348 protein-coding genes and 4 tRNA genes (1 of these 352 only partly in view) are annotated in these 461,373 nt (G+C 53.9%); 208 read left to right on the forward strand and 144 right to left on the reverse strand.

The genetic code is table 11. The features are described from left to right. The 22 genes from OQ371_RS09880 to OQ371_RS09985 all read left to right on the forward strand — a co-directional run. On the forward strand, positions 1–285 hold the 3' portion of the coding sequence (locus tag OQ371_RS09880) for a cytochrome C oxidase subunit IV family protein (RefSeq protein ID WP_265993602.1). The gene continues 45 nt to the left of window position 1, outside the view; the window shows 285 of its 330 coding nt (coding positions 46–330); the start codon falls outside the window, past its left edge; it ends in the stop codon at positions 283–285. 1 nt (position 286) lies between these two features. Further along, positions 287–973 (forward strand): SCO family protein, encoded by a 687-nt coding sequence (locus tag OQ371_RS09885; protein ID WP_265993603.1) that lies wholly within the window; start codon positions 287–289, stop codon positions 971–973. 15 nt (positions 974–988) lie between these two features. Then, positions 989–1,531, forward strand: a complete 543-nt coding sequence (locus OQ371_RS09890; protein WP_265993604.1) for a DUF420 domain-containing protein — start codon at positions 989–991, stop codon at positions 1,529–1,531. A gap of 11 nt (positions 1,532–1,542) precedes the next feature. After that, positions 1,543–1,827, forward strand: a complete 285-nt coding sequence (locus OQ371_RS26400) for a CAMCR motif-containing small membrane protein (RefSeq protein WP_265993605.1) — start codon at positions 1,543–1,545, stop codon at positions 1,825–1,827. Between the two features lie 52 nt (positions 1,828–1,879). Beyond that, complete coding sequence (locus tag OQ371_RS09900; RefSeq protein WP_265994293.1) at positions 1,880–2,161, forward strand: DUF983 domain-containing protein; 282 nt, start codon at positions 1,880–1,882, stop codon at positions 2,159–2,161. Next, the gene (locus OQ371_RS09905; RefSeq protein ID WP_310586629.1) at positions 2,050–2,862 is read left to right on the forward strand and encodes an RNA polymerase sigma factor; all 813 of its coding nucleotides are present in this window, start codon (positions 2,050–2,052) and stop codon (positions 2,860–2,862) included. The genes OQ371_RS09900 and OQ371_RS09905 overlap by 112 nt, the downstream gene beginning before the upstream one ends. Further along, positions 2,843–3,667, forward strand: a complete 825-nt coding sequence (locus tag OQ371_RS09910; RefSeq protein WP_265993606.1) for a hypothetical protein — start codon at positions 2,843–2,845, stop codon at positions 3,665–3,667. Before OQ371_RS09905 ends, OQ371_RS09910 begins: the two co-directional genes overlap by 20 nt. Before the next feature lie 4 nt (positions 3,668–3,671). Then, positions 3,672–4,694, forward strand: coding sequence for an outer membrane beta-barrel protein (locus tag OQ371_RS09915; RefSeq protein ID WP_265993607.1), 1,023 nt, complete (start codon positions 3,672–3,674; stop codon positions 4,692–4,694). A 183-nt stretch (positions 4,695–4,877) separates the two neighbouring features. Further along, positions 4,878–4,960, forward strand: a tRNA-Tyr gene (locus OQ371_RS09920). A 46-nt stretch (positions 4,961–5,006) separates the two neighbouring features. Beyond that, positions 5,007–5,082, forward strand: a tRNA-Gly gene (locus OQ371_RS09925). An 84-nt stretch (positions 5,083–5,166) separates the two neighbouring features. Next, positions 5,167–5,238: transfer RNA gene (locus tag OQ371_RS09930), tRNA-Thr, on the forward strand. A 57-nt stretch (positions 5,239–5,295) separates the two neighbouring features. Then, positions 5,296–6,483: an elongation factor Tu gene (gene tuf / locus OQ371_RS09935; protein WP_265993608.1), complete on the forward strand. Its 1,188-nt coding sequence runs from the start codon at positions 5,296–5,298 to the stop codon at positions 6,481–6,483. 176 nt (positions 6,484–6,659) lie between these two features. After that, positions 6,660–6,733: transfer RNA gene (locus tag OQ371_RS09940), tRNA-Trp, on the forward strand. A 12-nt stretch (positions 6,734–6,745) separates the two neighbouring features. Continuing rightward, complete coding sequence (secE, locus tag OQ371_RS09945; protein WP_265994295.1) at positions 6,746–6,937, forward strand: preprotein translocase subunit SecE; 192 nt, start codon at positions 6,746–6,748, stop codon at positions 6,935–6,937. Between the two features lie 77 nt (positions 6,938–7,014). After that, entirely contained in the window at positions 7,015–7,572 is a 558-nt protein-coding gene (gene nusG / locus OQ371_RS09950) for a transcription termination/antitermination protein NusG (protein WP_265993609.1), read from the forward strand. A gap of 86 nt (positions 7,573–7,658) precedes the next feature. Then, positions 7,659–8,102: a 50S ribosomal protein L11 gene (rplK, locus tag OQ371_RS09955; RefSeq protein ID WP_265993610.1), complete on the forward strand. Its 444-nt coding sequence runs from the start codon at positions 7,659–7,661 to the stop codon at positions 8,100–8,102. A 27-nt stretch (positions 8,103–8,129) separates the two neighbouring features. Next, positions 8,130–8,828 carry a 50S ribosomal protein L1 gene (gene rplA / locus OQ371_RS09960; protein ID WP_265993611.1) on the forward strand — a complete coding sequence of 233 codons (699 nt, stop codon included), beginning with the start codon at positions 8,130–8,132 and terminating at the stop codon, positions 8,826–8,828. Position 8,829: 1 nt separating this feature from the next. After that, positions 8,830–9,366, forward strand: a complete 537-nt coding sequence (rplJ, locus tag OQ371_RS09965; protein ID WP_265993612.1) for a 50S ribosomal protein L10 — start codon at positions 8,830–8,832, stop codon at positions 9,364–9,366. Between the two features lie 69 nt (positions 9,367–9,435). Then, positions 9,436–9,822 carry a 50S ribosomal protein L7/L12 gene (gene rplL, locus OQ371_RS09970; RefSeq protein ID WP_111626412.1) on the forward strand — a complete coding sequence of 129 codons (387 nt, stop codon included), beginning with the start codon at positions 9,436–9,438 and terminating at the stop codon, positions 9,820–9,822. Positions 9,823–10,031: 209 nt separating this feature from the next. Then, positions 10,032–13,895, forward strand: a complete 3,864-nt coding sequence (gene rpoB / locus OQ371_RS09975) for a DNA-directed RNA polymerase subunit beta (protein ID WP_265993613.1) — start codon at positions 10,032–10,034, stop codon at positions 13,893–13,895. A gap of 82 nt (positions 13,896–13,977) precedes the next feature. Then, complete coding sequence (gene rpoC / locus OQ371_RS09980) at positions 13,978–18,306, forward strand: DNA-directed RNA polymerase subunit beta' (protein WP_265993614.1); 4,329 nt, start codon at positions 13,978–13,980, stop codon at positions 18,304–18,306. 208 nt (positions 18,307–18,514) lie between these two features. Then, positions 18,515–19,180: a TetR/AcrR family transcriptional regulator gene (locus tag OQ371_RS09985; protein ID WP_265993615.1), complete on the forward strand. Its 666-nt coding sequence runs from the start codon at positions 18,515–18,517 to the stop codon at positions 19,178–19,180. 89 nt (positions 19,181–19,269) lie between these two features. Here the strand turns inward: OQ371_RS09985 and OQ371_RS09990 are convergent, their stop codons facing one another. The 8 genes from OQ371_RS09990 to OQ371_RS10025 form a co-directional block, all read right to left on the reverse strand. Continuing rightward, a complete protein-coding gene (locus OQ371_RS09990) occupies positions 19,270–20,373 on the reverse strand; it encodes a hypothetical protein (RefSeq protein WP_265993616.1) in 1,104 nt (367 codons plus the stop codon). Beyond that, positions 20,370–21,017, reverse strand: a complete 648-nt coding sequence (locus OQ371_RS09995; protein ID WP_265993617.1) for an ABC transporter ATP-binding protein — start codon at positions 21,015–21,017, stop codon at positions 20,370–20,372. Before OQ371_RS09995 ends, OQ371_RS09990 begins: the two co-directional genes overlap by 4 nt. After that, positions 21,017–22,372: a vanadium-dependent haloperoxidase gene (locus OQ371_RS10000; RefSeq protein ID WP_265993618.1), complete on the reverse strand. Its 1,356-nt coding sequence runs from the start codon at positions 22,370–22,372 to the stop codon at positions 21,017–21,019. Before OQ371_RS10000 ends, OQ371_RS09995 begins: the two co-directional genes overlap by 1 nt. Positions 22,373–22,452: 80 nt before the next feature. Further along, entirely contained in the window at positions 22,453–25,869 is a 3,417-nt protein-coding gene (locus OQ371_RS10005; RefSeq protein WP_265993619.1) for a VCBS repeat-containing protein, read from the reverse strand. 3 nt (positions 25,870–25,872) lie between these two features. Next, on the reverse strand, positions 25,873–29,310 hold the full coding sequence (locus OQ371_RS10010; protein WP_265993620.1) for a VCBS repeat-containing protein: 3,438 nt from the start codon (positions 29,308–29,310) through the stop codon (positions 25,873–25,875). Positions 29,311–29,328: 18 nt separating this feature from the next. After that, positions 29,329–32,472 (reverse strand): VCBS repeat-containing protein, encoded by a 3,144-nt coding sequence (locus OQ371_RS10015; RefSeq protein WP_265993621.1) that lies wholly within the window; start codon positions 32,470–32,472, stop codon positions 29,329–29,331. 182 nt (positions 32,473–32,654) lie between these two features. Beyond that, the gene (locus tag OQ371_RS10020) at positions 32,655–34,199 is read right to left on the reverse strand and encodes a RagB/SusD family nutrient uptake outer membrane protein (protein ID WP_265993622.1); all 1,545 of its coding nucleotides are present in this window, start codon (positions 34,197–34,199) and stop codon (positions 32,655–32,657) included. A gap of 40 nt (positions 34,200–34,239) precedes the next feature. Then, positions 34,240–37,293: a SusC/RagA family TonB-linked outer membrane protein gene (locus tag OQ371_RS10025; protein ID WP_265993623.1), complete on the reverse strand. Its 3,054-nt coding sequence runs from the start codon at positions 37,291–37,293 to the stop codon at positions 34,240–34,242. A gap of 588 nt (positions 37,294–37,881) precedes the next feature. Here OQ371_RS10025 and OQ371_RS10030 point away from each other — a divergent pair. The 4 genes from OQ371_RS10030 (at position 37,882) to OQ371_RS10045 (ending at position 44,760) form a co-directional block, all read left to right on the forward strand. Next, positions 37,882–40,845, forward strand: coding sequence for an FAD-binding and (Fe-S)-binding domain-containing protein (locus tag OQ371_RS10030; protein ID WP_265993624.1), 2,964 nt, complete (start codon positions 37,882–37,884; stop codon positions 40,843–40,845). Continuing rightward, positions 40,842–42,518: a hypothetical protein gene (locus OQ371_RS10035; RefSeq protein ID WP_265993625.1), complete on the forward strand. Its 1,677-nt coding sequence runs from the start codon at positions 40,842–40,844 to the stop codon at positions 42,516–42,518. Before OQ371_RS10030 ends, OQ371_RS10035 begins: the two co-directional genes overlap by 4 nt. Continuing rightward, positions 42,493–42,723, forward strand: a complete 231-nt coding sequence (locus OQ371_RS10040) for a hypothetical protein (RefSeq protein WP_265993626.1) — start codon at positions 42,493–42,495, stop codon at positions 42,721–42,723. Before OQ371_RS10035 ends, OQ371_RS10040 begins: the two co-directional genes overlap by 26 nt. A gap of 63 nt (positions 42,724–42,786) precedes the next feature. Then, positions 42,787–44,760: a M1 family metallopeptidase gene (locus OQ371_RS10045; RefSeq protein ID WP_265993627.1), complete on the forward strand. Its 1,974-nt coding sequence runs from the start codon at positions 42,787–42,789 to the stop codon at positions 44,758–44,760. Positions 44,761–44,811: 51 nt separating this feature from the next. Here the strand turns inward: OQ371_RS10045 and OQ371_RS10050 are convergent, their stop codons facing one another. Further along, complete coding sequence (locus tag OQ371_RS10050; RefSeq protein WP_265994297.1) at positions 44,812–45,756, reverse strand: 3-oxoacyl-ACP synthase III family protein; 945 nt, start codon at positions 45,754–45,756, stop codon at positions 44,812–44,814. Positions 45,757–46,127: 371 nt separating this feature from the next. Further along, the gene (gene secA / locus OQ371_RS10055) at positions 46,128–49,502 is read right to left on the reverse strand and encodes a preprotein translocase subunit SecA (protein WP_265993628.1); all 3,375 of its coding nucleotides are present in this window, start codon (positions 49,500–49,502) and stop codon (positions 46,128–46,130) included. A 291-nt stretch (positions 49,503–49,793) separates the two neighbouring features. Here secA and OQ371_RS10060 point away from each other — a divergent pair, with 291 nt between their 5' ends. The 5 genes from OQ371_RS10060 (at position 49,794) to OQ371_RS10080 (ending at position 56,630) form a co-directional block, all read left to right on the forward strand. After that, positions 49,794–50,837: an endonuclease/exonuclease/phosphatase family protein gene (locus OQ371_RS10060; RefSeq protein WP_265993629.1), complete on the forward strand. Its 1,044-nt coding sequence runs from the start codon at positions 49,794–49,796 to the stop codon at positions 50,835–50,837. A gap of 124 nt (positions 50,838–50,961) precedes the next feature. After that, positions 50,962–52,287 carry a Gfo/Idh/MocA family protein gene (locus OQ371_RS10065; protein WP_265993630.1) on the forward strand — a complete coding sequence of 442 codons (1,326 nt, stop codon included), beginning with the start codon at positions 50,962–50,964 and terminating at the stop codon, positions 52,285–52,287. Positions 52,288–52,388: 101 nt separating this feature from the next. Next, complete coding sequence (locus OQ371_RS10070; protein ID WP_265993631.1) at positions 52,389–53,405, forward strand: T9SS type A sorting domain-containing protein; 1,017 nt, start codon at positions 52,389–52,391, stop codon at positions 53,403–53,405. Positions 53,406–53,613: 208 nt separating this feature from the next. Further along, the gene (locus OQ371_RS10075) at positions 53,614–53,952 is read left to right on the forward strand and encodes a PadR family transcriptional regulator (protein WP_265993632.1); all 339 of its coding nucleotides are present in this window, start codon (positions 53,614–53,616) and stop codon (positions 53,950–53,952) included. Next, on the forward strand, positions 53,949–56,630 hold the full coding sequence (locus OQ371_RS10080; protein WP_265993633.1) for an ABC transporter permease: 2,682 nt from the start codon (positions 53,949–53,951) through the stop codon (positions 56,628–56,630). Before OQ371_RS10075 ends, OQ371_RS10080 begins: the two co-directional genes overlap by 4 nt. Before the next feature lie 51 nt (positions 56,631–56,681). Here OQ371_RS10080 and OQ371_RS10085 read toward each other — a convergent pair whose 3' ends face one another. After that, on the reverse strand, positions 56,682–59,192 hold the full coding sequence (locus OQ371_RS10085; RefSeq protein WP_265994298.1) for an ABC transporter permease: 2,511 nt from the start codon (positions 59,190–59,192) through the stop codon (positions 56,682–56,684). A gap of 65 nt (positions 59,193–59,257) precedes the next feature. Then, on the reverse strand, positions 59,258–59,956 hold the full coding sequence (locus OQ371_RS10090) for an ABC transporter ATP-binding protein (RefSeq protein ID WP_265993634.1): 699 nt from the start codon (positions 59,954–59,956) through the stop codon (positions 59,258–59,260). A 165-nt stretch (positions 59,957–60,121) separates the two neighbouring features. On the opposite strand from OQ371_RS10090, the gene OQ371_RS10095 reads away from it, so the two are divergent. The 3 genes from OQ371_RS10095 to OQ371_RS10105 all read left to right on the forward strand — a co-directional run bounded on the left by OQ371_RS10095 (position 60,122) and on the right by OQ371_RS10105 (position 63,492). Continuing rightward, on the forward strand, positions 60,122–60,847 hold the full coding sequence (locus OQ371_RS10095) for an arylesterase (RefSeq protein ID WP_265993635.1): 726 nt from the start codon (positions 60,122–60,124) through the stop codon (positions 60,845–60,847). A 33-nt stretch (positions 60,848–60,880) separates the two neighbouring features. Further along, positions 60,881–62,155, forward strand: a complete 1,275-nt coding sequence (locus OQ371_RS10100) for a dicarboxylate/amino acid:cation symporter (protein WP_265993636.1) — start codon at positions 60,881–60,883, stop codon at positions 62,153–62,155. A 95-nt stretch (positions 62,156–62,250) separates the two neighbouring features. After that, on the forward strand, positions 62,251–63,492 hold the full coding sequence (locus OQ371_RS10105) for a serine hydrolase domain-containing protein (RefSeq protein ID WP_265993637.1): 1,242 nt from the start codon (positions 62,251–62,253) through the stop codon (positions 63,490–63,492). Here OQ371_RS10105 and nadB read toward each other — a convergent pair. The 3 genes from nadB to nadC form a co-directional block, all read right to left on the reverse strand. Beyond that, on the reverse strand, positions 63,489–65,084 hold the full coding sequence (nadB, locus tag OQ371_RS10110) for an L-aspartate oxidase (RefSeq protein ID WP_265993638.1): 1,596 nt from the start codon (positions 65,082–65,084) through the stop codon (positions 63,489–63,491). The genes OQ371_RS10105 and nadB overlap by 4 nt on opposite strands. A 153-nt stretch (positions 65,085–65,237) precedes the next feature. Then, positions 65,238–66,161: a quinolinate synthase NadA gene (nadA, locus tag OQ371_RS10115; RefSeq protein WP_374761446.1), complete on the reverse strand. Its 924-nt coding sequence runs from the start codon at positions 66,159–66,161 to the stop codon at positions 65,238–65,240. Positions 66,162–66,342: 181 nt separating this feature from the next. Then, positions 66,343–67,176 carry a carboxylating nicotinate-nucleotide diphosphorylase gene (nadC, locus tag OQ371_RS10120; RefSeq protein WP_265993640.1) on the reverse strand — a complete coding sequence of 278 codons (834 nt, stop codon included), beginning with the start codon at positions 67,174–67,176 and terminating at the stop codon, positions 66,343–66,345. Between the two features lie 126 nt (positions 67,177–67,302). Here nadC and OQ371_RS10125 point away from each other — a divergent pair, with 126 nt between their 5' ends. The 5 genes from OQ371_RS10125 (at position 67,303) to OQ371_RS10145 (ending at position 74,749) form a co-directional block, all read left to right on the forward strand. Next, on the forward strand, positions 67,303–67,680 hold the full coding sequence (locus tag OQ371_RS10125) for a hypothetical protein (protein ID WP_265993641.1): 378 nt from the start codon (positions 67,303–67,305) through the stop codon (positions 67,678–67,680). 149 nt (positions 67,681–67,829) lie between these two features. After that, positions 67,830–70,823: a protein translocase subunit SecDF gene (secDF, locus tag OQ371_RS10130; protein ID WP_265993642.1), complete on the forward strand. Its 2,994-nt coding sequence runs from the start codon at positions 67,830–67,832 to the stop codon at positions 70,821–70,823. A gap of 139 nt (positions 70,824–70,962) precedes the next feature. After that, positions 70,963–72,462, forward strand: coding sequence for an APC family permease (locus tag OQ371_RS10135; RefSeq protein ID WP_265993643.1), 1,500 nt, complete (start codon positions 70,963–70,965; stop codon positions 72,460–72,462). A 98-nt stretch (positions 72,463–72,560) separates the two neighbouring features. Beyond that, a complete protein-coding gene (locus OQ371_RS10140; protein WP_265993644.1) occupies positions 72,561–73,358 on the forward strand; it encodes a sulfite exporter TauE/SafE family protein in 798 nt (265 codons plus the stop codon). Beyond that, positions 73,355–74,749: an MBL fold metallo-hydrolase gene (locus OQ371_RS10145; RefSeq protein ID WP_265993645.1), complete on the forward strand. Its 1,395-nt coding sequence runs from the start codon at positions 73,355–73,357 to the stop codon at positions 74,747–74,749. Before OQ371_RS10140 ends, OQ371_RS10145 begins: the two co-directional genes overlap by 4 nt. A 75-nt stretch (positions 74,750–74,824) precedes the next feature. Here OQ371_RS10145 and nuoK read toward each other — a convergent pair whose 3' ends face one another. The 3 genes from nuoK to OQ371_RS10160 are packed head-to-tail and all read right to left on the reverse strand — an operon-like array spanning position 74,825 to position 77,297. Further along, entirely contained in the window at positions 74,825–75,133 is a 309-nt protein-coding gene (nuoK, locus tag OQ371_RS10150; RefSeq protein WP_265993646.1) for an NADH-quinone oxidoreductase subunit NuoK, read from the reverse strand. A gap of 7 nt (positions 75,134–75,140) precedes the next feature. Continuing rightward, the gene (locus tag OQ371_RS10155) at positions 75,141–75,665 is read right to left on the reverse strand and encodes an NADH-quinone oxidoreductase subunit J family protein (RefSeq protein ID WP_265993647.1); all 525 of its coding nucleotides are present in this window, start codon (positions 75,663–75,665) and stop codon (positions 75,141–75,143) included. Positions 75,666–75,680: 15 nt separating this feature from the next. Continuing rightward, positions 75,681–77,297 (reverse strand): 4Fe-4S dicluster domain-containing protein, encoded by a 1,617-nt coding sequence (locus OQ371_RS10160; protein ID WP_265993648.1) that lies wholly within the window; start codon positions 77,295–77,297, stop codon positions 75,681–75,683. 166 nt (positions 77,298–77,463) lie between these two features. Here OQ371_RS10160 and OQ371_RS10165 point away from each other — a divergent pair, with 166 nt between their 5' ends. Next, a complete protein-coding gene (locus tag OQ371_RS10165; RefSeq protein WP_265993649.1) occupies positions 77,464–79,329 on the forward strand; it encodes a glycoside hydrolase family 97 protein in 1,866 nt (621 codons plus the stop codon). A 13-nt stretch (positions 79,330–79,342) separates the two neighbouring features. Here the strand turns inward: OQ371_RS10165 and OQ371_RS10170 are convergent, their stop codons facing one another. After that, positions 79,343–81,751, reverse strand: a complete 2,409-nt coding sequence (locus OQ371_RS10170) for an alpha-ketoacid dehydrogenase subunit alpha/beta (RefSeq protein ID WP_265993650.1) — start codon at positions 81,749–81,751, stop codon at positions 79,343–79,345. 286 nt (positions 81,752–82,037) lie between these two features. On the opposite strand from OQ371_RS10170, the gene OQ371_RS10175 reads away from it, so the two are divergent. After that, positions 82,038–82,475 carry a DUF1573 domain-containing protein gene (locus OQ371_RS10175; RefSeq protein WP_265993651.1) on the forward strand — a complete coding sequence of 146 codons (438 nt, stop codon included), beginning with the start codon at positions 82,038–82,040 and terminating at the stop codon, positions 82,473–82,475. A 259-nt stretch (positions 82,476–82,734) separates the two neighbouring features. Here OQ371_RS10175 and OQ371_RS10180 read toward each other — a convergent pair whose 3' ends face one another. After that, positions 82,735–85,659: a putative LPS assembly protein LptD gene (locus OQ371_RS10180; protein ID WP_265993652.1), complete on the reverse strand. Its 2,925-nt coding sequence runs from the start codon at positions 85,657–85,659 to the stop codon at positions 82,735–82,737. Positions 85,660–85,908: 249 nt separating this feature from the next. Here OQ371_RS10180 and OQ371_RS10185 point away from each other — a divergent pair, with 249 nt between their 5' ends. From OQ371_RS10185 to OQ371_RS10200, 4 genes are all read left to right on the forward strand, one after another. Next, a complete protein-coding gene (locus tag OQ371_RS10185; protein WP_265993653.1) occupies positions 85,909–86,679 on the forward strand; it encodes an N-acetylmuramoyl-L-alanine amidase family protein in 771 nt (256 codons plus the stop codon). A 181-nt stretch (positions 86,680–86,860) separates the two neighbouring features. Further along, positions 86,861–87,847, forward strand: coding sequence for an MlaD family protein (locus tag OQ371_RS10190; protein WP_265993654.1), 987 nt, complete (start codon positions 86,861–86,863; stop codon positions 87,845–87,847). 86 nt (positions 87,848–87,933) lie between these two features. Beyond that, complete coding sequence (locus OQ371_RS10195; RefSeq protein WP_265993655.1) at positions 87,934–89,559, forward strand: acyl-CoA carboxylase subunit beta; 1,626 nt, start codon at positions 87,934–87,936, stop codon at positions 89,557–89,559. Positions 89,560–89,589: 30 nt separating this feature from the next. Continuing rightward, positions 89,590–90,339, forward strand: a complete 750-nt coding sequence (locus OQ371_RS10200; RefSeq protein WP_265993656.1) for a class I SAM-dependent methyltransferase — start codon at positions 89,590–89,592, stop codon at positions 90,337–90,339. 2 nt (positions 90,340–90,341) lie between these two features. Here OQ371_RS10200 and OQ371_RS10205 read toward each other — a convergent pair whose 3' ends face one another. The 8 genes from OQ371_RS10205 to OQ371_RS10240 form a co-directional block, all read right to left on the reverse strand. Next, positions 90,342–90,779 (reverse strand): hypothetical protein, encoded by a 438-nt coding sequence (locus tag OQ371_RS10205; protein ID WP_265993657.1) that lies wholly within the window; start codon positions 90,777–90,779, stop codon positions 90,342–90,344. Between the two features lie 62 nt (positions 90,780–90,841). Then, positions 90,842–91,864 (reverse strand): alkaline phosphatase D family protein, encoded by a 1,023-nt coding sequence (locus OQ371_RS10210; protein ID WP_265993658.1) that lies wholly within the window; start codon positions 91,862–91,864, stop codon positions 90,842–90,844. A gap of 91 nt (positions 91,865–91,955) precedes the next feature. Continuing rightward, on the reverse strand, positions 91,956–92,870 hold the full coding sequence (locus tag OQ371_RS10215) for a DUF1338 domain-containing protein (RefSeq protein WP_265993659.1): 915 nt from the start codon (positions 92,868–92,870) through the stop codon (positions 91,956–91,958). 36 nt (positions 92,871–92,906) lie between these two features. Next, positions 92,907–95,222, reverse strand: coding sequence for a glycoside hydrolase family 20 protein (locus OQ371_RS10220; RefSeq protein ID WP_265993660.1), 2,316 nt, complete (start codon positions 95,220–95,222; stop codon positions 92,907–92,909). Between the two features lie 198 nt (positions 95,223–95,420). Continuing rightward, positions 95,421–97,130 (reverse strand): amidohydrolase family protein, encoded by a 1,710-nt coding sequence (locus tag OQ371_RS10225; RefSeq protein WP_265993661.1) that lies wholly within the window; start codon positions 97,128–97,130, stop codon positions 95,421–95,423. 20 nt (positions 97,131–97,150) lie between these two features. Continuing rightward, a complete protein-coding gene (locus OQ371_RS10230; RefSeq protein WP_265993662.1) occupies positions 97,151–99,934 on the reverse strand; it encodes a S8 family serine peptidase in 2,784 nt (927 codons plus the stop codon). Between the two features lie 636 nt (positions 99,935–100,570). Next, complete coding sequence (locus OQ371_RS10235; protein ID WP_265993663.1) at positions 100,571–100,885, reverse strand: 2Fe-2S iron-sulfur cluster-binding protein; 315 nt, start codon at positions 100,883–100,885, stop codon at positions 100,571–100,573. A gap of 79 nt (positions 100,886–100,964) precedes the next feature. Beyond that, complete coding sequence (locus OQ371_RS10240) at positions 100,965–101,969, reverse strand: NAD(P)/FAD-dependent oxidoreductase (RefSeq protein ID WP_265993664.1); 1,005 nt, start codon at positions 101,967–101,969, stop codon at positions 100,965–100,967. 415 nt (positions 101,970–102,384) lie between these two features. Between OQ371_RS10240 and OQ371_RS10245 the strand changes: the two genes are divergently transcribed. The 6 genes from OQ371_RS10245 (at position 102,385) to OQ371_RS10270 (ending at position 108,931) form a co-directional block, all read left to right on the forward strand. Next, positions 102,385–103,920 (forward strand): PKD domain-containing protein, encoded by a 1,536-nt coding sequence (locus OQ371_RS10245; RefSeq protein WP_265993665.1) that lies wholly within the window; start codon positions 102,385–102,387, stop codon positions 103,918–103,920. Between the two features lie 522 nt (positions 103,921–104,442). Next, a complete protein-coding gene (locus tag OQ371_RS10250) occupies positions 104,443–105,735 on the forward strand; it encodes an O-antigen ligase family protein (protein ID WP_265993666.1) in 1,293 nt (430 codons plus the stop codon). Positions 105,736–105,766: 31 nt separating this feature from the next. Continuing rightward, positions 105,767–106,276, forward strand: a complete 510-nt coding sequence (locus OQ371_RS10255) for a GNAT family N-acetyltransferase (RefSeq protein ID WP_265993667.1) — start codon at positions 105,767–105,769, stop codon at positions 106,274–106,276. An 80-nt stretch (positions 106,277–106,356) separates the two neighbouring features. After that, positions 106,357–107,829: a sulfatase family protein gene (locus tag OQ371_RS10260; RefSeq protein ID WP_265993668.1), complete on the forward strand. Its 1,473-nt coding sequence runs from the start codon at positions 106,357–106,359 to the stop codon at positions 107,827–107,829. A gap of 69 nt (positions 107,830–107,898) precedes the next feature. Further along, positions 107,899–108,408, forward strand: coding sequence for a Crp/Fnr family transcriptional regulator (locus tag OQ371_RS10265; protein WP_265993669.1), 510 nt, complete (start codon positions 107,899–107,901; stop codon positions 108,406–108,408). A gap of 88 nt (positions 108,409–108,496) precedes the next feature. Continuing rightward, on the forward strand, positions 108,497–108,931 hold the full coding sequence (locus tag OQ371_RS10270; protein ID WP_265993670.1) for an ester cyclase: 435 nt from the start codon (positions 108,497–108,499) through the stop codon (positions 108,929–108,931). Positions 108,932–108,939: 8 nt separating this feature from the next. On the opposite strand, the gene OQ371_RS10275 is transcribed toward OQ371_RS10270, so the two are convergent. After that, entirely contained in the window at positions 108,940–109,665 is a 726-nt protein-coding gene (locus tag OQ371_RS10275) for a DUF72 domain-containing protein (protein ID WP_265993671.1), read from the reverse strand. 91 nt (positions 109,666–109,756) lie between these two features. Next, positions 109,757–110,578 (reverse strand): glycoside hydrolase family 16 protein, encoded by an 822-nt coding sequence (locus tag OQ371_RS10280; protein ID WP_265993672.1) that lies wholly within the window; start codon positions 110,576–110,578, stop codon positions 109,757–109,759. A 182-nt stretch (positions 110,579–110,760) separates the two neighbouring features. On the opposite strand from OQ371_RS10280, the gene OQ371_RS10285 reads away from it, so the two are divergent. Genes OQ371_RS10285 through OQ371_RS10295 form a run of 3 tightly spaced genes read left to right on the forward strand, consistent with a single transcriptional unit; the run spans position 110,761 to position 114,062 of the window. Further along, the gene (locus OQ371_RS10285) at positions 110,761–113,034 is read left to right on the forward strand and encodes an ATP-binding protein (RefSeq protein ID WP_265993673.1); all 2,274 of its coding nucleotides are present in this window, start codon (positions 110,761–110,763) and stop codon (positions 113,032–113,034) included. A gap of 12 nt (positions 113,035–113,046) precedes the next feature. Then, entirely contained in the window at positions 113,047–113,475 is a 429-nt protein-coding gene (locus OQ371_RS10290) for a response regulator (protein ID WP_265993674.1), read from the forward strand. Further along, entirely contained in the window at positions 113,475–114,062 is a 588-nt protein-coding gene (locus OQ371_RS10295) for a biliverdin-producing heme oxygenase (protein WP_265993675.1), read from the forward strand. The genes OQ371_RS10290 and OQ371_RS10295 overlap by 1 nt, the downstream gene beginning before the upstream one ends. Here the strand turns inward: OQ371_RS10295 and OQ371_RS10300 are convergent. Then, the gene (locus OQ371_RS10300; RefSeq protein WP_265993676.1) at positions 114,059–115,222 is read right to left on the reverse strand and encodes a PAS domain-containing sensor histidine kinase; all 1,164 of its coding nucleotides are present in this window, start codon (positions 115,220–115,222) and stop codon (positions 114,059–114,061) included. The two genes, OQ371_RS10295 and OQ371_RS10300, sit on opposite strands and share 4 nt — an antisense overlap. 183 nt (positions 115,223–115,405) lie before the next feature. Between OQ371_RS10300 and OQ371_RS10305 the strand changes: the two genes are divergently transcribed. Continuing rightward, positions 115,406–115,750: a cupin domain-containing protein gene (locus tag OQ371_RS10305; RefSeq protein WP_265993677.1), complete on the forward strand. Its 345-nt coding sequence runs from the start codon at positions 115,406–115,408 to the stop codon at positions 115,748–115,750. Positions 115,751–115,812: 62 nt separating this feature from the next. Beyond that, a complete protein-coding gene (locus tag OQ371_RS10310; protein WP_265993678.1) occupies positions 115,813–117,054 on the forward strand; it encodes an MFS transporter in 1,242 nt (413 codons plus the stop codon). 71 nt (positions 117,055–117,125) lie between these two features. On the opposite strand, the gene OQ371_RS10315 is transcribed toward OQ371_RS10310, so the two are convergent. Continuing rightward, entirely contained in the window at positions 117,126–118,262 is a 1,137-nt protein-coding gene (locus OQ371_RS10315) for a redoxin family protein (RefSeq protein ID WP_265993679.1), read from the reverse strand. A gap of 216 nt (positions 118,263–118,478) precedes the next feature. On the opposite strand from OQ371_RS10315, the gene OQ371_RS10320 reads away from it, so the two are divergent. From OQ371_RS10320 to OQ371_RS10380, 13 genes are all read left to right on the forward strand, one after another. After that, a complete protein-coding gene (locus OQ371_RS10320) occupies positions 118,479–119,543 on the forward strand; it encodes a sensor histidine kinase (protein WP_265993680.1) in 1,065 nt (354 codons plus the stop codon). Between the two features lie 81 nt (positions 119,544–119,624). Further along, entirely contained in the window at positions 119,625–120,299 is a 675-nt protein-coding gene (locus OQ371_RS10325) for a hypothetical protein (RefSeq protein ID WP_265993681.1), read from the forward strand. Between the two features lie 88 nt (positions 120,300–120,387). Next, positions 120,388–120,915 carry a hypothetical protein gene (locus OQ371_RS10330; protein ID WP_265993682.1) on the forward strand — a complete coding sequence of 176 codons (528 nt, stop codon included), beginning with the start codon at positions 120,388–120,390 and terminating at the stop codon, positions 120,913–120,915. A 63-nt stretch (positions 120,916–120,978) separates the two neighbouring features. After that, positions 120,979–121,554 (forward strand): RNA polymerase sigma factor, encoded by a 576-nt coding sequence (locus OQ371_RS10335; protein WP_265993683.1) that lies wholly within the window; start codon positions 120,979–120,981, stop codon positions 121,552–121,554. Then, positions 121,535–122,893: an outer membrane beta-barrel protein gene (locus OQ371_RS10340; protein ID WP_265993684.1), complete on the forward strand. Its 1,359-nt coding sequence runs from the start codon at positions 121,535–121,537 to the stop codon at positions 122,891–122,893. Before OQ371_RS10335 ends, OQ371_RS10340 begins: the two co-directional genes overlap by 20 nt. Before the next feature lie 82 nt (positions 122,894–122,975). Further along, entirely contained in the window at positions 122,976–123,557 is a 582-nt protein-coding gene (locus OQ371_RS10345; protein ID WP_265993685.1) for an RNA polymerase sigma factor, read from the forward strand. A 106-nt stretch (positions 123,558–123,663) separates the two neighbouring features. After that, positions 123,664–124,731, forward strand: a complete 1,068-nt coding sequence (locus OQ371_RS10350) for a FecR family protein (protein ID WP_265993686.1) — start codon at positions 123,664–123,666, stop codon at positions 124,729–124,731. Between the two features lie 185 nt (positions 124,732–124,916). Further along, on the forward strand, positions 124,917–128,348 hold the full coding sequence (locus tag OQ371_RS10355) for a SusC/RagA family TonB-linked outer membrane protein (protein WP_265993687.1): 3,432 nt from the start codon (positions 124,917–124,919) through the stop codon (positions 128,346–128,348). A 9-nt stretch (positions 128,349–128,357) separates the two neighbouring features. Continuing rightward, the gene (locus OQ371_RS10360; protein WP_265993688.1) at positions 128,358–130,127 is read left to right on the forward strand and encodes a RagB/SusD family nutrient uptake outer membrane protein; all 1,770 of its coding nucleotides are present in this window, start codon (positions 128,358–128,360) and stop codon (positions 130,125–130,127) included. 18 nt (positions 130,128–130,145) lie between these two features. After that, positions 130,146–130,832, forward strand: coding sequence for a DUF3823 domain-containing protein (locus OQ371_RS10365; RefSeq protein ID WP_265993689.1), 687 nt, complete (start codon positions 130,146–130,148; stop codon positions 130,830–130,832). 130 nt (positions 130,833–130,962) lie between these two features. Beyond that, the gene (locus OQ371_RS10370; RefSeq protein ID WP_265993690.1) at positions 130,963–134,490 is read left to right on the forward strand and encodes a PVC-type heme-binding CxxCH protein; all 3,528 of its coding nucleotides are present in this window, start codon (positions 130,963–130,965) and stop codon (positions 134,488–134,490) included. 59 nt (positions 134,491–134,549) lie between these two features. Then, a complete protein-coding gene (locus OQ371_RS10375) occupies positions 134,550–135,758 on the forward strand; it encodes an FG-GAP repeat domain-containing protein (RefSeq protein WP_265993691.1) in 1,209 nt (402 codons plus the stop codon). Between the two features lie 110 nt (positions 135,759–135,868). After that, positions 135,869–136,438 (forward strand): hypothetical protein, encoded by a 570-nt coding sequence (locus OQ371_RS10380; RefSeq protein ID WP_265993692.1) that lies wholly within the window; start codon positions 135,869–135,871, stop codon positions 136,436–136,438. Between the two features lie 139 nt (positions 136,439–136,577). Here the strand turns inward: OQ371_RS10380 and OQ371_RS10385 are convergent, their stop codons facing one another. Next, entirely contained in the window at positions 136,578–138,008 is a 1,431-nt protein-coding gene (locus OQ371_RS10385) for a glycoside hydrolase family 125 protein (RefSeq protein ID WP_265993693.1), read from the reverse strand. A 267-nt stretch (positions 138,009–138,275) separates the two neighbouring features. On the opposite strand from OQ371_RS10385, the gene OQ371_RS10390 reads away from it, so the two are divergent. Both OQ371_RS10390 and OQ371_RS10395 read left to right on the forward strand, forming a co-directional pair. Then, positions 138,276–138,611, forward strand: a complete 336-nt coding sequence (locus OQ371_RS10390) for a PadR family transcriptional regulator (RefSeq protein WP_265993694.1) — start codon at positions 138,276–138,278, stop codon at positions 138,609–138,611. 103 nt (positions 138,612–138,714) lie between these two features. Continuing rightward, positions 138,715–141,309, forward strand: a complete 2,595-nt coding sequence (locus OQ371_RS10395; protein ID WP_265993695.1) for an ABC transporter permease — start codon at positions 138,715–138,717, stop codon at positions 141,307–141,309. Positions 141,310–141,369: 60 nt separating this feature from the next. On the opposite strand, the gene OQ371_RS10400 is transcribed toward OQ371_RS10395, so the two are convergent. Then, on the reverse strand, positions 141,370–143,760 hold the full coding sequence (locus tag OQ371_RS10400; protein WP_265993696.1) for a mechanosensitive ion channel family protein: 2,391 nt from the start codon (positions 143,758–143,760) through the stop codon (positions 141,370–141,372). A gap of 469 nt (positions 143,761–144,229) precedes the next feature. Between OQ371_RS10400 and OQ371_RS10405 the strand changes: the two genes are divergently transcribed. Then, on the forward strand, positions 144,230–146,032 hold the full coding sequence (locus tag OQ371_RS10405) for a histidine kinase (RefSeq protein WP_265993697.1): 1,803 nt from the start codon (positions 144,230–144,232) through the stop codon (positions 146,030–146,032). A 19-nt stretch (positions 146,033–146,051) separates the two neighbouring features. Beyond that, positions 146,052–146,759, forward strand: coding sequence for a LytR/AlgR family response regulator transcription factor (locus OQ371_RS10410; RefSeq protein ID WP_265993698.1), 708 nt, complete (start codon positions 146,052–146,054; stop codon positions 146,757–146,759). A 71-nt stretch (positions 146,760–146,830) separates the two neighbouring features. On the opposite strand, the gene OQ371_RS10415 is transcribed toward OQ371_RS10410, so the two are convergent. Then, positions 146,831–147,934, reverse strand: a complete 1,104-nt coding sequence (locus tag OQ371_RS10415; protein ID WP_265993699.1) for a 3-oxoacyl-[acyl-carrier-protein] synthase III C-terminal domain-containing protein — start codon at positions 147,932–147,934, stop codon at positions 146,831–146,833. 263 nt (positions 147,935–148,197) lie between these two features. Continuing rightward, a complete protein-coding gene (locus OQ371_RS10420; RefSeq protein ID WP_265993700.1) occupies positions 148,198–149,175 on the reverse strand; it encodes a phytanoyl-CoA dioxygenase family protein in 978 nt (325 codons plus the stop codon). A 151-nt stretch (positions 149,176–149,326) separates the two neighbouring features. Between OQ371_RS10420 and OQ371_RS10425 the strand changes: the two genes are divergently transcribed. After that, a complete protein-coding gene (locus OQ371_RS10425) occupies positions 149,327–150,169 on the forward strand; it encodes an AraC family transcriptional regulator (protein ID WP_265993701.1) in 843 nt (280 codons plus the stop codon). Between the two features lie 36 nt (positions 150,170–150,205). Here the strand turns inward: OQ371_RS10425 and OQ371_RS10430 are convergent, their stop codons facing one another. Genes OQ371_RS10430 through OQ371_RS10440 form a run of 3 tightly spaced genes read right to left on the reverse strand, consistent with a single transcriptional unit; the run spans position 150,206 to position 153,711 of the window. Beyond that, positions 150,206–151,573, reverse strand: coding sequence for an APC family permease (locus OQ371_RS10430; RefSeq protein WP_265993702.1), 1,368 nt, complete (start codon positions 151,571–151,573; stop codon positions 150,206–150,208). A gap of 4 nt (positions 151,574–151,577) precedes the next feature. After that, complete coding sequence (locus OQ371_RS10435) at positions 151,578–152,651, reverse strand: mandelate racemase/muconate lactonizing enzyme family protein (protein ID WP_265993703.1); 1,074 nt, start codon at positions 152,649–152,651, stop codon at positions 151,578–151,580. Beyond that, positions 152,641–153,711 (reverse strand): N-acetyltransferase DgcN family protein, encoded by a 1,071-nt coding sequence (locus OQ371_RS10440; protein WP_265993704.1) that lies wholly within the window; start codon positions 153,709–153,711, stop codon positions 152,641–152,643. The genes OQ371_RS10435 and OQ371_RS10440 overlap by 11 nt, the downstream gene beginning before the upstream one ends. A 252-nt stretch (positions 153,712–153,963) precedes the next feature. On the opposite strand from OQ371_RS10440, the gene OQ371_RS10445 reads away from it, so the two are divergent. From OQ371_RS10445 to OQ371_RS10545, 21 genes are all read left to right on the forward strand, one after another. Beyond that, positions 153,964–155,742 carry an ABC transporter ATP-binding protein gene (locus OQ371_RS10445; protein ID WP_265993705.1) on the forward strand — a complete coding sequence of 593 codons (1,779 nt, stop codon included), beginning with the start codon at positions 153,964–153,966 and terminating at the stop codon, positions 155,740–155,742. Positions 155,743–156,003: 261 nt separating this feature from the next. Beyond that, positions 156,004–156,642 carry a GntR family transcriptional regulator gene (locus OQ371_RS10450; protein WP_265993706.1) on the forward strand — a complete coding sequence of 213 codons (639 nt, stop codon included), beginning with the start codon at positions 156,004–156,006 and terminating at the stop codon, positions 156,640–156,642. Between the two features lie 498 nt (positions 156,643–157,140). Next, positions 157,141–160,317 carry a SusC/RagA family TonB-linked outer membrane protein gene (locus tag OQ371_RS10455; RefSeq protein WP_265993707.1) on the forward strand — a complete coding sequence of 1,059 codons (3,177 nt, stop codon included), beginning with the start codon at positions 157,141–157,143 and terminating at the stop codon, positions 160,315–160,317. A gap of 27 nt (positions 160,318–160,344) precedes the next feature. Beyond that, complete coding sequence (locus OQ371_RS10460) at positions 160,345–162,117, forward strand: RagB/SusD family nutrient uptake outer membrane protein (protein WP_265993708.1); 1,773 nt, start codon at positions 160,345–160,347, stop codon at positions 162,115–162,117. Between the two features lie 18 nt (positions 162,118–162,135). Continuing rightward, positions 162,136–163,401: a Gfo/Idh/MocA family protein gene (locus OQ371_RS10465; RefSeq protein ID WP_265993709.1), complete on the forward strand. Its 1,266-nt coding sequence runs from the start codon at positions 162,136–162,138 to the stop codon at positions 163,399–163,401. 3 nt (positions 163,402–163,404) lie between these two features. Next, positions 163,405–164,631 (forward strand): Gfo/Idh/MocA family protein, encoded by a 1,227-nt coding sequence (locus OQ371_RS10470; protein ID WP_265993710.1) that lies wholly within the window; start codon positions 163,405–163,407, stop codon positions 164,629–164,631. Between the two features lie 89 nt (positions 164,632–164,720). Continuing rightward, positions 164,721–166,073: an aspartate aminotransferase family protein gene (locus OQ371_RS10475; protein WP_265993711.1), complete on the forward strand. Its 1,353-nt coding sequence runs from the start codon at positions 164,721–164,723 to the stop codon at positions 166,071–166,073. A gap of 16 nt (positions 166,074–166,089) precedes the next feature. Beyond that, positions 166,090–167,268, forward strand: coding sequence for a galactonate dehydratase (dgoD, locus tag OQ371_RS10480; RefSeq protein WP_265993712.1), 1,179 nt, complete (start codon positions 166,090–166,092; stop codon positions 167,266–167,268). Positions 167,269–167,299: 31 nt separating this feature from the next. After that, on the forward strand, positions 167,300–168,061 hold the full coding sequence (locus OQ371_RS10485; protein WP_265993713.1) for an SDR family NAD(P)-dependent oxidoreductase: 762 nt from the start codon (positions 167,300–167,302) through the stop codon (positions 168,059–168,061). A 6-nt stretch (positions 168,062–168,067) separates the two neighbouring features. Further along, positions 168,068–169,468, forward strand: a complete 1,401-nt coding sequence (locus tag OQ371_RS10490; RefSeq protein ID WP_265993714.1) for a neutral/alkaline non-lysosomal ceramidase N-terminal domain-containing protein — start codon at positions 168,068–168,070, stop codon at positions 169,466–169,468. After that, positions 169,449–171,014 carry an SLC5 family protein gene (locus OQ371_RS10495; RefSeq protein ID WP_265993715.1) on the forward strand — a complete coding sequence of 522 codons (1,566 nt, stop codon included), beginning with the start codon at positions 169,449–169,451 and terminating at the stop codon, positions 171,012–171,014. Before OQ371_RS10490 ends, OQ371_RS10495 begins: the two co-directional genes overlap by 20 nt. A gap of 36 nt (positions 171,015–171,050) precedes the next feature. Further along, the gene (locus OQ371_RS10500) at positions 171,051–171,908 is read left to right on the forward strand and encodes an SMP-30/gluconolactonase/LRE family protein (RefSeq protein ID WP_265993716.1); all 858 of its coding nucleotides are present in this window, start codon (positions 171,051–171,053) and stop codon (positions 171,906–171,908) included. 194 nt (positions 171,909–172,102) lie between these two features. Further along, positions 172,103–172,684, forward strand: coding sequence for an RNA polymerase sigma factor (locus OQ371_RS10505; RefSeq protein WP_265993717.1), 582 nt, complete (start codon positions 172,103–172,105; stop codon positions 172,682–172,684). An 85-nt stretch (positions 172,685–172,769) separates the two neighbouring features. Further along, positions 172,770–173,975 (forward strand): FecR family protein, encoded by a 1,206-nt coding sequence (locus OQ371_RS10510; RefSeq protein WP_265993718.1) that lies wholly within the window; start codon positions 172,770–172,772, stop codon positions 173,973–173,975. 266 nt (positions 173,976–174,241) lie between these two features. Next, positions 174,242–177,715, forward strand: coding sequence for a TonB-dependent receptor (locus OQ371_RS10515; RefSeq protein ID WP_265993719.1), 3,474 nt, complete (start codon positions 174,242–174,244; stop codon positions 177,713–177,715). A gap of 26 nt (positions 177,716–177,741) precedes the next feature. Beyond that, positions 177,742–179,184, forward strand: coding sequence for a RagB/SusD family nutrient uptake outer membrane protein (locus OQ371_RS10520; protein ID WP_265993720.1), 1,443 nt, complete (start codon positions 177,742–177,744; stop codon positions 179,182–179,184). A 78-nt stretch (positions 179,185–179,262) separates the two neighbouring features. Next, complete coding sequence (locus OQ371_RS10525; RefSeq protein WP_265993721.1) at positions 179,263–180,531, forward strand: M14 family zinc carboxypeptidase; 1,269 nt, start codon at positions 179,263–179,265, stop codon at positions 180,529–180,531. Between the two features lie 4 nt (positions 180,532–180,535). Then, complete coding sequence (locus OQ371_RS10530) at positions 180,536–182,056, forward strand: PQQ-dependent sugar dehydrogenase (protein ID WP_265993722.1); 1,521 nt, start codon at positions 180,536–180,538, stop codon at positions 182,054–182,056. A gap of 76 nt (positions 182,057–182,132) precedes the next feature. Beyond that, on the forward strand, positions 182,133–183,479 hold the full coding sequence (locus tag OQ371_RS10535; RefSeq protein WP_265993723.1) for a DUF4380 domain-containing protein: 1,347 nt from the start codon (positions 182,133–182,135) through the stop codon (positions 183,477–183,479). 149 nt (positions 183,480–183,628) lie between these two features. Continuing rightward, a complete protein-coding gene (locus OQ371_RS10540; RefSeq protein ID WP_265993724.1) occupies positions 183,629–186,514 on the forward strand; it encodes a glycoside hydrolase family 2 protein in 2,886 nt (961 codons plus the stop codon). Between the two features lie 22 nt (positions 186,515–186,536). Further along, the gene (locus tag OQ371_RS10545) at positions 186,537–189,902 is read left to right on the forward strand and encodes a DUF5107 domain-containing protein (protein WP_265993725.1); all 3,366 of its coding nucleotides are present in this window, start codon (positions 186,537–186,539) and stop codon (positions 189,900–189,902) included. Here the strand turns inward: OQ371_RS10545 and OQ371_RS10550 are convergent. Beyond that, complete coding sequence (locus OQ371_RS10550) at positions 189,899–190,810, reverse strand: AraC family transcriptional regulator (protein WP_265993726.1); 912 nt, start codon at positions 190,808–190,810, stop codon at positions 189,899–189,901. The genes OQ371_RS10545 and OQ371_RS10550 overlap by 4 nt on opposite strands. A gap of 114 nt (positions 190,811–190,924) precedes the next feature. Here OQ371_RS10550 and OQ371_RS10555 point away from each other — a divergent pair, with 114 nt between their 5' ends. The 4 genes from OQ371_RS10555 (at position 190,925) to OQ371_RS10570 (ending at position 200,470) form a co-directional block, all read left to right on the forward strand. After that, on the forward strand, positions 190,925–192,265 hold the full coding sequence (locus tag OQ371_RS10555) for a sugar porter family MFS transporter (RefSeq protein WP_265993727.1): 1,341 nt from the start codon (positions 190,925–190,927) through the stop codon (positions 192,263–192,265). 168 nt (positions 192,266–192,433) lie between these two features. Continuing rightward, a complete protein-coding gene (locus tag OQ371_RS10560; RefSeq protein WP_265993728.1) occupies positions 192,434–195,493 on the forward strand; it encodes a SusC/RagA family TonB-linked outer membrane protein in 3,060 nt (1,019 codons plus the stop codon). A 30-nt stretch (positions 195,494–195,523) separates the two neighbouring features. Next, on the forward strand, positions 195,524–197,089 hold the full coding sequence (locus OQ371_RS10565) for a RagB/SusD family nutrient uptake outer membrane protein (RefSeq protein ID WP_265993729.1): 1,566 nt from the start codon (positions 195,524–195,526) through the stop codon (positions 197,087–197,089). 75 nt (positions 197,090–197,164) lie between these two features. Beyond that, positions 197,165–200,470, forward strand: coding sequence for a VCBS repeat-containing protein (locus OQ371_RS10570; protein WP_265993730.1), 3,306 nt, complete (start codon positions 197,165–197,167; stop codon positions 200,468–200,470). Positions 200,471–200,648: 178 nt separating this feature from the next. On the opposite strand, the gene OQ371_RS10575 is transcribed toward OQ371_RS10570, so the two are convergent. Both OQ371_RS10575 and OQ371_RS10580 read right to left on the reverse strand, forming a co-directional pair. After that, complete coding sequence (locus tag OQ371_RS10575) at positions 200,649–203,036, reverse strand: M1 family metallopeptidase (RefSeq protein WP_265993731.1); 2,388 nt, start codon at positions 203,034–203,036, stop codon at positions 200,649–200,651. Between the two features lie 122 nt (positions 203,037–203,158). Continuing rightward, positions 203,159–204,877: a DUF885 family protein gene (locus OQ371_RS10580; protein WP_265993732.1), complete on the reverse strand. Its 1,719-nt coding sequence runs from the start codon at positions 204,875–204,877 to the stop codon at positions 203,159–203,161. Positions 204,878–205,181: 304 nt separating this feature from the next. On the opposite strand from OQ371_RS10580, the gene OQ371_RS10585 reads away from it, so the two are divergent. From OQ371_RS10585 to OQ371_RS10630, 10 genes are all read left to right on the forward strand, one after another. Next, complete coding sequence (locus OQ371_RS10585; RefSeq protein WP_265993733.1) at positions 205,182–205,838, forward strand: RNA polymerase sigma-70 factor; 657 nt, start codon at positions 205,182–205,184, stop codon at positions 205,836–205,838. 57 nt (positions 205,839–205,895) lie between these two features. Beyond that, a complete protein-coding gene (locus OQ371_RS10590) occupies positions 205,896–206,909 on the forward strand; it encodes a FecR family protein (RefSeq protein WP_265993734.1) in 1,014 nt (337 codons plus the stop codon). A gap of 14 nt (positions 206,910–206,923) precedes the next feature. After that, entirely contained in the window at positions 206,924–210,436 is a 3,513-nt protein-coding gene (locus OQ371_RS10595; protein ID WP_265993735.1) for a SusC/RagA family TonB-linked outer membrane protein, read from the forward strand. A gap of 18 nt (positions 210,437–210,454) precedes the next feature. Further along, a complete protein-coding gene (locus tag OQ371_RS10600; RefSeq protein ID WP_265993736.1) occupies positions 210,455–212,329 on the forward strand; it encodes a RagB/SusD family nutrient uptake outer membrane protein in 1,875 nt (624 codons plus the stop codon). 12 nt (positions 212,330–212,341) lie between these two features. Further along, complete coding sequence (locus OQ371_RS10605; protein ID WP_265993737.1) at positions 212,342–213,040, forward strand: DUF3823 domain-containing protein; 699 nt, start codon at positions 212,342–212,344, stop codon at positions 213,038–213,040. Between the two features lie 261 nt (positions 213,041–213,301). Next, a complete protein-coding gene (locus OQ371_RS10610) occupies positions 213,302–213,820 on the forward strand; it encodes a glycoside hydrolase family protein (protein ID WP_265993738.1) in 519 nt (172 codons plus the stop codon). Further along, on the forward strand, positions 213,814–214,155 hold the full coding sequence (locus tag OQ371_RS10615) for a glycoside hydrolase family protein (protein WP_265993739.1): 342 nt from the start codon (positions 213,814–213,816) through the stop codon (positions 214,153–214,155). The genes OQ371_RS10610 and OQ371_RS10615 overlap by 7 nt, the downstream gene beginning before the upstream one ends. A gap of 27 nt (positions 214,156–214,182) precedes the next feature. Further along, positions 214,183–216,675: a glutaminase family protein gene (locus tag OQ371_RS10620; protein ID WP_265993740.1), complete on the forward strand. Its 2,493-nt coding sequence runs from the start codon at positions 214,183–214,185 to the stop codon at positions 216,673–216,675. Between the two features lie 56 nt (positions 216,676–216,731). Then, complete coding sequence (locus tag OQ371_RS10625) at positions 216,732–218,663, forward strand: glycoside hydrolase family 2 protein (protein ID WP_265993741.1); 1,932 nt, start codon at positions 216,732–216,734, stop codon at positions 218,661–218,663. Between the two features lie 284 nt (positions 218,664–218,947). Further along, positions 218,948–220,072: a hypothetical protein gene (locus OQ371_RS10630; RefSeq protein ID WP_265993742.1), complete on the forward strand. Its 1,125-nt coding sequence runs from the start codon at positions 218,948–218,950 to the stop codon at positions 220,070–220,072. A gap of 81 nt (positions 220,073–220,153) precedes the next feature. On the opposite strand, the gene OQ371_RS10635 is transcribed toward OQ371_RS10630, so the two are convergent. The 4 genes from OQ371_RS10635 to OQ371_RS10650 are packed head-to-tail and all read right to left on the reverse strand — an operon-like array spanning position 220,154 to position 224,521. Continuing rightward, positions 220,154–221,632: a restriction system-associated AAA family ATPase gene (locus OQ371_RS10635; RefSeq protein WP_265993743.1), complete on the reverse strand. Its 1,479-nt coding sequence runs from the start codon at positions 221,630–221,632 to the stop codon at positions 220,154–220,156. Next, the gene (locus tag OQ371_RS10640; protein ID WP_265993744.1) at positions 221,629–222,303 is read right to left on the reverse strand and encodes a restriction endonuclease subunit S; all 675 of its coding nucleotides are present in this window, start codon (positions 222,301–222,303) and stop codon (positions 221,629–221,631) included. The genes OQ371_RS10635 and OQ371_RS10640 overlap by 4 nt, the downstream gene beginning before the upstream one ends. Then, positions 222,261–223,079: a restriction endonuclease subunit S gene (locus OQ371_RS10645; RefSeq protein WP_265993745.1), complete on the reverse strand. Its 819-nt coding sequence runs from the start codon at positions 223,077–223,079 to the stop codon at positions 222,261–222,263. Before OQ371_RS10645 ends, OQ371_RS10640 begins: the two co-directional genes overlap by 43 nt. After that, positions 223,076–224,521, reverse strand: a complete 1,446-nt coding sequence (locus OQ371_RS10650; RefSeq protein WP_265993746.1) for a class I SAM-dependent DNA methyltransferase — start codon at positions 224,519–224,521, stop codon at positions 223,076–223,078. The genes OQ371_RS10645 and OQ371_RS10650 overlap by 4 nt, the downstream gene beginning before the upstream one ends. A 410-nt stretch (positions 224,522–224,931) precedes the next feature. Here OQ371_RS10650 and OQ371_RS10655 point away from each other — a divergent pair, with 410 nt between their 5' ends. Continuing rightward, positions 224,932–226,056 carry a hypothetical protein gene (locus OQ371_RS10655; RefSeq protein WP_265993747.1) on the forward strand — a complete coding sequence of 375 codons (1,125 nt, stop codon included), beginning with the start codon at positions 224,932–224,934 and terminating at the stop codon, positions 226,054–226,056. 85 nt (positions 226,057–226,141) lie between these two features. Here OQ371_RS10655 and OQ371_RS10660 read toward each other — a convergent pair whose 3' ends face one another. After that, complete coding sequence (locus tag OQ371_RS10660; protein WP_265993748.1) at positions 226,142–227,548, reverse strand: cellulase family glycosylhydrolase; 1,407 nt, start codon at positions 227,546–227,548, stop codon at positions 226,142–226,144. A 232-nt stretch (positions 227,549–227,780) separates the two neighbouring features. Between OQ371_RS10660 and OQ371_RS10665 the strand changes: the two genes are divergently transcribed. Further along, complete coding sequence (locus OQ371_RS10665; RefSeq protein ID WP_265993749.1) at positions 227,781–228,188, forward strand: DUF4332 domain-containing protein; 408 nt, start codon at positions 227,781–227,783, stop codon at positions 228,186–228,188. 73 nt (positions 228,189–228,261) lie between these two features. On the opposite strand, the gene OQ371_RS10670 is transcribed toward OQ371_RS10665, so the two are convergent. Both OQ371_RS10670 and OQ371_RS10675 read right to left on the reverse strand, forming a co-directional pair. Then, positions 228,262–230,196 carry a histidinol-phosphatase gene (locus OQ371_RS10670; protein WP_265993750.1) on the reverse strand — a complete coding sequence of 645 codons (1,935 nt, stop codon included), beginning with the start codon at positions 230,194–230,196 and terminating at the stop codon, positions 228,262–228,264. A gap of 158 nt (positions 230,197–230,354) precedes the next feature. Beyond that, a complete protein-coding gene (locus OQ371_RS10675; RefSeq protein ID WP_111627449.1) occupies positions 230,355–230,546 on the reverse strand; it encodes a cold-shock protein in 192 nt (63 codons plus the stop codon). 583 nt (positions 230,547–231,129) lie between these two features. Here OQ371_RS10675 and OQ371_RS10680 point away from each other — a divergent pair. Beyond that, the gene (locus OQ371_RS10680) at positions 231,130–232,755 is read left to right on the forward strand and encodes a S8 family peptidase (protein ID WP_265993751.1); all 1,626 of its coding nucleotides are present in this window, start codon (positions 231,130–231,132) and stop codon (positions 232,753–232,755) included. Positions 232,756–232,785: 30 nt separating this feature from the next. Here the strand turns inward: OQ371_RS10680 and OQ371_RS10685 are convergent, their stop codons facing one another. The 3 genes from OQ371_RS10685 to OQ371_RS10695 all read right to left on the reverse strand — a co-directional run bounded on the left by OQ371_RS10685 (position 232,786) and on the right by OQ371_RS10695 (position 236,465). Then, a complete protein-coding gene (locus OQ371_RS10685; protein WP_265993752.1) occupies positions 232,786–234,312 on the reverse strand; it encodes a T9SS type B sorting domain-containing protein in 1,527 nt (508 codons plus the stop codon). Between the two features lie 90 nt (positions 234,313–234,402). Next, complete coding sequence (locus tag OQ371_RS10690) at positions 234,403–235,629, reverse strand: heparan-alpha-glucosaminide N-acetyltransferase domain-containing protein (protein WP_265993753.1); 1,227 nt, start codon at positions 235,627–235,629, stop codon at positions 234,403–234,405. A 23-nt stretch (positions 235,630–235,652) separates the two neighbouring features. Continuing rightward, on the reverse strand, positions 235,653–236,465 hold the full coding sequence (locus OQ371_RS10695) for a ThuA domain-containing protein (protein WP_265993754.1): 813 nt from the start codon (positions 236,463–236,465) through the stop codon (positions 235,653–235,655). Between the two features lie 531 nt (positions 236,466–236,996). Between OQ371_RS10695 and OQ371_RS10700 the strand changes: the two genes are divergently transcribed. The 10 genes from OQ371_RS10700 to OQ371_RS10745 all read left to right on the forward strand — a co-directional run bounded on the left by OQ371_RS10700 (position 236,997) and on the right by OQ371_RS10745 (position 248,572). Beyond that, the gene (locus OQ371_RS10700) at positions 236,997–238,118 is read left to right on the forward strand and encodes a FecR family protein (protein ID WP_265993755.1); all 1,122 of its coding nucleotides are present in this window, start codon (positions 236,997–236,999) and stop codon (positions 238,116–238,118) included. 131 nt (positions 238,119–238,249) lie between these two features. After that, complete coding sequence (locus OQ371_RS10705; RefSeq protein ID WP_265993756.1) at positions 238,250–238,714, forward strand: RidA family protein; 465 nt, start codon at positions 238,250–238,252, stop codon at positions 238,712–238,714. 73 nt (positions 238,715–238,787) lie between these two features. After that, the gene (locus tag OQ371_RS10710; protein WP_265993757.1) at positions 238,788–240,005 is read left to right on the forward strand and encodes a PLP-dependent transferase; all 1,218 of its coding nucleotides are present in this window, start codon (positions 238,788–238,790) and stop codon (positions 240,003–240,005) included. A gap of 4 nt (positions 240,006–240,009) precedes the next feature. Next, entirely contained in the window at positions 240,010–241,263 is a 1,254-nt protein-coding gene (locus OQ371_RS10715; protein WP_265993758.1) for an amidohydrolase/deacetylase family metallohydrolase, read from the forward strand. Positions 241,264–241,297: 34 nt separating this feature from the next. Then, positions 241,298–243,046, forward strand: coding sequence for a PQQ-dependent sugar dehydrogenase (locus tag OQ371_RS10720; protein ID WP_265993759.1), 1,749 nt, complete (start codon positions 241,298–241,300; stop codon positions 243,044–243,046). A gap of 104 nt (positions 243,047–243,150) precedes the next feature. Then, positions 243,151–243,591: a c-type cytochrome gene (locus OQ371_RS10725; RefSeq protein WP_265993760.1), complete on the forward strand. Its 441-nt coding sequence runs from the start codon at positions 243,151–243,153 to the stop codon at positions 243,589–243,591. After that, on the forward strand, positions 243,588–245,057 hold the full coding sequence (locus tag OQ371_RS10730) for a PQQ-dependent sugar dehydrogenase (RefSeq protein WP_265993761.1): 1,470 nt from the start codon (positions 243,588–243,590) through the stop codon (positions 245,055–245,057). The genes OQ371_RS10725 and OQ371_RS10730 overlap by 4 nt, the downstream gene beginning before the upstream one ends. A 33-nt stretch (positions 245,058–245,090) precedes the next feature. Next, positions 245,091–246,371 carry an amidohydrolase/deacetylase family metallohydrolase gene (locus tag OQ371_RS10735; protein ID WP_265993762.1) on the forward strand — a complete coding sequence of 427 codons (1,281 nt, stop codon included), beginning with the start codon at positions 245,091–245,093 and terminating at the stop codon, positions 246,369–246,371. Between the two features lie 124 nt (positions 246,372–246,495). Beyond that, positions 246,496–247,602: a bile acid:sodium symporter family protein gene (locus OQ371_RS10740; RefSeq protein ID WP_374761442.1), complete on the forward strand. Its 1,107-nt coding sequence runs from the start codon at positions 246,496–246,498 to the stop codon at positions 247,600–247,602. 67 nt (positions 247,603–247,669) lie between these two features. Next, positions 247,670–248,572, forward strand: coding sequence for an SMP-30/gluconolactonase/LRE family protein (locus OQ371_RS10745; protein ID WP_265993763.1), 903 nt, complete (start codon positions 247,670–247,672; stop codon positions 248,570–248,572). A gap of 76 nt (positions 248,573–248,648) precedes the next feature. Here OQ371_RS10745 and OQ371_RS10750 read toward each other — a convergent pair whose 3' ends face one another. Together OQ371_RS10750 and OQ371_RS10755 are read right to left on the reverse strand one after the other, a co-directional pair. Next, positions 248,649–249,704, reverse strand: coding sequence for a response regulator (locus OQ371_RS10750; RefSeq protein WP_265993764.1), 1,056 nt, complete (start codon positions 249,702–249,704; stop codon positions 248,649–248,651). Beyond that, positions 249,682–250,902: a PAS domain-containing sensor histidine kinase gene (locus OQ371_RS10755; protein ID WP_265993765.1), complete on the reverse strand. Its 1,221-nt coding sequence runs from the start codon at positions 250,900–250,902 to the stop codon at positions 249,682–249,684. The genes OQ371_RS10750 and OQ371_RS10755 overlap by 23 nt, the downstream gene beginning before the upstream one ends. A gap of 198 nt (positions 250,903–251,100) precedes the next feature. Between OQ371_RS10755 and OQ371_RS10760 the strand changes: the two genes are divergently transcribed. Beyond that, positions 251,101–251,424, forward strand: coding sequence for a thioredoxin family protein (locus tag OQ371_RS10760; protein WP_265993766.1), 324 nt, complete (start codon positions 251,101–251,103; stop codon positions 251,422–251,424). A gap of 421 nt (positions 251,425–251,845) precedes the next feature. Here OQ371_RS10760 and OQ371_RS10765 read toward each other — a convergent pair whose 3' ends face one another. Next, on the reverse strand, positions 251,846–252,319 hold the full coding sequence (locus tag OQ371_RS10765; RefSeq protein ID WP_265993767.1) for a cupin domain-containing protein: 474 nt from the start codon (positions 252,317–252,319) through the stop codon (positions 251,846–251,848). A gap of 204 nt (positions 252,320–252,523) precedes the next feature. On the opposite strand from OQ371_RS10765, the gene OQ371_RS10770 reads away from it, so the two are divergent. Together OQ371_RS10770 and OQ371_RS10775 are read left to right on the forward strand one after the other, a co-directional pair. Then, positions 252,524–253,099, forward strand: coding sequence for a TetR/AcrR family transcriptional regulator (locus tag OQ371_RS10770; protein ID WP_265993768.1), 576 nt, complete (start codon positions 252,524–252,526; stop codon positions 253,097–253,099). Then, entirely contained in the window at positions 253,096–253,800 is a 705-nt protein-coding gene (locus OQ371_RS10775) for an NAD-dependent epimerase/dehydratase family protein (protein WP_265993769.1), read from the forward strand. The genes OQ371_RS10770 and OQ371_RS10775 overlap by 4 nt, the downstream gene beginning before the upstream one ends. Here OQ371_RS10775 and OQ371_RS10780 read toward each other — a convergent pair. The 7 genes from OQ371_RS10780 to OQ371_RS10810 all read right to left on the reverse strand — a co-directional run bounded on the left by OQ371_RS10780 (position 253,793) and on the right by OQ371_RS10810 (position 263,058). Beyond that, positions 253,793–255,175: a sensor histidine kinase gene (locus OQ371_RS10780; RefSeq protein ID WP_265993770.1), complete on the reverse strand. Its 1,383-nt coding sequence runs from the start codon at positions 255,173–255,175 to the stop codon at positions 253,793–253,795. The two genes, OQ371_RS10775 and OQ371_RS10780, sit on opposite strands and share 8 nt — an antisense overlap. A 43-nt stretch (positions 255,176–255,218) precedes the next feature. After that, the gene (locus tag OQ371_RS10785; protein ID WP_265993771.1) at positions 255,219–255,419 is read right to left on the reverse strand and encodes a hypothetical protein; all 201 of its coding nucleotides are present in this window, start codon (positions 255,417–255,419) and stop codon (positions 255,219–255,221) included. Between the two features lie 102 nt (positions 255,420–255,521). Next, positions 255,522–256,199: a response regulator gene (locus OQ371_RS10790; RefSeq protein ID WP_265993772.1), complete on the reverse strand. Its 678-nt coding sequence runs from the start codon at positions 256,197–256,199 to the stop codon at positions 255,522–255,524. Between the two features lie 291 nt (positions 256,200–256,490). After that, a complete protein-coding gene (locus OQ371_RS10795; RefSeq protein WP_265993773.1) occupies positions 256,491–257,099 on the reverse strand; it encodes an RNA polymerase sigma factor in 609 nt (202 codons plus the stop codon). Between the two features lie 216 nt (positions 257,100–257,315). Next, positions 257,316–260,768, reverse strand: coding sequence for a ThuA domain-containing protein (locus tag OQ371_RS10800; RefSeq protein ID WP_265993774.1), 3,453 nt, complete (start codon positions 260,766–260,768; stop codon positions 257,316–257,318). A 36-nt stretch (positions 260,769–260,804) separates the two neighbouring features. Further along, positions 260,805–262,526: a GMC oxidoreductase gene (locus tag OQ371_RS10805; RefSeq protein WP_265993775.1), complete on the reverse strand. Its 1,722-nt coding sequence runs from the start codon at positions 262,524–262,526 to the stop codon at positions 260,805–260,807. Positions 262,527–262,530: 4 nt separating this feature from the next. Then, positions 262,531–263,058 carry a gluconate 2-dehydrogenase subunit 3 family protein gene (locus OQ371_RS10810; RefSeq protein ID WP_265993776.1) on the reverse strand — a complete coding sequence of 176 codons (528 nt, stop codon included), beginning with the start codon at positions 263,056–263,058 and terminating at the stop codon, positions 262,531–262,533. A 114-nt stretch (positions 263,059–263,172) separates the two neighbouring features. On the opposite strand from OQ371_RS10810, the gene gloA2 reads away from it, so the two are divergent. Next, a complete protein-coding gene (gloA2, locus tag OQ371_RS10815) occupies positions 263,173–263,562 on the forward strand; it encodes an SMU1112c/YaeR family gloxylase I-like metalloprotein (protein WP_265993777.1) in 390 nt (129 codons plus the stop codon). On the opposite strand, the gene OQ371_RS10820 is transcribed toward gloA2, so the two are convergent. From OQ371_RS10820 to OQ371_RS10845, 6 genes are all read right to left on the reverse strand, one after another. After that, positions 263,563–264,120, reverse strand: coding sequence for a hypothetical protein (locus OQ371_RS10820; RefSeq protein WP_265993778.1), 558 nt, complete (start codon positions 264,118–264,120; stop codon positions 263,563–263,565). After that, a complete protein-coding gene (locus OQ371_RS10825) occupies positions 264,117–265,259 on the reverse strand; it encodes an efflux RND transporter periplasmic adaptor subunit (protein WP_265993779.1) in 1,143 nt (380 codons plus the stop codon). Before OQ371_RS10825 ends, OQ371_RS10820 begins: the two co-directional genes overlap by 4 nt. Further along, entirely contained in the window at positions 265,256–268,483 is a 3,228-nt protein-coding gene (locus tag OQ371_RS10830; protein ID WP_265993780.1) for an efflux RND transporter permease subunit, read from the reverse strand. Before OQ371_RS10830 ends, OQ371_RS10825 begins: the two co-directional genes overlap by 4 nt. An 8-nt stretch (positions 268,484–268,491) precedes the next feature. Beyond that, positions 268,492–269,853 (reverse strand): TolC family protein, encoded by a 1,362-nt coding sequence (locus OQ371_RS10835; protein ID WP_265993781.1) that lies wholly within the window; start codon positions 269,851–269,853, stop codon positions 268,492–268,494. Positions 269,854–270,054: 201 nt separating this feature from the next. Further along, positions 270,055–271,359, reverse strand: coding sequence for a hypothetical protein (locus OQ371_RS10840; RefSeq protein WP_265993782.1), 1,305 nt, complete (start codon positions 271,357–271,359; stop codon positions 270,055–270,057). Between the two features lie 148 nt (positions 271,360–271,507). Next, complete coding sequence (locus OQ371_RS10845) at positions 271,508–272,101, reverse strand: Crp/Fnr family transcriptional regulator (RefSeq protein WP_265993783.1); 594 nt, start codon at positions 272,099–272,101, stop codon at positions 271,508–271,510. A gap of 163 nt (positions 272,102–272,264) precedes the next feature. On the opposite strand from OQ371_RS10845, the gene OQ371_RS10850 reads away from it, so the two are divergent. From OQ371_RS10850 to OQ371_RS10860, 3 genes are all read left to right on the forward strand, one after another. After that, positions 272,265–272,681 carry an OsmC family protein gene (locus tag OQ371_RS10850; protein WP_265993784.1) on the forward strand — a complete coding sequence of 139 codons (417 nt, stop codon included), beginning with the start codon at positions 272,265–272,267 and terminating at the stop codon, positions 272,679–272,681. 188 nt (positions 272,682–272,869) lie between these two features. Then, positions 272,870–273,547, forward strand: a complete 678-nt coding sequence (locus OQ371_RS10855) for a response regulator transcription factor (protein WP_265993785.1) — start codon at positions 272,870–272,872, stop codon at positions 273,545–273,547. Further along, positions 273,544–274,818: a sensor histidine kinase gene (locus tag OQ371_RS10860; RefSeq protein WP_265993786.1), complete on the forward strand. Its 1,275-nt coding sequence runs from the start codon at positions 273,544–273,546 to the stop codon at positions 274,816–274,818. Before OQ371_RS10855 ends, OQ371_RS10860 begins: the two co-directional genes overlap by 4 nt. A 50-nt stretch (positions 274,819–274,868) precedes the next feature. Here OQ371_RS10860 and OQ371_RS10865 read toward each other — a convergent pair whose 3' ends face one another. Both OQ371_RS10865 and OQ371_RS10870 read right to left on the reverse strand, forming a co-directional pair. Continuing rightward, the gene (locus OQ371_RS10865) at positions 274,869–275,933 is read right to left on the reverse strand and encodes a winged helix DNA-binding domain-containing protein (protein WP_265993787.1); all 1,065 of its coding nucleotides are present in this window, start codon (positions 275,931–275,933) and stop codon (positions 274,869–274,871) included. A 96-nt stretch (positions 275,934–276,029) separates the two neighbouring features. Then, the gene (locus OQ371_RS10870; RefSeq protein ID WP_265993788.1) at positions 276,030–276,557 is read right to left on the reverse strand and encodes a DinB family protein; all 528 of its coding nucleotides are present in this window, start codon (positions 276,555–276,557) and stop codon (positions 276,030–276,032) included. A gap of 139 nt (positions 276,558–276,696) precedes the next feature. Here OQ371_RS10870 and OQ371_RS10875 point away from each other — a divergent pair, with 139 nt between their 5' ends. The 4 genes from OQ371_RS10875 to OQ371_RS10890 all read left to right on the forward strand — a co-directional run bounded on the left by OQ371_RS10875 (position 276,697) and on the right by OQ371_RS10890 (position 283,634). Beyond that, positions 276,697–277,569 (forward strand): arylamine N-acetyltransferase family protein, encoded by an 873-nt coding sequence (locus tag OQ371_RS10875; RefSeq protein ID WP_265993789.1) that lies wholly within the window; start codon positions 276,697–276,699, stop codon positions 277,567–277,569. 103 nt (positions 277,570–277,672) lie between these two features. Next, entirely contained in the window at positions 277,673–278,140 is a 468-nt protein-coding gene (locus OQ371_RS10880; protein ID WP_265993790.1) for a nuclear transport factor 2 family protein, read from the forward strand. A gap of 149 nt (positions 278,141–278,289) precedes the next feature. Beyond that, on the forward strand, positions 278,290–278,931 hold the full coding sequence (locus tag OQ371_RS10885; RefSeq protein ID WP_265993791.1) for a carbonic anhydrase: 642 nt from the start codon (positions 278,290–278,292) through the stop codon (positions 278,929–278,931). Between the two features lie 473 nt (positions 278,932–279,404). Continuing rightward, positions 279,405–283,634 (forward strand): hybrid sensor histidine kinase/response regulator, encoded by a 4,230-nt coding sequence (locus OQ371_RS10890; protein WP_265993792.1) that lies wholly within the window; start codon positions 279,405–279,407, stop codon positions 283,632–283,634. An 80-nt stretch (positions 283,635–283,714) separates the two neighbouring features. Here the strand turns inward: OQ371_RS10890 and OQ371_RS10895 are convergent, their stop codons facing one another. The 3 genes from OQ371_RS10895 to OQ371_RS10905 form a co-directional block, all read right to left on the reverse strand. Further along, entirely contained in the window at positions 283,715–284,971 is a 1,257-nt protein-coding gene (locus OQ371_RS10895; RefSeq protein ID WP_265993793.1) for an asparagine synthetase B, read from the reverse strand. A 218-nt stretch (positions 284,972–285,189) separates the two neighbouring features. Beyond that, entirely contained in the window at positions 285,190–285,420 is a 231-nt protein-coding gene (locus OQ371_RS10900) for a PspC domain-containing protein (protein WP_265993794.1), read from the reverse strand. 141 nt (positions 285,421–285,561) lie between these two features. Next, positions 285,562–287,712, reverse strand: a complete 2,151-nt coding sequence (locus OQ371_RS10905; protein ID WP_265993795.1) for an FUSC family protein — start codon at positions 287,710–287,712, stop codon at positions 285,562–285,564. Between the two features lie 245 nt (positions 287,713–287,957). On the opposite strand from OQ371_RS10905, the gene OQ371_RS10910 reads away from it, so the two are divergent. Continuing rightward, positions 287,958–288,197 (forward strand): hypothetical protein, encoded by a 240-nt coding sequence (locus tag OQ371_RS10910; RefSeq protein ID WP_265993796.1) that lies wholly within the window; start codon positions 287,958–287,960, stop codon positions 288,195–288,197. Positions 288,198–288,497: 300 nt separating this feature from the next. On the opposite strand, the gene OQ371_RS10915 is transcribed toward OQ371_RS10910, so the two are convergent. Continuing rightward, the gene (locus OQ371_RS10915; protein ID WP_265993797.1) at positions 288,498–288,902 is read right to left on the reverse strand and encodes a hypothetical protein; all 405 of its coding nucleotides are present in this window, start codon (positions 288,900–288,902) and stop codon (positions 288,498–288,500) included. A 132-nt stretch (positions 288,903–289,034) separates the two neighbouring features. Between OQ371_RS10915 and OQ371_RS10920 the strand changes: the two genes are divergently transcribed. From OQ371_RS10920 to OQ371_RS10930, 3 genes are all read left to right on the forward strand, one after another. After that, positions 289,035–290,045, forward strand: coding sequence for an AraC family transcriptional regulator (locus OQ371_RS10920; protein WP_265993798.1), 1,011 nt, complete (start codon positions 289,035–289,037; stop codon positions 290,043–290,045). Positions 290,046–290,189: 144 nt separating this feature from the next. Continuing rightward, positions 290,190–291,293, forward strand: a complete 1,104-nt coding sequence (locus OQ371_RS10925) for an AI-2E family transporter (protein WP_265993799.1) — start codon at positions 290,190–290,192, stop codon at positions 291,291–291,293. Positions 291,294–291,327: 34 nt separating this feature from the next. Beyond that, positions 291,328–292,452 carry a DmpA family aminopeptidase gene (locus tag OQ371_RS10930; RefSeq protein WP_265993800.1) on the forward strand — a complete coding sequence of 375 codons (1,125 nt, stop codon included), beginning with the start codon at positions 291,328–291,330 and terminating at the stop codon, positions 292,450–292,452. On the opposite strand, the gene OQ371_RS10935 is transcribed toward OQ371_RS10930, so the two are convergent. The 3 genes from OQ371_RS10935 to OQ371_RS10945 form a co-directional block, all read right to left on the reverse strand. Then, the gene (locus OQ371_RS10935; RefSeq protein ID WP_265993801.1) at positions 292,445–292,912 is read right to left on the reverse strand and encodes a response regulator; all 468 of its coding nucleotides are present in this window, start codon (positions 292,910–292,912) and stop codon (positions 292,445–292,447) included. The two genes, OQ371_RS10930 and OQ371_RS10935, sit on opposite strands and share 8 nt — an antisense overlap. A gap of 191 nt (positions 292,913–293,103) precedes the next feature. Continuing rightward, complete coding sequence (locus OQ371_RS10940) at positions 293,104–294,156, reverse strand: methyltransferase (protein WP_265993802.1); 1,053 nt, start codon at positions 294,154–294,156, stop codon at positions 293,104–293,106. 79 nt (positions 294,157–294,235) lie between these two features. Continuing rightward, complete coding sequence (locus OQ371_RS10945) at positions 294,236–294,781, reverse strand: DUF4833 domain-containing protein (protein ID WP_265993803.1); 546 nt, start codon at positions 294,779–294,781, stop codon at positions 294,236–294,238. A gap of 147 nt (positions 294,782–294,928) precedes the next feature. On the opposite strand from OQ371_RS10945, the gene gldG reads away from it, so the two are divergent. The 3 genes from gldG to OQ371_RS10960 all read left to right on the forward strand — a co-directional run bounded on the left by gldG (position 294,929) and on the right by OQ371_RS10960 (position 301,132). After that, entirely contained in the window at positions 294,929–296,599 is a 1,671-nt protein-coding gene (gene gldG, locus OQ371_RS10950) for a gliding motility-associated ABC transporter substrate-binding protein GldG (protein WP_265993804.1), read from the forward strand. Positions 296,600–296,771: 172 nt separating this feature from the next. Then, complete coding sequence (dnaN, locus tag OQ371_RS10955; RefSeq protein WP_265993805.1) at positions 296,772–297,893, forward strand: DNA polymerase III subunit beta; 1,122 nt, start codon at positions 296,772–296,774, stop codon at positions 297,891–297,893. A 230-nt stretch (positions 297,894–298,123) separates the two neighbouring features. Beyond that, positions 298,124–301,132, forward strand: a complete 3,009-nt coding sequence (locus tag OQ371_RS10960; RefSeq protein ID WP_265993806.1) for a DEAD/DEAH box helicase — start codon at positions 298,124–298,126, stop codon at positions 301,130–301,132. Positions 301,133–301,141: 9 nt separating this feature from the next. Here the strand turns inward: OQ371_RS10960 and OQ371_RS10965 are convergent, their stop codons facing one another. Next, positions 301,142–301,630 carry a GtrA family protein gene (locus OQ371_RS10965; protein ID WP_265993807.1) on the reverse strand — a complete coding sequence of 163 codons (489 nt, stop codon included), beginning with the start codon at positions 301,628–301,630 and terminating at the stop codon, positions 301,142–301,144. 255 nt (positions 301,631–301,885) lie between these two features. Between OQ371_RS10965 and OQ371_RS10970 the strand changes: the two genes are divergently transcribed. The 4 genes from OQ371_RS10970 (at position 301,886) to OQ371_RS10985 (ending at position 304,848) form a co-directional block, all read left to right on the forward strand. Then, the gene (locus OQ371_RS10970; RefSeq protein WP_374761447.1) at positions 301,886–302,977 is read left to right on the forward strand and encodes a 5-(carboxyamino)imidazole ribonucleotide synthase; all 1,092 of its coding nucleotides are present in this window, start codon (positions 301,886–301,888) and stop codon (positions 302,975–302,977) included. A 63-nt stretch (positions 302,978–303,040) separates the two neighbouring features. Next, on the forward strand, positions 303,041–303,523 hold the full coding sequence (purE, locus tag OQ371_RS10975) for a 5-(carboxyamino)imidazole ribonucleotide mutase (protein ID WP_265993809.1): 483 nt from the start codon (positions 303,041–303,043) through the stop codon (positions 303,521–303,523). A gap of 85 nt (positions 303,524–303,608) precedes the next feature. Next, the gene (locus OQ371_RS10980; RefSeq protein ID WP_265993810.1) at positions 303,609–304,391 is read left to right on the forward strand and encodes a LysM peptidoglycan-binding domain-containing protein; all 783 of its coding nucleotides are present in this window, start codon (positions 303,609–303,611) and stop codon (positions 304,389–304,391) included. A gap of 70 nt (positions 304,392–304,461) precedes the next feature. Beyond that, on the forward strand, positions 304,462–304,848 hold the full coding sequence (locus tag OQ371_RS10985; RefSeq protein ID WP_374761443.1) for a Dabb family protein: 387 nt from the start codon (positions 304,462–304,464) through the stop codon (positions 304,846–304,848). Between the two features lie 81 nt (positions 304,849–304,929). Here OQ371_RS10985 and OQ371_RS10990 read toward each other — a convergent pair whose 3' ends face one another. Continuing rightward, positions 304,930–305,502, reverse strand: a complete 573-nt coding sequence (locus OQ371_RS10990; protein WP_265993811.1) for a YcxB family protein — start codon at positions 305,500–305,502, stop codon at positions 304,930–304,932. Positions 305,503–305,682: 180 nt separating this feature from the next. Here OQ371_RS10990 and OQ371_RS10995 point away from each other — a divergent pair, with 180 nt between their 5' ends. Further along, positions 305,683–306,192 (forward strand): phosphoribosyltransferase family protein, encoded by a 510-nt coding sequence (locus OQ371_RS10995; protein WP_265993812.1) that lies wholly within the window; start codon positions 305,683–305,685, stop codon positions 306,190–306,192. 288 nt (positions 306,193–306,480) lie between these two features. Continuing rightward, the gene (locus OQ371_RS11000; RefSeq protein WP_265993813.1) at positions 306,481–306,900 is read left to right on the forward strand and encodes a hypothetical protein; all 420 of its coding nucleotides are present in this window, start codon (positions 306,481–306,483) and stop codon (positions 306,898–306,900) included. Between the two features lie 106 nt (positions 306,901–307,006). Here OQ371_RS11000 and OQ371_RS11005 read toward each other — a convergent pair whose 3' ends face one another. Further along, entirely contained in the window at positions 307,007–308,755 is a 1,749-nt protein-coding gene (locus OQ371_RS11005) for a M14 family metallopeptidase (protein ID WP_265993814.1), read from the reverse strand. Positions 308,756–308,852: 97 nt separating this feature from the next. After that, a complete protein-coding gene (locus OQ371_RS11010) occupies positions 308,853–310,529 on the reverse strand; it encodes a M14 family metallopeptidase (RefSeq protein WP_265993815.1) in 1,677 nt (558 codons plus the stop codon). A gap of 123 nt (positions 310,530–310,652) precedes the next feature. Here OQ371_RS11010 and OQ371_RS11015 point away from each other — a divergent pair, with 123 nt between their 5' ends. Continuing rightward, on the forward strand, positions 310,653–311,579 hold the full coding sequence (locus OQ371_RS11015; protein ID WP_265993816.1) for a sugar phosphate isomerase/epimerase family protein: 927 nt from the start codon (positions 310,653–310,655) through the stop codon (positions 311,577–311,579). Positions 311,580–311,626: 47 nt separating this feature from the next. Here OQ371_RS11015 and OQ371_RS11020 read toward each other — a convergent pair whose 3' ends face one another. Together OQ371_RS11020 and OQ371_RS11025 are read right to left on the reverse strand one after the other, a co-directional pair. Beyond that, positions 311,627–312,862, reverse strand: a complete 1,236-nt coding sequence (locus OQ371_RS11020; protein WP_265993817.1) for an ABC transporter permease — start codon at positions 312,860–312,862, stop codon at positions 311,627–311,629. A 6-nt stretch (positions 312,863–312,868) separates the two neighbouring features. Then, a complete protein-coding gene (locus OQ371_RS11025) occupies positions 312,869–313,495 on the reverse strand; it encodes an ABC transporter ATP-binding protein (protein ID WP_265993818.1) in 627 nt (208 codons plus the stop codon). Positions 313,496–313,568: 73 nt separating this feature from the next. On the opposite strand from OQ371_RS11025, the gene purN reads away from it, so the two are divergent. Together purN and OQ371_RS11035 are read left to right on the forward strand one after the other, a co-directional pair. Beyond that, positions 313,569–314,171 (forward strand): phosphoribosylglycinamide formyltransferase, encoded by a 603-nt coding sequence (purN, locus tag OQ371_RS11030; RefSeq protein WP_265993819.1) that lies wholly within the window; start codon positions 313,569–313,571, stop codon positions 314,169–314,171. Then, a complete protein-coding gene (locus OQ371_RS11035; protein ID WP_265993820.1) occupies positions 314,161–314,586 on the forward strand; it encodes a YbjQ family protein in 426 nt (141 codons plus the stop codon). Before purN ends, OQ371_RS11035 begins: the two co-directional genes overlap by 11 nt. Before the next feature lie 3 nt (positions 314,587–314,589). On the opposite strand, the gene OQ371_RS11040 is transcribed toward OQ371_RS11035, so the two are convergent. From OQ371_RS11040 to OQ371_RS11050, 3 genes are all read right to left on the reverse strand, one after another. After that, positions 314,590–314,826: a DUF4834 domain-containing protein gene (locus OQ371_RS11040; RefSeq protein WP_265993821.1), complete on the reverse strand. Its 237-nt coding sequence runs from the start codon at positions 314,824–314,826 to the stop codon at positions 314,590–314,592. A 163-nt stretch (positions 314,827–314,989) separates the two neighbouring features. Further along, positions 314,990–317,884, reverse strand: a complete 2,895-nt coding sequence (gene carB, locus OQ371_RS11045; RefSeq protein WP_265993822.1) for a carbamoyl-phosphate synthase large subunit — start codon at positions 317,882–317,884, stop codon at positions 314,990–314,992. Positions 317,885–318,168: 284 nt separating this feature from the next. Beyond that, positions 318,169–318,960 (reverse strand): class I SAM-dependent methyltransferase, encoded by a 792-nt coding sequence (locus OQ371_RS11050; protein WP_265993823.1) that lies wholly within the window; start codon positions 318,958–318,960, stop codon positions 318,169–318,171. 185 nt (positions 318,961–319,145) lie between these two features. On the opposite strand from OQ371_RS11050, the gene OQ371_RS11055 reads away from it, so the two are divergent. After that, positions 319,146–320,630 carry a hypothetical protein gene (locus tag OQ371_RS11055; RefSeq protein WP_265993824.1) on the forward strand — a complete coding sequence of 495 codons (1,485 nt, stop codon included), beginning with the start codon at positions 319,146–319,148 and terminating at the stop codon, positions 320,628–320,630. A 76-nt stretch (positions 320,631–320,706) separates the two neighbouring features. Here OQ371_RS11055 and OQ371_RS11060 read toward each other — a convergent pair whose 3' ends face one another. Then, the gene (locus OQ371_RS11060; protein ID WP_265993825.1) at positions 320,707–321,501 is read right to left on the reverse strand and encodes a glycosyltransferase family 2 protein; all 795 of its coding nucleotides are present in this window, start codon (positions 321,499–321,501) and stop codon (positions 320,707–320,709) included. A gap of 270 nt (positions 321,502–321,771) precedes the next feature. Between OQ371_RS11060 and OQ371_RS11065 the strand changes: the two genes are divergently transcribed. After that, complete coding sequence (locus tag OQ371_RS11065) at positions 321,772–322,761, forward strand: ribonucleoside-diphosphate reductase small subunit (RefSeq protein WP_265993826.1); 990 nt, start codon at positions 321,772–321,774, stop codon at positions 322,759–322,761. 112 nt (positions 322,762–322,873) lie between these two features. Here OQ371_RS11065 and OQ371_RS11070 read toward each other — a convergent pair whose 3' ends face one another. After that, on the reverse strand, positions 322,874–323,884 hold the full coding sequence (locus OQ371_RS11070) for a sterol desaturase family protein (RefSeq protein ID WP_265993827.1): 1,011 nt from the start codon (positions 323,882–323,884) through the stop codon (positions 322,874–322,876). A 289-nt stretch (positions 323,885–324,173) separates the two neighbouring features. On the opposite strand from OQ371_RS11070, the gene OQ371_RS11075 reads away from it, so the two are divergent. Next, positions 324,174–326,282, forward strand: a complete 2,109-nt coding sequence (locus tag OQ371_RS11075; RefSeq protein WP_265993828.1) for a peptidylprolyl isomerase — start codon at positions 324,174–324,176, stop codon at positions 326,280–326,282. A gap of 68 nt (positions 326,283–326,350) precedes the next feature. Here OQ371_RS11075 and rdgB read toward each other — a convergent pair whose 3' ends face one another. From rdgB to OQ371_RS11095, 4 genes are all read right to left on the reverse strand, one after another. Then, positions 326,351–326,926: an RdgB/HAM1 family non-canonical purine NTP pyrophosphatase gene (gene rdgB / locus OQ371_RS11080; RefSeq protein WP_265993829.1), complete on the reverse strand. Its 576-nt coding sequence runs from the start codon at positions 326,924–326,926 to the stop codon at positions 326,351–326,353. Between the two features lie 65 nt (positions 326,927–326,991). Then, positions 326,992–327,921 (reverse strand): FKBP-type peptidyl-prolyl cis-trans isomerase, encoded by a 930-nt coding sequence (locus OQ371_RS11085; protein WP_265993830.1) that lies wholly within the window; start codon positions 327,919–327,921, stop codon positions 326,992–326,994. Between the two features lie 104 nt (positions 327,922–328,025). Beyond that, the gene (locus OQ371_RS11090) at positions 328,026–328,943 is read right to left on the reverse strand and encodes an FKBP-type peptidyl-prolyl cis-trans isomerase (RefSeq protein ID WP_265993831.1); all 918 of its coding nucleotides are present in this window, start codon (positions 328,941–328,943) and stop codon (positions 328,026–328,028) included. Between the two features lie 79 nt (positions 328,944–329,022). Next, the gene (locus tag OQ371_RS11095) at positions 329,023–330,039 is read right to left on the reverse strand and encodes a DHH family phosphoesterase (RefSeq protein WP_265993832.1); all 1,017 of its coding nucleotides are present in this window, start codon (positions 330,037–330,039) and stop codon (positions 329,023–329,025) included. A 109-nt stretch (positions 330,040–330,148) separates the two neighbouring features. Here OQ371_RS11095 and OQ371_RS11100 point away from each other — a divergent pair, with 109 nt between their 5' ends. Next, positions 330,149–330,568, forward strand: a complete 420-nt coding sequence (locus tag OQ371_RS11100; RefSeq protein ID WP_265993833.1) for a nucleoside-diphosphate kinase — start codon at positions 330,149–330,151, stop codon at positions 330,566–330,568. A gap of 86 nt (positions 330,569–330,654) precedes the next feature. On the opposite strand, the gene nth is transcribed toward OQ371_RS11100, so the two are convergent. The 3 genes from nth to OQ371_RS11115 form a co-directional block, all read right to left on the reverse strand. Then, on the reverse strand, positions 330,655–331,329 hold the full coding sequence (nth, locus tag OQ371_RS11105) for an endonuclease III (RefSeq protein WP_265993834.1): 675 nt from the start codon (positions 331,327–331,329) through the stop codon (positions 330,655–330,657). 136 nt (positions 331,330–331,465) lie between these two features. Beyond that, entirely contained in the window at positions 331,466–331,702 is a 237-nt protein-coding gene (locus OQ371_RS11110; RefSeq protein ID WP_265993835.1) for a hypothetical protein, read from the reverse strand. Beyond that, positions 331,677–332,276 (reverse strand): RNA polymerase sigma factor, encoded by a 600-nt coding sequence (locus tag OQ371_RS11115; protein WP_265993836.1) that lies wholly within the window; start codon positions 332,274–332,276, stop codon positions 331,677–331,679. Before OQ371_RS11115 ends, OQ371_RS11110 begins: the two co-directional genes overlap by 26 nt. A 527-nt stretch (positions 332,277–332,803) precedes the next feature. Between OQ371_RS11115 and OQ371_RS11120 the strand changes: the two genes are divergently transcribed. Next, the gene (locus OQ371_RS11120) at positions 332,804–333,496 is read left to right on the forward strand and encodes a YjjG family noncanonical pyrimidine nucleotidase (RefSeq protein WP_265993837.1); all 693 of its coding nucleotides are present in this window, start codon (positions 332,804–332,806) and stop codon (positions 333,494–333,496) included. An 8-nt stretch (positions 333,497–333,504) separates the two neighbouring features. Then, complete coding sequence (locus OQ371_RS11125) at positions 333,505–334,284, forward strand: 3-hydroxyacyl-CoA dehydrogenase (protein WP_265993838.1); 780 nt, start codon at positions 333,505–333,507, stop codon at positions 334,282–334,284. Positions 334,285–334,297: 13 nt separating this feature from the next. On the opposite strand, the gene OQ371_RS11130 is transcribed toward OQ371_RS11125, so the two are convergent. From OQ371_RS11130 to OQ371_RS11140, 3 genes are all read right to left on the reverse strand, one after another. After that, positions 334,298–335,002, reverse strand: coding sequence for a DUF3291 domain-containing protein (locus OQ371_RS11130; RefSeq protein WP_265993839.1), 705 nt, complete (start codon positions 335,000–335,002; stop codon positions 334,298–334,300). Between the two features lie 253 nt (positions 335,003–335,255). Next, positions 335,256–335,771: a sll1863 family stress response protein gene (locus tag OQ371_RS11135; protein ID WP_265993840.1), complete on the reverse strand. Its 516-nt coding sequence runs from the start codon at positions 335,769–335,771 to the stop codon at positions 335,256–335,258. A 104-nt stretch (positions 335,772–335,875) separates the two neighbouring features. Further along, the gene (locus OQ371_RS11140; protein WP_265993841.1) at positions 335,876–336,517 is read right to left on the reverse strand and encodes a thioredoxin family protein; all 642 of its coding nucleotides are present in this window, start codon (positions 336,515–336,517) and stop codon (positions 335,876–335,878) included. Between the two features lie 279 nt (positions 336,518–336,796). On the opposite strand from OQ371_RS11140, the gene rplU reads away from it, so the two are divergent. The 5 genes from rplU (at position 336,797) to OQ371_RS11165 (ending at position 340,987) form a co-directional block, all read left to right on the forward strand. After that, complete coding sequence (gene rplU / locus OQ371_RS11145; RefSeq protein WP_134030886.1) at positions 336,797–337,108, forward strand: 50S ribosomal protein L21; 312 nt, start codon at positions 336,797–336,799, stop codon at positions 337,106–337,108. 72 nt (positions 337,109–337,180) lie between these two features. After that, positions 337,181–337,483 (forward strand): 50S ribosomal protein L27, encoded by a 303-nt coding sequence (gene rpmA, locus OQ371_RS11150; RefSeq protein ID WP_265993842.1) that lies wholly within the window; start codon positions 337,181–337,183, stop codon positions 337,481–337,483. A gap of 140 nt (positions 337,484–337,623) precedes the next feature. Beyond that, on the forward strand, positions 337,624–338,226 hold the full coding sequence (locus OQ371_RS11155; RefSeq protein WP_265993843.1) for a NifU family protein: 603 nt from the start codon (positions 337,624–337,626) through the stop codon (positions 338,224–338,226). Positions 338,227–338,325: 99 nt separating this feature from the next. Next, positions 338,326–339,771 carry a DUF5723 family protein gene (locus OQ371_RS11160; protein WP_265993844.1) on the forward strand — a complete coding sequence of 482 codons (1,446 nt, stop codon included), beginning with the start codon at positions 338,326–338,328 and terminating at the stop codon, positions 339,769–339,771. Positions 339,772–339,781: 10 nt separating this feature from the next. Continuing rightward, on the forward strand, positions 339,782–340,987 hold the full coding sequence (locus OQ371_RS11165) for an OmpA family protein (protein ID WP_265993845.1): 1,206 nt from the start codon (positions 339,782–339,784) through the stop codon (positions 340,985–340,987). On the opposite strand, the gene OQ371_RS11170 is transcribed toward OQ371_RS11165, so the two are convergent. Both OQ371_RS11170 and OQ371_RS11175 read right to left on the reverse strand, forming a co-directional pair. After that, positions 340,988–341,446 (reverse strand): response regulator, encoded by a 459-nt coding sequence (locus OQ371_RS11170; protein ID WP_265993846.1) that lies wholly within the window; start codon positions 341,444–341,446, stop codon positions 340,988–340,990. 161 nt (positions 341,447–341,607) lie between these two features. Next, positions 341,608–344,007, reverse strand: coding sequence for a T9SS type B sorting domain-containing protein (locus OQ371_RS11175; protein ID WP_265993847.1), 2,400 nt, complete (start codon positions 344,005–344,007; stop codon positions 341,608–341,610). A gap of 237 nt (positions 344,008–344,244) precedes the next feature. Between OQ371_RS11175 and recG the strand changes: the two genes are divergently transcribed. Beyond that, on the forward strand, positions 344,245–346,347 hold the full coding sequence (recG, locus tag OQ371_RS11180) for an ATP-dependent DNA helicase RecG (protein WP_265993848.1): 2,103 nt from the start codon (positions 344,245–344,247) through the stop codon (positions 346,345–346,347). 77 nt (positions 346,348–346,424) lie between these two features. On the opposite strand, the gene OQ371_RS11185 is transcribed toward recG, so the two are convergent. Beyond that, positions 346,425–347,633, reverse strand: coding sequence for a hypothetical protein (locus OQ371_RS11185; protein WP_265993849.1), 1,209 nt, complete (start codon positions 347,631–347,633; stop codon positions 346,425–346,427). 232 nt (positions 347,634–347,865) lie between these two features. Here OQ371_RS11185 and OQ371_RS11190 point away from each other — a divergent pair, with 232 nt between their 5' ends. Next, positions 347,866–348,798: a sugar phosphate isomerase/epimerase family protein gene (locus tag OQ371_RS11190; protein WP_265993850.1), complete on the forward strand. Its 933-nt coding sequence runs from the start codon at positions 347,866–347,868 to the stop codon at positions 348,796–348,798. Positions 348,799–348,812: 14 nt separating this feature from the next. Here OQ371_RS11190 and OQ371_RS11195 read toward each other — a convergent pair whose 3' ends face one another. After that, the gene (locus OQ371_RS11195) at positions 348,813–349,523 is read right to left on the reverse strand and encodes a DUF1028 domain-containing protein (RefSeq protein WP_265993851.1); all 711 of its coding nucleotides are present in this window, start codon (positions 349,521–349,523) and stop codon (positions 348,813–348,815) included. Positions 349,524–349,674: 151 nt separating this feature from the next. On the opposite strand from OQ371_RS11195, the gene OQ371_RS11200 reads away from it, so the two are divergent. The 3 genes from OQ371_RS11200 (at position 349,675) to OQ371_RS11210 (ending at position 354,341) form a co-directional block, all read left to right on the forward strand. Further along, on the forward strand, positions 349,675–350,634 hold the full coding sequence (locus OQ371_RS11200) for a S1/P1 nuclease (protein WP_265993852.1): 960 nt from the start codon (positions 349,675–349,677) through the stop codon (positions 350,632–350,634). Between the two features lie 118 nt (positions 350,635–350,752). Continuing rightward, positions 350,753–351,637, forward strand: a complete 885-nt coding sequence (locus OQ371_RS11205; protein ID WP_265993853.1) for an SDR family oxidoreductase — start codon at positions 350,753–350,755, stop codon at positions 351,635–351,637. Between the two features lie 157 nt (positions 351,638–351,794). Further along, on the forward strand, positions 351,795–354,341 hold the full coding sequence (locus tag OQ371_RS11210; protein ID WP_265993854.1) for an FdhF/YdeP family oxidoreductase: 2,547 nt from the start codon (positions 351,795–351,797) through the stop codon (positions 354,339–354,341). Positions 354,342–354,434: 93 nt separating this feature from the next. On the opposite strand, the gene OQ371_RS11215 is transcribed toward OQ371_RS11210, so the two are convergent. Beyond that, entirely contained in the window at positions 354,435–355,523 is a 1,089-nt protein-coding gene (locus OQ371_RS11215) for an SMP-30/gluconolactonase/LRE family protein (RefSeq protein ID WP_265993855.1), read from the reverse strand. Positions 355,524–355,756: 233 nt separating this feature from the next. On the opposite strand from OQ371_RS11215, the gene OQ371_RS11220 reads away from it, so the two are divergent. After that, positions 355,757–356,770 (forward strand): SDR family oxidoreductase, encoded by a 1,014-nt coding sequence (locus OQ371_RS11220; RefSeq protein WP_265993856.1) that lies wholly within the window; start codon positions 355,757–355,759, stop codon positions 356,768–356,770. Here the strand turns inward: OQ371_RS11220 and OQ371_RS11225 are convergent. From OQ371_RS11225 to OQ371_RS11240, 4 genes are all read right to left on the reverse strand, one after another. Beyond that, the gene (locus OQ371_RS11225) at positions 356,757–357,476 is read right to left on the reverse strand and encodes a DUF72 domain-containing protein (protein WP_265993857.1); all 720 of its coding nucleotides are present in this window, start codon (positions 357,474–357,476) and stop codon (positions 356,757–356,759) included. The genes OQ371_RS11220 and OQ371_RS11225 overlap by 14 nt on opposite strands. A 7-nt stretch (positions 357,477–357,483) precedes the next feature. After that, a complete protein-coding gene (locus OQ371_RS11230; protein ID WP_265993858.1) occupies positions 357,484–357,732 on the reverse strand; it encodes a hypothetical protein in 249 nt (82 codons plus the stop codon). A 10-nt stretch (positions 357,733–357,742) separates the two neighbouring features. Further along, a complete protein-coding gene (locus OQ371_RS11235) occupies positions 357,743–358,054 on the reverse strand; it encodes a response regulator (protein ID WP_265993859.1) in 312 nt (103 codons plus the stop codon). Positions 358,055–358,354: 300 nt separating this feature from the next. Continuing rightward, the gene (locus tag OQ371_RS11240) at positions 358,355–359,089 is read right to left on the reverse strand and encodes an NUDIX hydrolase (protein ID WP_265993860.1); all 735 of its coding nucleotides are present in this window, start codon (positions 359,087–359,089) and stop codon (positions 358,355–358,357) included. A 95-nt stretch (positions 359,090–359,184) separates the two neighbouring features. Here OQ371_RS11240 and OQ371_RS11245 point away from each other — a divergent pair, with 95 nt between their 5' ends. From OQ371_RS11245 to OQ371_RS11255, 3 genes are read left to right on the forward strand one after another with little or no spacing between them, the layout of a single operon-like run. Then, positions 359,185–360,057: an alpha/beta hydrolase gene (locus OQ371_RS11245; RefSeq protein WP_265993861.1), complete on the forward strand. Its 873-nt coding sequence runs from the start codon at positions 359,185–359,187 to the stop codon at positions 360,055–360,057. Next, positions 360,054–361,649 carry a carboxylesterase/lipase family protein gene (locus tag OQ371_RS11250; RefSeq protein WP_265993862.1) on the forward strand — a complete coding sequence of 532 codons (1,596 nt, stop codon included), beginning with the start codon at positions 360,054–360,056 and terminating at the stop codon, positions 361,647–361,649. The genes OQ371_RS11245 and OQ371_RS11250 overlap by 4 nt, the downstream gene beginning before the upstream one ends. Before the next feature lie 52 nt (positions 361,650–361,701). Continuing rightward, the gene (locus tag OQ371_RS11255; protein WP_265993863.1) at positions 361,702–363,339 is read left to right on the forward strand and encodes a carboxylesterase/lipase family protein; all 1,638 of its coding nucleotides are present in this window, start codon (positions 361,702–361,704) and stop codon (positions 363,337–363,339) included. 78 nt (positions 363,340–363,417) lie between these two features. On the opposite strand, the gene uvrA is transcribed toward OQ371_RS11255, so the two are convergent. After that, positions 363,418–366,339: an excinuclease ABC subunit UvrA gene (gene uvrA, locus OQ371_RS11260; RefSeq protein ID WP_265993864.1), complete on the reverse strand. Its 2,922-nt coding sequence runs from the start codon at positions 366,337–366,339 to the stop codon at positions 363,418–363,420. A gap of 104 nt (positions 366,340–366,443) precedes the next feature. Here uvrA and OQ371_RS11265 point away from each other — a divergent pair, with 104 nt between their 5' ends. Continuing rightward, complete coding sequence (locus tag OQ371_RS11265) at positions 366,444–367,070, forward strand: MgtC/SapB family protein (protein ID WP_265993865.1); 627 nt, start codon at positions 366,444–366,446, stop codon at positions 367,068–367,070. Between the two features lie 78 nt (positions 367,071–367,148). Beyond that, positions 367,149–367,790 carry a hypothetical protein gene (locus tag OQ371_RS11270; protein ID WP_265993866.1) on the forward strand — a complete coding sequence of 214 codons (642 nt, stop codon included), beginning with the start codon at positions 367,149–367,151 and terminating at the stop codon, positions 367,788–367,790. Between the two features lie 95 nt (positions 367,791–367,885). Here the strand turns inward: OQ371_RS11270 and OQ371_RS11275 are convergent, their stop codons facing one another. The 4 genes from OQ371_RS11275 to OQ371_RS11290 all read right to left on the reverse strand — a co-directional run bounded on the left by OQ371_RS11275 (position 367,886) and on the right by OQ371_RS11290 (position 378,390). Beyond that, positions 367,886–369,250 (reverse strand): aryl-sulfate sulfotransferase, encoded by a 1,365-nt coding sequence (locus tag OQ371_RS11275; protein ID WP_265993867.1) that lies wholly within the window; start codon positions 369,248–369,250, stop codon positions 367,886–367,888. 4 nt (positions 369,251–369,254) lie between these two features. After that, positions 369,255–370,856, reverse strand: a complete 1,602-nt coding sequence (locus tag OQ371_RS11280; RefSeq protein WP_265993868.1) for a SusD/RagB family nutrient-binding outer membrane lipoprotein — start codon at positions 370,854–370,856, stop codon at positions 369,255–369,257. Between the two features lie 13 nt (positions 370,857–370,869). After that, the gene (locus OQ371_RS11285; protein WP_265993869.1) at positions 370,870–374,046 is read right to left on the reverse strand and encodes a SusC/RagA family TonB-linked outer membrane protein; all 3,177 of its coding nucleotides are present in this window, start codon (positions 374,044–374,046) and stop codon (positions 370,870–370,872) included. Between the two features lie 216 nt (positions 374,047–374,262). Beyond that, complete coding sequence (locus OQ371_RS11290; RefSeq protein WP_265993870.1) at positions 374,263–378,390, reverse strand: hybrid sensor histidine kinase/response regulator transcription factor; 4,128 nt, start codon at positions 378,388–378,390, stop codon at positions 374,263–374,265. Between the two features lie 106 nt (positions 378,391–378,496). Here OQ371_RS11290 and OQ371_RS11295 point away from each other — a divergent pair, with 106 nt between their 5' ends. Continuing rightward, positions 378,497–379,705 carry a sialidase family protein gene (locus OQ371_RS11295; RefSeq protein WP_265993871.1) on the forward strand — a complete coding sequence of 403 codons (1,209 nt, stop codon included), beginning with the start codon at positions 378,497–378,499 and terminating at the stop codon, positions 379,703–379,705. Here OQ371_RS11295 and OQ371_RS11300 read toward each other — a convergent pair. Beyond that, the gene (locus tag OQ371_RS11300; protein ID WP_265993872.1) at positions 379,700–380,185 is read right to left on the reverse strand and encodes a hypothetical protein; all 486 of its coding nucleotides are present in this window, start codon (positions 380,183–380,185) and stop codon (positions 379,700–379,702) included. The two genes, OQ371_RS11295 and OQ371_RS11300, sit on opposite strands and share 6 nt — an antisense overlap. Positions 380,186–380,253: 68 nt before the next feature. On the opposite strand from OQ371_RS11300, the gene OQ371_RS11305 reads away from it, so the two are divergent. The 9 genes from OQ371_RS11305 to OQ371_RS11345 all read left to right on the forward strand — a co-directional run bounded on the left by OQ371_RS11305 (position 380,254) and on the right by OQ371_RS11345 (position 387,992). Further along, positions 380,254–381,054, forward strand: a complete 801-nt coding sequence (locus tag OQ371_RS11305) for an SMP-30/gluconolactonase/LRE family protein (protein ID WP_265993873.1) — start codon at positions 380,254–380,256, stop codon at positions 381,052–381,054. 118 nt (positions 381,055–381,172) lie between these two features. Further along, positions 381,173–381,718: an RNA polymerase sigma factor gene (locus OQ371_RS11310; RefSeq protein ID WP_265993874.1), complete on the forward strand. Its 546-nt coding sequence runs from the start codon at positions 381,173–381,175 to the stop codon at positions 381,716–381,718. 40 nt (positions 381,719–381,758) lie between these two features. Then, positions 381,759–382,364 carry a hypothetical protein gene (locus tag OQ371_RS11315; RefSeq protein ID WP_265993875.1) on the forward strand — a complete coding sequence of 202 codons (606 nt, stop codon included), beginning with the start codon at positions 381,759–381,761 and terminating at the stop codon, positions 382,362–382,364. Continuing rightward, positions 382,361–383,263 carry a DUF4097 family beta strand repeat-containing protein gene (locus tag OQ371_RS11320; RefSeq protein ID WP_265993876.1) on the forward strand — a complete coding sequence of 301 codons (903 nt, stop codon included), beginning with the start codon at positions 382,361–382,363 and terminating at the stop codon, positions 383,261–383,263. Before OQ371_RS11315 ends, OQ371_RS11320 begins: the two co-directional genes overlap by 4 nt. Positions 383,264–383,284: 21 nt before the next feature. Further along, entirely contained in the window at positions 383,285–384,589 is a 1,305-nt protein-coding gene (locus tag OQ371_RS11325) for a hypothetical protein (protein WP_265993877.1), read from the forward strand. Between the two features lie 13 nt (positions 384,590–384,602). Then, positions 384,603–385,763 (forward strand): porin family protein, encoded by a 1,161-nt coding sequence (locus tag OQ371_RS11330; protein WP_265993878.1) that lies wholly within the window; start codon positions 384,603–384,605, stop codon positions 385,761–385,763. Between the two features lie 12 nt (positions 385,764–385,775). Then, entirely contained in the window at positions 385,776–386,588 is an 813-nt protein-coding gene (locus OQ371_RS11335; RefSeq protein WP_265993879.1) for a hypothetical protein, read from the forward strand. Positions 386,589–386,695: 107 nt separating this feature from the next. Next, complete coding sequence (locus OQ371_RS11340) at positions 386,696–387,121, forward strand: ABA4-like family protein (RefSeq protein WP_265993880.1); 426 nt, start codon at positions 386,696–386,698, stop codon at positions 387,119–387,121. 16 nt (positions 387,122–387,137) lie between these two features. After that, entirely contained in the window at positions 387,138–387,992 is an 855-nt protein-coding gene (locus tag OQ371_RS11345; protein ID WP_265993881.1) for a TraB/GumN family protein, read from the forward strand. On the opposite strand, the gene OQ371_RS11350 is transcribed toward OQ371_RS11345, so the two are convergent. Beyond that, entirely contained in the window at positions 387,993–389,189 is a 1,197-nt protein-coding gene (locus OQ371_RS11350) for a DUF8457 domain-containing protein (RefSeq protein ID WP_265993882.1), read from the reverse strand. 175 nt (positions 389,190–389,364) lie between these two features. Between OQ371_RS11350 and OQ371_RS11355 the strand changes: the two genes are divergently transcribed. From OQ371_RS11355 to OQ371_RS11370, 4 genes are read left to right on the forward strand one after another with little or no spacing between them, the layout of a single operon-like run. Beyond that, on the forward strand, positions 389,365–390,015 hold the full coding sequence (locus OQ371_RS11355; RefSeq protein WP_265993883.1) for a thymidine kinase: 651 nt from the start codon (positions 389,365–389,367) through the stop codon (positions 390,013–390,015). Next, positions 390,012–392,267 (forward strand): type IX secretion system anionic LPS delivery protein PorZ, encoded by a 2,256-nt coding sequence (gene porZ, locus OQ371_RS11360; protein WP_265993884.1) that lies wholly within the window; start codon positions 390,012–390,014, stop codon positions 392,265–392,267. The genes OQ371_RS11355 and porZ overlap by 4 nt, the downstream gene beginning before the upstream one ends. Positions 392,268–392,295: 28 nt before the next feature. Then, on the forward strand, positions 392,296–392,931 hold the full coding sequence (udk, locus tag OQ371_RS11365) for a uridine kinase (RefSeq protein WP_265993885.1): 636 nt from the start codon (positions 392,296–392,298) through the stop codon (positions 392,929–392,931). Positions 392,932–392,975: 44 nt separating this feature from the next. After that, a complete protein-coding gene (locus OQ371_RS11370; protein WP_265993886.1) occupies positions 392,976–393,905 on the forward strand; it encodes an alpha/beta hydrolase in 930 nt (309 codons plus the stop codon). A gap of 95 nt (positions 393,906–394,000) precedes the next feature. Here OQ371_RS11370 and OQ371_RS11375 read toward each other — a convergent pair whose 3' ends face one another. The 4 genes from OQ371_RS11375 to nuoL form a co-directional block, all read right to left on the reverse strand. Further along, positions 394,001–395,155: an acyltransferase family protein gene (locus tag OQ371_RS11375; protein ID WP_265993887.1), complete on the reverse strand. Its 1,155-nt coding sequence runs from the start codon at positions 395,153–395,155 to the stop codon at positions 394,001–394,003. A 73-nt stretch (positions 395,156–395,228) separates the two neighbouring features. Further along, positions 395,229–396,134 (reverse strand): prohibitin family protein, encoded by a 906-nt coding sequence (locus tag OQ371_RS11380; protein ID WP_265993888.1) that lies wholly within the window; start codon positions 396,132–396,134, stop codon positions 395,229–395,231. 164 nt (positions 396,135–396,298) lie between these two features. After that, entirely contained in the window at positions 396,299–397,960 is a 1,662-nt protein-coding gene (locus tag OQ371_RS11385; protein WP_265993889.1) for a complex I subunit 4 family protein, read from the reverse strand. A gap of 31 nt (positions 397,961–397,991) precedes the next feature. After that, positions 397,992–399,908 (reverse strand): NADH-quinone oxidoreductase subunit L, encoded by a 1,917-nt coding sequence (gene nuoL, locus OQ371_RS11390; protein WP_265993890.1) that lies wholly within the window; start codon positions 399,906–399,908, stop codon positions 397,992–397,994. A 279-nt stretch (positions 399,909–400,187) separates the two neighbouring features. Between nuoL and OQ371_RS11395 the strand changes: the two genes are divergently transcribed. Next, the gene (locus OQ371_RS11395; RefSeq protein ID WP_265993891.1) at positions 400,188–400,790 is read left to right on the forward strand and encodes an RNA polymerase sigma factor; all 603 of its coding nucleotides are present in this window, start codon (positions 400,188–400,190) and stop codon (positions 400,788–400,790) included. A gap of 11 nt (positions 400,791–400,801) precedes the next feature. Here OQ371_RS11395 and OQ371_RS11400 read toward each other — a convergent pair whose 3' ends face one another. Beyond that, entirely contained in the window at positions 400,802–401,299 is a 498-nt protein-coding gene (locus OQ371_RS11400; protein ID WP_265993892.1) for an anthrone oxygenase family protein, read from the reverse strand. 270 nt (positions 401,300–401,569) lie between these two features. Here OQ371_RS11400 and OQ371_RS11405 point away from each other — a divergent pair, with 270 nt between their 5' ends. The 9 genes from OQ371_RS11405 (at position 401,570) to OQ371_RS11445 (ending at position 414,429) form a co-directional block, all read left to right on the forward strand. Beyond that, complete coding sequence (locus tag OQ371_RS11405) at positions 401,570–402,661, forward strand: FecR family protein (RefSeq protein WP_265993893.1); 1,092 nt, start codon at positions 401,570–401,572, stop codon at positions 402,659–402,661. 36 nt (positions 402,662–402,697) lie between these two features. Further along, positions 402,698–406,189: a TonB-dependent receptor gene (locus OQ371_RS11410; protein WP_265993894.1), complete on the forward strand. Its 3,492-nt coding sequence runs from the start codon at positions 402,698–402,700 to the stop codon at positions 406,187–406,189. Positions 406,190–406,202: 13 nt separating this feature from the next. Continuing rightward, positions 406,203–407,702, forward strand: coding sequence for a RagB/SusD family nutrient uptake outer membrane protein (locus OQ371_RS11415; RefSeq protein ID WP_265993895.1), 1,500 nt, complete (start codon positions 406,203–406,205; stop codon positions 407,700–407,702). Positions 407,703–407,742: 40 nt separating this feature from the next. Further along, on the forward strand, positions 407,743–408,813 hold the full coding sequence (locus OQ371_RS11420) for a LamG domain-containing protein (protein ID WP_265993896.1): 1,071 nt from the start codon (positions 407,743–407,745) through the stop codon (positions 408,811–408,813). 102 nt (positions 408,814–408,915) lie between these two features. Beyond that, positions 408,916–410,196 carry an extracellular solute-binding protein gene (locus OQ371_RS11425; protein WP_265993897.1) on the forward strand — a complete coding sequence of 427 codons (1,281 nt, stop codon included), beginning with the start codon at positions 408,916–408,918 and terminating at the stop codon, positions 410,194–410,196. Positions 410,197–410,312: 116 nt separating this feature from the next. Beyond that, entirely contained in the window at positions 410,313–411,173 is an 861-nt protein-coding gene (locus tag OQ371_RS11430) for a carbohydrate ABC transporter permease (RefSeq protein WP_265993898.1), read from the forward strand. A gap of 6 nt (positions 411,174–411,179) precedes the next feature. Further along, a complete protein-coding gene (locus OQ371_RS11435; RefSeq protein WP_265993899.1) occupies positions 411,180–411,989 on the forward strand; it encodes a carbohydrate ABC transporter permease in 810 nt (269 codons plus the stop codon). 28 nt (positions 411,990–412,017) lie between these two features. Then, positions 412,018–413,322, forward strand: coding sequence for a hypothetical protein (locus OQ371_RS11440; RefSeq protein WP_265993900.1), 1,305 nt, complete (start codon positions 412,018–412,020; stop codon positions 413,320–413,322). A 3-nt stretch (positions 413,323–413,325) separates the two neighbouring features. Continuing rightward, entirely contained in the window at positions 413,326–414,429 is a 1,104-nt protein-coding gene (locus tag OQ371_RS11445; protein ID WP_265993901.1) for an ABC transporter ATP-binding protein, read from the forward strand. Positions 414,430–414,432: 3 nt separating this feature from the next. Here the strand turns inward: OQ371_RS11445 and OQ371_RS11450 are convergent, their stop codons facing one another. The 10 genes from OQ371_RS11450 to OQ371_RS11495 all read right to left on the reverse strand — a co-directional run bounded on the left by OQ371_RS11450 (position 414,433) and on the right by OQ371_RS11495 (position 426,320). Next, positions 414,433–414,768, reverse strand: a complete 336-nt coding sequence (locus tag OQ371_RS11450) for a hypothetical protein (protein ID WP_265993902.1) — start codon at positions 414,766–414,768, stop codon at positions 414,433–414,435. A gap of 161 nt (positions 414,769–414,929) precedes the next feature. Beyond that, complete coding sequence (gene guaB, locus OQ371_RS11455) at positions 414,930–416,402, reverse strand: IMP dehydrogenase (RefSeq protein WP_265993903.1); 1,473 nt, start codon at positions 416,400–416,402, stop codon at positions 414,930–414,932. A 55-nt stretch (positions 416,403–416,457) separates the two neighbouring features. Then, positions 416,458–416,880, reverse strand: coding sequence for a DUF2141 domain-containing protein (locus OQ371_RS11460; protein WP_265993904.1), 423 nt, complete (start codon positions 416,878–416,880; stop codon positions 416,458–416,460). 132 nt (positions 416,881–417,012) lie between these two features. Continuing rightward, positions 417,013–420,087 carry an efflux RND transporter permease subunit gene (locus tag OQ371_RS11465; RefSeq protein ID WP_265993905.1) on the reverse strand — a complete coding sequence of 1,025 codons (3,075 nt, stop codon included), beginning with the start codon at positions 420,085–420,087 and terminating at the stop codon, positions 417,013–417,015. Positions 420,088–420,189: 102 nt separating this feature from the next. Continuing rightward, positions 420,190–421,251 (reverse strand): efflux RND transporter periplasmic adaptor subunit, encoded by a 1,062-nt coding sequence (locus OQ371_RS11470; protein ID WP_265993906.1) that lies wholly within the window; start codon positions 421,249–421,251, stop codon positions 420,190–420,192. A gap of 42 nt (positions 421,252–421,293) precedes the next feature. Continuing rightward, positions 421,294–422,640 (reverse strand): TolC family protein, encoded by a 1,347-nt coding sequence (locus OQ371_RS11475; protein ID WP_265993907.1) that lies wholly within the window; start codon positions 422,638–422,640, stop codon positions 421,294–421,296. 81 nt (positions 422,641–422,721) lie between these two features. Next, positions 422,722–423,339, reverse strand: a complete 618-nt coding sequence (locus tag OQ371_RS11480; RefSeq protein ID WP_265993908.1) for a TetR/AcrR family transcriptional regulator — start codon at positions 423,337–423,339, stop codon at positions 422,722–422,724. 151 nt (positions 423,340–423,490) lie between these two features. Continuing rightward, a complete protein-coding gene (locus tag OQ371_RS11485; RefSeq protein ID WP_265993909.1) occupies positions 423,491–424,537 on the reverse strand; it encodes an adenylate/guanylate cyclase domain-containing protein in 1,047 nt (348 codons plus the stop codon). Continuing rightward, entirely contained in the window at positions 424,534–424,908 is a 375-nt protein-coding gene (locus tag OQ371_RS11490) for a response regulator (protein ID WP_265993910.1), read from the reverse strand. Before OQ371_RS11490 ends, OQ371_RS11485 begins: the two co-directional genes overlap by 4 nt. Positions 424,909–424,967: 59 nt before the next feature. After that, positions 424,968–426,320: a sensor histidine kinase gene (locus tag OQ371_RS11495; protein ID WP_265993911.1), complete on the reverse strand. Its 1,353-nt coding sequence runs from the start codon at positions 426,318–426,320 to the stop codon at positions 424,968–424,970. A 290-nt stretch (positions 426,321–426,610) separates the two neighbouring features. On the opposite strand from OQ371_RS11495, the gene OQ371_RS11500 reads away from it, so the two are divergent. Continuing rightward, positions 426,611–427,636 (forward strand): aldo/keto reductase, encoded by a 1,026-nt coding sequence (locus OQ371_RS11500; RefSeq protein ID WP_265993912.1) that lies wholly within the window; start codon positions 426,611–426,613, stop codon positions 427,634–427,636. Positions 427,637–427,676: 40 nt separating this feature from the next. Here OQ371_RS11500 and OQ371_RS11505 read toward each other — a convergent pair whose 3' ends face one another. Next, complete coding sequence (locus tag OQ371_RS11505; protein ID WP_265993913.1) at positions 427,677–428,123, reverse strand: PaaI family thioesterase; 447 nt, start codon at positions 428,121–428,123, stop codon at positions 427,677–427,679. 142 nt (positions 428,124–428,265) lie between these two features. Here OQ371_RS11505 and OQ371_RS11510 point away from each other — a divergent pair, with 142 nt between their 5' ends. The 3 genes from OQ371_RS11510 to OQ371_RS11520 all read left to right on the forward strand — a co-directional run bounded on the left by OQ371_RS11510 (position 428,266) and on the right by OQ371_RS11520 (position 430,421). Then, complete coding sequence (locus tag OQ371_RS11510) at positions 428,266–429,057, forward strand: phosphosulfolactate synthase (RefSeq protein ID WP_265993914.1); 792 nt, start codon at positions 428,266–428,268, stop codon at positions 429,055–429,057. A gap of 21 nt (positions 429,058–429,078) precedes the next feature. Then, a complete protein-coding gene (locus tag OQ371_RS11515; protein WP_265993915.1) occupies positions 429,079–429,729 on the forward strand; it encodes a DedA family protein in 651 nt (216 codons plus the stop codon). A 113-nt stretch (positions 429,730–429,842) separates the two neighbouring features. Beyond that, positions 429,843–430,421, forward strand: a complete 579-nt coding sequence (locus OQ371_RS11520; protein ID WP_265993916.1) for a peptidylprolyl isomerase — start codon at positions 429,843–429,845, stop codon at positions 430,419–430,421. A gap of 174 nt (positions 430,422–430,595) precedes the next feature. Here the strand turns inward: OQ371_RS11520 and OQ371_RS11525 are convergent, their stop codons facing one another. Then, positions 430,596–430,790, reverse strand: coding sequence for a cold-shock protein (locus OQ371_RS11525; protein WP_265993917.1), 195 nt, complete (start codon positions 430,788–430,790; stop codon positions 430,596–430,598). A gap of 315 nt (positions 430,791–431,105) precedes the next feature. Here OQ371_RS11525 and OQ371_RS11530 point away from each other — a divergent pair, with 315 nt between their 5' ends. The 5 genes from OQ371_RS11530 to OQ371_RS11550 all read left to right on the forward strand — a co-directional run bounded on the left by OQ371_RS11530 (position 431,106) and on the right by OQ371_RS11550 (position 439,907). Continuing rightward, entirely contained in the window at positions 431,106–431,702 is a 597-nt protein-coding gene (locus OQ371_RS11530; protein WP_265993918.1) for an RNA polymerase sigma factor, read from the forward strand. 139 nt (positions 431,703–431,841) lie between these two features. Continuing rightward, a complete protein-coding gene (locus tag OQ371_RS11535) occupies positions 431,842–432,858 on the forward strand; it encodes a FecR family protein (protein WP_265993919.1) in 1,017 nt (338 codons plus the stop codon). A 57-nt stretch (positions 432,859–432,915) separates the two neighbouring features. Continuing rightward, positions 432,916–436,344, forward strand: coding sequence for a TonB-dependent receptor (locus OQ371_RS11540; protein WP_265993920.1), 3,429 nt, complete (start codon positions 432,916–432,918; stop codon positions 436,342–436,344). A 57-nt stretch (positions 436,345–436,401) separates the two neighbouring features. Next, positions 436,402–437,919, forward strand: coding sequence for a RagB/SusD family nutrient uptake outer membrane protein (locus OQ371_RS11545; protein WP_265993921.1), 1,518 nt, complete (start codon positions 436,402–436,404; stop codon positions 437,917–437,919). Positions 437,920–438,137: 218 nt separating this feature from the next. Beyond that, the gene (locus tag OQ371_RS11550; protein WP_265993922.1) at positions 438,138–439,907 is read left to right on the forward strand and encodes an L-lactate permease; all 1,770 of its coding nucleotides are present in this window, start codon (positions 438,138–438,140) and stop codon (positions 439,905–439,907) included. Positions 439,908–439,979: 72 nt separating this feature from the next. Here the strand turns inward: OQ371_RS11550 and OQ371_RS11555 are convergent, their stop codons facing one another. Beyond that, positions 439,980–440,222: a type B 50S ribosomal protein L31 gene (locus OQ371_RS11555; RefSeq protein WP_111626672.1), complete on the reverse strand. Its 243-nt coding sequence runs from the start codon at positions 440,220–440,222 to the stop codon at positions 439,980–439,982. A gap of 486 nt (positions 440,223–440,708) precedes the next feature. Here OQ371_RS11555 and OQ371_RS11560 point away from each other — a divergent pair, with 486 nt between their 5' ends. Next, positions 440,709–443,168, forward strand: coding sequence for a ribonucleoside-diphosphate reductase subunit alpha (locus OQ371_RS11560; protein WP_265993923.1), 2,460 nt, complete (start codon positions 440,709–440,711; stop codon positions 443,166–443,168). 139 nt (positions 443,169–443,307) lie between these two features. Here OQ371_RS11560 and OQ371_RS11565 read toward each other — a convergent pair whose 3' ends face one another. The 5 genes from OQ371_RS11565 to OQ371_RS11585 all read right to left on the reverse strand — a co-directional run bounded on the left by OQ371_RS11565 (position 443,308) and on the right by OQ371_RS11585 (position 448,520). Further along, positions 443,308–443,709, reverse strand: coding sequence for a HEPN domain-containing protein (locus OQ371_RS11565; protein WP_265993924.1), 402 nt, complete (start codon positions 443,707–443,709; stop codon positions 443,308–443,310). After that, positions 443,706–444,032, reverse strand: coding sequence for a nucleotidyltransferase domain-containing protein (locus OQ371_RS11570; protein WP_265993925.1), 327 nt, complete (start codon positions 444,030–444,032; stop codon positions 443,706–443,708). The genes OQ371_RS11565 and OQ371_RS11570 overlap by 4 nt, the downstream gene beginning before the upstream one ends. A 65-nt stretch (positions 444,033–444,097) precedes the next feature. Beyond that, on the reverse strand, positions 444,098–445,492 hold the full coding sequence (locus tag OQ371_RS11575) for a sulfatase family protein (RefSeq protein ID WP_265993926.1): 1,395 nt from the start codon (positions 445,490–445,492) through the stop codon (positions 444,098–444,100). Positions 445,493–445,497: 5 nt separating this feature from the next. Beyond that, complete coding sequence (locus tag OQ371_RS11580) at positions 445,498–447,006, reverse strand: sulfatase family protein (protein ID WP_265993927.1); 1,509 nt, start codon at positions 447,004–447,006, stop codon at positions 445,498–445,500. Positions 447,007–447,086: 80 nt separating this feature from the next. After that, positions 447,087–448,520 (reverse strand): glycoside hydrolase family 30 protein, encoded by a 1,434-nt coding sequence (locus OQ371_RS11585; protein ID WP_265993928.1) that lies wholly within the window; start codon positions 448,518–448,520, stop codon positions 447,087–447,089. 67 nt (positions 448,521–448,587) lie between these two features. On the opposite strand from OQ371_RS11585, the gene OQ371_RS11590 reads away from it, so the two are divergent. Continuing rightward, complete coding sequence (locus tag OQ371_RS11590; protein ID WP_265993929.1) at positions 448,588–449,496, forward strand: DMT family transporter; 909 nt, start codon at positions 448,588–448,590, stop codon at positions 449,494–449,496. A 56-nt stretch (positions 449,497–449,552) separates the two neighbouring features. Here OQ371_RS11590 and trxA read toward each other — a convergent pair whose 3' ends face one another. Together trxA and OQ371_RS11600 are read right to left on the reverse strand one after the other, a co-directional pair. Continuing rightward, positions 449,553–449,879, reverse strand: a complete 327-nt coding sequence (trxA, locus tag OQ371_RS11595) for a thioredoxin (protein ID WP_265993930.1) — start codon at positions 449,877–449,879, stop codon at positions 449,553–449,555. An 85-nt stretch (positions 449,880–449,964) separates the two neighbouring features. Continuing rightward, positions 449,965–450,444 (reverse strand): YybH family protein, encoded by a 480-nt coding sequence (locus OQ371_RS11600; RefSeq protein WP_265993931.1) that lies wholly within the window; start codon positions 450,442–450,444, stop codon positions 449,965–449,967. Positions 450,445–450,564: 120 nt separating this feature from the next. Here OQ371_RS11600 and OQ371_RS11605 point away from each other — a divergent pair, with 120 nt between their 5' ends. After that, on the forward strand, positions 450,565–451,377 hold the full coding sequence (locus tag OQ371_RS11605; RefSeq protein ID WP_265993932.1) for a class I SAM-dependent methyltransferase: 813 nt from the start codon (positions 450,565–450,567) through the stop codon (positions 451,375–451,377). Positions 451,378–451,427: 50 nt separating this feature from the next. Here the strand turns inward: OQ371_RS11605 and OQ371_RS11610 are convergent, their stop codons facing one another. The 3 genes from OQ371_RS11610 to OQ371_RS11620 all read right to left on the reverse strand — a co-directional run bounded on the left by OQ371_RS11610 (position 451,428) and on the right by OQ371_RS11620 (position 454,498). After that, a complete protein-coding gene (locus OQ371_RS11610; RefSeq protein ID WP_265993933.1) occupies positions 451,428–452,354 on the reverse strand; it encodes an FKBP-type peptidyl-prolyl cis-trans isomerase in 927 nt (308 codons plus the stop codon). Between the two features lie 87 nt (positions 452,355–452,441). Then, complete coding sequence (locus OQ371_RS11615) at positions 452,442–453,500, reverse strand: MBL fold metallo-hydrolase (protein WP_265993934.1); 1,059 nt, start codon at positions 453,498–453,500, stop codon at positions 452,442–452,444. A gap of 11 nt (positions 453,501–453,511) precedes the next feature. Next, positions 453,512–454,498, reverse strand: a complete 987-nt coding sequence (locus OQ371_RS11620; RefSeq protein ID WP_265993935.1) for a fasciclin domain-containing protein — start codon at positions 454,496–454,498, stop codon at positions 453,512–453,514. A 181-nt stretch (positions 454,499–454,679) separates the two neighbouring features. Here OQ371_RS11620 and OQ371_RS11625 point away from each other — a divergent pair, with 181 nt between their 5' ends. Beyond that, positions 454,680–455,282 (forward strand): 3-keto-disaccharide hydrolase, encoded by a 603-nt coding sequence (locus tag OQ371_RS11625; RefSeq protein WP_265993936.1) that lies wholly within the window; start codon positions 454,680–454,682, stop codon positions 455,280–455,282. A gap of 318 nt (positions 455,283–455,600) precedes the next feature. Here OQ371_RS11625 and OQ371_RS11630 read toward each other — a convergent pair whose 3' ends face one another. Then, positions 455,601–457,163: a SusD/RagB family nutrient-binding outer membrane lipoprotein gene (locus OQ371_RS11630; RefSeq protein WP_265993937.1), complete on the reverse strand. Its 1,563-nt coding sequence runs from the start codon at positions 457,161–457,163 to the stop codon at positions 455,601–455,603. Between the two features lie 18 nt (positions 457,164–457,181). Beyond that, positions 457,182–460,670, reverse strand: coding sequence for a SusC/RagA family TonB-linked outer membrane protein (locus OQ371_RS11635; protein ID WP_265993938.1), 3,489 nt, complete (start codon positions 460,668–460,670; stop codon positions 457,182–457,184). Positions 460,671–461,373: the final 703 nt, after the last annotated feature.

A 461,373-nucleotide genomic window follows, 5' to 3' on the forward strand; every position in this document is an offset into this window, starting at 1 on the left:
ATTGCTGAACCGCAAACCAAAGGCATCTGGAGGACTTTTATCATTCTTTCCGTACTAACGGCTTTTGAGTTCTTGATCGCATTTACGCTGCATGCTGGTTTCTTAAAAACGTCAATCTTCGTTTTGATGACCATCGTGAAAGCGTTCTATATTGTTGGAGAATTTATGCACTTAAAGCATGAGACTAAGTCACTCATCTGGGCTATCATTCTGCCCTGTATCTTCGTAGTCTGGCTGATGCTCGCTCTGCTAATGGAGGGCGGTTTCATCTATATCGCAAGATAGTATGACGCGTCTTTTAAAGGCCGGAATCCTCCTACTCCTGTTGGTGGTTCCGGCTTTTATTTTTTTGTTTCTGAAAGTATTCGGGGAAAATCAGTTTACACTGCAAACCTTTTTCCCGGTCATTGATGCCAAGACGGGGAAAATTGAAACCCGTCCTGCCAAGAAAACTTTATTTGGGGATAATGGTCAGGATACGGTGTTCTATGCCGTGCCACCGATAGCAGGTACGCTTCAACGCAATCAAACCTTCTCCACCAACTCAATTCGGGGAAAAGTATATATCGCTTCATTTTTCGGATTGAGCTGCGACACGACCTGCTCAAAAATCGCCGGGCAGTTAAACCGCGTTCAGGACGTCTTTACTGAAAATCCTAGCGTAATGCTGCTATCCTACGTTGACAAGGATTCGGTGACTGAACAGGTGTTAAGAATGAACGAAGTGCAGCCGGATAAATGGTTGATTGCAAAGCCTGATACGTTGGAAACGACCTTTATTGCGGAACAGTATTACCGGATCAAACAGCGACCGATGACGGGCCGGAAGAACGAAACTTTTACGTTGTATGAGGGGTTGGTATTAGTAGATACGGAAGGGCGCATACGAGGTTTTTACAACGGTACGGATAAAGCGGATGTAGACCGTTTAATTCTGGAAACACGAGTTTTATTGGATATCATCTCTAAGTAGTAAGCTCACCTTTATATGGTAACCCTGCAAATCGAACAAAACAAAAAATACAATCGATTAATCAACATACTGGCCATTGCGATTCCGGCTGTGGTGGCTTTGCTGTTGGGCATCAGACAGAAAATAGATCTAGGTACCTGGACGACGTATTTGCCGCATATTAATGCTATCATTAACTCAATGACGGCGATACTTCTGCTAGCAGGGCTTTATTTCATCAAACAAAAGAATGTCAGCGCGCACCGAACGACTATGCTGCTGGCCTTTACACTAGGTTCATTGTTTCTGGTTAGTTATGTTCTTTACCACTTGTCGAATGAGTCAACACCGTTTGGGGGACAAGGTATGGTTAGGCCGGTCTATTACTTTTTACTAGTTAGCCATATCATATTATCTGTTGTTGTTGTTTGGTTTGTACTACGTGCGGTTTATTTCGCATTGAGTGGCCAGATCACAAAACACAAAGCCGTTGTACGGTGGGCATATCCCATTTGGTTGTATGTCAGTATAACGGGGGTCGTTGTTTATTTTATGATAGCTCCTTACTATCAGCATTAATATTCTGAGATATGAAGAGTTGGAGAGGTTTTCTGGCGCTCGGGATTCTATACTTTTTAAGCGCAGTTGATACACTGGCTCAGTGCGCAATGTGCCGGGGTACGGTGGAAAGTACCATGAGTAATGGACGGAATCAGGTCGCTGTCGGTTTGAATACAGGCATTCTGTATTTATTTGTGATGCCGTATTTGCTGGTAGCCGTTATAATTTTCTTGTGGATTAGAACCAGCAAAAAAGAACATGGCAAACGTCTCGAAATCTCAAGCCGTGTCCGCCGGGCTATGTCCTCGATGTAGACAGGGTAAAATTTTCAAATACTCGTTGTACAACATTCGGCGTTTCGACGAAATGTACGAGCATTGTCCTAACTGTGGATTACGGTACGAAATCGAGCCAGGTTACTTCTGGGGGGCTATGTTTGTTAGTTACGCGCTATCAGGAGGGGTCGCTCTCGTAGCGGGTTTCCTGATATTTTATGCTCTTAATGATCCCGATGGCTGGACATATGTACTAATCATTTGCCCGTTGCTTGTTTTGATTACACCGGTCAATTTTCGTCTCTCGCGCGTTCTTTGGCTCCATTACGTATCGGGTATTTCCTACGATCCCGAAAAGAGAACAGAATTTTAACGGACTTAGGCCCGGCCATTTGGTCGGGCTTCTTTTTTGAAAAAATTTTAGGGTTCGTGCAACCTGACCGGGCCTGGCTTGCATCTTGCTACTGTAAACGGTCATTAACCTGCATGATTCGACGCTTACTGGGGTATTCAACAGAAACACAGCTGATAGCGGCACTGCAACGGGCGGACAGCCGGGCGCAGAAGACGTTGTTTGACCGGTATTCATCCAAAATGTTGACGGTATGCGTCCGGTATGTGTCGAATCGCTATGAAGCAGAGGAAATACTGATGGACGGCTTTATGCGGATCTTTGAAAAAATAGGTCAGTACAAAAACGAAGGAAGTTTTGAAGGGTGGATTCGGCGGATTATGGTGAATGAGTCACTGATGTATCTGCGCCGAAATAAACAATGGAGGTCTGAAATCGCTTTGGAAGATGCTCCGGTTGAAACCGATGCCGTTTACGCGGATCAAAATTTACTGGCCGACGATCTGCTGAACCTGCTGGAAGAACTGCCCGCTGGCTATAAAACCGTCTTTAATTTGTATGCTATTGAAGGCTACAGCCATGCTGAAATAGCCGATGTGCTGGGCATAACAGAAAGTACATCCAAATCGCAACTGCACCGCGCCCGGGCCTTTTTACAACGTTTGGTAGCGCAGGCAGAAGTAAAAAAAAAATCGATAAGTTATGAGCAATCATCCTATTGACGATCTGTTTGCCAATCAGCTGAGAGAGCACGGTTTAAAGCCGGAGAAAGCTACGTGGGAAGAGCTGCAACGTCGCATGAATGCCAAAGAGACGCAACGATCATCCTTTGTTTGGTGGTATGCTTCTGCCGCTAGCGTGTCCGTGGTCTTACTGGCTACGTGGTGGATCTGGTCAGACAATGAATCGGACGGAAAAAACAGTACATCATCCCCCATAGCGCAGCAGATAACGAAAAGAGAACAGCCTAATAAAGTAGGTGTCGAATCAGGTTTGCGAATTGCCGATATAGAGCCGGCTGTAGAGCCTAAAACAGCCCATAAAAAGCCTGTTGATGTTCAAGATAGAGTAGCTAAGCATCCACATCAGCCGGGTAAGAAAATAGAAGAGCTGCCTAGAACAGCAACGTCAGTTCTTCCGGTGATATCGGAAGAGTTATTGACGACGGAGGTCCGGGGTGTTGAGGAAAGGTTAAGAGAACCTGAAAGAACCTTAGTCGTTCAAGTAGCCACGCCGGAAATTCAAGCAGACAAATCGGTAGCAACTGCGGATGAACCACAATCTTCCAGTCGGATTGAAATCAGTGAAGAACAACCCCGTAAGAAACGCTTCCGGCTTGGTCGGGTACTTCGGCAATTCAGCAAGCTCAAAGCTGGCGAACCCGTGGAATGGGAAGAAGTAGGCATTCAGCCCGGAGTCTTAATGGCTCGCGCCAGCGAAAAAGTGCAGGAAGGAAAAGAAAAGATTTCTGATTCGTATGATAACCTGCGGCAGAACACATTCAGAAAAAACTCAAGCAACAAATAGAACCATGAAATCCGTATTCACCACCATTCTACTCTTATTCGGAAGTATGGCCTGGGCCACTCCCGAAAGCTTTAAAGCCGATTCGCTGGTTATTTTGTTTGGTAATAAAACCCGGTTGGTAATTCACTCCAACGACAAAGAGGGAATTCGGCAGTTGTCTAATTTCGACATTAACAAAATCATCCGGGACATGGGCATGAAATTGGATTCGGCCCGGGCAGGAGAGACGTTTATTGTGATTGATGAAAACAAAGTGCAGCGGTATCTACAGGATACTGTACTAGTTGTAACGCAGAAAAACGGTGAAGTGCAGGTAACCATCAAAGAATCGGAAGGTAGGAACTACGATCGCTCCAGTGATGAAGATGACTCGAATTGGTCCAATCGCAACCGTACCCGACGTCGTAAAAAAGACACGTGGGATATCGGTGTAGGAGGGAATGGATTAGGTTTAAACACCCTCGTGCAGAAAAGCGCTACGCCAAACTATCCTTCTGAAAATTATCAACTTCGACCGTTAGGTTCTCGGTACATTAGCCTGGCCTTAAGTCAGGCGCCAACCATCGCCCGTAGTCAGCACGTTTCATTCAAGCTCTTCTATGGGTTGGAAGTATCCTGGAATAATTACATGTTTGAAAACGATATAATTGTTCAAAAAGGTAACACTGGCGTTGAGTTTACCGAAGCGGGTCGTAATTTGCAAAAAAGCAAATTGACGGTATGTTCAGTCAATCTGCCGGTTGTACCAAGACTCAGTTTTTACAACAACAGTGGCCGTAAGTTAGGCCACCTAGGATTCGGGGCCTACGGTGGATACCGGGTCGACAGCTACACGAAAATAAAAGAGCAGGACGGCAACAAAGAGCGACAACATTCGAATTTTTATTTAAATGATTTCCGGTACGGCTTGATTGCTCATATAGGTATCGCCCGCACTAACTTCTTCGCCAAATACGATCTGAATCCTCTGTTTCAGAGCGGGAAGGGGCCTGACGTAAGAGCACTGAGTTTTGGCATCAGTTTATGATTTTGTTTATAATTTAACCGCATCTGATCCCATCGGATGCGGCTCTTTTTTGGCTATTGGAGTATAAATTTAAATTTATTTCAAGGTAATAGTTGACTTAGCAAAAAAAGGATGTAATTTTGCAACTCCATTGGCAGATGTGCCAGCGGGGGCACAATAAAAAGTGCTTTTTTTAGGCTAAAAGGGGAGTTTCCAGAGTGGCCAAATGGATCAGACTGTAAATCTGCTGGCGAACGCCTTCGGAGGTTCGAATCCTCCACTCCCCACAGTAAAGATGTTTAAGGTACAAGTCGACGTATCATAAACCAAAAAGCGGGAGTAGCTCATTTGGTAGAGCGGTAGCCTTCCAAGCTTCAGGTGGCGGGTTCGAGCCCCGTCTCCCGCTCCAGATAATGAATAGTGTATGGTGAATTTGACGAGTCAATCATTTTCATTTTTACGCTATTCATTTTCGTAGTAAAGCAGTACAAAAGCCGTTGTAGCTCAGGGGTAGAGCACTTCCTTGGTAAGGAAGAGGTCAGGGGTTCAAATCCCCTCAACGGCTCAGAAACGGCTAAATTTCAAATAATTAATAACCAGTTCAATTTAAGCTTTTCCAACAATGGCTAAAGAAAATTTTGACCGTTCCAAGCCGCACGTCAATATTGGTACGATTGGTCACGTTGACCACGGTAAAACGACGCTGACTGCTGCCATCACGAAAGTGTTGTCAGAAAAAGGTCTGGCTGAAAAACGCGATTTTTCGTCAATTGACAACGCACCGGAAGAAAGAGAGCGTGGTATTACTATCAATACTTCGCACGTAGAATATCAAACACAAAACCGCCACTATGCACACGTTGACTGTCCGGGTCACGCTGACTATGTGAAAAACATGGTTACGGGTGCTGCTCAGATGGACGGTGCTATCCTGGTTGTGGCTGCTACGGACGGCCCGATGCCCCAAACTCGTGAACACATTCTGCTGGCGCGTCAGGTAGGCGTACCTCAGCTGGTTGTTTTCATGAACAAAGTGGACATGGTTGACGATCCGGAGCTTCTGGAACTCGTTGAAATGGAAATCCGCGAACTGCTGAGCTTCTACGAATACGATGGCGACAACATTCCGGTTATTCAGGGTTCTGCACTGGGTGGTCTGAATGGCGATGCTAAATGGGTTGCTACGATCGAAGACCTGATGGCCAATGTAGATAGCTACATTCCGCTGCCTCCTCGTCAGACAGATCTGCCGTTCTTGATGCCGGTGGAAGACGTATTCTCGATCACGGGTCGTGGTACGGTTGCTACGGGTCGTATCGAGCGGGGTATCATCAACTCAGGCGAGCCAGTTGAAATCCTGGGTATGGGTGCTGAAAACCTGAAATCAGTTGTAACGGGTGTTGAAATGTTCCGGAAAATTCTGGACCGTGGTGAAGCCGGTGACAACGTAGGTCTGCTGCTCCGTGGTATTGAGAAAACCGATATCCGTCGGGGTATGGTTATCTGTAAGCCCGGTTCGGTAAAACCGCACGCTAAGTTCAAAGCTGAGGTTTACGTTCTGTCAAAAGAAGAAGGAGGACGTCACACGCCGTTCTTTAACAAATACCGTCCGCAGTTCTATTTCCGTACCACGGACGTAACGGGTGAGATTTCGCTGCCAGCTAATGTTGAGATGGTGATGCCTGGTGATAACATCACCATCGAGGTACAGCTGATCAATAAGATCGCCATGGAGAAAGGTTTACGTTTCGCTATTCGCGAAGGTGGCCGGACGGTTGGTGCTGGTCAGGTAACTGAAATCCTCGACTAATTAGAATACCTCAAACAAGTGCATTTCTTTCGGGGAGTGCACTTGTTTTTTTCTAAATAATCAGTAACTTTGCAGTCCGTTTCGGCGGTCAACAAAGGACAAAGAGAAAAGAAATAAGATAAAAGGCTAGGCTTCAAATCTTTTGTCTTACCTCTTTTCTTTTTCTTCTACTAAACACGGGTGTAGTTCAAGGGTAGAATAGCGGTCTCCAAAACCGTTGATGGGAGTTCGAATCTCTCCACCCGTGCCAATCACATCACAGATGGACAAGGTTTCCTCATTTCTGAAAGACTCCTGGGAGGAGGTTCAGCATAATGTTACATGGCCAAAGTTTAGTGATCTACAAGCTAGTTCTACACTGGTATTAGTAGCATCATTGATCTTTGCGTTGCTGGTAGGAGGCATCGATTTTTTGTTTGAGAACGCATTGACTCTTTTTTATCAATCGTTCTGATGCCAGATCAGAATTGCCTCTGTGTGACTGAATTGCAGTAATCATACAGTAGCAATTAAAATCGTAATTACTTCACGATGGAAAGCGGAATAAAATGGTATGTCGTCCGGGCCGTCTCTGGCCAGGAGAAGAAAGTCAAATCGTATCTGGAGAATGAGATTGCCAGACAAGGTTTGGGTGACTTTGTTCCACAGATTCTAATTCCCTCTGAAAAAGTGTACGAAATGCGCAACGGAAAGAAACGGGTTCGTGAGAAAACCTTCTTTCCGGGCTATATTTTAATTTCTGCCGATCTCTCCAACGGTGAAGTAATGCACGTAATTACCAGTATGCCCGGCGTTTTGGGCTTTCTCGGTAATGCTAACGGACCGACCAAAATTCCGGTTCCGTTGCGTCAAGCGGAAGTAAACCGTATTCTGGGTAAAGTCGAAGAGGTAACGCAGGAAGTAGCAACTCCTACGGTCTCCTTCCTGAAGGGAGAGTCGGTTAAAGTGGTTGACGGGCCATTCAGTGGCTTTATCGGTACAGTCGAAGAAGTATTCGACGAACGTAAAAAGCTGAATGTGGTTGTCAAAATTTTCGGTAGAAATACCCCTGTAGAGCTGAGTTACGCACAAGTAGAAAAGGAAATATAAACTGGCTATGCCCGAGACAATGCCGTCGTACGCTTCCCACTGGACGGCTAGTCATTCGCAGGGCTTAGCGTAACAAACCAGAAGCAATGGCAAAAGAAGTAGCTGGCTACGTGAAATTGCAGGTGAAGGGTGGACAAGCCAATCCCTCTCCTCCGATTGGACCGGCGCTGGGTTCCAAGGGTCTAAATATCATGGAATTCTGCAAGCAGTTCAATGGACGGACACAGGATAAAATGGGCACGGTCCTTCCGGTACTGATCACGTACTACAAAGACAAATCATTCGATTTTGTCATCAAAACACCGCCTGCACCCATCCTGTTGATGGAGGCCGCTAAAGTGAAAACCGCATCGGCTCAGCCGAACCGGAACAAAGTCGGTTCAGTCAGTTGGGATCAAGTGAAGCAAATTGCTGAAACGAAAATGCCTGACCTGAACGCTTTCACCGTTGAAGCTGCAATGAAGATGATTGCCGGTACCGCCCGGAGTATGGGTATTACGGTATCGGGGAAAGCTCCCTGGGACAATTAATTTCAGCAGTCAAATTCAGAGAAGATCATGGGAAAACTGACTAAAAAACAAAAAGAGGCTCAGAGCAAATATGACGTTGCGAAAGAGTACTCATTGGCGCAGGCAGCCGAGATTTTAAAGACAATCTCTTATACGAAGTTTGACGCTTCGGTTGACATCGATGTTCGTTTGGGCGTCGATCCTCGGAAAGCGGATCAAATGGTACGGGGTGTAGCCACCTTGCCACATGGTACGGGTAAAACCGTTCGGGTATTGGTGCTGTGCACGCCGGATAAAGAAGCCGAAGCAAAAGAAGCTGGTGCTGATTATGTAGGGCTGGATGAATACATTACCAAAATCGAACAAGGCTGGACGGATATCGATGTCATCATCACGATGCCGAACGTTATGGCCAAAGTCGGTAAGCTGGGACGGGTATTAGGACCACGTGGTTTGATGCCAAACCCGAAATCGGGTACGGTAACGCCGGAAGTAGGTAAAGCCGTTCGGGAAGTGAAAGCCGGTAAAATTGACTTCAAAGTCGATAAGTTCGGTATCATTCACACCAGCATTGGCAAAGTGTCATTCGGACCGGATAAGCTGGCTGAAAACGCGCAGGAGATCATCGCAACCCTGCTGCGGTTGAAGCCTTCGTCTTCGAAAGGTACGTATGTAAGAACGATTCATTTGTCAAGCACAATGAGTCCGAGTGTAGTAATTGACAAAACGACGGTATCAGGACTGTAACATGACACGGGAAGAAAAAGGAGCAATCATTGAGGAACTGAGCGAAAAGTTCAAATCGGTTCCCTACTTCTACATCACCGATGCCAGTGGCATGACGGTTGCCGAAGTAAATCAGTTGCGCCGGATGTGTTTTGACCGTGGTATTGAATACCTGGTTGTGAAAAACACACTGATCCGGAAAGCACTCGAAACGTTGGATACGGATTACTCGTCCTTTGATGGCACGGTATTGAAAGGTTTCTCGGGCGTAATGTTTCACGCTGAATCTGGCAAAGTTCCAGCTAAGCTGATTAAAGATTATCGCAAAGAAGCCGGTAACGATAAGTTAAAGCTGAAAGGTGCTTCTGTAGACTATAGCCTCTTCGTTGGTGCTGACCAACTGGATACGCTGCTGACGCTGAAAACCAAGAACGAGCTTATCGCCGATGTTATCGCCCTGTTGCAATCGCCCGCCAAGAATGTTATTTCTGGTTTGCAAGGTGGTGGCAACAAACTGGCCGGTATCCTCAAAACACTGTCGGAACGCGAAGCGGCTTAATGGTCCACCGCCCGGCTTGTAAGTACATTCTAAAATCAATTTTGTAACAATCTAATCAAGAATACGAAAATGGCAGATTTGAAAGCGTTCGCAGAGCAGCTTGTCAACCTGACGGTAAAAGAAGTTAACGAACTGGCTGCTATTCTGAAAGACGAATACGGTATTGAGCCGGCTGCTGCCGCTCCGGTAATGGTAGCTGGTGGTGCAGCAGGTGGTGGCGACGATGCTGCTGCTGCTCCTGAAAAAACGTCATTCGACGTGATCCTAAAATCAGCTGGTGCCAGCAAACTGGCCGTTGTGAAGCTGGTGAAAGACTTGACCGGTCTGGGTCTGAAAGAAGCAAAAGAACTGGTTGACGGTGCACCGAAGCCAGTAAAAGAAGGCGTTGCCAAAGACGAAGCAGAAGCACTGCGGAAGCAATTGGAAGAGGCCGGAGCAGAAGTTGAAGTAAAATAACCCTGCTTAGGGATTTACTCTCTCCCCCGGGAATAGGCCTGGCATATGTCAGGTCTTTTCCTGTTTGGGGAGTTTTGCGCTGTACAGACGGGAATGCAAACTATTTTCCTGTAAATTACGTTGTCCGTTTATGCCTCTTTGTATATTCAATAGTATATACCTAAGCGGACGAGTTATTATCGATCACTACAACTAAACGCAACGAAGTCTTGGCTACGAAAACAACTGCGCGTATAAGCTTTGCGAAAATCAAACCAGTGATCGAATATCCGGATTTTTTGGATGTTCAGATACAATCTTTCCAAGATTTTTTTCAGTTAGACACCCCTTCTGATAATCGTTCGAAAGAAGGTTTGTTTAAAGTTTTTCAAGAAAATTTTCCGATATCAGATTCCCGCGAAAATTTTGTGCTGGAATTCATTGATTATTCGGTTGATCCCCCTAAATATTCCGTCGATGAGTGTATCGATCGGGGTCTGACGTATTCGGTACCGCTGAAAGCTAAATTACGGCTTTCATGCAACGATGCCGATAACGAAGACTTCGAGACAATCGAGCAGGAAGTGTTTTTGGGTAACATCCCTTATATGACGGCGAAAGGCTCGTTCGTCATTAACGGAGCAGAACGGGTAATTGTTTCTCAATTGCACCGTTCACCGGGTGTGTTCTTCTCGATGAGCAAACACACCAATGGAACGAAGTTGTATTCAGCACGGATTATCCCGTTTAAAGGATCCTGGATAGAATTCTCGACCGACGTTAACAATGTCATGTATGCCTACATCGACCGGAAAAAGAAATTTCCAGTTACGACGCTGCTGCGGGCAATTGGCTTTGGTTCGGATAAGGAAATTCTTGATCTGTTCGGTTTATCTGAAGAAATACCGGCAACTCCAGCCAACCTAAAGAAAATCGTTGGCCGTCGGTTGGCCGCGCGGGTTTTGCGGACTTGGACGGAAGACTTTGTGGATGAGGATACGGGTGAAGTAGTATCAATTAGCCGGAATGAGGTCCTGATGGAACGCGACTCGGTTGTTACTTCCGATCACATCGATACCATTACCGACTCCGGTCAGAAATCGATCATCCTGCATAAGGAGGATATGAACGTAGCGGATTATAATATCATTTATAATACGCTGCAAAAAGATAGCTCCAACTCAGAAAAAGAAGCTGTTGAGCAGATCTACCGCCAGCTTCGGAACACGGAGGCACCAGATGAGCAAACCGCCCGTGAGATCATTCAGAGTTTGTTCTTCTCGGACAAACGCTATGACCTGGGTGATGTAGGTCGCTACCGGATCAACAAAAAACTGGGTCTGGATGTAGCCGCTGACACCAAAGTATTGACGACGGAAGATATCGTTTCCATCGTGAAGTACCTGATCGGTCTGATCAACTCCAAAGCCGTTGTTGATGATATTGACCACCTGAGCAACCGGCGCGTCCGGACGGTAGGGGAGCAATTGTACGCGCAATTTGGTGTAGGTCTGGCGCGGATGGCCCGGACCATCAAAGAACGGATGAACGTTCGTGATAACGAAGACTTCAAGCCGGTTGATCTGATCAACGCCCGGACGCTGTCTTCGGTGATCAACTCGTTCTTTGGAACAAACCAGCTGTCGCAATTCATGGACCAGACGAATCCGCTGGCCGAAGTGACGCATAAGCGTCGGATGTCGGCACTCGGACCCGGTGGTCTGTCGCGCGAACGGGCCGGTTTCGAGGTTCGTGACGTTCACTACACGCACTACGGACGTCTGTGTACGATTGAAACGCCGGAAGGACCGAACATCGGTTTGATTTCGTCGCTTTGCGTGTACGCAAAAGTAAACAGTATGGGCTTTATCGAAACCCCGTACCGGATTATCGAAAGCGGCCAGGTAGCGCAGGATCAACCCGTGAAATACCTGACGGCTGAAGAGGAAGATACGCATTACATTGCTCAGGCCAATACAACCGTTGATACGCAAGGCACGCTGACCGGCGACCGGATCAAGTCACGTTTTGAAGGTGACTTCCCGATGTCGGAGCCGACAAGCGTTACTTACATGGATATTGCGCCGAACCAGATCGTTTCGGTGGCGGCTTCGATGATTCCGTTCCTGGAGCATGATGATGCTAACCGGGCCTTGATGGGATCAAACATGCAACGGCAGGCGGTTCCGCTGCTGCGGCCACAGGCTCCCATTGTCGGAACGGGTCTGGAAGGACGGGTTGCGATCGATTCACGGGCATTGGTGATTGCTGAGGAAGACGGTGTTATCGATTTCGTGGATTCAACCAAGATTGTGGTTCGCTACGATCTGGCCGATGATCAGCGTCTGGTTAGCTTTGACGATGATCTGAAAACCTACGACCTAATTAAATTCCGCCGGACGAACCAGGATACGTGCATCAACCTGAAGCCGATGGTGCTGAAAGGTCAGAAAGTAAAGAAAGGCGAACCGCTTTGCGAAGGATACGCAACAGAAGGTGGTGAGCTGGCCTTGGGTCGGAACATGAAAGTCGCTTTCATGCCCTGGCAGGGATACAACTTTGAGGATGCCATTGTAATCTCGGAGCGGGTTGTTCGTGAAGATATCTTTACCTCAATCCACATCGAAGAGTTTGAACTCGAAGTACGGGATACCAAACGTGGTGAAGAGGAGCTGACCGCGGAAATTCCGAACGTTTCAGAAGAAACCGTTCGCAACCTGGATGAGAACGGTATTGTCCGTGTCGGTACGGAAGTGAAGGAAGGCGATATCCTGATTGGCAAGATTACGCCGAAAGGAGAAAGTGATCCTACGCCGGAAGAAAAACTGCTCCGCGCCATCTTTGGTGACAAAGCCGGTGACGTGAAAGATGCTTCCAAAAAAGCACCGCCGTCGCTGAAAGGAGTAGTTATCGATACGAAGCTGTTCTCCCGCCCGAACAAAGATGAGCGTTCGAAGCATAAGGATGAGATCAAGGCCTTGATGAAACGCTACAGCCGGGAGTTGGTCGGTGTTCGCGAGAAGATGATCAACAAGATGTCGACGTTGCTGGAAGGCAAAACGTCACAAGGCATCAACCACAAGTTCGGCGATAACATCACGAGCAAAGGTGTTAAGTTTACCCGGAAAAATATCTCTGACAACCTGTTCCCGGATAAAAACCCGTACCGCGACGAAAGTAGCTACTCGGTACCGGAGGAAGTCAACCTGCTGGGGGATTTGCTGATCGAAGGCTGGACGGATGATCCGCATACCAACAAGTTGTTGACTCAGATGGTCAAAAACTATAACAACCGCCGGAACGAAATCACGGGGCGCTTCAAACGCGAACGGTTTACACTGGAAGTGGGTGATGAACTACCGGCGGGTATCGTGAAACTGGCGAAAGTTTATGTTGCCAAAAAGCGGAAGCTGAAAGTGGGTGACAAGATGGCTGGTCGTCACGGAAACAAAGGGGTTGTTGCCCGGATTGTTCGCGATGAAGACATGCCCTTCTTGCAAGACGGAACGCCGGTCGATATCGTACTGAACCCGCTTGGTGTACCATCCCGGATGAACCTTGGTCAGATTTACGAAACCGTCTTAGGTTGGGCGGGTCTAAAACTGGGCCGTAAATATGCGACACCCATTTTCGACGGTGCAACCGAAGATCAGGTCGTTGCTGAACTGGATGCAGCCGGTCTGCCTTCGTTCGGACGGACCTACCTGTACGACGGTTTATCGGGTGAGCGGTTTGATCAGCCGGTTACTGTCGGTGTAATTTACATGCTGAAATTGGGTCACTTAGTTGACGATAAAATGCACGCTCGTTCGATTGGACCTTACTCCCTCATCACCCAGCAGCCGCTGGGTGGTAAGGCACAGTTCGGTGGTCAGCGGTTCGGAGAAATGGAAGTATGGGCGCTCGAAGCCTTTGGGGCTTCGCACATCCTCCAGGAAATTCTGACTGTCAAATCCGACGACGTAGTAGGCCGGGCTAAAGCCTACGAAGCCATTGTAAAAGGCGAGAACTTGCCGAAACCCAACATTCCGGAATCGTTCAACGTGTTGGTGCACGAATTGCGCGGTCTGGCCCTTGAGGTTACAATGGATTAACACAGTCGACTTTCCCTACCAGCCAGCTGGCTGGTAGGGAAAACGGCTACAAGAATATTTTCACCCAATAAAACTCCATCCAATGTCATTCAAAAAGAATAAGAAGCTCAACAGCGACTTTTCCAGAGTGCTGATCAGCCTGGCCTCGCCCGAGTCCATTCTGGAGAGTTCGTATGGTGAAGTGACGCAACCGGAGACGATCAACTACCGGACTTACAAGCCCGAAATGGGCGGTTTGTTCTGTGAGCGGATCTTCGGCCCGGTTAAAGACTGGGAGTGTCATTGTGGTAAGTACAAACGTATTCGCTACAAAGGCATTATCTGCGATCGCTGTGGGGTCGAAGTGACGGAGAAGAAAGTGCGTCGGGAACGGATGGGTCATATTGAGCTGGTTGTTCCAGTGGCACACATCTGGTATTTCCGGAGCCTTCCCAATAAAATTGGATACCTGCTCGGCCTTTCAACCAAGAAGCTCGATCAGATTATCTACTACGAACGGTATGTTGTTGTTCAACCGGGTATCAAGGGCGAAGACGGCGTTCAGGAACTGGACTTCTTGACGGAAGATGAGTACCTGGATATTGTTGATAAACTGCCGAGTGGCAACCAACTGCTGCCGGATTCTGATCCGCAGAAGTTTATTGCAAAAATGGGTGCGGAAGCGCTCGAACTGCTGCTGTCGCGGGTAGATCTGGACGAATTGTCGTATAACCTGCGTCACGCTGCGGCTACAGATACATCACAACAACGGAAAGCAGAAGCGTTGAAACGGCTGAAAGTTGTTGAGGCCTTCCGGGATGCCAACACCCGCGTCGAAAACCGGCCGGAATGGATGGTGATTCGGATGGTGCCCGTTATTCCACCGGAACTGCGTCCGCTCGTCCCTCTGGATGGGGGCCGTTTTGCAACTTCCGACTTGAATGACCTGTATCGCCGGGTGATCATCCGGAATAACCGTCTGAAGCGTCTGATTGAAATTAAAGCGCCGGAAGTTATTCTACGGAACGAAAAGCGGATGTTGCAGGAAGCCGTCGATTCGCTGTTTGACAACTCACGGAAGGTCAACGCCGTTCGTTCGGAAGGAAACCGGGCCCTGAAGTCGCTGTCCGACATGCTGAAAGGAAAGCAGGGACGGTTCCGGCAAAACCTGCTCGGTAAACGGGTCGACTATTCAGGTCGTTCGGTAATCGTTGTAGGTCCTGAATTAAAACTGCACGAGTGCGGTCTGCCCAAAGACATGGCGGCTGAGTTGTTCAAGCCGTTTATCATCCGTAAGCTGATCGAGCGCGGTATTGTCAAAACCGTAAAATCAGCGAAGAAAATCGTTGACCGGAAAGACCCGATTATCTGGGATATTCTGGAAAACGTACTGAAGGGCCACCCGGTTCTGCTGAACCGGGCTCCAACGCTGCACCGATTAGGTATTCAGGCTTTCCAGCCGAAACTGATCGAGGGAAAAGCAATTCAGCTGCACCCGCTCGTTTGTACGGCTTTCAACGCTGACTTTGACGGTGACCAGATGGCCGTTCACGTTCCGCTGGGACAGGAAGCCATCCTGGAAGCGTCAATGCTCATGTTGGCGTCGCATAACATCCTGAACCCGGCCAACGGTGCGCCGATTACTGTACCGTCGCAGGACATGGTGTTGGGCTTATATTACGTAACGAAAGGGCGCCGGAGTACACCGGAATATCCGATTGTTGGTGAAGGCATGACGTTCTACGGACCTGAAGAAGTCATTATCGCCATCAACGAAAAGAAACTTTCGAAACACGCGAATATCAAAGTCCGGACGCAGGTTCGGAATGAGAAAGGGGAACTTGAAACAAAACTGATCGAAACGGTTGCGGGTCGGGTTCTGTTCAACCAATCCGTTCCAACTGAAGTCGGTTACATCAATGAACTGCTGACCAAGAAAAAACTGCAGCAGATCATTGCCCATATCTTTAAAATTGCCGGTGGTTCAAAAACGGCTCAGTTCCTTGATGATATCAAGGAGCTTGGCTTCCAGATGGCGTTCAAAGGTGGTTTGTCAATTGGTCTGAGCGACGTAAAAGTCCCGGATGCAAAAGAGAAACTGATCGAAGAGGCCAAGCAGGAAGTAGAAGGCGTTTGGAACAACTACCTGATGGGTCTGATCACGGAAAACGAGCGGTATAACCAGGTAATTGATATCTGGACGCGCGTTAACAGCCGGATTACGGAAACCCTGATGAAGCAGTTGGAAGCCGATCAGCAGGGCTTTAACTCGATCTTCATGATGATGCACTCCGGTGCACGGGGGTCCCGCGAACAGATTCGTCAGTTGGGCGGTATGCGGGGTCTGATGGCCAAACCGCAGAAGAACCTGCAAGGTTCAGTCGGTGAGATCATCGAAAACCCGATTCTGTCGAACTTCAAAGAAGGTCTGGACGTATTGGAATACTTCATCTCGACGCACGGTGCACGGAAAGGTTTGGCGGATACGGCTTTGAAAACGGCCGATGCCGGTTACCTGACACGTCGTCTGCACGACGTTGCGCAGGATGTGATTATCACAGAAGATGATTGCGGTACGCTCCGGGGTCTGCAGATCTCGGCCCTGAAAGATAATGAGGATGTTGTCGAACCATTGTCAGAGCGTATCCTGGGCCGGGTAACGGTTCATGATGTATACAATCCGCTGACGAAAGAGCTGATTGTAGCTGGTGGTAGCGAGATCAACGAAGAAATTGCGGCATCTATCGACGAAACCAGTATCGAAACCGTTGAAATCCGGTCGGTATTGACCTGTGAAGCCAAGAAAGGCGTTTGTGCAAAATGCTACGGTCGGAACCTGGCAACGGGTCGGATGGTCGACATTGGTGAAGCCGTAGGGGTCATTGCTTCGCAATCCATCGGTGAGCCAGGGACGCAGTTGACGCTTCGTACCTTCCACGTGGGTGGTACGGCTTCTAACATCGCGGTTGACGCTTCGATCCGGGCTAAATTTGACGGTATCGTTCAGTTCGAAGAAATGCGGACGGTTGAATCCGTTGACAACGAAGGTAACCCGATTACGGTCGTTATGGGTCGTTCTGGCGAGGTGAAGATCGTTGATCCGGCTAATCCGAACCTGATTTTGATTAGTAACAACGTTCCGTATGGTGCTTTCCTGCGCGTAAAAGAAAATCAGCCGGTTAAGAAGGGTGATGAACTTTGTGCCTGGGATCCGTACAACGCCGTTATCTTATCCGAACTGACGGGTAAAGTGGAATTTGAAGCGATTGAAGAAGCAATTACCTACCGGGAGGAGTTTGACGAACAGACTGGCTTCCAGGAAATGGTGATCATCGAAAGCCGCGATAAAACCAAAAACCCGGCAATCGTTGTAAAAGGCACCAGCACGCTGCTGGAAGATACGACGGAGAAAGGGTATAACCTGCCAGTAAGTGCTCGTCTGGTCGTTAAAAACGGCCAGGACATCAAAGCCGGTCAGCCGGTGGCGAAAATTCCGCGTAACGTTGGTAAAACCCGCGATATTACGGGTGGTCTGCCACGGGTAACAGAATTGTTCGAAGCGCGTAATCCGTCGAACCCGGCGGTTGTCAGCGAAATCGACGGTGTTGTTACTTACGGTACGATCAAACGGGGTAACCGCGAGATCTTTATCGAGTCGAAAGACGGTACGAAGAAGAAATACCTGGTACCGTTGTCGAAACACATTCTGGTGCAGGATAACGACTTCGTACGGGCGGGCGATCCGCTGTCGGATGGCGCCATTACGCCGTCAGACATCCTGTCGATCAAAGGACCGACCGCGGTGCAGGAGTACCTGGTGAATGAAATTCAGGAAGTATACCGTCTGCAAGGTGTGAAAATCAACGATAAGCACATTGAAGCGATTGTTCGTCAGATGATGCAAAAAGTTGAGATCATGGACGCTGGCGACACGATCTTCCTGGATATGCAATCGGTGGATAAGTGGACATTCCGGACGGAAAACGACAAGATCATGAACATGAAAGTCGTTACGGATCCGGGTGATTCAGATTCCCTGAAAGCTGGTCAGATCATCTCGGTCCGTCGTCTGCGCGATGAAAACTCCAGCCTGAAACGTCGGGATATGAAGATTGTCGAAGTACGGGATGCCATGCCGGCGGTTTCACAGCCGACCCTGCAGGGTATTACGCAAGCTTCTCTGGGTACAGAAAGCTTCCTGTCGGCCGCTTCATTCCAAGAAACGACCAAAGTATTGAGTGAGGCTTCCATCCGCGGTAAAGCCGACTATCTGGAAGGATTGAAGGAAAACGTGTTGGTGGGTCACCTGATCCCGGCTGGTACGGGTGCACGGCGGTACAACAACATTATCGTCAATTCAAAAGAGGAATACGAATCGTTTGTTGAAACCCGTGAGAAGTTTACACGGACTAAAAAACGGGAAACGGTTTAATCCGTTATAAACAATAAGTAAAAAAGGAACCCCAATTGGGGTTCCTTTTTTATTGGCCTTTGGATAGGCACATCCAGCTTTTAAGTCCGCCGAGAAATAAGTTATGTTCTTTTTTTAATGAAATATTGAAGATAATTGTAACCTCTATGTGACTTTACCTTGCGTTCAGCGTCTGATTAGTAACTGAGGACTAACAAACATCCTACCTATGGAAAAAGCAAAACGGAATCGTGCGCAGACGTCACAACGAATTATCAATGCTCTTGAAGAGGTTATAGCCGAAAAAGGAATTGACGGCATTGGCATAAACCGGATCTCTGAAAAAGCTGGCGTAAGCAAAGTACTTATCTACCGCTATTTTGGCGGACTTGACGGTTTGCTGAGTTATTACGTTAAGATGGGGCGTTTGTTTCCATTGCTGAATCCGGTTACCCTGGAGCAGTTGCGCCCGGTTCACGAAAACGACTTAGCCAAGCTATGGTATAAACAACTAGTCCACTCGTTTCGCTTCTTTCGTCAGTTTCCGGCGGCTTTCCAAATTGTAAGAGCGACGGTCACGGAAGATAGCTCTTTGGCGGATGAAGTGAGCAAAGCCTTTGATGAGGAACTGACCCGCTTAGTCGAACAGCTTGCCTTCGTAAAAGGAGCTGATGTACAAGCTGTATCGGCCATTATGGCCGGTGCAATGGCTTATCTGACGTTGCTCTCTAAAAATAACCGTACGTTTATGGGTATTAACCTAGCTACCGAAGAAGGTTGGCAACGGATTGAAGAAGCGGTACGGATTATCTATACTGGCCTAAACCGCATGGCGGTTCAGTCAGCCGATGTTTCCCTGGATTTACATCCTACCGGAGTATCCAGGTACTGGTAAGCGCAAACAACCAGTCTCTTATTTATAAATCCGCTAGCCAGAAAAAAGTTGGTTAGCGGATTTGTTCTGAAATTGAGGACAAGGCAATTCTATAGGTCATTCTCTTCCCAAGTAGAACGGTAAAAGTTACGGATAAACAGCGAAGTAGCTACTACAATACTCAAAGACGCTAAGCTCCCGGCTGGCAGTCGGTACATAATCAGCAGAAAGAAGGCAATAAGGGGCCAGAACAAGGTTGCTACAAAGCGATCCCGGGGTTGATGGCGAGTCAGCAAAGCCGCGAATTGCAACCAGAGTAAGCTGAAGCCTAAAAACCATACGCCCGCTAGGTCTAGAAGAGAAACGGTTTCGGGTCCTCTAACGATCAACAACAACGCTTCCGGAATTAGCAATAGCGCTTGAATTCCGCCATACAGCAACAAACGCCTTGCAAGAGGTAAAGGTAAGTTACGCAGCAGCATCAACTGCCTGGCTTCGAATTGATACAGTTCAAAAACCACACCGGCGTGAAAAGCCGCCGACAACAACATTCCCAGCGATAGCAAGCGGATATCGTAATCGTCGGTGGGATAAAGCAGAAGAATGCCGGCGGTAAGCAGACACGATCCGGCTTTGGTTAGCAACAGGGTAATGGGTTGCTCCCGAAACAGGTAACGAATAAAGAACAAGCCGTATGGAGTAGTCAGAGTCTGACGAAGCCAGTTGCCCAGGTAGCCGGTAAATAGTTCCGGATTCGGATTGTGTAAAGCCCGCTCGATAAAAGGCAAGGGCAACAGAGACAAAGTGCCAGCGATTAAAATGAGTGAACCGTTTGCTGTAGTTGTACGCTGCTGAACGCCCACCCAAAGCATAAAACCAGCGTATAAAACCACCGGAGCCAATAGCTGAAGATTCAGTAGATAAAAGACGGAAAGCCGTTTGACGGCGGGAATGAGCCTAAAAAACTGAAGCAGATTGGTGGTGTGAAGGAGCTGCCGTTGGAAATGAATCACGTAAGCCGTATACAGCAGCCAGAGTGCAACGTACCCAGCCAGAAAGACGCTGTCGTGCAACGCGTAAGTGGCCAGCGCAATGTGTTCGTTCGAACTTAAAAAGCCAAAGCCCAGCAACAGAACAACCAGAAATAGCCCGGAATTTTGCAGGTAAAATTGCCGAACGATCAACTTCTCCGGAACGGTCCACAGCGCTTTCATGGATTGGCCGGTTGCGGTAGGAGAGCCAACGTCTGCTGTTGAATTAGCCAGGTAAAATCAACGGGTAGATCGACGGGGTCAACGTCCTGGTGCGTTGATAACAAAAAGCTGACGCCCTGCTGACGGCTTTGACGAATGCAATCGGTAACGGCCTGAATGGTGGCCTGATCGAGCGTAATGAGCGGCTCGTCGAGCAAAATCAGCGTAGGGTTACCCAGGAAAGCCAGTACCAGAGACGTTTTTTTGAGCATTCCGCTGGAATAGGTACCGAGGGGCGTTTTCATGAAATCCCGGACACCAAACCGGTCGATCAGGTCATTAAATTGCCCGGCAGGAGCCTTCTTGGTTGCCCCCACCCAGCGGATCAGTTCCCAGGCCGTCAGAAAGGCCGGATAAATCGGCTCGGCCTCTCCGTAGTTGACCCGAAGACGGTATTCTACGGGGTTTTTCCTCAGATCATACCGCTTATCAAGAACCAGACTCCCTTCGAACGGCAACAAACCCGCAACGGTTCGAAAAAAAGTTGTTTTTCCCGAACCATTGCGCCCTTTGATCCAGTGAATACCCGGCGGAAAATCAGCCCGTTGAATGTCCAGCACCAACTGGTTCTGGTAGGCTTTCCGAAAATTCTGGACCGTTAGCATCAGCGAGGTGCCATGGCAACTTCCTTTTTCTTCGCCAGCTTTTCAACCACGTATTCACCCACTTTTCGACCCTGAACGTTCCCCAACTCCAGCGCATCCCGGAAGTGAATACCGCCGTATAAACGGCTGTAGGAGGCTTCGACTGCGGCATCCCGGAATGACTTGAAAGACCGTACGCCATGACCGTACGGGTGCTCGGTTGAGTCCGTAAAGGCAACGTTATCCCCATAAAGCAAGGTCAGCACTTCGGCGGCAGCCGCCGAAATAACGCTGTGACCGCTGGTATACTCGGGAAATGGGGGAGTTTGCAGGTAGGGCGTCCACTTCGGATCGATGAATTTGTTGATGACGGTTTCGGGACGGATGCGGTTACTCCGGTATTTCTCGTCCCAGCAGCTAATGAAACCGTCGGCCAGCGCAAAGGCGGTCAGCGCGTAGGCTTGCACACTTTTGGGGAAATCCGCTTTCTGCTGACGGGCAATCGTGGCCGCAATTGCCAGCCAGTGACCGCCCGGCGTCATTTTTTTGGAAGCATAGGAAACGTGTCCGGCCACGTTCATCACAAAGGCGTTGTCATCCCAGAAGAACGCCGTTCTGCGCTGTTCCTCAGTCTGGTGAACGCCCAGTTGATAAACTTCATCCACCAGTTTGTAGAAAGGACTGCCTTTGGCCATGTCATAAGCAGCCGCTTTGGGCGGTATAAACTGGGAGCACGTGTCCATTACCCAGCACCGGATTTGCATCCATTTGGGCTCGGCGGCTTCCATGTAGGCCGGGGGCGTTGGTACCCACGTTCCCTCGGCGTTTGTGACGGTGTGTTTGAAACCGCGCGTTTGTTTATACGAATCTTTGCCCGCAAACTCCATAATGTGCTTGGCAACGGCTTCACCATAAGCCATCGAACGCTCGATTACCTCTTCGGGCACGCCAATTTCCTTATATTGTTCGTAAAAGTCTTTTTCAAACTCGTCGAACATATCGCCGGAGAACGTCAGGTTACGGCTGACGGTCAGAAAGGCCCTGGCGCTGGCCAACGGAAAGCAGTATTCCTGGCCGGGTTCGGGTTTGGGCGGGGCCGTAAACTTACGGAGCTTACCGGCCAGCGACTCGTAGCCCGGCTGACCCGCAACCATCGCTTCGTAGCCCGCTAGTGTGGCGTATCCATAAATCCGGCTGGCGACCGGCGGGGAAAAGATGTCGTGGATGATAACATCCGTAAGTTTTTTAACGCATTGGTGATACCGCTCCGGTTCAGCGGCTTTGGCGTTGTATTCTTCGGGTGTGGCTTTCGGTTGGCAACTGGTCAGAAGCCAAAGCCCGCCGAGTACGATGAGGTACGCTATGGGATTCTTCATGAGCAATCCTAGTCAAGGTAAGTACAAGAGGACTACAAATTTACCTCAAAAAAAGCACATCTTATAAGTGTGTGGGTTATTTATGGATTCCTGATCAAACCGGCTACCACCGCCGGTTTAGCCTTCTGAAAAATTTGCAGCGTTGTGTCGTTGCGGGCCACTAGCCAGCGCCGTGAGTTGGCAATGCGAATGGGTTTGATGTCGCGTACTTCGCCTTCGAGCAGAAAGCCGCTGGCGAACGGCGAAAGAGCCGAGAAACGCGTTTTATTGTCGGTTTTGCCACCCCGATTCTTCAGAACCAGCCCGTAGTTGGCATCGTAACGGCCCTGGTAGGTACTGACGCCGTAAAAATTGCCGCCCGCCAGTACGTCCGGAAAACCGTCGTTGTCGATGTCGTCGGCTCGCAGGGCAAACAGTTTGGAAACCTGCGCCAGCATCGGCAGTTGGTGAACGATGAAATGGCCATCCCCCCGGTTTTCCAGAAACACGGAAGCAAACTGGTTTACCTCGTGTTCCTCGGCCCCCTCCAGTTCCTGCGCTTCGAACACGTTCTCCAGGGGTTTTCCGGCGAAAGAAGTGTAGTCGGTAAACCGCTTGTTGACAATGCTGGGCATTTGTTTTCCCAACTCATCCTTAAAATTGACGGGATGCCAGTCTTTTCCGTTGCGCTGATACGCCAGAATCTGGTCGGTGCTGCCGTTTTTATCGAAATCTTTTACCCACATTTTCAGCCGTGGATCGGGCTGCTTGATGAACTTGGTATTCAGACCCAGATTTCCGGCCACCAGGTCCAGATCGCCGTCGCGGTCGAAGTCGGCGGCTGTCAGGCACTGCCAGAAACCGCTCAGGGCGGTATTCTCATCCGTAATGCTTTTTATGGCTTCTAGTTTGCCGTTTTGTTTGGCGAAGACCCGAATAGGCATCCAGTCGCCCGCAACTACCAAGTCGAGGTCCTTGTCCTGGTCGTAATCCATCCAAACGGCGTCGGTAATCATACCGGCCTTGCGAAGTTCGGGAGCCAGCCGATCGGTCTGGTCCGAAAACCGTCCCTTACCGTCGTTGATCAGCAGATACGAGTTGGGAATTTTACCGTAAGCGAAAGCCACCACCCGGCCCCCCACAAACAGATCCAGATCGCCGTCGTTGTCGAAATCCACCGGCCGAACGCAGCTTTTATTGTCGTACATCGGTGGCAAACCGTTCGAGCGCGTGAAGTTGCCCTTCCCGTCGTTCAGATACAGCCGGTCAAACTGTTCGGGCATTTTTTCGAAAAACTCGTTGCCGCCCGATACCACGTACAAATCCAGGTCTTTATCGCCGTCGGCATCGAAGAAAACCGCATCCACATCCTCATACGTCGAATCGGCCCGGAAGGCCGGTTGGTGGCTTGACACGAAGCGACCGTCCGGTTGCTGAAGCTGCAAGCTGCCGGCCTGCCATTTTGCCCCAGCCGCGTAAAAGTCCTCCAGCCCGTCACCGTTTACGTCGCCAACGGCCAGTTTCGGCCCTTCCGTCGAGACCTTGAACGGCATCAGCGATTCCCGCACAAAATCGAAATAGGTGTTTTCCTGGTGCTGATAAGCAATCGAAATCTGGTCGCTTACGTTTTCCAGCAGCGGCTGAGGATCGGGCGCGGTAAACTGGAAGGTACCCACATCCTGCCGGGCCGCAGTTTGTCTCAGGGTCAGGGTCTGATTGGCCTGCACCGCCGTCCTGACTTCCATCTTCTGGTTGGGCCAGATCACAATCAGTGAATCGACGGTAGCGAGCTCGCCCAGACCAAACGTTAAAGCCGGTTCTACGGATGACTGAAAACCGCGCGTCGGCACCAGTTGCTGGAGTTGCAGGCCGTTTTTGGTTTTCAGCACCACTTTTGCCCCAACGCCAAAACTGTTACCGGCCTCACCCTGAAGTTTGATTTTCAGCCAGTGACGCGTGGGGAACAGCTGATTCGATTGATTCTGAAAAACGCCAGCCGGGTCGTTGATGTCGTTGGTAATCAGATCCAGATCACCGTCGTTGTCCAGATCCGCGTATACCGCCCCGCTCGAAAACGTCGGTTTTTCAAAGCCCCAGGCCAGTGATTTGTCCGTAAATTTCAGGGTTGCCGAGCCCTGAAACAGGTAGTTATGCACCTTGCCTTCAGGCATCATGGCGATTGCTTTTTCGTCCAGCACGTTGGACGTCTCGATGGTAGACCGCATCGAGTTGTCGGAGGTGAACTTAACGTAATCGAGATCGTTGGGTCGTCGGACAATGCCGTTGGCCACAAACAGATCTTTTATGCCGTCGTTGTCGTAGTCGGCCAGCAGCGGTGCCCAGCTCCAGTCGGTGGCTGCCACTCCGGCCATCGCGCCCACATCCATGAATTTCCGGCCCGACTGATTGATCTGGAGGCAGTTTCGACTGTACTGGTTCATGTAGCCGAAGGTGAGCTTGTAGATATAAATATCCAGCGGCTCTTCGCCCAGCGACATTTTTTCGACGGTCTCGTCTTCGGGGTACATATCCAGCGTAACCACATCCTGAAAACCGTCGTTGTTGACATCGGCAATATCGTTGCCCATCGAAAACCGGCTGACGTGGGCAAACGCCTTGCGAACGCTTTCCGTAAAACCGCCTTTGCCGTTGTTGACGTAGTAGTAATCGTCTTCGTGGAAGTCATTGGAAACGTAAATATCTTCCCAGCCGTCGTTGTTCAGATCGGCCACCGAAATGCCCAGACCGTAGCCCATAGCAGCTCCATAAATGCCGGCCTGCTCGCTGACGTTGGTAAAGTGCGGTGTTTCTTTGTCGGCTTTGCTTTCGCTCGTTGGGCCATCGGCGCCAATCAACTCATTCCGAAACAGGTAATCGCCGGATTCATTCTGGCGCAGGTTTCGGGCCGAAACGCGGTCATAGCTGCGGGAGGTATGCACGGCGTGGTTGAGCAGATACATGTCCAGATCGCCGTCGTGGTCATAATCGAAGAAGGCGGCCTGGGTCGAAAAACCGGTAAAGTTTAAGCCGTATTCGGCGGCTTTCTCGGAAAACGTACCGTCCTGGTTGTTGATGTACAGTTCATTGGAGCCTTGCTGCCCCTGGAAATTGCCCACGGAGCAAACGTAAATATCCAGCCAGCCGTCGCCGTTGACGTCCGCCATCGTTACGCCCGTCTGCCAGTCGGCGGCCCCTTCGACGCCCGCTTTTCGGGTGATGTCTTCGAATTTGAAGCCGCCTTTGTTCAGGTAAAGTTTGTTTTTGCCCTGATTAGAGACAAAGTACAGATCGGTCAGGCCGTCGTTGTTGATATCACCCGCGGCCACCCCCGCACCGTTGTAAAAATACAGGTAATCAATGATGTTGAAACGGGCGGTATTCTGTACCTGATTGACAAAACCAACACCCGTTTGGGTGGAGTCCAGCGAATGAAAAAGCGGTTTTTCGGACGGAGAAGAGCGACAGCCCCAAACCGCCAGCGTTCCGACTATGAGGAAAAGAGGAATGTATTTGATCATAGGTTACTTCCGAACCAATTCATTTTGCAGACCCACTTTGGGTTTTCTAATGTCGAAAACCTGAGCCTGGTCGTTGTTTTTAGCCAACACAATTCGTTTGCTGCCGTTAGGTCCCCGCACTTCCCGCATGGCGCGCACCTGGCCCAGTACCGAAAAGCCCGACTGCCCGGACGGCATGGCCGTAAACTGACCGCGCCCGTTGCCCGTCAGCAGCAGGCCATAACTGGCGTCGTAGCGGCCAATCTCGTTGAGCACATCGAAGAAATTGCCCGCCAGCAGGATATCCGTCTTTCCGTCGGCGTTGTAATCGCCGACCAAAATACTACGAATGGGAGACAGTTGTGCCTGTAGGGGCAAAGACCGAAGCGTGAACCGGGGTTTGCCGTCGGCAGCGGTGCCCTCATTGAGCAACACGGCCGTTTCGGCGGTTTGAACGGTTTTGACCTCGGTGCCTTCCCGCTGTTCTGCCGTAAACAAATCTTCAAAGCCAGCTTTGGCGTAATCCGTGTGCTTCAGGTACTTCTTTTTGATGGCCGGAATCCGCTTCTGCAAATCCGGTTTCTGAACCATCACGCATTCGCGGCCCTGGCGGTAGCAGGTTACAATCGGATCGTAGGTGCCGTTGCGGTCAAAATCGTTGCCGTATAGATGCGCCGGTTCCTGCTCCGAGGCTACCAGCCGGCTGTTTAAACCCAGGTTACCCACGACAAAATCGGTGTCGCCGTCGCCGTCCAGATCGGCCGCCCGGATGGTGTTCCACCAGCCCCCGCTTTTGGCGAGCGTTGGGTCTTCCAGCCGTTCAAATCCCTTGCCCTGCTTATTTTTCAGGACGGTAATCGGCATCCAGTCGCCCACCAGCACCAGATCCGGATACTGATCGTTATCCACGTCGGTCCAGACCGCATCGGTAACCATTCCAATTTCGCCCGAAAAAGGCATCAACGCCTGGGTTGCTTTGCGGAAATTACCCTTACCATCGTTGACCAATAACGTTTGCTGTGGGTTACGGCCATACTGCCCCGGCACCATACGCCCCCCGACGAATAAATCCAGATCACCGTCCCGGTCAAAATCGCAGGCCGTTACGCAGGAGCTGCTTTCCAGCACGCGGGGTATGGTTTTGTCCCAGGTCAGATTTCCCTTGCCGTCGTTGCGGTAAAACCGGTCGAATAATAACGTTGGATCGTCAAATTCGTTGCCGCCCGTGGCGACATATAGGTCCAGAGCCCCGTCGCCGTCGGCGTCAAAGAACGTGGCGGCTACGTCTTCCGTATAGGTGGCATCGAGCAGGAAAGGTTGTTTCTGGGGTGCATACGAGCCGTTGGTTTGCTGAATGTAGAGCGCGCGCGGCATGTTGGCGGCCCCACCAAAGAACAAATCATCCAGACCGTCGCCGTTGACATCGCCAGCCGCCAGGGCCGGGCCTTCGCGGGAGAGCATCTGTTTCAGCAGGCCGTCCCGGTCGTAGTCCACAAAGTTGTTTTCGGTATGCTGGTAATTCAGGCCGACCTGAGCCGTTATATCCGCCAGCAACACCGGTTTGGCGGTTGGAGCGGGCTGCGGTGAAGCCGTCTGGCGGGCGTTTCGGTAGTCGAGCAAGAGCGTTTGGTTGGCTTTCGGCTGACGAATGACCTGCCTGCGTTCGTCCGGCCAGATCACCGTCAGGGAGTCGATGACCGGGTTTTTCCCGAGCCCAAACACCAGCGTCAGGTCCACCGATGACTGAAAACCCCGGTTGGGCATTTGCTGTAAATACTGCGTCTGGCCCTTCTGGTGAACGTACACTTTGGTACCGATGGCGTTCCGGTTTTGCGCATAACCGCGGAACTGCACGCGCAGAAAAGCTTGCTGATTGCCCTCAACGGCCGTATTTCGGTAGATCGAAGCCGGAGCGTTGTTGTTATTCACGACCAGGTCCAGGTCGCCGTCGTTGTCCAGATCACCGTAAGCGGCTCCGTTCGAAAAGCCGGGTGTCGCCAGTCCCCAGTCGGCGGCTTTGTTGGTGTATTGCAAACCGTTGCCGTTGTTGCGGAAGGCGTAGTTGGCCAGGGGCGTCGACGGCATTTTGTCGACGTATTCTTTGTAGTCAAAATTCTTTTTCCCTTCAATCATCAACTGAATATCCGGGTTGTCGGATAAGTAATTGACGAAGTCCTGATCGGTGAGGTCTTTCAAAATACCGTTGGTTACAAAAATGTCTTTGTGGCCGTCCATGTCCATGTCGAACAGCAAAGCGCCCCAGCTCCAGTCGGTGGCGGAGGTGCCCGAAAGCCTGCCGATTTCCGAAAACGTTACCTGCCCGGTCGGACCGGCCCCGTTGTTGAGGTGGAGCATGTTGCGCGGGTCCTGGTGGTAAAAATCGCGCGACAGCTTCAACTGGTATAGTTCGTAATTCTCGAACGATCCAGTGGTTTTCAGGCGGTAATCATCATCGGGCATCATGTCCGTAACAAAAATGTCCAGATTGCCGTCGTTGTTCATGTCCGCAATATCGGCCCCCATCGACGTCAGGCTGATGTGGCCCATGTGGTCTTTAATAGACTCTTTGAAAGTACCGTCTTTCTGGTTGATGTACAGGTAATCCCGTTCGTAGAAATCATTGGAGATATAAATGTCCAGCCAGTTGTCGTTGTTTACGTCGCCGACGGTAATGCCCAGTCCAAAACCAATCAGGCTGCCGTAAATTCCCGCTTCTTCACTAGCATCGACAAAGATGGGCGCGTTCGAATCATTCGCGTTCTTGCCCAGCTTTTCCCGTTCTTTGGTCATGTTTCGGAACAGTTTCTGCCCCCCCAGCCGGTCGCGGGTTTCGCGCATGTTCTGGTAGCCCAGCCGGTCCATCGGGGTGAAGCTGTTGTTAAGCAGGTACATATCCAGGTCGCCGTCGCGGTCGTAATCAAAAAAGGCCGCGTGGGTCGAAAAACCGCCGTCGACCAAACCGTACCGGGCGGTCTGTTCCTGGTAGGTTGGCAGCCCCGGCTGGCCCGCACGGTTTTTAACACCCTGGTTGATGTAGAGCTGGTTGCCACGGGCATCCCGGCTGCCCGAATTGCAAACGTAAATGTCCAGCAAACCGTCGCCGTTGACGTCGGCCATCGTTACACCCGTCGACCAGAATTTCTTGCCTACAATGCCAGCCGCTTGCGTAACGTCTTCAAACTGCCAGTTGCCCTTGTTGAGGTAAAGCTTATTTTCTTCAAAATTAGAGGTAAAAAAGAGGTCGGGCAGGCCGTCGTTGTTCACGTCGCCGATGGCTACCCCTGCGCCGTTGTAGAAATTGCGGTAATTGAAAATATTAAAGTCTTTTTTGTCGAGGCTGCGGTTGATGAAGTCGACCCCGGTTTGGGAAGACGACAGCTCCTCAAACAGCGGTTTTGAATCGGGTTTACAGGCCGCCAGCCACAGTAGACTGACCATTCCTATCCATTTCTTGCGTATCATAATTGGTTAAGCACTTGGTTAACGGGATCGGCGGAAAACACGCAACGGGCGATTGTTAACGCCTACCAGCACATAATCGCCCGCCATTTTTACATCCCGGACATCGCCTTTGACAAAGATGCCGGACGCGGTAGACGAAACCGGCGCAAACTGCCAGTTACCCCGGTTGCTCAGTAAAACGCCGTGATTGGCATCGATCTTACCGATCCGCAGGCGCATGGTGGAATTGTTGCCCATCAGCAGCAAGTCGGGCCGCCCATCCCGGTCAACATCCTGGGCTGCAATACCGTATACGGGGGCATACTGAGCCTGCAAGGGCAGAGGCCGGGGCACCAACTCGCCGTTGCGATTTTCCAGCAGCAGCGTTTTTACTTCACTGATGGTTTTCTTCTGGGCTTTTTGCAGCACGTCGGGGGTGAAAAACTGGTCGATGGTGGCGTCGGAATACGTCTGATAGTTGGTAAAAATCTTCCGCAGGCTAGGCATTTGCTCGCCGATTTCATCGCGGGAATAAGCCGGGTACGATTTGCCCTGAATGTAATAATTCATGAAGCAATCAATGGTGCCGTTCTGATCGAAATCTTCGTACACCAGCGTAGCGGGTTGCTCGGTTGAGGTCCGGATTTGGGAATTTAGCCCCAGATTGCCGATCACCAGATCATCGTCGCCATCGCCGTCGAGGTCCGCTTTTTCGATGCGGTTCCACCAACCGGCCAGTGCCTCATACGTCTTGGCCTTTTCGACCGAAAAAACGCCTTTTTGATTCAGCAAAACCGTTACGGGCATCCATTCGCCCACCAGCACCAAATCCGGCCAGCCATCGCGATTCAGATCGAGCGGAACGGCGTCCGTCACCAATCCCAGCTTGCCGAGCGAAATGCGGGTAAAGTTGGCCTTGCCATCGTTGCGTAGCAGAAACGATTCGTCGGCTGCCGGAAAGCGGCTGGGTTTGATATGTCCCCCCACAAAAAGGTCCAGATCGCCGTCGCGGTCGAAGTCCAGCACCTTAACGCAACTGCCGTTGTCGGTCTCGGCGGGAAGCGGTTGCGGCATAAACCCGCCTTTGCCGTCGTTCAGCCACAGTTGGTCCTGTAAATGCGCCGTTTCGCGCACTTCATAGCCGCCGTTGACCACGTACAAATCAGGACGTTTGTCACCGTTAAAATCCGCCAGAACCGCATCCGTGTTTTTCCGGGATTCAGCGCCCGTCAGCTGCGCCGGTGTAAAGCCTGCGGTAGTTTGTCGGAAAAAGCGCCCGGGCTGCTGGGGCGTACCACACACAAAAACGTCCTGCCGACCATCGCCGTCGATGTCGCCCACCGCCATGCGCGGCCCGGAATAGGAATACTGCATGGGCAGCAGCAACTGACGGTCAAAATTGTTGGTCGGTTCGATGGTATGGTTGAAGGCCGGGGCCGTGATTTCTTCGAACAGCGGTTTGGCTGCGGTTTGTGTGTTTTCGCGGGGCGCTGATGCCTGCTGATAATCCAGCGTTAAGACCTGATTCGGATTTACCGGATTGAGTGTCTGCTGCTTTCCGTCCGGCCACTTTACCGTTAGTCGCACCGGAGCCGTTTGTGAGCCCAGGCCAAACCGCAGGTCGCCGTGGCTGCACGACTGAAAACCGCGCGTTGGATACCATTCCTGCGTTTGCGTCAGGCTGTCGGTTTGCACGGTCACGGTAGCGCCGATGCCGAACGGATTCGAAACCAGTCCTTTAAAGCGAACACCGACGTAAGCCGATTGCGCCTGTTCGCGGCTGTGGTTCTTATAAATCCGTGCCGTTTCGTTCAAGTTATTGGTAACCAGGTCCAGATCGCCGTCGTTGTCCAGGTCTGCATACGCGCAGCCGTTGGAGGTCGCCGTCTCGTCGAAACCCCAGGCCTGCTGGTGGTTGCTGAACGTCAGGTTACGGTTGTTCCTGAAAATAAAGTTTTTCGTGCGGGTGGAGGGCATTTGCCGGATCAGTTCAATCGGAGAACGTTGGCCTGCTTCGGCTTCGTCGGAATACTTAACAAAGTCGCCGTTCGTGAAATCCCGCACCATACCGTTGCTGACGAATACGTCCTTGTAGCCGTCCAGATCAAAATCCGCGAGCAGCGTGCCCCAACTCCAGTCGGTATTGGAGACTCCCGCCAGCTGACCAATTTCGGCAAACTGCCCGTTGGCCTGTTGGACTTGCAGCATGTTGCGCATGTTCTGGTGCCAGAAACCGTTCAGGAGCTGGGCCTGATACACGTTCCAGCTGTCGGGCCAGGGCAGCAGTTTTTGCCGGGCGTTGCTTTCGGGCAGCATATCCAGCGTAAAAATATCGGGTAAGGCATCGTTGTTGACGTCGGCCACATCGACGCCCATTGACGAGTAGGAGGTATGCTCGATGCGCTCCCGCAATTCATCGCGGAAGGTTCCGTCGCGTTGGTTGATGTACAGGTAATCATCCTCCACAAAATCGTTGGTGACGTAAATATCCGGGTAACCGTCCTGGTTCAGATCAGAAATGGAAACGCCCAGCCCAAAGCCCAGTGGATTGCCTTTGATGCCCGCCTGTTCGGAAACATCCGTGAAATGCCCGTTGCCGTCGTTGCGAAAGAGCTTGTCACCGGCGTTGTAATCCCGCTCGGTCCGCATAACGGCGGCTTCTTTGCGCTGGTAGTCTTTCAGGTTGTGATTGATCAGAAAACAATCGAGGTCGCCGTCGCGGTCGTAATCGAAGAAGGTGGCCTGCACCGAATAGCCGGAATCGTCGAGGCCGTACCGGGCGGCCTGGTCCGTGAAGGTCAGATCGTGGTTGTTGATGAACAGCTGGTTTTTCCGCAGGGCATCCGGGCGCTGGCCGGAGTAACAGACATAGATGTCGAGCCAGCCGTCGGCGTTGATGTCCACCAGCGTTACGCCGGTTTTCCAGCCATTGGGCCGACCGGCTACCCCCGCCTTCTGCGTAATGTCCTCAAAATGCAAATCGCCTTTGTTGGCGTAAAGCTTGTTGGCTACCTGGTTGCCGGTCAAGAAGAGGTCGGCCAGGCCATCGTTGTTCAAGTCACCGACCGCCACACCGCCCCCGTTGTAGAAATACTCGAAGGCCAGAATGTTTTCCTGCTCGGTTTCCTCTAACTGGTTGATGAAGTGAACGCCGGTCTGCTGGGCGTCAAGCTTTTGAAACAACGGTTGATCAGACTGACAGGCACTCAACCAGAGACTGAGGGTAAAGATAAAAAGGTACCCGAATTTCATGTAAAAAGAATCCTCTCGCAAAAACACACGCCATTTGCTGACATACCTAACAAACGGAACAGCAGCCCGTGGTAGGCTGCTGTTCCGGGGTATTAATATTATGAAATTAATGGTTAATAACCAACATTCTGCTTCAGGTTCGGGTTGGTGTCGAGTGCCTGCTGCGGAATCGGGAAAACGATGCGGAAGGCTTCCGATTGATTGGGTTTCTGATCCATCGGGTTCAGGAACGTACCGAAGCGGATCATGTCGTTCCGGCGCCAGCCTTCCCAGTACAGCTCACGACCCCGTTCGGCCAGCAGAGCTGCGTCGTTTACGGTTGCCAGGGCCGCCGTACCGCGGGTAGTCCGGAGTTGGTTGACCAGCGACAAAGGCGTTGCTCCGCCGGTCGCGGTACCGCCCCGGTGAATGGCTTCGGCTTTCATCAGCAGTACATCGGCGTACCGGAAAAATACGTAGTCATTGCCGCCGTTGTCCAATCGTGTGGGATCAGGAAGGTATTTAACTACCCGGATTCCGTCCGCTTCCCGCGAATACAGCAGGTTAAGCTGCGGGGTAAACGTCAAGGGAGCACCGGCACGGTCGGTCAACTGACGGCCACCGGGGCCAAATTGCTGACCCGCCAGGAAACCCGCCCGGAGTCCCAGGCTATCGGTCATTCCGGCGATGGCTTTCCCACGACGTTCGTCGGCGGCATCAAAGCTGTTGTAGAAGTCCGCCAGGGTCGTAAAGCCGTTCCAGCCGTCGGGGCGCTGGTTGTAGTGCAGCGACATCCGGTAGCGGTTCTGCGTGTTGCCCACAGCAGCTCCTTTTTCATTGGCGATTACGAAAATCAGCTCTTTCGACCGCGTGCTGTTTTCCCAGTGGAAGTTGTCAAAGTATTCTCCCTGGGGTTCAAGCGCATAGCGGTTCGAGTTGATGATGGCGTCACAGTTGGTGATCACCTGATTCATATCGGCCTGCGCAAACGTAAAGGGCCCCGAAGGGGAGTTGGGGTCCTGCGTAAATACCGCCCGGTTCAGGTAAACTTTCGCCAGCAGAAACTGAGCCGCGTCGCGGTTGGCCCGACCCGGATTCAGCGTTGCGGGCAGGTTCTGAATCGCGTAAGTCAAGTCATCGATGATGTAAGCCGTGGCTTCTGCGCGCGTCATCACGCGGGGATTCTCATCAAAGCTGGCGTTGGCTTCCCGGAAGGGCACCTGGCCGTACAAATCAACCACGTGGTACATAAAGAACGCCCGCAAAAAACGCGCCTGCGCCTGAACGTTGGCGTTGGAACCCGCTGCCGAAGCAGCCTGCGTAGCCCGGAATATTCCGGAGTTAAGCTGGTTCCAGGAGCCAATTACGTCAACCGTAGTTGCATCCCAGGTATGCTGGTGCAACCGGCGCCAGCGGCCAAAGTCATCCCAGTCGGTTCCGCGCGTGGGTCCCATCATTTCATCCGATGGGTGTTCCAGCAACGCGTACGCATTCGCCTGGTCCGTGATGGTATTCAGCTGGGCATAAACCCCATTCAGCAAGCTCTCCAGGTTGCCCGCATCGGCAGACGGCAGAGAAGTTGATCGGTCCAGTACCTTATCCTCGAGATTCGTACAGCCGATGACCAGCATCGTCCCCGTACAGACTATCGCGAAAGGTATTTTAAGTGATATATTCATTGGTTGTGTCAAATGTTAATGAATGAAAGCATGGAACGGTTTAGAATCCGGCGTTGATGCCAAACGTAAACACGCGCTGAGAGGGATACGAGGTGTAGTCGATCCCCAATGACGGAATGCCGTCGATTGCTTTATTGGTGTTAACTTCCGGATCCAGACCCGAATAACCCGTGATCAACAGCAGGTTCTGGCCCGTTAACGAAAACCGCAGCGTACGGATTGCACTGCTCTTGGGCAGCGGCAGGTTGTAGCTAACCACTAAGTTGGAAAGCCGACCGAAATCGCCTTTTTCCAGGAAACGAGTTGAAACCAGAGGGGGGTTAACGGCATTTTCACTGCTGGAAGCCACGTCTTTCGTGACGTTCCGGCCGTTGCGCAGGTTTCCTTTCGTGAAAATAGCGTTAGCTGTGTTGTTGTAAATGTAGTTGCCGCCCGCTCCAGACCAGAACATGGTCAGACCCCAGTTTTTGTAACCGAAGTTGTTGGTCAGACCCCAGTTGTAATTCGGGATCGCGGTTCCCTGGTAGCTCAGGCCCAAAGACGGATCGGTGTAAACCCCGAAACCCTGATCATCGTATCCGGTAAAGGTTGGCATGAAGAAGGAGAACAGCGGACGGCCGCCAACGATGCGCTGGGCATAAGCACCCGACAGACCTTGTCCGTTGATAGCACCCGTGTTGTAAAGACCGTTGAAGTTAGTAACCTCATTCTTCAGGTACGTTCCATTCGCAGAAATCGACCAGGTGAAATCCTGACCCGTCAAAACGTCGTAGTTGATGCCTAACTCAATACCACGGTTAACCACGTTGGCGTCGAGGTTGATCCAGCGTGAACGGGCCGGAGCGGGTTGGGCATAGAGCGCTTCGAAGAGCAGGTCGCTCGTGTTCTTGTTGAAGAAGTCGATTGTGGCAGTCAGGCGGCCGCTCAGGAAGCCCAGGTCGGCACCAATTCCCCACTGGCGGGTTGATTCCCAGCGCAGGTTGGGGTTGGGCGTAATGTCGGGCGAGGAGGCCGCGTTGTTGGGGTCGAATCCCCGGCGGAACTGCGTCAGGTTCGGTGGGAACTCCTGGTTACCCGTCCGCCCCCAGTTCGCGCGAAGTTTCAGATCCACGCCTTTACCGGCCAAGAACGCTTCGTCAGAAACCCGCCAAGCACCGGCAAACGACGGGAACGCGCCGTATTTGTTGTTAGGTCCGAATTTCGACGATCCGTCCACCCGAACGGTAGCCGTTAATAAATACCGGTCGTTGATGTTGTAGTTTACCCGGCCGAAATACGACTGCAATTCACTCTGGTTGCGGTCTGATCCGGCGAAGTAAGCCTTCGTGCTTCCCTGGTTGTTAACGGCGCTGATGTTGTTGGCATACGGGAAAAACTCGTCGGCTTCGGGTAGAAACTGCTCGGCCTGAATAAAGGCGCCCCGGTTCTGGAATTTCTGATAAGCAAAACCCAGCAAACCGTCGAAATTACCCGGTCCTAGTTTCCGGTTGTAGTTCAGGGTATGTTCCAGAAGGGTTGAGCTGCGGTCGCGGTTTTGGATGATGGCGCGTCCGGCTTTGTTCGGGATGTCAAAACCCGGAATGTTTCGGCGAATCGACGTCCGGCGCTCCGACACGGAGTTGTCCAGACCCAGGTTGAATTTGTACGACAGGCCCTCGATGATGCGCCAGGTAGCTCCGATGTTACCCAGCGTCCGGCGCGTGCGGCCCTGGTCGTCGATCATCTCCAGCAGTGAAACCGGGTTACGGAATGAGTTACCCTGTGGCTGGCCCTGGGCGTTGTAGCCTTCCGGCGTAAAGAAGCGGCCCTGCGCATCCCGTACCGGGTACGTCGGGTTCGACTGAATGGCCGCAGCGATCAGGTTTCCTTCAAAACCGGCGTTATCGCTGTTGGGTACATAAACGTCGTTGACGCCCGAGGTCGTCAGTTGCAGGTCAAGTACGACTTTATCGTTGAACAGTTCGTGCGTGGCATTGATACGACCGGTGATCCGTCTCAGGTCTGATTTTTTAATAACCCCCTGAATGTCGGAGTAACCGAGTGACATGTAATAACGGGTGTCATCGTTACCACCACCGTAGCTTACATTGTAGTTCTGCGAGATGGAGGTCCGGAAAATCTCCTTTTGCCAGTCGGTAGCGGCTTTGGCATTTACCGCCGGAGAACTGGCGTCACCACCCGCTGCGGTTACAGCGCCCGCGTACTCACCCGCCGTCAGCAGGTCATACCGTCTCAGGGTAGAACCGATACTGGTATTGGCGCTGATGTTGAAGGTCTTCTGACCGGCTTTTCCTTTTTTGGTGGTAATCAATACAACCCCATTGGCACCCCGAGCACCGTAGATTGCGGCCGCTGAGGCATCTTTCAGAACGGAAATGTTTTCGATGTCCTCCGGGTTCAAAAAGTTCAGGGGGTTCCGGGCGGCCTGGGTCCCGGCGCCGTAGTCGCGTCCACCGTCCGACACGTCACCACCGTCCAGCGGGACACCGTCGACAACAAACAGCGGATTGTTGTTACTACGAACCGAGGTAGTACCCCGAATCCGGATGTTAACTCCGGCACCGGGTTCGCCACTGGCCGGGGTTACCTGAATACCGGCGGCACGGCCTTGCAATAGTTGCTCCGGCGAGGCAATAACCCCTTTGTTGAAGTCCTGCGTTCCCAGCGCAATCACGCTACCGGTGGCATCCTTCACCCGTTGCGTACCGTATCCGACAACCACCACTTCCTGCAATTGCTGCTGATCTCCTTTGAGCGTAACATCAACGGTGGAGCGATTGCTTACGGCCGCTTCCTGAGTGGTCATACCGATGAAGCTAAACACCAGGGTCGCGTTGTCGGGAACGTTGGCCAGGCTGTACTTTCCATCTGCATCGGTCGTTCCCCCGCGGTTGGACCCTTTGATTTGAACTGTTACACCGGGGAGGGCGGAATTGTCTTCAGCAGATCGGACGGTTCCGGATACGGTTCGGCCCTGGGCAAATGCCTGGAACTGGGTCAGACAGAGAATGAACGTAAGGGATAACAGGAGGGCCGCGATGCGGCTTCTTTGTTTACCCTGAGCCATACAGAGATGCTCAGGCTGATCCGCCATACGTTCATGATTGAATCCAATAGAATGATTCATCATAGGTTAACAAAATAGAATAGGTTGTGAAATGAGCGCTTAATGCAGGTCAGCGGATATGTGTACTAAATCTTCGGTTGAAGCTGGACATGACAAAGCCGAAAGACAGATAGACTGTTGTCTTTCGAGCGGCTAAGAATCGTATGATAAGTAGTTTGTCGTAGTGTCTTAGTATCCCCTTATGAATTAATAGGACATAATTCTGATCTGTTCTGGCAAATTACAATAATTAGTTCTGATAATACAAACCGTTAGGTACTAAAATTGTTTTACGGTTTTTTTGTATCAAACTAATAGATAGAAATAAGTGGAGAGTATTTGGGATAAAGGGCATATAAAGGGCCTAAATAACGTCTGTACCTTGTCTGTAAAGGATTAACAGTTAGTATGTTTTTCTATAAATACGGCCGTTGTTAAATTGTATTTTTTTAATGTAGGCTTTTTGCAGTGGTTTATTTCTTTAAGTCCTATTACTGGAAAAATTTGTACCTTTGAGGTCAAAAACCACTAATTTTTAGGGAACCAGCGATGGTTCGGTCTTTGACGAAGGCTCGTATGGTCAATCAAGAGACGCTGCAACAACTCGCCAGTCAGTTAGAAGGCGAATTTCATACCGACAATACCCAACGTACTTTATATGCCACGGACGCATCGGCCTACCGCGAAATGCCGCTGGCAGTTGCCGTTCCCCAATCCATCCAGGATCTAAAGCGGTTGATTGCGTTCGCCCGTGATCACGGTACATCGCTCATTCCGCGGACGGCCGGAACCTCGCTGGCCGGGCAGGTAGTCGGAAGCGGTATTGTCGTGGACGTGTCGAAACACTTCACGAAAATTCTGGAGCTGAACGAAAAGGAGCGCTGGGTGCGGGTCCAGCCGGGCGTGGTACGTGATGAACTGAATTTGTTTCTAAAGCCGTACGGTCTCTATTTTGGGCCGGAAACCTCGACGGCCAACCGGGCGATGATCGGGGGGATGGTCGGCAATAACTCCTGCGGGTCTAACTCCGTGGTGTACCGGTCAACCCGGGAGCATTTGCTGTCGGTGAAAGCCCTGCTGGCAGACGGAAGTGAAGCGGAGTTTGGACGGATGGAAACCAACGATTTTGACCGGTTGGTTGACGCCAGCACCCAAAAAAACGGGAGCGCGTCGCTGCTGGATAAAATCTACCTGAAAACAAACGAGATTCTGACCAATCTGGAAAACCAGACGGAAATCCGGCGGCAGTTTCCCAAACGGAGCATCGAACGGCGGAACACGGGTTATGCCCTGGACGAGTTGCTCGAATCCGCGCCGTTCACGGAAGGAGCCGACGCGTTTAACTTCTGCAAGCTGATTGCCGGTTCGGAAGGAACGCTCTGTTTTCTGACCGAGATCAAGCTGAACGTGGTGCCCCTGCCGCCGAAGGAAGCAGGCAAGGTCTGCATCCACTGCCACACCGTCGACGAAGCGTTACGCGCCAACCTGATTGCCCTGAAATACCAGCCGATGGCGGTTGAGCTGATCGACCATTACATTCTGGATTGTACGAAAGATAATATTTTGTACCGGCAATACCGTTTCTTCGTCCAGGGCGATCCGGGGGCCATTCTGGTTGCGGAACTGGGCAGCGACGACCGCGCCGAAATTGCCGAACGGGCTGCGGCCATGGAAGCTGAACTCCGGGAAGCCGGGCTGGGATATCACTACCCCGTCATTTATGGCGAGGATGGTAAAAAGATCTGGGCGCTGCGCAAAGCCGGGCTTGGCCTGTTGGGCAACATGCCGGGTGACGAAAAAGCCGTGGCTGTAATTGAAGATACGGCGGTTGATGTCTACGATTTGCCCGACTACATCCGGGATTTCAACGAAATTCTGCACAAATACGGTATGTCGTCGGTGCATTACGCCCATGCCGGTTCCGGTGAGCTGCACCTGCGGCCGATCATCAACCTGAAAACGGAAGAAGGCCACCAGCAATACCGGGTCATTGCGGAAGAGATTGCCAGGCTGGTTAAAAAATACGACGGTTCCCTGTCCGGGGAGCACGGCGACGGCCGGCTGCGGGGTGAGTTTATCCCGCTGATGGTGGGGCCGAAGAACTACGAACTGATGCGCGACATCAAGCAGACCTGGGACCCGTACGGTATCTTTAACCCCGGGAAAATCGTTGAAACCCCGCCGATGGACACGTTTCTGCGTTACCAGGCCGGGCAGCAAACGCCCGAGTTCAAAACGTTTTTCCGGTTTCATGATCAGACCATCCTGCAACACGCCGAGCAGTGCAACGGCTCCGGTGATTGCCGCAAGACCCAGCTGTCGGGCGGAACCATGTGTCCCAGCTACATGGCGACCCGTAACGAAAAAGAAACAACGCGGGGGCGGGCCAACATTCTGCGGGAAATGCTGACGCTCTCGCCGAAGGAAAACCGCTTCGATAATAAGGAAATCAAGGAGGTTTATGACCTCTGCCTGGCCTGTAAAGGTTGCAAAGCCGAATGTCCGTCGAACGTCGACGTGGCCAAGCTCAAAATGGAATTTCTGCAGCACTACCAGGACGCCAACGGAGTGCCCGTCCGCAGTCGGCTGGTGGCCAACTTTGCCAGCTTGTCCGGGGTGGCATCGTGGGTTCCGTGGGCTTACAATGCTGTCTTAGGAACTGAATCGCTTCGGCGGGTGGCCAACCGCGTCATCGGTTTTCACCCCGACCGAACCATGCCGCTGCTCCATTCGACCACGTTACGGAAATGGGTGAAGAACCTTGAGCAGAAAGTGGCGGTTCCAGACGGGAAGGCCCATCCCACCAAAGTTTACCTTTTCTGCGATGAGTTTACCAACTATAACGACGTAGAAGTGGGTAAAAAAGCCGTTCTGTTGCTGAGGAAACTCGGTTATGAGGTTATTATGCCGGAACACGGCGAAAGTGGTCGGGCGGCTTTGTCGAAGGGCTTGCTGCGGCAGGCCAAACGGTTGGCGGAAAAAAACGTCCGGATGCTGAAAGACTTTATCACGACGGAAACCCCGCTGGTGGGGATCGAACCGTCGGCCATTCTGACATTCCGGGACGAATACCCCGACCTGGTTGATGAGTCGCTGCTGGCGGATGCCCGTCGGATTGCCGAAAGCGCTCTGACGTTTGAAGAGTTCATGGCCCGGGAGATCGACAAGGGCGCCATTCCCAAAAGCGCCTTCACGACCGAAAAGCGGTTGATCAAGCTGCACGGTCACTGCCAGCAGAAAGCCGTCTCGTCGCTGGTACCGTCGAAGAAAATGCTGTCGCTGCCCGAAAACTACACGGTTCAGCTCATTCCGTCGGGGTGCTGCGGCATGGCTGGGTCGTTTGGCTACGAAGCCGAGCACTATGATGTTTCGATGAAAATCGGGGAGCTGGTGTTGTTCCCCACGGTCCGGCAGCAGGCCGATGACGTCATTATTGCCGCAGCCGGAACCAGTTGCCGACACCAGATCAAAGACGGCACCGGGCGCAAGGCTCAACATCCGGCAGAAATCCTTTACGAAGCGTTAGTAACCAACGAATGAGAAACGGACAGATCAGGCCGCTGGCGGGTATTTTGCTGATGATCGGTTCGGGATTGGCGCTGACGCACAACCTGCCGCTACGGTATGATGTAACCTTCGGGGACGAGATGACGTACCTCGCTTCCGGCCTGACCTACACATTTCCACCGGACCCGTATCTGGCGCAGTGGGGTTCGTTCTACGCAGCCTGGCTGAAGCTGTTGCAGGTTGTCGCGAACGATCCCCTTGACCTGTTTTATCTCAACTGGCGGCTGCTGGTCATCCTGACGGGGGTACTGTTGTTCTTGTTCCTCTACCTGCGAAAATCCGGGTTTATCGTTAGTTTGTTCTGTGCGCTCTGTTTCCAGTTTTCCGCTCTGAACGTACAACTGGACCCTCGCATTTCGGCGTTCACGCTCTGTCTGATTCTAACGGGCTTGTGCATTATTCAGGCGCGGGATTGGTCGGCCCGAAACGTATTGCTGGTGACGGCGTTGACGGCGTTGGTGTGTGCCTACGTCCGGCCGGAGTTTTACGTAACCATGCTAATCGCGCTCGGGCTGGCCGTTGGTACATTTTTTGTCCCCCGGTTTCGCAGTGGCGATTTTTCATTGCGTGCGCTCTCGGGTGTTTTGGGCGTTGGTGCGCTGGTTATCGTGCTGTTTCTTCTGTTTGGCTATCCGCTGGCGGACAGGAGTCAGGGCAGCAACCGGAGCTTTGACGCCTTCGTGCAGCATTTTAGCATCAATTACAACACCTGGCACAATCGCCCGACTGATATTCCGATTATTGACCAGTTTAAACTGATCACGGAAGTTTTTGGTCCCGATGTCAAGTCGATGGGGGAGGCTTTCCGGGTTCATCCCGATCTGGTGATCCGTCACTTCTGGACAAACATCGTCAACACCATCAAAGCGGAATTCCGGGTTTTGGGCAGTTTATTTTTCGAAACGCCTTTAATGCACCTCAATTCGCCCTACCGGAAATGGATACTGGCGGCTTTGTTGGTTGGAACCGTTTTCGGTCTGATTGATTTGCGGGGAACATTCCGGCAACTGGCCCAAAAACGCCCTCGATTCACCAGCAAAGAGCTGGCCTTTTTGATTTTACTCCTGCCCTCGCTGGGGTCCGTCGTATTGGTTTTTCCGCGATCGCATTATTTGTACTTCCACGCCGTCGGGCTAATTACTATCGTAGCTTTTCTACTGAGCCGGATCAAATTACGGAGAGAGCCGTCGCCGGTCTGGGTGGGCGGTTTGACCAGCCTCATGCTGGTTTGGGTGATCTACCAGACTACGCAGATGCAACGGGAAACGCAACCAACGCCCACGGCCGACAACATCCGGTTCATCCGCTCCCTTTCGATTAACGGTACGGTTTCGTCGCTGGAACGGGAATGGTACCGGGTGTTTTTGTACAATCGGGAACAGCCGCCCCGCTGGATCCGGGTGGAAGATTACCAACCCAATACCGATTTTGGACGTTTTCTGAAAGAGCAAAACGTCAACTTCATTCTAATGACCGGAGACATGCAACGGTATTTTGCCAGCGACCGCGGTTTTAAAGCTTTTCTTTCGGAAGGCGTAACCGACGGTTTTTTGCAGTTGAAGGCGCCCGAACCGGGAAGCTACCTGCTGATTCGGCCGGAATTATTGTCGAAGCAGGCAGATGTCACGTCGCTCTCGGGCCGGTAAAATGGTAAAAGTCCTGAAAGCAATACTGGTGGTGTTCATGGTTGTTACCTGGCTAACAACCGGCGTGGTATTTTTTCTTACAGCAAGCCGCTGGGGGAGAATGGCAACGATTGGCAGCGGAATAAGCGTTAATATTTTGTTGGCCGTTGCCTACAGTTGCCTCGGGCAACGGCCCGGCAGCCTGCGCGACTGGTTTAAAATGTAGGATACAACAAGTCGAATACGCCGTTTAAAACGTTATAGTTAAAGAGTATCAATAAGCACCTTCATGAATAAACTCCTTTTTTTTATTAGTGTCCTTTTGTCGTTGGTGGAAGTTCGGGCGCAGTCCAAAAGCACATCCAGCTACGACCCGCACGAACTTTTCCATCCACTGTTTAATATGCAGCCGGGTAACGACTACCGGGCAAGCAGTGGCGCTCCCGGTCCCCGTTACTGGCAAAACCGGGCCGATTACAAAATCAACGCCCGTCTGGACGAAGAAAAGAACGTCTTGACCGGAGACGTTGAGATTACGTATAAAAACAACAGCCCCGAAGCCTTGTCGTTTTTGTGGCTGCAACTGGATCAGAACGCTTTTTCCGACACGTCCCGGGCGGCCAAAACCACGCCGGTGCGTGGGGGGCGTTACGGAAATTCGGGCTTTTCCGGCGGGTTCGAAATTCAGTCGGTCACGGTTGACCAGGGCAAAGGCAAGGCCGTTGATTACCTGATTACCGACACGCGGATGCAGGTGCGGCTGGCCGAACCGTTGAAAGCGGAGGGCGGGGTTATCAAGCTGAAAGTGGAATATTCATTTAAAATTCCGGGCTACGGCTCCGACCGCATGGGTACGTCGCAGACGCGCAACGGGCTGATCTATGAAATGGCGCAGTGGTATCCGCGGATGTGCGTGTACGACGATGTTGAGGGCTGGAACGTACTGCCTTACCTGGGAGCGGGCGAGTTTTACCTGGAATACGGTGATTTTGAATACACCATCGATGTTCCCTGGAACCACATTGTTGTCGGCTCCGGCGAACTGCTAAACCCGCAGGAGGTTTTGACCGCCGAGCAGCAACGGCGGCTGGCGCAGGCCCGTAACAGCGATAAGACGGTGTTGCTGCGCACCAAAGATGAAGTCAACAGCCCGCAGAGCCGTCCGAAACAGTCGGGCCGATTGACCTGGCGATTTCGTTGCCAGAACGCCCGTGATGTAGCCTGGGCAACCTCCAAAGCCTTTGTGTGGGATGCGGCCCGGATTAATCTGCCGAGCGGAAAAAAAGCGCTGGCAATGTCGGCTTACCCGGTTGAAAGCGCTACGGACGATTCCTGGAACCGTTCGACGGAATACGTGAAAGGCTGTATTGAGTTTTATTCCGGTTACCTGGCCGAGTATACTTATCCGGTGGCCACGAACGTCGCTGGTGTTGTGGGCGGGATGGAGTACCCCGGTATTGTATTTTGTGACCGTCGCGACAAAAAAGAATCGCTCTGGGGCGTTACTGACCACGAATTTGGTCACAACTGGTTTCCGATGATCGTCGGGAATAACGAACGTAAATACGCCTGGATGGACGAAGGTTTCAACACGTTCATCAACATTCTCTCAACGGAAAACTTCAACAACGGCGAATACAACCGCCCGAAAGGAACGATGCACGACCTGGCCCCGGCGCTGTTCAACATCGACGAACCGATCATGACGATCCCGGACGTGCTGCAACCGCTGCATCTGGGCATTATGGGGTATTACAAACCGGGCATGGGCCTAAAACTGCTGCGGGACGTGGTACTGGGCCCGAAGCGCTTCGATTATGCGTTTAAAACGTACGTACAACGTTGGGCTTTCAAGCATCCGACGCCGTATGATTTCTTTCGGACGATTGAGGATGCCGCCGGGGAAGATTTGGGCTGGTTCTGGCGGGGGTATTTCTACGAAACCTGGAAGCTGGATCAGGCCGTAAAAGACGTGCGGTATGTGGATCAGGACCCGCAGAAAGGTTCAGTAATCACCATTGAGAACCTGGAGAAGTGGGCGATGCCGGTTACGGTCGAGGTAGAAGAAGTAGGCGGTAAAAAGACGCGGGTCAGCCTGCCTGTCGAAATCTGGCAGCGGGGCGGCACCTGGAGTTTCAAACAGCCAACCACCGCGCCAATCCGGTCGGTAACCATTGACCCGGATGAAAAACTGCCGGATATTAATCCGCGCAACAACACCTGGAAAAATAACAGCGCGTCTTCGAATTCGACGGCCAACTAAAAAAGAAGCGGGTAAGACTAACTTACCCGCTTCTTTTTTGGATCACACTATCTATACTTCAACGAGCATTGCACCAAACGAATACCCACCACCAAACACCGTTAGGACGATTTTTTCGCCTTTCTTGAAAATGGAGCGGTTTTCGGACAAGGCAATGGCGCAGCCCGCGCAACCCGTGTTCCCGAGTTTCTGAATGTTGGAAAGCAGCTTGGATTCGGGCAGTTTCAGCGTATTGATCACGTTCAGGCTGATGCGCAGGTTAGCCTGGTGCGGAATCAGGTAAGCCACATCGTCAATCGTCAGGTTGTGTTTCTCCAGCACCTGGACGCTTACTTTGGGCATGTACTGACAGGCGTGAATAAACACGTCGCGGCCGTGGGGCATGATAACGCCTTTTTCCAACGGTTTCAGCATGACGCCGGTGGTGGCTTTTCCGCTGGTCGCGGCCCCGCCCGTAATGATGGTCTGGATCGTCATGTCGTCCTCGCTGATGCGCTCTTTGGAGATCAGCAGAGCGGCTGCTCCGTCGCCCCACAAATGCCCCGACACCGTGTCTGATTCGTTGTTGTAAGCCGTATTATGCTCCGAAACAACCACCACCGCCAGGGAAGCTTTGTTCATGGCAAAATAGCCTTCTACCACTTCGACGGCGTTGATCAGCGATGAACAGGCGGTTGAGATCGAAACCACCGGGATATCGGCTACACCCAGATTGTGCTGGACAACGTGGGCCAGGGTGACAATGGTGTCGTATGGAGTGTAGGTAGCACCTACGATAAGGTCGATCTGAGAAGGAACAATCGTCGTTTGCTCGAACAGACGCCGGACGGCTTCCAGCGCCATAGTGTTTGTATTTTCGTCCGGTGCTGCTTTGCGACGTTCGTGGATACCGGTTCGTTCGATAATCCACTCGCTCGATAAACCGTTGAGCTTGGTAAAGTGTTCGTTGCCAACTACTTCGCTAGGAAGGTAATGGCTAACTGCATGAATATACATCATACGGAATGAAAGAAAGGAATCCGCTTACGTGATTCCACGCCGAAAATTAAGTATTTCCGGGAAAGCGTAGTATTAAAAATTAGAACAATACCATAACATCTTCCTTTCTTTATGAATTAGTTGTTAATGCAAATTACGACAAGGTTAAAAAACTGATTCCGTCTGCCCGTCGATGCGTTTAGTCGGTAGTCTGATTATAAATGTCCCGCAAAGAAAGAATAAAGATTGGAGGATCGCATGATCAAGGCATCTGCGGGCTTATTTTCTTTCATTAGTGAGATTCATAGAAAAAGGCAGAGAGATAAAAGCAAGGCGTTCAGAATACCTTACGCTTTGCCCTTACCTCTTTGCCCTGTGATCAAAACCGGTTAGTCAATTAAAACCGCCCGGCCACTCTGGACGTCGTTTTCGACTACCTTGTATTTAACGTCCCGTTTGATGGTGCCGTCCATGTACTGAACGCTCACTTTTTCGTTCCGGTTAGCCACTTTCACCGACCGCATCGGCGCCTGCTTTTCGGCAGTTGCCATCTTGCGGGCATACTCCTGCGGTCCACCGGCGACGGGCTCTTCGTGATCTTCTTTGTTGGTGTGCAGCTCCGGCTGCGGTTCCGGATGGCGCTGGGGCGGAGCCTGCCGAACCTCCTGCTCCACTTCCTCGGCTTCCTGGCCCGGAATGTCGGTTTTGGTCAGGAAACTAATTGTATCGAAATTGACCTTGCTCAAAAACCGTTTGAACAACTCCACCGATTCAAATTTATAAACCAGCAACGGGTCTTTCTGTTCAAAAACAGCGTTCTGCACCGATTGTTTCAGGTCGTCCATTTCGCGCAGGTGTTCCTTCCATTCCTGGTCGATCACCGACAGCGAAACGGCTTTTTCCATTTCCGTAATCAGTTCGCGGCCTTCCGTTTCAACGGTTTTGCGAAGGTTGGCAACCACGGTCAGCTCGCGCAGCCCGTCGGAGAACGGAACTACGATGTCCTGAATGGTAGCTCCCCGCTCTTCCAGAATGGATTGCAGAACCGGTCCGGACTTCTCGCGAATGGCAGTATTTTTATCGTGGTAGTGCCGATCAGCTTCTTCGTACAGCTTCTGCGCCAGTTCCTTGCTCTTCAGGCGGCTGAACTCTTCGCGGCTGATGGCGGTCTCAAACCCGAGGGCCGTCAGCGTTTGGAGTGCAAATTCGTCGTAGTTGCCTTCGTTGTTGTTTGCCAGGTCCTCGCAGACGTCGTACATCGTATTGGCGATGTCGAGGGCCAGCCGATCGCCGAACAGCGCGTTCCGACGGCGTTTGTAAATGGCCTCCCGCTGATAGTTCATCACGTCGTCGTATTCCAGCAGGCGTTTCCGAATTCCGAAGTTGTTTTCTTCGACTTTCTTCTGCGCCCGTTCGATGGACTTCGTAATCATTGAATGCTGAATTACTTCACCTTCTTCCAGACCCATCCGGTCCATGACTTTGGCAATCCGGTCGGAACCGAAAAGCCGCATCAGGCTGTCTTCCAGCGAGACGAAGAACTGCGTCGTACCGGGATCACCCTGACGACCGGCCCGACCGCGCAACTGGCGGTCAACGCGCCGGGATTCGTGCCGCTCCGTACCAACGATGGCCAGACCGCCCGCTGCCTTCGATTCCGGCGTCAGCTTGATGTCCGTTCCCCGACCGGCCATGTTCGTTGCAATCGTTACCGTTCCGGGCTTACCGGCTTCGGCCACAATTTCGGCCTCCCGCTGGTGTTGCTTGGCATTCAATACCTGGTGCGCAATTTTCCGCAGCGACAGCATCCGGCTTAACAATTCGGAGTTTTCAACGGAAGTGGTACCCACCAGCACCGGACGTCCTTTCTCAACGAGGCTGACGATCTCGTCAACCACGGCATTGTATTTTTCCCGCACCGAACGGTAGACTTTATCTTCCTCATCTTTCCGGACAATACCCCGGTTCGTCGGAATCACCACCACGTCCAGTTTGTAGATCGTCCAGAACTCCGACGCTTCGGTTTCGGCGGTACCGGTCATCCCGGCCAGTTTATGATACATGCGGAAGTAGTTCTGCAGCGTAACCGTTGCGTAAGTCTGCGTGGCATCTTCTACTTTCACGCCTTCTTTGGCTTCCACGGCCTGGTGCAATCCGTCGGACCACCGGCGGCCTTCCATGATCCGGCCCGTCTGCTCATCAACAATTTTGACCTTGCCATCCATAATGACGTAATCAACGTTGAGTTCAAACAGACAGTAGGCTTTCAGCAACTGGTTAACGGTATTGATCCGCTGGGTTTTTACCGAATAATCGCGGATGAGCGCTTCTTTGTGTAAGATTTTCTCTTTTTCCTCCAGCTCCGTGCTTTTGTCAATCGCGTTCATGTCAATCGACAGATCGGGCAGGATAAAGAAGTTGGGATCTTCGCCGGAACCGGTGATGTAATCAATTCCCTTTTCGGTAAGGTCGATGCTGTTGTGCCGCTCGTCGATCGTGAAGTACAACGGGGCATCGGCTTCAGGCATCAACTTCTGGTTTTCGGCCAGGTAGACCGATTCCGTTTTCTGGAGAACGGCCTTGATCCCCGTTTCACTCAGGTATTTGATCAACGGCTTGTATTTCGGCAGACCCCGGTGGGCGCGGAATAAGGCCAGACCGCCTTCTTTTTCGTCGCCGGCGGCAATTTTCTTTTTGGCCTCGTTCAGCAGGTCCTGAACCAGTTTGCGCTGAACTTCGGCGACGCGGGCAATGCGGGGCTTCAGTTCGGCAAACTCCTGTTCGTCACCGCGCGGCACGGGACCGGAAATGATCAACGGCGTCCGGGCGTCATCGATCAACACGGAGTCGACCTCATCGACCATGGCGTAATGGTGCTTGCGCTGAACCAGTTCGTCGACCCCCCGCGACATGTTATCGCGCAGGTAGTCGAAACCAAATTCGTTGTTGGTACCGTAAGTAATATCGGCCAGATACGCCTGTTTGCGGGAGAAGGAGTTGGGTTGGTGTTTATCGATGCAATCGACGCGCAAGCCGTGGAACTCGAACAGCGGGGCCATCCACTCGGAGTCGCGTTTCGCCAGGTAGTCGTTGACGGTTACGATATGAACTCCGCGACCGGCCAGGGCGTTCAGGTAAGCCGGGAACGTAGCAACCAGCGTTTTACCTTCCCCGGTTGCCATCTCCGAAATTTTACCCTGGTGCAATACCGTACCCCCGATGATCTGCACATCGTAGTGGACCATGTCCCACTTGATCTGGGTTCCGGCGGCATCCCAGCTATTGGCCCAGTAGGCTTTATCGCCGGTGATGGTAATGTGTTTTTTGCGGGCGGCAAATTCACGGTCGAATTCAGTAGCGGTTACCTCCAGCTGCTCGTTTTCCTTAAACCGTTTAGCCGTTTCTTTCACAACGGCAAACGCCTGCGGCAGAATATCGAGCAAAACCACTTCCAGTTCCTTGTTCCGGTCGGCTTCCAGTTTATCGATCTGGTTGAAGATGCGTTGTTTGGCATCCACGTCCAGATCAGGCTGATCGGCTACCTGCTTTTGAAGATCGGCGAGCTGGGTATCGATCGGCTGCAACCGTTGCGCAATAACCTGCTTGAGTTCAACCGTTGCGTTTCGAAGCTGATCGTTGGAAAGAGACTGTAATTTTTGAAACTCAGCGTTTACTTTGTCGACGTACGGGAGCAGTTCGCGAATGTCCCGATCCGACTTAGTACCGAAGAGTTTGGTAATGCCCTTTGTTATGAGGTTAATCATTCTAAGTATCTATTAAACGAAAGTTTCAATAAAGTTCTGCAAAATTAGGGGTTTACGCCATAGAATAGTAACAATTTCTGAATCAGTTTCATTGCGTACCACCCTGAGATTTTGGATAAACGGTCTTACAAAGGAATAAATCGTCATTCCTGGCCTTGTCCATTCACTAAATGATTAAAGAAACTTAATGATAAAATCATCCGAAGAAACCTTAAAATAAGTATTTATGCGTGGTAAGTTGTCCGATTAACGTCCGTTTTACGCACACAACGGTATTTCAACTATAACGGCATGGAAAAGCTGAATGTATTGCTCTGGAATATGGAGTGGATGAATGACCTGTTTGACAGCAGCGGTACCTTTCGGCCGGATGATGCCGTTCCGCAGCATGCGCCGGACACCACCGTGCGGACCCGTCGGACCCAGCTGTCGGGCGTTATTGCGGAAATAGACCCGGATGTGGTGATTGTTGTCGAAGGGCCAAACACCGATAAGGAACTGCAACTGTTTTTTGATACGGACATAACCGGCACCTGGATCACGAAAGTACAACCCACCAAAGGGTCCTCCCAACTCGTTGGCTGTGCCATCCGGACCGACCGGGGTAAGTTCGATGCGGCAAATCCACTGAAGTTTTTCGATACCGCCAACAAAGACCAATTTCCCGAGTTTCAGCCGTTTGACATCGATACCGAAGACGACGGTGTAATCGAACGCTACCGCTTTGAGCGCTCTCCCTTGTACGTGGAGCTTCGGACGGCGGGTGGCCATTCTGTCCGGTTTCTGGGACTGCACCTGAAGAGCAAGGGCATTTTCGACGCCTACGAATGGAGCAAATGGTGGGAGGTGGCCGACGCCAACCGCCGAAAGCTGCTGGCGCAGGCTACGCAGATTCGGCTGAACTTCCTGAACAAATACCTGCTGAACGAGGACACCCGAAACATTCCGCTGATTGTCTGTGGCGACATCAACGACGGCCCCGGCCTGGATGCTAGTGAGAAACGAATTTTGGGCAGCGGCATCGAACGGTTGATGGGGACGGTCTGGTATCCCGCCCTGTGTCTGGGCAACGCCCTGTTTGATTACTGCCTGACGCCCGCCGATCGGCTGAATCTGCGGTTCGAAAAAATTTATACGACTTCTTTTCGTGACCCGATTTTCAACAACACCTGGCATAAAGAGTGGATCGACCACGTGTTGTATTCCCGAAACCGTCCACAACCCTGGGTAACCAGTGCCCGGATTTACACCGAAATGCCCGATGGTCGGAAGATCTGGGATAAGTACCCCCATGCTTCCGATCACATGCCGGTTTCGGTGGAAATTAGTTTGTAAACCTGAACGTAAAATTGCTTGAGGTTGAAAAGCTGGCGGAAGGGTTGTAAGTTGGTATGAAATTTTGGCGGGATTATGTTGGATTCTGCCGATTCAAATTCATCCTGATCATTCCTGAACCCTCATGACAACTTCCCGCAGAAAATTTCTCCGGCAATCTTCCCAGTTAGCCACCGGCGTTGGCTTGGCAACGGCCCTCCCGGCCGATGTGTTGGCTTCACACCCCCAAACCGCTCCGGGCGACGAGATCCGGGTGGGCCTGATCGGCTGCAACAGCATGGGCTGGTCCGACCTGAACTCCATGCTCAAACACCCGGGTGTTCGCTGCCTGGCTTTATGCGATGTTGACAGCAATGTGCTGAACAAACGGGCCGCCGAGCTGGAGAAAATGTCTGGCAAGAAGCCGGTTTTATACAGTGATTTTCGGAAGTTGCTGGAAAACAAAGACATTGATGCCGTGATCATCGGCACACCCGACCACTGGCATTGCCTGCAAACCGTCTACGCCTGTCAGGCCGGGAAGGATGTGTACGTGGAAAAACCGATGGCCAATTCCATTGAGGAGTGCAACCTGATGGTGGAAGCCGCCCGAAAATACAACCGCATCGTGCAGGTGGGGCAGTGGCAGCGCAGCGGTCCGCACTGGAACGCAGCCCTGGACTTTGTGCGTTCCGGAAAAATTGGCCGCATTCGCTCAGTCAAAACCTGGGCGTTTATGCCCTACGGCAAAACATTCCCGGTTAAGCCGGACGCAGCCGTCCCGGCGGGTGTCGATTACGACATGTGGCTGGGACCGGCCCCCAAACGGCCTTTCAACCCCAACCGGTTTCACGGCAGCTTCCGGTATTTCTGGGATTATGCCGGTGGGCTAATGACCGACTGGGGGGCCCACATGATCGACATGGCGCTGGCCGGAATGAACGTTACAGCTCCCAAAACCGTCGTCGCCTTGGGCGGCAAATACGGCTTTCCGGATCACGCCAGCGAAACGCCCGATACGCTACAGGTGGTATATGACTACGGTAATTTCACGCTCCTCTGGGAACAATCGCTCGGCACAGGCCGCGGGCCTTTTGACCGCGAACACGGTGTGGCTTTTATCGGTAACCAGGGAACAGTGGTGATTGATCGCTCCAAATGGGAATTGTTTCCGGAAGTGGACGCGGGCAATTACCTGATCCCGGCCCAGCCGCCGAAATTCGGCAACGGCCGGGACCTCGACAGCCATACGCTTAACTTCGTCACCTGCGTCCGGACCCGGCAAAAGCCCAACTGCCCGGCGGAGGTAGGCCAGGCTGTGGCCCTGCACGCGCATCTGGGGAACATCGCCTACCGGACGGGGCAGAAACTGGTTTGGGATGCTGAAAAGAATCAGATTGTTGGCAACGAAAAAGCCGCTGAACTGGCCAAGGCCCGTTACCACGGCAACTGGAACGTGCCAAAGGTGTAAGGTGCTGGTGCGACATTTTGGCCGCCCGAAGTGACTTTCAGAAACGAAATTCTTCTAAAGTAGTACGCTTGTACGATACTACTATTTACGGAAGACAGCTTATGAAAATCACTACGCGTCTGACCGCGGCTCTGCGACAGATTTCGTTGGTTCTGGGTTCAGGATTGTTGGGGGCCACCGCAGCACTGGCCCAATGCGCCCAAAAGAATGGAAAGGATCAGTCCGTTGACTTTCGTCTTACATACGATAAAGCCAATCAGCGCATTACCGCCTGGTACGTGCCTTCCATATCCAGTACGCACCGGTTGGTAACGGGGCAGTTCAGCATTGTAACCCCCGACGGTTTCACGGCGCCGGAAACGGGATCAGGTCAGGATTCGAAGCTGGAAATCACGAACATCAACGGCTCCTGGCAAGATTTCGTTTTTGATAATGATTTGTTTACCTCAAAAGCCATGTCGCCCCTGGCGTCGCTCGAAGGGATTGTCGTTCATCAGGTGGGGATGGCTCCGCAGGCAACTGACATCGGGGCTGTCACGGCGGGTCAACCCGTGCCTTTATTTTCGTTTCCATCAACCGCCAAGGAGGGAACCGTACGAATTGTTGATACCGGAGAAAAGGTTCAGAAAGAGATTTTGAGCAAATTCGGCGGTAATATCAGCAATGAAATTTCCATCCAGTCACCCGTCAAAGCCTTTGTGCGGGCCGAGCAACTTTATTGCAAAAACGACCTTCAGAAGAAGATTGATTTCAAGAAAACGGTTCTGGTTGACCCTACAGCAGTGGGAGCGTCCAAGTCGCCCACGGACGCCCAGACTATTGGTATGACTAACGCCAATGATCTTGATCTGTTGGGGGCGGAATCGTTGGTCGTAACGCCGAATCCGGCTACCGTTGAATTAGTGGTCCGGTATCAATTACTAGCGGCTGGCAACGCTGGCATCGATCTGGTGGACGAACAGGGCCGAACCGTTCAGACAATCGTCGCGCGTAAACATCATAATATTGGAAAATATTACCTCAAAGTAACTTTACAGGATATGGCCGCCGGAATGTATTTCTGTGCGCTGAAAGGCGAAGAGGGGCAGAAAACCGTCAAAGTCATGATTGCGAAATAATCTATCCGTACCATTCATACCCCATAAAAGGCCGGAAACTGCGAGGTTTCCGGTCTTTTTTATCCAGTCTCCGCGTGTCCGTTAGAGGACGTAGTTTGTCCGTAATTGGACAGCCCCCTGAAGGCATATCGCCAATTCTGCGGTATAAACGTCGTTTTTAACGCTGGCAAAAGATTTGTACGATAAAATAGAAACTAATCCTGAATTCATGCGTCGTACCTATTTGGGAGAATTTGAAGAGGTGGTTCTGTTAATGGTTGCCATTCTGGACGGCGAAGCGTACGGTGTTACCGTCAGTCAGGCCCTTGAAGAACATACGGGTCGGCTGGTTACGTTTGGAACCGTTCACAACACGTTGATTCGGCTGGAGGAAAAAGGCTTTGTAAGTTCGGAACTGGGCGGGGCCACCGCCGAGCGGGGTGGACGACGCAAGCGGCTGTTCCAGGTAACGGCTTTGGGCAGCCAAGCTTTGCAGGATATCCAGCAACTTCGGAATCAGCTCTGGCACTTGGTACCGCCCCACGCTTTAAAAGTCAGTGGTCTATGAGCGCTCCCCACACAAAACCGCCCCGCTGGGCCGAACGACTGCTGAGCTGGCTGCATCCGGCCGAAACGCTGGAGGAAGTTCAGGGCGATCTGGAAGAATTGTACGGGTACTGGTACCGGCGGAAGGGGCCCCGGCACGCAAAGATGCGCTATGTACTGAGTGTCTTTTCGGCGCTACCGCCGTTGGTACGCCGACGTCAAAAGGTCGATTCTAACCGTCAACGTTCGTTTTATGCTGCTGATATGATTCGGAATCATTTCAAAATTGCCTGGCGACACCTGAGCCAACGTAAAGGATACTCCGCGATCACCATTTTCGGTCTGGCGCTCGGTCTGGCGGTCAGTTTATTGAACCTTCTGTACGTTTTGGACGAGTTCAAATACGACCGGTTTCATACCAGTGCCGATCGCATTTACCGCATCAACAGCACCATTACCTACGCCGGGAAAGAATCGAAGGGCGCAGTTGCACCAACGCCGATGGGACAAACCCTGAAACGGGACTTTCCCGAAGTGGAGGAAGCGACCCGGCTGGGAAAATACGGCAGTCATCTGGTAAAAAGCGGTTCGGTCATTTTGCGGGAGCAGAACGTTTTGTACGCTGATTCCACCGTTTTTGATGTCTTTACGCTGCCCGTACTGACGGGGAATGCAGAAAAAGCACTGACCGAACCGCAATCTGTTGTTCTTACCCGAAGCACGGCCATCCGGTACTTTGGCTCGCCAGATGCCGTAAACCGGGTTTTGACGTTTGATCATAACGATGTTCGACGCGTAACGGCGGTCATTGAAGACATTCCGGTTCAGTCGCACTTTCGGGCTGACTTCATCCTGCCTTTGCACGCAACCAAAGACGCCAAAGCAAACAAGTGGGGAAATCATATTTTCAACACCTACCTGCTGCTGAAACCGGGTACCAATCCTCGGGTTGTTGAAGCCAAATTTGAGCGGATTCTTCAGACGTATGTTGACCCGGCGTTGCGGCAATTTTTTCAAACCACGCTGGCCGACACCCGAAAAGCGGGCAATAATTTTAATTATACACTGCTACCACTTCGGGATATTCACTTACATTCTGACCGGCAGGGCGAACTGGCGCCCAACAACAGCATGGAATCCGTCTATCTGTTCGGGCTGATTGCGCTGTTTATTCTGCTGATTGCGGTCTTTAATTTTATCAACCTGACAACGGCCCAATCGGGCAAACGGGCGCGGGAAGTCGGTGTGCGCAAAGTGATGGGTTCCAACCGAACCGAGCTGATGGGTCAATTTCTGGCCGAATCCGTGCTGATCACCTTCCTGGCTTTACTGGCAGGGTTGGGAATGGTCTATCTACTTTTGCCGACCTTCAATACGCTGGCCGCCAAAACATTGTCCTTTTCGCAGCTAGTGAACGGAACCTCCATTTGTTGTTTATTGATGGGCGCGGGCCTGGTTGGGGTTCTGGCTGGGGGGTACCCGGCTTTGTATTTATCGTCGTTCCAGCCGATTAAAGTGCTGAAAGGAAAGCTGTGGGGACTGCCCCAACGCCAAAATTTACGGAGTCATCTGGTGGTTTTGCAATTCATGCTGTCCACGCTACTCATTGTCGGGACGTTGCTCATTAAGCAGCAGCTTCACTACATTCAAACCAAGAAGATTGGGTTCAACAAAGAGCAGGTTGTGATTGTAAAAACCGACCAGGCTACGGAGTCACAAGTTGTTACTTTCCGCAAGGAAATGCTCAGCAAGGCTGCTATAAAAACCGGAACCGTCAGCGGTTTTCTGCCCGTAACGTCCCGGCGCTGGAATGATAGGTGGTACCCGGAGCGGGAAACCGACCAGAAATATTCGGTGAACATGCAGGAGTGGAAGGTGGATGCCAGTTATATCTCTACGTTCGGCATGAAATTGGTGCGGGGACGAAATTTCCGGATCGCGGAAACCGCCGACAGCGCAGCGGTCATCATCAATGAAACCGCAGCCAAACGGTTTGGCTACCAGAATCCGGTGGGCAAAACCATTCACAAAACCGGTGGTGAGCAACTGACCGTTATCGGTGTCGTGGCGGATTTTCACTACGAATCGCTTCGGTCGACCGTCGAACCGGTTGGACTGGTTGCAAACGCGGGTATGCTGGGCAGCGCCCTTGAACAGTCGGCCCTGGCTGCGGTTTCGTTTCGGCTAAACACCGCCGATATTCCGGCGGTCCTGGCTTCGATGGAGCAAACCTGGAAGCGAATTGCGCCCGGCCACCCCTTTGAGTACTCGTTTTTAAGCGATGATTTTGAGGCCATGTACCGCGTTGAGCAGCGGGTCGAGTACTTGTTTACGGTATTTGCGACCATCGCCATTCTGATTGCTTGTCTGGGGTTATTTGGCCTCAGTGCGTTTGCAGCCGAACAGCGCACGAAAGAAATCGGAGTCCGTAAAGTAATGGGGGCTTCTATCGGAAGTCTGGTGGTTTTGCTGACCAGCGATTTTTTAAAACCGGTTCTGATTGCCATCGCCCTGGGGTTGCCCATCGCGTGGTACCTCATGGATCGTTGGTTGCAGGATTTTGCCTACAAGATCAACATCCACTGGTGGGTGTTTGCGCTGGCCGGTGTGCTGGCCGTCGGCATTGCCCTGCTGACGGTAAGTTTTCAGAGTATCAAAGCCGCATTGGTAAATCCGGTGAAAAGTTTGCGGAACGAATAAGTGGTTGCCGGGTCAAGGCATTTTATCTGAAATGCCTTGACCCGCTGTTCCTTATGCCTCTGCTCGCAGCACTTCCAACGGCGGGCGCACCAAAACGCCACGGCTGTTAAACAAGCCAATAAGAACGGTCAATCCCGTCACGACGCCGACAACCGCCAGCAGCGGGGCAAAGTTGGGGGTGAACGGTATTTCAAAGACGAAATACGCCAGGCCCCAGGTGCTGAGCAGTGACAGCACGATGCCCGAAAGGGCCGCAATCAACCCCAGAAACAGGTACTCAATGAGCGTGATGAGCAAAATCTGCCGACGGTTAGCCCCCAGCGTTCGCAGCAGCACGCTTTCCTGAATCCGCTGGTATTTGCTGATAATCACGGAACTGCTCAAGACGAGCAAACCCGTGACGATGCTGAATAGGGCCATAAACCGAATAACAAAGGACACCTTTTCCAGCACTTCGTCGATGGTTTGCAGAATCAGGCCGAGGTCAATGGCCGACACGTTCGGATACCGGAGTACCAGATCGCGCTGAAACCGGGCCGACTGCTGCGTGTCACCTACGCGCGTCATCATGACGTGAAACTGCGGTGCCTGTTCGAGTACACCGTTGGGAAAGACGATCAGAAAATTGGTCTGAATTCGGTTCCAGTCCACCTCGCGGGTGCCGGCCACGATAGTTGGGATGAGCAGCCCCTGCACATTGAACGTCAGGGTGTCGCCCAGTTTCAGTTTGGTTCGCTCCAGATACCCCTTCTCGACCGAAATGTAGACATTGCCGCCGTCCTGATGCGGTGCTTTTCCGGCGGTTAGTTTTTCCGAACTGATCAGCGTATCGCGGTACGTCACCCGGTATTCGCGGGTTAACGCCCAGTCGGGCACCTTGACGCTGGTGTCTTTCTGAATGGCCGCGACCGTCCGCCCGTTGATTTCGGCCAGCCGCATCGTGACTACCGGAACGTTTTGTAGTACCGGTAAACGGTGTTGCTGAGCCAGTTGCTGAACGCCCGCTTTCTGCTCATTCTGAATATCGAACAAGACCATATTGGCCTGACCGCCACTGGCCGAAAGTTGAACCCGGCTCAAGAGCAGGGTCTGCGTGAGGTAGAGCGTTGCAATGAGAAAGGCGCCCAGACCGATCGAAATAACCAGAATCAGCGTCTGGTTCTGCGGGCGGTAGAGATTCGCCAGGCTTTGCCGCCAGATGTAGCTCCACGAAACCGGGAAAAACCGCCGAACCAAAAACATCAGCAATTGCCCCATCCCCGTCAAAAGACCGAAGGCCAACGCCAGCCCGGCCGTAAAGCCGAGTGCCGTCATCCAGTCACGAATCTGCCAGTAGGCAAAACCAAATATCGAAGCCGCAATGGTCAGATAAACCACCCATTGGAGGGGATCACGGCCGGTTACGTCCTCGTCGTAAGAACTGCGAAGGGTCCGCAGCGGGGCGACTTTTCGGATAACCAGCAGGGGCAGTAGCGCAAACAGAATGGCAATAACCAGCCCCGCGCCGATGCCCTGCGCCACGGCTTTCCAGGAAACGGTCGTTACGACTTCAACCGGCAGAAAACTGTCGAAAACTGCGGGCAGAACCAACTGCAAAACCGTCCCCAGCGCGGCCCCGATCAGTGCCCCGAGAAAGCCCATCAGCGAGGTCTGAATGAGGTAAATCAGAAACGCCTGCCGACCCGTCGCACCCAGGCAGCGCAATACCGCCACCGAAGCAATTTTTTCCTTCACATACAGATGCACGGCGCTGGCTACCCCCACGCAACCCAGCAGCAGGGCTACAAACGCTACCAGATTCAGAAACTTGGTCAAGTCGGCAAAAGCGCGGCCGGTTTGTTCTTTGCGTTCCGTTACCGTATCCGAACTGATGCCCAGTTTGTCGAGTCGGGGCGAAATGCTTTTGACGTATTTATCCACGTCGGTACCGGGTTCAAACTGGTAGTAGGAGCGGTAGGTGACCCGGCTGCCGCGTTGCAGCAGACCCGTTTCCTCCAGTAAACCGCGGGGAATAAAAACCGTTGGCGCGACGGTCGTCGTCACGGCCGTCTGACCCGGTATTTTCATCACCCGGCCCGCGACGTAAAACATCCGATTGCCGACTTTCACCGAATCACCGGGTTTGGCATTGAGCTGCACCAGCAGGGCGTCGTCCACCAGGGCAATCCACTGAAGTTTTTCGGCCGCTTTCCGAAACTGCGCCACGGCGTTAGCTGGCTGGGTTTCCCAGGCGCCGTAGTACGGGAATTTTCCCTGTAGGGCTTTCACCTGCGCCAGCCGGACCCCGCCCGAGCGTGGAAACATCACCATCGACGGAAACGCTACCTCCTGGCTGCGCTCCGGACTGATGCGGGCCAGAAACTGCTCCGTTTTTTTGCTGACTTCTTTGTTGGAAGTCAACACCAGATCGGCCCCGATCAGCTCGCGGGCCTGCTCATCGACGCTGCGCGACAGGTTATCGCCAAACGAATTGATGGCTACCAGAGCCGCAATGCCCAGCACAATGGCCGACATAAACAAAAACAACCGTTTGCGACTCCGGCGGCTGTCGCGCCACGCCATTTTCCACAGCCAGGGATCGAAAATCGATGCGGCCTGCGGTTTTATTTTAGGAAGTTCACGATCCATTAGTTGGTAATGATGCGGTTTTCGGTGAGGGTGTCCGAGACCAGATTTCCGCCTTTGATGCGGATGATGCGTTGCGTGCGGGCGGCCAGTTCAAGGTCGTGCGTTACCAGAACGAGGGTAGTGCCGGCTTCCCGGTTGAGTTCAAAGATCAGGTCGACGACGGTAGCGCTGGTGTCGGCATCGAGGTTGCCGGTGGGTTCGTCGGCAAACAGGATTTTGGGACGGTTGGCAAACGCCCGCGCCAGCGAAACCCGCTGCTGTTCCCCACCCGAAAGCTGCGTTGGGTAATGATGGCCGCGCTGCCCTAAACCGACGCGCTCGAGCAGTTCCTGGGCGGTTTTCTCCACCCGTCGTTCTCCGCGTAGTTCAAGCGGCACCATGACATTTTCCAAGGCCGTCAACGTGGGCAGCAACTGAAAATTCTGAAAAATAAAACCAACGTATTGATTTCGGACAGCCGCCCGCTCGTCTTCGCTGAGCGTGTCCAGTTTGATATTATTCAGGTAAATGCTGCCCGACGACGCCCGGTCGAGTCCGGCACACAGGCCCAGCAAGGTTGTTTTGCCGCTTCCGGACGGTCCTACGATGGAAAACGTATCACCAGCCTGGATATCAAAGCTTACAGAATTCAGGACAGTTAGGGTGCGACCTCCGCTCTGGTAGGTTTTTGTCAGGTTCTCAGCACGCAGAATGCTCATAAATGAATAGCTTAACGGGATAAGGAGATAACCAATTCGTTGTCATTTTATTCACCGCAACGAACGGTTTATTTGATAAAGGGCCAGAAATGGGGCTAAATGGATAAAATACCGTTATTTTTGTTTGATGTAGGCTTAATTCGGAGTCTTAAAATTTTGTGAGCAATGAATTTACTGAAACATACGCTGTGTAAAAAGGTCTGGCTGGGCGGATGGCTGCTGGTGGCGGTGCTGTCGGGATGCAATTCCAAAACGGAGACCAATCAGACGCAGGATGAAAAATCGGCGGCAACGGCTGATCCGTCGGAAAAACCGGCCAGCCAGCAACAAAAAACCATTTTGTTTTTCGGCAATAGCCTAACGGCGGGCTACGGCCTGGACCCCGCCGAGGCTTTCCCGGCGCTGGTTGGCGAAAAAGCCAAAGCCGCCGGTTATGAGTATCAGGTGGTGAATGCCGGGTCGAGCGGAGAGACGACGGCGGGCGGCAAAAGCCGGATTAGCTGGGTGTTGCGCAAACCCGTTGACGTGTTTGTGCTCGAACTTGGGGGCAACGACGGCCTGCGCGGGATTCCAATCAACGACTCCCAGAAAAACCTGCAAGCCATTATTGATACCGTCCGGCTAAAAAGTCCGCAGGCACAGATTGTGCTGGCCGGTATGCGCATTCCGCCGAACCTGGGTCAGGACTATTCCGAGCGGTTTTATAAGATGTACACCGACTTGGCCGACAAAAACAAAACCGCCCTCATTCCATTTCTGCTTGAAAACGTGGGCGGTATCCGGAAGCTCAACCAGCCCGACGGCATTCACCCCACGGCAGAAGGCCACAAAATTGTAGCCGATAATGTCTGGAAAGTGCTGGAGCCGGTTCTTCAAAAACAGCAGCTTTGAGTTAGATAATTGATCCCGAAACTTCCCTAACCCGTGCGTAAACTTCTCAATAATTTAACCTTTCGCGTAGTAATAGCCATTACGCTCGGTATCATCGTCGGCCATTTTTTTCCGGCAACGGCCGCCAAGCTCAAGCCGCTTGGTGACTTGTTCATCAACCTGATCAAGATGGTGATTGCGCCCATTATCTTCCTGACGATCGTGTTGGGAATCAGTAATATGGGTGATTTAAAGAAAGTGGGTCGGGTTGGGGGGAAGGCGCTGCTGTACTTCGAAATTGTGACGACGCTGGCCCTGATCATCGGGATTGTCATTGCCAATGTTGTTAAGCCGGGCGCGGGCGTACAGACAACAGCCGTGCAGGGGGGCGATGTGTCGGCGTATACCTCGCAGGGTCAGGGAATGGATTGGGTTAAGTTCTTTCTGCACATCGTACCCGACAACGCCATCCGGTCTTTTGCGGAGGGTGAAATTCTGCAGGTGCTGGTGTTTTCGGTCCTGTTTGGCATTGGCCTGACGCGCATGGGCGAACGGGGCCATTCACTCATTCAGACGTTTGAGAAGCTGTCGCGCGTGTTTTTTAACATCCTGAGCGTGGTCATGATTCTGGCTCCGCTGGGTGCTTTCGGTGGGATGGCGTTTACCATCGGTAAATACGGACTTATGACGCTTTTGCCGCTGGCCAAGCTGATGGGAACGGTTTATGCGACGATGTTCCTGTTTATTTTCGTGGTGCTGAACCTCATTCTGCGGTATTACCGCATCAGCCTGTGGTCGGTGTTGAAGTACATCAAGGAGGAACTGCTGATCGTTTTTGGAACCTCATCCTCCGAGTCGGCCTTGCCGCAGGTGATGGACAAGCTGGAAAGCATGGGTTGTTCGCGCTCGGTGGTGGGGCTGGTGATTCCGGCGGGGTATTCGTTTAACCTCGATGGCACCACGATTTACCTGTCGATGGCGACGATTTTTCTGGCGCAGGTGTTCAACGTGGATCTGACGCTGGGGCAGGAACTAACGATTATCGGTATTTTGATGATCACCTCAAAAGGGGCCGCGGGTGTTACCGGCAGCGGCTTTATCGTGCTGGCATCCACGCTGACGGCTATTCACGTGATCCCGGTTGAGGGGCTGGCGCTGCTGCTGGGCGTCGATCGGTTTATGTCGGAAGCCCGCTCCATTACGAACATCATCGGCAATACCGTTGCGACGATTTTTATCGCCAACAACGAAAACGAGTTTGATCGGGCCAAAATGGAAAAAGCCTTCGGGAAAGCCGAACAGGAAGAACTGACGAACTACAAATACTGACGATTGACTAAAAAAGCCTTTGGTGGCGTTATAAAAAATGTATTTTTGCCGTCAGAGCCGTATGTAGTATTGAGTTAGTACAATCAACGTCAGGAATGAGAGTTTCGGGAATTTGGGCGGGTATTATTGCCGTTTTGATCATCGTCGGGTGCGATTCGAGTGAAGACAAAAAATTGAAGCGTTCGGCCAGAGCAATGGAAAATTGCGCCGAAGAACAGAAGCTGACTGCTGCCGAGGAACAGGCCATTCGACAGGAAATCGGTGCCGATGAGAAAATTCAGAAAATCGAAGCCATTATCCGGAGTAAAGTTCGGGCGGGTTTCAACGGCAACGTACTCATCGCGCAGAAAGGGGTGGTTCTTTACAAAAACTCGTTTGGACTGGCCCACCTCGAACGTTCCTCCCGCGATTCACTCAACGAAAACTCCAAGTTTCAACTGGCGTCGCTTTCCAAGACTTTCACGGCGGTTGCCACGCTCAAGCTCATCGAAGCCGGGAAGCTGAGCCTGAAAGATACGGTTCAGAAATTCTTTCCGGATTTTCCCTACCCCGGTATTTCCGTCGAAAACCTGCTGTCGCACCGGAGCGGTTTGCCTAACTACGCCTACGCATTTGAAGACAGCATGCGGATCAACTTTTACAGGTTTGAAAAGCCGTATCCGACCAACGCCGAAATCATGCACTGGTTTGCCAACGTGCACCCAACCCCCCAGCGCTACAACGTTCCGGGCCGGACGTTCAGCTACAGCAACACCAACTACTGCGTGCTGGCGGCCATCATCGAGAAGATTACGGGTATGCCGTTCGATCAGTTTGCCAAGAAAAACATCTTCGAACCGCTGGGCATGAAAAATACGTGGGTGGCCACAACCCGCAACGATTCGATCAACCAGTACCGCACGGCGGGCTACCAGTGGAACCGCCGGATCCCGAAAGATTATTACGATAATGTGGTGGGCGACAAAGGCATCTATTCGACTGTCGGCGACCTGTTTAAGTGGTACCGGGCGCTCAACGGCGACTGCCTGCTCCGGAAAACACTGCTGGCCGAAGCCTTCCTGCCCCGGAGTTTTGAGCGCAAAGGCACCAAAAATTACGGTTACGGTTTTCGGATGTATGTCAACAACCAGAACCAGCCGGAATACATCTACCACACCGGATGGTGGAAAGGGTACAACAGCCTGTTCTGGTTTAGCCCCAAAGATGATTTCGTGATCATTCTGCTCGGGAACCGTTACAACAAGTCGGTCTACCAGGTGAAGGAGTTGCTCGAAGTGTTGCACGGTCATCCTTCCAACGCCGAGCCGGAGGCCGAAACCGGCGAGGTCGACGTTTAGACCGTCTCCTGCTTCTCGATGTCCAGGTTGAAGTGCAGCCCCCGGTTGTCGTGCCGGGCCATCGCAGCTTTAATCACCAGATACGCCACTTCAATCATGTTGCGCAGTTCGCAGATCCGGCTCGACACCTTCGACTGGCGGTAAAGCTCTTCGTGCTCCAGATAGATAAGTTCCAGCCGGTCCAGCGCCCGCTTCATCCGGCGGTTGGTGCGGACAATGCCGACGTAGTTCGACATAATCGACTCCAGTTCCCGCTGCATTTCCGTCACCAGAACCAGTTCTTCCGGATGCGTTGTTCCGGCGTCGTTCCATTCCGGCAGGTTATCGGGAAGGGCGGCTTTATGGAAATTCTCGACGGTTTTCAAATAAGCCCGGTGACCAAATACCACGGCTTCGAGCAACGAGTTGGAAGCCAGTCGGTTCGCGCCGTGCAGGCCCGTGCAGGAACACTCCCCGGCGGCATACAGGAAATTGATGTTTGTCTGCCCGAACTCATTCACTTTAATACCCCCGCACATGTAGTGTTGGGCCGGAACAACGGGGATGTAATCTTTCCGAATGTCAATACCGAGGTTGTCGCGGCAATAGGCGGTGATGTTGGGGAAATGCTCCACAAACTTTTCAAAATCGAGGTGCGTTACGTCCAGATAAACGTGCGGATCGCCGGACTTCTTCATTTCCGAGTCGATGGCGCGGGCCACAATGTCGCGCGGGGCCAGCGACAGGCGGGCGTCGTAGTTTTCCATGAACGTCTCGCCTTTCATGTTTTTCAGAATACCACCAAAACCGCGCACGGCTTCCGAAATCAGGAAACTCGGTTTTTTGCCCGGTTCGTACAAGGCCGTTGGGTGAAACTGGATGAATTCCATGTCCTTGCAAACGGACTTGGCGCGGTAGGCCATGGCAATCCCGTCGCCGGTTGCGATGGTGGGGTTGGTCGTGCTTTGGTAAACGTTGCCGATGCCGCCCGTTGCGAGCAGCGTCGTTTTGGCCAGAAACTTCTCAACCCGGCCGGTTTGCGTATCCAGCACGTAGGCACCGAAACAGCGGTTGTCGGTATCGTACCGGTGAACGGTTTCGCCCAGGTGGTGGCGCGTGATCAGGTCGACGGCGTAGTAGTGCGTGAAAATCTCAATGGTGGGCAGTGACTGCGCTTTTTCGAGCAGAGCCCGTTCGATTTCGGCGCCCGTAATGTCCTTGAAGTGCAGAATCCGGTGGTCGGAATGGCCCCCTTCTTTGGCCAGATCATAGTCGCCGTCGTCTTCCTTGTCGAAGCGGGTGCCGTAGTCGATCAGTTCGCGAATCCGTTCGGGGGCTTCCCGCACCACAATTTCGACCACTTCGCGGTTGCTCAGGAAGTCGCCCGCAATCATCGTATCCTCGATGTGTTTCTCAAATGAATCTTCCTCGGCCCACACGGCAGCGATGCCGCCCTGCGCGTACTTGGTGTTGGTTTCGTCGGCCCGAACTTTCGTAATCACGGCAATTCGGACGGGGTGGCCGGTTTCTTCAAAATGAATAGCCAGTTTAGTAGCGTAACTCAGTCCGGCGATACCGGAACCGATCACAAGGAAATCGAAGTGTTGGGGCATAGGGGTTAAAGGTGGTTACTGCTAGCGTACTAAAATCAAGGCACCCCCGCGAAGGAAGCGTCCGGCAAGTAAGGATAACAATCCTACAAGTTCTCAAAATAAAGGAAAAGAGCCTCAATGTTATCATCCATGAGGCTCTTATACGATCAGATTTTACAATCCCTTGCTCATTTCCAGCATCCGTAGCACCGAAGCTTCGGCTTTTACACGCACGTCTTCCGGAACAAAAATCTCCGGTTTTTCGTAATACAACGTGTTATAAAGCTTTTCGAGCGTGTTCATTTTCATGTACGGACACTCCGAACAGGCGCAGGTGTTGTTCTCGCTGGCCGGAGCCGGAATAATTTTCTTGTTCGGAACGGCCTGCTTCATCTTGTGCAGAATACCGGCTTCGGTACCGACGATAAACACCTCATCGGGCTGATCGACCACGTATTTTAGCAAAGCCGTAGTGGACCCCACGAAGTCGGCTTGGCTCAGAATGTGTTCCTGACACTCGGGGTGGGCAATAAACTTGGCACCCGGGTATTTCAGCCGCAAAGCCGTCAGCTTTTCCTGCGAAATGTCGATGTGAACGATGCAGGCACCGTCCCAGAGCACCATCTCCCGACCGGTTTTCTTGGCGACGAAACGGCCCAGGTTGGCATCCGGTGCGAAAATAATCTTCTGGTCTTTGGGCAGGCTTTCGACAATCTTGACGGCGTTGGAAGACGTGCAGATAATGTCCGACAGCGCTTTGATTTCCGCCGAGCAGTTGATGTAGCTGATCACGAGGTGATCCGGATACTTGGCCTTGAAAGCCGCAAATTCATCCGCCGGCGCCGAATCCGCCAGCGAACAACCCGCGTTCAGGTCCGGAATGACAACTTTCTTGTCGGGTGAAAGAATTTTGGCGGTTTCACCCATAAAGTGAACCCCGCAGAACACAATCATTTCGGCGTCGGTGGCGGCTGCCTGCTGCGACAAACCCAGGCTGTCGCCAATGTAATCGGCCAAATCCTGGATGTCGCTGTCGACGTAATAGTGGGCCAGAATCACAGCGTTTTTTTCTTTTTTCATCCGCCGGATTTCGTCCATCAACACTTGTTTATCTTTCGGCGTTGAGCGGCTGATGTAGCCAATTTGCCGAATTTCTTCATCTAACGTAAGTGGAATCGTTGCCATAGTGAGTAAACAAAAACTAACGCTAAAAACTCCGTTAACTGCTACTTTTCTCTGCCAGCGCCGGGCGAAGAAAATCAGCGTTCATCGGAGGAAATCAATACGCTTTCAAGCTCATGTCGAGGCTCTTGACTTGGTGGGTCAGGGCGCCGGACGAAATATAATCAACGCCGGTCTCGGCGTAGGCCCGCAGGTTGGTGTCGTTGATGCCGCCCGAAGCTTCCGTAACGACCCGTCCGTCGATCAGTTGAACCATCTTTTTCAGTTCTTCCGGTTCAAAGTTGTCCAGCAACATACGGTCGACGTGACCGAGCCGGAGCACTTCTTCGACTTCCTGCTGGTTCCGAACCTCCACTTCAATCGGTAACGAACGGCCGGTTGTTTCGAGGTATTCAACGGCTTTGGTCACGGCGGCTTCAATGCCTCCGGCGTAGTCGATGTGATTGTCCTTGATCAGGATCATATCAAACAAGCCAAACCGGTGGTTGACGGCTCCGCCAATCTTGACCGCCATTTTTTCGCATACGCGAAAATTGGGCGTGGTCTTGCGCGTGTCCAGCAGCTTGGCTTTGGTACCTTCCAGCAAACTCACCATCGTACGCGTATGGGTGGCGATCCCGCTCATGCGCTGCATGCAGTTCAGCACCAGCCGCTCGGCTTTCAGAATGGACTGGGCCCGGCCGTTGACCGTCAACACAATGTCGCCGTAATGGATTGCCGAGCCATCCTGCATATTCACGTGGACTTCCAGCTCCGGGTCTACTTCCCGGAAAACCGCTTCGGCCACTTCAACACCCGCCAGAATACCGTCCTGCTTGACCAGCAGCCGGGCGCGCCGTTTGGCGTCGGCCGGGATGGTCGAGAGGGAGGTATGATCGCCATCGCCGACATCTTCGGCCAGGGCAGACTGAATAAATTCCTGTAATGTCATTGTCTACTTATTTCGGCGAAAGTTAATGGACTTCTTGAAAAATGCCCGCAAAAAAGCCATTTGCTTTCTTGCGGAAATATTGCGAAATTTGTTGCCCTCGTTCCGTCGAGCCGATTGTAAATGTTCATGAAGCAACAACAGCGTACGAACTTTATTCGTTTGATGAGCCTGTTTCTGACCGGGTTGCTCCTGTTGGTGGCTTCGGGCGGACCTGCATGGCTGTCTGTTGAACAACTGCCGACAAAGCAAACTGTTCAGACGTCGAAAAACGAAAAAAAAGCGGGCGACACCAAGGAGGCAACGGTTCAGGCAACGTCGTTTGATGCCGTCGTTACGCCCGCGCTCACGTTTGGCTTCTCACAAACGGTTTACCTGCTGCCTCCCCCCGTGCTGTTTTTTGTGCTCAAACAGACGGTTATTCCCCGCTTCTTCGAGATACCGTATTTTTATTTTTCGTTTTTCTGCTACGTTTTTGGGCATCACATTGCCATTAATGCACCCTGAATTTATTTATTTCCCTGAAGGGAGAGTTTAGCGAAAGAGCAGGGGCAAAACCGTATCGGTCGGCTGTTCGAGAGCGGCTCTTCTTCACCATTTACTTCCGTTATCTTTTTTCTATTGTCTCATCTCTTTTTTCTATTACTTAAAGTCTAATGCAAAACCGAGTCGGAATACTTATTCTGACGGGTGTGATCGCACTTTTATGCGTTTATTACCTGTCGTTCACGTTCGTGTCGAACAGCATAAAGCAAGACGCGACGAACTACGCTACCCTGGCAAACGGGACGGTAGATCTGGACAAAAAACAGCACTACATGGATTCGCTCTGGAAAGAGCCGGTCTACCTGGGCAACACCCTCGAAGAAGTAACGACCCGCGAGCTGGGTCTGGGTCTGGACTTACAGGGCGGTATGCACGTGGTTCTGGAGGTATCCCCCGCCGAAATCCTCCGTGGCTTGGCCGGTGGAACGCGTGACCCGAAATTTGAGCAGGCGCTGAAACAGGCGGCTGAAGCTCAGAAGTCGAGCCAGTCGAGCTTCGTAGATCTGTTCATCAACGCCTACAAAGACATTGCCCCTAATGCGAAGCTGGCATCCATTTTTGCCAACAGCGCAAACCGGGGTAAAATTAACTTCCAGTCGTCTGACGCCGAAGTTCGTAAGCTGATCAACGACGAAGTAGACGGTTCGATCAGCCGGGCGTTCCAGATCATTCAGGCGCGGGTTGATAAATTTGGGGTGGCTAACCCGAACATTCAGCGGTTGCCGGGTTCAGGCCGGATCCTGATCGAGCTGCCGGGTATCGACAACCCCGAGCGCGTTCGCCGGCTGCTGTCGGGTGCGGCCAAACTGGAGTTCGCTGAAGTGTATACGCTGAACGAAGTAGCGGGCGGTCTGGATCAACTGGGCGCGTACCTGGTGCAACTGGAAGCGGAACGGAAACAGGCGGCTACCCAAAAGGCGAGTGCTGCCACTACGGCCGATACTACCAAAAAAGACAACTCACTGGCGGCTCAGTTAGCGCAGAAAAACCAGGCAGCCAAAGGCGATTCGGCCAAAACCGACACCTCAGCTACGGCGGCTCAGAATGCCGCGCTGACCAGCCTGTTTGTGCCGATGTCGCAAAACCAACTGGGAGTTTACCTGAAAGATACGGCCCGCGCCAACGACATTCTGAATCGTCCGGCTGTGAAAGCCCTGTTCCCGGCGGATGCAATGATGCTGTGGGATCGGAAAGCCGTTACGACCAACGATAACAAAGAAATTCTGCCGTTGTATTTCATTCGCAAGCCAGCCGGTAAAGCACCCCTGGAAGGTGACGTAATCGTGGATGCAACCAACGACTACGACGACCGGGGCCGTCCGGAAGTAACGATGCGCATGAACGCTGATGGAGCCCGCAAATGGCGGACGCTGACGGCGGCTAACATCAACCGCCCCGTGGCCATCATTCTGGACAACCTGGTATACACGGCACCAACGGTTCAGAACGAAATTCCGAACGGTAGCTCCAGCATTTCGGGGAACTTCACCGTCGACGAAACCAAGGATATGGCGAATATCCTGAAAGCCGGTAAGTTGCCCGCGCCCACCAACATTGTAGAAGAAGCCGTTGTGGGGGCAACACTGGGTTCTGAAGCCGTTTCGGCCGGGGTCCTCTCGTCGGTGGTTGGTTTGATCATCGTACTGGTTTTTGTGGTGGCTTACTACGGCCGGGCCGGTTTCATTGCCGACTTAGCCTTGTTCGTCAACCTGTTCTTCCTGCTGGGTATCATGGCTTCGCTGGGAGCGGTACTGACCATGCCGGGTATTGCCGGTATCGTACTGACCATCGGTATGGCCGTCGATGCCAACGTTCTGATTTTCGAGCGGATCAAGGAAGAGCTGGCGCTGGGTAAACCGTTTAAACAGGCCATTGCCGACGGTTTTACGAATGCCTACTCGTCGATCATTGATTCGAACGTAACCACCTTGTTGACCGGGGTTATCCTGTTTATTTTCGGAACGGGCCTGATTCTTGGTTTCGCTACCACGCTGGTCATCGGTATTCTGACTTCGTTGTTTGCCGCTATTTTCATCACCCGGATCATTCTGGAGCAGTATGTAAAAGACGGCAAAACGCTGGCCTTCGGGACCAACTGGTCAAAGAATCTCTTTAAGGATTCGGCTTTCGACTTCGTATCGCGTCGTAAACTGTATTACACGATTTCATCGACGATCATTGCGTTGGGTATCCTTTCCGTTGTCTTCAAAGGATTCGGTCTGGGTGTTGACTTCAAAGGGGGCCGTTCCTACGTCGTTCGTTTTGAGAAAAGCGTGAGTACGGACGATGTCCGCAATGCACTGGAAAATGAGTTACCGGGTTCGCTGGAAGTGAAAACATACGGTGGTACCGGTGTGGGGGGAGCTAATCAGGTTCGGGTAACGACCAGCTATCTGGCGGACGCTACCAATCCCGAATCCGATAAGCAAACAGAAGCAAAACTGCTGGCCGGTATTGCTAAAATCCAGGGAAACAAAGGAAGCATTGAAAGCTCCCAGAAAGTAGGCCCGGCCATCGCCAATGATTTGATTTATTCGGCGCTTTGGTCAATCCTGCTGGCTGTTGCGGTTGTATTTGGTTACATCCTGATTCGGTTCAAGAAGCTGGCATTCGGTTACGGAGCCGTGGTTGCCCTGTTCCACGACGTTCTGATTATCTTGGCAATCTTCTCAATTGGTAACGGTTTTCTGCCGTTCTCACTGGATGTTGACCAGGCGTTTATCGGTGCCTTGCTGACGATTATGGGGTATTCAATGAACGATACGGTTGTGGTCTTCGACCGGGTTCGGGAATACCTGCGGGATACGAAAGGCCGGAAAGAAAGCATTGCCGTCATTATCAACAACGCCTTGAACAGTACGCTGAGCCGGACGGCCGTGACGGGTCTTTCTACGATGCTGGTGTTGATCGTGTTGTTTATTTTCGGTGGTGAAACCATTCGCGGTTTCTCGTTCGCGATGCTGATCGGGGTTATCGTGGGAACTTATTCTTCGTTGTTCGTAGCAACTCCGATTGTGGTTGATGCGCTGAGTAAGGACCAACTGAACGACACGCCGACGACGCCCGAAATTGCGGCAAAACCCACAAAAACGGCGCGTGCATAACACGTGATTTTGGCGAAAAAGCTGGACTGTGAAGTTCAGCTTTTTCGTTTTTCTGCGAATTATTTTGTAGCATTACTGGTATATTCGCCAATTAATATTTCGTCAACATTTATACTAGTCCCTAAACGTTCTTTCCTACATGGAAACCAAAACCCCAGTCAATGACCGGAGTGTCTGGCGCAAAAAGCCAATGTACCTGTTTGAACAGGACATTCAAAAGAGTGAATTAAAGCGGGTTCTGGGTAAATGGAGCCTAACCGCCATTGGAATCGGCGCTATTATCGGGGGCGGGATTTTCGTGTTAACCGGAACGGCCGCTCACTACCATGCCGGTCCGGCCCTGGCATTGTCGTTTATCGTTGCCGGTATTGGCTGTATTTTCGCGGCACTTTGTTACGGTGAGTTTGCTTCCATGCTGCCGGTAGAAGGCTCGGCCTACGCCTATGCTTACGGAACCATCGGCGAATTGTTTGCCTGGGCGATTGGCTGGGGCCTGATCCTGGAATATGCCATGGGCGCCATGACAGTTGCCGTTAGCTGGTCGGGTTATTTCAATAAACTGCTTCACCTCTTCGGTATCGATATTCCTTTCTGGTTACGCAACGATCCGGTTTCGGCCGCTAACTATGCGCAGCAAAACGGTCTGGCCGACCCAGGATTTGCCATCAACTTACCCGCTTTCCTGATCGTCTGGCTGGTTACGTACATCCTGATAAAAGGAATCAAAGAAGCCGCCAACACCAACAACATGATCGTGATTTTGAAAGTAGCCGCCGTTATTTTCGTCATTGTGGTCGGGGTGTTTTATGTCGTCCCGGAAAACTGGAAACCGTTCATTCCCGAACCGACTACCATTCCGGGTGAAGACGGGCAGCCCCATGAAGCCTACGGCTGGGGAGGGGTGCTCAGTGGTGCTTCGGCTATCTTCTTCGCCTACATCGGTTTTGATGCCGTCTCGACCCAGGCCGGGGAAGCCGTCAATCCGCGTAAAGACATGCCGTTTGCCATCATTGCCTCGCTACTGGTTTGTACGATTTTATACATCCTTGTTTCGCTGGTCCTGACCGGTATGATCAATTACCAGGACATTGTTGGTGATGCGCTGAAGGCCCCGGTGGCTTATGCCTTCGATAAAGCCGGACAAGGTTGGGCGGTATTCATCATTACCCTGGCGGCTACGGTTGGTCTGGTGTCGGTGATGCTGGTGATGATGCTGGGTCAAACCCGCGTGTTCCTGGGCATGGCCAAAGACGGCTTACTACCGGGCTTCTTCCGCGAGATTCACCCGACGTTTAAAACCCCCTGGAAAAGCACCATTCTGGTCGGAACGATTGTTTCTATTGTAGCGGCTTTTACGCCCATTAGCCTGTTGGGCGACATGACCAGCTTCGGAACGCTGTTTGCCTTTGCTATGGTTTGTCTGGCCGTCTGGATTCTGCGTCGCCGTGATCCGGAACGGGAGCGCCCGTTTAAAGCTCCGGCGCTAAACATTATTGCTCCACTGGGGATTATTGTCAATACGATTCTGATTTTCAACCTAAGCGGATTGGCCCAGCAACTGGCGATTGTCTGGCTGCTCTTGGGGATGATTGTTTATTTTGCCTACAGTCGGCGTCACAGTAAACTGAATGATCTGTAAAACATTAATTCTTATTGCCAAGTCTGGAAAAGCCTCCCGTTCGAATACGGGGGGCTTTTCTGCTTATTCTATAGGCTATACGATAAATTCCCGAATGAATGAACCTGACTGACCTGATCGGTTACGGAGCCGCCGTAGTGGCCGGGCTGGTCATCGGTCTGGCGGGCGGGGGCGGTTCCATTCTGACGGTGCCGATTTTTGTGTATCTGTTTCAGATTCCGCCCGTTCTGGCCACTTCCTACTCGCTGTTTGTCGTGGGTTCGACGTCGCTGGTGGGCTCAATCAGCTACGCCCTGAAAAAGCAGGTCGATTTTACGGTAACGGCGGCTTTTGCGGTTCCTTCGTTCTTTTCGGTTTTCCTGACCCGGCGACTGCTGGTTCCGGCCATCCCGGATCCCCTGTTTCATTTCGGCTCGGTGAGCTTACCGAAAGACGAAGCCATTCTCTATTTTTTCGCCTTTGTCATGATCCTGGCAGCGCAGGCGATGATTCGTCAGCCTAATCTGACGCAGTCCACTCCCGGTCGCCCCCGCCTGGGTTTGCTGGCGCTGGACGGGCTGGGTGTTGGTGTGCTGACGGGAACTATCGGTGCCGGGGGTGGGTTTCTGATTGTGCCCATGCTGGTGCTATTGGCGGGTTTGCCCATTCGGCGGGCCGTGGCAACGTCGGTTCTGATCATTGCCGTTAATTCGTTTGTTGGGTTTTCGGGTGATCTGCACCGACGGGATCTGGATTGGTCCTTTTTACTGGAATTTACAGCTTTTTCCATCTGTGGAATCCTGCTCGGCATCTACCTGGCCCGGTTCGTATCCCCGGTTTATTTAAAACGCGGTTTTGGTAGCTTGGTACTATTCGTTGCGGTGTATATGCTGCTTAAAGAAATTAACAAATCATGATTGTTGAACAACTGTATACGGGGTGTCTGGCTCAGGGAGCCTACTACCTGGAAAGTGAGGGTGAAGCTGCCGTCATTGATCCCCTGCGGGATACCGACACCTATTTAAAAAAAGCTGAGCGGAACGGTGCTAAAATCAAATACGTTTTTGAGACGCATTTCCACGCCGATTTTGTTTCTGGTCACCTGGATTTGTCCAGGAAAACCGGGGCACCCATCATTTACGGGCCGAATTCTCCAACCCACTTCGAAGCCCATCATGCCAAGGACGGCGAGGTGTTTAAATTGGGGAAAATTAGCATCAAAGTTTTGCATACGCCCGGGCACACGCTCGAATCCACTACGTACCTGCTCATCGACGAAACCGGTAAAAACCGCGCCATCTTTACGGGAGATACGCTGTTCATCGGGGATGTGGGCCGCCCGGATCTGGCCATCAAAGGCGACCTGAGTGAGGAAGATCTGGCGGGGTTGCTCTACGACAGCCTGCATACGAAGATCATTCCGCTGGAAGACGATGTGGTCGTTTATCCGGCCCACGGTGCCGGATCGGCCTGCGGAAAAAACATGAGTAAGGAAACCACGGATACACTCGGCAATCAGAAGCGCTTCAATTACGCACTCCGGGCGCAGACGAAAGAAGCGTTTACCAAAGCCGTGCTCGATGGCCTAACCAAAGCGCCCGCTTATTTCGCCGAAAACGCGCGGTTGAACAAGGAAGGGTACGAAGCCATCGACGAGGTGATGGATCGCGGAGACCGTGCGCTTTCGCCCGATGCGTTTGAAGCGGCCGTCAACGAAACCGGTGCGCTGGTGCTCGACGTACGTGACGCACCGGAGTTTGCCAAAGGATTTATCCCCAATTCAATTAATATCGGCCTGAACGGCCAGTTTGCGCCCTGGGTTGGGGCCTTGATCCCGGATTTGAAGCAGCGCATCGCGCTGGTAACCCCCGTTGGCCAGGAAGAAGAAACAGTTCGGCGGTTGGCCCGGGTTGGTTATGACCAGAGCATGGGTTACCTCGACGGTGGTTTTGCCTCTTGGCAGCAAGCGGGCAAAGAAGTGGATACCGTTGAATCCATTTCAGCGGAGCAATTTGCTGAACGCTATCCGCAAGGTCAGGTAGTGGATGTTCGTAAACCCGACGAGTTTGCTGCCGAACACGTTCAAGGCGCTGAAAACCTACCACTGGATAATCTGAACGATCACATGGCGGAAGTCAGCAAAACCAAACCGGTTTACGTACACTGCGCGGGCGGTTATCGTTCCATGGTAGCGGCCTCCATTCTGAAAGCCCGTGGCTTCGACAATCTGGTGAATGTGGAAGGCGGTATGTCGGCCATCAAAAAGACCGGCCAGGTTCCCGTTGCCAGCGAAGTGCCTGCCCATTGATGGAAAAACGCCCTACACTAGTCTGTCGAATATGAAGCGTAAAAAGCGCAGCCGCGGAATCCGCGGCTGCGCTTTTTATTTTTTCAGCTCGTTCAGTTCGTCAAGCTGAACGGTATTGAAATGACGGTAGACCTGCAGGATGATGGCCAGCGCGATGGCCGCTTCGGCAGCCGCCACAATCATCACAAAGAGGCTGAACAGCTGTCCTTGCAGCCGTTCCGGATCGTTTTGGCTAAACGCGATCAGGTTCAGGTTGACAGCGTTCAGCATCAGTTCAATGCCCATCAGCACCATAACCGCGTGACGTTTCAGAAGCACAATAGCCAGGCCGATGCTGAACAGCGCGGCTCCGACGAGCAGAAATATTCCGGAGTTCATTTCCATCTTCAACTCATTTATTTCTTGACGAACTGGCAATGGTTGTGGCCCCGATCAGTGCCACCAGCAGCAACACCCCCGCAATTTCAAACGGAACCAGGTATTCGGTCATCAGTTGCCGCCCAATCGTATCCACCGTTGGGCGGTAGGTCGAAGCTCCTTGCTGAAGCAGCACGTAGTCACCCCGCACCAGAGCCGTGTATAGTACACTGAAAATGCCTCCGGCCACCAGCAACGCCCACAGCCAGCTTCGGTGCTGAGTCAGGATGTAGTTGGGCTGCGTGTACTCCGTTTGTTGGGACTGGTTTTTATGGGTAAGCATCACACCGAAAATGATCAGCACCAGCACCCCGCCAACATAAATCATGATTTGCGAAACGGCCAGAAAATCGGCGCCCGCCAGCACAAACAGCCCGGCAACGCCGAGCAGGGTCAGCAGCAGAAAGAAGGCCGCGTACAGGACATTCTTTGTCAGCAAAACCGTCAGCGCCGAGCCAAGTGTGAAAAGAACAAACAGATAAAAAACAATCTGAACCACGGTTATACGGGATAATTAGGATTCGTTTTCAGGCGGTGTTTTCGGCTTCATAGTCGGCCGGAACGCCGGACGCGGCTTGGCCGCTTCGGTGGGAGCGGGTTCTGCATCCTCCGCTGCGGAAGCTTCCGGAGTTTCGGTTTTCTCGGCAACCGGCTCAATCGGTTTAGGCTCCTCAACGCGCGGAGTTGGCACCGTTTTGGGCCGCATGGTGGGCCGGAACGCCGGTTTGGCCGCAATGGGTTTCGCTTCATCCGTCGCAGGCTGTTCGGAGACAGGCGGCTCAACGGGTTTAGGCTCCTCCGCCGGTTTCACCTCCCCGCCGGTAACCGGTGGCGTTTTGGGCCGCATCGTGGGCCGGAAGGCTGGTTTAGCAACTGCTGGTTGGGACTCTTCGGCAGCCGGTTGCTCCGAAGCTGCGGACTCACTGGTTTTCGGGTCTTCAACGGCTTTTGTTTCGTCGGAAGGTGTCGATTTGGGTCGCATGGTGGGCCGAAAGGCCGGCTTCGGCGCAACGGCTTTGGGTTCTTCCGCTGCTGGCTGCTCCGAAGCTGCGGACTCGGTCGCCTTGGCTTCTGCATCCGTTGGGGCTGACTTGGGCCGCATTGAGGGCCGGAAGGCCGGTTTAGCGGAGACCGGTTTGGATTCATCCGCAGCCGCTTCATCCAGGCCTTTGGCTTCTGTGGGCGTAACGCCTTCCGCCGGTGGGGCGGTTTTCGGTCGAAGCGTAGGCCGGAACGCTGGTTTCGGGGCCGGTTTGGCCGGTTCTTCCAACCCTTCCATCGCAATTTTCTCCGCTTCATCGGGCGTCGCATCCGTCAGGGGATGTTCTGCCGCCGATCCGGCCGAATTTTGCTCCGCCAACGGTTTCTGCTCTTCTTTCGGCGGTTCATTTGCCGGAGTTTTTAAGGTGGGGCGGAACACCGGGCGCGGTTTCGGAGCCGGAGTTTCGGCCGCAGGGGCGGTTTCGGCGGCTTCCGGTTCAACGGGTTTTGCCGCGGGCTTCATGCCAGGCCGGAAGACGGGCTTTTTCGGGGCGTCCGCCGGAGCCACTTTGGCCGCGGCCTGCTGGGCTTTGAGCTCTTCTTTTTCCCGCACAAACTGCTCGTATAACGCCCGCTTCTCATCCGCCTGTTCGGGCGACAGATTAGCGTAGTGGTACGTCATGTTGCCCAACTCAAACTCGCTGAAGTCGTAGGTTTTGGTCATCGTCAGACACTCAGTGGGGCAAACGGTGGTACAAAGGCCGCAGTAGCAGCATTTGGCCATGTCAATGTCGAATTTGCCCGCATAAAGACGAATGGGCGAACCGTCCGACGCTTTCCCGACTTCTTCGGTGGCCTTGATGGCATCAATGGTGATGCAGTCGACCGGGCAAACTTTGGCGCATTTATCACAGACGATGCAATCGTCGATTTCATTATGAAGCCGGTAGCGGCCGTTATCCGGCAGCGGAATGGTTTCAAATGGATACTGGAGCGTGACAATCCCCGTGTCCTGTCCGAAATAGTCCGGTTGCTGGACGTTGATCGGTGGGCGGCTTTGGCGGGCATTCCAAAGATGCCGAAACGTAAGCTTAAGCCCCGTCAGCGTAGTTTGGATACCCTCCTGTATATCTTTAAAATATTGATTCATTGGTAACAAAAGTAATTCCTGCTTATAAAAATAAAGAGGAAACAAGGCGGATAAAGTTTCTCAGCGCCTGAAACTTTCTGATTTTTCGAAATTTATTTGGACTGATTAATAAACGGAAAGATAAGGGCCAAGCATTAAAAACCAGCGAACTCTTGCTTTTAAAAGAATGAATAAGCTGACTCATCATCTCTACTACCTGGTTTTTCTTTCCGTTCTGCTGCCTACCGGTTTGGCGGCCCAGACGCCCGATTCGCTGGTGGTTCGCTCGCCCAATGGCCGGCTGCGGTTCGCTTTTTCCGTGGGGGCGGAAGGAATTCCCACGTACGAAATTCAGGATCAGAACCGGCCGGTTATTCTGCCATCGGCGCTGGGCCTGATTAGCAACCCGAACAGCGGCCGGCCCGACTGGGACCGTGATCTGCGGATCATTTCCGTAGCCCGGACCCGGCGCGACACAACCTGGAAGCCGGTTTGGGGTGAACGCGCGCTGATTTCGGACCGCTTTAATGAGCTGATTATTACCTTACAACACCGCACAACCGATCGGGGGATGTTGCAGGTGATTGCCCGGGCCTATGACGAAGGCATTGCGTTCCGGTATTATTTCCCGGAGAACATGCGGACCCAGATTCTGGACATCGGTCAGGAACGGACCCATTTTACCTTGCCGAGTGGCACCAAAGCGTATTTTACCGATCACGCGCAGGGAAGTTACGAAGAGCGGGCGCCGAACGGATGGACCCGGCCCGCCGAACTGCCCGTTACGCTGAAATTAGCCGATGGTTCCTGGGCCTGTATTGCGCAGGCTGAACAGGTCAATTACCCCCGCATCCGGTTGAGTACCGCAAAAGAAGGTCAACTGGTTAGCCAATCATTCGGTGAAGTAACCGAAACATCGCCGTATGCCTTGCCCTGGCGGGTGGTGCTGGTGGGCAACCGGCCCGGCGATCTGCTGGAACATAATTACCTGATTCAGAATTTGAATCCGCCTAATCAGCTCAAAGAGGTGAGCTGGATTCAGCCGGGGAAAGTTATGCGGGAAGTGACGTTATCGACCTCCGGAGCGCAGAAGCTGGTTGATTTTGCGGTGGAACAGAACATTGAGTACATCCATTTCGACGCAGGCTGGTACGGGTACGAGTACGAAGTGGGGTCCGATGCCACCACGGTTTCGGTTGACCCCCGGCGCAACCCAAAAGGCGATCTGGATCTGCCCGCGGCCATTCAATACGCGCGTTCCAAAGGCAGGAAGGTGATTTTATACGTTAACCACCGGGCCCTGGAACGGCAGCTGGACGCCATTCTGCCGCTCTACAAAAGCTGGGGTGTTAGTGGCATTAAATTCGGATTTGTGCATACCGGCTCACACCGGTGGACGGTATGGCTGCACGAAGCCATTCGGAAAGCCGCTCAGCATCAGATGGTGGTGGATGTTCACGACGAATACAGCCCCACCGGTTTTAGCCGCACGTTCCCGAATCTGCTGACCCAGGAGGGAGTTCGGGGCAACGAGGAATGGCCGGATGCTACCCACAATACGGTTCTGCCCTTCACTCGCTTCATTGCCGGAGCGGCCGACTATACGTTTTGTTTCAACCAACCCCGCCTGAAGAATACAAAATGCCATCAGTTGGCCCTGCCAGTGATCTACTTTAGCCCCCTGCAATACCTTTACTGGTACGGCAAACCGCAGGATTTCCCCAATCGGGAGGAAATTGCGTTCTGGAAAAACCTGCCGACGGTATGGGAAGATACGCGAGTAGTGGACGGAACACCCGGGCAGTGGGTTTCCGTTGCCCGGCGCAAGGGGGCCGACTGGTATCTCGGCACCATCACCAGTACCGAAGCCCGTACCGTAACCCTTCCGCTGACGTTTCTGCCGGTTGGTAAGTCATACACGGCGGAATGCCACGAAGACGACGGGGCCGGTAACGTTCGGAAAACCGTTCGGACGGTGACCGCCAAAGACAAGCTAACCGTCAGGCTCTTGGCATCCGGCGGGCAGGCGGTTTTTTTGAAGCCGAAAGACTGAAACGGTACTTTTCCTAGTATAGTTTCGGGAAGCGGGCCGGGTCGGATTCGTTCATGATCTCGTACACGGCATCGAAAACATCTTCCACGCTGGGCTTCGAAAAATAATCACCGTCGGAGCCGTAGGCCGGGCGGTGGGCCTTGGCCGAGAGCGTGCGCGGGGCCGAATCGAGGTAGTGATACGCGTCCTGATCCTCAACCACCTGCTGCATCATGTACGCCGAAGCACCCCCGGGAAAATCCTCGTCGGCAAACAGAACCCGGTTTGTCTTTTTGATCGACTCCGCAATCGAATGAGAGAGGTCAAACGGCAACAGCGTCTGTACGTCGATCACTTCCGCGTCAATATTGAATTGCTCGAGGTGCTCGGCGGCTTCCAGCACAATCCGGCACATCGAACCGTACGTGACAATGGTAATGTCGGAGCCGTTGCGCAACGTTTCCGGAACGCCGAGCGGCAGGCAAAATTCGTCCAGGTTTTCCGGTAAACGCTCTTTCAGCCGGTAGCCGTTCAGCGGTTCGACCAGCAGGGCCGGGTCGTCGCCTTTGACGAGCGTGTTGTAAAAACCGGCCGCCTGGGTCATGTTGCGGGGCACCAGAACGTGCACTCCGCGCAGGCTGTTGATCATGGCGCTCATGGGCGAACCGGAGTGCCAGATGCCTTCCAGCCGGTGGCCCCGTGTGCGGATGATAACCGGTGCTTTCTGACCGCCTTTGGTGCGGTAATGCAGGGTAGCCAGATCGTCGGTCAGCGTTGCCAGTGTATAAAATACATAGTCAAAGTACTGAATTTCAACGATTGGTTTCAGTCCGCGCATCGCCATACCGATACCCTGACCGATGATGGTGGTTTCCCGAATTCCGGTGTCGGTGATGCGAAGTTTGCCGTATTTTTCCTGCAAACCGGCAAATCCCTGGTTTACGTCACCAATGTGCCCAACGTCTTCACCGATGGCTACTACCCGGGCATCGCGGGCAAAAAGACTGTCAAAATACCGTTGCATCAGCTGATAACCGTCGATCAGCGGGCTTTCGTCTGTATAGTGGGCCGGTATTGGCGTTATCTTCAGGGGCGAATCCGGCGACTGGCTGTACAAATGCGAGCTATAGCGTTCTTCATTCTCGGCGCTGGTGCGGTTCAGCCACGACAGCAACCCTTGTTTAGCTTCAGAATCTTCGGTAGTTAAATACCGCAACGCCCGTTTTACGGCCGCAACGGCATCCCGACGGATGGGTACGTGCGTTGTCCGCAACTGCTCCCGGAGTTTGGCAATGGGTTCGCTTGTTTGGGCGGTTTCGGTTGCTTGCTTCAGCAGAAGCATCGCTTCCTCGTAATCTCCTTTAAGGGAAGTCAGGTAAGCGTTCCAGGCTTCCTGACGGGCAATTTTGGTCACCCGGGCCGCATCCCGTTCGATGGCATCCAGCTCGTCGTGGGTGGCGTAGCCGTTTTCCAGAATCCACTGGCGAAACTGCCGGTTGCAGTCGTGCTGGCGTTCCCATTCCAGTCGTTCGGGGCTTTTGTACCGTTCGTGCGAACCGGAGGTTGAGTGGCCCTGCGGCTGCGTAAGTTCCTGAACGTGTACCAGAACCGGGACGTGTTCTTCCCGGCAAAGGCGGGCAGCTTTCTGGTAGGTTTCGATCAGGGCCAAGTAGTCCCAGCCTTTCACCGTCATAATTTCGATTCCCTTTTCCGTCTCCGTGCGTTGCAAACCGGCCAGGGCTTTGGAGATGCTGCCTTTCGTGGTCTGGTACTCAACCGGAACGGAAATGCCGTAGCCATCGTCCCAGACCGACATCAGGAGCGGAACCTGCAGAACACCAGCGGCATTCATGGTTTCCAGAAACATCCCCTGCGTGGTCGACGCGTCACCAATGGTTCCGAAAGTAATTTCGTTACCATTTCGGGAAAATGTCGTCAAAACATGCAGATGCGGGTTTTGACGATACAGCCTCGATGCGTAGGCCAGGCCGATGGATCTTGGAATCTGGCCTGCCGTCGGGGCAATATCACCAACGGAATTATAGAGTTTAGTTTGGTCACGCCAAAGGCCGTTTTCATCGAGCCAGCGCGTGGCATAGTGGGCGTTCATCTGGCGGCCGCCCGAGTTCGGATCGGCTTCGAGGTCGGTATGGGCGTAAAGCTGGGCGAAGAATTCGGTCCAGGTCAGTTCGCCCAGGGCCGCTACAAACGTTTGATCGCGGTAGTAGCCCGAACGGAAGTCTCCGGCCCGGAAAGCGTGGGCGGCTGCCAGCTGGGCAACTTCTTTGCCGTCGCCGAAGATGCCGAACTTAGCTCGTCCCCCCATCACTTCGCGCCGACCCAGCAGGCTGGCGGCCCGGCTCTCGCAAGCCAGTCGATAGTCCTGCAGGATTTTTTCCGGCGTCAGTGTATCGGTTATGTTCAGTTGTTCGTTTGCAATCACAGAACGGCCACAGTTTAAGAGGTTCTCGTTTGCGTTTCACTGCCTGTTCAAAAGGTTCTTGTTGTGTTTCAGTGAGATACCGAAAACGCAGAATTTTTGAACAAACAAAGTAACTCCGGCGGTCGGAGTAAAAATAATATAAAGTTTGGCAGCTTTCAAAAAAACGAAATTTTGCCTTTCTTTGTTAAGCGAACAGGCACCAAATAAATGTTGGCAAACCTTTTGTAACAGAATAGGATTGTAAAGTTGTTTACCCGTTTGTTTGTAACTAAATTTTTTAAAAGAAATGAAAAAGGCTTTCTCACTAATCGTAGTTTTTCTGGCGTTTGCGACGGTTTCTTTCGCTCAGAAAGGCGTCATTAAATTCACTAAAGAGTCGCACGATTTTGGCAAGGTTCCGCAAGGAACGCCGGTTACGTACACATTTGAATTTACCAACACCGGTACGGATCCCGTCGTTATCTCCAGCGCTCAACCTTCCTGCGGCTGTACCACGCCTGACTGGACCAAAAGTGCTGTTATGCCGGGTCAGAAAGGGTTCGTGAAAGCCACGTACAATGCGGCTTCGATGGGCTCGTTCAACAAGAACGTAACCGTAGTGAGCAACGCAGAACGGTCATCCATTCCCCTGACACTGACGGGTGAGGTTACCTCGAAAGAGACCGCTGCTGCTTCTCCGGCAACGCCAGCCGCTGACAAAAACAAGAAGAAAGGCACTCGCTAATAGGCTATAAAAGTAAGTTAGCTCAAAAGGGCGGCCCACCAACGTGGGCCGCCCTTTTTGGTTTTTGGGTTCGGTAAACTCAAACAGTTGAAGGCCGGTTACTAACTAATTCGGCAATGGATCTTTTTCCGCTGGTGATAAAGCGTAAGTAAACTTTGTAGAGGACGGCCCAAATTCAAGCTTCTGGAAAAAGCCGGTGAAGGCTTATGGACGTAATTTTGGGCAATGTAACGTTGCCCGAATGTTGCTTGTCGGCTACTCAATAATAACCGTATCCACCCGTTGAGCGCCGGCGGCTGATTTTCAAATCCTGCAAGATGGCCGACTTTACCCGAAGGTCGAACGAATAAAAATTGGAACGGAGCCGGTTGCCGGAAAACGGCGTATAACTGAAATTCATATCCCAGCAATGCAGATCCCGGTGAACCGTGATGGTAGTCAGCGAGGGCGCTTTGGCCGCGAAATCGAAGCCCGTCTGTACGGAGACCTTCCACTTGGGGGTCAGGCTCAGGTCACCCGTGACCTGGAGGGCCTGAATGATCTGGCTCTCGATGGGGGTGAGTTTCGTCAGGCTGAAGGTATAGCTCAGGTTAACACTCCAGGGAATGTTAAAATCCACGTAATCTTCGGGGTTCCGGTTGATGTTGCGCAGTTCGGCGGCATCGGTAGGCGTCTGATTTTGCGGATTCGGGGCTACCTTCTGCTTCTTTGCCCCTTTGGGGGCAAACTGCGTGCTCAGGTAAAAATTCATGTTCTGCAAATGCGCCAGGCCTTGTCCTTCCGTAATGGCCAGGCTGTTAATTTTATTTAGCCGGAAAACATTGACGTAAGGCCCCGTCTGGATAAAGTAAGACTGATCCGGAATCAGGTAGACCCCCGTCGGTGTCGGAACGTTGCTATTATAAGCGTAAGGGTCAAATACCGCCGAGAAGTTAAAACTGATTTTCTTCAGAATCTGGGTGTTAGCGCTTAGGTTGACGGGCGACAACTTGAAGCGGGAGGCATACGGGTTGTACGAACCCGCCAGGCTGATGTTGTCGAACAGCGAGACTTTCTCGAACTCACTCTTGGCCGAATCGCTGCGCGACCGGAGCTTCATTTCGATCTGGTTGACGATGCTGTAGCTGATAGCCGCTGACCGACTGGTGTAGGTGGTAGAACCGGCCGTGCCGCCCAGGCCCCGGTAGCGCGAAACCCGGAGGGGCCTGGACGAGTCGTAAGGGTCACGAAACTGGTCTAGGGTGGTTGTAAAGGCGCTGGACAGGTCTGGTGTATAGCTGAACGAAATCGACGGCGCGATGGTGTGTCGAATGGCTTCCAGACGCCCCGCACGAACAAAGAACGTTCCGTAGGCCCGGGTGTTCATCGAGGCACTGAACGAGAGGAAGTAGGTAGCGGAAATGCCGGAAATCGTATCGACCCGGACCGACCGGCGATCCTGCAAATAGACGTATTGCAACGATTTGGTGTAGATATCTCCGCTCAGGGAAACTCCCGGCGTAAAATTCAGGTAGCGGGCAAGCTTGAAGTTCGGCAGAGAAATGGGCAGCGAATACCGGGTCGTAATCTGCGCGTTGTTAAGAATGGTGGGCAGGTTGGCGGCATTAAACGGAAGCAGGCTGGTACTGCTATAAATATCCTGATTGCGGACTGCTTCCAGACTGTCGCGTACGCTTTGCAGAGGGTCACCCAAATACGTCAGATTGGTAAAGATCGGAAAGCCCAGACCCGTCGTGTCAACTTTGCGGACGGTGTTGTTAACGGTTATCTGCGAGTTGAAATCCAGCCCCAGACGGAAACTTTCGTACCAGCGACCGGTACCGCCCTTCAGGGCAAAGGGTGCAATCTGCGCAACCCCGAAGTTGACCCCTGATGAAATATTGGTCTGACCGTTTTCCCGTCGGTTGGTATTTGGGTTGAACCGCCCGAAGTTTTGGCTAACGTTCAGGTTGGCCGAACTGGTCACATACTGCCCGAATTTGCGGCTGAAGTTGACGCCCGAGTTGGCCGCATTGGACACGTAGCGGCCCGAGGAAAGCGGGGTGTTCAACTGGTTGTAGCTGTTGCTGCTGACGTTGACGTTCGCCGAAAATTGGGAGTTGCCGCGGGGGCGGGGCGAGTGCGACCAAACGATGCTGAAGTCGTTGCTGGGCGGTGTTTCGTCAAATAGCGACCGGGTACGGTTTCGGGCGTAGGTCAGCGAGAAATTACCACCGAAGCGATACCGTTTGAGGTATTCAGATGTAACACCAAGACCCCAGCTTCCGTTGGAGTAGATCTGCCCCCGAATGCTGGCGTTGACGTACTGGCTGATGGCAAAATAATAACCGCCGTCGCGCAGGTAAAAGCCGCGGCCATTGGGCTCTTCCCCGTATTGCGGAAAAATCAGCCCGGACGTTCCGATTTCGTTTTTCTTGGGGACGGGAAAAAAGCCGAACGGCAATGCCAACGGCGTGGGAATGTCGTTTATGACCAGATTGAACGGGCCGGATATCAACTGCTTGTTGTGAACAACTTTGATCTTACTGGCGTTGATGTGAAAGTGGGGGGTGGTCAGGTTACAGGTCGTGTAGATGGCGTTTCGAATGTACAGATTGTCTTCCGCGTCTTTTTTAACGGTTTTTCCGCGCACGTTGCCCTCGCCCTGCGCCGTAATAACGCCCTTGATAAAACCTTTCCGGGTCTTGAAGTTATAGCGGATTTCCTGGGTGTCGTACCGCCCACTATTGTCCTGAAAGACAGGAAGTCCAACCATCTTTTTTGCCGTGGAATCATACCGTCCCTGGGCAAAAACTTCGTTGGTAGTCCAGTTGAGTTTGATGTAGGCCGCCGTCAGGTGGATGTCTCCGTAATCGACTTTGGCATCGCCAAAAAGTTCAACAATCTGGCCAGTGGCGTCGAAGAGGGTTGAATCTTTGGCGGAATAATTAACCGTGGTCTGCAAATCACCGCTGGCATTGACGGAATCCGGCCGCGATACGCGAAGCGAATCCTGACGCGTGGTATCAACTACCACCGAATTACCGGTTACCGTCGCAGACATGGGAGTCGTCGAACGCGGAGTGAAGGCCGGAACAGTACGACGTACCGGCTTTTGCTGGGCGTGAATAACCAGCGGGAGCAGAACGAGCAGGCAACTAACCAGGTTCCGTAAAATAAAGTATGTGTTTTTCAGTTTTATCAAAAAAATTATATTTGCCCGTAATACAGCGCTGGCTTACGCTGTCGATCGTCAGAGTGAATTGCCAATCGGATTCCGGTAAGCCGAATTACAAAGTTAGTAGCTAACTTCATTCCAATCACTGCCTTGAAACGGTTAAACCTGTTAAAAATTATTAAAGCTTCGGGAACGGTAGTTAAAAACACCGGTCGATCGCTATGGATTGCGGGTACTTTTCTGATTGCCACGCTTCTTCTGGTCGTTTTACCCGGTATGAAACCGGTTTTGCCGCAGGATAATCCAAAACAGGATCAGGAACCGGCCGAAGTCAAACCCGGACGCCTGCGAACCGTCGTGCTCGACCCCGGCCACGGCGGAAAAGACCCCGGTACCATGACCAAACGCAACCGTGAATCCCGTATTGTCCTGAAGATTGCCCTGGAACTGGGCCGACGAATCAAGGAGGAGCTGCCGGGTGTAAAAGTGGTTTTTACGCGCACGACGGACGTCTTCATCGAACTCAACGAACGCTCGGCCATTGCCAACCGCAACAAAGCTGATCTGTTCATTTCGATTCACGTAAACGCCAGTCCGTCCTCCAGTCGCGTCAACGGTACGGAAACTTACACCATGGGTCTGCACAAAACCAATGGTAACCTGGATGTGGCCAAGCGGGAAAATGCGGTTATTTTGAAAGAAAGCAATTATAAGGAAAATTACCAGGGTTTTGATCCCGACTCGCCCCTGGCGCACATCATGCTGGCCAACTACCAGCACGCCTTCATGAACAGCAGCGTCGATTTTGCCCAGAAAGTGGAGTGGAGCTTTAAGAAAAACGCCGAACGGCCTAGCCGGGGCGTCAAACAGGCGGGGTTCCTGGTGCTCTGGCGCACCACCATGCCCAGCGTACTGGTCGAAACGGGTTACATTACCAACCCGGATGAAGAGCGGTACCTGGCTTCCGAAGAAGGGCAGCATGAATTGGCCAACGCCATTTTCCGGGCTTTTAAGGCGTATAAAGGCGAGGTAGATGCGGAAGGGTAACTAGATGTTGCTAACTTCGCAACAGTTTTTATTGTTGAATGAACGCGTGGTTAAATGGTTAATTCGTTCATGGCTGAACGCTGGTTGATAGGTTCTGGTGACTCATACTGAACCATTCAATCATTTCAACCATTCTTAACCAGGAAACCATGCTAATCATTCATCCCTTCACAATCCACGCATGAAACTTTCAAAAGAAGCAAAAGTAGGCATTCTGGCCGTGGTGACACTGGTGATGCTCTATTTCGGATTTAACTTCCTCAAGGGTTCCGACATATTTTCCCGGTCCAATAAATACCTGGTTGTATACGACAATGTTGACGGTCTGACGGCCTCGAACCCAGTACAACTCAATGGATTAAGCGTTGGCCGCGTGGATCGGATTGATATTTTGCAAACGCGAAACAACCAACTGCTGGTTACGCTCGATGTCGACAAGCAAATCCGAATTGGACAAGGCACCAAAGCCATTCTGGCGGATGCCGGGGTGCTGGGGGGCAAAGTGATCATCCTGCAAATCAATCCGTCGACTACCCAGATGGAGAGCGGGGACACGCTCGTCAGCGGGAAAGAAGCAGGAATAACGGCCTTGATCAAAGAAAAAACGCTGCCCGTTCTAAATAGCGTGGATTCGCTGACCGTTAACCTGAACCGGATCGTTAAACAATTCGACCGTACCGGGCTGATTCTCAATAAGACGCTCGAAGGTGTAGAAGCTACCACCGGAACCCTGCAACTGACCGTTGGCGAAAACCGGGAGAGCATCCGGCGGTTGATGACCAACCTGAGCAACCTGTCGGCGTCGCTGGCCCAGACGGAAAAGGAAGTAAAACCGTTGCTGACCAAAGCTAGCACTTTTGCTGATTCACTTAACGCCCTAAAACTGGGTCAGACACTGGCGAGTGCCAACCAGTCCATCAGCACATTGCAGCAGATGCTGGCGGACATTAACAGCGGCAAAGGCACCATCGGCAAGTTGAAAGGTGACGAAGCGCTTTACAAAAACGTCAACGGGGCTACCGCCAGCCTGGAGAAACTGCTGACCGATTTCCGCGAAAACCCGAAACGGTATGTCCACTTCTCGCTTTTTGGCCGGAAAGAAAAGAAATCGGCTACGGCCACGCCCGCCCAGAGTGCTACCGTCATCGTTTCGGATTCGACCCAATAACAGACCCGCAAACATGCAAAGACCTGTGGGGTTTGATAACCTTGCAGGTCTTTTTAGTTTTAAGGATACTAACCTGCCTGATCATCATGACGCCACTCCTGGACGAATTAACCCGTAAGGCTGCTCAAGCCAAACTCGGCGGTGGCCCGAAGAAAATCGACGACCAGCACCGCAAGGGCAAACTCACCGCCCGCGAACGCATCGACTACCTGATCGATAACGGTTCGACTTTCCTCGAAATCGGCTTGTTTGCCGGCGAAGGCATGTACGCTGAACACGGCGGCTGCCCCTCGGGGGGCGTCGTGGTGGGCCTGGGTTATGTATCGGGGCGGCAATGTGTCATCGTCGCCAATGACGCGACCGTTAAAGCCGGGGCCTGGTTTCCGATTACGGCCAAAAAGAACCTCCGGGCGCAGGAAATCGCGATGGAAAACCGTCTGCCGATTATCTACCTGGTTGACAGTGCGGGCGTTTACCTGCCGCTGCAGGACGAAGTATTCGCCGATAAAGAGCATTTCGGACGGATTTTCCGGAACAACGCCCAGATGTCGGCGCTGGGCATTGTTCAGGTGGCGGCCATCATGGGGAGCTGCGTGGCCGGGGGCGCTTACCTGCCGATTATGTCAGATGAAGCCCTGATTGTGGAGGGCACCGGTTCCATTTTTCTGGCCGGTCCGTATCTGGTCAAAGCGTCAATTGGGGAGGATGTTGATGCCGAAACGCTCGGCGGAGCCAGCACCCACAGCGAAATTTCGGGCGTGACCGACAACAAGTATCCCGACGATAAAAGCTGTCTGGAGGCCATTCGCCGGATATTCGACAAAATGGGGGAGCCGGAAAAAGCCGGTTTCAACCGAACGACAGCGATTTTACCCGCCCAGAACCATGAGGAAATCTATAGCCTGCTGCCCAACGACCGTGTCAAACCGTACGACATGCGCGAGATCATCGCCCGGTTGGTGGATAACTCCGAGTTCGACGAATACAAAGAGTTGTACGGCCAGACCATCCTGTGCGGTTACGCCCGAATCGACGGCTGGGCGGTGGGCATTGTGGCCAACCAGCGGAAGGTGGTGAAAGCGAAAGGCCGGACGGGTGTGGGCGGCACCAACGGCCCGGGCGAGATGCAGATGGGGGGCGTTATCTATTCCGACTCGGCTGACAAAGCCGCGCGGTTTATCATGAACTGCAACCAGAAAAAAATACCGCTGGTGTTTTTGCAGGATGTAACGGGGTTCATGGTGGGCAGCCGGTCGGAGCAGGGCGGAATCATCAAGGACGGCGCCAAAATGGTCAATGCGATGGCGAATTCCGTGGTGCCGAAGTTTACGGTGGTGGTGGGCAATTCGTACGGGGCGGGCAACTACGCCATGTGCGGCAAAGCTTACGACCCCCGGCTGATGATAGCCTGGCCCACGGCGCAGATGGCGGTCATGAGTGGGGCGTCGGCGGCCAAAACGCTGTTGCAGATTCAGGTGGCATCGTTGAAAGCCAGAGGGGAAACCATCACGCCGGAGAAGGAACAGGAATTGCTTCAAAAAATTACGGCCCAATACAACGAGCAGCTGTCTCCGTATTTTGCGGCCTCCCGGCTCTGGGTCGATGCGGTCATTGATCCGCTCGAAACCCGCACCTGGATCTCGATGGGCATCGAAGCTGCCAACCAGGCACCGATCACGAAACCGTTCAACGTGGGCGTGATCCAGACGTAGTTCCGGAAACCATCTTAGCCATGAAAAAATATGCAGTGGAACGCTGATCTCTACACCGAAAAGCACGCGTTTGTTTTCCAGTACGGCGCAGGTTTGATTGACGTACTGAATCCGCAACCGGGCGAAGTGATCCTGGACCTGGGTTGCGGTTCCGGCGAATTGACCCGGCAGATTGCCGACCGGGGCGCCACGGTAATGGGTCTGGACGCTTCCGAACCGATGCTGCTCAAAGCCCGGCAGCAGTTTCCCGACCTGAATTTTCAGTTGGCGGACGCAACCCGTTTCCAGTTACCGCACCGCTTCGATGCCATTTTTTCAAATGCAACGCTGCACTGGATTACCGACTCTGAAGCCGTAGTCCGGCAGATGCATGGGCATTTGAAGCCGGGTGGGCGATTGGTTGCCGAATTTGGCGGGAAGGGAAATGTCCAGCAAATCACAGACGAGGTGATTCGCCAGCTGGGGCAGCGGGGCTACAATCAGACGGTTTCCTGGTGGTATTTCCCGTCGGTTGGCGAATACGCATCGGTTCTGGAGAAACACGGTTTCCGCGTGCAGCTTGCCCAACATTACGACCGGGATACGCTTTTGGATGATCCGGAAAACGGACTGATCGACTGGATTGAGCAATTTGGCCCGAACTTCTTCGAAGGCGTTTCGGCTACTGACCGGGCGGCTGTGCTGGAAGCCACCCGGGCCGCTCTGAAACCCGTGCTGTTCCGCGACGGTCGCTGGTATGCCGACTACAAACGGCTTCGGGTTATAGCAGTACGTCAGTAAAATCAGGAGACACGTAATGGCTCCCGTTCCAGCAATGGGCGGACCTCATCGGGGCGCTGGGTACCGAGGAGTAAAAACCGTCTTTTGCCTTTTATTCTGATATCCAGACCGGCGTTGCCGGATACCGTGTAGGCCGTTCCGTTCCAGGAATACCGCATTCCCCAGCCACCAAATTCGCCCAGTGCCGAGTAATTTCGGACAGTAACCTGCTGAATTTGATTCCAGCGGATAACCCGGCGACGAAGCTGAAAAGGAAACCAGCGGTAGGAGATGCCTTCTTCGTCAATTCGGGTTTCCAGCCGTAAAACCCAGAACAGGCCCAGGACGGCCACGACGATACCAACAGAAATAGGCTCTTGCCGGTACAGCGCCAAACCGAAAACACCGATGAGAAGCGCCCAAAGCCAGGGCTGCCTGAATTGTTGTTTTTCCTGATACATGGCGGGAAAGGTTATTTTCCCAATATAACGATTTCGAGCGACTTAGGCCAGTAAAAGTTTGGCTAAAAACGGATCTCCTGCGTTAAATACGTCGCCTGGTTGTCGCCCTTGATCTGTACGGTAACCGTGAGCGGTTTCTGGTTCCAGTTGAAAGTAAACAAACCATAATTCAGGTCAAAGATGACTTTACCAACGCGCAGGGCGTTGGGTTCTTCGCGGGGTTTGGAGGTGTGCGTCAACCCGCTGCTGGTGATGTCGTACAAATCGTAGCCCAGTCCCGGCACGCTCGTCTTCGACACTTCGGCAATGTGCCGATCCCCGCTGATCAGGATGGCCCCCTTCGGTTTGGTTTTCCCCAGCAAGTCGAAAAGCCGCTGGCGGGAGGTCGGGAAGTTGCCCCACTTTTCATAAACGTGGTCGTTGGCCAGAAACTGAATTCCGCAGCCGATGATGTGCACCTCCGCGTCGGAATTGGTCAATTGCTTTTCGAGCCATTGCCACTGCGTTTCGCCCAGCATATCGGCAGACGGGTCGGGCACGTTTGCCTTGTTTTCCTTCTTCAGCGGATCGCGAAAATACCGGCCGTCCAGCAAAATGACCTTTACGCGCTGCCCCTTCGGCCCGTAGACGTGTGCCGAATAGGCGCCTTCCTGCTTACGCAGCGGATCGCTGGGGGGCACATCCAGAAAATCCAGCATCAACTGCTGGCTCTCCGTCCGGTGCGGGTATTCCTTGCCACCGTCGTTGACCCCGTAATCGTGATCATCCCAGACGCCAATGATCCGGCTGGACTGCCGCAACCGGGCGTAACCGGGGTTCGACTTCTGCTTGTCGTACTTCGCCCGCAGGGTGTCCATGTTCTCCGAATCACCGTAGATATTATCGCCGAGCCAGATCCAGACATCCGGTTTCTGGGCCACAATGTCGTCCCAGAGCGGTGTGGGGCGTTTTTGGTCACTGCACGAACCGAAGGCGAGGGTGGTGACAGCTTTTTCGCTATCGGAAGCGGTTTGTGCAGTTTTCGGAGTACGGCAGGCTGCCCAAACCGTACAACCGAGCAGGGTCAGGATGGCTAGTTTTTTCATAAGCGGAAGAAATCAGAATGGCCGCAAATGTAAAAAAGTTGGCCCATTTCGGAGTCAACTTTACGGTTTGTTAATGGCTGACGCAACGGTTCTAGCTTTTTCCCGTCTGCGAGGTAAACGTACTTTCAAAAATCTTGTCGGCATTTCCGGCTTCGAAACCGTCGCGCCGGTGTTCGCGCCGGATCTGGTCGGGCGGAAGGTGCTGGAATTCGGGCAGGACGCGCCGTTCGGCAAACTCAACGTAGGAACCCGCAATCCGGTGGGTCTGGCCGTTGGCAAACTCTGCGTCCAGCAGTTGCGCCACCGTCGAAGCCTGCAACAAGCCTCCGTCCGGACTGATCTTGATTTTGCCGCCCGCGTTGTTGAGCTTGAAACCGCGTTTCTCCAGAAAGTCCGTAAACGCCTGAATGGTGTTGTAGCCCGGTTTCAGGTTATGAACGCTGATCGTGAAGTGATTTAGGTAATACCGGTTGTAAATGACCCAGGCGGCATATTCGCTTTCGGCCAGCAGGGTCAGGTAGTCTTCCCGCGTGGGCGTTTGCCAGAGCGGCTGGTGCAAAAACTGGTCGACGGCCTGGGCATCGTCCAGATCCAGGCCGTCAACCGGATCGAAAACCACCGAATCCGTATACCGGTAAATAATGTGCTGCGCTTCGTCCGACAGGTCGCGCACCCGCAGCTCGCTGACGAAAATGCGCGGGTAGTGCGGTTTCGGCGGGCTGTACCAGTAGGCGTTCAGCTTCTTTTCCTTGAAATCGTACGGTTCGCGCTTTTCGTAGCCGTAGTGCAGAAAAATCTTCTCGAACGACTGGATGCCCAGGCTCGGTACGCCCATCGTCCGGAAAGCAATATGGTCGTTTTCAATGGCGTCGGCCGACGGAATCACCTTCTCGTCGACCAGCGCGTTAATGATGCCTAATACGTCCGGCACGCGCTCCCGGTAGCGGCTCATCAGGCCGTCTAGAACGGCGTCGAGCGTTTGCAGTCGGTTGGATGATGGGGTCATGGTTTCGTCGGTCTTTTGGTAAAGATACCGATTTTGTCATTCCACCACCACCTCATCCACGCTAACCGAGGTGGGCAATCCTTCGCGCGGCAGACCCGCCGGCGCCGGACCCGCGTTTTTGGCCCGAATGCGGATGTACCGCGCCCGGGCGGTTTTAAAATCGGCCACCACGGGCAGCATTCCCCACGAGCCTTCCAGCTCGTATTTCACCGGCTGACTGATGGCGTCTTTGTACGTCGCGCCGTCCTGCGACAAGCCGATTTCGACGGAAGTGGGTGGGAAATCGTTGTAGGTGATGCGTTTCAGAAAATTGGCGGAAACTTTCGTGACGGGCCGAACGTCACCCAGGTCAATGGTTACTTCCAGGTCGTTGCCCAACACCGTAACCCATTCCGACTTGTTGCGCGGGCTTTGGGCCACCTGTCCGTCGGTCAGTTTTTTCCGGTTCGGGTCGGATTTCTCGGCGGCCGTGTTTGCGTAGGTATACGGTTTGCCCTTCGCCCGGTGGATGTAAAACGTTTCCTCGAACTGCGCCCCGGCGGTGGTGATGGCTTTGATGGTCGTGGTTTTCTTCAGCGAAATCGGCGTTGCGTATTCGGTGGAAGATGTTGACGGTTGTTTGCCGTTGGTGGTGTAATAAATCTTGCTGTCGGAATCGAGCTTCTCCAGCCGCACCTGCAACTGATCGGCATCGGTAAACTGCGTAACGGCCCGGACGTCGAGCAGGCGTTTGGAATAATTGACCTTCAGGTACGAAAGCCGTTTGAGGTGTTCTTTCAGCCGCATGGCAAAATCCTCGAAGTTGCGCGGTCCTTTGGGCATCCAGCCGACTTCGGCCAGCGCCGACGCCCGCGGAAAAACCATGTATTCGACCTGCTGGGTGGTCGGGATGTATTCAGTCCAGACGTTGCCCTGTACGCCCAGAATAAACTTCTGCTGATCGGGCGCTAATTCGGCGGGGGTGGGCTCGTAGCTGTACATCTTTTCGATGGGCAGATACCCTCCTGCGGCCAGTGGTTCCTGCGTCGGATTGCCCTGGTATTGGTCCAGGTAGCAGAATTCGCCGGGCGTCATCACCACATTGTGCTTTTGTTTGGCGGCTTCAATCCCGCCTTCGGTGCCGCGCCAGCTCATAACCGTTGCGTTGGGGGCCAGCCCGCCCTCCAGAATTTCGTCCCAGCCAATGATGGCCCGGCCTTTCGAGTTAACAAACTTTTCCATCCGCTGAATGAAGTAACTCTGCAACTGGTCTTCGTCTTTCAGCTTCAGCTTTTTGATCAAATCCTGGCAGAACGCGCTGGCTTTCCAGGCATCTTTCGGACATTCATCCCCGCCGATGTGGATGTATTTACCGGGAAACAGGGCCATTACTTCCGTCAGCACATTCTGCAAAAACGCAAAGGTGGGTTCGCTCGGGCAGTACACGTCTTTGAAAATACCCCAACGGGTGGCCACTTCGTATTTCTTGGCCGGATCGCACGAAAATTCAGGGTAGGAAGCTAGGGCCGCCAGCGCGTGGCCGGGCATTTCAATTTCCGGAACGATGGTGATGTGCCGGGCAGCCGCGTACCGAACGACATCCCTGATCTGCTCCTGCGTATAGAAACCGCTGTATTCTTTGCCGTCGTATTTGAACGGGTAATTTTCGGCGTTGTGCCCAACCACGGTTTCCTTCCGCTTCGAGCCGATTTGCGTCAGTTTGGGGTACTTCTTGATCTCAATCCGCCAGCCCTGATCGTCGGTCAGGTGCCAGTGGAAGGTGTTGAACTTGTGCAGCGCCATCAGGTCGATGAACCGTTTGACAAACGACACCGGCATGAAATGACGGCTTACGTCGAGCATCAGGCCCCGGTAGGCGTAGCGCGGCCGGTCGAGAATCTGGCAGGCCGGAATGGCCCACGTTACGCCGGTCACTTTCGCGGGACTAAACACCTCGGTCGGCAAGAGTTGCAGCAACGTCTGGACGGCGTAAAAGTAGCCTTTCGGGGTTTCGGCTTCCACCACAACCCGGTTGGGCGATACGTTCAGGATGTACCCCTCGGGGCCGCATTTTCCGGCTTTGTGGGCCTGAAAAACAATGTGTTTGCCTCTTACTAGGGCGGGCGTCGTGGGGGCAACGGCAACCGGCAAACCGCTGGCGGCTTTTAGTTGCGTAACCAGCGTCTGGGCGGCAGCACGCTGGCCCGCGTCTTTGGCCCCCACCAAAACCCGCGTTGCGGCCGTGACGGTGAACTGACCGCCCTGGCCCGAAAACTGGGCCGGAAAGGGGAGAAGGTTATAAGCGTTGTCGGATTGGGCAAAAAGTGAAAACGAAAGCGTTAGGCCGAGCAGAAGGGCAACAAGTAGTCTCATCAGCAAGAAAACGGTGGTTGGCAAAAACCAAAGGTAGGCAAAAATGCCCTCACCGCTTACAGATTACGAGCAACCGGCTTCTTTCAGGAGCGGGTCCGCGAGTTTGAAAACCGTATGAAAGCTGGCTCAAGGTCAAAACAAAACCAGCTCCCCGGGTATTTTCGGGAGCCGGTTTTGTTTACAGAACGTTATAAAACGTTACAGGGAACGGGTAAGCCACTGGTTAATAAAGTGCTTCCCGTTTTCGTACAAAATACCCCGGATCAGGGTTTTCAGCGCGGTATTATCAACCCGGCCGTTTGCGTCTTTGGGCAGGAGCTGCCCGCCCCCGTTTTCCTTCCGGTACGCTTCTTCGGCCACGGGCAGCCACCGAATCAGGGCGGCCTCCAGCGCAGACGTTTTGCTGGCGTCCCGGCAGTTGATGAGGGGATTGATCAGCCCGTCGAAATCGCTGCCGATGGTGATGTGTTGCCAGGGATCTTTGTCGGTTCGGATCTGGCCGGTCGAAACAACGTGCAGGATGTTGAAGCACATGGCCAGCGGATGCCGTTCTTCTTTAGTCGGAACCAGAAACGATTCGGCCGGATCGATCTTTTCAACGGCTAGCTTTTTGGATAAATCCGGAAAGAAAAACCGGAATTCTTCCGCCGACAGGTATTCTTCTTTTTCGCCTTTCCCCAGCGCGTTTTGCCAGCCCAGAATCCGCACGTCCAGGCTAATTCCAATCAAACCGTTGCTGTTCAGCACCTCTTCAATGTCTTCATCCATCAGATTGATGGTCCACGGATTGTAGGTAAACGTCTTGTTGATGGTTCCCCACTCGCCAGCTACTCTTCGCTCGGTTTCCACCCTGACAACCGGCGTGTTGCTGGCCTTCAGCCGGATTACCGTTGCTTCGTTCAGGGCGGCTTTCCACTCATCGACCGAGTAGCCGGTCACGCCCATATGGCTCGCGATGATCGGCAACTGGTAGCCTTTCGACCGGCGGTATTCGTAAAAGTCCAGACGGGATTTTAAGCTCATGTGCTTGATATCAATCAAAACCGGAGCCGCTTCGGAATTGGGGGCGTCGGAAGCGCCCGTGTTTACCCGGAGCGTGTAAGCCTGATCGATCAGGCGTTTCCCGGCGGGTGTAATCCCGTTTCCGATCGGGTAAGCCGCTTCGTCCTTCAGCATTTTGAGACCAAACGCGTGCGTGGCAATCAACTGTTCGGGAATGTGCGACAGGTGCGTAATGACGAGCGACATCAGATCGAGGTCGGAATCCCAGAGGGCTTGCTGCAAATGCTGTAAACTCTGGGCCGCGTCGAGGGCCGGATGGGCTTTGAAATCGTCGACCAGCGGAGTTGAGGCACTGGTATGCAGGAGATCAAGCTTGCCGGGCTGACCAATCAGCGTTCGGCACAGGCTGTGGGCTCCTTCCAGTGCCAGGGTCAGATTCGGTCGGTCTGTGGCGAGCGGAGCCGGTTTTTTGCGGGAGAGCAGCGTCACTTTATCCGCCTGGTGCAGCGTCTGGTACAAACTCAGTTCCCGAATGAACAGCTGATAGTACGAAATCTGGCCCGTCCGGATTTTATCCATGTAGGTCTGATCAACCGGGCTGGTGAAAAAACTGGAGTTCAGGACAAAACCAAACAAGCCCTGTTTCTGGGCGAAAAGCCGTTCAATCGGGGCAATGTTGGCCACGCCCAGCGTTACCTGGCCTGACTTGAGCTGACTGAAGCAGGACTGACTTTCCAGGATATGAAGAAATTCTTCTTCCAGAAAATCGGTCAGCGGGTTTTTCAGATCAATGGGTTCCAGCAGCGTTTCTGCCGCCCGGCTCGAAGGATATTGCCCTTCAAAATCACAAATAAACTGTTTAAAAACCGGGTGAAAATGAAAATCGAAATAGTGGGAAGCCGCCATGTCTTGGTAGAGGGTTGAGGTTACTGCTTGAAAAATTCACGCAACAAAGCTTCGGTGCCGACCGGATCGCCCAAACCGGTGGATTCAACGGCCCGAACTGGCGGGCGGGTGGTGAACGCGTCGAGGGCCAGTTGGCCGCGCGGGGTCAATCCGGTGGTACTTTCGGTCGAACCGGGGCGCAGCTTCCGGCGCAGAATGTTCCAGATAAAGTGACCCGCTTCCACAAAACCGATATCCCTGGGCAATTCGGTTGAGATGGTTTCATACGCATGGGTCAGGGTGTCAGCGTCCGGCAAGTCGGCGTTCAGCAGCGCATCAATATCCAGAATACCGACCCCGTATACTTCAAACATCTTGGGCGTCCACCCATTCGGTTTGCGGGCGGTCTTTTTCAGGGTCGTCCGGAAGGCTTCGACGATCTGCCAGGGAAACCGGTATTTCTCGGGCAGATCGCGAAGGTGCTTGGCTTTCCAGAGCATAGCCGCCGAGGCTACGTGCGGAGTCGCGTAGCTGGTGCCGTCGCCGTACGACATGAATTCGTTGCCTTCTTCGTCGGTAATCGGTACGTAAACGCTTTCGCCCGGAGCCGCAATGTCGACCGTGGTTCCGTTGCTGCTGCCTTTCCAGGGGAAGTCTTTCGGGTTGGTGGCCGCTACCGCAATCGTGCCGGGATAAATGGCCGGAGCTACCACCAGCTCGACCTGGTTGCCCGCGGCACAAACCCAGATGATGCCCTGTTCGTAAACCTCGCGGGCAATGGCCGCAAACATGGATTTGGGATACGTACCCATACACATGAACATCACGTCAGCCTGGCTCTGAATCGCGTAGTTGGCCGCATCCACGAGTTCTTTCCCGCGCCCCAGCAAAATAACCGACCTGGCGATGCGGTACGGGATCAGTCGGGCCAGCGTTTTTCCGCCAAAGGTCAGCAGGCCGCTGTTTCCGTTGACGGTATTGGGGTCCGTCTGCAGGGTGTTTCCGACGGCAATGCTGGCCGTTCGGGTACCGTGACCCGGAAATTTCAGGAGTTTTCGCTCCATCAGATCACGGGCATCGGTGTCCTGGTCGATAAAATCAAAATCCTTGTCGGTATCGTATCCGGCAAAGACCTTGGAGTGGGTCGAATAACCGGTGTCCAACTGCACAAACCGCAATTCGCCCAAATGATCGCGGATTTGCTGCCAGTCCGCGTTTTTCATGCGCTCGGTATCGTCGAGGCAGTTGACGGCCGACCAGTTCCACCAGCGGTGGTAGGAAGCGGGTATAGTGACTTTCCGGGCTTTTTCGACGCAGACCGAATCGCCGAAATTTTTCAAAAATTGCTGTTCTTCCTGCTGCCACGTTGCCAAACCATTGCTTTTGCCGGGATTGAACGATTCGAATCGGTCCGGACCGTTGGGGTCGGCATCAACGCCAATGTCGGTCAGCGTTTCCAGGTCCGGCTCGCAGCTTTCTACGTGCGGCAGCGTTTCCAGTTGTTGCGCCAGTTCCCACGGGTTGCGGTTGGAGCGGAGGGTTAAATACCGTTTTCGCCGGATTTCGGGATCGAACGACGACGGAATCAGGGGCGTTTCATCCACGAAACCTTCCACCAGCGTGCTGGCCCGCCCTTCCCAATCGTCCTGCAAAACGGGCTGGCTGGAGAGGATAATTTCAAAATAGTGAAGCCGGTCGGCCGGCAAGGCGTTTTCCTTTTTTTCGGAGACCGGAGCGGTTGTGCGGGCTGGCCGGACTTCGGCGGGTGCGGGGGAAGGGCTCATGATGGTGAGGGAGGGGGTTTGAGCTTCAATGATCTGGCGCCGGAGGGGTTGCATTGCGTCCGGCACCGGCATGTTGCTGAATGCTTCAACAATACAACTGACGCGGACACCTTCGTTGCCAATCCAGTCGATTTGCTCGTCGGCGTCGCCGGGCTGGACAATGGAGCCGTCTTTTCGCAGCCAGTTGCCCGCGGTATCCTTGCGGGGAATGGAGCTGTGGTGCAGCGCAACGACCGCGCCGGTGCCCAGCCCCAGTACCACACTGCCCGACGAGCCGGGTAAGGTGTCCGATTCGTAGATTAGAAAATTGTCCGTCAGGGTAATCAGCCGGATGTCTTTCAGGACCACTTTTTTGTAGTCGCCCTTCGGGTGCTGAATTACAACGCAGTTTTCACCTTCAATGATTTTACCGAGCGAGCTATCCATCTGGATGTACCCAAACCGGTCCAGGGCTGCTCCTTCAGAACCGGTGGTTTCAACCGCTACGAGCGTAAAGTCACGTCCGTCGAAGGGGAAATCACGCCGTTCCTCGTAGGTTGAGGTTAGGAAGAACAGGTCGGGACGGAGGTTGAAGGTAACGGGCGTCAGCACCCGGCCGTCGGGATCGAGTTCGTAGTTAAACTGGGCCTGCGAACGGCGGGCGGTTTCCAGATCCGGTAAAACATGATTGTTGGTAATCAGTACATTGGGGCTCACCAGAAACCCCGTGCCGTACCCGCTAACCCCGAACTGATTCTGGATAATAATCCGGCATACACTGGATGCACTGCGGAGGATCTTCCGGACGATCGATACATCCTGAAAGTTGGGTACGCCGTTTATCCGCTCCAGCGCTTTGTCCAGACGAACACCTTCCCGGGCAATGCGTTTGGAAAGCCGGGCCGCGTCGTTGGTAATATCCGTTAAGGATAACTGGCCCGTCCGGTTTTGCTGAATACCGCTTTGAACCCGTTCAATTTCGTTTAGATGAGCCGCATAATTCGCATAGGCCCGATCGCGAAGCAACGACTGCGCTGACTCGAAAAAGTTAGTCTGTGCCACCGGTTGAGGATTTAGGGATGGAAAAGCTTGTCGTTTTTGACAATTAACGAGCAATCTTAAAGAGAAAAGAAGTCGTTTTATTAAAGCTTTGAGTAACCGGTAGATGCGATGAGCGAACGGTTGTTTAATTATAAATAGTTATAGGTATAACGTCTTCGTGGGCATCAATTTGCTCTTTATTACTTCTTGTAAATGATTGGTTTTATTCGTGACGGGCTGAATTTATAGATAGGTAGGTATGTGATTTGCGGACTTTATAGAGCGCTCTGTCGGAAGCGAATGCTTTTGTAGAGTTCTTATTGTCAGTGTGTTTGTTAATTGATTTTGCAGTTGGTTAAATTTATTTGTTTCTGATTCCTTGTTAGCGATGAGTAGTTGTCTGTTTTATTAAAAGAGTTTTTTTGGAACGGTTATTTGTAATAAAGTAGAATATATGTTCAACTAAGAGAATTATAATAGCTCACTGTTGGCCGTTCTGTAAAGGCTACTTAATTTAGCTTGATGGTAAACGATAGTTTACCGAGTATAAAACAAAGCAGCAAGACCGGGTTCGCCCAGTCTTGCTGCTTTTATCTACAAAATTGTGTAGTCGTTATAACAGGAGCGTTAGCCAGATAAACGATTGGAATAAACACGTTACTCGGCTCGTATCCGAAAAATTGCCCCCTGCATGGTTTCGTCCACCCGCAACTGGCACGCCAGCCGACTGTCAGCATCCGCATCGGGCAGCGTATCGAGCAGGTCGCCCTCCGCATCGTTAACCGGCGGCAGGGAATCGGCGCCTTCCAGCACGGCGACGTGGCAGGTTGCACACAATGCCATGCCTCCGCAGGTGGCCTGAATGGGGTAGTCCGAGGCTTTCAGCACTTCCATCAGGCTCAGGCTAATGCCTTCCGGAATTTCCAGCGGCTGTCGGTCGCCGTTACGGTCTTCTATGGTGATGTGAATCATGGTAGTAGAAAAGAGGAGTTAGAAAGGAGACAAGAGGTTCCGAGCTACGCTATCGCAGATCATTTCTCTCCCGTACTAACTAAAAAGTGGGTATTCCGTTGACAGTGGTGTATTTGAAGCTTAATTTCTGATCAGGATAAACGTATTGAAAGGCACTCTGGCACATCAGGGCGGCTTCGTGGAAACCGCACAAAATCAGTTTCAGCTTGCCCGGATAGGTGTTGATGTCGCCGATGGCGTAAATCCGTTCCACGTTGGTGGAGTAATCTACGGTGTTAACCACAATGGCCGATTTATCGATCTGGAGCCCCCAGTCGGCGATGGGGCCGAGTTTAGGCGTCAGGCCAAACAGCGGAATGAGGTGATCCGCGGGCAGCTTCGTAACGGTTTTGTTCTTGGCTGTAATCGTAATTTCCTGCAAATGCCCCTGGCCCGAAACGCTGCTGATGTTCGATTGCAGAATCAGGTTAATCCGGCCTTCCTTCGCCAGTTCAAATACTTTTTCGGCCGAGTCGGGTGCGCCCCGGAAACTGTCGCTCCGGTGAACCAGCGTTACCTGACGGGCAACGTTGGCCAGAAAAACCGTCCAGTCGAGGGCCGAGTCGCCCCCGCCCGCCAGTACCACCCGCCGGTCGCGCAGGAGTTCCGGATTCTTAACCATGTAGGCAACGCCTTTGCCTTCAAACTCTTCGAGTCCGGTGATTTCCGGTTTTCGGGGCTCAAAACAACCCAGTCCGCCCGCAATCACCACCACCTGGCAGTGTACCACGGTTTGCTCGTTGGTGGTAATGTGGAAGGAACCGTCGGGCTGCCGGTCCAGGCTTTCGACGCGCTCACCCAAAGAGAATGAAGGATGGAAAGGAGCAATTTGCTCCATCAAATTGTCCACCAGCGTTTGGGCTTTTACGTCCGGAAAACCGGGAATATCATAGATCGGCTTCTGGGGATAAATTTCGGATAGCTGCCCACCCACCTGCGGCAGGGCGTCGATCAGGTGGCAGCGCATTTTTAACAAACCAGCTTCAAAAACGGCAAACAGCCCCACGGGCCCGGCGCCGATAATGCAAATGTCAGTGGTAATCATTGTCTTTGTCAGTTACTGTTTCAATGGCTTCTGGTGTGAATGATGTCGGTGTCGCCGGAACTTTTAAAACCGTAAAAGTCCAACTTATCTGGCTCTGGATGTAGAGATTCCGGCAGCGAAACTTCGGGAACGGCCCTTACAGAGTCGCTGCTGCAACCCTCTTTCCAGTGACCTGGACATGCTGCAAAGGTAAGCGCCAGGAAAAGAAATGCTATAACTTTACGTATTGTATTGCGGAATACTGTATAACTTAATGTAATTTTCTCTTTACTTCAAAGGGATTGGTACAAAAGCGTAGGTTGTCGTAAAAAGCCGCTTTTTCGTCGTAAAATGAAATATAATTATTCCGGTAAAGCCGCCAATTTTGTAGCCGTAGTTGAACGCTACTTGCCAATACAGTAAACAACATCAAACCATGAGAAACCAAGTACCTGCCGCGACACTCGTCGCGAGTAAACCCATGTGGGTTAATGGCTCATTTGCCAAACGCGCGGTTGCCATTCTCCTTGCCGCTACCACGTTACTGGTAACCAGCTGTAAAAAAGACGAAGTAGATCCTACCCCCGACCAAACCGGCACGCTAACGGCTAATGCCGGGGCTGATCAGCAAGTGCAGGTAGGTGAAACCGTTAAATTGGACGGTAGTGCTTCGGCCGACAGCAAAGGAACTCCGCTGACCTTCCAGTGGACGGTTGCGGCCAAACCCGCTAAAAGTACGGCCGCCATTTCATCCGCAAACACAGCCAAGCCGACCTTCGTACCCGATGAAGTGGGAGATTACGAACTGGAATTAACGGTTTCCAACGCCAACGGAACCAGCAAGGATAAAGTAAAAATTGCCGCTACGGTGGCCCAGCCGATTGTTCTCGACCAAAGCATCAAAGTTAAAACCGTTTTGACCGACCGCGTCGCCAACCCGGATCTGCCGGATTACATCGTCACGAAAAGCATTGCGGTGTCGCACGAGCTAACCATCAACCCGGGCGTTGTGATTGCCTTCGAACGGGATACGCGTCTGGATATCAATGATGGCGGTGGATTGATTATCGCCAAAGGAACCGCCGAGAAGCGAATCCGGTTTATCGGAGCCGAAAAATCCAAAGGCTACTGGAGCGGGATCATGATTTACTCGGGCAGCAACGCCAACGTACTTGAGTATATCGACGTCATGCACACGGGCAGCCGCTCACTCATCAGCGCCACCAAGGCCGGTATGGCCCTGTTTGGCGGAGGGAAAGCGCAGATTGCCCTGAAAAACAGTTTATTCTCGGAAAACGACGGCTACGGTTTGCTCGTTCAGGAAGGTGGTATTCTGCGCGAATTTGCGGCCAACACCTTTACCAAACACACCGAAGCCGGGATTTTGCTGGACCCCGCCAACGTTCACAAATTGGACCAGGCTTCGGTCTTTACGGGCGAAAACGGCCGGAATGTGATCGAGATCAGAGGCTATTACCTGCGGGATGGCAACGACGTGACCTGGGGTGGTTTCAAAGATAAAACACCGTATCGTCTGGTGGGTGACTTCGCCGTTGAGTCCGGATTGACGCTGAGCCCCGGCGTTACGATTGAGTCAGATCGCGACGTAATGATTATGATCAACAGCAAAGGATACCTGATTGCGAAAGGGACAACGACCGAAAAAGTGACGTTTACTGGTTCAGACCGTACGAGCGCTTCCTGGAAAGGGATGATGATCTATTCCAACAATTCACGGAACGTGATCGAAAATGCGGAAATCAGCAACGGGGGTAGCCAGGTCATTGTGTCGGGTAAAAAAGCCAACCTTGCTCTGTTTGGCAATGGTTACTTATCCATTAAAAATACAAACATCGCTAAAAGTGGGGGCTACGGAATCTACGCCAGCTACGGCGCTACTCTGAATGCAGATGCCTCTACGGCCAATACCTTTACGGCGAACGCCCAGGGGAATGTACAGCTTGAAAAATAAAGTGACAGAGTTTTGAGATTAAGGGTTTAGGGATAGTAAATACAGCCCGGGACAGCTTGTGCCGGGCTGTTTTGTTTAAAGACCGGTTGACTTGAATATTAACCGAATTTTCTAATTTTAGCCCAAATGGGATAAAGTCAAAAAGATGCGCTATTTTGTCCTGAAAAATCTCAGTTTAATGAAATAATTGTCAGACAATAGCGTATTAAGGAGAACCTGCCAGGTGGTAATTCGTGAAAAAGTGAAAATAATTTACGGGCAGGGAATCTCTGATGAACAAGGATTTAGACCCGGAATCTGGCCCTGCCTGGTAGGCTATACGATAAGATTAACACAACAATTGCAACCACTTTCTGGTCGTATGGGTCTTTATGAAAATAAAGGAACCACCTGTTGGAGCAAATAACCGGTTCATGAATAACTAATTTCTTGCAAAATGGTTTGATTAACAGCCACTAGCAGAATTGGAAGAACGGTACCTGGCCTGATCCGATAGCGTATCTCCAGCAAACTCGACACTAAATGAACAACCTGATTGCGTACGATAAGTATTTAGCCCGGCTTGTAATGATCTGTTTTTTTCTGCCCAACCGGGTGCAGATTTTTATCCTGATGGGCGTTTTTATTTACTGGGCCGTCAGAGATAATTTTTTCGTTAAAGACCAGCATTTTCGCCCCTACGGAGGAGCTTTACTTTTAGGCAGCATTTACCTGCTCTACGCAGTTTGTGCTCCGTTTACCAATTCGGCCTATCAGTCCGATGTTTTGTTTGATCTGGAGCAGAAAGCCAGTTTATTCGCGGGGCCCTTTGCGTTTCTCCTGATGCAGCCCCAAACGCGGAAAATCATCGCTGGCGAGCTTATTTACTTTGTCTACGCCTGTTTTATATCCTGTCTGGTGGGCAATTTATTTTATCTGCACGAATACGGCTGGCACGTAAGCAGTCCAGACGCCCACATTCAATACCGGCTTTATTTTGAAAAAATTACGGGGATGCACCCAACCTACATGGGGATATACCTCTGTTTTGCCTCGGCGATTCTGCTGATTTCTCCGAAACACCGGCAGCAGGTGAAGGGCTGGAAACTGGTAGCCGTTCAATTCCCGTTGTTCTTATTTTTAATGGCCCTGATGCCCAAAGCGCCGGTTATTGCACTCTTCGTGATTCTTTGTTATTACGCCTGGATCAATCGGGCTCAGAAGCACAAATTTGTGCCAATTTTGGCCGTATTGCTGATCTCGTTGTCCATCGCCTGCATTTCCATCCCGTTCAGCAGCCAGCGCATCGGCGAGTTTTCGGCGGTGCTAGATGCCAAACCGAACGACAATCCGATGGATAACTCGGTGCAGATGCGCCAGGTTATTTTGTCGGTTGACCTGGACGTGTTAGCTCAGAACTGGGTAACAGGCCTTGGGCCCGGTGGCGTTGATCCGGCTCTGAAAGCCAAGTACGAGGAGTATGCCCGCCGGTTAAACGTCCCGTTGGAAGCGTTCGATACCCACAATGAGTACCTGAATCAATGGCTTTCGTTTGGCCTGATTGGCATTACGTTGTTTATCCTGGTGCTGGGAATCCAGTTTGCCAATGCCGTCCGTCGGCGTGATCACTTATACGCGATTCTGCTGATGATTTTTATCGTCACCTTTTTTACCGAAAATGTCTGGTCGCAGCAAAAGGGCATTACGTTTTATTCCTTCTTTACGTCCCTGTTTTTCTTTGTCGGCATGCGCCTGCAACCCAGTCCGGTAGAAGCCGAGCCGGTTTTGCAGAAAAACACCAGCCGGCCCAAAAAACTGGTGCATGAGATTGGTTAACGGCTGACAGTTAGGAATTTAAGGCTAGAAAATGACGATTCGTTTAGCTACTTTAGACGATGTTCCGGCTATCCTTGAGTTGATTCGGCGCGTGGTGCCACTCATGCGGGCGACCGGTAATCTTCAATGGGATAATCAGTATCCCAATGCGGCTGTTTTTGAGAAAGACATCGCCCAGAATCAGCTTTGGGTGACCGAGCTTGATAATCAGTTGGTGGGGTTAGCCGCCATCACCACCGATCAGGAGCCCGAATACGCCGAAGTGGGTTGGGACCTGGCCGAAACCGCCGTTGTGGTGCACCGGCTGGCGGTCGATCCGGCCGTTCGGGGGCGGGGTGTTGCGGCTCGGCTGATGAATCAGGCCGAAGAGGTGGCTCGCCAGCGTGGCATCGGCGTGCTACGGATTGATACCAACACCCAGAACGAAGCCACCCAACGGCTTTTTCCCAAATTAGGCTACCAGTTTGCCGGTGAGATCGGGCTGGGCTTTCGACCCGGTTTGCGGTTTTTCTGCTACGAAAAACGGCTGAAAACTTCCTGAAAAGCATTTTTCAGCAATAGAAGACGGAGATCAGTGCCGGTTTGCGCACAAATTCTATTTTTACCGTAAAAATAGGAACGATGGTACGCATTCTGTTCGCCCTGACCTTGCTGGGCCTGACGCTAGTAACTGCTTTCCGGCCGCTTCGGAAAACCCAGAGCCGGAAAGACCCCCGACCCAATATTGTTTTGATCGTGGCTGACGACCACGGGCGCGAAGCCGTCGGTTGCTACGGGAATCCGGTGGTTAAAACACCCCACATCGACCAGTTGGCGTCCGAAGGGGTCCGGTTTACGAACGCGTTCTGTACAACGGCCAGTTGCAGCCCCAGCCGGTCGGTGCTGCTGACGGGTCTGCACAACCACGCTAACGGAATGTACGGTCTGGAGCACCGCGAACACCATTTCAGTTCTTTTGATACGGTGCGTTCGCTGCCGGTTATGCTGCAAAAAGCCGGTTACCAAACCGCCCGAATCGGCAAATTTCACGTGGCTCCCGAGCGGGCCTACCATTTTCAAAAAGTGCTTCAGGGGGGTAAAACCAACGATCCGGCTTCCATTGGCCGCAGTCCCGTAGAAATGGCTGATCTGTGTTATCCCTTGTTTTCGGAAGCGGCCGAGAAGCCGTTCTTTCTCTATTTCGCCACCGACGATCCGCACCGGAGCAATACCGTGTCGGCCAGCGGTTCACCGGTTTTCAAAAGTGATAAAGCCAATTTGTTTGGCAATCGGCCCGGTGGTTATCCGCAGGTGCACGATGTTTTCTACCAGCCTTTTCAGGTTCGGGTACCGCCGTATTTGCCGGATACGCGGGCGGCCCGGATGGAGTTGGCGCAGTATTACGAATCGATCAGCCGGTTGGATCAGGGAGTGGAGCGCCTGGTCGCCCTGCTGAAAGAAACGGGTCAGTACGAGAATACCGTGATTGTGTATCTTTCGGACAATGGCGCGCCGTTTCCCGGATCGAAAACCACCTTGTACGAACCCGGTATGAAGTTGCCCCTGATTATCAAACTGCCGAAACCGCAAAAACCGGGATTTGTGCAGGACGCCCTGATTTCGTGGGTCGATCTGACGCCTACGCTGCTGGATTTTGCCGGGGCGCTTTCGGATACGGTTTATAGTCAGGGCCGGAGCTTTAAGTCGATTATCGAGCAGGACCGGGTGACGGGCTGGGACGAGGTGTATGGTTCGCACACCCTGCACGAGGTAACCATGTATTACCCGATGCGCGTGCTGCGCGAACGGCGGTACAAGCTGATTTTTAACATTGCCCACGAGCTACCCTTCCCGATGGCGCTCGATCTGTACCAGTCGTTTACCTGGCAGGACGTTCGCCAGACGGGCCGGAAACTGTACGGCAAACGAACCGTCGAAGCGTATCTGCACCGCCCCCGTTTTGAGCTCTACGACCTGGAAACCGACCCCGACGAAATCAAAAACCTGGCCAGCGATCCGAAACATCAGGCCGTCCTGAAACGGATGCAGGAAAAGTTGAAACGGTTTCAACAGCAGACGAAAGATATGTGGGTCAGCAAATGGGAGTTTGACTAGAGAGCCATGAACCAGGATCAGGGTTTAGGGAGTAAAGTCAGGGCCATAGCGCATCTATCACCGGAGGCCATGACATTGCTGATGGCGTCGACGGTGCCCAGATTGTTGAAGAAAGATCAGTTTTTACTTAAAGAAGGCCAGATTTGCCAATCCATTTGGTTCGTGGAGAAAGGCTGTCTACGAACGTGTTATGACAAAGATGGTCGGGAAATCAACATCCAGTTTGCGTTCGAGACCGATTTTGTGACGGAATTGCGAAGCCTGCGCACGGCAACGCCTTCCGCCTACTCGATTCAGGCGGGTGAAGTAACCACGGTTTGGGAGTTCGACAAGGATAAATTGCTGGATCTGTACCGCCAGTCTGCCGAAATCGAATCCTTTGGCCGCAACCTGCTTGAGCACATGCTGATGAAGCAGGAAGAACACGCCAATTGGTTTAAAATCTACTCGCCTGCCGAGCGCTATCACCATCTTTTGCACCAGCATCCCCAATTGCTGCAACGGGTTTCTCTCTCGCAACTTTCTTCCTATCTGGGCGTTGCGCGGGAAACGCTGAGCCGCATCCGCAAAATTCGCTAGTGCTTCCGTTTGTGATTTTTGTCACAGGTCATTTCCAGAGAATCCGGCGATTTTTGCTGGCGTAAGTAACCAAAAGACAGCAGGACAAATGCCCATGTTAGCCGACAACCGCACCACCGTCGCCGATTTTATCGAAGAGGTCTGGAACAAAAACCGTCTGGACGTTCTGGATACCTACCTAGCCCCGGACTTTGTCGATCATTCGCTTCCGGCGGCACTCCCAGCCAATCAGGAGGGATTAAAACAATGGATTACGGACACTAGTCGGGCCTTTGAGCACAAAACCGTGCTGGAAGAGCAGGTGACGGAAGGGGATACCTGCATCGTGAAATTCCGCCTGGCGGTCCGGCACGTCGGTAGCTGGCGCGGCATTGAACCCGCCGGAACGGAAGCGTCCGTAGTAGGCTATCGCTGTTTTAAGCTGAATAACGGAAAGATCCGTGAGCATTGGGCACTGCTCGATGGAAATTCGCTGGAGAACCAGCTGCTCAACAGTGCTCACGGCTGTAAGATTCAGCAGTAAGAATCAGGTTACGCCAAAATTTGCTTCAGCGTTAATGCATTTCGGACGGCATTGCCTTCGCCGTCGTTGTTGAAATAAACGTACACATCCTTTCCCAAGGCGGTCCATTCCCGGATGCGGTCGGCCCACCAGTGCAGGTCGTCGTCGGAATAGGAGCCGCCGTACAGATGGTGGGTGTCGGGGCCGTGCATCCGGACGTAGACAAACGGCGCGGTAGCCCGCAGAATGCAGGGCAGGTTCGCACCACTCATGATGCAGTAAGCCGCCTGGTGGCGTTCCAGAAGGGCAAATGTTCCCTCGTTGTGCCAGCTCAGGTGCCGAAATTCAACGGTGATTTGGAGCCACTCGGGTACCTGTTCCAAAAAATAGGCCAGCCGATCGTAATCGTACGCCAGATGGGGCGTAAGCTGCACCAACAAAATGGCCCGCTTTTCGCCCAGCGTATGCCAGCAGGTTTTGATGCGTTCCAGCCAGAGTTCGGGTTGGTAGAGTTTTTTGGCGTGGGTCAAGCCGCGGGGGGCTTTCACCGTGAGTTTAAAACCGTCGGGCAGGCGGCTGCGCCAGCCGGCAAAGGTGCTGAGCTGGGGCCACCGGTAAAAGCTGCTGTTCAGCTCAACGGTTTGAAATTGCTGAACGTAGTAGGCCAGCCGGTCCTGAACCGGGGTGTGATGTGGATACAAAACACCCTGCCAGTGATCGTAACTCCAGCCTGATGTACCGATGTGGATGCTCATAAAGAAAAGGTATTTCGCAGCGTTAAGCGAAGGCTATCAGAGCTAAGTAAGGCACCCCGCCCGACTTTGCAGAATAACTCATTTTTGCGCCTTAAGGTTGCTGATAAACCCGCACGTAATCCACTTTGAACCGGGCCGGAAAGGTGGTCCCGGCCGGATCCCCGCCGTTCTGGCCCCCAAGGGCGAGGTTTAGTAGTAAATAATGGGGTTGATGAAACGGATTTTTGCCGCTGCCGTCGCCATTAATGGTTTTCGACAGATCGACCGAATTGAGCAACTGGTCGTCGACGTACAGCTTGATGAAATTCTTATCCCAGTCCATTCGCCAGACGTGAAATTTCTCCGACCATTTTGGGTCCTTAAACGTCGAAAGCGGCTTTTTGGTCGTGCTCCACTCGCCCACCCATTGCTTGTTGGTACCCCATACGGCGTTGGCCAGCAGCCTATTCCGGTAATACTCCATGATGTCGATTTCGCCGTTGGAAGGCCACTCGCCCGATACGCCCAGCGTCCAGAAAGCGGGCCACATCCCCGGACGCGTGTCGATTCGCCCGCGCATCTCAAACCGGCCGTACTGCCATTGGTGCAAGCCTCTCGTCTGCAAACTGGCGGAAGTGTAGTGGATGGAGTCCCGGCTGGTTTTCCAGTTGCTGCTGCCGGCTTGGTAGGTCGGATTGGGACGGCTTTCCCGGCGCGCTTCAATGATCAGAAAGCCGTTTTCACAGCGGGCGTTGTCGGGTTGGTACCACTGGTGTTCGTCATTGCGGACGAAACCGTTTTCAAACACCCATTTTTTAGGGTCGGGCGGGCCGGGCGTGTTAAACTCGTCGGCCCAGACCAGTTTCCAGTCGGCAGTGGGGGGGCTGAACGGATGGATAAAAAGCCAGAAAAGTAAGCAGACAGACGGATTCATAAGCGGTCAGGATTTCATATGAAAGTATACAAGTCGAAAAAGATACTATCCCTTAAACCGTTGATAAGTTTTTTGAGTTTTATTTGTCAGGGTGACGAGCCTGGCTTAACTTTTACGATTTGTTTGTCAGGATTTTTACTGATTAATCAGCCCGGCCATTCCGGTTGGGCAGCCTTTTTAGAATGACTGTACCTACTGCCAATATACCGAACACCGGAGTTGATCTAACCAATTGTGAATCAGAACCGATCCACATTCCCGGTTATATCCAGTCTCATGGTTATTTAGTGGCCATTACAGCGGATACCTACCTGATTCGGTATGCCAGTGAAAATATTCAGCAGCTGGTCAATCAACCCGCTGCGGACTTGCTGGGCAAACCGCTGGAGAGCCTGGTGGCCGGAACCGACGTAGCAATAGAGGCTCTGGTCTCGATCCTGAACGTAGGAAAACGGGACAATGCCTGGTCGCGGATGAATCCCCACCGGTTTCGGCTGAACGGCAAAGACTGGAACCTGATTGTCCACCAGCACAACGAATACATTGTGCTCGAGTGGGAGCCGGAAGTATCAACGTCGGGTAGCCTCAACCTCGATCAACAGTTGATCTCCGAAGCGCTGACCGAAGTGCAATCCAACCGGACGCTGACCGAACTGATCCAGAACACCATCCGGCGCGTAAAGCAGATTATCGGCTACGACCGCGTAATGGTTTACCGCTTTGGACCCGACTGGCACGGTGAAGTAATAGCCGAAGAGCGGGAACCGCATCTGGAGCCGTATTTGGGCCTGCACTACCCGGCTTCGGACATTCCGCGGCAGGCGCGTGAACTATACAAAATCAATTTGGTTCGGATCATTGCCGACGTTGGAAGTGTTCCTTCTCCCATTTTTTCGGTGGGCAGTCAGGAGAACGGCCGTCCACTGGACCTGACCCACTCGGTGTTGCGGGCCGTTTCGCCGGTGCACATCGAGTACCTGAAAAACATGGGCGTGCAGGCATCCATGAGCATTTCGCTGCTGTACCGCGGTGAATTGTGGGGCCTGATTTCCTGCCACCACAGCTCACCCCGTTTTGTCGATTTTCCGGCGCGGCAGGCGGCTAAGTTTGTCAGCCAGTTGCTGTCGTCGGCGCTTGAATTCCGGAAAGACGAGCAGGATCAGTCGTTTCTGTTTCAGGTTCAGCAGAATGGGCAAACGCTCAATAGTCAGATTCTGAAAGACTGGGACGTGGTGGCGGGTCTGACACAGCACTCCGTTACGGCCCTACAGATTACGGATGCTACCGGTGCGGTGCTGGTGTTCGACAACAAGTTTTACTCCATGGGAACCGTACCCGAGGAATCGGCCGTGGCAGGTATTACCAACTGGTTGAGCGCCCAGCCCGTTGATACGGTTTTCCAAACGGACCGTCTGCCGGAACTCTACCCGCCGGCGGAAGCTTTTCGCGATGTGGCTTCCGGAATGATGGTCATTATCCTGTCAAAGGAGTTGAACGAGTACCTGTTCTGGTTCAAACCTGAGCGCATCCGGCAGGTTACCTGGGCCGGAAATCCGGATAAGCCCGTAACGGTCGACGAAGGGGGCAGGCCGTTTTTACACCCCCGGAAAAGTTTTGAAGCCTGGTCGCAAACCGTCCGTAATACTTCGGAGCCCTGGCGAGATGCTGAAATTTCGGTCGCCATCAAACTGCGGGAAGATGTGTTGCAGGTGGTAGCCCGCAAAGTCAACGAAGTTCGGCAACTGAACGAACGGTTGCGTACGGCTTACGAAGAGCTGGATGCGTTTAGCTATACGGTTTCGCACGATTTACGAACGCCCCTGTCGTCCATTCGGTGTTACGCCGAAATCATCATGGAAGAGCAGGGGGCGGTAATGGATGACGATACGCGCGTGATGTTCCAGAAAATTCTGGATTCGACGGAACGCATGCGGTCACTGATCCGGCACATTCTGTACTACTCCCGGATGGGCCGTACTGAGCTGAATTTCCAGCCGCTTGATATGAATAACCTGCTGGAGGTCATTCGGGATGAAATTCTGATTACAGAAACCAAAAAGAAGAGAAATATTCGGATTGAATTTGGCAACCTGCCTCCGATTTACGGCGATCCAACCATGGTGAATCAGGTTTTTACAAACCTGCTTTCCAACGCGGCCAAGTATACCCAGCGGGCTGAGGGAGCTTTGGTGTGGGTGGATGGCCGGGAAACTGAGGAGGAAGTTATTTATACCATCAAAGACAACGGGATTGGTTTCGACATGAAGCATGCCACCAAGATGTTCGACCTGTTCAAACGGTTGGATAATGCCCTTAGCTTTGAAGGAACGGGTGTCGGTCTGGCCATTGTCAAACGGATTATGAGCCGGCACCGGGGAAAAATCTGGTTTCATAGCGAACCTAACCGCGAAACCAGTTTTTTCGTTTCGTTTCCAAAGGAACAACAAATACAATAAGCTCACTCAACCATGTTGGACGTACTATATGTGGAAGACAACCCGGATGATGCCGACGTTTTTAGTCGGGTCATTCGTAAAATGGAGAAGGATATCTCCTATAAAGTAATCAATTTGGGCTCCGAAGCCATCGATTACCTGAACGCCCAGGGAAGGTACCAGAAAGACACGGCTCCGTTGCCGAAGCTTTTGCTGCTCGACCTGGATTTGTCGGAATACAGTGGCTTTGAAATTATTCAGAAAGCTCGCTCCCTGGCCCGGACGCGGTTGTTACCGATTGTGGTTTTCAGCACCTCCGACAGCCCGCAGGATATTACCCAGTCACTTTCCCTGGGAGCAAATGCCTATGTTGTTAAACCCGGTAGTTATCAGTCAATTAATCAATTGTTACGACGGCTTTGCGATTTCTGGCTGATTGATAACAATGTTGTAACCACGTAATGACGTTAGCGGAACGATTGAGGTACGAAACCCGTGCGGTACACGAAGAAACCGAAGAACTACTGTATACCGAATCCTTGAAGGCCGGTCAGTTATCATTGGAACAATACAGCCACCTGCTCCGGGTGCATTGGCTGTTTCATTACGCCCTGGAAGCGACCATCGACCGGTATCCGGCATTTTTTCAGGCATACCACCCCAACGAACGCCGGAAAACGCCCTGGCTGACAGCGGATCTGGCCGAATTGAACATTCCTTTACCTGATCCTCAATCCGACTTGTTTGCGGATTGGTCGCCCGTTGAACTACTGGGCGCGGCTTACGTGGGCGAAGGATCTATGCTGGGTGGGAAGGTGGTTTTTCATCACTTGCAAAAAAGCCCCGAATTAAAGCCGGTGCTGCAAAACGCCCGCTTTTACCGGGGATACGGAGCCGAAGCGTTGGAAAAATGGAAAGCGTTTGGGGGAATTCTGGCCGGACAGCCGGAAGTGGAGCACGACAAAATCGTCCAGGCCGCGCACCGGACGTTTAGGGCTTATCACGACATTTTCAAACACACTCAACGGCAGGATCAGCCGGTGGCTTAACCGGTTCGCCCGTAAACCGGCAGGAACACTTTAAACGTGGAGCCCTGTCCGATCTGGCTGGTTACGTCGATCGCTCCGCCGTGAATCTCGGCCACTTTCTTGCAGATCGCCAGACCGATTCCCGTGCCGCTATATTTCGAACGGTTTTCGAGCCGTTGAAACGGTTGAAAAATCCGGGCTTTGTATTTTTCGTCGAAACCAATGCCATTGTCGGCTACTTCCACCAGCAGAAACAAGCGGTGTGCCTGCTCCTCCAGCTCTTCGGGTAGCTCATGCGGTTCAGCATGGCGGGCGCTGATCTGGATGAGTGGTTTCTGATCGGCTTTCTGGAATTTAATGGCGTTGGCAACCAGGTTCTGAAACAACTGCCGCAGACGGAGCGGATTGCCGAGCAGATTCGGCAGGGCCGACACCCGAACCGTAGCCTGCTTTTCGGTAATCATCATTTCCAGATCATTGAGCACTTCTTTAATCAGGCGCGATAGGGAAATGTTTTCAAAAGATTCGGTCTGAGTCGACAGCCGCGAATACGTCAGCAGGTCGCGCACCAGCACCTGCATGCGCTTGGCCGAATTCTGAATCCGCCGGACGAGGTCTATTTCGCCATCCACCAGGCTATCGGCAAACTGGCTTTGCAGCACATCGCCAAACGCCTGCAATTTCCGCAGCGGCTCCTGCAAGTCGTGCGAAGCGATGTAGGCAAACTGCTCCAGGTTTTCATTGGAATTTTTGATCTGGTGAATCGTTGCTTCCAATTGGTACTGAATCCGCTTGTTTTCGGTAATATCCAGAAACGTCACCTGCAGTTCATCGCCCTGGCGGCTGGCTTCCAGCGTAAGCCAGGAGTCCGACCCGTCGGTGATGTAATGGTGTTCAAACTGAAGGGGCGTCGGTTGGGCAAATGCCCGGCAGTAATAGTCGAAAATACCGTTGGTTTTGTACTGCGGAAACCACTGGCTGTAGAGCGCGCCAGTAAGAACTTCCGGTTCCTGATTGATAAAAGCCGACAACTTTCTGTTAACAATGATAAACGCAAAATCCGTGATCTGACCCTGACCGTCATAAACCGGTTTTAGCAGATACAGCGCTGATTGTGAGCTGTCCATCAGCGCCCGCAAACGGGCATTTTCATTCTTTAAATGGTCAATCGTAGAATCCAAGGGCGTTAAAATAAATAGATCGCGCGGACAGTGCTCGGAATTTATTCAACTAAGATACTTGGTTAATTGTTGAGTTTTCGCGGGAAATGCCAAAAACTATTGTCGGCAGGAGGGGGGGGCGGTCTTCTTTCTTTCATCCATTCTGGTATTTTTGCAACGAACGACTCACTTAATTCCTACGGCATGGCGGCTGTTTCAAGTCCATTTATCAATGATGACCAGCAACCCTGGGAAGAGGCTGGCCCCGGGGTCCGGCGTAAAATCATGGCCTACGACGCCAACCTCATGTTGGTCAAGGTGGCGTTTGAAGCGGGCGGTGTCGGGGCTGTTCACCACCATTACCACACGCAGATGAGCTACGTTGAGAGCGGCCGGTTTGCCGTCACGATTGGCGACGAAACCCGGGAACTGAAAGCCGGTGATGTATACCACGTACCGCCCGACGTACCGCACGGCGCCTTAGCGCTGGAAGCCGGAGTACTGATCGACGTTTTTACCCCCATGCGCGCGGATTTTCTGAAATCCTGAAAACCGTACCCGTACCATTCATTATTTCATTATTTTGAGTTGGATTTACCACCAACTCTTCCATGAATTACCGCTCACGGGTCCTTTCTTTTTTATTCGCGCTTTCGGCCATTACCTACATCGACCGCACCTGCATTTCGCTGGTTGCGTCGGACATCAAGAGTGATCTGGGAATCGGTAACGACCAGTGGGGTTGGGTACTGAGCGCCTTTGCCCTGGCCTATGCCCTGTTTGAACTGCCAACCGGTGCGCTCGGCGACCGGCTGGGTCCGCGCCGGGTTCTGACGCGGGTCGTCGGCTGGTGGTCGGTTTTTACGGCACTTATAGGCACGGCAAACAGTTGGTTGTACTTAGTGGTCGTACGGTTTCTGTTCGGTGTGGGCGAAGCTGGGGCGTATCCCAACGCGTCAATTGTGGTATCCCGCTGGTTTCCGCGACAGGAAACCGGCCGGGCGCAGGCTTATATCTGGGCGGCCGGGCGCGTGGGCGGAATGCTGGCTCCCTGGATGGTGGTGCCGGTGGCCACCCAGTTTGGCTGGCGGGCGTCTTTTTACGCCATGGGAATCCTGGGGTTACTCTGGGCCGTTTGCTGGTACGTTTGGTTTCGCGATTTTCCCCGCGAAAAACCGGCCATCAGCACCGGGGAGTTGGAGCACATCGAGCAAAACCGGCGGTTTCGGACGGCGAGCCACCACATTCCCTGGGGCGCGGTTTTACGGAGCCCGAACATGTGGGCCATCATGATGATGTTCCACTTCTACATGTACGGAGCCTATTTCTTTACCGGCTGGCTACCAACCTACCTGCGCGAAGGCCGTCACTTCGGTAAGGAAGAAATGCAGTTGTTTGCCACGCTGCCTTTTTTTCTAGGTGCCATCGGCTGTTTTACCGGCGGTTACCTGAGCGACTGGCTGGCTAAACGGTATGGCCTGAAGGTGGGCCGGCGGGTGGTCGGTATCGTAGGGCTGGTGCTGTCGTCGGCCATGATTCTGCTGTCGGCACTGACCAGCGACAACGCAACGGCCGCCATTTTCCTGTCGCTGGGCATGGGGTTCAAGGACCTGACGCTGCCGGTTTCCTTTGCGGTCTGCAACGATGTGGGCCGGAGCCAATCGGGCATGGTATCGGGGGCCATGAACACCATCGGGCAACTCGGGGCCGTGTTTCTGGGCGTCCTGTTTGGGTACATCGTTAACGTCACGGGCGATTTCAACCTGCCGCTGTTTCTGATTGCATTTCTCCTCCTGTGCAGTGGCCTGCTCTGGCTCCGGATCGATCCGACCGAGGAGGTGGTGCTGGTTTGAGAAAGAGGTTGGATTCTAGATGTCAGATAATCAATTGTAAGTTGTCTAGTATTCAGCATCCGGCCAAATCCTCAATAATACCGTCCGATCAAGCGGTTTTCCACAATCCGGCGTTTCATTTCCAGCACATCGATGGCGCCCTGTTTGCTGTAGACGATTTTGCCGCCCGGTTCCACCAGAATCGTGTAGGGCAGCGCGCCCTGCCATTTCGGGTCAATCGCTTCGATCAGGGCGTATTTGTCGTCCGAATTGAAAATATAATTCTTGTTGGACGCTTCCTTTTTCTTCAGAAACTCGAGCGCCTTGGCTTTTTTATCGGGTTTATCGGCCGATACGGAAACGAATTCGAAATCCCGCTCGCGGTACATCCGGTCAATGCTGATGAAATCGGGAAACTCCTGCACGCAGGGGCCGCACCAGGTAGCCCAGACGTTGATCAGCCGCAGTTTGTCGGAGTCGTTCTGAATCAGCTTTTTCAGCCCAGCCACATCAACGTCTTCGAGGGAAACCGGTTGTTTCGCCCATTCAGCCTGCTGTTTTTTGATGTAATCATCTTTCTCCAGCCACTTAACCGAGCAGCCAAATGTTTTGGTCGTCGGAACCGGCACTTTCTGTCCCGCCAATACCGCATCCAGAGCCGCCCGGGCGTCTTCGGCGTTGCCCGTTCCCGGTTTCTCTTTGGCGTCGAACCGGCCCGCATACTGCAGCCTGCGGTTTTTGTCGAAAATAAAAACGTGGGGAGTCGCCACCGGGCCGTACTTCAAGGCCGTGGCCTGGGTGTCGCCGTCGTAGAGGTACGGAAAGTTGTATCCTTTGGCTTTGGCGCGGATTTTCATTTCCTCAAAGCTGTCGCTCAAATCCGTATAACCCAACTCGGCCAGGCTGACGGTGGTGGGGTTGTTGGGGGAAATAACGACGAAATTGACCTGCCTGGGTTTGTAATCCGACACCATCCGGATAAGCCGGTCTTCGTATGCCTGGGCGGTGGGGCAGTGGTTGCAGCTAAAAACAACCACCAGCGCGGGCGAACCGGCAAAGCTTTTCAGGCTGTATTGTTTGCCATCAATACCGGGTAGCGAAAAATCCGGGGCCGACGCACCAATTTCCAGCGTTTTGTGATCTTCCTTCGGCGCAGATGCCGCTAGGACCAGCAGAACGACCAGTCCGGCAATCCCGGTTAATTTTTGGAGTAAGGGTTTAGAAATCATAGAAATACGCTGTTTGGTAGTGGAATTCTATAATTTAACCTGAAAATAATGAAATCAAATAACATTAAAAAGCCAGCGGGTGCTTTCTGCAGTCGGGTACGCAAAAATGCGAATTCCGCCGTCATTTTTTTGAAACCGCCAGCGGGCCGACTACTTTTAATGAGCGGTTTCCAACCTCCGTAACCACCACATCCAAATCAGGAGTAGAACGTGTCCGTGACTACCTTAAATACGCCCGAACTGCTGAGAAGAGCCGAACCGATCAACGACAAATGGCTCCAGGTCGTTGGCGTTCCGCTGGCGGTCCTGCCGTTCGTGCTTTTTTACCTGCACGAGTACGGCTACGAATGGCGGCTTTTTGTCCAGACATTTAGCTGGGGCATGGTTTCGACGGCGATCACCTGGCAGGTCTTGCGGTGGTGGGTGATGCGGGTCCGGCTGCGGTATGCCGACCAGACGCAGTTTCGGCAACGGCTCTTCCTGACGTTCGGCGGGTATGTGCTGTTTACCGTTCCCCTGCAACTGGCCGAGACCTGGACGGTCAGCCAGTTGGATCTGACGGGCCTGATTGCTCCCCCGGAATTTCCGCGCGTCTACCTGATTCACCTGGTCATGGCCTTGCTGTTCGCCTTTGTGGTCGGGGCGCTTTACGAGAGTATGTACTACGTCGAAAAAAACCGGGAAGCCATTCTGGAAGCCGAAGCGCTTAAAAAAGTGGCCCTGCAGAGCCAGTACGACACGTTAAAGAATCAGGTCAATCCCCACTTTTTGTTCAACTCACTAAATTCGCTGTCGTCGCTCATCACCGAGGACAAGAAACTGGCGGGGGAGTTTCTGGACGAACTGGCCAGCGTCTACCGGTATTTGTTGCAGGAAGCCGACCGGGAGCTGACCCCGCTGCGGAGCGAAGTCAATTTCATCCATTCGTACCTGTTTTTGATTCAGAAGCGGTTTGGCGCGGCTATTTCCTACACCGTTGAAATCAACGACCCGTGGCCCGACACCCTGCTGCCCCCGCTGACGCTTCAAACGCTGGTCGAAAATGCCATTCGGTACAACGTCATTCTGCCCGAAAAACCGTTGTGGCTGGAGATCCGTACCACCGATGAAGGCCAGTTGCAGGTTGCCAATCCCATTCAGCGCAAGCCGTTGCGGGTAACCGCTACACCCATCGGCCTGGGCACGCTGACCGACCGTTTTCGGCGGCTGGGGTTACCAGCGCTGGTCATCAGCGACGATGGCGAAGAGTTTCGGGTAACGGTTCCGTTAGTGCGGAGGTGAAAAACGGGCTACCGTTTACATAAAAATTTGCCGGCCCAATCAGGCTGGTACCTAATTTTGAAAACCAGTAAACAACAATAAATGATGAAAACGCTAACATTCAGCTTCTGCTTTGCGCTGCTCAGCACGACAGCAAGTATGGCCCAGTACCTGCCACTGGGCGCTATCACCTCCTGGGCCGATGGCTACGTGGTTACAACCGAGAATGATACCATCCGCGGCAAAGTCCGGGTGAACACAATGGTGAATGACGCCCCCGCCAGCATCGTGGTCCGGCTGACCGACGATAAAAAAGTGACCTTCAAGGGGGAAAAACTGCGGCTGGTGACCCAGGATATACCCAAGTTTGCCTACACAACCGGCGCCATTCCCCGCGAACGGGAGCAGATTGTGTTCGAACGGGTGCCGAATCCGCGCAAGGACGGCAAAACCGCCCTGCTCGAACGGCTGAGCCATCCCGGAAAGATTACGCTGTACTTCGACGCCAATGGCTGGAAAAAGAATGCGGAGTACACCTTCGGCAACTTCACCATCGCTACCAACCCGAAAGACCTCAGCTTTGTGGTGGTGAAAGACCAGACCAACGCCCGAATTGTCAAGAAAGGCACCTTCGACGATGAACACGAAGCCCTGTTTGGCGACTGCCCGGCTTTTGTGCAGAAGTTTCCGGCCGCCACCCGCCGGGACTGGAAGCGGTTTGGTGATCTGGTGGAGTCCTACAACCAGACCTGCGTGGTGGGTGTTGCGGTGAATTAACGGTATTTCAAGAAATATCGGGCTAGCCTGTAGCGTTTCGTTTCCGATTTACGTCATGGTGGTGAATACTTTAACATCATCTACTACCATGAAAAAAACGTTCATTCTATCCAGCCTCCTGAATTACCAAAAAATCATCGCCCTGTTGAGCTTGGTGCTGTTGATGGCCCTCGGCGCCTGTAATCAGAATTCGGGCAACGACGAACCGATTCCGTCCGACAAGGGCCTTACTACGCTGGTGAAGAGCCAGGAAGAATACGACCGGGCCATGAACGCCCGGACCAAAGCCCAGGGAATCCCGTTTACCATCGAAAACGTAAGCCGTGAGGGCAACGTTCTGACCGTCAAAGTAAAAGGCGGTTGTTCTCCCGAATCGTTCAAAGCCGTCTGGAGCGGAGTGGAGATCATGATCTACCCACCGACGATTCACCTGGCGCTGTTGCACGAAACGGCGGAAGTATTCGGCTGCCCGGTTGATAGGGAACACACGCTCAAAATCGACGTCACGAAAGTGGTGGGCGAGGGCGATCATTCCAATACAACGTTTGTCGTTTACAACGGGTCGAAGGAGCAGGACACCACGCTGAACCCGGACGGCAGCGTCTCCAATAAATAAGTTACTATCCAGCGTTGAACGGGGAGCCGCGCGGCTCCCCGTTCTTTTTACCGCCCGTATCCGGTGGCACCCGACTGTACGCCTTTCGAACGACAACTCATCGAAGGATGCCGCAACGGCAGTCCGCAACACCAGGAAATGTTCTACAAGCATTTTTACGGGTTTCTAATGGCCATTGCGCTGCGCTACCACCCGGCCCGGCAGGAAGCGGGCAGCGTGGTCAACGACAGTTTCATGAAGGTTTTCGACCGGATCGACCGGTATGAGTTCGCTGAAACGTTTCGCGGCTGGCTGCGCCGGATTGTGGTCAACACCGCGCTTGATCATTACCGCCGACTGGCCAAACACACCCACGCTCTCGATCTGGACCAGGCGGATGGGCAGACAATTGCGATGGAAGATTCCGTGATCAGCCAACTGACGGCGGACGACATCCTGAACCTGCTGCAACACCTGCCCGTGCAATACCGTATGGTTTTTAACCTTTACGAAATCGAAGGGTATTCGCACGAGGAAATTGCCCGGCAACTCAACCTGTCGACTAGTTCGTCGCGGGTGTATCTGGTGCGGGCGAAAGAGCAGTTGGCCCGGTTAGTGAAGAGTTTTTTTCCGAATCACAATGAAAGATTCTTTCCATAAAAAGCTGACCGAACACATCCGGAAAACCATAGGGCAGCATGAAGTGCCTTATGAACCCGGCTCGTGGGAGGAGTTTCAGCGATTGCAGCAACGGCGCAGGCATCGACAATCCGTTGTCTGGTTACGGTATGCAATGGCGGCTTGTCTACTGCTCGGTTTGCTGGGCGTGCCGCTCTGGCTGTACGTGGGCCCGTCTCAACCCGCGAAACTGGCCCTCAGACCGGTTGGTCCGAAACCCAAGCCGGATGTTGCGCATCCATCGGTTGCTCAACCGCCCTCTATTCGGCCGGTGGAAGAAAAAGCCGTTACGGCAAATCGATCAGCCACCCCGTCATCAGTGCCGCAGAATCAGGAATTACCTCAAAACCGTATTGCATGGGAAAACGCTTTACCTGCTCATCAACAAGTGCGTACAACGCGTACCGACGTAAGGAATAAGCCAATGCTAAATAGGCTTCGGGCGAAAAGCGCCCCCGAACCAAATCCGTTGATAGTTTCGGAGCCGTCGGCCTCTTTCTCCAACGAACGGGCGGCAAACCTTCCAGCAGCAACCGATGAATCGGCCACTTCGTCGGGTTCGTTTGCCCGGATAAAACCGCGCTCCCGGCCTGGTTACCGCTGGTCGCTTCGACCGCTGGGCCTGCCGCTGAATGTGCAGGTGGAGGGAGCGCAAGTGACTGTTACAAACCCGTCGAAAACCGGCCCCGTATGGGGGGTCAGTCTGGCTCCGCAGTCGGTGCATGCCGCCGGGAGTTCGCCTGCGGTGGCTCTGGGTGGGGGACTGTTTTCCGAGTTACCGATCAGCAGGCGGTTTAGTTTGTCAACTGGTCTGTCGATGGCCCGGCAGACACTCGGCACAACGGAGTCCGGGCCCATCATCGCCTTGTCGAGCCCTCATCTGGTTTCCACCGACATCCGGCTGACTACCATCGACGTTCCGATTAACCTCCGTTTCCGGCCAAAAGGGTCGTCCGAAATGGGTTTTTACATCGAAGCCGGTTTTTCGTCTCTGGCTTTCCTGAACGAACGGTACGCGGAAACGTACGAGCAGCAGAAAGAAGTAGTTGTTCTGGTGATGGGCACAAACGGGCAGGAACAAACCGTCACGCAGTACGTGACGGAGCAGCAAATCGTCAATCACTCCGAACCAGCTTTTGGTCGAATTTACTGGGGGCGGCTGCTCAACTTTTCCATTGGTGTTGAACGTCGGATGGGTAGCCAGTTCCGGTTATCCGCCGAACCGTATCTGAAATATCCAATTGGACCGTTTACCCGCGAGAATTTAATGCTTGGTTCGGGGGGAATCAGCCTACGGCTTGGCTTTCAGGCTGGTCGCTGATCAAAGCCTTAACAATTAGCCTTGTAGTCCTCAAGAAATGTCCATAATTGTCTTACTTTTATGCTAAAACCTGTTTTAGCATATGTCTGTCTACAGCGATTATGTTGACCACGACCTTTTGCCGCTTCTGGCGGAGGGAGATGAGGAAGCATTCGCGGAAATATACCGCCGATACTGGCAACGGCTGTACAGTTCGGCTTATAAGCGTTTGCGTAACGAAGACCAGTGTCAGGATCTGGTCCAGAATGTTTTTACAGATCTGTGGGAACGCAAAGCACAGCATACCATTGATAATTTACCCGCCTATCTTTTTACGGCTGTTCGGTTTCAGGTGCTCAAACAAGTTTCCCGGCAGCCCGGTACTGCCGACCTCCTGGACGCGTTTGAGGCAATCCTGACATCGCCAATTCATTCCGACGACTCGCTTTTGGAGCAGGAAATCCTGAACCTGGTTAAATTATGGGTGGCGGCTCTGCCCGAAAAAAGGCGCGAAATTTTCCTGATGTACTACTCCCAGGACCTTTCTACTGCCGACATTGCTGACAGTCTGGGCGTTTCGCAGAAAACCGTTCAGAACCAGTTACACACCGCCACAACGGCATTACGGGCTCGTCTGGCCCGTATTCTTCTTGCCGCCCTCCTTGCTTCCATTATTCCGCTGTAGAGACTGCTAACCGGGCATTTGCGGATAGGTTTAATTATTTCAATTATTTTTTGGACAGGCTTGGGAGTTTTGCTCAATACCGGTACATACCTATAAACACAACCTCATGGAACCGTTTGAAAACCGGCGTGAATTAGGGGGCCTCTTTAAAAAATACGTAGAAGGAAAGGCTACGCCGGAAGAAAAACGGTTTGTGGAAGCATATTATGATTTTTTTGATCAGCACGCAGAGGTGTTTGACTGGCCATCCGGCTCCGGCAGACGAACGAAGGCCGGGCAAAACGGGTTGGATCAAAGCGAGCGGGAAGCCTTGATCTGGAAGGGAATTCAGGATCAAATACAGGCGAATCGGGATGCCGCCGTCATTCCGTTATGGACGAGGTGGTGGCAGACACCGTACTTGAAAGTTGCCGCTGCGGTGCTGTTCATCCTATCGGGATGGCTTTATTATTCCTACCAAAACGGGAGGGGTGATATAAACGGGGTTAGCCGTACCCGGCCCGCCTTACAACTCGTTACCAACACGGAGAAGGGGAAGAAAGAGGTGGTTCTGGAAGATGGAACGCACGTCGTTCTGGAACCGGGCGGCAGTCTTTACTATCCGAAATCCTTTGCAAAAGACCAGCGTGTCGTGTACTTAAACGGGAACGCTTTTTTCGATGTCGCCAAAAATCCGGCGAAACCTTTTCTGGTCCATAGCCGCGACATTGTAACCCGGGTTGTAGGAACCAGTTTTACGATTCATGTTGGACGTAAACACCTGGAAGTAGCCGTATTGACCGGTAAAGTAATGGTGGGGAAAGCCAGCGATAAAACAATGACGAATGCGCACCTCCTGACGCCAAATCAGAAAGTAACATATTATACAGAAAGTAGTCGCTTTGTGACGGGCCTGGTGAACCAGCCGGTTATTATAAAGGCTGCAACGAAAACGCTATCCGCCAATGTCTTCAAGTTTGGAGATGCGCCTTTGCGGGATGTAATAACGGTGCTGGAAGCGGCTTACGGAATAGAAATTACCGTGCGCAACGAGCCATTAAAAAGTTGCCCCGTTACGGCTGATCTGCGCGAACAATCGCTTTATACGAAACTCGATATTGTTTGTGCTTCCCTCAAAGCACATTACGATATAATAGGAACCCGCATCATTATTACGGGTGGAGAATGCCAATAACAATTTATGACTAAACCCCAAGCCTTGAACTATGCCATCGACTAAAACACTTACCTGCTGCTAACGGTCCGGGCCGCTTCCGGCCCACCACGATACTGCCGATTCTTTTAACGTTTCCTGATCCTCATTTTTGGATGAGCCGGGATGTCTTTGTCAAATTTTTCAGGATTTAGACCAACGGAACTATGAAAATATATCTAAAAAGCCGGGCAGCCGCTTGTGCCATTATTGCGAAACGTTTCCTGATTCAACTCATTACAAGTGGCCTGTTGACCGGTATTAATTTTGCCAATACGGTTTTCGCGCAGGACGTATTCCAGCGAACCGTTTCGCTGTCGATCCGGGAAAAAGGCATCAAGGATGTGCTGGCGGCCCTCGAAAGCAAAGCGGGCGTGAAATTCGTCTACAGTTCGCACACACTGGCCAAGCGGAAGGTATCACTCGACATCCTGAACCGCCCCCTGCCGGAAGCCCTCGAAGAAGTATTCAAACCCGCCCGGATCAGCAGCAAAGTGGTGGGTGGGCAGGTCGTTATCAATCTTGAAACGCCATTGGCTGAACCGGTGAAGACGGCCCCGAAAACCCAAACGGCGGACGAGCGACGAATTACGGGCACGGTCAAGGATGAGAAAGGGGAGGGGCTGCCGGGGGTGAGCGTTGTCATCAAAAACACCCAGCGCGGCACCGCAACCGATGCCGAAGGAAAGTACAGCCTGGCCTTGCCCGACGGTGAACCCGTCCTTGTTTTTTCGTTTGTCGGCTATCTGTCTCAGGAAGTTCCGGTTGGCAATCAGACCCTTATTGACATCGAACTGAAGGCCGATGCCAAGGGACTCGACGAAGTGGTGGTGGTGGGCTACGGTACCCAAAAAATCGCCAACGTAACGGGCTCGGTGGCTTCCATTGGCAGCAAAGAGGTGAAGAGTATTCCCACGTCCAACCTCGTTACGGGTTTGGCGGGGCGGCTGCCGGGCCTGCGGGTGACGCAAAGTTCCAGTGAGCCGGGGTCCTATAACACCCGTTTCGATATCCGGGGATTTGGAAATCCGCTGATTGTGGTGGATGGTCTGGTGATGGACGCCATCAATTTTGCCCGGATCAACCCCAACGACATTGCCGAAATAACGGTATTAAAAGATGCTTCGGCGGCCATCTACGGGGTGAAGTCAGCCAACGGTGTGATTCTGGTAACGACCAAGAAAGGCGAACCCGGTAAGCCCAAGATCAGTTATTCGGGCTTTTATCAGGTTAACAAAGTGACGAACACGCCAACCCCGTACAGCGCCTACGAGTTTGCGGTAATCAGCACCGAAAATGAGATTAATACGGGCCGGGCGCCCGGTTCCACCACGTTTTCGCGGGAAGATCTGGAAAAATACCGCGACGGTACCTATCCGAGCACCAACTGGTATGATCTGGTCATGCGGGATTTTACGCCCATGAAAAACCACACCATCAACGTATCCGGCGGCAGCGACCGAATTAAATATTTCACCTCGCTCGGGTATGTAGATGAAATGGGCCTTTGGAAAAGCGGGGATTTAAATTACAAGAAATACAACATCCGCTCGAATGTAACCAGCGAAATCACCAAGAACCTGGAAGCGGTTGTGGGAATTGATGCGTTGCTGGACAACAAAAACGAACCGGGGGCTCCGGCTTACGTTGATGGCGGAATTGGCGGGACGTATTTCTCCCTGTTTATGCAAAACCCGACGGTTCCGGTCTATGCCAATAACAATCCGCAATACCTCAGCGACACCTACGACGGCCAGCACCCGCTGGCGATCACCCACGCCGACATGGGCGGTTATACGAAGACCCGGAATAAAACCTTTCAGGGCAGCTTTACGCTGAATTATAAAGTTCCGGCGGTGCCCGGGTTAAGTGCCAAGTTTATGTACGGCTTTTATAACCAGGATCGGTTCATGAAAGCCTGGCGACCAAAGTTTTTGATGTATACGTATAACAAAGAAACCGATACTTATATCAACTCGAGTACGAAGAATAATCCGCCGAATATGACGGAAGATTATTCCACGTTTCAGCGCACGACGGTGCTGGGGCAAGTTACGTACGACCGAGTTTTTAAACAGAAGCACGGCGTAAAAGCAGCCCTGGTTTTTGAAGAAAGACACGAGATGGCGGATAACATGTGGGCCAAAAAAGAATTCTCCCTGAATGTTGACCAACTCTTTGCGGGGCTCTCCAAAAACGCGCAGGTTAATTCGAGTAATATTTACGAAAACGATAATCAGAACGTTATCGGCCGGTTGAACTATGATTATCAGTCGAAATACCTTTTTGAATTTGGTTTTAATTACGGCGGGTCGTCCAAATTTCCGCGGGGAAAACGCTGGGGTTTTTTCCCGTATGCGTCGGCCGGATGGCGGATTTCGGATGAAGAATTCTTTAAAAATGCCCTGCCGTATGTATCCAATTTAAAACTGCGGGGATCGTGGGGTGAGATGGGCGACGATGGGGCTTCGTCGTTTCAGTTTCTGACGGGTTATACGTATCCGAGCGGCAATTATTTTTTCGGCGACGGCGTCGTATCGGGCCTGGGATTCCGGGGCATACCCAATCCTAACATCACTTGGTATACCGTCACATCCAAAAACATTGGTCTGGATCTGGACATCAACAACGGCCTGATTAATATGCAGCTCGATCTGTTTCAGCGCGACCGGTCCGGTTTGCTGGGCACCCGCATTGTGACCATTCCCGGAACCGTTGGGGCCAATCTGCCGCAGGAAAACCTGAACAAAGACCTGAAACGGGGTTTTGAGCTGGTGCTGGGGCACGCCAAACGCAATGGTGTGCTGCGATATTCCGTATCGGGTAACGTGACGTATACACGCGGCCGTGCATCGTACATCGAGCGTGTGGCCGATGCCAATTCCTACCTCAACTGGCGCAGCAACATGACCAACCGCTGGGACAATATTTCCTGGGGATACCGGTACATCGGCCAGTTTCAGACGCAGGAGGAAATCTTCAATTCGCCCCTGCAGGACAATCAGGGTAACAAAACCATGCGGCCCGGTGACCTCAAGTACGAAGATGTCAACAAAGACGGTATCATCAACGATCTGGACATTGTGCCGATCGGGCGGGGTAACGTGCCGGACATAAACTTTGGTCTAAGCGGCTCGCTGACCTACAAACAGTTCGACGCAAATATGCTTTTTCAGGGCGCTTCCAACTTCAATTTCAACTTTCAGGGAACCTGGTACATGGGCGGACCGCTGACCTGGGCCGGGCGGAATGCGCTGAGTTACTTTATGGACCGCTGGCACCACGAGGATCTGTATGATGTAAACAGTCCGTGGGTGCCCGGCCGGTTTCCGTCCACGGGCTACCCGGCGTCCAACAAGTGGAATTCGGCCTTCTGGTTACAGGATGCCAAATACCTGCGCCTGAAGAGTATGGAAATTGGCTACACGTTCAAAGAGTCGTTGCTGTCAAGAATTGGCGCTCAGAATGTGCGGCTTTACGTCAGCGGGTTCAACCTCTTTACCTGGACAAAACTGAAATACGTCGACCCGGAGCGCAACACCGAGCTCACGTACCCGATCACCAAAAACTACAATCTGGGCGTTAACATCACCTTCTAAGCTACGGATATGAAAAATAAGATTCTTTTTGGGCTGTCGGTGCTGATCATGATGTGCCTGACCAACTCCTGCAATGACAAGCGACTGGACATCAGTCCCCTGGACATCCTGACGACCGAGCAGGTTTTTCAGAGCGAAGAAGCCATCACGGCCTATATGGCAAGCCTTTACAACGCCATACCGATGGAAGATTTCAATTTTGGCGGTTTTTCGGCCGATACCGACGAGGCCGGAATCGGCATGTCCATCTACAACAGCGTCCGGGGCGGTACCAGCACGCAGTGGTGGGGCTACAACCACGTGCGGAACGTAAACAACCTGCTCGAAAATCTGCCGGCCGCTAAAGTCGGTGAAGGGCTGAAAAAGAACCTGACCGGTGAGGCCAAGTTCATCCGGGCCTATTACTATTTTGCCATGGTGAAGCGGTACGGCGGGGTGCCGATCATCAAAACCGTACAGAACTATACCGGTGACAACATTCCCGAGCTTCAGGTGGCGCGGAGTTCCGAAAAGGAAGTATACGATTTTATTGCGGCCGATCTCGACGAAGCCGCTTCGTTGTTGCCCGAAACGAACGTGAAAGGGCGGGCCAACAAATATGCGGCTCTGGCCCTCAAATCGCGGGCGATGTTGTACGCGGCATCGTCGGCCAAATACGGGGCGGTTTTGCTAAACGGTGTTCTGGGAATCGCGGCCACCGAAGCGCCCAACTACTGGAAGGCGGCTTTCGACGCGGCCAAAGCCGTAATTGAGTCGGGAAAGTATGTTCTTTACGACAAGAATCCGGACAAGCAGGCAAACTTCGAGCAGTTGTTTCTCGACCGGGAAAACCCCGAAGCCATTCTGTCCCGCTTCTTTTCGTACCCCGACAAAACACACAATTACGACCGGAATGTGATTCCTTTCGGGATTCGCGGCCCCGACGGATACGGTTCGGGTGTTGGGCCGACGCTGGAAATGGTGGAGCAGTTTGAATACATCGACGGCTCGCCCGGAACCCTGAAAATCGGCACGCCCACGGAACCCATTTATTACACCAAACCCACCGACCTATTCCGGAACTTCGATCCGCGCCTACAAGCCACCGTCATTGTGCCTTTCGGCGAGTGGAAAGGTAGCGCCATTGATGTACAGGCCGGTATTTATGACCAGGGAGTTAAATGGGAAAGCGGGGATTACTCGGCTTTGTACAACCTGAACACCCACCAGCCCGACAACGCCAACGGAACGCTGCGGATCGTTGGGCTGAGCGGTTTCGGGACGGTGGGCTCGGAGAAATCGGCTTCCGGTTTCTACGTGAAAAAATACATGGACCCGAGCCTGGAGCGGTCGCGCGTCCGGACGCAGGGTTCTTCGCAGCCCTGGATTGAGCTTCGGTATGCCGAGGTGCTTTTGAACTACGCCGAAGCTGCCGTGGAGTTAGGAAACATGGCCGAAGCAAAAGCCAAGGTAAATCTGATTCGCGCCCGGGCGGGGATTGTCGAACTGAAAGACGCGGCTGTAACGCTCGACAGAGTTCGGCATGAGCGGCTGGTGGAACTGGCCTTCGAAAACCACCGCTGGTGGGATTATCGCCGGTGGCGGGTGTCCGATAAGCTGTTCAACAACACCCGGGCAACGGCTCTGAAACCGTATTACGACGTTCAGAAAAAAGCCTATCGTTTTGAGCGCTCCGTGGCCACCTCCTACAAAACGTTCGGGGTGGAGGTCTACTACGAGCGCATCGATCCGGCCGAACTGGCCAAAAATCCCAAGTTGATCCAGAACCCGAATTATTAATTGTAAAGGCATCTCACCATGATCCGGAAACGCATAATGACCAGCCTGCTGGCCGGTCTGATTCTCACTTCCTGCTCAAAGATTGATAATTACGTTGCCCCCAACGGCGGCATTCGCGGGAAATTGATTGATAAAATAACGAACGAGGGATTGCAGGCCGAGCAGCCCAACGGCTTTACGGTCAAGCTGTTTGAAAAAGGCGGTAAGCTGAATTCGCCCATTGCGTTTCAGGGAAAGCCGGACGGCACGTTTGAAAATGCGTTTGTCTTCCAGAACGAATACAAAGTGCTGGTCACAGAAGGCGCTTTTTTTCCGATTGATACGGCCGTGATCACCATCGGCGCCAGCACGGAAAATAACTTTGAAGTAGTGCCGTTTCTGGCCATTACGGACGCAACCGTAACCCCGGCAGCCGGTAAAGTAACGGTAAATTACCGGCTGAAACGCGCGCAGGTCGGCGACAAAATCGTGGAGCGGAAAGTGCTGGTTTCGCGCGTGCCGACGGTCAACAACTCGGTATTTGACTTCAAGGCCCAGACGGAACTGGCTGCGGTGAGCGATACGGATATTCTGGCGGGTATGTTTTCGGATGAGGTCACGGGCTTGTCGTCGGGCCAGACGTACTACGTTCGCATAGCCGCTCGAACCAACAATCCGCTGAAGAAATACAATTACAGCAAAATTTTTACGGTGAAAGTGCCGTAACAGTCAGTTGCTTAGCGTAGAAATCGCCAGTTGTTGCCTTACGGGATTGGTAGCCGAAACAGAAGCCCCCGCCGGGCCGACAGGAAACACAAAAAAGCCAGTCATTCCTTTTACATTAGCTAATAAACACATGAACGTGTTGCTGACCAACAAATTGATCATTGGTTACACGGGGTTACTTTTGCTTTTCATGCAAGGGTGTAAGTTGCCCGCGAAAAACGAAAGCCAGAAAGACAGCCGGGCCAAGTTCGGAGACAACGTCCGGACCACCTCGTTCCGCACCCCCGAAGAAGAACGCTTGGGCTTTCACCTGCCCGAGGGCTTTGAGATCACCCTGTTTGCCGCCGAACCCGACATCACCAAGCCCATGAACATGGACTTCGACGACCGGGGCCGCCTGTGGGTCACCCAATCCTCGGAGTACCCCCTGCCCGCCGATCCCGGCAACGGCAAAGACCGCATCACCATCCTGGAGGACACCGACGGCGACGGCAAAGCCGACCGCTTTACCCCGTTTGCCCACACCCTCAACATTCCCATCGGGATTCTGCCCACCACCGAGGGCGCCATTGCCTACAGCATCCCCAACCTGACCCACTACCGGGATACGGATCACGACGGCCAGGCGGATGGCCAGCAGCGGGTGCTGGGGCCGTTTGGCTACCGCGATACGCACGGCATGGTCAACAACCTGGTGCGGGGCTTCGACGGCTGGGTGTATGCCTGCCACGGCTTTACCAATGCCTCGACGGTGGCCGGGACCGACGGGGACTCCATCAAAATGGTGTCGGGCAACACGTTCCGGTTTCGCATCGATGGCAGCCGGGTGGAACAAACCAGCTTTGGGCGGGTCAACCCCTTTGGCAACGCCTACGATGAGTTAGGCTACCTGTATTCGGTGGATTGCCATTCCAAGCCCATCTACCAGCTGATTGCGGGGGCGGACTACCCGCACTTTGGCAAGAAAGCGCCGGGCATCGGGTTTGCGCCCGAGATGATGAGCTACGAGCTGGGGTCAACGGCCATTGCCGGTCTGGTCTACTACACGGGTGTGCAGTTTCCGCAGGAATACCGCCAGAGCTTTTTTACAGGCGATGTGGTCACCTGCCAGATCAACCGCAACAGCATTACGCACCGGGGTTCGACGCCCATTTCCAAACGGGAAGCCGACTTTCTGATCAGCGACGATCCGTGGTTTCGGCCTGTTGATATTAAAGTCGGACCCGACGGGGCGCTGTACGTGGCGGACTTCTACAACCGCATCATCGGCCACTATGAGGTGGATCTGAAGCACCCGGGTCGGGACCGGGTGAGCGGTCGGATCTGGAAGATCCGATACGTGGGCAAGCAACCGCACCAGAACCTGGCGGTAACGGACTGGTCGAAAGCCAGTCTGGCGGAGTTGGTGGCGGGCTTGAGCCATCCGCAGTTGAACGTTCGGCTGAAAATCGCCGACCGGTTGGTGGATGCCTGGGGTGCGAAAGCCGTTGAACCTGTCCGACAGCTGATGGCAACACCAAGCGTCGATCCGCAAACGTACGTGCAGGGGTTGTGGATTCTGCACCGGCTGAAGGCGCTGCCGGACGATCAGTTGCGGCTGGCCCTGACGCATACCGAACCGCTGATCCAGGTGCACGCCCTGCGGGTGTTAATGGAACGAAAAGAGCTGGACAAAGGCACACACGCGCTGGTAACCAAAGCCTTGGCTAGTACTGACGCCAACATTCGGCGGACGGCCGCTGCGGTACTGGGGAGTTTTCCAGATGTCGATAACCTGGCTATGCTCAGCGATTTATACGAAAAAACACCGGTTGAGGATTCGCATCTGCGCTACACGGCCATCATTGCCGTGCGGAACAGCCTGCGCAACAAGGCCGTCTTGTCCGAGGCCGCCGGTCGGCAATGGACCCAGCCGCAACTGGCCCTGCTAACCAAAGCGATGACCGACGTTCCGGCTCCGGAAGCCGCCGTGTTTGTCCTGAACGAACTGCGCCACAACCGGCTGCCGACCGACCAACTGACGGACTACGTAGCCTTTGTGAGCCGGTATTTGCCAGAAGCCCGGCTGGACGAACTGATTTCGGCCGTACGCGCCCGGTTTACGAACGATCCTGAGAGCCAGTTCACCATGCACCGCACCATTCTCGACGGTATGGCCAAAAGTGGTGCCGCCGATTTGCCGCCGATGAAAGATTGGGGCGTTGAGCTGGCCAAACGGTTTCTGTCGAACATTTCGGAAGCAGGAGAGACCTGGAAAATTCGCCCGCTGGACAAAAACGGCGATCCAGGCTCCTGGTTTGCGGCAAGCAACCTGACCACCGAGCGGTTTCGGCCCGCCCGCCTGTTGATGGGCCAGCAGGTTCCGGTGTCGCAGCTTCATTCAATGGCTTTCGTGCTGCCCGCGTCGTTGCAGTTGACCGTCTACGACAACGATCTGCTGAATAGCGAGACGAAGATGGGCATATCGGCCAATGCCGTGCGTGTCCGGCTGGCCGGCAGCGATAAAATCGTGGCGGAATACCGGATGCAGCAGAAAAAGCCCGCGACCAAGAATGATGTGATAACCCGGCCCACGTTGGACCTGGGACCGTACAAGGGCCAACGCGGCTATCTGGAAGTGGTGGATAGTTCGAAAATCGGTACCATTGGTTTTAGCGACCTGGAGCCCGCGGTGCTGTCGATTGCGGCCAAAGGTCCCAACGAACTGGCTGAGCAACGGGTGCAGGCGGCTGAACTCGTCGGCAAGTATAAGATTGTAGCCCTGGAACCGGCCCTGCAAAAACTGCTGCGGGCGAAGTGGCTGGATGCCCGCGTGCGGACCGCATCCGCAAATGCCCTGATGACGCTTGCGCCGGACCAGAACCAAACCTTGATCACAACGGTTTTTGCGGATCGGACGGAGCCGGTGGGCTTCCGGCAAAAACTGGTTTCGGCGTTGGGACAAGCTCCTTCCGATGCGGTTTTTCTGGCGCTTGAAAACGGTTTGTCGGGGAGTGCCCGGCCGTTGCAGGTCGTCATTGCGTCGGCCCTGGCGAACGATGAGCGGGGAATCAGCCACCTGATTGCGGCCCTGAAAGACGAGCAGGTGGGCGCCGATGTGTTGGCCGAAACGTCGGTCATGGAGCGGTTGACGGCCAAAGCCAGCGCCGAGCAGCAAAAACAACTGACGGCTTTGCGGGCCAACGGCGCCAGCGAACGCGAAGAACGGGAAAAACTGATTCAGGCGCGGCTGGTCGGGTTGAATACGGCCAACGCTTCGGTGGATGCCGGAAGAAGTGTTTTTATGAACAACTGCAGCATGTGCCACCAGATCAAAGGCACGGGCGGGCTGGTCGGTCCGCAGCTTGACGGCATCGGAAACTGGGGGCAGAAAGCCCTGACCGAGAAAATTCTGGACCCCAACCGGAGCATTTCGGAAGCTTTTCGAACTTACAACATCGTGCTCAAGAACGGCCAGACGCAAACCGGTTTGTACCGTCGGGCCGAGGGCGAAGTAATCGTGTTTGCCAACCTGGACGGGAAGGAGTTTTCGGTACCCAAGAGCGACATGAAAGAGTACAAAGCTTCGAAGTATACCCTGATGCCCGATCAGTTCCGGCACACCATTCCCGAAAAAGATTTTTACAATCTGGTAACCTATTTACTGAGTGTTAAGTAGCTTTTGGCTTCTTTACACTTTCCCTTACTCCACCCGTTGAAGACACAAGAATGAGAAATATGGCGCAAAAAGCAGGTCGATGGTCTAAATTGAGTACGGTTTTCTGCGGTTGTCTGACCCTGAGTGTTCTGGTTTGCCATGCTCAGCGTACCGAGAAAAAAGGAAACGAGCTGCAGTTTAAAAAGACGGCGCTGTCCCGCGAATTTATTGCCGAAGGGGCTACGGTTATTGATGTTAACAAGGACGGCAAGAAAGATGTGGTAGCCGGAGCCTACTGGTTTGAGGCCCCCAACTGGACGCCCCACGAACTGGCCAAGCCCCAGAAGTTTATCTACAACGAGGGCTACAGCAACTCATTTCTTAACTTCGCCCTGGACGTTAATCAGGATGGCTGGCTGGATGTGATCCGGATCGACTTTCCCGGTAAAGCCGCCGTCTGGCACGAGAACCCCAAGAATCAGCCGGGTTACTGGAAAGCGCACCCGATTTACCCGTCGGTAGGCAACGAATCGCCCCTGTTTGTGGACGTCGATGGCGACGGCCGCAAGGACCTGGTCTGCAACGACCCGACGGCCAAGGAAATCATCTGGTTGCGGTCACCTGATAAAGATTTTACCGCGGAATGGGAAAAAACCGTCATCAGCAAGGGCGATTCGACACCCGGCATTCATATGTACACGCACGGCCTGGGGCTGGGCGATGTCAACGGCGACAAACGGCCGGATGTGCTCATCCGTTCGGGCTGGTGGGAGGCCCCGGCCAATCCGAAACAGGGCAACTGGACGTGGCACCCGACCAACTTCGGTGAAGATTGTGCCCAGATGTATGTCTACGATGTCAACGGCGACGGCCTGAACGACGTGATTTCATCGTCGGCCCACAAGTACGGCATTTGGTGGCACGAGCAGGGCAAAGACGCCCAGGGCAAACCCACCTGGACGACGCACGAGATTTACAAGGGCTTTTCACAGAGCCACGGTCTGGCGTTTGTGGACATGAACGGCGATAAACACCCCGATCTGGTGACGGGCAAACGCTACTACGCCCACAACGGTAAGGTTGATCCGGGCGAGGACGATCCGGCGGTTTTGTACTGGTTTGAATTCAAGCCGGGCAAGAATCCGAGTTGGACCCCGCACGAGATCGACAACGATTCGGGCGTGGGCCTGCACGTCACGGTGGAGGACCTGAACGGCGACAAGCGGCCCGACATTACCGTGGGCAACAAGAAGGGCGTGCATATTTTCGAACAACAGAAACGGAAATAAAGAGCAGAAACAGCGTGCGGAAAACCGGTTGCTAAATAGAAGTTGGAGAAGGACGGAGCAAGTACCTTTATTTGTGAGCATTCTGCTGATAGTCAAACGCTTGCTGTGCCATGCTCTACGCACTTTCTGCTTTCTTTTACCGAACTGCTTCCTGGAAAAGCCTCTTGCTGGCGATTGTGCTTTATCTGCCCATTCCCATCTTTCTGCTGAGGCCGCTCGAAGCGCGGTTAAATCAGTTGGCCGGTTACGAAATCGGCCCGATTGATCTGCTGATTTTTGAATTTGATCCGGCCAGAATTCAAAAGATGGTGGCGGATTACGGACTGCAAGGCCGCGCTATTTACGCGCAGGGGGCTCTGATCGACGATACGATTTACCCGATCATCTATACGTTTCTATTCTGCGTCATTTTATCGCTGCTGTATCGCAGGCGCGTGGTCGCTCCCGGGTCGTTGGTCAACATCTTTCCCGTCACCAGTCTGGTGTTTGATCTGCTGGAAAACGCGTTTATCATTACCCTGCTCCGGGGGTATCCGGCGCCCCAGCCCACGGTCGCCGTGCTTTGCCTGGTTGCTAGCAACCTGAAATGGCTGAGTCTCTTTATAACGGCCGTGCTGGCCATTTACGGATTGGTTCGGTTAATCAAACAACGGGCCGTAACTGGAAAATTGAGTGCGTAGGACTTTCCGGACGACAGCGCCTAAATCATCAATAAGCTCCGAACGGGCAGCCTGGATCGTATCGATCGGGAGTGCCCGTCCGGAGCTTAGGATCAAAACCCGACGGACAAGCCTGCTCCGGGTCGAGTTAGGGTACGGATTACAACGGCTTACTGACCAACTGGGGCTTTTCGGTAACCACTTTCAGAATCAACTCACCAAATAGCGTATTGGCCCAGGCAAACCACTTGCGTGTAAATTTCGCCGGATCGTCTTTATCGAACGACTCATGCATGAAGCCCGTACCGGCGTGGGTTTTCTTCAGTTGCCGGAGCTGGGTCAGAATCTCCTGATCGTCGGTGGAGGTCAGCGCCCGCATCGTCAGGCTCATCGTCCAGATGTTGTTCACCAGCGTGTGCGGACTGCCAATTCCTTCGGCGGCTTTCCCTTTGAAGTAATACGGGTTGTCGGCGCTGAGTGAAAAACGCCGGGTGTTGCGGTAAATCGGATCGCTGGTCGGCATTGCCCCCAGATACGGCAACGAAATCAGGTTCGGTACGTTGGCGTCGTCCTGCAGGAGGTGATTACCAAACCCGTCGACTTCCAGCGCGTACAGCTTGCCGTATTTCGGATGGGTGTAAACGGCGTATTGCTTCAGGGCTTTTTCAACCTCGTCGGCCAGCGCCCGGCATTCTTTCGCAAAAGCGGCATCGGGCCGGATTTTGTCCGTCATGGCGGCTGCCTGCCGGAGCGACACCACCGCAAACCAGTTGGAGGGAACCAGGAACGGGAAAACCGTGGCGTCGTCCGACGGGCGGAAAATGCTGTGAATGAGTCCAATCGGCTTGGTCGGGTTGCCGTAGCCGTCGCCCGGCACGGTATCGGTCGACCAGGCGGTGGTGCGGCCAAATTTATACGGTCCCCGGTCGGTTTTGCGTTGCTGTTCGCGGCAGGTCTTGACCACCTGCCGCATCGCATCGGCCCAGTCGGCATCAAACGGGCTGGTGTCGCCGGTGGTCTGCCAGTAGTGATACGCCAGCCGGATCGGGTAACAAAGCGAGTCCAACTCCCATTTCCGTTCGTGCAAACCCGGCTTCATGGCGGTAATGTCCTTTTTCCATTCGCCCTCCTTGGTGGGGTCGGAGTAGAACGCGTTGGCGTACGGATCGAGCCGGATGCACTGCACCTGCCGCCGGATAACGCCCGCGATCAGCTTCCGCAGCGGTTCATCCTCTTTGGTCAGCGGCAAATACGGCCAGACCTGGGCGGTGCTGTCGCGCAGCCACATGGCGTCGATGTCGCCCGTGATGACGAAGGTGTCGGGTTGGCCGCCCGCTTCGCTGAACTGAACGGTGGTATCAAGCGTGTTGGGAAAGCAGTTTTCAAATAACCAGGCCAGCTCGGGATCTTTAACGGTTTTCTTCACGCGCTCAATGGCCCGCTCCACGGCGGCACTGGTAAAATTCCGCTTGTCGGGCGCTACCCGGACGGTTGGAAAGGAAGGGTCGCTGCTCGCAAAAGACTGGTGAGCCCCCAAAGCAAGGCCCGCGCTGGCCGCAGCCGACTGTTGTAGAAAATGACGACGATTCATAGGTAAATGATAGTTTCCGTACCGACCGGGTCAGGTTCGGATTGTTGATTCGTCAAAAGTAGGAATTAATTGCTTCAGACCGACGGCTTTTCTGCAAGTCCCCCCGACTGTCCAGATGCGTACAGCCATTGTCCACTAACGGACAATCTGATGATCAGAAAAGCCGTAAAAAGACCCAGATGAGGTGTTTTACCCAATTGGCAAAGGATTTGATATACGGAAATAGAAGAAATAAATCAGACGTTTAACCTCCCTGATTTTCAACGCATGCGACGCAGTGATCTTGGCGAATTTGAAGAAGTGGTTTTACTGACGGTGGCCGTGCTGGTGCCAACGGCCTATTCGGTGATCGTTGCCGAAGAACTCGAACGGGAAACCGGCCAGACCGTTAGCACGGGGGCGGTACACGCGGCTCTGCAACGGCTGGAGCAAAAAGGCTACGTCACCTCCACGATGGGCGAGGCTACGGCCGAAAGGGGGGGACGTCGAAAGCGGCTGTTCACCGTAACAGCCCTGGGTGGGCGGGTGTTGCAGGACGTTCGTTCGGTGCGCAACCGGCTTTGGGACCGCATCGTGCCGCAGACGATTTTGAAATGGAGCTAGGCCGGTGGCGTGAAGAGCAAAAAAGTGAACACGACCGCCCGGCGGTGGGCGTACACGAAGCACCTGATATTCTGTAAAAGTTCATCATTCCCAACTTATAATTATGCCCCTTCCGCCCCGTTTCGCCGACCGACTACTGAACTGGCTGGTGGCTCCGCACCTGCGCGAAGAGGTGCTGGGCGACATGCACGAACGGTTCCAGCTGCGGGCCAAGCGCTCGGGGGCGGCCCAGGCTCGCCGACGGTATTGGCGTGATCTGCTGGCCTACCTGCGACCGGCTTTTATCAAACGACAACCTGATAACTATCCCCAACCAACCCATACGGACATGCTACGGAATTACCTCAAAATTGCCTTTCGGGGCTTAATTAAGCAGAAAGGGTACTCCTCGATTAACATCCTGGGGCTGTCAACGGGGATGGCCGTGGCGCTGCTCATTGGCCTGTGGATCTACGATGAACTGTCCTTTGATCGGTACCACAAAAACTACGACCGCATTGCCCAGCTCTGGCAGTTTGTGTCCTTCGGGCCGGAGAAGTCGTCGTATGACGTGATGCCGATTCCGCTGGCGGCCGAACTGCGTACCACCTATCCCGATTTTCAGTCCGTCAGCTTGTCGGTTTTTCGGGAAGTAATTCTGGCGTCCGGCGACCGGAAGTTCACCAAATCCGGTAATTACGTGGAGCCGACTTTCGCCGACATGATGACGCTGAATCTGGTCATGGGCAGCCGGTTTGACGCCAAAGATGTCAATTCCATTCTGCTGTCCGAATCCGTGGCTCAATCCTTGTTTGGACCTGCCGACCCGCTCGGCAAGCTGGTTAAAGTGGATAATAGACGAACCGTCAAAGTGATGGGTGTTTATGAGGATTTTCCAACGAACAGCGCCTTTCGCGACGTGCAGTTTCTGGCGCCCTGGAATTTATTTCTGGCCATCGATCCGAACGCAAAATCGGACCTGAGCCAATGGGATTCCAACTCCTACCAGATTTTCGTTCAGCTCAAACCCGGTGCGGATTTTGAACAGGTATCCGCCAAAATCAAGGACATTCGGATGAAGCGGGAAGATCCGCCGTCATACAAACCGGAGTTCCGGCTGCACCCGATGAGCAAATGGCACCTCTACCGGGACTTCAAAGACGGTGTTAATACGGGCGGTCTGATTACGTTTGTCTGGCTGTTTGGGATCATCGGCATTTTTGTGCTGTTGCTGGCCTGCATCAATTTCATGAACCTGAGCACGGCCCGCAGCCAAAAGCGCGCCAAGGAGGTCGGCATTCGGAAAGCCGTCGGCTCGGTTCGGAGCCAGCTGATTGCCCAGTTTTTCAGCGAATCGCTGTTGCTGGCTTTTCTGTCGTTTGTGCTATCAATTCTTTTTGTTCAACTGGCCTTGCCGATTTTTAACGAGGTCGCCGAAAAAAAGATCACTATTTTATGGGGCAATCCGTGGTTCTGGCTTTCGGGGGTAGCCTTTACGGTGCTGACGGGCCTGGTTGCCGGTAGCTATCCGGCGCTCTACTTATCTTCCTTCCAACCCGTCAACGTACTGAAAGGAACCGTTTTACTCTCCCGATTGGCGGCTGTTCCGCGCAAAGTGCTGGTGGTGGTGCAGTTTACGGTTTCCGTTTCGTTGATTATTGGCACCATCATCGTTTTTCGCCAGATCGAACACGCCAAAGACCGTTCGGTGGGGTATAACCGCAACGGCTTGATCGAGATTCGGATGAATCCCGAACTGCTGGGGCATTACGAAACCCTGCGCCATGACTTGCTCAAATCCGGGGGCGTTGCGGAGCTATCGGCTTCATCAGGTTCCGTCACTGTTCAGTACGATGGAACGACTGCTATATCGTGGCGGGGAAAAACGCCGGACGTGCACCCGTTGGTAATGGCCAATCGGATCACCCACGATTACGGCAAAACCGTTGACTGGCAGCTCAAGGAAGGCCGGGACTTCTCCCGTCAATTTTCAACGGATTCGTCTTCCGTTATTTTGAATGAAGCCTTTGTTAAGCTGATCGGTTTTAAAAAGCCGCTGGGGGAAATCATCAAGTGGAACGGCCGGGAATACCGGATTATCGGAGTCGTCAAAGACATGATCAAAGAGGATCCTTTCAAACCGGTCAGTCCTTCGCTGTTCGCGGTTCAGGAGCGAAACGTCAATGTCTTCAACATCAAGCTGGCTCCTCAACTCGCCACCAGCGAGGCTCTGGCCCGCATTGAACAGGTGTTGCGGACCTACACCCCGGACACGCCGTTTGCTTATAAATTTGTGGATGATGAATACGCCAAAAAGTTCGGGTTTGAGGAGCGCATCGGCAAACTGGCGGCTGGTTTTGCAATTTTGACCATTTTTATCAGTTGCCTGGGACTATTCGGATTGGCTTCATTCATGGCCGAGCAGCGCACGAAAGAAATCGGCATCCGGAAGGTGCTGGGGGCATCGGTGCTCAACGTCTGGGGGCTGCTCTCGAAGGAGTTTGTGCTTCTGCTCCTGATTGCGTTCTGCCTGGCGGCCCCGCTGGCCTACTACACGTTGTCGGGCTGGCTTCAGAACTACCAATACCGCACCGAATTGTCCTGGTGGATTTTTGCCGTCGCGGGACTTGGCACGCTGGTTATTACCCTGCTAACGGTTAGTTTTCAAAGCATCAAAGCGGCTTTGCTGAACCCGGTCAAGTCACTGCGCTCGGAGTAAGAGGTAAGAGTTAGGAAGTAAGAATGATGAATTGCTCACACAACTCATCATTCTTACTTTTTACATCATCTTGATGCCCGCTTCCTTGAACCGGCGATAGATGTTAAGCAGAATTTCGCTGCGGAACTGGTCTTCCTTATTTACGGAGTTGATCCAGGTCCGTACTTTCAGTTCGATGGCGTCGGCGGTGATCGTCGACAGAAAGATTTCGGGTTTTTGCCGCTTGACCGAATTCGGATGTTTCATAATTTCTTCGCGAATTACGGTTTTGAGCATGCTCAGTTCGTGCTCGGCGTCGGCTTTAATGGTGAGTTCGATGCGCTTGGCTTTGTGGTTGATCGTCCAGTTGATGACCTGTCCCGAAAGCAGATCGCCGTTGGGTATGATTACTTCCGAACCCTCGGTGGTCAGCAGGCGGCTGGAACGAATGCCGATGTTTTTGACGCGCCCTTTTTTGTTGGTAATCTCAATAAAATCGCCGATCTGGAACGGTTTATCAAAGATCAGGATGATGCCCGAAACCAGGTTGTTGACAATATTCTGAAGCCCCAAGCCAATCCCGACGCCCAGCGCCCCGACAATCACCGTCACTTTGTCCAGTCCAATGCCGGATGCAACAATGGCGAACAGAAAACCGCCGATGAGCATGAAAAGCCGGACCATGACCAGCCGCGAGTCGGTGTTGGTGATGTTGCCGCCAATTTCGTCGTCGGTTTCGCCGAAGAAATAACCGATGTACTTCCGAAGAACGCTGGACAGATACAGGACGATGAAAAACAGGACGATGTTTCCCCAGGTAAAGTTGGTGCTGCCTACGGTCCGCTCCGTCGCCAGGAAGTTGGCAACTACCTCGTAAATCGAGTTGTAGACGTAAATGTTGTTGGTGAAAATAATTAACCAGGCGATGATGGCAACCACGCTCAACAGCCGGTGCAGACCTACTTCCAGTTTCGCGTAATTAAAACGGGAGGCAAGGCCGCTGGTTAGTTTTCCGCTGACTACCTGAAGCGCGAAGGCTTCGTTGATGATCTGCACCATCGTGAAAAGCCCGATGGCCTGGGTCAGACCGTAAATGGAGGCCGTCGTAAAGATCTTCGCCAGGCTCATGCGACCAAAAATGTTGCATATGATCGCCAGGGCGTTTAAAACGATGTACAGCACCGAAACCTGTTTGACAAATCCCGCCAGCGACAGGGCCTGCCGGATGCGGAAAAGGAAAATGAAACCAAACAAGACGGAGATGCCGTTGAGGACCAGCAGCCAGAGCCGGAAACCAATGCCGGGGTCGATGATGGAAGACCGGGTGACGATCACCAGCAGGTAGAGCGTGACGATGGCCAGCCAGTTTCGGAACAATTGCCGGGGCCAGCTGCGGAAAAACAGGGCCGTCATGGCCAGCAGCAACACAAACTGCATGAGTTCGACGTACACGGCCGGGGGCCGGAGGTCAAACAGCGGGGCAAAGTTGAACACAACGACCAGCGTCGAGAAAATGGGAATCGACCGGAGGTATTTTAACTTCAGGTCGTTCTGCACCATTTCCCGTTGCCCGTGCCTGTTAATGACAGAAAGGCTCCGGGATACCCAGATGAAGAAAGATGCTCCGATGACGATCATGTAAATCCAGTTACCGGCGCTGCGGTTGAAGTAATAACTGAGCATATCGCGCTGCCCTTCGTACGAGCGGGCCACCAGATCATTCAAGTGTTCGTCGGAACCCGCCGTTTTGGGAATGGCCCAGATAAAATCCGTTTCCTTGCCGGTGATTCTGGCGTTAAACTCCCGGATTCGGTCGTTGACCACACTGGTCAATTCGATGGTTTCAAAGTAGGCGTCAGACACCTTGGCCTGCATCTTGTTGATCTTTGTCAGGTTCTGGTTTGTCGATTCGCTGGCCTGAATCCACTGCTGGCGCAAATCCTTGAGCGAGTTGAAGTAAACCGCGCGCGAACTGGAATCGTTGGGCAGCACCAGCAGCGAATCCCGGGCGAGTGAAATAAGTTGTCCGTTCATGCCAGACAGCTCTTTTTCGTAGCCCGAGAGCGTTTCCCGCCAGGCTTTGAGCTGCGTTTGCATATCCTGGAGCAGAACCTGGAACATGAGCATATTTTTCATGTCGTTCACCTTGCTGTAGATGCGCAGGTTGGTCCGGATCGTTTGGACGTATGATTGGACCTCCGGCAGCCGGTCGTCGATCAGCCAGGTGCTGAACCCCCGGCGGGTGCGGTTGCTGATGTCGTTCAGAGCCGTGTGCCCTTTTTCCAGCCGGGCAATGATGCTATCGACCGGAATACCGGGTTGCGGAATAATAGGCAAGCTGTCAACTTTTTCGCCCCTCTTCTGAGCATGAAGCTGGGGGATAAACGCTAAAAAAAACAAAAACAGGCTGGTGAAAACCAGACGGTTTCCTCGAAACGGGTTGTATTTAAAATGACCTTGGTTTACAATCATTAGGCAAATTCTTTTCAAATTCTTCAAGTTCGCTGTCACGAATGCACTATTAATAAATACTCCTGAAATTTCGAATTGTTGTGATTTTGCGATAAAACAAGGTGCTGGTCTGCCGCTGGTGAGCTGCTTTTGGTGAGCAGGAAGCGAGCTTGGTTGAGGTAAAGGTGTCTGGTTATTCCGGCGTTTTGAAAGGCTAGGGCCGGTACTGGGCAGGACGGCCCGTCTGCCTGAATAAAATTCAGTGTTTATGTCTGCCGCATCAAGCTCCGCTGATGGTTTTGATGGCACTCTTGAACGCCAGAAAAGCCGACCTGAGAATCCGGCTAAATCGTTAAAAAAGGAATAAGGCGCTTATAGGATAAATTTGGCAATGCGCGTCTTTACCCCACCAGTGGCCGCATTTGTCCCTTTTTTTTGCACAACCGGCGGCTGAGAAGTTGCTTTGCTTCAACATTCTACTGCTGGTCGTATGGCACAGGTTCAACGCAACACGTTCATTTTTGTCGTTCAATTTGCTTTCTTATTCCTGTTGTTTCAAGCAGAAGCCGGGCCGACTTCGCTGGCGCAGCGTCTGGTGCAGGGAGCTTTGCTGGCTCTGGTTTTTGCCAGCCTGATCTGGGGCAATTACCGGTATCTGATCTATCCGTATTTACTACCCGGGCGATACGGGGCTTATCTAATCCGGATACCGCTATATCTGACGGCCTGGCTTGTTATTTGGCTTTTCTGCACTGCCTGGACGGACGGAAGCGCCCGCGATTTGCCAACCTATCTGCGCCATATTACTTCTCCAAATCATTATCGGTCACAATGGCGAGCGGTGGTCCAAATTATAGCCCTGTCGGACGGCACCAACATCTATCCTATCTCCATTGGTCATTTCATCATTAGCACCCTTTTTGCACTCGTTTATGCTTTCTTCGAAATCCGTGCCCGGCGCAAGGCCATTCAGCGCGAAAACCGGCAGGCCGAACTGGCGGCCTTGCGGGCGCAGATCAGTCCACACTTCTTCTTCAACGCATTGAATACCGTCTATGGTCAGGCGCTGACGGAAGAGAACAACAAACTGGCCGACCAGCTACAAAAACTGGCCATCCGGGTACGGGAAATGAACCCGCCACCGGTCCGTGAATTCGTAACGAGTCTGGACGAACGGCGCACCGCCCGGCTAACGGCTTTCCTGATTGCAGGCGGCAATTTTCTATACTTCACGTTCCTTAGTTTCAATCATAACTACATTTTTACCCAGCAAACCGTCTGGGAGTTTTTCTGGTCTAGAATTCTGGCCAACCCATCGGGTGCCTTTTTTCGTAGTCTGGTTTTTGCTCTCCTAACTTGGACGCATTACCAATTTATCTACCGCCCGTATTTTCTGACTAAACGGTATTTTCATTACCTGGCGGGTCTGGTATTCTTGTTAGCGGTTCATTGGTTGCTGGGGCTGGTTCAGATGTTTTTTTCGCTGTATCTGCACCTGCATGACTTCCTCAATCAGGGCTTTGAGCGTCTCAATCTCCAGGAGTGGGGCCTGCGCCCATATGCCACCGGCCCGCAAATCTGGGAAAGTATCTGGAATCGGTCTCGAAGTGGTTCTTTCCAGGTACTCATTATGTTTGGAGCCGTTTACTTCCTGAGTGGATGGCTCTATCAAACCATTAACGGGTTGGTAGAAAACCGTAAATGGCAACGACAGCGCCAACAGGCCGAGCAGCACCAGCAGGCCGGTGCGCAAAATCTGACGGCTCAACTGGAACAGCTGGCCAGTGCCTCCGAACCTTCCACTAGATCGGGGGCCGCCCAGAGTCTGCAGCAGGTGACCGATTTGATGGCCTATGTTTCCCGAACGGGAGCCAGTGAACTGGTGCGCGTGGCCGACGAACTGCAGTTTCTGCGGGCGTACATTGCCTTTCAGCGGAAACGGATTCCCGATCATCCATCGATTCTGATTGACTACCAGATTCGGTATGATGAGCAACCCGCTCAAATCGCTTCGATGCTGCTAATCCCGTTTGTCGAAAATGCGTTCCAGTACGGTATTCGGACGGACGGCCCTTGCTTTGTAGATCTGCAACTGGATGTAGAAAAGCAGAGGCTAAGTATGACTATGCTCAACAGTGTGGTACCTAAAACGGTTTTCCACCCGAGTGGCGGTATTGGTTTAGCCAACGTTCGCAAACGGCTCGACTTGCTTTACCCGAATCAGTATACGCTGACGACCGACGAAACGGATGGCGTATTTCGGGTAGTGCTAACGCTCCAACTTTCCGCCTGAAACCGTACCTTTCCAACCGATGAATGCACTTCAACAACCCGCTGCCATGCTCCGTTGCCTTGCCGTCGATGATGAACCGGTTGCGCTGGATGTTATTCGGAATTTTGCCCGGCGGATTCCGTTTGTCCAACTGCGGAATGCCTTCACCAATCCGAATCAGGCGCTGGACTACCTGCGAACGGAGTCGGTCGATCTGGTGTTTCTGGATATTAATATGCCGGTTTTAACCGGGCTGGACTTCGCGCAGGCGCTGGGAAATCTGTCGCTGGTTGTTTTCACCACTGCTTATCCCGAACACGCACTCCAAGGCTACGAACTGAATGTGCTGGATTACTTGCTCAAACCCATTGCGTTTGACCGGTTTTTACAATGCTGCCACAAAGCGCAGGAGCGTCTGCAAACCCGTCTGCCCGCTCAGCCAATCTTTGTCAAGGATGGTTATGAATGGATCGGTATACTGCCGCAATCGATCAAGTACCTGGAAGCGGCCGATAATTATGTAAAAATTGATCAGGGCGGAAAACCGTTACTGGTTCGGACCAGTCTGCCGGAATTGATGGCCTTATTGCCACCGGGCCAGTTTCTGCGGGTGCACCGCTCGTTTGCCGTGAATATTCAATGTGTAAAGCGGGTGGGGCGGGCATTCCTTCAATTGCCGGATCGGGAGATACCGATTGGTCCTTCCTATCGTGATCAGATCGCGCACTGGCTGAACAAGCGCGGCTAGAGTACACAAAAACGAGCCCTCGCTTATTCGGAGGGCTCGTTACGCTCTCATCGGCTAGATTTGGAAAAAACTCAGGCCATTTGGGTAATAAAAGCGCCCCGCTCCGGACCGGCACCCACGACGGAGATGCAGATGTCGTCGCCGGTCTTGACCAGGCCGCTGGTCAAATCGTCGTGCAGCAGCTTGACCGTACTGGTTGCTACCAGGTTTCCGTACGTCTCCACGTTAACGCCAAACTTGGACCGGGGAATGCCGCAGGTTTCGATCAGGTGGTTCAGAAAACCGTTGGTCAGCACGGGGCTGGCCTGGTGGGTGTAGATTTTCCGGACGTCGGTTAGATACGTCGGTCGGTTCTGAATCAGGGTCTGGTGGTTCAGCATCATGCCCTTCATGTAGTACTCCTTCACACGATCGCCCGCCATACCGAAGCAGGAAAGTTCTTCCGACTTAGCCTGACCCGGCGGATTCAGCGCCCCCCCGCCCATGTAATGAATCAGCGGATCGTCGAAACCGCCTTCCAGACCAAACGCCAGCGAATCGCGGGAGTAGAAGGCCAATCCGCCCCGGTAACCGGTTTTGCGCAGCACGAGCGCTGAAGCCCCGTCTGAGAAAAGCGCCGACGACATCCAGAGCGAGCGGCCCAGCGGATGCACCGGATTCTGTTTGTAAAGCGGGGTCTGGGTATAGAGACTGCTCAAACTGTAGGCTACAATCAGGATGTTTTCGGCGGAAAGTTGCGTGGCAAGCTGCATGGCGCGGGCCATTCCGGCGCAGCCCGCACCCAGTTGAACCGGCACCACAGAATCCGGAATCTGTAAGTTTTTCAGAAAATAAAACGCATCCTGATCCAGCAACACCTGATACGGCGAGCAGGTGACAATAATAGCGGCATCGATCTGGTGGGGCGAAATCTGGGCGTTGGCGAGTGCTTCCCGGGCCACCTCCGTGACGACCTCCTGATTCTGGAAAACGTCGGGCGCCCAGCTTTTCGACCGTACGCCCAGGACTTTTTCAACCATCGGACCATCCAGGTACTTGGAAGGGTTTTTTCGATCAGGGACCTGAAAGGATTCGGCCCAGTCGGCGATGGGCGTAGGTTCGGCAACGTAGCTGCTCAAACCGGCAATCGCCAGTTGCACCGGACGCACCGGTGGCTGAGAAGGGGAGGATGACATTAGTGGTATGTTGTTTTTCGTGAGAAGAAAGCCGTTTTACGGGATCGTCTTTCCGTTTGCCGTGAAAATACCAACATACGGGTTTGAATAATCAGACAATTTATGCAACGTGTCGGATTACTTATTTGAACCGGGCAAAACCGGCTTTGAGTTAGCAACCGGTTCTCCGCGCAGGGATTGGGTAAGCTGACCGCCGGCAAAAAAAGCTCCGGAAGAACAACGGTTGCCGCTGATCTTCCGGAGAGCAATCGGGCCAGCCTAAATTACCAACGGGTGAGTCCCAGCAGCTTTTGCCCTAAGTCGCTTAATTCGGCCGTTTGGTAGCGGGTTTGCTCCCAGCCGCGCGGGTCGCCGGGAAACGCGTACCCCTCGGGGGCTTTGCGGTCGCGCCAGGACGTGATGCGCCACTGCCGCAGGGCTTCGTTGTCTTCCTGCGCGGGCATCATGGAAATGTACTGCGCAATCCGGACCTTGTTACCCGACACGTTCGGGCGGATACCGTGGGGCTGCGTGCTATTGAAAATCAGTAAGTCACCGGCTTCCATCTTCACCTTCACCAACTCAAAGCCGGTGGTGTCGGGCTTGAAATGATCGCGGTCGGCGGGTTGGGTCAGCTTCCAGGTGTCGTAGGTGCGATACAACTCGGGAATGCACTGAAAACCGCCCATGTTTTCGTCGGTCTGATCGGCCAGCGCCAGTACGCCCTGCACGTTCTGCGGTTTGGTTTCCGGATCGTAATCCCAGTGAATGAATCCTTTAAACTCAAAGCCGGGCCGGGCGGGCAGGTTCAGGTTGGCGCGGTCGATGGTCACCCAGAGTTTTTCGGTACCCCAGATGTCCACGAACGCATCGTAAACGCGGGGCGTCTGGCGGTTGTCCCAGAGGTATTGATGGTTATAAATTTCAACCATGCCACTGTTGGTCAGTTCCTTCATCTTCATTTCGGCGCGGGGCGGGGCGTACCAGGTTGCGGGATCGTTGGGGTCTTTTTCCTCGAATGTCCAGAGCAGTTGCGCCAGGCGTTCGGCCTGCTCTTTGGGGACGGCATTTTTAATGACGATGTACCCGTTCTCGACCCAGAATTTCCAGTCGTCTTCCGACAGGACGCGCAACGGTTTGCCGTTGGAGCGGTCGTTGAGTTTCAGGTGGCTGCTGGTGGCCGTCGACGGGTTTCCGGGAATATCTTTGTGGGCATTGTCCGGCAGCATCGTCGGATTCAGGGTCGGCGTCATCGTTTCCATAGAATGGTATTGATTTTAGATTGAATAGGACAAAGGTAGCGGTGCGCCCGGCTGAAGACTACACCTTGAATAGCCACTATTTGAACTGTATTGATATGAATAAACTATTCTTGACCGCTGGATGTATAAATTTGTGCAAATCAATACCGTCATGAAAGCTTATCTGGAGGAAATACAGGCCGATACCAACAGTTCGTTTCGTCTGCTGCTAACCCCACACCTGAACGATTTTTTTCTATGGCACTTCCATCCGGAATACGAACTGGTGTTTATCGAAAACGCCGACGGACCCCGGCACGTTGGCGACCATCTTTCGCGCTACGAAGGCAGCGATCTGGTTTTTATCGGTTCGTACATTCCGCACCTGAACTTCGATTACGGGGTTCGGACGGATTACAGGAAGGTGGTGGTTCAGATGCGCGAGGATTTTCTGCGGGATAATTTCCAGAAAATGCCGGAGCTGGCCGACATCGCCCGGCTTTTTGAAATGGCGCGCCGGGGCATTGCTTTTCACGGAAATACGAAGCGGCAGGTGGGCCGGCGGCTGGTGCGGTTTCACCAGTTATCGCATTTCCGGCAGTTGATTGAGCTGCTGGAAATCTTCCAGATACTGGCAACATCGCCCGAATACACGCTGCTCAACAGCCGCCCGGTTGAGTCGCCCTACACCATGAAAGAGCAGCAACGGCTCCAGCGCGTATACCGGTTTATCGATGATCATTACGGACGAAAAATCGAGGTGGCCGAACTCGCCGACCTAACCCACCTGACCATACCAGCGTTTTGCCGGTATTTCAAAAAGATGACCCGAATGACGTTCACCGAGTTTGTCAACCAGCACCGGGTCCGGGAGGCCAAGCGGTTGCTGCTGGCCGACCAAACCGTTACGGAAGCCTGTTTCGCCAGTGGTTTCGAGAGCTTGTCGTACTTCAACCGGATTTTCAAGAAGCTAACCGGCCAAAATCCGATGGCGTTCCGGCAGCAGCACCGGTAACCGCATCCGACCCCCGGGCGGGGGTTGGATGTCGCGCTAGCTCTCCGGGGAGCTTTGTCGCTGCCAGAAAAAATAGAAGGGGATGCCGGTGGCAATCAGTCCCAGACCCATGAGGGCTTCGCGGGGTTGTTCCAGGAGCGTGATGATCACCAGGGTCAGGCAGAAGAGGCAGAAAACGATGGGCAATACCGGGTAGCCAATAACTCGGTAGGGGCGGGGCATATCGGGGTGGGAGCGACGGTAAAGGATGACGCCCAACGCCGTGGCGCCGTAGAAAATAAACGACGCGAACACCAGCATGTCCGTCAACTGATCGAACGAGCCGGACCACACCAGCGCTACCGACCAGACTCCCTGCCAGACGATCGAGACCGAGGGCGTCCGGAACTGGGCGTGAATCTGGGAGACGGAACGGAAAAATAACCCGTCGCGAGCCATCGCGTAGTAAATCCGGGCTGAAGTCAGGATGGTGCTGTTCGTGGCGTTGAAGGTCGTGCACAAAATCAGAACTGACACCAGCGAGGCTCCCGTTGCCCCGCTCACCCGCCGGATCACCTCAACGGCGGCAATTTTCTCCGGCGTTCGGCTGAGGGCCATCAGGTCTTCAATCGGCAGCACGTACACATACATGGCATTCAGCAGCAGGTAGACCCCCATGACAAAGAACGTTCCCAGGCCGAGCGCCAGCGGTAGATTTCGCTGCGGATTCTTGATTTCTTCACCAATGAATGCGATGTTGTTCCAGCCGTCGTAGCCCCAAAACGCGCCGAGGGAGGCAATGAATAGGGCTTTCACCAGCACCAGCCCACTCATAGACCCCGCGTCGAAAACCGGGCTGTTGTGGTTCAGGTTGGCAAAACTACCCAACGGAGAGCTAAAACCCATTGCACTCAGCCCGACGATGGTCAGCAGAATGGCGGAGGTCAGCACCCAGCTCACGGCCCCGGCAAACCGGATGCCCCGGTAATTGATCAGACTGAGAAGCGCAATCAGAGCCGATGCGATGATTTTTGTTAGGAAACCCGCTTCATCGTCCAGCGCCAGTAAGCCGATCAGCGACTGGGCGAAGATGTGCGCCAAAGCCGCCACGGAAGCTGTTCGAACCACCGTGAAGTTGCTCCAGCCGTAGAGAAAGGCAAAAAAGCGGTTGTAAACCTTTTGGTAGTAGGCGTATTCCCCGCCCGACTGCGGAAACATCCCGGCCATTTCGGCATTGGTCAGCGCCCCGGCCAGACTCACCAGTCCGGCCAGCAGCCAGCAAAGCAGAATCAGGCCGGGCGACTGCAATTCGGCGGCCATCGGAGCTACCTTCTTGAACACGCCCGACCCAACCATCGTGCTTATGACCAGAATAATGGCAGTCGGTAGACTAAGAACGCGGGCGAGCTTGGCGACGGGTTTCATCGGCTCATAGCGTTAGGTCGGTGACGCCCAGACCCGGCAACCCGTTGGGGCGCATGATGCCGTCTTCGATGATAAAACCGCCTTTGACAACATCTTCGGCGAGGTCAAGGCTACCGTCCAGATCGATGTAGCGGGTGTTTGGGCAGGCAAAAGCCGCGTGCAGAGCCGCCGTGATGCTGACGATGCTTTCGTCGTTGCAACCCCAGAATAAGTCAATGTGACTCAAGCGGGCCACCGTTGCAATGTCGAACGCGCCCCGGATGCCGCCACATTTCATGAGCTTGATGTTGAAAATACCGAAAGGCTGTGGCTGCTGCGCCAGTTTCAGCGCGGCTTCACCGCCTTTCAGGGACTCATCGGCCGCCAGCCGCTGCCGGATTGCGAGCGGCAACGTCCGGAGTTCTTCCTCCGTACCCACCGCCAGCGGTTGTTCGATCAGCTCCACGTTGGCGTCGTCGGTCTGGCTAACGAACCGGATCAACTGGTCGGCATTGTAGCCTTGGTTGGCATCGACGCGCAGCACCAGGTCCGGGCCGAATTGTTCGCGGAGGGTTCGAATTCTTCCGATATCTTCGGCCACATCGAGCCCCGTTTTTACCTTCAACACCCGGAAGCCCTGCTGCACGTAGTCGCGGGCGGCTTCCAGCGTTTCGGCAATGTTCATGATGCCGATGGTGATTGAAGTGGGCAAAGCCGCGATTTTTTGTCCGTACAGTTCGACCACCGGAATACCCAGCAACTGCCCCAGGGCGTCGTGCAACGCAATGTCGAAAGCCGCCAGGGTACCGGGCAGGTTCGGAAAAAGCGCCTGAACTTCGTCGATTAGCTGGAAGGCATGGCGGATATCGCGTCCGACAAACTGCTGAATGGCATCGCTCTGCAGGTTAAGCAGGGTCTGGTCCGGCGATTCGCCCACCACTTCCGGCGACGGATTGGCCGCCCCTACACCGACAATTCCGTTGGCGAGTTCGACGGTCAGAAAGATGTTTTCGACGGTGGAAATGGTCTGGTAAGCAATCGTATACGGTTTGGTCAGGGCCAGGTCCCGGCGGAAAGCCCGGATCGATTTAATCTGCATGGGAAACGGGTTTTTGGACTAACTGACGGATTTGCGGCACCACCGGCGCGACGCCCTCTTCCAGCGGCAACAGCACCGGGATGCCCAGCCGTTCGGCGTATTCCTGCTGGAATTGTTTGGCTTCGTCCAGCGTACATTCTTCCGTGTTCAGGGCCAGGGCCAGCACTTGTGCGCCAAACTTCTGAATGATTTCAATTTCCGATTCCACCGTCGGGATTTTGCCCCAATGCGGTTCATAGTCAAAATACCGGCGTTTGGGCGCGTGCATCAGGACCACGTGCCGCGCATTGCCGGAAATCATGAACTCCAGGCCACACGGCCCGCTGGGATTTCGTAGCGCCGACTGCCCTTCAAGGAGTAAAACATCCGCCCCGGTTTCGCGCCAGCACGACACCAGTGCGTGTTCGATTTCGCCGGAAATAAAATCATTGAGGGTCGAGTCGAAAATAAAACCGTATTGACCGCCCTGCAACCAGCCGGTTTGACCGGTATAAACCATCTGGGCATTCAGGCCGGCGGCCTGGCAAGCCTGGGTCAGCAGCCGGGTGGTGGTTCGTTTGCCCATTGCGCAGTCCATGCCCAGAACAGCGATGATCGGGGCGGTAATGTTGAAAACCTCCCCCGACCAGAAATGCAGTTCGGCGCGGGGCTTGGGGCGTCGGATATCAATCAGTTGGGCATTGTGTTCAGCCGCCAGTTGCACCAGGTTCGGCCGGTCGGCCAGCAAATCGTGCAGGCCGTTGACGACCGAGATGCCTTTTTGCAGACAGGTTTCAATTAAAAATAAGACTTCCAGCGGCAGAATCCCGCCCGTCGTAGCCACGCCCACAATACCGTATTGCACCGTTCCGACGGTTTCCAGGGCCTCTTCCAGCGAGGCAAACACCGGAATCTGACGGTTTTTTCCATCCAGCACCTCGCCCGCATCCCGTCCTGCCGTGGGCGGATCAATAACGCCAACGATGGTATACCGTTCACTGTCACGAATGAGTCCGTGGGCGGTTTTGGCGTTTGGGGTAGCCAGCAAGCCGTTTGTTAAGAGAAGAGCGCGATTAGCCATTGTTTTTTATATATGAAGCGGCAAAGAAAGTGCATTCTGATGAATCATTACTAAAATTTCAGTATTACTGGTATTTGCCTGATAAAATGTTTAAAAACTCCACTTTTATCTACCATTTATTCCGGCTCGTAAGAGGATCCGACTCGTAAATCGGATAACAAAACCTGCGTTTTTCAGGTCCTACCAGTAGGACCAACCCCTTGGGGTTGGATTCATGGTGCAGGTGTGTGTAGAACTAGAAGAGGAGACAATATGCGTATACTTTGGAGCTATCTCAAACCGTACCGCTGGCTGGTGGTTTTTTCGCTGGGCCTGGCGGGGATCAGTCAGATTCTGACGATGATTGACCCGTTGATTTTCGGGAAAATTATCGACGAGTACGCGACCAAACCGGCGGTCCGGCCCGAGAACGAACTGGTGCAGGGCGTTTTGTTCTGGTTGCTGGTGGCGGTGGGCATCGCTACGCTGGCGCGGTTGGCCAAATCGTTTCAGGAATATTTTATGCGGTTGGTGGTGCAGCGGTTTGGGACGCAGGTGTTTAACGATGGACTGAAACAAACGCTCCGGCTGACGTTTCAGGAGTTTGAGGAACAGCGGAGTGGCGAAACCGTGGCGCTGCTGCAAAAAGTCCGGACCGATACCGAAAAATTTATCAATGCCTTCATCAACGTCCTGTTTTCGTCCATCGTCGGCATGGGGTTTCTGATCTGGTACGCCATCACCAAACACTGGGCGCTGATTCCCATTTTCATCATCGGTATCCTGGTGCTGGGCGGGCTGACGGGTTTGCTGAGCAAGCAGATCAAAACCGTGCAGCGGGCAGTCAACCGGCAAACCGTCAAGCTGTCGGGGGCCATTACCGAGTCGCTGCGCAACATTGAATTGGTGCGGAGCCTGGGACTGACGTTTCCGGAAATTCGTCGCCTGAAACAGTATACGCAACGGATTTACGAACTCGAAATGGAAAAAACGCGGCAGGTGCGCCAGCTTTCGTTTTTCCAGGGTACCACGTTGAACGTACTGAAACAGTCCATTCTGTTTGCGCTGCTCTGGCTGATTTTCCGGGATGTACTGACCACCGGCGAACTGATTTCGATGCAGTTTATCTCGACAGCCATTTTTGCCCCCTTGCAGGATCTGGGCAACATCATCCTGTTTTACCGCGAAGCCGAAGCCTCTCTTTATTCATTCAATAGCCTCATGCAGAAGCCCATCGAGCGTCGGCCCGATGATTCGATTGATTTCGGCGTATTGGAGCATCTGCGTTTCGAAAACGTTATTTTCCGTCACCAAACGGCCAAGCAGAACGCCATGGACGGTATTTCGTTCCGGATTGGTATGGGCGAAACCGTTGCATTCGTGGGGCCGTCGGGTTCCGGTAAATCGACGCTGGTGAAGCTGCTGCTGGGCCTGTACAAGCCGGTTTCGGGCGAAATCTACTTCAACGACGTTCCGGCGAGCCAGATTCGCTATAATCCAATGCGTCGGCAGATCGGATTTGTAACGCAGGATACGCAGTTGTTTGCCGGTACGATCAAGGAAAATCTGTTGTTTGTCAAGCCCGAAGCTACGGATGAAGACATTCGGGAAGCCTTGCATAAAGCTTCCTGCGACCAGCTGATTGCCCGCTCCGACAAAGGCATCGATACGGTATTGGGTGAAGGCGGAATGAAACTGTCGGGGGGCGAAAAACAACGGATTTCCATCGCCCGCGCCCTGATCCGGCACCCACGCCTGCTGATCTTCGACGAAGCCACTTCGGCCCTGGATTCGCTGACCGAAGAGGCCATTTCCGCCACCGTCCGCAGCATTTCGGCCCGGCGCGAGCAGATCACCATCCTGATTGCCCACCGCTTATCGACCATCATGCACGCCGACCGGATCATTGTGCTGGAGCGGGGCCAGATTGCCGAAACCGGTACCCACGCCGAACTCCTTGAACAGAAAGGGTTATATTACGCGATGTGGCGTCAGCAGATTGGGGAACGGCGGCAGGATCAGGAAGTAACGGAGAAAATGCCGGTGATTTAGCGCATTGATGCCAGCAACTTAACTAATTGTTACCCCAGTCGGCAAGGTCAAAACTTAACCTTCCACCCGCATCGTTCAGGACTTATCTTTTGGACTTTTCTTATCAGGCAATTAACCTTGATTAAGGTAAAGACGGGAGCGGTCTACTCTTTAATGCATGGATTAGGAGACGACGATTGATGCATCCACTGTATTTTATTACGTTTATCTTTGTATATTTGTTTACCTAATGCGTCAAATTTTGTTTACATCATAAGTATAATGAAAGAGGATTCTCTGGCTAACAAAGCTTACAGCGAGTTGAGAAGGAAGATTTTGTCCAATCAGTTGGTGTCGGGTATGCGGCTCAAGGAGGATATTTGGGCTACCCGTCTGGACGTAAATCGGATGGCGATCCGGGAAGCCCTCACCCGGCTTTTGGGCGAGCAGCTGGTTGTACTGGGCGAAAAAGGCGGTTTTTTTGTGAAATCCTTAACGGCTGCCGATATTCAGGAAATCCGTGAATTGCGGGAAGTTCTAGAGTTAGGAGCCTTGCGGCTGGCTATACAAAAGATTGACAGCCAGCATATTGAAGAGCTGGAGCGAATTTGCGATGATTTTACCTCCATGATCCAGCGCGGCTATTTCGGTGGAGCTTGTGAAGCTGACGTTAAATTCCACGAAACCCTTATCGATAGCGCAAACAACGAAAAACTCCGTACTCTTTATCAGGCCGGTAACATTCCGCTTTTCCACCAGAAGTTAGGGCAATCGCAGACCCACATGGATGACTATGAGCTGACCGATATGGAACACCGCCAAATCCTGAAAGCTTTAAAGGAGAAAGACCTCAAACTTGCCGAAGAAACCCTCACCAAACACCTCATCCGGGGGCAGGTCGCTTCGCTGGACCTCGAATAATCCCTCTTTTACCTACCCCCGAAAAGCCGGGAAACCGCTTCTCTTTCTATTCCGCTCTGCTCGGCTTGCTAGCCGCTTTGGCTCTCCCTTTTCTTCTCTGATATCGCAGAAAGGCTCCGTGCCGTCTCGGATGGTCACCCGCTTCACCCGCGTGATCAATTTCATTAAAATTTTTATGTTAAGTTTTTTGTTTACAAAATTTGTATATTTTTGTCAGCATAAATAGTCTCTTTGGATTCGGCCCGGTCGGAATTCATGTGAGCTTTGAAAAAGCTATTCTCCACTTCCATTTAGAAAAAGCGCTGATCCGCCTAGTTCAGCAAGCGTAAATAAAGTTCAGGGCAAGTAGAGCAGAAGGTAGTAAACGGATTTGCTCTGAATTTATTTACGATTCTCAATCGTCTTTTGCATGTCCGGGTTAACCCGGGGTTTTGATAGTCAAATTGAATTACCGATCAATTAGTCGATACCATAAATCCTGTTTAACCCGATTGATGTATGAAAAGAAGAGACTTTTACCAGCCAGGACCGGCTTTCATCCTCCTGATTGCCTTGGTGCTTAGTACGTTCGGCCCGCTGGCCGCCCAGGATAACCGCGAAATACAGGGAACCGTACGGGAAAAAGTCGGTCAGGTTGCCCTGCCGGGTGTCAATGTGGTGATTAAAGGAACCAGTCGGGGCACCAGCACAAATGCCGAGGGTGGGTTCTCCCTCAACGCCAAGCCAGAAGACGTTCTTATATTCTCGTTTATCGGTTACGTTAGCCAGGAAGTAGCCGTCGGTAACCAGACAACCATCAATATTGAATTAAATACCGACGTACAGGCGCTAAACGAAATTGTGGTGACAGGGTATTCGGCGCAGCGCAAGAAAGACATTACGGGTTCGGTGGCGATTGTCGACATGAAAGCCGTCAAATCCGTGCCCGCGGGCTCGGCGGTTCAGGCGCTTCAGGGCCAGGCATCGGGGGTCAACGTCATTAGCTCGGGCGTACCGGGGGCCAACAGCCGCATTTTTGTACGGGGAGTCACGTCCTTTGGCGATACCCAGCCGCTGGTGATTGTCGACGGTATTCAGGCGGATTTAAACAACATCAGCGCCGACGATGTCGAGTCCATCCAGGTTCTGAAAGATGCCGGTGCTGCGGCCATTTACGGGGTGCGGGGTGCCAACGGGGTAATTGTGGTTACGACGAAAAAAGGGAAATCCGGTCGCCCAACCGTTACCTACGATGCTTATTACGGCACCCAACGCCCCCTGCCGGGTAATCCGTTTGACCTCCTGAACGCCCAGGACTTCATGAAGGTGGTGCAGATTGCCACGCCCAACAATCCGATTTTTGCCAACGGAATGCCCGATTATCTGTATGCCGGTCCGGGGGTGGCCGGGGTCGCCAAGGCCGGGGACCCCGCCGTCGATCCCGCCAAATACAGCTTCGATCCCATCAACACCGCCAATAATTACCTGATTCAGCAAGTCAACAAAACCGGCACCGACTGGTTTCACGAGCTTTTCAAACCGGCTCCGATGACTAACCATACGCTCACGGCCAGCGGAGGGACCGAAAAATCCAACTACCTGTTTTCCTTCAATTACATTAACCAGCAGGGCACGCTGATCGAAACATATCTGAAACGGTATTCGGCCCGGATCAATACCGGCTTTAAAATCGGCGATCACATCCGCATCGGGGAAAACGCCAACGTCTACTACCGCCAAAGCCCAAGCTTCGGCAACCAGGCCGAGTTTGGCAACCTCTCAGCCGTTTACAAAATGATGCCGATCATTCCGGTCTACGACATCAGGGGCAACTACGGCGGAACGTTCGCCGGACCGTCGCTGGGCAGTAACCAGAACCCGGTGGCTATGCAGCACCGGACCCGCAATAACCGCGACCATTCCTGGAATATCGTTGGGAATATGTACGCCGAGGTGGATTTTCTCAAGCATTTTACCGCGCGCACAAGCTTCGGCGGCACCGTCACCAACGCCTACAACCAGGCGTTTAGCTTTACTCAGTACGACAACAAGCAGGGCAACAGTTCCCCAAACAGCTACAGCGAAAGTTCCAGCTACAGCAGCACGCTGATGTGGACCAATACGCTGAATTACAGCAACCTGTTCGGAAAACACAACCTTCAGGTGCTGGCCGGTTCGGAGATTGTCAAAAATACGGGCCGGGGCGTCGGTGGGAGTTCACAGGGCTTTTTTGCCACCGATTACAATTACCTCGTCCTGGGAAACGGCACCGCCGGGGTGACCAACTTCAGCAACGCCTTTGTGAACAGTTTGTATTCACTGTTTGCCCGGGTCGATTACGCCTTTGACGACAAATACCTCGTCGGGGCTACCATTCGCCGGGACGGTTCCTCGCGCTTCGGTTCCGACATGCGGTTTGGGGTTTTTCCATCGGTTTCGCTCGGCTGGCGCGTTACCGGCGAGCCGTTCATGAAAGACATTTCCTGGCTGAACGAGCTAAAGCTGCGGGGCAGTTACGGAGTCCTGGGTTCGCAAAATAACGTTAGCCCGGAAAACGCCTTTAGTCTGTACGGGGGTGGGTACGGCAATGCTTATTACGACATCGGCGGAACCAGCAACAGCGTCCGGCAGGGCTTTATCCAAACCCGGATTGGCAACTCCCGGACCGGCTGGGAAGAAAACGTTGTATCGAACGTCGGCTTCGACGCTACCTTCCTGAACAACAAACTGGATGTGTCGGTGGAATACTACCGCAAGTCGGTCAACGGTTTGTTGTTTACGCAGCCGCTGCCCGCAACCGTGGGTGGAGCTACGGCGCCCGTGGTCAACATCGGCGACATTCGGAATACGGGGCTGGACGCGTCGGTAACGTTCCGGGGGCGCATCGCCAATGACCTACAATTTTCCGTCGGAACCAACATCACCACGTATAAAAACGTGGCGGTCGAAATTCCGAATCCCGGTTACTTTGATGTGGCCAGTTTGCAGGGCATGGGCACATTGGTCCGCAACCAGAAAGGTCAGCCGGTTAGTTCGTTCTATGGGTATGACGTAATGGGGCTCTTTAATTCGGAACAGGAGGTGGCCGAAGCACCCGCCCAGAGTGGGGCGGCTCCGGGCCGTTTTCGGTACCGCGATGTCAACGGCGACGGGGCCATTACGCCCGAGGACCGGACGTTTCTGGGCAGCCCGAACCCGGATTTTACCTACGGCCTGAACCTCGGCCTGAACTACAAAGGCTTCGATTTTTCAACCATTTTCTACGGTTCGCAGGGCAACGAAATCATCAATACCATCCGTTCGTACACCCATTTTTACGCCGGTTACATCGGTAATAAAAGCAACGTCTTACTAAATGCCTGGACGCCGGAGAACACCAACACCACCGTACCCAAAATTGAAACCGGAACGTCGCTGAGCACCTCGGGCGCCCTCAACTCCTACTTTGTTGAGGATGGCTCATACCTGCGGCTGCGGTCGCTGATTCTGGGCTATACCCTCAAACCGTCGGGATTGCAGAAGGTGGGTATCAACAAATTGCGGGTTTACGGGCAGGCGGCCAATCTGTTTACCATCACCAATTATACCGGTCTGGACCCTGAGTTGGGCGGCAGCAGTTCCAACTTCGGCATCGACTATGGTAATTATCCCAACAACCAGCGGACGTTCCTGCTGGGCGTCAACCTCTCGTTCTGAAACCGATCCTGTTCAACCCAAGCAATCATGAAAAGCTATTCCTTTAAACTGATTCTGACAGGCTTAATCGTGTTTTTTTCGGCCTGCAAAAACGAATTTCTCGAAGAAGAACCCATTGGTTCCATCAACGAAAACACCCTGGCGAGTCGCGCCGGCATCAACGGAGTGCTGGTGGGAGCTTACTCCCTGCTCGACGGGGTGGGGGCGACGGGCGGGGGCATCTGGAGCAGCCCGACCGTTATGGCCAGCGTAGCTTCCGACGATGCGCACGTTGGCACCGAACCCAACGGCTTGCTGGCGTCCTACGAAGCCTACACCCACGACCCGACCACCTCCGCCACCAACGAACGCTGGCAGTTTCTGTACGCGGCCGTTCAGCGCGCCAATGATGTGTTGCGGTTGTTGCCGAAAGTGGCCGGTTTGTCGGCCGATGAAGTTACGCAGCTTCAGGCCGAAGCCCGGTTTTTGCGGGCGGTTTACCACCTGGACGCGGCCAAATTGTGGCGAAATGTGCCTTTTGTGGATGAAACCGTTACCTACGACGCCGGTAATTACAACGTCAGCAACACGGAGCCGATCTGGCCGAAAATTGAAGCGGATTTGCAGTTTGCTGCCGACAACCTGACGCCCACCAAGGCCGATGTAGGGCGGGCCAACCAATGGGCGGCCAGGGCGTTTCTGGCAAAAGTCTATTTGTTTCAGCACAAATACACCGAAGCCAAACCGCTGCTGGCCGACATCATTGCCAACGGAACAACCGCCAACGGCAAGAAGTACGCCCTGGCCGAACAGTATTTCGACAACTTCCGCACCGACAAAAAACACGGTCCCGAAGCAGTTTTTACCGTGCAGATGTCGGTGTATGACCGGGCCAACGGCGCCAACGGCAACGGGGCCGATATGTACAACGGGCCGTTCGGCGGGCCGCCTTCCTGCTGTTACGGTTGGTTGCAGCCCTCGTTTGATCTGGTCAATGCCTACCAGACCGATCCAAACACGGGGCTGCCGCTGATGGACACCTACAGCCAGACGCCCGTCAAAAACGATCAGGGCCTTTCTTCTTCGGCTCCTTTCACGCCCCATACCGGTACGCTGGACGCCCGACTCGACTGGGTGGTCGGTCGGCGCGGCATTCCGTACCTCGACTGGGGGCTGCACCCGGGCATGGCCTGGATTCGGCAGCAGAATACGGGCGGTCCTTATAGCGTCATCAAAAACATTGCCTGGCAGGCCCGCATTGCGACCGATCGGGAAAATGCCAATACCAACAACCCGTACAACATGATCCGGTTTGCGGACGTGCTGCTCTGGGCGGCCGAAGTCGAAGTGGAGGTTGGAAGTCTGGCTCAGGCTGAAGCGTATGTTAACCAAATTCGGGCGCGGGCGGCCAATCCGGCGGGGTTTGTCAGGAAATACATCGACAATGCCGCCCCGTTGAAAGGCTTTACAAACGAACCGGCCGCCAATTACAAAGTGGGTCTTTACACCGGTCAGTTTGTGCAGAAAGGGCAGGAATTTGCCCGTCAGGCGGTTCGATTTGAACGGCGTCTGGAGCTGGCGCTGGAACACCACCGGTTTTTTGACCTGCAACGCTACGACAAAGGCAGCGGTTTCATGGCGACTCTGCTGAACAAATACCTGAACTACGAAGCCGCCGTACCCAATTATTTTAACCAGGATTACATGAAAGGTGCTTTCTTCACCAAAGGAAAAAATGAACTGTACCCGATTCCGCAGGCTCAGATTGACCTGAGCATGAAAGATGGCCAGGCAACGCTGAAACAAAACCCAGGCTATTAACTTTCTGACTATTCCACCATGAAAACCTCCAACACCCCTCCAACCCCCGCTTCGCCCGAACAGGACGCCCAGACCCGACGCTCGTTTCTGCGTTCGGCGGGCCTGGGCGCCACGGCCCTGGGTTTGCTTCCCATGGCCTGTTCGACCGGAAAACAACCCGCTCAGTCCACCGCCGGAAAACAACCCATTCAGGGCTTCGAACGGACGCAGGAAGCCAGCACCGCTAAAAAGTGGACCCCCGTCTCGGACCGCAAAGTTCGCGTCGGTATTGTTGGCTACGGCCTGTGTAAATTCGGGGCCGAGTTTGGCTTTCAGAACCACCCGAACGTCGAGATTGTGGCCGTCAGCGATCTTTTCCCGGATCGCTGCGAACAACTGGCCAAAGCCTGCCGCTGTTCCAAAACGTACCCGTCGCTGGAAGAGCTGGTCAAGGACGACCGTATTGAAGCGGTTTTCATTGCCACCGACGCCCCCAGCCACGCCAAACAAGCCATCCTGGCCCTGCAACACGGCAAGCACGTGGCCTCGGCGGTTCCGGCCGTGTTCGGTTCCCTGGAAGAAGCCGATCAGTTGTACGAAGCCGTGAAAACCAGCGGGAAAAAGTACATGATGTTCGAAACGTCCTGCTTCCACGAGGATCTGTACGCCATGCGCCAGATTTACAATGCGGGCGGGTTGGGGAAGCTCGTGTATTCCGAAGGAGAGTATTACCACTACATGGATGATCCGCTGCCGTCGTACAAAGAATGGCGCGTCGGTTTGCCCCCGCAATACTACCCAACCCATTCCAACGCCTACTACATCGGCGTTACGGGCGGCAGTTTTACCGAAGTTTCCTGTTTGGGGATACCCAGCATTGTCAACCAGCTCAAACCGGCCAACAATCGCTACCAAAATCCTTTTGGCTCCGAAATCGCCCTGTTCCGCACCAGCGAAGGGGGCATGTCGCGGATGGCTGTGAGTTGGGACACGCCCGGCGACCACGGCGAACGGGGCCGGATTCGCGGGCAGAAAGGTTCATTCTACGGGCGTTACGAAGGGCTGGAAAAAGCGCTGCCCGATCTGATTCGTCCGGCGCTGCCCCCCGGTGTTGACGCCGGAGGACACGGCGGCTCCCACGGTCGACTGACGGACGAGTTCATTACGGCCATCTTGCAGGACCGGCAGCCGCTCGTAGACATCGCCATGGCCCTGAACCTGACGGTTTCGGGAATTGTCGCCCACCAGTCAGCAATGAAAAGCGGGGAGACGTTGAAAATTCCACAGTACAAAATCCTATCCTAACGCATGAATCACCCTACAACAAAACACTTCCTGAAGCGTCGTGAATTCCTCAACAAAGCTGGGTTGTCGGCGGCTGCGCTGTCGGTGGCACCCCGGTTTGCCTTTGCGGCTCCGTCGGCCCAGGACCGTAAAGTCCGGGTTGGCATTGTCGGCGGACGGTTTGGGCTGGGATTTTATTTTCACGAACACCCCAACTGCATCGTCGAAGCCGTCAGCGACCTGCTGCCCGACCGCCGGGCCGCGCTCATGAAAACCTACAAGTGTTCAAAGAGTTACGAGTCGCTCGACAAGCTGCTGCGTGACCCCAAGGTGGAAGCGGTTTTTCTGGCCACCCCGGCCCCCGATCACGCCAACCACGTTCTGGCGAGCCTGAAAGCGGGCAAGCACGTTTTGTGCGCGGTTCCGGCGGCTCTGACGCTGGACGATTGCGCCAAACTGCGGGATGAGGTCAAGCGGAGCGGCCTGACGTACATGATGGCCGAAACGACCACGTACCGGCAAAGTACGATTTCCGTCAAGAAAATGTACCAGGAGGGAAAGTTCGGAACCATCTTCAGCGCGGCCGCCGAATACAACCACCCGGGGCTGGAAGTCCTGTATTTTGAAAATGGCAAAGCGACCTGGCGGCACGGTTTACCGCCCATGCTCTACCCGACGCATTGCACCGCTTTCCTGATTGCGGTAACCGGCGAGCGCCTGACTCACGTCAGCGGCATGGGTTGGGGCGACGACAGCCCGGTGTTGAAGGGCAACCCTTACAAGAATCCGTTCTGGAACGAAACCGCGTTTTTCAAAACCAACCGGGGAACGCCGTTTCGGGTGGAAGTCAACTGGCGGGGGGCGCTGCGCAACGCCGAACGGGGCGAATGGCGGGGCGAAAAAATGAGCTTTTACATGCCCCAGAACGAAACGGGCGACTCCACCATCGTGCGGGTAGCCGATAAGCTGGGGCGCGACGACGGCGGTTTTCAAAACAAAGAAAACACCGTGGAAACGTTTAAACAGCCGCTCTGGTGGGAAACCGATTGGTTGCCGGCCCCCTTGCGGCACAACAGCGGCCACGGCGGATCGCACACGTTCATTACCCACGAGTTTATCGATGCCATCGTTAAAAACCGCCAGCCGGAAGTAAATATTCACGAGGCTCTGGCCTACACCGCGCCCGGCATTGTGGCCCACGAGTCGGCCCTGAAAGGCGGGGAGTACCTGAAAATTCCCAGCTTCGATTAACCCTTCGCCGGGGCGGTGATTGATTCCTGTCTGCCGAACGCGAATCCAGAAAACGAAAAATAAATCAGTTGAATCAATCTGAATTGACAATGAACACGTGGCCGAAATCACAGGAAATTCTCAAAACCAACGAGCAATGGATACCCGGTGGGGTGGTATCGCTCAACCGGAAATCCGACCCCAACATCTGCTTTACCCGTGGAGTGGGCAGCCGCGTCTGGGACGTTGAGGGTAATGAGTACATTGATTATCAGGCTGGTTTTGCGGCTACGTTCCTGGGGCATAATGACCCGGATATCAACGAAGCCGTCCGTCAGGCCATGAACAGCGACGCGGTGCTGATGGGCGCTGGTCCCACGGATCTGGAAGGGCAGTTTGCCGAGCTGTTTTGCAAACACGTTCCGTCGGTCGAAAGCCTGCAGATTACCTCAACGGGTTCGGAGGCCACCTACCACGCCATGCGCATCGCCCGGGCGGTGACCGGCCGCGATCACGTCATTGTGATGCAGGGCGGCTACAACGGCTGGCACAACGACGTGGCCTGCAACGTGATCAGCAGCCTGAACGACGTGGGGCCGCGCGTCAGTCCCGGCGAATATCCGTTCGATGCCATCTCGGCGGGAATCCCGGAAGTGCACAAATCGCTGGTGCACATCGTCAACTACAACGACCTGGATTCGGTGGAGTACATCCTGAAACGGCACCCGGTGGCCTGCCTGATTCTGGAACCCATTTTACAGAACATCGGTATTGTCAAACCCAAAGCCGGTTACCTGGAAGGATTGCGGCAACTGGCCGACGAACACGGTTTTCTGCTCATTTTCGATGAAGTCAAAACCGGGTTTCGCCACGCCATTGGCGGTTATCAAAGCCTGTGCGGTATCCAGCCGGACCTGAGTACGTTCGGGAAAGCCGTCGCCAATGGGTATCCGCTGGGTGTGATTGGTGGGAAAAAGAAATACATGGATTACTTTGTGCACCCGGATCGCGACAAACGCGTTTTGATTGCGGGCACCTACAACGCCTTTCCGCTGACGACCGTGGCCGCGCTGGCTACCCTGCAAAAGCTGACCTCGCCGGTGCACAAGGTCTACGAGCACGTCCATCAGCTGGGTCAACGGCTGGAAGACGGTCTGAACACCATTTTGGCGTCGACGGGGCGGCCTTTCCACCTGGCGCGGCAGGGGTCGGCCTACTGCCTTTATTTCATGGATCACGCGCCGGTTGATTTTCACGACATTGCCGCCAACCACGATTTTGCGTTGGACAAAACCTACCGGGTCAAATTGATTGAGAAGGGAATTTTTAACTTTCCGCTCCCGATCAAACAGGGCAGTATTTCGTTTGCCCACACCGTGCAGGACATTGAAGAAACGCTCGAAAAAACCGAGGACGTGGTGACTCGTTTGTTCCAGCAAATTCCCCATTCTCAAATTGCCTGATTAACACCCACAACGAATGAAGATTACAGCTATTGAAACGCTGGTTTGCCACGCCCGGATGCGGAACTGGATTTTTGTTAAAGTGATCACCGACCAGCCTGGTTTGTGGGGCTGGGGCGAAGCAACCCTCGAATGGCACACCCGCTCGGTGGTGGGGGCCATCGAAGACCTCTCGCAGTTGCTGATCGGCGAAGACCCCCGGCGCATCGAACACCTCTGGCAGATGATGTACCGCCAGCATTTCTGGCACGGCAACGGCATCGTGCGCGGAACGGCCATCAGCGGCATCGACATTGCCCTCTGGGACATTCTCGGTAAAATTCACGGTGTGCCCTGCCACGAACTCTGGGGCGGGCGGGTGCGCGATTACATCCGGCTGTACTGCCACCTGGGCGGGGGCAAAATGGAAGATTTTTACCAGACCCGCCCCGACGATGCCATCCGTTTTGGGGAGCTGGCCCAGCAGGCCGTGGCCGACGGTTTTACGGCTTTCAAGTCAATGGCGGTTCCGGAAACCATGCCGCTGGAAGGCCTGCTGCCCATCCACTACGCCGAAGCCTGCGTAAAAGCCATGCGCGAAGCCGTTGGTAACGGCATTGATATCATGGTCGATTGCCACGCTCGCCCGTCCCCGCGTATGGGGCTGCAATTTGCCAAAGCCCTGGAGCCCTACGGCCTGTATTTCTTCGAAGAGCCCTGCTGGCCCGAAACCGTTGAGGACATTGCCCTGATTCAGCGGGCGGTCAAAACCCCCATTGCCAGTGGCGAACGGCTCGTGGGTATTCATGCGTTCCGCGAGATGTTGGAAAAACGGGCCGTTAGCGTCATTCAGCCCGATATCACGCACTGCGGGGGCCTCAGCGAAGTGCGCCGGATCGCGGCCCTGGCCGAAGCTTACCGGGTGGCCGTGGCTCCGCACAATCCGCAGGGGCCGGTCAGCACGGCGGCTTCCATCGAGTTTGGCTTTGCCACGCCCTCGTACAGCATTTGCGAAAGCGTGCACAGCGACGTTCCGTGGCGGATCGACGTGGTGAGCGAGGGCTTTACGGTGCAGGAGCAAGGGCGGATCGTTTACCCGAATCAGCGACCGGGCCTCGGCATCGAAATAAACGAAAACGAAGTCAAGAAACACCCGTTCCAGCAGGAAGTTCTGCAACGGACATTCTACAAAGACGGCAGCGTCGGCGATTGGTAACGGTATGGTTGAAACAGAAAATGGACGGACAGTGAACAACTTATTCACCAACAGAACCGTCCTGATTAGTGGCGGATTGGGCGACATTGGCCGGGCGATTGCCCTAGCGTTTGCCCGGCAGGGTGCCGCCATCGCCCTGGGCGACATCAGCCCGGCCAGCCGGGCCGAAGCCCTGCGGAACGAACTGCATCAACTGGGCGTCGCAACCCATTATACCCAGGTAGACGTCAGGGATGCCAGCGCCGTGCAGGAGTGGGTGCTGGCCGTCGAGAACAGTCTGGGGGTGGCCGATATCATCATTGCCAATGCCGCAACGGTAACCGTCGGGGGCATTCACCGGATTACGCCGGAACAATGGTCGAACGAAATCCGGGTTAATCTGGACGGTGCTTTTTTTCTGACGCAAAGCGCCACAGCCCGGCTGCTGGCCCATCAGCTTCCGGGTCGGGTGGTATTTGTCGGGAGCTGGGCGGCCCACGCGGTTCATCCGCACATTCCAGCCTACAGCGTTGCCAAAGCCGGTCTCCGGATGCTCTGCCAGTGCATGGCGCTGGAACTGGCTCCGCACCAGATTCTGGTCAACGAGATCGCCCCCGGTTACGTCAATGCGGGTTTGAGCGCCCAGTTGTGGGAAAAAGAACCAGCTCTGGCCGATCAGGCCCGGCAACGCGTACCGACCCGTAAGCTGATCAGCGCGGAAGCCGTGGCGCAGCAGGTGGTTTACCTCTGCCACCCGGACAACGAGCACATGACCGGCAGTACGCTGCTGATGGACGGCGGACTTTCACTCTAATATCGCATGAACACATTCCATAACCCTACTTTTGAACAATCCGCGTTTGCCGGTTTGATCGGTGTTGCGCAGGAAGACATTACTCCGCCCATCGGCATCTACGCCCGAAATTGGGGGGCCGCCACGCATGAGGTCGCCGAGGGCATTCACCGGCCGCTGATGCTGAGCTGCGTGACGTTCCAAACCACGCCGGATGCGCAGCCGCTCGTGCTGATTGGGGCCGACCTGGGCTGGTGGCGCAGCTCCGACGATGAGCAGCTTTTGCGAACGGCGGTTCTGAAAGCCCTGTCGCTGGACGAATCGCGGCTGCTGTTTTGTCTGTCGCACACCCACGCCGGACCGAGCATGAGTCGCGACGACGCCCCGAAAGCAGGTGGTCATCTGGTGGAACCGTATTTGCGGCTGATTCAGGAACGGACGATCCAGGCTGTTCAGACGGCGCTGGCCGGGGCGCAACCTGCCACGCTGACCTGGGCGTACGGCACCTGTGCGCTGGCCGTTAGCCGGGATTTGCCGGACCGGGAACAAGACCGCTATATCTGCGGAATGAACCCCGGGGAAAGCGCGGACAACACGCTGCTGGTTGGCCGGATTGCCGACCAGCAGGACCGGATACTGGGCACCATCGTCAACTACGCCTGCCATCCGACGACGCTGGCCTGGGAAAATCGCCTGATTTCGCCCGACTACATCGGTGCCATGCGGGAGGTGGTGGAGCAGGCTACCCACGCGCCTTGTCTGTTTTTGCAGGGCGCTTCCGGCGAGTTGTCGCCGAGAGAACAGTACGTCGGGGATACCCGGATTGCCGATACCTACGGCCGGCAGTTGGGGTACGCCGTGCTGTCGACACTGGAAGCGGTTTTACCAGCCAAGACCCGGCTGTCGTTTACCGGCGTGGTGGAGTCGGGGGCTCCGCTGGCGATTTGGAAAAAAGAACCGTACGCGCCCTCCACCACACTGCGGGCCGAACGGGTTGAGGTCGAACTCCCCCTGAAACCGCTGCCGTCGCTGGCCGAGATCGAAAACGAGTGGGCTGCCTGCCAGGATAATGTCCTGAAAGAGCGGCTTTGGCGTAAACGCGGTATCCGGAAAACCGTGGGCGACGGTGAGGTAACGAAGATGCCGCTCTGGGTTTGGCACCTGGGCGAGTCCGTGCTGGTGGCCCAGCCGAACGAAGCGTATTCTGCTTTCCAGCAACAGCTTCGCGCCCGGTTTGCGCCCAAAGCCGTCGCCGTTATGAACCTGGTCAACGGTTCAACTGGTTACCTGCCGCCCGAAAACCTGTATGATTTTGATCTGTACCCCGTCTGGCAAACTCCCTTTGCGCAAGGCTCCCTGGAATTGCTCATTGAAAGTGCGATTCAAATTACCCGCAACCTGACTCGGCATGAACCTCTCAACGCTTGACCTTTCAATTTTTGGTATATACATTCTTGGCGTTGTCGCATTGGGCATTTACGCGTCCCGCCAGGGCCAGCAAACCAAACGGGACTATTTTCTGGCGGGCGACAAACTACCCTGGTGGATGATCGGGGGCAGCATCATAGCCTCCAACATCAGCAGCCATCACCTGGTGGGGGCAATGGGGGTGGCCTACAGCCGGGGATTTGTGGCCATTGCCATGGAATGGGGAGCAATCCTGATCGGTTTTAATGCCCTGCTCTGGATCTTTCTGCCTTTTTACATCCGCAACGGCTTTTACACCATCCCCGAATTTCTCCAGAAACGCTTCGGGGCCGCGGCCCGTACTACCTATGCCACGCTTATTCTGCTGACGTATATCTTCGTGGAAATCAGCGCTGTGCTGTATTTGGGGGCGCTTTCGCTGCACTCGCTGCTGGGTTTCCCGGTGGTGACCAGCGTGTTGGTATTGGCCATTTTTACCGGCATTTACACGATTGCGGGCGGTTTGCGGGCGGTGATCTGGACCGAAATGCTGCAACTGGCCGTGCTGGTGCTGGGCGGAGTGGCTTTAACCGTAGCCACCGTCAATGCCGCCGGGGGCATCTCCGCCGTAGCCGAAACCTCCAAGGACTGGGACCTGATTCTGCCCGCCGATGACCCGGATTTTCCGTGGACGATGTACCTCGGCGGTACCCTCTGCATCAGTATTTTCTACTGCGCCACCAACCAGTTTATCGTGCAGCGCGTACTGGCGGCCAAAAACGAGTGGCACGCACGGATGGGCGTGGTGTTCGGCGATTACCTGAAATTTCTGATTCCGGTGATTATCACGGTTCCGGCGCTGGTGGCTCCCAAATTATTTCCGGCCCTGGAAAAACCCGATCTGCTGTTTCCGACGCTGGTGGAAAACCTGCTGCCCGCGGGCTTGGTGGGGCTGGTGATGGCGGGTCTGATTGCCGCCGTGATGTCGCACCTGTCGGGGGCTATCAACTCCTGCACGACTATTCTGACGGTGGATGTGTACCTGACGTATTTCCGAAAAAACGCGTCGGAAGCGCAGGCTGTCCGGTTTGGCCGCCTGGCCGGAGTGGTCATTATTGGGGTTGGTATCCTTTGCACGGGGCTTTTTATTACGCAGTCCGACAAACCGGTTTTTCTGTACCTGATGAACGCTTATGGCCTGTTTACGCCCGGGATCGCCGTGATGTTTCTGCTCGGTATTCTCTGGAAACGTACCACCCAGGCCGGGGCGCTGACCGCCGGAATCCTGACCATCCCGCTTTCCATTGTGCTGGAAGTGCTGTTTCCGCAAATGCCGTTTTTCAACCGCACCGGCATTGTATTCTGGACCTGCATGGCCCTGTGTGTGCTGGTGAGTCTGGTGACCAAACCCAAACCGGAAGCCGAACTCGCCGGACTAATCTGGAACAAGGAAAGCCTGTCGTTGCTGCCGGAAGAACGCGAACAGCAGCGTGGCTGGCGTAACCCGGCCATCTGGTGGGCTTTTATTACGGCGGCTGTTCTGTATTTTTACGTCCGCTACGCCTGATGGTTGGGCGGGCTGCCATCTACCTGCATTCAACGAATGATGACGCGAAAACCCTGGGAAGTTGTTTTGAATTATATCTGCCAACTCGGCGAAGGGCCGGTTTGGGACGCTGACAATCAGCGAATTTTATGGCTGGATATTTTAGCGGGCGACATTCATACTTTCAATCCTGTTAGCCGCGAACACCGGACGTTTAACGCCGGGCAGATGGTTGGTGCCGTAGCCCTCCAGCCCTCCGGTACGCTTCGGGCGGCCCTGCAAAACGGCTTTTACGACATCTCGCTGGAAAGCGAAACGCTGACCCCGCTTGCCGACCCCGAAGCGCATTTGCCGGGGAACCGCTTCAACGACGGCAAACTCGACCCCGCCGGTCGGTTCTGGGCCGGAACCATGGCGCTGGACGATACGCCCGGCGCGGGCGCGTTGTACATGCTGGATCATGACGGTTCGGTTACGACGAAAATTCAGAACGTGAGTTGCTCCAACGGCTTGGCCTGGAGTCTGGACGAACGCACAATGTATTACATCGACTCGCCCACGCGGCAGGTCGTTGCCTATGATTACGACCCAGCAACGGGGGCCATCAGCAGCCGGCGGGTAGTGATTCAGTTTCAGGAAGCTGACGGTTTGCCGGATGGCATGACCATCGACCGCACGGGAATGCTCTGGATTGCGCTCTGGGACGGCTGGAGCGTGGTGCGCTACAACCCGCATACCGGCGAGCGGCTGACCCAGATTTTGCTGCCCGCTGCCCGGATCACCTCCTGCACCTTTGGCGGAAATCAGCTCCAGGACTTATACATCACCTCGGCCAAAACCGGCTTGAGCGAAAGCGAATTACAGCAGCAGCCACTGGCAGGAAGCCTTTTTATGGTTAAAGAACTGGCGCTGTAAACAGAGTGCCCGGCTATCGGTTTCATAAATTTTTCTCTTACCCGTCTCACCAGACCGGAATACTGACACGCTTCCCGAATGCTCCGGCAAGACAGGAAGCGTTGTTATTTTATAAACTTGTTTTCGTTGTTTACAATCTCAAACCTATCTTTATCAACGTAAGCGTCACCAATAAAACTTCGTAGCAATTCAGAATGTCGTACCTGTCTGCCTTACATGGGGAAAACGAGGTGTTAGGGCGTATTGCGCAGGGAGACGAGAAGGCGTTTGCTACACTTTTTAACCATTATCACCAGCGATTGGGACTTCATATTTACCGGATTACCAAATCAACCGAGCTGGCAGAGGAGATTGTCCACGATGTCTTTCTGAAAATCTGGCTGAACCGGGAATTGCTGACGGAGATTGAAAACTTTCCGGCGTACCTGTTCGTGCTGTCGAAGAACGCGGCCCTGAACGGTCTGAAAAAAGTGGCCAATGAGCAAGCCCGAATGATTGGGCTGGAATTGGATCAGCTTCAGGTGGCCGAAATGGCCGAGGAAGATGACCGGTATATGCTGATCGATGAAGCCATTGACCGGCTCCCGTTCCAGCAACGACAGGTCTACCTGCTGAGCCGGCACGAACGGTTGTCGTATGCGGAAATCGCCGAACGGATGAACCTCTCCAGAGAAACCGTCAAAAAATACCTGCAACTTTCGACGGAATCCATCGCTACGTACATTCGTAAAAAGTTGATCATTAGTGTTTTGCTTGTTCTGCAAAATTTTATTTAAAAAATATCTGTCCATCAATACCCCCTTTTTACACCCCGGTTTTGTCCTATAAGCAAAGGGCCTTCACTCCGGTTCCGGCAGGTATATGGACGAAACAGCGCGCAGGTTAGAAGATTTGTTCACCCGTTATTACAACGGAACGGCGACTCCTGAAGAACGGGAGGAACTCATGGCCTACATCCGGACGGCGAAGGATAATGAGCTGATCGAGAAGTTTCTAAAAAATAGATGGAGCAACTCCGCTTCGGAAGATGCGCTGTTTACGCCGGAGAAAAGCCAGCACATGCTCAGCTCCATTCTGGCGACGGCCCGTCAGAAGGAAGAGCGCCGGACAACCGTTTTCCGGATAAACTGGCGGTATTCCGCAGCCGCTGCGGCTTTAGTCGTGCTGGGTCTCGGTTTCTGGTGGCAGTTCCGGGCCGACCAGCAAACCAGTAACCAACTGGCAGTCCAGCAACCCCAGCAACCGAACGACGTCAGCCCCGGCGGCAACCGCGCTCTGCTGACCCTGGCGGACGGTTCGGCCATCGAGCTCGACCGCGTAGGGAGCGGGCTTCTGGCGCGGCAGGGAGCCGCTGAAATCCGAAAAACCAGGGACGGTATTCTTGTGTACAGCCCCGGTGGCAACCGCGCGAAGGCCACCCCGGCAGGTCCCGACGGCCGGATGAACACCCTGACCACCCCGAAAGGCGGGCAGTATGAGGTGTCGCTGCCCGATGGGAGCAAAGTCTGGCTGAATGCCTCTTCCTCCATCCGCTTTCCGTCCGTATTTCCGGCGTCTGAGCGGAGGGTCGAAATTACGGGTGAGGCTTATTTCGAAGTGGCAAAGAACAAAGCCAGGCCGTTTCGGGTGAAATTCAACACGTCGGAAGTGCAGGTGTTGGGAACCCGCTTCAATGTCATGGCTTACCCCGAGGAAGGGGCGTCAAAAACCACCCTGGTAGAAGGCGCCGTCCGGATCAGCCACCGGCAGCAGCAAACGGCGCTCAAGCCGGGACAGCAGGCCGTCGTGTTGGCCAGTGGGAAAATCGATACCCAGTATGCCTCCGTCGATCAGGTAATTGCGTGGCGAAATGGCATTTTTTATTTTAAAGATGCGGGCATTGAAGAAGTGATGCGGCAACTGGCCCGGTGGTATGACGTGGAGATTCAGTTTGCCGGTAAAATACCGGTCCGGCAGTTTACCGGCAAAATTTCCCGGAATGTTAACCTGTCGGAAGTAACCAACATGCTGCGCTACGCCGGGGTAGACTGTCGAATTGAAGGCAAAAAGCTGATAATTGATTCCTGAGTGCGTATAGATAATACCGTTAAAGTTTGTATCTCCTAAACCCTTTTTTATGACACCAAACCGTAATCTGACTTCCTGACCCGTTGTCCTGCTTAGAAAAAAGGGAAAATGCGCCAACATTTTCCCCGATTGTCAAGGGGCCAGCCCAACTTCTCTCAAAAGTCAATCTGCTATTCCTCAACTTTTACAAATTTATGAAAATAAACTTCTTACCCGGGCCTTCCCGGGCGAAGCAGGCATGCTTTCGTGTAAAATTACTGGTCGCTATGACACGGATCCTGTTTTTGCTGATTGCCACGTTCACGCAGGTCGCGGCCGACGGCTTCAGCCAGAAAATCAACCTGAACGCGAAGAATGCTCCGCTGGAAATGGTGCTGACCAGCATCGAAAAACAAACGTCGTACCTGTTTCTGTACGATAAGCTGGATTTACCGGAAGCGCAAAAAGTGTCGGTTCGGGTCAAAAACGCGACGATTGATCAGGCGCTAACGGCGGTTTTTCACAACCTTCCGCTCACATTCCGGATTTTCAATCAGACGATTGTGCTCAAAAAGGTGGTCAGAACCTTCGCCCCGGAAAGCCTGCTGCCGCTGAAACTCCCCGAGATCAAACAGGCCATCAACCCCGTTCAGAAAACCGTCGAAGAAATTCCGCAGCGGGCGAATCGGCCCATCAAAGGCAAGGTGACCGACGAAAACGGCAACGCGTTTCCGGGGGTTAGCATCGTGGTCAAGAATTCGCAGATGGGAACCACAACGGATAATACCGGTGAATACCGCCTGAACATCCCGGACGCGCTGGCCCAATCCGGCGATCTGACGCTGGTGGCCAGCTTTGTCGGGTACAAAAGCCAGGAAATCCGGCTGGGAAACCGGCAGGAAGTCAATTTTGGGATGGCGGTGGACACCAAAACCCTGAACGATGTGGTGGTGGTGGGCTACGGCACCCAGGCCAAAAGCAGCATCACCGGGTCGGTGGCGTCGGTACCCATGAAAAGCATTGCCAATCAGCCGTTGAGCAGTCTCGACCAGGCCATGGCCGGGCAGATCGCCGGGGTGAATGTGGCTCAGACCAAGGGCGCTCCGGGGGGCGGGGTGTCCGTCCGGGTGCGGGGAACGGGTTCCATCGGGGCCGGTAACGAGCCGCTGTACGTCATCGACGGTTTTCCGGTCGGCAGCGACTACAACAGCACCCTCAATCCGCTCGCGACCATCAATCCCAACGACATCGAATCGATTGAAATTCTGAAGGATGCGTCGGCTGCGGCTATCTACGGGTCGCGGGGCAGCAACGGGGTCGTGCTGGTGACGACGAAACACGGCAAGTCGGGCAAGTCAACCGTGCAGTTCGATACCTATTACGGCTTGCAGCAGGTTGCCAACAAAATTGAGATGCTCAACGCCCGGGAATACGCCGAATACAACACCGAAGCTCGCAACAATGCCTGGGTGGATCGGGGCGGCAAGGCCACGGACCCCAACAACCTGCGTCCGGCCAACCTGCAAATTCCCGAGATGTTCATGAATCCCGCTTCATTGGGCGAAGGAACCGACTGGCAGGATGAAGTTTTCCGCACGGCCCCCATTCAGAACCACCAGTTGTCGGTTTCCGGCGGTACGGACAAAACCCAGTTCTTCGTCTCCGGCGCTTATTTCAAGCAGGACGGTATTGTCATGAACACGGGTTTTGATCGCTATTCGGCCCGGATTAACCTGGATCATCAGGTGTCGGACCGGGTGAAAATCGGGTTGAACCTGTCGCCCTCCTTTTCATCCAACAAACTGCTGCCTGTGGAAGATCAGGTGTTTACCGGCGGGATTCTGGGCTCGGCTCTCTCGCTGCCGCCCACGGTGCCGGTGTATAACCCGGATGGCTCGTTCACGACCCTGCTGGGGCCTTCGACCTACAACATCGGGGTGATTGACAACCCAGTGGCCATCGCCAGCAAAATCCAGGACCGCAAGACGTTTTTCCGGACGCTGGGCAACGCCTACGCCGAAATCCGTATCCTCGAAGGATTGAAGTTCCGCACTTCGTTTGGATTGGATTACGCCGATTCCCGCCAGAGCGCTTATTATCCGTCCGACCTCGGGAGAGATGGCGTGCCGCCCCCGGTTCAGGCGCGGGCTTCGGCCAACACCGCCCGGGATTTGAACTGGCTCAATGAGAACATTCTCAGCTACAAAAAAACCTTCGACGGCAAGCACGAACTGGATGTACTGGCCGGTTTTACGGCGCAGAAAGCGCGGTCGGAATACGCGTCGCTGGCGGCTACCAACTTTCCAACGGATCTGGTTACAACGCTGAATGCCGGTCAGGTCACCGGTGGCGGCACCGGCCTTTCGGAATGGTCGCTGCTGTCGTATCTGGGCCGGGTCAATTATACCTACGCGAGCAAATACCTGTTTTCGGCCACGGTTCGCCGGGACGGTTCGTCGCGGTTTGGCGCCAGCAATAAGTGGGGAACGTTCCCGTCGGCATCCGTCGGCTGGTCAATTTCGGAAGAAGAATTTTTCAAGAATCAGCCGGTCGTGAGCGACCTGAAAATTCGGGCCAGTTACGGGTTGGCCGGGAACAACACCATTGGCAATTACAGCCAGATTGGTTTGTTATCCAACCGCCGGTACAGCTTCGGAGCCGCGACCGGAACCGTGGTGTACGGGCTGTACCCATCGTCCATCACCAACGACCAGCTCGGCTGGGAGATGATGCGTCAAATGGACATTGGGCTGGATTTCGGGGTGCTGCGCAACCGACTGACGTTCACGGTGGATTATTACAACAAAAACACCACCGACCTGCTACTGAACGTTCCGGTCCCCGGATCGACCGGCTACGAAACCGCCTTGCAGAACATTGGAAAGGTAAACAACCGGGGCTGGGAGTTTAGCGTGAATTCGAAAAATTTCACGAAAAGCTTTTTCAAATGGTCGACCAATTTCAACATTTCCTTTAACCGAAACAAAGTACTGGCGCTGGGGCCGGAAGGCAACCCGATTATCTCCAAAAGCCCTTCGTTCAGCCCCAATACGCACATCACCCGCATCGGTTCGCCCATCGGGAGCTTCTGGGGGTACGAGGTGACTGGCATTTACCAAACGCAGGAAGAAGTAAATAATAGTCCGGCCGTCAAGGGAAGCACCGGGTCGCGACCGGGTGACCTGAAATTCCGGGACATCGACGGCGACGGAACCATTACGCCCAACGACGTGACGATCATCGGTGACAATTATCCGGATTTCTTTTACGGAATCACCAACAACTTCAGCGTCGGCCGCTTCGACCTCAGCATCCTGGGCGACGGGGTGCAGGGCCTGCAACTGCTGAACGGTTCGCGCCGGAACATTGGTCTGGTCAACGGCAGCTACAGCCGCAAAGACGTGCTGGGCCGGTGGCAATCGCCCGAAAATCCGGGTGATGGCCGGACGCCGAGGGCCAATGTGTCTCCAACGGGCGGCAACGTGAGCTACGTGTCGAGCCTGCTGGTCGAGGACGCGTCGTTCTTCCGGATTCGGAACATCAACCTGCGGTATGCGTTGCCCGAAACCGCCTGCAAAGCCCTGTTTATCCGGAATGCCAGCGTGAGTCTGTCGGTGCAGAACGCCTTGACGTTCACCAAATATCGGGGTTACAACCCCGAGCAGAGCCTGAACGGAAGCAGTTCGCTGACACCCGGTGTGGATTTCAACGGGTATCCGCTGGCCCGGACCTATACCCTTGGTTTAAATGTAATTTTCTAAACCCTGACCTTAACGTAACGTAACAGATGAAATTTCGTCTATTGATCATCGGCGCACTCAGCCTGGGGCTGGCCAGTTGTTCGGATTTTCTGGAACTGGCCCCCAAAGACGCGATGAACGTCAAGAATTTTTACCGGAATGCCTCCGATATGCAGGCCGCCGTCAATGCCGCCTACGGAATGCTGACGACGGCCGGTGAATACGGGTATGCCTATTACAACGTGGGCGAAGTCCGCTCCGACAATACGATGAACTGGGAAGGCGGGGGTAACCTGCCTGATGCCGAACTCGACCAGTTCAAAATGGCCTCCACCAACGAAATCATCCGGCTGATGTGGCTGGATACCTACCGGGGCATTCTGGCCTGTAACGCGGTACTGGACCATATAGGTGGGGCGACGATGGACCAGGCGCTGCGGGACCGGTTTATTGGAGAAGCCAAATTCCTGCGGGCGCTGATGTATTTCAATCTGGTCCGGACGTTTGGGGATGTGCCGCTGGTCGTTTCCGAAACCAAGTCGGTAGCCGAAGGGTACACCCAGTCGAGAAGACCTGCGTCGGAAGTCTACAGCCAGATCATGGCGGACCTGACCGACGCCGAGCAAAAACTGCCGGTTTCGTACACGGGCAGCGACATGGGACGGGCCACGAAGGGAGCGGCCCGGGGCCTGCTCGGCAAGGTATACCTGACCACCGGCGATTTTGCGAAAGCAAAGGACAAACTCAAGGAAGTGATCGACCAGAACACCTATCAACTGCTGGACGATTACAAGGCGCTGTGGCTCGTAGCGAACGCCAACAACCAGGAGTCCCTATTTGAAGTGCAGTTCAAGAAAGGCGGCACCGGAACGGGCAGCAACTTTTACAACAACTTTGCGCCCCGGAACTCCGGCACCTCCGTCATTAAAGTCGGCTTTCCGAGCGGACGTAACATCCCGACGGCGGATCTGATTGCCGCCTACGAACCCGGCGATGTTCGCAAGGACGCGTCGCTGGCCTTGGGCTACACGGATGGTGTGACGGGGAAGTTTGTGGCGGACCCCTACACGCTGAAATTTCAGGACACGCCGTTTGCGGAAGGCGATGCGGACAACAATTGGCCGGTGCTCCGGTACGCCGACGTGCTGCTGATGTACGCCGAGGCTCTGAACGAAGCGAACGGCGGCCCGACGGCGGAAGCGCTGGACGCTATCAATGCGGTTCGGAAACGGGCCAAGCTGGCTCCGCTGCCATCAGGAATCAACAAGGCGGCTTTTGCGCTGGCCATCGAGCACGAGCGGCAGGTGGAACTGGCGTTTGAAGGGCACCGCTGGTTTGATCTGGTGCGGACGGGTCGGGCGGTTCCGGTGATGAATGGTCATTTTAAAGGGCCGGTCGTGCAGGAGTTCAACAAGGTTTTTCCGATTCCGCAGACCCAGATTGACGTCAATCCACAGGGAATCACGCAAAACCCCGGTTATACCTTCTAAAAAACAACCAAGCTTTCACAGGAGCGACTCGCATTGGCTTTCGTTGGGTAGGGTCGCTCCACCTTTATCAAGCATTTAATGAACAACATAAATTATCTGCGTCTGCTGGTTTTATCCCTCTTCGGATTAACCAACGCTTTGGGAGTCGCTCGGGCCGATGCGTTCGGGCTAACGTCCCGCCCAAATTCAATGCGGATCGACACGGTGTCGGCTTCGTCGGTTTTTATCCATACCGGTTTTGAGAACGCGTCCCCGATGAACTGGGAGATCGACGCCGAGGGGCGGGTGGTCGGCCGTCTGGTGTATGACCACGAGCGGTTTTCAATCAACCGGGCGGTTAACCACTTTCATTTCCGGGTGGAAGCCCCGGTTGGCAAGGAGGTAACGATTATCCTGCAAAACTTTGATAACATCTGGAACCGTACTCCGGCCAGTTCCATCTCCAAACGGACCCCCATCGTTGTTTCTTTTGACAACAAAACCTGGGAGAGCCGCCCCACCGAGTTGATTTCGGGCAATCGGTTGCAGTTCACGCTGAAAATGACCGGTCCTAGTGCCTACATCGCCAGCCTGGAGCCCTACCGAATCAGCGATCTGGACCGGTTTCTGGCCAAAATCCGAACGCACAAACTGATTACCGTCACACCCATCGGGTACACCGCCGAGGGGAAGTCACTGGAAATTATTAAAGTGGGCAACGAAAAAGCGCCGAAGCGGCTGTTTATCCGGGCGCGGGCGCATTCCTTCGAAACGGGCGGCAACTGGACGGTCGAAGGGCTGGTCAACCGGTTGCTGAAGGACGATGCCGAGTCGAGGCTGTACCTGAAAAATTACTGCGTGTACATTCTGCCGATGGCCAACAAGGACGGTGTGGCGCGGGGCCGAACGCGGTTCAACGCCAACGGCTACGACCTGAACCGCAAGTGGGATAGGGCCGCTGATTCGCTGGTGGCACCGGAGAACTATTTTCTGGAAAAATGGCTGCAAAAGATGATTCGGGAAAACAAAAAACCGGACCTGGCCATCGACCTGCACAACGACCCCGGCGGTTACCTGCACATCAGCCGACCCGCGGGCGACATCACGGCTTACCTAGCCAATATGAAGAAGCTCGAAACGCTTTTGCGGAAATACACCTGGTTTACGGAGGGTTCCACCAATCCCCAGTTCCGCAACCCCGGCTCGCTGGGCGAGGGTTTCATGGAACGGTTTGGCATCCAGGCGCTGGTCTATGAGCTGAATTACGAGTGGATTGAAGGCTTGAAAAAAGCCCCGCTGGCCCAGGATTGGGTCCTATTGGGCAGCAAACTGCCGGAGGTGTTTTACCATTACTTCCAAAACCCGTAACCGAATGCGGAAGCGAGTGCCTTTGCCGATCGGATGGGTCGGCCTACTTCTTTTTCTGATCGCATCCGTCAGCTTTCGCGTGCCGGGAATGCTAAATGTGAGGGTGGAGCCCGCCGAAAGCTACACCCTGGATTCGACCCGGTTGGATGTTAAAACCGTGGCGGTCAACCTGAACGTGCCCTGGGACATGGTCTGGGGACCCGACAACTGGATCTGGTTTACCGAACAGGACGGGAAAGTCCGGCGGCTCAATCCGGAGACGGGGCAAATTATTGACCTGCTGCAAATCGGTGACTACTACCGGAAGCGGTTGGGGCTGGCGAGCATGGTGCTGCATCCCGACTGGAAAAAAACTCCGCAAGTGTTTATCAACTACACCCACATTCAAAAGGATTCTGTCATTGTATCCAAACTGGTTCGGTATACCTACAACGGGAAAATCTTAACCCATCCCACGCTGCTGTACCAAATTCCGGGGTATCTGGGGCATAACGGTTCCCGGCTGGTTATCAGCAAAGACCGGAAACTTCTGTGGGCCACCGGCGATCTGAAGCAGCACGAAACCATTTTAGAGCCGAACGCGACCAACGGCAAGGTGCTGCGCCTGAACCTCGACGGCACCATTCCCGCCGACAATCCCTTTCCGGGCAGCCCGGTGTGGTCGATGGGTTTCCGGGTGCCGCAGGGGCTGGCGTATACGGACAATGGCAATCTGTTTATTGCCGAACACGGGGATGCCACCGACGACGAAGTGAACCGGGTGGTGAAGGGAGCTAGTTACGGCTGGCCCCACATCGCCGGTTTCAGTGATCTTCCCGGCGAAGAACGGTATGCCGCTGAGCATCCCAGCGTATTTCCGGTCAAAGCCTGGACGCCCACCATTGCCCCGGCGGGGATGGACTATTACAACGGCAACATTCCGGAATGGAAAAATGCCCTGCTGCTCACCACGTTGAAAGATCAAAGCCTGCGGGTACTCCGGCTGGACGCTCGGCGGGAGACGATTATCGACGAGCAGATTCATTTCTCAAAGCAGTTTGGCCGTCTGCGCGACGTATGTGTGTCGCCCTCGGGCGCGGTCTATATCTCCACCAGCAACCGTGACTGGAACCCACCCGCCAATTTCCCACTTCCCACCGACGACCGCATTATCCGCATTAGCCGGGCGGGCGTCATTCCGAAAGCCGCACGGGTTGCCAATGTTCAGAAAAATACCGGGCCCCAATCAGCGGCTTTGTTGTATGCGAGTTACTGCGCATCCTGCCACAAACCAGATGGGCGCGGGGTACCGGGTTCTTTTCCGTCTCTGCTCACGTCGGCCCGGCTGAAAGGCGACAAAAAGGCGCTGATTGCCTTCGTCTTGCAGGGTTCCCAGTCGGCGTCTGGGGAGGGAATGCCCGCTTTCAGTTTTATGACCGATGCCCAACTGGCCGAAGTTGTCTCGTACGCCCGCGTCAACCTGGCAAAGGAAGCATCGGCGGTTTCGGTCGAGGAAATAAAGCAGGTCAGGATTGATAAAAAATAACGGATGCGTAAATATTTGGGCAGAACGTTAAAAATTCAGGTAGTTCCGCTTTTCAGCTAAAAAGCAATTCGTGCGAATGATTCTGGAAGCTTCCGAATCGGCACGGATTAGTTTGTCGCGCATCACCATGAACGAAGGGCAGGTATACCGCACTCTTTACAAAGGCTGGACGGCCCTCGGGATGCGTAACCAATGGCTGACGCTCCAGATTCTGCCGCAGTTGGGCGGACGAATCCTGCAAATGACGCTGGACGGTTACGATTTCTTTTTTGTTAACCCGGCCCTCGAAGGCTTCGAACCCGACGAAAGCCGTCTGGGCGAAAACGGGAGCTGGCTGAACTTCGGCGGGGAAAAAATCTGGCCCGCTCCCCAGGGGTGGGATTCGCCCGACAGCTGGCCCGGTCCGCCCGATCCCGTTTTCGACAGCGGGGTGTTTGAGGTATTGCCCCCGGAAGAGAAATCTCCCAACCGACTGACGCTGCGAAGTGCGGTCGATCCCTACACCGGTCTCCAACTCACCAAGGCTATTATGTTGTCCGAAAACCGTTCGGAAGTCGTGGTCGAAGCCACCTTTGCCAACCGGAGCACCACGCCCCGGCCGTGGTCCATCTGGCCGGTGTTGCAGTTGAATACGCCCGACTGGCAGGCAGCCGGCCGGTATCAGGTTACCAGTCCGATGACGCCGGACCGGGCCGAAAATTCTGGCTTCCGGGTATTGCACGGGTTGGTAAATAATCCCCAGTTTGGACCGGATGCGCACGGCAATCTGGTTGTGAACTACCAGTACCTGGTGGGCAAAGTAGGCCTGGACAGCCCGGCCAACTGGGTGGCCTTCTGTGACCGGCAAACCGGCCGGGTGCTGGTTGCCTCGGCGACCTACCAGCCCGGAATGCCTTACCCCGAAGGAACCTCCGTGCAAATCTGGACCCAGGGCCGGGGGCAGATTTACGCCAATCATCAGGTAACCGATTTGCCAAATGACCCGCAGTTGACCCCGCCGTATCTGGAAATGGAGCTACTGTCGCCCCTGAAAACCATGCTTCCCGGAGCGCAACTGCGGTTTGTATACCGGATGCGGGCCTGCACGGTTCCGGCCGGTGCGGAAGTGAAAACGGTTAACGAATTCGGGGTGGTAACGGAGTTTCTGAAAGCCGTGCTTCTTGGTGAGACCATCCAGGTAACGGGCCAATTCGGTGTGTTTGCTCAGGGCGAAGTTTCCCTGCAATTCATGAACGAGCAGGGGCAACGGGTTCATCCGCTTTCTGGTATGGCTTCCTGGCTTGTAGACCCCAGGACGGCTTTCTGCCTGGATTTTCAGCTACCGATAAACGAGTTGCCAGCCCACTCAATCGCCCAAGTCGTTCTTCATTTCACGGAAGCAGATAACATTTTTTCGGGTGACCTGAGCCATTCAGACCTTTAACTACCCGACGGATTTTCTTCGACAAGTGAAAAAGTGTGTCGTTAAATTGTCCATCTTTTTCCGAATTAATGCTATGGTTTATCGGGTATAAACTTGTGTTTTTTGCATATTCTTCGAGTTGATCTTTCTTCCGTAACCAACTGCTACGTATGCAAAAAAAATGGCTGAGCATCTTCATTTTTGCGCTCCTTATTGGATTCTTACTTGCCAACCGAGCGCTGGCTCAGAACAAACTTTCGCTGGCTGGTGAGTGGCAATTGCGCCTGGACCCGGACGATCTGGGCCTGCGCCAGCACTGGTGGCAGATGGATTATGCCGACCGGGTTACACTGCCCGGTTCACTTGCGGAAAACGGGAAAGGCAACGACGTGACCCTGCAAACGCCCTGGACGGGAGATATTTTCGACAGTACGTATTTTGTTTCGGATCGATACCAAAAATACCGGCAGGGCGCCATCAAAATCCCCTTCTGGCTCAAGCCCGTCAAGTATTACACCGGTCCCGCCTGGTACAAACGGCAGATTGACGTTCCCGCCGACTGGGCCAAGAAGCAAATCACGCTAAATCTGGAACGCTGCCACTGGGAGACCACGGTGTACGTCAACGGCCAGCTCTGCGGCACGCGCAACAGCCTGGTAGCTCCCCACCAGTTCGACCTCAGCAAAGCCCTGCGGCCGGGTCGGAACACCATCGTCGTTCGGGTGGACAACCGCTATAAAATGCACATTGGCCCCAACTCCCACAGCGTGGCGGACCATACGCAGACAAACTGGAACGGCCTGGTCGGTGACCTGTCGCTGATCGCCGAATCGCCCACCTATCTCGAAAATATCCAGGTTTATCCGAAGCTGGCGACCCAAGCCGTCGACGTAATGGTAGCGCTCCGGCAGCCCCGGGGGCAGACGTTTCAGGGGAAACTGGTCTTTCAGGCAAAACCCTTGCAGAACAACGCAGCGGCTTTACCCAGCCAGGAACAGCCGGTCCGTCTCGCCACCGAAGAATCCAGCGCCACGGCTACCTACGCCATTCCGAACCCGCAGTTGTGGGACGAGTTTACGCCCAATCGGTATCAGCTTCGGGTTCAACTGGTCAGCGACCAGGGGCAGGTGCTATCCGAAAAGACGGTGCCGTTCGGTATGCGCGAAATGGGCGTCAGCGGCTCCCGCCTGACCATTAACGGGCGACCTGTCTTTCTGCGGGGCGACGTCGATTGCGCGGCTTTTCCGTTGACGGGCTACCCGCCCACGACCGAACCCTACTGGGAAAAAATCATGAAAACGGCCAAAGCCTACGGCCTGAACCACCTGCGCTTCCACTCCTGGTGCCCACCCGAAGCGGCTTTCGACGTGGCCGATCGGCTGGGGCTGTACCTGTACGTGGAAAGTCCGCTCTGGGCAAACCAGAGCAGCGCCGTCGGGACCGGGGGCGTAATCGATGACTTCATCTACCGCGAGTCCGAGCGGATTCTGGCGACGTACGGCAACCACCCCTCGTTCTGCATGATGTCGTACGGCAACGAACCGGGCGGAGCGTTTCAATCGGATTTTCTGGGCCGTTGGGTCGAGCATTTTAAGCAGAAAGACGGTCGGCGGCTGTACACCAGCGGGGCAGGCTGGCCGATGCTGCCCGAAAACCAGTTCCACATTCATTCCGACGCCCGGATTCAGCAGTGGGGGCAGGGTGTCAAAAGCATCATCAATGCGAAGCCTCCCCAAACCGGTTACGACTGGCGGGAGATCATTCAAAAGGCGTCCGCGCCGTACATCAGCCACGAAATTGGCCAGTGGTGCGTCTACCCGAACTTCAAGGAAATGGCCAAATACACGGGCGTGGTGAAGCCGACCAATTTTGAGATTTTCAAGGAAACGCTCGAGGAAGCGGGCATGGGCGATCAGGCCGAAGCGTTTCTCCATTCATCGGGCCGGTTGCAGACGCTTTGTTACAAAGCCGACATTGAAGCGGCCCTGCGCACGCCCGGTTTTGCGGGTTTCCAACTGCTGGGCCTGCACGATTTTCCGGGGCAGGGCACGGCGCTAGTCGGGGCGCTGGACGTTTTCTGGGAATCGAAAGGCTACACAACGCCCGAAGAATACCGCACGTTCTGCAACAATACGGTGTTGCTGGCCCGACTGGACAAGCTGATTTTCGAAAACAACGAGACATTCAAGGCCGATCTGGAAATGGCCCATTTCGGACCGCGGGAGTTGACGAACCAGACCGTGGTCTGGCAGGTGCTGGATGCTGCGGGGAAAGTCAAACGAAGCGGGACGCTGCAAAAGGATCGGGTTGGGATTGACAATGGCCAAACCGTGGGCGCCATTCAAGTACCGCTGGCGGGCTTCAAAAAGCCGGAAATGCTCACGCTGAAAGTGGCCCTGAAAGGTACCGACATTACCAATGCCTGGAATTTTTGGGTCTATCCGGCGGGCGTCAATCCCGACGCGGCCAAAGGCAAGGTGATTATGACGCAATCCCTGACACCTGACGTGGTGAACCAGTTGCAGAACGGCGCGAACGTGCTGTTGCTGCCCTACGGCCACGTCCGGAAGGGCAAGGGGGCCGAAGTGGAAATTGGGTTTTCGAGCGTGTTCTGGAATACGTCCTGGACGAAAGGTCAGGCTCCGCACACGCTGGGACTGCTCTGCGATCCGGCGCACCCGCTGTTTGCCACCTTCCCGACCGAAGCCAGCAGCAATTATCAGTGGCAGGACTTGGTCAGCCATTCCCAGACCATTCTGCTCACCGATTTCCCGAAAACACTCCGGCCCCTAATTCAGCCGATTGATACCTGGTTTGAAAACCGTCGGTTATCCTTGGCTTTTGAAGGACGCGTCGGCAAAGGGAATCTGCTGGTTTGCAGCATCGATCTGGACAACGATCTGGCCCACCGGCCCGGAGCCCGCCAACTGAAACAGAGCATCCTGAACTACATGAACAGTAGCCGGTTCAAGCCGAGTCACAAGCTGTCGGTGGAGCAGATCAAACCGTTATTTCAACAGGAAACCTCACTGGTTATCCCAACCAAAAAAGACTAAGACACTTGACCCATCATTAGTTATGGCCTTGCAGGAAATTAACGTGTGGGAAGAATCGGTTACTATTCCCACCTACGGAGTCGGAGTTCCCGAAAAAAATCCGATGTTTCTCGAAAAACGGGTCTACCAGGGTAGCTCGGGCGTGGTGTATCCGAACGCTGTCATTGAGAAGATCGACGACCACAAGGAGGACCGGGCATATCAGGCGGTTTTCCTCGAAAATCAGTACCTGAAAATCATGGTTATGCCCCAGTTGGGCGGCCGGATTCAGATGGCGTTCGACAAGGTCAAAAATCGTCATTTTATCTATTATAATCAGGTCATCAAACCGGCGCTCGTGGGACTGACGGGGCCGTGGATTTCGGGCGGAATTGAGTTCAACTGGCCGCAGCACCACCGCCCCAGCACGTTCGAGCCGGTGGACTACACCACCGAGTCGCACCCCGACGGTTCCAAGACGGTGTGGGTCAGCGAAGTGGAGCGGATGTTCCAGACGAAGGGCATGGCGGGTTTCCGGCTGTACCCCGACAAGGCGTACCTGGAGATTCAGGGCGTACTTTACAACCGGACCCAGATGCCGCAGACATTTCTGTGGTGGGCCAACCCCGCCGTGAAGGTTAACGACCAGTATCAGTCCGTTTTTCCGCCGGATGTGTACGCCGTCTACGATCACGGAAAGCGGGACGTGTCCTCCTTCCCGATTGCCAAAGGCACCTACTACAAAGTGGATTATTCGCCCGGCACCGATATTTCCCGCTACGCTACCATTCCCGTGCCGACCTCCTACATGGCCGTGGCGTCGAAGTACGATTTCATGGGCGGTTACGAACACGACAGCCGGGGTGGTTTGCTGCACGTGGCCGATCACCATCTGTCGCCGGGCAAAAAGCAGTGGACCTGGGGCAACGGCGAATTTGGCTACGCCTGGGACCGCAACCTGACCGACGAAGACGGGCCGTACATTGAACTGATGACGGGCGTGTTTACCGATAATCAGCCGGATTTTTCGTGGATCATGCCCAATGAAGAACGGCAGTTTACGCAGTATTTCATGCCGTACAGCGAGATCGGGCTTGTGAAAAATGCCACCAAAGAAGCCGCCGTCAACCTGGAATGGGCTCCGGAGACCGTTCAGCTTTGGGTGTACGCCACCGCCGTGTACGCCGGGGCCACCGTCCGGCTGGCCCAACAGGAAGAAGTCGTTTTTGCGCAAACCGTTGATCTTTCGCCGGAACAACCGTTCCACCACGAAATCCGGCAATTCTTCGAAAACTCAACCCATTTGCGACTAAGCGTCGTGACGGCCGACGGCGTCGAACTGGTTGCTTACCAGCCGGATGCGGTGATCGAGCAGGCCATTCCGGAACCGGCCCTGGCGGCCAACGATCCGGCTGAGGTGGAAAACAACGAGCAGTTGTATTTGACGGGGCTACACATTGAGCAATACCGCCACGCGACCTACGTGGCCACCGATTACTACCGGGAAGCCCTCCGGCGCGATCCCGGCGACGTGCGCTGCAACAACGCGATGGGGCTGTGGCTGCTCCGACGCGGGCAGATCGCCGGAGCCGAGCCGTATTTCCGGCGCGCCATTCAGACGCTGACGCAGCGTAACCCCAACCCGTACGACGGCGAACCGTATTACAATCTCGGGCTTTGTCTGCAACTGCTGGGCCGCTACGACGAAGCGTACGATGCCTTTTACAAGGCCACCTGGAATGCGGCCTGGCAGGACACCAGTTTCCTCGAACTGGCCCGGATTGCCACCCGCCGGAAAACGGACGCCCAGGCGCTGAAGCTGGTGGAACAGTCGCTGATTCGCAACTGGCACGGGCATTCGGCGCGGCATCTGAAAGTGGCCCTGCTGCGCAAAACTGGTCGGACGGAAGAAGCCCGGCGGCTCATCGACGACACGCTGGCTATTGATCGGTTTCATTTTGGTTGCCTGTTCGAAAAAGCACTCCTGGAGCAGCCGGATGACCCGTCGAAAGCCGCCCAAACGCGCCGGGAGATGAATACGCTGATGCGGCATTACGTCCATAATTATCTGGCCTACGCGCTGGATTACAGCCGCGCCGGACTGTACGACGAAGCCATTGCCCTGCTGTCGGAATTGCAGTCGTCCGGTCAACCGGTTTACCCGATGGTGTACTATTTCTTGGCTTATTTTCACCACCAGCTGGGCCAGGCCGAAAAGGTAGGAGAATACCTGGAAAAAGCGACGACCGCCAGCCCGAACTTCGTATTTCCCAACCGGCTGGAAGAGCTCATCGTATTGCAGTGGGCGACTTTGCAAACGGTTCAGGATCAATCGGTCAATCACGCCAACACCTGGTATTTTCTGGGTAACTTCTGGTACGCCAACCGCCAGTACGATGAAGCGATTGATGCCTGGGAGCGTTCGGTCGAGTTGAACGATGCTTTCCCGACGGTGCTCCGGAATCTGTCGCTGGCCTACTACAACAAACGGCACGAGTCCGAGCAGGCGCGGACGGCCATGGAGCGGGCGTTTGCGCTGGACCCCACGGATGCGCGGGTGCTGATGGAACTGGATCAGTTGTATAAAAAGCTGAACCACCCGCCCGCCGAGCGCCTGACTCTGTTGGAAAAACACCTCTCCGCAACGGAGCAGCGCGACGATCTGTACCTGGAGCGGATCACACTCTACAACCAGCTGGGCGACTACCTCAAAGCCCGCCAACTGATGGCGGTCCGGCAGTTTCACCCCTGGGAGGGGGGCGAAGGCAAGGTGGTGGGCCAGTACCTGATCAGTCACCTCGAACTGGCCAAACAGGCGCTGCAAAACGCCGATTACGCCAAAGCGCTCGCCCTGCTGGAAGCCGCCGAAAGCTATCCCCCCAATCTGGGTGAAGGCAAGTTGTACGGCGTGCATGAACCCGACATTTTCTATCTGAAAGGACTGGCCTACGAAGGACTGGGTGATCCTGACACCGCGCGGGCCTATTTTGAACGGGCGTCGGTAGGGCTGGAAGCGCCGGTACAGGCCATCTTTTACAACGACCAGCAGCCGGACAAACTGTTTTATCAGGGACTGGCCCGCAAAAAACTGGGTCAGCACGAACGGGCGGAATTGCTCTTCAACCGGTTAGTTGAGTACGGCCAGAAGCACCGCGACGACGCGATCAAGATCGACTATTTTGCCGTTTCGCTGCCCGACCTGCTGGTCTTCGACGCCGACCTGAACGAGCGCAACCGCATCCACTGCGATTACCTGATGGGGCTGGGCTACCTGGGGCTGGGCAACGGACACACGCAGCAGGCCATCGAGTGTTTTGATCAGGTGCTGGCGCTGGATGTGAACCACCAGGGCGCTGCGCTGCATAAGAAAATGGTCCATTTTCTGGCCCTTCCCGAAGTGGCGGATTAAGCTTTCCGGCGTTGCCGGAAGTCGCGGGGGGAGACGCCCATAACGTGCGAAAATACCCGGCTGAAATGGTAGGGGTCGCTGTAGCCAATCTGGTAAGCCACTTCCTTGATGCGGTAGCGGGTGTTTTCGAGCAGGCGGCAGGCTTCCTGAATCTTTAGAAAAGTAAAAAAGTTGATGGGAGCGCTTTGAACCTTAGTCCGGAAAACCGCCGAGTAATGCGAAGCCGACATACCCGCCACCTGCGCCAGTTCTTCCAGACTCAGCGACTTGCTCAGGTTTTCCTTCATAAACGTGATGGTTCGGCTGATGGGGTCACTCTCCGGTTGGGTCAGGGGGTTGGGGTTGTAAACGGCATTGTTGAATGTCGCCAGAAAGCGCGATAAACTGCTGTTGGCGTAGATGACATTGTCCAGATTGAACGACATCTCCACATGCGCCAGAATATCGTCAAACAATTGAAAACGCTCAGGCTGGGGAGAAACCGTAACCGGAGAGAAATCGTGTCCCGGACCATCGTGCCCCGGACTATCGTGTCCCGGCCTTAAAAAGTCCAGAAAGTGATGCGAACGCGAACCCGTAAAATGGAGCCAGTAAATCGTCCAGGGATTCTGGGCGTCGGTGCCGTACCGGTGGGCCTGATCGGCGGGCAGAATAAACATCTGGTTCGGCTTGACGCTGTAGCGCTGGTCGTTGAGAAAATACCATCCTTCGCCCTGAATGCAGTAGATCAGAATGTGCTGAGGGCTGCCTTTTCGGCGTTCCCGGTCGTGAAAAGCCGCTTTCGGATAATAACCAATATCGGTGATGTATAACGACTCACAAAGAGGATGAACGGCAATTTGCTTTTTCAGTTCCCCCGGAAGTGCGTAACTGCGTTGTCCGGCAAAGCCTTCTTTCTTTTTGAGCATATCATAGTATTATCTAGGTACGGGGTAGGTAGTCACTTGTAAAAATACGTGAACCATCCCATTTTATTTCAATTTGTTTTGCAGCCCTGGTTTTTAATTCCTACCCTAATCATCATGACCAAAAGCGGACTTAATACAAATTACATATTCGGTATTGCCTTTATTTCGGCCCTGGGCGGTTACCTGTTCGGCTTCGATTTCGCTGTCATCTCGGGAGCATTGCCTTTTCTGCGCACCAACTTTGGCCTGACCGCCTGGTGGGAAGGTTTCCTGACCGGTTCGCTGGCGCTGGGTTGCATGGTGGGCTGCCTGTTGGCGGGTAACCTGGCCGACCGGTACGGCCGGAAGCCGGGGTTAACGATCGCGGCCCTGATCTTTGCGCTTTCTTCGCTCGGTATGGCCTTTTCCGGAACGCTATCGGTCTTCATTGCCATGCGGTTTGTTGCTGGCATTGGCGTCGGCATGGCGTCAACGCTGAGTCCCTTGTACATCGCCGAAATCTCGCCCGCCGAAGTCCGGGGGCGCAACGTGTCGATTAACCAGTTGACAATCGTTATCGGGATTCTGGTCACAAATTTGGTCAACTACAGCCTGGCCGACAGCGGCCCCGACGCCTGGCGCTGGATGTTCGGGCTGGGCGCGGTGCCCTCACTTGGCTTTCTGGTGGGCGTGTTCTGGCTTCCGGAAAGTCCCCGCTGGCTGGTGCAGACGGGCCGCGTGGGCGAGGGCGAAACCATTCTGCGCCGGATTGGTGGCGAAGCGTTTGTCCAGCAGACCGTTACGGCCATCAACCGGACTAAAGAAACTTCGGACAAAGCCTCGTACGCGATGCTGTGGGAAAAGAGCGTCCGCCCGGCGGTTTTTGTGGGCATGGGGCTGGCGGTGCTGCAACAGTTGTGCGGCATCAACGTGGTCTTCAATTACACCTCAACGATTTTTGAAACTGTCGGGGCCAACCTGGACCGTCAACTTTTTGAAACCGTTGCGATTGGTATTGTCAACCTGGTGTTTACGCTGGTGGCGATGTGGCAGGTGGATAAACTGGGCCGCAAACCGCTGATGCTCATCGGCACGCTCGGCCTGGCGGTGCTGTACGTCGTGATTGCGACGCTGCTGAAAACCGGCGCGTCGTCGGGGTTGCTGTCGGTGTTTGTGCTGCTGGCCATCAGTGTCTATGCTACGTCGCTGGCGCCCATTACCTGGGTGCTGATCTCCGAAATTTTCCCGAACCGCGTTCGGGGGCTGGCGTTGTCCGTGGCGGTATTGGCGCTGTGGGGCTCCTACTTCGTGCTGGTCTTCACATTTCCGATTCTTGCCGAGTGGCTGGGCACCTACGGCCCGTTCTGGCTCTACGCCCTGATCTGCCTGCTGGGCTTCTGGTTTGTCCGGAACAAGGTTCAGGAAACGAAAGGAAGAACGCTGGAAGAATTAGAGGGGACATTTGTCGGCCACTGAACCGTAAGATTGTCCATCTTAATCAAAATTACTTCCATTGCTTTACCAAAAACTGCTCCTAATCTTTGTGTTTTTGGAATTAAGCAAATAATGATTTGGATTTTACCACGCCAACTAGCTATTTTAATTTCTGATCTCTAACTCTTAACTAAACCCTAAGCCCTTTTTATGCATTCCTATCTACGGTGTCTGCAAACGACCTTCGTGTTCGTTTGCTTTGCGCTCATTACCTACGCTCAGAGTCCGATCAGGGGCCGGGTTACGGATGAGCGAAACGAAGGAATACCCGGCGCGACGATTACCATCAAAGGGACCACCCGGGGCACAACAACCGACGCAGCGGGTGCGTTCCAGATCAACGCCAGTCCCAACGAAACGCTGGTATTCAGCTACGTAGGCTACGCAACTCAGGAGGTTGTTGCCGGGAGCCAGACCAACCTGACCGTCCGGATGGCGACCGATAACCGCAGTCTGGAAGAGGTGGTCGTGGTGGGCTACGGTACAGTTCGGAAAAGCGACCTGACCGGCTCAGTGTCCACCATTAAAGCCGATGCCATCAAGGAAATGCCCGTTGTGTCGGTCGATCAGGCCATTCAGTCGCGGGCACCGGGTGTGCAGGTGACCCAAAGTTCGGCGGCACCGGGTGGGGGGATTTCCATTCGGGTGCGGGGCGCCAATTCCATCAACAGCGGGAGTGAGCCGCTGTACGTCATCGACGGCTTTCCGATGTACCCCGACAACGGTGCGCTGGGAACGTCGGGCAACCGGCAGGCCAGCAACGCGATGGCCACCATTAACCCCAACGAAATTGAATCCATCGAAATCCTGAAAGATGCCTCAGCCACCTCCATCTACGGGTCGCGTGGTGCCAACGGCGTAGTGCTGATTACGACCAAACGCGGGAAAGAAGGTGCCAGCCGGGTCGATTACGAAGGTTCGTATTCCATTCAGCAGATTGCCCGGCCCATTGAGGTGCTGAACGGGGCCGATTACGCCCGGTACCTGAACATTCTGGAGCGCAGCCAGGGTGGCAGTCCGCGGTTTACCGATGCGCAGATCAACCAGATTGGCGAAGGCACCAACTGGCTGGACGCCATCACCCGGACCGGCGCGCTGTCGAATCACCAGCTTTCGTTCACGGGTGGCACTAAGGGAATGCGGTATGCTTTTGTGGGCAACTACCTGAGCAATCCGGGAATTGTTAAGAATACGTTTTTCAAACGGTACGGCTTCCGCCTGAATCTGGACAACGACTTTCTGAACGGCCGGGCTACCCTGAGCAACAGCTGGTCGTATAACCGCACGGGAAGCAGCAACGTCGCCACCGACCGGGGCGGTCCGGGAGGGATCATCATCACGGCGTTGGGTCTGGACCCCACCGTGGCCATTTACGACCAGAACGGGAATTACAACTACCCCAGCTACGACCAGCGTTTCATCATCAACCCGTTGGCCGAGGCCCAGGAAGGCTACGACCGGGATAACATCAACCGCCTGTTCGGGACGACGGCCCTGACCATCAACCTGTTGGAAGGACTCAAATTCCGGACGAGTCTGGGCGCGGATGTAGTGACGGCCGAGCGGACCACGTTTTACAACAACTATACTTACACGGGTCGGCAGTACGCCCGGCAACTGGAACGCGCCAACCGCAACGTCAGCAGCATCCTGAACGAAAACATCCTGAGTTACAACAAACAAATCCGGCCGGGTCATAATCTGGACGTGACCGTGGGATACACCTATCAGCAGGAAAGCAACCGGCTCAACTCGGCTTCCACGCGCGGGCTGCCTTCCGACGATCCGCTGTCGGTAAACATGCAGAACGGGAGCCGCCCGCAGGTGCCCAACTCCGGGCGACTCGACTGGACGCTGGAATCGTTCCTGGGCCGGGTCAATTACAACCTCAAAGACCGGTACCTGATGACCGTCACGGTTCGGCGCGATGGTTCGTCGAAATTTGGTCCCAGTAACAAATGGGCCAACTTCCCCTCGGCGGCTCTGGGCTGGCGGGTGGTCAACGAAGGGTTCTTTCAGAATTCCGGCCTGAGCAAAGTGTTCGACGATTTCAAATTCCGGGCCAGCTACGGCCTGACGGGTAATTCGCAGATTCCGGTGTACCGGTCGCTGGCCGGTCTGGTGCCCTACAACTACGTGCTGGGCGGCACGCTAGTGGCCGGGTACGGACCCAACCGGATCGCCAACCCCGACCTCAAATGGGAAAGCACCGCCATGCTGAACCTCGGGCTGGACCTGTCGCTGCTGAACAACCGCCTGTCGATGACTTTCGATGTGTTTAATAACAAAACCACCGACCTGCTGCTGGACGTTTCCATTCCGCAGAGTACCGGTTTCAGCACCATCATGCTGAACTCCGGTTCGCTGTCCAACAAGGGATTTGAGTTTTCAACGAACTACAAAATCCTGAACAGTTCCGACTGGAAGTGGGACGTGAGCGGTAACATCTCCATTCTGCGCAACGAGATTCTGGACCTGGGCAAGAGTACGCCCTTCTTCGCCAATAGCACGAGCGGTCACCTGGGCGTTTTCGGTAGCTGGGTAGAAGCGGGCAACGCCATCGGTGTCTGGAAGGGGTATAAATACACCGGCCTGTTCCAGACCGACGACGAAGGCAAAAGCTTCGCAGCCCGCGCCGGTTATCCGAAATACGAAGACGTCAACGGCGATGGCAAATACACTTCCGACGATTACGTTACCATTGGTAATCCGAATCCGAAATTCACCTGGGGACTGAACTCGACCGTCAAATTCAGAAACTTCGACCTGGCCGTTTTCTTCCGCGGTGTTCACGGTAACGACGTGCGCAACCTGCAACAGTCGGAAATGGGCGACGGTGTGCAGAAAATCAACCAGATTGGCAACATCCTGACCGATTCGTGGACGCCCGAGAATCCCAACGCGAGTCGGCCCGTGATTGATGGTCGCCGGGATTTCATCTCCTTCCGCCGGTCGTCGTTTTTCATTCAGGACGGTTCGTTTATCCGGCTGCAAAACCTGGCGCTGGGCTACAACCTGCCGCTGAATACCAAGTATATCCGCAGCGCCCGGATTTACGCCAGCGGCCAGAATCTTTTCCTGATTACCAACTACAAAGGCTTTGACCCGGAAGTGAACAACCAAGGCCAGAACAACCTGAACCGGGGGGACGATTACGATGCCTATCCGCGCGCCCGGATGTTCACGCTGGGCGTTAACCTTGGTCTGTAATTCCGCTAACCCTTCAACTGACAACGAAACATGAATTGGAGACATTCAACCCGACTCAAATCCCTGCTGCTGGTGTCCTTTCTGGCCGCGGGCGTGGGCTGCTCGGACTTAAAAGAAACCCCGGATTTTATCAATCCCGATACCTTTTATAAAACCGCCAACGAACTTCAACTGGGCGTCAACGGTATTTACGACGACCTCAACTCCGGCTATTCCGGCTATTTCTACGACCGTTACGTGTTTGAATGCCTGACGGGCGACCAGATTGGCTGGGAAAAAGGGCCGCTGCAATACAACCTGGGTAACGTCAGTACCGCCGACGAATACATTGAAGCCTACTGGCAGATCAGCTACCGGTCCATCAACCGGGCCAATGCCGCCATTGAAATTGCCGACGGTATGCAGGACCCCGCCAACGACGCGCTGGTAAAACGGCTGAAGGCCGAAGCGCAGTTTCTGCGGGCGTTTTACTACTACGGTTTGCTGATTTATTTCGACAACCCTCCGCTGACCGTTAAATCGACCAAAGGCATCAGTGACCTGCCGTCGAACGCAGGGGGCAAACGGGCCGTCATCGACCAGATTTATGCCGATGCCAAAGCCGCTGCTGAGGTGCTGCCCGCAGCGTACACGGGGGCAGACGCCGGGCGGGCCACCAAGTGGGCGGCCAAGGCCATTCTGATGAAAACCCAGCTCTGGGACGAGAAATGGGCCGACGCCAAAACCACCGCTGAAGACATCATCAACAACAGCGGTCTGCAATTATTTGAAACCTTTGGTCACAACTTCGATCTGGCGCACGAAAACCAGGGCGAACGAATTTTCGAAGCGCAGGTATCGGCCGGGGCCAACGCCAGCGAATGGAATGTTCACTCGGCACACTTCAACCCCGAAGACTACCCCAGCGAACTGGGTGGAGCGGGCTGGAGCTGGCTGAGTGCCACGCAGGAATTCCGCGCATCGTACGACGAAAAAGACAAGCGCATCGATGCGACGTTCATCGAGTCGTATCCGACGGGCCGGTTTGGCAAAGTAGACGGACAATATCCGGTGGTGAAGTGGAGTCCGAAAGCGGATTTTAACCTGTCTCGTTTCGGCGGGGTGGTCAAAGCCGACGCCAATCCGAAAGACCCTTCGCAGTTGATCTTCGGAAAAGCCTGGGCGGGCAAACTAGTGGAGTTGGGCATCAACTACAACAACACCGAGAAAAACACCATCTACCTCCGGCTGGCCGACATTCTGCTGGGCCATTCGGAAGCCTGCAACGAGAGCAATTCGGGCGACAAGTTTATGGGGATTAACAAGGTACGGGCGCGGGCCGGTCTGACGGCGCTGAGCGGTTTAGGTCAGTCGGCGCTGCGCGACGCGATCATCAAGGAACGGGAACAGGAGTTTGTGTTCGAGCAGGTGATGTACCCAGAATTGCGCCGGAAAAGCAAGTTTGGCGGGCAGCCGGATTACCTGGGCGACCACATCAAGCATTACATCGCCAAGTACAACGTAGGACGCACGCTCAAGGCCCGCGATTATGTGCTGCCGATGCCCCTGAAAGAAATCCAGGGCAATGCGAACGTGACGCAGAATCCGGGCTGGTAACAACCGTATCCGGTCATCAAAAAAGGGCTTTCACGAGCCCTTTTTTGATGCCATTTTTTTAGCGATCTTTCTTTCATGAAGTATTTATTTTCAGGATTGATTTTTCTTAGTCTGCTGGCCTGCGAGCAAAAACCCCGGACGTTGTTTACGACCTTGTCCGCTTCTGAGTCGGGGGTTCGTTTCCGGAATACCGTTACCGAAAACGATTCGTTTAATCTGGTTGACTACTACTACGTTTACAACGGCGGGGGCGTGGCCGTCGGGGATCTGGACAACGACAGCCTGCCCGATCTGTACTTTACCGGCAATCAGGTGGGCGACCGGATTTACCGCAACACGACGACGCCGGGGTCCGATCATCCCACATTTGAGGATGTGACGCCCCGCGCCGGATTGAAAAAAGGGGGCTGGTCGACGGGCGTAACAATGGCCGATGTGAACGCCGACGGACTACTGGATGTTTACGTCTGCAAGTCCGGGAATTACGCGGGCAGCGGGCGGAAAAATCGGCTTTACATCAACAAGGGAAACTTTCGCTTCGAGGAAAGCGCCGAACGCTACGGGCTGGCCGACACGAGCTACACCAACCAGGCCACCTTTTTTGACTACGACAAAGACGGCGATCTGGACCTGTACTTGCTCACGAGTACCAATCTGGTTCGAAACCCAAATCAGGTTACGCCGGTGGTTGCCGATGGCTCTGGGCTGGCCAACGACAAGCTGTTTCGTAACGATTCCGACGCTTCCGGGCCACGGTTTACGGAAGTAACTCGCCCGGCGGGCATTCTGCACGACGGTTTTGGCCTGGGACTCACCATTGCTGATTTCAACCAGGACGGATGGGAGGATATTTACGTCGCCAACGATTTTCTGGCGAACGATTTCCTGTACGTCAACAACCACGACGGGACATTTCAGGAAGTCAGCAAAACGTATTTCAAGCACCACAGCCAGTTTTCGATGGGCTGCGATGCCGCCGACATCAACAACGACGGCCTGACCGATCTGGTGGTGGCCGACATGCTTCCCGCCGACAATGAGCAGCGCAAGAAAATGGCCGGTCCGGCTAATTATCAGCAGTTTGAAAGCATCGTCCGGCAGGGCTACCATCCGCAGTTTATGCGCAACATGCTTCAGGTCAACGGCGGCAAAGCCCCCGACGGTCGGATGGTTTTTTCGGAAATCGGGCAGTTCGCGGGCGTGTCGGCAACCGACTGGAGCTGGTCGCCCTTGCTGGCGGATCTGGACAATGACGGCTGGCGGGACCTGTTCATTACCAATGGCTATCTGCGTGACATCACCGACCTGGATTTTGTGTCGTTCAATAACTCGTTCGCCCGCGACGGCAACCGAACGCCGGAGGAGATTAACCAGTATTTGCGGCAAGGCGCTACCAAAATGCCGAGCATCCGGAAAGCCAACCGCTTTTTCCGCAACAACCGTGATCTGACGTTTACCGACGCAACCGCCGACTGGTTTGGTGCCGAAGCCTCGCTTTCGAACGGTTCCGCCTACGCTGATCTGGACCGCGACGGTGATCTGGACCTGATCGTCAACAACATCAACCAGGATGCTTATATCCTGCAAAACAATACCGCGAACCATCACTACCTGCAAGTTCAGTTGAAAGGTCCGGCGCAAAACCGGTTTGGTCTGGGCGCGAAGGTAACGGTTTACAACAACGGTCTGACCCAATCGCATCACCAAACCGTCACGCGCGGGTTTCAATCGTCCAGCGACTACCTAATTCATTTTGGGCTGGGCGATCATCAAGCCGTTGATTCCCTGACGGTTATCTGGCCAGATGGGAAAGCACAGACGGTGCCAAAACCGGCCATCGACCGGGTTCTGGCGCTGGATCACCGACAGGCTTCCCCCGTTGCCCGAAAGCCGGAAAAACCGCAACCGACGCTGATGACGGGCATAACCGAGGCTTCCGGTATTCCGTTTATCCACCAGGAAGAACCGTATCTGGACTACAACCAGGAACCGCTTTTGCCGCACAAGCTTTCGCAGCAGGGCCCTAAGCTGGCGGTTGGGGATGTGAACGGCGACGGGTTGGACGATGTATTTGTGGGCGGCTCGTTTCGGCACTACGGTAAATTGTTGCTGCAACAGCCGTCGGGAGGGTTCGTTCAGAAACCTTACACGGATGAATCCCGGCCCAAAGACGAAGAGGATGTTGGGGCGCTGCTGTTCGATGCCGACGGTGATGGCGATAACGATTTGTACATTGTCAGCGGGTCGAACGAGTATCACGACGGTTCTGACTATTACCAGGACCGGCTTTATCTCAACGACGGGAAGGGTAAATTTACCCCGGCAACCGACCGGCTTCCTGCCATCCGGCACAGTGGTTCGTGCGTCAGGGCGGTGGATGTGGACCGCGACGGCGATCTGGATTTGTTCCGGGGTGGGCGGCTCCGGGCTCTCCAATACCCCATGCCCGGCGAGAGTTCACTGCTGATCAACGAAGGCGGACGGTTCCGGGATGCTACCTCCGAACGGGCGCCAAATTTGCGAAACATCGGCATGGTGACCGATGCAGTCTGGGCCGATATAGACCGGGATTCGTGGCCCGACTTGCTGGTGGTGGGCGAACTGATGCCCATCACGGTTTTTAAAAACAACCGGGGGGAATTGGCGCCCCTGCCCGTTGATGCGCTTAAGGACTCGGACGGTTTCTGGAACTGCATCCGTTCCGGCGATTTTGACCACGACGGCGATCTGGATTTTGTGGTTGGCAACCTCGGATTGAACAGCCGCTACCGCATGTCACCGGAGCAGCCCATGCGGGTGTTTGCGGGCGATTACGACGGCAATGGACGCATCGACGCCATCATGACTTATTATCTGGACGGAACGGAATACCCGGTGGCGTCCCGCGACGAACTGGGCCGTCAGTTACCCCTGATCAAAAAGCAGTTCACCGATTATGCGCAGTACGCCAAGGCCCGGCTGACCGATTTGGTCACCCCCGACCGGCAGAAGAATAGCACGGTTTTGCGGGCCTGTCAGCAACAAAGTATGTTGCTCGAAAATACGGGGGGCGGTTTCCGGTTGAAACCGTTGCCGGCCCCGGCGCAGTGGGCTCCTGTTCAGGACTTTCTGGTGGAGGACATTGACCAGGACGGTCATCTGGACGTTTTGGCGGTGGGGAACGCCTACGATGCGGAATCGGTAGCGGGCCAGTACGATGCCTCAACGGGGGTAGTCCTGAAGGGCGACGGAAAGGGGAACTTTCGGCCGCTGCTCTTTCCGCAAAGCGGTTTTTTGGCGGACGGGGATTGTAAAAGTATCGTCGGGCTTAACCGTCGAGGAAGGCGGGTTTTTCTGGTATCTGCTAACCAAGGCCTTCTAAAAATCTTTCAGACAAACTAATCTACCGGCTGCAATGGGGCTTGCTGCGGAGGTTTCTGCAATCTCGGTGAGATCCCGCCAGAGTAAAAAACGCTCGCCGATGGAATAAGGAGCGGTTTCCTCAATCCGTCGGCGAGCGCCAGCTAAGAGTTCTGCAATTTGTTATACCTAATTCGGGCTTATCAAAGTCCGGGAAAAGTTACTCGTTCTTGTTGGCACCGCCCTGGCGAGCCGGGGGCTGCGTGGCCTGCTGTTGCTGCATTGGGTTTGGCGTTCTTCCTCCGCGCCCTGAACCCTGTTGTTTAAAGAGCTGAAAACGGGTGGGCTGCTGAGACTGACGCGGGAAAGCGTTGTTGTCGGTGTCAATGTCGGCAATCTCCTGGAAAGGATCCAGTGTCCACTGCACCACCCGCTTGCCCGTGGCAATCACCTTCTGAATCTGTGCATCGTTGAAGCGCCAGATCTCCGCCGGAAAACGAGCCATCGAATCCGTGCCGTCCTCAAACTGCATCCGGACAATCACCGGCATGGGCAGGCCCCCCTTGTTCTTGACCGTCAAGGTGTAAAAGTTGTTCTTCGACTCCAGCGTCTGACGCTCTTCCTGGCTCAGACTGGACAGGTACTCTTCGTACTTCTTCTTGTCGGCATCGGTCACCGCGTAAGGATCGTAGCGGTTGTAGAAGTCCTTCATGGTCGAGTCCTGGGCCACCACGGTCTGGGCCTGGGTGGCCGCATCGCGCATCTTGCTGATGGTCTTGGCCCGGTTCTGGGCTTCGGTGCGGGCCAGGGCCTTCTCGACTTCGGGGTTCTGGGTGTTGAGGGTAAACCAGTCGACTTCGACCAGGTCCTGATCGACGGGTTCGACGCCGTAGAACCAGCCTTTCCAGAACCAGTCCAGGTCCACGCCCGAGGCATCTTCCAGGGTGCGGAAGAAGTCGGCGGGGGTGGGGTTTTTGAAGCGCCAGCGGTTGGCGTACTCCTTGAAGGCGTAGTCGAACAGCTCGCGACCCATGACGGTTTCGCGCAGAATATTCAGGGCAACCGCCGGTTTGTCGTAAGCATTCGGACCAAATTGCAGGATGTTGTCCGACGAGGTCATGATGGGCGACAACTGGGACGGTTCCGACTTCATGTACGGAATGATGCGATAGGGTTCGCCGAAATCGCTGGGAAAGTTGTAATCCCATTCTTTCTCGGCCAGATATTGGCAAAAACTATTCAGTCCTTCATCCATCCAGGTCCACTGCCGCTCGTCGGAGTTGACGATCATGGGGAAAAAGTTGTGGCCCACTTCGTGGATAATCACCCCGATCATACCGGCTTTGGTCGCTTCCGAATAGGTGCCGTCGGATTCGGGCCGCCCGCCGTTGAAGCTGATCATCGGGTATTCCATCCCGCCGTACCGCGTCGCATGGCAGGAGATGGCCACCGGGTAGGGATACTTGAAGGTCCGGTTTCCGTAGGATTTGAGCGTGTGCTCCACTGCCCGGGTCGAATATTGTTCCCACAGCGGGTTGCCTTCCTTGGGGTAAAAAGACATGCTCCAGATTTTGCGGCCATCGCCGTAGACATCGGTTTGCATGGCGTCCCAGATGAATTTACGGGAGGAGGCAAAGGCAAAGTCGCGCACGTTATCGGCTTTGTAAATCCAGGTTTTCTTGCCGGTTGGCTTGGCATTGGCGCCCCCGGCTTTTTCGGCGGCTACCGCTTCATCCTGAGTGACAATTTTAACGGGCGTTTTCGAAGTCGATGCCTTTTGCAGCCGCTGGAGTTGCGTGGGGGTCAGCACCTGTTTATAGTTCAGGCATTCACCGGTCGAGCCAACAATGTGGTCATTCGGTACGGTGATGGCTACTTTGTAGTTGCCGAAGATGAGCGTGAACTCACCCTGCCCCAGAAACTGCTTGTTTTGCCAGCCGTTGACGTCGTCGTAGGCGCACAGCCGGGGAAACCAGTGGGCAATAAAGTAATTGCGGTTGCCATCTTCCGGGAAGAATTCGTAACCGCTACGGCCATAATACTCTGTAATCAAGTAGTTCCAGGCAACGTTGAAGCTAAACTGCTGGCCCGGTTTCAGGGGCGTCGGCAGGTCGATGCGCATCATCGTCTGGTTGATGGTATAGGGCAGTTTTTTGCCCGCTTTGTCGGTAACGGCGGTAATGTTATAGCCGAATTTTTCAGAGTCCGGTTCCAGATTTCGCAATTGCCGCAGGCTGGCGCCGTTTGGGCTGATTTTGTTGAGTGCGGATGTAGAGCCGATGGCGCCTTCAGCAAACAGATTCTGGTCGAGCTGGAGCCAGATATACTTCAGTTCATCGGGCGAGTTGTTGAAATACGTAACCACCTCCGAACCAATGATTTTCTTGTTCGTGTCGTCCAACTCAACCTTGATGTCATAATCGGCCCGGTTCTGAAAAAAGTCCCGGCCGGGTGAGCCGGAAGCCGTGCGGAACGTGTTGGGCGTCGGCAGCTGGGGGCCTAGTTGCTCAAAGCGGTTGTTGGCCTTGTAGCTGGGAGAGGAGGGGGCCTGCGCCCAGACGGCTACAGACAGGCTGATGAATACCGCAATCAGCGCGGAGATTCTCATGCTCATTTGTTGATAGAAGCTTTTGTATGACAAGTAAACACGAAAGATAACGTGAATGCCCTCTGATACCAAATTTTATACTCAATTCTGTTGAGTATGCGGCTTTTACGTGATTTGTGCAGCTAGTTTGCCTTATCATAAAACCGCCACGACGTTTTGAAGTCCTTGCTCAATTTCTGGTCTGTCAGAATGGCGCGGATCATCTCGACGGGCAGGGAGTTCATCTGTAAAATGGCGTCGTGAAATTGCTTGTACGTCATTTTTTTAGTGTCTACCAGTTCTTTTTTCAGGGCGTAAAACTGGAAACCGCCGGTCATATACGCCAACTGGTACAGCGGAGGATAGCCCCCTACGAACGACCGGCGCACTTCGCCCTCGGCATTGGCCCGTTCATGCCCCACCCGGTCGACCAGAAAATCGATGCACTGTTGCGGTGACCATTTGCCGAGGTGGTAGTTGAGCGAGAAAATAATCCGGGCGCAGCGGTGCATCCGCCAGAACAACATCCCGATCCGGTCTTCCGGCGACTGCGGAAAGCCCAGATCCCACAAAATCATCTCCCAGTACAGCGCCCAGCCTTCCGTCCAGAACGGGGTGCGGAAATGGCGGTACGTTTTGTAGCGGTTGTTCATGAAGCCCTGCAGGTGATGCCCGGCAATGAGTTCGTGGTGCACCGTAGAGCGCGAGAAATGCGGGTTGTTGCCGCGCATGCTCATCAGCTTGTCCTCGTGTTCCATCGCATCGGTTGGATACGAGATCAGGATGGTTTCCCCACCCAGAAAAAACGGACTCACTTTCTGCCGTTCGGGCGACATCATCTGCATCCGCCACGTTTCTTCCGCAATCGGCGGGATCGTGATCAGGTCTTTCTGTTTCAGAAACGCAATCGACTCGGTGTAAAGCCGTAAGATCAGTTCCGGCTGTTTTCCGGCGGGAACAGCGGTATTTTTAACCTTTTCCTGGGCGGCTTTCCAGTCGGTACCAAACCCCATCTCCTTCGACGCTTTCAGGAGTTCGCGGTCGCACCAGGCAAACTCGCGGTTGGCAATGTCGACGAGTTCTTCCGGCGAATACGGAATCAGCTCAACTTTCAGTTGCCGCAGCAGTTCCTCACGGCCCACGGCAATGCCTGCAATTCCGCTATCGTCTTTCACTGGAGCCGCATCCCGGACTTTTTTGGTCAGCAAAGCCGTGTAGGCCGTCAGCAGGCTGTCGGTTTTGCGGTAGGGTTGGGGCACCCACCAGCTAAACTGCGGGTCGTAGGCGTTGTAAAAGGAAAAGACGCTTTTCAGGGCGGCCTGCAAACCTTTGGCGGTTTCTTCGGCGCGTCGGGCCAGCGCGGGGTCCATTTTCTCCGTTTTTTCGAGTTCTTTCCGGGCCGCCAGGATTTCTTTGCCGATGCCGTTCAAATCCGCGGCCACCTGTTCGGCCACCAGCGGCATTCCGCGCCGACGGAGTTTTTCGAGCGCGTAAATTTTGTCGGCAAACGGAAACCAGTTTTTAGTCTGATTAATTTCCTTTTCTTCGTTGGCTAGATCCTGCAGTTCATTCCGCAGGTCGCGCTGGAACAGCAGATAATCTACCCGGCTGTCGGTGCTCATCCGGTCGAAATCCAGTTGACCCAACTGCCGCAAATAATCGGTATAGAACATCTTGAATCGCTCCCGGCGTTCGGGTGAGTTTTCCACGGTGTAAAACCGGCGGAGACTGCCCCAATCCGCTTCGTACTGCGTCAACAGATGGTGCACATCGCTCGTTTGGCGGTATAAACCGGGGGCGGGCTGAGCCAATACTATTGTTGAAAAAGCCGTAAGCAGGAGTGAAAGCAGGCGGGTTTTCATAAAAAGACAGACGGTCGGGACCGGACGTTGCGGGTCGGATTAGGAATACTTGAATCAGTCTGGAAAATAAACGCGGAAAACCATCCATTCCCAAATTTTTAGTAACTTTTACGGCTAAAATGAAACATCTTATTCTTTTTGGTTAGCTATAGACAGTTTTTTTGCGGTCTGAAAAATGAGCTAAGTGGCTATTTTCTAGGCCACTTTAAAAAAAATATAAAAAAAGTTAAATTCGGACTCAGGGTACCAAGCGGCCTACTTGTCTTTTAAGGCAGGCCGGAATTCGGCAGTTTTTGCGATTTCTATGCAACAACCCTTACTTACTTCAACAGGAATTTCTGATCCGTCGGTTTACGGCACGCACCCGAGTCCGGCAGCGCCAACGGAGGGTCAGTTAGACTGGCATCTGAACCACCTCTTTGCAACCGATCCCCGGCAGGGCTGTGAGCTGTTGTTCCGTAAATACTACGGAGCCATGTGTAGCCACACCATTCGGTTTGTTTATTCCAAGGAGGTCGCGGAAGATATTGTGTCGGAAATTTTTTATAATTTCTGGAAAGAAAAACTTTACCTGACCATCACCACCTCTTATCAGGCTTATCTGTTCCGGGCCGTGCGGTACCGCACCTTGAATTACCTGCGCTGGGAGTTGTCCAAATCCCGGCAGAATACCGACGCTCAAACGGTAGACCTCGCTGATTATCAGCCTTCCCCTTCCGAAATCGTTCAGTACGACGAACTGCACCGCAAGGTCGAGCAGGCCATCGATAAATTGTCCCCCCAATGCAAACGGGCCTTTCTGCTGAGCCGGTTTGAAGGCAAGAAGTACGGGGAAATTGCCGATGAACTGAACATCAACGTTAAGACGGTCGAAACGCACATGAGCAAGGCGCTGGCCATGCTACGGACGGTCTTGAAGGAAGAGCGGCTTTGGGTCATTGCGCTGCTATTTTGCCAATAAACACGGCTTTTATTGGGTCTCTCCGGAATTGCTTCCGATACAACCGATTAGATTATCATGCAAGAGGTCACTAAATCACTATTGCGGGAATACCACGCCGGACGAGCTACGCCGTTACAGGTGAAGCTCATCGAGGACTGGTTGAAAAACCCCGACAACGAATCGTTATTCTACCAGGCGCTGTTCGAGTGGGAGTCCGAACACCCTCAGTATATTGTCGATACCAACACGGCTTTGACGCAGTACCGTCACTACATGGACGCAGCCGAAACGCAACCCCGGCCGCAGTCGGTGATTCTGCCTGCCGCGCCGGGCCGTCGGTTGTTTTCGCCCTGGCTGGCGGCCGCTTCGGCGCTGCTGCTGGTTTTTCTGGGTGCCTGGCTGCTGCGCGAACCCCTGCTGTACGAGACCTACTCCACGGGTTTTGGCGAAATCAAACGGTTTGGGCTCGCCGACGGCAGCAACGTTATACTCAACGCCAACTCGACGCTGCGGGTACCCCGGTTTGCGATTGGCCGGAAAGACCGCGAAGTGTTTCTGACCGGCGAAGCGGAGTTTTCGGTGAAACATACCATCGATCACCGCCGGTTTGTGGTCCGAACCCAGCGGCAGCTCAACGTGGAAGTGCTGGGCACGGAGTTTGTCGTTTTTGCCCGGGAGCGCGCTACGCGGGTAATGCTCATGAAAGGAAAGGTACAGCTCTCGTATCCAACCCCGGCCCATACGCCAGCCCGTCCGCTGGTGCTGCGACCCGGCGAACAGGCCACCCTCGACGCCAAAGGTCGTCTATCGATCCGGCCCGAAATCCATCCGAAGAAATACAACGCCTGGAAAGACCACCTGTTTGTATTTGACAATACCTCCCTGCGCGAAGTGGCCGACCTGATCAAGGAAAACTACGGTCTCAACGTCGACATTCAGGGAACGGACCTGGCCGGGCGGATCATCACCGGTAGCTTCAATGCCGATACCGTCGATGAGTTGCTGGATGTGCTCAAAGAATTGATGCGAATCAACGTCGTGCGGCACAAAAACCGGGTCGTCTTCTCCGAAAAAAATCTTAAACCTTAACACCAATCTATCCCATGAAAAAAATTCTACGCTTCTGGCTTTCCGTCAGTATCGTTGTGAATGGGCAGTATGGGCTGGCACACGCTCAGATGCTGGCCCGGGCGGGAAATCAGGTCAACAAGACCACCCACGCCCCTGATCATTACTCGTTGCGTACGGTACTGACCGGTTTTAAAAACAAATACCGGGTCAACATTCTGTTTGAAAACCGGGTAGTCGAAAAACTTTCCGTTCCGGCAACGAGCCTTCCGGCCGCCGAAACCGTTGAGAATGCGCTCGAAAAGGTCCTGACGCCTTTTGGGTTAGCGTATAAAAAAGTAAAAGACCGGTCGTATATTATTGTAACGAACCGGCCCGACGCCAAAACCGTCTCCATTAATCCCATTCCGGTAGCCCCGGCCAGCCTGCCCACCGGAACCCCGGAAACACCGGGTGCCTTGTCTATGATTGCGCCGAGTACTACCGTGTCGCAGCAGCCCAAAGATCAGGCGGTGCGCGGTACGGTGCGCGATGGTTCCAACAACCAGGCGCTGCCGGGGGTGAGCGTGGTGGTGAAAGGAACCCAGCGCGGGGCCACCACCGATGCCAATGGCAATTTCCGCGTCGATGTACCGGATCAGAATGCCGTCCTGATTTTCAGCTTCATCGGTTTCGAAACTCGGGAAGTACTGGTAGGCACCCAGAGCGTGCTCAACCTCGATCTAACCCCAACCGATCAGTCGTTGAATGAAGTAGTGGTTGTCGGGTACGGAACGCAACGGAAAGAATCGCTGACGGGCGCTATTTCGGGCATCACGAGCAAAGACCTCGACCGCGTTCACACGACGACGGTCAGTGCGGCCCTGGCCGGTAAAATTCCGGGCGTATCGTTCCGGATGGCCGACGGTCGGCCGGGTTCCAGCGCCAACATCCAGATCCGGAACCTCGGGAATCCGCTGTTCGTTATCGATGGGATTCAGAAAGATGCCGGGCAGTTCAACAACATTTCGCCCAACGACATTGAAAGCATCACGGTCTTGAAGGATGCCAGTGCTTCGGTATACGGTTCGAGGGCGGCCAACGGGGTCGTAATCGTGACGACCAAGCGGGGCAAATCCGGTAGCCGCAACACCGTCAACATCGATTCTTATTACGGCTGGCAGAACTGGGCGCGGTTTCCCGAAACCGTAAACGCTTACGAGTGGATGACCGGCAAAGCCGACGCCGACATCAACCAGACGGGCCGAACCAACATTACGCCCGAGGAACTGGAAAAATGGCGCGCCGGAACCGAAAAAGGGTATCAAAGCTTCGATTGGTACAAGTTTATCATCAAGCCCAACTCGCCCCAGTATTCGCTCAACGTAAACGCAACCGGTGGTTCGGACAAAATCACGTATTACCTGTCGGCCACCCGTTTGTTCCAGAATTCGGTGCTGGGCCGGGAATTTACCTTCGGCCGGACCAACATTCAGTCGAACGTAGACGCCCAGATCAGCAACCGCCTGAAAGTGGGCGTTCAGATCAACGGCCGGATCGAAAGCCGCGACAATCCCGGCGTTCCCGGCGTGGATGATTACTGGGGTCCCCGCTTTGCGCTCTTCCGCAACCGGCCCACCGAACGGCCTTTCGCCAACGATAACCCGGCGTATTTGAACGACATCGGCCACAACGACACCAACTGGGGGCTGCTCAACAAGGAGAAATCCGGTTACTGGACGGAAGACTGGCGGGTGCTGCAAACCAACTTCAATGCGGAATACCAGCTACCCATCAAAGGCTTGACAGCCAAGGGTATGTATTCTTACTATTTTGCCGACCGACTGGTGAACGGCCACGAATACACCTACGATGCCTACACCTACAACGCCCAAACGGACCAGTATGTCCGGACGGGCGGTAGCTCGAACCCCTGGCGGGAGCGCCGGACCGAGAAGATTATGGAGCAGGTGTTGCAGGGACAACTGAGCTATAACAATACGTTCGGCAAACACACCGTCGGTGGTACGTTTGTGGCCGAACGCATCCAGCGCCGTCGTTTGTATACGTTCCAGCACGCGGTTCCGAAAACGAACGTGCTGCCGGTGCTTCAATTTGCGGACATGGACGCCCAGGACTTTGCCGATGTAGACGAAGATCAGGCGCGGGTCGGGTACGTCGGACGGTTTACGTACGATTACGGCGGCCGGTATTTACTGGAGCTGGCGGGTCGTCAGGATGCGTCCTGGAAATTTGCGCCCGGCAAACGCTGGGGCTTCTTCCCGTCAGTATCAGCGGGTTGGCGGATCACCGAGGAAAACTTCTTTAAAGGATTGAACTGGAACGCGCTGTCAGAAGTCAAACTGCGGGCATCGTACGGTGAGCTGGGCGACGACGACATCGGTATCGGTGCTTACGATTATATTCCGGGCTACAACTACGGTTCGTCCACGGTTATTCTGGACGGAAACGTTATCAAAGGATCGCGCGACCGGGGTGTTCCGATCACCAATATTTCCTGGTTTACGAGTAAAATGACCGACGTGGGTCTGGATTACGCGCTCTACAACGGCCGGTTGTCCGGAACGTTCGATTACTTCTACCGGAAGCGTTCGGGCTTGCGGGGCCGGAAGTACGATGTGTTGGTTCCCAACGAGTTGGGGTATTCACTGCCGGATGAAAACGTAAACAGCGACGCGCAGGTGGGTGGTGAAGCATCGCTTTCGTACAACGGAAAAGTAAAAGAACTGACCTTCTCGGTCGGTGGTAACGTTTCGTATTCGCGCAGCCGGTTCCTGCAATCCTACCGACCAACCTGGGGGAACTCCTGGGATCATTACCGGACCTCACAGGAAAACCGCTGGAGCGGCACCTACTGGGGCTACGAAGTCATCGGTCAGTTTCAGTCGCAGCAGCAAATCAACGAATACCCGGTTAATATCGACGGTCAGGGCAACAAAACCCTGCTGCCGGGCGACCTGATTTACAACGACGTTAACGGCGACGGCCGCATCGACGGCTACGACGAACGGCCCATTGGCTACGCCCGCGATCGCAACCCCGCGGTTAACTTTGGCTTGAATCTGTCGGCGGCTTACAAAGGCTTTGATCTGAAAGTCGATTTCTCCGGCGGGACGATGTATTCCTACAACCAGGGCTGGGAAATGCGCTGGCCGTACCAGAACACGGGTAACCTGCTGGCTCAGTTCTACGATGATCGCTGGCACCGGGCCGACATTTTCAACCCGGACAGCGAGTGGATTCCCGGCAAATACCCCGCCCTGCGGTTCAACGACGGCGGCCACAGCAACTACAACCGCAACTCGACCTTCTGGCTGACGAACGTTCGGTATATGCGGCTGCGCACGATGGAAGTAGGCTATTCGCTGCCGAAAGCCTGGCTCGAACGGGTGAAAATTCAACGGGCTCGTTTTTACGTCAATACCTTCAACCTGCTTTCGTTCGACAACGTCAGACGGCTGGGTGTTGAACCGGAAGTGATGGACGAAAACGGTCTTCAGTATCCGCAGAACAAGTTTGTAAACGTAGGTCTTAATCTCTCCTTCTGATTTTAACCATCTTCAGCGATGAAAAAATATGTGTATGTTCTGACTCTTGGCGCGCTGCTCTCCACGGGCGCTTGCAAAGACGACGACTTTCTGGACCGGGCCCCCACCAACATCCTCCTGAACGACCAGGTCTGGAAAGACAAAAACCTCGTGCTGACGGTTCTGGCCGATTTGTACGGACGGTTTCCGGATTACCAATCCATCAAAAACTGGTCGGACTTCACCAACTTCGACGAAGCCTTTGCGTCGGAATTCGGTCAGTACGGACGGCATAAAAACCAGGACTACGGCTACGGCGACTGGGGCTACTGGGATTACGGCTATATCCGGGAACTGAACCTGTTCATTCAGAAAAGCGAAGCCGCCACGAACCTGGATGCCGCCGACCGCGCCCGGTTCCTGGCCGAAGCCCGGTTTTTGCGGGCGGCCGTTTACTTTGAACTCGTGAAGCGGATGGGCGGGGTGCCGCTCGTGCTGGAACCGATGCAGTACGATTTCAGCGGTGACCCGAGCTATTTGCAGAAGGCCCGCTCGAAAGAATCGGAAATTTACGATTTCGTCATCAGCGAAATGGAAGCCATCAAAGCCACGCTGCCGGATGATGGCAATGTCAAATCCCGCGTCAGCAAAGGCGCAGCCCTGGCGATGGAAGCCCGCGCGGCTCTGTACGCCGGTTCGATTGCCAAATACGGCCCGACCACTCCGCAGGTGTCGCTACCCGGTGGCGAAGTGGGAATTCCGGCGGACAAGGCAACGGCCTACTACCAGACGGCCCTGAAGGCGGCTCAGGAAATCATCACCGGCGGCAAGTATTCACTCTACAAAAAACAGCCGGATTTGCAGGCCAACTTTGCCGCTCTTTTCACCGACAAAGGCAACAACTCAGAGGTGATTTTTGCGGAAGATTTCAAGCTGAAAAGCGGTAAAGTCGTCGGCTGGACGCTGTCGAACCAGCCCCGGTCGTCGGCCGAGGAGCAGCAGGGCGGTCGGCTGAACCCCTCGCTGAACCTGGTGCAGTCGTTCGAAAAACTCGACAATACCTTCGCGCCGTTTGCCATCACCACCGCTACCGGGCAACCGGTTTACTACACCAATCCCCAGGATATTTTTGCGGGCCGGGATGCACGGCTGGGTGGAACGATCATCCTGCCCGGCAGCCAGTTTAAGGGTAAAACCGTTGACATCTGGTCGGGCTACCTGCTCGGCAACGGCACTGTGGTCACGTCGGATGCACTCGGTGGTAAGAAAGTGTTACCGGGTAAAACCGCCGAGGAACAGGTGGTCGGCTTCGACGGCCCCATCGACAACCTGGAGTTTAGCGCCCAGACCGGTTTTTACGTCCGCAAATACCAGGACCCCACGGTGGGTTCGGGCCAGATCGGAACGCAGAGTGAAGTCTGGTGGATTCGCTACCGCTACGCCGAGGTGCTGCTGAATGCCGCCGAAGCCGCCTTTGAGCTTGGGCAGAAAACCGTTGCTGCCGATTACATGAACCAGGTTCGCGAACGCGCCGGTTTGATCAAAGCCCTGACCGCCAACGAAATTACGTTCGACCGGATTGTGCACGAGCGGAAAGTGGAACTGGCGTTTGAAGGCCACCAACTGTGGGATTACAAACGCTGGCGGATTGCCCACCTGGTCTGGAACGGCGCCAGCACCGATCTGACCACCGATCCGGCCAGCGCCACCGAACCCAGCACCCGGCCGTTCGGCTTGTGGCCCTACAAGCTCTACGACCCCACCAGCCCGAACAACGGCAAGTGGGTTTTCCGGAAAGTGCTGCCCAGCCAGGTTACGAACGCCGACCGCTTCCGGCTGGGTAACTACTACTCGTTTATCAGCGATGAAATTCGCAACAACAACCCTAAAATTGTCCGCAACCCGAACCAGTAAGTCGATAACACCATGAAACGTTTCTTTCCTTATTTGATGGGACTAACTTTGGCCGCGGGGTTGGCTTCCTGTGAGTTTGATAATTACGAAGAACCAAAAGCCAAACTGGAAGGCCGGATTGTGTATAAAGGCGAACCCATCAACGTCGAATACAACAACGTCACGTTTGAACTCTGGGAGCCCGGCTGGCAGAAGCGCATTCCGATCACCGTCACGGTTGATCAGGATGGTTCGTATTCGGCGATGCTTTTCAACGCCAACTACCGGCTCGTCATTCCGGCGGCTCAGGGTCCTTTCCGGTCGCTGAAAAACGCCGAAACCAGCTCCGACACGGTGATGGTCAGTCTGAGCGGCAGCCAGCAGCGCGACATTGAAGTGGAACCGTATTATATGGTCCGGAACCCAACCTTTACGGTCAACGCCCGGAAAGTAACGGCCACCTGCAAGCTTGAGCAGATCATTACCGGCACGAGCGGCAAAACCGTTGAACGGGTGTCTTTATACCTGAGTAAAACGCAGTTTGTGGATGCGCGAACCAGCGTCGGCACAACCAACCTGGCCGGAAGCGCCATCAAGGACCTCAACGCCGTTTCGCTGGATTTGGAGGCTCCCACCATCACGGGGCAGAACTACGGTTTTGCCCGAATTGGCGTTAAAATAGCGGGTGTGGAAGACATGATTTTCTCGCCGGTTCAGAAAGTACAGTTCTAGTAAAAAAACAAAACGCGGATGCTATCCAGGAAACGGATTAACACGAACCTTCCCAAAAGTCGGCGTAAAACCGTTTCTATCATAGCCTCCGCGTTTCTTTGCCTCTGTCTGATTACCTACTTTGTCCTACCTTCTTCAAAAGCTCAAAACACTTCATCAACACCCCTTCATAAAGCCCCGACGCCCCTTTACCGTGACCCCATTTTTGACGGCGCGGCTGACCCGGTCGTGGTCTGGAACCCACAGGAAAGGTCGTGGTGGATGCTTTACACGCAGCGCCGGGCCAACGTCGATGCGGCCGATGTGGCTTACTGCTACGGCACCGCCATCGGGGTGGCTTCGTCGCATAACAATGGAGAGAGCTGGGAGTACCGCGGCACCTTAAAATTGGATATTGAACGCGGCATGAATACCTTCTGGGCGCCCGACATCGTTTTTCATAACGGGCAGTATCATCTGTTTGTGGTGTATATTCCGGGCGTTCGCAACCACTGGGGCGGCAAGCCAAAAATGGCGCACTACACCGGTAAGAATCTCTGGGACTGGCAGTTTAAACGTTTTATCCAGCTTTCTTCGGACGAGGTCATCGATGCAACGCTGCTTCAGTTGCCAACCGGCCGGTGGCGGATGTGGTACAAAGACCAGACGCGCGGCAGCATTACGATGATGGCCGAAAGCCGTGACCTTGAAAGCTGGCAGGTATCGCCCGAACCGGCGATTGGCGGGAAGGCGCACGAAGGCCCCAAAGCCTTCCGGTTTGGCGGCTGGACTGGATGCTAACCGACGAATGGGCCGGTATGCGGGTGTACCGCTCCAAAGAGGGCACGACCTGGGAAAAACAGGGCATGATCCTCGACAAACCCAGCTCCCGGCCCGAAGACGCCCCCAGCGGTGCCCACGGCGACGTGGTTGTAGTGGGCAATAAGGCGTTTGTCTTTTATTTTACGCATCCGGGTCGTAAATCGCATTCGGAAGCGGCCTTGAACAGCGATGGGGTGTTGCCATATTCGCTCCGACGTTCGTCTATTCAGGTGGCGCCCCTGGTCATTCAGGGCGGTACGCTGGTCAGCGAGCGGGATCAGCCGTTCGATTTCTGGCTCCCTAATCTCAACTAAATCAATTACAACCTATCTATCAACCGAATGCAAAACCGTTTTAGTCAACTTCTTTTTGTTTTTTTTCTGATTGCAGCGTTTTCGCGGATCGGCCTGGCCCAGCGGCCTCCGGCTTATCCGTTGATCACGATTGATCCGTATACCAGCATCTGGTCGTTCAACGATAAACTGACGGATTCGCCCACGCGCCACTGGACCGGCAAAAACCACCCGCTCGACGGGCTGGTTCGCGTCGACGGGAAAACCTACCGGTTCATGGGCGCTCCCATGACCACCCTGAAACCCGTTGCCACAACGGCCCAACGGGAAGCGTATCCGTTGGTTTACACCTTTGAAACCCCGGCGGCTGGCTGGGAGAAGCCGGATTTTAAGGCGACGGGCTGGCAGAGCGGCAAAGCGCCCATTGGCGACGGCGCCACGAGCAACCCGGTAAAACCCGCCGTGGACTGGAAAACGAAGGATGTCTGGTTTCGGCGCACGTTTACGCTGACCGATCTGAATTTTGAAAAGCTGGTGCTCTACCTGAGCTACGACAACGACGCGGTGGTGTACATCAACGGCGTAAAGGCGTACGATACCGGACCGGGTTACATCGGCGGTTACCAGACATTTCCGATTGCCTCGGCGGCCAAGGCGACCCTGAAAAAAGGACAGAACGTTATTGCAGTTACCTGCAAAAATACGGGCGGTGGCGCTTACATCGACGCCGGACTGGTGGACGAGCGGCAGGTGAGCGCAGGGGCCGCGGTCTCGCTGGCGGCCCAGAAAAGCGTGCAGGTGAAAGCTACCCAGACGGAATACGGTTTTTCGGCCGGTCCCGTTGAACTGACCGTAACCTTCACGACGCCGATGCTGCTGGATAACCTGGATATTGCTACGCGTCCGGCTTCTTATATTACCTATTCCGCCCGCTCGACGGACGGAAAACCGCATACCGTGCAGGTTTATACGGCGGCTTCCGGCTTGCTGAGTACCGATCAACCCATGCAGCAGGTCGTTGGAAAACGGTCTTCGGCCGATAAACTGACGGTGTTGTCGATGGGCACAACGGAACAGAAAATACTGGGTAAAAAAGGCGATGATGTCCGGATCGACTGGGGATACGCCCTGCTGGCAGCTCCCGCAGGTGCTTCGACTCAAACGGGATTTGGTCAACCGGCTGCGTTGCTGAAAGCGTTTGCCACGGGTGGTAAACTAACCGATGAGAGCCAGCCCGCAACGGCTGAAAACCGGACGATGGCGGTGGTGCAATCGCTGGGCTCGGTGAGCGGTACGGCCAAAACGAGCCACGTCACGGTGGGCTACGACGATATTTATTCCGTTCAACTCTTCGGGCAGAACCTGCGCGGCTGGTGGCGTCGGGATGAAAGCATGACCGCCGAAAAAATGCTGACTAACGCCGAAAACGATTACGAATCGCTGATGCAGAAATGCCGCCAGTTCGACCAGCAATTGTACGCCGATGCCGAAAAAGCGGGCGGTAAAGCGTATGCTGACCTGTGCCAACTGGCCTACCGTCAGGCCGTTGCGGCTCACAAAACCGTGGCCGGTCCGAAGGGGGAAATCCTGTTTTTCTCGAAAGAAAACTTCAGCAACGGTTCCATCGGGACGGTGGACATAACCTATCCGTCGGCCCCGCAGTTTCTGGTGTATAACCCGACCCTGCTGAAAGGCATGATGGAGCCGATTTTTATGTATTCGGAAAGTGGTAAATGGGCCAAACCGTTTGCCGCCCACGACGTGGGTACCTATCCGCTGGCGAACGGTCAGACTTACGGCGAAGACATGCCGGTGGAAGAAAGCGGCAACATGCTCATTCTGACGGCGGCCATCGCCAAAGTGGAAGGCAACGCCGACTACGCCAAGCAGCACTGGCAAACGCTGAGTACGTGGGTGGAATACCTGAAAAAAGACGGCTTTGACCCCGCCACCCAGCTTTGCACGGACGATTTTGCCGGTCACCTGGCCCGCAACGCCAACCTGAGCATCAAGGCGATTATGGGCATCGCAGCTTACGGTCAGCTGGCAAACCAATTGGGGAAAACCGACATTGGCCAGCAGCACCTGCAACTGGCGAAAGACCTGGCCCAGAAATGGACGCAAATGGCGCAGGACGGCGATCACTACGCCCTGACGTTCGACAAACCGCAGGGAAGCTGGAGCCAGAAATACAACCTGGTGTGGGACAAACTGCTGGATCTGAATATCTTCCCTAAAGAAGTCGCTCAGAAAGAGATCAAATATTATCTGACCAAGCAGCAGCGCTACGGGTTGCCGCTGGATAGCCGGAAAACCTACACCAAATCCGATTGGATTCTGTGGACGGCCACCATCGCCGATAGCCAGCAGGATTTTGAAAAACTCGTGCAGCCGGTTTACGAGTACGTTGACAAAACGCCCAGCCGCGTTCCGCTGGGTGACTGGCACGAAACCACCGACGGCAAGCAGGTTGGTTTTCAGGCCCGGAGTGTAGTCGGCGGCTATTTTATTAAATTGCTGGAGAAAAAGTTAGCCAAGTAATTCAATGCCACCCGTCGGGTTTTCGTGCCTGACGGGTTTTATTTCCCCTAGAACCCATGAAACACCTGATTCGACGGTCAGCCGCCCTGATTTCGTACGGCTTTCTTCTCAGTACTTCCCTGCTGGCGCCCCTGTCGGCGCAAACCACCGCGCCGGTGCCGCAAAAAGCCGCCATCCTGAGCCGCTGGGAAAAGCAGGTAACCCCCGAAAATGCCTGGCGTGAATACCCGCGTCCGCAAATGGTGCGCTCCAACTGGCAGAATCTCAACGGCATGTGGGAGTACGCCATTCGGCCCAAAACCGAAGGACAACCCGCCAAGTTCGACGGGCAGATTCTGGTACCGTTTGCGGTAGAATCGACGCTCTCGAAAGTGACTAAATCGCTGACGCCCGATCAACGGCTTTGGTACCGCCGAAACGTCGCGATTCCGGCCGCCTGGAACGGGCAGCGGGTTTTGCTGCATTTCGGCGCGGTGGATTATGAATGCAACCTGTGGGTGAACGGCGGTCTGGTTGGTTCCCACACCGGCGGCTCCGATCCGTTCGAGTTTGATATCACGGATTTCCTGAAATCGGGGCAAAACCAGGTCGTACTGGGCGTTACGGACCCTACCGACAACGACGAGCAACCGCGGGGCAAACAGGTGTTCAACCCCAACGGTATCTGGTACACGCCGGTATCGGGCATCTGGCAAACCGTCTGGCTCGAACCGGTTCCGAAAAACTACATCGAAGAAGTACGCATTACACCGGAACTGGATTCCAGCCGAATTCGGGTTGAGGTTCTGTCGAATAAACCGATGAACAGCCCGACGAGTGCCATCCGCCTGACGGCGCTGGACGGTACGCAAACCGTAGGGAGTCTGGTGGTTCGGTCGGGTCGCGTAGCGTATCTGCCCATTAGCAACCCCAAACTGTGGACGCCCGACAGCCCGTTTCTGTACAACCTGAAAGCCGAACTGGTGACGGTGGCCGATCCGTTTCCCGGTGCCGAGTTCCGCAACCGGCCGCGTCATAACGAAGCTGAACGTTCGGCTTACGCCAAAGCTCAGGTAACGGGCAATCCCGTGGATGCAGTGACGAGTTATTTCGCGATGCGGAAAATCTCGATGGGACCGGGTCAGGTGCCCAATCAGCCGATGCTGCTGCTGAACAACAAGGTGGTGTTCCAGAACGGGCCGCTCGATCAGGGCTGGTGGCCGGGTAGTTTGCTGACGCCCCCCTCGGACGACGCGATGGTTTTTGAAATTGACTTCCTGAAAAAGTCCGGCTTTAACATGCTCCGGAAGCACATCAAAGTAGAACCGGCCCGGTATTATTACCACTGCGACCGGCTGGGCATCATGGTGTGGCAGGATATGCCATCGGGATTTTTGGATGGGCAGGAAATGCGGTACGAGGACGTAGTGGAGCCGCTGCGCCGGTCGAAAGGCAAAGAGCAGTTTGAACTGGAACTGCGCCGGATGATGAACCGGCTGCACAACCACCCGAGCATTGTAACCTGGGTGGTGCACAACGAAGGCTGGGGGCAGTACGACAACGTTCGGATGGCCAATTGGGTGAAAGCCATGGACCCGAGCCGTCTGGTGAATGCCGTCAGCGGCTGGTCGGACCTGGGTGCGGGTGATTTCTACGACATCCACACGTACCAGGAGGTGCCGCATGTGCCAGCCGCCAAGAAAGACCGGGTCATTGTGGTTGGTGAATTTGGCGGTATTGGCTGGCCGGTGACGGGCCACCTCTGGGACCCTAAAAAGCGGAACTGGGGTTATCAGACCTACCACGACAAAGACGCCGTACTGAAAGCCTACCAGACCAAATACGGTAAAATGGTGGAGATGTACCAGAAGAACGGTGTTTCGGCGGCTGTTTACACCCAAACCACGGATGTGGAAGGGGAGGTGAACGGCTTGCTGACCTACGATCGGGAGGTGATCAAGATTCCGATTGAAACGCTGCGGGAGATCCACGCGCCGTTGTTCAAATAGAGCAGGTTCATTGCGGTATGCGGCTGCGTACCGGTATGGCAATCTTAGTTAATTACAGACATTCAGGAGTCATTCCAGCTGGGGTGGCTCCTGAATTTTTTGTGGCTCACGGGTTAGACTTAGCTCTTAGTACACTCGGCTTGATTTTGTGACGGGAATGTATCTTTCTGATTATCAGCCTTTACTGTGCGCGGAGGTTGGCCACTAAAACAAATAGTTGAGTTACGCTTGTTTATTTGAGAAATAAATGATTAATTGCTTGTAAATACAAACAATTCCATGCCATGACAAGACTTTTATGTTTCACTATTTTGTTGCTTGTGCACTATAATGTGCGGGCACAGGATCTGATTTGGAATAATTATCCGGACGGGTCGCTCAGCCACACGTTTCCGAACGTAGGTAATCCGGCGGTGAATGTGGGGGTTGGCGTATCTGGGAATACCTCAGCGTTTAATCTCCGAGAACCGAATGGACGGCCGTTGGGCTTACGTCTGAATGCAGACTTTGCTACGAGTGGAAACTCGGTAACCGTAACGATCCTGTTTTCACAACCGGTCAATAACCTCAGCTTTTCGCTCTACGATATTGACTTTACAGACGGCGATAGCAAATACCAGGACCTGGTTGTTGTAAACGGTACCAACGCGGGAAGCACGGTGAGCCCGACCATCGGAACAACGACGACCAACACGGTTACCGGTAATTCGATTCTGGGAATTAACAGCAGTGCTATTATGGGCGAAAACTCGGTAAATTTTAGCAGCCCGGTGAACCAGGTTACCATTCAGTACATTGCGGGACCAGCTTTTGTTGATCCGGAAACGCAGGAGATCTACATCGGCAATTTCAATTGGGACGCGGTCGTTCTGCCGGTTCATCTGGTGGATTTTGCCGGAAGAAGCGTTGACCAGCAGGTGCGCCTGGGCTGGCAAACTACCTACGAAGCCAACAGCGACTACTTCACCATCGAACGCAGCCCGGATGCCCGGGCCTTCGAAGCCATCGGACGGGTAGCCTCCAAGGGCTTCTCGGAAAGCCTGCAGACCTATGGCTTTTCGGATGCCGCCCCGCTGAAAGGCACCAACTACTACCGCTTGCGGCAGGTGGATCGGGATGGCACCTATGCTTACTCAAAGATTGTGGCGGTGGGCTATGATGCTCAAGGAATTTACTTTGAGGTGGTGGTGCTTGAGGGGGCTCGTCTTCAGGTGGAGACCAATGCTCCTGAACCGGTGTTCAATCTGGTGGATGTTCGGGGCTTGCCCAGCCTGCGGCAGGTGGAGCGCGCAGGCGCCAACAAGTACATCCTGCAAGTTTCTCCAACGGGCCTGGCTACGGGTGGGTTAAAGATTGTGCAGATGCGGTCAGGGAATTTCTCCTACGTCAGGAAGGTACTGGTCAATTAATCAATGAAACAATAAAGTTTATTTGTGTATAACAGACACCCTATCGGCTTTGCGGATAGGGTGTTTTTACGAATACGGAGTTCAGAGGTCGAAACACGCCTTGAGAATTGTATCGAATGGTAAGCCGTAGGTTTCAATTTCGGGATTCTTCACGGTTACCTTGCGGGTATCGATGGCTCGGCTAAAAATAAAGACATTTTCTTTTGGCAGATCGGAGGGAAGAAAGGGCGAATGCGTGGTGATTAAGCAATCCTGCTGCGATGCCACGGTGTTGCTGCTGCGTCGGCCATCGGGGGTAGGAAGCGCCCGGAGCCGGTCAATAAACTTCAGGCGCCACGTCGGATTAAAGTGGGATTCGGGTTCATCCAGTAAAAAGAGCACATTGGGAAAGGAAATCATGCTGAGTGTACCCAGGAGTTGCGCCAGTTGATGTTCGCCATCCGAAAGAGAAACATAATCCACAATGGCCGCCCGATTGCGGGCCTGGAAATTGACCCGTTCAAAACGAAACACTTTATCTTCTTCCTGGGGTTCGGGCAGCCGGGAGGCAAACCGGCGCGCCCGGGTTTCCTTGTTGAACCGTTCCCGCGCGTGTTTCGGAATTACCAGGTCGTTAAGCATGGCCAGTTTATGAAATGCCGAATACAGATCAAAAGCGGTTTCCCAGAAAAAACGGAAGGCGGTTTTGGTTTCCGGCGTGACCAGAAAATCGAACGTGTACGTTTCCGTTTTATCGTCGTACTGATAGCAGGTCGCGCATTTTTGCAGCTTATCGAGGTAGCCTTCGAGTTCGTTGGTGAGCTGTATTCCTTTGCGTTTGGAGTGTGACCGGGATCGTTCAGGTGCTCGGGGAGCCGCACTATGGGCCAGTTGAATAATGCAACGGAAGGAATGGAGCTCGTCGAGGTGGGCAAACTGCAGGAGGGCCGTGCGCTGTTCATCGCTACCCAGCAGCAGATTGGCAACCAATACTTCAAGGTGCGTTCCGTAATCAATGAGCATCAGCCGTGTATCCTGAACCGTTGCCCCAATCGGCTGGGATTGGCTGATGGCACTTTCGCGTACTTCTTCCGCGTAACCGCTGCGGCTGAGCAGGAAGGGGAGACTCAGGGTTTCGTTTTCACCGGACGTGTACCCAACCACCTTGCGGGGTAGTAATTCCTGCGTTTCGGCTGCGTCCAACGCACAGTTGATCCAGTTGCCGTCAACTTTTTTCTGAATGGTTATGACCGGACGCCGTCGGCTCTGGCCCTGTCTGGTGATGCGAACGTGAACCGGAAGTGCGTTGCCCCGGGGTTTAATCAAATATTCCACTTCAAAGAGCAAACTGGTGTTTCCTTCCAGCCGCTCCTCCTGGTGCACGACGGCGTGGAAAGCCAATTGGAACATTTCGGCCAGCACTTGCAGAAACTGGGATTTACCAGTTCCGTTTGCCCCGATCAGACAAAGCGGAGTGAAGTTTGTTTGTTCATCCATTTGACTGCGCAAAGTAAGATCGAGCCCGTCGAGCAGCCCCCCGCAGGTATCGGCCGAAATAATGTGAACACGTACTAGTCTCATGGCTTTACCCGGATAAATTTCATGGCCTGTCTTTCTGGATCAAAGACCTGCTTCAGGGCAGGCTGCTTGTCCAACAGAAGCTTAAATACAATATCTTTCAAGGCATCATAATCGGTTGCTACCTGACTACGCAGCTCGTCGAACGTGAACTGATCATCCGGCAGGAGTCGAATGGATTCCAGAACCGTTTCGGTCGAAAGCTCGGTCATGTTCGTCTTCTTGTTGGGCTTGGGCGATTTCGGTTTAACGGCTGGTTCCGATTGGGCGGCTTGCAGGCGCTTGAGCAGGAGCAGGGCCGGTTCGTCGTCCGGGCACTGGGGAACCAACTCACCCCGAAAAGCGCGGTCGAGGGTGGCCGCAGGCAGGCGGTCAATCTGCACCCGGGCCGTCAGACAGCGGGTTTCGATGGCGTCAACGTACGCAAAAAGGGCGTCGACCCGGCGAATGATTTCCCGTTGTTCGGCTATTGGCGGCACAGGAAACAGAAAATTACGGCATTGGGAAAGCGAAATATTCAACTGTCCCGCCGATCCGCGGGTTTGGTGCATGATAGCCTCCAGGTTATCGCCTTTGCAAAGCAGGTAATACAGCCATCCGGTTGTAATTCGCTTGCCGGGTCGAAAGAGCGTTAGGGCCTGATTGATATTCCATTCGGGGTAAGTATCCGGCACAACTGCGGCTTATACTGGAAATCAACGGTTTGGTTAACAATGTTGTAGACTTTCAGGAACGGTATTTTCGACTGAGCCACAAACCCCTCGCGGGGTGTACCGCCGTTCTGTACTTTTTCGCAAACCGTTGCCGCCCGCTCCAGAGTCCAGTCCGCCCGGTTTTTGCCGCTCCATCGTTCCGTCAGTCGGCCGGAGATGGCGGCCGAAAGAATAGCCTGGCGCAACTGCTTCGCCAGTGTAAGCACCCGGTCAAGGCGCTCGCGGCACGTTTCGATTCGCGTCAGAAGGGCCGTGATTTTGTCCACGATGCGTTTCTGCTCGTTGATGGGGGCAATCAGGACCGGAAATGCGGCTACCCGCTTCGGTTGCGCCCGGGTGAGCGATCCGCCCACGCCCGTGACAACCCGGCCAAGCAGGTCGCGGAAAGCCGGGCTGCTGAAGTAGTGCTGCAAAAAGTCGGATGACAACCCGGATGAACGCACCACAATCCATTCGGAAGAAGCGATCTGCTCCACCTGTCCTTTGGGCAGGACCTTCCAGACCCGGTTGATGCGCGGATTGATCTTGCAGATCAGAACATCATTCGGTTCGACAAGCTGCTTGATTGAGCCAATGTCGGCCCCCAGCAGCAACTCGGGTTTATGGTTTGGGAAGGCCGGTACGCTGTATAATTCAAAATACTGATCCGGCTGCCTGGCGGGCAGGAGCGTCTGCGATGAGAATTCGTTGATCAACCCAAGGTTGACTTTCATCCAGCCCGGTGGTAGTTCGTTCATGCTTCAACCTCCTCTCCGAGTTCTTCCATGATGCCGCGCAATTCTGCCAGAGCCCCTTCCAATTCATCGATCAGGTCCCGGGCCAGCACGCCCGGTTCGGGAAGTTCTTCGCTCTCGTCCTTGAGCCAGGAAATATCCAGGTTGTCGTTGTTCTGGCTAATCCACTTCCGGCTAAAGCAGCGGAAACGGTTGGTAACTCCCTGATCGTTGCGCCGGGTCAGAGCCGCCGGGCCACCCGACGGATCGTCGCCGAAAGCGGCCTCAAACTCCGAAAAGTGCTCGCGCGTGAGGTGAGTACGTTTTCCGTATTGGGGCATGTTTGCCCGCAGGTCGTACACCCAGACTTCTTTGGTGTTGCCCTGATCAGATTGTCCGCGGGTGAAAAAGATAACGCAGGTTTTTACCCCCTGTGCGTAGAAGATGCCGGTCGGGAGCCGCAAAATGGTATGCAGGTTGCATTTTTCCATTAGATCGGCCCGAATCTGTTTTCCGATGTTGCCTTCAAAAAGTGCATTGTCGGGCAGCACGACGGCGGCTCGTCCGCCGGGTTTGAGCCGCAGGTAAATGTGCTGCAAAAAGCAGAACTGCTTGTTGCTCGTCAGATAGGGTAGGTCGGTACGCTCCGGAACCCCGCCACCCTTTTTGCTGCCAAAAGGCGGATTGGAAAGAATTAAAGTGGCGGGTGGCAGTTGCTGCCCGTCGGGCGAAAGCGTATCGCCGTAGTGAATGCCACCCGCATCGGGTTGATAATCAATACCGTGGAGGAACAGGTTCATCAGGGCCAGCCGGTGCGTATCGTGTACATGTTCCATGCCGTAGAACGTGTTGCGACGGTATTTTTCCTGCTGTTTTTCGTTCCAGCGTTCGGGCTGGCTGTGTTGGCGGATGTGTTGATTGGCGGCAATCAGGAAGCCACCCGTACCGGCCGCCGGGTCCTGAATAATGTCGTCAAGCGTGGGTTTCATAACCGTAACGAGGCTGTCGATCAGCGAGCGGGCCGTGAAGTACTGACCCGCCCCCGATTTCTTTTCACTCGCGTTTTTTTCGAGCAATCCCTCGTAGATAGTACCGAGATCCTCCCGGCCGGCCGTATACCAGGCCAGTTTGTCGATGCCTTCCACCAGTTTGGAAAGGGTGGCCGGTTTTTTAATGGATGAGCTCGCGTTACTGAAAATTTCCCGGACAATCTTCGCTCCATGCGTTCCGAGGTGAATCAGCGTAATCTTGTACGCTTCGAGCCGTTCCAGCTTCGGCTTTTTAATCAGGTCATCCCACCGGTGCCCGTCCGGAATCTGTTCCTGCGTTCCGGTTTCTTTGGCCATCTTAAGAAAGAGCAGATACGTCAGTTCGGTAACATATTGATGATAGGTCACCCCGTCGTCTTTGAGCACATTGCAGAGATTCCAAAGCTTGGCAACGATATCATTAGTAATGTTATCCATAGAAATATTCTCCTCGTTTATGGCTCAAAGGGAGTAAAATGGGCCCTTAAACAGAGAAAAGCAAATAAGTTGTTAAAAATAATTAGTTGGTCAACCAATAATTTTTTTCAGTAGTAGTAAAGTCGTTTACTAACCTTTGAAAAAAGACGGTATGCGGAAAAAGAGATTCGGATAAATCCGGTCTGAATCGTCCACCAATACCCGAAAGCAAGATTCATCAGCCTGATAAGCTCGGTGGTGCGTTCTAATTCTTGTCGAATTTATATGCTTTTACTTGTTGGACAGCCGGTATTCTTGAAGGGCCTGTGGATAAATTATGGTACATTTCTTGTCGCGAGTCCGTACATACGCTTGTGTATTTATGTTTTATGAAATATATTGCGTGTACACACAAATAAACTTTATTGGTAATGAAACGAATAATACTTGTAACGGTGATGTTACTGGTCAGTCTATTGGGCTGGAGCCAGGATCTGGACTGGGGAGATTATCCGGAAGGAGAGTTTTCCTATACTTTCACGAATATCGGAAACATTCCGGTAGATGCTACGGTGACAGTTACGGGGATGGTTGGGTCTTTCTACACCGACTACCCGCGTCCATCTGTCAGAGGGTTGGAGCTGAATAATAACTTTCTGACCAACGGAAATTCGGTTTCCTTAAAAGTTACCTTCTCGCAGCCGGTCAGTAACCTTAACTTCAATCTGCTCGACATCGACCGGATTGACGGCGATAGCCAGTACCAGGATTTAGTGACGGTTGTAGGAGCCAATCTCGGAACACCGGTTACGCCAGCGATTGGCTCTGCTTCGACCAACACGGTTACCGGTAATGCCATTCTGGGTACGAACAGTGTCGAAGATTATGCTGCCAATTCGATTAGCTTCAGTACGCCCGTTACCGAAGTAACCATTCAGTATTTTGCGGGTCCTGACTGGGACGACCCCAAAAGACAATTCATCTATATCACCAATTTCAACTGGGCTGACGCGGTTCTGCCGGTTCATCTGGTGGATTTTGCCGGAAGAAGCGTTGACCAGCAGGTGCGCCTGGGCTGGCAAACCACCTACGAAGCCAACAGCGACTACTTCACCATCGAACGCAGCCCGGATGCCCGGGCCTTCGAAGCCATCGGACGGGTAGCCTCCAAGGGCTTCTCGGAAAGCCTGCAGACCTACGGTTTTTCGGATGCCGCTCCGCTGAAAGGCACCAACTACTACCGCTTGCGGCAGGTGGATCGGGATGGCACCTATGCTTATTCAAAGATTGTGGCGGTGGGCTATGATGCTCAAGGAGTTTACTTTGAGGTGGTGGTGCTTGAGGGGGCTCGTCTTCAGGTGGAGACCAATGCTCCTGAACCGGTGTTCAATCTGGTGGATGTTCGGGGCTTGCCCAGCCTGCGGCAGGTGGAGCGCGCAGGCGCTAACAAGTACATCCTGCAAGTTTCTCCAACGGGCCTGGCTACGGGTGGGTTAAAGATTGTTCAGATGCGGTCAGGGAATTTCTCCTACGTCAGGAAGGTACTGGTCAATTAATTCCAGACGAAATTCTTCTTTGAACGGAAGGCTCTGATGCCCGAAAATAACCGTTTCCCGCTCCCGGCTATGGGTTGGGAAACGGTTATTTTGTTAGTGTAATAGCCAGATCAGCCCCGAAAGCCGGCGTTATCAGCGTTGTTGAACCGCCGGGATGGCGAAGCTTTCTACGGTTTTTTTGACCCGTTTCCGGTTCCACAAAAGTAAGCTTGTAACGTCCGGCGGGTAACGTCAGCGTTAGGTTTAGGGATTGCCGCTCTTTTGGGTGATTACCGTTATAGACATATAAAGCGTACTGTTTACCGGCTTCGCTGAGCGCATGAACCCGTACCCGGGCTGGTAACGAACCGCTCAGAAGGACCGAATCCGGCTGCATTCGGATAAAATCCAGATTCTCCATAAACGCTTTCAGGTAACCCAACTGCCGCCGGAGCGCCGGGCTGCCGCCACCGGGCGATTTCGCTCCTGGTTTATAAGTACCATCGGGTGCTACGGTCGTGAAAGAGTAATCCAGGTTATTGTACAAACCGCCCCCGGCCAGCAGAAACTCCCAGCCTTCTTTGCGGTAGGTCGAGTCGGCAATACCCCGAAAGCCGGTTTCATTGTCGCCAATGACTTTATTCAAGCCGTAATTCAGGGGAACGGTTTTAGGGGGCGTTGCGTAGTGGAAATTAAAGACCGATACCGCCGGATGCGGCTTTTCAATTTTGGCCGAGCCGTTGGCGATATTCTGCGTAATCAGGTGTTTATTGGAGAGGTTTTTCTCCGTTTCAACAAGGATGTCGGCAATGTGGTGTTGCCAGTTCATCTGGACTCCGCCGAAATACGGTTCGTTACAGATTTCGAACAGCACGTTGTCAAAACCATTCAACTCCGTTACCATTTTTCGAACCAGCGCTTCCTGAACCGCCAGCAATCCGCCGTTTTTGTCAAGCGTGTAGACCTCATTCCGACCAACTTTTCCAACGCTATTGATGTTGTTGGCGGCATTCATCGGACTGATGGTCCACATTTTTTCCTCATAAAACGGGCAGAAGAGCGCCAACTCGACGATAATACCGCGTTGTTCGGCTGCCGACACAAACGTTTTCAGCCGCTTGAAATAAGCTTCATCCCAGCGCGAAAGGTCAAATTTGTTGCCCCCCAGCGCGTATCCGTTCTGCTCGCTGCGGGGCCAGGGGCAACTATACCGTCCGGCTTCCGGGGCCATCGTATTGTGCTCAATTCCAAAATCACCGGGAGCCTCGCGGTAGGCACCGGTAAAAGTTCGGGTCAGGTTCAGACCATCTTTCTGAAGCGTATTTAAATATGTAATGAAGTCAAAGTCCAGATTCAACACGGAGCCGTAGTGCTCGCCCGACGTAATCAGAACCGTTGGTTTACCTTTATAGCTAAAATAATGCGGGTTGGCCGGATGCAATTGAAGGGGCTGGGCTAAAAGACCCCCAGTTAGCCAGGGTAGTAAAAAGGTCATCAGGAAACGAATTCTCATAAAAAGGGGTGTCAGTCGGTCGGGTATGGTTAGTTTTCTTGTTTGGCTCGCGGAAGGCTCACTTTGATCGGGCAAGTTACAATTTTATGGCAACTCGTCGACTCATGGCTTTTCTGTTTTAAAATCCGGGTTCGCGATTGAGACGGAGGGCTCTAACGGATGCCGGACTTAAGTCGTTACTTTCTAGAAAAATATCGTCCAAACAATGGATTACTTTTAAACCACGTAACACATGAGCTTACCCGTTAGCGAACTTAAGGGCATCAGTGATGCCGTACTCAATGTCTTTGAAGCCCAGGGGTTAACCAACAGTGATGCATTGCTGGCCGCGGCCAAAACTCCCGCCGGTCGAAAGCAACTGGCTTCGGTGGCCGGGGTCGACGCCAGCGTTATTCTGGCGTTGGCCAACCGGGCGGATCTGGCCCGCATTAGTGGTATCGGCAGCGTTTACAGCGACCTTCTTGAAGAAGCCGGGGTGGATACGGTTAAGGAGCTGGCGCATCGTTCGCCGGAAAACCTGCACGCGAAAGTCAATGAAATCAATCAGGTCCGTCAACTGACTCCGCGCCCGCCATCATTGGATCAAATCGCCAGCTTTGTCAATACCGCAAAGGAGTTACCCGCCGGTCTGGAATATTAATAGAAGCCAAAAAAGCCCATCAATAAGTAATATGGGCTTTTTTGATTTAGTCTTTACGACAGACGTCTCGCCATCAGGGTTTCCCTTTCAAAAGTAAAAAATCCCGTACAAGCTCCAGTTGGTCGGTGCTGAGAAAATCGGCACCAGCTTCCCGGAGTTTCGACCAGACCGCCGGATCCTCCGGGCAGGCCCAAAGCCGTAGTTTCTTTCCTTCGGCATGAACCCGCTGCACCAACTGCTTCAGCTTCTGGAACTGATCTTCCGGCATCGGCCCCTGGCCACGCCAGTGGAGGTGATTGCCGTACGAATCGCTCACCACCGGCATCAGCTCCGGGCTGAAACCCTGGCCCAGGTCGGCAGGCCGACCGTCAAGACCCGCGAACCGTTCCCGAGCTCTCTTCAGCGTTTCAATCGGGCGGTTACCGGAGATAAAAACCGTCACAGCACCCCGCCTGCAACGGTTTCCCCGGCAGGAGGTCAGGATGGACCGGTATCGTTGCAGAAGCTTTTCCAGCGTCCGGTACGTACTATCGGCCCCCGTTTTGAAGTCGATCATCAGGTAAATCGGGCCGGAGTAATTTGGGTAGATGTTGCCATTATTCTGCCGGGCCCGTTCGGCCAACGGACGCAGGTACAAATTCTCGAGCGTCCGATCCACATTCCAGAAAGCAGGTCGGTTGTGGGCAACGTACAAGGTGTCGTTCCGGGCATAGACATCCGCTTCTACACTGGTAAAGCCGTGGTCGAGCGCATCCCAGAGCGGCCGGGATTGTTCGTAATCGTTGTGGGCGTGCGCATTGGGCAGCGGCACCACGCTGGCGATTGGGGGCGGGGTTTGTAACCGGGCGATGGGCTGCGTCCAGGCGGTTTCGACATCACCCGGTTCGAACGGGTTGTATTTGGGCTTGCTGGAGATAATTTTGGCGCGAACCAGCCATTCATCCGTAATGTCATAGCGGGCTTCCGTCCCTGTCAACTCCCGAAGGACTTCCGCCTTATTTCCGCCTTTCCGGATACCAATAAACTGAATTTTGTATTTCACATCCGGCTCTGCTTTGATTTTGAACGCCAGCGTGGCGGCCGTCTGCGTTACGTTTTCCAGCGTGACGCCCGTGGTGGCGTAAAACCGGGCCGCTTCCAGGGCTTCAATGAGGGTGTGGGGCTTCAAGTCCGGCGCGTTGACCATGACCCAGGCCCGACCCGAATTGCTGTACGTGGGTCCGAAAAAATGGTAATGGTGGCTGTCATCAGTAGCCAGGCCGAACATCAGCGGCCGGCCCTGTTGGAGAAAATGCAGGTTGATTTTATCCCACATCGACTCGGTACCTTCGCGGGTGCTGTCGCCGTAGTTGTGAACCTGCGGGTGGCCATTAAAAACCTCAAAAAACCGTTCGTGTCGGAGTTGCATCAAGTCATTGGCCGTAATGGCATAATGAAAATTGGGGTGGTTGATGTGCGGAAACATGGGCTGTCCGGTTTGCCGTCGTTGCGCCACAACAGCGTCGATGTTATTCTGCATCACCTCCGCCACGCTGTTGCCCGGCAGGGGGCGCAGTAAATTCTGCACATTAGTCACGTTGATGTGGATCGGTTTGCCCTGGTAGCCGGTCGAAACCTCTTCGCTTTTCAGAATCAGGAATTTACCGGGTTCTTCAAAATAGCTCCGGTATTCACTCAGGGGCTTCAAACGCACCTTCAGCGAATCGTTAGGGCCGGTTTCGTACTTTACCCAGTCAGGGCCGAAGGTTCGCAGATACCGTTCAAACCCACGACGGCGTTCGGGGGCGCGGGGCACTTTAATCCAGCGTTCACCTTCCTGCAACGTGTTGTGATCCGACAAGCCGATGAAATGGTAACCGTTGGCTTTGTACCAGTTCATGATCATTTCGGGATAGTCGTCGCCGTCGCTCCAGAGCGAGTGAGTATGCAGGTTGCCTTTGTACCAGTTCTGGGCCTGGGCCAACGGGGCCGCAATAAGAAGAACGAGGGAAAGAATACCGAGTCGCATAGTGTAGAGTGGATGCACCCGGGAAAGTGACGGAGAGGGGATTTCTAACCGGATCCAAGATCGGTTTAACAGAAAGTTTACCGGACCAAATCCCTAAAAACAAAAAAGAACACACCCGGAGGCATGTTCTTTCATCGTTTCATTATTATATCTTCCGATTAAATAACTTCTACGTTAACGGCGTTCTGACCTTTTTTACCTTGTTCAACTTCGAATTGAACTTTGTCATTCTCGCGAATTTCATCGATCAAACCGGATACGTGAACGAAGATATCTTTGTCTGAGTCCGAAGGGGTAATGAACCCGTAACCTTTGAGTTCATTGAAAAATTTAACAGTTCCTGTTTGCATTAGAATTAAATTTAGAAAGTCAAAAGTAAGAAAAAATTACGTCATAGCCGCGCAATGCCCTACTTATTTTTGAAAATACTCACGTGACAGGCCGTTCTGCTCATGAGCCGACGTGCTGAAAACTAGCATAAGAGAAACTTGTACGACATCATCGTGGTAGCAGGTATCGAATGCGTAGCGTTTTTTTGCCTCCTGAATTAATTGGTTCAGAACTAGGAGCTTTTTCAAGTGATGGTCGTTCTATTCAATGGTTTTTGGTTCGTTGATTGATGCCAGACTACCACATCCAGCCACCCGGAACGATGAAGGAGATTAAGAAAAATGGTTGAAATGGATGACGTTATAGCCGAAGCACGACTGGTAATGGGGCCTAAAAGCGGAGCAATCAAAAAAAGACTGGTTTTACATCGCTTTGTAAAAGAGGCTTTTATCCCCTCCATTGGGTGAAATTGCCGAATCAGGATCTAATTTTTAACGAAACATACGGCAATCTGCCCGTGATTCGTTATAATACGTTGTTACCAACACGAACACAGATTCAATTTCGGTTGTTACCAAATCATTAACTGATAAATTCTACTTTATGGCGTTCAAAACGTTTGTATTTCGACTCCTGAGTCTGTATACAATCATCCTGGCTGGTTCTACCCTGAGTCTGGCTCAATCTTCCCAATGGTTTCATCTGGATGCAAAAACCGACAGCGTTTGGGGAATCAGCACCGACCGAACCTACCGCGAACTGCTCAACAACCGCAAACCGACGCCAGTCATTGTCGCCGTAATTGACGGGGGCATTGACTCTACCCACGAGGACCTGAAACGAATTTTATGGACCAATCCGAAAGAAATTCCCGGTAACGGTATTGACGACGACAAAAATGGTTACGTTGACGATGTCCACGGCTGGAATTTTATTGGCGGTAAAGACGGTCGGAACGTTCAGTACGAAACCGCCGAAGTAACCCGGCAATACGTCCGGCTGCGTTCGCAGTACGAAGGCAAAAAACGGTCGCAACTGAAACCGGCGCAGCAGAAGGAATACGACCTGTTTGTGAAGTACAAGAAGGACGTGGAGAAGAAACGCGCCGAATATCAGGAACAGTACCAGTCTTACAGCAGCTTCAGCAATCAGTTGGTCACCATCATCAGTGGTTTGAAAAATGCGCTGGGCGTTTCCAAACTGGATACCGCAACTCTGCGCAATCCGGCCACCGACAACGATTTTGTAAAAAAAGCAGCCGCAGCCCTCTACGAAATGACAGCCGCTCAGGGTTTTGCGCAGGCCGAAGATATTCAGGATGAGTTGACCCGGGGGCTGGAAGACCTCAAGGCCAAAGCGGAATATGCTTACAACCCGGACTACGAAAGCCGTTCGATTGTGGGCGACAACCCCGACGATCTGACCCAAACCAACTACGGAAATCCTGATATTACGGGTCCTGACCCCCTGCACGGCACCCACGTTGCCGGTATCATTGCCGCCGACCGCACCAACAACCTCGGTGTTCTGGGCGTGGCCGATCAGGTCAAAATCATGGGCGTTCGGGCCGTTCCCGATGGCGACGAACGCGACAAGGATGTGGCAAATGCCATCCGGTACGCGGTCAACAATGGGGCGCAAATCATTAACATGAGCTTCGGCAAAGACGTATCACCCCAGCGCAAAGCCGTTGACGACGCCATGCGGTATGCGCTCTCGAAAGGTGTTCTGCTGATTCATGCCGCCGGTAACGACAATAAATTGCTGGACACAACGGCCAGCTTTCCGGCGGATCGGTTTATGGACGGTTCTGCCATTCCAAATCTGATTACGGTGGGTGCCGTAACGGCGAAGAATGATGAGCACCTGGTCGCGTCGTTCTCCAATTACGGTCGTAAAACCGTGGATGTGTTTGCCCCGGGAATGTCAATTTACTCCACTACCCCGAAAAACGGGTACGACAACCTGAGCGGTACGAGCATGGCGGCTCCGGTGGTTACCGGCATTGCCGCGGTGTTGAAATCGTACTTCCCGAAACTGACGTATGCCGACCTGAAACGAATCATCGAAAAATCGGCGGTGGTACAGAACCGGAAAGTACTGCGTCCGGAATCCGACGAGCTAGTGAACTTCACCGATCTGTCGAAAACCGGGGCTATTGTGAATTTATACGAAGCCGTCAAACTGGCGCAGGCCGAAGAAGCCGCGTCTGCGGAGAAAAAAGGGTGACGGTTTCGCCAACGATAACAGCGGGGAGCACTAGCGAATCAGGCTAAGTGCTCCCTTTTTTTGTTGCGCTGAAAAGCCGTTGCCCTGCCGCAAATCGTAATAAATCTGCCAGCCGTAGATGCCAATCGGACACGCTTTGCCCTGGTAAGTACCATCCCATTCGAAGGGGAATTGAGTGGTGTAAAAAATCAATTCGCCCCAGCGGTTGAAAACAGCCAGACTTTTCAGGGTAATGTCACCGCAGGCCAGCGGTTGAAAACGGTCGTTCTGACCGTCGGCATTGGGTGTAAACAGATCCGGTGTGTGAACCACGCATCCGCAATCGCTGTACGAAACCCGAACGGTGTCGCTGACGGTTGCGCAGTCGTTGGTTACCGATGCCCGAAACTGACCGGAGTTGCCAACCGTTCGTTCGATTTCCGGCGTCTGATCCTGCCAGCTAAACTTCCCCTCGGCGTATTCCGGCCTGATCGTAAACACCTCCGCACCGCAAAGGTTCTGATCCAGGCCCAGGTTTAAGCGGGGCGGTAACACGTACCGAATTTGAATGGTGTCGGCGACCACGCAGCTTCCCTGTTCGATCTGTAGGCTGTACGTTCCGGCCTGCGTAACCGGGTACGCAGTCATTCGGGAGCCGTCCTGCCAGTGGTAAATGGGCGGTAGGTTGGGTGGCGCTTTGAGGGTAAATAACTGACCTTCGCAGAGGGTGGTGTCGCGGCCCAGATCAAAATCAAGAATGTAACTGACCTTGATGGTATCGTGCAGCACTTTGCAGGGAGTGGTTACAGTAACCGAATACGTGCCGGGTTTGTTGACCAGAAAAGTAGGCGACGAGCTGCCATCCTGCCACCGATAGTCGGTTGCGCCGGGCGTGGTGGCGTTGAGCCGCAGGGTGCTTTTGCGGCCACAGAGCGTCGTATCGCGGCCCAGGTCGGTTTCGATCGGCAACAGTGATACATCGTCGATGAAGAGATAGAAAAAGCCCAGAAAAGCGGGCGACTTTTCGTAACTCCCGATGGTTACAAACCGCTCTCCACCTTTGGCCTTAACGTAACCTGAAATCTGTTCCCAATGCAGTTTTGGAATGCCGATATCCAAAGCTTGATCCAGAACCTGCGGATTGGCGGTAAATAGTTCTTTACCGGCCGACTGAAGAGGATTTTCGGAAAAATGAGCGCCTATCGTGCCCGTCAGGTAGCGGGATGGGGTCGGGGTGGCGATAAACAATTCAAAAAAATAACACTCGCCCGCTTTCAGCGGCTCTTTCAGCGGAGCGGCCAGGTATTCCGACCAGTTTGCGTCCAGAAACAGCCGGGCCAATCCCTGGCCTGTGTGGGGCGGCAACTCCATCTGGGCGGACGGGAAACACTGGTGGTAAAAATCGGGTGAAGCGCCGTTGGGATTGAACCAGGGAGTTGCTTCCTTCAGAAGATTATCCTGGCGGGGGCAGTTCCGGTATTCCTCAAAACCGCCGTTTGGAATCAAGTTCTGGGCTATTCCGATTTCGGGCAGGAAAACTACCAGCCAACCTATCCATTGAACCACCCTCCTGAACATGATTTCCGTCCTTTTTCAAAAGCTACATTTCTGTGTCGAACGGATGTAATATAAGGTCTTTTCGGGAAATTTTGGTATTTGTCAAGGAGTTTATAGTTTCAGTCGAACGCCCGCTTTGCCGAGCAGGCCCGTAATCCAGACGCAGAGCAACGCAAACAGAAACGATTTCAGCAGGCCCATACCGCCGTTCAGCAGGAAGGACGGGATGCTGATACCGAGAAAATAAGTTGTGGCGTAGGCGAAATAGGGAATCAGGTAGCAGAGCAGCGTGTCCGTACCGGCGGGTTTAATGAAACTGAACCAACGGCTTTGACCCCACACATCCGCAATCCAGTAAATGAGCGTAAAAGCAAGCAGCGTGAACGCACTGCACAGAAACAGCCAGGCGGGGGTTTCACCCAATTTGGCCAGCCCCCAGTACGGCCGGGTCAGTACCGATAAACCGACCAGGGCAAGCGCCGTAGCCAGGAAAAGCAGCGTCATTTGCCGGTTATCGGCTTTTTTGCGGTAATACTGAAATAAGGTAGCGATCACAACACCGCCCATGCTCAGGCCCACCAGCGTACCGTTCCGGATGGCACCCGGAATAAAATCGACCGCATCCGGGAGCAAACTTGCGTGCGCGATTAGGCTCAACGCGGCAAAACCCAACCAGGCCGCAACCAGAACGCCAATCCGGTTACGGGCGAAAACCGTCACGAGGGCAGCCACCAGATACGACCACCCAATCAGACCCAGAATGCCCCACCAGTGCGTTTCGAAGCGGGTAGTCTGGTCATCTTCACCACCGCGGTAAAGAAACGCCAGCACCAGCAGGGTGAGCCAGCCAACGGTTTTCAGTCCCACAACGAGCGCTTTTGGAGCTGTTTTTGGGTACAGATTCCAGATCAGAATGAACGATAGGCACGAAAGGACGTTCCACAGAAGCCGCGGTATTCCCGTTGCTTCGGCATTGATGGACTCGCCGTTGACCAGAAAAAGGCCCATCGTCAATAATCCCAGCGACCGAAAGAGTACATGACCCACGAGTTGCCGGTCGGTGTCGCCTTTTTTTCGCCGGTTGTCGATGGCAAAAGGCAGCGACATGCCAACGATGAACAGAAAGGCCGGAAAAACCACGTCGGCTAGCCCAATGCCGTCGACCCCCTGCGGTACGTGTTCGAGCCAGGCCGGGATGTTTTCCAGTGACCACAAATCGTTGACAAAAATCATCAGGACCATCGTCAGCGCCCGGAGGATGTCGATGGCGCCCACCCGCGCCGGATTCGGGGTGCTCAACGCCGGAATCGGGGACGATGCGGTTTCGGTCTTGTTCATTGGTGTAAATGGGGGTTAGCAGGTTAACGGAGGGCGGTTTCTTTACGGCCCGACGCCCAGCGAATGGCGTTTCGGAAGATGGTTTGGAACGCTTCGTTCTGGAATAAATCGGGATGGTGGCCCATAAAGATGTAAATATTCCGGGCTTTCATTCTCTCGTTGGACCAGATTACCGGATGGTCGCCCCCCATCTTGATGTCCGAATCCGGCTCGTAAGTCGATTCGTCGACGGTAGCCAGTACCTTGACGTTCGGCCGCGGGTTTTTATTGTACGTATACCATTCCTCCTTTTCTACTTCGAAGGTGGGCGGTATTCCTTTCAGGACCGGATGCGCTTTGGCTTCCACATGAACCGTCGCTTTTGCAAAGCCGGGGATGTAATTCTTGTACCGGATGCCACCCATAAACTCCGAAAACCAGGGCCACATCGGATACCCATCAAATTCGCCCAGAAGCGTGGCGTGGTGAAACCCCACCCAGCCGCCCCCTTTGCCCTCGCGGATGTATTTCTCAAAAGCCGCCTTGGCCGTATCGGTCCACATGTAGGGCGGGTAATTCAATTGAATAAACACCTGGTACGTAGCGAGGAAGGCGTCGTTGATCGGCTCGGTGTTTTCGATGTAATCAAGGGTGAAATTTTCCTCCGCAGCCAGCTTTTGAAGCCACGTTTTAGCCGCAGCGACGAAAGGAGCATGGATGCCCCCATCTTTTTCCGCCATCGCCAGAACCCGAAAAGCCGGTTTTTTATTCTGACTCCAGGCCGTATTGGAGAGAAGTGTAAATGCCAGCAGGCAGCAAATAACCGAGTGAATAAAATGACTCTTTTTTACGTACATGAATCGTTGATCAAGTGAACTTTACGGGCCAATTCTGTATATAGTTCTTTCCTATAAAACAAAATCAAAATCCGGAATAGGGAGATTCGCAATAGTTGAGCTGTAAGGTAAGGCTATTATTTGTAAATACGGAAAAATGGCTACTATATCTATTCATTATAAAAGGGTATACTGGTTTTTAGAGCCTGTAAAAAAAATGTGTTGGTTTTTGTTACGAATACGTTAGACTCGTTCTTTTCTCAGACTTTCTACGTACCTAATTTTCGATTGTTCGTGTGCTTTTCGATTGACTGTTAGCCGATACCATAATTTATAACTTGAGCAGAGTGATGAAGTCTACCAGTAATTCGGTGCTTCGACGTACCTGTTGACGCCGGTTCTTTTTTTGCACACCGAAGGTGGGAATCCTGTATAGTAAATCGGACTGGAGGATTGGGTTGTTGAAAATTCGAAATATAATTTTGGAAAATAGGGTATTGGCCGCACAGTCTTGCATCTTTACAAGCAAATAGCAAAGCATTACCGTTTCGTATGCAGGATTACCGGAATTTTGAACCTGAAGAATTAGCCATAGATCTGTCTTTTCAACGTTGGAAACTGTTTAACGACCCCATTGCAAGCAACTTCTGGAAAGACTGGCTGGTTGAGAATCCGGACAAAAAAGAGCTGGTCGACAAGGCGCATTACCTGCTAAACGCGCTTAACAGCGCCTATTCGCAGTCAACAAACGACCGGATTTCAATCTCGGATCGGGAGATTCAGTACGAAATTCAGCGGTTGCATCAAGCAATCGATACCCAGCCGGAGTCAGTAGTAAAGCGGTTCCGGTTTGCGCCCTGGCAGTACGGGATTGCCGCCAGCATCCTGATTGTAATGGGCCTTTTCTGGCGGTACTCAATTCATCCGCCCTGCACTAAAGTTGACGTAACGTATAGCGAGTTGATAACGCAGACTTCCAAACCACTGCTGGAGGTAAGTAATGAAAATACAGGGCCTCGATTAGTGCGTTTGCCCGATGGTAGTACGTTGTTGTTAAAGTCAGGAGGGCGGGTTAGTTATCCGAAAAACTTTCAGGGAAATATTCGTGAAGTATACCTGACCGGCGAGGGTTTTTTTGAAGTGCATAAAGATCCGTCAAGGCCGTTTTATGTATACGCCAAAGGGCTCGTAACGAAAGTACTCGGTACCAGTTTTACCGTGCAGGCATTTGAAAGTGACAAGCAGGTTAAAGTTGTGGTTAAAACCGGAAAAGTGTCGGTTTTTGCCCGTAATGAAACCGCCTTAACGCAGCATAAAGAAGATACCAAGCTCGAGGGGATTGTTCTGACGCCCAACCAGCAGGTTGTCTTCTCACCCACCAATACGCGCATCATCAAAAGCTTGGTTGAAGAACCAGCTCTACTGACCAGTGCCGCTCAGAATCAGCCGTTTCGTTTCAAAGGAACTCCGATTTCTGACGTTTTTGCAACCCTCGAAAAATCGTACGGGGTCAAGATTGTATTTGACGAGGAAGTCATGAAGTCCTGTTACCTAACGGCTGCGCTGGACGATGAGCCGCTTTTTGAGAAACTGGATTTAATCTGTAATACCATCAGCGCCCGGTACGAGCAGCTCGATGCCCACATCATTATCGATAGTAAAGGCTGTCAGTAGCTACGAATACGCTTAATTGTCAGAGTACCAAGTCATACTTTGTTAAAAAGTAAGTTGACAATGAGTAAGATTGGATAGATTCAAGATTTATTTATCATTTATTAACCATCCATTTATTCTTTGACTTTCTAATGAAACCACAACGCCGATCCCTTTTAAAACGACTATTTGCCTCTGTAGCCGGTGCAACGGGCCTGGGCATGGCTGCTTCTAAAGCCGAAGCAAGTGCAGCCGCTCCGCAGAAGGAAGCCTTCAATATCGTCACGGAGCAGGATGTTCCGCTGTTTTCGGGTTCAACCAAATTTGGAAACCTGGTTTTTGTGGCTGGCAAAGGCTACCACAAAGAAGGCGACATCCGGGTGCATACCGATGAAGTGCTGAAAGAACTGGAAAAAGAATTGATTAAAGCCGGTTCTTCAATGGATAAGGTGCTGAAAGTAAGCGTGTTCTTGCACGATCTGAACGACTACAAAGCCATGAACGAAGTGTACAAAGGTCGCTTTGGCAATAAACCACCGGTACGCACAACGGTAGCGGTTTACGGCGGGGTTCCGGGCGATTCGCTGGTCGAAATGGATTGCATTGCTTATATCTAATTCAACTGTTGCACTCCCGCCCGGGTCGCTGCCGGGCGGGAACTGCTCCCTAATTTATTAGCTAACCCATTCCATGATCAGCAGAAGAAGTATACTCAAACGATTATCCACCATGCCGCTGTTGGGCGGTTTGGTAGGCACAGCAACGCCACTTTCAACCCTGGCTTCCACCGCCGTGGCGCCCCGGAATCTGGCAAAGGAACTGGGCATCCGAACGTTCATTAATGCCGCCGGAACCTACACAGCCATGACGGGTTCGCTGATGCCGGAAGAAGTGCTGGAAACCATCCAGGCTGCTTCCAAAGAATTTATGATGCTTGACGAGGTGCAAACCAAAGTCGGTGAAAAAATTGCGGCCGTTACCCACGCTGAATCGGCGGTTGTAACGGCGGGCTGCTTCTCGGCCATGACGCTGGGGCTGGCGGGCGTACTGACCGGGATGGACCAGAAAAAAGTGGAAGCCCTGCCCCACCTGGAAGGAACGGGCATGAAGTCCGAAGTAATTATTCAGAAAGGCCACAATGTCGGCTATTCCCACGCGCTGACCAACACGGGGTGCAAAATGGTTTTCGTGGAAACCGTCGAGGATGTGGAGAAGGCCATCAGCGAGAAAACCGCCCTGATGTGGTTCCTGAACATCCAGTCGGATAAGGGCAAGATCATGCACCAGGAGTGGGTGAACCTGGCCAAAAAACACAACATCCCGACGATGATCGACATTGCCGCCGACGTGCCGCCGGTCGAAAATCTTTGGAAGTTCAACGACATGGGCTTTGATCTGGTTTGCGTATCGGGCGGGAAAGCCATGCGCGGTCCGCAAAGCGCGGGTATCCTCATGGGCAAAAAAAACCTGATCGATGCCGCCCGGCTGAGCATGCCGCCCCGCGGGTCAACCATCGGCCGCGGTATGAAGGTGAACAAGGAAGAAGTGCTGGGCATGTATGTTGCCCTCGATCGCTTCGTGAAGCAGGATCAGCAGAAAGAATGGCAGATGTGGGAAGACCGCGTGACGCACATTTCCGATACCGTCAAGAAAGTAGCCGGGGTAAAAACTGAAACGTTCCGGCCAGAGCTCGGAAACCACACGCCGACGCTCCGGATCACCTGGGAACCGGCCAAAGTGAATCTGACGGTAAAAGCCCTGCAGGAAAACCTGCGCAACAGCGATCCGTCCATCGAGATCGTTGGCGAACAGAACGGTATCAGCCTGACAACCTGGATGCTGAAGCCCGGGCAGGAGAAAATCGTTGCCAGCCGGTTGAAAGAAGAATTATCCAAAGCCGCCGTCTAGGAGCATGCAGAAGTCGCTTTTCGCTCTTTTCATGGCCTGTTTCATCAGTAGTTTGGCGCAGGCCCAAACGTACAGCATCGTTATCAAAGGCGGTCAGGTTATTGACCCAAAAAATAACATCAATGAGGTGATGGATGTGGCCATTAACGACGGCAAGATTGCGTTGCTGGCTAAAAACATCGATGCGCGTCAGGGCAAGCAGGTCGTCAACGCCAAAGGCATGTACGTCACGCCCGGCCTGATTGATCTGCACGGCCACGTTTATTTTGGCACCGAACCGAACCACTACCTCAGCAATGGTCTGACAGCGGTGGTCCCCGACGGTTTTACGTTCCGCGTGGGCGTAACGACCATCGTCGACGCGGGCGGGGCGGGGTGGCAGTCGTTCCCAACGTTCAAAAAGAACATTATTTTTTCGTCCAAAACGCGGGTGCTTTCGCTGCTGAACATTGTCGGGGAAGGCATGCGGGGTGGCAACTGGGAGCAGGACACCACCGACATGGACCCCAAAATGGCCGCGGCCATGGCCCTGGGTAATCCGAATGACGTGGTGGGATTCAAAGTGGCGCACTTTACGGGCGGCACCTGGACCCCCGTTGACCGGGCCGTCGAAGCCGGAAAGCTGGCCAACATGCCGGTGATGATTGATTTCGGAATGCACGATCCCCCGCTGTCGGTGGAAGAACTGTTCATAAAACACCTGCGCCCCGGCGATATTTTTACGCACACGTACACCCTGCTGGAAGGCAACGTCCGGGAGACGATCGTAGACGAAACCACCGGAAAGCTGAAACCGTTTGTCTGGGAGGCTCGCAAAAGAGGCATTGTTTTCGACGTGGGATACGGCGGAGCCAGCTTTAATTATTCGCAGGCCATTCCGGCCATCAAAGCCGGTTTTTACCCGACCACCATCAGCACCGATCTGCACACCGGCAGTATGAACGGTTCGATGAAAGACATGCTGAGTGTCATGTCCAAATTCGTCGTTATGGGCGTTCCGGTTGCCGATGTGATTAAGGCCAGTACGTGGACGCCAGCGCAGGTTATCAAACGTGAAATTCTGGGCCATCTTTCGGTGGGGGCCGTTGCCGATGTGGCCGTCCTGAACATGCGTGAAGGCAACTTTGGCTTTTACGACAAAACCGGCTACCGGATGGAGGGTAAAAAGAAATTTGAGTGCGAAATGACCATTAAAGGCGGCAAAATTGTGTACGATCTTAACGGAATTGCGAACCCGATCGTGGTCAGGCAAAATTGATCCTAACTTTCACTGTAGCTCCCTTAATCTTTGAATGTCACACATGTACAAAAAAAGTCTTGCGCTGGCTCTGCTAGCCATCGTCGGGTTTGTTCCGCACGATGAGACGGCCCATAACCTGCCGGTTCAGACGGCGGAAAACGGCGGCCTGTTCCTGCCCGAAGGCTTCGAAGCCACGGTTGTGGTGGACAGTCTGCCCGGTCGGGCGCGGCACCTGGCCGTCAACGACAACGGTGATATTTACGTAAAAGCCCGGTTTGTCCGGGAGCCGGGGGAGTCGGTGATTGCCCTGCGCGATACCAACGGCGATGGCCGCGCCGACATCGTCAAGCGGTTCGGTGGTCATGCCCGCGAACGGGCGTACGGTACCGGGATGCGGATTCACAACGGTTACCTGTATTTCAGCTCCGAGCTGTTTGTGTACCGCTACAAACTGACACCGGGTAAGCTGGTGCCGGAAAGTCCGGAAGAAATCATCGTGAAGGACGACCATCCCCACGGAATGCACGAACACATTGCCAAGCCGCTAACCTTTGACGACAAAGGGCATATTTACGTTGCCTACGGTGCTCCCTCCAACGCCTGCCAGGAACGGAACCGGATTCCGAGTTCACCGGGGATGACGCCCTGCGCGATGCTGGAAGACCACGGCGGCATCTGGCAGTTCGATGCCAACAAAATCGGGCAAACCCAGAAAGACGGCCGTCGGTATGCCACCGGCTTACGGAGCGTCGTGGGGATGGACTGGAACCACGCCGACCAGACGCTGTACGCCCTGCAACACGGCCGCGACGACCTGCTGATGCTCTGGGCCGGAGTCTACTCGCCCTGGCAGAGTGCGGTGTTGCCGTCGGAGGAGTTTTTGCGGATTAAAGAAGGGGCCGATGGAGGCTGGCCGTACGTTTATTACGACCAGATGCAGGGCAAAAAAGTCCTGAATCCGGAGTACGGTGGAGATGGGGAAGAGATCGGCAAAGGGGGCCAGTACGAAAAGCCAATCATTGGCTTTCCGGGCCACTGGGCACCGAACGACATTCTTTTCTACCAGGGTAACCAGTTTCCGGATCGCTACAAAAACGGTTCGTTTATCGCGTTCCACGGTTCGACCAACCGGGCGCCTTATCCGCAGGCGGGGTATTTCATCGCGTTTGTTCCCGCCAAAAAAGGCGTTCCATCGTCGTCCTGGGAGGTGTTTGCGGACGGTTTTGCGGGCGTTGATCCGGTGGTGAACGTGAGCGATGCGGTGTACCGGCCAATGGGTATCGCGATGGGTCCCGATGGCTCGCTGTACCTGGCCGAAACCGAAAAAGGGAAAATCTGGAAAGTGACTTACAAAGGCGACAAGAAGAAGTTTGGCCCGGCGCAACTGGCGCAGATGGAAAAACGAAAAACCCTGTCGCACATCCGGACGCCCGACGAGGTAAAGGACAATCTCGATAAAGACAAACCCGTATTGGGCAGTAAAATCTACGGAATTTATTGCCGGGCCTGCCACCAGCGGAACGGTCTGGGGGATTCGCAGCGATTCCCGCCCCTCTCGGAGTCGGAGTGGGTGGTGGGCGACAAAAAGCGCCTGATCGAAGTCCTGCTGAAAGGGCTGGAAGGTCCGATTGAAGTAAAAGGCCAATCGTACAACAACGTGATGCCGCAGCACGATTTTCTGAAGGATGCGGAAATTGCTGAGGTGCTGACGTTTATCCGGCAAAATTTCGCCAATTCGGCCAGCGCCATCACCACTGAGGAGGTCAGCGCCGTTCGGAAAGAGATCAAAGACAAAAAGTAATGCCGGGCGGAATCGCCCGAGCCGATACAAAGACCCACCACGGTTTCAGCCGTGGTAGGGTCAAACCAGACTGACTATTCTTGACGGTTAACATTAATTGATCCATGCGTTCCTACAACTTACTGATTGCCGGTTTTGTCGCGTTGGGGTGTCTCGGTGTAATGGGGTTCACGGCTAATCTGCGGCAGGATGATCCGAAACAGGACCGTTGGAAAGCACCGACCTGGGCCGATACGTTGAAAAGTCATTACCCGACGGAGCCGTTGACGCTGGCACAGGGCGAGGAGCTTTTCATGGAATTCTGCTCGTCCTGCCACGGCGAAACCGGTCTGGGGGATGGGGCCGCGGGTCGGTCGCTGGGTGAAAAACCCGCCAATTTTCACGACCCAAACGTGAAGGGCCAAACCGACGGCGCGCTGTTCTGGAAACTATCCAACGGTCGGGGAAATATGCCGCCCTTCAAAGACGTTTTTTCGGAAGAGCAACGCTGGCAATTAGTGGCTTACCTTCGTAAGTTATCCGCTCCTAAGACCGACAATAAATGAAAACCCTGACCTCTTTACGGAAACAATTCGGCCTGCTGGCGACGGCTCTCTGCTGTCCGGTACTGCTTTACGCGCAGAGTCAAGAAGCCAAAACGCTGATTCCGCCCACGGCCCTGCGGCCCGACATTAAAGTGGAGCATTTCCTGGCGGTCGGTCCCGAAGCCGTGCGGCTAATTCAGCATCCGGTGACCGGCGATCTGTATTACACCACGTTCACGGGCGATGTGTTCCGGGTTAAAATAAACGGGCAGCCGCCGGTGGCCGAGAAAGTGTTTTCGGCGGCCGACCACGGTATTACGCGCTTGCAGGGAGCGGCTTTCCTGAAAAATACGCTGTTTCTGGCCGGTAACATCAGCGTCAACGACAACAAAGGCACAAAAGGCCGAATGGTGCGTTACGATCTGGCGTCGGGCGACAAACCGGCCATGACGGTGGTGTTCAATACCGTTGAATACGGAACCAACAAAACCACCTTCGATCACGGCTGGAACGCGCTGGAAATCAGCCCGGACGGAAAATACATTTACGTTAACACCGGCGCCCGCACCGACCACGGCGAGGTGCAGGACAACGGCGGGGTGTATCCAAACGCCCGCGACAACGCCCTGACGGCCAAAATCTTCCGGTTCCCGGTGGGCGTTAAAGATCTAGAACTGCCGGACGACGAAGCCAAATTGAAAGCCGACGGTTACATCTACGCCGTAGGCATCCGGAATGCCTACGACATGGCGTTTGACGGGAATGGCAACCTGTTTGCCGTTTCCAACTCCGGCGACTACGACCACGCCGAAGATATGTTCTGGGTGCGGCAGGGGCATCATTACGGGTTTCCGTGGGTGATGGGGGGCGGTATCGACAACCCGCAGCAGGATCCCAACTGGCAGCCCGATCCGGAGAAAGATCCGTTCATGAGCAAGTTTGCCCACGCGTGGCTGATGCGCTATTTCCGGAACGACCCGGATTTTCCGAAACGACCCACTAACATCAAGTTTACTGGTCCGGTGCTGAACATGGGCCCGGACGCCAACGAATACCGCGACCGCGCTACGGGGCTGGTGATGGACGGCGATTCAACGGGCGTGGGAGTCGGAACGTTTAACGCACACAGTTCTCCGCTGGGCTTGTTTTTCGATACCAAAAAAGCACTGGCCGACGATTTCAAAGGCGACGGTTTTGTGATCCGGTATTCGGGACCGCGCCGGAATTCGACCATCGTGAACCCACTGAAAAAACAGGGCCGCGACCTGCTGCACCTGGATATGACCTACAACAAAACCACGGATAATTATACGGTTAAAACCACCCGCATCGTCGACGGTTTTACGGAGCCGACCGACGCTCTGCTGGTGGATAATACCGTGTACATCATCGAATACGGCGGTAAAGGCGGTAACATCTGGAAGGTTACCCTGCCGGCGGATTCAAAAATGGCGAAGAAAAGCCGGCGAAAAGAAGCCAGGAAATAAGCAGTATGCTTTTGTTTAACTAACCTAATACCCATGAAGAAACTATTTTTCTTTGCGTTTGCGCTCTGCATGGCCGTCAGCGAACTGGCGCTGGCGCAGCCTTACCACATTGTCATTAAAAACGGGCACGTCATTGACCCGAAAAATAACGTAGACGCCATTATGGACGTGGCGATTCAGGACGGTAAGATTGCGAAAGTGGCCAAGTCCATCGACGCAACCGGTGCCCGGCAGGTGGTCAACGCCAAGGGCTTGTACGTGACGCCCGGTCTGATCGACATTCACACGCACGTCTTTTTCGGTACCAACATGGACCAGACGTACAGCAACGGTCCGAATGCTCTGCCGCCCGACGGGTTTACGTTCCGGAACGGGGTGACGACCATCGTTGACGCGGGCTGTTCGGGCTGGCGCGATTTTGAAGCGTTCAAGAAGCAAACCATCGATGCCTCGCAGACACGCGTGCTGGCGCTGCTGAACATTGTCGGCAGCGGGATGCGGGGCGGCAATTTCGAGCAGAACATCGAGGACATGGACCCGAAGGCGACGGCGGAAATGGCGAAGAAATACCCCGATCAGGTTGTGGGGGTTAAACTGGCGCACTTCAACGGGTACAACTGGACCCCGACCGACCGGGCCGTGGAGGCCGGAAAGCTGGCGGGCAAACCCGTCATGATTGACTTCGGGGGGAGCAAACCAACGCTTTCCATCGAAGAATTGTACCTGAAACACCTGCGTCCGGGCGACATTTTTACCCACTGCTTTGGTCAGTTGGGAACCCGGGAGCCCATTCTGGACGTGGCGACGGGCAAGGTGAAACCGTTTGTCTGGGAAGCACAGAAACGCGGAATAATCTTCGATGTGGGCTACGGCGGAATCAGCTTTGCGTTCTCGCAGGCCATTCCGGCCTTGAAGGAAGGCTTTTTTCCGAACACGATCAGCACGGATATTCACACCGGCAGCATGAACAACGCCATGAAAGACATGCTGAACGTGATGTCAAAATTCCTGGCGATGGGCATGGACCTGAAAAGTGTGATTAAAGCCAGCACCTGGGCACCGGCGCAGGCCATCAAACGGCCCGAACTGGGCAGCCTGACCGAAGGTTCCGAAGCCGATGTCGCCGTTCTGGACCTGCTGGACGGAAAATTTGCGGTGCGGGATGTGGGCCATTTCGGATTTTTCGATTACACCGGTCATAAAATTGAAGGCAAGCAAAAACTGGCCTGCGAGATGACCATCCGCAAAGGCCGGATTGTTTACGACCTCAACGGTATTGCCGAGCCGGTCGTCGTTCGCCAGCGGCCGCAGTAGTGCCTTTTTGTTTTCCGGTTGCGGTTTTCCCAGGGTCCGACCACGAGACTTCTGTTGCCGAAAACCGTAACCGGAAAACCGTTATATTTGGGAATGTATTTCCTAAACCTTCTGAGAAATTACCATGTATAAACTTATTCTGGGACTGGCGGGGGTTTGTCTGCTGGTGGCATTGGCACTCATGGTCAGCGGTAATCTGCCGATGGCTGGTCCTTTTCTGATTGCCTTCTTTCTGTCCGTTGCGATTGGCTTCCGGGGATACCCAAACCTGAAAGGTTTTTCGTATACAGTCGTCATTTTTGCGGCTGTCACAACGGCGTTGTACTACCCGCAGTACTTCGTCTCCGCGGGCGATTTCAAGTTCAGCACGCTCATTACCCCCCTGATTCAGCTCATCATGTTCGGGATGGGAACGTCCATGAGTTTCGACGACTTTGTGGGCGTCATCCGGATGCCGAAAGGGGTTTTAATCGGGGTAGTTAGCCACTTTATCATTATGCCCAGCATCGGGTATTTTCTGGCCAGCATCAGCGGACTGCCGCCGGAAATTGCCGCCGGTATCATTCTGATCGGTTGCTCGCCCAACGGGATGGCTTCCAACGTCATTTCGTATCTGGCCAAAGCCAACCTGGCCCTGTCGATCACCATTACGGCCGTATCGACCATGATGGCGCCTTTCATTACGCCAGTCTTGATGAAACTGCTGGCCGGGGCCTTCGTTGAAATCGACACCGTGGATATGATGATTGACATCGCGAAGATGGTTATCATTCCGATTGGCGCGGGGCTGCTGTTTAACAAGTTCCTCAGTGGCCGGGCCGCCTGGCTGGATAATCTGATGCCGTTTGTGTCGATGTTCGGGATTGCCTTTATCATCGTCATCATCACCGCAGCCGGTCGGGATAGTTTGCTGACCATCGGACCGCTGCTGCTGGGTCTGGTGCTGATTCACAACCTGTCGGGATACTTCCTGGGCTACTGGTCCGGCCGGCTCTTTGGTATGAACGAGCGCGATTGCCGTACGATGGCGATTGAAGTCGGGATGCAGAACGGTGGTCTGGCTTCCGGCATTGCCAAGGAAATGGGTAAAATGGCCACGGTTGGCCTGGCTCCGGCCATTTTTGGACCGTTGATGAACATCACGGGTTCCATTCTGGCGTCCTGGTGGCACAGCCGTATGCCGAAAGAAGAGCGGGAAGCGGTCCAGGAAATGGAATACCGCCGTCATTGACGATCACCAAAAACCGTATGTTCTGCCCCGCAACCTGCGGGGCAGAATTTTAATAAATCCTGTACGAATGAATAAAGTTACGCTGGCTCTTGCCACCTCGTTAACCGGTCTGGTTTTTATGGCTGCCAATACCGCTGAAGACCTGTTTAAATCCACGGTTTTTACGCCCGCCAACGGGTTCACTTCCGGCGTCGAAGGCCCGGCGGTAGATAAATCCGGGACGGTTTACGCCGTTAATTTCTCCAAACAGGGCACCATCGGGCAGATTACGCCGGGCGGAGAAGCCAGCGTATTTGTCGAACTGCCCGAAGGCAGTATTGGCAACGGCATTCGCTTCAACAAAAAAGGGGATATGTTTATTGCCGATTATCCCAAACACAATATTCTGAAAGTGGCTGCGGGGACCAAAACCCTGAGCGTTTTTGCCAACGAACCACGCATGAACCAGCCCAACGACATTGCCATCGACGGCAAAGACCGGCTGTACGCGAGCGATCCGAGCTGGAAAAATAACACCGGCAACATCTGGCGCATCGACACGGACGGCCAGGTAACGCTGCTGGAAGATAACATGGGCACAACCAACGGCATTGAAGTAAGCCCCGACGACAAGCAGCTGTATGTCAATGAGTCCAACCAGCGGAAAGTGTGGGTCTACGATTTGTCGGCAGACGGAAAAGTAAGCAACAAGCGCCTGCTGATCGAATTCCCGGATTTCGGCATGGACGGGATGCGCTGCGACGCCGACGGCAATTTATACATCGCCCGGTTTGGCAAAGGAACGGTCGCGAAGGTATCGCCCGCAGGCAAGGTGATCCAGGAAGTTCAGTTGGTCGGCAAACGGCCCACAAACATCTGTTTTGGGGGTAAAGACGGCCGTACCGCCTACGTCACGCTCCAGGATCAGGGGAATCTGGAAAGCTTCCGGGTCGATAAGCCGGGCCGGGAGTGGGCCATGCGGAAGAAATAAAACTAAGCTGATTAACCAAAAAGCCCCCGGTTTAGACCGGGGGCTTTTTGGTTACTTAAACGCGAAAAAGGGTTGGTTACCAGCGCGCCCGCTTCAATTTTTCGGGCTGAAGCACCCGAATGCTGGTGCCACTGATGTCAATTAATCCGTCGCTTTTAAACTCGCTGAGTGTCCGGATCAGGGATTCCGTGGCCGTGCCGACCATCGCGGCCAGATCATCGCGTGAGAAGTGGATAACGGGCTGAGGTTCGTTGCTTTGCAAGCTGTTGTGAAGCCGCAGTAGCGTATCGGCCACCCGCCGACGCAGCGAGTTGTAGGCCATCGCCAGGAGTTGATCTTCGCGGTCGGTGATTCGGTTGGCCAGCAGCTGAACAAACCGGCGGGCCACCTCGCCATCGCGCGAAATCAGGTCGATAAAGGTTTCTTTCGGAATGTAAACCAGCTCGGTATCTTCCAGCGCCACGGCCGAATCCGTCTGATCGGTCTGCTCCAGCAGACTTACGTAACCAAAAAAATCGCCCGACTGGTAGAGGCCCGTAATGAATTCCTTGCCGTCGGGGTTGGTTTTGAAGGTTTTCACCCGTCCGGCCTGCACAAAATACAGCCGCGTGGACTCGTCACCCTCCGAATAAACGAACTGCTTTTTCTTGATCAGATGCCCCTTGCGTTCAACCAGGAGCGAATCAACGCCGGTTACGGTGTGCGCATCGTCCAGAAATTGCCCCAAACCGTCTCTCGTTGGCTCGTAGGCCGGTCGCATCTGGTTGAAGCGTTTGAGCCGTCCTTCAACGGCATTCAGCAGTTCTATTTCGTCGAACGGTTTGGTCAGGTAGTCGTCGGCCCCCATTTCCATTCCCCGGCGGAAGTCGGCGCGCTCGGTTTTGGCGGTCAGGAAAATAAACGGAACGCTCGCCAAATCCGGGTTTTTATTAAAAATATGGAGCACCCCGTAGCCGTCCAGCACGGGCATCATGATGTCGCAAATCACCAGATCTGGTTTGGTTTCCAGAGCTTTCTCCACACCAATTTTGCCGTTTTCTGCCGTCAGCACACGGTAATTGGCGAGTTCCAGAATTTCGGCGGTATTTTCCCGAATGTCGTGGTTATCTTCAATGAGCAGGATTGTTTTCATAACGGAAAGAGATGGTTACGGTGGTTCCCTGATTAAGCTGGCTTTGAAAATCGATGGTGCCGTTGAGCAGCGCAAGGTATTGGGCAACAATGTGCAGCCCCAGCCCCGTGCCCTGAATGGCCGTTGCGTTTTTGGCGCGGTAAAACCGTTCGAATAAGTGCTTCTGATCGTCTTCGGACATGCCAATTCCCTCATCCTGAATCGAGATACGTACGGCCTCGTCGTGGCACCAGATCGCGATCCGGATCGGTTTGTTTTCGTCCGAATACTTGATGGCGTTCGACAGCAGGTTGACAATGATTTTACGAATCAGCGATTTGTCCAGCCAGACTTTATTGGGGCAATCCTGTTCAATTTGAATGGTTTGTCCGACCTTCAGAATTCCCTGAACGTCGGCGGCAATGCTGGTAGCCAACTCGTTGAGATCGAATAGCGAGTAAGAAGCTTCAATTTTACCTTCTTCCAGTTTGCCCACCGACAGAAACTCTTCAAGAATGTCGTTGAGGTGGTTGACCGACGCCTTGATGCGGTGGATGTGGCGATTGCGCTTCTCCTGTTGGTCGGTGGTGGTGTACTTGTTCAGCAAATCGGCGGATGTCAGGATGGCGCTCAGGGGCGTCCGGAATTCGTGCGATGCCATCGACACAAACCGGGATTTCAGCTCGCCCAGTTCACGCTCGGTAGCCAGGGCTTTGGAGAGTTCATCCTTCGACACCTCCAGTTGATGCAGCGTCACCATGAGGGCGTTGGTGCGGTCGGCCACTTTCTGCTCCAGTTCCGCATTCAGTTGTTCGATGCGGTTTTTCTGCTCGATGAGCGCCTGCTGAGCTTCCACCTTGTACGTCGTGTCGATGATGTAAGCCACGATGTAAAGTTCCTGGTCCTGGTGAAAATAGCTCAGGCTGATTTCCGCCGGGAACAGCGAACCGTCTTTGCGTTTGGCGTACAGATCACCACGACCGTGGCCCATCGGCCGAACTTCCGGGTGGGCATTAAACGACTTTCGTAATTTTTTGTGGAGGTCAATGAGCGTTTCGGGCACCAGAAGTTCGATGGTTTGCCCGACCATCTCGGATTCGGCATACCCAAACAGCTTCTGCGCAAACTGACTCACTGAGATCATTCGTCCATGACTGTCGGAGAGAATGATACCGATGGTCGCGTTGGCAAAAACGGCGGGAAATAGATTCGTAATCATACAACGTTTTCCGGTTTGCTGCAAAGAAAAGCGGATGCCGGAATTTGTCCGCAAGGTACGTCCGAAAAAGTAGTAGATGGCTGACATTTGTCAGTTTCCGGGCCAATCGAAGTCATATGGGATGGCTTCGAAAAGGTGCAATTTTACACAGCGTTACGGAACCGGGTTTAGCTCCGCCGTATCCTAATAAACTGTTTTATGGAAACGATTCTTTTTCAGCCACTCATCGTCCCCGCTAAGACCGCCGTTCTGCTGGTATTCGTACCTGATTCGCTAACGCAGCAAATTGTGGTCAACCGCCTGTTGGAACGGGTCGGTGCTGAGCTGGGAGACGTTGTTCGGATCACCCGCGTGGACCAGGTTGTCCATCCCGAAGTGGTTCGAAGTTTCGGGGTGCAACAGCTTCCGTCGTTCATTCTGTTGCGACAGGGCGCTGAAATCTGGCGCCACAACGGCCTGCCGGATCTTGCGGACCTGATGCGGCTGCTAACGGAGCGTTTGCAGGAAGCTACCAACTGGTAAAATGATTAAGTGTAATTGTTGGAGTGCCTATTTTGACTTACTGTTCGGAAACGTTGTGAAGGTGCGGGAAAACAAAACCCTGCCAGAGGTCTAAACCGCCCCGGCAGGGTTCCCAGCTACCATCTTACTCAAACGCACTCAACACATAATCTATTTGTTAGCTCAGTAATTTCGGTTAAGGGACTTTTTAGAAATAGCGATATCAGGATGATCATTGCAATAATGAGCAAGTAAACGCCTAAACTTAAGAATGGGCTTAATAAAAGCTTAGAATTGACTTAGAATCGCTTAAATCGGGTAGCGAATGGCTCTCCTCTGCCGCAAATGGGGTACGAGATTGGGTATTAGTCAGACCGGCAATAGCGGAAAAAAATGCCCACCGGGAGTAACGCACGTTGCGGGCTCCCGGTGGGCGTTTGCTTTAGGCGTATTGAATACCGTAACGGGCTGAGGCATCCACGATGAGTTGCATGGCTTCGGCCGAGGGCGGGCCCTGCGGAGGAGCGGGCAACATACCTTCGGCTGCTTCTTCGCTTAATTCATGAAAAAAACCTTCAAAATAGCCGGGCGTCAGATACAGAAGCGCCCGGGCGGTTGGGGTCAGTACCTCAAAGGCGTGGGGGATCGTCCGGGGCAGGAAAACCGTATCGCCCACTTTGGCATCAATGATCCGGTCGCCAATGGTGAAACGCAGGTTCCCCTCCTGAATAAAGAAAAGTTCGTCCTCCCGTTCGTGCACGTGTTTGGGAGGCTCGCAACCCTGGCGTAGTATTACCTCAATCAGGGAGAAGGTTCCGTTGGTTTGTTCGGTAGTGACGCGGAAGGTCATCAGGTGGCCGTGGTGATTCCGAACCGTACCGGCCTGTATGCCGGTGGTTGGTTGTAAGGTTGTCATTGTGTTGCAGATAAGTGTGAATAACTGCCGCAAAGGTGACCGCCGTGATCAGGAAAACCGGGTGTAAACTCCGTGGAACGGTAGAAAAAAGAAGTGAAGCCGGGATGGACTCTAGTGAAACGTATTGAAACTTTATGTTACTAAAATTTGCCAATTAAGTAACATTTTTAGTTACATTGTGGAGCGATTAGTCAATCAGATCCGATGGACAAACCCGAAAAGATATTAGCAACGGCCCTCCGGTTATTTGTTACGAACGGTTTTCACGGTACGCCCACCAGCAAGATTGCCAGTGAAGCCGGCGTTTCCAACGGAACGCTTTTTCATTATTTTAAAACCAAAGACGAATTGGTGGTGGCTCTGTATACAACCATCAAGGGGGAACTAAACCAGTTTTTAGAAAGTCAAATCAACACCGCTTCAACCAGCAAGGAAAAATTCAGGCGGTTTTTCGTCGGCTCGGTTGAATGGGCGCTGAACAACGGCGACGCTTTCTACTTTATTCAGCAGTTCCGGTTTTCTCCGCATCTGAACCTCGTTTCGGAAGAAGAAACCCGCCAGCAAAGTGAAATGCACACGCAGTTGCTTCAGGAAGCTCAGAGTTTGAACGGACTAAAACCGCTCCCGGTGGACCTGATTGCCACGCTGACGGCCAGCCAAATCAATGGGGTCCATCAGTACCTGGTGGAAAAAGCCGTGGGGCCTGATGAGCAACGCAAACTAATCGACGACGTTTTTGAATTGACCTGGGCAACGGTCGCAAACCCTGAAATACGATGACAACAACTGGAATACGGGCGATTATTACCGGTGCAACCGGTATGGTCGGGGAGGGGGTGATGCACGAATGCCTGCAACATCCGGACGTAGAAGCCGTCCTGCTGATCAATCGGAAACCGTCCGGCTTTTCGCACCCCAAACTAAAGGAAATCGTTCATGCCGATTTTTATCATTTTGCAGCCATTGAAAACCAACTGGTTGGCTACAATGCCTGTTTCTTCTGCCTGGGGGTCTCGTCGGTCGGAATGCCCGAACAGGAATACTACAGGGTGACCTATACGCTGACATTACACGTAGCCACCACCTTGAGCCGCCTGAATCCGGACATGACGTTCTGTTACGTATCGGGCGCTGGTACGGACAGCACCGAAAAGGGCCTGTCCCGCTGGGCTCGCGTAAAGGGCAAAACCGAAAACGACCTGACTAAATTACCGTTCAAACAGGTGTTTAACTTCCGGCCGGGTTTTATTAAACCCACGAAAAACCTAAAGAATACCAATAAATATTACCGCTACATCGAATGGTTGTTCCCCATTGGCCGGGCGTTGTATCCGAGCGGTTTCTGTACGATGGAGGAATTGGGAAAAGCCATGATCAACTCGGCGCGGAACGGCTACGAAAAGCAGATTCTGGAGGGGAAAGATATTATAGAATTGGCAAAGCGGATGCCGGTTTCGGGGGATAGGGAATACTTTACGTAAACTCCCGCACCAGTTCCAGGTGAAAAACCGTTGGTTCACCCTCGGCCGACCTGACGGAGATGCGGCCCTGATGAAGCCGCACAATTCGCTCCACCAGCGACAGGCCCACGCCGTAGCCCCGGCTTCCGGCCGTTTGGCGGCTCCGGTAAAACGGCTCAAAAATATACGGTAAATCGTCGGCCGGGATGGGGTCGCCGTCGTTCTGAATGTTGATCTGCACCGACGTTTCGTTGAAATAGACCTGGATCAGCGCCTTGCCGTCGCTGGAAAACTTGCAGGCATTTTCGGTCAGGTTTTTCAGGACGGTGCGCAGCAGCGCGGTGCTGCCCGGCACGGCCAACTGGTTAAAATCTTCGGGCAACTCCTCAAAACGAACCGCTACCTCGTAGCAGGAATTGATGGCGCTGACCTCGTCCCGAATGTCCCAGATTACTTCGTCCAGCCGCACCGAGTCGGTCAGCAGGGAAACCGCCGATGCCTGATTGACCTGCGAGAGTTGCAGCAATTCCCGCGTCAGGGTCGATAAGTCGCTTACATCATCCAGCACGGACCGGATCGTCTCCTCGTAAACCTCCGACTCCCGGCGGTTGAGCAAGGCCACTTCCAGTTGGGAGCTGATCTGGGTCAGCGGATTTTTTAGTTCATGGGAGACGTTGGCCACAAACATCCGTTGCAGCCGGAACGATTCGTCAATCCGGTCGAGCAGGTGATTAATCGTTGTCGACAAGCGGTTGATTTCGTCATTTTCCACGCTGACGGGTAGACGCTCCTGTAAAGTGTTGGGAAAGATATGGTTTAACTGTTGTTCCATTCGCTGCATCGGGCGGAGCACTTCGCTCGCGTAGACCCAGCCGGAGAAGGCCACGATTCCGACAATGGCGATAAATAACCCGATCAGAACGGCCAGCATCCGGAGCAGAAACTGATCGCCGTAAAGGTTTTCGGCGCTGGCCAGCACAATGTACCGTTCGGAGCCCTTCTGGTATTCCAGCCCCGTTACGTAAGCCAGCCCCTGCCGGAAGCGCATGCCCTCGTGCCGCCGGATGGCATCCAGATCTTTCGTCGATACGGCCAGCGGGGGGCTTTCGCGGACCTGATTCGTAATGAAAATAGGAACGTTCTGGCCGTCATAAACCGCTATTTTCTGGGCGGGAAGCTGATCTTTGCGCAAACGGGCGTACTGGCTTAATAACTGCGGACCCATGTTCCGGCGCGTCATCAACTCACCAACGGTGTCGGCCTTCCGTTCGAGACGGCGGTAGAAATCCGAAGAAATAAAATACCAGCAAAACGCGTAGATACAGGTAAAGGCCAGGGCCAGAATAGCCGAAACCAGGCCGGTAAAGCGAAGAGTCAGTCGGGTACGGATGGTCATACCGTTGGAGCAAAATTATAGAACGGCAAGCCCGACGCGGTTATTATCGGAGCAAAGCAGGAATGTCGACCAGCCAGGCAATCATCAGGGTCAGGACGAAAAGGCTGACCATCAGGATCATTAGCCAATCCGGTTGCCAGGGTTCCCGGGGGGCGGGTTTGGACGGACGCACACGGTTGGGGGAGCGGGCCAGATGGCCTGAATGGGCTCCAAACGGATGGTTGTACCGGATTTTAGAAGTCATATTGTGTTGGTAGAGACACGCTTGACTACAAAAAAAAAGCAAATTTCTTAAACAGGACTAAATGAAACCTTAGAATTTACTTAGAAGTCCATTCGGTATTGTCTATTCCTCCCGAAGAACATACCCCATTCCAAACTGGGTGTGAATGAGTTTCTTGGGAAAATCTTTGTCAATTTTTTTTCGCAGGTAATTGATATACACTTCAACTACGTTGGTTCCTGCGTCAAAGTTCAGATCCCACACCTGCGCGGCAATATCCGCTTTGGAAACCACCCGCCCCTGATTACGCATCAGAAATTCGAGCAGGGCAAACTCCCGGGCGGTCAGATCAATGGAATGGCCGTCGCGACTAACAGTTTTGGCGTCCAGATTCATTTCTATACCCGCAAACCGCAGCGTCTGGGCGTTCATCTCGATCTGACGGCTTCGCTTGGTCAAAGACCGGATTCGGGCCAGCAATTCGGCAAACTGGAACGGCTTGGTCAGATACTGGTCCGAACCGACGTCGAATCCCATCACTTTGTCGCTGGTTTCATCCAGCGCCGTCAGGATCAGAATAGGGGTTGTGACGCCTTGAGCCCGCAGTTGCCGAACGAGTTCGAAGCCGTTGATGCCCGGAATGATGACATCGGTAATGATCGCGGCATACGAATTTTTCAGCGCCAACCGTTTGGCAATCAGTCCGTCGTAGGCAATATCTACTTCAAACTGCGTTTCTTCCAGCCCTTGTCGGATCGCGTGTAGGGTTTTGGGTTCATCTTCAACCACTAAAATCTTCATAGTCGAGCGCCAATCATTCATTACCTAACCATACCCTGTTCAGATTGTTATGGGAATTCGGCGTGGCAAAAAAAGCATTCGCTAAGTTGTTAAGCAAATTCTAAGCAGTTCTTAACGTACTTCTAAGCTTCCCTCGGTTGCTTTGCATGGAAAGAGCGGGCAACAGCCGGGTTTGGAATGATCCGTATCGCTCTGATTCTTTTTTAAATTAGCAATGAATAGCGCGTTTTTAGGTTTGTCTAAAATGCCGGATAGCCATCGGAAAAGAGTTCGATGGCTATTTTGTTGTATTCAGTGCAGTAAAAACAGCGCAATCAGCCAGTACTTAAAAATAGACATTTGACTTTTGAGGGAAGTCAAGGCTTTATAGAGCAAGTTAGCAACCGACTGGCGATTAATTTCCATCAATTCCGAAATCTCCTCGTTTTCCATCCCCTTGTAAAACTTCAGGAAAACCACTTCCTGCTGCCGTTTGGGGAGGCCCGCAATGGCCTGCCGGATTTTGCGCTGGCTTTCGGAATCGGTTTCGCTCTTTTCCATTTCGGTTTCAATCGTTTCCCAATCCGACACCTGGTCAACTTCCTGGAACATAGGAACGGAAACCGCGTGCTTACTTCGACGGAATTCCTGAAGTAGCTGATTACGGAGCGACTTAAAAAGGTAAATGGAAACGTACTGAATGGTCAGCGACTGCCGTTTTTCCCAAATGTTAATAAAAATCTCCTGAATGGAGTCCTTGATGAATTCCCGGTCCGTAGTAAAATTGACCGCGTAGCCAAACAACGCGCGGTACTGCGATTCGGCTAATTGACAAAAAGCCATCTTGTCTCCGGCTTTCGATCGCTGCCAGAGATCCAGTAAATGGTCGTTTTCCTCAATAATACGCTGTCGATGATCCAAAGTAACGAGCACCTCTTTGTTAATAGAAGGTAAAATAACAGCTTTAATTGGTAAAACATAAATAAAAAACCGCCCATTTGCGATTTATACAAGTAATAGCCGTTAAAATCCCAAGTTCTCAAAATAAAATTTGCACAATGCCGGGATCATTAGGCTGGGCGCGGAAGATGGCCAACCTGGATAAAATGCTTGGGCCACCCTCCGCGACTGGCCTCGTTACTCCTGAAATTCGATGCTGGTCAGCTTCAGAACCTCGTCGTTGGGCTTATCGCGTTTGATGGCAACAAAGTAAACATCGTGTTTGCCGCTGACGGGTTTAGTAACCTTGCCGGTCAACAGCTTTAGTTTGCCCCAGTCACCGCTGGGTCCGTAGGACGTCCGGCTGATCACCGGTCCGGCCTGTGAGTCAATCCGGACCTCAATCTCGCCCGTGTTGTTCCCCGATGCGTATTCGTAGACAAACTGGTTAATGTTCGTCAGGTCAGTGTTTTTCAGCAAAATGTACGCCTTGTGGCCGCCTTGCGACAGATTGTCCCGAAACCGGGAGAAACCAACGTGTGCATCGGCAAAAACCGTCCGCACCTTCGCATTCCGCAACGTAACGACCTCCGTGCCGGTCAGCGGCCCGACGGCCTGCCCGCCCTTGTCCGTATACGAAGCCAGCAGCGTGTATTGCCCCCGCACTTCGTCTTTTTGGTGATCGTTCAAGGCGAGCGAACCCTGCAAGGGCAACGGTTTCGGGTCACGCGGCTTGTCGGTGAGCGAGAAAATATACCGCACCATTTCCTGCGCGTCGGCTTCGGCTACCTGCGGGTGGGCGCTCATCACGTGCACGTTCCCCCAGTTGCCGCCCCCGCCTTTGATGATTTTCGTTGCCAGCTTTTCAACGGCTCCGGTTTCGCTTTTATAACGCTGCGCCACGGCCAGCAGCGACGGCCCCACCGACACTTTATCGATTGTGTGGCAGGCTTTGCAGTCGCTGGCATCCATCAGGGTTTTCCCCGGGGGATTGCTCACCAGCACCGACGTGGGCGACTTGGCCGCGTTCGGGTCGAGCGTGCTGGGCTGCGGGTTGTAAACGTAAACGAACTTGATGCGTTTTGGGTCAATTTTGCCATCTTCCCGGTCCTGCACCTTCACCGAATACGCAAACGGTTTTCCTTCCCAGAAAAAGGATTTATTCTGGGTGCTGGCAATGGCGATGGCCGGTTTCGTATTCCCTACTTTAACCAACACCGTATCCCGGCCCACCAGCCCCGCCCGGTCGGTGACGCGCAGAATGGCCCTGTAAACGCCCGGTTTGTTATAAGTATAACTGGGGTTGGGCGTAGTGGCACCCACGGTTTTTCCGTCGAACAGCCACTCGTATTTCACGGCGTCGTCATCGTCGAGGTCGCGGCTGCCCCGGCTGCTGAACTGCACCCGCAACGGCGCTTGGCCGGCTGCTTCGCGCAGAATCGGGAAATTCCGGCGTTCGGAGGTCAGGAAAACCGTGCGGTCGAGGTGGTTTTCTACCGCCGTATCCGAAACGCTGGCCTGGGCAATGGGGGCGCGGTTGCCGGTATTGTATTCAATCCTGACCAGCCGGGCGTCTTCGTTGTCGGCTCCGTACACCGAACCGTATTCCAGCATATACATGGCTCCATCGGGTCCGAAATCAAGGTCGATGGGCCGCCGGAAGTCGCCGTTGCCCGCCATAAACGGTTCGCTGCGTACGTAATTTTCGGCCTGGTCGAACGTCAGGACCAGCACCCAGTTGCGCATCCAGTCGAACACAAACAGCTTGCCGTCGTAGTAATCCGGGAACTTGCTGGCCGACGATGAATTTCGGTTGTAGGTATAAAACGAACCAGCCATGGCGCTGCGACCCCCGAAGCCCAGTTCCGGAAACTCCTCCGAAGGTGCGTACGGATACCAGATCATGGCGGGCGTGGCCGGTGGCAGTTGGTTCAGACCGGTATTGTTCGGGGAGTTGTTCACGGGCGCGGCCGGATCGAATTTCGGACCGGCGGTTTTGGCCGCAAAATCCCACTTCGCATACGCGTAATTGTTACCGACAAAATACGGCCACCCGAAATTCCCGGCTTTTTTGGCCTGGTTAAACTCGTCGTAGCCGCGCGGTCCCTGCGGTCCGTCCTGACCGGCATCGGGGCCAATTTCACCCCAGTACAAAACCGATGTTTTCGGGTTGACGGCAATGCGGTAGGGGTTCCGGCAGCCCATCGTGTAAATCTCCGGTAAAGTTTTCGGCGTTCCTTTCGGAAACAAATTGCCGTTGGGAATCGTGTAGGCGGGCGCGCCCCCGGCTCCGTCGGGTTCGGGATGAATGCGCAGGACTTTACCCTTCAAGTCGTTGGTATTAGCCGACGAACGCTGGGCATCCAGGCTGTAAAATTCTGCGCCGGGCCGCTCGTCCATGGGAGAGTAGCCGTCGGACGGAAACGGGCTGGAGCTGTCGCCGGTCGACAAATAGAGATTGCCGTCCTTGTCCCACGCCAACGAACCGCCGTGGTGCGAACCGCTCACTTTCTGCACCGGCACTTTCAGCAGCACCTTTTCCGACGCCAGATCAAGCGTGTTGTTGGCCTTGACCGTAAAGCGCGAAAGCTGAAAATTGACGGGTTCTTCCGTTTGGCCGGCGGGGGCATAATACACAAAAAGGTGCCCGTTTTTGGCAAAATTCGGATCAACCGTGACGCCGATCAAACCCGTTCCGCCCGCGTAGGTGATCGGGAATTTATGAACCAGCGAGTGTTTTCGCGTTTTGGTATTGTAAACCGACAGATTGCCCTGCAATTCGGTGAAGAAAATCCGGCCGTCGGGCGTAATGGCCAGTTCCATTGGCGAGGCCAGGTCGTTGACCAGCACGGTTTTGACGAAGCGGTTGGGTTCCGGCGTTACTTTGGCGTAGGCTTTCTGATAGTCCAGCGGTTTGCCTTCACCGATGGCGTATTTTATACCGCCCAGCAAATGTTTTAAAAACAGCGGCTCACTGAAGCTTTCGTCGGTGTGGCCGTTGCCGGTATAGAATGCCCGTCCGCCGTCGAACTCGTGGTACCAGCTAATCGGGTGATTGGCTCCGTTGGTGCCGCCTTCGTAACTGTTTTCGTCGAGGTACGCCAGCGTTTTGATGCCGGTGTAAAACGAGCGGTAATTGTACCATTCGTCGGTCCGGTCCCAGCGATCGGGCAGGAGAGTGGTCGACGCGTGTTTTTTGTTGGAAACCTCAACGGTGGCTTTCCGGACGTTCGGGTTGTGCGGATGGCTGGCAAAATGCGCGCCCATCAGCTTGCCGTACCAGGGCCAGTCGTATTCGGTGTCGGCAGCCGCGTGGATACCGACGTACCCGCCCCCGGCCTGGATATACCGTTCAAAAGCTGCCTGTTGCTCGCCGTTCAGCACGTTGCCGGTGGTGTTGTTGAAAATAACCGTCGCGTACTTTTTCAGGTTTTCGTCCGTAAACAGGGCCGAGTTTGTGGTGGTGTCCACCAAAAAGTTATTTTCCCGGCCCAGTTTCTGAATAGCCGCAATTCCAAACGGAATGGACGTATGTTTCCAGCCTTTGGTTTTCGAAAACACCAGTATAGAAACCGGATCGGCCAGCCGGGCGGTCATGCTGGCGTGCACACAGAAAATAATACCAACGAGTAGGAGTGAGCTGATTCGCATTAGTAATGACATGTCAGGCTACTAAATTAAGGGCTTTTAGAGGTTTTTCTTCTTTAATTCTTTAACGGCATGATCAACGGCCCGGGCGGTCAGGGCCATGTAGGTCAGCGACGGGTTTTGCGTGGAGGTGGATGTCATGCAGGCGCCGTCGGTGACAAACACGTTTTTGCAGTGGTGAAGCTGGTTCCATTCGTTGAGCAGCGAGGTTTTGGGGTCTTTGCCCATCCGCACCCCGCCCATCTCGTGAATGTCGGAGCCGGGCGCGGCTTTGGAATCCGTGGCTTTGATGTTGGTAAACCCGGCTTTGGTAAACATCTCCGTAAACTGTTCGAGGTAATCCTTGATCATCTTCTCGTCGTTGTCGTCCCAGCCGGCCGAAATCCGGAGCGTCGGGATGCCGTACGGATCTTTCCGCTCTTTGTCGAGCGCCAGAAAACTGCTTTCTTTCGGAATGGTTTCGCCCATCATCCAGGCGCTGACGTTCCAGTTGCCCCATTTGCGGTGGAGAAGTTGCTCTTTCAACCCCGCTCCGATGCCTTCCTGGGTTGAATACATGCCCCGCCCGGCTCCGAAACCCACGGCGTAGCCCCGCAGAAAGTCCATTTCCTGTTTGTGCAAATTCCGGAAGCGGGGAAAGTAGCTGTGGTTCGGATTTTTGCCGTCGGTGGCTTTGTCGGGAAAACCGTCGAACTCCGCCGACATGCGGCCCCGGTAATTGTGCCAGGCGACGTATTTACCCAGTAGCCCGCTGTCGTTGCCCAAGCCGTTCGGAAAGCGGCTCGAGGTGGAGTTCATCAGAATCAGGTTGCTGTTCAGGGCCGAACCGTTCACAAAAATGAGGTTGGCGTAAAATTCCAGCATCTGCTTCGTATTGGCATCGACCACCCGAACGCCGATTGCTTTCCCAGACGTTGGCCCGGCCTTTTTCTCGTCGTAAATAATCGAGTGCACCACCGAATGGGGCCGTAACGTCATCCGGCCGGTTTTCTCGGCCCAGGGCAGGGTGGAGGCATTGCTGCTGAAATACCCGCCAAACGGACATCCCCGCACGCACAAGGCCCGGTGCTGGCATTTGGCCCGGCCCTGCGCCGTGTGAATCGGCTGTGGACTGGTGATGTGGGCGCACCGGCCCTGAATCAATTGCCGGTCCTGATAATTCCGGGCAATGACGTTCTGAAAATGCGTTTCGACGCAGTTCATTTCGATGGCGGGCAGAAACTCACCGTCGGGCAGGTGGGGCAAACCGTCTTTGTTGCCCGAAATACCGGCAAATTTCTCGACGTAGCTGTACCAGGGCGCAAGGTCTTTGTAACGAATGGGCCAGTCGACCACAAAACCGTCGCGGGCCGGGCCTTCAAAATCGAAATCGCTCCACCGCTGCGTCTGGCGCGCCCACAACAGCGACTTTCCGCCGACGTGGTAGCCCCGCGTCCAGGTAAACGGTTTGTCTTCGATGTACGGTTGTTCGTCTTCCTTGACGGCCCAGTGTAAGGTTTCTTCGCGCATGAACGACCGCGCCTTGCCGTATTCGGCCCGCGTTGCCAGCGGCACCTGCCCCCGGTGTTCGAAGTCCCAGGGGTTGAGGTTGGCGGTCGGGTAATCTTTCACGTGTTTCACATCCCGGCCCCGTTCCAGCACCAGCGTCCGGAGTCCTTTTTCGGTTAATTCTTTGGCCGCCCAGCCCCCGCTGATGCCCGACCCGATGACAATGGCATCGAACGTCAAGGCTTTTACGGCGTCAATAGTCAAGTTTGCCATTGCTTTATCGGGAAGAAACCGGTACGCAGCCGTAGTAGTGGCCCGGAATGGGTTGATAATTATAATGTTTCGTCATGACGTACTCCGAGGTTGTAAAGCCCTGAATGGTCAGTTGCCGAACCAGCTTGTAAAAATCGCTCAGCGGGATTTCCGGCGTTTTTTCGAGGGCCGCCAGCACCGCAAGCCGTTGCGGGGTGTCGCAGGAAATGAACGGTTGGTTGTGTTGTTGCCGGGCGGTTTCGTCGACGTTCTTCAGGCCGTTGGTGAAGGCCGTCTGCACGTCTTTTTCGTAGCAATCCGTTATCATTTTCTGAATAAACGTCTGCACGTTCAGGGCCTTGGCCCCCGGCGTATCCGTTTGCGGAATGATTGTGTCAACCACTTCGGTCAGGACGGCATCGAGGTGGGGGGGCAGAAAAGCCGTTTCGGATTTGACCGTAGCCGGATTCCAGCCGCTGGCCCAGTTTGGCAACACCAGCAGCCCTCCAGCGGCTGTTGCCAGATTTTTAAGGGCAATTCTTCGTTTCATCATAGTACATTTGGGTTCAGGAAATCCTGATTATACGTATAAAGCAGTACGTCCTGTAAATCTGCTTTATAGTTATAAAAAATGTCACTATTTTCTTACTGAAACATCCGTTTTTACATGCTGAAGCTCAACCACATTCACCACATTGCCATCATCTGCTCCGATTACGAACGGTCGAAGCATTTTTATACGGAAATACTTGGCTTGGAAATCATGCAGGAGATCTACCGGGCTGCGCGCGATTCATACAAGCTGGACCTGGCGCTGAACGGGCAGTATGTGATTGAACTGTTTTCGTTTCCTGACCCACCGGCGCGCCCTTCGCGGCCCGAAGCCCTGGGGTTGCGTCACCTGGCGTTTGCGGTTGAGGATGTAGAAAAAGCAAAAGCCGCCCTGGAAGCGGCTGGCGTGGAGGTGGAGCCCATCCGGGTCGATGAACATACCGGGCGACGGTTTACGTTCTTCAGCGATCCGGATGGGTTGCCTCTCGAGTTTTACGAAGAATAATCAGTGAGCCGTGGAAAGCTGCGGCATCGCCGTTTGCTGGCGGCAGTGCTCGTAGGCTTCAATGAGTCGGTTGTGGTGCTGCCGGGTTTTGAGCCAGGTCCGGGCGGAGGTCTGCTGAATCATTTCCTGCATGCAGGGGTATTTGGCAAACGCGGCCTCCAGGTTATGCCGGTTTAACGACAGCACCGGTTCGTCGGGCGTCACGCTGAAAAAGTAGTGCTCCGTGGCGCCCTCGCCAAACTCCGACTGGCGGTAGAGCGTCAGCGTTTTTTCCTCGACCACTTCGTAGGTTTTGCCCAAATACAGCCGGTAGAGCGTGCCGTTGGTCTGCTGGTATCCCCAAAGCTGCTCGGTGGGCGCGGCCTTTTTCTGGCCCCCGTCCGTCGTAACCTGAACCTGATACGGATGCCAGTGGACTTTCACCGCCCGCAGGTCCGGTTGCTGAAGCTGGTAACCGCCCGTTTCGTTGCGGTACACCAGTTGGTAGTGGTTGCGCTGGGAGCGGCAGCCCTGAACCAGGAGCAATACCGCCCACAACCCGATTAGATACCGCTTCATTTCCGACCGGCGTTTACGGCCTGACCGTCGCGGATTTCTTCCGACGCAATCCGGACAATGGGTTCACCGGCGTGCAGTCCGCCAAATACTTCCACCAGACTGTCGAGCGTGTTGCCTTTTTCGACGGTCACCCACTCGGCTTTGTTGTTGGCGACCCGAATGACAAACGTTTTCTCGCTGGAGCTGACCACGGCGGTTTTCGGAACAAACAGCGTGGAAGCCGTCCGTTCAACCGGCAGCCGAACCTCGGCGTACATGCCGGGCTTGAGCAGATTGGTCTTGTTGTCCACATCGAACTCGGCCATCATCGCCCGGTTGGCTTCCACCAGACTCTGGGCGCTCCGGGCCAGTTTTGCGTTGAACTGCTGCTCCGGCATGGCGCTGACGCTGAACGAAACCGTGCTTTTGCTGGGCAATTGGTTTGCAAACGTTTCCGGAACGGCTACCGTCAAGCGCAACGTCCGGCTATCTTCCAGTACAAACAGCGGTTTGGCGTTGCTGTCCCCCGCGCCCACCAGCGCTCCGGCGCTGACGTTCCGTTCGGTGATGACGCCGTCGAACGGCGCCGTGATGGTCAGGTACTGCCGCAGTTCCTTTTTGGTCTGGTAATTGGACCGGCTGGCCTGAATCGTGCCCGTGGCAACGGCTACCGTCGCGCTGTCGGCCAGCATCCGGGCTTCGGCCTGATCGAGTTCGTGCAGCGAAACGGCCCCTTCCACTTTGCTGGTTTGCAGCAGGCGGTTATACGTGAGCCGACTGGCACGGAACCGGGCCTTCTGCTCGTTGATGGCGGCTTCCTGAGCCTGCAACTGGGCCTGGGCCTGCGCCAGTTCCGACAGTACTTCCGGCGCGTCGAGCACCGCCAGTACCTGCCCTTTGCGAACAACCGAACCCCGGTCGACGCGCACATCGCGGATGAACCCTTTCACTTTGGCGTACAGGCTCACCCGGTTCCAAGGTTTCAATTCGCCCGGCAGAACAATCTGTTTGCTGGGGCGCAGGGTCTGCACTTCCGCCGTAGCCACCTGTTGCACTTCGGGCGCCTTGACGGTTTTCTTTTCTTCACTGGAGGCTGAGGTGCAGGCCGCCATACCGGCTGCGGCAACAACGGGCCAAACGAGGTTTAAAAGCGGTTTCATGCGACAGTACTCAAGGGTTGGTGATAAAATTTGCTTTCCGGATCTTCCGGATCAAGGGATACCGATTGGAGGGCGGCTTTGGTCTGGAACTGGGTAAACACACAGGGCAGAATCAACAGGGCCGCCAGCGTGGAGGCAATCAAACCGCCGATCACGGCCTGACCGAGCGGGGCAATCTGGTCACCACCTTCGCCCATGCCCGATGCCATCGGCACCATCCCGGCAATCATGGCGATGCTGGTCATCAGAATCGGACGGATCCGGCTGTTGGCCGCCAAGACCACGGCTTTGCGCGTATCGCCAATCTCCAGCCGCAAGTTTTCGGCGTTCGTCACCATCAGAATGGCGTTGGCCACCGACACGCCCACGGACATGATCAGCCCCATGTACGATTGCAGGTTGAGCGTCGCTCCGCAGGCCAGCAGCATCAGCAAGGCTCCGGCTACTACCGCGGGAATGGCCGCCAGAATCACCAGCGAGAGCTTAAACGACTGGTAATTAGCCGCCAGCAGCAGGAAGATAATCACGATGGCGACGAGCAGACCGGTTTGCAGACTACTGAGCGTATCGGTCAGCAGGTTGGTCTGGCCGCCCATTTCGACCAGGACGCCCCGGGGCGGTTCGCCCGCGTTTTTGATGGCCTGTGTGACGGCTTTCTGCGCCGAACCCAGGTCTTTTTCCTGCAAGTTGGCCGTGATCGTCACCAGTCGGTTCGGACCGGCGCGGTCGTATTCACCGGGGGCCGTGCCTTCCGTGAAGGTGGCAACGTCCGACAGCAAGGGGTGCATTTCGCCACTTTTCAACGGAATATTACCGATGTCGCTGGCGCTGCTCATTTTGTATTCCGGAATCTGCACCTGCACCTGATAGGCCAGCCCCTTCGACTCGTCGAGCCAGAGGTTTTTATCGGTAAACCGGCTGGACGAGGTAGCCGCCACCATCGACCGGGCCACCTGCGTGGACGTGACGCCCAGTTGACCGGCGCGTTCACGGTTCAGCGTAACGTTCAGGACGGGGTATTGCAACGGCTGGGCAATCTGCACATCGCGCAGGAAGTCGATTTTCGCCATTTCGGCCCGGATCTTGTTCGCAAACCGCCCGGCTTCGGCTAGGTCCTTGGCGGCAACCGTCACCTCGATCGGCGTGGACGCGCCCTGGCTCATGATTTTTTCGGTCAGCTCGATGGGTTCGAACGAAATGGCCGCCGTGGGCAGAGCTTTGGCGATGCGCCCCCGCAGGTCTTCTTTCAGATCGTCCATTTTCACCGGATGTTCTTCGTTGAGCGACACCTGCAAAACCGCTTCGTGGGGTCCGCTGTTGAACACGAAGATGTTGGACGTACCGTAGCTGGATGGCACCGTGCCGACGTAAGCCGACGAAATTTCGACATTGTCCGCACCCACGGCTTCTTTGATGATATCCAGCACCTTCAGCGTCGCCATCTCGGTGCGTTCTACCCGCGTTCCGTCCGGAATTCGCAGGCGCATCTGGAATTGGTGGCTGTTGCCGTGCGGCAGAATGTCCGTTCCGATGACCATGAAACAGATGACAATAACCGCCAGACTGCCCACCAGATAACCACCTACCACCAGCCCCCGGCGGTTCAAGACTTTTTCGAGGACAGCCGAATACCGTTGCTTGAACTTGTCAAAACCGGTTGGATTCTTGGCCGGGTGGGCGGCTTCATCGAGGATGGAATGACGTTCGGCTGCATCCAGCGCCAGCGTTGGCGCTTCATGTTCCGGGTGGCTTTTTAGCAGCCAGTTGGCCAGTACCGGCACAAAGGTCTGCGAGAGCAAGAACGAAACGATCATGGCAAATCCCACCGACAGCGACAGCGGCAGAAACATCGAGCGCGGCACCCCACTCATCACGAACGCGGGCGCAAAAACCGCCAGAATCGCCAGCAGAATCAGAAATTCCGGGAAAACAATTTCCTTACAGGCATCCCAGATGGCCACGGCTTTGGGCTTGCCCATCTCCAGGTGCTGGTGAATGTTTTCAATCGTCACCGTCGCCTGATCGACCAGAATCCCGATGGCCAGCGCCAGTCCGGAAAGCGTCATGATGTTGATGGTTTGCCCGAACAGATTGAGCATCAGGACGGCCGCCAGAATGGAGATCGGGATGGTCGTGATTACGATGATCACACTCCGCCAGTCGCGCAGGAACAGCAACACCATCAAACCCGTCAGCACCGCGCCCAGAATCCCTTCCGTGACCAGACTTTTGAGGGCGTTGGTCACGTAAACCGACTGGTCGAATTCGTAGGAAATCTTCACGTCTTCCGGGACGGCCGCGCGCAGTTCGGGCAGGGCCTTCCGGATGTTGTTTACCACATCGAGCGTCGAAGCATCCGACTTTTTGACCACCGGAATGTAAACCGCCCGCCGTCCATTGACCAGCGCGTAACTCACCGTTACGTCGGCTCCGTCTTCCACCGTGCCAATGTCCCGCACAAACACCGTTGGTCCGGCGCCCACGCGGATCGGAATGTTCAGGAAATCTTCCGGCCGCTTCACCAGCGAATTCACCGGCGTCATCAGGGCTTTGTCGCCAATTCGGATGTTACCGGCCGGCGAGGGCTGGTTGTTGGTAACAATCGACTTGATGACCTCTTCGGGCGTGAGCTGGTAACTGCGCACGAGTTGCGGATCGACCTTGATAATGACCGTCCGCTGGTTACCCCCGAACGGCGGAGGGCTGGATACGCCCGGAATCCGGGAGAACATCGGCCGCACCCGCGACGACGCGTAATCCTGAATTTCGTTCAGCGAACGGCTCTGGCTTTCAAAAACCAACTGCCCCACCGGTACCGAGCTGGCATCAAACCGCACGACCTGTGGCGGCACGGTTCCTTCCGGCATGTAAGCCTTTGCCCTGGAAACGTTGTTGGCGACTTCGGCAGCCGCCTGCGCCATGTCGGTACCGGGATAAAATGAAAGTTTGATCAGCGACAATCCCTGAATGGTTTTAACGTCGATGTCGCGGATACCGGAAACGTACAGAAAGTGGTCCTGGTAACGGGTGGCAATAAAGCCGTCCATCTGATCGGGGGCCATCCCGCCGTAGGGCTGGACGACATAAATGGTGGGTAAATCCAGATTCGGGAAGATATCCACCGGAATGGTTACCAGCGACAGCCCCGAAAAAAACAGGATACCGAGCACCAATACCACCACCGAAATGGGTTTCCGCAGGGCGGAGCGAATGATCTGATACATAGAATAGACTAGTTAAGCTGGTTCATGAAGATCGACAGGTCGCCCTCGGCCGCAGCCTTCAGGAGCAGAAAACGCCAGACGTTGCTGGTGGCAACGTAGCCATCGGTTTCGGCCCGGTTGAGGGTGACAAAACTTTGCAGGAGCGTGGGCAGATCGGCCAGACCGTTCTGGTAGCGGGCCTGGGCCTGATTGTAGGCCTGCCGGGCCGCCCGGAGCTGAACGGGAGCCTGCCGGGCCTGTTCCAGACCAACCGAAAGCTGGGTTTCGGCTTCCCGGTTTTGGCGGGTTATGCGCAGTTGCTGGTCGTTGTAGAGTTGCCGGAACCGCTCGACCTGAAACTGCTCACTGCGGTAATCGTGCTTGAGCCGCAGGGTGTTGGTCAGGTTCCAGCGGGCCACCACACCGAATAAGTAATTCGTGGCTTGATAACCCAGGCCCCGGTTGAAATCCATGCGGAACGATTCGTCGGCGTTGGTGAATCCCGAACCCCGCGCCCAACCCGCTCCGACGAGCGAAATGGAGGGCAGCATGGACCGTTGCAAGGCCGTGCTCCGGGCGGATGATAAATCCATTTGCGATTGGAAAAGCCGCAGAACCGGGTTTTTCGGGGAAATGGAATCGGATTCAAAACGGGTTTGGGGCAGCGTCGTGTAAAACCGCATGCTATCGACCCGCAGATCGGTCTGCACCTGGCCGACGAGTTCCGACAGCCGCAGCCGCTGCACCTGTTCGCGCTGCTCACTTTCCAGCAGTTGCAGCCGGGCGCGAACGGCTTCGGCAGTGGCCAGCGAGCTATCAACGCCCGCCCGCATACCGGATTTAACGCCCGCATCGACCACGTTTTTGAACGTCTGCGCCCGTTCGAAGTTCGCGCGCTGCACATCCACGAGCTTCTGGCCCACCAGGAGCGTCAGGTAAGCGTCGATGATCCGGACCTGGTGCTGAAACAGTTCGTTTTCATAGTCCGACTGCGACCGGTGGTGATCCGCTTCGGCGGCTTTGACGTTGGCCTTCACCCGCCCGAAGTTGATGATCCGCCAGTCGATGACGGCGCTGACGAAGCTGCCGGTGGTGCCCTGGTAAATGTTGTCGGGCCGAATGCCGCCGGACGTAGAGATGGCCGTTCCTTCGTTGGGGAAAAACGAACCGTTCAGGGCGTTGCTGGTGGCGTAGGTGTACTGATCCTGAACGATCATGCTGGGCAGGAACTCCGTTCGGCTGGCCTGAACCCGTTTTTCAGCGCTTTTGATTTCGGCCTGCTTGGACTTTAAAAACGGATACGCCTGCGTGCCCTGGTCAATGGCCTGCGTTAAGGTCAGCGTTTGCGCCCGGGCGTCGGCAAACCAAAGGTTGGTTATACATAGGAGCACCGCCAACACCTTTTGACGGTACTGGCGGGCGTTCGGTGAAGCAGCGGCTTTCCTATGAGGCTTACCACTAAAAAACGAAGCGTGTGTCATCGGAATAAATGGGTTGGTTCTGGTAAGAATCGCGACCAATTATTCCACAAAACAATCGTTCAATTCTGGAAACATTTGGGAAAGTCTCCTTAAACCGATGCTTTCCTATTTTTAACGAAGTCGTTTCACGCGAAATTTACAGGTGATTGCTTTTCCGCCCTGGCCACATTCGCCGTTTGGGTATAAAATGGTCTTGAAATTACCTTCTACGTATTCACCGGGTTTCGCGGCCCATTGAGTAATCTGAATGGCGCCGTCTGAGTTGACGGTGTTGTAAGGGGATTGGCAACCGGAATACATGGCGGCATAAACCTTTGAACCGGGCCCCATGCTGAATTCAAGAGCCGCCAGATCCTTGTCAAAAACATATTGACCCTTTCTACCAGGAAAATCCTTGATGGTAATGTCCAGCACCCGGCGATTGGGGGCGGTGGCGCGGAGGAAAAATTTGCCGTCAAACTCGCCAGTAATACAGCCTGTTGCACAATCGCCGTTGATGTCAAAGGTTTGGTCGTCAAACGTAAATTTTAGGTATTGTTCCGTCACGATTTCAATCGGAACAGGAAAGATCATCTTCATAGGACTCCGGCCCGTAATTTCGCCCGTGGCAGGGTCTGTATCATACTGAAAATTAGAAAACGTAAAGTTAACAAAGACCGGGTTCTTGGCGGGTGTTTGGTTGGGGGCCGTATACGTACAGACCGTTCCGGCGGGTGCCAGCTTTCCTTCGCCGTCTAGCTCCCAGGTCATTTTCTCCCCATCTTTGCCCGGGTAATCTTTCCAGACACTATCCACTAAGCCAATCTCTACCCCGTCAATAATCTCCAGGTTTCCAATCTGCTGCAATTTCAGAAGCGCCTTTTCCCCGGCTTTCAGCGTCGTTCGGTCGGCCACCACGCGATAGTATTCGCAAACCTGCCAATCACTGAAGTGGGTGGTTGTCACCGTCAGCGTTTTTTCAGTCGTATTAAGCGTGGTTTTCGTAACCAGCCGGTACTGGCCACTGGCGTTCTGGTAAGCCAGAAACAGGGCTTCCGGCACGGTGCCTTCCAGCGGAAGATTCGCATACGAAAGGCGGAGCGTCAGCGGTTTTGCAAACGTCGTTCCTTCGGGCAGCAGCCGGAACGATTCGGAGCGGGCGCCGGGCAGGGTGTTTTCAACGGGCTGGATCGAAAATTCCGTTGCTTTGGCAACGGCTCCGGCCGGAATGGTCAAGGCAACGCGGCCATCGGCCGTCGCCAGAGTTCCTCCTTCGGCACCGATGGTTTTTGTTGTGGCCGCTCCAATGACCGCTCCGTGCTCAAAGACGGTAACCTGTTTACCAGGTGTGATCGCTTCAGTTGCCTCTTTTTGGCAGGAGGTAAGCAGCACTGCGCTCAGCAGCGCAGCCGTTTTCAGCAGATGATTCAGTAGCATTGTTGTTTTTACGAGTTAATGAGGCAAATTATCTCCTGAATCATCGGCTCAAAACTCATAAAAGCCTGGACTGCGGTTAGTGCGGGATGAAGTGGAACGAACCACCGCTGAATCGGGCGACCTCAATCCTTCCGGATGGCATCAGGGATCACCGCCGGGCCACCTGCGCCCGGATGCGGCTCAGGGAGGGGCCTTTGATGCCCAAGTAAGAAGAGATGTGACCCAGCGAAACCCGGTTCAGAATGTTCGGGAAGGCGTCCAGCAAATCCGTGTAGCGTTCCTCGGCGCTCCGCGTCAGTAAACTTTCCGACCGGCTCTGGTTGAACATGAAGTACTGCTCGGCCAGCAACCGTCCGAAACGCTCCCAGCCGTGCGACTGCACGTATAGAAGTTGCAGATGGTCGCGGTCAATCACCATCAGCTCCGCATCCTCCAGGGCTTCGATGAGGTACGGGCAGGTCATTTGCGTCAGTAATCCTTTCAACGAAGTCAGAAAAGCGTGTTCCGGAATGAAGTAGAGGTTGTGCTCCTGCTCGGTTTTGGGGTCCACATAATACACCCGAAAGAGCCCCTTTAGGATAAAGCCCACCTGCCGACAGACCGAATTCTGAAAATTGAAATAGTCGTGCCGGGCCATCGTCCGGACGTGCCAGAACTCCCGGGCCAGTTGCCAGTCGGCTTCCGAAATACCGGCAAACTGCTGAAGATGATGGTATAAAATGGCTTGTTTCGACGAAATCATCTTCTTTAAAATGGGATTGCCCGCCAACAAGTTCCTTGCACGCGTCGCAAAAAATTGGGGTGCGTCGGACGCTTTTTAACCTAGGTGAAAAAGCGTCCGAAAACCGTCGGTTACCTTTGAACCATCGAAAATAATTCACGAACTACTTCAAATCAGAACCGCCATGAAAATCACACGCAATGCCTCCGCACACTGGGCCGGAACCGGAAAAGATGGAAAAGGAACCCTGACCACCGCCAGTACCGTTCTGAATCAGACGCAATATTCGTTTAATACCCGCTTTGCCGACGGCATCGGCACCAACCCCGAAGAACTGGTGGCGGCCGCCCATGCGGGCTGCTTCGCCATGCAGCTGGCCTTCAACATTCAGCAGGCCGGTTTTGCCGCCGATTCGCTGGACGTAAGCTGCGCCGTGACGCTGGAAGACGGCGGAATCACAAGCTCGAAGCTGACGCTGAAAGCGGGCGTGCCGGGACTGGATCAGGCAAAATTTGATGAACTGGTTGACCATGCCGAGCACAACTGCCCGATTTCGAAACTGTTCAACACCACCATTAGCGTGGACGCTACCCTGGCGTAACCAATTAAATCCTGATTAAAACGGCGGCCGAATGGTTCAATTCGGCCGCCGTTTTTGTTTTGTCATGAGTTAGTAATCAGGGTGATACCGTTGGCAGGATGGGCGGGGGAAAATTTGGAAAGCTGAAAACCTCCCAAATCTTTCCAACATTGGCGTTTACCTTGACGGCTTTTAAAAGCTGATGACGCATGAAAGTACTGGTGGTAGAAGATGAAAAAGGGCTGGCCGAGAGCATCACCGATTACATGAGCAAGGAGGGGTATCTTTGCGAAACGGCGAGCACGTTCCGGGAAGCCGATGAGCGAATTTATCTCTATGATTACGACTGCGTGATCGTGGACCTGACGCTGCCCGACGGCGACGGGTTTCAGATTATCCAGACGTTGAAAAAGCTACTGGCGACCACCGGCGTCATCATCATTTCGGCCCGCAACGCGCTGGAAGACAAGATTCGCGGACTGGAAATCGGTTCGGATGATTACCTGACCAAACCGTTTCACCTCTCGGAGCTGAACGCCCGGGTGAAGTCGCTGATCCGACGGCGGAATTTTGGCGGCCATACCGAAATCCGGTTCAAAGAGATTGTGGTTAATCCGTCGGCCCGGAAAGTGTACATCAATGGCCAACTGACGGTTTTGTCCCGGAAAGAATACGATCTGCTGCTGTATTTTCTGTCGAACATCGACGTAGTGCTGACCAAAGTTTCCATTGCCGAGCATTTGTGGGGCGACAACATCGACTCGGCCGATTCGCTGGATATGGTGTATTCGCACATTAAAAACCTGCGCCGGAAGCTGCTGGAAAAAGGCGGGTCGGACTACCTGCGCTCGGTATACGGAATCGGGTACAAATTTGGAGAATCTTGAAACTACTGACTAAAACCAATCAAATCTACCTGGCTTTTTCGCTGGCAGTCTACCTCTTCGCCGGGCTGGCCTTCTATCAGGTCGTCCGGTTTCTGATTTATAAGGAAGTGGAAAGTCGGTTGCGTGTGGAACGGCTTGACTTTGAAGGGTATATCAAAACTCACAAGAGCTGGTCGGATACCACGTATTTTGTCGAAAACAAGATTGACGTCGATCCGGTGGGTGTCCATTCGCAGCGGAAGGAAACGTTCAGCGACACGCTGATTCGCAACCGGTATGACAGCGAGCCGATGCCGTTTCGGCAACTCACGTTCTACACGCCCATTCAGGGGAAAATGCACCGGGTGGCCATCCGGAAGTCACTGATTCAGTCGTACCAGCTCATTGAAGTGATTACGGTGACGATGGCGGCCTGTCTGGGGCTGCTGTTGCTGGGCACGTTCTGGTTTCAGGGCAAGCTGTCGGGGCGGCTCTGGCATCCGTTTTACGAAACCCTGGCCCGCATCAAACGCTTCAACCTGGCGAGTGCAACGCCCCTGCAACTGGACAAGCCGGAGATTAACGAGTTTCGCGAATTAAACGAGGTGCTGCGCAAGATGGGCGACAAAATGCAGCAGGATTACCGCAGCCTGAAGGAATTTACCGAAAATGCCTCCCACGAAATTCAGACCCCGCTGGCGCTGATTAACGCCAAAGTGGAGCAACTCATCCAATCCGAGAAGCTGACCGAAACCCAGACCCGCTGGATCGAAGATATTTACCAGGCTTCCCGGCGTATGGCCCGGCTGAATCAGGGTTTATTGCTGCTGGCAAAAATTGAGAATCAGCAGTTTACCGGCAACCAAACCATCGACCTGACGGCTTTGCTGACTGAGAAACTGGACGATATGGAAGAGGTTTTACACCATAAACGGCTTTCGGTTCAGATTCAGCACCGCACCCCGTTTGCCGTGCAACTGCCAATGCCGCTGGCCGAAAGTCTGGTGATGAATCTGGTCAACAACGCCATCAAGCACAACTACCCGGATGGACGGCTGGAGTTGGTTTCGGACGGAAATCAGCTGTGGCTTGGCAATACCGGCAGTCCGCTCACGACGGACCCGGAGCGCTTGTTTGAACGGTTCAAGAAAGCAGGTACCGGGCCGGATTCGGTCGGGCTGGGCCTGGCCATTATTAAGGAAATTTGCGAAAATTACGGCCTGCGCATACGCTACGAAGAAGAAAACGGCTGGCACCGGTTTTGTATTTCCCGGAAACCGGACGAGAAGTAAACGAAATTATCAGCCCACGGTTTAAACCGTGAGCTAAAAAATAAATTCAATCACAATACGTTTAAAAACGCCTGGTATCGGTCAATTGCGGCTGATAAGGCCCGCTGCTGCGCGCTGCTGAGTGAAACAAACAAATTGGTTTCTACCAAAACCGTCTGCTTTGTTTTCTTCCGGTTCCAGGTACCCACCACCCGCCCGTCAATCACGATCACCGGGCTGAAAATCCCGTTTCCGGCTTTGGCAACCTGCGCCGAATCCAGCCCCTCAAAGGCGGCTGAGCGATCTTTGTAAGCCACCAGGTATTCGTCATAAACCGGCAGCAGAAAGGCCGTCGGTTCGGAAATGCCCAAATCGGGCAGCGATGGCGGCATCCAGTAGGTTTGTCCGTCAACTACTTCCGACCGAAAATAGGCTTTGACCAGCTCAATACCGGCTTTGCCTTCGGTCAGGGTCAGGCTCGACCACCAGCTAAAATCCGCCAGGGTGGCCGGACCGTGGCTGGTAAAATACCGTCGGGTCAGTTCGGCCAGGGCTTCCTCGCGCGGTAATGTTTTTGGGCGGGGCACCCATTCGTCCAGCAAAGCAAACGTAAATTCCTTGTCGCGCCGAACGCCGTGGCAAATGAGCCGGTCGTAGGAGGCCCGGCCGAGCAGAAGGCCTAGCCGGTTTTCGTCAGTCGGAACCCCGGCTTCTTCGAGCAGCGCCTTTAACTCGCTGCGTTTTAACTGGTTGTCGCCCGTTAAGGCTTTCTCCAGTACCGCGTGACTTTTCGTAATCACGGTTTCATCCAGTTCATGTCGGCGCAGGTAACCGGCATACGCAGCGTGCGAACGCGGATGAATCAGGTCCAGCAGCCAATGGATGTCGGAAGCCGCCACAAAATGCAGTGTGCCGCGCATCGGCCAGGTGCGGATGATGGTTCGGTCGGCGATGGCCAGTTCGATGTCTGCATCCGTGCCGGCGGGTAGCCGGTTGCCGAGTGCCCATTTGCCGGCGGGAAAATCCTGCGCCTGAACCGCTCCAAACCAGGCGACCATCTCGGCGGGCGTGGTCAGCGTTGGCTGCGCCAGTTGCTGGTTGTAAAGCCGGTAGCGAATCAGATCCGAATGAGTCATGTTTTCTTAAGAAGAAAGAGGGTAGACAAATGAGCAAAGACCGTATACTCTTTTTCTCTTGTCTTTATTTATTTGTCTATCCTCTTTATGTCTAGATCACTTCATCAAAAAATAAAAGCAGTAGTCCGTCATGGGCGCATCCGTCAGCCCCAGATTGCGGCCGATCGTGACCACCTGCCCGCGGTGGTAGGTGCTGTGGTTCAGGCAGTGGTGGGTAAACTCAAGCCGTGAGCGAATTCCTTGGGCCCAGGGTGAGGCAAAAACCACATCTTCCTGCAACTCGGCTTCGGTCAGCGACCGGAGGTAATCGGCCAGCTCCACCGATTGGTCAACAATTCCCTCAAAAACATCCTCCACGGTTCCCTCAAAACCGACCCAGATAAACGACGTGGGGGCCGGAACCTGCTGCAACACCGACAGCCAGAACCGTTGGGTATCCCAGATGTGCAGCAACGTCTGTTTCAGGCTGGGGTAGCTCGACGGTACGGTTTGCTCCATCAGCGCCACGGGTTTGGTTTTCAGCCAGTCGACCAGTTGCTGGTTAGCCCACAAATTGTAACTTGCGTAGTCGGTGACGAAGGAAGCCACTGTCAGTTCGGATTTTTCAACCAATGCGTGTGCCATGATGCTGTGGGGTTTTGTATAACACAAAGAAACAACCGACCCGTGACAGCCCTATGTCAGCAGCCAAGCACAAATTTTAGGATTCCTGAAAAATATCTCCGGCAATTTTTTCATACAACTCTACTTCTGAACATCCGCTATGGTATCACAAGTCACGCAGGAGCCGGCGAAGGGATCCGACCGGCCCGAACTTGATCTCGATGCTTATTTCCGGCGCATCGGCTATACCGGCGACCGCACGCCAACGCTCGAAGCGCTTCGGGAGATCCAACGGCTGCATACGGCCACCATCCCGTTCGAAAACCTCAATCCATTGCTCGGTATTCCGGTTTTGCTGGACCTCGGTTCATTGCAGCAAAAAATGGTGCAAAATGGCCGGGGCGGTTATTGTTTCGAGCAAAATCAATTGCTTAGTCATGTGCTGAAAGCCCTGGGGTTCCGGGTGCGGGGCCTGGCTGCCCGGATTTTATGGAACGTACCGGATGGGGTGGTCAAAGCGATCAGCCACAAGCTGCTGAACGTGCAGGTGGGCGACGCGTGGTATCTGGCCGATGTCGGGTTCGGTGGTTTGTCGCCCACAGGACCCATAAAGCTGGAACTAAATGCAGTGCAGAAAACACCCCATGAGCCGTTTCGGCTCATCGAGAGGAATGAGGAACTGCATTTACAGGCTAACGTGAAGGACGAGTGGCGGTCGTTGTACTGCTTTACGTTGCGCGAACACCAGTCGCCGGATTATGAGATGTTTAGCTGGTATTTGTGTCATCATCCCGATTCGTATTTTCTGAATAATCTGGCCGTGGCCCGTTCCACTGCCGACCGCCGGTACGGCCTGCGCAATACCGTTTTTACTACCCATCACCTCGGGGGCGAATCCGAGCAACGCGAACTCACCAGCGTTGCCGAAATCCGGGCCGTTCTGGAGGAGGTTTTTCAGATTACCCTTCCCGACCATTCCAGCCTTGATCTGAAGTTGCAGCGGTTGATTGACGAAGCCGCTGCCGCCCAGTAACGGTTTTTGCAAAGGCGTTTTTGCGTGTCGTGAAAGGGTAAGTGGTTGGCGTGTTTGGGTACCCGCTTCGCGCTGCTGGCCCGCTACCTTTGTCAAAAAAGGGATGAAAACAATCACACTTGCCCTGCTTCTGGCCTTCAACAGCCTGGCCGGGCAGCAAAAACCAGAACCGATGGAAAAGCAAACCGTACAGATCGTCACCGAGTTTTTGACCGCCGTCCAAACAGGAGATAGTGCCACAGTAGCCGCTTCGCTGCACCCGAATATCGAATGGAGCCAGCCGGGCAACAACCGATTTTCGGGCACCAAAAAGTCGAGCGCGGAAGTTTTTCAGATGGTGGGTGGCATGCTGGAAGTGTCGGCCGGTACGCTGGCTCTGACGGATGTGAACGTAACCGCCGTAAACGGCAACGCGGTAGCCTGCCTGGTCCGCTGGAAAGCCGTCAAACCGACCGGTGTTGTCTTGGATGTTAACAATATTGACGTCTACACAGTTGAGAGTGGACAGATTACCCGGGCAGTAGTGTTTTCTGACAATCTTGCTCAGGAGGATGAGTTTTGGCTTCGGTAACAACAACCGGATGGCTGGCTCCGACGGTATTCTGAATACGGTCGGAGCTTTTGCTTTTTTTGTAATGCTATTTTTGAGAACTTGGGCGGCCGGCAGGACGGTTTGCCATTAACCCCGCGACGGTCTACTTCACATTTAAAATCCTATCCATGAAGATCGAGACAATCTTTCAGAACAACGAAAAATGGGTGGCTGAGAAACTAGCCATCAATACGAACTATTTCAATGAGCTAGCGCAGGGGCAACGGCCTGAATTTCTGTACATTGGCTGCTCCGATAGCCGCGTTACGGCCGAAGACCTGATGGGTGTTCAGCCGGGTGATGTATTTGTGCACCGCAACGTCGCCAACCTGGTTAACAACGTCGATTTGAACGTCATGTCGGTAGTAAATTACGCCATCCGGCACCTTAAGGTTAACCATGTTGTAGTATGTGGTCACTACAATTGCGGGGGCGTTAAAGCCGCCATGCAACCGGTCGATATGGGCATCCTGAATCCCTGGCTGCGGAATATCCGGGATGTATACCGTCTGCACAAAGACGAACTGAACGCCATTGAAGATATTAACGCGCGGTATAATCGGCTGGTGGAACTGAACGTAGAAGAACAATGCGTGAACCTGATCAAAACGGCGGCTGTTCAGGAGGCTTTCCGCGATCGGGGGTTGATCGTACACGGCTGGGTGTTTGATATTAATACCGGCAAATTGATCGATCTTAAAATCAACTTCCAGGAGAAACTTGAGGCCATCAAGGAAATTTATAACCTGAGCGACAGCCCCATGTTCTAATTCAGACGGCTCGGTAGCTGAGCAACCGACTTGGTTAGCTCGGGTCGAAACCCGTTTCAGATGAATTATTTTGTGGCGCCCTGCGTCAGTCAGCGGTTCCGGCCGTTGTCAACGCAGGGCGCCAGGCTATGTAGAATGCGGGCGGTTCACCAATTTCCCCTCAACTGCTGCTCCGCCAGACCAGTCTAATCCGGTCAAAGCCGCCAAACCACTCAATTGGTCATCCGGTCCAGTCCCTCCCGCTTCGTAAAAACAGCTTTGCCTGTCGGCTTCTGCAGCAGCCCAATAAAGGATAACAACCCGGGCAAAGGCTTAAAATTTTCTATTGGACCGTCCTGCGGCAAATACGGCTAAAATCGAGTTTCGACGGTGAAATTTTACGCACGGTTTTTGATATAATATCCTAATTGCCAGATGTAATTAGAATATAATCAGAATCGATTTCTCTCACTGTACCGCTCGGCGGGTTTCTTATGAACGTATCAAAAATCCTGCTGCTGCTAGTCCCGTTGCTGATTCGGCCGTTTATCGCTCAGGCAACGCCGATCCGGTTTAAGCACATCACAGCCGATGAGGGGCTTTCGCAGAGCAACGTAACGTGTATTTTGCAGGATAAGCGGGGCTTTATGTGGTTTGGCACGCAGGACGGTTTGAATCGGTTTGATGGGTATAGCTTCACCGTGTACCGGAACAATCCCAAAAACTCTACCAGCCTGAGCCACAGTTTTATCCGGGCGTTGTACGAAGATCGGAAAGGGCGTTTGTGGGTGGGTACCGAAGACGGGGGGCTGAGTTTGTTTAATCGGGAGACCGAAACGTTTGTCAATTACCAGCGCTCAGCGTCTAATTTAAAAAGCATCAGCCACAATCAGGTGACGTCCATTGCGGAGGACCGGCAGGGCTACCTGTGGGTCGGAACCGCCGGTGGAGGGCTCAACCGCTTCGATCCGGTCAGCCGGACGTTTGCGCATTTTACGCACGATTCGGCGAAATTCGGCAGCCTTGGAAACGATTTTGTGAATGACCTCCGGGTTGACTCGAAGGGGCGGGTCTGGGTCGCTACGGGCGCGGGGCTGGACCTGCTCGATGCGGCCACCCAGACGTTTCGGCATTTTGTGCATAATCCGGCCGATCAGACTTCCTTGAGTTACACCAACGCAATGACGCTTTTCGAAGATTCTCAAAAGCGAATCTGGATCGGAACCGAAGGGGGTGGGCTGAATTTACTGAATACAGATCAGCAAACCTTTACTCAGTTTCAATACAGCGAAACCAACGCAAATACCATCGGCCACAACGATGTCATTTCGCTGGCGGAAGATCAGGCCGGGAATTTGTGGATCGGTACGCGAAACGGTGGTATCAGTCTGTTAAACAAAAGCCGTACAACGGTTACCCGCAACCCGTACGACCCCAACAACACCGAAGGGCTTAACAATGGCTCTATTTACGCCATGTGCCGCGACCGGTGGGGCAATATGTGGGTAGGAACCTACAGCGGAGGAATTAATTTTTACGACCGGAACCCTCCAAAGTTTGAGGTCTACCGGAAGGAAAAAGACAACAGCAACGGTCTGAACAACAATAATATTCTTTCCGTACTTGAAGATCAGGACGGGCAAGTCTGGATGGGAACGGACGGCGGAGGACTAAATCGTCTGCAGCGCAAAACCCAGCAAAACCGCCGGTATGTACACCGGGCCGACGATCCGAACAGCATTGGCAGCGACTTTGTCCTGTGTGTTTACGAAGATCGTGACCACAACATCTGGGCCGGTAACTACAAGGGCGGATTGAGCCTGTGGCGAAAAGAAACGGACGATTTCTTGAACTTCGCAAAAACAGATGATGCAAAAGGTCTTAGCAACGAGAGCATTTACACCATCGTTGAAGACCAGCAGGGTAATCTGTGGCTGGGCACGCTCGGGGCCGGGGTCAGCCGGTACGATAAAAAAACAGGCACGTTTACCCACTTCCGGCCCAATCTGGATCAAAAGGGTAGCTTGAACGACGGGTATGTTCGTTCGTTATACTGCGACCGCAACGGCATGATCTGGATCGGCACGCAGGGCGGGTTAAACCGGTTTGACCCCCTCCGGAATCAGTTTACGGTTTACTGGAATGACCGGAAAAGCCCGGGTAGAATAAGCAGTAATCTGGTCAATAGCATTTATGAAGATAGCAACGGCACGTTGTGGGTCGGTACCGACAGCGGATTGAATCGGTTTGACGCCAGGACGAATCAGTTTACCGTTTTCCGTCAGCCGGACGGCCTGCCAAACGATGTTATACAGGCCATCGCTGAAGATAAGTACAAAAATCTCTGGATCAGCACCAACAAAGGACTTTCCCGGTTCAATCTGCGCTCGAAAACATTCCGGAATTACGGGGTTAGCGACGGGTTGCAGGGGAGTTCGTTCAGCCGGGATGCGGTCTTTGTGGGGCGCGATGGGGAGCTTTTCTTTGGCGGCACCAACGGGTTGAATATTTTTTACCCCGACGAGTTACGCGACAACCCGAACCTTCCACCTGTTTTTGTTACTGACTTCCAGCTTTTTAACCAGCCTGTTGTCATCGGAGCGCCGTATTCTCCGCTCCGAAAAAGCATTGATGAAACCGCCGAGATTACCCTTGAATACTGGCAGTCAACCTTTTCGTTGAAGTTTGCGGCCCTCAATTATTCGTTGCCGGAAAAAAATCAGTATGCCTACAAGCTGGAAGGCTTTGAGAACGAATGGAATTACGTGGGAAATACCCGGATGGCTACGTACACCAACCTGGACCCGGGTGAGTACGTTTTTCGGGTAAAAGCTTCCAACAACGATGGGATCTGGAACGAGCAGGGAACCACCCTGCGGATCACGATTACGCCCCCTTTATGGCACACCTGGTGGTTTCGGACGGGGCTGGTACTGTCGTCGCTGCTGATTGCCTACTTGCTGTACCGGTTGCGGATTCGGTCCATTGAAGCGCAGAAAAAAGTCCTGGAAAAAGTCGTGAATGAACGTACCGCCGAGGTTCTTCACCAGAAGGAAGAGTTACAGGCCCAGTCGGAACATTTACAGACGCTGGTGGAAGAAATTCACGACCAGCGAACCCAGGAACGACTGGCGCGGGAAGAAGCCGAGAAGGCCAATCAGGCCAAGAGCGTCTTTCTGGCTACGATGAGCCACGAAATCCGGACACCGATGAACGGGGTGCTGGGCATGACCTATCTGTTGCAGGAAACCAACCTGTCCGAAGAGCAGCATGAATACGTTGATACCATTCACCAGTGCGGTACGAACCTGCTGGGAGTGATCAACGACATCCTGGATTTTTCCAAAATTGAATCCGGGAGCATGGAACTGGAGCAGCAGGACGTCGATCTGCGGCATTGCATCGAAGACGTGCTCGATCTTTTTGCCAGCAAAGCCGCCGAAATGGAGCTCGATCTGGTCTATGAAATTGAGCATCAGGTGCCAACGCAGATCGTCGGCGATGCCCTGCGGCTCCGTCAGATCCTGATCAACCTCGTCGGTAATGCCATCAAGTTCACGGAACGGGGCGAGGTTTTTGTCAGCATTGGGGTCCAACGGCGCTTCAGTGATGAAACCCTGGAGCTGGTGTTTCGGGTGCGGGATACCGGCATCGGGATTCCGGACGACAAACTGCAACGGCTTTTCAAGGCTTTTTCGCAGGTCGATTCATCCATGACCCGGCGCTACGGGGGTACGGGGCTGGGGCTGGCCATCAGCGAACGGCTGGTCAAACTGATGGGCGGGGTAATTTCGGTCGAGAGCCAGATTGGCCGGGGAACGACGTTTACCTTCACCATTCAGTGTCCCATCAGCCAACAGGCGCAGCGGCAGTATGTATTCTTCAATACCGGTGAAAACGACGGAAAGCGGGTTCTGATCGTTGACGATAATCCCACAAACCTGACCATGCTGAAAGCGCACCTCGAGCAGTGGAAACTGACAGTCGTAGCGGCATCGTCGGGCAAACAGGCATTGGCCATCATGACGCAGGAAGCCCCCTTCCACCTGGTGCTGACCGACATGCAGATGCCGGAAATGAACGGAGTGCAACTGGCGCGTAGCCTTCGCAGCCGCAACCTTACCCTTCCCATTATCTTGCTGAGTTCCATTGGGGAAGAAAACCGTAAGGCATACCCGGAGCTTTTCTCGGCGGTATTGACCAAGCCGGTTAAGCAGCAACAGCTTTTTGATGTGGTGCAAAAACAATTAAAGCAGTCGGTCGATTTGCAGGCGGTTTCCACGAAGCCCGGAAATCAGGCCCTGACCGAAGCGTTTTCCCGGGAGTACCCGCTGCAAATCCTGATTGCGGAGGATTACCCGGCCAATCAAAAACTGGCCCTGAATGTTTTGGGGCGGTTGGGGTATCAGCCCCACCTGGCCCAGAACGGCGTCGAGGTGCTGGAGCTTGTGCAGCGACGGTTTTACGAAGTGATTCTGATGGACGTGCAAATGCCGGAAATGAACGGTCTGGAGGCCACGGCCTGGATTCGGCAACAGCCGGGGCCGCAACCCACGATTATTGCGATGACCGCCAACGCCATGGCCGAAGACCGGGACGAGTGCCTGCGCGCCGGTATGGATGATTACATTTCCAAACCCATTGTGATTGAAGAACTGAAGACGGCCCTGCAACAAGCCTCGCTGCTGCGTCAGGCCCAATCGGCCTCTAATTCCAATTCATAAAAAAGCACCGGCGTGCGGGCGTTGCGACGCCCGCACGCCTTTTGACTTGTAGTCAAACGGACCTGCACGGATTTCAGCAATTACGTTTTCCGCTTTTTCTTCTTGGCCGACGGGAACAGGACGTTGTTCAGAATCAGACGGTAACCGGGTGAATTGGGATGCAGATTAAGGTCGGTTGCCATCTTCCAGCCCCCGCCCCGGGTGCCTTCGGGGTCGTGGCCGCCGTAGAACGTCCATTGACCGATGCCGCACTCGCCGTAAATGTACCGGTCGGAACTGGGGCTGGTACCCATCACGAGCACGTTTGGCTTGACGGTATTTTTGCGGAAAGCGGTGGTCTGGCCGTGAAACTCCTTAATGTTTGATTCGTGGTTCTGCACGAGCATGGCGGGAATCATATCCCATTTGGCCGAAAAATTAAACAGGCTAAAATAGCCCGACGGCTGGTCCCAGCCCCCAAACCGCCCCGCCGAACTGTTGATGTCGGAAAACGCCATGCCGCCGTAGCCGTTGTCGAGTTCCAGCGTGAAGTTCTGGAAGGCAACGGTTTTGCTGAAATCAAGCTTTGATTGGGCGTTCGGGTCGATGCCGTCGCCGTCGTAGGTGTTGCCGACAATATCAACGCCCTCAGCCGCCAGCGCAATGTCGAAGGTTTCGGCACCCGAGCACATGGCGAACAAGTAACCGCCCCCGGCGCAGAAATCCCGGATTTTCTTCGCCACCGCCAGTTTCATCTGCGATACTTTCGGGAAATTGAATTTTCGGGCAATGTCTTCCTGAGCTTTAATATCTTCCGTTGACATTCGGCGCGTGTTGCGGCCGTATTGACCCGTAAAATCTTCGTGGTGCAGGTGCAGCCAGTCGTACTTAACCAGTTCGCCTTTCAGAATTTCTTCGTCGTATACCACCTCAAACGGTATTTCGGCGTATTTCAGCACCAGAAGAACCGCATCCGTATTTTCGAATTCCGACGGGCTGACCTTGATGGGTGAATACACCACGATCTTGGCCGCCGTGACCAGCTTGACCGACGCCATGTTCAGGTCCGGGTTGGCAATCTGGCGCTGGATGTCATTGGCTTCTGCATCGGAGATGATTTCAAAGGAAATACCCCGTACCCGGCATTCTGTTTCGACGGCCGGGCTTTGTTTGATCAGGAAGCTGCCACCGCGGTAATTGAGCAGCCAGTCAAGCTCCAGGCCGGATTTAAGTACAAAATAGGCAATACCGTATGATTTGAGGTGGTTTTTCTGGCGATCATCCATCGGAATCAGGATGGAATTAGCCCGGGCAGCCATCGCCGTAAGGACCAGCAGAAGCGTGAGAAATCGTTTCATAACGGATTAGTTTTCGTGAAAGCACCCGAACGCAAAAAACTCCCTGTATTTCAGTTACCTAAGTTACTTTAAGTTTGTTCAAAAAAGGCAGGCAATCCGATAATTTGTGCCGGAAATCTATTCAATGAGACGCCGAAACAGGTGCCTTTCGTTGCGCATCCCGGGAAAACAAAAAAGCGGGCTATAAAGCCCGCTTTTTCTGAATTGATTAGCCGCCGTTAGTGATGCCGCTGGTCGGGGTGCGCCTGAAAATACCGTTCCCCCTTCGGCATGACGATCCACAGAACAAAGTAGATGATGACAATAGGAACGGAGGTCGGCAAAATGAGCATCAGAACGAAGAAAAGGCGTACAAAAACTTTATCGATGCCGAAATAATCCGCCAGGCCGGCCGAAACGCCACCCAACATAGCTTCGGAAGGAATTCGGTGCAATTGTTTCGCAGTCATGTCTTTATTAATTTAATCGTTTACGTTTTTCTGTTTTTTGTTGTTACTGTTGATGCAAAGGTACTATGTAATGCCAAGTAGCGAAAGGTATTTCTTATGAACGGATTCGGGCATACATGGCAGGCAGGAAAGCGGGATGAATCAGGTCAGAATAGTGTCCGTGAGTTTGCTGATGTCATGGCTTAACTTCTGAATGAAGTCCAGCTGTTCTTTCAGGGAACTGTCTTCCGCAATCATCGATTCCGGCTTTTCCGGACCGCTGGTCTCGGTGAGGGGCGGTTCCAGAGCGGTTTTAGCAGCCTCTCCATCAAGGCTTTTCAGGCTTTCGTTTAAAACGGATAAGGCCCGCCGGACGGGGCGCAGCATTTCGGGTGGGCAGACCGTGGGGCGTTCGGCATTCAGGTAGGCCGACGTAATGGTGGCGATGTTGGAAGAAAGAATATGATTCAACACGACAAACTCGTGGATGTCGTTGCGGTGCCATTGCTTGCTCTGTGGCTCGGAGGTCATGCGTTGAAAAGCGGCCGACAGGTTGGCGGAGTTAACGTACACGGCTTTACGGGCCAGTTTGTAGTCCGTAATGGTCACCGGTTTTCCGGAAAGGCTATCGAGCAGTTTACGCAGGTAATTGCGGTTGGCTTCCAATACCTCATGCAGGAGTCCTTTCAGTTGTTGCGATTCCCAGCGCGGAAAAAGGTAACTGGCGGCAAAGGCAATGGCGCAGCCGATCAGCGTATCGAGCACCCGCTCTTCCACCACACTGATGCCGCCCAGCCCCAGAAAACGAAGCATGATGAGAATATAGGGCGTCATCAGAATAACCATCACGATGTAATTCGCGCGCTGAAAGCTGTACGCGCCGAGCATGAGTGCGACCATCACCCAGAACAGGACGGTGTTGTTTGGAGCCATCCATAGAACGGCAACCCCGATGAGCCCACCCGCTATGGTGCCGATAATGCGCTCGTAATTGCGTTGTTTGGTCAGGCTGAAAGCGGGTTTGAGAATAACCGAGACGGTTAATAAAATCCAGTAACTGTGGTGGCCGTAGGCGATCAGTTTAGCAACCAGGAATCCCACCAGACAGGCGACGGTCATCCGGAGGGAGTGCCGAAAAATGGAGGAACCAAGCGTCAAGCTGTTCAGGATCAGTTTAAGATCAATTTCCTGGTGCGATACAAACCGCGAATATTCGGGAGCCTCCTTGTCCTTTGGATTGGTTTTACCGTCTGCCGACAGATAGGTGTGAATTGTGGTCAGGCGCTGGTTCAGGTTGCGGAGGTTAATCAGGATTTTTTTCAGCACAAAATTGCTGTTGTCTTTTTCCTGCTGACCAATTTCGTCGATCCGGGTCTTAAGTCGTTCCAGATGCCGTATCAGGTCTGCGCGGCTTTTATAAGGCCGGTTGGTCTGAATCGCCAGGCCAATGTAATCCATTTCGATGGCCAGTTGCCGGATCATCCGGGCGATTTCGTCCAGAACACCCGTTTTTCCGAACCGCTCCCGAATCGACGGGTAATCGTAATACATGGCAATAATCTGCTCATAGAGGTCCACAACATCGCTGAACGTAAGTACCAGCAGGCGGCCCGTCCAGGTTGATTCTTTCATAATCACCCGGGTTTTGAACAGCAGTTCGCGCACGGCATCCTGTTTTTCGCTAACGACGGCCTGCTGCGTAACCAGTTTTCGGTAATCCTCCTGTAAATCCGTCCGAACGCTGTAAAACTCGGCCTTGATCAGCAGAAACTTCGAAATTTCGTGGATGCATTCGCCCAGCGCCTGCTGGGCCGCTCGGTAGGGCCGGAGTTGGGTAGAAGAGAGGCTGATGGCGGTGTACCAAAGGCCCCCGGCGCACACCAGGGCTGCGTACTGCCAGACGGCCACCGGTTCGAGTTCCCGGTCTATCATCAGAATCATCGACAACAAACCTACCGTACCAACGGACGTTGCGCGGTTGCCGTAGATCGCAAACAAGGAAAAGAAAAAGCTGAAAAGCGCAACTTCGAGGCCCAACAGCCAGATATTGGTCCGGATAAAACCCGTGATGAGGGAAACGAGCACCATGACGAGCGTCCCGGCCAGCATGCCGTTACGCCGGTGCATGACGGGGCCGGGTGCATCCGTGATGCTGGCCCATAAAGCGCCCAACGAAACGGGCAGACCGGTCTCGAAATGCCCAAATTGATAAAAAACGACGGAAGGAATCAGGATGGCCAGCGTAATTCGCAAGCCATCCGAAAAATGCTGACCAGATAGAAAATACCGGACTTCCCGGATTTGTCTTTTCATGATGGCAAGGTAGGGTGTATTGCCCGTCTAATCAACTCACCAACTCGAAAAGCAATAAGGACTGCTAAAACCTGTTTGTAATTACCGGACCGCGATGGAGTAACCGGCCTTTTCCAACTGCCTGGCCCATTGGGGAGGAACGACGCAGTAATGCATTTTTCTTAGGCGAACAATGCTGTGACGTTCACCCGTACGTTGGTCGATGCATTGACGCCGATATAACGCAGCCGAAATGCAATCGAATTGTGGAAACATTTTCAAAAAATCAGCCGATGCTGCTTGTTGCTGGGTCAGCGGTAAAGACATACACTCGTAACGTAAAAGGTCAATTAGTTAAAAATAGAAATGGGAAAGACTCTTCAAAAGACGGTACGGTGGGTGAATATTGGCCTAAAAACCAGTTATTCAATTGTGGCTACGAAGTTACTAAGTTTATGGGATTAATACAACTGGAATGCCTTAAAAAAAATTGGACGATTATATAACTATATTTATGTTTTGGACCATTCGCTAACTTTTAAGTGTAAATAAACGGCGAACTGAATAAAAGAGAAGGGGATTTATTGGGAATTCGAACGGTCAAAAATGTACTATTTCCTGAGTGGGTAGTTGCTGGAATTAGCAGAAAAAGGCCGCTCAGAACAGGCTGGCGCGGAAAGAGGGATTTATTGAGTTAAGCAAGTACGGAGCTTCGAAAGCAAGCTTGGTCGCCGGGCATTTGTGATAAATCCTTGTCCAACCCGTCACGGGTCCAGGAGCGAACCCGTGACGGGCGTTTCCAAAATTCAGGGAATTAGCGCAATTTTCTTCGTCGGGGCAGCCGCTCGCAGACCCACGACCTGGGCTGTGATCAGGGCGGTCAGCACAGCCGTATCCATCAGCCTGATTTCCGTTGCCAGCGCTGAAACCGTTGGGCCCCAGATCAGCAGGTCAACGGAATAAACGAGAAGACAGATGTTTAGCCCGATAAGAACCTGAACCAGGCGTCGGGAAGGGGTCGGGCGCAGGGCCGCGTACGTTGCCAGTCCCGCCATGATCAAAAATTCAATACCGAAGAGTAACCGCTGACCACCCGCCAGCTCGTCAAGAAACGCAAAGGTGTTGCCGAAGAAAAGGAAGGCGATGGCGCTGAGTTCGGCGAAAAGGACGTTGCCCCAAAGGGCTTTCTGCAATACGGTTGACTTTTCCATGTTCGTGTTTGTTTTAGTGATGCCACAAAAGTAGGAGGAGGCTCGTCGCCGTAACTTACCCCAGCCCGCCAACTGGTTACCAGTTGACGACAGACCCAACCGGACTTTTCGGATAAGCCGTACTTTTAGAGTATGGAAAATCCACAGAAAAGTCTGGTGCTTGGTTTACTGGCGTATGCGGCTCACAAAGACGTCGATCCGGAGCGCTTGTGTAACTTGTCTTCCATTGATTTGCAGGTTCTTAAAGGGAAGGGGAAAGAGCTGATAACGCCCAAGCAACTCAGCGATCTCTGGCTGAATGCGGTTCATCTGACCAACGATCCGCTGTTGGGACTGCATTTTGGTGAATCGCTGCAACTGGCGGCTTTGGGCAGCGTCGGCCAACTGGTCCAGAGCTGCGCAACGGTCGGGGAGGCCCTCACGCACGCGTGCGGAGCGATTCGCCTGATTACGGACTTATTCAGCATGGAAGTGAGCCATTCCGACCGCTCGTTCACCATTCATTTCGTGCCGGATTCGGACAAAGAGCGGGGGTTTGTGCTTCGGCAGATGATGGAGTTGTTCATGGCCTTTACCCTGCACGAAGCCGACGGTTTGATTCTAAAGAAAATTCGACCCCAAGCCGTCTGCATTCCATATAACCTTTCAAAACCGGAAGAGTATGAGCGGGTGCTTAGAGTCAAAGCCATTAGGAAGTCGGGAGACTATTCGCTGGAATTTGAAAGTCGGTATTGGAACGAGCCAATCCTGACCGCCAATTACGAACTTCAAAACCTGCTCTTAAAAAAGGTCAGCGAGCAGAACCGCGACTTTGAAAACGCGAAAGCCCTGAAGGAGCGCATCAGCAGTTATTTGCTGACCAACGCCTACCTGGGTATTCCGACGCTTGAACAGATGGCGGCCAATTTCAACACCAGTCCCCGCAGCCTGCAACGTAAACTTCAGGAGGAAGGGGTTACCTACCAGCAGGTAGCCGATGCGATTCGTAAATCGTTGGCGATAAATTATCTATCATCGGGTTCGTATCCGGTTAAAGAAATATCTTACATTTTGGGATACAACGAGTTAAGTGCTTTTAGCCGGGCTTTTAAACGCTGGACGGGCACTACGCCGGGGCACTTTCAGCGCCAGCAACTCGCGTAACAGGGGCCATTGCAAATGCCGTAGGTCGATCCTTCTTAAACAAAACCGTACCAATCCTGTTTATCAGGATTGTTTCTCCACAAAGACGGTGTTGGAAGATTTGAGGCCGGGGAAATAGAAAAGTTTTACCCGAACATCATTACTATGCCATCAACATCTACCCCGCCGTTTTATCACCGGCTTTCACACACCTTACTCGCGCTGGGACTGATTATGGCCGGGTTTTACCTGGGACAAGACATCATCGTTCCGTTTGCCATGGCCGGTTTGCTGGCGGTTTTGCTGCGCCCCCTCGAAGCCTGGCTGGTCCGGCGTAACGTTCCTAAAGTGGTGGCTATTAGCTTGGTTTTGCTGCTGGCGATTGTGGTTATAGTAGGTTTGACCATGCTTATTTCCATGCAGTTGGCCCGGTTTACCGACGACTGGCCGAAGTTGAAAAAGAACATCAACGATTTTTACAGCGACGCCCGGCGCTGGATTCGGCAGGAGTATAACCTCAGCTACAGCCAGCAGGACCAGTACCTCAAACAGGCCCAGGCCCAGACGATGGACACCCTGCAGGGCACCGGAACCCTCGGCATCATTACCGGCCCGTTGGGTACGTTGCTGCTTCTGCCCATTTACATCTTTCTGCTGCTCTATTACCGGGCCATGCTGATTCAGTTTGTCATCCGGTCGTTTACCGATGAGTACACGGAACGCGTTCGGGAAGTGCTGGGCGAAATCCGGTCGGTTATTCAGAGTTATGTCGTGGGGCTGGTGACCGAAACGGCCTGCGTGGCCGTGCTCAATTCGGTGGGCTTGCTGATCCTGGGCGTTCAATACGCGGTCCTGCTGGGCGTGATTGCGGCCATCATGAACCTGATACCCTACATTGGCGGGCTGGTGGCAACGGCGCTGGCCGTTGCGGTTACGTTTGTCAATCATCCGGAGCCTTCGACGCTAATAGGGGTCGTGGCGGTTTTTCTGGTTGTGCAATTCATCGACAACAACTTTCTGGTACCCGTCATTATCGGTTCCAAAGTGCGGATCAACGCGCTGGTGTCCATTGTGGGTGTGCTGCTGGGCGGGGCCTTGGCGGGTGTTTCCGGTATGTTTTTGTCCATTCCGATCATTGCCATTCTGAAAGTAATCTTCGACCGGGTCGAGGGGCTCGAACACTGGGGAATTCTGCTCGGCGACCAGACCACCGAAGAAGATATCAACAAAATGCTACGGTTGCGACGACGGAAGAAGAAAATTCCGTAACGGTTTTTACAGTCGGTTCTCTATCTTCGGAAGTATGAAACCAACTTTCCGCTTCCTGCTGACGGCTCTGCTTTGCGTGGCCGGTTATGCTTCTTTCGCCCAAGCCACGAAACGTCCCCGCGAGTACGGCATCCGTTTTGGCGTGTTACCGACCGGCCCTCTGAACGCCATTACCGACGTGCCGGGCGTGCGGGTGGGGCAGGTAACGTTGCAGGAAGGGCAAAGCGTCCGGTCCGGTGTTACAGCGATTTTACCCCACAGCGGCAATCTGTTTCAGGAAAAATGCCCGGCGGCCATCTACATCGGCAACGGCTTTGGCAAACTAACCGGCTACAGCCAGGTTGAAGAACTCGGCACCCTGGAAACTCCCATTGTGTTTACCAATACCCTCGGCGTTCCGACGGCGGCTGATGCCGTGATTGACTACACGCTGGCCCAGCCGGGGAACGAACAGGTTCGCTCATTAAATCCGGTCGTGGGTGAAACCAACGACGGCGGCCTGAACGACATTCGCAGTCGCCCCGTCACAAAACAACACGTGCTGGACGCGATCAGGCAAGCCAGAACCGGAGCCGTAGAAGAAGGAAACGCGGGGGCCGGAACGGGTACGGTTTGCTTTGGTTTTAAAGGCGGCATTGGAACCGCTTCGCGAAAACTCCCGGCCTCCCTCGGCGGGTACACGGTCGGGGTGCTGGTGCAGACCAACTTCGGCGGGGTTTTGCAGATTGCGGGCGTTCCGGTGGGCGTGGAGCTAGGTCAGTTTTCATTCCGGGAAAAGCTCGACGGCTCCTGCATGATGGTGGTGCTGACGGACGCTCCGCTCGATGCCCGCAACCTGAAAAGGCTGGCCAAACGGGCGTTTATGGGTCTGGCCCGCACGGGCGGAATCGCTTCCAACGGCAGCGGTGATTACGTGATTGCCGTCTCAACCGCCAACCGAATTTCGAACGTCTCGAAATCATCGCTCGACGAAATGAAGCTTCTCCGAAACGACGACACGTCTGCCTGTTTCCTGGCGGCCATTGAGGCCACTGAGGAAGCCATCATCAATTCACTGTTTGCCGCCCGCACCCAAACCGGCCACCGCGGCAGTCGCGTGGAGCAACTGCCGGTGGAGAAGGTGGTGGATTTATTAAAGAAAGCCGGTCAACTCAAATAGCCGTTTCACCAACATTCAGCATACTCGGAATGACCGGCAGAATCTTTTGCCAGCCTTCCAGCGATACCGGTTTTTTGATATAACTGGTTACGCCCCAGGCATACAATTGTTCAGCGTCCTGCAGATTTGTAGAACTGCTGAAGACGGCAATCGGAATAGACCGGTAGAGGGGGTTGGAACGAAGTTTGCGTAATAGTTTCCAGCCATCTGCCCGGCGGGGCAAATAAAGATCCAGTAGAATCAGGATGGGCAGCGATTTTTGTTGAGCGTAACAATTATCCAGGTACGTTAAAGCCTGCTGGGTCGAGGTAGCTCCAACCGGCACAACTTCCTGAAGATGTTGTCGAAGCAGATAATGCAACAGCAGGTGATCATTAAGATTGTTTTCCACGACCAGAATACTTTCAAAGTCAATTGAGTAGGTAGGGGTGGATTGTAAGCTGTCGGCCCGGTTTTTCATATAAATCGCTATTGCGCTAAAAATAGTTGAGTTTCAGGTCGCATAGTTAAGAGATTTTGTTGACAATTACCAAGCATTGCAGAATTAATTTATCAAATTCAGACTTGTATTTATACTTAGGTAAAATGTGGGCTGTCCGGAAGGTGAATTAGTCACATTTTCAGATAAATAGTGTGAGCCGCTAAGACATTTTACGCTTTTTGAGCCCAGATCAGGCCGTAATCCATCTGCGTTGGAATATTTTCTTCGGTGGGTTGCAGTCCAGCTTGGGTGAACCACTGCCGGTATTCCTGCCGGCTGTAACAGCGGCCTTTGGTGCCCCAGAACAATTGGGCAGAATAATCTGTAACGGGCAGCGGCCCATCCAGGGCGTCGTTCAGAAAAGCGTCGTGCGCCCATAATTCGCCACCCGGCCGGAGAGCGGCTGCAAAACGGTTGGCCAATTGCTGGCAGGTTTCAACCGGCCAGTCGTGAAAAAGGCTGGCTGCTAAGAGGATATCTGTGTCTGGTAATTCGTCGGTCAGCATGTCGCCGGGCTGGAACGTCACCCGCTCGCGGACGGTTTCGGCACCGGGTCGGCCGCTGCGGGCAAAGGCGTCGAGCAGTTCGGCGGCAACGGCCAGTACCGCAGGCCGGTCGAACAAGGTAGCCGTAGCATCCGGGTTGAGGAGGAGCCATTCGTAGGTATAATACCCCGTTCCGCCCGCAACATCCAGCAAATGACCGGAACTTCTGGAAATTTTACTGGCGACCAGGGGGGAGAGCTTCTGGGCGCGACCGGCCAAACCAAGCGTAAACATCCGGGACAGTTCAGCATCGTCCATCGGCGAAGGGGCGTCGCCTTCTTTCACGTAGGAAATACCGCCGGAGGTATCCAGCGGACCGTCGTTTCGCAACCGAACGGCCATTTCCACTACGCCGGGGTCATTTTTTTCCAGACCGACATAGCCCGTCAGGTTAGGCGTCTGGGTCTGCGTTACATACTGCCCCAACGCCGAAATCCGAAGTGCACCGGCTTCGGTGTATTCAAGCAATTCCATGGCGCAAAGCGCCGGAAAGAGCACGCTGGCCGGACGTTCTTTTAGTCCGAGCCGGCGGCTAAAGTCGGTAACGGAAAGTGGACCGTTCCTTAATTCTTCAAAAACATTCAGGTGGTGAACGGCGGCAATCAGCAGGCGGGAGCCAAACATGGCCCGCAAATGGCGGGTAATTGGGGCAGGGTCGAGTTGAGCGTTGTCTAGCATTACTTCAAGGGTTTGTTCGCCTTAAAGATAAGCAGGCAACCCGAAGCACCACGGTTTTCTGAGGACGTGGTCCGTTTGGCTACACCCGGATGCGTTCGTAAACCGGAGTGCCAGCGACCGGGTCGGTTCCGAATAATTCAACGTACTGCACTTTCGGCAGCAGGCCGGAATCGGAAGCCAGTTGGACAAAAACCTTCTGCAGGCAGGCTCTCCGGCCATTGATGGTGGTCAGGGCGATGGGCTTGCCTTGCTGTAGATCGACCCAGATGGGCCGTTTTTTGAACGCATTTAATTGAATTTCAAAACTGTTGTCGCTTTGAGCCAACGGCTTGTGTTTGTAACCGTACGCCATTTTCCACTGAAACATCGACAGCGACTCCCGCTGGCCCCGTTCGGCGTAGCGAATCCAGTAAACACTGACGGGGTCCTCGGCGTTGAGCCGTCGGCCGGTGGTTACATTGGCTTCGTAGATTACGGTATTGGCGTCGTTGCTCCGCTGAATGTAAAACAAGCGGTTGGGGGCGGGCGGTGGCACCGGAAATTCGCTGGCACCGCCCGATGCGGTTGTAAAGGCGCTGGTCAGTTCCAGCAGAAACAGCAGGAAGAAGACATGACGGTAGTTCATAGCAAGAATTCAGTAGCATGTTGTTGTTTACAGACCTAAGACCGCTATCTCCGCGCTTCCCCCTACGTCGTCGTCAAAAATTTAGGGGTCCGTCATTTTTTCTTCTACTTTCGCACAACTTAACTGCTTTCAGCGTTTTACGCAGGTATGAAGTCATTCTTGGTTCGTTTTGGGATTGTGCTGGCCGTGGTGGTCGTGGTCAATCTGTTGTCTTCTTTTTTGTTTTTCCGGGTTGATCTCACGCAGGAAGGTCGTTACACGCTTTCGGAAGCCACCGAAAATCTGCTGGCCAACCTCGACGATGATGTGCACGTCAACGTGTACCTGACGGGTAATTTGCCGCCCGGTTTCAAACGACTGGAAACCAGCATCCGGGAAACGCTGGCGGAATTTCAGGCCCGGGCTGGTCAGACGCTGACGTACCGTTTCATCGACCCGACCGCCAATCCGAACGAAAAACAACGCACGGAGTTTCAGACCCAGCTGCTTCAGAAGGGCCTGACGCCGACCAATCTGAATTTTACGGCGGAAGGCAACCAACGAACCGAACAGTTAATCTATCCCTGGGCCATTGTGTCGTACAAAGGCCGCGAATTGCCGGTGTTGCTGCTGCGCGGAAACCGCTCCAGTTCACCGGAAGAACAACTGAATCAGTCCATTGAAAACGTCGAATACGAGCTGGCGTCGGCGATTCGGCGGTTGACGATTCGGGAGAAAAAAGTCTTGGGGGTGACGGTTTCCTACACGGATGTCGAGCCGCTGCGCATGTCCGATCTGCTGGCTACCCTGCAGGAGTTTTACGACATTAAATTGATTGATTTACAGGCATCCCGCGATCTGGTGGGGCTGGATGGGCTGATTGTTCCCAAACCCGACCGCCCGTTTTCCGAAGCCGACAAATACAAGATCGACCAGTTTGTGGTCAACGGCGGCAAAGCCCTGTTTTTTGTCGACGGGTTGCGAATCGACAGCATCGGGCGCGAGGGCACCTACGCCCAGCCGCTCAACCTCAACCTGAACGACCTGTTTTTTCGCTGGGGTATTCGGCTCAACAACGACATTATCAAAGACCTGAGCTGCGCCTTTATTCCACTCAATGTGGGTAACATGGGCGATAAACCCAACGTGCAGTTGCTGCCGTGGCGGTTTTTTCCGTTGATCAACAATTTTGGCGGGGCGGCCAACCACAAAAGCCCGATTGTGCGAAACCTGGATGCAATATACAGCCGGTTTACCAGTACCCTCGATACCGTGCAGGCGCCGGGCATCACGAAAACGCCCCTGCTGCTGTCTTCACAATATACCAAAATCCTGAAGGCTCCGGCGCTGGTGAGCTACAACGAAGCCCGGCAGCAGCCCGACCCCCGTACCTACGACAGCGGGGTTCAGCTTATTGCCTGCCTGCTGGAAGGCCGTTTTCAGTCGCTCTACACCAACCGCATCCTGCCCGGCGATCCGCGCGCGGCTTCGTTCAAAGCGCAGGGGCAACCGTCGAAAATCGTAGTTTGCTCCGATGGGGATCTGCTGATCAACGACATCAACTACCGAACGAATACCCCGTACCCACTCGGCTACGAACGGTTCTCGAAAAACACATTTGCCAACAAGGATTTTGTGGTCAACGCGGTGAATTACCTGCTGGACGACAACGGGATTATTGGTGCCCGCACCCGGCAGGTGACGCTCCGGCCCCTGGACAAAATCCGGCTGCGCGAAGAGCGCCTTTCGTGGCAGCTTCTGAACCTGTTGGGACCGGTGCTTCTGGTTGGTTTTGTGGGGGTTGTGTGGCAGTTCGCGCGCCGGAGGAAGTATGCGTGAGGGATTTTAAGTTATTTCGCGGGGTTGAGCAGAGAACGTCGGAGCTTAGCGGAGAACGACTCTGCTTACCGCCAAAGAAACTCCGCTAAACTCCGCGAAATAGTCTCCACCGTTTCCACTATTTTTCCTACTTTTGTTCTTATTGGACAAACGGCCCCAAATAAAATTGCATATGAAATTTATCGTTTCCTCCTCCGTATTACTCAAGCAACTTTCAGCCATCAACGGTGTGGTGGCAACGAACCCCATTGTGCCAATTCTGGAGAATTTTCTCTTCAAACTGGAAGATGACACCCTGACGGTGACGGCGTCCGATCTGCAAACCACGATGATTACCAACATTACCGTGGAGTCGTCGGAGAAGGGAGCCATTGCCATTCCGGCCAAGCTGCTGCTGGATACGCTGCGCGGCCTGCCCGAACAACCGATTACGTTCAACGTCAATACAGAAACATTCGGAACGGAAATCCTGACCGACAACGGTCGCTACAAATTATCCGGCGAAAACCCCATCGACTTCCCGAAAATCCCGTCGGTCAACCGTAGCCTGTCGGTGGAACTGTCGTCAGACGCCCTGCTGAGCGCCATCAACAACACCGTCTTTGCCACCAGCACCGACGACCTGCGCCCGGCCATGACGGGGGTGTACCTGCAACTGAGTGAAGAAAGCGCGACGTTTGTGGCCACCGACGGTCACCGGCTGATCCGTTACCGTCGGATGGACATCAGCTCGCCCAGCAACTCGTCGATGATTATTCCGCGGAAAGCCCTGACGCTGCTGAAGGCGTCGCTGCCTGAGGATGCGGTGGTGCGGGCTGAGTTCAGCCAGTCGAACGCGTCGTTTACGTTTGGCAATACGCAGATGATCTGCCGGTTGATCGACGAGCGGTTCCCGGATTTCGAAAATGCCATTCCGGTAAACAACCCCAACGTAATGACCATCGGCCGGACCGACATCCTGAATTCGCTGAAGCGGATCATGATTTACGCCAACCGGACGACCCACCAGATCCGGCTTTCGCTGAAAACGAACTCGCTGACCATTTCCGCCGAGGATTTGGATTACAGCAACGAAGCCAACGAAAAACTGCTCTGCGATTACGACGGTGATGCGCTGGAAATCGGCTTCAACGCCAAATTCCTGACCGAGATGCTCAACAACCTGAGCGCCAAAATGCTCTCGTTCGAGATGTCGGCCCCCAACCGCGCGGGCCTGGTCATCCCGGCCGACAAGGAAGAAAACGAAGATATCCTGATGCTGGTCATGCCGGTTATGCTGAATACGTACGCGTAATTCCCGTTCAAGACCCATTTAATCATTTCTAGCCCGGAACCCTCGTTCCGGGCTTGCGTTTTTTGTGTGGGTTCGTATATTTGAATTTGTTGCTTACTCTAACCTGACGGCAAATCACTTCTTTTATTTGTTTTTCAGCAGCTTATCAGTTCTGCTTAGGAACGGATTGATGGTGGAACGTGAGGTGCGGGTAAGGGCAGTCAGTCATTACTACGGATCCTTAATTTGCTATGAAAGTCTCTCCTGCGGAACCGTTTCAATTGGTGTACTCACTTCTGGAGCACGAGTTTCTGGGTTATTTGTTTGAAGCATTCGTGGTTCAACTGAATCCTCGTGGTGAGTTGACCCTGCAAAATCAGACAATATCGGCCAAAAACGCGGGCGAATTTGCCAGTGAGCTGGACGAAGCAGACTTCGAACTGGTTCGGATTATCGATGAAATGCAGCAGGATGTGATTTTGAAAAAATTCAATCCGAAGAAGCTGCCGGCGGTCGATTTTTTCCTGAAAGTATACGATCCGCAGAAAGGTGATAAGGAGTTACAGGATCGCATCTGCGAGTACCTCGAAATCCGCCGGGCCATGATTCTGGAACGGCTGGCAGACAAGAAATTATTTGTCATGGGCAGCGACGGCAATCCGGCCTGGATGGCCATTGAGCGGATGCCGCAGAAAGCCCGGGTTTTCTTCAATTTTGTTCGGACCGAAACCGCAACCGAATACTTTCCGATCATCAAATACAGGGGCGAACGGGTTGAATTCCAGTTCAAGGATGCGTTACTGATTTGCGACGAACCGGCCTGGATGATGGTCGGAAACCGGCTGTTTCATTTTGAAAATAAGGTTGACGGGAAAAAACTGCGGCCCTTCTTGCAGAAACGCAACATTGTTATCCCGAAGAATATTGAAGATCAATACTATAACCGCTTCGTTGCTCCCCTGATTGCCTCCTACGATGTCTACGCGCGGGGATTTGAAATTCGGGATGAAGAACTGACGCCCGCACCGGTGTTGACGGTTTCCGAGCAGGTCGACCACCGCGCCGTTCCTTCGCTTTTTGATTCGGTGGGGGCCAACGGCGGGGTTCACCGGAACGGCAACGGCTCCTCAGGGCGCATGAGCGACGTGATGACGGAGGTGGGGCCGACCCCATCTTTCGATGATTCACAAGTGGTTTTTGATCTATTGTTTCGGTACGGCCAATTCACGTTCCGGTACGACGGTTTTACGGATTCTTCCAACGTCAGCATCGAAAAGCAGGGCGAGAATTACATTTTTCACAAAATCCGCCGGGATATCCGAAAGGAGCAGTCGACGCTTTTCTGGCTGAAGGCAAACGGCCTCGAATTAAAGGATAACGGCCACTCCCGGTTGGGCAAGGCTGCAGCTTTCGAGTGGCTCCAGCAAAACCACAACCTGCTGATGGAAGCCGGATTTCAGGTTTCGCAGCACGCCAACGATCCCAAACGGTATTTCCTAGGCTACTCGTCCATTGTGGTTTCCATCAACGAAACCCGCGACTGGTTTGATATTTACGCCAAAGTGCAGTTTGGGGAGTTTGAAATTCCGTTTATCAAGCTGCGGACGCTGATTCTGAACAAAAAGCGGGAGTTTACGCTGCCCAACGGTGAAATCGCGGTTATTCCGGAAACCTGGTTTACCAAATATTCCGAATTGTTTGCCTTCATGGAGCACGAAGCCGACAGCGACCGGCTGGTGCTTCACAAACACCACATCGCGCTCGTGCAGGAGTTGCAGGAAGAGAGCCTGGCGTCGGCAGTTATCAGCCGGAAGCTCGAACAACTGCGGAGCTTTGAAGAAATTGGCTCCCATCCGTTGCCTGGCGGCTTCAAAGGCTCGTTACGGCCTTACCAGAAAGCGGGCTATGACTGGCTGCAATTTCTGAATCAATACCGGTTCGGCGGCTGTCTGGCCGACGACATGGGCTTGGGCAAAACCGTGATGACGCTGGCGTTTCTGCAATCGCAGAAGGAAGCGGGCCACAAGGAACCCACGCTGCTGGTGATGCCTACGTCGCTGCTCTACAACTGGGAGCTGGAAGCCCGGCGGTTTACGCCCGATCTGCGCGTGATGTCATACACCGGCACCTACCGGGATAAAAATACCGCCCAGTTTGATGATTACGACCTGATTCTGACCTCCTACGGCATTGTCCGGATCGACATCGACCTGCTGAAAAGCTACCGGTTTCATTACATCATTCTGGACGAATCGCAGGCCATCAAAAACCCGTCGTCGCACATTACGCGGGCGGTCATGCAGCTCGATTCGGCGCACCGGCTGATTCTGACCGGAACGCCCCTGGAAAACAGTACGATGGATTTGTGGACGCAGATGACGTTTATTAACCCCGGTTTGCTGGGCAGCCAGACGTTTTTCCGCAACGAGTTTCTGGTGCCGATTGAAAAGAAGAACGACGAGCAGAAAACGCAGCGGCTTTACGGCATCATCAAACCGTTTATGCTGCGCCGGCATAAATCGCAGGTGGCGCGCGATTTGCCCGAAAAAGTGGAGAGCATTCACTACAGTGACATGTCGCCGGAGCAGGAAAAACAGTACGAGGAAGCCAAATCGTACTACCGGAACCTGATTCTGGAGCGCATCGAAGAAGACGGAATGGCGAAATCACAGATGGTGGTGTTGCAGGGCCTGACCAAACTTCGGCAGATTGCCAACCACCCGCGGATGATCGACGAAACCTACGAAGGTAATTCCGGCAAGCTGGACGATATGGTGATGCGCTTGGAGGGCGCAATGGCGGATAACCACAAAATTCTGGTGTTCAGCCAGTTTATCAAACACCTGGACGTGGTGCAGCAGTACCTGCAGGAGCGCGGCATTCAGTATGCCTACCTGGACGGATCGACGCAGGACCGCCGGGGGCAGGTGGACTTGTTCCAGAAAAACGATTCCATCAAGCTGTTCCTGATTTCGTTGAAGGCGGGTGGTTTGGGCCATAACCTGACGGCGGCCGATTACGTGTTTATTCTCGATCCGTGGTGGAACCCGGCCATTGAGGCTCAGGCCATCGACCGCGCTCACCGCATCGGGCAGCAGAAGACCGTGTTTACCTACAAGTTTATTTCCCGCAATACCGTCGAGGAAAAAATTCTGGCGCTGCAACGTTCCAAACAGAAGCTGGCCAGTGATTTGATTGCGACCGAAGAGAATTTCATGAAGTCGCTGACGAAGGAAGATATTATGGCGCTGCTCGAATAACCGGACGGGTCAGAGATTCAGCAGGGCTTTCAGTTTTTCGTAGAAGCCGGTGTTCCGGAAGGTAAAGGTCTTGTGCAGAATGTAGTTGGAGACAAAACTTGCTCCCATGCCCGCCGTATGTGAAACTAACTTGTTCACATTCACGGTTTTGACCGAGTTTGGAATGGTGAAGGTGTAATGCCCGCCCTGGCTGATGGAAAAGTTGTACAAGGCCGACGCACCGTAAACCGTGATCAGGCAGGAGATCACCGATACCATCGCAAACTTTGCCATCTCCCGCCGGGTCTTGGTCGAGTTTTTAGCGTTGAAAGCCAGCAGTTTGGTGAGGAAAAAACCGATGAAAAACGAACTGACGTAGCCAATCAGCACCCCATTTTCGTACGACACATGAAACCATTCCTGAAGCAGTGAACTCACCAAGATCTGCAAAGATGCGCCAATGGCCGCTACGATAAAATACGCAATTAAGTCTTTTTGATTGAAGATTTTGTTTGTCATAATAAATGCCTTCCGCCCCAATAAGACCCGCAAATTAACAGGAAGCGTTGGAATTCGTATGAGCAAATCAGATACCAGACACGCAACTTTCGCGGCCAGCGGACCACAAACTGAGCGAGGAACGAGAAACAAGTAAGCTAAAAACTACCAGAAAGCCGGAAATGGGGCTACTTTTGCGGACGGATTTTTCTCTCTATGTCTACATTTAATCCCAACACGCGCATTGGTATTCTCGGCGGGGGGCAACTGGGGCTGATGCTGCTTCAGGCCGGTATCGACTGGAACCTGACCGTTCATATTCTCGACCCTGACGCCGAAGCGCCCTGCCGGCACCTGGCCACTTCTTTCACACAAGGCGCCCTGACTGACTACGAGACGGTCTACGAGTTTGGGCAGACCGTCGATGTGTTAACCATTGAAATTGAACGCGTTAATGTCGATGCGCTCGAAGCGCTGGAGCGCGAAGGCAAACGGGTTTTTCCGCAGCCGTCGGTTATCCGGATCATTCAGGACAAGCGGGCCCAGAAGCAGTTTTACCGTGAACACAACCTGCCCACCGCCGATTTTATCCTGACCGAAAACCGGGCCGACGTGCCGCAGCTTGTGGCTCACAACCCCGGCTTTCTGCCCGCGTTTCACAAATTGGGCCGCGATGGGTACGACGGGCGCGGGGTGCAGCGAATTGCCACGCCGGATGACTTCGAAAAAGCCTTCGACGCGCCCGGGGTGCTGGAAAAAGCCGTTGATTTTGAGAAGGAGCTGGCCGTGATTGTCGCGCGCAACGAGCAGGGACAAACCGCTACCTTCCCGACGGTCGAGATGGTTTTTCATCCCGAGCAAAATTTGGTGGAATACCTGTTTGCACCCGCGGCCATTTCGGAAGCCGTTGATCAGCAGGCGCAGGAAATTGCACGAAAAACGGCCGAAGCGTTCGGAATAGTGGGGCTGTTAGCCGTTGAATTGTTTTTAACCAAAGACGGCCAGGTGATTGTGAACGAGGTAGCTCCGCGCCCGCACAACAGCGGCCACCACACCATCCGGGCCAACGTGACCTCGCAGTTTGAACAGCACTGGCGGGCCATTCTGAACCTGCCGCTGGGCGACACTGCGATCCTGACACCGGCTGCGATGATCAACCTGCTGGGCGAACCCGGCTACAGCGGCCCGGCCCAATACGAAGGCATGGAAACCCTGCTGGCGATGCCCGGTGTATTTCCGTTTCTGTACGGTAAAAAAATAACCCGCCCGTTTCGCAAAATGGGGCATATTACCGTTATTAGTCCGGACGTAAACGGCCTGAAAGCGAAAGCCGACGCCGTGAAGGAAAACATAAAAGTCAAGAGCTAAGCTGATGAGTTATGGCGGGTTCGACGCAAGGAATTCATCATTTATAATTTAGAAGTAAAAAAGATGGTTGGAATTATCATGGGCAGCAGCTCGGACCTGAAGGTCATGCAGGAGGCTGCGGATATCTTGACAGAGCTGGGGGTTTCGTACGAAATTGACGTTGTGTCGGCCCACCGAACGCCGGAAAAAATGGTGGAGTACGGAAAAACCGCCCGCCAGCGGGGCCTGAAGGTCGTTATTGCCGGGGCGGGTGGGGCGGCCCATTTGCCCGGTATGGTCGCTTCGCTGACCACGCTGCCGGTGATTGGCGTACCTGTTAAATCCAGCAACTCCATCGACGGCTGGGATTCCGTTCTGTCGATTCTGCAAATGCCGTCGGGCGTGCCGGTGGCAACGGTTGCCCTGAACGGGGCCCGCAATGCCGGGATTCTGGCGGCCCAGATCGTGGGTACGTTTGACGAAAAGGTCGCCCAGCAGTTGCAGGATTATAAAGAAGATATGAAATTGAAAGTCGAAAAAATGAGTCAGGAAGTGAAGAACAGTTGATGGCGGGTTCAGGTTGAATAAAGGATCAAGTTGAAATAAACCGCTTCAGCCAACTTCTGTCCAACGCTGAACCGAAAATCCCACTATGGAAACCGAAAATGCGAAGCGAAATCCCCGGCCTGCGGAAAGCTCCAGTTTGCCCACCATTACGCTGGCCGTTCTGGTTCTGACGATTCTGGCCCTGTTATACATTGGTTATGAGTACGTAGCCGACGACACAAAAGGTTCGGAAGAACTGACCAGTGTTGCCCTGGATACAACCGTACAGAAACCGGCCGAACTGCCCATCGAACCGGAGCTGGCCGCTCCGATTGAGATCGATACGTCCAGCCGGAATGCTCCGGTGGATTTGTCGCAGTCGGCCCCGGCCCCCCTGGAAGAGGAGGTGGCTAAAAAACCGGCGCTGGATTCGGAAGAACGCCCGGCCACGAGTGAGTCAGCCTCCAGCAAACCGGTGGCTGAAACGCGGGAAGAAAAACCGGCCCGGGAGGAGAAACCCGCCGAGGAAAAACCGAAAGAGGAGAAGAAAGAGACGCCCAAGGCCACCGCACCGGCGGGCGGGGTTTCCATGACGCATACCGTGAAACCCGGCGAAACCATTTACAGCGTGGCCACTAAATATAACTTGTCGGTCAATACGCTGAAGGCGCTGAACCCGAATCTGGAAGGCAACGATGTGAAAGCCAACGTGACGAAGCTGAAAGTGAAAGCACGGGCGTATCATACCGTCGGGCCGGGCGACATCCTGCGGGTGGTGGCCGAAAAATACGGTATAACGGTTGACGCCCTGATGAAAGCCAACGGTAAAACCAAAAATTACGCGGCCCGGGGTGAAAAGCTGATCATCCCGTACGCCGAAAAACAGTAGATAGTAGTTTTCCGAATCAATTCACTTTTTAACCATACTGCGCCCGCAGATTGACTGACCATCCGATTACATGAAAACCATTTTTGCCACCCTTCTTTTCGTTGGTCTCGCCCTGACCGGCGCTACCGCCCAAAAAAAAATGACTAAAGGTGACCTGCAGCACGTAGTGCTATTCAAATTCAAACCGGAAACAACGCCCGAGAAAGTAAAGGAAATCGTCGCGGCTTTTGAAGCGTTGCCGTCGAAAATCAAAGAGATTAAAGGCTTTAAATGGGGAACCAACAACAGCCCCGAAGGCCACGATAAAGGATTGACGCACGCCTTTATTCTGACGTTCGACAACGAGAAGGACCGGGATACTTACCTGCCGCATCCGGCCCACAAGGAATTCGGTAAAATCGTTGGTCCGTGGCTGGCGGATTTAACCGTCGTCGATTTCACGAATCAGGCGAAATAAAACGAACGGGAGGAAGAAAAGAGAGGATAGAAGCCGTCGGCTCCGTCCTTTCCTTTCTTCCTCCCTTTTTTGTTTGCCTTTTTATTCTTTCCCTTCCGCCAGGAATCCTTTCCGTCTCAGGAGCGTATCCATAAACTTCAGCTCATTTTCGGTCGTGAAGATGGAGTAGGGCAGGTATAAAAACTGGGCGTCTTTCATACCTTTGGCAACAATTTTAGCCAGCCAGTTTACCTTCATCCCGTTCGTGGCCTGGTCGTTGGACACCACCATTACGTAGGCATCCTTGTCTTTCTTGACGCTCCGGATCTGATCCCATTTTAGAATACCGCCTTCGCGGGCGTTCAGTTTCAGCAGAATCTGGCGGCTGTCGATTTCGTAGACGTACTTCTGAAACAGCGCTTTGGTTTGTTCCATCTGTGTGATGCCCGTAAACTGCACCGCCCAGAAAAGAACGTACACCACCGTCAGCAGGACAATCAGGAGGTAAATCCACCAGGTACTGGTTAAAACGCCGGTTACATCCAGCACAATCGTGGTAATCAGGAGAACCAGCGGGATAAGCCCCCAGTACCAGTTCTGTTTTACCCAGCTACGCATCGCCAGACTGATGTAGGTTTTCTGGTCAAGAGCGTATTTTTTGGTTTTAATAATCATTGAAATAAATAAACTTTAGAGAAGAGATTGGAGATAAGAGAATAAAGAGAAAGTTACGCAACGCCTTTTGTCCCTCGTCTTAACTCTCTTGTCTGAATCAGTTTGCAAAAATACAAAAAGGCTTTGTTTATTTTGAGCCTTGAACGTTTTCGGTTACTTTTCATTTTTAATTACCCGTTTATGACCTCCGAGATTACCCAGATTCTGACGCGCGTGCAGGTAGAGCAGAAGATCCGTCGGATCGCGTTTGAGATTTACGAGAACAACTTCGAAGAATCGGAAGTGATCCTGGCCGGGGTGTCGGGCGAGGGTCATGTGCTGGCCCAGCGGCTGGCGGAAGTCATTCAGCAGATTGCCCCGCTGCATGCCACCGTCATGAAAATCAAGCTGGATAAAACCCTGCGGCAGCAACCTTCCATTCACCTGGATGGGGCCGAAACGGTTTTTACCGGCAAATCGGTCATTGTGGTCGACGACGTGCTGAACTCGGGCCGGACCCTGGCGTTTGCGCTGCAACCCTTCCTGAACGTGCCGCTGACCAGCCTGAAAGTAGCGGTTATTGTTGATCGCGACCATAAACGGTACCCGGTTGCCGCCGATTACATTGGTTATAAACTATCAACTACGCTCACTGAGCACGTCGAGGTAATCCTGAGCGACGAGGATCGAATGGGCGTTTACCTGCGCTAAAATGGGACGGGGCGTCGGTTGATCGGCTGCCTGCATTCTCGTCTCACATTGCACTCCAAACCGGTTATTGACGACTCTCCCGTAGGGGCAGAGCCAATACATTCTGCCGTTTTATCCACAAAATACTGGTTTTCGTGGATTGTCCTCGAGTGGCCCGCCGTCTACCTTTGTCTTCAGGAACGGATAATCCTGGCTGGTTCTTAACGCACCGGGAGCAGGCGCAAAGGTTCAACGCAACCAGTGCCGAAATCCGTACTTGGCGAGACTTGTAACCAATCTGTCAATACCATGAAAAATCTGCTTTGCCTCTTGTTGCTGGTTGCTTCCCCGGTTTTTGCGCAGTCGGACGGACTGTTCAGGAAAGGAAATACGGTCTACGTAGAGTCGACCTCGAAAAATCAGAATAGTCAGGAAACGGAACAGGCCTTTTCGGAGAGCCTGCGCGAGTCAGGATTCTGGAACGTGGTGTCGGAAAAGCAACAGGCCAATTACATCATTAAACTGGACGTTGAAGCGAGCAAAGGCATTACGCTCACGTCCTGGGGAGGGACCTCCATCGGCTGCCGGGCTAAAATTTATAACAAGAATGAAGCGCTGGTCTGGGAGTCCGATACGTACCGCGTAAGTCCAAATGGCACAAACGGCTTCAACGCCAAGAAAGCGTCGGCCCGGAAACTGGCCAGAGCTATCGAACGAAAAGTGAAATAAATGAGGAGACAAACGATAAAAAGCCCGCTCTACGCGGGCTTTTTACACATGCAACGCTGGTTCTGAGTTGCAGAGACGGCTTTCCGGGCCGGAATAAAACGCCATACTACAGCGTTTTCTCCACCATCCCGCCTTTCCGGCTATCCACCGAAACCGTGTATTTGCCATTGCCTCCTCCTTTCACAATCCAGCGGACTTTCACGTAACCCATGCCCGGAATGTTCGGCACTTCCACTGTGGCCGGATTGTTTTTCTGCTCCCGCGTGATGTTCAGGTCGGCATTTTCAACAATCATGGCCGCCAGCGGGGTAACGCCTTTCAGGGTGATGTAATCAGGCCGTTCGATCTTGAATCGGATGTCGTGCGACGAGTGGGTCGGAATCACGCGCTGGTTGACGATGGTTGCCGTTACTTCCGTCAGGCCGTTGCCGAGCGGTTTCGAGGTAATGGCCTGCACGTCCAGTTTTGGTGTCTGGTGGGCGTGGAAGAGAGTAAAAGCCATATTTCGGTGGGCGTCTTCCTCGAGCATAAAACCGGGGTGGTTCCGGATGTAATTCTTCTTCGGTCCGCCAATCTCAATGTCGCCGTACTGCGGGTGTTTGAACGGTTTCCAGGGCACGTAAGCATCATCGAACAGCAGGTATTTTCCAAACTGGTTGTACTCGTCGTTCTGGCCGGTCGCCCCCGGTTTTTGCCGGAACAACAGGTACGAGGTCATCAGCTCGTTCGAGAATGTAAAAATGCCCCGGCCCAGGGCCAGCCAGTCGATTTCACCACCATACACCGTGTACAAGTCTTTATAAATCACGTAATAATTATAACCGGGAATGATTTTCTCACCCGCGCGCCCGATCACGTCGTACACCGCAATATCGCCCGGGGTATAATACTGCTGGTCTTCCTCGGCCCCCGGCCCGCGCAGAAACTGCCCCCCGAAGTTGTGGTAACTCTGCGCCCCGGCAATGTTCGGGTGGCCCATGATGAACTTCTTAATGGCCTGCGTTTCGGGGAGCGTTCCGGGATAGAAAAGTGCGCCGTTCTGGACGTAATTGGGTTGCCAGCCCCAGCCCCAGTCGCGGTTGGGGTCATAATACCCGGCCACGTCTTCGTTGACCAGCCCGTCACCGTCGTTGTCGATGCCTTCGTAGCCCAGCATCTCGTAGTCACCCGGTTCGTCGGGTTTCGCCGGAATCATGCGCGTCGGGTCGTTGGGGTCCTGTTTCATGCGGCCCAGCGGGGTTTTCCGGCGCATCAGCACAATGTTACCGTCGCCGTCCAGATCGTCGTACTTGTCCTCATCGGCTTCACCGTCGCCATCGTCGTCGAGCGGCATCAGGCCCGAGCGGGGTGAGTTTGGGTTGTTCGGATTTTTAATGAAATCTTCCCGCGCATCGGGGTTAATGGTGGGGGCAATGTAAAACACCTTGTCTTTCAGCAACTGCGTCGTAAACTCCACCGTTCCGAAATTTTCGGCCAGGTACCAGGCCGTGTACATGGCGATTTCCGAACCCTGCAATTCGTTGGAGTGAATGTTGCCGTCGATGTAAAAACCGGGTTTTCGCTCGGCATTACCGGTTTTGAAGTCACTGACGACCAGCACCCACAAATCGCGGCCCTGGAACGACTTGCCCATCGATTCTACCCGGACCAGGTTCGGATGCGCTTTCGCCATATCCTGGCAGAATTTGGTAATACCGGCGTAGTCGTTGTAGTGGTTCCAGCGCATCGGCACTTTCGGATTAGCTGGGGAGCCCACGGCCCGCAAGCCCGTCAGGTCGTCATTCTGGGCCGGCTTCTGCTGCGCCGACATGCCAAACGGCAGGATAGCTAGTAAGATTAAAAGTAGCTTTTTCATAGTATTTTCTTCTCCGCTAAACTCTGCTGTGCTCTGCATCACTCTGCGCAATGGCTTTTGAAATCGCTTCGCGGAGTTAAGCAGAGAATGGCACAGTTTAGCGGAGGGTTATGTCGATGGATTTGATACCGGTCATGGCGTTACCGGCTTCAAGGGTGGCGCGGCCCGTACCGGAGACGAGAAACGTAACTTCCATGGATTCGCCAGCCGCCATCGGACTGCGCAGAATCCGCTTCCGGCCCGAGACGACGGTTTGACCGTTGCCCGTGCGCAACTCAACTTTCATTTTGGGAACAAACCGCACGCGGTCGCCAATTTCGGAACCCGTTGGCAGCAGTCCCCGGTTGATTACCTGCGCCGTTACGCGGGTCAGCCCCCCGGAGAGTGATTCTGTACGCAGGTTGACCACGTCGATTTCCGGCATCTGGCGGACGAAAGCCGTCAGGAATTTCAGGTGTTTGTCGGCTGCGTCGTTCAGCAGCGAAACCGGTGGATTCAATCTGGCAAACGGGGCAATTCCGCCCACTTCTGCTTTCCGGCCCGGAAAATCGGGGTGCTCGATGGGTTGCCAGTTGATAAAAACATCGCGGAGGTTGTTGGCGTCGGCCCATTTCAGGAGCTTCACATCTTCGTTATCCGACGGTTTTGCGTTGCTTTTTCCTTTGGTCGTATCCGTCGAAGCCGTGGTTTTCGGAACCCACCAACCCGGTGTGGAGAAGCTGAACCGACCGTAGTGGTAGTAGGCCGTCTGGGCAAAATTACCTTTGGTGGGCGGCATAGCCGGAGCGTCTTTCAAACCCGTTTGGCCGTTGTAAAGCCGGGAAACCTGTTCGCCAACGGGCGCGTCTTTTTCCAGAATACCGGTAATGACGCGCCGAATGGTTTTGGTCCGGTCAAACTTGAGAGCTTCGGAGAGGTTGTTGTACGGCCCAAAGGTAAACACGGCATAAACGTTCGGGGCTTTGTACAAAAAATCGAGCAGCGCACGGCTTTCGGGTTCCGACACTGGCATTTCCCCCGAGCCCGGGGTGAAAAAGGGGTAATCAAATGTGAAGTTTTTGTCCAGATCGATGCCGCCCGCCCCGTCTTCATTGAAGGCCCCGTCTTTGTCGGTATCGGTTCCTTCCGAAATCAACACGTAGCGCCCGGTTTCGCCTTTGGCCGGATCCGCTTTGACCAGCACCCGCGGGTCATCTTTGCTGGCAACGAACGTACCGGTCGGGTCTTCCACCCGGATTTGCGTAATCAAACCGTCTTTGTTCAGGTCCTCGAACGGATCTTCGTTTAACCGGCCGTCGCGGTCATCGTCGGTAGCGGTGTTGTTACCGACTCGCTCGTAGCGTGGTCTGGCCGCGAATTGCTCCTGGGCGTCGGGGTTGATGCTGGGAAAGATGTAGAACGTTTTACTGGACAGTAAACGCGCCACGCTATCCTGATTGGCCGCTGATAACAATTTTTCGGCGAGCTGAACAGCCAGTTCCGTACCCGCCAGATGGGGACCATATACACCGGCGACAAGGGCGATGGCCGGTTTCTGGGCCGCCGTTCCGCGACCGAGTGTCAGAAGCCAAATGTCTTTTCCACCGGGTGATTTACCGATGGACTGGAGGTTGGCAAACGTACCGTATCGGTTACTAAGACTTTTCAGCCGGTTGGCAAGTTCAGCAGCGGACGAGTAAGGTTTACTGGCAGAAGATTGAGCGACTGACTCGGTATGGTAAAGTAAACAGCTTACAAAGGCCCCCAACAAAGCCAGCAAAGAGCGGTATTTCATGAAAAACGGGTGAGCAATCCTAAAAAACGAAGTGAAGCGTTAAATTTAAATAAATTGCCGTAAAGTTACCTCGTAATTTAAAAGGGTCAAGTTTTGCTATTCCTAACCTCAATTCAGTAACAAATGACTATTGATCGTCGTAATTTTTTACACGCTTTGGCTGGTGTATCGGTCTTGAGCCCCGCAACGGCTTTGAGCAGCAACAAAGCCGTACTGGCCGACCGGCCCAAAATTGCCTGTAATCAGTACACTTGGCACACCTTTTACCAGCGTGAAGGGCGTAATTGGGGCGCTGATCTGGATGCATCGCTGGCTGACTTTGTGAAATCGGGTATCATCGGTTATGAACCGTCAGTGAATTCGGCGGAGGAGATTCGCACGCTGGCGCCGTTGCTGAAAAAGCACAAGCTGGAAATGCATTCGCTGTACGTTAACAGCACGCTGCACAAAGCCGACGAAGCCGATAAAACACTGGCGACCGTCACGGCCATTGCCGATGCCGCCAAGCCGTTGGGACTGAAAATTGTGGTTACCAATCCGAGTCCGATTCAGTGGGGAAGTGCGGAAGACAAAACCGATAGCCAATTAACCGTTCAGGCCCGCAATCTGGACCGGCTGGGAGCCGAACTGAAGAAACGGGGCATGACGCTGGCGTACCACACGCACGACGTCGAGATGCGGAACGCGGCCCGTGAGTTTCACCACATGATGCTGGCGACGGACCCCGCCCATGTGTCGCTTTGTCTGGATGTTCACTGGATTTACCGCGGCTCCGGCAACTCGCAGACAGCGCTGTTTGACATTGTAAAGCTGTACGGCAAACGGATTGCGGAGCTGCACCTGCGGCAGTCGAAAAATGGGGTTTGGGGCGAAACGTTCGGGGAGGGCGACATCGACTATTTGCGACTGGCGAACGAATTGAAGACCATCGGCATTCGTCCGCATCTGGTGTTGGAGCAGTGCATCGAAAAAGAATCGCCCCGCACGATGGACGCCGTGATGGCCCACCGGCTGGATTTGCAATACGTAGAGAAAGTATTTGGCACGTGAAGATAGCGCGGGTCGCCGACGGTCTTTGGCGACCCGCGCCAGGTTGTTTATTCTTCGGCCAGCGTTCGGGAAATGTTCATTCGGTAAACGCCCAGCGCCGGAAGGGCGGCCGCCAGAATACCGATCAGAACGGCTACGCCCAGCACCAACCATTCTTCCGGCAGGATGCTGATGTTGTTTAGGCTATAGTGGAAGCTCTGCTCGGCGCGCATGGAAAACAGCAGCAGTCCGACGCGGCTCAGAATCAGGCCGAGCACAAAGCCAATCAGCGACAACACCAGGCCCTCGAGCAGCAGCATTCCAAACAACTGGGTTCGTCCGGCGCCCATCGACAGCATCAGGGCCATTTCGTACTTACGTTCTTTCAACGAATTATAAAGCGACACAAACACGCTGATTCCGGCAATGAGCATGATGGCAACGGCCAGCCCGCGCAGGGTCTCGACGCCGATGCCCAGCAACGAAAACAGCCGGTTGATTTCGATGGAAGGGAGAGCCGCCTGCAATTTGGAGTTGTTGTTGATGCCCCGGGCAATCATCATACCCATCGGATTCCGGAATTTAATCAGCATGCTGGTAATCTCGCGCGCTTCTTCGGCTTCGTGTTCATGTTCGTGATCATGATCTTCTTCGAGGTCTTCCACGGTCTCACCTTCGTGCTCTTCGTGGTGCGCGTGAATGGCCCAAACGCTCGATAGCGGGGTCAGAATCAGCTGGTCGATGACGGTATTGCTGGGGTTAAAAATCCCGACCACCTTGTATTTCGTGTTGCCGTGCTCTTCACCCTCGCCGTCCAGACCGTGTGAACCGGAAAACGTATCCCCGATTTTCAGGCCGGTGATTTCCGCCACGCGGGCCCCAATCGTCGCTTCCAGTTCTTTCTGAAACAGCGTTCCCTGGGCAACGGTGGCTTCAAAATGATCAACGTATTTTTTGTCTGTACCGACAATCCGGAAGGTTTGGTAACTGTCGCCCATTGACAACGGAATGGCGGTTTTGATCATCGGGTTCCGGGTGAGCCGCTGGGCTTCTTCGAGCGGGATGTTGCCCGTCGGGGCGTCGATCTGGTAAATGCTCGACAGAATCAGCTGCAGGGGACTGCCTTTGGCACCCAGCACCATGTCGATGCCTTTGACGTTGCGGGAAAACTGCTCGTCCAGTTGCTTGTTCAGCAGCAGCAACAGCGAGATGATCGTGATGCCCAGCGTCATTAGCAAGCCACTCAGGAAGCTGCTGAGCGGTTTGTCTTTCAGGTTGGCCCAGCTTATTTTTAACAGATTCATAATAGATTACAGAATCACCTGATTCGAAAATTCATCTTTCAACCGCTGGTCGTGCGTCACCACGATCAAACTAGCGCCAATTTGTTCCGACTGTTCGCGCAGCAGGGCTACCACCCGGGCGCAGTTCACATCATCAAGGCTGGAAGTGGGTTCGTCGGCCAGAATAACGCCCGGTTTGTTCATCACGGCGCGCGCAATGCTGACGCGTTGCTGTTCGCCCTGACTCATCTGGTGGGTTCGTTTGCCGAGGTGGTCGGCGAAGCCCAGGTGCGTGGCCAGTTCGCGGGCGCGGCTTCTGTCCTGCGGTTTTTCCGCTAAATAGTTTGCCATGAGCAGATTATCCATAACCGAAAGCGAGCTGACAAAGTGCGGTTTCTGGTAGATGATGCCCACGTGAGCCGCCCGGAATGCCGCCGTTTTCGCGGGTGATAATTGCGTCAGATCGGTCTGGTCGATGGTGATGGAGCCGCTTTCGGGGCGCAGCAGTAGGGCCAGCAAATGCAGAAACGTCGTTTTACCGGTACCAGAATTTCCCAGAATCAAAACCGCTTCGCGATCGTTGCAGCGAATGTCCGGAAAAGAAAACCGCTTGGTTGGAGAGTACGAAAAGGTCAGTTGATGCGATTGAAGCATACGGCTAATATCATCAATTTTTGCTAAAGATACGTAGGTTTGTAGCGTTATTGCATTATCTACTGTTGAATCCATGAAGCGAATTGCCATTTTTGCGTCCGGCTCCGGAACCAATGCCGAGAAGATTGCCGGTTACCTGACCGACCATCCCGACATTGAAGTCACGCTGATTTTGTCGAACAACCCCAAAGCCGGAATCATCGACCGGGCGCGCAAGGGTTTCGGCCCCGACCGGAAGCTGCACGTGCCGGTGCTGGTGTTCGACCGGGCGACGTTTTACGAGAGCAACCGAATCGTGGAATTGCTGCAGAAGCAGGAAATTGACCTGGTGGTGCTGGCGGGTTTTATGTGGCTGATACCAGAAGCCCTGGTAAAAGCGTTTCCTCAACGGATGATCAACATTCACCCGGCTTTGTTACCCAAATACGGCGGTAAGGGGATGTACGGGCATTTCGTGCACGAAGCCGTTGTGGCCGCCGGGGAGTCGCAATCGGGCATTACGATTCATTACGTGAACGAACGGTACGACGAAGGAAGTATCATTTTTCAGGCTTCCTGCGAAGTGGACCCGCAGGATACGCCGGAGGATGTTGCCCGGAAAGTGCAGGTGCTGGAACACCGGTATTATCCGGAGATCGTCGTGAAGGTATTAGAAACGATGAAGAATGAACCATAAATCGAACTCGGGAAAGAAATCTGCCTGGCTGGGCCTGGTGATTATGATGGTGAGCCTGACCGGTTGCTTCCGGCCCGCCATTCCCATATCCATGTCGCCCAATTATCCAGTAGAGGTGTTCTACGAAAACCAGCAGCCCGACCGGCCGTTTACCGAGATGGAGTGGCTGGAATACAAGGAGGAAGTGCCGCTGGCCGATCAGCAGAAACCGCAAAAGGGGCGGATGGTGAAACGGGGCAACAACGTCGAGCAGAAAGAATTACTGCTGGCACGGCTGACAATGCAGGCCAAAAAAATGGGAGCCGATGCGCTGATTGCGGTCCGGTATCAATATTACAGTTCGGCGACGGTAAACGGGTATTCGATGCGGGGCATGGCCGTCAAATACCAGAAGGAGCGGGAAGTAGGGCAGTAAACCTTACTTTACTTCCGTATAATCAACGTATTCGCCCCCCTTCAGCTTGGACTCATTCGCGCCGGAAGGCGACGTGTGGACGCGGGTTTCGCCTTCACGGGTTCCGCGGTTGAAGTGTTCGTTAGCCTTGCGTTGTTCTTTCGCCAGTTGCCGACCAACCAGTAACCAAAAGAAAAACCGGCGTACCGGCGGGACGAACGCAATTAAAAGCAGAAGAACGAATAAGAATTTAAAAATCATGCTGAACAACAATCAGGGTCGGTTATCAGATACAAGTATAACGCAAAAGCCAGAAAAACAGTTGCCCTACTGATATTATAAAATACTTAAAAAAGCACCGCCACCCTGTCAACGGTTGTAAAACCGGATCAGTGGTGGCGGTGCGGTTATTTTTCAGTGGTTCTTACCGACTCAGGTACAAATTCCGTTCAGAGTAAACTTTCTGAAAGAAATCATCTTCCAGATCGTCGATGAAGTAAATGCCTTCACCGGTCGATTTCATTTCCGGACCGAGTTCTTTGTTTACGTTCGGGAACTTGTTGAAAGAGAATACCGGAATCTTGATGGCATAGCCTTTTTTCACCGGCTTGAAGTCGAAATCCTTCACCTTTTTATCGCCCAGCATCACCTTCGTCGCGTAATTGACATACGGCTCTTGGTAAGCTTTGCAGATAAACGGCACCGTCCGCGACGCCCGGGGATTGGCTTCGATGATGTACACCACCTCGTCCTTCACCGCAAACTGAATGTTGATCAGCCCGACGGTATTCAGCGCTTTGGCGATGGTGCGGGTGTGCTCTTCAATTTGCTTGATCACATTATCGCTCAGGTCGAACGTCGGCAGAACCGCATACGAGTCGCCGGAGTGAATACCGGCCGGTTCGATGTGTTCCATCACGCCGATGATGTACACGTCCTCACCGTCGCAGATGGCATCGGCTTCGGCTTCGATGGCATTCTCCAGGAAGTGATCGAGCAGGATGTTATTGTCCGGGATGTCGTGCAGAATCTTGACCACGTGCTGCTCCAGTTCCTGTTCGTTCAGGACAATTTTCATACTCTGGCCACCCAACACGTAGCTGGGGCGCACCAGCAGCGGGAAACCGAGCTCGCGCGACAGTTCGACGGCTTCGTCGGAACCGCGCACCGTGCCGAATTTCGGATACGGGATGTTGTGATCCCGCAGCAAAGCCGAGAAACGACCCCGGTCTTCGGCCAGATCAAGGGACTCATAATCCGTACCGATGATCTTGATGCCGTACCGCGTTAGTTTTTCGGCCATTTTGAGGGCCGTCTGGCCGCCCAGCTGTACGATAACACCCACGGGGTTCTCGTGCATAATGATGGCGTGGACGTGCTCCCAGAACACCGGCTCAAAGTAGAGCTTGTCGGCAATGTCCGGATCGGTCGAGACGGTTTCGGGATTACAGTTAATCATGATCGTCTCGTAACCGGCCTCCTTAGCGGCCAACACCCCGTGTACGCAGGAGTAATCAAATTCAATCCCCTGGCCGATGCGGTTGGGGCCTGAACCCAGAATAACAACCTTTTTGCGTTCGCTGGTGATGGATTCGTTTCCGGCCAGGACGCCAACCGGGAAAGCGCCCTGCTCGGGCGTTTCGGTGCCCTCAATCGGCAATTGCGGGCTGTTGAAGGTCGAATAATAGTAAGGCGTCCGGGCTTCAAATTCGGCCGCACAGGTATCCACGCATTTGAACACGCGCCGGATATTGTGCTCTTGCCGGAAATTATAAATCTTGCTTTCCTTCACGCCCAGCAGGTGCGCCAGCTGGCGGTCGGCATAGCCTTTCTGCTTGGCTTTCAGGATCAAAGCGGGCGGAACGTCTTCCAGATCGTAGTGGCCAATTTCGCGCTCCAGTTCCACCAGCTCCTCAATCTGGTAGAGGAACCATTTATCGATTTTGGTCAGATTCTGGATGGTCTTGAACGACAAACCGGCTTTGAACGCGTCGTAGATATGGAACATCCGGTTCCAGCTTGGGTGGGCCAGGCTGTATTTGATGGCTTCCTGATCGGTCAGTTCCTTGCCGTCGGCGCCCAATCCGTTGCGCCGGATTTCCAGCGACTGGCAGGCTTTCTGCAGGGCTTCCTGGAAGTTACGGCCAATGCCCATCGCTTCACCCACCGACTTCATTTGGAGGCCCAGCGAGCGGTCAGAACCCGGGAATTTATCGAAATTCCAGCGCGGCACTTTCACGATCACGTAGTCGATGGCGGGTTCGAAGAATGCCGAGGTGGAGCCGGTGATCGGGTTGATCAACTCGTCCAGGTTGTAGCCAATCGACATTTTGGCCGCGATTTTGGCAATCGGATAGCCCGTTGCCTTCGAAGCCAAAGCCGACGAACGGCTGACCCGCGGGTTGATTTCAATGGCAATAATATCGTCGTTTTCGGGATTAACGGAGAACTGAACGTTACAGCCGCCCGCAAATTTCCCGATACCGTCCATCATTTTGATGGCCAGGTCGCGCATTTTCTGGTACAACGTGTCGGGGAGCGTCATGGCCGGAGCCACGGTGATGCTGTCGCCCGTGTGAATTCCCATCGGGTCGAAGTTTTCGATGGAGCAGATGATGATGAAGTTACCGGCACCGTCGCGCAGCAACTCCAGCTCGTATTCCTTCCAGCCCATAACCGACTGCTCGATCAGAACTTCGTGAACCGGCGACGCGTGCAGACCGTTGTTCAGGGCCTTGTCAAAATCTTCGGGTTTATCGACGAAGCCGCCCCCGGTTCCGCCCAGCGTGAAAGAGGGCCGGATCACGAGCGGGAAGCCGATTTCCTGCGCAATTTCCTTGCCTTCCAGGAACGAACGAGCCGTGCGACCCTGGCAAACGCCAACGCCCAGTTCGAGCATCTTCAGCCGGAATTTCTCGCGGTCTTCGGTGGTCTCGATGGCTTTGATGTCAACGCCGATGATGCGAACCCCGTATTTGGTCCAGACCCCGGCCTTGTCGCATTCGATGGCCAGGTTCAGGGCCGTCTGACCGCCCATGGTGGGCAACACCGCGTCAATGGGATGGCCTTCTTCCTGATGTTTCTTGAGAATCTCGACAATGGATTTTTTCTCGAGCGGTTTCAGGTAGACGTAATCCGCATTGATGGGGTCCGTCATGATGGTGGCCGGATTCGAGTTGATCAGCGATACCTCGATCCCTTCTTCGCGAAGCGAACGGGCCGCCTGTGAACCCGCATAGTCGAATTCACACGCCTGACCAATGACGATGGGGCCGGAGCCAATAATAAGAATCGAACGAATGGAAGAATCTTTGGGCATTACTGTGAGGAAAATGAATAATGAATCGTTACGTCAAACCGTTGAAACGCAACAAAAAACAATCACTATTCCTGACCCCCTGAAACGTACTGGCCCGAAGCGAAAACAGGTTGGCACAGCAGCCGGAACGCAGTCACAGGGCGAACCGTTTCGAAGTTTCTAAGCCAATCTGTTTCGGTATGGTCAAAAATCCCACAAAATTAGTGGATGCAGACGAATTCGGAAGAAATTTTTTAAATGTTTTTGTCGTTGTGCCCCCAAATTAGCGCACAACGACAAAAAGGTTAATTTTTTGTGATGGAAAGGAGGTCCTGATAGTCAACGGTATTGTCCCGACCGCACCAGTTACCGAACTGAATGTTCTTGATGGTTAACCCGGCTTTGGCGAAGGCTTCGCGGGCGTAGGTTTCGTCGAAGGCAATCATGCTTTCGGGCAGGTCCTGCAAATGCACCATCGTTTTGTCGGTAAACGGCGTCAGTTGGCGGTCGTATTTGTTTTTGCCCTGGGCGTTCAGCCGGCGGGATTCTTCGTTGAGCAGGAACATAGTGATGTAGCCCCGCGCACCTTTCTTCAACACCCGCGAAATCTCGGCCAGGTACCGCTCAAAATCCGCTTCAAGCATGTGTGTAAACACCGAGTTCAGAATCACCAGATCAAACGTCGACGATTCGAACGGAAACCGCAGTTCGTGGCCCTGCATGGTTCCCTTCGGGTTGTACATTTTATTGTAGACGTTCAGGTGGTGAAAGTTGAAGTGCGGAAACCGCTTGTGAACTTCCTTATTACACCAATCGACGCCCTCTTTTACAATCTCGATTCCATCGTATCCGCCCGGCGGGTTGATGTGTTTGGTCAGCGGAATGGCAACCCGCCCAATACCACTGCCCACGTCCAGCACGCGGTCGGTGGCGTTGAGGCCAACCAGATCCTTGATGTGACTGACCGTTATTTCACCCACTTTCTTGAAATCGCCGTCACCGATAAAAATCATCCGCGATGGGGGGGTAAGCACATCCCGTTCGCCGGTGATGATCTCCAGCTGGTCGATCACCGAAAGCGGAATTATATTTTTCAAGGCGGTCTTTATCGGGTTGGGAATCAGGCTTTTCAGTCCCATTGTCAGAATGCTTTTAGTTTGGAATAGCTCGCAATTTAAACAATACCGCCATTATTTTGTAAACTTATCCCCAGTTTGGCGTTTAAGAAGAAGCTGCGAACTGGCAATCAGAAAAGAACGGGTATTAAATCTCAACGGCGAATATGATGATACGTCGACGTGCATGGGTACTGATTTGGGTGGTGGGTCTGGCGTTGGCAGGCTGTTACAAATACGAAGAGCGGGTCTGGCGAGCGCCCAGCGGAAACGCCCCAGGCTCGGGTTCGGGCAACGGTTCCGGAACCCCCGGCTCCCCGAACAATCCGGGTTCCGGCGGCCCCGGCACTTCCCCGATTACGGGGTTGCCCAATCCGCCGGCGCGACCCTCATACATCGATAACGGGTCGATTCGGCTGAGTGTGGACCTGAACATGGGGGGCGCCATCACGTACCTGGCGTCTTCGGCCAACGGGCAGAATCTGGTCAACAACTGGGATGCGGGCCGGCAGATTCAGGCGTCGTTTTATTCGGGGCCAACGCCCTACGCTCCGAACGGGAAGCAGCCCCACCCGGAATGGAAAGATCTGGGCTGGAACCCCGTTATGTCGGGTGACGTGTACGGCAACCGCTCCAAAGTGCTTGAGTCGCGCAACGACGGCCGGGAGATTTATATCAAAACCGCCCCGATGCTCTGGCCCAACAACAACATACTGGCCGAATGCACCATCGAAACCTGGATCACGCTCAACCAGAATACCGTTAAAATCCGTCACCGACTTAACAACAACCGGACGGATACGAAGCAGTATTCGGCCAAACCGCAGGAATTACCGGCAATTTTCCTGAACGCCCCCTTCCGCAATATCGTATCGTACACCGGTACGAAACCCTTTACCAACGACGCACTGACCAAAACCACGAGCCAGACGGTTAACGAAATTTTTGGGGGCGTGCCGATGCTGTCACCCGAAAGCTGGATGGCGATGGTGAACAATTCCAACTGGGGACTGGCCGTATACAAACCGAAGCATCAGTATTTCGTCGGCGGTACGTTCGGAACCTCTTCTGTGGGGGGCGAATACGACTTTACAACGGCTTACATCACGCCAACCACGTACGAGATTCTGGATCACAACATTCAGTACGACTACGAATATATCCTGATTCTGGGAACGCTCGACCAGATTCGCAGCTACGTGTACGCGCAGCCCCGGCCCCCAAAGGCGCCGGATTACCGTTTTGTAGCCGATCGGCAGTCGTGGTGGTATTATCAGGGAGTGGATCGCGGCTGGCCCATTAAAAACGAACTGGATATCCCGCTCGACAACGGAAATGTGCTGATGATGGGTCCGGGCGAAATGTGGCAGGCCGCCGACATGCCGAAGGTGTACATCCGGGCGGCTTTCAAAACGGATGCTACCCACGCCCGGCTCCGCTGGACGGAACCCTCCGACCCCGAGTTTCTGCCCGAACGGGTGTTTGATTTCCCTATTACCGGCGATGGCCAATACCGGACCTACGAACTGGACATGACGAAAGTACCGGCCTGGAAAGGCACCATCGTGCAACTCGGTTTTGAACCCGCCCTCGGCGAAAAGGGTGGCTCCGGCAAGTGGGCCAAAATTCAGTACATTTCGTCCAAACCGTAAGTCGCTACCAATCCTGACGGCGCGCCGGGAAATCACCGAAACGCTGCTGAAGCCACTCGACGCTCTGTCAAAATCGTTAAGCTCCTTTCGCCGTCGGACGGTCCCGGCGGCTTTCGAGTTCCCGCAGCTTGGCGTATTTCACCACCGGATACATGGCCGAGAAAAGCGACCAGACGAAGCCGGGATACCCGTTCAGGAAATTCTGTTTGAGCAGGTATTCTTTCAGGAAGGTAACCGGAAACCGAAAGACAACCTGGGCCACGGAGCCGTGGCGGCCCCGGCTTTGCAGATCGTGAGCCCCGGCGGTGGTGTAACGGTTGAATTTCTCGAAGTATTCGTGGAGGCTGCCGTAGCTGTCGTGCAGCATATGATGGGTTAATTTGCCAACCGAACCGTTCAGCACCACATCTTCGTGAACCCGCGCCGAGTTGTAATTCCCGAAGCGCTTGTCGAACAGCCGGAGGTGCGGCATTTTGTATTCTCCGCCGTAGCGCATCAGTCGACCCAGAAACACGAGTGAAATCGGCACGTTGAAGCCCCGGAAGCTAAGCGTGCCGGCTTCGGCTTCCGCCAGCCTGAGCTGAATTTCCGACCGGAGTTCAGCAGTAACCACTTCATCGGCGTCAACGACCAGCACCCAAGGATTGCGGGCCTGCTCCACGGCAAATCCTTTTTGCCGACCAAAACCGTCGAAATCGCGGTGCAGGACCCGACAGCCAAACTGCCGGGCAATGGCCAGGGTCTGGTCGGTGCTGCCCGAATCGACCACGACAATTTCATCACACCAGGTTAAGGCCTCCAGAACGGCGGGCAGAATCCGGGCGGAGTTGAGCGTAATCATGACGGCACTGACGGGCGGGGAACCGGACATGGGGAATACAGGCATAAAACAACTAAAAATTCGGGATCGAACTACAAATGACTGTCTTTCAATGTAAAAATCAAATTTTAGCAGATTTCTAAGAAGTTATTGTCCCACAAATTCAACAACTGTTTGATAGTTATGTAGTTATTCCACAAGCACTTGATTAACTACTTTCATCGGTTAAATTTTCGGTTGTATTCCTCCCTCAATCCGATAACTTTGTTAACTCACTTTTTTTGTTCATCACACGTCAAGTTATAAATAAGTCAATAGATCATGGCTCAACCTGAAGCACTCGAACCGATACTGCAAGAGGACCCGCTCCGGTTTGTTCTATTTCCCATCCGGCACCACGACATCTGGAAAATGTACAAGCAGCACGAAGCGTCGTTCTGGACTGCCGAAGAAATTGACCTTTCGCAGGATCAGCGTGACTGGGAAAACCTCAACGACGGCGAACGGCACTTCATTTCCCACGTATTAGCGTTCTTTGCGGCTTCCGACGGGATTGTCAACGAGAACCTGGCGGTCGGTTTTCTGTCGCAGGTGCAATACGCCGAAGCCAAGTGCTTCTACGGTTTCCAGATTATGATGGAAAACATTCACTCGGAAACCTATTCGTTGCTGATTGATACCTACATTAAAAATCCGTCAGAAAAAGACAAGATGCTGCGCGCAATCGATACGATTCCGTGCGTGACGCGAAAAGCCGAATGGGCTATGCGGTGGATCGAGAACGGTTCCTTTGTGGAGCGTCTGCTGGCGTTTGCTGCGGTGGAAGGAATTTTCTTTTCCGGGTCGTTCTGCTCAATTTTCTGGCTCAAAAAACGGGGTCTAATGCCCGGGTTGTCGTTCTCGAACGAGCTGATTTCGCGCGACGAGGGTTTGCACCGCGATTTTGCGTGTTTGCTCTATACCGACCACATCAAGAACAAACTGCCCGAAGAAGATGTCTACGCGATGATTAAAGACGCGGTGAGCATCGAGCAGGAGTTTGTTACCGATGCGCTGCCGGTCTCCCTCATCGGGATGAATGCCGACCTGATGAATCAGTACATCGAATTCGTTGCGGATCACCTGCTGGTATCACTGGGTTTGAAAAAGATTTACAACTCAACCAACCCGTTTGATTTCATGGATATGATTTCGCTGCAAGGGAAAACCAACTTCTTCGAGAAGCGCGTTGGTGAATACCAGAAAGCGGGCGTAATGGGATCAACGAAGGAAAAAGAAGATCAGAAGATTACGTTTGACGCGGATTTTTAATCGGTCACCAAACCGTACCACAAAAAAGAGCCTACTTTTCGGTAGGCTCTTTTCTGTTTTAGAGACGACTATAAACCGTCTGGATTCAGGGGCAGAACGGTTAATGACTTTCTCAGGAAATGTGGACAACGGGCTGGGCGTCGGTAGTCTCCATAAATTCTTTCTTGACAATTTTGGCCGTTTTGTGGTCACCGGTATGGTTCCAGCCGGGCGGCATGATAATGTAAAGCAGCTTGTTTTTCAGGCCGGGCGCTTTCCGCATGTCTTTTGCCAGCGCATAGAATTCACCAAAGTAGACATCCCAGAAATTGCCGCGTTTCATTTCCCGCGTAATTCCGTATTCCATCGGCACTTCTTTCTTCTCGTGTTGCAGCGTTCCGAAGACGTGGTCCCAGATGTTCAGCAGGTTACAGAAGTTGGTGTCCATGTACAGCGGATTCTTGGCGTGATGAACCCGGTGGTGTGAGGGCGTCAGAATGATTTTGTGCAAAAAGCCCAGTCGGCCGTCTTTCAGGACATTCTCACCGATGTGAATCAGGGCGCCCCAGGTGCCGTCGATAAACATGATGAGAAATAACAGGACGGGGTTGACACCCAGCAGGATGCAGATCGTGGTTCGGATGATGTCGGCGTAGGGGGCTTCCAGGAAGAAGTGAGCGTAGGTTACCGACAGGTTCATATCTTCCGGGGCGTGGTGGGTTGAGTGAAGGCACCAGAAAAGCCGTACTTTATGGCCCAGGTAATGGTAGACGAAGTGCGCCAGTTCCCAGACTACGTAACCGTAAAGAAACCAGTACCAAGTCGGGGTGGTGGTGATGATCGCGTATTTTTCAAAGAGACCAATGCACAGCGCCACCATCGCAAAGGAAAGGTATCGTCCGATAAACCGGTTGAAAACAATGATCAGCAATGAAATTTTGTAATTCTCAATCTTGAATCGCTTATAAAAGGCGGCCCGTATAATTTCGATGATCAGCAGCAGCGGAATCAGGGGAGACATAGCCGACCGGATACCCTCCCAGGTTAACAAGGCGGAATAGTCGCCGGATTGGAACATTTTTAGCCATGATCCGACGCCGAAAAAAGAAAGAAATTCGTCGTAAATGGTTTGAAAAAAATCCATTGCCAGTAAGTGGTTTAGTTGAAATACGAAACAAACGTTTCTATTGCAAAAACTATTCAAGCAAAAATACAAATTTTTCTACTTAAGAAGAACCTTTTATGGGATGATTTTGCCCGACTGTCAACCGAACTCAGGCAAATAGAAGCTTCTGATTTGGAAGTTGTTAATGCATTCCGCCGGAACTCGCCTGAATTAAAGTTTTTGACCGTTCTGGTCCGGGTTTTGCCTTGTATTTCTGTGAGAAAAAGTGTTATTTTGCGGGTCAGATTTTTGTGTAACTAACATCGTAATGGCTTTAATTAACAAAATCAGGGAAAAATCGGGCGTCGCGGTAGGTGTCATTGCCGTCAGTTTGATTTTATTTATTGTCGGCGGGGATTTGCTCGGGTCTCGGAGCCTGTTTGGAGGACAGGACCAGACGGTAGGAGAGATTTCCGGACAGAAGATTTCATACCAGGAATACAACGCGAAAGTCGATGAAGCCCGGGCCGCCTACGAGCAGCAAACCGGTCGGCCCGCTACCGAGCAGGATCAGGTGCAGCTCCGTGATCAAGCCTGGAACCAGTTTATTTTAGACATTGCTTACCAGAAAGAGTACGAAGCTCTTGGCCTGGCAGTTACCAGAGAAGAACTAGTCGACATGGTACAGGGCAACTACATCAGCCCGGCCATCCGCCAGACTTTTACGGACCCCAAAACCGGCGCTTTTGATAAAAATACCGTTATTAACTACCTGAAAAGCCTCAAGACCTTGCCGGCTGAACAGCAACTGGCCTGGACGAACTTCGAGCGAAACCTGAGCGCCGACCGCATGCGGACCAAATACGAAAACCTGCTCCGGTTGTCGTCGTTTGTTACCACGGCCGAAGCACAGAAAGAATACCAGGCCCAGAACACCCGCGCGGATGCCAAATTCCTGCTGGTACCTTACTATGTTGTTCCTGATACAACGGTAAAAGTTTCTGACAGCCAGTTACAGGAATACCTCGACAAGCACAAAGACGAATACAAAAGCTTCAACAGCCGAACGCTGCAATACGTGACCTTCCCGGTAGCACCGTCGAAAGAAGACAGCACGGCTTTGTACGACCAAATTAAAAACCTGGCCCGCGGTTTGGCCTCCGCTCCGAATGACTCGTCATATGCCCGGATGAACTCCGATATTCAGGCACCGTTGTATATGACGCTGGGTGAAATGCCAGAGCAACTGAAGGCAACCGTTGGGACGTTTGCTCCGGGTGGGGTATACGGTCCTTACAAAGAAGGTAACACGTATTTTATCTACAAATACGGCGGTACGAAAAGAGATACCAGCTTCACGGTTCGGGCCAGCCACATTCTGATTCGGGCCGCTGGCGGTGACTCTTCCAAAGCCGCAGCCCGCGCCAAGGCCGAAGGTGTTTTGAAGCGGATTCAGGGCGGAGCCAGTTTCGAAGCCCTGGCGGCTGAGAACAGTGAAGACGGATCGCGTCAGCAGGGCGGTGATCTGGGGTACTTCAAAAACAACAACCAGATGGTGAAGCCGTTCCAGGACGCTGTTTTCAGCTTCAACGGAACCGGCTTGATCCCGCGACTGGTCGAAACAGATTTCGGTTTTCACATTATCAAAATAACCGAGCCGAAAACGAATACCCTGTACCGGATTGCAACCATCGGTAAGACCATCACACCGAGCCAGGCTACCCGTGATGAAGTATATCGCAAAGCTGAGCAATTTGCGACCGAAAATAAAACGAAGGCCGATTTTGATGAAAATACCAAAAAAGACAAAAGTCTGGTAGTTGCCACGGCCGAACGTCTTCCGGAAAATGCAACCAGTGTTAACGCCCTGGGTAACGCCCGTGAGCTCGTACGCTGGGCTTTCAACGATGATACGGACATCAACGATGTTTCATCAGCCATTGAAGTTGACGATCAGTACGTTGTAGCAGTTGTAACGGGTGAAACATCCGAAGATGAAGCTTCGGTTGATAACTTCCGGCAGGAGTTGACTACGAAAGTTCGGAACCAGTTGAAAGCTGAACAGATCATTGCCAAGCTGGGTAATGCATCGGGTACGCTCGAGTCAATTGCTCAGAAATACGGTGCTGGTGCTTTGGTTGAAACCGTACCGGACGTCAACATGGCGAACGGTTTTCTGAAAAGCGCGGGCGTTGATCCGCTGGCCGTTGGTAAAATCTTTGGTCTGAAAGCGGGCAAGCGTTCAAAACCGTTTGCGGGTGATGCAGGTGTGATAATCGTGGAAACTACGAAAGTTACCCCGGCTCCGACGGTGGCGGATTACACGGTTTACAAAAACCAGTTGCAGCAAAACGCCAACAGCCGCGCCGGTTTCATGATCAACGAAGCCATTCGTGATAACGCGGATATCAAAGATCGCCGGGCTAAGTTTTATTAATCCCGTCTGAACTATGGCATAAAAAAAGCGACCCGGCCCGGGTCGCTTTTTTTATATACTACAAACCGTTACGGATTCTTCAGAAAGGTGACTAGCTTCTTGAAGGCCTGACCGCGGTGACTGATGTGGGCTTTTTCATCCATGCTCATTTCGGCAAAAGTACGGTCATAACCGTCGGGTTGAAAAACCGGGTCGTAGCCGAAGCCGCCCGTACCGCGTGGCTCGGTCAGGATCTGGCCCTCGGCAACGCCTTCAAAAACGTGGTACTGGCCGTCGAGAACGAGGGTGATGACGGTTCGGAAGCGGGCGCTTCGGTCTGACTTACCGTCCAGGTTGGCCAACAACCGGGTTACGTTGCGCTCGTAGCTCCGTGGATGACCTCCGTAGTAGGCGGAGTGAACCCCCGGCTCACCGTGCAGCGCATCAACTTCCAGACCCGAATCGTCGGCGAAACAATTGATGCGGTACTGGTCCCAGACGTGCGCAGCTTTCTGGCGCGAATTGCCGGGAATGGTATCCTGTGTTTCGGGAATTTCTTCCAGACAGCCAATGTCCTGCAAGGTTTTCAGGTCGAACTGATCACCCAGCATGGCCGAGATTTCGGCCAGTTTGTTGGCATTATTGGTGGCAAAGCAAAGCGTCATAGAGAAAAGGTTAAAAAAATAGGCTGTCCCGTAACGAGGCAGCCTAAAGTTAGAAGGAAGAATGCTTATTTGGCACTCACCACTTCCAATTCAAACGCAAGTGGTGCGTAAGAAGGAATTGATACGGCTCCTGCCGTCTGGCTCTGACGCCCCGTCGGACCGTATCCGATCGAGGACGGCAATACGATGGTGGCTTTTTCACCAACCCGCATTTTCACCAAGGCCTCATCCCAGGCTTGTATCACGGCTCCGGTACCCACACTAAATTCTGTTCCGTTGGCACTGGCATCAAACTGGGTGCCATTCAGGAGCTTACCGGTATATTTCACTTTGGCAGTCTGTCCGGCTTTCACCTGCGCCGAATCCGCCGGTGATTTTTTGGTCAGGAGGAACCGTAGTCCCGATTCTGTTTTTTCGGCGGCTGTCAGTTTATTCGCCACCAGATAATCCTGAATCTGTTCTTCCTCCGTCCGGACGCTAACCACTCTTACGTCGTAGCGAACGGGCGTGTAAGCTGGTAAGAGCAAATTGCCGCTCTTAACGTCGGTCGGGTCGTAGGGAGCCAGTACAATGGCTTCTTCGCCTTCTTTCAGCAGTTGCAGGCTTTGGTAAAGCCGGGCGGTGATGGTGCCTCTGTTTACGGCCCCGATCGTGCTGGTGTTAGGAATCCCGGCCGCTGTTTCTGAACTATCAACAACGACGCTATCCAGCCGGCTTTGCACAAAGTAGTATTTTACTTCATCTCCTTCTACCGCCAACTGCCCGTTCTGAACGGTTTTCGTCCGGATGATGTAAAGGCCGGTTAGCTCGTTTTTCTCCGCCCTTCCTCTAAGGTTGGTTTTATCAAGGTAAGCAAGAATCTCTTCCTCATTTTCGCGACGCTTCCGTTCGTTTAGGGCCTCCCCCGGGTCGGGCTGGCAAGCCATCTGCGCCGTTAAGAGCCCAATCAGTGAAACGGCAAAGCTCCATTTCAGCCAATTCTTCGTTGCATTCATTTTACTCGTATAGATAAAAGTGGTTAGTCTCACGGTTTCTGTTTCTAAACAACGAACCCGATGCGGATTCCGTATCGGGTTCATCGATAGATTTTAGCAACCGCTTACCGGCCGCCCTGCGGCATTTGTGGCATTTGCGGAGGAGTCGGTGCGGCTCCCTTCTTGACGTCAACCAGTTCAACGTCGAACAGGATTACGGAGTTGGGCGGGATGGCACCCGGAGCACCTTCCGTACCGTAGGCCAGACCCGACGGAATAATGATCGTGCCTTTTCCGCCTTTCCGCAGCTGCCGGATACCTTCTTCCCAGCCGGGAATGACGGCACCCTGGCCCAGCGGGAAATCAATACCGGCCTGGGTCTGGGGTTGTTTGTCGGAGCTATCGAATACCTTACCGTCCATCAGCTTGCCGGTGTATTTCACTTTGACCACGTCGCCGGAAGCCGGTTGCGGACCTGCGCCCGGCTGGGTAATGACGAAATATAGACCCGATGCCGTTTTTTGTCCGGCCAGTTTGTTTTTCGCTACGTAGTCCGCGATGGTTTTGGCATCGACGCCTTTTTGTTTTTCCCGGAGCGCTACTTGTGCTTTCTGGAACTCTTCCATTGACTGGATGTCAACCACCTTGATGGTGTAGGCAATGTCGGAGCCTTTCGGAATAAACGGCGGCAGGGGCTGCATGGACCGAGCCGCGATGGAGTCGGCGTTCACGTAAATCGTGGCGCTGTCGCCTTTGCTCAGCAACGCCAGACCTTCTTCCAGGCTGCCTTTGAAGGTAGATGCCTGCAGGGGTTGTTTTACGGGCGAGCCGGTGGTGTAGCTACTGCCGAGCGTCGAGTCCTTGCTGTTTTTAACCGTAATATTAAATGTCATCACGTCGCCGACTTTTGCCTTGCGCGTGTCTTCAACATCTTCGTGAAACTTGTACTTCAGGCCGTTTTCGGTTACTTGCACCCGGTTGTTGTCGCAGGAAGCCAGAGCCGCTACCAGCAGAGAAAGTGTACCAATGGATTTGAGATTCATGAAATTTGAGTTTGTAGTTCGTAGTTTTTGGTTAGAATTTGTGGTTAACTACACACCACAAACAGTATAGTGTTTTAAATTAAACGGATTCTAAGAGTTGTTCCTGATAAGCGGGTAACACATTTAACAGTTTTTCTTCGGTTTCCTGCAAGGTCAGGGTGGTTCGGCCCCCGGCGGCATTTCTGTGGCCTCCGCCGTTGAAATGCTGGCTGGCCAGATCACGCACCGAAAAATCGCCCAGCGACCGGAATGACATTTTCACTTCATCCCCCCGGTCAATCAGAATGGCCGCCATAACGACGCCCTCCACGGCCAGTGCCTGGTTCACCAGCCCCTCCGTATCGCCCATTTTCGACCGGAACCGTTTGAGTTCCGCGTCGGTAATGGTGATGTAGGCAAAGCGGTATTCCGGCAGAACCACCAGCTTCTCCGAAAGCGCGTAGCCGGTAAAGCGGAGTTTGTCCAGCGAAACATTGTCATAGATCCGGCGATGAATGGGGCTGACTTCAATGCCAACATCGATGAGATCAGCCACGACGCGGTGCACATCGCCCGTGGTGCTGGCGTGCCGGAACGACCCCGTATCGGTCATGATACCGGCGTACAGGCATTCGGCGATTGGCACATCGATGAGGGCCTTGTCGCCCATCTGGTCGATCAGCCGGAAAATCAGCTGGGCCGTGGCCGCAGCCGAGGTATCCCAATACGTAAAATCGGCAAACGATTCGGGTTCCAGGTGGTGATCAATCATCACTTTTTTGGCGCGCGACTGCCGTACCAGTGGCTCCAGATCACGGATGCGATTCAAAACCGAAAAGTCAAGGCAAAAAATAACGTCGGCCTGCTCAAACAGTTGCGTTATCTCAACCCGCTTTTTCTCCTCAAATACAATGACTTCGTTGTTTCCGCCGAGCCAGTATAGATTATCGGGGTATTCGGTGGGGGCAACAACCGTTACCCGGTGGTTCCGCTTTTTCAGATAGCCCGCCAGACCCAGCGACGAACCCATGGCATCGGCATCGGGGTTGAGGTGGGTCGTAATCAGCACCGTCTGGGGCTTCTCAATTAAATCACGAATGGCGTCGAAGTCTTGCATTTACAAATCATCCCGCAGGAGCGGGCAAGTATCAATTCACAAAATTACGAAGAATTGTTATCTAATCTTTATACCTTTGAAGCCAAATAATATTTTGGCTCACTTCCTCATGACGACCAACCGTACGTTCACGATGATTAAGCCCGATGCGGTAGCAGAGGGCCATTCCGGCGCAATCATTAAAATCATTGAAGAAGCCGGTTTTCGAATCGTTGCCATCAAGAAAGTTCATCTGACCAAAGAACGCGCCGGGCAGTTCTACGCCGTACACCAGGAGCGTCCTTTCTACGACGGCTTGACAACGTACATGTCGTCGGGACCCATTGTTCCCATGATTCTGGAGAAAGACAATGCCGTGGCGGATTTCCGCAAGCTGATCGGCGCCACCAACCCCGCTCAGGCCGAGGAGGGCACCATCCGGAAGCAGTTTGCCAAGTCAATGGAAGCAAACGCCATTCACGGTTCGGACTCGGACGAGAACGCTAAAATTGAAAGCGACTTTTTCTTTGCCGGACTGGAACAGTTCTAATCGCGTCGTTCAAAAAATGAAGGATTAGCCAGGAGGCCAGCCACGGCGGTGACACATCTAGGTTAATCCTTCCGCATAATTCCGGTCTAGGATGGTTCGCCTTTGACCCGGCGTAGCCCCCGTTCAAGACTCTCGTAATACTTGCAGAAGTGCGACAGGGCGCATTCGGCACACTTTGGAGTGCGGGCAATGCACACGTACCGTCCGTGCAGAATCAGCCAGTGGTGCGCCTTGGGAACGTACTCCTTCGGGATGTAAGGCATCAGGGCTTTCTCAACGGCCAAAGGTGTGGTGGCAGTTATAGGAACCAGCCCCAGTCGGTGCGACACACGAAAAACGTGCGTATCAACGGCCATTGTCGGTTGGTTAAAAATCAGGGACGTAATAACGTGGGCAGTTTTGCGGCCAACCCCCGGCATTTTCTGCAACTCTTCCACTTTTGCCGGGACTTCCGAACCAAACTGTTCGGTCAGCACCTTCGCCATACCGACTAAGTGCTTGGCTTTGTTGTTCGGATAGGACACGCTCCGGATGTAGCCAAAAACCTCCTCAACCGACGCAGCTGCGAGTGATTCGGGGTCGGGAAACCGCTCGAATAATTTGGGAGTCACCTGATTAATCCGCTTATCGGTGCATTGGGCCGATAAGATAACCGCGACCAGTAATTCATACGGATTGCCGTAGTGGAGTTCAGTCTTTGGTTCCGGAAAGTTCGTAATGAAGTAATCGAGAAACAGGCGAAAGCGCTCTTTCTTTTGCATAGAATAAAACAACTACTCACTCCGCTCAACTCAGTTACCTCCGCTTTACGTTGCGAAATAGTTTTGCATTAGTTTCGCAGAGTCAAGCAGAGAAAATCGAGTTGAGCGGAGAAATAAAAACCCGTCAGGCCGTAAATCAGGCAGACGGGTTTGGCGAGTAATTCCTTGAAAAATTCAGGATATTTTGAATCGTGGCGTCCGACGGAGTGCGTTCGATTTTGTTCATCAAACACTTAACCTCCAGCGTATCCAGGTAGAAACTCATTAATTCCGGTTCGGCCATCAGGGCGTCTTCAATCAACAGATTTTCCTCTGCGGAAGTCTCCTCATAGACGTACCGGATCACGTCATCGTTGGTAAAGATTTGTATCATAGTATGGGGAACGTTTGCTTAGTTGCTTTCGCAAATTGATTAAAGCATAACGCATTCTCCCCAATGCCGTATTGATACTGACTCCGGTTGCATCGGCAATTTCTTGGAAACTCATTTCCTCGTAATGCCGCATAATCAGAACCTGACGTTGCTGCTCGGGCAGCCGTTGAATCAGCTCACGCAGATGTTCATGTGTCTCCTGCTTGATCTGCACCGACTCAATTGAATCTTCGGCAAATTCCAGCGTGTTAAACACATTACTACCATCTTCAAACACTACATTGGGGTAGCGTTTTTCCTTCCTAAAAAAATCAATAGCCAGGTTGTGAGCGATCCGAATAATCCAGGGTAAAAATTTCCCCTCTTCGTTGTACTTACCAGATTTAAGGGTTTCGACGGCCTTGATAAAGGTGTCCTGCATTAAATCTTCGGCAACGTACTGGTCTTTTACAATCAGATAAATCGTGGTATAAACTTTCGATTTATGGCGCTGAACCAACTTCTCGAAGGCTTTTTCACTACCGCGGATGTACAGGGATATAAGCTCACTGTCGCTAACCTGCAATTTGTCCATTTTTCAGTAATCAGTTAGGTAACGTAGAGCGTTGTATCGATAGTGTGTGAGCGTTGGGATTTTTAGTGAATGATCTGATTATTTATCTCAAAGTAAAATATTTTCATTGTACTTTGCAATACCCGGAAGAATTATTTTCATAATAATCGGTCAAAATATTGTACTTTATTAGGCGAATCGTAAAAAAACAGCCACTTTTCGGCAACTTTATGATTTGAGCCTTATTTAAAGATTACTTTGTACTTTTTCTTTGCCGGTTACAAATAGACCCCCAAACGTACAAAAGGGTTCGAATCGTTTACAAATCTTTCAGAAAAAATCGGATACAGAACTCTTCCGACATGCAGCCTTTCTCCAGGGGATGTATTCAATATACGAAAACGATCGGCTTCAGGATGAGTAAAGTCCTAAAAACTTATCCAAACGGTTATGGGAAAGTCGGCGGTGTTTTGTATCATCGTTCTACCAACTTAAACGGTATTGAATAGGGAGAGCAGCTTGACGCAACGGCTCCCACCTGGCAGTTTATGTATAAACATCTTTTTTTCGATCTGGATCATACCCTCTGGGATTTTGAGCGTAACTCAACGGAGTCGCTTTGTGAATTGTACGAAACGTTTCGGCTGGCGGAGATTGGCGTGGCGTCGGCCGAGGTGTTCAATCAGCATTTTACCGTCATCAACCGGCAGCTCTGGTCGGATTTCGACAACAACCGCCTGACACACGCCGAAATTCGGGAACGGCGCTTCCGACTGGTCATGGATGCCATCGGCGTGACGGATCATTCCGTGTGCGACGACATGAACGAGCGGTATCTGCAACTGCTCCCCCGCAAACCCCACCTGATGGAGTCGGCAATCGAAGTACTGGAACATCTGAAAGACCGGTATGTGCTGCACATCATTACCAACGGGTTCGATGAAATTCAGGCCCTGAAAATGGCCAGCTCGGGCCTGACTGATTATTTTCAGCACATCATTACGAACCAGAAAGCTGCCGCTAAGAAACCCGATCCGCGTATTTTTCAGTTTGCATTGGAAGCCGCCGGAGCGTCGTTGCGCGAAAGCCTGATGATTGGCGACAACTACGAAGCCGATGTGCGCGGGGCGCTGAATGCCGGCATGGACGTGGTTTACTACAACCTTGCCACCCTGCCGATTGAGGGGCCAAAACCCACGTATGAAATTCAGCACCTGAAAGAACTAATGGCTATTCTGTAGAATCAGTTATGCAGGTAAACACGAATACAGCCCTGATTACCGGCGGAGCTTCCGGGCTGGGCGAAGCAACGGCCCGGCTGTTTCATTCGCTGGGGGCCAATGTTGTCATTCTGGATCTAAACGAAGAAAAAGGCGAAGCCCTGGCGATTGAATTACAGGAGCGGGTGCGGTTTCTGCGCACCGATGTTACCAGTGAAGCCGACGTTCAGACGGCCGTTGATCTGGCCATTCAGGAATTTGGTAGTCTGCAGATTGCCGTCAACTGTGCCGGTATCGCGGAGGCCCGCAAGACCATCGGTAAGGTAGACGCCACGTACGGTCCTCATTCGCTGGCGGTTTTTGAGAAGGTAATCAAAATTAACCTGATCGGCACGTTCAACGTCATCCGGCTGGCGGCTTTTGCCATGGAAAAAAATACGCCCAATGCGGAAGGGGAGCGGGGAGTGATCATCAACACGGCCTCAGTAGCGGCTTACGACGGTCAGATTGGACAGGCCGCCTACGCGGCTTCCAAAGGTGGTATCGCCAGCCTGACGCTGCCCGTTGCCCGCGATCTGGCCAAAACCGGCATCCGGGTGATGACCATTGCCCCCGGTTTGTTTGAAACACCCTTGTTGATGGGGCTGCCCGAAGAAGCGCGGATTTCGCTGGGGCAGCAGGTGCCGTTTCCGTCGCGGCTGGGACGGCCGCACGAGTACGCGTTGCTGGCCAGAGCCATCGTTGAAAACCCCATGCTGAACGGCGAAGTTATTCGATTGGACGGCGCCATTCGGATGGCGCCGAAATAGCGATTTTGAAGGTTTATGATTTTATCGTGAGCGCTTCCGATGCGAGCGGTTTGCCGAAAAACAGGCCCTCGCTGGCTACCACCGCGAACCGGGCAAACAGCTCTTCCGAATACCAGCGCCGTTCGCGGGTTCGCCGGACAACCTCCTTGTGACCACTTTCCCGGTAGGCAAACTGCTCAATTGTTTTGGCGTTTTTCCAGACGCTGACGGTGCACTGTTGTACCAACGGTTTCTCGCCAACGCCCAGGGCCAGCAACAGATCATCGGTGTGATTTTTCAGACGCTCACGAGCCTGCGGAATGTGCCGCCAGAAATCGGGCAAAGCCGATAGCCGGATGGTGGCTCTCGTCAGAACCGCAATCGGCAGACCATCCGGACGAAACTCCGATGAAGAACCGAAGGGATTCTGGCCATCCCAGGCCCCGTGCGACCGAAGCGGATGCAGGTAAAGCGTACCCACCTCTTTTGTGTTCTGGCAGATGCGCTTCCAGCGGTCGGATTGAAAGAAAGACCGGGCGGCTTGTTCGTCGGTCCACACGCCCAGGAAGACGTAGGCCGACATGTCTGGTATCAAGCCAAAATTCCGTCCGCAGCCCATCATTTTCTGAAACTGCAAACCGTCGGTCTGAAAGGGCTGCATCATCCAGCGTCCCATGTTGGCAAAAGCGCCGTACCAGCCGCGGGGCCGGTACCGTAATAGCGTAAAAGTGACAATCACTGTAAATGAATGGGTAGTTACTAGCCGTTTATACTATTACCCAAATCGGTACGGCTTGTTTATTTCTCCAGGATTTTAATTTTTAAACGGGAAAGGTAAAAAAATCAGCAGAGCCTGTTGATCTGTGTTGACCAGCGTGGCGTTGTTGGCAATTTACTCCATCAAATGGGGAAAAATGTCCACAAAAAAGCCGTCCCGACCAGCATAGGCGAAACGGCTTTTTTGTTACTATACTTCAACTTCAGACTACTAATTAGTTGTTGTCATTGTCCAGTTTTTCACCGGCTTTATCGAATGCATCGCCGATGTTCTTACCGGCTTGCTTGAAACCTTTTTTTACGTCTTTCCAGGCGGCTGCGGTTGCGTTCTGCGCTTTGTCGAGGTCCTCGCCCAGTTCTTTACGTTCCCGCTCCAGATCGGCCAGTTTCTCGCGGGATTCGGCTTTTGCTTCGGCCCCTTCACGCTTGATATCGGCCTTCATTTCATCAATCCGGGCGTCGAGCTTGCGTTGTTCTTCCTTCATATTGGCGACGGCCTTGTCGCGTTCTTCCCGGAAATCAGCAGCGGCCTCTTCACCTTCAGCCTCCATTTTATCGCCCGCTTCTTTGGCATCAGCTTCAACGGCTTCACCCGTATTTTCCATGGCGTCTTCGGTCCGGGATTCGTTCTTGCCATCATTTTGACAAGCCGTTAACGAAAGGGAAGCTATAACTAATGCGGCACCAGCCAGGATTCGGATTTGTTTGAATGTTAGGATGACCTTTTTCATGTCTCTGATTGATTGGTTTGTAAAAGGTCATTGGCAAATGAAATGCCAGAAGGAACTACGTATCGGCAAGGAAGGCATTAGACGGTTTACCGCGAGGCAATCCATCACTCGTAACTCATCATTCCTTTCCATTTGATGGCACAACCGATGGCTTTCGTGGTCGTGGTGACGACGGGCCGACCCGCCAGCAGGTTGTTGACGGCTTCTTCGACGTACCGACGTTTGACGCCCGAAGCCACTTGCGGACTATCGTCGATCGCGCCGGTGTATTCAACGGTAAAGCGTCCGCCGACTTGTTTCAGCACGAAGGCTTCCGGCGTACGGGTAGCTCCAAACAGGCGGGCGACGGTTTGCGCTTCGTCCGACAAATACGGAAACGAATAGCTTTTCTCCTGCGCCCGGGCTTTCATATTTTCAAAAGAATCTTCAGAATAAGCCGCCGGATCGTTGGGCTGAATCGCCACAACCGGGAAGCCCTGCGAGGCATATTTGCGATCGAGCGCAATCATTCGTTCTTCGTAGGCTTTCGAAAACGGGCAGTGATTGGTAGTAAAGATGACAATAACACCTTTTCCGTTTTTATAATCAGACAGTGAAATCATTCGACCGTCGACGTTTTTCAATTTAAAATCCTGCACAACGTCGCCGAGCGTGTGAGGCCTCTTTTCATCGGAAGGAGGTGCCGGGGTAAATGTAGCCGCTACTGTCGTTATCAGTACAGCCAGCAGGCTGATCCACGCTTTCATGCATATTTATGGGTTAAGCAATATTATCTCGTCGCAGAACCGTGCAATGCCGAAACCCCAAACATTCTTCCGGCAGGGAAATTTACTGCCAACAGGTCCTGCGCGCTGTCGGCATTCGTTATGGAAAGCTACACAAAATTCATGCTAACCAGCAAAGAACCAAGAAGTTTCCCACTTAATTAACATTTCTCCCGAATAGAAGGTTCTGATTTCTTTTTTCAGAGAATAACTCTTATATTTGCACCTCATTTTTGAGAAACAACATTTTCTGTATCAATCATGTATGCAATCGTAGAGATCGCAGGGCAGCAATTTAAAGTAGAGAAGGGCCGTTATGTCTACACCCACCGGTTGGAAGGCGACACGGACGCTGCACTTGTGTTCGACAAAGTTCTCCTTGTCGATAATGACGGTACCATTTCGGTAGGCGCCCCGACCGTCGCTGGCGCTCAGGTTTCTGGTAAAATCCTGGAACACCTGAAAGGCGAGAAAGTAATCGTCTTTAAAAAGAAACGTCGGAAAGGCTACAGAAAGAAAAACGGCCACCGTCAGTATTTGACCAAAGTATTAATCGAAGACATTACTGTATAATACCGTTTAGGGTCTGAGGCCGAAGAGCTAATTACTTAAACCTCATACCTTGAACCTTAAACTTTTTAAAAAATGGCACACAAGAAAGGTGTAGGTAGTTCCAAGAACGGCCGCGACTCGATCAGCAAGCGCCTGGGTGTTAAACTGTTTGGCGGTCAGGCTGCCATTGCTGGTAACATCATCGTTCGTCAGCGTGGTACCAAACATCACCCTGACACGAACGTTGGCATCGGTAGAGATCACACGTTGTTTGCACTGGTCGACGGTCAAGTTCACTTCCGTAAAGGCAAAGGCGGCCGTTCCTTCGTGAGCGTGATCCCCGCTGGTCCTTCCGTTGTGGAAGTGGCTCCGGTTGAAACAGTAGCTGCTGAATAAGCATTTGAAGTTATTCCGAGCGGAATAAGCAACGCATACGAACCTGTCTGGCTCCGCCGGGCAGGTTTTTTCGTATCCGCAAACTAATCTTTTCCGGCTGCTGTTTCTTTCGTACTGGCTTGAACCAACACTTGTAAAAAATGACAACTTCGCTATATCCTCCAGTTTCGCTTTATACCGAAAGCAGCCCGAATCCCAATTCCATGAAGTTTGTGGTGAACTTTCCGCTGGCTCCGGAAGGGCTTTCGTTCGACTACGCTGATGCGTCCGAAGCAATCGTCAACAGCAAAAGCTCCCCGCTGGTTGTGGCTCTGTTTGGCTTCGACTTCGTCAAGCGGGTATTCATTGCCAGCAACTTTGTTACGGTTACAAAAGACGACGAAACCGAGTGGGAAGATGTGCTCTTTGAACTTAAACAGTTCGTCCGGGCTTATTTCAACGACCAGAAGCCGGTATTTGCCCAGCAGACGATTGACGCCAACACCACGAAAGTAGAAGCCGATTCGCCGACGGTGCAGAAAATCAAGGCCGTCCTGGACCAATACATTCGGCCCGCCGTGGAATCCGATGGGGGGGCTATCAGCTTTCATTCTTTCAATGAAGACAGCGGTACGGTCAAAGTTTTGCTGCAGGGATCGTGCAGCGGTTGTCCTTCTTCCACGCTGACGCTGAAAGCCGGTATTGAAAATCTACTGACCCGATTAGTACCCGACGTAAAACAAGTCGAAGCAGAAGGCGTTTAAAGAAATGACGAGCGATGGCTTAGAAGTGATAACTTTGTTCGTTGACAATTATCATTTGTAAACCATCGTTCGTTGTTTATATTCTGACCTTTTTTGCTTATGAGCCTGCGGCTGTTGTCTTTTAATCTTCTTTGTTGCTGCTTTTTTATTTCCTCCGTTACCGCTCAGAACTTTCTGGGCGTATCCCCCAGTCCGTACGGGGGAACGCAGAGCCTGTACCTTAATCCGGCTTTTGCTGCGGATTCGAAGTACGGCTTTTACCTGAACATTGGAGCCGGAAACGCCCACCTCAACAACGATTACTTTCGCTACCAGGCTCCGTATTCGCTTATGTCGCTCGTGCTGAAACGGGTGCCCGGTCCATATAGACTGTCCGATGGGGCGGTATTATTTCGTCCGGAATACCTGGGAGAAAGCGGAAATGGCAAACCTAAATCGGCAACGGCCTGGACGGATCTGCGCGGCCCGTCGCTGCTGGTGCGGCTGGGCCAGGGAGCCGCTATCGGTCTGACGACGCGGTTGCGGGCCACTGCCCAGGTTAACAATGCTTCTGAAGCCTTGCTGTCGGTTGTCCGGGCGGGACTCGAAGATCAACGGTTTTATAATCTTCCCAACCGGGACAATCGGTTTACGGCCAATACCAACACCTACGCCGAACTGGGCCTGACGCTGGCCGGGGCTATCGTTCAGAATGATGATCAGCAGCTTTCCATTGGTATCACGGTAAAACGGCTGCAAGGAATTACGGCGGGTTATTTCAAAAACAGCGGCCTTTCATACCGTGTGTTGAGTGATTCGGTACAATCGGGCCAGTATTACCTGCAGGTTGATGAACTCAACGCCGAACTGGGCTACACAACCTACCTGCAAGACCGTGGCCGCTCGGTAACGCTCCGGCAGCTTTTTGATGGTAACAACCCGGGCCGGGGCTGGGGAGCCGACATCGGGATTTCCTACCAGCTCAAGTCCGCCGACGATCCGAATAACTACGCCCTCCGGTTGGGCATCGCCCTACTGGATATCGGAGCCATCCGGTACCGCGATGACCGGTATGTCCACCAGTATTCCATTGATGCCGCCAACAGGCGCTTTGAAGCAACGGACTTTGGTCAGGTGTCTGGCAGTGAGGGTATTGCCAATGTGGTTACAAACAGACTGGGACTCACCGATGCCAACAACAGCGGGCGGTTTACGTCAGGGTTGCCAACGGCTTTATCGATCAATGCGGACCTGGCCATCGGAAGAGGGCTTTATCTGACCGGTACCCTGCTGCAGGATGTCCGGCCCAAGGATGCCATTGCCATTCGCCAGCCTTCGCTGATTTCGGTAACGCCCCGGCTGGAAACCTCAGCGCTGGGTGTGGCTGTTCCGCTAACCATCATCAACAATTCGTTTGTGGCGGGTGCTTCCATCCGCCTTGGACCCGTTTTTCTGGGAACCGACAATTTGTTTGGTATGATTGGCAGTAATTCCAATAAATTGCGCCCGCGCGGTGCCGACATCTACGCCGGTCTGGCGATAGCAAGTCTGCAACGAAAACCGTAGCCTGGAGCGCATGAGAGTTTTGAAAATTTTTGCAGTATCGCTGGTTCTGATCATTCAGGCGGTAATTTGCAACGGGCAGGGAAATCCCGTCGATGAATACACCGTCCAGATTGAAACAAGGGAGCGCAACGGTCGGCCCATTCCGGCTACGCTGACGATCACCAGTGAGGCTACCCGGAAGGTGCAGCGTGGGACGTTGCGATCGGGTTCGTATACGGTCGCGCTTCCGGCGGGAGGAGTGTACCGGCTTGATGCAACACAGGCCGGATACCGTCCCGCCCAGAAAATCCTCCGACTCGACCGGATTATCGACCCTAACCAGGCCCGGCAAACCGTTGTCCTGATTATGGAGCGGGAAATTTCGAGCGAGTCGCCGGTTAATGTAACCGTGATCGATTTCGAGACTAAACAACTCGTCCGGCAGGTTCTTAACGTGCAGATTCAGGAATTTGATGGCAAACGAGTCATCATGACCGGACCACCGCGCGAAGGTCGCTTTACATTTCTGGCCGAATTTGGGCAGAAAATCCGATTTACGGTCGAAACGCCGGGCTACCAGCCGTATACGTATGTCGTTGATGTGAAAGACCAGCACGACATTACAATTCCGCTGCAACGGGCTCGTAATCCAGTAGTCGCGCAGGAGTCCCCAGCGTCAGAACCGATACCGCAACCGGCCGCTCCCCCCGCAGCAACTCAGTCGGCGCCAATAACTGCCCCCCCCGTGGCAACCGCCCCCGCTCAGACCGCACCACCCGTTGCCGCAACTCCCATCCCAACAAACCCTCCACCCAATACGACATCGTCTAGGCCGGCGGCCCCGGAAGCAACGCCACCGGCTACTGTTAATACCGATTTATCAACGCTGGCTCCCGGTAAAGCCGTGACCCTCAACAGGGTGTATTTCGACCAGAGCAGTTATATGCTTCGGCCGGAGTCGTACACCCAGCTCAACCAGTTGGTTGCTTTGCTGAAGAGCCGTCCGGATGTGCGGATTGAGATTTCCGGCCATACCGATAATGTGGGTGATCCGCGGCTGAACCTGGCGCTTTCCGAAAACCGGGCCCGGGTGATTATGTCGTACCTGGTTGCCAACGGGATTGCCGAAAACCGCCTGCGCTCTAAAGGATACGGACAGACTCAGCCTATTGCCGCTAATGACACGGAGGAAAATAAACGCAAAAACCGCCGGGTAGAGGTCCGGCTTTTGGAATAATCAATGGTTTGAAGAAGCCGATGCGGAATTGAGCCAATGCTGGTAAACCTCCCGCATCAGATCTTTAATTTCATCGAAGTACAGGGGTTTACTGATACAGACTGTTGCACCCAGGTCGATGCATAATTCCATTTCGTCCTGATTCTGCGTATTGACAAACAAAACAACCGGAATGCGTTCCCAGAGAGCGTTTTCCTTGATTTTGCGAAGCGTATCAAAGCCACTCAAACCCGGCATGTATTTATCCAGAATGACAATCCACAAATTCAGCGATGTTACCGATTGATTGGTTTCCTGCTGCATGAAGTCCAGCAGACGCTCTCCACTATCGAATTCCTGAATAGGGGAGGCCATTTGCATCGACTCCAGCGCCATTCGCATCAACATTCGATCCTCCTCGTCATCATCCACCAACAGGACAATCGGTTTTTTATCAGAATTTGTATACGGTATTTCCATACGATTCTGTTTTGTACACAAACAGCCGCAAAAATCGTAAATAGGAATTAATCGAAAAACCCATTCGATAGAAAAAACCACACTTGTTTAAGAATAATTAAACAGGAATTGCTACGTCGACATTGGAAATTTCTATGAATACGGTGCGTTATTTAGCGTATTTAGCGGGTAATCAGCACGCTACCGCTCCGGTGCGGGTGCGAACCGCCGGGTTTGATGACATACTGATAAACGGCCGGGGGAACGTCCTGCCCATTGCTCCGCCCGTCCCAGGGCTGCGCGTAGCCTTTTGAAACAAAAACCGGATTTCCCCACCGGTTGTACACTTCAACGGTACAGTCCGGATAATCGGCAATGCCCCGGATGACCCAGTCATCATTTAGCCCGTCGTTGTTGGGTGTAAAGGCATCCGGAATGAAAAGAGCGGTCATGACCGTTACCGTTAGCTGGGCGGTAAACTCACAGCCTTGCGGGGTGGTAACTTTCACGCGGTAGGTGGTTGTAGTGTCGGGACTGGCGTAGGGGCGGGCGGTTACCGGACTGCTCAGACCCACGGAAGGCGTCCAGACGTAACGGAGTGTATCAACGTTGGTTGGATTAAGTTGGACCTCACTACCGCGCCGAACTGTTACATCGGAAACCCGGATGAACGGAGCGGGCAGCACCTGCACCGTTTGCTGCGCACGGCCCGGACAGGCGCTACCGGTCTGCGACAGCGTATAGGTAATGACGTATTGCCCCGGGCCGGTTTTGGAAGGGTCAAATTCGGACGCCGTCACGGCCCCGGCTGCCCGCCCAATACCGGTGAAGGTTCCGCCACCGGGCTCGGCGTGCAGCGATAAACGCTCGGTGGCGTTCTCGCAAATGGCGGGCAAAGGGGTCATTGAAACCGTCGGAGCAGTGTTGAAAGTAAGTAAAATACCGTCCGAGACGGCCCGGCATTGGTTGGTGTCGGTGACGGTCAGTACGTAATAGCCGGACTGAGTAGCCGCCAGCGATGCGGTTTCTTCCTGATTCAGAACGGTTCCTGTCATTTCCCACTGGTACCGATACGACGGCCTGGCGACGGCATTCAAACGAATGGTATCCCCGGAGCAGACCGTTGTGGCGGGGGGCGGAGTGATCGATGCGACGGGTTTAGGATGCACCTGCACCGACACGCTGTCAGTTACCGTACAGCCCGTTACTGCGCTGAAAATCTGGACTTTAAATTCGCCGGTTTCGTGCGGTTGGTAATCCGACTCCCGGGCACCCGGGATCGGCTGGCCATTTTTGAACCAGGCATACGTGTAGCTCCCCTCGGGTGCTTTCAGAAGGACCGACCGGCCGTCGCAAAAGGTGGTGGGGCCGCTGGCTGTTAACTTCAATCTCTCGGCTTCGGTCATGTTGATCCGCACGCTGGTCTGGGCGGGGCTCGGTTTACCGCAGGTATTTCGGAATTTTTTAATGACGGTATAGTCGCCGGACGCTTTGACAACCAGGGTGGCGGTGGTGTCTCCTTCCAGATTCTGACCGTCTCGCTGCCACTGAAACGACCATTCCGTCGAGGATTCGGTCTGGAGGGTAAGCTCCTGCCCCTGACAAACGGATACGCTGGTGACGACTCCCCCGGCGTCCTTTTCAATGTGCGCGTTGACGGGCGCCTGCGTCAGTTCAATAACGGGGGCGGGCGGGGTGTTGGTGGGGCAATCGACAACGGCCAACTGGAAATCGCGCCGGACCGAGCCGATTCGCTGCCCGTTCCGAAACTCTTCGCACAAAACTGCAAAGGCAAACAAGCCGACCTGACTGGCCGTCACGCTCAGTTGCCCCGTTTCCGGGTTGATGCTGAGACCGGGCGCGCCCGGCACGGCATTTTCCGCGCTGAATCCCGGTCGCCAGCCAACCGTCGGATAAGCCGAACTGGGTTGGTTGTCATACGCCGTTCCCTGGTCGGTGAATCCTTTGTAGGGCGTTACCAGCGAGTATTTAAGCTGATCGCCGTCGGCATCGGTGGCCTTAAAACTAAAGCTGAACGGTTGTCCTTTGCAGGCATATTCGCCGGTTGGAACCGAAAAAGTGGGCGATGAATTGGGCGTTAGTTTGGGGGCGGGGAACTCCAGGTGAAAGACCATGCCGGATTCATCGGCCTGCGTAATGTTATCGATCGCACCGCTGCGGCAACAGACTCCGTGGACCGCGTAATAACCGCCCGGATCATCGAAGCGATCTGCGGAAAGTTCAATTTCCTTGCTGTAAACCACTTCCCGCAGTTTCAGGGGACGCAGTTGGGCACACGCCTGGTTGGAAGCGCTCAGGGGTTGCTGATTGAGCAGTGGTAGCTCAAACTCACCCATTTTCAGGTTATCTTTTCGGCGGTAAATGGCCAGTTTGACGGTTGGCTTTATTTCACCCGCCCGGCTATTCAGGTCGTCAATAAACAAATGGAGCGACAAAGTGAACTGGTCGGCCGTTCCCTGGCGGGCGAGCCGGATGTTGCCGCCGACAATGTGAGATGCTGATACCCAAGTGCTTAGGCCAAGCAAAAACAAGATGAAGAGATAAGTATTCCGTTGAGTCATAGACCACTTGCTGTCCGGTAAATTCGCGCAAAAAGTAAGCCATTGTCAAAATTATCACAAGCATCGACCGCAGAAAAGTTGTCTTTTCTCCGTTTTGGATACGGATTTCTGGCTCGGGCAGTGCATCAAATGGGCCAAAGAACCGTATCTTTTAAGAAAATTTGTAGCTTTGGTTAATCAGAAGAACCTGGCAACAGAACGATTCCGGGCCAACGAAATTGTTCTACAAACAGAGGTATGACGGAGCGTATCACGTTTTTCGACACAAAGATTGAATTTTTAAAGGGCGTAGGGCCTCAGCGGGCTGCACTGTTTAATACCGAGCTCAATATTTTTACGTACCGGGACCTGCTTCAGTATTATCCATTCCGGCACGAAGACCGTACGCGCTTTTACACCATTGCCGACCTGAACGATGCCCTTCCGGCGGTTCAGGTCATTGGCCGCGTCCGGGATTGGGTAATTGCCGGTGAAGGGCCCAAGAAGCGCCTGGTGGCTACCTTCACCGACCATACCGGTTCGATGGATCTGGTGTGGTTTCAGGGAATCTCGCATTTTGAGAAGTTTCTGCGGGCCGGGGGTGAGTACATCGCCTACGGGAAAGCCATCGCCTTTGGCAGCAGTTACAGCATCACTCACCCGGAACTGGACCCGCTTACGCCCGATAGCGAGCAGAACATGACCTTCCAGCCCGTTTATAACCTGACCGAAAAACTGCGTCGGATGCGGGTGGATAGCAAACTGATTGCCCGAACCATGCGTCAGTTGCTCGAGGTGGCTTACCCGTACATTCACGAAACGCTGCCCGATTCGCTGCTGGAGCAATACCGCCTGATTTCGAAGGCCGACGCGATTGAAAATATCCATTTGCCTAAAAGTCAGGCCTGGTTGAAACAGGCCGAACGGCGGTTGAAATTTGAGGAGCTGTTTTACAATCAGTTACGGCTGATCAAGAACAAGCTCGTTCACCGAACCGAATACCCGGGGCAGGTTTTCCGGCACACGAAATTAGTCACCCGGTTTTATAAGGAATTCATGCCGTTCGACCTGACCGGGGCTCAGAAGCGGGTGCTGCGCGAAATTCACACCGATGTGGTCAGCGGCAAGCAGATGAACCGGTTGTTGCAGGGGGATGTCGGGAGCGGAAAAACCATCGTTGCCTTTATCAGTATGCTGATGGCGATCGACAACGGTGCACAGGCCTGCATCATGGCCCCCACCGAAATCCTGGCGGATCAGCATTACTACGGTCTGAAGGTTTTCGCCGACCAACTGGGCCTGAACATCGGACGGCTGACGGGCTCGACCCGCACGAAGGGCCGCCGGATTATTCACGAGCAGTTGCAGAACGGCATGATGCACATCATTGTCGGCACGCACGCGCTGCTCGAAGATGCGGTGCAATTTAAAAACCTCGGCCTTTGCATCATCGACGAGCAGCACCGTTTCGGGGTGGCCCAGCGTGCCCGGCTCTGGAACAAAAACCAGGAAGTTTCTCCGCACATGATGGTCATGACGGCCACGCCCATTCCGCGGACGCTGGCCATGACGCTTTACGGCAACCTGGATCTGTCGGTTATTGACGAATTACCGGCGGGGCGCAAACCCATTAAAACCGTTCACCGGTATGATACGCACCGGCTGGAAGTGTTCGGGTTTATGCGGCAGCAGATTGAACTGGGGCGTCAGGTCTACGTGGTGTATCCGTTGATTGAGGAATCGGAAAAGCTGGATTTCAAGGACCTGATGGACGGTTTTGAAAGCATCGCCCGCGCGTTTCCGAATCATCCCATTGGCGTGCTGCACGGCCGGATGAGCGGTTACGACAAGGATTTTGAGATGGAGCGGTTTGTAAAAGGGGAAACCAAAATCATGGTGGCCACAACGGTGATCGAGGTGGGCGTCAACGTTCCGAATGCCAGTGTGATGGTGATTGAAAGTGCGGAACGGTTTGGGTTGGCGCAGTTGCACCAGTTGCGGGGCCGCGTGGGGCGGGGGGCCGAGCAATCGTACTGTGTGCTGATGACCGGTTACAAACTCAGCAAGGAAACCCGTACGCGCATCGAAACGCTGGTAAAAACCAACAACGGTTTTGAAATTGCGGACGTGGACTTGCAACTGCGCGGCCCCGGCGATCTTTCCGGAACGCAGCAGAGCGGTATTGCCGATCTGGTCCTGGCCGACCTGGCCAAAGACGGAGCCATTCTGACGGCCGCCCGCGAATCAGCGCAGCAAATTCTGGAAGAAGACCCCGGCCTGGTGTTGCCCCAGCACGCGCCCGTTCGGAATCAGGTTGAGGTTCAGCGGGAGGGTGAAACGAACTGGAGCCGGATTAGCTAAGCGGCACCAACCCAAAGCGGTAATCTGTTGCGGATTGGCAAAAAGCTTCCCAGCCCGCAACAGATTGCTCGCGAAGTTTAATGGGATTCGTCGGTTTCGAAACCGAGAATGGCTAACCGGGTGGGCTGGGCCGAAACCTTGTGCTTCGTAATCTGGGCCAGGTTGGTTAAATTGATCTGATGAACTTCTCCCAGGGTGGGCAGAGCAATGTAAGCGTATTTTTCGGTGGCTTCCATCACCGGTTTGAATGTGTCGGTCGAGGGTGTAGCGCCAATGACACTGCCTTCTTTCTTCAGGCTCCCGGTCGACAGATCGTAGATTTTCAGCGTGCCGTTGGTCAGCAGCAGCAACAGGTTTTTTCCGGCCCGATCCACTTTACACTGCATCACGTCTGTTCCCTCGTAAATCGGTGTAATTCGATTGGCGGTAATGTCGACAAAGTAAGCCCCTTTGGTGGCAACGAAACCCACGAATTTCTTCACCGCAGCCGCTTCCAGAATGGTGCCCAGCCGGATGTCGCCAAAGCCTTCGGGATTGGAGATAAGCCGCTGCTCACCGGATTGAGTTACCACCAGCGCACCACCCGCTACGCCAAAAACCGCATTGGTGCCGTCGGTAGCGTTGCCGTGTAACCGACTCACCGCCAGCTTCGATGCGAAAACTTCTTTGCCCGTCGCATCAATGATTTTGACCCCGTGCGGACCGGACAGTTTAGACGAAGCATCCACGAACGTGACCGCGTACGTACCGTTGTCAAATTTAGCCATTGCCCCATGATGCGCCGTCAGTCCGGCGTTGATCACGTTCATTTTCGCCCCGGCCACGTGGAAATCGGCTTCGTTCCCGACACTCAGCGTGCCGTCTCCATCATTAAAAATAAGCGATTCAGTGCCCCTCGTTTTAAAGTGAGTCGGTTTGGGCCGGTCGCTGGTCATGGCCGCAAATTTGGGCGTTCCCTTTACATCAACGTGGTCGCCGTGGTATTCCAGACCACTGTCGAAATACTGCACGAAGTTCTGGGAACCGTACAGGAGAGCCGCAAACCGCCCGGATGCTGTTGCGTACAAAGTAGCGTTCGGATACTGGGCGTCGAAGGTTGTGATGGTGCCGCTGGCGGGCGCGATTTGCGTAAGCTGTTTACTGGTTCCATCCGAAACCAGAAGCCGTACGTGCTGGTACTCACCCGCCGATTGGCCCGGAGCTGGATCGTTACCGTCTTTTTGACAGGAGGTCAGGAGGGCTGCCACGCTCAGGGAGAGAGCTAGTCGATAAAAGGAAGCTTTCATGTTTTAAGAGTTATTTATGCAACTATGATGCAAATGCAACAAGGATGCAAAAATAGAAGAGTTTCGGTCGGATTACCAAAACCACGGATTATTAATTTTCGACCAGACAAAAAAGCGCGGAGGAAACGAGACTGCGGGCGGGTGGAAAAAGGAGACTTTCAGACAACATCCATAGAACGAATCAGGTAGAAAAGTGTAGCTTTGAACGTATGATCCAACGCTACACAATGCTATGAAATCCTGGTCCCGTCGTGAATTTCTGCAATCCTCCACCATTTTGGCGGGTGGCCTGCTGGCGCCGTCGCTTCCGGCTTTCCGGGCGGCCCCAAAACCGTTACGGCTGGGCGGTCCCATCTTCCTGAAAAGTGAGGATCCGGAGGAATTGGCGCGGGAACACCGTCGGTTGCAATACAGCTCGGCATACATCCCGGCGGTGAATCTGACGGATACCGTGAAGATTAACGCCATTCGAAACGCTTTTGCGGCTCAGAACGTGATTATTGCGGAAGTTGGTGCCTGGGTAAATATGCTGGAGCAGAATCCTGAAAAGCGGAATAAGAACCTGACGTACGTATCGGAACGGCTGGCGCTGGCCGATGCCGTCGGGGCGCTGACCTGCGTCAACATTGGCGGTTCGTTTAATCCCAAGCAGTGGGACGGCCCGGATGCCCGCAATCTATCAAAAGAATATTTCGATGCGACGGTCGAAAATTGCCGGAAGGTGATCGACACCGTAAAGCCCAAAAAGGCCAAATTTGCGCTGGAAATGATGGGGTGGAGCCTGCCTGACGGTTCGGATTCGTACCTGAAATTCATCAAAGCCATCGACCGCCCCGCGTTTGCGGCCCACATCGACATTGCCAACATCATCAACACACCCGGACGGTATTACCAGAACACGGAACTCATCAATGAAACATTCCGGAAACTGGGCCGCTGGATTGTGTCGGTTCACGCCAAGGACGTGCACGGAAAAGACGTTCACTTTGCCGAAACCATGCCGGGGCGCGGAGCACTCGATTACGTGACCTACATCCGGCAGGTGACGGCTTTACCGCAGGAAACCCCTTTCCTGCTCGAACATCTGCGTACCCCCGAAGAATACGACGAGGCCCGAAAATTTGTCATCAGCAAAGCCGCCGAAGCCGGAGTTCCACTGGCCTGATGAACGCGGCCAGCTTATTCTGATGCCCGGCTTTTCCATTTCGTGTATTTGCTCCGCAGCATGCTGACGGCGTTCATGCCGCCCGACTTTTGACCGAAAATAGACAAGTCGAGGAAAGGCTTCTGTGACGTATCATCGGCTTTGGTAACGGTAATGAAGGCACTGGTTGCACGTTGCGCCCCGCAGCGTCGATCACCCCCGGCATTGGAGCCGGCTTCCAGCGCCAGCATCAGGATTTCGTCGATGGGCAGGGCGTTCCTCCGGCCTTTTAGAACGGCATCCATAATCGTTTGAAGTTCATCGTCCGATGTGAGGGTGTTGCCCTGTACCGAAACGCCCCGGGCCGTCAACGCGCCTTGGTGGGCATGGGTGGCCGTTCCGGTGTAAGTCGCGGGCGCATCGAGAAACCGGACGCTAACAACGGCGTATTGCTGTTCTTCGGGCCTAAACCGGGGATCGCGCAGGGCGGCAACGATTTGCGCAGGTGATTGACCGGCTTTGAGCCGTTTTACACCCGCCTGCCGGGCGTCGTGGTTACTCATTGCCTGGACGATAACCGCCCCCTGACCCGGCAGAATACGGCCAATACCGTAGCAATTGTACGAGCAGGACGCTCCGGCTATGCCGATTTCACCGGTTTTTTCGTCAACCAGAATGATTGACCACGTGGCGAAAGAGCACGAGGGGAGACCAAGCAGGATCAGTAGCGTAGCAATACTTTTCATACAAGTTTTGATGAGGATTTTGGGGGTAGATGCCCTGATTTCGATTTTTGTTGCACACCGCTTCAGCCACCGCTCTATTATTTTTGCAAAAATCAACCGACCAAACCGGAATTAGCGGGTTATGCAAGTTTACCGACCCGCTCACGAACCTATGATGAAGGCATTACACACAAAGAGGCTCTGGCCGTGGCTTTTACTCAGTCTGTGGCCGTTATCGGTCTGCGGCTGGAATAAACCCACCCACATGGCCATTGGAGCCATCGCGTACCGGGATTTACAGGTAAAATCGCCCCGAAAACTAGCCCGTCTGGTTGCCTTGTTGCGACAGCACCCGGACACCAAAACCCGCTGGGCGGCCACGCTTCGGGATTCGACCTTATCGGAAGACGACAAAAATCGGTACCTTTTTATGCTGGCCGCCCGTTGGCCGGATGACATCAAAGAGCCAAACAATCCTTACGACCACCCGACCTGGCATTACATCAACTACGTCTACAACCCGGCGATGGGAATGGCCCGGACCGATACCACCCTGGCCACGGGCGAAAACATTCTGCAGGCGTTTGAGCAAAACCGGCAGCTTCTGAAAAGCGACGCACCAGACAGCATGAAAGCCGTTGCCCTGTGCTGGCTGCTCCACCTGGCCGGGGATGTGCACATGCCCCTGCATACGGCAGCCCTGATTAGTCCGCAATTTCCGGCGGGAGATCAGGGTGGCAACCTGTTCAAGATCAAAGTCAGCATGAGCAACCCAACGCGCAATCTGCACGCGCTCTGGGACGGGATGCTGCTCAGCACGGATCGCTTTGACGCGGCCGATCAATTGGCTCGCCAACTGGAACAGGCGTACCCACGCCGGAAAGCACCCCGCCGACGGAAACCGGACATTGATGCCTGGTCCGTGGAAAGTTTTGAACTGGCCCGGCGGTTGTCATACCGCGAGGGATCGCTTCTGGCCGGTACGGGCGACAACGGAGTGGTGTTGCCCGCCGATTACTTGCCAACAATGCGGCCCGTTGCCGAACAGCGGGTTGCGCTGGCGGGCCACCGGCTGGCGAACGGACTATGGTTTGATCTGAAAAAGAAAGGATGGTTTGGTTTGCGGGGGTAAAATCGGGCGGGGTCCATTGACTCATTTCTGATAAAGGAACGCCGGCAAATCCGGTTGATGGGTGGGCAATCAGGTTAACAGAGTAGTATTCATGTTTAATCTGAAAATGTAAAGCCCAATGAATCCATCCAGCCTACAAGACCCCCAGAACAACTATCCACAACCCCCGCAACCCGAGCAGCAACAGGAGGTGCCGGGCACCGAAGCCGACATGCAGCCCAAAGCTGATCACGGTGAAACCTCCTACAAAGGTTCGGGCAAGCTGACCGGTCGCAAAGCAATCATTACCGGGGGCGATTCGGGGATTGGCCGGGCCGTGGCCATTGCTTTTGCCCGGGAAGGGGCGGACGTGCTCATTGCCTATCTGAACGAAGAAGAGGACGCGCGGGAAACCGCCCGCTACGTCGAAGAAGCCGGTCGGAAAGCCGTGCTGGTGGCGGGTGACATCCGCGATGAGGCTCATTGCCAGCAGCTGGTGGAGCGGGCCGTGTCGGAGTTGGGCGGGCTGGACATTCTGGTCAATAACGCGGCCTATCAGATGTCGCAGGAATCGTTGCAGGATATTACGAGCGAACAACTGGACCGGACCTTCCGCACCAATATTTTCGCGATGTTTTACCTCTGTAAAGCCGCCGAACAGTACCTCCAACCCGGCAGCACGGTAGTGAATACCACCTCGGTGAACGCTTACAAACCCAGCCCCACGTTGCTGGACTACGCAGCCACGAAAGCCGCTATTCAGAACTTTACGGCCAATCTGGCTCAGGTGTGGGGTGAAAAAGGCATCCGGGTCAATTGTGTGGCGCAGGGCCCCATCTGGACCCCCCTGATTCCGTCGACGATGCCGCCGGAGAAGGTGAAAAATTTCGGGCAGGATGTGCCGCTGCAACGCGCCGGTCAGCCCGCTGAGCTGGCTCCAATTTACGTCCTGCTGGCTTCCAATGATTCCAGTTACATGACGGGGAGTACCGTGCAGGTAACGGGCGGAACACCAACGATTTAACCGGCAGACATTACCTCATTATGTAGTTTACAGTCATTGGACCTCCGGCATGGAAGTCCAATGACTATTTAAATAAAATTAAAGTTTTTACAGAACCATCCACATTCGGGTTTATTGCGTTTATTGATTAAATCCGTCAACGAGTTTCGCTTTTGTCATGGAAAAGTCACCCAACAACCAGAAAAAGCCTGCTGATATACCTGAACAGGTGATTGGAAAGGAGCCAAGGAGTGGAGAACGGCCCGGTCAGGGTAGCGCGTTGACCAATAATCACTACGATCCGCACGGCAAACCAGATGCCGATAAGCGTGTTTTACCCGCACCCGATACATTGGAGAACAAACGAAAATTCACCATCCTGGCCCAGCCACCCGAACGATTTACGGGCCTCAAACTAGATAAACCGGCCGATGTGGCCGCCGGATTGCCCGCCGTCCTGAAATCCGGCTCATTTGCCTGGGGTGAAGCCGGCGTTGGCCGCGGAACCCACGCCCTGCTGAAGCTCAATCAAAAAGACGGTTTTGACTGTTCGTCCTGCGCCTGGCCCGACCCGGACAGAGACCGGTCCATTGCCGAATTCTGCGAAAACGGGGCTAAAGCGACTGCTTCCGATGCCGACCACAAGCGCGTTGATACAGACTTCTTTGCAAAGCACAGCGTGGTGGAACTCTCGCAGATGAGCGACCGCGATCTCAACAACGCCGGTCGCATTACGCATCCGGTGGTGCTGCGGCCCGGTGCTACCCACTACACGCCTATTGCCTGGGACGATGCATTTCAACTCATTGCGGATGAACTAAACAAGCTGGAATCGCCTAACGAGGCCGCTTTCTACACCTCCGGTAAAGTGCCCAACGAACCCGCCTACGTCTACCAGCTTTTTGTGCGGCAGTTTGGAACGAATAACCTGCCCGACTGCTCCAACATGTGTCACGAGAGCAGCGGTTCGGCCCTGAGCCCGACGGTGGGCCTGGGCAAAGGTTCGGTAACGCTCAATGATGTTCACGAAGCGGATGTGATCATCATCATGGGGCAGAATCCGGGAACCAACCACCCCCGGATGCTGACGGCTTTACAGATTGCCAAGCGCAAGGGCGCCAAGATCATTTCCGTTAATCCGTTGCACGAAGCGGGGTTGAGCCATTTCAAAAACCCGCAGGATTTCATGAATCCGATCAAAGCCGTCGGAACCCTGCTGGGCCACGGTACGCCGATCACCGATTTGTTTCTGCAGGTGAAAATCAACGGTGATATGGCGGTTCTGCGGGGCATCATGAAGTACCTGCTGGAAGCCGAAGAAAAAGCCCCCGGTACGGTGATCGACCTCGAATTCATCCGGCAATACACAACCTGTTACGAGGAATTTGCGGAGGTGATTCGCAACACCACCTGGGAAGATATCGAGGAAATGAGCGGGGTTCCGCGCGAACAGTTACGCGAAGCGGCCAACCTCCTGGCCCACAAACAAAAGATTGTTACCTGCTGGGCAATGGGTCTGACGCAGCAGAAAAACGGCGTGATGAGCATTCAGGAAATTGTGAACCTGCACCTGCTCAAAGGCGCCATCGGCATTCCCGGCGCGGGGCTGTGTCCCGTTCGCGGGCACTCCAACGTGCAGGGTGACCGGACAATGGGCATCTGGGAGCGTCCTCACAAGGAGTTTCTGGACGCTTTGCAAAAGGAATACAACTTTCAGCCGCCCCGCGAACACGGTCTGGATACGGTGGAAACCATCAAGGCGATGCACGACGGTAAAATCAAGGTGTTTCTGAGTCTGGGTGGCAACCTATTGTCGGCCGGGCCGGACACCGAATTTATCGCGGACTGTATGCGGAAGCAGCGGCTGACGGCTTTTGTGGCTCCCAAGCTCAATCGGGGGCACCTCACAACCGGCTCCCTCTCACTCATTTTGCCCTGTTTTACCCACCTGGATATTGATCGGCAGAAGTCGGGACATCAGTTCACTTCCTGCGAAAATTCAATGGGGGTTGTGAGCCGAAACAAAGGCGTGCTGGAACCGCTGGAAGGGGAAATGCGCAGCGAAGTCGCCATCCTCTGCGGTATTGCCAAGGCAACGCTGGGGCCCCGCTCGACGGTGAATTGGGACGCCTATACGGAGAACTACGACACCATCCGCGACGCGATTGCCCGCGTGATTCCGGGCTTTGAGGATTTCAACGAGAAAATCCGCAAACCGGGCGGCTTTTACCTGCCCAACGGCCCCCGCGAACGCAACTTCACGACGGAAACCGGCAAGGCCAATTTCTCGGTCACCGACATGGTGATGCACCACATCCAGCCCGACCAACTGGTGCTGATGACAATCCGGAGCCACGACCAGTTCAACACAACGGTCTATGATTACAACGACCGGTACCGCGGTATTCACGGCGAACGGCGAATCGTTTTCATGAATCCGCAGGACATGGCCGACCGGGGCATTCGGGAGCGGCAGCTAGTCAATGTCACCAGCCATTTTGAAGGCCAGACCCGGATGATGGAAAGGCTGATTGCCATTCCCTACAACATTCCGAAGGGCAACACGGCGGCTTATTATCCCGAAGCCAACGTGCTGGTGCCGGTGGCCAGCGTGGCCTATATCAGCAATACGCCCACCTCCAAGTTTGTGATCGTAACCGTGGAGCCCATTTCCGAAGCGTTTGTGAAAGGTGATGGCTCCACCGAAGTCGTCGCAGCGGGATAGGCGGTAACAAAGAACACACCAGGGGCCGCTTGCTGGTTTGGGTCGGGATACCGTACCCGTCAGCGAGCGGCCCCTGGTGTTCTATTGGCTGATTTACTGGAGGTTGAATTTGAAAATTCGATACGGCTCGGTGCGCTCCGTTCGGGGAATGTGCAACTGCGAGGTGGTGACGTAAAGCTGCCCGTCGGGGCCGAGGGCGAACGTGTCGGGCCACTTTAGCTGCTCACTCTGCACCATGCGCTCCTGCCTGCCATCGGGCGCCATCCGGATGACGGCATTAAGCTGCATTGCCGACAGGTACAGGTTGCCGTTCGGGTCGAAAATCATGCCGTCGGTTGGTTCCGTATCGGCCACTTTCTCGACCTGAGCCGCCACCTGCTCATCGGTCAAGGATTCGTTCTGCAAGGCTTCCGTCGGCACCCGATATAGGCTACGGCCCGTCAGGGCGTGCCAGTAAAGGTGCGTTCGCTGGGGATTCAAGGCGATACCATCCGAATCGGAAGACGGTATTTTGCCCGACTGGGTCCGGTAAATTCGGCCCTCGGCCGTGATGATTGTGCCTTCCGATTTGGTAGACGGGTGCCGACCCAATAGCCGCCGGGCCTGACCGCTCGTCAGATTAACGACAATAATACCGCCCTGATTGGAGTCGGTGATGTAAGCCAGGTTTTTCTGCGTATCCACCCGAACATCATTCAGGTAACTCGACGGATAAACCACCATCTCGTCGTTGAATACAATCCGCTGGAGCAGTTCGCCGGTATTGGGATTAAACTTCAACAGCTTGGCTCCGCCTTTTACCACACCCCGCATTTGCGGAGAAGCCGGGTCCAGCACCCACAAATTGTTCTGATCGTCGACGTAAACGCTCTGGACGCAGATAAAATGGTCTTGAGGATTGAGGGTCGGATTCCAGGTGTTCCATTCCTGGTTGGGAAACGGCAGAGCCTGCCCACCGTCGAGAACCGCCACCGAATACGGAATCGTGTCTACTTCCATGCGGGGGTAATTGGCAAACAGCTTACTCTGCTGCGACACCGCCACGCCCGTCCACTGAACCGACGACGTGGCGACTTCCGTCAGCGTAATGCCCGGCACTACGTCGTCTTCTTTGTTGTCACATCCCCCCAGTACGGTAAGAACGAGTCCTAAAACCGTCGTGAATACATTATTTTTCTTCATTGGTGTTGAGCTTGTACGGTAGAATAAATTCTGGATCGTTGATGGGTTCAGAAGCCGGACTACTTAGTAAGGCAGTGGTCCGGGTTATTAGAAAACGGTACGTTGCCGATCGGAATGGCTTTATTTCCGGCCGGAAACAAACACTCGGTACGGCCGGGTGTTAACCAAAGCGAAAGCAACGGATACCAACCCGCATGACGGCGAAGTCATGGAGGGGAATTTCACAAAACTCAATGAACTTTTCATTCAAGCCCCTGAAAGAGCAGGTAATGGTCATCACCGGAGCCTCAAGCGGAATTGGCCTGGCGACGGCGCAACTGGCTGCCCAACACGGAACCCGCCTTGTGCTGGCTTCCCGAACTGAAGCTGCGCTGGAAAAAATTGTCAGCCAGATCAATGCCGGGGGCGGGCAGGCCGTCTATGTGGTGGCCGACGTGGGGCGTCGGGAGGATGTGCAGCGCATTGCCGACAGCGCCCTCGAACGGTTTGGCGGTTTTGATACCTGGGTAAACAACGCTGGTGCGGGGCTCTGGGGCCGTCTGGAAGTCGTCAGCGATGAAGACCATCGCCGGTTGTTCGAAACCAACTTCTGGGGCACGGTCTACGGCTCATTGATTGCGGTGGGTCACCTGAAACAACGGGGCGGTTCGCTCATCAACATCGCCAGCGCGGCCGCCGATCTGGCCCTTCCGTTGCAGGGAATGTACAGCGCCACCAAACACGCCGTGAAAGGATTTACCGATGCGCTGCGGATGGAACTGGCCGAAGAAAAGGCTCCGGTTTCCGTCACGACCGTCAAACCCGCGGGCATCAACACGCCGTTGCCGCGGCACGCCCGGAATTACATGGATGAGGAGCCTCAGTTGCCCCCGCCGGTTTATGAACCGAAGGAAGTGGCCTTGGCCATTCTCCACGCTGCTACGCACGCGGAACGGGATATTTACGTTGGCAGTGCCGCCAAAATGATGAGCACCGGGAACAAGTACGCGCCGGGCCTGATGGACTGGATCGGGGAGAAGGTCTTGTTCGATCAGCAGCGTCGGTCGGAACCCGCGCAACATTCGGCGGGTATTTTGCACCAGGCTGGTTCGGACGGCGTGGTGCACGGCGATCATCCCGGCTACGTAATGAAATCCAGCTTCTACACCCGGGCTTCGCTGCACCCTCTGATTACCGGGGCCGCTCTGGCAACGCTTGGGCTGGCGGCCTTCGCCTGGCTTTCGGCGGGGCGTTCTAGATCGTGGTAGTCCGGAGAATCGTTTTGAAGAGCAGGGCGTCCTGAAACATGTGGATGTTATTGAAAAACACGTAGGAGGAACGGTCAGCCGGTAGCAGTTCAACCAGTTCGCTCAGTTCCTGTTCTTCGTACTGATACCGCCAGCCCTGACGGCCGTGGAGTCGGAAATAACAGCGGTCGGGTGTAACGGTTTGGGCAGCGAACAGGTCTACTACGTGCCAGAGATTCTGGTCGTGGCAAATTTCCTGCACCCGTTCACGATCCCACGCACCCCGGGGTTCCCAGGCGAAATTAAAAGTATGGCGGTCAATGCCGGAAAAGAAACGTTCCAGGTTGGCCTGGTTCTCGCGGGTTGGTTTGAAACTGGCCGGACACTGAAACAGGATGGTTTTTGCGCCGAGAGCCCGGGCACAATCGGCGGTTACCTGCCAGGCTTGCTGAACCACTTCCGTGGGCTTAAACGACCCCGCCTGCTGACGTTCGTCGTCCGAAAGCGTTTTTTTCAACCGTTTGTAGGTCGGGCTGCGGGCTTCGTGGGTGATGAGTTGCCAGGCTTTCAGGGTAAATTCAAATCCGGGGGGCATCTGCCGACGCCAGTTTTCCAGGGTTGTCAGCCGGGGTGGTTGGTAGAAAGTGTGTTGTACTTCCACGCACGACAGCTGGTTGGCGTACTCGGTTTTAGGTCGGCTAAAGCCGCAGGTGCCCACGTTCACCATCCGTTGGTTAGACTTTTCCTTTGTGATCCCAATGGTCTTTAAACACGGCCCCGCTTTCCTCTTTCAACAATTTACGGGTATACTGGTCACCCTTGATAATGCCCCGCTCGTTGGCTTTACCAATGTACATAACGATTGGATTGCCGTCTTCGTCCGTTTTCAGCGCCACATCATAGCGGTTGAATTTAAAGGTCACCAGACTGGACGGTTCGTACGTTTTGTTCAGGTGCTTCATCAACTTATCCCCAATTTTCATATACGTTTCACTAAGAAGCAATCAATAACTGCCGTTTCCAAACAATCCCGGGTTGGACCGGTTCTTCGCGACTGACAGCGGGGGTAATGGTACGCGGGGTGGAAGCCGCCGTCGACAGTTTGCGCATCAGCACGGGGATGGACCGTAGCCGAGCGTTGGCTTTCAATTCGCGCAAAACCTGCAGGTTTGCGTCCGTTGATCGAGCCAGGTCGAGTACAATCAGTTCGGGCAAACAGAATGTGGCAGAGCCACATAACTTCTCAAACAGGTGCTTGGCTGATTCGTAATAAACCGCCGGATAGGCCGAATAATACGTTTCCATTCCAGGCACGAATGTCGGACAATTATCAGCCAGGGGGGTCACCATGGCAACGAAACCGGTAATTTTTTGGTCAGGAAGGGACACTGATTTCTTTTAAGCTAATTCAACTATCTCAACCTTGTCCGATAAAAAAGGTTAAGGCGATTCTATACATTATGAGCGTACGGTCCAGGGGCTATTCGAAATAGCAGACAAAGAAGGCAGAATAGAGTGGAAGCAGGAAAAAGGCGGGGCTGGTACTCAATTCAGTAAGCCTCTGAGACAGACGGTGGGATTCTAACGGGGTTGGTATACGCTAAATCATTCGGTCGTGAAGTTATCCGACTTAAAGCGGTACAAGAAAGGGGCTTTGTGGGGCGTGCCTGCGCGACGTTCGGAAAGGCGTTCCAGACGATCGGAGGCCATTATTTTTTTATAAAAGTTACGAGCATCGAGGGTAGAACCCAAAATAGTTTCGTACAATCGCTGCAATTCCGGAATGGTAAACGTCTCGGGCAGCAGGTGACTGATGGGCTGGTCGTTGAGCTGTTTGCGCAGCGACTGAAGCGCAACCTGGATGATGTGATTGTGATCAAAAAGCAGCGCTGGAATAGCCTCCACATTCCACCACCGGCATTCTTCTGTGAGAAAGTCGGGCGCCGGAACAACTCGGGAGTACTCCACCAGCGCGTAATAACCGATTGAAATCGTCCGCGCCGACCAGTTGACGTTCTGAAGCGGCAGGTTTATTTTTCCCCACGTTTCTTCCTGGTTGTACCGCTCGGCTTCTCCAAAAACGTGAAACTGCTGGAGGTAAAGCGCGTCCAGGCCCGTGCGTTCCTGCATGATTCGCTGGGCCGCCAGATCCACGGACTCGATTTTTCGGATGAAACCACCGGGCAGGCTCCATTCGTTGGTGCCCTTCCAGCGCAGCAGCAACACCTTGAGCTGATTCTGGTGAAAGCCAAAAATTACCCCGTCGATGGACAGGTAATGAATACACTGTTCAGAAACTTCCTGATAATAACGGGCCGCCGGATGGTTATAATCGTTCATGAAATTTTACAAAAAATTTCTTTCCGTACTTCTGACGTAAAGGATCTTTCCGTACTTTTGACGTAAAGGTAGTATTTTCATTCAACTACTTATCCATGCGCCTATTCTGTTTCGTAATTTGCCTCCAGTTGCTGTCTTCTCTGACGTTTGGGGCTAAAGTGGATACATTGGACGTGCCGAGCGTCCGTATGAACCGAACGTTGCGGGCGGCTGTCGTGCTGCCCGAGTCGTATCGAAAAGCCCGAAAGCAAGCTTTTCCGGTGTTGTACCTGCTGCACGGGGGCACGGGCAGTTTTCGCGACTGGCTGACCAAAACACCCGACAAAGCACTGCTGCACCGCCTGGCCGATCAATACAACCTGATCATTGTAACGCCCGACGGTGATCCAACCAGCTATTATTTCGACAGTCCGCTGGTGCAAACCAGCCAGTTCGAGACATTCATTTCGAAAGAGCTGATCGAGAAAATTGACAACACCTACCGAACCGTTCGCGACCGGAAGGGCCGGGTTATTGCGGGTTTGTCGATGGGCGGCCACGGTGCCCTGTTTATCTCCAGCCGACACCCGGATCTGTACGCGGCCGCCGGCAGCATGAGCGGAGTCATGAACATCAATACCGCAACCTGGAAAGTAGCGCCCGACTTTGCCAAATCCCGTTCCGAGAATCTCGCCCGCTTGCTAGGGCCGCCCCAGGAGGGAGACAGCCCCTATCCGGGCTACACGATGGTGACGCTGGCCGACCGGCTGAAAGCCAATAACCTGCCCCTGATTCTGGACATCGGCGTCGATGATTTTCTGATCGAAACCAATCGTGACCTCCACCGGCGGCTGGTGGAAAATAAAACACCCCACGACTACACCGAACGACCCGGTGCCCACACTTGGGAGTACTGGGGCAATGCGCTGCCGTATCAGGTGCTGTTTTTCAGCAAAATCCTCACCGCCACCCCCCTAATGAACCCATGAAAACCGCAATACCGCTGCTAGGACTTCTTTTGTTGGTCTTTGCCGCTTTTGTGTCTTCCATCCGCGAAACGGCTCCGGTTAAAGTCACCGGAGGACAGATTTCGGGAACGCTGAACCCGGATGGCGATGTGCAGATTTTTAAGGGCATTCCGTTTGCCGCTCCGCCCGTTGGCGAATTGCGCTGGAAAGCGCCCCAACCCGTAAAGCCCTGGTTGGGCGTGCGCAAATGCGATCAGTTTGGGGCGAGTCCGGTGCAGGGGACGCCCAACCCGTTCGGTCCGTGGAGCGCCGAATACCTGATCCCAAAAGCGCCCATCAGCGAAGATTGCCTGTACCTGAACGTGTGGTCGGGTGCCCGGTCGGCCACCGAAAAACGCCCGGTACTGGTCTGGATTTACGGCGGAGGGTTTAGCAGCGGGGGCAGTGCAGTTCCGATTTACGACGGCGAGGCAATGGCCAAAAAAGGCATTGTATTGGTCAGTATCAACTACCGGGTTGGGCCGTTTGGCTTTTTTGCCCACCCGGAACTAACCAAAGAAGCGGGCGAGTCCAAGCCGGGTGCATCCACACCGGGTGCATCCACGCTGGGCCGAAATGCGTCGGGAAATTATGGTCTCATGGACCAGATTGCGGCTTTGCAGTGGGTGAAACAGAACATTGCCGCCTTCGGCGGGGATCCGGGCAACGTGACCATTGCCGGGCAATCGGCGGGGTCTATGAGCGTGAATTGCCTAGTGGCTTCGCCAGTTGCTAAAAACCTCTTTAACAAAGCCATTGCCGAGAGCGGAGCCAGTTTTGCCCGGCCTTACGCATCGCTTCAACAGGCTGAGGAGGCCGGTCTGAAAACAATGCAGGCGTTGGGCGCGGCCTCACTGGCCGAATTGCGAACGAAACCAGCCGACGAAATTCTACAAAAAGCGCAGGGAATTCGGGGGCCGATCATCGATGGGTATGTGCTGCCCCAATCCGTCGCCCAACTTTTTGCCGCCGGGAAAGCCAATCCCATCACCCTACTGACCGGCTGGAACGAAGACGAAGGCATGGCTTTTGGCCCGAAGAAAAAAGCGGACGAATACCGCAGACAACTCGAACAACAATACGGCGACCAGGCTCAGACACTCCTTAAATTTTATCCGGGTACAACCGATGCCGAAGCCGCTGAATCCCAGGTAAAGCTTTCCCGCGACCTGATTTTTGGGGCGCAGAATTACACCTGGGCCAATCTTCAGGCCCGGCAGGGGCGGCCCGTGTACGTCTACCGCTTTACCAGAAAACTTCCGGCAACGGGCGAATATGCCCACTACGGCGCATTCCACACCGGTGAAGTGGCCTATGCCTTTGATAACCTGCGCTTCATCGACCGCCAGCTCCGCCCGCTCGAACCGACGGACGATAAGCTCGCCCGCATTATCTCAACTTACTGGGCCAACTTCATCAAAACTGGCGATCCCAACGGTCCCGGTTTGCCGTCGTGGCCCGCTTACACCACGCAACGCAGGCAGATTGCGGTATTGGGCGATGCGGTAAAAGCGCAACCGTTGCCCGATGCCGCTTCCCTGGACTTTCTCTTTGGACTCATGAGCAGACCCTGATTTCAATACACCGCCAAGAGCTAACTCAGATTTTACGTTCAACCTCTACTTGATGAAAACCAAAACGCTTCTCGCGTCTATCGCCGTCCTGACGCTGCCGTTAATGGCCGTGGCCCAAACCAGTAAACCCGTCACCGCGCCCCTGGCAACCGGGAAAGATGTCGCCGTTGTGGCAACGGAGCAGGGCAAGGTGCGCGGTTATGTGCACAACGGTATTTTTACGTTTAAGGGAATTCCGTACGCCAAAGCCGAACGGTTTATGCCCCCGACCAAGCCCGATTCGTGGGCGGACGTGCGCAGTTCGATGGCGTACGGCCCGGTTTGCCCGCTGATGGACCCGACGACTACGGTGCAGGACGAATCCGAATTTGTCTTCCACCACGACTGGGGATATCCCAACGAAGACTGCCTGCGGCTGAACGTCTGGTCGGCGGGGGTTAATGATTCGAAAAAACGCCCGGTGATGGTCTGGCTGCACGGTGGAGGCCATACGGCGGGGTCTTCGCAGGAATTGCCGTCGTACGATGGCGAAAACATCAGCAAAAAAGGCGACGTGGTGCTGGTTTCGGTCAATCACCGACTAAACATTCTGGGTTTTCTGGATCTGTCGGCTTACGGTGAGAAATACAAAAGCTCGACCAACGCCAGCATTCGGGATTTGGTGGCCGCGCTGGAATGGGTGAAACTCAACATCGCCAACTTCGGGGGTGATCCTGACAACGTGACGATTTTCGGACAGTCGGGCGGGGGCGGAAAAGTGAATACCCTGCTCAATACACCGTCGGCCAAAGGGCTTTTCCACAAAGCCATCGTTCAGAGTGGCGGTCTGGGACTTCAGTTTCACGAGCAGGCGGTGACCAAACGCATCGGAGCCGCCGTGCTGGAAGAACTGGGTTTGCAACCCGCTCAGGTTGATTCCATCCAGAAAGTGCCGTATGAAAAACTGGCGGCTGCCGGAAAACGCGCCGTTCGGAAGGTACAGGATCAATTAAAGAGCGAAGGAAAGGCAATGGGCATGTTTGGCCTGAGCTGGGGACCGATCCAGGAAGAGGGTTTCCTGCCGTACCAGCCTACTGAACCAGCCGCCCGCGCTATCGCCAGTACGGTGCCGTTGCTGATTGGGTCGACCAAAAACGAATTCATGGCTTCGCTGCGGCTGCCGGACAGCAACGCCCTGACGCCGGCGGAAGCAAAAAGTCAGTTGCAAAAACAACACGGCGACAAAGCCGACGCCTACATTGCGGCTTTGAAGAAAGCCTACCCGGACGACAGCAAACCGTCGGATTTACTCGATGTAGACGGTATGTTCCGGCGGAGTGCCATCCGGATGGCGGACCTCAAGGCGGCCTCTCCCGCACCGGTTTATATGTACCTGTTTACCTGGCAGTCGCCGGTTTTGGATGGCCGGTACAAAGCCGTTCACTGCATGGAAATTCCCTTCGTGTTCAACAACATCGCTCGCTGTGAGGAGATGACAGGCGGAGGCAAAGAAGCTTACGCGCTGGCCGACAAGGTAAGCCAGTCCTGGATCAATTTCGCCCGCACGGGCAACCCGAACCACAAGGGATTGCCCACCTGGCAGAAATACACGCCCGCCAACGGGGCTACCATGCTGTTTGACAACCAGTGCGTTCAGAAAAACCACCACGACAAGGAGGTGCTGGCCATCGGACCGGCGTCGACCTTGTAGCGCCTGCAAATAGTAAAAAGGGTAGCCCATCAGGCACGAAGTCTGATGGGCTACCCTTTTTCGTTTGGAAAGGCTCCGTTATACCTTACCCCGCAGAAAATCCGCCGTATAATTTTCGCCTTCCGGCAATTTCACCAGTTCTTCGGGTGTTCCCGCGAAGGTAATATAACCGCCTTTCTCACCGCCCTCGGGGCCGAGGTCGATGACATGATCGGCGGATTTGATGACTTCCGTGTTGTGCTCAATGATGATCACGCTATCGCCCTGATCAACCAGGGCGTTGATGGCTTTCAGCAGCTTCCGAATGTCGTGGAAGTGCAAACCCGTTGTCGGTTCGTCAAAAATGAACAGCGTGCCGCCTTTGTTGGGGTTGCCTTTACCGAGGAACGACGCCAGCTTAACCCGTTGGGCTTCACCGCCCGACAACGTATTCGACGACTGCCCGAGCGTGATGTAACCCAGGCCGACATCCTGCAACGGCTGCAACTTTTCCACCATTTTCTGCTCGGCCTTTTTGAAAAAGTCAATGGCCTCATCAACGGTCATGTCCAGAATATCGGAAACGTTCTTGTCGGCCAGCGTCACTTCCAGCACTTCCTGTTTAAACCGTTTGCCGTTACAGCCTTCGCATTTCAGGTAAATGTCGGCCATGAACTGCATCTCGATCTTTACTTCGCCCTCGCCCTGGCACACCTCACAGCGCCCGCCGTCGACGTTGAACGAGAAGTGCGACGGTTTGTAGCCGCGAGCTTTCGCCACCGGCTGATCCGCCATGACCTGCCGCAGGTAATCGTAAGCTTTAATGTAGGTCACCGGGTTCGAGCGCGACGATTTGCCAATCGGGTTCTGGTCGATCATCTCAATGGACGTGATCTGGTCCAGGCTGCCGCTCAGGCTATCGTGTTTGCCGGCTTCTTCCGAGCCATCCCCCTTCAGGCGGGCCAGGGCCGGAAACATCACCTTGCGGATCAGCGTCGATTTGCCCGAACCGCTTACCCCCGTTACCACCGTCAGGTTGTTCAGCGGAAACCGGGCATTCACGTCTTTCAGGTTATTTTCCCGCGCACCGTTTACTTCCAGCCAGTGCGTGGCCTTGCGCCGAAACTTCGGCACCGGAACGGTTTCTTTCCCGGTCAGGAAGGCAATGGTATGGGAAGGGAAGGGGTGTTCTTCGGATTCGTCATTGCCGTTCAGGCCGAATCGCCCGGCGGCCTGGCCTTCCCGTGTGATTTCTTCCCACGTACCCTGAAAAACCAGATGACCGCCGTTGACGCCCGCGTCGGGGCCGATGTCGATCAACTGATCAGCGGCCCGCATCACTTCCTCCTCGTGTTCGACAACGATAACGGTATTGCCCATATCGCGCAGCGTTTCCAGCACACCTACCAACTGCTTGGTGTCGCGGGGGTGCAGGCCGATGCTGGGTTCGTCGAGAATATACATCGAACCCACCAGGGCACTACCCAGCGAAGTGGCCAGCTTAATGCGCTGATACTCACCGCCCGATAAAGTGTTTGTCAGCCGGTTTAAGGTCAGGTAGGTCAACCCGACGCGTTCCATGTAATCCAGCCGGTTACGAATTTCGGTCAGAAGGCGTTTGCCCACTTCCTGCTGATGGGGCGGCAATTCCAGCGTCCGGAAAAAAGCTGCGGCCTCGTCAATCGGCATCAACACGATGTCCGTGATGGATTTGCCGGCAATTTTTACGTAACTGGCGTCCCTCCGCAGCCGCGAGCCCCGGCATTCCGGGCAGGTGGTTTTGCCCCGGTAGCGCGACAGCATCACGCGGTACTGGACCTTGAACGTCTGACTTTCCACAAAATCAAAGAAAGCATTCAGGCCCTGGAAATGGTTATTGCCGGTCCAGAGAAGGTCTTTCTGCGCCTGCGTCAGATCTTTGTAGGGACGGTGAATCGGGAAGTCGAAGCGGATGCCGTTTTTGAGCAGCGGGCGCAGAAATTCTTCGCTCATTTTCTCGCTTCGCCAGGGCGCCAGGGCACCTTCGAAAACGGACAGGTTTTTATCCGGAATGACCAGGTCCGGGTCAATGCCGAGAACCTTCCCAAAGCCGTCACACCGGCGGCAGGCACCGTACGGGTTGTTGAAGGTAAACAGGTTCACGCTCGGTTCTTCGAACGTAATCCCATCCAGCTCAAACTTGTCCGAGAAAACGCGCGATTCTTTCCCGACGATATCTACCCGGCAAACGCCCTCGCCTTCGCTGAACGCCGTCTGAATCGAATCCGAGAAACGGTATTGGTTGTCTTCTTCGGGTTGCCCGGTTTCATCAAATTGTACCGAACTCCGGTCGATCAGAATTTCCAGATCCGCGCCGGAAGCCGGTTCGGTGGCCGTTTTGTCCAGAATTTCTTCGATGAACAGGACCTCGCCGTCGGCTACAATCCGGGTGTAGCCTTTTTGCAGCAATATTTTCAGCTCGTCGGCCAGTTTACGGTCGGGGCGGATGTGCAGCGGAGCCATAACCATCACGCGCTGGCCCTGTTCGTACGTATAAAGGTAATTGACAACATCCGTCACGGTATCTTTGCGGACTTCCCCTCCCGAGACGGGCGAGTACGTCACGCCAATGCGGGCAAAGAGCAGCTTCAGGTAGTCATAAATTTCGGTGGTCGTTCCAACCGTGGAGCGGGGGTTGCGGGTCGTTACTTTTTGTTCGATGGCAATGGCCGGTGACACGCCCTTGATGTAATCGACTTCGGGTTTTTCCATCCGGCCCAGAAACTGCCGGGCGTAACTGCTCAGGCTCTCGACGTACATGCGTTGCCCTTCGGCAAACAGGGTGTCGAAGGCCAGCGATGACTTGCCCGAGCCGGAAAGGCCGGTAATGACAACCAGTTGATTACGAGGAATGGCAACGTCGATGCTTTTCAGATTGTGAACCCGGGCACCCTTGATGATGATGTAGTTTTTCGGGTCAAGGCGGTCGACCTCGGGTTGCTGAAAGGAGCCGTCGGGCGGCAGACTAACGGATAAATTCATTCTATAAATTTAGCAAAACTCTATCTTTGGACTAACGGTTTTTTTGAAAGTATGGTTTCCTTTTCGTAGAGTTAACCATAGATGAGTTGCTTAAACATTGCAGAATGAATTTTATAACGCAGGAAGACATACTGAAACTCGGGCTGGCAATGGTGCTGGGCGGTCTGATCGGTGCCGAGCGTGAATACCGCAGCAAATCGGCGGGCCTGCGGACCACCATTCTGATTTGCGTCGGTTCGGCGCTGTTTACCATTGTTTCGAGCCGCTTCCGGGACGACCGGATTGCGGCCAACATCGTCAACGGCATTGGCTTTCTGGGGGCGGGTATCATTTTCCGGCAGGAAACGAGCATCAAAGGGCTGACCACGGCGGCCACCATCTGGTCGGTAGCCGCCATCGGAATGGCCATCGGTTCTGGTTTTTACGGATTAGCCGTGGCCGGTTTTGCGGTCATCGGAGCGACGTTGCTGGTATTGCCGGGCGTAGCTGCCCGCATTGCGCGCGTCAACCAGGCCCGGCAATACCGCATTGTGACGGCGTTTCGGCACCAGACGCTGGATCACTACGAAGCGGTTTTTCAGGAATGCGGGTTGCGGCCGCAGCGGCAGGTTCAGCAGCGCGTGGGCAATGAGATCACGGGGCGCTGGCGGGTGAACGGTCCGGAAGAGGCCCACGAACGCTGCATTCAGCGATTGCTAAACGACCCGGAATTGAAAGAGTTTGAGTTCTGAAAAGGTAACATAATGACTAAAAACCACTATTTTTTCGTTTATATTGCAAATACTCATTTTTGTTCATTAACTAACTCTATGAACCTCATACAGAAAGGCTTACTGGCGATCATGCTGGTGAGTAGCAGTGTCGCCTACGGGCAGCTTACTGAAGACCCGGAAGATCGGCGCGGAGACGGTAAAGAACCCCTGAAAACCCAAACCCCAGAAGGAGAGCCTCTGCCATTCTCGCAACGTTTGCGGTTTGGGGGCGGTATCAGTTCATTACAATTTGGTAATTCACGAATCGGTACGCCGTTCATCATTGGCTTGTCACCCGTCATTGCCTACCAGGCTTCCGAGCGATTAATTGCTGGCGTTGGTGTCAATTACGTGTATTACCGCTACCGGTTAAGAACGAATACGCAGACGCTGACGGACCAGTTCAACCAATACGGCGGGCGCGGATTTTTGATGTATGAGCTTGTACCCAGCATTGTACCCAATCTGTATGCTCACGCAGAATTTGAAAACAACAACATCCGTTATGCCGACCAGGCAGCGCAGGAATACAAACGCCGTTGGGTAACGGCGCCGATGATTGGAGCCACGTATTCGCAACGCGTTGGGCGTTTGGCCGGTATCAATCTGTCGATACTGTACAACGTAAACTATAATTCGGACATCTACTCTCAGTATGTTTACGGAAGTCCGTGGAACATTCGGATCTCCTTCTTCTAATTAACCTGAACGGAAAGCGTCCTGAACGGAATTCGTGGATTAATACCGGCCTGTACCGACCGTTTTAATCCGCGAAGTCCGTTCAGGACGGTTTTTTACTGCGCTTGCCCAAACGGGTTTGGCACATAATCTGCCCGGTAAATGGGCTGGCTGGTGGTCAGCGTCCAGATGATTCGGCCTGAGGGGTCGGTTTTGACCAGCTTGCCATTAACGGCGCTGGCCGACAAAATGCTGCCGTCGGGTAGCAACGCTGCGCTGCCCATGATGGCCGAGTACAGATTTCCGGGTAGAGCGAAGTTTAGGCTGGGCGTGGCTTCCAGCGTAGTTTCGTTGATCCGGAAAGACAGAACGCGGGTTTGGGGGCGGAGCGGGCCGCCGTTGTCAAACAGCATGATTTCGTCCTGGGCGTTGCGGTGCGCAAAATGCTGGAACAGAAAATCGGTTCCGGTGGGCGTCTTCACCGTACCGTTTTTTCCCAGCTTCCACAGGACTTTCCCGGTTCCCGAATGAATTTTCCAGACCTGCGACAGCGCCCGGAACGAAACCAGGTAGTGGTTGTCTTTGTCGATCACCAGCGAATTGCCCCAGGGTTGCGCGTATTGGGTAGGGTCAATGTCGGTGAGTTCCTGAAACGTCGACCACTCCCAGAGCTTCCGGCCCTGCGGGTCCAGCATCAGCAGCCCGTCGCCGGGTAGATTATTCTTTGTTTCGTTGGTAATGGCTACCAGGTTGCCATTAGCGTCCATCTGAAGGTCGTGGTGCAGCCATTTGTCAAATCCTTTCTCCCCCATCCGGAAGAGCGCGAGCGTATCACCGGCCAGGTTCGTTTCCAGCACTACATTGCCGTCGTTGTAGGGCGTTCCGTGTTCGTCCAGCAGCATCAGCAGGGAGTTTTTGGGCGTAAAACGTGCGGTTTTGACCACGTACCGGGCGGGGGGCGACCAGTACCAGCTTAACTCGCCCCGGCGATTGAGGAGCAGCAAACCACCCGGTTGAGCCGCCGGAATAACCAAATAGTAGCCCGTCAAGGATTCCTGAATCCGGTTTTCGCTTTCGTCGTAGTACTTTTTGAGCCATTCCGGTACCGCAGCCGTAGTAAACGTTTCCGGCGGACCGGCTTCCTTTTTCTGACCGTTGGGGTCGATCAGCAGAATCTTGTACTGGTAAGTGGTTTGAGCCCTGAGCTGAAACAATGGAATGGCGTGGTTCTTTTTAATACCCGAAACCGCCGACTGCAAGGCATTCTGCTCAGTACCGGAAACGGGCCAGTAGATGACCACCGCCGACGACTCCCGCGTCAGACTGAACTTGATCTGGGCGACCAATGCCGACGACTCCTGATTGGAAACCGACACGGTTTGCAGGGCCGGGCTGGCGGCTTCCTCCAGGTCCTTCTGGCAGGACAATCCAATGCCTGCCAGAAGAAGGATGAGGTAAAAAGGGGTTTTCAACGTTGCCATCGGGTTATTCTTTGTCCCACCACACGCGCTTCAGCCAATCGTCCTGCCCGCCAATCCGGCCAACGGCCTCTTTGTAATTGGTTGGGTTCTGTACGGCTTCGGATTCCGGGTAGAAAAACCGGCGGGGAATAACGCCGTTGGTGCCGCTGTTGTACCAGTCGACCGAGGTGAAGGGCACCAGCGCCGGGTACCCCGTTCGGCGGAAGTTGGAATAGGCTTCGGAACCGTTCAGGAAAAAGTGGACCCAGAGCTGTTCGTGAATGGCTTTCATCTGGCCCGCCAGCGTAGTAGGAAAAGCTTTATAGGTGGCTTTCAGGCTATCAATTGACGGTTGGGCAATGGCCGGTGCGCCGGGATAGAGGGTCATGCTCTCGCAACTCGCCTGAACGCCTTTCATAAAATGGTCCGACGGATTGGTTTGGCCTCCCCAGCCCCGGGCCGCGGCTTCCGCCAGCAAAAACTCCACTTCAGCGTACGTCAGATGGAAAAAGGGCGCATTCAGGGCGGCCACGTATTTGCTCGGCTGCATCCGGCGGTAGGCCGTCGGAACCACCACCGTCTGGCTGGACGGCAACGTCACGGTCTGGTCCGGTGTCCACACATTCCACGACATGGCCCCGTAGGCAAGGCCCTCCTGCAAACTGCCCGTAATATCGAGGTTTTTGGAGTTGTCGATGGCTTCACTGCCGTTGACGGGCAGGTACGTGCCGCCGTAGATTGTCAGGCGCGGGTCTTTGGTTTGCTTCATGAAATTGACCAGCGTGTTGGTCAACCGGAAACCGGACGAGGAAACATCCGCCTGAAAAACCTGCGACCGGCCGTTACCCCGGTTTTCACCAAACGTGTAATTGATGGCTTCGTGCCGCATTACGCACGAGAAGCTGTTGTTGGTCATGACGCCCCCGGCAATGGCGGCTTCGACCTGCTGCTTGGCCACGTCCGGCTTCACTTTGGTCAGGCGGAAACCCAGCCGCAGGCGCAGCGAATTACCAAATTTGATCCATTTGTCGACATTTCCGTCGAAAAACGCGTCGCCTTGGACAATCGGTTTGGTAGGATCCATCGATTTGACGGCCGCGTCGAGTTCTTCAAAAAAACTGGTGTAAATGGCCTCCTGCGTATCGTACTTAGGCAGGAAAATCTTTTCCGTGTAACCTTTGATGGCTTCCGAATACGGAATGTCGCCGTACAGGTCGGTCAGGCGGGAAAAGATGTAGACGCGCATGATCCGGCCCGCAGCGTGGATGTTGACCAGTTCCGGATCGTTGGCGGTGCGGTTGACCAGATCCTGAATGTTTTTCAGGTCGCGGGGGTAGGTCGTTTCCCAGAGCGTATACCATTGTCCCTTGTCCAGAATCCGGTATTGGCCGCCGTGCTGGGTCCACCACGAACCGGCCAGGTGCTGCACCAGGGGGGAGCTGATGGCGAGGTCGTAGCGCCAGACATCTTCGCGCTGGCCCGACAAATCGGCCTGCACTTTGGTCAGCTGCACGCCCGGCGAAATCGTTGAAAAGCCCGCCGGATTTTTATTGAGGTCTTCAAAATGTTCGGTGCATCCCTGCAGAAACAGGGCCGCGACCGCCAGGATATAAAGAATCGTTTTCATAGGAATGGCTTAATTAAAATTTCAATACCAGGTTAAATCCATACCGCCGACGGCCGGGCAGCGAACCGTACTCAAAGCCCTGGCCGTTGCCGTTGTTGTAGTTGGATTCGGGGTCGATGTTGGGCGTGTTCTTGTGAATGATCCACAGGTTCCGGCCGATAACCCCCAGCGTAACGGTCTTAAACGGCGTCTTTTTCAGGACGGCATTGGAAAACGTGTAGTTCAGGCCCAGATCGCGCAGTTTGACGTAGCTGGCGTCGTAGATAAACGGCTCCGGAATGTTGTTGCCGATGCTCTGCCAGTAGGCCGCCGGGCTAATCGGAATGGCGTTGGGTTTGCCTTCCTGGTTGACGCCCTCCCCAATGTAGCCCCGGTTGTTGCGGTTGACGTAGTACGGACTGGCCGGGTCGTCGATGTTGCCTTCGGCTCCGGCGGCCTGGGCGGCCTGGCGCTCCTGCTGGTATTCATTCCAGGATTCGCGGCCCGCTTCGGTGTTGATGTGCGAACCGTTCATGTGCATGGTCATGTTGCTCATCGAGAAGATATCGCCCCCCATGCGCACATCAAGGGCCGCTTTCAATTGCAAGCCTTTGTACGAAAAAGACGTGATCATCCCGCCCGTCCAGTTGGGCAGCGTGTTGCCAAGGGCAATGGGCTGGGTAGTCGGCAGGGGTTCGCCGTTGCTGCTGTTGAACACCCGGTTGCCGCTTTCATCCCGCAGGAAACCGTTGCCCATGATGGTACCGAACGGCTTGCCTTTCTCGGCAATGATGGTGGCCCCGGCCCAGCGCGCTTCGGCCACGGTGAAGGTTTCCAGCAAATCGCTCAACTCCACCACCTGGTTTACGTTCTTAGCAAAATTGACCGACAGGTCCCACTGAAAACCGTTGTTGAGCCGGACCGGAGTGGTGTTAATCAGTAACTCAACCCCCCGGTTCCGCAGTTTGGCTGCGTTGAGCGACGCGGTGTTGAAGCCGGTGGTTTCCGGCACGGTAATGTCCAGCAACACGTCGTTGGTAACTTCGTCGTAATAGGTCAGGTCAACGCCGATGCGGTTCTGGAAAAGCCGGACGTCGGTTCCCACTTCAAAAGAGGTTTTGATCTGCGGTTTCAGGTTGGCATTCGGAATGGAGCTGCCCAGAATCTCGCCCATCGGAAAACCCCGGATCGAGCGACCCGTCAGGCTGTAGGCGAAGGTGGTTTTGTAAGGATCGAAGTCGCTGCCCACCTGCCCCAGCGATGCCCGGACTTTGGCAAACGACAGCGCCGGAGATTCAAATTTGAATGCATCCGACAACACGAAGCTCACATCAGCCGAGGGGTAGAAGAACGAATTGTTCTGCGGGGGCAGGGTCGAGGCCCAGTCGTTCCGGCCCTGTAAGTTAAAGAACAGGTACTCCCGGTAACTCAGTTGCGCGCTGGCAAAAACCGACTGAATTTCCTTGCGGTTGTCGAACGGCTGAATCAGTTTTTCCGAAAAGTTGACCAGATTGGGCGTTCCGGGCTGGATGATCTGCGTAGCGCTGATGTTGTTGCCCCGGCTGCGGTACCGCATCAGGTTGGCCCCTACCATAGCCGACACCTTGAAGTCTTTGCCGAGGTCTTTGTTGAAGTTGAACAACCCCTGAAAGTTGGTTTCCTTGGTGTTCATGGACAACTGATTCAGCGCCCCGCCGTCGTAAGCGGGCGTAAACTTGTCGTAGAAATTGTCGTGGTTGAACGAGAAGAAGTCCGTTCCGCCCTGAAGGTTCAGGCTGAACATCTTGTTGAACGTATAATTCAGGTTGATGTAACCGCCCACCCGTTCCTTGGTGCTCTGGTTGAAGGTTTTGTTGAGCGTCCAATACGGGTTGGCGCGGTAGATGTTGCCCGTGTAGTTTTTATAGGTTCCGTCGGGGTTCGTGTAATCCTGCAACCAGACCTGGTCGAAGTTGGCCGCCAGCCCCAGCAAACCGTTTCCGATGTTGCTGACTTCGTCGGTTAGGGCGGGGCGGTTGCGGACCTTCTCCGTCATGTAGTTCACCTTGGCGTCCACCGAGAGCTTATCGGTAATTTTCGAGGCCGCCCGGATCGCAAAAATGTGTTTGTCGTACCCGCTTTTCGGCACAATGTCCTTGTTGCCAATGTTGGAATACGATAACCGCACGGTATTGTCGTCTTTGCCACCTGTGACCGCAATGGTGTTCATGGCCGTTTTGCCCAGGCGGAAAAAATCCTGGATGTTATCGTCCATGTACCGGTACGGCCGCACCGTACCGTCGGCCTGGGTGATGGTTTCGAAATCGGCGAACTTGGGCCCCCAGTTGCTGGTGATGTTGCGGGCCTGCAGCGGATCGGTCGGAAAAACGCCGTCGTTGCCCTGGCCGTACGTTTTCTGCCGCGCGTCCAGCCGGGTCGAAATCTCATCAATGGTAAACGAACTGTTGAATTCGACACCGATGCCTTTGTTGGCTTTTCCGCTTTTGGTCGTGATCAGGATTACCCCGTTCAACGCCCGGCTGCCGTACAGAGCCGCGGCTGCCGACCCTTTCAGGACCGATATGGATTCAATGTCGTTGGGGTTGATGTCGCTCAGCCCGTCGCCCAGGTCGAAACCGCCCCACTGGCTGGCGCTACCGATGTTGCCGTTCACGGCGGGAACACCGTCGATGACGTACAGCGGCTGGTTGCTGCCCTGCAATTCCCGAATTCCACGAATGACCACCCGGCTGGAACCGGTCGGTCCGGCGGTGGTGGATGAAATATTCACCCCGGCCACTTTACCGGCGATGGAAGCGATGGGGTTGGTTTCACCGTTGTTGGCAATGTTTTCGTTGCCTACATCGGAAACCGCGTAGCCCAGCGCCCGTTTTTCCCGCTTGATGCCCAGCGCCGTAACCGTTACTTCAGACAGGTCCAGCGTGCTGGGTTGCATACTAACTGTCACGAACGCCTGGCTACCCACCGTTATTTCCTGGGGGGCGTAGCCAATAAAAGAGAACGACAGTACTGATCCCTTCGGAGCGTCCAGCGTAAACGACCCATCGGCCCCCGAAGCGGTTCCGCGGGTAGTGCCTTTGATAAGGACGGCAACCCCGGGTAAAGGCTCGTTGCTCACGGCATCTTTAATGCTTCCTTTCAGGGTTACCGTCTGGGCCTGCAGGTGGATGGTGAACACGATTAGAAAAAGGAAGGTAAAAAAGTGTTTCATATAGTTTTCGGAATAAAATTTCGTGTAAGTAAGTGAATCGCAAACTCAGGTCTGTTGTGGTTCATTTTTGCAGGTTTTTGTTTGGGAGGTATGCCTACAAAACTAACCGAGGCAGCGGTCGGCGGGGGTATTCAAATGTTACATATTGGGTATGCAAACGTTACCTGTTCATGTAACATGACAGAAACTGCGGGGGAATCGCGCGGATTTGGAGACTCAGCTGGATTTGGCTTCCTGCCTTTTGCGGGAAGCGTAGGCGGAAGGCAACTCGTTGTAGCATTCGCGGAACTGCCGGGTAAAGTATTTCGGATTGTTGAAGCCCACCTGGTAGGCAATTTCCGACACCGTGAGCTGGCTTTGTTCCAGCAACTGACACGACCGGTCGAGACGAATGGCGCGGATGAAATCAACCGGCGATTTGCCCGTGAGCGCCTGAAGCTTACGGTACAGATGAATCCGGCTCATGCCCAGCTCCCGGCTGAAGGCTTCGACGGAAAACTCGGGATCGGCGATATTTTTTTCAACAAGAGCAATGGCTTTCTGAATAAGCTTTTCGTCCAGCGAATTAATCAGGACATCCTTGCCTTTGATGGTAATCTGCTGACCGTAGGCCTGGCGGGCAGCCTGTTGCTGCTTGAGCAGACTTCTGATCTTGGATTGCAGAATTTCCACATTGAACGGCTTTTCAATGTAGTCCTGCGCGCCGGTCTGGTAGCCTTCCAGCTTCTGATCTTCCGAATGGCGGGCGGTCAGCAGCAGCACCGGGATGTGGGACGTCTGGGCGTTGTCTTTCAGTTTTCGGCAAAGTTCAAGACCGTTCATTTCCGGCATCATCACGTCGCTGACGATCAAATCCGGGCGGTGTTCGCGGGCTTGCTGCCACCCTTGCCTGCCGTCACCGGCTTCCAGCACCCGGTACCGATCGGCCAGGTTATCTTTCAGATAATGGCGAAAATCCTCGTGATCTTCCACCAGCAGAATGGTTTCGCGGTCTGACGGCTTTTCAGCCGGTTCAGGCCGGGCCGCGCTCTTCAGATGGTCGGGCTCCGGGGATTTTTGGGGTTGTTCAACGGTGGGCGGTATTTCCGGCTGTTGTTTGACGGGCAGCAGAATGGTAAAGCAACTACCCTGATCCGGATGGCTGGCTACGCTGATGGTTCCGCCGTGGAGTTTGACAAATTCACGCGTAATGGACAGGCCGATGCCGCTGCCTTGGTTAATGAGACCCGCCGGGAGGTCATGCTGGAAAAACCGGTCAAAGACTTTTTCCAGCTTTTCGGCGGGAATGCCAATGCCGGTGTCTTCAACGGTGATTTTCAGCAGCGGCTCGGGATGATCTTCGGTTGGCGGACAGACGTGCGCCGACACGCTGACCTTGCCGTTTTCCGGGGTAAACTTAAAGGCGTTGGAAAGCAGGTTGAAAAGAATTTTTTCGAGTTTATCTTCGTCGAACAGCATACGAAACGCCCGAATGTCGGATTCGAACGAAAGTTTGACGTGCCTCTTTTCGGACAGATCGGAAAACGAAAACGTGGTTTCTCGAATAAATTTCAGCACATCGCCCTCGCGCAGATCCAGTTTGATTTCCTGGTATTCGAGTCTGCCCAGGTCGAGCAGTTGATTGACCAGATTCAAAAGCCGTTTGGCGTTGCGGTACATGAGCTGGAATTGCTTTTGCTCGGGGCCGTCCGGAGCTTTGTTCAACCGGCTTTCGAGCGGTGCCAGAATCAGGGTCAGCGGGGTGCGGAATTCGTGGCTGACGTTCGTGAAAAAGTTGATTTTCATCTGGTCCAGCTCGTGCATACGCTGGGCTTCCTGCTGCTGTTGACGGTGTTCAAACTTCCTGCGTTCGCGTCGCTGAATGGCTTTTCGGGAGAGATACAGGAGCAGAACAGTCAGCAGAACATAACCGCTAATGGCCCATTTCGTGCGCCAGAGGGGCGGCAGAATCGTAATCTTTAAGTCCGTTCCGGCCTGATTCCAAACCCCGTCGTTGTTGGACGCTTTCACCCTGAAAACGTAATTTCCCGGGTCCAGGTTGGTGTAAGTCGCCCGCTGGGAGCCGTCCAGACTCGTGATCCATTCCCGGTCGAAGCCCTCCAGTTTATACCGGTACTGGTTTTTTTCGGGATGAAAAAAGTTCAGGGCCGCAAACTCGATTGATAGCACATTCTGGCTGTGCCTGAGGGTAATCTGCCGGGTTTCGTTCAGGGCCGCGTTCAGAATGACTTTTTGGTCGACCGACTCACCAATGGCCACGGGCCTATTGAACAAATACAGGTTGGACAACACCACCCGGGGCGCCGTCGGGTTGTTAACAATTTCGGCCGGATGGAATAAGTTAAAACCCCGGGAGCCGCCAAACAGCAGCTCACCCCGGCGCGTCCGGAGGGCCGCGTTTTCGTTGAACTCTTTGCCCTGCAAACCGTCGGATTCGTCGTAATTGGTAAACTGAAACCGCCGGTGTTCGGCTTTCCCGCTTACGTCCAGCCGACTAATGCCGTTGGGCGTCCCCAACCACAGCCGGCCCGCGTTGTCTTCAACCACCGAATGGATGGTATTATGGGGCAGTCCATCGGTTTTACGAAACGAACGGAAAGTGCCCGTTGCCGCATCAAAAAGGTTTAGCCCCTCGTGCGTACCGATCCAGAACCCGCCACGGCGGTCTTCGTAGAGGCTGTGAATGAGGTTGTTGCTTAGCGTTTGTGCATCGCCGGGTTTGCTCAGGTAATGCGTAAACCGGTCGGTGGCATAATCGTATTTTTCCAGGCCGTAGGACGTACCGACCCAGATATGCCCGCGCCGGTCTTCGGTAATTTCGCTGACGTAACTGGCGTGAATGGAGTTGGGAGCGCCACTCCGGTAGTGTTTAAACGTCTGGGTGGACGGGTCAAAGCGGTCCAGACCGCCGTCGAGGGTGCCGAGCCAGATGGCCCCCCGCGAATCTTCGAAAATTTCCCAGACGCTGTCGTCGGCCAGGCTGGTGGTGTCGCCGGGGCGGTGTTGGTAGGTTTTGAAGGTTTTGCCATCAAAACAGCTAAGTCCGCCGTAGTAGGTGCCAATCCAGAGTTTCTGGCTGCGGTCGATCAGCAAACTGACAATGACGTTGCTGCCGATGGAATTGGGCCGACCGGGCTGGTTCAGGTATTGGGTAAAAGAGCCTTTCTGCCGGTCAAAATAGATCAGTCCTCCGCCGTTGCCCCCCAGCCAGAGGTTGCCTTGGGTGTCTTCGGCAAACCGGTTGAAATCATTGTACGGCAGGCTTTTGGGCAGAAACTGGTTTCGCTGGTAGAGGGCAAACCGGAACATGTTCGGGTGATGGTAGTTGACGCCGTCTTTGTAGGTGCCAACCCAGATAATGCCCTCGTTGTCCTTGTACAGGCTGTTGATGGTGTTCTGGCTCAAGCTTTTGGCATTGCCTTCGTCGTGGACCAGGTAGGTGATGGCCCATTTTTTTTTATCGAGCAGGTTGATACCGCCGTGGTCCGTTCCAATCCAGATTTGGCCCTGATTACCCTCCACAATTCCCTGGATAATGTTGGAATTCAAGCGAGTGTTGCCGGCTTCCCGGTGAATTTTGGTAAACGTCTGCTGACGGGTATTAAAGTGAAATACACCCAGGTTAGCCCGCAGAACATAAATCCACAAATCGCCGTCGGCATCGGTGGTCAGGTTGTACAGCAGCGGTTGGTGTTTGTTCAGCTCCCGCAGGTGCGTGTTTCGGTAGCTAATCTGGTAATTATCAGGGTTTAGTTGGTCGATGGTTCCGTTTTTGTGGATGACCCAGATGGAGCCATTTCGGCTTTCGGCCAGGGACGCAATACCGGCGTTTTGACCGGTATTTCTGGTCAGATGCGTCAGGTGAACGCTCTTTTTGTCGTTCGATGCCCGGTGCACAAACAAACCCGCCGTGTCGTGGATAAACCAGTAATTACCGCGCCGGTCTTGCTGGATCGCCGTCACCGCCCCGTCGGGAAGCCCGTAGCGGTGGGCGTAGTCGATGGTATTACGGATAAACCGTTCCTGCCCGGGATCGTAAATGCAGATGCCGTCAATGGTGGTTACCCAGATGTTGTGGGCCGGGTCCTCAAAGAGCTTGATGACGTTGTTGTTCAGCAGGGACGTAGAGTCGTGGATGTCGTGCTGGAACGCCCGAACGGTATGGCCGTCGTAACGGTTCAGTCCAGAGATCGTGCCAAACCACAGGTACCCCCTCGAATCTTTCAGAAAACAGGTGACTTGGTTGTTCGACAGGCCAGTTCCGGCATCCAGCTTCATAAACCGGTACGAAGTGGGTTGGGCCAGCACGTGAAGAATGGCAACGACTTGAAGAACTACAATCAAAAGGAGTTGACCCCGCATCCGCTGTATCCGTGAGGTAGACGGCGAAGATACGTAATAAAAATTCTGCGGTTTAAGTAAATGACGATCTTTTGTTACTTCTGGTACCATGTCCCCGAAACACCTTAACGCCATTCTAATCTATGGCTTTCTTTTTCTGGTATCGCTCGGGTTTGGAGTTGGGCAAACGCCCGACTTCTCCCGGGTGCCGGGCGTAATTGTTGCGCATAGTCCGGCCTCATCGGGGTTATACATCGGTTCTCCGAGTCTTTGCGTGCTGCCCAACGGCGATTATTTAGCTTCCCACGATTTATTCGGCCCGCAATCCAATGAGTTTGTCCGGCCCAATTCCCGCATTTACCGCTCAACCGACCGGGGCAAAACCTGGACCCGGATTGCGGAAATCAACGGCCAGTTCTGGTCGAAGCTCTACCTGCACCGCAACGGCCTCTACTTCTTCGGTACCGACAAACACCACGGGAATACCATCATCCGGAAATCCGACGACGGGGGCGTCACCTGGACCACCCCCACCGACGGCGACCACGGTTTGTTGCTGGCGGGCGAATACCACTGCGCGCCGGTTCCGTTTCTCGAACACCATGGGCGGCTCTGGCGGGCCATGGAGGACGCCATGGGACCGATCAAACAGTGGGGCAAACGCTACGGCGCCTTCATGCTGTCGATGCCGCTGGATGCCGACCCCATGAAAGCCGCCAGCTGGACCCGCAGCAACGTTCTGCCGTATGATTCGACGTACCTGAACAACGGTTTTGGCGGCTGGATTGAAGGCAATGCCGTTCTGAGTCCGGCGGGTGAGATGCTGGACATTCTGCGCGTAGACCACAAGAAATCGCTGGAGGAGAAAGCCGCCTTTGTGCGCATCAGCCCGGACGGAAAAACGGCAACGTTCGATGTGAATACCGGTTTTGTGCCGTTTCCCGGCGGCAGCAAGAAGTTTACCATTCGGTATGACCCCCAATCGCAGCTTTACTGGACGCTGACAAATTACATTCCATCGGCGTTCAAGCAGGCCAACGCCGGGAAGAATCCGGCCAGTTTGCGCAATACGCAGGCCTTGTGCAGCTCCCGGGATCTACGAACCTGGACCATACGCCAGATTGTGCTGCAACATCCCGACGTTGCCAAACACGGTTTTCAGTACGTCGACTGGCTGTTCGACGGCAAAGACATTATTCTGCTTTCCCGCACGGCGTTTGACGACGGTCTGGGCGGGGCGCACAACAACCACGATGCCAACTTTCTGACGTTTCACCGCATCAGGAAGTTTCGGAAAAAGCCGGTTGCCGATTTATAGCGTAGCCAAATCCCGAAGCGCCTTTTTGCGGCTGTTGAACAGTTTACTGTCGAGCGTTTTGCTATAAAACTGCTGGAGCCTGGGATTTTTGGGTGAGTGCGGTCTTGTTCGCTCGTACCGTACGACTTCGTCCAGATCAAGGACTTCAAAATACGTATTTCGGTAATACCGATAAACGCGGCCTTTTTTGTCTGTATACCCCCAGACCGATTTTTTAGAAACCTTCTCGGTGCGGCCATCGGCGTACCGGATGGTCAGATTGCCAAAGCCCAGAAACGAAGGGTGGATAGACTTAACGGGCTGACTGGCAGTGGTGTTGTTTATATCGGTGCTCTGCAGCAAAAGGCGGTTGGGCTCAGTCCGGAGCCGTTGTTGAGGAGCGCAGGCGCTCACGAGCAGTGCAAGCAAAACGACGATCTGGCGCATGGTTCTGGAGGGTGTGGGGAAGTGGTCGATTTTTATAAAGATACGAACATTCATTAATTTGGTAAACCGACAAACGGTTTTCGGGTTTAATAAAGGCTTTGTCTTTTAATCAGCAACCCAGTATGAAAAACATAGACGTGATTGCCACTGATTTACGATTCCCGGAAGGGCCGGCTTTTACCTCCGACGGTACGCTCTGGTGCGTTGAGCAGGAGGGGGAAAGTTTGTTCTGGCTCAAGCCGGACGGAACGCAGGGCCGCCTTCACGTCGGCACCGGCAGCCGCCCGAACGGCCTGTACATCGACGATCTCGACCGGCTTTGGTTCTGTGATTCCGGTTTGCACGCCATTCGCTGCATCAACTATCCGGATCAGGAGCCCGAAATCGTGGTGGACCGCGTTGGCGAAGAGCGCCTTAGCTGGCCCAACGACCTGACGTTTGATCTGGAAGGCAATATGCTTTTTACTTGTCCCGGTTCGCCCGACGAAGACGAACCCGGTTACGTCTGCGTCTGCTCGTCGGTGGGTGAGGTTAAAAAAATATCCGAAAGCTTGTTTTATCCCAACGGGCTGGCTTTTCTGCCCAATGCCCGCACGCTGGTGGTGGCCGAAACGCACCGAAAGCGCATCTGGACCGGGCGCTGGGATTCGACGGGCCTCAACTGGATTAATCCGACGGTTTGGGCTGAAACCGGTCCCGACGGATTTGGTCCCGACGGCCTGACGCTGGGGCCGGACAATTTACTCTACGCGGCCATCTACGGCGGCAGCAGTGTGCAGGTTTACAAGCCAACCGGTACGTTGGCCGATACCATCAAACTGCCCGGCGAAAATCCCTCCAACTGCGCTTTTGACCCCACCGGACGCCTGGGAATGGTCGTAACGGAAACCCAGAAGGGGCAGATTCTCTCCCTGAAAGAATAATTCCAAGCGCCCTAGTTTATAGGGGGTTGCAACGCATCCTGCAGATTTATCCACTTTCTTTCCAACCATTTCACTATCCTTTCGCACTTTAGATCGAACGTTCAACGCAACCGATCTTTTGACCCTGACGCCCGACTTAACGGAACAAGAACTGGTTGTCCGCTGCCTGCAGCCGGATCGTCCGGCGGATCGGCGTATGGCGCAACGGTTACTTTTTGAGCGGTATAAACGGGCCATGTTTTCGGTGGCGTTGCGAATCCTGAACGATTACGATCACGCCCACGACGCCTTGCAGGACGCGTTTGTGGAGGTCTTCCGGCACCTGGATTCGTTCCGGTTTCAATCGACGCTGGGCGCCTGGATCAAAGTCATTGTGGTTCGGCAATCGCTGCGAAAACGGCAGCTCGAATGGCGGTTTGAAACCCTCGACGAAGCTGTGCATGATCAGGCCATTGAGGTGCCGGATACGGTGACGGGCGAAGTCCTGGATGCGGCCATTCGGTCGCTGCCCGACGGAGCGCGGACGGTGTTCGTGCTGGCCGAAGTAGAAGGCTACAAGCACCATGAAATTGCCGCCATGCTGGATATTTCGGAGGGAACCTCCAAGTCACAGGTGAGCTATGCCCGGAAGTTATTGCGGAGGAAGCTGTCGGAACTGAGCTGAACCCGGAGTACGCAGATGGACGAATGAACAGAAATGCAACATGGATTTTGGAAAGGCTATAAAAAAGTTGCCGGAGCACGAGCCCCGCGCCGATCTGTGGGAACGCATTGAAGCGGACTTGCGGGCCGATGCCGCCATCGACCGTGCGCTGGACGATCTACCGGATTTTGAGCCGGATGCCGACGCCTGGGAGCAGATCGTCGGGCAACTGGAAACAGAAAACACGACGGTTCGGTCCCTCTGGGCGCGTTCGTTCCGGTGGTTGGCTGCGGCTGCCGTCATCACGCTGATGTTTGGCATCTGGTGGCTGGGGCAATCGGGTTCGGACGAAAAAATAACCATTGCTTATGCCACTGAAACCGTTGAAGCGGAACCCGGAAGCGAACCCGAACCGCTCACCCCGGCCGCTGACCAGAAAGCGGAACGGTTTATTCAGGAACAGTGTGCGGAGCAAACGGTGGTGTGCCAGAAGCCGGAAGTAAAAGAGCTTAAGCACCAGCTGGATGAGTTGAACAACCGGAAAGCGGGCCTGGAAGAACAACTGGCGGTGTTTGGCGAAGATCCGGTGCTGGTTCAGGCGCAAATTAAAATTGAAAACGAGCGGGCCGAGGTAACCAAAGAACTGGTCCGAATTTTAACGATATGAGAACGCTGATTTTTCTACTAACCTTTTTCGCTTTCCCGGCGGCTGCGCAAACCCGGCTGCAGGTGGTGACGAAGACGGTGGAAAAAGAACTGGCGTACAGCAGCGGCCAGCGCGTGAATCTGACGGCCCAGAAAGCCGACATTACGATCAAAGGCTGGGCGAAAGCGACGGTTTTGGTTCGGATAAAGCTGATGGCCAGGCACCCGGAGCGCGACGTAGCCGAACGCGAACTGGACTACCTTAAATACGACATCGAGCTTCGGAACAACGTCATCGACATTTCCAATCGCTTCACGATTCCGCAGCGGGCCGGGTCGGTCAAAGGCAACCTGAAGGCGGTTTACGAGATCTGGCTGCCGACGCGCTCCCTGTTGACCGTCAACAATACGTTTGGGGATGTGAACCTGAGCGATCTGGCGGGCGAAACGGTCGTGAAGCTGGAGTTCGGAAAATTGTCGATCAACAACCTAAGCGGAAAAACCACCATCACCTCGGAGTACGGCGACATTGAAGCCAGTGAGTTGGCCGGAACGTTTGCGATCAAGGCCGAGAAAGCCGAAACGGTGCTCCGCGAACTGGGCGGCAACGGTCGCATTCAGAGCCGGTACGGTAAAGTGTCCATCTATCCGCTGACCAGCCTGACGGTTCTGAACGTGCAGGCCGCCCGCACCGAAGTCTCCCTGTTTCCCCGTCGAATGGAGGATTTCCAGTACGAAATTGAAACGACGTATTCGACGGTTCAGGTGCCCGAAGGGTACGGCGAGCACCTGGGCCAGTTTATCAACAAGCGCCGATTCGACTACCAGCCGCCGGGCCACAAACCCGCTATTTCGGTCACCAACTCGTACAGCCCGGTTATCGTCCAGCCGGCGGTGAATGGCGTAACCTCTGCGAAATGAAAGCACACCCGATAAGACACCATGAAAAAACAATACGGACTACTTGGAATGCTGCTGATTGGCCTGACGGTTTCGGGTTACGGCCAATCGTGGACGGGGGGCGTGAAAGGTAACCTCCCGATCAACATGCGGCCGGACCAGCTGTCGGCGCAGATCGACGAGTTTGACGTAGTCGGATCCAGAAGTGGCGATGCGCTGAGCAGTGGCTGGGGACTTTTTGCGCGCTATGACCTTCCGCGCTGGTACGGGCAGCTCGAAGCGACTCAAGGGCGGCAACACCTGGCCGGACTGTATTTTTCTTCTCCCAAAAACTCGTTTGGAACGACCCTCCATCTGAAGCGGCAGCACATCCGGCTGATGGGTGGATACAAACCACTGCCGTGGCTGCGACTCCACGCGGGAATCGCCGGGGCTTTTAATCAAGCTGTCCGTAGTGAAAGAGACTGGGAGGACTCCAACATTCAGCGCCTGGAGGAGCAGATAATACGGTATCCCAGCGAAAAAGAATATTACGAAATCCAGCTTAAGGCAGCCCGGCTGCATAAAGCCGTTGGAAGTAGCTATCAGCGATTCAATGCGGAAGGGCAGGCCGGTATTGGAACCGATATCGGGGGCCTGATGCTCGATCTGACGTATGCGCATAGCCTGAGTCCGGTTGTCAACGGGATTAACTACCAGGGAAATCGCTACGCTCTTCAATCGCACTACGGTTTCTGGTCGGTCAGCGCCGGATACCGATTGTTTCCGTTCAAAGCCTTTTTGCTGCAACCCCGCCGAAACAAACGCACCTACGACCGAATCAAGAAAAGCATTCCGTATTACCGCAACGAAGTAAGCGCCGGAGTAGGCATCACCAGCGATGATTACGGCGGTTCGTGGCTTTACGAAAACCGGTACACCCGCTACCTCCACCGCCGGATTGGTTTCACGGGAATCGTCGGGATGGCCCGTTCTTTTGAAGATTACCGCGGTTTTTTACCGCAGGCCTTCACGGCTTTCCAGTTTTCGGCGCTGGCCCGGTTCTTACCGATCTACACCCGGCGTCATCACTTGGCGCTGTCCATTGGAGGGGTTTACACAACGGTTTCGGGAATCAATCCAAACGGCGGCCGGGGCACCTACACCGCTGACGGAAAACTCATTCAGCAATCTATTACGCTGACCCCCGAAAGCCATGAGCGGCAAAAGAGTTTCGGCTCCGTCTTTCAGGGCGACTACCAGTTTTTGCCCGTCGACCGCATTCCGGTTGGGCTCTGGTTCCGGGTTCAGCAAAGCCGTGCCCTGGAATACGCGGCAATCGGGTTTCAGACGGGGTATCGTTTTTAAAACAAGGCTATATATGACTCGTTTTTTATCCATTTTCTCTTTTTTGAATCTGCTGCTTCTGGCCCATCCGGATGCGTTTTCCCAGATGCCCGACGATTACCGTTGGGAAATTTCCGGAAGCGGCAGTGGGTTGCGCTCGTCGGACGTGTCGCCAACGGGCTGGTTTATCCGGCAGCAGCTAACGTATTTTCCGCACCGAAACGTGGGAGTTTCGGCCGGAGTGGGGTGGGGGAAGCTGGACGATCTGTCGCCCCTGAAAACCGGCAATGCGCAGGAATTGTACAACCTCTTCTACCGGCAGCACAACGCTACGGAACTGAATCTGGTGCTGGCGCCGGTTCGGTCGCGTCGGCAAACCGTGCGCCTGTCGGCTGGGCTGGCGTTGTGGCGAACCCAGGCGATGACTGTAGATAGCGCGTATGTCAGCGATCTGCAGCGGCAGCAGTACGAAATTATTCCCCGTTTTACGGACGCCCGGCGCCTGGTACCGCAGGTTGGTCTCGGGTATCAGGTAAACGTGTCGCCCCGCTGGCTGATAGGTTTGGAAGCCAGGGCGTACTGGACGGGGGGCGGAAAAACCGCCACAACCGTGGGTGTTACAACGGCTTACCGGTTTCGGCTTTCGGCAGACTCGCTGGGAATCCGCCGAATTGACCGTCAGGATTTGAAGGCGGGCATCCGGCTTGGAGCAACGCACAGCGTGGGCAACGGGCGGTCGCCCTCGGAAGTATACCGGACTCGTTTGGTGGGAGGGATCTGGGGCGAGGTGCCGATTTCCTTAACGTGGTTTGCGCGCGGGGAAATCAGTTACGCCCAGCGGGGGTACCGGGTTTATGAGCGCAGACAGGGAAACACGCGTCATGTACCCACCGTTTCCAGTCAGAATTTCCTCGATTGGACTATTTTGTTCTCGCACGAGGTCGCCTACCGCTGGCGGTTGTTCGTAGGGCCTCAGCTTGCGATGTTTCTGAACGGTAAAGCGGAAGCGGACGGCGAGCCGGAGGAAGTCCGTCGCCGGAGTTTCGGCGGAATGGTGGTGGGGACGGCGGTTCAGTTATCCGACCGTCTACAGCTCGACGGCCGTTACCAGCGCGATGTTTTCTCTCTATCAACGAATCAGGGTGGTGGATTGCACGGGTTTCAGCTTGGCGTCAACTACTTCTTTAAACCGTAAAATCAGTCACGTATGAAAACAAGTTTTCTTTTGACCATCACCGTGTTCGTCGGGATGGGGATTGGCCGGGCGCAGGCCGTTAACAATGCTCCTGTTGCCTATTCGCAGGAAGACAGTGCCGTGACAGTCAGTGAACTGAAACGGGTTTACCGCTACATTACGCGGGCGAATGTGGAAGAAAAAACGCTGATCAAGCTGGGCTTCTGGCCGAATACGGGAGATCGGGATTATACGGGAAGGCCGTCCTTTCGGATTGGCCTAAATGCCGATGTATCTATAGAACGAAAGATCACACCTTCATTCTCGTTGTTGGCTGGGGGCGATTTTATGCTTCGATACAATCGTTTTAATCAGTTTGCGGTTCCATTTTATAATGGTAGTGATTTTACGGATATTGATGAGACTTTCCGGGCTTTTGTTTATGCGAAAGTAGGAGTTCGGTATTACTACAGTATGGCAAAAAATATTCGGAAAGGCAAAGGAGCGAACAACTTCTCAGGAAATTATGCAGGATTACAGGTAGCAAGAATAATTTTTAATCAAGCCAACAATCATACCTATGATACCCGAACGGGCCAAACGGTCCGCAACATACGAATTAATGGTATTGGTACGTATGATTTTCCGGTAGCTTATCCACATTGGGGGGTGCAACGTCGCATTGGGCGTTTAGGATTTATTGACGTAAATGCTGGACCAGAAATGACATTACCACAAAAGAAAGATTCGGATCCGATTTTCAATGGCGGAGTTTACTTTTTTAAAAAGTATCATAAGCCAACCGTTTCTCTGCGTGTCAACGCCGTCATCGGGTTAGGCTGGTAGAAGCCTGGCCCTTCACTTTTGGCTTCAAATCGGTAGGATGCCGGTTGGACAATTTATGTTGGTACATTATTTGTTTTTCTGTACTTTGTCTAACTCTCCTACCTCTTATGACACCAGATACCGTCTTTCAAATCGCCAACGCGCTCGTTTTGCCGCAGTGGCTGCTCATGATTGTGGCACCCCACTGGCGGCCCACCGAATTTCTGACCAAAACCCTGCTGATTCCGGCGGTGCTGGCCCTTTTTTACATCTTTTACCTTTTTTTGGGCGACAGCGAGCTAGATTTTCAGTCGTTCAGTACGCTGGCGGGCATCAAAACGTTATTTAGCAAAGACGCGGCTGTGCTGGCGGGCTGGATTCACTACCTGGCCTTCGACCTGACGGTCGGAAGCTGGATGCTGCGGAACGCCCAGCGCCGACAAGTAGCCCATGCCTGGGTCATACCGTGCCTGATCTTCAGCTTTTTGCTGGGGCCCGTTGGCTTGCTGCTGTACCTGATTGTCCGGACCGTGAAGCGAAAAAAACTCTATTGAGCGTATCTTTGTGTTGATGAAAACGATTTCTATTTTACTCCTGCTTGTTTCGACCACGGCTTTTTCGCAGTCGCTGCTGTGGAAAGTGTCGGGTAACGGCTTAAAACAACCGTCTTACCTGTTCGGAACGTACCACATTCTGAAAGACAGTTACCTGAAGCATAACCCCAAGGTGAAAACAGCCTACGAAGGGGCAGAAGGTGTGGTGGTCGAAACCGAAATCGATTCATCGGCCATGCTGACCATGGCGATGCGGGGGCTGATGCTCAACACCAGCCTCAACAAACTGCTGTCGGATGCTGACTACCAACTGGTGGCCGACGAGTTTAAGGCGCGCACGGGGTACGACCTGGCCCTGTTCAACCAGCTAAAACCCATTGTGACGGCCACCATGCTGAGTCTGGCCTACACCCAGAAGCAGTCCGATACCCTCAGCAGTTTTACGGGTTTGCCGATTGACCTCTATTTCGCCAGCGACGGCCGCAAGCGGCAGAAAACCGTCAACACGCTCGAAACCATGGAGGAGCAGATTAGCTTTCTCTTCGACCACGACCCGGTGGAAAAGCAGGCCCAGCAGTTGGTCGAAATGGTAAAAGGCAAGGCTGATATGTACCAAATGAGCAAGCTGATTACCGACCTCTACCTGAAACAGGATTTGCAGGGCATGTGGAAACTAAACGAAAAACACAGCAGTTCGTTCGGCGACATGACGTACCTGCTTGATGAGCGCAACCGCAACTGGATGAAGCGCCTGCCGGCTTTGTTGGCCGTCCGGCCCACGTTTGTGGCGGTTGGCGCCCTGCACTTGCCGGGGCCGAACGGGTTGATTGAGCTGCTGAAAAAGGAAGGCTACAAAGTGGAGCCGATGTAATTACGCAAACCGCCTTTTCAGAATATCGATCAGCATGTTGACCTCGTCGCTCTTCATATCCCATGAATACTGGGCCGAATAGCGGTTCGTGACCAGATCGCGGGCCTGCTCGTAGCTGGTGGCGTGGTCGAGGTCTTCGATGGCTTCGTTGTAGGAAGCCGCGCTGCCGTTGAACAACTGATTGATAAACATAAACTTCTGGTTCAGCGAAATGCTTTTGCTGATGCTTTCGATGGGGGCGCGGTAAAAGGTTTCGCCAATGGTAACCGGCCCGGCGGTCTCTTCGGCCTGGGGAGTGGCTTCCAGCGTAGAAACGTCGGTGGAAGGCGTCGGCATCTGGCTCGGCTGCATCGATGGCGAGGACGGCTCGGCGGCCGGCCCCGAATCGTCCAGGAACAGTGTCCTTCCGCCCGTTCCCGAACTCGACGGGGCTTCGTTGATCACCGGTTCGAATTCGCTGGTTGGGGTGGCCACCAGCTGAGCCGATGGAACGGCCGTTTCGATTTCGGTATCAAAAAACGACTTGTTGGGCGTTGAAAGCGTTGGCGGGGGAACGGTTTCGTAGGAAGCCTTGCGGAGCAGCACGCCCGGATCGAGCAGCACTTTTTCCGAAAACAAGGGAATGTATTTATCCGGTTTCTCCAACTCCCGTCCCCGCTGCATCAGAATCTCATCAAGCCAGTTTAGTGCCTGATTCACGTAAACGGAGCTTTTGCCCTTCATCCGTTCTTCAATGGCCGCCGGAACAAACTTATTAATCTGGGTGTAGCGGGTCAGTTGGTGGGCGGTTTCAGCCGAGAGCGAGAAGTCCGATTGATTCCGCAGCATATCGTCAAAATAATAACGCGGATCATACAACAGGACCAGCGTTCGGCGGGTGGCTTCGGCCAGCAGCGGCTCGAGGTGTTCCCGGCGCACCGAAATATGCTGCGAGACGGTATTCATGAACACCTGCATCGCCTGCCGGACATCCGGGTGCTCAAAGTCAAAATAAGGACTGCGGAACCGCTCGGCATCACTCCGCCATTTCTCCGATAAGGCGCTGATTACAAACAAATTTACTTGGCTGACGGCACTCAGTTTCAATAATTCCTGCCCGCTGATGACGGTGTGGTGGGCAAAAAATTCTCCCGCCACTTTTCGGGCATACGATTTGCAATATTCACTAAGGGAAGAGGCATTGAACTTGTTCGACATATCAAAATATCTTTGCTTTGTAAAGATATGGTTTTCGCCAAGAAAATTCCGACCCACCCTGATTGAAATTATCGCCAGAGCCGTTTTTGCCACCACGGAAAAAGGCCAGCGGATGGAAAGACCGAAGAAGTAAGCCCTGTGGCGAATCAATTACTCTATTCAACGCGACGAACGTATGTTTATTGAACCAAACCGCCGACGTGAACCGCCCCACCTCCGCACGGGTTGGATTGAAGTGATTTGCGGTTCCATGTTTTCCGGCAAAACCGAAGAGCTGATCCGCCGAATCAACCGGGCCGTCATTGCCCGCGTTCAGGTTATTATCTTCAAACCGTTGATTGATACGCGGTATCACGAAGAAAACATCGTTTCGCACAACGCCAATGCCCTTCATTCCCGGCCCGTGCAATCGACGCGGGAAATTCTCGAACTGGCCGGCGACAGCGAGGTGGTGGGCATCGACGAAGCACAGTTTTTCGACGACAAGGAACTAGTTGAAGTGTGTAATCAACTCGCCAACGGGGGCAAACGGGTCATTCTGGCGGGGCTTGACATGGATTTTGAAGGCAAACCCTTCGGTTGTATGCCGCAGTTGATGGCCATCGCCGAATACGTAACCAAAGTGCACGCTATCTGCGTCGTTTGCGGAGACATTGCCAATTACTCCTACCGTCTGGCCCTTTCCAAAGAAAAGGTGTTGCTGGGCGAAACGGAAAGCTACGAAGCCCGCTGCCGCCGTTGCTACAACTTGGGCAGCCAGGTCGTGAGCAAGGAGTGGGTGTATGAGAATAGTGATGAAGTAAGAGCCAGGAGAGAAGAATTATGAGGTGGAACGTCCGGTGGCAAAAGCGAGCGCGTCGGGCGGTTTCCTGCCGACCTTTTTCCTGGTTTTTCCTGATTATCCTTCATTCGCCATTCTTCGTTCCTGACTCCTCCGCGCAGCCCGGCATCTGGCGGACGCATCCGAGTTTTCTTTCCGCCCAAACCGTTGCCGCCGTTCAGGACAAGATCTACTGCGCATCGGAAAACGGTTTTTTTTATTACGATGCGGGCGCCAGCGAAGCCACGCGGTTGAGCCGTGACGACGGTTTTAGTGAGCTTGGCGTAAGTTATCTGGCGTACCTAACCGACCAGAAACGATTGCTGATTGCCTATCGCAGCGGTACCATTGACCTGCTTTCCGTTACCGCTACCGGCGAACCTGCCGGAACGAGTACGATCACCCTTATACGCGATGCCGCGCAGATTTCGGGCAGCAAGCGCATCAATCACCTGGGCCGAGTTGGCAATGACGCCTACCTGTCCTGCGATTTCGGCATTGTGGTGCTGGATGTGGCTCGGGTCGAAATCCGGGATACCTACCGCAACATTGGGCCCGAGGGGGCGTCGGCGGTGGTGTATGCCACGGCGTTTGCCAACGATTCCATCTATGCCGCCACCTCGCGCGGGCTGCTGGCTGCCCGTTTTGATCCTGCGGTGAATCTGGCTTTTTTTGGTAACTGGAAAACCGTTGCCTTACCGGCGGGCTCATCCGTTCGTTCGGTCGTGGGAGTCAGTAGTCGGTTGTTTGTGGCCGTGCCGGGCGAGGGCGTTGCTGAGCGCCGGGGTGGTCGCTGGACGGTGGTGAAAGCCGTGCCCGCCATCACGGGGTTGGTGCAAACGGCTACCGAGTGGGTAGCCACGGCCCCCGGACTGCTTCAGCGCGAATCCGGCGGTTTGGTAAACAATGCACTGGTGGGCGCACCCCGGGCACTGGTTGAAGCGGCCGGGAGTTTCTGGGTGGCCGATTCGCTGTCCGGCCTGCTGCGAATTTCCGGAACGGCGGCTGAAGCCGTCAGTCCGGACGGACCCGCTTCCGATGCGTTTCAGCAGTTGGTGGCGGCCGGTCAGCCTGCGCAGGTTTTGGCCCTGCCGGGCGGCTTTTCGGAAGACCTGAAGCCGTTGCGTCGTCGGCGCGGTTTCGACCAGTTCCGCGAAAACCGCTGGCAAAACTTCCTGACCAACTCGCTGCCCACCGATTTTGTGACGGCCGTTTTCAATCCCACCGACGGGCGGACGTATCTGGGTAGTTTCGGGGGCGGCTTGTGGCAACACCAATATCAGAATCCGCCGGAAGCCGTTAACCGGGTGCTGGCCACCATCAGCAGTCTGACGGTTGATCCGAACGGTGAAGTCTGGCTGGCAACGCCAACCCTGAATGTCGGGCAAACATCAATTCACGTTCGGCGAAAAAGTGGTTCGTTTGAGTCGTTTGCCCCAAACCGGGGCGATATTCAGCAGCTTCTGCTTGACGATAACGGCTTTTTGTGGACGCGGTTGAGCGCGTCCAACGGGGGCGGAATGCAGGTGTTCGACCCAGCCACAAACCGCAGCCGGCTCTTGTACGACCAGACGGGGGAAGGTGATTTGCCGGATCGGAACGTGCGTTCGCTGGTGAAAGACCGTGACGGTTTGATCTGGATCGGAACCGACAACGGAATTGCGGTTTTCGACAATCCTTCGGCAGTGTTTACCGGAGCCGTCAACGCTTACCGGCCCGTTTTTGAGCGTCGCCGGTTGCTGAGTGGCGAATCCGTCAGGGCGCTGGCGGTCGACGGCGGCAACCGCAAATGGATCGGGACGGCCAACGGGTTATACCTTTTTAACGAGGATGGCACGGCGTTAGTCGAGCATTTTACCAGTCAGAACAGCCCCCTGCCGTCGAATCAGATCAACGCGCTGGCCATTGAACCCGCCGGGGGCGAAGTCTTTGTTGCGACGCCCAACGGCCTGGTTTCGTACGGCGGCACCTCCAGCGAACCGACTCCGGTTTTTTCGGGTATTTCGGTTTTTCCGAATCCCGTCCGGCCCGATTTCGCCGGTTTGGTGAGCATTCGGGGACTGGTGGAAAACACGGTTGTTAAAGTGATGGATGCGGGCGGCCAACTCGTTTACGAAACCCGTTCGCAGGGCGGCACGGCTACCTGGGACCTGCGCGACTACCGCGGGCGGACCGCCGAAACGGGAATCTACTTTGTATTTGCCGTTACGCCGGACGGGCGGGAAGGGGTGGCGGGTAAATTGGCCGTCGTGCGGTAATTCTCTCCCAACGTTTTAATTTTGTAGAATGACCAATAAACCATTCATTGTCGGAATTACGGGCGGGAGCGCTTCCGGCAAAACTTCATTTTTAAAAGGATTGCTCAGTGCTTTTTCAGAAGAAGAAATTTGCCTGATTTCGCAGGATAATTACTATAAAACGCTGGACCAGATTCCGCGTGACGAGATCGGCGTCCCGAATTTTGATTTGCCGGAAACCATTGATCATCATCAGTTTGCCGAGCACATCCGGCAGCTGCACGAGGGCAGGGTTGTTGAGACTAACGAGTACACGTTTAACAACCCCAATGCGACTCCCAAAAAACTGGTTCTTCGACCAACGCCGATTATCGTTGTGGAGGGAATCTTTGTATTTCATTTTGAAGATGTGGCCCAGCAGCTTGACTTGAAGGTATTTATCAATGCCACCAACAGGATCAAATTCGAACGGCGGATGAGCCGCGATCAGGCCGAACGCGCTCTGACGCCCGAGATGATCAAGCACCAGTGGGAGTACCACGTGCGCCCGACGTACCGGGAGTTTATCAAACCCCACAAAGCCAAAGCCGACATTGTAATCCCAAACAACCACCACTACCAGAAAGGTCTGGACGTAGTGATTGGGTATTTGAAAGGGAAAGTCGCTAATTTGTCCCGCAATTAACCAAAACCGTAGCCGCTCCGGCTGCTATCATTTCCTGAACCCGTATGAATTTTACACCCGCGCTGCTCTCAGCCGCTTTGTTGCTGGCAACTTCCGCTATGGCTCAAAAACCGGAAACCCTCGACCTCTGGCCCCCCAATCAAGTCCTGAATGCCGTCCCCAACGACGCGGTTCAGGAAAAAGCGGAAACGGGCAAGGACGGTATTCTTCGCATCAGTGACGTAAAAGTGCCGACGATAACGGCTTTCCTGCCCCCCAAAAACAAGGCGACCGGGGCCGGGATCATGATCTGCCCCGGCGGAGGTTACGCGCTGCTGGCCTACGGACACGAAGGCGAAGAGATGGCGAAATGGTTCAACGAGCGCGGCATTGCGGCTTTCGTGCTGAAAAACCGCCTGCCCGACGACCGGACCCAGACCAACAAGCACGAAGTACCGCTGGCCGACGCCATGCAGGGCATGAAACTGATTCGGCAGCATGCCGCCAAATGGAATATCGACCCGAACCGGCTGGGTGTGATCGGCTTTTCGGCGGGGGGGCACCTGGCGGCTACCCTGTCGACGCACTACCACCGGGGGGCGGAGGCCAGCGAGGAAGCCAAACCCAACTTTGCGATTCTGATGTATCCGGTGGTAACGTTCGGTGAAAAAGCGCACGCGGGGTCGCGGGAGCGGTTACTGGGCAAAAACGCCAGTCCGGAACAGGTGGCTTACTATTCCAACGAGTTGCAGGTAGATGGCAAAACGCCACCAACGTTTCTGGTTCATGCCGAAGATGATAAAGCCGTGCCGGTGGAAAACAGCATCGACTATTACCTGGCCCTAAAGAAGTTTAACATCCCCGCCGAAATGCACCTGTACCCAACGGGCGGCCACGGCTACGCGCTCCGCACCAAGGGTAAAGGCTCCATCGAGGGCTGGCCGACAGCCTGCGAAAACTGGCTGAAGTCGATGGGGTTATTGGAGAAAAAATAAGAAGCTGTATCGCGGAGTTTAGCGGAGTAAAAAAGAGCTAAGCGGAGTCTCTGCTCAACTCTATAAAGCGCCGTTAAACTCCGCGATACAATTCTTTAAACCCGCAAGAAAACCTTCTTTATATACATAAAATACAGAAACGCCCACTTCACGGCCAGGAACGCCAGGACGCTCCCCACCGCCCGGACGGGTTCGGAGAAGAAACTCAAAATACCTTCAAAGAAGAATTTGGCGGCATATTCGAAGTCGATGAACTCCCCGGCGATGTAGATCAGGATGGAATTCATGCCGATGACAGTAAAGAAAAAAGCCCAGCCGCCCACTTTCTTCACATCAATAATCCAGTAAAAGAGTGCCAGCATCAGCACGCTCCAGCCCCCGGCCACGAGCACAAACGAGCTGGTCCACAGATTTTTGTTAACCGGAAAGATCAAGCCCCAGCTATACCCCAGAATCAGGCAGGCCACACCACCCAGCCCAAGCCACAGCGTTTTTTGATGAGGCTGGGCAACGGGTCCCTGGCTGCGGAGCAACTGACCGGAAAAGATACCGAGCAAAGCCGTGCCGATGGCGGGAATGGTGGAAAACAGCCCTTCCGGATCGTGAACTTTCAGGTACAACCGGCCCGGCAGAATCGACCGGTCAACGTAACCCGCCAGACTGCAATCCAGCGTTAACACGCCCGCTCCGCATCCCGGCACCGGAATCAGCTTCATCATGGCCCAGTACCCCAGCAGCAAACCGCCAAACCAGATGTACTGCGCTTTGGGGTTTGGAAAATAGAGGTAGATCAATTGGGCAAACATTCCGGCCAGACCAATCCGGCCGAGTACGCTGCCAAACCGCATGTCGCTGATGGGTTTGGTAAACAGTCCGTTGTTGTAAATAATACCAAGCAAAACCAGAAGCAGACCGCGCGTGATGACTTTACGGGCCAGCTCGCTTTTCGAGACGCCCCGCTCCAGCCGACTGCCGACCGCAAACGGTGTTGAGACGCCCGCCATGAAGAGGAAAAGCGGAAAAATGCAGTCGTACGCCCGAAAGCCGTCCCATTCGACGTGGGTAAACTGTTCGGCCAGGACAGCCGCCCATGCCCAGCCGGTTGTTTTGGCCAGCACATGGAAAATCTCTTCTCCCCCAGCAATCCAGAACATATCAAAACCCCGCAGGGCATCCAGAGACATCAGGCGTCGGACGGGCGCCGGTTGGGCAACGGCTGGTTCGGTGGTGGCCGTAGAAGTTGATTGCATATCGGTTGGTTGTATAAAATTATTGGTAATACTGCGCTAAACCGCGAATGGGCTATCAAAACCGCATGGGCCTTTATTTGTCGTTTAGGATGAGGGGAACGTTGCCGCGACCGCCCAGCACCACAATCTTGCTATTGGGCGATGCGGCCAGTTCGCGCTGGGCCTTGATTTGCTCGTACTGCAACTGCTTGTCGGACAGACCCGTGGCCAGGATTTTTTGGTAATCAGCAATTCCCTGCGCTTCAACGCGTTTGCGCTCGGCTTCCTGCCGTTCTTTTTGCAGGACAAACTGCATTTTCTGCGCTTCCTGCTCGGCGTTGATCTTCGATTCGATGGTGGTTTTGACCGATGCGGGCAGGTTGATGTTCCGGATCAGCAGTTGCTCAAGCATGATGCCCCGTTTGCGAAGGTCGGATTCGATGGTTTTATAGATACGGTTTTGAAATTCATCGCGCTTGGTCGAGTAGAGCGAAACCGCGTCGTAGTAAACGGCGTTGTCGCGAATGCGGGTACGGGTGATGGGCCGCACCACTTTGTTGGAATAGTCGGAGCCAATGCTGCGGTAAATGTTGGGCGACTCGGTCGGAATCACGCTGTAGAGAACCGTCAAGTCGATGACTACCTCCAGGCCGTCGGCGGTCAGAACCCGGATGGCGTCGTCGCCCAGTTGCCCGCTCTCGTCGTGCGCCCCGGACATGGTGTAATTCTGGGTTTTGATGTCAAACTCCGTCACCGACACCAGCGGATTCACCACGTTCAGCCCGCTTTCCAGAATCCGGTTTTGAACACTCCCGAACAGACTTTGCACGCCCACCGTCCCGGCGTCGATCTGGCGAACCGATGAAGAAGCCAACCCCAGAACGATCAGAATAACCCCGATGACCTTCAACGGTCGGGAAAATCGGGAGAAGGTCAGCGATGGCGTATTGACGGCAAAACCGACGATCAGCGCCAGAATGCCAAGAATCAGAACAAACATAAAACAGCAGGATGGGGCTTAGGACTAAAACCGTTGGCTCTCGTGTCGATTTACCAGGTAGTAATGATACGAACTTTTAGCCACAGAACACAACCTACTGGCCGGACAAGTTGACAAAATGGATCTGCACCCCCTAACCCCTGTGGTTTGGGATGGGGAAGGCTCTACTCCACCGAAAACCGCTGAATCCACTCCGCCACGGTGGCGTTGGTCAGGTTGAAGAGCAGGTTGGGGAAAAGACCCAACAGCAGAGCAAGGGCCGCCAGCGGAATCAGCATCAGCCGTTCGCGGGCGTCGAGGTCAGGAAGAGGGTGGGTAGTTTCCGTGCGCGACCAGAGTGTCCCAAAAAACATGCGCTGGAGGGTCCACAGAAAATAAGCAGCTGCCAGAATAATGCCCAGGGTGGCAACGGCCGTCATCCAGCCGGGTAACCAGAGCGATTGAAAGCTGCCCATCAGCGTAAAAAGCTCGCCCACAAAACCCGGAAAGCCGGGCAAGCCGAGCGAGGCAAAAAAAGCAATGGCCGTTAGGGCCGTGTAACCCGGCATCGCACTGGCCAAACCCCGGTAACTGTCGATCCGCCGGTCGTGGGTCCGGTCGTAAATAACGCCGGTAAGCAAAAACAACATCGCCGACAGGATGCCGTGGCTCGCCATCTGGTAAACCGCGCCGTTGATCCCTTCCGACGTCAGCGAGGCAATGCCTAGCAGCACAAACCCCATGTGCGACACCGACGAATAAGCAATCATTTTTTTCAGATCGACCTGGGCCAGCGCGTTGAAACCGCCGTAGACAATGGAAATGACCCCTAGACCCGCCAGCAGCAGGGCGTACTCGGCCGCCCCGTCGGGAAACAGCCCCCAGCCGATGCGCAGAAAACCGTAACCGCCAATTTTGAGCAGAACACCCGCCAGCACGACCGATACCGGCGTTGGTGCCTCTACGTGGGCGTCGGGCAGCCAGGTGTGCACCGGAACAACGGGTAGTTTGATGGCAAAACCCAGAAAAACGCACAGAAACGCCAGCATCCGCGCCGGAATACCGAGCCAGACAATTTCACCGGACGGCCCCAGCAGCGAATCGGGCAGGTAGTTGCCGCCGTGGGTCATGTACCGCAAATCAAAGGTATGAACGATTTGCTGGGGCTGAATTTTGTAGTCAGCCAGCAGGTATTGCACCTGTTCAATCAGTTCGGCGGTGGCTTCCGAGCGGTCGCTGATGATGCCCATCTGAAGCGCCGTTTCGACTGGGTCCATTACCGACAGGTACAGGCTGATCATCACCAGCAGAATAAACACCGAACCCGCCAGCGTGTAGAGAAAAAACTTGATCGATGCGTACTCCCGGCGCGGTCCGCCCCACAAACCAATGAGGAAGTACATGGGCAGCAGCATGAACTCGAAGAACAGAAAAAATAAGAAAAAATCAAGCGCCAAAAAACAGCCGATGATGGTCGACGTTAGCAGCAGGTACAGCGAATGGTAGGCTTTCAACCGCTTTTCGATGGTCCAGGAAGAAACGGCCCCCACGAGCATCACCGCCCCGGTCAGCAGCACCAGCGGCAGACTGATTCCGTCGACACCGACCAGATAATCAATCGATACCAGACCGAGTGAACCCAGCGGCAGGCTGATCCAGTCAGCGCGTTCGAGCAACTGATAACTGGCCTGGGCGGGGTCGAAGGACGTGTAAACCGCTCCGCAGATCAGCAGTTCCAGAACGCAGACCGCCAGCGTAATCCACTTGTAGGTGTTTCTTAAACTGTCGGGCAGCAAAGCTACCAGCAACGAGCCAAGCAGCGGAAGAAAGATGAGTAGTGATAACATAGTATGGAGCCGGTAGCCGTAAGGATACCGACTAAATCAAGAACCAAAGAATCAAGATTAAACCAATGACGGCACTGGCGATGTACGATTGAACCCGCCCGTTTTGTACCGAACGCGTCAGACCGCCCAGCCGGTAGGCCAGCCACGACGCCCCGTTGACCAAGCCGTCGACAATGTTCCGATCAATCCAGCCGACGATGTGGGCCAGCACGACATTCCCCATCCCGATCAGGTTGACGATCTGATCGATAACCCGCTGGTCGAACCGGTAGGAAAACCGGGAGAACTGAACGAAAGGCCGGACGATCAGCCGTTTGTAAAAGCCGTCGAGATACCAGTTGTGCTCCGACAGGCGGCTTTGCGTCGTCGATTCCGGGATTACCGGCATCCGCCAGCCGAGCCAGTTGCCCAGCGCAGCCACGCTGACCGACAAAACTGCAATCCAGAGGTGTTCTTCGGGTTCGCCCAACGGCGGAAAAACCCGGAAAAACCAGCTGTGTCCGGCGGAGAGCGGGTTTCCGGCAAAAACAAAACCAATGGAGAGTGCCGCCAGGAGTAAAATCGGAACCGTCATCATCAGCCCGGATTCGTGCGCGGGGCTGTGGTGGGTCGCTTCCGGATTACGCACTTCTCCGAAGAAAACCAGCCGCCCCTGCCGGGCCATGTAACAGGCCGTCAGGCCGGACGATAAGACCGCCAGGACGGGAATCAGATAAGTCCAGCCGCCTTGCTGACCCGCCCACTGAAAGGCTCCCGTCAGGATGGCTTCTTTCGATAAAAACCCGGAGAACAGGGGCAGACCCGCCAGCGCGGCCGCACAAACCACCCAGCCCACGAAGGTCAGCGGCATGGCTTTTCGCAGACCGCCCATCCGGCGCATGTCCTGCGTATGAATACCGTGAATGACCGACCCCGCGGCCAGAAACAATCCCGCTTTAAAAAACGCGTGGGTGGTCAGGTGAAAAAGCGCGCCAACGGCGTTGCCGGTTCCCATGCCGACGACCATCAGCCCGAGTTGCGAAACGGTGGAGTAAGCCAGTACTTTTTTGATGTCGGTCTGGTACAGCGCCGAATAAGCCGCCATCAGCATCGTAACAGTGCCGATGAGCGTAATGATTAGCAGGGCGTCGGGCGTTAGCAGAAAATGAATCCGGGCCAGCAGGAAAATACCGGCGGCCACCATCGTTGCCGCGTGAATCAGGGCCGACACCGGCGTGGGACCTTCCATGGCGTCGGGCAGCCAGGTTGTGAGCGGAAATTGGGCAGATTTACCGATGCAACCGCAAAACAGACAAAGCCCGGTTAGCGTAGCCAGCCGACCTTCCGAAACAAAAAGATCGGGAAGTTCGCTCAGGTCGGTGGTGCCGGATTGGAAAAGCAACAGAAAAATGCCGAGCAGGAAACCCGCGTCGCCGATGCGGTTCATGAGGAACGCTTTCTTGGCAGCCGCGGCCGCTTCGGGTTTGCGGAACCAGAAACCGATCAGCAGGTACGACGCAAGGCCGACAAGTTCCCAGAACGCGTACATCATGATCAGGTTACCGGCCAGAACGATGCCCAGCATGGAACCGACAAACAGACTCAGAAAGCCGAAATACCGGTAACGGTCCGGCTCATCGTGTACGTAGGAGATGGAATAAACCTGCACCAGCAGGGCGATGAAGTGCACAATGACCAGCATTAGCAGCGTCAGGGCATCAACGCGGAAGGTGATGGGAACCGAACGTCCCGGAACGGCCATCCATTCTGTGCGCAGGGTCAGAAGTTCGGAACCCGTTTGGGCGGTTAGCCAGATCGACAAACCCAAACCGACCAGCGTCAGCACCGCGGCCGCACCGCCCACCCAGCCGTTGATGCGTCGACCGGCCAATAGCCAGGCGCTCCCGCTCAGAAACGGCAGAAGAATAAGGAGCCAGAGAAGATTTCGGACGGTATTTTCGTCAAGCATCGCGCAAGATACGTGTGGACGGTCGGCGGGGCAAATATCCTGAATAAACGGGCCAATAAAAACAATTCGTCAATATTATGGGGATTATAGGGTATTCGTACTATTTATCCTCAATTCATCAAGGTAATACAGCGAGTTTGAAAACCGGAAACTAAATAATCTGAACAAAGGGGAGAAACGAACCGTTTAAGCTGGGCTGTGTGCAAATATTTAAAACTATTTCTATAAAAAATGGTAGTTTTAATACGTTCAGCTTAAAGACCGCACGCACCACCGACTTTGGAACATCGCTTTACGCATACGGATGAAACTTACTGGCAAGCGATTCGGATGGGCGATAAAACCGCGCTGGAAGCTTTGGCAACCCGGTATTATCGTCCGCTGTTCCACTATTGTACCCGCTTCACCGCCAACCACGCGCTGATCGAAGATTGCCTGCAGGATCTGTTTCTGGAGATTTGGGAGAAGAAAACCGCCCTGACCGATGTTAAATCGGTGAAAGCGTATCTTTTCACGGCGGTTCGTCACAACATGCTGCACCGGGTTCGGCGCGACCATCTGTTTACGGCGTTTGATGAAACGGATGAGGCCGAAAACCCGATTTTTGACCCGGAACGGCTGCTGCTGGTCCACGAACACGAGCAAACGCAAAAGGACCTGCTCAAACAATCGCTGGACCAGTTGCCCCGGCGACAGCGCGAAGCCATCTACCTGCGCTATTACGAAGAACTCTCTTACGAAGAAATTGCGTCCGTGATGGGCCTGAACCGGCAGGTGGTGGCCAATTACCTGCAACACGCGCTGCTTACCCTGCGCAAACACTGCCGAAACGTGCTGCTGGATGGCTGGGTCGGAACGGTGTTGGCGCTGCTTTTCAGCTAACAAAGCGGTCGTTACGGTTCATCCGGGCTTAAACAGGCCAAAATGAAAAGCACCATCGCGGCTGCCGATGCCACCGATCGGACGGCATTGAGCCGGTTCCACGGCCCTTCAAACTGCGCTCGTTGCCGGGCTAATTCGTCGGCTGAGGTCGACAGCAGTTGCAGGGAATCCAGTTGATTATTCAGCGGAATATTGCCCAGAACGGTTACGCCAAACGCCCCAACCCAATACACCAGCGAAGCCGCAGCCAGCAACCAGAAACGCACGGACGTGGGGCGGCTGTACTGAAGCCACGCGCTGAGCGACAGAAAGAAAGGCGCTCCGAAGAAAGCAACGAAAAAGACAGGATTCTGAATGGTCCGGTTGATGGACTGAAAAGCCGTGAGGTAGTTCGTATCCGACAGGCGGCCCAGACCCAGGTTGACCGCGCAGGAAAAGGCGTAGAAAATTCCCGCCATCAGGGCCGTGGTGGTGCCCGCTACCATCAAAACGAAGTGTGTCAATTTCATAGGACTCGTGTTTTGTTTTTCGGCAAAACTCTTCAAACGATCGGTCGCAAAATAGAATGAAACCGACACCCACGGTCGTCTGGACACACGACGGTCGGCAGAAAATTTACCTTCTAGGATTTTTTTCAAAAGAGTATACGTCTGGCTTTCACGGTATTGTAGAGTTGTCCAGGATGTTTGTTACTTTTTTTTGAAAAAATTTCACAGAACCACGGTTACTTTTTTCGCCCATCTTCCTCATCGTCGCGTAAACGGCTTGCTGCCGACCTTTTGACCCGACTCAACGACGTGCAACCGCAGGACTTAATCGAAAACGAATCATTCCGGCGCTGGGTATTCCGGCCCACCGGGACGGACACGGCTTACTGGGAAACCTGGATGGCCGAACATCCCGACCACCGGGCGAACGCCGAGCTGGCCCGCCGGTTTCTGCTCAGTGCGAAGGGAGATTTGCCCCCCGTATCCGATCAAACCGTTAGCGCCAACGTGAAGCGGTTGCTGGTGGCTGTTGAGGACACGGAAGCCGATAGGGATCAGAATCGGCTGGGTAGATCGTGGTGGCGCCGTTCGTGGGCGCTCACGGGTGCAGCGGCCTCGGTGTTGCTGGTGGGCGGATTCTGGCTGCTGAGAAATTACAACCGAACCGAATCGGAGCGAAATGCCGTAGCGCAGAAACCCGCCGTTCGAATGATCGAGGTGACTAACGACAAAAACGAACCCCGGTTGGTGCGGCTGTCCGACGGTAGTCTGGTGCGGCTTCATACGAAGGCCCGGATTCAATTTCCGGAAACGTTTGCGGCCCAAAGCCGGGAAGTGCAGTTGAGCGGAACGGCTTTTTTTGAAGTGGCGAAAAATCCGGCTAAACCGTTTCTGGTTCACGCCCATTCACTGACGACGCGCGTGCTGGGAACCAGTTTCACGATTTACGCTCCGGCGCAGGGGGCCGATACCCGCGTGGTTGTTCGAACGGGGCGCGTGGCGGTTTACCTCCGTCCGGCGTTGGCCGCCCGGTCTGTCGCCGACTCGGCAACGGTTCTGCTGACGGCTAACCAGCAGGCCATTTACCATCCGGGCGACGTTCGGCCCGCCAGGGAGGAGGTGGCCCGAGGGGAGCGGGTAGCGAGCACCCGGTTTGCCTTCCGGCGGACTCCGCTGGCGCAGGTGTTTCAGCGTCTGGAACAAACCTACGGGATTCGCGTGCAGTATGACGCCCAGGCCGTTGCCCATTGTACGCTGACGGCGCAGCTCGACGAGCAATCGCTGTTTGAAAAACTGGATGTGATTACAACCAGCACGGGAACCAGCTATGAACTGGCCGACGACGGAACAATTCGGATCCAACCCGGAAGCGGCTGTCAGTAAGTGAAAAAAGATACCCTGTAACCACCCATTAGTGACATGAAAAAACGCATACTTTCCTTTCCTGAAATCCGAGGGCGATGGCTGGGAACCGTGCTGGCGGGGGCTTTCCTGCTGATGGGGCTGGTCAATGGTCTGCTGGCGCGACCTGCCTCCGGCCAAAACCCGCTCAAACGACCCATCAGCCTGACAATTGCGAACCAGCCGATGGAAGCTGTTCTGCAACACGTGGAGAAGGCGGCTGATGTAACGTTTGCGTACAGTTACGAAATCGTCCGCGCCGACCGCCGGGTGAGCCTCAACGTTCGAAATGAGCGGCTGGGTACGATTCTGAGTACGTTGCTCGACCCAATTCAGGTGACGTACGAAGTAGTGGGCAACCGCATGATTGTACTCAAAAAGAAATTGTCCGAACCGGCGGGGGTTAAATCCGGCAGTGCAAACACGGGGTTGAGCCGTCCGGAAACCAATTTAACCGCGTCGCTTGAACCGATGGTGATTGAAAAGACGGTTTCGGGACAGGTGGTCGATGAGAAAAATGAGCCGATGCCGGGCGTCAACGTCGTCCTGAAAGGCACGACGGTCGGCAGCACCACCGACGTCGAAGGAAAATACCGCATCAACGTGCCCGACAACGGCGGTACCCTGCAATTTTCGTTTATCGGTTATCTGACGCAGGAGACTGTTATCGGTAACCGCACGACGGTGAATGTCACGCTGGCGGTGGATGATAAAACCCTGTCGGAAGTGGTGGTGGTGGGCTACGGGACGCAGAAAAAAGCGGACTTGACGGGCGCGGTTTCGACCATTTCCTCCAAAGATATTGACCGCTTACCGGTGGCCGGTATCGACCAGGCGCTTCAGGGAAAAGCCGCCGGGGTGCGGGTCACGCAGTCGACGGGCGCACCGGGTGAGGGCGTGGCCGTGCGGATTCGCGGGGTCGGGACCATCAACGACAACAGTCCGCTGTTCGTCATCGACGGCGTGCCGACCAAAGATCCCTTCAGCATTCTGAACCCGGCGGATATTGAAAGTATGTCGGTGTTGAAAGATGCGTCGTCGTCGGCGATCTACGGGTCGCGGGCGGCCAACGGGGTGATTGTGGTTACGACCAAACGCGGCCGCAGCGGGGTTCCGCGCATTGCCTTCAACAGCTACGCGGGCGTTCAGCAGCACGGGCGGCTGATTCCGATGGCCAACACCGCTGAGTACGTCCGGATTTTTAACGAATCGGTGGAAAACGACAACGTGGGTGTGGATAACCCCAGCCTGCAGCGAAGACCGATTCCGGCGGATGCTCAACTGGCCGATACCGACTGGCAGAAGGCTATTTTCCGCCCGGCCATGATTCAGAACTACCAGCTGTCGATCAGCGGGGGCAACGAAAAATCGCACTACCTGCTGTCGGGCAACTACTTCGATCAGAAAGGGATTATTCTGAATTCGGCTTACAAACGCTACAGCCTGCGGACCAGCATCGATACCGACATTGCCGGAAAAGTGAAAGTCGGGACCAATTTGAACCTGACTTTTTCCGACCGCAACATTGTGGGAAGTTCGGGTGATGGCTACGGCGGCAACGGCGGAAGTATTGTTCGGTACGCTTTGTTCCGGTCGCCCGCCATCCCAATTTACGACCAGAACGGTAATTATACCGATCTGCCGTCGAGTCCGGCGCTGTACGGCGATGGCTATAACCCCGTTGGGCTGGCCGAGAAGCAGGACAACAAAGAGCGGCAATACCGGGTGTTTGGAAACCTGTTTGGTGAGTGGCAGGTACTCCGGAACCTGCGGTTTCGCTCGGACGGCGGTCTGGATGTGAACGTCATTAACCGGAAAGTCTTCAACGAAAATTGGGGGACGAACGGACGCATCAACAGCCCGGCTTCGCTGACCAATCAGGTGGCGTTAATCAGTACGCTGAACTGGAACAACACGCTGACCTACAGTCGCGTATTCAACGACGTGCACGACCTTTCGGTGCTGGTCGGGACGGAAGCGATTCACAACGTTAGCCGGACCATCGGCGGCTCCGACCGCAACTACATCGATCAGGTCGAAAACCTGCGCTACCTCGGCCGGGGCATTGATCCGACGGGCAAAACCAGCTTCGAAGGCGATTCGCGCTGGGCGTTGTTTTCGCTGTTTGGCCGGGTCAACTACGCCTATAACAACAAGTACCTGTTCACGGCCAACATCCGGCGCGATGGGTCTTCGCGGTTCTCGGCACAAAATCGGTACGGAACGTTCTTTTCCGGTTCAGTAGGCTGGAACATCGACCAGGAAAACTTTTTCAAGCCGTTATCCGGCGTCATGTCGCAGCTGAAACTGCGGGCGAGCGTCGGGCAGCTGGGTAACCAGGACATTGGCAATTACCCGTTTGCTTCGATTGTAGCGGGCGGTTACAACTATCCATTGGGCGATCCGCTGCAGAATACGCCGGGTTACACCATCGTCAGCCGGGGCAACACAAACGTTAAATGGGAGTCGTCGACGCAAACCGACATTGGCCTGGAAACCGGCTTTTGGGGCAACAAAATCCAGTTGACCGCCGATTATTTTATCAAAACCACTTCCGACATGCTGATTCCGGTGCCGGTACCGAAGTCGGGCGGAGCCGCCGGAGCGCCCTACGTCAACGCCGGAAAAGTGGAAAACCGGGGGCTGGAACTGGACCTGATTTATCAGGATAAAAAGGGCGAATTTAGCTATGATGTCACCGCCAACGTGTCGTTCATCAAAAACAAGCTGCTCTCGCTCAGCGACGGGCGGCCCATTCCCGGCGGGCGCATCGACAATGGGGTGTTTGCCACGCTGACCGAGCCGGGCTACCCCATCGGTTCGTTTTACCTGCTCCAGCAGGAAGGTATCTTCCAGTCCGAAGCCGACATTTTCACCAGCGCATTTCAGGGCAACACCATTCGCCCCGGCGACGTGAAATTCAAAGACATCAACGGCGACGGGTTGATCAACCAGCAGGATCGCTCGCACGTGGGCAGCCCGATTCCGACGCTTTTGTACGGCTTAACGGCAAATCTCGCCTGGAAAGGATTTGACCTGTCGGCGTTCTTCCAGGGCGTATCGGGCAATAAAATTTATTACCAGGTTGCCACCGACATCGAAGGTTTTTACCGCGCTTTCAACATCACCAAACGGGTGGTCGACGAGCACTGGACGGGGCCGGGCACGAGCAATACCCAGCCGCGGGTGTCGTGGAAAGGGTCGGCCAACAACAAACAACCTTCCACCCGCTTCCTGGAAGACGGGGCCTACACCCGGCTCAAAAACCTGCAGATCGGTTACACGCTGCCCGCTAAAGTGAGCAAGAGGTTTGGTTCGTCCAGCACGCGGGTGTATGTGAGCGGGCAGAACCTGCTGACGTTCACGAAGTACCCCGGTCTGGACCCCGAAATGCAGACCAGCAACAACGTGAACAACGAGCCGTTCAAGGGCGACGTAGCCGTCGGAATCGACTGGGGAACCTACCCCACGGCCAAGATTTACATGATCGGTTTAAACGTAAACTTCTGACGAACAAAATCGTATGAAGCGAATTCAAGCTCTGATAATAGCAACGGCTTTTCTGGGAATGACCAGCAGTTGCAGCGATTTTCTGAACGAAGAAGTCCGGGCTGATTACCCCGAATCGGCCTTCTACCAGACGCAGGCACAGGCCGTGCTGGCAATGAATGCCGCCTACGTGCCGCTGGCGTTTTCGACCGACCGCAACCGGCTGTGGGTTTTCGGCGATGTAGCCTCCGACGATGCCGCCAAAGGCGGTGATCCGGGCGACCAGGCCGACATTGGTTTGATCGACGATTTCCAGATTTTTCCGAGCAACGGCGCGGTTGAATCGCAATGGGGGGAGTGGTACGAGGGCATCAGCCGCTGCAACATCGTACTGCAGAAAGTACCCGGCATTACCATGAGCGCCGACATTAAAAACCGGATTCTGGGCGAAGCACGGTTTCTGCGAGCGTTGTATTACTTCTACCTGGTCAACACCTACGGACCGGTGCCGGTATTGCTCGAACCGAAAAATCCGGAAGAACTACAGATTGCGCAGTCGCCGGTCGAGGAGATTTACACCCGCGTGATTGAAGCTGACCTGGCCGAAGCGATCAAAAACCTGCCAGCCGCCCACTCGGGTTCGGACGTAGGCCGGGCTACCAAAGGCGCGGCTACGGCTTTGCTGGCAAAAGCCTATCTGTACCAGAAAAAATGGCAGCCAGCCGCCGAAACAGCCGCGCAGGTGCAGGCCCTTGGCGACTACGAACTGCTGCCGGTATACCGCCAGAATTTTGACCAGAATTTCAAGAACAACAAGGAAGCCATTTTCTCGGTCCAGCACCTGACCAATCAGGTTCCGTTCATGGGAAACCGTCTGAACCAGTGGTTTGCGCCCCGCCAGAACGAAAACGGCTACTTCTTTAATGCTCCCACGCCCGATTTCGTGGCCGAGTTTGAGAAAACCAGCGCGGGTGTAGTAGACCCCCGGCTCGATTATACCGTGGCCCGGGCGGGCAAACCCTGGATCGACGGCACGCCCTACGACCCAACCTGGTCGCCCACCGGTTACCTGAACAAAAAACACGTACAGCCGCTGTCGGAAGTGTCGAAAAGCACTAAAGCGGACGGCAACCTGAATTACGTGATGATCCGGTACGCGGACGTGCTGCTCTGGCAGGCCGAAGCCCTCAACGAGTTGGGCCGCTCTGCCGAAGCCCTGACTTTTCTGAACCAGGTGCGGAAACGGGCGCGCGAAAGTTACCTGCACGATTCCACCCTCGACTCCACGGCGGTTCCGGCCGGGTTGCTGCCCAACATTGTGATTACGAATCAGTCGGCCCTGCGCGAAGCCATTTACCACGAACGGCGCGTCGAACTGGGCTTTGAATTTCACCGGTATTATGATCTGATGCGCTGGGGCAAGGAATACGCGGAAAATGCGCTGAAAGACAAGCCGTCGTTCCAGTACGCTACCAGCCGGTATTTTCCGATTCCGCAGAGTGAGCGGGACACCAACAAGGGCTTGAAATTTTGAATTTTATCTATTTAATAATCCAAATCAGTAGCCAATTTTTATGAAAAAGACTCCGTTTGCAATCCGCAAGTTATTTTGGGGGCTGGCCGCTCTTCTGATGGTCCTGACCTTTGCCCAATCCTGTAAAACTGATAATGACGAACCGTCGGCACCGTCGGTGGATAAAGCCAAACTGAAGGCCCGGCTGGACAGTACCAGCGCGGTTTATGATGCGGCCGTGGAAGGAACCGCCGTGGGGCAGTACGAAGCCGGCTCCAAAGCCACCTTCAAAACCGCCATTGACAACGCCCGGACGGTTAACAACGATGCGGCTACCACCCAGACCGCTGTTAACAACGCGTACGTGAACCTGGGCCAGGCCTGGACAACGTTCCTGAGCAAGCAGGTGCAGGAGATTGCGCCCGCCAACCTAGTGGCCTATTACAAATTTGACGGGAACGCCAACGACGCATCCGGGAAAAATAACAACGGAACGATCAAAACCGGTAGTGCAATCTGGGGCGCTGGTACGGTTACGCCCACGAAAGACCGTTTTGGGGCCGACGCCAAGGCGTACCACTTTGACAAGGGCGGTAACATTGAAGTGCCTTATAACTCATCGCTGAACCCGGCGAAAGAAATTGCCATCAGCATGTGGGTGAAAAGCGATTCGATACGCCCCAGCAATTACCTGTTGTCCCTGAACCGTTGGAATGGTTTCAAAGTTCAGTTGCAGGAAGCTAACAAAGTATTCTTTACGGTTAAAACCACAGCCGGTCCCAAAGATAAAGACGATGAAACCGTTACGCTGGATAAGGGCAAATGGTACCACATTGCGGTTACTTACAAATCCGGTGATATGAGTTTTTACATCGACGGAACGCTGATTAAAAGCTGGCCGGATGTGACTGGAGATTTGGCCGCAGTTAAGAATACCATCAACATGACTATTGGTCAGGATCTGCCAACCAACCTGTACAACAACAGTGAAAAAGACGATGCGGACGGGAACAACTTCTACGGGCCGTGGGGCGGCTTCTTCACCGGCGACATGGACGATATTCGCATCTACAACGTAGCCCTGAGCAGCACGCAGGTCAAATCGATCTACACGGCTGAAAAAGGACAATAAAAAAGAGTTGTTTCGCAGCGTTGAGCGGAGCTTTACGGAGTCAAGCAGAGTCTTTGTTCAACTCCGTAAAACTCCGCTCAACGCTGCGAAATAGTTGTTCCCATGAGAAAAAACACTCGATTTCTTCTTCTGATTGTGATGCTGCTCGGCGGTTGCGAGAGCCGCCCGACGGACCAGTCGCTGGTCTTCTGGTGCTCGAATAACGCCGGGGAGATTGCGTTTGCGAAGGAGCTGACGGAACAATGGCAGAAAGCGCGGCCCGACAAACCGCTGCGCTACCAGCCCATTCCGGAAGGGCAGTCGAGCGAAGAAATCATTCTGGCGTCGGTGGTGGGCAAAACCACCCCCGATATTTACGCCAACATGTGGCAGGGCAGCGTCGAGATGTACGCCAAAGCCGGTGTGCTGGTGCCGCTCGATACGCTGAAGGGTTTTCGGGAGTTTCTAGACACGCGTTGCGACAGCAGCATGATCGCCGAAATCACCTCGTCGGATGGCCACATTTACCAGGTGCCCTGGAAGGTCAACCCGATCATGACGATCTGCAACACGCGGGCGCTGGACAAATGGAACGCGGCTGAACCCCCGTTTACCTACGCGACCTACCTGGAAGCCGGGCGGCAGTTCAAGCAGGATAAAAACGGCGATGGCTACACCGACCAGTGGCTGGGGTATACGGAGGTGAAGCCCATCTGGTACCAGCGGCTTTTTAATTTTTACCCGCTGTACCTGGCGGCTTCCAACGGCGCTCCGCTGCTTGTTAACAACCGGGCGGTGTTCAACAACCGGCATGCCGTCGGGGTTTTTCGGTTTCTGCAGGAACTCTACAAACGCGATTATTTCGCCCGGGAGCGGCTTTCGGCGACCCGCGACCCGTTTCTGGCGCAAACCATTGCCACGCAGTTTACGGGACCCTGGACGGTGGGGTTTCTGGAAAAGTTCAAAGATCCCGGGTTCGCGTACGGGACGTTTGCCATGCCCGTACCGGATAACCACCGGGGGCCGGTTTATACCTACGGCGATCCGAAAAACATCGTTATTTTCAACACCTGCCGCGATCCGCAGGCGGCCTGGGAGTTTGTCCGAACGCTCATTGACCAGCCCGGCGATCTGCGACTGATGGAACTGACGGGCCAGTTTCCGCGCCGGAAGAACCTGGATGCCGACCCGTATTTCGCGGCTTTCCTCCAAAAGAATCCGCTTCTGATGCCGTTTGCCCGCCAGACGCGATACATTAAAGGGGTGGACAACAGCGAGGTAATTGTGGAAGTGTTCGACATCATCTCGCAGGAATACGAAGCCTGCGTGATTTACAATAAAAAAACACCCGAAGACGCCATCCGCGACGCAGCGCAGGCCGTGGACGTGCTGCTGGGAAATTAAGAGAGATAAAAAGTTGTTTCGCGGAGCTAAGCGGAGAAAAGAAAGTTTAACGGAGAACGTAATTAAGAACTCCGCTTGACTCCCTTTGCTCCACTTCGAGAAATAACCGGTTAACCATGACAAAAAGAGACAAATGGATACCGTACGGGCTGGTGGCGCCTTACATCCTGCATTTTGCGGTGTTTGTGGCGTTTCCGGTTGTGTTTTCGGTGGTATTGACCTTCCATAGCTGGAACATTATCTCGCCAATGGAATTTGTGGGGCTGGCCAATTACACCCGGCTTTTCAAAGACCGGCAGTTCTGGCAGGCGATTTACAACACCCTGCGATTTCTGCTGATTCACATTCCGTTGCAGATCGGCATCGCGCTATTCCTGGCCGAACTCCTGAACCGGACCATTCGGGGAGCCGCGTTTTTCCGGGCGGCTTTTTTTCTGCCGGTTATCGTGTCGGGCGTGGTAGTGACCATCCTGTGGCAGCAACTTCTGGGCTATAACCTGGGAATGCTCAACCGGATGCTGACCGCCATCAGCCTGCCGCGCGTCGCCTGGCTCGACGATCCGGGCGTGGCCATGTATTCCATTGCGGTGATGGCAACCTGGAAAAACGTGGGTCTGTACGTTATTCTGTTTCTGGTCGGTTTGCAAAGTGTGCCGGTGCAGTACTACGAAGCTTCGGAGCTGGAAGGGGCAACGACCTGGCAGAAGTTTCGTTACATTACCCTGCCGATGATCAACCCAACCATTTTCACGGTCGTTGTGCTGTCGACCATCGGCGGTTTTTCGCTTTTTATCGAACCGTACATCATGACCGAGGGTGGACCCATGAACAGTACCCTGTCGGCGGTTCTTTACATTTACCGGCAGGCTTTCCAGTATTACCACATGGGTTATTCGGCTACGCTGGGCTTCTTTTTTGCCCTGCTGATCCTGCTGGTGGTGGCGATTCAGAAACGGTATGTTGAACAGGAATCCTGAAAACTGATGGCCCGAACGCTTCGATACATCTTGCTCCTGCTGGCGGCTGCCTCGTTTATCTATCCGTTTATCTGGATGGTGAGCGCATCGCTTTCGTCGGAGCGCGGACTAAGCACGCTGACGGTTTTTCCGGTGGAGTTTACCTGGAGCAATTACGTGACGGTTTTTTCAAAAATACCGCTGGGCCGGGCCTTCCTGAACAGTGTGCTGGTGGCCGTAGTCACAACGGGGCTGGTGCTGGTTTCCGGCGCAATGGCGGGGTATGCGCTGGCGCGGCTGCGGTTTTGGGGACGAAATCTGATTTTTTACCTCATTATTTTCACCATGACCCTGCCGTTCCAGATTACGCTCATTCCTAATTACATCACGATGGTTAAGCTGGGCTGGGTCGATACGTATTTTGCCTTGATCGTGCCGTTTGCGCTCAACTCCCTGTCAATTCTGTTGTTTCGGCAGGCATTTATGGGGTTACCGCAGGCGCTGATCGATGCCGCCCGGCTGGACGGTTGCGGAGAACTGCGCATCATTTTCCAGATTCTGTTTCCCAACATCTTGCCGACGGTTTTAACCATTACCATTCTGACCTTCATGGGTTTGTGGAACGAAGCGCTCTGGCCGTTGATCGTGATTCGCGATGAACCCACGATGACCATGCCGCAACTGGTGACGCTGTTTTCGGTGGGCGGTCGGGCCGAGGGGCAACTGGGTGTGAAGATTGCCGCGGCCGTGATGCTGGCGGTTCCGATCGTTATTTTGTATTTATTTTTCCAGCGGCACTTCATCCGCAGCATGGCGTCGTCGGGCCTGAAAGATTGAGTGTACGGATTTAGCTAAAAAAGATCGAATGATTAAACGACATGTAACGGTTGGATTGCTGCTGATGCAGTGTCTGCTGCTGGCCTTTTCCTGTAAGAAATCGCCTACCTCGGAGCCTGGGACGTCGGCCGATCGCTGGGTCAACCTGGCCCATCTGGATCATCTTTACCAAACCCATACGTTACCGAATGGGGCGGAGGTGGGAACCGTAGCCATCTACAGCAATGCCCCCAATTATGAACTCATTTCCGACGAAGATGAAGGCTTCACCTGCATCGACGACGTGGCCCGGGCTGCCCTGCTCGTCCTGCAAGAACCCGATCTGGCGACGAACACCGGGAAGCAGGATAAGCTGCGGAAAATGACGGAGTTCGTGCTTCAGTTGCAGTCGGAAAACGGCTACTTCTACAACTTTTTGTGGCCGGATCGCACCATCAATAAAACCTTTCAGACTAGCGTTAATCGGCCAGACTGGTGGTCCTGGCGGGCGTTGTGGTTCCTGACGGAAGCGTATCCGTATTATCAGAAAGCCGATGCCGCCCTGGCCACCCGGATTCAGACGGCAAATCAGAAGTTGGTAACGGTAATGGTTCGGGACTTCGGTAACAAACCGATGGAAATGAATTTTGTCCAGGGTCTGAAAGTGCCCAAGTGGTTGCCCTACGGGTCCGGCACCGACCAGGCCGCCATCATGATGCTCGGTTTGCTCAACTACCACCAGCAAACGCCTGACCCGCAGGTTGTGAAGCTGATTGAATTGCTGGGTGAAGGAGTTGTTATCATGCAGCAGGGCGGTGCGGAGCGTTTTCCGTACGGTGCCATTCTGAGTTTTGAAAACATCTGGCATGCCTACGGAAGCGATCAGGCCTACGCTTTGCTGCGGGCCGGAAAAGCCCTGAACAAACCCGTCTGGACGGAGGTGGCCCGGCGCGAAATCGACCATTTTTACCCGTTTTTGCTCAATCAGGGTTTTATGGAGTCTTTTGAAGGGGCGTTGAAGGGAAGCGATATCATGGCCAACAAAATATCCCGTTTTGCGCAGATCGCGTACGGAGTTCGCCCGATGGTCTGGGCCGCGCTGGAAGCGTATGAGCAGACGCGCGAGAACCGGTATCTGGAGTTGTCCGCGCAATTGGCAGGCTGGTTTCTGGGCGCTAATCCGGCCAATGTCAAAATGTACGATCCGGCAACCGGGCGCTGTTACGACGGTATTTCGTCGGCCACGGACGTTAACCGGAATTCCGGTGCTGAGTCAACAATCGAAGCGTTATGGGCGTTTCAGCGTCTGGAGAAGTATCCGGAAGCGCTTCAACTTTTAGAAAAATACAAATAGGTTATGGCAGAAGTCCGTCTAGAACACATCGCCAAAGCCTATACGGGCGATTTGCGCGTGATTCGGGACGTCAGCATCGACGTCAGGGACAAAGAATTTGTGGTGCTGGTCGGACCTTCGGGCTGCGGCAAATCGACCTTGTTGCGGATGATTGCGGGACTGGAAGCCATCACGGACGGTAATCTGTACATCGGTAACCGGCGCGTTAACGACATTCCGGCCAGCGAGCGCGACATTGCGATGGTGTTTCAGAACTACGCCCTATATCCGCACATGACGGTTTTCGAGAACATGGCGTTTGGCCTCAAACTGCGCGGTATACCGAAGGAGCACATTCGGGAGCGGGTTACGAAGGCGGCCCGGATGCTTGAAATCGAGAATCTGCTGGAGCGTAAGCCCAAGGATATGTCGGGTGGTCAGCGGCAGCGCGTCGCCATTGGCCGGGCCATTGTTCGCAATCCGCAGGTGTTTCTCTTCGACGAACCATTGAGTAACCTGGACGCTAAGCTTCGGGGGCAAACGCGCATTGAATTGCAGAAGCTGCACCGCGAGCTACAGGCCACAATGATCTACGTAACGCACGATCAGGTGGAAGCCATGACGCTCGGGGACCGGATCGTGGTTCTGCGCAACGGCGACGTGATGCAGTACGATACGCCCCTGAATCTGTACAACGAACCGGTCAATCAGTTTGTCGCTGGGTTTATCGGAACGCCCCCCATGAATTTTCTGAAGGGCCGGATTACGGAGGAGGATGAGTTGCGGTTTGAAAGCGAAAACCGTCAGGTACTGGTCGATTTATCGGAAACCGGCCGCGCTGAGGTATTGAAGCCGTATCGGGGGAAAGCCGTCGTGCTGGGCATCCGGGCCGAACACATTAGCCACCAGCCGTTTGCCGACCGGGCGTCTCACCGGCAAACCGTTACAGTTGAAGCCGTCGAAAATATGGGGAGCGAAACGCTGGCTTATTTTCCCGTGGAAGGCCAGCGGTTTATTGCCCGGCTTTCGGCGGAACAGAACCTGGCATTCGGGCAGCCGGTTGAGTTATTCTGGGATTGCGGCAGGTGCCATTTTTTCGATGCAGCGACTGAGCAGGCGATTCGATGAAGACTATCTTTTACGCGTAGGTTCGGCGGGTTTTTCGTCAATTCCCATCGTTGTCAGAACAGGATTCAGGGTTTGGGGAACGATTCGGATGCGGAAAACTTTGGCTCCGGCTACGTCAAAATCACATTGATAGGTGCCGCGCTGTTTGAGACTTCGGTAAACAGCCGTGTAATTCACTTTGATGGGCCAGCCGTTCAGCGCCAGTTGCCCAACGATTGTTTCAACGGCTTTTTTGAGATTGGAGAAAAAAACGGTAAATGGTTCACGCTGGCGAAGCGCATTGAGAGAGCCAACGTAGTGGACGGTAACTTCGTATATCGTGTGCGACTGTTTCCTCATAAACGGACAAAGCTGGTTTTTATTGCCTGCTTTGAAAAACTACCGGATAATGTTGCACAATATAAACGAAATTTATGTACCTACGGAAAAAGTATGCACTCGTATTTTTGCATATCCAAGAATACGGTGCAAAATGGGTCTTTTTCCGTAGATACAATTGATTAACGGGACGAGTAATTCGGGGCTTCCTTCTGAATCTGAATGTCATGCGGGTGGCTTTCGCGAACCCCGGCCGATGTGATTTTTACGAATTTAGCGTCGTGCAGCGTTTCGATGTCTTTGGCTCCGCAGTACCCCATTCCGGCTTTCAAGCCGCCGACCAACTGATAAATAATTTCGGCGACCCGGCCTTTGATGGGTACCCGGCCAACAATTCCTTCCGGCACCAGCTTTTTGATATCATCTTCGGCATCCTGGAAGTAACGGTCTTTCGATCCTTCTTCCATTGCTTCAACCGAGCCCATACCGCGGTAAGTTTTAAACCGGCGCCCTTCGTAAAGCACCACTTCGCCCGGCGCTTCTTCGGTTCCGGCCAGTAAGGAACCCACCATCACCGTATACGCACCGCCCGCGATGGCCTTCGTAATGTCGCCCGAGAAACGAATACCGCCGTCGGCAATAACCGGAACACCGGTGCCTTTCAGGGCTTTAGCCGATTCGTACACGGCCGTTAACTGCGGCATTCCAATACCGGCAATAATCCGGGTGGTACAGATACTGCCCGGCCCGACACCCACTTTTACAGCGTCGGCACCGGCATCGGCCAGGGCTTTGGCTCCTTCGCCTGTGGCAACGTTTCCGGCGATGACATCCAGCTTCGGAAACCGCTCCTTGATATCCCGAACGGCATTGATAACGCCTTGCGAGTGACCGTGGGCGGTATCCACACTGATTACGTCGACGCCGGCTTTCACGAGGGCTTCAATCCGGCGGATCAGGTCGGGGGTTACACCAACGGCGGCTCCAACGCGCAACCGGCCCAGGGCATCCTTGCAGGCGTTGGGGTGATTCTTCTTCTTCAGAATATCTTTATAGGTAATCAGCCCAACGAGTTGGTTATCCGCATCGACGATCGGCAGTTTTTCAATTTTGTATTCTTGCAGGATGCTCTCGGCTTCTTCCAGCGTAATTTTTTCCCGGGCCGTGATCAGGTTTGTCCGGGTCATGATTTCCGTAACCGGCTTTGACAATTCGGTCTGGAAGCGGAGGTCACGGTTGGTCAGGATACCGATCAGTTTATTGGAAGCATCCACGACGGGAATACCGCCGATTTTAGCTTCCCGCATGATCTGGTGGGCGTCGGACAGCGTGGCACCTTCCGTGAGTGTAATCGGGTCGATGATCATGCCGCTTTCCGAACGTTTCACCTTCCGAACCTGTTCGGCCTGCGCTTCGACGCTCATGTTTTTATGGATAATTCCGATACCACCTTCCTGCGCCATCGCAATCGCCAGTTCCGATTCCGTCACGGTATCCATAGCCGCCGAAATCAGCGGAATGTTCAGCCGGATGTTGCGGGTGAGTTGGGTCGTTGTCTGAGTATCGCGGGGAAGTACCTCCGAAAAGGCAGGCAAAAGAAGAACGTCGTCGTAGGTAAGCGCTTCGTAAAGAAACTTGGAGGAGTCTAAGCTCATGGCAAATCAACAGGATATGTTATTTGCCGGGTAAAGTTACAAAAAACTTCTGAACTTAGATTAATTTTATTGAAATCGTTTTTCCGGAAGCTTCTACGTTTACGCGACAATCGTCGAATTTTGGCGCCGAAACCCGCGGGCGGAAGTTATTGCTGAATCCATAGGGTTCTTTTGGGATGCCGAACATTTTCTTGTCCATTTCACCATTATCATTCACATCATGAAAAAGTGCAACGGCATAATCGCCTGGCGCTACGGTAAACGTAACGCGTGTACTGCTGCTTTTTACGGCAACAATCTGATTGGCAATGGGCTTACAACCCGTCGGGAAGTTGTCGCAGGGTTTGTAGAGACCCACCCGAAGCTGCCCTTTCTGTTCCTTAATATTCTGAACGTCAATAATTAATTTGGTTTCGGCGCGGTACGAGCTGAAGGCTGACGCGAAGAAGGCGAGGAGCAGGAATGGAATAGTCTTCATAGTTCGATAAACGCGATTAGCGATCTGATGTTTTACAACCGTTGAGAATCTATTGGCAGGACCCATTAAAGGCAATGAAAACGGCCGCCCGAAAGCAGCCGTTTTGTCTGAAATTTCAACCGCCTGACACGTCTACACAAGCTCGGGTTCCTGCTCCAGTGCAACCGTTTTGATTTCCACGCGGGGCGGCAGCAATTTGTACAATACCGGCGTAACAATCCGGGACAGCAACGTTGAACTGATCAGGCCGCCGATGAGCACCAGGGCCAGGGGCGAATACAGCGGATTTCCCTCCACCGCCAGCGGGATCAGACCGCCGATGGCCGTCAGCGACGTCAGGACGATGGGCACGAAACGGATTTCCCCCGCCTGTTCAATGGCTTCGATCAGCGGCATCCCGCCCTCACGGAGCTGGTTGGTAAAATCGACCAGCAGAATGGAGTTTTTTACTTCAATACCGATCAGGGCAATCAACCCGATGACGGCCACGAACGAGAACGGGTTGCCCGACAGCAGCAGGGCGGCAATGGCCCCGATGATGCCCAGCGGAATGACCGACAGCACGATCAGCGTACTTTTGAAGGTGCCAAATTCCAGAATCAGGACGGCCAGAAAGCCGAAAACCGTGATCAGAATGATGGTTCCCAGGCCGCCGAATGACTTTTCCCGGCTTTCCAGCTCCCCGGCGGCTTTGTAACGGAATCCATCCGGAAATTTCAGCCCGTCGAGTTTCTGAATCACCTGGTTGTAAACATTGTCGACCAGATAACCGCTTTTGACGAATCCCGTAACGGTCACGTAGCGGTCTTTGTCGTAGTGGCGAATCTGGTTGGTGGTGGTCTCGAACTGCAAGTCGGCAATCTGACGCAGCGGCACCGAACCACCGTTCAGGGTGTTGACGTACAGGTTGTTGAGCGCCCGCAGATCGGCGGTTTTTCCTTTGGGCAGCGTGACGTTAATCAGAAAATCGTCGCCGTTAGCATCTTTAAACGTACCGACATTCAAACCGGCAATCGCCAGACGAATCGTGCGGTTGATGTCGGCAACGGACATGCCCAGCATCCCGGCTTTCTCCTTGTTAATCTTCACGCGCAGATCGGTTTTGCGGGTGGCCAGTGGGTTGTTAACGTAAATCAAGCCGGGGGTGGTTTTCAACACGTTTTCCACATTCGCGGCCACGGTCCGGAGCGAATCGAGGTTCTCACCGAACACACGGATGGCTACCGGCGCTTCCTGATCCGGCCCCTGCTCAAAGTCCTTGACCTCGATCTTGGCGTTGGGGTAAAACTTGAATTGGTCCCGCAGTTTGTCGATCAACTGGCGTTTTTGCGCGGGCGGCATGTCGTGCAACTGCACAAAGAACTGCGAGAAATTGGTGGCCTCGTTGCGTTGAACGACGTTGTAATAAATCCGCGGGTTTCCTTTGCCAACGTTTGTTGTGAAATACTTCACCTCCGGCTCCTGGCCCAACTGGCTCTCAATGTAGCGGGCCACACGGTTGGTTTCCTGCAAACTGGTGCCTTCGGGCGTTTCGATGTTGATCAGAAACTGCGGTTTTTCGGAAGCCGGGAACAGGGCAAAACCAACTTTCGGGACCAGCGCGAGTGCCCCCGCGAAGATCGCCAGTGCCCCGAACAACGTCAGAACCGGGTGCCGCAGGGCCGTGTGCAACAGCCGACTGTAGGAGCCACTGATCAACCGTTTCAGCGACCGCATGAAAATATTGCCTTCCGGATTGTGTTCTTCCTTCAGAATCCGGCTCGACAGAAATGGAACAATGGTCAGCGAGACCAGCAGCGAAGCCAGAATGGTGGTCACAACCGCCGTGGGCAGTGAGCGAATAAAATCGCCGGAGGCTTCGGGTAAAAACATCAGCGGCAGGAAGGCCAGAATCAGCGTAACGGTACAGCCAATAACGGCCAGCGTGATCTGTCTGGTGGCTTTAATGGCCGCAGCGCGTTTGGAAAAACCGTCGCGCAGATACCGTTCGATGTTCTCGACCACCACAATCGAGTCGTCCACCAGAATACCGAGGGCCACGATCAGGCCGACAATGCTCAACTGGTTGATGCTGAAGCCGAAAAGATTCAGCAGCGAGAGCCCAATGGACAGCGAAAGCGGGATGGAAATCATGACGACCACGGCGGCCCGCATCCCGAGCGGCAGCAGCGTCAGGGCGACCAGCAGAATGGCGATGCCGAAATCTTTGGCAAACCGGCCTAACCGGTCATTGACGCTGGCCGCCTGATCGAAGTTTTTAACCAGTTTGATGTGGGGCGGCAGGGTTTTGGCAAACTCTTCGATAACCGGATTTAGTTGCTCGCCAACCTTTGCAATGTTTTCGCCCATCTTCTGGCCCGCCGTGACCAGCACCGCCCGGTGACCGTTCAGCCGCGTAATGTGGGTTTCGTCTTCGTAGTTGAAATCAACGTCGGCTACATCGCGCAAATGAATGATTTTCTGGCCGTTCGTTGCCACGACGGTGTTACGGATCTCGTCGAGCGATTGGTAGTCGCCAGCGGTTTTAACGTTAAATTTGCGCGTTCCGGCCTGTACGCTCCCACCCGGAATGGTCAGGTTTTCGGCCTGCAGGGCCCCAACCAGCCGGTTGACGGGAATGCCTTCCTGCGCCATGCGTTCGATGTTCAGCGAAATCCGGACGGTGCTGGCCGGGTAGCCCCAGTCTTTAACGCCTTTCAGACTTTTCACTTTTTCGAGCCGCTCCTTCAGCTCATCCGCGTAATCGCCCAATTCTTTGTTGGAAGCCACTTCCGACTGCAAGGCCACCTGCACGATGCTTACGTCGGTTGGCGAGAATTTGTGGATTTCGATGTTGAAAATGTCCGGCGGCAACTGGGCGCGCAGGGCGTTAACTTCGCGCACCATTTCCTGGTACTTTTCGTCCGGATCGGTGCTGTAATCATACTCCACGCGCAGCACGGCCAGCCCGTCATCGATGCTGGTAATGACGTGGTTAATATCGTCCAGGGCATTGAAGCGGGCTTCGGCCGGATCGACCACCAGCTCTTCCATGTCCTGCGCGTCGGTACCCGGATAAACGATGACCACGGCGAAGGAGGAAGCCGTAAACTCAGGGTCTTCACCCCGGGGCATATTGAACAGCGAATTGACCCCCAGCGCCACCACGGCGATGAAGACAACCAGCATAAACTGCCAGTTCTTAACGGAAAATTCGGAGAGATTCATGGCGAGAGTTGTTGCTCCGCTTAACTCTTTTTGACTCTGCTTGACGCTGCGATACAACTATTTCGCGGAGTTTAGCGGAGATACCAGAGTTTAGCGGAGGGGTTATTTGAGGAGTACCGTTGAGGTTTCAGTGAGGTAGGCCGAGCCGGCTGTGACGACGTTGGAAATGCCCGATAAACCGTTGGTGAGCAGCACGTTGTTGTCGTCAATGAAGCCGATCTGAACCGGGATTTTGCGGACGTGCTTCCGGTCGTCGGACAAGGCGAAAACAAAACCATCCTTTCCGTCGCCTTCCACAATGGCTTCGATCGGAACTAGGGTATAGCTGCGGCTTTGGGCCGGTTGCAGCGTGACTTTGGCAAACAGGCCCGGAGCAAACTTCACCGCTCCCGGGTCGATCCGAATCTCAACATCGTAGAGCTTGGTCGCGGGATCGGCGGCCTGGGCCAGCTCGCGGACGGTTCCGGCGAACGTCTTTTCCGGATAAGCTTCCAGCGAAATGGTGGCGCGGTTCCCAATCTTGAGCCGTGCCCAGTCTTTATCGGATACGCCAACGCGGACAATCCAGTCGTTCTTGTGGGTCGACGAGATCATGAAAACCGGCGATCCGGCCGCGGCAAATTCGCCCTCGTTCATGGTCCGGCGCGTCACGGTGCCATCGACCGTCGAGCGGATCTGGGCGTAATTCTGATTGAATTTCACAATGGCCAGATTTTGCTGGGCAACATCGTGGCCGGTGGTGGCATTCTGCACTTGCTCGAGCGTGGCGGCTGTGTCGGCGTAAAGCGCTTTAACCCGGTTGAGATCGCGTTCGGCCTTTTCCCGCGCAAACTGCGCCTGGCTCACCTGGGCGTTGATTTCGGTCAGATTCAGCGTTGCCAGCAGTTGTCCTTTCCGGACGGGCTGGCCCTCGTCGACGTACAATTTTTCAATGATTCCGCCCACTTTGAAGGACAGTTTGGCTTCTTCGGAAGAGGAAACCAGGCCTGAGGCCACGATGGGTTCCGTTCGGACAACGGATTCAACTTTGGTTAGTTTCACCGGGATGGACGTATCGTCGGTTTGTTCTACCGGTTTCTCTTTGCGGCTTTCTTCGGCTTTCGTACCGCAGGCCCACATACCGCCCGTCAGCAGAAAAATTAACAGAAACTGTACGGCTTTCATTGAAGTAATCAGTTAAGTATCAAGAGGTAAATTTTGGAGTGGTTACTGAATCGCCGTCGCCCGGTCGAGCGCGGCCCGTTTGGTCAGCACATCATAACGGGCAAGCACCTGTTGAATCTGGGCCGTTTGCCGGTCGTTCTGGAAGCGCAGGTACTCAACCAGCAGCGCTTGGCCGTTGCGGTATTTGCTGTCGATAAGCCGGAAGGTCTGCTCGGCGTTGGCGAGGCCGGTTTGGCTGGCGGCCAGGCTTTCGTTGGCCGCATCCAGGTCATAATACGCCTGCAAAACCTGCAACTGAATCTGCTTTTCTACCTCCGTCAGCCGGGTTTGCACCAGTTCGGTCTGGATTTTCGCCTGTTGCACCTTCGAGCGTTTTTCGTAGCCCTTGAATAAATCCCAGGACAACCCGACCTGCCCGACCACGTAAGCCTGGTTGGCGAAGGTGTAACCAAACCCCTGAAAACCGGTACTTCCGCCAACGTAGACGCTGGGTAATTTGATGGAAGCCTCATTGAGTTTGACAGCATTTTGAGCCGCCCGCAGCGAACCGCCGAGCTGCTTCAGTTCCTGACGACCCTGCAGGGCGGTTTGCTGCAAGGCCGTGAGGGCAGGAGGGGCCGCGGGCAGGCTCCGCGTCAGAAGCGAATCAGCCTGAATGTCAGCTGTCAGGTCGCGGTTGAGCAGGAAGTTAAAGTACGCTTTGGCGGTTTGGCGGTTTTTGTCGGCGTTCGCCAGTTGCTGGTCAATTTTGCTGATTTCGTAGCGGGCCGAGGTAACGGCGTCTTTCGTCGCGACGTTGTTGCTGACCAACTTCTCGTTTAGTCTGGCTAGTTCGCGCAGGACGTTACGGGAGTTTTCGAAGATGCGAACGGCGTCGAGCGTTTGCAGGTACTGGTAATAAGCGGCCGCAATAGTATACCGCAACTCGTTTTCAACAACCCGTTTCCGAGCCTCCTGGGCCGTCAATAAATCTTTTTGAATCAGGTAGTTGTACTGGAGGTCGGAATTGAAAATGGCGTATTGAACGTTCAGTTTGGTGTCGTGGAAATTGTTGGGAGCCAGCAATTCATTCACGTTGGGGATATTCGTCGGAAAGCGTTCGGCGCCCGTCAGCTGGTTTAGCGTGGCATACACCGGGTTGAGCATGTCGCCGACCGGAAATTGCAACCGCCGGCCCCCAGCGGCCACGGAGTAGGTCGGGTTAAACGTAAGTCGGGGGTAAAATAGCGCCCGGGCCTGGTTGATCGACTCGGTAACCCGACCAATTTCCAGCGACTCCTGTTTCAGCGCGAGGTTGTTCTGCAAACCTTCCTGAAGGTACGCATCCAGGATAACGGAGGGTGCTTCGACCGACTGGGCGGCACCCGGGCGCGAAATGATTGCCAGCATAAGAGCCAGCAAACGGCTGATAGTTAACCTTATAATCATAGGTAATAAAGTAAACAGTGTTCAGTAAGCGTTAAAATTTTTTTAGAGACCCCGGCGGATCGTTTCAATAAAAAGGTTGAAAGCACCTTCCATTAATTCTTTCCGACGGTTTTCTTCAAACATTTCCAGGCGTTTCCGCAGGAATAGGGCGGTATAGCCGTGCACAGAGCTCCAGATCATCAAAGCCGCAACTTCGGCATCCTGCGCTTTAAATACACCGGTATTAATGCATTCCTGCACGCAGGTAACCAGCAGGTTAAAGGCTGCATTACCTTCATCCCAGATGTCGTTCTTACAGGCCAGTGCGTCCATTGGCGCCGTCATGATAAACATCAGGTCAAACAATTCCGGGTTGTCGAAGGCAAACTGGAAATACCGGCGGCCCATTTCAACCAGCCGATCAAACGGCTTTTCCATTTGCAGGGCCGTCTGAAACTCATCGACCATTTTGTGGAAACCGATCTGGTGAAGCGCGTAGAGGAGTTCGTTTTTATCCTTATAATAGAGATAAATCGTTGCCGGGCTGTATTCAATCGCGTCGGCAATGTTTCGAATGCTCACTTTTTCGTAACCGTTCTCCAGAAACAGCTTTTGGGCTGCCCCCAGGATCAGTTTCCGCATTTCCTCTTTCTCGCGCTCTTTCCGCTCAACAATTCCCATACGTGTTAATTAACGTTACAAAAGTACTGAACACTGTTTAGTAAACAAGAGGTGTTTATTCTGGGCGGTAAAAAAAGGGGATGAATAACCTAAATCCGGCCGTCAAGCGTCAAAATCCGGATGTGAAGGCAAGCCAGTATCCCGTTCTTTTTTACTCAATAACGGCGTAAATTGCGACGGGGTTTGATTTGTTTTTCAGCCGGACTTCGCCCAGTGGCTCGCAGCGGAAAGAATCCTTGACCAGTTGGTAGGCGGTTTCGCTGATGATGATCTGGCCTTCCTGCGCAACCGATTGCAGCCGCTGGGCGGTGTTGACCACATCGCCAATAACGGTGTAATCCAGCCGCCGGAGCGTGGCCGAGCCGATGTTGCCCGAAATCATTTCGCCGGTATTGATCCCAATGGCAACTTTGGGTGTATAAATCGGTTCGCCGGGAACGGTTTTCTCCAGCAGCTCAACGTGGTTGCGAACGGCCAGCGCGGCTTCAATGGCGCGGTCGAGGTGGTATTCGCCCCGGAATACGGCCATCACGGCGTCGCCCATGAATTTGTCGACAAAACCACCCTGCGCGATGATTTCCTTCACCATCACGTCAAAATAAAGATTGATCAACTTGACGACGGTATCGGCATTTTCGCGTTCGGTGATGGCCGTGAAGCCGCAGATATCGATGAAAACCGCCGTGGCATTCACGGTTTCGTTCATCATCAGCGACGTTTCAAACTCGCGCCGATCCATGAAATTCAGAACCGACTCATCGACGTACATCCTGAGAATGTTGTTCTCCTTGATGGCTTTCAGCGTATCCCGCAATTGGGCGACATGCCGCAGGGTTTTCTGCATGGTCACGTCAAGGTCATCAAAATTGACGGGTTTGCAAATAAAATCAAACGCGCCCCGGTTCATGGCCGTGCGGATGTTGGTCATGTCGCCGTAGGCCGATACGATAACGGTTTTGGTCAACGGGCTAACCTCGCTGAGTTTTTCGAGCAGTGTCAGACCGTCCATTTCGGGCATGTTAATATCACTCAGAACAATATCAATGTCGGGTTGCTCCTGGAGTTTGACCAGCGCTTCGATACCGTTATAGGCAAAAACAAATTCGTATTGCTGTTCGCGGATTTGGCGCCGAAACTTCTGCCGGATCAGTAATTCCAGATCAGTTTCGTCGTCCACGACCAGAATTTTAGACTTCATAGGGCGCTTTTGAGTTTTTCTTTCAGGTTGGCAAAGTCAAGCGGTTTGGTCAGAAACGCATCGGCTCCTAGCCTCATGGCCTGATCGTGACTTTCGGCGTCTCCGTAGGCCGTAATCATCATGACCGTGGGTGGAGCCGTGGGGTGTTCGGTTCTGATCAGCCGCAGCAATTCCAGACCGCTCATGCCGGGCATGTTGATATCCGACAGAATCAGGACATATTCGGAAGCGTGTTCGTTCAGATACGTCAGCGCTTTCTCGCCGGAAAGGGCAAAGGCGAACTGAAGTTCACCGGCGCGGATCTCGCGCCGGAAGCGTTGTTCAAAGAGAGTTTGTACGTCTGTTTCGTCGTCAACAACCAAGACTTTCATGCTGCGGGTTAAGTAAAAAGTATGCTGGGTTTACTATCAAAGATACGCAAAGTCGGTCTTTATGTTGGTAGCCGAATTGTGAACTCCGTAAATTTCCCTTCTTCCGTATCAACGATCAGTTCTCCGCCATGTCCTTTGGTGACAATGTCGTAGCTGAGCGACAGGCCCAGGCCCGTTCCCTGACCCGTGGGTTTGGTGGTAAAAAAGGGCTGGTAAATTTTGGTCAGAACCGGTGCCGGAATACCGCAGCCGTTGTCGCGCACCCGGATTTCGATGTTCTCGCTGTCGATGCGTCGCGTCATGACCTGCACCGTGGGTTGGTAGTCGGCCAGGCCGGTTTTCCGTTTCTGCTCGGTCGCGTAAAAAGCGTTGGTAAACAGGTTGAGCAGCACCCGGCCCATGTCCTGCGGCACAACGGAAACCCGCCCCAGTTTGTCGTCAAAATCCGTCAGCATGGTGGCGTTGAACGACTTATCGCTGGCCCGCAGCCCGTGGTAGGCCAGGCGCAGGTACTCGTCGGCCAGGTTGTTGATGTCGATGGGTTCCCGCTCGTGGGTGCTGGCGCGCGAGTGTTGCAGCATGCCTTTCACAATTGAGTCGGCCCGTTTGCCGTGGTGCGTGATTTTTTGCAGGTTCTGCGTAATGTCGGTCAGGATTTCGTCTTCCAGTTCCGGATCGCGATCGGCTTTCTGCCGTTCTTCCTTCAGTTCTTCAATCAATTCGACCGATACTTCCGAAAAATTGTTGACGAAGTTGAGCGGGTTCTGGATTTCGTGGGCAATACCGGCGGTCAGCTCGCCCAAAGAGGCCATTTTCTCGCGTTGAATCAGTTGATCCTGCGTGGCTTTCAGCTCCATCAGGGTTTGCTCAAGTTCTTCCTTCTGCCGGGTCAGCTCGGCGGTTCGTTCCGCAACAATCTGTTCAAGCATGGCGTTCTGGCTGGCAATGATGCGGTTTTGCTCCTCTTCCTGTTGCCGCTTCAACCGTTCTTTTTCGAGAGCTTTCTGCTGCTTCTGACTGCTGAGCCAGGTGGCAATCAGCCAGATAAAGGCGAAGATTCCGGCAATGTCGATGATGTCCTTAATGGATTTGTAAAAATCCTCCGAAATCAGTTCAACCACGTCGCCAAACAGGGAGATCAGGATAAACGGTCCGACGGCCAGCCAGACGTTGCGGACCGGTCGGAAATCTTTCAGCAGATAAGCCGCGCCCACCAGCCCGATCAGCAGCAGATGCCAGAACCATTTGGTAAAATCCGTCTCCAGAAAAACATCGGAAACCAACAAGGCCGTGGCTGCATACTGCACAATGGTCAGCATCCGATCCCACTCCGGAAAGCGCTCGGCGGTTTGCAGCGAGTTACGGATGTACCGAACCGTGAAAAAGACAATCAAAAAAGAACCTATTTCCATAAGGCATTAAACGGTGGTGCGCAAAACCGTATTTGGCCCCTCAAATTAAAGCTTCCCGCGTAGACTTACAATCACGTCCCCGCAGACTCATTCTTCGGAGAGGCCCGTCACCGCCCCTGATCGGTTGAAATCCGGAATCCCGCGGAAGAAAGTCTGCGGGAACGGTGGGGGTGGGAAAAGTTAGGCAAAGATCCGCACTTGCGCCTGATATTTTCTAACTTGACGGCGGCCAACCCGAGCGTTTGGCCGAATAACCACAACCTGATTTTTAATCTTTTAGAGCTTCTGCTATGGAATACAGACAATTAGGCGGATCGGGGCTGAAAATACCGGTCCTGAGTTTTGGCACCGGGACGTTCGGCGGGGGCACCGAGTTTTTTAAGGCGTGGGGCACAACGCAGGTTGACGAAGCTACCCGGATGGTGGATCGGTGTATGGACGCGGGACTGACCATGTTCGACACGGCCGATGTGTATTCGCGCGGGATGTCCGAAGAAATTCTCGGCCAGGCGCTGGGCGGGAAGCGGCACAAAGCCCTGATCTCGACAAAAACGACTTTTAAGATGGGCGACGGTCCGAATGATTTTGGCTCGTCGCGGTTCCGGCTAATCAAATCCTGCGAAGACAGCCTGTGCCGGTTGAAAACCGATTACATCGACCTCTACTACATGCACGGTTTTGACGGCAATACGGCCGTCGACGAAACCCTGAGCGCGCTGAACGATCTGGTGCAGAGCGGCAAAGTGCGGTACATCGGCTGTTCAAACTTCTCGGGCTGGCACCTGATGAAATCTCTCTCCCTTTCGGAGCGCTACGGCTGGGCAAAATACGTGGCACACCAGGCCTACTATTCGTTGCTGAGCCGCGAATTTGAATGGGAACTGATGCCGCTAGGCCTCGATCAGAAGGTGGGAACCGTGGTCTGGAGTCCTTTATCGGCCGGGCGACTGGGCGGAAAATACCGTCGCGGACAAACCGCGCCCGCCGGAAGCCGCATTGCGGAGGGTGGGGGCGAAGGGCCGCCGATCTCGGAAGACTACTGGTTTTCGATCGTGGATACGCTGGATGAACTGGCCGCCGAAACCGGAAAAACCGTTGCGCAGGTAGCCCTGAACTGGGTACTGCAACGCCCGACGGTTTCCAGCATCATCATCGGTGCGCGGACCGAAGAACAACTCGTTCAGAACTTGGGCGCCGTGGGCTGGAGTCTGACGAAGGAGCAGGTTGCCCGGTTGGATGCCGTCAGTGACAAGCCAACGATCTACCCGTACTGGCACCAGCGTGGAAATCCGGATCTGAATCCGCTGCCGGTGTAAGCTGTAAAATCCGGTTTACGGCCTGACCGTAAACCGGATTTTAGTGTTTGGTGGACGTCTGGACCAGGTTGGAAGCGGCTTTGGCGATGATTCTGCCGTCTTCGTCTGTAATCAGGCATTCGGCGTGAATGATGTTTTTGCCCGCTCGCAAAACCCGCGACTGCGCGGTGATAATATCCCCCAGCTGGGCGCTGTGCAGGTAGTCAATGCTCAGATTCACAGAGGTGTACACGTACTCCCGGTTCAGTACAAAAACCGTGATGCCAATCAGGTCGTCGATGATGGCCGCCGTTGCTCCGCCGTGTAGAATCTGCATGGGATTGGTCATATCCTCCCGCACGGTGTATTCAATCGTCAGAGAGCCTTCTTCCACGGCCCGCAGCGTACCGTTCAGCCAGCGGCCCAACGGTGAGGGGCTCTGCTCCATATCCTGATCGATCAGGGATTGAAAAAAGAGTAAGCGCGGGTTCGTTTCGGATGTGGACATAAAGCGGAAATGTTTTTGTAAAAATAGCATTTAACCAAGTCGAATGGGGTTTAAGCAAGTATAATTTATGGATTTTCTTGGGAGGTAGCCGGACTTGTGTTACTTTTGGTCGTTTTTTGCGCCTATACGCTATCCCCTCACAATGAATTATACACTTTCCCATATTCCGGAAAGGACCCTGAAACCGCGTCAGCATGGCTTGACGATGGTGATGGATAAGGGCCTGAGTATCCGGCAAGTCGAGGATTTTCTGTCAACATCTGCCGGCTATGTCGATATCGTGAAGCTGGGCTGGGCAACGTCGTTTGTAACCCCCAATCTGAAAGAGAAGTTGCAAGTTTACAAGGATGCCGGAATTCCGGCTTATTTTGGTGGCACGTTATTTGAAGCGTTCGTGGTTCGGAACCAGTTTGATGATTACCGGCGGCTGCTGGATGTCTACGGACTGGAATTTGCCGAAGTTTCGGACGGTTCCATCGAAATGAAGCAGGACGAAAAGTGCGGTTACATCAGCAAGCTGGCCCAGCAGGTAACGGTTTTATCGGAAGTGGGGTCGAAAGACGAAGCCAAGATCATTCCGCCCTACAAGTGGATTCAGCTGATGAACGCCGAACTGGAAGCCGGAGCCTGGAAAGTCATCGGGGAAGCCCGCGAAGGCGGAACCGTCGGACTGTTCCGGTCGAGCGGGGAAGTGCGTCAGGGGCTGGTGGAAGAAATTTTAACGCAGGTTCCATCCGAAAAAATTATCTGGGAAGCCCCTCAAAAGGAACAACAGGTTTGGTTTGTCAAACTGCTGGGCGCTAACGTCAATTTAGGGAATATTTCTCCGAACGAAGCTATTCCGCTGGAAACCATCCGGTTGGGGCTTCGTGGTGATACATTTAGCCACTTCCTCAACGGCCTTGGGCAGAACGGTCTGGGGCCGCACCAATAATCAACCAAGTTACTCATTCATATGGAATTCATCCAGTCGGTTCTCGACTTCTTTCTGCACCTGGACAAACACCTGGCCGATATCATCAACGAATACGGCACGCTGACGTACGTTATCCTGTTTCTGATTATTTTCGTCGAAACCGGTCTGATTGTCATGCCCTTACTGCCGGGCGACTCGCTGTTGTTTGCCGCCGGAGCGCTGGCCGCTTCAACCGGGGCACTGGACGTTAAGCTCATGATTCCGTTGCTGATCCTGGCGGCTTTGATGGGCGATAACGTCAATTATTTTGTCGGTAAACTGCTCGGGAACCAGATAAAAATGAGGGAGCGAATTCTATTTTTTAAACGCGAATACATTACCGAGACCGAGAATTTCTACCACAAACACGGCGGCAAAACCGTCATTATGGCCCGGTTTATTCCCATCGTCCGGACCATCGCGCCCTTCGTGGCCGGGGCCGGAAGCATGAACTACACAAAATACATCGGTTACTGCATCGTTGGGGCGATCTTGTGGGTGGTGGGTGTTACCATGCTCGGCTACCTCTTCGGAAACATTCCAATCATCAAGAATAACTTTGAACTGGTCATCTTCGGCATCATTGGCTTGTCGATTGCGCCGATTATTTTTCAATTCCTCAAAACGAAGTTTCGTCGGGCCACGGCTTAATTCCTGACCGGCTTTGCAGACACCCGGGCGGTTGATCAGAGAGAGTTCTGGCAAGCCGCCCGGTTTTATTTTGGAATCAACCCATTTTCAAAAACTGTCAATCCGGTAAACCTATGCGCTTGACTGTACTTTGTCTGCTCGCGCTGCTCAGCGGTAATACCATTGCCCAACGCGTTCGGCTCGAAACCGATGCCGGTTCAATTCTGCTTGAATTGTACGCGGATAAAGCGCCCGGCACGGTGGCCAATTTCCTGCGGTATGTGGATGAGAAGCGGTACGACGGAAGCCGGTTTTACCGCGTGGTCCGGCTGGATAACCAGGCCAGTAGTCCCGTAAAGATTGAGGTAATCCAGGGCGGCCTGCAAAACGATACAATCCGGCAGTTACCGCCCATCCCGCAGGAAATCACCCAAACAACGGGTTTGAAGCACGTAGACGGTACGCTTTCATTGGCGCGTGGTAAACCCGACAGCGGAAGTTCAGAGTTTTTTATCTGCATCAACGACCAGCCCGAGCTTGATTTTGGCGGGAAACGAAACCCCGATGGTCAGGGCTTTGCGGCTTTCGGGCGGGTAGTGGAAGGGATGGACGTAGTGCGCCGGATTCAGCAGGGTGAAACGGGTTCTGATGCGGCTTCCGCGCAACTCCTCAAGACGCCCGTCACGGTCCGAAGTGCCCGGCGCGACCGGTAACGCAGCTTGCGTAGGGCATACTTCTTGCCGCCAATACGGTACCGCTTGCTGTTGCACATACTGTAAAGGCGAGTAAAATAGGAGGGGCTTGGAGGGGGCTGAGTTCCCGAGCTACTAAGAAAGCCGGTTAGCCCAGAAAGGAAGGGCTTCCATGCTAACCGGCCTTTCGTTTTTTTAACGAGCCAATTTTACGTTTTTGGCATTCAATCCTTTCGGTCCGCGCTCAACTTCGTACGTAACTTTGTCGCGTTCCCGTAACTGATCCTGGCAAGCAGATACGTGTACAAAAATGTCTCCACTCGCGTCATCGGGTACGATAAACCCGAATCCTTTGCTTTCATTAAAAAATTTAACGGTACCCGTTGGCATAACTTTGATAAATAAGATTGAGCCGTAAGGTAAGAGTTTCTGGCCGGTAGTTCCACATATCAGTGAAAAAATTATGTTAAGGCTCGCAAAACAGGTAAAATAATTTGGTAAATCGCCCCAAGTCCGAAGGTTCGTTTGTGAAGCCGCAGCTTCCTTACTGATTCATATTCATCCAGGTTAGGTACCGGCTCAGAAGCTCATGCTTTTGTTGTGATTATACGGTCTTTTTCTCATTGGAATGGTAGTAATATTACTGAAAAAAGTAATAATTTCGAGTCAAATTGTGATAGCGCGCCAACCTATACTAATAACCTGATGATGAAACGATACTACCAGGATGAAGAGGATATTGGCTTGTTTCAGCGAATGCAGCAGGATGACTCTCAGGCTTTCGAAGAAATTTATTACCGTTATTTCTTAAAATTATCTAATACAGCTTTCAAACGGCTTCAGGATCGGGCGGCAACCGAGGAAATCATTCAGGAATTTTTTGTCAATCTGTGGCTTAAACGGCATCGGCTGCCAGAATTGAAAAATCCCGAAAGCTACCTGCAAACCCTGCTGCGCAATTCCGTGATCGACTGGTTCCGGAGTCAAACCCGGCAGGATGGCTTTGCGGCTGAGCGAATGGCGCAACCCGACTACCAGATTGCCAATGCGACGGAACAGCAAATTTTGTACGCCGATTTGCAACGAGCCTACGAATCGACCGTCGGACAACTGCCCGATAAATGCCGTCAGGTTTACACGCTGCACCAGCGGGGATATTCGGTGAATGATATTGCCGAGCAACTCCAGATTGCTCCCAAGACCGTCGAAAGCCATTTGCTCAAAGCTCACACGACACTTCGTCACCTGCTGAAAGATTATTCAGCCGTAACCATCACCCTGGCCAGCCTGCTGATGGGCTGAAAGGATCCGGCAAAAACGGTGGACTCCTTTTTTAATTTTTTATAAAATTTCTACAGATCGACTAAGGTTTTCAGCCAGCTTATTCGTCTTAGGGTAAATAGATTGGATTTTAACGTCATAATCTATTAACCTGCGTAGGATGAAGAACAATTACCCGTCACCTGAATTGCTGGAAAAATACCTCGCTGGCCGCTGCTCTCCCGAAGAGGCCCGTCAGGTTGAGCGTTGGTATGACTCATTCGAGAACCGTCAGGATTTGGCACAGACACATCCTGAAACCGAGGAGTCGGCTCATTCCGAGCGGATGCTTAAACAAATTCAGGAGCGCATCGAAGCCCACGAATCCGGCCTGAAGTCGGTGCGTCGGCTGTGGCCGGGCAAAAACTGGCTTTGGACCCTGAGTGGCGTAGCGGCAGCGGTCATTGTTCTGGCAGTGGGCGTCTGGCAATTTCAGCGTCCGGAGCAGGCGGAAAAGCCCCGGTTCGTTGCTCCGCTAACGTCCCAACTGATTACCCTGGAAAATAAAAGCAAGACCATTCTGCGCCACGAACTGGCCGACGGCAGCGTCGTGTGGCTCAGTCCGGCAACGAAACTGCGGGTTCCGCAGCGGTTTGCGTTGTCCGTTCGGTCGGTGCAACTGGAGGGGGAGGCTTTTTTTGAAGTTCGCCGGGATACCACCCGCCCGTTTGTTATCCAGACCGGAAAGCTCAAAACCGAAGTGCTGGGCACGACCTTCAACGTGCGCGCTTACCGCAACAGTCCGCGATTCGAGGTGTCGGTTGTCACGGGGAAAGTAGCCGTCAGTGTGGCCGACCAGAAGAAAATTCTGCTGACAGCCCGGCAACAGGCTTTTTTCAATCCGTCAGCTGAATCACTGGCGAAAACGGGCCTTCCCCGTTCGGCCAAACCCAAGCTCTGGGAGCCCACCACGATTGCGTTCGAATGGGCGTCGCTGCGGCAGGTTGCTGACGCACTGGAAGAAACATTTGGCGTTCGGATTGTCTTCCGCAACCCGGCGCTTCGAAACTGCAAACTGCGGGCGGATTTTACCAACATGCGGCTGCCCGCTATTCTGAATCTACTCTGTAAAACAACCGATATGTCCTATACCCTCGATGGTCAGCAGATTGCACTTGACGGTCCGGGCTGCTTTTAAACGTGCGCTTTTTGTAATAAAACCCCAATTCTTTAACCTGTTTCACTAAACACTGCTATGAGCAATCAATTCTACGCCCCACCAGGCGGCAATGCATCACCGCTCCGGTTGACCTTCGTGCAACTGCTTCTGGTGATGATCTTGTCCTCTGCATCCTTCGCCGGCCATCGGCCCGGTCAGGATGAATTGAGTCGGAAAGTAGCCCTGAAGGTAGAAAACGTAACCCTGCGGGATGCCTTGCTGCAGATTGAAAAAAAGGCAAACATCAAATTTGTATTCAGTAGCCGTATTGTTCAGGAGCAGCGCGTGAGCTTCCAGACACAGGGAGGCCGGTTGGCCGACGTGCTGGACAAGATGCTGATGCCGCTGGGCATTTCGTACGAATTGGTGGACAATCAGATTGTCTTGTCCAAAAGGGAAACCGCAGCCCCGGCCACGGCAAGCCTGGTGGCTGAACCAACCGTGAGCGTAAAGCGGCCGGAAGCCGTTGCGTTTACGGTGCGGGGTGTGGTGAAAGAAGCCAACGGAGCGGGTCTTCCGGGCGTGAACGTCGTTGAAAAAGGCACCAGCCGCGGAACGAACACCAACGCTGATGGGGCTTTCCAACTGGATGTAACCGACGGAAACGCCACGCTGGTGTTTAGCTCCATCGGATATGGGAAACAGGAAGTAGCGGTCGGCAACCGCAGTACGATTGACGTAACGATGGAATCGGATAATCGCAACCTGGACGAAGTGGTTGTGATTGGTTACGGAACCGTGCGCAAGAGCGACCTGACTGGTTCTGTGGGGGCTATTAAAGGAGAAAAATTGCTCGATCGGCAGGCTGCGAACATTGGGCAGGCATTGCAGGGACGGCTGCCGGGTGTTGATGTTTCCGTCAACTCGTCGGCTCCGGGTTACCAGCCCCGGGTCCGGATTCGGGGGGTCGGTTCGATCAACTCCAGCCTGGAGCCGCTGTACGTGGTCGATGGAATCATTGGGGTAACAAACGCCAACCTGATCAACCCGAACGACATCGAGTCCCTGGAAGTCCTGAAAGATGCATCGGCCACCGCTATTTACGGAGCGCGGGGTGCAAACGGTGTAATTATCATCACGACCAAGCGTGGTAAATCCGGCCAAACGCAGGTTTCTTACGATACCTGGGGTTCCTACATCACCCCGGCCAAATACCTCGGCACGCTGTCGGCCGACGAGTTTATGTCGGTTTACAACAAAGCATACGACAACGCGCAGAAGTACGACCCGGAAGGTTTTGCCAGCGGAAAGTACGTGCGGAACGATCCGAAAAACTTCCCGAATCTGTTCGATGCAAACGGACGGCCCCTTTACAACACGGATTGGGAGCGGCAAGTGTACAGACCAACCTGGGCGCAGAACCACGAACTGGGGGTGCGCGGTGGTACCGAGAAAACGTCTTATAGCTTGTCGCTGGGCTACACCGATCAGGGCGGTCTGATGCTGAACTCCTGGTTTAAACGGTATTCGGCCAAGTTTACGCTGGACACCGACGTGAAAAAGTGGCTGAAACTGGGCGGAAGCATGTTCCTCAACCGGACGAATCAGCGCGAAGTGGACGATGCATCCGGCGGGTTGAACGTTCCGCGGATGGTGATGGAAGCGATCCCCATTCTGCCTACTCAGTATCCCGATGGAAGCTGGGGCCGGAACAAAGACTGGCCGGGCATGGAAGGCGGGGAAAACCCGGTTCGGATTGCAAACCAGCGCCTGCGGATCAATCCCAAAAACCAGATGCTGGGTCAGATTTATTCGTTGCTGACCTTTACGCCGGACCTGACGCTGCGGAGCAACTTCGGTTACGAACTGAAGTTCGAGAAAAACAACTTCTATTCGGGCCGCGACCTCAACGCGCTTTCGGCTGACCAGCGGGGAGTTGCCGATATCTGGAGCAACCAGGAATATTACTGGCAGTTTGAAAATTACCTGAACTACAACAAAACCATCAACAACGACCACACAATTTCGGGGTTGGCGGGTTTGTCGTGGCAGAAACGCTCGTGGGAACGGTATCTGGCAGCGGCACAAAATTTCATTGACGACTTCTGGGGCTACCATAACCTGGGCGTCGGTACGAGCTTGCAGAAACCCTCTTCCGAAGATCAGGAGTGGAGCCTGAACTCGTATTTTGCCCGTTTGAACTACAATTACAAAGATCGGTATCTGGTTACGTTTACGGGTCGGTACGACGGGGCGTCGAAGTTTGGGGCCAACAACAAATACGCGTTCTTCCCCTCGGCGGCTGTTGCCTGGAACGTGAGTCAGGAAGAGTTCCTGAAATCCGTTTCCTGGCTGTCGAACCTCAAACTGCGGGCCAGCTACGGGAAAACCGGTAACCAGGAAATCGGGCAGTACCGTTCGCAGCAATTCCTCGGTACGGGCGATGTGCTGCTGGGCGGGGTGCGTCAGACCGGTATCTGGCAGAGCTCGTTCGGTAACCCGGATCTGCGCTGGGAGTTCACCAACCAGCTCGACATTGGCGCCGACATCGGTCTGCTCAACAACCGCATCGACCTGACGGTGGACTACTACCACAAGATCACGAAAGATCTGCTGCTGGATGCCCCCATTCCGTGGTCAACGGGTTTAGGGGTGGTCACGCAAAACATTGGTTCGGTTGAAAACAAAGGGTTGGAAATTGGTTTGAACAGCCGGAACGTCGCGACGGAGAATTTCTCCTGGACGACCAACGTGGCTTTCTCGACCAACAGAAACAAAATCCTGAAATTAGGTATCAACAACGACGATATTTTCCCGGGACCGTGGTTCCTCGGCCAGACCAACATTCTGCGCGTCGGCCAGCCCATCGGTACGTTCTGGGGCCGCAAACGACTGGGCACGTTCAGCACGGCGGAAGCGGATCTGGCGGCCAAGTACAACCGGCTGCCGGGTGATATCAAATGGGCGGATTTGAACAACGACGGTAAAATCGACGGATCGGACGAAACCATCATCGGACGGGCCTATCCCAAGTGGAACCTGAACGTAGGGAACACCTTCCAGTTTGGCAAGTTTGACCTGTCGTTCGACATTCGGTTTGTCATGGGTGTCAATACCGTCAACGCTACGAAACACTCGGTGGAAGACCGTCAGGCCATCGCCAGCAGTTCGCGGAGCGTTCTGGGAGCCTGGACACCCGAAAACCAAAACAGCATGATTGCCGAAATTCGCCATTACAACGCCGGTTATGATACCGCTATGGACGACTGGTGGATGGAAGACGGCTCGTTTGTTCGGGGTCAGAACATCGTGTTTGGCTACTCGCTGCCCAACAAAATCGGTAAACTCAATTTTCAACGGCTGCGGGTGTACGCCAGTGCGCAGAACTTCTTCCTGATTTCGAAGTATTCGGGGTACGATCCGGAAGCGTTGACGGCTTTTGGCGGACAGCTGATTCAGAATATTGAGTTTTTCCAGTATCCCCGGCCCCGGACTTTCAGCCTTGGTTTGAATGTTCAGTTCTAATCGTTCAACGTCCAGCGGATTCGTCAATCGAAAACGCCGGGCTTCAACTCTGCAACAATGAAAAAACATATTATGTATACCCTGGCGGCTGTTGGTTTGACGCTGACTTCCTGCGAGGACTTTTTGAAAGAAAATCCGACCGGTTCGCTGACCACCTCGTCGCCGGTATCCAGCCCGGAAATTGCCCGCGCTTTTGTGAACGGCGCTTACTCGACCATCGGCACCTGGAACAACGGCGGTGGGGGCTGGGGCGGCAACAACGCATCGCTGCTCGAATTCATGACGGGCAAAGCCGACGGCAACTCCCAGACCGAAGCGTTCAAATTCTTTAACCTCGAATACGACGCCCGCGCGTTTTACATCGACAACTGGTGGTCAGGGCTGTATGCCGGCATTGCCCGGGCAAACCTGGCCGTTCAGAAGCTGGGCGATTTTTCGACGCTGCCCGCGGCTACCAGAACCAACATGATTGCAGAGGCCAAAACCATGCGGGCGCTCTACTATTTTCAGTTGGTTCGGATGTTCGGCGATGTACCGAAAATTACCTCCCAGATTACGGAGTTGGGCCAGGTGCAGACGCCCCGTTCGCCCGTGAAGGAGATTTACGACGAAATTATCATTCCGGACCTGCTGGAAGCCGAGAAGTCAACCCTGCCCTGGCGCGATACCGACGGTAGAATCTCGATGGGGGCCGTCAAATCCATCCTGGCTGATGTGTACCTGACGTATGCGGGTTATCCGGTCAGAGGAGGCAACCAATACTACGCGGAGTCGGCCAAACGCTCGAAAGAAGTAATCGACAACGGTACGTACAGGCTGTTTACGGAGTACACGGACATGATCAACCCGGCGAACCGCAACCAGGGGGAATTCATTCTGCAGGTGCAGCACGAGAAAGACATCCGGCACAACGGCATGACGCCGGTAACGCTGCCCGCCTTCCGGGGTATTGCGGCTTACGCGGATGAATACGGCGGGCTGATTCCGCGCAAAGAGTTTGTGGAAAGCTACGAGAAAGGCGACAAACGCACGCAGGAAAAGCAGTTCTACTACACGTATTACAAAGGACACCCGTCGGATTACCCACTGGGCGATCCGCGTCGGGATTCCCTGGCCCTGGGCGGTTACTACATTTACAAGTATTTTGACAAACAAGCCGTTGACAACGACGCCAAGGCCAACATCAACTACACGATTTACCGACTGGCCGATGTGATGTTGATGTTCGCCGAAGCGTCGAACCGGGCAACAGGCGCTCCGAATGCAGCAGCCCAAAAGGCGCTCAACGACGTTCGGGCGCGGGCCAAACTGGCTCCGGTGACGACGACGAACGTGGATGCGTTTGAGCAGGCTGTTTGGGCGGAACGGTATTACGAACTGGCTTTTGAAAGCAAAATCTGGTTTGATATGATCCGGACCCGGAAAGTGCGCAACGATGTTACCAAGCGCTGGGATGATTTCGTGGGCCACACGACGGTTTACGGCAAAACCTTCACGGCCAACCAGCTCCTGCTGCCAATTCCGAAGCGCGAGATCGACAACAACCGCAATCTCCAGCAGAACGCCGGTTTCTAATTTTCTGACGTATCCTAAACCCGACCCCGCTGGATGTTTTCAGCGGGGTTTTTTCTTGGGAGCCGGAATGGCAATTCAAAGGCTTGCTGCTGAGTGGAACGCTCAATCTGATTAGAAAACAAGCGGTTGTGTCTTTGTCTACGCGGAGGAATGCCCGGATTCGTCGGCATCCGGCTGGTTTGGCTCCTTTCACTGTATTCCTAAACGCCCTGATTACCATGAAGTGGACACAGGTTATCGATCCCTTCCATAACATTGCCTTGTCCGTTCTGGTGGCGGCCGTGCCCATTCTCTTTATTTTCTGGGCGTTGATCGTCAAAAAGATGAAGGGCTATCAAGCCAGTCTGATGGCCACGGTGCTGGCGGCCCTCATTGCCCTGCTGGTGTACGGAATGCCGGCAAAACTGGCCGTTTTGTCCATCGGGCACGGGGCGCTGTACGGTTTGTTCCCGATTTGCTGGCTGGTTATCATGTCGGTTTTTCTTTTCAATCTGACCGTCAGAAGTGGGCAGTTCGAGATCATCAAGCATTTCATGGCCTCCATCACGGGCGACCGGCGGCTGCAGGCCCTGCTGATTGCTTTTTCGTTTGGCTCGTTTCTGGAGGGAACCGCGGGTTTCGGCGCACCGGTTGCCATCACGGCGGCCATGCTAGTGGGGTTGGGGTTTAACCCGCTTTATGCTTCCGGAATCTGCCTGATTGCCAACACCGCCCCGGTGGCTTTTGGCTCCATCGGTATTCCCATTACCGTAGCCTCGCAGGTTTCCGATATTCCGGAGATGCCGATTTCGCAGATGGTGGGCCGCACGTTGCCCATTCTATCCATCATTCTGCCGTTTTACCTGGTAACGCTGGTGGCGGGTTTCAAACGGGCGACCGAGGTTTTTCCGGCGGTGCTGGTGTCGGGAGCGTCGTTTGCCTTCCTGCAGTGGTTTTCGTCGAATTACCTGGGGCCTTCATTGCCCGATGTGATTGCCGGATTGGGGTCGATCATCTGCCTGATGGTTTTTCTGCGCTTCTGGAAGCCCAGGAGCGTCTGGCGTTTTGCCAACGAACCAGCACCGACCCTCCTAACGACCAGCGCCTACACCAGCGGACAGATGCTGCGGGCCTGGTCGCCGTTTATCGTGTTGACGATCACCATCATTGCCTGGGGAATGCAGCCGATCAAGGATGTGCTGAATTCGTGGGGGGCGTTTCAGTTTGACGTGCCGGGGTTGCACAACGCCATTCTGGGGCAGGACGGCAATCCGATTCCCAAAATCTTTAAAGTAAACTACTTATCGGCTGCCGGAACCGCCATTCTGCTGGCCGATTTAATCGCTATCCCGCTCGTGGGGCTGACCTACCGCCAGGGTGCTCGGATTCTTGCGGATACGCTCAGTCAGCTGAAATTCCCGATTCTGACGATTGCCGCTGTGCTGGGATTTGCCTACATCGTCAACGATTCCGGCATTACGCTAACGCTGGCGGCTGTTCTGGCCAATACTGGCTCCTGGTTTCCGTTTTTTGCGCCCGTACTGGGTTGGCTGGGTGTTTTCATCACCGGTTCCGATACGTCGGCCAACGCCCTGTTTAGCAAACTTCAGTACGCTACGGCGCAGACCATCGGCGTTGATCCGGTCGTAACCGTGGCCGCCAACGTGTCGGGGGGCGTGGTCGGGAAAATGATTTCGCCCCAGTCCATTGCGGTGGCGGCTGCGGCTGGTGATCTGGTCGGGAAAGAGTCGCAGCTTTTTCGCTTTACGGTCGCGCATAGCTTCCTGATGCTGATCATCATTTGTTTCATTACGCTGGCACAGGCGTACGTGATTACCTGGATTATTCCGGCTTACGAAATGCTGACCAGTAAAAAAGCCGTTGCTGCCCCGGATCTGTCGAAAGGTTATGTTTACCTGCTGATTCTGGCGGTGCTGCTGGTGGTGCTCTGCGTGGTGGTCCGGCGGCTAAGCGGGCGCAAAAAGGAAGAATCCGCCCTGGCTGGCTAGGCATTTAAGAGGTAAAAGCAAAAGCCGTCGCCCGGAATACGGGCGACGGCTTTTTCGATGCGTTCAGTGCGGTTATTTCTTACCGTACCGCTTCAAGAACTTGTCAACGCGACCTGCGGTGTCGAGCATAACGTTCTTACCCGTGTAGAAGGGGTGAGATTCCGAGCTTACTTCGACTTTAACCACTGGATACGTGTTGCCTTCAAACTCAATCGTTTCTTTCGTTTGAATGGTCGAGCGGGAAAGAAATTTGTGATCGCTGGTCAGATCCCAGAACACAACATCTCTGTACTCTGGATGGATGCCTTTTTTCATGACAATATAAAAAATACAAAAAATGAATCAGTTGTTGAATGTCTTGCCACCGACGCCTTGGGATAGAGTGGTGGATTTTAAGGACTGCAAAGATAAGGACTTTCTAATTGGTTTACAACCCCTTCGCTAGCTTTTGTTTCAACAAAAAAAGTATGTTAATCCAGATTGATTTTTTATGGCTTTTTCGTCAATTTGGCTAACAATTCAGTAAGAGTCAGGGTTTTAGCCCTGGGTGCCTACCATTCACTAAAATTATCCTATCAACTTTTTTAGGCCCATTTTCCGGTAGGGTTTCGGTAAGTGGTTCTGAGTAAGGTCTTAACAGTTTCTTAACATCACCGAAGGTTAGAATATTTCTAAGTTAGTAGGACGCGGGCGAACATTAGTCTTTGTTTTGTTGTACTAGTGCTTAGTACCTTTAAGAATCGAATCTGAGTTAATTCATATCATTCATACATTTACAATACACCATCCCATAACATAACTATGTACGTAATCAAGCGTGACGGCCGCAGGGAATCGGTCAAACTCGACAAAATCACCGCACGGATTGAGAAACTGTGCTACGGTTTGGACCCCGCTTATGTGCAACCGATCGAAGTGTCGATGAAGGTGGTCAACGGGATCTACGACGGCGTAAAAACCACCGAGCTGGACAACCTGGCGGCTGAGACGGCGGCTTCGATGACGACCCGCCACCCGGATTACGCGATTCTGGCGGCCCGGATGGCCATCTCGAATTTACATAAAGAAACCAACAAGTCGTTTTCGGGAACCATCAAACGGCTTTACAATTACGTCGATCCGAAAACAGGGGAAAATGCCGCCCTGATTTCGAAGGAAGTCTACGATGTAGTTCGGAAAAATGCCGCCCTGCTTGATTCAACGATCATCTACGACCGCGACTACGGTTATGATTACTTCGGCTACAAAACGCTGGAAAAATCGTACCTGCTGAAAATGGACGGCAAGATTGCCGAGCGGCCGCAGCACATGCTGATGCGGGTGGCCGTCGGTATCCACATGAACGACGTGGAAGCCGCCATTGAAACCTACAATCTGCTGTCGGAAAAGTGGTTTACGCACGCAACGCCGACGCTGTTCAACGCCGGAACGCCCAAGCCGCAGATGTCGAGCTGCTTCCTGCTAACGATGAAAGACGACAGCATCGAGGGCATTTACGATACGCTGAAACAAACCGCCAAGATTTCGCAGTCGGCGGGTGGTATTGGTCTGAGCATCCACAACATTCGGGCAACGGGTACCTACATCAAAGGCACGAACGGAACCTCGAACGGGATTATCCCGATGCTGCGGGTTTTCAACGATACGGCTCGCTATGTTGATCAGGGCGGTGGCAAGCGCAAAGGTTCGTTTGCGGTGTATCTGGAACCCTGGCACGCGGATATTTTCGACTTCCTGCAACTGAAGAAAAACCACGGAAAGGAAGAGCTCCGCGCCCGCGATTTGTTCTACGCCCTCTGGGTACCGGACCTGTTCATGAAGCGGGTGGAAGAAAACGATGTGTGGTCGCTGATGTGTCCGCACGAGTGTCCGGGTCTGGCCGATACGCACGGGGATGAGTTCGTCCAACTGTATGAGCAATACGAGCGCGAAGGCCGGTATCGTCGGCAAATCAAGGCGCAGGACCTGTGGTACGAGATTTTGGAATCGCAAACCGAAACCGGAACGCCGTACATGCTGTTCAAGGATGCGGCCAACTCGAAATCGAATCAGAAGAACCTCGGTACGATCAAGTCGTCGAACCTTTGTACGGAAATCATCGAGTATACGGATGCCGACGAAGTAGCGGTGTGTAACCTCGCGTCGATTGCCCTGCCGAAGTACATTACGAAAGGCGAGGACGGTATTCTGCGGTTCGACCACCAGAAGCTGTACGACATCACGAAGGTGGCCACCAAGAACCTGAACAAGATCATCGACATCAACTACTATCCGGTCGAAGAAGCCCGTCGGTCGAACATGCGCCACCGGCCGATTGGTCTGGGCGTTCAGGGGTTGGCCGATGCGTTCATCATGCTGCGGATGCCGTTTGAATCGGAAGAAGCGAAGCAGTTGAACAAAGATATTTTCGAAACCATCTATTTTGCCGCCATGACTGCGTCGATGGAACAGGCAAAGCAGTATGGACCGTACGAAACCTGGAAAGGCTCACCGATTTCGCAGGGCATCTTCCAGTTTGATATGTGGGGTGTGAAACCCGAATCAGGTCGCTGGGATTGGGAATCGCTGCGGAAAGAAGTGGTGCAGCACGGCGTTCGGAACTCGCTGCTGCTGGCTCCGATGCCGACGGCTTCAACCAGCCAGATTCTGGGTAACAACGAGTGTTTTGAGCCGTTTACGTCCAATATCTACGTTCGTCGCGTCTTGTCGGGCGAGTTCGTGGTTGTGAACAAGTACCTGCTGAAAGACCTTGTGAAACTCGGCATGTGGAACGATCGCATGAAAAACATGTTGATTTCCGCCAACGGCTCCGTGCAGGAGATTCCGGGCATTCCGCAGAACATCAAGGATCTGTACAAAACCGTTTGGGAGATCAAGCAGAAAACCGTTATTGACATGGCTGCCGACCGGGGTGCGTACATCTGCCAGTCGCAGTCGCTGAACATTCACATGGTGGATGCCAACTTCGGCAAGCTGACGTCGATGCACTTCCACGCCTGGAAGCGCGGTCTGAAAACCGGTATGTACTACCTGCGCACGAAAGCCGCTGCCGACGCCGTGAAGTTCACGGTCGAAAAGCAGGCCGATGCCCAACTGGAGCCGGTGCTGGTCGAAACGATGGAAAAGCCGCTAAACTACGAGAAATACGCCCAGGAAGGGGCCGCTGCCCAGCCGGTGCAGGTCAGCGAAGCCGAAGCTGCCTATGCCGCGATGATCTGCTCGCTGGATAATCCGGAAGGCTGCGAAGCTTGTGGAAGCTGAGAAATAAATTGTTCTATCTAGTCAAAAAGCCCTGTTTTTCGGGGCTTTTTGATTTTAGGGCAGTGATTCCCAGGAACGTTGATTTTGGTGGGATTCTAGATACACGAAAATTAGGTAGTATTAATTGATGCTTAAGAGCTTAGCTTGCAAGGCTATGTAATGGATCAGCAAGTAAACTTTTGATTCGCTGAATAAAAGATTCCGCATTGTCAATAACTAGATCAGCGTCCTGCGCATTTGCTTCAAAACGTATTTCATAATCACTCAACTGCCGCTGGCGAAAAACATTTGAAAGCATTCGGCCGTATTCGGGCTCAAGCAAGCCGCCCTTAATAAAGTGCTTGGAAAACAGCATTGATAGACCCTTGTGGGTGACTGTGGTTTCGCCTTTAGTTAACAAAGCCGCTTCTGCGGCATAAAACATGGCATAATACGCTCGGGAGATTGATGCTTCGTAACTTTTTCGCTCAAAATAAAGGTATTGAGCGTCTTCTAACGCTCTATCAGACTTTTCTAGTAGAAGAGTAATCAGGTCATTCATAAAGCCCTGCCTTCCCTCTTAACATTGTGATACAAAGGACTAGCAAGCCTATTAAATTGCTTTTGGGTAGTTGGAACAATTTGAATGAGTTTTTCATGAGTTAATTCCAAGTCAAACGTGAAGTTTCCCATTGCCTCTAGTTCTTTAAAAGGAGAGATTGTTTCGTCTTTCAGGACAACCAGAATATCTACATCCGAATACTCACTAGCTTCTCCACGAGCGTAAGAACCAAATAGATACAGCGCGGCAAGACGGTCCTGATAAAGCCGTCGAGCTTCTTCCTTAAAAGAAGTTAATAAAGATTGGATGCTGCTTTGGTCCATACGTGTTTAACAACAATTTAAGAATACGGTTTCAGGCCGCAAGTAGTATTTTCCAATTACACCAGTTACTTCTTCGGCAGCCAGATTTTCTCCTCGGGATATTGCCCCTGGTCGTTCGTCTCCCGAACCCACACGTCCAGAATCGTTCGCATTTTGTCCCGGGTTTTCCGGTGTTGGGGCGATGCCGCCAGATTGGTTAGCTCGTGCGGGTCGGCCTGCAGGTCGTACAGTTCCTCGGCGGGTTTGGTGGGAGCCACAAACAGCGCCTGGGCGGGCGTGAGCTTACCCTGCCGGTGGAGTTCTTTCAGCAGGTTCCACATCGGGTATTCGTTTTCTTTGTAGGCGTTGGGCTGCATGTACGGCACCTCCGGGCGGTAATTCCGGATGTATTTAAACCGTTTGTCGCGCACGCAGCGCATCTTATCCACGGTTTCGTCCATGCGGTCACGGGCGGCAATGATGTAGTCCCGCTTTTTAGCCTCTTTGCCCAGCATCACCCGTCCGTCCAGGTAGGCCGGGGGCGCAATCCCGGCCAGTTTCAGAATCGTGGCCGAAACATCAATGGCACTAACCAGATCGGTGTTGACTTGCCCGGCCTTCAGGTGGCCCGGCCAGCGGATCATCAGCGGCACGTGAATACCCCCCTCGTACAGAAACTGCTTGTCGCGGGCGTGGCAGCGGCCGTTGTCGCCCGAAAAAATGACCACGGTGTTCTCGGCAATGCCTTCGTCTTTCAGGCGTTGCAGGATTTTCCCGACGTAACTATCCATCAGTTGAATGGATTCCAGGTAGGTGGCCCAGTCGGCGCGGGCCACGGGATGCTCAGGATAATACGGCGGCAAGACCACCTCTTCGGGCCGGATGTGCGGTTCATGCTGCTTGACAACGGTTTTCCAGGCTTTGCCCCGGTGGGTTTCGTCGATAGTCAGTTGGGCAAAAAACGGCTGACCCGGTTGGCGCTGGTTCCAGTCGGTACCGTCGAAAACCGGGTGATCCGGCCGGAAATTGAAGTCGGTTTTGGCCGGACTGGCCACGCCCGGCGCGGCCGTTTTTACGTTAACGGTGTAGTAACCGGCCTGCCGCAGGTAGTCCGTGATGGGCTTGACGGGGGCGGGCAGCTTATAGCCGTCGTCGCGGTGACTGCGGTGGTTGTGCGCCCCAATGCTGGTCTGGTACATGCCGGTGATCATGGCCGACCGGCTGGGCGAACAAACCGGGGCCGTCGTAAACGCATTCGTATACCGGACACCGTCCTTCGCCAGTTGATCCAGATTCGGCGTCTGCACCACCGGCGTGCCGTAGCAGGCCAGCTCCGTTGAAATGTCCTCCGACAGAATCCAGAGAATGTTCGGGCGCTGCGTGAACAGCGGTTCCTCGGCTGGCTGAACCGAAACGGACAGGCCGGAGCTCAGGAGCAGCAGCAAAACGGCCAGCCCGTAAAAAGCAGTCTGTTTTTTCATGGCCGTTATTTTTGATCGTTCCCCCGCGCTGTTTTCAGCAAATCGGCCAGTTCCCGAACCACCTGCGGATGCTGTTCGGCCCGGTTTCTCGTTTCGCCCAGGTCCGCCTTTAAATCGTAAAGCTGGGGCTGCGGGTCGTATCCAGATTCGGTATTGGTGTGGACCATGACCTTCGGTCCCCGGCTGGGTTCGATGTATTTCCAGTTGCCTTTCACCACCGAAAGCGTGTTGTTCAGAGCCTGTTCAATAACATACTCCCGGCCTTTGCGGTCCTTCCCGAGAAAACTGTCGAGGGTATTGCGGCTATCGGTGGCTTCGGTCGCTCCCAGTTTCTGACCCGTCAGAGCGGCCAGCGACGCCAGCAAATCCACCTGACTCAGCAGGGCGTCGGATGTACCGGCTTTCACCCGGCCGGGCCAGCGCACGATGAACGGCACCCGCGTACCGGCGTCGAAGGCGCTGTATTTGCCGCCCCGCAGCGGTCCCGACGGTTTGTGGCCGCTTAGTTTTGCCACGGCATCGTCTTGATAACCGTCATCCACCACCGGGCCGTTGTCGCTGCTGATGATGACCAGCGTGTTATTTTTGAGTCCCAGCCGCTCGAGCGTTTTCATTACTTCGCCCACGCACCAGTCCAATTGCAAAATGGCGTCGCCCCGCGGTCCCATACCGCTTTTGCCCACAAACCGGGAGTGCGGCATCCGGGGGACGTGAATGTCGTGGGTAGAGAAGTAGACGAAAAACGGGTTTTTCCGGTTGCGCTCGATAAACTGGGCCACTTTGCCGGTGAGCACGTCGGCCATTTCTTCGTCTACCCAGCGCGCGGCTTTTCCACCTGTCATGTAACCGATCCGGCTAACTCCGTTAACAATTGTCTGGTCGTGGCCGTGGGAATACATCATCTTCAGCAGTTCCGGATTCGCCTTGCCGGTGGGTTCGGTCCCGATGGGGTCTTTGTAACTGACCTGCACCGGATCGCCCGGGTCCAGACCAACAATGCGGTGGTTTTCAACGTACACACAGGGCACGCGGTCGCCGGTGGCCGGGAGCAGAAAGGAGTAATTAAAACCGATTTCCAGTGGCCCCGGCTTGATGTCGCCGTTCCAGTCGGGGCCGCCTTTGGGGCCAAGTCCCAGGTGCCATTTTCCGACAACGCCGGTTTGGTATCCCGCCTGTTGCAGCATCCCCGGCAACGTTACGCGGTCGGTCGGGATGAGGAGCGCGGCATCCCCGGGCGCAATCCCGGTGCCAGTTTTACGCCAGGCATACTGGCCCGTCAGGAGCGAATACCGCGAGGGCGTGCAGGTGGCCGAGGTCGCGTGGGCGTTCGTAAACCGCAGTCCTTCGGCGGCCACCCGGTCGATGTGGGGCGTTTTAATTTTCGTCGCTCCGTAACAACTTAAATCCCCGTAGCCTAGGTCATCGGCGTAAATCAGGACGATATTGGGTTTCGGCTGAGCGTGGGTAAACACCGTAAAAAGGGCGAAGACGAACGACAGAAGCGTTTTTTTCATAAGAGCGCAAAGCGGTTTAGGCAAATGCAAGTTACTAATTCCCGGTATTCACGAAAGCAATCCGCGTCAATACGCGCACCTTACCAGACGTACGTCCCCACCGATCCCGCCGGTAAACGGGTTGTGAGGCTTTTCCCCTGAAAACGAACCGCGAAGGTTTGTGCTGTTTCGCTATCATTCAGGACCACCAGCGCCCGGCGCCCGTCCGGGGTTTTGAAAGCAACGTTGGGCAGATTCGGCGGCAGGTTCGAGGCAATCCGGATGGAGCCCGGCCTGACAAACTTGGACGCCGACGCCACGATGTAATAGGCCGGATTGCGGGTTACGGTATTGCCGTCGATGGTCAGGGCACCCAGGCAGCGGTCGCAGCCGCCCACCGTATGCGGGTTCTGCTGCGGATCGGCGGCCAGATTCCACTGCAAAACCGTGCGTGCCCAGTTGCGGGTTGCCCCTACAATCAGGTTTTTGACGTGCCAGTTCAGATCACCCTTCAGGTTGCCGGGTGCGCCAATCCACTGCTCGGTGAAGTAAAGGCTCTTGTCGGGATGCGCCTTATGAACCTCCGACAACGCTTCGATTGGGCCCGCATACAGGTGAAAAGCCGACCCATCAACGTACGGACGGACCTCCGGGTCGTTTAAGATGGTGATGGGGTAATCCGGTCGGTCGGCGTTGTGATCGTACAGCACAATCTTGGTGTCGATGCTGGCGGTTTTGAACGCTGGCCCCAGGCTTTTCTTGATAAACACAGCCTGTTCTTCCGGCAGCATCAGCAGACTCGGGTTGTTGCCCGGATGCAGCGGTTCGTTCTGAATCGTGATTGCGTCAATCCGGATGCCTTCCGCTTGCATGCCCTGAATGTATTTGACAAAATAACGGGCGTAGGCGTCATAAAACTCTGGTTTTAGGCTGCCGCCTTTCGAATTGCCGTTGGTTTTCATCCAGGTCGGCGGTGACCAGGGCGAACCCAGAATTTTGATGGCCGGATTAATCGCCAGAATCTGTTTCAACACCGGAATCAGGTGCGGCCGGTCGGGGTCCAGACTGAACCGGGCCATTTCGGGGTCGGTCTCTCCCTCGGGCAAATCGTTGTACGAAAAAACGCGCTCGTCCAGGTCCGACGCGCCAATGCTGATCCGCAGGTAACTCACACCAATGTTTCTGCCGTCGGTGGCAAATAATTCTTTAAGCAAAGCCGCCCGCTCCGGTGCGCCCATCCGGTTGATGAGCATGGCGCTACCGCCGGTTAGGGTGTAGCCAAAACCGTCGATGGGCTGGAACGTCTGCTGGTCGTTCACCTCAATGGTGGGTTGCTGGCCGGTTGCGTTGCCGAAAGAAAGGGCGGTATTTTGCTTCTCGAACAGAGCCGACTGGTCGGGGTTGATCAGCCAGAATTCCGCGGTTCCGGCTTCGGGGCGGTTGGGTGTTTGCCGTCGGCAGCCGGTTTGAAGCAGGAGGAAAACCGGCAACATCAGGCTCACCAGCACGGTTTGGGAGCGCATTTGTCTTTTCATTTCTTTCGTGAGTTAACGTGGTTTTGTGGCCGCCAGTCATTGGCAGAACAGGCACGACTGACTACCTTTGGCTTCGTCCACCATCTGCATTTGCACCTCCATGTCGGCCCGGCTGAGTCTTTTCATTGGTATTCTTTGCATCAGTATTTTTCCGATTTTGGTGCTGGTTACGCCCATATCCGGCATCAGCGACGCTTTTTACCGCATGAGCATCGCTACCCTGCTCATCTGGCCGTATGTTCTCATTCGCCGAAAATGGAGCGGGGCAGTGTTTCGGTACTGGAAGCCGATTGTCATCTGCGGTATTTTCTTCGCATCCGACATCGCCGTCTGGAATCTCTCATTTCGGTATTCATCCGCTACGCAGGCCAGCCTGCTCACCAATCTGTCGCCCATCTGGGTTGGCATCTGGGCTTTTCTGTTTTTTCCCGAAAAGCCGAGCCGCTACTTCTGGGTGGGAACCGCCCTGGCGCTGGTCGGGCTAGTGCTGCTGATGGGAGTTGAGACTTTTCTAACCATGCAGTTCGACAAAGGTTTCATCCTGGCCGTTCTCTCGGGTCTGTTTTATGCCGGATACATCGTCGTGAGCAAAACGGTGCTGAGCAAGGTGCCGATCCTGAATTTCATGACGTGCAGCATGACGGTTTCGAGCGTTTATCTCCTGGGTGTCTGTCTGGTGATGGGGGAGCCGCTGTGGGGCTTCGAACCGCGCGTCTGGGGCTTGTTGACGGTTCAGGCTCTGGTGTGCCAGTTGCTGGGATGGTTTGCGGTTAGCCACGCCCTGCGCTTCATCGATGCGCAGCAGGTGTCACTGAGCTTGCTGAGTCAGGCCGTGGTGACCGGCTTTCTGGCGTGGCTGTTGATTGGCGAGAAAATTACGTTCCAGATGATTCTGGGTGGCCTGGTCATTCTGCTGGGCATCGCCGTCACGTTCCGACGCACCCGTCCGGCCGGACCGCCCGCCGATCCGGTTTAGTTCGCAAAACCGTTGGGACAACTCAGCCGGTTGGGAAGGAGTAAGGCGTGGGTGAGTTAGCCGATGACCGGCCGCACCATCGTTTCGAGCTGCTGCAACGACAGAACGCCTGATTTTCGCCAGATGATTTTTCCTTTATGGAACAGGATCATCGTCGGTACGCTCTGGATCTGATACGTACTCGACGCCCAGCGGCTTTTATCTACATCGACCTTGATAACGCGGAGTTTGTCACCCGTCCGTTCAGCAAGTTGTTTCAGCGTGGGAGCCAGCACTTTACAGGGGCCGCACCAGTCGGCGTAAAAGTCAACCAGAACGGGTTTTTCACCGCGAATAATGTCGTGGAATGATTCGGTTTGGGTACCGGTTGTGGCGTTGTTCATGGCAAAATACCGGGCAAAAGAGACACCGGCAAGACCATAACAACGCGAGTTGCCAGGAAGTTTTGCCGGTGCCGGTAAATACGCGCTATTTGGCCGCCTGGCTCGCCAGGGTACTTAGGTTGGTCAGGGCCGTGACATGGATAATCTTCCACTTACCGCCGATTTTTTCAACCACCCGCGATTCTTTGGAGTCAGTTTTCCCGTGGCTGTCCAGCAGCGTCTGGTCGTACCATACAAACGCCATGTTACCGTTCTGATGAATCGTATAATTCGAATTCTTGACGGTGACATTGTCGGCCGGTCGCCCGCTTTTGAACTGACTCCTGAACTGCTTTTCCATATTATCCCACCCTTTGATCAGGGTAAAATCGCCACCGTACAGATTAGCCGCAAAGGAAATGTAAGGCGTATGTGCCCAGCAATCGGCCCATTTTGCCTTGTCGCGTTTAAAAAAACCCACCGTTTCGTTGTAGAGAAGAGCTTTGATGGCCGCTTGATCATCCTGCCCCCAGACGGGCAGCATTGGGCCAACCAGAACGACGCATAAAATAAGGAGCTTTTTCATGATCGTATCAGGGAATGGTGTCAATGAATTTACGCCGTTTTATGGTAATAATCAAACAATATATTGTATTTTATTTGTTCATATGTGAGGTATCGTCCGCAATGCATACATTGGATTCTTATGTCGAACGAAACTGCTAACCGCCGGGCTGCCATGCCCACCGTTGCCAATCCGATCCTGGAGCGCCGGACCGTTGAAAACAGCAACCGTAATTTGTTAAAACACCTGCAGCCCGGCCTTGCGGTGCTGGATGTGGGCTGCGGATCCGGAGCCATCACGCGCGGCATTGCCGAACGAGTAGGGCCGCAGGGCCGTGTCCTGGGAATCGATCCGGGTGAAACGCTAATTGCTGACGCCCAACGGCATACTGCTGAGGTGCCGCAACTGGCGTTCCAACAGGCGGATCTGTTTAACTTCGAGACGGATGAGCGCTTCGATATGGTCACCTGCGCCCGCGTATTGCAGTGGCTGAACCGGCCGGAAGAAGCTCTGGTGCGCATGAAAAATCTGCTGAAACCCGGCGGTATTCTGGCCGTGCTGGATTACAATCACGAGCGAATCGAGTGGTCGCCCGAACCGCCCGCGGCCATGCAGACGTTCTATGCCGCTTTCCTGAAATGGCGCCAGGATGCCGGTTTCAACAATGCCATTGCCGACCATCTGCGGGACCTTTTCGAGCGCAACGGGTTGGAGGAGGTAACGGTCGAAACGCAGTTTGAAATTAGCCGGAAAGAAGATGCCGGTTTTTCCGTTGCGAGCCGTATCTGGGCGGAGGTAGCCGAGATACGCGGACCGCAGTTGGTCAGAGACGGCTATATTTCGGAAGAAGAGCGCTTGCGGGCGATTGAGGAGTACGATCAGTGGATTGCCACCACCGGCGAATCGATGCAACTGTATTTGCTGGCGGTTGAAGGACGGATGAGCCAGCCGTGAGAAAAATTGAGGGCCATTCCGTTTTTAGACGGAATGGCCCCGCAGATTTCTTATTTAACTGACTTCACGGTTATTTCGTAAGCCAGTGGCGTATAAGGCGCTACTACGTACGTACCCGACTGGTTGATACTGCCTTGTGAGCCATAACCGAGGGCGGAAGGAAACACCAGCCAGGCTTTGTCACCTACGCTCAGGGCTTCAACACCTTTGTCAAAACCGGTTATGTACTGACCGGAACCAAGTTTGAACGTGAGTGAGTCGCTTTTGCTGAAGGCGGTGGTCGCCCGGAACATATTGGCGGTGAACGCAACGGTTACGGTCTTTCCGGCGGTGATTTTTTCGCCCGTTCCCTGCGTTGTTTTGTACACCCGAACTTTGTTCGTATCAGCCGGTATACCGGAAGCGACCAGGATCGGGTTAGACAGTTTTTTAATTCTCACGAAATCGTCGATCTGCTGCATTTCCGTCCGTGAACGTTTGAGCTGCACATCAAAAATAATGGCGCTGTAGGCTGGCATCTTGCCATCCCGGGTGTCGTTGCCAAAACCAATGTTGGAAGGAATATACAACCGGCCTCTCTGTCCTTCTTTCATCAGCGACAAGCCTTCCTGCAGACCCGGAATCACCACACCAGACAAAAAGGGAATGTAAACCGATTTGGTCCGGTTGGCCGTGTCTACCACAACCGCCCGGCTGGTGTTACTCGGATCAATATACGATAAAACATAAGTAAATTCGAGCTCTTCACCCCCTTTGGTTTGCTTCGCGCCCGAATTAGCCGGGGTGATGATGTGGTATAAACCCGTTAGCGTTGACGTTACAGAATCTTGTAGTTTGTTGGCAAGAAGGTAATTTTTGATTTCCTGATCGTTGCGTTGGGCCTCAACGAGGCCGGCATTATCAAGGTTTTTCATGCAGGAGGCCATACCGACCCCAAGTAGTAAGGTAATGAGGATACTGAATTGTTTGGACTTCATGCTCACGATAAAAAGAATGAATTGATAAAGTAGTGACTACAGCCAAGGACCCCGGCGGTGGTTAAACCGTTGCAATCACCCAGAAAATTACGGCACTAACCGGCCTTCTCCTTCCGGTAACGTCCAGAACCGCTCGGCAAGCTCGGGGCGGTTGCGGAGGGCTTTGCGGAGTTCATCCACGGGTTCGGTCTCGCCGTCGTCGGCCAGTGGAAAAGTGCCGTAATGAATCGCCACGCTCTGCTGCGAACGAACGTCCTCGTGAATCTGAACGGCTTCGGCGGGTGAGCAGTGGATGGGTGACATAAACCAGGTGGGCCGGAAGGCACCAATCGGAATCAGCGACAGGCGCATGGGGCCGTACTGCTCGCCGATTTTCTTGAAAAAGGTACCGTAGCCTGTATCGCCAACAAAATACAGCTTCCCGGCCACCCGGCTGTCGATCACAAAACCACACCAGAGCGTTGCGTCACGGTCGAACATGCCACGACCGGAGAAATGCTGCGCCGGAACGCAGTGGATGGTTGTGCTGTCGTTGTAGACCTGCGAACCGTTCCAGTCCATCTCCGTGACGTTTTTGCAGCCCTGTTCTTCCAGAAACGCTTTAACCCCCAGCGGACAATAAACGTTTGGCTGGTCGCGCTGGCAAATTTTCTGAACGGTTTTGATGTCGAGGTGATCCCAGTGGTTATGGCTGAGCAGCAAAATGTCAACTTTGGGGACATCCTCAAACCGGATACCGGGCGGGCGGTGCCGCTCGGGGCCGATCCACTGGTAGGGGCTGGTGCGGTCGTACCAAACCGGGTCGGTTACCACGTTCAGGTTGTCAAACTGGAGCAATACCGTCGAGTGATTAACAAACGTAACCCGGACCTGCGATCCGGCCACGTGAGCCGGTGGGGGAGGGCCGGGCGGCACAAGGTGGAAAGGACCCCATTCTTTTTTGTCCCGGCTCGACAACATCCACTGGAGGGCTTCGGTAAAGCCCTTGGCCTCCGCGCCGTTGTAATTGTGAAACCGTTTGCCGTCGAAATGATCGCTCACTGGACCCTGGTAGCCCGGTGCCGAAATGAGATACCCGATGGTCAGAAGGACGACGACCGCAACGACAATGAAAAGCAGCAGACCCAGGAAAATCTTCGGATACATAGCGGGCGTGCTTACAACAGTACCTTATCAATTTTGTGAATCACGCCGTTCGTTGCGGTCAGATTGGCCCGGGTAACGACCGCTGGCGAGGCAATGCCATTGCTTTTTACGGTCACAACCGTGCTGTCCGACCTGAGCGACAGCTTACCGGTGCTGTAGGCGGTCAATTCCCCCGTTTTGAGGTCGTTGGAGTAAAGCCGCCCCGGTACCACGTGGTTGGCCAGCAGCGTAGCCAGGGTGGTGAGCGGTACTTTGTTGATGGTGTCGGGGGTGCTGAGGTTCAGCGCCCGAAAAGCGTTGTTGGTGGGCGCAAAAGCCGTGTAGGCATCCGTACCCGTCAGCACGCCCGCCAGCGTTGGGTTTTCGGCGGCAACCCGCAGGGCGGCCGTACCGAGCAGCGACAAACTGGTATCGGCCGCAACAACGCCCACCAGCGTACCACCACCGGTACCGGGCGGGGGCGGAGAGAGCAGGTGATCAATGATGTGGATAACTCCGTTGGCAACCTGAACATCGGGCGTAACTACCCTGGATCCGTTCACAAACAAACCGGCGGACCCGTTGGTGATGTACAAAACCGTGGGTTGATTGTTCAGGGTCAGGGAAGTCTGAACGGGTTTATTGTTTTCCATCGGAAAGCCGGACGAAGCCACCGCGGCTTTCAGGACATGGTATTGCAGAATGGCGGTTAGCTGTTCCTGCGGCAGGTTGGCCAGCGCCGAGGCATCCGTGATGCCGGAAGCCTGAAAGGCCGCGTCGTTCGGAGCAAAAAACGTCAGGTTTGGATTCTTGAACGCATCGAGCTGGCCCGCCTGCCGGATGGCCGCTTCCAGAATGGTAAAATCGTTGCTTTCAACAATGTAGTCGGCTATCGTTTTGGGCTGAGCAGAAGCATTTTCGTCTTCGGGACCGCAACTGGTTGTAAACACGGAAATAAGGGCCAAAACCGCCAGTGTCAGGGTACGGACCTGGAAGGCAAAAAAGATCGGTTTTTTCATGTAAATGCTATCAATTATTGAAGATTAAGTGCCTGCTCCGGTCAGACGGACGTTTCGGCTTGTTATCTTTATGCCGTACTGCAAAACGAATCCGGTCCGGCGTTTATTAAACGAAAAAATCGGTTAAACGGCTTTGCAAAACTATCAAAACCTTTCTTAAACTTACTTGATTACTAACCCCATGAAACAAAAATTGCTGGTATTGGTTCTCCTGGCTTCGGTGGCCGTCGGCTTTATGGCCCCCACGAAAAAAGTCCGTCTGTTCAACGGCAAAGACCTGACAGGCTGGAAAGTTTACGGCACTGAAAAATGGTACGTCGACAACGGAGAGCTGGTTTGCGAAAGTGGCCCGGACAAAGGGTACGGTTATCTGGCAACTGAAAAGCATTACAAAAACTTTGACCTGTCCGTGGAGTTCAAGCAGGAAGCCAACGGCAACAGTGGCGTTTTTATCCGCTCAACGGTAGAAGGAACGAAAGTAAGCGGCTGGCAGGTTGAAGTAGCCCCCCCCAACCACGATACCGGCGGTATTTATGAATCCTACGGCCGGGGCTGGCTGATCCAGATTCCGGACGAAAAAGAGAACATCCTGAAACCCGGCGAGTGGAACAAACTGCGCATCCGGGCCGAAGGTGATCGGGTCCAAACCTGGCTCAACGGTCAGCAAATGGTGGACCTGAAAGACGAGAAAATTGGCAAAGGCGAAGGCGGAGTCGCGCTGCAAATCCACGACGGAGGTGGCATCAAAGTTCGCTGGAAAAACCTGGAGCTGAAAACGCTGTAAGGAAACTCTCTACAAATCCATAAAACCACTGGTCGGCCCGAAAACCGACCAGTGGTTTTTTTATACCCTTTACCCTCCCAAGCCCCGACAGAGCTTGATTGCAGATAACCCCGTACGCAGTGCGGGGCAGCCCGGGCCGGCGGTGGTATGAACCGTCAAGCAAGAGCGTATGAAAGCCCCAGGGCCAAGCCCTGTCGGGCTTGGAGATACTGAAAAGGCAATCCTGCGATCGTCTGAAAACAAAAAAAGCACCAGGGATGCCCCAGTGCTTTTCCGCTATTCAATTGTCCCCGGAACACACCGGTATATCGTTAATTCTTATTTATCCCACCACACAACGCTGGAGAGTGTGTTGGTGCCTCCCTGGCGGGTGCGGGCTTCGATAAAGTTGTCGCGGTTATAAGTTTCTTCCGAATCCGGAATTACAAACCGGGTCGGGATCTTGCCGCCGGTCAGGTTACCCGGATAGTTGGTTGGCGTCAGCACCGGATAACCCGTCCGGCGCCAGTTGGCGAAGATTTCGTATTCGTCTTCCAGGAACAGCGACACCCATTTCTGGGTACCGATCTGCTCAAGTTGCTCCGCTACACTGCCCGTGGCTTTGTAGGGATTAGCCGCCAGATAGGCATTCATTCGGGCTTCGGAAATAACGCCCCCCGTTCCGAACAGCGACCATTGGCGCATACCGGCTTTGACGGCGTTGGCGTAGGCCGTGGCCGCGGTTGTTCCGCTGGCCCAGCCACGAACGGCGGCTTCGGCCAGCAACAGGTTCATTTCGGCATTGCCCAGAACGATCAACGGTGCGCTGTACCGCAGCAGGGTGCTGGGGTTGGGTTCCGAAAACGAGTTGAAGTTGCCGGGCAGGCTGTTGTAGGCGGCATTGGGCATCCCCATCTGTAACGCCGTGGTCGTGTCAGCGGTATAGGTTCTGTTATCGGTGGTGGTCCAGACGATGGAGAACACATTTAAACGCGGATCTCTGGTCGCTTTCAGGTAGTCGATAAACGTTTTGGCGAACTTGCCACCTTCCACGTTGTCGCCACCGGGCGTGATGTAGTCCGTGCTCAGCAAACCGTTGGCGATGAAGTTCCGGCTGGCGGTCTGCGAACCATCGACGTAGGCAATGACGGCGCGATCAGCATCTTCAAGAATGACACCGCCCGCGATGGCCTTTTCGACCCAGGTTTTCGACAGGGCGGGCTCCACCTGCGTTAGCCGCATACCCAACCGAAGCATCAGCGAGTAAGCAAACTTCTTCCATTTGGTAACGTCGCCACCGTACATCAGATCGGCGTTGCCGAAGGTTCCTTTGGTGGCATCGAAAGCCGCAATTGACTCCTCGAGTTCTTTCAACAGATCGGCGTAAATGGCCTGCTGCGTATCGTATTTGGGGCCGTAGTTTTTGTCGGAAAGCGCTTTTCCGGCGTCGAAATAAGGGATGTCACCGTACAGGTCGGTCAGGCGGTGGAAAATGTAGGCTTTCCAGATGCGGGCGGCTGACAGCTTATTTACGTCGGCCGGGTTGGTCGAAACCGCATCAATCACCTGGCGGATGGAAACAACCGCACCCTGCCCGGCCGCCGTTCCGGCGTAGGCACTCCAGCTACCCTGCGAATAGCCGAAGTTGAAGTATTTATCACCCGCTGCCGGAACCTCCTTGTAGGTCGCAAAGTGCTGCATGGATTGGCCGATGGTCAGGTAGGCCGCTCCCGTAAAGTTGGTGCTCACGCCGTCCAGCAGCGCCCGGGTAAACAGGTATTCGGGGACAACCTGAGAGTATTTGTTCGGGTCAACGTTCATTTCCTCAAAGCCATTGTCGCACGAGGACAAGAGCAGGAACAACGGAGCCGCACAGAGTATTTTATGAAAGAAACGCTTCATCGTCAGAATGTTAGTAAATTAGAATTTCACCATCAAGTTTACCCCAAGGCTGCGGGTTCTGGGCACGCCAAATGCTTCCAGACCCTGGGCGTTGGTGCTGGTGTAACCTGATTCGGGATCGAAGTACTGGTTCTTTTTATCCTTGTAAAGAATGGCCAGGTTACGAGCGACGAAGGAAATCGACGCGCCCTGCAGTTTCAGGAACGACAGCTTGCTGACGGGCAGGTTGTAGCTCAGTACTACCTGGCGCAGTTTCACGAAGTCGTTGTTGAACATGAACATCTCGGTGTAGTTCTTGTCGTTGTCGTAGTAGGTATCAACTTCTTCTTTCTTCCAGGTTTTGGTGAACGGATTGCCTTCCGGCGTTACGCCCGTCACGGTGACGCCCGTTTCGCGGCCCGGCAGGGTTTCCTGGGGCAGACCGAAGCGGTAGGCGTACTGGTACAGGTTCGAGTAAACGATGCTACCGAATTTGCCGTCGATCAGGAAGTTCAACGAGAAGTTTTTGTACCGGAAGTTGTTGGTGATCCCCATCGTCAGCGGAGGAGTACCCTGTCCGATTTCTTCCAGGTCACCGCGTACGGCGTAGCCGCTGGCCGTGTTGAAGACCACATTGCCGTTGGCGTCGGTTTTCTTACGATAGCCCCAAACCGTACCGTACGGCCGGCCGAGTACGTTCCGCACCAGACCGCCCCCAACGCCAGAACCGACGTCGATACCGGTCAGACCTTCGGCCAGTTGCTCGATTTTGCTCCGGTTGTAGGCCATGTTGTAGCTTACATCCCAGCTAAAACCGCTTTTTGTGATGGGTGTTCCGGTCAGCAGCAGCTCAATTCCTTTGTTGCTCAGCTCACCCACGTTCAGCAGGGCCGAGGTATAACCCGAAGAAACCGCAATGTTGGTCGTAACGATGTCGTTGGTGGTTCTCCGGTCGTAGAACGTCAGGTCGATGCCCAATCGGTTGTTCAGGAATTTGGCTTCAATACCGGCTTCGGAAGTGGTTGAAGTCAACGGTTTCAGATCCGGGTTGGGTACCTGCGAAGAAGAAAGGCCCTGTACCGGACGGCCATTGTGACCACCCTGCTGCATCGAGTAATACTGGTAAATCTGGTAAGCGTTGACGGTTGCACCACCCACCTGCGCCCAGGACGCCCGCAATTTGGCGAAACTAATGGCCCTTGGCAATTGGAAGGCATCCGACAGAATCAGCGAACCACCGATAGACGGGTAGAAAATGCTGTTGCTCTTCGGATTCAGCACCGAAAACCAATCCTGACGGCCCGACAGCGTCAGGTACGCTACGTTTTTGTAACCAAAGTCAACCGAACCAAACACCGAGTTGATGGCGCTCTTCATGTACGTCGGAGTGGTGGTCGACGTCGCCAGGTTGGTGTAGCTGTAGAAGTACGGCACCGTAAATTCGCTACCGATAATGGCGGTCTGGTCGTAGATGGCGCGTTGTGCGTTGGCACCCAGCAACGCTGAAAAGCTCAGGTTGTCGTTCAGGAAATTCGTGTTGTAGTTCAGCGTCAGCATCCCGTTGGTTTCCGAAGAAGTCACCTTGCGGGCGTCGTACGTACCTAGGGGCTGGTAGGCGTTGTTGGTCGGCTGCACATATTCCGACTGGAAGCTGTAGTAATCCTGGCTCACACTACCTTTGATGTAGAGGTTATCCAGAATGTCGTACCGGACGCTTCCCTGGCTGATGAACCGGTGTTTGGTATCGTCGTTTTTAAACTTGTTGATCACAAAATACGGGTTTGGAGCCGCCGGAACCGGGTTCCATTCCAATTCCTTGCCCGTGGCAGCGTCATAACCCGGCGACAGCGTCCGGATATCTACCGTGTTGGCGATCAGATACGTCGCCCAGTGAGGGTTCATATCGGCATACCCCACTTTCGGACGGTTTGTGCCTTCTTCCAGGTTGTACTGGAATACGGTTTCGATGCTCAGTTTCTTGCCCAGGAATGCATTCAGGTTCAGGTTGGCAATCTTACGGTTGAACGACGAATTCGGTACGATGCTGTTCGATTGCGTGTTGTTCAGACCCAGCCGGAAGTTGACCGATTCGTTACCGCCCGTGAAAGCAATAGAGTTGATGTAGTTGGTACCGGTCCGGTAAAAGTTCTTCAGATTATCTTTCTGGGGCGAGTAGGGGTGCTGTTGACCGTCCACCTGCGTATACGGCTGGCCGTCCATGCGGGCGCCGTACGAAAGCCGTCCCGTACTCTTGGCTTCCGTCAGGGTGGTCGGTTTTCTACCATCTACGCCCTGACCATACTCATACTGCCAGTTCGGAATGACGGCGATGTCTTCAAACGTCGTGTTGCTGTTCACTTCGACCCCGATGCCTTTCTGGCCCCGGCCTTTTTTGGTCGTAATCAGGATAACCCCGTTGGAGGCCCGCGCTCCGTAAAGAGCCGCAGCCGGCCCCCCCTTCAACACGCTGATCGACTCGATGTCGTCGGGGTTAATCCCGCCAATCCCGTCACCGCGGTCGACGTTCATCCCGTTGCCATCGGCAGCCGTACCACCCCCCGGAATGCTGTTGTCCATCGGCATCCCGTTGATAACGTACAGCGGCTGGTTGTTCCCGTTCAACGAACCGTTTCCCCGGATAATCACCCGGCTCGAACCACCCGGCCCGGTCGCCATACCGGTTGCGTTCACCCCGGCAATTTTACCGGTCAGGGCGTTGGCGACGTTGGTTTCGCGGGCCTGCGTAAATTCTGTTCCTTTCACTTCCGAAACCGAATACGCCAGGGCTTTTTTCTCCCGGGCAATCCCCAGAGCCGTGACCACCACTTCGTTCAGCGACTTGGCTTCGGGCGCCATTTGAACTGAAACGACGCTCTGGTTTCCCACCGTAACCTCCTGTGAGGTGTAACCCACGAAGCTGAAAATCAGGACGGCGGCTTCTACTTCGTTGTCCGGGATCACCAGGGTGTATTTCCCTTCCGCATCCGAAGACGTTCCGCGCTGGGTGCCTTTCACCAGGACGCTCACGCCGGGGAGTCCGGCGCCGGTTTCGTCTGTTACTTTACCCGTCACATTGCGTTTGGGCGCTTCTTTCAGGCTGCTCGGCAGGGTTGGCAGTTGGGCCTGTAAGCGCTTCAGGATGATTTTGTCCTGTACCACTTCGTAGGCAACTTTCTGGGGAGCCAGGATTTTTTCCAGTACTTCCGCCAGGGCTTCTTCCTGAAATTTGAAAGAGTATTTCTGGTTGCTGAAAATCTGGGGATTGTACATGAATTTGACTTTCGTCATGGTTTCAAGTTTCTCCAGGGCTTTTTCAACATCAACGTTGTTTAACCGTAAGGTGATCTTTTGTTCCAGAACGCGGGGACCACGCAGGTCATGAGCCAGCGCACTCAGGTTAAGCAGTAGAGATAGTAGGGCTGCATACAGAGCAGGGCGCGCCGTGTTCCGTAAAGCAGAATAAAATTGTCTGGGTTTAAACATAATGATGGTTTTGTCGAGTTTATTTTCGGCATAAAAGGTCCTCATCCATCCGCTGAACGGATGTAGCAAAGGGAGCGCAACGAGCGGGAGATCAGTGGAGCGACGGGATAAGCATACCGGCTTGCTGAAAGGTTAGTAATGAATGCTGTTCATAGGCGATGTAATTTTTCGTAGAATAGTTAGGTTGGTACAGAGCCACTACTAAGACTACGTCTTGCGTGTGTGCAATCGATTCGGGTTATGCTTCACACCGGTAGACCGTGTACTTTGGTCGGTGCAGGGAGCGGCAGTTTGGTCGTATTTTTCCGGAGACACCCAAACCTAGGCCCACTTAGGGTGCGGTGCAATAGAACATATTGCAGATTTGAAGTAAAGATGTAGCGACACCTATCCAATACTCCTTTTTCTGAAATTTTTTTTTGATAATTTTTAGAAAGCTGAAATAATATATTGCAATACTGGGGAAAGTTGATGGTGTGGATGAACAGAAACTTTTGAATAAGAAAGGGATTTGAAGGCGGATCGTCCGTGGTTTTCCGGGGTTTACTCCCAGGAATCCCTTCTTCGTCGGAAACCGTTCTTCTTTCTTTCAGGGGCCGGATAGCTTTGCGTCAGTGTTCCAGCAATCCGCTATGAAACAACCCGTATTGGTCTGCAGCTGGCCGGTTTGGCCGCCGGGTTTTTCCGAAAAGCTGTTCCTGAAACCTCTGAGCCAAGCAGTCAAATTTCTCATCCGTTTTAACCTTCT

Source organism: Larkinella insperata (assembly GCF_026248825.1).
GTDB classification, from domain to species: domain Bacteria; phylum Bacteroidota; class Bacteroidia; order Cytophagales; family Spirosomataceae; genus Larkinella; species Larkinella insperata.

Coding starts and splice junctions, on each gene's coding strand:
- OQ371_RS09885 (WP_265993603.1), top strand. CDS start 287: ATGACGCGTCTTTTAAAGGCCGGAATCCTCCTACTCCTGTTGGTGGTT.
- OQ371_RS09890 (WP_265993604.1), top strand. CDS start 989: ATGGTAACCCTGCAAATCGAACAAAACAAAAAATACAATCGATTAATC.
- OQ371_RS26400 (WP_265993605.1), top strand. CDS start 1,543: ATGAAGAGTTGGAGAGGTTTTCTGGCGCTCGGGATTCTATACTTTTTA.
- OQ371_RS09900 (WP_265994293.1), top strand. CDS start 1,880: ATGTACGAGCATTGTCCTAACTGTGGATTACGGTACGAAATCGAGCCA.
- OQ371_RS09910 (WP_265993606.1), top strand. CDS start 2,843: ATGAGCAATCATCCTATTGACGATCTGTTTGCCAATCAGCTGAGAGAG.
- OQ371_RS09915 (WP_265993607.1), top strand. CDS start 3,672: ATGAAATCCGTATTCACCACCATTCTACTCTTATTCGGAAGTATGGCC.
- tuf (WP_265993608.1), top strand. CDS start 5,296: ATGGCTAAAGAAAATTTTGACCGTTCCAAGCCGCACGTCAATATTGGT.
- secE (WP_265994295.1), top strand. CDS start 6,746: ATGGACAAGGTTTCCTCATTTCTGAAAGACTCCTGGGAGGAGGTTCAG.
- nusG (WP_265993609.1), top strand. CDS start 7,015: ATGGAAAGCGGAATAAAATGGTATGTCGTCCGGGCCGTCTCTGGCCAG.
- rplK (WP_265993610.1), top strand. CDS start 7,659: ATGGCAAAAGAAGTAGCTGGCTACGTGAAATTGCAGGTGAAGGGTGGA.
- rplA (WP_265993611.1), top strand. CDS start 8,130: ATGGGAAAACTGACTAAAAAACAAAAAGAGGCTCAGAGCAAATATGAC.
- rplJ (WP_265993612.1), top strand. CDS start 8,830: ATGACACGGGAAGAAAAAGGAGCAATCATTGAGGAACTGAGCGAAAAG.
- rplL (WP_111626412.1), top strand. CDS start 9,436: ATGGCAGATTTGAAAGCGTTCGCAGAGCAGCTTGTCAACCTGACGGTA.
- rpoC (WP_265993614.1), top strand. CDS start 13,978: ATGTCATTCAAAAAGAATAAGAAGCTCAACAGCGACTTTTCCAGAGTG.
- OQ371_RS09985 (WP_265993615.1), top strand. CDS start 18,515: ATGGAAAAAGCAAAACGGAATCGTGCGCAGACGTCACAACGAATTATC.
- OQ371_RS09990 (WP_265993616.1), bottom strand. CDS start 20,373: ATGAAAGCGCTGTGGACCGTTCCGGAGAAGTTGATCGTTCGGCAATTT.
- OQ371_RS09995 (WP_265993617.1), bottom strand. CDS start 21,017: ATGCTAACGGTCCAGAATTTTCGGAAAGCCTACCAGAACCAGTTGGTG.
- OQ371_RS10000 (WP_265993618.1), bottom strand. CDS start 22,372: ATGAAGAATCCCATAGCGTACCTCATCGTACTCGGCGGGCTTTGGCTT.
- OQ371_RS10005 (WP_265993619.1), bottom strand. CDS start 25,869: ATGATCAAATACATTCCTCTTTTCCTCATAGTCGGAACGCTGGCGGTT.
- OQ371_RS10010 (WP_265993620.1), bottom strand. CDS start 29,310: ATGATACGCAAGAAATGGATAGGAATGGTCAGTCTACTGTGGCTGGCG.
- OQ371_RS10020 (WP_265993622.1), bottom strand. CDS start 34,199: ATGAATATATCACTTAAAATACCTTTCGCGATAGTCTGTACGGGGACG.
- OQ371_RS10025 (WP_265993623.1), bottom strand. CDS start 37,293: ATGGCGGATCAGCCTGAGCATCTCTGTATGGCTCAGGGTAAACAAAGA.
- OQ371_RS10030 (WP_265993624.1), top strand. CDS start 37,882: ATGGTCAATCAAGAGACGCTGCAACAACTCGCCAGTCAGTTAGAAGGC.
- OQ371_RS10035 (WP_265993625.1), top strand. CDS start 40,842: ATGAGAAACGGACAGATCAGGCCGCTGGCGGGTATTTTGCTGATGATC.
- OQ371_RS10040 (WP_265993626.1), top strand. CDS start 42,493: ATGTCACGTCGCTCTCGGGCCGGTAAAATGGTAAAAGTCCTGAAAGCA.
- OQ371_RS10045 (WP_265993627.1), top strand. CDS start 42,787: ATGAATAAACTCCTTTTTTTTATTAGTGTCCTTTTGTCGTTGGTGGAA.
- OQ371_RS10050 (WP_265994297.1), bottom strand. CDS start 45,756: ATGTATATTCATGCAGTTAGCCATTACCTTCCTAGCGAAGTAGTTGGC.
- secA (WP_265993628.1), bottom strand. CDS start 49,502: ATGATTAACCTCATAACAAAGGGCATTACCAAACTCTTCGGTACTAAG.
- OQ371_RS10060 (WP_265993629.1), top strand. CDS start 49,794: ATGGAAAAGCTGAATGTATTGCTCTGGAATATGGAGTGGATGAATGAC.
- OQ371_RS10065 (WP_265993630.1), top strand. CDS start 50,962: ATGACAACTTCCCGCAGAAAATTTCTCCGGCAATCTTCCCAGTTAGCC.
- OQ371_RS10070 (WP_265993631.1), top strand. CDS start 52,389: ATGAAAATCACTACGCGTCTGACCGCGGCTCTGCGACAGATTTCGTTG.
- OQ371_RS10075 (WP_265993632.1), top strand. CDS start 53,614: ATGCGTCGTACCTATTTGGGAGAATTTGAAGAGGTGGTTCTGTTAATG.
- OQ371_RS10080 (WP_265993633.1), top strand. CDS start 53,949: ATGAGCGCTCCCCACACAAAACCGCCCCGCTGGGCCGAACGACTGCTG.
- OQ371_RS10085 (WP_265994298.1), bottom strand. CDS start 59,192: ATGGCGTGGCGCGACAGCCGCCGGAGTCGCAAACGGTTGTTTTTGTTT.
- OQ371_RS10090 (WP_265993634.1), bottom strand. CDS start 59,956: ATGAGCATTCTGCGTGCTGAGAACCTGACAAAAACCTACCAGAGCGGA.
- OQ371_RS10095 (WP_265993635.1), top strand. CDS start 60,122: ATGAATTTACTGAAACATACGCTGTGTAAAAAGGTCTGGCTGGGCGGA.
- OQ371_RS10105 (WP_265993637.1), top strand. CDS start 62,251: ATGAGAGTTTCGGGAATTTGGGCGGGTATTATTGCCGTTTTGATCATC.
- nadB (WP_265993638.1), bottom strand. CDS start 65,084: ATGCCCCAACACTTCGATTTCCTTGTGATCGGTTCCGGTATCGCCGGA.
- nadA (WP_374761446.1), bottom strand. CDS start 66,161: ATGGACGAAATCCGGCGGATGAAAAAAGAAAAAAACGCTGTGATTCTG.
- nadC (WP_265993640.1), bottom strand. CDS start 67,176: ATGACATTACAGGAATTTATTCAGTCTGCCCTGGCCGAAGATGTCGGC.
- OQ371_RS10125 (WP_265993641.1), top strand. CDS start 67,303: ATGAAGCAACAACAGCGTACGAACTTTATTCGTTTGATGAGCCTGTTT.
- secDF (WP_265993642.1), top strand. CDS start 67,830: ATGCAAAACCGAGTCGGAATACTTATTCTGACGGGTGTGATCGCACTT.
- OQ371_RS10135 (WP_265993643.1), top strand. CDS start 70,963: ATGGAAACCAAAACCCCAGTCAATGACCGGAGTGTCTGGCGCAAAAAG.
- OQ371_RS10140 (WP_265993644.1), top strand. CDS start 72,561: ATGAACCTGACTGACCTGATCGGTTACGGAGCCGCCGTAGTGGCCGGG.
- OQ371_RS10145 (WP_265993645.1), top strand. CDS start 73,355: ATGATTGTTGAACAACTGTATACGGGGTGTCTGGCTCAGGGAGCCTAC.
- nuoK (WP_265993646.1), bottom strand. CDS start 75,133: ATGGAAATGAACTCCGGAATATTTCTGCTCGTCGGAGCCGCGCTGTTC.
- OQ371_RS10160 (WP_265993648.1), bottom strand. CDS start 77,297: ATGAATCAATATTTTAAAGATATACAGGAGGGTATCCAAACTACGCTG.
- OQ371_RS10165 (WP_265993649.1), top strand. CDS start 77,464: ATGAATAAGCTGACTCATCATCTCTACTACCTGGTTTTTCTTTCCGTT.
- OQ371_RS10175 (WP_265993651.1), top strand. CDS start 82,038: ATGAAAAAGGCTTTCTCACTAATCGTAGTTTTTCTGGCGTTTGCGACG.
- OQ371_RS10185 (WP_265993653.1), top strand. CDS start 85,909: ATGAAACCGGTTTTGCCGCAGGATAATCCAAAACAGGATCAGGAACCG.
- OQ371_RS10190 (WP_265993654.1), top strand. CDS start 86,861: ATGAAACTTTCAAAAGAAGCAAAAGTAGGCATTCTGGCCGTGGTGACA.
- OQ371_RS10195 (WP_265993655.1), top strand. CDS start 87,934: ATGACGCCACTCCTGGACGAATTAACCCGTAAGGCTGCTCAAGCCAAA.
- OQ371_RS10200 (WP_265993656.1), top strand. CDS start 89,590: ATGCAGTGGAACGCTGATCTCTACACCGAAAAGCACGCGTTTGTTTTC.
- OQ371_RS10205 (WP_265993657.1), bottom strand. CDS start 90,779: ATGTATCAGGAAAAACAACAATTCAGGCAGCCCTGGCTTTGGGCGCTT.
- OQ371_RS10210 (WP_265993658.1), bottom strand. CDS start 91,864: ATGAAAAAACTAGCCATCCTGACCCTGCTCGGTTGTACGGTTTGGGCA.
- OQ371_RS10215 (WP_265993659.1), bottom strand. CDS start 92,870: ATGACCCCATCATCCAACCGACTGCAAACGCTCGACGCCGTTCTAGAC.
- OQ371_RS10220 (WP_265993660.1), bottom strand. CDS start 95,222: ATGAGACTACTTGTTGCCCTTCTGCTCGGCCTAACGCTTTCGTTTTCA.
- OQ371_RS10225 (WP_265993661.1), bottom strand. CDS start 97,130: ATGGCGGCTTCCCACTATTTCGATTTTCATTTTCACCCGGTTTTTAAA.
- OQ371_RS10235 (WP_265993663.1), bottom strand. CDS start 100,885: ATGATTCACATCACCATAGAAGACCGTAACGGCGACCGACAGCCGCTG.
- OQ371_RS10240 (WP_265993664.1), bottom strand. CDS start 101,969: ATGATTACCACTGACATTTGCATTATCGGCGCCGGGCCCGTGGGGCTG.
- OQ371_RS10245 (WP_265993665.1), top strand. CDS start 102,385: ATGAGAAACCAAGTACCTGCCGCGACACTCGTCGCGAGTAAACCCATG.
- OQ371_RS10250 (WP_265993666.1), top strand. CDS start 104,443: ATGAACAACCTGATTGCGTACGATAAGTATTTAGCCCGGCTTGTAATG.
- OQ371_RS10255 (WP_265993667.1), top strand. CDS start 105,767: ATGACGATTCGTTTAGCTACTTTAGACGATGTTCCGGCTATCCTTGAG.
- OQ371_RS10260 (WP_265993668.1), top strand. CDS start 106,357: ATGGTACGCATTCTGTTCGCCCTGACCTTGCTGGGCCTGACGCTAGTA.
- OQ371_RS10265 (WP_265993669.1), top strand. CDS start 107,899: ATGACATTGCTGATGGCGTCGACGGTGCCCAGATTGTTGAAGAAAGAT.
- OQ371_RS10270 (WP_265993670.1), top strand. CDS start 108,497: ATGCCCATGTTAGCCGACAACCGCACCACCGTCGCCGATTTTATCGAA.
- OQ371_RS10275 (WP_265993671.1), bottom strand. CDS start 109,665: ATGAGCATCCACATCGGTACATCAGGCTGGAGTTACGATCACTGGCAG.
- OQ371_RS10280 (WP_265993672.1), bottom strand. CDS start 110,578: ATGAATCCGTCTGTCTGCTTACTTTTCTGGCTTTTTATCCATCCGTTC.
- OQ371_RS10285 (WP_265993673.1), top strand. CDS start 110,761: ATGACTGTACCTACTGCCAATATACCGAACACCGGAGTTGATCTAACC.
- OQ371_RS10290 (WP_265993674.1), top strand. CDS start 113,047: ATGTTGGACGTACTATATGTGGAAGACAACCCGGATGATGCCGACGTT.
- OQ371_RS10295 (WP_265993675.1), top strand. CDS start 113,475: ATGACGTTAGCGGAACGATTGAGGTACGAAACCCGTGCGGTACACGAA.
- OQ371_RS10305 (WP_265993677.1), top strand. CDS start 115,406: ATGGCGGCTGTTTCAAGTCCATTTATCAATGATGACCAGCAACCCTGG.
- OQ371_RS10310 (WP_265993678.1), top strand. CDS start 115,813: ATGAATTACCGCTCACGGGTCCTTTCTTTTTTATTCGCGCTTTCGGCC.
- OQ371_RS10315 (WP_265993679.1), bottom strand. CDS start 118,262: ATGATTTCTAAACCCTTACTCCAAAAATTAACCGGGATTGCCGGACTG.
- OQ371_RS10325 (WP_265993681.1), top strand. CDS start 119,625: ATGATGAAAACGCTAACATTCAGCTTCTGCTTTGCGCTGCTCAGCACG.
- OQ371_RS10330 (WP_265993682.1), top strand. CDS start 120,388: ATGAAAAAAACGTTCATTCTATCCAGCCTCCTGAATTACCAAAAAATC.
- OQ371_RS10340 (WP_265993684.1), top strand. CDS start 121,535: ATGAAAGATTCTTTCCATAAAAAGCTGACCGAACACATCCGGAAAACC.
- OQ371_RS10345 (WP_265993685.1), top strand. CDS start 122,976: ATGTCTGTCTACAGCGATTATGTTGACCACGACCTTTTGCCGCTTCTG.
- OQ371_RS10350 (WP_265993686.1), top strand. CDS start 123,664: ATGGAACCGTTTGAAAACCGGCGTGAATTAGGGGGCCTCTTTAAAAAA.
- OQ371_RS10355 (WP_265993687.1), top strand. CDS start 124,917: ATGAAAATATATCTAAAAAGCCGGGCAGCCGCTTGTGCCATTATTGCG.
- OQ371_RS10360 (WP_265993688.1), top strand. CDS start 128,358: ATGAAAAATAAGATTCTTTTTGGGCTGTCGGTGCTGATCATGATGTGC.
- OQ371_RS10365 (WP_265993689.1), top strand. CDS start 130,146: ATGATCCGGAAACGCATAATGACCAGCCTGCTGGCCGGTCTGATTCTC.
- OQ371_RS10370 (WP_265993690.1), top strand. CDS start 130,963: ATGAACGTGTTGCTGACCAACAAATTGATCATTGGTTACACGGGGTTA.
- OQ371_RS10375 (WP_265993691.1), top strand. CDS start 134,550: ATGGCGCAAAAAGCAGGTCGATGGTCTAAATTGAGTACGGTTTTCTGC.
- OQ371_RS10380 (WP_265993692.1), top strand. CDS start 135,869: ATGCTCTACGCACTTTCTGCTTTCTTTTACCGAACTGCTTCCTGGAAA.
- OQ371_RS10385 (WP_265993693.1), bottom strand. CDS start 138,008: ATGAATCGTCGTCATTTTCTACAACAGTCGGCTGCGGCCAGCGCGGGC.
- OQ371_RS10390 (WP_265993694.1), top strand. CDS start 138,276: ATGCGACGCAGTGATCTTGGCGAATTTGAAGAAGTGGTTTTACTGACG.
- OQ371_RS10395 (WP_265993695.1), top strand. CDS start 138,715: ATGCCCCTTCCGCCCCGTTTCGCCGACCGACTACTGAACTGGCTGGTG.
- OQ371_RS10400 (WP_265993696.1), bottom strand. CDS start 143,760: ATGATTGTAAACCAAGGTCATTTTAAATACAACCCGTTTCGAGGAAAC.
- OQ371_RS10405 (WP_265993697.1), top strand. CDS start 144,230: ATGGCACAGGTTCAACGCAACACGTTCATTTTTGTCGTTCAATTTGCT.
- OQ371_RS10410 (WP_265993698.1), top strand. CDS start 146,052: ATGAATGCACTTCAACAACCCGCTGCCATGCTCCGTTGCCTTGCCGTC.
- OQ371_RS10415 (WP_265993699.1), bottom strand. CDS start 147,934: ATGTCATCCTCCCCTTCTCAGCCACCGGTGCGTCCGGTGCAACTGGCG.
- OQ371_RS10420 (WP_265993700.1), bottom strand. CDS start 149,175: ATGGAAACGATGACGCCGACCCTGAATCCGACGATGCTGCCGGACAAT.
- OQ371_RS10425 (WP_265993701.1), top strand. CDS start 149,327: ATGAAAGCTTATCTGGAGGAAATACAGGCCGATACCAACAGTTCGTTT.
- OQ371_RS10430 (WP_265993702.1), bottom strand. CDS start 151,573: ATGAAACCCGTCGCCAAGCTCGCCCGCGTTCTTAGTCTACCGACTGCC.
- OQ371_RS10435 (WP_265993703.1), bottom strand. CDS start 152,651: ATGCAGATTAAATCGATCCGGGCTTTCCGCCGGGACCTGGCCCTGACC.
- OQ371_RS10440 (WP_265993704.1), bottom strand. CDS start 153,711: ATGGCTAATCGCGCTCTTCTCTTAACAAACGGCTTGCTGGCTACCCCA.
- OQ371_RS10445 (WP_265993705.1), top strand. CDS start 153,964: ATGCGTATACTTTGGAGCTATCTCAAACCGTACCGCTGGCTGGTGGTT.
- OQ371_RS10450 (WP_265993706.1), top strand. CDS start 156,004: ATGAAAGAGGATTCTCTGGCTAACAAAGCTTACAGCGAGTTGAGAAGG.
- OQ371_RS10455 (WP_265993707.1), top strand. CDS start 157,141: ATGAAAAGAAGAGACTTTTACCAGCCAGGACCGGCTTTCATCCTCCTG.
- OQ371_RS10460 (WP_265993708.1), top strand. CDS start 160,345: ATGAAAAGCTATTCCTTTAAACTGATTCTGACAGGCTTAATCGTGTTT.
- OQ371_RS10465 (WP_265993709.1), top strand. CDS start 162,136: ATGAAAACCTCCAACACCCCTCCAACCCCCGCTTCGCCCGAACAGGAC.
- OQ371_RS10470 (WP_265993710.1), top strand. CDS start 163,405: ATGAATCACCCTACAACAAAACACTTCCTGAAGCGTCGTGAATTCCTC.
- OQ371_RS10475 (WP_265993711.1), top strand. CDS start 164,721: ATGAACACGTGGCCGAAATCACAGGAAATTCTCAAAACCAACGAGCAA.
- dgoD (WP_265993712.1), top strand. CDS start 166,090: ATGAAGATTACAGCTATTGAAACGCTGGTTTGCCACGCCCGGATGCGG.
- OQ371_RS10490 (WP_265993714.1), top strand. CDS start 168,068: ATGAACACATTCCATAACCCTACTTTTGAACAATCCGCGTTTGCCGGT.
- OQ371_RS10495 (WP_265993715.1), top strand. CDS start 169,449: ATGAACCTCTCAACGCTTGACCTTTCAATTTTTGGTATATACATTCTT.
- OQ371_RS10500 (WP_265993716.1), top strand. CDS start 171,051: ATGATGACGCGAAAACCCTGGGAAGTTGTTTTGAATTATATCTGCCAA.
- OQ371_RS10505 (WP_265993717.1), top strand. CDS start 172,103: ATGTCGTACCTGTCTGCCTTACATGGGGAAAACGAGGTGTTAGGGCGT.
- OQ371_RS10510 (WP_265993718.1), top strand. CDS start 172,770: ATGGACGAAACAGCGCGCAGGTTAGAAGATTTGTTCACCCGTTATTAC.
- OQ371_RS10515 (WP_265993719.1), top strand. CDS start 174,242: ATGACACGGATCCTGTTTTTGCTGATTGCCACGTTCACGCAGGTCGCG.
- OQ371_RS10520 (WP_265993720.1), top strand. CDS start 177,742: ATGAAATTTCGTCTATTGATCATCGGCGCACTCAGCCTGGGGCTGGCC.
- OQ371_RS10525 (WP_265993721.1), top strand. CDS start 179,263: ATGAACAACATAAATTATCTGCGTCTGCTGGTTTTATCCCTCTTCGGA.
- OQ371_RS10530 (WP_265993722.1), top strand. CDS start 180,536: ATGCGGAAGCGAGTGCCTTTGCCGATCGGATGGGTCGGCCTACTTCTT.
- OQ371_RS10535 (WP_265993723.1), top strand. CDS start 182,133: ATGATTCTGGAAGCTTCCGAATCGGCACGGATTAGTTTGTCGCGCATC.
- OQ371_RS10540 (WP_265993724.1), top strand. CDS start 183,629: ATGCAAAAAAAATGGCTGAGCATCTTCATTTTTGCGCTCCTTATTGGA.
- OQ371_RS10545 (WP_265993725.1), top strand. CDS start 186,537: ATGGCCTTGCAGGAAATTAACGTGTGGGAAGAATCGGTTACTATTCCC.
- OQ371_RS10550 (WP_265993726.1), bottom strand. CDS start 190,810: ATGCTCAAAAAGAAAGAAGGCTTTGCCGGACAACGCAGTTACGCACTT.
- OQ371_RS10555 (WP_265993727.1), top strand. CDS start 190,925: ATGACCAAAAGCGGACTTAATACAAATTACATATTCGGTATTGCCTTT.
- OQ371_RS10560 (WP_265993728.1), top strand. CDS start 192,434: ATGCATTCCTATCTACGGTGTCTGCAAACGACCTTCGTGTTCGTTTGC.
- OQ371_RS10565 (WP_265993729.1), top strand. CDS start 195,524: ATGAATTGGAGACATTCAACCCGACTCAAATCCCTGCTGCTGGTGTCC.
- OQ371_RS10570 (WP_265993730.1), top strand. CDS start 197,165: ATGAAGTATTTATTTTCAGGATTGATTTTTCTTAGTCTGCTGGCCTGC.
- OQ371_RS10575 (WP_265993731.1), bottom strand. CDS start 203,036: ATGAGAATCTCCGCGCTGATTGCGGTATTCATCAGCCTGTCTGTAGCC.
- OQ371_RS10580 (WP_265993732.1), bottom strand. CDS start 204,877: ATGAAAACCCGCCTGCTTTCACTCCTGCTTACGGCTTTTTCAACAATA.
- OQ371_RS10585 (WP_265993733.1), top strand. CDS start 205,182: ATGCAACAACCCTTACTTACTTCAACAGGAATTTCTGATCCGTCGGTT.
- OQ371_RS10590 (WP_265993734.1), top strand. CDS start 205,896: ATGCAAGAGGTCACTAAATCACTATTGCGGGAATACCACGCCGGACGA.
- OQ371_RS10595 (WP_265993735.1), top strand. CDS start 206,924: ATGAAAAAAATTCTACGCTTCTGGCTTTCCGTCAGTATCGTTGTGAAT.
- OQ371_RS10600 (WP_265993736.1), top strand. CDS start 210,455: ATGAAAAAATATGTGTATGTTCTGACTCTTGGCGCGCTGCTCTCCACG.
- OQ371_RS10605 (WP_265993737.1), top strand. CDS start 212,342: ATGAAACGTTTCTTTCCTTATTTGATGGGACTAACTTTGGCCGCGGGG.
- OQ371_RS10610 (WP_265993738.1), top strand. CDS start 213,302: ATGCTTTACACGCAGCGCCGGGCCAACGTCGATGCGGCCGATGTGGCT.
- OQ371_RS10615 (WP_265993739.1), top strand. CDS start 213,814: ATGCTAACCGACGAATGGGCCGGTATGCGGGTGTACCGCTCCAAAGAG.
- OQ371_RS10620 (WP_265993740.1), top strand. CDS start 214,183: ATGCAAAACCGTTTTAGTCAACTTCTTTTTGTTTTTTTTCTGATTGCA.
- OQ371_RS10625 (WP_265993741.1), top strand. CDS start 216,732: ATGAAACACCTGATTCGACGGTCAGCCGCCCTGATTTCGTACGGCTTT.
- OQ371_RS10630 (WP_265993742.1), top strand. CDS start 218,948: ATGACAAGACTTTTATGTTTCACTATTTTGTTGCTTGTGCACTATAAT.
- OQ371_RS10635 (WP_265993743.1), bottom strand. CDS start 221,632: ATGAGACTAGTACGTGTTCACATTATTTCGGCCGATACCTGCGGGGGG.
- OQ371_RS10645 (WP_265993745.1), bottom strand. CDS start 223,079: ATGAACGAACTACCACCGGGCTGGATGAAAGTCAACCTTGGGTTGATC.
- OQ371_RS10650 (WP_265993746.1), bottom strand. CDS start 224,521: ATGGATAACATTACTAATGATATCGTTGCCAAGCTTTGGAATCTCTGC.
- OQ371_RS10655 (WP_265993747.1), top strand. CDS start 224,932: ATGAAACGAATAATACTTGTAACGGTGATGTTACTGGTCAGTCTATTG.
- OQ371_RS10660 (WP_265993748.1), bottom strand. CDS start 227,548: ATGAGAATTCGTTTCCTGATGACCTTTTTACTACCCTGGCTAACTGGG.
- OQ371_RS10665 (WP_265993749.1), top strand. CDS start 227,781: ATGAGCTTACCCGTTAGCGAACTTAAGGGCATCAGTGATGCCGTACTC.
- OQ371_RS10670 (WP_265993750.1), bottom strand. CDS start 230,196: ATGCGACTCGGTATTCTTTCCCTCGTTCTTCTTATTGCGGCCCCGTTG.
- OQ371_RS10675 (WP_111627449.1), bottom strand. CDS start 230,546: ATGCAAACAGGAACTGTTAAATTTTTCAATGAACTCAAAGGTTACGGG.
- OQ371_RS10680 (WP_265993751.1), top strand. CDS start 231,130: ATGGCGTTCAAAACGTTTGTATTTCGACTCCTGAGTCTGTATACAATC.
- OQ371_RS10685 (WP_265993752.1), bottom strand. CDS start 234,312: ATGTTCAGGAGGGTGGTTCAATGGATAGGTTGGCTGGTAGTTTTCCTG.
- OQ371_RS10690 (WP_265993753.1), bottom strand. CDS start 235,629: ATGAACAAGACCGAAACCGCATCGTCCCCGATTCCGGCGTTGAGCACC.
- OQ371_RS10695 (WP_265993754.1), bottom strand. CDS start 236,465: ATGTACGTAAAAAAGAGTCATTTTATTCACTCGGTTATTTGCTGCCTG.
- OQ371_RS10700 (WP_265993755.1), top strand. CDS start 236,997: ATGCAGGATTACCGGAATTTTGAACCTGAAGAATTAGCCATAGATCTG.
- OQ371_RS10705 (WP_265993756.1), top strand. CDS start 238,250: ATGAAACCACAACGCCGATCCCTTTTAAAACGACTATTTGCCTCTGTA.
- OQ371_RS10710 (WP_265993757.1), top strand. CDS start 238,788: ATGATCAGCAGAAGAAGTATACTCAAACGATTATCCACCATGCCGCTG.
- OQ371_RS10715 (WP_265993758.1), top strand. CDS start 240,010: ATGCAGAAGTCGCTTTTCGCTCTTTTCATGGCCTGTTTCATCAGTAGT.
- OQ371_RS10720 (WP_265993759.1), top strand. CDS start 241,298: ATGTCACACATGTACAAAAAAAGTCTTGCGCTGGCTCTGCTAGCCATC.
- OQ371_RS10725 (WP_265993760.1), top strand. CDS start 243,151: ATGCGTTCCTACAACTTACTGATTGCCGGTTTTGTCGCGTTGGGGTGT.
- OQ371_RS10730 (WP_265993761.1), top strand. CDS start 243,588: ATGAAAACCCTGACCTCTTTACGGAAACAATTCGGCCTGCTGGCGACG.
- OQ371_RS10735 (WP_265993762.1), top strand. CDS start 245,091: ATGAAGAAACTATTTTTCTTTGCGTTTGCGCTCTGCATGGCCGTCAGC.
- OQ371_RS10740 (WP_374761442.1), top strand. CDS start 246,496: ATGTATAAACTTATTCTGGGACTGGCGGGGGTTTGTCTGCTGGTGGCA.
- OQ371_RS10745 (WP_265993763.1), top strand. CDS start 247,670: ATGAATAAAGTTACGCTGGCTCTTGCCACCTCGTTAACCGGTCTGGTT.
- OQ371_RS10750 (WP_265993764.1), bottom strand. CDS start 249,704: ATGAAAACAATCCTGCTCATTGAAGATAACCACGACATTCGGGAAAAT.
- OQ371_RS10755 (WP_265993765.1), bottom strand. CDS start 250,902: ATGATTACGAATCTATTTCCCGCCGTTTTTGCCAACGCGACCATCGGT.
- OQ371_RS10760 (WP_265993766.1), top strand. CDS start 251,101: ATGGAAACGATTCTTTTTCAGCCACTCATCGTCCCCGCTAAGACCGCC.
- OQ371_RS10765 (WP_265993767.1), bottom strand. CDS start 252,319: ATGACAACCTTACAACCAACCACCGGCATACAGGCCGGTACGGTTCGG.
- OQ371_RS10770 (WP_265993768.1), top strand. CDS start 252,524: ATGGACAAACCCGAAAAGATATTAGCAACGGCCCTCCGGTTATTTGTT.
- OQ371_RS10775 (WP_265993769.1), top strand. CDS start 253,096: ATGACAACAACTGGAATACGGGCGATTATTACCGGTGCAACCGGTATG.
- OQ371_RS10780 (WP_265993770.1), bottom strand. CDS start 255,175: ATGACCATCCGTACCCGACTGACTCTTCGCTTTACCGGCCTGGTTTCG.
- OQ371_RS10785 (WP_265993771.1), bottom strand. CDS start 255,419: ATGACTTCTAAAATCCGGTACAACCATCCGTTTGGAGCCCATTCAGGC.
- OQ371_RS10790 (WP_265993772.1), bottom strand. CDS start 256,199: ATGAAGATTTTAGTGGTTGAAGATGAACCCAAAACCCTACACGCGATC.
- OQ371_RS10800 (WP_265993774.1), bottom strand. CDS start 260,768: ATGCGAATCAGCTCACTCCTACTCGTTGGTATTATTTTCTGTGTGCAC.
- OQ371_RS10805 (WP_265993775.1), bottom strand. CDS start 262,526: ATGGCAAACTTGACTATTGACGCCGTAAAAGCCTTGACGTTCGATGCC.
- OQ371_RS10810 (WP_265993776.1), bottom strand. CDS start 263,058: ATGATGAAACGAAGAATTGCCCTTAAAAATCTGGCAACAGCCGCTGGA.
- gloA2 (WP_265993777.1), top strand. CDS start 263,173: ATGCTGAAGCTCAACCACATTCACCACATTGCCATCATCTGCTCCGAT.
- OQ371_RS10820 (WP_265993778.1), bottom strand. CDS start 264,120: ATGAAGCGGTATCTAATCGGGTTGTGGGCGGTATTGCTCCTGGTTCAG.
- OQ371_RS10825 (WP_265993779.1), bottom strand. CDS start 265,259: ATGAAACCGCTTTTAAACCTCGTTTGGCCCGTTGTTGCCGCAGCCGGT.
- OQ371_RS10830 (WP_265993780.1), bottom strand. CDS start 268,483: ATGTATCAGATCATTCGCTCCGCCCTGCGGAAACCCATTTCGGTGGTG.
- OQ371_RS10840 (WP_265993782.1), bottom strand. CDS start 271,359: ATGCTACTGAATCATCTGCTGAAAACGGCTGCGCTGCTGAGCGCAGTG.
- OQ371_RS10845 (WP_265993783.1), bottom strand. CDS start 272,101: ATGATTTCGTCGAAACAAGCCATTTTATACCATCATCTTCAGCAGTTT.
- OQ371_RS10850 (WP_265993784.1), top strand. CDS start 272,265: ATGAAAATCACACGCAATGCCTCCGCACACTGGGCCGGAACCGGAAAA.
- OQ371_RS10855 (WP_265993785.1), top strand. CDS start 272,870: ATGAAAGTACTGGTGGTAGAAGATGAAAAAGGGCTGGCCGAGAGCATC.
- OQ371_RS10865 (WP_265993787.1), bottom strand. CDS start 275,933: ATGACTCATTCGGATCTGATTCGCTACCGGCTTTACAACCAGCAACTG.
- OQ371_RS10870 (WP_265993788.1), bottom strand. CDS start 276,557: ATGGCACACGCATTGGTTGAAAAATCCGAACTGACAGTGGCTTCCTTC.
- OQ371_RS10875 (WP_265993789.1), top strand. CDS start 276,697: ATGGTATCACAAGTCACGCAGGAGCCGGCGAAGGGATCCGACCGGCCC.
- OQ371_RS10880 (WP_265993790.1), top strand. CDS start 277,673: ATGAAAACAATCACACTTGCCCTGCTTCTGGCCTTCAACAGCCTGGCC.
- OQ371_RS10885 (WP_265993791.1), top strand. CDS start 278,290: ATGAAGATCGAGACAATCTTTCAGAACAACGAAAAATGGGTGGCTGAG.
- OQ371_RS10890 (WP_265993792.1), top strand. CDS start 279,405: ATGAACGTATCAAAAATCCTGCTGCTGCTAGTCCCGTTGCTGATTCGG.
- OQ371_RS10895 (WP_265993793.1), bottom strand. CDS start 284,971: ATGAAACGATTTCTCACGCTTCTGCTGGTCCTTACGGCGATGGCTGCC.
- OQ371_RS10900 (WP_265993794.1), bottom strand. CDS start 285,420: ATGACTGCGAAACAATTGCACCGAATTCCTTCCGAAGCTATGTTGGGT.
- OQ371_RS10905 (WP_265993795.1), bottom strand. CDS start 287,712: ATGAAAAGACAAATCCGGGAAGTCCGGTATTTTCTATCTGGTCAGCAT.
- OQ371_RS10915 (WP_265993797.1), bottom strand. CDS start 288,902: ATGGAAAAGTCAACCGTATTGCAGAAAGCCCTTTGGGGCAACGTCCTT.
- OQ371_RS10920 (WP_265993798.1), top strand. CDS start 289,035: ATGGAAAATCCACAGAAAAGTCTGGTGCTTGGTTTACTGGCGTATGCG.
- OQ371_RS10925 (WP_265993799.1), top strand. CDS start 290,190: ATGCCATCAACATCTACCCCGCCGTTTTATCACCGGCTTTCACACACC.
- OQ371_RS10930 (WP_265993800.1), top strand. CDS start 291,328: ATGAAACCAACTTTCCGCTTCCTGCTGACGGCTCTGCTTTGCGTGGCC.
- OQ371_RS10935 (WP_265993801.1), bottom strand. CDS start 292,912: ATGAAAAACCGGGCCGACAGCTTACAATCCACCCCTACCTACTCAATT.
- OQ371_RS10940 (WP_265993802.1), bottom strand. CDS start 294,156: ATGCTAGACAACGCTCAACTCGACCCTGCCCCAATTACCCGCCATTTG.
- OQ371_RS10945 (WP_265993803.1), bottom strand. CDS start 294,781: ATGAACTACCGTCATGTCTTCTTCCTGCTGTTTCTGCTGGAACTGACC.
- gldG (WP_265993804.1), top strand. CDS start 294,929: ATGAAGTCATTCTTGGTTCGTTTTGGGATTGTGCTGGCCGTGGTGGTC.
- dnaN (WP_265993805.1), top strand. CDS start 296,772: ATGAAATTTATCGTTTCCTCCTCCGTATTACTCAAGCAACTTTCAGCC.
- OQ371_RS10960 (WP_265993806.1), top strand. CDS start 298,124: ATGAAAGTCTCTCCTGCGGAACCGTTTCAATTGGTGTACTCACTTCTG.
- OQ371_RS10965 (WP_265993807.1), bottom strand. CDS start 301,630: ATGACAAACAAAATCTTCAATCAAAAAGACTTAATTGCGTATTTTATC.
- OQ371_RS10970 (WP_374761447.1), top strand. CDS start 301,886: ATGCTGCTTCAGGCCGGTATCGACTGGAACCTGACCGTTCATATTCTC.
- purE (WP_265993809.1), top strand. CDS start 303,041: ATGGTTGGAATTATCATGGGCAGCAGCTCGGACCTGAAGGTCATGCAG.
- OQ371_RS10980 (WP_265993810.1), top strand. CDS start 303,609: ATGGAAACCGAAAATGCGAAGCGAAATCCCCGGCCTGCGGAAAGCTCC.
- OQ371_RS10985 (WP_374761443.1), top strand. CDS start 304,462: ATGAAAACCATTTTTGCCACCCTTCTTTTCGTTGGTCTCGCCCTGACC.
- OQ371_RS10990 (WP_265993811.1), bottom strand. CDS start 305,502: ATGATTATTAAAACCAAAAAATACGCTCTTGACCAGAAAACCTACATC.
- OQ371_RS10995 (WP_265993812.1), top strand. CDS start 305,683: ATGACCTCCGAGATTACCCAGATTCTGACGCGCGTGCAGGTAGAGCAG.
- OQ371_RS11000 (WP_265993813.1), top strand. CDS start 306,481: ATGAAAAATCTGCTTTGCCTCTTGTTGCTGGTTGCTTCCCCGGTTTTT.
- OQ371_RS11005 (WP_265993814.1), bottom strand. CDS start 308,755: ATGAAAAAGCTACTTTTAATCTTACTAGCTATCCTGCCGTTTGGCATG.
- OQ371_RS11010 (WP_265993815.1), bottom strand. CDS start 310,529: ATGAAATACCGCTCTTTGCTGGCTTTGTTGGGGGCCTTTGTAAGCTGT.
- OQ371_RS11015 (WP_265993816.1), top strand. CDS start 310,653: ATGACTATTGATCGTCGTAATTTTTTACACGCTTTGGCTGGTGTATCG.
- OQ371_RS11020 (WP_265993817.1), bottom strand. CDS start 312,862: ATGAATCTGTTAAAAATAAGCTGGGCCAACCTGAAAGACAAACCGCTC.
- OQ371_RS11025 (WP_265993818.1), bottom strand. CDS start 313,495: ATGCTTCAATCGCATCAACTGACCTTTTCGTACTCTCCAACCAAGCGG.
- purN (WP_265993819.1), top strand. CDS start 313,569: ATGAAGCGAATTGCCATTTTTGCGTCCGGCTCCGGAACCAATGCCGAG.
- OQ371_RS11035 (WP_265993820.1), top strand. CDS start 314,161: ATGAACCATAAATCGAACTCGGGAAAGAAATCTGCCTGGCTGGGCCTG.
- OQ371_RS11040 (WP_265993821.1), bottom strand. CDS start 314,826: ATGATTTTTAAATTCTTATTCGTTCTTCTGCTTTTAATTGCGTTCGTC.
- carB (WP_265993822.1), bottom strand. CDS start 317,884: ATGCCCAAAGATTCTTCCATTCGTTCGATTCTTATTATTGGCTCCGGC.
- OQ371_RS11055 (WP_265993824.1), top strand. CDS start 319,146: ATGATGATACGTCGACGTGCATGGGTACTGATTTGGGTGGTGGGTCTG.
- OQ371_RS11060 (WP_265993825.1), bottom strand. CDS start 321,501: ATGTCCGGTTCCCCGCCCGTCAGTGCCGTCATGATTACGCTCAACTCC.
- OQ371_RS11065 (WP_265993826.1), top strand. CDS start 321,772: ATGGCTCAACCTGAAGCACTCGAACCGATACTGCAAGAGGACCCGCTC.
- OQ371_RS11070 (WP_265993827.1), bottom strand. CDS start 323,884: ATGGATTTTTTTCAAACCATTTACGACGAATTTCTTTCTTTTTTCGGC.
- OQ371_RS11075 (WP_265993828.1), top strand. CDS start 324,174: ATGGCTTTAATTAACAAAATCAGGGAAAAATCGGGCGTCGCGGTAGGT.
- rdgB (WP_265993829.1), bottom strand. CDS start 326,926: ATGACGCTTTGCTTTGCCACCAATAATGCCAACAAACTGGCCGAAATC.
- OQ371_RS11085 (WP_265993830.1), bottom strand. CDS start 327,921: ATGAATGCAACGAAGAATTGGCTGAAATGGAGCTTTGCCGTTTCACTG.
- OQ371_RS11090 (WP_265993831.1), bottom strand. CDS start 328,943: ATGAATCTCAAATCCATTGGTACACTTTCTCTGCTGGTAGCGGCTCTG.
- OQ371_RS11095 (WP_265993832.1), bottom strand. CDS start 330,039: ATGCAAGACTTCGACGCCATTCGTGATTTAATTGAGAAGCCCCAGACG.
- OQ371_RS11100 (WP_265993833.1), top strand. CDS start 330,149: ATGACGACCAACCGTACGTTCACGATGATTAAGCCCGATGCGGTAGCA.
- nth (WP_265993834.1), bottom strand. CDS start 331,329: ATGCAAAAGAAAGAGCGCTTTCGCCTGTTTCTCGATTACTTCATTACG.
- OQ371_RS11110 (WP_265993835.1), bottom strand. CDS start 331,702: ATGATACAAATCTTTACCAACGATGACGTGATCCGGTACGTCTATGAG.
- OQ371_RS11115 (WP_265993836.1), bottom strand. CDS start 332,276: ATGGACAAATTGCAGGTTAGCGACAGTGAGCTTATATCCCTGTACATC.
- OQ371_RS11120 (WP_265993837.1), top strand. CDS start 332,804: ATGTATAAACATCTTTTTTTCGATCTGGATCATACCCTCTGGGATTTT.
- OQ371_RS11125 (WP_265993838.1), top strand. CDS start 333,505: ATGCAGGTAAACACGAATACAGCCCTGATTACCGGCGGAGCTTCCGGG.
- OQ371_RS11135 (WP_265993840.1), bottom strand. CDS start 335,771: ATGAAAAAGGTCATCCTAACATTCAAACAAATCCGAATCCTGGCTGGT.
- OQ371_RS11140 (WP_265993841.1), bottom strand. CDS start 336,517: ATGAAAGCGTGGATCAGCCTGCTGGCTGTACTGATAACGACAGTAGCG.
- rplU (WP_134030886.1), top strand. CDS start 336,797: ATGTATGCAATCGTAGAGATCGCAGGGCAGCAATTTAAAGTAGAGAAG.
- rpmA (WP_265993842.1), top strand. CDS start 337,181: ATGGCACACAAGAAAGGTGTAGGTAGTTCCAAGAACGGCCGCGACTCG.
- OQ371_RS11155 (WP_265993843.1), top strand. CDS start 337,624: ATGACAACTTCGCTATATCCTCCAGTTTCGCTTTATACCGAAAGCAGC.
- OQ371_RS11160 (WP_265993844.1), top strand. CDS start 338,326: ATGAGCCTGCGGCTGTTGTCTTTTAATCTTCTTTGTTGCTGCTTTTTT.
- OQ371_RS11165 (WP_265993845.1), top strand. CDS start 339,782: ATGAGAGTTTTGAAAATTTTTGCAGTATCGCTGGTTCTGATCATTCAG.
- OQ371_RS11170 (WP_265993846.1), bottom strand. CDS start 341,446: ATGGAAATACCGTATACAAATTCTGATAAAAAACCGATTGTCCTGTTG.
- OQ371_RS11175 (WP_265993847.1), bottom strand. CDS start 344,007: ATGACTCAACGGAATACTTATCTCTTCATCTTGTTTTTGCTTGGCCTA.
- recG (WP_265993848.1), top strand. CDS start 344,245: ATGACGGAGCGTATCACGTTTTTCGACACAAAGATTGAATTTTTAAAG.
- OQ371_RS11185 (WP_265993849.1), bottom strand. CDS start 347,633: ATGAAAGCTTCCTTTTATCGACTAGCTCTCTCCCTGAGCGTGGCAGCC.
- OQ371_RS11190 (WP_265993850.1), top strand. CDS start 347,866: ATGAAATCCTGGTCCCGTCGTGAATTTCTGCAATCCTCCACCATTTTG.
- OQ371_RS11195 (WP_265993851.1), bottom strand. CDS start 349,523: ATGAAAAGTATTGCTACGCTACTGATCCTGCTTGGTCTCCCCTCGTGC.
- OQ371_RS11200 (WP_265993852.1), top strand. CDS start 349,675: ATGATGAAGGCATTACACACAAAGAGGCTCTGGCCGTGGCTTTTACTC.
- OQ371_RS11205 (WP_265993853.1), top strand. CDS start 350,753: ATGAATCCATCCAGCCTACAAGACCCCCAGAACAACTATCCACAACCC.
- OQ371_RS11210 (WP_265993854.1), top strand. CDS start 351,795: ATGGAAAAGTCACCCAACAACCAGAAAAAGCCTGCTGATATACCTGAA.
- OQ371_RS11215 (WP_265993855.1), bottom strand. CDS start 355,523: ATGAAGAAAAATAATGTATTCACGACGGTTTTAGGACTCGTTCTTACC.
- OQ371_RS11220 (WP_265993856.1), top strand. CDS start 355,757: ATGAACTTTTCATTCAAGCCCCTGAAAGAGCAGGTAATGGTCATCACC.
- OQ371_RS11225 (WP_265993857.1), bottom strand. CDS start 357,476: ATGGTGAACGTGGGCACCTGCGGCTTTAGCCGACCTAAAACCGAGTAC.
- OQ371_RS11230 (WP_265993858.1), bottom strand. CDS start 357,732: ATGAAAATTGGGGATAAGTTGATGAAGCACCTGAACAAAACGTACGAA.
- OQ371_RS11235 (WP_265993859.1), bottom strand. CDS start 358,054: ATGGAAACGTATTATTCGGCCTATCCGGCGGTTTATTACGAATCAGCC.
- OQ371_RS11240 (WP_265993860.1), bottom strand. CDS start 359,089: ATGAACGATTATAACCATCCGGCGGCCCGTTATTATCAGGAAGTTTCT.
- OQ371_RS11245 (WP_265993861.1), top strand. CDS start 359,185: ATGCGCCTATTCTGTTTCGTAATTTGCCTCCAGTTGCTGTCTTCTCTG.
- OQ371_RS11250 (WP_265993862.1), top strand. CDS start 360,054: ATGAAAACCGCAATACCGCTGCTAGGACTTCTTTTGTTGGTCTTTGCC.
- OQ371_RS11255 (WP_265993863.1), top strand. CDS start 361,702: ATGAAAACCAAAACGCTTCTCGCGTCTATCGCCGTCCTGACGCTGCCG.
- uvrA (WP_265993864.1), bottom strand. CDS start 366,339: ATGAATTTATCCGTTAGTCTGCCGCCCGACGGCTCCTTTCAGCAACCC.
- OQ371_RS11265 (WP_265993865.1), top strand. CDS start 366,444: ATGAATTTTATAACGCAGGAAGACATACTGAAACTCGGGCTGGCAATG.
- OQ371_RS11270 (WP_265993866.1), top strand. CDS start 367,149: ATGAACCTCATACAGAAAGGCTTACTGGCGATCATGCTGGTGAGTAGC.
- OQ371_RS11275 (WP_265993867.1), bottom strand. CDS start 369,250: ATGGCAACGTTGAAAACCCCTTTTTACCTCATCCTTCTTCTGGCAGGC.
- OQ371_RS11280 (WP_265993868.1), bottom strand. CDS start 370,856: ATGAAAACGATTCTTTATATCCTGGCGGTCGCGGCCCTGTTTCTGCAG.
- OQ371_RS11285 (WP_265993869.1), bottom strand. CDS start 374,046: ATGAAACACTTTTTTACCTTCCTTTTTCTAATCGTGTTCACCATCCAC.
- OQ371_RS11295 (WP_265993871.1), top strand. CDS start 378,497: ATGTCCCCGAAACACCTTAACGCCATTCTAATCTATGGCTTTCTTTTT.
- OQ371_RS11300 (WP_265993872.1), bottom strand. CDS start 380,185: ATGAATGTTCGTATCTTTATAAAAATCGACCACTTCCCCACACCCTCC.
- OQ371_RS11305 (WP_265993873.1), top strand. CDS start 380,254: ATGAAAAACATAGACGTGATTGCCACTGATTTACGATTCCCGGAAGGG.
- OQ371_RS11315 (WP_265993875.1), top strand. CDS start 381,759: ATGGATTTTGGAAAGGCTATAAAAAAGTTGCCGGAGCACGAGCCCCGC.
- OQ371_RS11320 (WP_265993876.1), top strand. CDS start 382,361: ATGAGAACGCTGATTTTTCTACTAACCTTTTTCGCTTTCCCGGCGGCT.
- OQ371_RS11325 (WP_265993877.1), top strand. CDS start 383,285: ATGAAAAAACAATACGGACTACTTGGAATGCTGCTGATTGGCCTGACG.
- OQ371_RS11330 (WP_265993878.1), top strand. CDS start 384,603: ATGACTCGTTTTTTATCCATTTTCTCTTTTTTGAATCTGCTGCTTCTG.
- OQ371_RS11335 (WP_265993879.1), top strand. CDS start 385,776: ATGAAAACAAGTTTTCTTTTGACCATCACCGTGTTCGTCGGGATGGGG.
- OQ371_RS11340 (WP_265993880.1), top strand. CDS start 386,696: ATGACACCAGATACCGTCTTTCAAATCGCCAACGCGCTCGTTTTGCCG.
- OQ371_RS11345 (WP_265993881.1), top strand. CDS start 387,138: ATGAAAACGATTTCTATTTTACTCCTGCTTGTTTCGACCACGGCTTTT.
- OQ371_RS11350 (WP_265993882.1), bottom strand. CDS start 389,189: ATGTCGAACAAGTTCAATGCCTCTTCCCTTAGTGAATATTGCAAATCG.
- OQ371_RS11355 (WP_265993883.1), top strand. CDS start 389,365: ATGTTTATTGAACCAAACCGCCGACGTGAACCGCCCCACCTCCGCACG.
- porZ (WP_265993884.1), top strand. CDS start 390,012: ATGAGGTGGAACGTCCGGTGGCAAAAGCGAGCGCGTCGGGCGGTTTCC.
- udk (WP_265993885.1), top strand. CDS start 392,296: ATGACCAATAAACCATTCATTGTCGGAATTACGGGCGGGAGCGCTTCC.
- OQ371_RS11370 (WP_265993886.1), top strand. CDS start 392,976: ATGAATTTTACACCCGCGCTGCTCTCAGCCGCTTTGTTGCTGGCAACT.
- OQ371_RS11375 (WP_265993887.1), bottom strand. CDS start 395,155: ATGCAATCAACTTCTACGGCCACCACCGAACCAGCCGTTGCCCAACCG.
- OQ371_RS11380 (WP_265993888.1), bottom strand. CDS start 396,134: ATGTTTGTTCTGATTCTTGGCATTCTGGCGCTGATCGTCGGTTTTGCC.
- OQ371_RS11385 (WP_265993889.1), bottom strand. CDS start 397,960: ATGTTATCACTACTCATCTTTCTTCCGCTGCTTGGCTCGTTGCTGGTA.
- nuoL (WP_265993890.1), bottom strand. CDS start 399,908: ATGCTTGACGAAAATACCGTCCGAAATCTTCTCTGGCTCCTTATTCTT.
- OQ371_RS11400 (WP_265993892.1), bottom strand. CDS start 401,299: ATGAAATTGACACACTTCGTTTTGATGGTAGCGGGCACCACCACGGCC.
- OQ371_RS11410 (WP_265993894.1), top strand. CDS start 402,698: ATGAAAAAACGCATACTTTCCTTTCCTGAAATCCGAGGGCGATGGCTG.
- OQ371_RS11415 (WP_265993895.1), top strand. CDS start 406,203: ATGAAGCGAATTCAAGCTCTGATAATAGCAACGGCTTTTCTGGGAATG.
- OQ371_RS11420 (WP_265993896.1), top strand. CDS start 407,743: ATGAAAAAGACTCCGTTTGCAATCCGCAAGTTATTTTGGGGGCTGGCC.
- OQ371_RS11425 (WP_265993897.1), top strand. CDS start 408,916: ATGAGAAAAAACACTCGATTTCTTCTTCTGATTGTGATGCTGCTCGGC.
- OQ371_RS11430 (WP_265993898.1), top strand. CDS start 410,313: ATGACAAAAAGAGACAAATGGATACCGTACGGGCTGGTGGCGCCTTAC.
- OQ371_RS11435 (WP_265993899.1), top strand. CDS start 411,180: ATGGCCCGAACGCTTCGATACATCTTGCTCCTGCTGGCGGCTGCCTCG.
- OQ371_RS11440 (WP_265993900.1), top strand. CDS start 412,018: ATGATTAAACGACATGTAACGGTTGGATTGCTGCTGATGCAGTGTCTG.
- OQ371_RS11445 (WP_265993901.1), top strand. CDS start 413,326: ATGGCAGAAGTCCGTCTAGAACACATCGCCAAAGCCTATACGGGCGAT.
- OQ371_RS11450 (WP_265993902.1), bottom strand. CDS start 414,768: ATGAGGAAACAGTCGCACACGATATACGAAGTTACCGTCCACTACGTT.
- guaB (WP_265993903.1), bottom strand. CDS start 416,402: ATGAGCTTAGACTCCTCCAAGTTTCTTTACGAAGCGCTTACCTACGAC.
- OQ371_RS11460 (WP_265993904.1), bottom strand. CDS start 416,880: ATGAAGACTATTCCATTCCTGCTCCTCGCCTTCTTCGCGTCAGCCTTC.
- OQ371_RS11465 (WP_265993905.1), bottom strand. CDS start 420,087: ATGAATCTCTCCGAATTTTCCGTTAAGAACTGGCAGTTTATGCTGGTT.
- OQ371_RS11470 (WP_265993906.1), bottom strand. CDS start 421,251: ATGAAAGCCGTACAGTTTCTGTTAATTTTTCTGCTGACGGGCGGTATG.
- OQ371_RS11475 (WP_265993907.1), bottom strand. CDS start 422,640: ATGCTGGCAATCATTTCGCGCCCGGGTGCCGCCCAGTCGGTCGAAGCA.
- OQ371_RS11480 (WP_265993908.1), bottom strand. CDS start 423,339: ATGGGAATTGTTGAGCGGAAAGAGCGCGAGAAAGAGGAAATGCGGAAA.
- OQ371_RS11485 (WP_265993909.1), bottom strand. CDS start 424,537: ATGAAGTCTAAAATTCTGGTCGTGGACGACGAAACTGATCTGGAATTA.
- OQ371_RS11490 (WP_265993910.1), bottom strand. CDS start 424,908: ATGAAAGTCTTGGTTGTTGACGACGAAACAGACGTACAAACTCTCTTT.
- OQ371_RS11495 (WP_265993911.1), bottom strand. CDS start 426,320: ATGGAAATAGGTTCTTTTTTGATTGTCTTTTTCACGGTTCGGTACATC.
- OQ371_RS11500 (WP_265993912.1), top strand. CDS start 426,611: ATGGAATACAGACAATTAGGCGGATCGGGGCTGAAAATACCGGTCCTG.
- OQ371_RS11505 (WP_265993913.1), bottom strand. CDS start 428,123: ATGTCCACATCCGAAACGAACCCGCGCTTACTCTTTTTTCAATCCCTG.
- OQ371_RS11510 (WP_265993914.1), top strand. CDS start 428,266: ATGAATTATACACTTTCCCATATTCCGGAAAGGACCCTGAAACCGCGT.
- OQ371_RS11515 (WP_265993915.1), top strand. CDS start 429,079: ATGGAATTCATCCAGTCGGTTCTCGACTTCTTTCTGCACCTGGACAAA.
- OQ371_RS11520 (WP_265993916.1), top strand. CDS start 429,843: ATGCGCTTGACTGTACTTTGTCTGCTCGCGCTGCTCAGCGGTAATACC.
- OQ371_RS11525 (WP_265993917.1), bottom strand. CDS start 430,790: ATGCCAACGGGTACCGTTAAATTTTTTAATGAAAGCAAAGGATTCGGG.
- OQ371_RS11530 (WP_265993918.1), top strand. CDS start 431,106: ATGATGAAACGATACTACCAGGATGAAGAGGATATTGGCTTGTTTCAG.
- OQ371_RS11535 (WP_265993919.1), top strand. CDS start 431,842: ATGAAGAACAATTACCCGTCACCTGAATTGCTGGAAAAATACCTCGCT.
- OQ371_RS11540 (WP_265993920.1), top strand. CDS start 432,916: ATGAGCAATCAATTCTACGCCCCACCAGGCGGCAATGCATCACCGCTC.
- OQ371_RS11545 (WP_265993921.1), top strand. CDS start 436,402: ATGAAAAAACATATTATGTATACCCTGGCGGCTGTTGGTTTGACGCTG.
- OQ371_RS11550 (WP_265993922.1), top strand. CDS start 438,138: ATGAAGTGGACACAGGTTATCGATCCCTTCCATAACATTGCCTTGTCC.
- OQ371_RS11555 (WP_111626672.1), bottom strand. CDS start 440,222: ATGAAAAAAGGCATCCATCCAGAGTACAGAGATGTTGTGTTCTGGGAT.
- OQ371_RS11560 (WP_265993923.1), top strand. CDS start 440,709: ATGTACGTAATCAAGCGTGACGGCCGCAGGGAATCGGTCAAACTCGAC.
- OQ371_RS11565 (WP_265993924.1), bottom strand. CDS start 443,709: ATGAATGACCTGATTACTCTTCTACTAGAAAAGTCTGATAGAGCGTTA.
- OQ371_RS11570 (WP_265993925.1), bottom strand. CDS start 444,032: ATGGACCAAAGCAGCATCCAATCTTTATTAACTTCTTTTAAGGAAGAA.
- OQ371_RS11575 (WP_265993926.1), bottom strand. CDS start 445,492: ATGAAAAAACAGACTGCTTTTTACGGGCTGGCCGTTTTGCTGCTGCTC.
- OQ371_RS11580 (WP_265993927.1), bottom strand. CDS start 447,006: ATGAAAAAAACGCTTCTGTCGTTCGTCTTCGCCCTTTTTACGGTGTTT.
- OQ371_RS11585 (WP_265993928.1), bottom strand. CDS start 448,520: ATGAAAAGACAAATGCGCTCCCAAACCGTGCTGGTGAGCCTGATGTTG.
- trxA (WP_265993930.1), bottom strand. CDS start 449,879: ATGAACAACGCCACAACCGGTACCCAAACCGAATCATTCCACGACATT.
- OQ371_RS11600 (WP_265993931.1), bottom strand. CDS start 450,444: ATGAAAAAGCTCCTTATTTTATGCGTCGTTCTGGTTGGCCCAATGCTG.
- OQ371_RS11605 (WP_265993932.1), top strand. CDS start 450,565: ATGTCGAACGAAACTGCTAACCGCCGGGCTGCCATGCCCACCGTTGCC.
- OQ371_RS11610 (WP_265993933.1), bottom strand. CDS start 452,354: ATGAAGTCCAAACAATTCAGTATCCTCATTACCTTACTACTTGGGGTC.
- OQ371_RS11615 (WP_265993934.1), bottom strand. CDS start 453,500: ATGTATCCGAAGATTTTCCTGGGTCTGCTGCTTTTCATTGTCGTTGCG.
- OQ371_RS11620 (WP_265993935.1), bottom strand. CDS start 454,498: ATGAAAAAACCGATCTTTTTTGCCTTCCAGGTCCGTACCCTGACACTG.
- OQ371_RS11625 (WP_265993936.1), top strand. CDS start 454,680: ATGAAACAAAAATTGCTGGTATTGGTTCTCCTGGCTTCGGTGGCCGTC.
- OQ371_RS11630 (WP_265993937.1), bottom strand. CDS start 457,163: ATGAAGCGTTTCTTTCATAAAATACTCTGTGCGGCTCCGTTGTTCCTG.
- OQ371_RS11635 (WP_265993938.1), bottom strand. CDS start 460,670: ATGAGGACCTTTTATGCCGAAAATAAACTCGACAAAACCATCATTATG.